This is a genomic window from Psychrobacter sp. JB385 (genome assembly GCF_900163785.1).
Taxonomy (GTDB): Bacteria; Pseudomonadota; Gammaproteobacteria; order Pseudomonadales; family Moraxellaceae; genus Psychrobacter.
In genome coordinates, this window is the sequence record NZ_FUKN01000014.1 from 1 (window position 1) to 461,373 (window position 461,373).

395 protein-coding genes, 10 tRNA genes, 1 pseudogene and 1 riboswitch (1 of these 407 only partly in view) are annotated in these 461,373 nt (G+C 43.6%); of the genes and pseudogenes, 212 read left to right on the forward strand and 194 right to left on the reverse strand.

The window, feature by feature from the left end; genetic code table 11:
* The first annotated feature begins 763 nt into the window (after positions 1-763).
* The 5 genes from CZ794_RS11115 to rnr all read left to right on the forward strand — a co-directional run bounded on the left by CZ794_RS11115 (position 764) and on the right by rnr (position 8,250).
* Positions 764-1,207: a GNAT family N-acetyltransferase gene (locus CZ794_RS11115; RefSeq protein ID WP_256958957.1), complete on the forward strand. Its 444-nt coding sequence runs from the start codon at positions 764-766 to the stop codon at positions 1,205-1,207.
* Positions 1,208-1,775: 568 nt separating this feature from the next.
* A complete protein-coding gene (gene thrS / locus CZ794_RS11120) occupies positions 1,776-3,710 on the forward strand; it encodes a threonine--tRNA ligase (RefSeq protein WP_087041695.1) in 1,935 nt (644 codons plus the stop codon).
* Between the two features lie 23 nt (positions 3,711-3,733).
* Complete coding sequence (infC, locus tag CZ794_RS11125) at positions 3,734-4,237, forward strand: translation initiation factor IF-3 (RefSeq protein ID WP_062845719.1); 504 nt, start codon at positions 3,734-3,736, stop codon at positions 4,235-4,237.
* 348 nt (positions 4,238-4,585) lie between these two features.
* Positions 4,586-5,830, forward strand: coding sequence for a toxic anion resistance protein (locus CZ794_RS11130; RefSeq protein WP_087041696.1), 1,245 nt, complete (start codon positions 4,586-4,588; stop codon positions 5,828-5,830).
* A gap of 155 nt (positions 5,831-5,985) precedes the next feature.
* Positions 5,986-8,250 (forward strand): ribonuclease R, encoded by a 2,265-nt coding sequence (gene rnr / locus CZ794_RS11135; protein WP_087041697.1) that lies wholly within the window; start codon positions 5,986-5,988, stop codon positions 8,248-8,250.
* Positions 8,251-8,319: 69 nt separating this feature from the next.
* On the opposite strand, the gene CZ794_RS11140 is transcribed toward rnr, so the two are convergent.
* The 3 genes from CZ794_RS11140 to hisA form a co-directional block, all read right to left on the reverse strand.
* Entirely contained in the window at positions 8,320-8,628 is a 309-nt protein-coding gene (locus tag CZ794_RS11140) for a hypothetical protein (protein ID WP_087041698.1), read from the reverse strand.
* A gap of 83 nt (positions 8,629-8,711) precedes the next feature.
* Complete coding sequence (locus CZ794_RS11145; protein WP_087041699.1) at positions 8,712-10,352, reverse strand: mechanosensitive ion channel family protein; 1,641 nt, start codon at positions 10,350-10,352, stop codon at positions 8,712-8,714.
* Between the two features lie 75 nt (positions 10,353-10,427).
* Positions 10,428-11,165: a 1-(5-phosphoribosyl)-5-[(5-phosphoribosylamino)methylideneamino]imidazole-4-carboxamide isomerase gene (hisA, locus tag CZ794_RS11150; RefSeq protein ID WP_087041700.1), complete on the reverse strand. Its 738-nt coding sequence runs from the start codon at positions 11,163-11,165 to the stop codon at positions 10,428-10,430.
* Between the two features lie 1,075 nt (positions 11,166-12,240).
* On the opposite strand from hisA, the gene CZ794_RS11155 reads away from it, so the two are divergent.
* The 14 genes from CZ794_RS11155 (at position 12,241) to CZ794_RS11220 (ending at position 27,720) form a co-directional block, all read left to right on the forward strand.
* A complete protein-coding gene (locus tag CZ794_RS11155; RefSeq protein WP_087041701.1) occupies positions 12,241-13,593 on the forward strand; it encodes a Na(+)-translocating NADH-quinone reductase subunit A in 1,353 nt (450 codons plus the stop codon).
* Between the two features lie 5 nt (positions 13,594-13,598).
* A complete protein-coding gene (locus CZ794_RS11160; protein ID WP_087041702.1) occupies positions 13,599-14,834 on the forward strand; it encodes an NADH:ubiquinone reductase (Na(+)-transporting) subunit B in 1,236 nt (411 codons plus the stop codon).
* Positions 14,815-15,729, forward strand: coding sequence for a Na(+)-translocating NADH-quinone reductase subunit C (locus CZ794_RS11165; protein ID WP_087041703.1), 915 nt, complete (start codon positions 14,815-14,817; stop codon positions 15,727-15,729). Before CZ794_RS11160 ends, CZ794_RS11165 begins: the two co-directional genes overlap by 20 nt.
* Before the next feature lies 1 nt (position 15,730).
* Positions 15,731-16,402, forward strand: coding sequence for an NADH:ubiquinone reductase (Na(+)-transporting) subunit D (locus tag CZ794_RS11170; RefSeq protein WP_062845728.1), 672 nt, complete (start codon positions 15,731-15,733; stop codon positions 16,400-16,402).
* A complete protein-coding gene (gene nqrE, locus CZ794_RS11175; protein WP_087041704.1) occupies positions 16,402-17,010 on the forward strand; it encodes an NADH:ubiquinone reductase (Na(+)-transporting) subunit E in 609 nt (202 codons plus the stop codon). Before CZ794_RS11170 ends, nqrE begins: the two co-directional genes overlap by 1 nt.
* Before the next feature lie 151 nt (positions 17,011-17,161).
* On the forward strand, positions 17,162-18,397 hold the full coding sequence (gene nqrF / locus CZ794_RS11180; protein WP_062845729.1) for an NADH:ubiquinone reductase (Na(+)-transporting) subunit F: 1,236 nt from the start codon (positions 17,162-17,164) through the stop codon (positions 18,395-18,397).
* A 248-nt stretch (positions 18,398-18,645) separates the two neighbouring features.
* A complete protein-coding gene (locus tag CZ794_RS11185; protein ID WP_087041705.1) occupies positions 18,646-19,446 on the forward strand; it encodes an SDR family NAD(P)-dependent oxidoreductase in 801 nt (266 codons plus the stop codon).
* Positions 19,447-19,651: 205 nt separating this feature from the next.
* A complete protein-coding gene (locus CZ794_RS11190) occupies positions 19,652-20,743 on the forward strand; it encodes an FAD:protein FMN transferase (protein WP_227681001.1) in 1,092 nt (363 codons plus the stop codon).
* A 107-nt stretch (positions 20,744-20,850) separates the two neighbouring features.
* The gene (gene nqrM, locus CZ794_RS11195; RefSeq protein WP_062845731.1) at positions 20,851-21,096 is read left to right on the forward strand and encodes a (Na+)-NQR maturation NqrM; all 246 of its coding nucleotides are present in this window, start codon (positions 20,851-20,853) and stop codon (positions 21,094-21,096) included.
* Between the two features lie 349 nt (positions 21,097-21,445).
* Entirely contained in the window at positions 21,446-22,708 is a 1,263-nt protein-coding gene (locus CZ794_RS11200; RefSeq protein WP_087041707.1) for a CynX/NimT family MFS transporter, read from the forward strand.
* A gap of 91 nt (positions 22,709-22,799) precedes the next feature.
* Positions 22,800-23,645: an arylesterase gene (locus tag CZ794_RS11205; protein ID WP_373407934.1), complete on the forward strand. Its 846-nt coding sequence runs from the start codon at positions 22,800-22,802 to the stop codon at positions 23,643-23,645.
* Positions 23,645-24,343, forward strand: a complete 699-nt coding sequence (locus tag CZ794_RS11210; protein ID WP_087041709.1) for an ABC transporter ATP-binding protein — start codon at positions 23,645-23,647, stop codon at positions 24,341-24,343. Before CZ794_RS11205 ends, CZ794_RS11210 begins: the two co-directional genes overlap by 1 nt.
* Positions 24,344-24,395: 52 nt before the next feature.
* On the forward strand, positions 24,396-25,064 hold the full coding sequence (locus CZ794_RS11215; RefSeq protein WP_087041710.1) for a hypothetical protein: 669 nt from the start codon (positions 24,396-24,398) through the stop codon (positions 25,062-25,064).
* A 37-nt stretch (positions 25,065-25,101) separates the two neighbouring features.
* A complete protein-coding gene (locus CZ794_RS11220) occupies positions 25,102-27,720 on the forward strand; it encodes an ABC transporter permease (RefSeq protein ID WP_087041711.1) in 2,619 nt (872 codons plus the stop codon).
* Between the two features lie 31 nt (positions 27,721-27,751).
* Here CZ794_RS11220 and CZ794_RS11225 read toward each other — a convergent pair whose 3' ends face one another.
* The 3 genes from CZ794_RS11225 to CZ794_RS11235 are packed head-to-tail and all read right to left on the reverse strand — an operon-like array spanning position 27,752 to position 32,165.
* Positions 27,752-29,434 (reverse strand): hypothetical protein, encoded by a 1,683-nt coding sequence (locus tag CZ794_RS11225; protein WP_087041712.1) that lies wholly within the window; start codon positions 29,432-29,434, stop codon positions 27,752-27,754.
* On the reverse strand, positions 29,434-31,512 hold the full coding sequence (locus CZ794_RS11230; RefSeq protein ID WP_087041713.1) for an AAA family ATPase: 2,079 nt from the start codon (positions 31,510-31,512) through the stop codon (positions 29,434-29,436). The genes CZ794_RS11225 and CZ794_RS11230 overlap by 1 nt, the downstream gene beginning before the upstream one ends.
* Positions 31,513-31,514: 2 nt before the next feature.
* Entirely contained in the window at positions 31,515-32,165 is a 651-nt protein-coding gene (locus tag CZ794_RS11235) for a hypothetical protein (protein WP_087041714.1), read from the reverse strand.
* 615 nt (positions 32,166-32,780) lie between these two features.
* Between CZ794_RS11235 and CZ794_RS11240 the strand changes: the two genes are divergently transcribed.
* A complete protein-coding gene (locus CZ794_RS11240; protein ID WP_087041715.1) occupies positions 32,781-34,106 on the forward strand; it encodes a valine--pyruvate transaminase in 1,326 nt (441 codons plus the stop codon).
* Positions 34,107-34,142: 36 nt separating this feature from the next.
* On the opposite strand, the gene CZ794_RS11245 is transcribed toward CZ794_RS11240, so the two are convergent.
* The 3 genes from CZ794_RS11245 to hisB all read right to left on the reverse strand — a co-directional run bounded on the left by CZ794_RS11245 (position 34,143) and on the right by hisB (position 36,274).
* Positions 34,143-34,586: a hypothetical protein gene (locus CZ794_RS11245; protein WP_256958958.1), complete on the reverse strand. Its 444-nt coding sequence runs from the start codon at positions 34,584-34,586 to the stop codon at positions 34,143-34,145.
* Positions 34,587-34,838: 252 nt separating this feature from the next.
* A complete protein-coding gene (gene hisH / locus CZ794_RS11250; RefSeq protein ID WP_087041716.1) occupies positions 34,839-35,474 on the reverse strand; it encodes an imidazole glycerol phosphate synthase subunit HisH in 636 nt (211 codons plus the stop codon).
* Between the two features lie 152 nt (positions 35,475-35,626).
* On the reverse strand, positions 35,627-36,274 hold the full coding sequence (gene hisB / locus CZ794_RS11255; RefSeq protein ID WP_087041717.1) for an imidazoleglycerol-phosphate dehydratase HisB: 648 nt from the start codon (positions 36,272-36,274) through the stop codon (positions 35,627-35,629).
* A 373-nt stretch (positions 36,275-36,647) separates the two neighbouring features.
* Here hisB and CZ794_RS11260 point away from each other — a divergent pair, with 373 nt between their 5' ends.
* Positions 36,648-37,070 carry a hypothetical protein gene (locus tag CZ794_RS11260; protein ID WP_087041718.1) on the forward strand — a complete coding sequence of 141 codons (423 nt, stop codon included), beginning with the start codon at positions 36,648-36,650 and terminating at the stop codon, positions 37,068-37,070.
* 123 nt (positions 37,071-37,193) lie between these two features.
* A tRNA-Phe gene (locus tag CZ794_RS11265) sits at positions 37,194-37,269 on the forward strand.
* A gap of 80 nt (positions 37,270-37,349) precedes the next feature.
* Here CZ794_RS11265 and CZ794_RS11270 read toward each other — a convergent pair.
* On the reverse strand, positions 37,350-37,697 hold the full coding sequence (locus CZ794_RS11270) for a hypothetical protein (RefSeq protein ID WP_179207304.1): 348 nt from the start codon (positions 37,695-37,697) through the stop codon (positions 37,350-37,352).
* Positions 37,698-38,008: 311 nt separating this feature from the next.
* On the opposite strand from CZ794_RS11270, the gene CZ794_RS11275 reads away from it, so the two are divergent.
* Positions 38,009-38,509 carry a DUF4385 domain-containing protein gene (locus CZ794_RS11275; RefSeq protein WP_087041720.1) on the forward strand — a complete coding sequence of 167 codons (501 nt, stop codon included), beginning with the start codon at positions 38,009-38,011 and terminating at the stop codon, positions 38,507-38,509.
* A gap of 10 nt (positions 38,510-38,519) precedes the next feature.
* Here the strand turns inward: CZ794_RS11275 and CZ794_RS11280 are convergent, their stop codons facing one another.
* A complete protein-coding gene (locus tag CZ794_RS11280; RefSeq protein ID WP_087041721.1) occupies positions 38,520-39,365 on the reverse strand; it encodes a DMT family transporter in 846 nt (281 codons plus the stop codon).
* A 309-nt stretch (positions 39,366-39,674) separates the two neighbouring features.
* On the opposite strand from CZ794_RS11280, the gene CZ794_RS11285 reads away from it, so the two are divergent.
* Entirely contained in the window at positions 39,675-40,358 is a 684-nt protein-coding gene (locus tag CZ794_RS11285) for a phosphoglycolate phosphatase (RefSeq protein ID WP_087041722.1), read from the forward strand.
* Between the two features lie 153 nt (positions 40,359-40,511).
* On the opposite strand, the gene CZ794_RS11290 is transcribed toward CZ794_RS11285, so the two are convergent.
* Together CZ794_RS11290 and CZ794_RS11295 are read right to left on the reverse strand one after the other, a co-directional pair.
* The gene (locus CZ794_RS11290; protein ID WP_143515724.1) at positions 40,512-40,991 is read right to left on the reverse strand and encodes a hypothetical protein; all 480 of its coding nucleotides are present in this window, start codon (positions 40,989-40,991) and stop codon (positions 40,512-40,514) included.
* Between the two features lie 194 nt (positions 40,992-41,185).
* Positions 41,186-42,766: a YifB family Mg chelatase-like AAA ATPase gene (locus tag CZ794_RS11295; RefSeq protein ID WP_087041724.1), complete on the reverse strand. Its 1,581-nt coding sequence runs from the start codon at positions 42,764-42,766 to the stop codon at positions 41,186-41,188.
* A 217-nt stretch (positions 42,767-42,983) separates the two neighbouring features.
* Here CZ794_RS11295 and CZ794_RS11300 point away from each other — a divergent pair, with 217 nt between their 5' ends.
* Both CZ794_RS11300 and hemN read left to right on the forward strand, forming a co-directional pair.
* Positions 42,984-45,434: a penicillin acylase family protein gene (locus CZ794_RS11300; protein WP_087041725.1), complete on the forward strand. Its 2,451-nt coding sequence runs from the start codon at positions 42,984-42,986 to the stop codon at positions 45,432-45,434.
* 415 nt (positions 45,435-45,849) lie between these two features.
* A complete protein-coding gene (hemN, locus tag CZ794_RS11305) occupies positions 45,850-47,313 on the forward strand; it encodes an oxygen-independent coproporphyrinogen III oxidase (protein WP_373407935.1) in 1,464 nt (487 codons plus the stop codon).
* A 223-nt stretch (positions 47,314-47,536) separates the two neighbouring features.
* Here hemN and CZ794_RS11310 read toward each other — a convergent pair whose 3' ends face one another.
* The 3 genes from CZ794_RS11310 to CZ794_RS11320 form a co-directional block, all read right to left on the reverse strand.
* A complete protein-coding gene (locus CZ794_RS11310; protein ID WP_087041727.1) occupies positions 47,537-48,397 on the reverse strand; it encodes an SPFH domain-containing protein in 861 nt (286 codons plus the stop codon).
* A 12-nt stretch (positions 48,398-48,409) separates the two neighbouring features.
* Positions 48,410-48,907 carry an NfeD family protein gene (locus tag CZ794_RS11315; protein WP_218778324.1) on the reverse strand — a complete coding sequence of 166 codons (498 nt, stop codon included), beginning with the start codon at positions 48,905-48,907 and terminating at the stop codon, positions 48,410-48,412.
* A 197-nt stretch (positions 48,908-49,104) separates the two neighbouring features.
* A complete protein-coding gene (locus tag CZ794_RS11320) occupies positions 49,105-49,659 on the reverse strand; it encodes a porin family protein (protein ID WP_087041728.1) in 555 nt (184 codons plus the stop codon).
* A 286-nt stretch (positions 49,660-49,945) separates the two neighbouring features.
* Between CZ794_RS11320 and CZ794_RS11325 the strand changes: the two genes are divergently transcribed.
* Positions 49,946-51,175 carry an 8-amino-7-oxononanoate synthase gene (locus CZ794_RS11325; RefSeq protein WP_087041729.1) on the forward strand — a complete coding sequence of 410 codons (1,230 nt, stop codon included), beginning with the start codon at positions 49,946-49,948 and terminating at the stop codon, positions 51,173-51,175.
* 63 nt (positions 51,176-51,238) lie between these two features.
* A complete protein-coding gene (locus CZ794_RS11330) occupies positions 51,239-52,063 on the forward strand; it encodes a methyltransferase domain-containing protein (protein WP_087041730.1) in 825 nt (274 codons plus the stop codon).
* A gap of 58 nt (positions 52,064-52,121) precedes the next feature.
* Here the strand turns inward: CZ794_RS11330 and dnaK are convergent, their stop codons facing one another.
* Complete coding sequence (gene dnaK / locus CZ794_RS11335; RefSeq protein ID WP_087041731.1) at positions 52,122-54,065, reverse strand: molecular chaperone DnaK; 1,944 nt, start codon at positions 54,063-54,065, stop codon at positions 52,122-52,124.
* Positions 54,066-54,247: 182 nt separating this feature from the next.
* Positions 54,248-54,847 carry a nucleotide exchange factor GrpE gene (gene grpE / locus CZ794_RS11340; RefSeq protein WP_062845754.1) on the reverse strand — a complete coding sequence of 200 codons (600 nt, stop codon included), beginning with the start codon at positions 54,845-54,847 and terminating at the stop codon, positions 54,248-54,250.
* A 223-nt stretch (positions 54,848-55,070) separates the two neighbouring features.
* Here grpE and CZ794_RS14190 point away from each other — a divergent pair, with 223 nt between their 5' ends.
* Together CZ794_RS14190 and CZ794_RS11345 are read left to right on the forward strand one after the other, a co-directional pair.
* A complete protein-coding gene (locus tag CZ794_RS14190) occupies positions 55,071-55,193 on the forward strand; it encodes a hypothetical protein (RefSeq protein ID WP_256958959.1) in 123 nt (40 codons plus the stop codon).
* Positions 55,194-55,291: 98 nt separating this feature from the next.
* On the forward strand, positions 55,292-56,707 hold the full coding sequence (locus CZ794_RS11345; RefSeq protein WP_087041732.1) for an alpha/beta hydrolase: 1,416 nt from the start codon (positions 55,292-55,294) through the stop codon (positions 56,705-56,707).
* A gap of 3 nt (positions 56,708-56,710) precedes the next feature.
* Here CZ794_RS11345 and CZ794_RS11350 read toward each other — a convergent pair whose 3' ends face one another.
* From CZ794_RS11350 to fmt, 13 genes are all read right to left on the reverse strand, one after another.
* Entirely contained in the window at positions 56,711-57,859 is a 1,149-nt protein-coding gene (locus CZ794_RS11350; RefSeq protein ID WP_087041733.1) for a metallophosphoesterase, read from the reverse strand.
* Between the two features lie 196 nt (positions 57,860-58,055).
* Entirely contained in the window at positions 58,056-59,030 is a 975-nt protein-coding gene (locus tag CZ794_RS11355; protein ID WP_087041734.1) for a TIGR01777 family oxidoreductase, read from the reverse strand.
* A gap of 27 nt (positions 59,031-59,057) precedes the next feature.
* Positions 59,058-59,555 carry a hypothetical protein gene (locus tag CZ794_RS11360; RefSeq protein WP_087041735.1) on the reverse strand — a complete coding sequence of 166 codons (498 nt, stop codon included), beginning with the start codon at positions 59,553-59,555 and terminating at the stop codon, positions 59,058-59,060.
* 112 nt (positions 59,556-59,667) lie between these two features.
* Positions 59,668-60,138 (reverse strand): hypothetical protein, encoded by a 471-nt coding sequence (locus tag CZ794_RS11365; protein WP_087041736.1) that lies wholly within the window; start codon positions 60,136-60,138, stop codon positions 59,668-59,670.
* 106 nt (positions 60,139-60,244) lie between these two features.
* Complete coding sequence (locus CZ794_RS11370; protein ID WP_087041737.1) at positions 60,245-61,210, reverse strand: fatty acid desaturase; 966 nt, start codon at positions 61,208-61,210, stop codon at positions 60,245-60,247.
* Between the two features lie 102 nt (positions 61,211-61,312).
* Positions 61,313-61,831: a GbsR/MarR family transcriptional regulator gene (locus tag CZ794_RS11375; protein WP_087041738.1), complete on the reverse strand. Its 519-nt coding sequence runs from the start codon at positions 61,829-61,831 to the stop codon at positions 61,313-61,315.
* A 133-nt stretch (positions 61,832-61,964) separates the two neighbouring features.
* Positions 61,965-62,594 carry an L-threonylcarbamoyladenylate synthase gene (locus CZ794_RS11380; RefSeq protein WP_087041739.1) on the reverse strand — a complete coding sequence of 210 codons (630 nt, stop codon included), beginning with the start codon at positions 62,592-62,594 and terminating at the stop codon, positions 61,965-61,967.
* Between the two features lie 133 nt (positions 62,595-62,727).
* Positions 62,728-64,014: a DNA-processing protein DprA gene (gene dprA, locus CZ794_RS11385; RefSeq protein ID WP_373407924.1), complete on the reverse strand. Its 1,287-nt coding sequence runs from the start codon at positions 64,012-64,014 to the stop codon at positions 62,728-62,730.
* Positions 64,015-64,064: 50 nt separating this feature from the next.
* Positions 64,065-65,162, reverse strand: coding sequence for a LysM peptidoglycan-binding domain-containing protein (locus tag CZ794_RS11390; RefSeq protein ID WP_087042172.1), 1,098 nt, complete (start codon positions 65,160-65,162; stop codon positions 64,065-64,067).
* Positions 65,163-65,368: 206 nt separating this feature from the next.
* A complete protein-coding gene (gene thrC, locus CZ794_RS11395; RefSeq protein ID WP_087041740.1) occupies positions 65,369-66,790 on the reverse strand; it encodes a threonine synthase in 1,422 nt (473 codons plus the stop codon).
* 69 nt (positions 66,791-66,859) lie between these two features.
* Positions 66,860-67,477: a Type 1 glutamine amidotransferase-like domain-containing protein gene (locus tag CZ794_RS11400; RefSeq protein ID WP_087041741.1), complete on the reverse strand. Its 618-nt coding sequence runs from the start codon at positions 67,475-67,477 to the stop codon at positions 66,860-66,862.
* 14 nt (positions 67,478-67,491) lie between these two features.
* Positions 67,492-69,069, reverse strand: a complete 1,578-nt coding sequence (locus tag CZ794_RS11405) for a transcription antitermination factor NusB (protein ID WP_087041742.1) — start codon at positions 69,067-69,069, stop codon at positions 67,492-67,494.
* A gap of 66 nt (positions 69,070-69,135) precedes the next feature.
* The gene (fmt, locus tag CZ794_RS11410) at positions 69,136-70,218 is read right to left on the reverse strand and encodes a methionyl-tRNA formyltransferase (RefSeq protein ID WP_087041743.1); all 1,083 of its coding nucleotides are present in this window, start codon (positions 70,216-70,218) and stop codon (positions 69,136-69,138) included.
* Between the two features lie 206 nt (positions 70,219-70,424).
* Between fmt and CZ794_RS11415 the strand changes: the two genes are divergently transcribed.
* Complete coding sequence (locus CZ794_RS11415) at positions 70,425-73,313, forward strand: response regulator (RefSeq protein WP_087041744.1); 2,889 nt, start codon at positions 70,425-70,427, stop codon at positions 73,311-73,313.
* Between the two features lie 75 nt (positions 73,314-73,388).
* Here the strand turns inward: CZ794_RS11415 and CZ794_RS11420 are convergent, their stop codons facing one another.
* The 8 genes from CZ794_RS11420 to rpmH all read right to left on the reverse strand — a co-directional run bounded on the left by CZ794_RS11420 (position 73,389) and on the right by rpmH (position 80,884).
* A complete protein-coding gene (locus CZ794_RS11420; RefSeq protein ID WP_087041745.1) occupies positions 73,389-74,063 on the reverse strand; it encodes a riboflavin synthase in 675 nt (224 codons plus the stop codon).
* Positions 74,064-74,506: 443 nt separating this feature from the next.
* Positions 74,507-75,562 (reverse strand): bifunctional diaminohydroxyphosphoribosylaminopyrimidine deaminase/5-amino-6-(5-phosphoribosylamino)uracil reductase RibD, encoded by a 1,056-nt coding sequence (gene ribD / locus CZ794_RS11425; RefSeq protein WP_087041746.1) that lies wholly within the window; start codon positions 75,560-75,562, stop codon positions 74,507-74,509.
* Between the two features lie 138 nt (positions 75,563-75,700).
* On the reverse strand, positions 75,701-76,162 hold the full coding sequence (gene nrdR, locus CZ794_RS11430) for a transcriptional regulator NrdR (protein ID WP_062845766.1): 462 nt from the start codon (positions 76,160-76,162) through the stop codon (positions 75,701-75,703).
* Between the two features lie 87 nt (positions 76,163-76,249).
* Positions 76,250-77,629, reverse strand: a complete 1,380-nt coding sequence (gene mnmE, locus CZ794_RS11435) for a tRNA uridine-5-carboxymethylaminomethyl(34) synthesis GTPase MnmE (protein ID WP_087042173.1) — start codon at positions 77,627-77,629, stop codon at positions 76,250-76,252.
* Positions 77,630-77,904: 275 nt separating this feature from the next.
* Positions 77,905-79,593 (reverse strand): membrane protein insertase YidC, encoded by a 1,689-nt coding sequence (gene yidC / locus CZ794_RS11440; RefSeq protein ID WP_087041747.1) that lies wholly within the window; start codon positions 79,591-79,593, stop codon positions 77,905-77,907.
* A 213-nt stretch (positions 79,594-79,806) separates the two neighbouring features.
* Positions 79,807-80,184 carry a membrane protein insertion efficiency factor YidD gene (yidD, locus tag CZ794_RS11445; RefSeq protein WP_087041748.1) on the reverse strand — a complete coding sequence of 126 codons (378 nt, stop codon included), beginning with the start codon at positions 80,182-80,184 and terminating at the stop codon, positions 79,807-79,809.
* 1 nt (position 80,185) lies between these two features.
* The gene (gene rnpA, locus CZ794_RS11450) at positions 80,186-80,557 is read right to left on the reverse strand and encodes a ribonuclease P protein component (protein WP_087041749.1); all 372 of its coding nucleotides are present in this window, start codon (positions 80,555-80,557) and stop codon (positions 80,186-80,188) included.
* Positions 80,558-80,749: 192 nt separating this feature from the next.
* Positions 80,750-80,884 carry a 50S ribosomal protein L34 gene (rpmH, locus tag CZ794_RS11455; RefSeq protein ID WP_007394757.1) on the reverse strand — a complete coding sequence of 45 codons (135 nt, stop codon included), beginning with the start codon at positions 80,882-80,884 and terminating at the stop codon, positions 80,750-80,752.
* Between the two features lie 591 nt (positions 80,885-81,475).
* On the opposite strand from rpmH, the gene dnaA reads away from it, so the two are divergent.
* The 5 genes from dnaA to CZ794_RS11480 all read left to right on the forward strand — a co-directional run bounded on the left by dnaA (position 81,476) and on the right by CZ794_RS11480 (position 89,497).
* Positions 81,476-82,921 carry a chromosomal replication initiator protein DnaA gene (gene dnaA / locus CZ794_RS11460; RefSeq protein WP_087041750.1) on the forward strand — a complete coding sequence of 482 codons (1,446 nt, stop codon included), beginning with the start codon at positions 81,476-81,478 and terminating at the stop codon, positions 82,919-82,921.
* A 173-nt stretch (positions 82,922-83,094) separates the two neighbouring features.
* On the forward strand, positions 83,095-84,270 hold the full coding sequence (dnaN, locus tag CZ794_RS11465) for a DNA polymerase III subunit beta (RefSeq protein WP_087041751.1): 1,176 nt from the start codon (positions 83,095-83,097) through the stop codon (positions 84,268-84,270).
* A 184-nt stretch (positions 84,271-84,454) separates the two neighbouring features.
* Positions 84,455-85,657: a DNA replication/repair protein RecF gene (locus CZ794_RS11470; protein WP_087041752.1), complete on the forward strand. Its 1,203-nt coding sequence runs from the start codon at positions 84,455-84,457 to the stop codon at positions 85,655-85,657.
* A 504-nt stretch (positions 85,658-86,161) separates the two neighbouring features.
* A complete protein-coding gene (gyrB, locus tag CZ794_RS11475) occupies positions 86,162-88,786 on the forward strand; it encodes a DNA topoisomerase (ATP-hydrolyzing) subunit B (protein WP_087041753.1) in 2,625 nt (874 codons plus the stop codon).
* 114 nt (positions 88,787-88,900) lie between these two features.
* The gene (locus CZ794_RS11480; protein WP_087041754.1) at positions 88,901-89,497 is read left to right on the forward strand and encodes a manganese efflux pump MntP family protein; all 597 of its coding nucleotides are present in this window, start codon (positions 88,901-88,903) and stop codon (positions 89,495-89,497) included.
* 120 nt (positions 89,498-89,617) lie between these two features.
* Here the strand turns inward: CZ794_RS11480 and rlmF are convergent, their stop codons facing one another.
* Both rlmF and CZ794_RS11490 read right to left on the reverse strand, forming a co-directional pair.
* On the reverse strand, positions 89,618-90,655 hold the full coding sequence (gene rlmF / locus CZ794_RS11485) for a 23S rRNA (adenine(1618)-N(6))-methyltransferase RlmF (RefSeq protein WP_087041755.1): 1,038 nt from the start codon (positions 90,653-90,655) through the stop codon (positions 89,618-89,620).
* Positions 90,656-90,720: 65 nt separating this feature from the next.
* Positions 90,721-91,422 (reverse strand): LysE family translocator, encoded by a 702-nt coding sequence (locus tag CZ794_RS11490; protein WP_087041756.1) that lies wholly within the window; start codon positions 91,420-91,422, stop codon positions 90,721-90,723.
* A 425-nt stretch (positions 91,423-91,847) separates the two neighbouring features.
* On the opposite strand from CZ794_RS11490, the gene CZ794_RS11495 reads away from it, so the two are divergent.
* Complete coding sequence (locus tag CZ794_RS11495) at positions 91,848-92,651, forward strand: crotonase/enoyl-CoA hydratase family protein (RefSeq protein WP_087041757.1); 804 nt, start codon at positions 91,848-91,850, stop codon at positions 92,649-92,651.
* An 18-nt stretch (positions 92,652-92,669) separates the two neighbouring features.
* Here CZ794_RS11495 and CZ794_RS11500 read toward each other — a convergent pair whose 3' ends face one another.
* A complete protein-coding gene (locus tag CZ794_RS11500; protein WP_143515725.1) occupies positions 92,670-95,543 on the reverse strand; it encodes an ATP-binding protein in 2,874 nt (957 codons plus the stop codon).
* A 129-nt stretch (positions 95,544-95,672) separates the two neighbouring features.
* Positions 95,673-96,170 (reverse strand): cupin domain-containing protein, encoded by a 498-nt coding sequence (locus tag CZ794_RS11505; RefSeq protein ID WP_087041759.1) that lies wholly within the window; start codon positions 96,168-96,170, stop codon positions 95,673-95,675.
* Positions 96,171-96,486: 316 nt separating this feature from the next.
* Between CZ794_RS11505 and CZ794_RS11510 the strand changes: the two genes are divergently transcribed.
* Entirely contained in the window at positions 96,487-97,650 is a 1,164-nt protein-coding gene (locus CZ794_RS11510; protein WP_087041760.1) for a MalY/PatB family protein, read from the forward strand.
* Between the two features lie 125 nt (positions 97,651-97,775).
* On the opposite strand, the gene CZ794_RS11515 is transcribed toward CZ794_RS11510, so the two are convergent.
* From CZ794_RS11515 to CZ794_RS14125, 4 genes and pseudogenes are all read right to left on the reverse strand, one after another.
* The gene (locus CZ794_RS11515; RefSeq protein ID WP_256958960.1) at positions 97,776-98,837 is read right to left on the reverse strand and encodes a hypothetical protein; all 1,062 of its coding nucleotides are present in this window, start codon (positions 98,835-98,837) and stop codon (positions 97,776-97,778) included.
* A gap of 125 nt (positions 98,838-98,962) precedes the next feature.
* Positions 98,963-100,936 carry a hypothetical protein gene (locus CZ794_RS14195; protein WP_373407936.1) on the reverse strand — a complete coding sequence of 658 codons (1,974 nt, stop codon included), beginning with the start codon at positions 100,934-100,936 and terminating at the stop codon, positions 98,963-98,965.
* A 72-nt stretch (positions 100,937-101,008) separates the two neighbouring features.
* Positions 101,009-101,062 (reverse strand): annotated as a pseudogene (locus CZ794_RS14320) (hypothetical protein); the annotation flags it as partial.
* 18 nt (positions 101,063-101,080) lie between these two features.
* On the reverse strand, positions 101,081-101,392 hold the full coding sequence (locus CZ794_RS14125) for a hypothetical protein (RefSeq protein ID WP_218778325.1): 312 nt from the start codon (positions 101,390-101,392) through the stop codon (positions 101,081-101,083).
* Between the two features lie 715 nt (positions 101,393-102,107).
* Between CZ794_RS14125 and guaA the strand changes: the two genes are divergently transcribed.
* Positions 102,108-103,718, forward strand: coding sequence for a glutamine-hydrolyzing GMP synthase (gene guaA, locus CZ794_RS11525; RefSeq protein WP_087041761.1), 1,611 nt, complete (start codon positions 102,108-102,110; stop codon positions 103,716-103,718).
* A gap of 132 nt (positions 103,719-103,850) precedes the next feature.
* Here guaA and CZ794_RS11530 read toward each other — a convergent pair whose 3' ends face one another.
* A complete protein-coding gene (locus CZ794_RS11530) occupies positions 103,851-104,303 on the reverse strand; it encodes a GNAT family N-acetyltransferase (RefSeq protein WP_087041762.1) in 453 nt (150 codons plus the stop codon).
* 86 nt (positions 104,304-104,389) lie between these two features.
* Positions 104,390-104,839: a redox-sensitive transcriptional activator SoxR gene (gene soxR / locus CZ794_RS11535; protein ID WP_087041763.1), complete on the reverse strand. Its 450-nt coding sequence runs from the start codon at positions 104,837-104,839 to the stop codon at positions 104,390-104,392.
* 105 nt (positions 104,840-104,944) lie between these two features.
* On the opposite strand from soxR, the gene CZ794_RS11540 reads away from it, so the two are divergent.
* The 3 genes from CZ794_RS11540 to CZ794_RS11550 all read left to right on the forward strand — a co-directional run bounded on the left by CZ794_RS11540 (position 104,945) and on the right by CZ794_RS11550 (position 107,629).
* On the forward strand, positions 104,945-106,120 hold the full coding sequence (locus tag CZ794_RS11540) for an MFS transporter (RefSeq protein ID WP_087041764.1): 1,176 nt from the start codon (positions 104,945-104,947) through the stop codon (positions 106,118-106,120).
* An 86-nt stretch (positions 106,121-106,206) separates the two neighbouring features.
* Positions 106,207-106,728: an NADPH-dependent FMN reductase gene (locus tag CZ794_RS11545; protein WP_087041765.1), complete on the forward strand. Its 522-nt coding sequence runs from the start codon at positions 106,207-106,209 to the stop codon at positions 106,726-106,728.
* Positions 106,729-106,939: 211 nt separating this feature from the next.
* Positions 106,940-107,629: a DUF2628 domain-containing protein gene (locus tag CZ794_RS11550; RefSeq protein ID WP_087041766.1), complete on the forward strand. Its 690-nt coding sequence runs from the start codon at positions 106,940-106,942 to the stop codon at positions 107,627-107,629.
* Positions 107,630-108,447: 818 nt separating this feature from the next.
* Here CZ794_RS11550 and CZ794_RS11555 read toward each other — a convergent pair.
* From CZ794_RS11555 to CZ794_RS11575, 5 genes are all read right to left on the reverse strand, one after another.
* Positions 108,448-109,296, reverse strand: coding sequence for an HNH endonuclease signature motif containing protein (locus CZ794_RS11555; RefSeq protein WP_087041767.1), 849 nt, complete (start codon positions 109,294-109,296; stop codon positions 108,448-108,450).
* Positions 109,297-109,461: 165 nt separating this feature from the next.
* Positions 109,462-110,466: a YhdH/YhfP family quinone oxidoreductase gene (locus tag CZ794_RS11560; protein ID WP_087041768.1), complete on the reverse strand. Its 1,005-nt coding sequence runs from the start codon at positions 110,464-110,466 to the stop codon at positions 109,462-109,464.
* A 152-nt stretch (positions 110,467-110,618) separates the two neighbouring features.
* Entirely contained in the window at positions 110,619-111,596 is a 978-nt protein-coding gene (locus CZ794_RS11565; protein ID WP_087041769.1) for a zinc-binding dehydrogenase, read from the reverse strand.
* Between the two features lie 228 nt (positions 111,597-111,824).
* A complete protein-coding gene (locus CZ794_RS11570; protein WP_087041770.1) occupies positions 111,825-112,451 on the reverse strand; it encodes a GDYXXLXY domain-containing protein in 627 nt (208 codons plus the stop codon).
* Entirely contained in the window at positions 112,448-114,673 is a 2,226-nt protein-coding gene (locus tag CZ794_RS11575; protein ID WP_087041771.1) for a DUF2157 domain-containing protein, read from the reverse strand. The genes CZ794_RS11570 and CZ794_RS11575 overlap by 4 nt, the downstream gene beginning before the upstream one ends.
* Before the next feature lie 1,048 nt (positions 114,674-115,721).
* Between CZ794_RS11575 and CZ794_RS11580 the strand changes: the two genes are divergently transcribed.
* The 5 genes from CZ794_RS11580 to oppF all read left to right on the forward strand — a co-directional run bounded on the left by CZ794_RS11580 (position 115,722) and on the right by oppF (position 121,561).
* Positions 115,722-117,392: an ABC transporter substrate-binding protein gene (locus CZ794_RS11580; protein WP_143515731.1), complete on the forward strand. Its 1,671-nt coding sequence runs from the start codon at positions 115,722-115,724 to the stop codon at positions 117,390-117,392.
* 157 nt (positions 117,393-117,549) lie between these two features.
* Positions 117,550-118,470, forward strand: coding sequence for an oligopeptide ABC transporter permease OppB (gene oppB, locus CZ794_RS11585; protein ID WP_087041772.1), 921 nt, complete (start codon positions 117,550-117,552; stop codon positions 118,468-118,470).
* 43 nt (positions 118,471-118,513) lie between these two features.
* Positions 118,514-119,419 (forward strand): oligopeptide ABC transporter permease OppC, encoded by a 906-nt coding sequence (gene oppC, locus CZ794_RS11590; RefSeq protein ID WP_087041773.1) that lies wholly within the window; start codon positions 118,514-118,516, stop codon positions 119,417-119,419.
* Between the two features lie 39 nt (positions 119,420-119,458).
* Positions 119,459-120,526, forward strand: a complete 1,068-nt coding sequence (gene oppD / locus CZ794_RS11595) for an oligopeptide ABC transporter ATP-binding protein OppD (protein ID WP_373407937.1) — start codon at positions 119,459-119,461, stop codon at positions 120,524-120,526.
* 6 nt (positions 120,527-120,532) lie between these two features.
* Positions 120,533-121,561 carry a murein tripeptide/oligopeptide ABC transporter ATP binding protein OppF gene (oppF, locus tag CZ794_RS11600; protein ID WP_087042177.1) on the forward strand — a complete coding sequence of 343 codons (1,029 nt, stop codon included), beginning with the start codon at positions 120,533-120,535 and terminating at the stop codon, positions 121,559-121,561.
* Positions 121,562-121,816: 255 nt separating this feature from the next.
* On the opposite strand, the gene CZ794_RS11605 is transcribed toward oppF, so the two are convergent.
* A complete protein-coding gene (locus CZ794_RS11605) occupies positions 121,817-122,071 on the reverse strand; it encodes a DUF2798 domain-containing protein (protein ID WP_087041774.1) in 255 nt (84 codons plus the stop codon).
* A 217-nt stretch (positions 122,072-122,288) separates the two neighbouring features.
* Here CZ794_RS11605 and CZ794_RS11610 point away from each other — a divergent pair, with 217 nt between their 5' ends.
* A complete protein-coding gene (locus CZ794_RS11610; protein WP_087041775.1) occupies positions 122,289-123,005 on the forward strand; it encodes an aspartate/glutamate racemase family protein in 717 nt (238 codons plus the stop codon).
* A 138-nt stretch (positions 123,006-123,143) separates the two neighbouring features.
* Here the strand turns inward: CZ794_RS11610 and CZ794_RS11615 are convergent, their stop codons facing one another.
* On the reverse strand, positions 123,144-124,712 hold the full coding sequence (locus tag CZ794_RS11615) for an MATE family efflux transporter (RefSeq protein ID WP_087041776.1): 1,569 nt from the start codon (positions 124,710-124,712) through the stop codon (positions 123,144-123,146).
* Between the two features lie 228 nt (positions 124,713-124,940).
* Between CZ794_RS11615 and CZ794_RS14200 the strand changes: the two genes are divergently transcribed.
* A complete protein-coding gene (locus CZ794_RS14200; RefSeq protein ID WP_256958963.1) occupies positions 124,941-125,069 on the forward strand; it encodes a hypothetical protein in 129 nt (42 codons plus the stop codon).
* A 1-nt stretch (position 125,070) separates the two neighbouring features.
* On the opposite strand, the gene CZ794_RS11620 is transcribed toward CZ794_RS14200, so the two are convergent.
* Entirely contained in the window at positions 125,071-126,117 is a 1,047-nt protein-coding gene (locus CZ794_RS11620; RefSeq protein ID WP_087041777.1) for a nitronate monooxygenase family protein, read from the reverse strand.
* 216 nt (positions 126,118-126,333) lie between these two features.
* Here CZ794_RS11620 and CZ794_RS11625 point away from each other — a divergent pair, with 216 nt between their 5' ends.
* Positions 126,334-127,242: an abortive infection family protein gene (locus CZ794_RS11625; RefSeq protein ID WP_179207305.1), complete on the forward strand. Its 909-nt coding sequence runs from the start codon at positions 126,334-126,336 to the stop codon at positions 127,240-127,242.
* A 99-nt stretch (positions 127,243-127,341) separates the two neighbouring features.
* Here the strand turns inward: CZ794_RS11625 and CZ794_RS11630 are convergent, their stop codons facing one another.
* The 5 genes from CZ794_RS11630 to CZ794_RS11650 all read right to left on the reverse strand — a co-directional run bounded on the left by CZ794_RS11630 (position 127,342) and on the right by CZ794_RS11650 (position 131,117).
* Entirely contained in the window at positions 127,342-127,719 is a 378-nt protein-coding gene (locus CZ794_RS11630) for a VOC family protein (RefSeq protein WP_087041779.1), read from the reverse strand.
* A gap of 231 nt (positions 127,720-127,950) precedes the next feature.
* Positions 127,951-128,328, reverse strand: a complete 378-nt coding sequence (locus CZ794_RS11635) for a DsrE family protein (RefSeq protein WP_087041780.1) — start codon at positions 128,326-128,328, stop codon at positions 127,951-127,953.
* A gap of 182 nt (positions 128,329-128,510) precedes the next feature.
* The gene (locus tag CZ794_RS11640) at positions 128,511-129,053 is read right to left on the reverse strand and encodes an acyl-CoA thioesterase (protein ID WP_087041781.1); all 543 of its coding nucleotides are present in this window, start codon (positions 129,051-129,053) and stop codon (positions 128,511-128,513) included.
* 74 nt (positions 129,054-129,127) lie between these two features.
* Positions 129,128-130,177: a YheT family hydrolase gene (locus tag CZ794_RS11645; RefSeq protein WP_087041782.1), complete on the reverse strand. Its 1,050-nt coding sequence runs from the start codon at positions 130,175-130,177 to the stop codon at positions 129,128-129,130.
* A gap of 337 nt (positions 130,178-130,514) precedes the next feature.
* Entirely contained in the window at positions 130,515-131,117 is a 603-nt protein-coding gene (locus CZ794_RS11650) for a YigZ family protein (protein ID WP_087041783.1), read from the reverse strand.
* Positions 131,118-131,313: 196 nt separating this feature from the next.
* On the opposite strand from CZ794_RS11650, the gene CZ794_RS11655 reads away from it, so the two are divergent.
* Positions 131,314-132,018 (forward strand): pseudouridine synthase, encoded by a 705-nt coding sequence (locus tag CZ794_RS11655; protein ID WP_062845775.1) that lies wholly within the window; start codon positions 131,314-131,316, stop codon positions 132,016-132,018.
* 353 nt (positions 132,019-132,371) lie between these two features.
* The gene (locus CZ794_RS11660; RefSeq protein ID WP_087041784.1) at positions 132,372-133,436 is read left to right on the forward strand and encodes a disulfide isomerase DsbC N-terminal domain-containing protein; all 1,065 of its coding nucleotides are present in this window, start codon (positions 132,372-132,374) and stop codon (positions 133,434-133,436) included.
* A 139-nt stretch (positions 133,437-133,575) separates the two neighbouring features.
* On the opposite strand, the gene CZ794_RS11665 is transcribed toward CZ794_RS11660, so the two are convergent.
* Complete coding sequence (locus CZ794_RS11665) at positions 133,576-134,226, reverse strand: DUF2939 domain-containing protein (RefSeq protein ID WP_087041785.1); 651 nt, start codon at positions 134,224-134,226, stop codon at positions 133,576-133,578.
* 425 nt (positions 134,227-134,651) lie between these two features.
* Between CZ794_RS11665 and dnaJ the strand changes: the two genes are divergently transcribed.
* From dnaJ to CZ794_RS11680, 3 genes are all read left to right on the forward strand, one after another.
* Entirely contained in the window at positions 134,652-135,785 is a 1,134-nt protein-coding gene (gene dnaJ / locus CZ794_RS11670) for a molecular chaperone DnaJ (protein WP_087041786.1), read from the forward strand.
* Between the two features lie 185 nt (positions 135,786-135,970).
* Entirely contained in the window at positions 135,971-136,801 is an 831-nt protein-coding gene (dapB, locus tag CZ794_RS11675) for a 4-hydroxy-tetrahydrodipicolinate reductase (protein ID WP_087041787.1), read from the forward strand.
* A 48-nt stretch (positions 136,802-136,849) separates the two neighbouring features.
* Complete coding sequence (locus CZ794_RS11680; protein WP_179207307.1) at positions 136,850-137,719, forward strand: hypothetical protein; 870 nt, start codon at positions 136,850-136,852, stop codon at positions 137,717-137,719.
* 250 nt (positions 137,720-137,969) lie between these two features.
* Here the strand turns inward: CZ794_RS11680 and CZ794_RS11685 are convergent, their stop codons facing one another.
* From CZ794_RS11685 to erpA, 8 genes are all read right to left on the reverse strand, one after another.
* Positions 137,970-139,145: a type III PLP-dependent enzyme gene (locus CZ794_RS11685; protein ID WP_087042179.1), complete on the reverse strand. Its 1,176-nt coding sequence runs from the start codon at positions 139,143-139,145 to the stop codon at positions 137,970-137,972.
* Positions 139,146-139,297: 152 nt separating this feature from the next.
* The gene (gene def, locus CZ794_RS11690) at positions 139,298-139,852 is read right to left on the reverse strand and encodes a peptide deformylase (RefSeq protein WP_087041788.1); all 555 of its coding nucleotides are present in this window, start codon (positions 139,850-139,852) and stop codon (positions 139,298-139,300) included.
* A gap of 219 nt (positions 139,853-140,071) precedes the next feature.
* Positions 140,072-140,326, reverse strand: coding sequence for a GlsB/YeaQ/YmgE family stress response membrane protein (locus CZ794_RS11695; protein WP_087041789.1), 255 nt, complete (start codon positions 140,324-140,326; stop codon positions 140,072-140,074).
* A 351-nt stretch (positions 140,327-140,677) separates the two neighbouring features.
* The gene (gene mpl / locus CZ794_RS11700) at positions 140,678-142,162 is read right to left on the reverse strand and encodes a UDP-N-acetylmuramate:L-alanyl-gamma-D-glutamyl-meso-diaminopimelate ligase (protein WP_087041790.1); all 1,485 of its coding nucleotides are present in this window, start codon (positions 142,160-142,162) and stop codon (positions 140,678-140,680) included.
* Positions 142,163-142,597: 435 nt separating this feature from the next.
* Positions 142,598-143,242: a copper resistance protein NlpE N-terminal domain-containing protein gene (locus CZ794_RS11705; protein WP_087041791.1), complete on the reverse strand. Its 645-nt coding sequence runs from the start codon at positions 143,240-143,242 to the stop codon at positions 142,598-142,600.
* Between the two features lie 472 nt (positions 143,243-143,714).
* Positions 143,715-144,242 (reverse strand): disulfide bond formation protein B, encoded by a 528-nt coding sequence (locus CZ794_RS11710; RefSeq protein ID WP_087041792.1) that lies wholly within the window; start codon positions 144,240-144,242, stop codon positions 143,715-143,717.
* Positions 144,243-144,298: 56 nt separating this feature from the next.
* Positions 144,299-145,873 carry a glutamate--cysteine ligase gene (gene gshA, locus CZ794_RS11715; RefSeq protein WP_087041793.1) on the reverse strand — a complete coding sequence of 525 codons (1,575 nt, stop codon included), beginning with the start codon at positions 145,871-145,873 and terminating at the stop codon, positions 144,299-144,301.
* A gap of 331 nt (positions 145,874-146,204) precedes the next feature.
* The gene (gene erpA / locus CZ794_RS11720) at positions 146,205-146,585 is read right to left on the reverse strand and encodes an iron-sulfur cluster insertion protein ErpA (RefSeq protein WP_062843495.1); all 381 of its coding nucleotides are present in this window, start codon (positions 146,583-146,585) and stop codon (positions 146,205-146,207) included.
* 449 nt (positions 146,586-147,034) lie between these two features.
* Here erpA and CZ794_RS11725 point away from each other — a divergent pair, with 449 nt between their 5' ends.
* Positions 147,035-149,101 carry an ABC-F family ATP-binding cassette domain-containing protein gene (locus tag CZ794_RS11725; RefSeq protein ID WP_087041794.1) on the forward strand — a complete coding sequence of 689 codons (2,067 nt, stop codon included), beginning with the start codon at positions 147,035-147,037 and terminating at the stop codon, positions 149,099-149,101.
* 107 nt (positions 149,102-149,208) lie between these two features.
* On the opposite strand, the gene CZ794_RS11730 is transcribed toward CZ794_RS11725, so the two are convergent.
* Positions 149,209-149,571, reverse strand: a complete 363-nt coding sequence (locus CZ794_RS11730; RefSeq protein WP_087041795.1) for a septal ring lytic transglycosylase RlpA family protein — start codon at positions 149,569-149,571, stop codon at positions 149,209-149,211.
* A 633-nt stretch (positions 149,572-150,204) separates the two neighbouring features.
* Between CZ794_RS11730 and CZ794_RS11735 the strand changes: the two genes are divergently transcribed.
* The 4 genes from CZ794_RS11735 (at position 150,205) to CZ794_RS11750 (ending at position 152,525) form a co-directional block, all read left to right on the forward strand.
* Entirely contained in the window at positions 150,205-150,504 is a 300-nt protein-coding gene (locus tag CZ794_RS11735) for a Bor/Iss family lipoprotein (RefSeq protein ID WP_087041796.1), read from the forward strand.
* Positions 150,505-150,516: 12 nt separating this feature from the next.
* Complete coding sequence (locus tag CZ794_RS11740) at positions 150,517-150,810, forward strand: Bor family protein (RefSeq protein WP_087041797.1); 294 nt, start codon at positions 150,517-150,519, stop codon at positions 150,808-150,810.
* Positions 150,811-151,103: 293 nt separating this feature from the next.
* The gene (locus CZ794_RS11745; RefSeq protein ID WP_087041798.1) at positions 151,104-152,108 is read left to right on the forward strand and encodes a DnaJ C-terminal domain-containing protein; all 1,005 of its coding nucleotides are present in this window, start codon (positions 151,104-151,106) and stop codon (positions 152,106-152,108) included.
* Between the two features lie 90 nt (positions 152,109-152,198).
* Positions 152,199-152,525 carry a chaperone modulator CbpM gene (locus CZ794_RS11750; RefSeq protein WP_087041799.1) on the forward strand — a complete coding sequence of 109 codons (327 nt, stop codon included), beginning with the start codon at positions 152,199-152,201 and terminating at the stop codon, positions 152,523-152,525.
* 132 nt (positions 152,526-152,657) lie between these two features.
* Here CZ794_RS11750 and CZ794_RS11755 read toward each other — a convergent pair whose 3' ends face one another.
* The 5 genes from CZ794_RS11755 to CZ794_RS11775 form a co-directional block, all read right to left on the reverse strand.
* Positions 152,658-153,845, reverse strand: coding sequence for an MFS transporter (locus CZ794_RS11755; protein ID WP_087041800.1), 1,188 nt, complete (start codon positions 153,843-153,845; stop codon positions 152,658-152,660).
* Positions 153,846-154,231: 386 nt separating this feature from the next.
* Positions 154,232-155,434: a serine/threonine transporter SstT gene (gene sstT, locus CZ794_RS11760; RefSeq protein WP_087041801.1), complete on the reverse strand. Its 1,203-nt coding sequence runs from the start codon at positions 155,432-155,434 to the stop codon at positions 154,232-154,234.
* 205 nt (positions 155,435-155,639) lie between these two features.
* On the reverse strand, positions 155,640-156,122 hold the full coding sequence (locus CZ794_RS11765; protein ID WP_087041802.1) for a DNA polymerase III subunit chi: 483 nt from the start codon (positions 156,120-156,122) through the stop codon (positions 155,640-155,642).
* A 21-nt stretch (positions 156,123-156,143) separates the two neighbouring features.
* The gene (locus CZ794_RS11770) at positions 156,144-157,808 is read right to left on the reverse strand and encodes a leucyl aminopeptidase (RefSeq protein ID WP_087041803.1); all 1,665 of its coding nucleotides are present in this window, start codon (positions 157,806-157,808) and stop codon (positions 156,144-156,146) included.
* Positions 157,809-158,236: 428 nt separating this feature from the next.
* On the reverse strand, positions 158,237-158,842 hold the full coding sequence (locus CZ794_RS11775; protein WP_087041804.1) for a cysteine hydrolase family protein: 606 nt from the start codon (positions 158,840-158,842) through the stop codon (positions 158,237-158,239).
* A 584-nt stretch (positions 158,843-159,426) separates the two neighbouring features.
* On the opposite strand from CZ794_RS11775, the gene lptF reads away from it, so the two are divergent.
* On the forward strand, positions 159,427-160,710 hold the full coding sequence (gene lptF, locus CZ794_RS11785) for an LPS export ABC transporter permease LptF (protein WP_087042180.1): 1,284 nt from the start codon (positions 159,427-159,429) through the stop codon (positions 160,708-160,710).
* The gene (lptG, locus tag CZ794_RS11790; RefSeq protein ID WP_087041806.1) at positions 160,710-161,918 is read left to right on the forward strand and encodes an LPS export ABC transporter permease LptG; all 1,209 of its coding nucleotides are present in this window, start codon (positions 160,710-160,712) and stop codon (positions 161,916-161,918) included. Before lptF ends, lptG begins: the two co-directional genes overlap by 1 nt.
* A gap of 305 nt (positions 161,919-162,223) precedes the next feature.
* On the opposite strand, the gene CZ794_RS11795 is transcribed toward lptG, so the two are convergent.
* On the reverse strand, positions 162,224-162,832 hold the full coding sequence (locus CZ794_RS11795) for a class I SAM-dependent methyltransferase (protein ID WP_087041807.1): 609 nt from the start codon (positions 162,830-162,832) through the stop codon (positions 162,224-162,226).
* A 230-nt stretch (positions 162,833-163,062) separates the two neighbouring features.
* Between CZ794_RS11795 and CZ794_RS11800 the strand changes: the two genes are divergently transcribed.
* Positions 163,063-163,500, forward strand: coding sequence for a PH domain-containing protein (locus CZ794_RS11800; RefSeq protein WP_087041808.1), 438 nt, complete (start codon positions 163,063-163,065; stop codon positions 163,498-163,500).
* 97 nt (positions 163,501-163,597) lie between these two features.
* Positions 163,598-164,209, forward strand: a complete 612-nt coding sequence (locus CZ794_RS11805) for a hypothetical protein (RefSeq protein WP_087041809.1) — start codon at positions 163,598-163,600, stop codon at positions 164,207-164,209.
* Between the two features lie 14 nt (positions 164,210-164,223).
* Here CZ794_RS11805 and CZ794_RS11810 read toward each other — a convergent pair whose 3' ends face one another.
* From CZ794_RS11810 to recN, 9 genes are all read right to left on the reverse strand, one after another.
* On the reverse strand, positions 164,224-164,652 hold the full coding sequence (locus tag CZ794_RS11810; protein WP_087041810.1) for a hypothetical protein: 429 nt from the start codon (positions 164,650-164,652) through the stop codon (positions 164,224-164,226).
* A 130-nt stretch (positions 164,653-164,782) separates the two neighbouring features.
* A complete protein-coding gene (locus CZ794_RS11815; RefSeq protein WP_087041811.1) occupies positions 164,783-165,121 on the reverse strand; it encodes a DUF3817 domain-containing protein in 339 nt (112 codons plus the stop codon).
* 68 nt (positions 165,122-165,189) lie between these two features.
* Positions 165,190-166,128: a site-specific tyrosine recombinase XerD gene (gene xerD / locus CZ794_RS11820; protein WP_087041812.1), complete on the reverse strand. Its 939-nt coding sequence runs from the start codon at positions 166,126-166,128 to the stop codon at positions 165,190-165,192.
* An 84-nt stretch (positions 166,129-166,212) separates the two neighbouring features.
* The gene (locus CZ794_RS11825; RefSeq protein ID WP_087041813.1) at positions 166,213-166,578 is read right to left on the reverse strand and encodes a cupin domain-containing protein; all 366 of its coding nucleotides are present in this window, start codon (positions 166,576-166,578) and stop codon (positions 166,213-166,215) included.
* 73 nt (positions 166,579-166,651) lie between these two features.
* The gene (gene tusA / locus CZ794_RS11830; protein ID WP_373407928.1) at positions 166,652-166,963 is read right to left on the reverse strand and encodes a sulfurtransferase TusA; all 312 of its coding nucleotides are present in this window, start codon (positions 166,961-166,963) and stop codon (positions 166,652-166,654) included.
* A 202-nt stretch (positions 166,964-167,165) separates the two neighbouring features.
* A complete protein-coding gene (locus CZ794_RS11835; RefSeq protein ID WP_087042181.1) occupies positions 167,166-167,645 on the reverse strand; it encodes a hypothetical protein in 480 nt (159 codons plus the stop codon).
* A 99-nt stretch (positions 167,646-167,744) separates the two neighbouring features.
* Positions 167,745-168,275, reverse strand: coding sequence for a Holliday junction resolvase RuvX (gene ruvX, locus CZ794_RS11840; protein ID WP_087041815.1), 531 nt, complete (start codon positions 168,273-168,275; stop codon positions 167,745-167,747).
* Between the two features lie 56 nt (positions 168,276-168,331).
* Complete coding sequence (locus CZ794_RS11845; RefSeq protein ID WP_062843512.1) at positions 168,332-168,895, reverse strand: YqgE/AlgH family protein; 564 nt, start codon at positions 168,893-168,895, stop codon at positions 168,332-168,334.
* A gap of 116 nt (positions 168,896-169,011) precedes the next feature.
* The gene (recN, locus tag CZ794_RS11850) at positions 169,012-170,691 is read right to left on the reverse strand and encodes a DNA repair protein RecN (protein WP_087041816.1); all 1,680 of its coding nucleotides are present in this window, start codon (positions 170,689-170,691) and stop codon (positions 169,012-169,014) included.
* A 743-nt stretch (positions 170,692-171,434) separates the two neighbouring features.
* On the opposite strand from recN, the gene CZ794_RS11855 reads away from it, so the two are divergent.
* The gene (locus CZ794_RS11855; RefSeq protein ID WP_062843514.1) at positions 171,435-171,770 is read left to right on the forward strand and encodes a pyrimidine/purine nucleoside phosphorylase; all 336 of its coding nucleotides are present in this window, start codon (positions 171,435-171,437) and stop codon (positions 171,768-171,770) included.
* A 211-nt stretch (positions 171,771-171,981) separates the two neighbouring features.
* The gene (gene rlmB / locus CZ794_RS11860) at positions 171,982-172,752 is read left to right on the forward strand and encodes a 23S rRNA (guanosine(2251)-2'-O)-methyltransferase RlmB (RefSeq protein WP_087041817.1); all 771 of its coding nucleotides are present in this window, start codon (positions 171,982-171,984) and stop codon (positions 172,750-172,752) included.
* Here rlmB and coaE read toward each other — a convergent pair.
* The 4 genes from coaE to pilB all read right to left on the reverse strand — a co-directional run bounded on the left by coaE (position 172,715) and on the right by pilB (position 177,586).
* Positions 172,715-173,398 (reverse strand): dephospho-CoA kinase, encoded by a 684-nt coding sequence (coaE, locus tag CZ794_RS11865; RefSeq protein WP_087041818.1) that lies wholly within the window; start codon positions 173,396-173,398, stop codon positions 172,715-172,717. The two genes, rlmB and coaE, sit on opposite strands and share 38 nt — an antisense overlap.
* Positions 173,399-173,531: 133 nt before the next feature.
* Positions 173,532-174,431 (reverse strand): A24 family peptidase, encoded by a 900-nt coding sequence (locus tag CZ794_RS11870; RefSeq protein WP_087041819.1) that lies wholly within the window; start codon positions 174,429-174,431, stop codon positions 173,532-173,534.
* A gap of 7 nt (positions 174,432-174,438) precedes the next feature.
* The gene (locus CZ794_RS11875) at positions 174,439-175,662 is read right to left on the reverse strand and encodes a type II secretion system F family protein (protein ID WP_087041820.1); all 1,224 of its coding nucleotides are present in this window, start codon (positions 175,660-175,662) and stop codon (positions 174,439-174,441) included.
* Between the two features lie 217 nt (positions 175,663-175,879).
* Positions 175,880-177,586, reverse strand: coding sequence for a type IV-A pilus assembly ATPase PilB (gene pilB, locus CZ794_RS11880; RefSeq protein ID WP_087041821.1), 1,707 nt, complete (start codon positions 177,584-177,586; stop codon positions 175,880-175,882).
* Between the two features lie 429 nt (positions 177,587-178,015).
* Here pilB and tpiA point away from each other — a divergent pair, with 429 nt between their 5' ends.
* The 14 genes from tpiA (at position 178,016) to pnp (ending at position 191,882) form a co-directional block, all read left to right on the forward strand.
* On the forward strand, positions 178,016-178,822 hold the full coding sequence (gene tpiA / locus CZ794_RS11885; RefSeq protein ID WP_087041822.1) for a triose-phosphate isomerase: 807 nt from the start codon (positions 178,016-178,018) through the stop codon (positions 178,820-178,822).
* A 214-nt stretch (positions 178,823-179,036) separates the two neighbouring features.
* Complete coding sequence (secG, locus tag CZ794_RS11890) at positions 179,037-179,345, forward strand: preprotein translocase subunit SecG (protein WP_087041823.1); 309 nt, start codon at positions 179,037-179,039, stop codon at positions 179,343-179,345.
* A gap of 145 nt (positions 179,346-179,490) precedes the next feature.
* Positions 179,491-179,575 (forward strand) — tRNA-Leu (locus CZ794_RS11895).
* A 124-nt stretch (positions 179,576-179,699) separates the two neighbouring features.
* Positions 179,700-179,776, forward strand: a tRNA-Met gene (locus tag CZ794_RS11900).
* Positions 179,777-180,199: 423 nt separating this feature from the next.
* Positions 180,200-180,700: a ribosome maturation factor RimP gene (gene rimP, locus CZ794_RS11905; protein WP_087041824.1), complete on the forward strand. Its 501-nt coding sequence runs from the start codon at positions 180,200-180,202 to the stop codon at positions 180,698-180,700.
* Positions 180,701-180,886: 186 nt separating this feature from the next.
* Positions 180,887-182,371: a transcription termination factor NusA gene (nusA, locus tag CZ794_RS11910; protein ID WP_087041825.1), complete on the forward strand. Its 1,485-nt coding sequence runs from the start codon at positions 180,887-180,889 to the stop codon at positions 182,369-182,371.
* A gap of 146 nt (positions 182,372-182,517) precedes the next feature.
* Positions 182,518-185,244 (forward strand): translation initiation factor IF-2, encoded by a 2,727-nt coding sequence (gene infB / locus CZ794_RS11915; protein WP_087041826.1) that lies wholly within the window; start codon positions 182,518-182,520, stop codon positions 185,242-185,244.
* A gap of 190 nt (positions 185,245-185,434) precedes the next feature.
* On the forward strand, positions 185,435-185,824 hold the full coding sequence (locus CZ794_RS11920) for a ribosome-binding factor A (protein WP_087041827.1): 390 nt from the start codon (positions 185,435-185,437) through the stop codon (positions 185,822-185,824).
* Positions 185,825-185,833: 9 nt separating this feature from the next.
* A complete protein-coding gene (gene truB / locus CZ794_RS11925) occupies positions 185,834-186,856 on the forward strand; it encodes a tRNA pseudouridine(55) synthase TruB (RefSeq protein WP_087041828.1) in 1,023 nt (340 codons plus the stop codon).
* 427 nt (positions 186,857-187,283) lie between these two features.
* Entirely contained in the window at positions 187,284-187,808 is a 525-nt protein-coding gene (locus CZ794_RS11930) for a type 1 glutamine amidotransferase domain-containing protein (protein WP_087041829.1), read from the forward strand.
* A 61-nt stretch (positions 187,809-187,869) separates the two neighbouring features.
* Positions 187,870-188,031, forward strand: coding sequence for a hypothetical protein (locus tag CZ794_RS14095; RefSeq protein ID WP_179207308.1), 162 nt, complete (start codon positions 187,870-187,872; stop codon positions 188,029-188,031).
* Between the two features lie 215 nt (positions 188,032-188,246).
* A complete protein-coding gene (locus CZ794_RS14100; protein WP_179207309.1) occupies positions 188,247-188,420 on the forward strand; it encodes a hypothetical protein in 174 nt (57 codons plus the stop codon).
* Between the two features lie 362 nt (positions 188,421-188,782).
* Positions 188,783-189,049, forward strand: coding sequence for a 30S ribosomal protein S15 (rpsO, locus tag CZ794_RS11935; protein ID WP_045443035.1), 267 nt, complete (start codon positions 188,783-188,785; stop codon positions 189,047-189,049).
* Positions 189,050-189,779: 730 nt separating this feature from the next.
* Positions 189,780-191,882 carry a polyribonucleotide nucleotidyltransferase gene (gene pnp, locus CZ794_RS11940; protein ID WP_087041830.1) on the forward strand — a complete coding sequence of 701 codons (2,103 nt, stop codon included), beginning with the start codon at positions 189,780-189,782 and terminating at the stop codon, positions 191,880-191,882.
* Between the two features lie 209 nt (positions 191,883-192,091).
* Here the strand turns inward: pnp and CZ794_RS11945 are convergent, their stop codons facing one another.
* The 4 genes from CZ794_RS11945 to CZ794_RS11960 all read right to left on the reverse strand — a co-directional run bounded on the left by CZ794_RS11945 (position 192,092) and on the right by CZ794_RS11960 (position 195,826).
* Positions 192,092-192,655, reverse strand: coding sequence for a hypothetical protein (locus CZ794_RS11945; RefSeq protein ID WP_087041831.1), 564 nt, complete (start codon positions 192,653-192,655; stop codon positions 192,092-192,094).
* Positions 192,656-192,690: 35 nt separating this feature from the next.
* Complete coding sequence (locus CZ794_RS11950; RefSeq protein WP_087041832.1) at positions 192,691-193,230, reverse strand: hypothetical protein; 540 nt, start codon at positions 193,228-193,230, stop codon at positions 192,691-192,693.
* 142 nt (positions 193,231-193,372) lie between these two features.
* Entirely contained in the window at positions 193,373-193,630 is a 258-nt protein-coding gene (locus CZ794_RS11955) for a YheV family putative metal-binding protein (protein WP_087041833.1), read from the reverse strand.
* Positions 193,631-195,826: a M3 family metallopeptidase gene (locus tag CZ794_RS11960; protein ID WP_087041834.1), complete on the reverse strand. Its 2,196-nt coding sequence runs from the start codon at positions 195,824-195,826 to the stop codon at positions 193,631-193,633.
* 505 nt (positions 195,827-196,331) lie between these two features.
* On the opposite strand from CZ794_RS11960, the gene CZ794_RS11965 reads away from it, so the two are divergent.
* From CZ794_RS11965 to CZ794_RS11975, 3 genes are all read left to right on the forward strand, one after another.
* Positions 196,332-197,444, forward strand: coding sequence for a hypothetical protein (locus tag CZ794_RS11965; protein ID WP_087041835.1), 1,113 nt, complete (start codon positions 196,332-196,334; stop codon positions 197,442-197,444).
* 603 nt (positions 197,445-198,047) lie between these two features.
* Positions 198,048-198,803 carry an endonuclease/exonuclease/phosphatase family protein gene (locus tag CZ794_RS11970; RefSeq protein ID WP_062845779.1) on the forward strand — a complete coding sequence of 252 codons (756 nt, stop codon included), beginning with the start codon at positions 198,048-198,050 and terminating at the stop codon, positions 198,801-198,803.
* A 74-nt stretch (positions 198,804-198,877) separates the two neighbouring features.
* The gene (locus tag CZ794_RS11975) at positions 198,878-199,873 is read left to right on the forward strand and encodes an NADP-dependent oxidoreductase (protein ID WP_087041836.1); all 996 of its coding nucleotides are present in this window, start codon (positions 198,878-198,880) and stop codon (positions 199,871-199,873) included.
* On the opposite strand, the gene CZ794_RS11980 is transcribed toward CZ794_RS11975, so the two are convergent.
* Positions 199,870-200,487: an alpha-ketoglutarate-dependent dioxygenase AlkB gene (locus CZ794_RS11980; protein WP_087041837.1), complete on the reverse strand. Its 618-nt coding sequence runs from the start codon at positions 200,485-200,487 to the stop codon at positions 199,870-199,872. The genes CZ794_RS11975 and CZ794_RS11980 overlap by 4 nt on opposite strands.
* 216 nt (positions 200,488-200,703) lie before the next feature.
* Positions 200,704-202,608 (reverse strand): ABC transporter ATP-binding protein, encoded by a 1,905-nt coding sequence (locus CZ794_RS11985; protein WP_087041838.1) that lies wholly within the window; start codon positions 202,606-202,608, stop codon positions 200,704-200,706.
* 357 nt (positions 202,609-202,965) lie between these two features.
* On the opposite strand from CZ794_RS11985, the gene CZ794_RS11990 reads away from it, so the two are divergent.
* From CZ794_RS11990 to CZ794_RS12000, 3 genes are all read left to right on the forward strand, one after another.
* Positions 202,966-203,814: a hypothetical protein gene (locus tag CZ794_RS11990; RefSeq protein ID WP_087041839.1), complete on the forward strand. Its 849-nt coding sequence runs from the start codon at positions 202,966-202,968 to the stop codon at positions 203,812-203,814.
* A 160-nt stretch (positions 203,815-203,974) separates the two neighbouring features.
* Positions 203,975-204,865: a fructose bisphosphate aldolase gene (locus tag CZ794_RS11995; protein ID WP_087041840.1), complete on the forward strand. Its 891-nt coding sequence runs from the start codon at positions 203,975-203,977 to the stop codon at positions 204,863-204,865.
* 165 nt (positions 204,866-205,030) lie between these two features.
* On the forward strand, positions 205,031-205,915 hold the full coding sequence (locus CZ794_RS12000) for a hypothetical protein (RefSeq protein WP_087041841.1): 885 nt from the start codon (positions 205,031-205,033) through the stop codon (positions 205,913-205,915).
* A 79-nt stretch (positions 205,916-205,994) separates the two neighbouring features.
* On the opposite strand, the gene thiC is transcribed toward CZ794_RS12000, so the two are convergent.
* Positions 205,995-208,106, reverse strand: coding sequence for a phosphomethylpyrimidine synthase ThiC (gene thiC / locus CZ794_RS12005; protein WP_256958964.1), 2,112 nt, complete (start codon positions 208,104-208,106; stop codon positions 205,995-205,997).
* A gap of 248 nt (positions 208,107-208,354) precedes the next feature.
* A riboswitch (TPP riboswitch) is annotated at positions 208,355-208,510 on the reverse strand.
* A gap of 255 nt (positions 208,511-208,765) precedes the next feature.
* Between thiC and pstS the strand changes: the two genes are divergently transcribed.
* The 5 genes from pstS to phoU all read left to right on the forward strand — a co-directional run bounded on the left by pstS (position 208,766) and on the right by phoU (position 214,033).
* Positions 208,766-209,944, forward strand: coding sequence for a phosphate ABC transporter substrate-binding protein PstS (pstS, locus tag CZ794_RS12010; RefSeq protein ID WP_087041842.1), 1,179 nt, complete (start codon positions 208,766-208,768; stop codon positions 209,942-209,944).
* Positions 209,945-210,161: 217 nt separating this feature from the next.
* Positions 210,162-211,115, forward strand: coding sequence for a phosphate ABC transporter permease subunit PstC (gene pstC, locus CZ794_RS12015; protein ID WP_087041843.1), 954 nt, complete (start codon positions 210,162-210,164; stop codon positions 211,113-211,115).
* Between the two features lie 195 nt (positions 211,116-211,310).
* Complete coding sequence (gene pstA / locus CZ794_RS12020; RefSeq protein ID WP_227681003.1) at positions 211,311-212,096, forward strand: phosphate ABC transporter permease PstA; 786 nt, start codon at positions 211,311-211,313, stop codon at positions 212,094-212,096.
* Positions 212,097-212,186: 90 nt separating this feature from the next.
* Complete coding sequence (gene pstB / locus CZ794_RS12025; RefSeq protein ID WP_143515726.1) at positions 212,187-213,122, forward strand: phosphate ABC transporter ATP-binding protein PstB; 936 nt, start codon at positions 212,187-212,189, stop codon at positions 213,120-213,122.
* A gap of 107 nt (positions 213,123-213,229) precedes the next feature.
* Complete coding sequence (gene phoU, locus CZ794_RS12030) at positions 213,230-214,033, forward strand: phosphate signaling complex protein PhoU (RefSeq protein ID WP_256958965.1); 804 nt, start codon at positions 213,230-213,232, stop codon at positions 214,031-214,033.
* Between the two features lie 84 nt (positions 214,034-214,117).
* Here the strand turns inward: phoU and CZ794_RS12035 are convergent, their stop codons facing one another.
* Both CZ794_RS12035 and argH read right to left on the reverse strand, forming a co-directional pair.
* Complete coding sequence (locus tag CZ794_RS12035; protein WP_087041844.1) at positions 214,118-214,408, reverse strand: oxidative damage protection protein; 291 nt, start codon at positions 214,406-214,408, stop codon at positions 214,118-214,120.
* 306 nt (positions 214,409-214,714) lie between these two features.
* Positions 214,715-216,088, reverse strand: coding sequence for an argininosuccinate lyase (gene argH / locus CZ794_RS12040; protein WP_087041845.1), 1,374 nt, complete (start codon positions 216,086-216,088; stop codon positions 214,715-214,717).
* 239 nt (positions 216,089-216,327) lie between these two features.
* On the opposite strand from argH, the gene CZ794_RS12045 reads away from it, so the two are divergent.
* The 6 genes from CZ794_RS12045 (at position 216,328) to CZ794_RS12070 (ending at position 222,266) form a co-directional block, all read left to right on the forward strand.
* Entirely contained in the window at positions 216,328-217,353 is a 1,026-nt protein-coding gene (locus tag CZ794_RS12045) for a histidine kinase (protein WP_256958966.1), read from the forward strand.
* 227 nt (positions 217,354-217,580) lie between these two features.
* Complete coding sequence (locus tag CZ794_RS12050; RefSeq protein ID WP_087041847.1) at positions 217,581-218,318, forward strand: LytTR family DNA-binding domain-containing protein; 738 nt, start codon at positions 217,581-217,583, stop codon at positions 218,316-218,318.
* A gap of 255 nt (positions 218,319-218,573) precedes the next feature.
* Positions 218,574-219,608 (forward strand): hydroxymethylbilane synthase, encoded by a 1,035-nt coding sequence (gene hemC / locus CZ794_RS12055; RefSeq protein ID WP_087041848.1) that lies wholly within the window; start codon positions 218,574-218,576, stop codon positions 219,606-219,608.
* Between the two features lie 42 nt (positions 219,609-219,650).
* Complete coding sequence (locus tag CZ794_RS12060; RefSeq protein ID WP_256958967.1) at positions 219,651-220,652, forward strand: uroporphyrinogen-III synthase; 1,002 nt, start codon at positions 219,651-219,653, stop codon at positions 220,650-220,652.
* 78 nt (positions 220,653-220,730) lie between these two features.
* Complete coding sequence (locus CZ794_RS12065; protein ID WP_256958968.1) at positions 220,731-221,726, forward strand: hypothetical protein; 996 nt, start codon at positions 220,731-220,733, stop codon at positions 221,724-221,726.
* A 48-nt stretch (positions 221,727-221,774) separates the two neighbouring features.
* Positions 221,775-222,266, forward strand: a complete 492-nt coding sequence (locus CZ794_RS12070; protein WP_087041850.1) for a thioesterase family protein — start codon at positions 221,775-221,777, stop codon at positions 222,264-222,266.
* A gap of 127 nt (positions 222,267-222,393) precedes the next feature.
* Here the strand turns inward: CZ794_RS12070 and ribBA are convergent, their stop codons facing one another.
* Both ribBA and CZ794_RS12080 read right to left on the reverse strand, forming a co-directional pair.
* A complete protein-coding gene (gene ribBA, locus CZ794_RS12075) occupies positions 222,394-223,506 on the reverse strand; it encodes a bifunctional 3,4-dihydroxy-2-butanone-4-phosphate synthase/GTP cyclohydrolase II (RefSeq protein ID WP_087041851.1) in 1,113 nt (370 codons plus the stop codon).
* A gap of 392 nt (positions 223,507-223,898) precedes the next feature.
* A complete protein-coding gene (locus CZ794_RS12080; RefSeq protein ID WP_179207323.1) occupies positions 223,899-225,149 on the reverse strand; it encodes a replication-associated recombination protein A in 1,251 nt (416 codons plus the stop codon).
* A 474-nt stretch (positions 225,150-225,623) separates the two neighbouring features.
* Between CZ794_RS12080 and CZ794_RS12085 the strand changes: the two genes are divergently transcribed.
* Together CZ794_RS12085 and CZ794_RS12090 are read left to right on the forward strand one after the other, a co-directional pair.
* Positions 225,624-226,136, forward strand: a complete 513-nt coding sequence (locus CZ794_RS12085) for a type IV secretion protein Rhs (protein ID WP_256958969.1) — start codon at positions 225,624-225,626, stop codon at positions 226,134-226,136.
* A gap of 63 nt (positions 226,137-226,199) precedes the next feature.
* On the forward strand, positions 226,200-227,156 hold the full coding sequence (locus CZ794_RS12090; RefSeq protein ID WP_087041854.1) for a hypothetical protein: 957 nt from the start codon (positions 226,200-226,202) through the stop codon (positions 227,154-227,156).
* 121 nt (positions 227,157-227,277) lie between these two features.
* Here CZ794_RS12090 and gltA read toward each other — a convergent pair whose 3' ends face one another.
* Positions 227,278-228,564: a citrate synthase gene (gene gltA, locus CZ794_RS12095; protein ID WP_087041855.1), complete on the reverse strand. Its 1,287-nt coding sequence runs from the start codon at positions 228,562-228,564 to the stop codon at positions 227,278-227,280.
* A gap of 1,031 nt (positions 228,565-229,595) precedes the next feature.
* On the opposite strand from gltA, the gene sdhC reads away from it, so the two are divergent.
* The 13 genes from sdhC (at position 229,596) to CZ794_RS12160 (ending at position 247,887) form a co-directional block, all read left to right on the forward strand.
* Positions 229,596-229,982, forward strand: coding sequence for a succinate dehydrogenase, cytochrome b556 subunit (gene sdhC / locus CZ794_RS12100; protein ID WP_084387208.1), 387 nt, complete (start codon positions 229,596-229,598; stop codon positions 229,980-229,982).
* A 2-nt stretch (positions 229,983-229,984) separates the two neighbouring features.
* Entirely contained in the window at positions 229,985-230,389 is a 405-nt protein-coding gene (sdhD, locus tag CZ794_RS12105) for a succinate dehydrogenase, hydrophobic membrane anchor protein (protein WP_087042185.1), read from the forward strand.
* Positions 230,390-230,748: 359 nt separating this feature from the next.
* The gene (gene sdhA, locus CZ794_RS12110) at positions 230,749-232,599 is read left to right on the forward strand and encodes a succinate dehydrogenase flavoprotein subunit (protein ID WP_087041856.1); all 1,851 of its coding nucleotides are present in this window, start codon (positions 230,749-230,751) and stop codon (positions 232,597-232,599) included.
* Between the two features lie 210 nt (positions 232,600-232,809).
* Positions 232,810-233,520, forward strand: a complete 711-nt coding sequence (locus CZ794_RS12115; protein ID WP_087041857.1) for a succinate dehydrogenase iron-sulfur subunit — start codon at positions 232,810-232,812, stop codon at positions 233,518-233,520.
* 918 nt (positions 233,521-234,438) lie between these two features.
* On the forward strand, positions 234,439-237,324 hold the full coding sequence (locus CZ794_RS12120; protein WP_087041858.1) for a 2-oxoglutarate dehydrogenase E1 component: 2,886 nt from the start codon (positions 234,439-234,441) through the stop codon (positions 237,322-237,324).
* 142 nt (positions 237,325-237,466) lie between these two features.
* Positions 237,467-238,708: a 2-oxoglutarate dehydrogenase complex dihydrolipoyllysine-residue succinyltransferase gene (gene odhB / locus CZ794_RS12125; RefSeq protein ID WP_087041859.1), complete on the forward strand. Its 1,242-nt coding sequence runs from the start codon at positions 237,467-237,469 to the stop codon at positions 238,706-238,708.
* Positions 238,709-238,969: 261 nt separating this feature from the next.
* Positions 238,970-240,424: a dihydrolipoyl dehydrogenase gene (lpdA, locus tag CZ794_RS12130; protein WP_087041860.1), complete on the forward strand. Its 1,455-nt coding sequence runs from the start codon at positions 238,970-238,972 to the stop codon at positions 240,422-240,424.
* 157 nt (positions 240,425-240,581) lie between these two features.
* A complete protein-coding gene (gene sucC / locus CZ794_RS12135) occupies positions 240,582-241,748 on the forward strand; it encodes an ADP-forming succinate--CoA ligase subunit beta (protein WP_087041861.1) in 1,167 nt (388 codons plus the stop codon).
* 156 nt (positions 241,749-241,904) lie between these two features.
* A complete protein-coding gene (gene sucD / locus CZ794_RS12140; RefSeq protein WP_087041862.1) occupies positions 241,905-242,780 on the forward strand; it encodes a succinate--CoA ligase subunit alpha in 876 nt (291 codons plus the stop codon).
* A 104-nt stretch (positions 242,781-242,884) separates the two neighbouring features.
* A complete protein-coding gene (locus tag CZ794_RS12145) occupies positions 242,885-245,092 on the forward strand; it encodes a glycosyltransferase family 2 protein (RefSeq protein WP_179207311.1) in 2,208 nt (735 codons plus the stop codon).
* Positions 245,093-246,748, forward strand: coding sequence for an AMP-binding protein (locus CZ794_RS12150; protein ID WP_087041864.1), 1,656 nt, complete (start codon positions 245,093-245,095; stop codon positions 246,746-246,748).
* A complete protein-coding gene (locus CZ794_RS12155) occupies positions 246,745-246,993 on the forward strand; it encodes an acyl carrier protein (protein ID WP_087041865.1) in 249 nt (82 codons plus the stop codon). The genes CZ794_RS12150 and CZ794_RS12155 overlap by 4 nt, the downstream gene beginning before the upstream one ends.
* A 45-nt stretch (positions 246,994-247,038) precedes the next feature.
* Entirely contained in the window at positions 247,039-247,887 is an 849-nt protein-coding gene (locus tag CZ794_RS12160; protein ID WP_087041866.1) for a hypothetical protein, read from the forward strand.
* A gap of 1 nt (position 247,888) precedes the next feature.
* Here the strand turns inward: CZ794_RS12160 and CZ794_RS12165 are convergent, their stop codons facing one another.
* The 5 genes from CZ794_RS12165 to CZ794_RS12185 all read right to left on the reverse strand — a co-directional run bounded on the left by CZ794_RS12165 (position 247,889) and on the right by CZ794_RS12185 (position 253,314).
* The gene (locus CZ794_RS12165) at positions 247,889-248,749 is read right to left on the reverse strand and encodes a hypothetical protein (protein WP_087041867.1); all 861 of its coding nucleotides are present in this window, start codon (positions 248,747-248,749) and stop codon (positions 247,889-247,891) included.
* A 144-nt stretch (positions 248,750-248,893) separates the two neighbouring features.
* A complete protein-coding gene (locus tag CZ794_RS12170; protein WP_087041868.1) occupies positions 248,894-249,928 on the reverse strand; it encodes an ATP-grasp fold amidoligase family protein in 1,035 nt (344 codons plus the stop codon).
* Positions 249,929-249,930: 2 nt separating this feature from the next.
* Complete coding sequence (locus CZ794_RS12175) at positions 249,931-251,022, reverse strand: glycosyltransferase family A protein (protein WP_087041869.1); 1,092 nt, start codon at positions 251,020-251,022, stop codon at positions 249,931-249,933.
* Positions 251,023-251,025: 3 nt separating this feature from the next.
* Positions 251,026-252,285 carry a nucleotide sugar dehydrogenase gene (locus tag CZ794_RS12180; protein WP_087041870.1) on the reverse strand — a complete coding sequence of 420 codons (1,260 nt, stop codon included), beginning with the start codon at positions 252,283-252,285 and terminating at the stop codon, positions 251,026-251,028.
* A 42-nt stretch (positions 252,286-252,327) separates the two neighbouring features.
* Positions 252,328-253,314: a hypothetical protein gene (locus CZ794_RS12185; RefSeq protein ID WP_087041871.1), complete on the reverse strand. Its 987-nt coding sequence runs from the start codon at positions 253,312-253,314 to the stop codon at positions 252,328-252,330.
* A 176-nt stretch (positions 253,315-253,490) separates the two neighbouring features.
* Here CZ794_RS12185 and CZ794_RS12190 point away from each other — a divergent pair, with 176 nt between their 5' ends.
* Genes CZ794_RS12190 through CZ794_RS12200 form a run of 3 tightly spaced genes read left to right on the forward strand, consistent with a single transcriptional unit; the run spans position 253,491 to position 257,488 of the window.
* Positions 253,491-254,375 carry a UTP--glucose-1-phosphate uridylyltransferase gene (locus tag CZ794_RS12190; RefSeq protein WP_087041872.1) on the forward strand — a complete coding sequence of 295 codons (885 nt, stop codon included), beginning with the start codon at positions 253,491-253,493 and terminating at the stop codon, positions 254,373-254,375.
* Positions 254,376-254,378: 3 nt separating this feature from the next.
* Entirely contained in the window at positions 254,379-256,052 is a 1,674-nt protein-coding gene (pgi, locus tag CZ794_RS12195) for a glucose-6-phosphate isomerase (protein WP_087041873.1), read from the forward strand.
* Positions 256,053-256,087: 35 nt separating this feature from the next.
* Positions 256,088-257,488, forward strand: a complete 1,401-nt coding sequence (locus CZ794_RS12200) for a UDP-glucose/GDP-mannose dehydrogenase family protein (RefSeq protein WP_087041874.1) — start codon at positions 256,088-256,090, stop codon at positions 257,486-257,488.
* A gap of 95 nt (positions 257,489-257,583) precedes the next feature.
* Here the strand turns inward: CZ794_RS12200 and CZ794_RS12205 are convergent, their stop codons facing one another.
* Complete coding sequence (locus CZ794_RS12205; RefSeq protein WP_087042186.1) at positions 257,584-259,071, reverse strand: phosphomannomutase; 1,488 nt, start codon at positions 259,069-259,071, stop codon at positions 257,584-257,586.
* A 193-nt stretch (positions 259,072-259,264) separates the two neighbouring features.
* Between CZ794_RS12205 and mazG the strand changes: the two genes are divergently transcribed.
* The 8 genes from mazG to yjgA all read left to right on the forward strand — a co-directional run bounded on the left by mazG (position 259,265) and on the right by yjgA (position 266,798).
* On the forward strand, positions 259,265-260,128 hold the full coding sequence (gene mazG / locus CZ794_RS12210) for a nucleoside triphosphate pyrophosphohydrolase (RefSeq protein WP_087041875.1): 864 nt from the start codon (positions 259,265-259,267) through the stop codon (positions 260,126-260,128).
* Positions 260,115-260,483 (forward strand): ComEA family DNA-binding protein, encoded by a 369-nt coding sequence (locus CZ794_RS12215; protein WP_087041876.1) that lies wholly within the window; start codon positions 260,115-260,117, stop codon positions 260,481-260,483. The genes mazG and CZ794_RS12215 overlap by 14 nt, the downstream gene beginning before the upstream one ends.
* A gap of 172 nt (positions 260,484-260,655) precedes the next feature.
* Positions 260,656-262,857, forward strand: coding sequence for a polynucleotide adenylyltransferase PcnB (gene pcnB / locus CZ794_RS12220; protein WP_087041877.1), 2,202 nt, complete (start codon positions 260,656-260,658; stop codon positions 262,855-262,857).
* A gap of 1 nt (position 262,858) precedes the next feature.
* Positions 262,859-263,380 carry a 2-amino-4-hydroxy-6-hydroxymethyldihydropteridine diphosphokinase gene (gene folK, locus CZ794_RS12225; protein ID WP_087041878.1) on the forward strand — a complete coding sequence of 174 codons (522 nt, stop codon included), beginning with the start codon at positions 262,859-262,861 and terminating at the stop codon, positions 263,378-263,380.
* 101 nt (positions 263,381-263,481) lie between these two features.
* Entirely contained in the window at positions 263,482-264,282 is an 801-nt protein-coding gene (gene panB / locus CZ794_RS12230) for a 3-methyl-2-oxobutanoate hydroxymethyltransferase (RefSeq protein WP_087041879.1), read from the forward strand.
* A gap of 35 nt (positions 264,283-264,317) precedes the next feature.
* Positions 264,318-265,223 (forward strand): pantoate--beta-alanine ligase, encoded by a 906-nt coding sequence (panC, locus tag CZ794_RS12235; RefSeq protein ID WP_087041880.1) that lies wholly within the window; start codon positions 264,318-264,320, stop codon positions 265,221-265,223.
* Between the two features lie 41 nt (positions 265,224-265,264).
* Positions 265,265-266,230, forward strand: a complete 966-nt coding sequence (gene rapZ / locus CZ794_RS12240; RefSeq protein WP_087041881.1) for an RNase adapter RapZ — start codon at positions 265,265-265,267, stop codon at positions 266,228-266,230.
* 55 nt (positions 266,231-266,285) lie between these two features.
* Positions 266,286-266,798 carry a ribosome biogenesis factor YjgA gene (gene yjgA, locus CZ794_RS12245; protein ID WP_087041882.1) on the forward strand — a complete coding sequence of 171 codons (513 nt, stop codon included), beginning with the start codon at positions 266,286-266,288 and terminating at the stop codon, positions 266,796-266,798.
* A 183-nt stretch (positions 266,799-266,981) separates the two neighbouring features.
* Here the strand turns inward: yjgA and CZ794_RS12250 are convergent, their stop codons facing one another.
* Positions 266,982-267,602, reverse strand: coding sequence for a thiol:disulfide interchange protein DsbA/DsbL (locus CZ794_RS12250; RefSeq protein ID WP_087041883.1), 621 nt, complete (start codon positions 267,600-267,602; stop codon positions 266,982-266,984).
* Positions 267,603-267,961: 359 nt separating this feature from the next.
* Between CZ794_RS12250 and ubiG the strand changes: the two genes are divergently transcribed.
* From ubiG to CZ794_RS12270, 4 genes are all read left to right on the forward strand, one after another.
* On the forward strand, positions 267,962-268,810 hold the full coding sequence (gene ubiG, locus CZ794_RS12255) for a bifunctional 2-polyprenyl-6-hydroxyphenol methylase/3-demethylubiquinol 3-O-methyltransferase UbiG (RefSeq protein ID WP_087041884.1): 849 nt from the start codon (positions 267,962-267,964) through the stop codon (positions 268,808-268,810).
* A 67-nt stretch (positions 268,811-268,877) separates the two neighbouring features.
* Positions 268,878-269,588 carry an HAD family hydrolase gene (locus tag CZ794_RS12260; protein WP_087041885.1) on the forward strand — a complete coding sequence of 237 codons (711 nt, stop codon included), beginning with the start codon at positions 268,878-268,880 and terminating at the stop codon, positions 269,586-269,588.
* 83 nt (positions 269,589-269,671) lie between these two features.
* Complete coding sequence (locus CZ794_RS12265; protein ID WP_087041886.1) at positions 269,672-270,496, forward strand: YciK family oxidoreductase; 825 nt, start codon at positions 269,672-269,674, stop codon at positions 270,494-270,496.
* Between the two features lie 113 nt (positions 270,497-270,609).
* On the forward strand, positions 270,610-270,876 hold the full coding sequence (locus CZ794_RS12270) for a DksA/TraR family C4-type zinc finger protein (RefSeq protein ID WP_087041887.1): 267 nt from the start codon (positions 270,610-270,612) through the stop codon (positions 270,874-270,876).
* Positions 270,877-270,966: 90 nt separating this feature from the next.
* On the opposite strand, the gene CZ794_RS12275 is transcribed toward CZ794_RS12270, so the two are convergent.
* Positions 270,967-272,145, reverse strand: coding sequence for a GTP-binding protein (locus tag CZ794_RS12275; RefSeq protein WP_087041888.1), 1,179 nt, complete (start codon positions 272,143-272,145; stop codon positions 270,967-270,969).
* Between the two features lie 20 nt (positions 272,146-272,165).
* Positions 272,166-272,924, reverse strand: coding sequence for a two-component system response regulator OmpR (gene ompR, locus CZ794_RS12280; protein WP_062843586.1), 759 nt, complete (start codon positions 272,922-272,924; stop codon positions 272,166-272,168).
* Between the two features lie 390 nt (positions 272,925-273,314).
* On the opposite strand from ompR, the gene CZ794_RS12285 reads away from it, so the two are divergent.
* Complete coding sequence (locus CZ794_RS12285) at positions 273,315-275,864, forward strand: Tex family protein (protein ID WP_087041889.1); 2,550 nt, start codon at positions 273,315-273,317, stop codon at positions 275,862-275,864.
* 206 nt (positions 275,865-276,070) lie between these two features.
* Here the strand turns inward: CZ794_RS12285 and CZ794_RS12290 are convergent, their stop codons facing one another.
* The 3 genes from CZ794_RS12290 to CZ794_RS12300 form a co-directional block, all read right to left on the reverse strand.
* Positions 276,071-276,550: a hypothetical protein gene (locus CZ794_RS12290; protein ID WP_087041890.1), complete on the reverse strand. Its 480-nt coding sequence runs from the start codon at positions 276,548-276,550 to the stop codon at positions 276,071-276,073.
* A 473-nt stretch (positions 276,551-277,023) separates the two neighbouring features.
* A complete protein-coding gene (locus tag CZ794_RS12295; protein WP_087041891.1) occupies positions 277,024-277,803 on the reverse strand; it encodes a hypothetical protein in 780 nt (259 codons plus the stop codon).
* Between the two features lie 598 nt (positions 277,804-278,401).
* Positions 278,402-279,676, reverse strand: a complete 1,275-nt coding sequence (locus tag CZ794_RS12300) for a trans-acting enoyl reductase family protein (RefSeq protein WP_218778326.1) — start codon at positions 279,674-279,676, stop codon at positions 278,402-278,404.
* A 570-nt stretch (positions 279,677-280,246) separates the two neighbouring features.
* Here CZ794_RS12300 and CZ794_RS12305 point away from each other — a divergent pair.
* Entirely contained in the window at positions 280,247-280,402 is a 156-nt protein-coding gene (locus CZ794_RS12305; RefSeq protein WP_087041892.1) for a DUF1328 domain-containing protein, read from the forward strand.
* A gap of 108 nt (positions 280,403-280,510) precedes the next feature.
* Here CZ794_RS12305 and CZ794_RS12310 read toward each other — a convergent pair whose 3' ends face one another.
* The 4 genes from CZ794_RS12310 to CZ794_RS12325 form a co-directional block, all read right to left on the reverse strand.
* Positions 280,511-280,804, reverse strand: coding sequence for a 4a-hydroxytetrahydrobiopterin dehydratase (locus CZ794_RS12310; protein WP_087041893.1), 294 nt, complete (start codon positions 280,802-280,804; stop codon positions 280,511-280,513).
* 113 nt (positions 280,805-280,917) lie between these two features.
* Positions 280,918-281,211, reverse strand: a complete 294-nt coding sequence (locus CZ794_RS12315) for a GNAT family N-acetyltransferase (RefSeq protein WP_087041894.1) — start codon at positions 281,209-281,211, stop codon at positions 280,918-280,920.
* 269 nt (positions 281,212-281,480) lie between these two features.
* Positions 281,481-282,914: an acyl-CoA desaturase gene (locus CZ794_RS12320; RefSeq protein WP_256958970.1), complete on the reverse strand. Its 1,434-nt coding sequence runs from the start codon at positions 282,912-282,914 to the stop codon at positions 281,481-281,483.
* A gap of 204 nt (positions 282,915-283,118) precedes the next feature.
* Entirely contained in the window at positions 283,119-284,315 is a 1,197-nt protein-coding gene (locus CZ794_RS12325) for a flavin reductase family protein (RefSeq protein WP_087041895.1), read from the reverse strand.
* Between the two features lie 473 nt (positions 284,316-284,788).
* On the opposite strand from CZ794_RS12325, the gene ettA reads away from it, so the two are divergent.
* Entirely contained in the window at positions 284,789-286,450 is a 1,662-nt protein-coding gene (gene ettA / locus CZ794_RS12330) for an energy-dependent translational throttle protein EttA (RefSeq protein WP_087041896.1), read from the forward strand.
* A gap of 151 nt (positions 286,451-286,601) precedes the next feature.
* Here the strand turns inward: ettA and dsdC are convergent, their stop codons facing one another.
* A complete protein-coding gene (gene dsdC / locus CZ794_RS12335) occupies positions 286,602-287,537 on the reverse strand; it encodes a DNA-binding transcriptional regulator DsdC (RefSeq protein ID WP_179207312.1) in 936 nt (311 codons plus the stop codon).
* Between the two features lie 135 nt (positions 287,538-287,672).
* Here dsdC and CZ794_RS12340 point away from each other — a divergent pair, with 135 nt between their 5' ends.
* Positions 287,673-289,025: a D-serine ammonia-lyase gene (locus CZ794_RS12340; protein WP_087041898.1), complete on the forward strand. Its 1,353-nt coding sequence runs from the start codon at positions 287,673-287,675 to the stop codon at positions 289,023-289,025.
* Positions 289,026-289,123: 98 nt separating this feature from the next.
* On the opposite strand, the gene CZ794_RS12345 is transcribed toward CZ794_RS12340, so the two are convergent.
* A complete protein-coding gene (locus CZ794_RS12345) occupies positions 289,124-290,164 on the reverse strand; it encodes a zinc-dependent alcohol dehydrogenase family protein (protein WP_087041899.1) in 1,041 nt (346 codons plus the stop codon).
* 359 nt (positions 290,165-290,523) lie between these two features.
* Positions 290,524-293,283, reverse strand: coding sequence for a glycerol-3-phosphate 1-O-acyltransferase PlsB (gene plsB / locus CZ794_RS12350; RefSeq protein ID WP_087041900.1), 2,760 nt, complete (start codon positions 293,281-293,283; stop codon positions 290,524-290,526).
* A 273-nt stretch (positions 293,284-293,556) separates the two neighbouring features.
* Between plsB and ybaK the strand changes: the two genes are divergently transcribed.
* Positions 293,557-294,027 (forward strand): Cys-tRNA(Pro) deacylase, encoded by a 471-nt coding sequence (gene ybaK / locus CZ794_RS12355; RefSeq protein WP_087041901.1) that lies wholly within the window; start codon positions 293,557-293,559, stop codon positions 294,025-294,027.
* Positions 294,028-294,127: 100 nt separating this feature from the next.
* Positions 294,128-294,502, forward strand: a complete 375-nt coding sequence (locus CZ794_RS12360) for a 5-carboxymethyl-2-hydroxymuconate Delta-isomerase (RefSeq protein ID WP_087041902.1) — start codon at positions 294,128-294,130, stop codon at positions 294,500-294,502.
* A 115-nt stretch (positions 294,503-294,617) separates the two neighbouring features.
* On the opposite strand, the gene CZ794_RS12365 is transcribed toward CZ794_RS12360, so the two are convergent.
* Entirely contained in the window at positions 294,618-295,088 is a 471-nt protein-coding gene (locus tag CZ794_RS12365; RefSeq protein ID WP_087041903.1) for a hypothetical protein, read from the reverse strand.
* Between the two features lie 244 nt (positions 295,089-295,332).
* Positions 295,333-297,153 (reverse strand): acyl-CoA dehydrogenase C-terminal domain-containing protein, encoded by a 1,821-nt coding sequence (locus CZ794_RS12370; protein ID WP_087041904.1) that lies wholly within the window; start codon positions 297,151-297,153, stop codon positions 295,333-295,335.
* Positions 297,154-297,560: 407 nt separating this feature from the next.
* On the opposite strand from CZ794_RS12370, the gene CZ794_RS12375 reads away from it, so the two are divergent.
* Positions 297,561-298,691: an FUSC family protein gene (locus tag CZ794_RS12375; RefSeq protein ID WP_256958971.1), complete on the forward strand. Its 1,131-nt coding sequence runs from the start codon at positions 297,561-297,563 to the stop codon at positions 298,689-298,691.
* Between the two features lie 97 nt (positions 298,692-298,788).
* Here the strand turns inward: CZ794_RS12375 and aroE are convergent, their stop codons facing one another.
* On the reverse strand, positions 298,789-299,649 hold the full coding sequence (gene aroE, locus CZ794_RS12380) for a shikimate dehydrogenase (protein WP_087041905.1): 861 nt from the start codon (positions 299,647-299,649) through the stop codon (positions 298,789-298,791).
* 385 nt (positions 299,650-300,034) lie between these two features.
* Between aroE and CZ794_RS12385 the strand changes: the two genes are divergently transcribed.
* Together CZ794_RS12385 and CZ794_RS12390 are read left to right on the forward strand one after the other, a co-directional pair.
* The gene (locus tag CZ794_RS12385; protein ID WP_087041906.1) at positions 300,035-300,709 is read left to right on the forward strand and encodes a hypothetical protein; all 675 of its coding nucleotides are present in this window, start codon (positions 300,035-300,037) and stop codon (positions 300,707-300,709) included.
* A gap of 13 nt (positions 300,710-300,722) precedes the next feature.
* Complete coding sequence (locus CZ794_RS12390; RefSeq protein ID WP_087041907.1) at positions 300,723-301,709, forward strand: aminotransferase class IV; 987 nt, start codon at positions 300,723-300,725, stop codon at positions 301,707-301,709.
* Positions 301,710-301,726: 17 nt separating this feature from the next.
* On the opposite strand, the gene CZ794_RS12395 is transcribed toward CZ794_RS12390, so the two are convergent.
* Entirely contained in the window at positions 301,727-301,918 is a 192-nt protein-coding gene (locus CZ794_RS12395; RefSeq protein WP_087041908.1) for a DpnD/PcfM family protein, read from the reverse strand.
* Positions 301,919-302,016: 98 nt separating this feature from the next.
* Positions 302,017-302,781: a DpnI domain-containing protein gene (locus CZ794_RS12400; RefSeq protein ID WP_087042190.1), complete on the reverse strand. Its 765-nt coding sequence runs from the start codon at positions 302,779-302,781 to the stop codon at positions 302,017-302,019.
* Between the two features lie 169 nt (positions 302,782-302,950).
* Here CZ794_RS12400 and mltG point away from each other — a divergent pair, with 169 nt between their 5' ends.
* Together mltG and tmk are read left to right on the forward strand one after the other, a co-directional pair.
* Positions 302,951-304,234 carry an endolytic transglycosylase MltG gene (gene mltG / locus CZ794_RS12405; RefSeq protein ID WP_087041909.1) on the forward strand — a complete coding sequence of 428 codons (1,284 nt, stop codon included), beginning with the start codon at positions 302,951-302,953 and terminating at the stop codon, positions 304,232-304,234.
* A gap of 93 nt (positions 304,235-304,327) precedes the next feature.
* The gene (gene tmk, locus CZ794_RS12410; protein WP_087041910.1) at positions 304,328-305,038 is read left to right on the forward strand and encodes a dTMP kinase; all 711 of its coding nucleotides are present in this window, start codon (positions 304,328-304,330) and stop codon (positions 305,036-305,038) included.
* Between the two features lie 117 nt (positions 305,039-305,155).
* Here tmk and CZ794_RS12415 read toward each other — a convergent pair whose 3' ends face one another.
* Complete coding sequence (locus CZ794_RS12415) at positions 305,156-307,453, reverse strand: sodium:proton antiporter (RefSeq protein WP_087041911.1); 2,298 nt, start codon at positions 307,451-307,453, stop codon at positions 305,156-305,158.
* Positions 307,454-308,127: 674 nt separating this feature from the next.
* Here CZ794_RS12415 and CZ794_RS12420 point away from each other — a divergent pair.
* The 8 genes from CZ794_RS12420 (at position 308,128) to CZ794_RS12455 (ending at position 315,468) form a co-directional block, all read left to right on the forward strand.
* On the forward strand, positions 308,128-309,492 hold the full coding sequence (locus tag CZ794_RS12420) for a Do family serine endopeptidase (RefSeq protein WP_373407938.1): 1,365 nt from the start codon (positions 308,128-308,130) through the stop codon (positions 309,490-309,492).
* 235 nt (positions 309,493-309,727) lie between these two features.
* Entirely contained in the window at positions 309,728-310,933 is a 1,206-nt protein-coding gene (locus CZ794_RS12425) for a hypothetical protein (protein ID WP_087041913.1), read from the forward strand.
* 432 nt (positions 310,934-311,365) lie between these two features.
* A complete protein-coding gene (gene dapA, locus CZ794_RS12430; RefSeq protein WP_087041914.1) occupies positions 311,366-312,271 on the forward strand; it encodes a 4-hydroxy-tetrahydrodipicolinate synthase in 906 nt (301 codons plus the stop codon).
* A 124-nt stretch (positions 312,272-312,395) separates the two neighbouring features.
* Positions 312,396-312,725, forward strand: coding sequence for a hypothetical protein (locus CZ794_RS12435; protein WP_256958975.1), 330 nt, complete (start codon positions 312,396-312,398; stop codon positions 312,723-312,725).
* 127 nt (positions 312,726-312,852) lie between these two features.
* Positions 312,853-313,566 (forward strand): phosphoribosylaminoimidazolesuccinocarboxamide synthase, encoded by a 714-nt coding sequence (gene purC / locus CZ794_RS12440; RefSeq protein ID WP_087041916.1) that lies wholly within the window; start codon positions 312,853-312,855, stop codon positions 313,564-313,566.
* Between the two features lie 439 nt (positions 313,567-314,005).
* On the forward strand, positions 314,006-314,431 hold the full coding sequence (locus tag CZ794_RS12445; protein ID WP_087041917.1) for an N-acetyltransferase: 426 nt from the start codon (positions 314,006-314,008) through the stop codon (positions 314,429-314,431).
* Between the two features lie 34 nt (positions 314,432-314,465).
* Complete coding sequence (locus tag CZ794_RS12450) at positions 314,466-315,098, forward strand: DNA-3-methyladenine glycosylase (RefSeq protein WP_087041918.1); 633 nt, start codon at positions 314,466-314,468, stop codon at positions 315,096-315,098.
* A 58-nt stretch (positions 315,099-315,156) separates the two neighbouring features.
* Positions 315,157-315,468, forward strand: a complete 312-nt coding sequence (locus CZ794_RS12455; protein ID WP_087041919.1) for an NGG1p interacting factor NIF3 — start codon at positions 315,157-315,159, stop codon at positions 315,466-315,468.
* A 106-nt stretch (positions 315,469-315,574) separates the two neighbouring features.
* Here CZ794_RS12455 and CZ794_RS12460 read toward each other — a convergent pair whose 3' ends face one another.
* Positions 315,575-316,042 (reverse strand): hypothetical protein, encoded by a 468-nt coding sequence (locus tag CZ794_RS12460; RefSeq protein ID WP_087041920.1) that lies wholly within the window; start codon positions 316,040-316,042, stop codon positions 315,575-315,577.
* 785 nt (positions 316,043-316,827) lie between these two features.
* Entirely contained in the window at positions 316,828-317,031 is a 204-nt protein-coding gene (locus CZ794_RS12465; protein ID WP_087041921.1) for a CsbD family protein, read from the reverse strand.
* A 445-nt stretch (positions 317,032-317,476) separates the two neighbouring features.
* Here CZ794_RS12465 and CZ794_RS12470 point away from each other — a divergent pair, with 445 nt between their 5' ends.
* Together CZ794_RS12470 and CZ794_RS12475 are read left to right on the forward strand one after the other, a co-directional pair.
* Entirely contained in the window at positions 317,477-318,208 is a 732-nt protein-coding gene (locus CZ794_RS12470; RefSeq protein WP_087041922.1) for a TetR/AcrR family transcriptional regulator, read from the forward strand.
* A 148-nt stretch (positions 318,209-318,356) separates the two neighbouring features.
* Positions 318,357-320,561 (forward strand): molybdopterin oxidoreductase family protein, encoded by a 2,205-nt coding sequence (locus CZ794_RS12475; protein WP_087041923.1) that lies wholly within the window; start codon positions 318,357-318,359, stop codon positions 320,559-320,561.
* 94 nt (positions 320,562-320,655) lie between these two features.
* Here the strand turns inward: CZ794_RS12475 and CZ794_RS12480 are convergent, their stop codons facing one another.
* Positions 320,656-321,981 carry a D-amino acid dehydrogenase gene (locus tag CZ794_RS12480; protein ID WP_087041924.1) on the reverse strand — a complete coding sequence of 442 codons (1,326 nt, stop codon included), beginning with the start codon at positions 321,979-321,981 and terminating at the stop codon, positions 320,656-320,658.
* A gap of 91 nt (positions 321,982-322,072) precedes the next feature.
* Positions 322,073-322,825 carry a folate-binding protein YgfZ gene (locus CZ794_RS12485; RefSeq protein WP_087041925.1) on the reverse strand — a complete coding sequence of 251 codons (753 nt, stop codon included), beginning with the start codon at positions 322,823-322,825 and terminating at the stop codon, positions 322,073-322,075.
* 326 nt (positions 322,826-323,151) lie between these two features.
* Between CZ794_RS12485 and CZ794_RS12490 the strand changes: the two genes are divergently transcribed.
* Together CZ794_RS12490 and hemL are read left to right on the forward strand one after the other, a co-directional pair.
* Entirely contained in the window at positions 323,152-323,505 is a 354-nt protein-coding gene (locus tag CZ794_RS12490) for a zinc ribbon domain-containing protein YjdM (protein WP_058025320.1), read from the forward strand.
* A gap of 106 nt (positions 323,506-323,611) precedes the next feature.
* Positions 323,612-324,913 (forward strand): glutamate-1-semialdehyde 2,1-aminomutase, encoded by a 1,302-nt coding sequence (gene hemL / locus CZ794_RS12495; protein ID WP_087041926.1) that lies wholly within the window; start codon positions 323,612-323,614, stop codon positions 324,911-324,913.
* 68 nt (positions 324,914-324,981) lie between these two features.
* On the opposite strand, the gene CZ794_RS12500 is transcribed toward hemL, so the two are convergent.
* Positions 324,982-325,416 carry a DUF962 domain-containing protein gene (locus CZ794_RS12500; protein WP_087041927.1) on the reverse strand — a complete coding sequence of 145 codons (435 nt, stop codon included), beginning with the start codon at positions 325,414-325,416 and terminating at the stop codon, positions 324,982-324,984.
* A gap of 418 nt (positions 325,417-325,834) precedes the next feature.
* Here CZ794_RS12500 and ppx point away from each other — a divergent pair, with 418 nt between their 5' ends.
* From ppx to CZ794_RS12525, 5 genes are all read left to right on the forward strand, one after another.
* Positions 325,835-327,361 carry an exopolyphosphatase gene (ppx, locus tag CZ794_RS12505; protein ID WP_087041928.1) on the forward strand — a complete coding sequence of 509 codons (1,527 nt, stop codon included), beginning with the start codon at positions 325,835-325,837 and terminating at the stop codon, positions 327,359-327,361.
* Between the two features lie 186 nt (positions 327,362-327,547).
* Positions 327,548-328,351, forward strand: a complete 804-nt coding sequence (locus CZ794_RS12510) for an acetyl-CoA carboxylase carboxyltransferase subunit alpha (RefSeq protein ID WP_087041929.1) — start codon at positions 327,548-327,550, stop codon at positions 328,349-328,351.
* 127 nt (positions 328,352-328,478) lie between these two features.
* The gene (gene tilS / locus CZ794_RS12515) at positions 328,479-330,047 is read left to right on the forward strand and encodes a tRNA lysidine(34) synthetase TilS (protein WP_087041930.1); all 1,569 of its coding nucleotides are present in this window, start codon (positions 328,479-328,481) and stop codon (positions 330,045-330,047) included.
* A 178-nt stretch (positions 330,048-330,225) separates the two neighbouring features.
* On the forward strand, positions 330,226-331,059 hold the full coding sequence (proC, locus tag CZ794_RS12520; RefSeq protein ID WP_087041931.1) for a pyrroline-5-carboxylate reductase: 834 nt from the start codon (positions 330,226-330,228) through the stop codon (positions 331,057-331,059).
* An 82-nt stretch (positions 331,060-331,141) separates the two neighbouring features.
* Positions 331,142-331,711: a YggT family protein gene (locus tag CZ794_RS12525; RefSeq protein WP_087041932.1), complete on the forward strand. Its 570-nt coding sequence runs from the start codon at positions 331,142-331,144 to the stop codon at positions 331,709-331,711.
* Positions 331,712-331,865: 154 nt separating this feature from the next.
* Here CZ794_RS12525 and CZ794_RS12530 read toward each other — a convergent pair whose 3' ends face one another.
* On the reverse strand, positions 331,866-332,660 hold the full coding sequence (locus CZ794_RS12530; protein ID WP_087041933.1) for a hydroxymethylpyrimidine/phosphomethylpyrimidine kinase: 795 nt from the start codon (positions 332,658-332,660) through the stop codon (positions 331,866-331,868).
* A gap of 331 nt (positions 332,661-332,991) precedes the next feature.
* Between CZ794_RS12530 and CZ794_RS12535 the strand changes: the two genes are divergently transcribed.
* From CZ794_RS12535 to CZ794_RS12545, 3 genes are all read left to right on the forward strand, one after another.
* Positions 332,992-333,081: transfer RNA gene (locus tag CZ794_RS12535), tRNA-Ser, on the forward strand.
* Positions 333,082-333,265: 184 nt separating this feature from the next.
* Positions 333,266-333,342: transfer RNA gene (locus CZ794_RS12540), tRNA-Arg, on the forward strand.
* A gap of 179 nt (positions 333,343-333,521) precedes the next feature.
* Positions 333,522-334,184, forward strand: coding sequence for an RDD family protein (locus tag CZ794_RS12545; RefSeq protein WP_087041934.1), 663 nt, complete (start codon positions 333,522-333,524; stop codon positions 334,182-334,184).
* Between the two features lie 57 nt (positions 334,185-334,241).
* On the opposite strand, the gene CZ794_RS12550 is transcribed toward CZ794_RS12545, so the two are convergent.
* The 11 genes from CZ794_RS12550 to CZ794_RS12600 form a co-directional block, all read right to left on the reverse strand.
* The gene (locus CZ794_RS12550; protein ID WP_087041935.1) at positions 334,242-335,219 is read right to left on the reverse strand and encodes a calcium/sodium antiporter; all 978 of its coding nucleotides are present in this window, start codon (positions 335,217-335,219) and stop codon (positions 334,242-334,244) included.
* A gap of 264 nt (positions 335,220-335,483) precedes the next feature.
* A complete protein-coding gene (gene panD / locus CZ794_RS12555) occupies positions 335,484-335,864 on the reverse strand; it encodes an aspartate 1-decarboxylase (RefSeq protein ID WP_010196068.1) in 381 nt (126 codons plus the stop codon).
* Between the two features lie 98 nt (positions 335,865-335,962).
* Positions 335,963-336,544, reverse strand: a complete 582-nt coding sequence (gene pth, locus CZ794_RS12560; RefSeq protein WP_087041936.1) for an aminoacyl-tRNA hydrolase — start codon at positions 336,542-336,544, stop codon at positions 335,963-335,965.
* Between the two features lie 173 nt (positions 336,545-336,717).
* Positions 336,718-337,401 carry a 50S ribosomal protein L25/general stress protein Ctc gene (locus tag CZ794_RS12565; protein ID WP_087041937.1) on the reverse strand — a complete coding sequence of 228 codons (684 nt, stop codon included), beginning with the start codon at positions 337,399-337,401 and terminating at the stop codon, positions 336,718-336,720.
* Positions 337,402-337,827: 426 nt separating this feature from the next.
* Entirely contained in the window at positions 337,828-338,775 is a 948-nt protein-coding gene (locus CZ794_RS12570; RefSeq protein ID WP_087041938.1) for a ribose-phosphate pyrophosphokinase, read from the reverse strand.
* Between the two features lie 110 nt (positions 338,776-338,885).
* Positions 338,886-338,961 (reverse strand) — tRNA-Gln (locus tag CZ794_RS12575).
* Between the two features lie 239 nt (positions 338,962-339,200).
* Positions 339,201-339,276 (reverse strand) — tRNA-Gln (locus tag CZ794_RS12580).
* A 171-nt stretch (positions 339,277-339,447) separates the two neighbouring features.
* On the reverse strand, positions 339,448-340,026 hold the full coding sequence (locus CZ794_RS12585; RefSeq protein ID WP_143515727.1) for a hypothetical protein: 579 nt from the start codon (positions 340,024-340,026) through the stop codon (positions 339,448-339,450).
* 1 nt (position 340,027) lies between these two features.
* The gene (ispE, locus tag CZ794_RS12590; protein ID WP_087041940.1) at positions 340,028-340,984 is read right to left on the reverse strand and encodes a 4-(cytidine 5'-diphospho)-2-C-methyl-D-erythritol kinase; all 957 of its coding nucleotides are present in this window, start codon (positions 340,982-340,984) and stop codon (positions 340,028-340,030) included.
* Between the two features lie 61 nt (positions 340,985-341,045).
* Positions 341,046-341,672, reverse strand: coding sequence for a lipoprotein insertase outer membrane protein LolB (lolB, locus tag CZ794_RS12595; protein WP_087041941.1), 627 nt, complete (start codon positions 341,670-341,672; stop codon positions 341,046-341,048).
* Between the two features lie 140 nt (positions 341,673-341,812).
* Positions 341,813-343,738 (reverse strand): tetratricopeptide repeat protein, encoded by a 1,926-nt coding sequence (locus CZ794_RS12600; protein WP_087041942.1) that lies wholly within the window; start codon positions 343,736-343,738, stop codon positions 341,813-341,815.
* 533 nt (positions 343,739-344,271) lie between these two features.
* Here CZ794_RS12600 and hemA point away from each other — a divergent pair.
* The 5 genes from hemA (at position 344,272) to CZ794_RS12625 (ending at position 350,734) form a co-directional block, all read left to right on the forward strand.
* Entirely contained in the window at positions 344,272-345,627 is a 1,356-nt protein-coding gene (gene hemA, locus CZ794_RS12605) for a glutamyl-tRNA reductase (protein WP_087041943.1), read from the forward strand.
* 455 nt (positions 345,628-346,082) lie between these two features.
* On the forward strand, positions 346,083-347,219 hold the full coding sequence (locus tag CZ794_RS12610; protein ID WP_087041944.1) for an aminotransferase class V-fold PLP-dependent enzyme: 1,137 nt from the start codon (positions 346,083-346,085) through the stop codon (positions 347,217-347,219).
* A 233-nt stretch (positions 347,220-347,452) separates the two neighbouring features.
* Positions 347,453-347,890, forward strand: coding sequence for a YeeE/YedE family protein (locus tag CZ794_RS12615; RefSeq protein WP_087042191.1), 438 nt, complete (start codon positions 347,453-347,455; stop codon positions 347,888-347,890).
* A 51-nt stretch (positions 347,891-347,941) separates the two neighbouring features.
* Entirely contained in the window at positions 347,942-348,361 is a 420-nt protein-coding gene (locus tag CZ794_RS12620; protein WP_087041945.1) for a DUF6691 family protein, read from the forward strand.
* Between the two features lie 237 nt (positions 348,362-348,598).
* A complete protein-coding gene (locus tag CZ794_RS12625; protein ID WP_087041946.1) occupies positions 348,599-350,734 on the forward strand; it encodes an NADPH-dependent 2,4-dienoyl-CoA reductase in 2,136 nt (711 codons plus the stop codon).
* 137 nt (positions 350,735-350,871) lie between these two features.
* Here the strand turns inward: CZ794_RS12625 and CZ794_RS12630 are convergent, their stop codons facing one another.
* The 6 genes from CZ794_RS12630 to CZ794_RS12655 form a co-directional block, all read right to left on the reverse strand.
* Positions 350,872-351,639, reverse strand: coding sequence for a lysozyme inhibitor LprI family protein (locus CZ794_RS12630; RefSeq protein WP_087041947.1), 768 nt, complete (start codon positions 351,637-351,639; stop codon positions 350,872-350,874).
* Between the two features lie 189 nt (positions 351,640-351,828).
* Positions 351,829-352,626, reverse strand: a complete 798-nt coding sequence (locus CZ794_RS12635; protein ID WP_087041948.1) for a tetratricopeptide repeat protein — start codon at positions 352,624-352,626, stop codon at positions 351,829-351,831.
* Positions 352,627-352,709: 83 nt separating this feature from the next.
* On the reverse strand, positions 352,710-353,204 hold the full coding sequence (locus CZ794_RS12640) for a hypothetical protein (RefSeq protein WP_087041949.1): 495 nt from the start codon (positions 353,202-353,204) through the stop codon (positions 352,710-352,712).
* Positions 353,201-354,370 (reverse strand): polymorphic toxin type 44 domain-containing protein, encoded by a 1,170-nt coding sequence (locus CZ794_RS12645; RefSeq protein WP_179207313.1) that lies wholly within the window; start codon positions 354,368-354,370, stop codon positions 353,201-353,203. The genes CZ794_RS12640 and CZ794_RS12645 overlap by 4 nt, the downstream gene beginning before the upstream one ends.
* Positions 354,363-354,896: a PAAR domain-containing protein gene (locus tag CZ794_RS12650; RefSeq protein ID WP_087041951.1), complete on the reverse strand. Its 534-nt coding sequence runs from the start codon at positions 354,894-354,896 to the stop codon at positions 354,363-354,365. Before CZ794_RS12650 ends, CZ794_RS12645 begins: the two co-directional genes overlap by 8 nt.
* Positions 354,897-355,113: 217 nt before the next feature.
* Complete coding sequence (locus CZ794_RS12655) at positions 355,114-356,118, reverse strand: lipoate--protein ligase (RefSeq protein ID WP_087041952.1); 1,005 nt, start codon at positions 356,116-356,118, stop codon at positions 355,114-355,116.
* 266 nt (positions 356,119-356,384) lie between these two features.
* Here CZ794_RS12655 and CZ794_RS12660 point away from each other — a divergent pair, with 266 nt between their 5' ends.
* Positions 356,385-357,281: a DMT family transporter gene (locus CZ794_RS12660; protein WP_087041953.1), complete on the forward strand. Its 897-nt coding sequence runs from the start codon at positions 356,385-356,387 to the stop codon at positions 357,279-357,281.
* A 285-nt stretch (positions 357,282-357,566) separates the two neighbouring features.
* Entirely contained in the window at positions 357,567-358,670 is a 1,104-nt protein-coding gene (locus tag CZ794_RS12665) for an alkene reductase (protein WP_087041954.1), read from the forward strand.
* A gap of 125 nt (positions 358,671-358,795) precedes the next feature.
* Here the strand turns inward: CZ794_RS12665 and CZ794_RS12670 are convergent, their stop codons facing one another.
* Positions 358,796-359,806 (reverse strand): pirin family protein, encoded by a 1,011-nt coding sequence (locus CZ794_RS12670; RefSeq protein WP_087041955.1) that lies wholly within the window; start codon positions 359,804-359,806, stop codon positions 358,796-358,798.
* A gap of 119 nt (positions 359,807-359,925) precedes the next feature.
* Complete coding sequence (locus tag CZ794_RS12675; RefSeq protein WP_087041956.1) at positions 359,926-361,209, reverse strand: NAD(P)/FAD-dependent oxidoreductase; 1,284 nt, start codon at positions 361,207-361,209, stop codon at positions 359,926-359,928.
* Positions 361,210-361,645: 436 nt separating this feature from the next.
* On the opposite strand from CZ794_RS12675, the gene acs reads away from it, so the two are divergent.
* The 5 genes from acs to CZ794_RS12700 all read left to right on the forward strand — a co-directional run bounded on the left by acs (position 361,646) and on the right by CZ794_RS12700 (position 367,698).
* A complete protein-coding gene (gene acs, locus CZ794_RS12680; protein ID WP_087041957.1) occupies positions 361,646-363,607 on the forward strand; it encodes an acetate--CoA ligase in 1,962 nt (653 codons plus the stop codon).
* A gap of 249 nt (positions 363,608-363,856) precedes the next feature.
* A complete protein-coding gene (locus CZ794_RS12685) occupies positions 363,857-365,035 on the forward strand; it encodes an NAD(P)/FAD-dependent oxidoreductase (RefSeq protein ID WP_087041958.1) in 1,179 nt (392 codons plus the stop codon).
* A 125-nt stretch (positions 365,036-365,160) separates the two neighbouring features.
* Entirely contained in the window at positions 365,161-365,592 is a 432-nt protein-coding gene (locus CZ794_RS12690) for an MgtC/SapB family protein (RefSeq protein ID WP_087041959.1), read from the forward strand.
* Between the two features lie 458 nt (positions 365,593-366,050).
* Positions 366,051-366,737 carry a CDP-diacylglycerol--glycerol-3-phosphate 3-phosphatidyltransferase gene (gene pgsA, locus CZ794_RS12695; RefSeq protein WP_062843649.1) on the forward strand — a complete coding sequence of 229 codons (687 nt, stop codon included), beginning with the start codon at positions 366,051-366,053 and terminating at the stop codon, positions 366,735-366,737.
* A gap of 205 nt (positions 366,738-366,942) precedes the next feature.
* A complete protein-coding gene (locus tag CZ794_RS12700; RefSeq protein ID WP_087041960.1) occupies positions 366,943-367,698 on the forward strand; it encodes a hypothetical protein in 756 nt (251 codons plus the stop codon).
* A gap of 137 nt (positions 367,699-367,835) precedes the next feature.
* Here CZ794_RS12700 and CZ794_RS12705 read toward each other — a convergent pair whose 3' ends face one another.
* Both CZ794_RS12705 and CZ794_RS12710 read right to left on the reverse strand, forming a co-directional pair.
* The gene (locus CZ794_RS12705) at positions 367,836-368,330 is read right to left on the reverse strand and encodes a pyridoxamine 5'-phosphate oxidase family protein (RefSeq protein ID WP_087041961.1); all 495 of its coding nucleotides are present in this window, start codon (positions 368,328-368,330) and stop codon (positions 367,836-367,838) included.
* A gap of 220 nt (positions 368,331-368,550) precedes the next feature.
* Entirely contained in the window at positions 368,551-369,045 is a 495-nt protein-coding gene (locus tag CZ794_RS12710; RefSeq protein ID WP_087041962.1) for a pyridoxamine 5'-phosphate oxidase family protein, read from the reverse strand.
* 369 nt (positions 369,046-369,414) lie between these two features.
* Between CZ794_RS12710 and purL the strand changes: the two genes are divergently transcribed.
* Positions 369,415-373,422, forward strand: a complete 4,008-nt coding sequence (gene purL / locus CZ794_RS12715; RefSeq protein ID WP_087042192.1) for a phosphoribosylformylglycinamidine synthase — start codon at positions 369,415-369,417, stop codon at positions 373,420-373,422.
* Between the two features lie 396 nt (positions 373,423-373,818).
* On the opposite strand, the gene CZ794_RS12720 is transcribed toward purL, so the two are convergent.
* The 17 genes from CZ794_RS12720 to CZ794_RS14205 all read right to left on the reverse strand — a co-directional run bounded on the left by CZ794_RS12720 (position 373,819) and on the right by CZ794_RS14205 (position 391,507).
* Entirely contained in the window at positions 373,819-376,014 is a 2,196-nt protein-coding gene (locus CZ794_RS12720) for a DEAD/DEAH box helicase (RefSeq protein ID WP_087041963.1), read from the reverse strand.
* Entirely contained in the window at positions 376,014-377,471 is a 1,458-nt protein-coding gene (locus CZ794_RS12725; RefSeq protein ID WP_087041964.1) for a Hachiman antiphage defense system protein HamA, read from the reverse strand. The genes CZ794_RS12720 and CZ794_RS12725 overlap by 1 nt, the downstream gene beginning before the upstream one ends.
* Positions 377,468-378,601 (reverse strand): ComEC/Rec2 family competence protein, encoded by a 1,134-nt coding sequence (locus CZ794_RS12730; RefSeq protein WP_087041965.1) that lies wholly within the window; start codon positions 378,599-378,601, stop codon positions 377,468-377,470. The genes CZ794_RS12725 and CZ794_RS12730 overlap by 4 nt, the downstream gene beginning before the upstream one ends.
* Before the next feature lie 273 nt (positions 378,602-378,874).
* Complete coding sequence (tdh, locus tag CZ794_RS12735) at positions 378,875-379,900, reverse strand: L-threonine 3-dehydrogenase (RefSeq protein WP_087041966.1); 1,026 nt, start codon at positions 379,898-379,900, stop codon at positions 378,875-378,877.
* A 63-nt stretch (positions 379,901-379,963) separates the two neighbouring features.
* Positions 379,964-381,154, reverse strand: a complete 1,191-nt coding sequence (gene kbl / locus CZ794_RS12740) for a glycine C-acetyltransferase (RefSeq protein ID WP_087041967.1) — start codon at positions 381,152-381,154, stop codon at positions 379,964-379,966.
* A 404-nt stretch (positions 381,155-381,558) separates the two neighbouring features.
* A complete protein-coding gene (locus CZ794_RS12745) occupies positions 381,559-382,050 on the reverse strand; it encodes a hypothetical protein (RefSeq protein ID WP_087041968.1) in 492 nt (163 codons plus the stop codon).
* A gap of 38 nt (positions 382,051-382,088) precedes the next feature.
* The gene (locus tag CZ794_RS12750; protein WP_087041969.1) at positions 382,089-382,691 is read right to left on the reverse strand and encodes a hypothetical protein; all 603 of its coding nucleotides are present in this window, start codon (positions 382,689-382,691) and stop codon (positions 382,089-382,091) included.
* A 158-nt stretch (positions 382,692-382,849) separates the two neighbouring features.
* Entirely contained in the window at positions 382,850-383,734 is an 885-nt protein-coding gene (locus CZ794_RS12755; protein WP_087041970.1) for an N-acetylmuramoyl-L-alanine amidase, read from the reverse strand.
* Between the two features lie 107 nt (positions 383,735-383,841).
* A complete protein-coding gene (locus CZ794_RS12760; protein ID WP_087041971.1) occupies positions 383,842-384,093 on the reverse strand; it encodes a hypothetical protein in 252 nt (83 codons plus the stop codon).
* Between the two features lie 14 nt (positions 384,094-384,107).
* Entirely contained in the window at positions 384,108-384,605 is a 498-nt protein-coding gene (locus CZ794_RS12765) for a type II toxin-antitoxin system HicB family antitoxin (RefSeq protein WP_087041972.1), read from the reverse strand.
* Positions 384,598-384,861, reverse strand: a complete 264-nt coding sequence (locus CZ794_RS12770) for a hypothetical protein (RefSeq protein ID WP_087041973.1) — start codon at positions 384,859-384,861, stop codon at positions 384,598-384,600. Before CZ794_RS12770 ends, CZ794_RS12765 begins: the two co-directional genes overlap by 8 nt.
* Before the next feature lie 199 nt (positions 384,862-385,060).
* Complete coding sequence (locus tag CZ794_RS12775) at positions 385,061-385,804, reverse strand: MOSC domain-containing protein (protein WP_087041974.1); 744 nt, start codon at positions 385,802-385,804, stop codon at positions 385,061-385,063.
* 196 nt (positions 385,805-386,000) lie between these two features.
* Entirely contained in the window at positions 386,001-386,414 is a 414-nt protein-coding gene (gene rsfS, locus CZ794_RS12780; RefSeq protein WP_062843658.1) for a ribosome silencing factor, read from the reverse strand.
* 129 nt (positions 386,415-386,543) lie between these two features.
* The gene (locus CZ794_RS12785; protein WP_087041975.1) at positions 386,544-387,461 is read right to left on the reverse strand and encodes a nicotinate-nicotinamide nucleotide adenylyltransferase; all 918 of its coding nucleotides are present in this window, start codon (positions 387,459-387,461) and stop codon (positions 386,544-386,546) included.
* Between the two features lie 357 nt (positions 387,462-387,818).
* Entirely contained in the window at positions 387,819-389,966 is a 2,148-nt protein-coding gene (pta, locus tag CZ794_RS12790) for a phosphate acetyltransferase (RefSeq protein WP_087041976.1), read from the reverse strand.
* 145 nt (positions 389,967-390,111) lie between these two features.
* Complete coding sequence (locus tag CZ794_RS12795) at positions 390,112-391,344, reverse strand: acetate/propionate family kinase (protein ID WP_087041977.1); 1,233 nt, start codon at positions 391,342-391,344, stop codon at positions 390,112-390,114.
* Between the two features lie 40 nt (positions 391,345-391,384).
* On the reverse strand, positions 391,385-391,507 hold the full coding sequence (locus CZ794_RS14205) for a hypothetical protein (RefSeq protein WP_256958977.1): 123 nt from the start codon (positions 391,505-391,507) through the stop codon (positions 391,385-391,387).
* 522 nt (positions 391,508-392,029) lie between these two features.
* Between CZ794_RS14205 and CZ794_RS12800 the strand changes: the two genes are divergently transcribed.
* The 4 genes from CZ794_RS12800 (at position 392,030) to CZ794_RS12815 (ending at position 396,310) form a co-directional block, all read left to right on the forward strand.
* A complete protein-coding gene (locus tag CZ794_RS12800; protein ID WP_087041978.1) occupies positions 392,030-392,365 on the forward strand; it encodes a lipoprotein in 336 nt (111 codons plus the stop codon).
* A 121-nt stretch (positions 392,366-392,486) separates the two neighbouring features.
* Complete coding sequence (gene lysA, locus CZ794_RS12805; protein ID WP_087041979.1) at positions 392,487-393,854, forward strand: diaminopimelate decarboxylase; 1,368 nt, start codon at positions 392,487-392,489, stop codon at positions 393,852-393,854.
* A 318-nt stretch (positions 393,855-394,172) separates the two neighbouring features.
* Complete coding sequence (gene dapF / locus CZ794_RS12810; RefSeq protein ID WP_087041980.1) at positions 394,173-395,060, forward strand: diaminopimelate epimerase; 888 nt, start codon at positions 394,173-394,175, stop codon at positions 395,058-395,060.
* A gap of 233 nt (positions 395,061-395,293) precedes the next feature.
* Positions 395,294-396,310, forward strand: coding sequence for a tyrosine recombinase XerC (locus CZ794_RS12815; RefSeq protein WP_373407939.1), 1,017 nt, complete (start codon positions 395,294-395,296; stop codon positions 396,308-396,310).
* Between the two features lie 184 nt (positions 396,311-396,494).
* Here CZ794_RS12815 and CZ794_RS12820 read toward each other — a convergent pair whose 3' ends face one another.
* Positions 396,495-397,403, reverse strand: coding sequence for a nitrilase-related carbon-nitrogen hydrolase (locus CZ794_RS12820; RefSeq protein WP_087041981.1), 909 nt, complete (start codon positions 397,401-397,403; stop codon positions 396,495-396,497).
* Positions 397,404-397,874: 471 nt separating this feature from the next.
* Between CZ794_RS12820 and rpoN the strand changes: the two genes are divergently transcribed.
* Together rpoN and hpf are read left to right on the forward strand one after the other, a co-directional pair.
* Positions 397,875-399,548 carry an RNA polymerase factor sigma-54 gene (rpoN, locus tag CZ794_RS12825; protein WP_087041982.1) on the forward strand — a complete coding sequence of 558 codons (1,674 nt, stop codon included), beginning with the start codon at positions 397,875-397,877 and terminating at the stop codon, positions 399,546-399,548.
* 361 nt (positions 399,549-399,909) lie between these two features.
* The gene (gene hpf, locus CZ794_RS12830; protein WP_087041983.1) at positions 399,910-400,290 is read left to right on the forward strand and encodes a ribosome hibernation-promoting factor, HPF/YfiA family; all 381 of its coding nucleotides are present in this window, start codon (positions 399,910-399,912) and stop codon (positions 400,288-400,290) included.
* A gap of 292 nt (positions 400,291-400,582) precedes the next feature.
* Here the strand turns inward: hpf and thiS are convergent, their stop codons facing one another.
* From thiS to CZ794_RS14210, 5 genes are all read right to left on the reverse strand, one after another.
* Positions 400,583-400,783, reverse strand: coding sequence for a sulfur carrier protein ThiS (thiS, locus tag CZ794_RS12835; RefSeq protein ID WP_062843669.1), 201 nt, complete (start codon positions 400,781-400,783; stop codon positions 400,583-400,585).
* 98 nt (positions 400,784-400,881) lie between these two features.
* Positions 400,882-401,256, reverse strand: a complete 375-nt coding sequence (locus CZ794_RS12840) for a DUF423 domain-containing protein (protein WP_087041984.1) — start codon at positions 401,254-401,256, stop codon at positions 400,882-400,884.
* Between the two features lie 128 nt (positions 401,257-401,384).
* Entirely contained in the window at positions 401,385-402,248 is an 864-nt protein-coding gene (rpoH, locus tag CZ794_RS12845) for an RNA polymerase sigma factor RpoH (RefSeq protein WP_201508684.1), read from the reverse strand.
* A 241-nt stretch (positions 402,249-402,489) separates the two neighbouring features.
* Complete coding sequence (locus CZ794_RS12850) at positions 402,490-402,945, reverse strand: sulfurtransferase TusA family protein (RefSeq protein WP_087041986.1); 456 nt, start codon at positions 402,943-402,945, stop codon at positions 402,490-402,492.
* Positions 402,946-403,289: 344 nt separating this feature from the next.
* Positions 403,290-403,532 carry a hypothetical protein gene (locus CZ794_RS14210; RefSeq protein ID WP_256958979.1) on the reverse strand — a complete coding sequence of 81 codons (243 nt, stop codon included), beginning with the start codon at positions 403,530-403,532 and terminating at the stop codon, positions 403,290-403,292.
* On the opposite strand from CZ794_RS14210, the gene CZ794_RS12855 reads away from it, so the two are divergent.
* On the forward strand, positions 403,531-405,051 hold the full coding sequence (locus CZ794_RS12855) for a M48 family metallopeptidase (protein ID WP_256958980.1): 1,521 nt from the start codon (positions 403,531-403,533) through the stop codon (positions 405,049-405,051). The genes CZ794_RS14210 and CZ794_RS12855 overlap by 2 nt on opposite strands.
* 126 nt (positions 405,052-405,177) lie before the next feature.
* On the opposite strand, the gene CZ794_RS12860 is transcribed toward CZ794_RS12855, so the two are convergent.
* Together CZ794_RS12860 and rpsU are read right to left on the reverse strand one after the other, a co-directional pair.
* Entirely contained in the window at positions 405,178-405,627 is a 450-nt protein-coding gene (locus tag CZ794_RS12860; RefSeq protein ID WP_087041987.1) for a GatB/YqeY domain-containing protein, read from the reverse strand.
* A 197-nt stretch (positions 405,628-405,824) separates the two neighbouring features.
* A complete protein-coding gene (gene rpsU, locus CZ794_RS12865) occupies positions 405,825-406,040 on the reverse strand; it encodes a 30S ribosomal protein S21 (RefSeq protein WP_010195908.1) in 216 nt (71 codons plus the stop codon).
* Between the two features lie 425 nt (positions 406,041-406,465).
* On the opposite strand from rpsU, the gene CZ794_RS12870 reads away from it, so the two are divergent.
* Genes CZ794_RS12870 through crcB form a run of 5 tightly spaced genes read left to right on the forward strand, consistent with a single transcriptional unit; the run spans position 406,466 to position 409,127 of the window.
* On the forward strand, positions 406,466-406,858 hold the full coding sequence (locus tag CZ794_RS12870) for a hypothetical protein (RefSeq protein WP_087041988.1): 393 nt from the start codon (positions 406,466-406,468) through the stop codon (positions 406,856-406,858).
* Between the two features lie 35 nt (positions 406,859-406,893).
* Positions 406,894-407,406, forward strand: coding sequence for a cytochrome c5 family protein (locus CZ794_RS12875; RefSeq protein ID WP_087041989.1), 513 nt, complete (start codon positions 406,894-406,896; stop codon positions 407,404-407,406).
* Between the two features lie 27 nt (positions 407,407-407,433).
* Positions 407,434-407,592, forward strand: coding sequence for a hypothetical protein (locus CZ794_RS14105; RefSeq protein ID WP_179207314.1), 159 nt, complete (start codon positions 407,434-407,436; stop codon positions 407,590-407,592).
* A gap of 51 nt (positions 407,593-407,643) precedes the next feature.
* A complete protein-coding gene (tsaD, locus tag CZ794_RS12880) occupies positions 407,644-408,702 on the forward strand; it encodes a tRNA (adenosine(37)-N6)-threonylcarbamoyltransferase complex transferase subunit TsaD (protein WP_087041990.1) in 1,059 nt (352 codons plus the stop codon).
* Positions 408,703-408,755: 53 nt separating this feature from the next.
* Positions 408,756-409,127: a fluoride efflux transporter CrcB gene (gene crcB, locus CZ794_RS12885; protein WP_087041991.1), complete on the forward strand. Its 372-nt coding sequence runs from the start codon at positions 408,756-408,758 to the stop codon at positions 409,125-409,127.
* Positions 409,128-409,355: 228 nt separating this feature from the next.
* On the opposite strand, the gene CZ794_RS12890 is transcribed toward crcB, so the two are convergent.
* From CZ794_RS12890 to potA, 5 genes are all read right to left on the reverse strand, one after another.
* Positions 409,356-409,880 carry a hypothetical protein gene (locus CZ794_RS12890; protein ID WP_087041992.1) on the reverse strand — a complete coding sequence of 175 codons (525 nt, stop codon included), beginning with the start codon at positions 409,878-409,880 and terminating at the stop codon, positions 409,356-409,358.
* Positions 409,881-410,115: 235 nt separating this feature from the next.
* Complete coding sequence (locus CZ794_RS12895) at positions 410,116-411,006, reverse strand: LysR family transcriptional regulator (protein ID WP_087041993.1); 891 nt, start codon at positions 411,004-411,006, stop codon at positions 410,116-410,118.
* 97 nt (positions 411,007-411,103) lie between these two features.
* Positions 411,104-411,859, reverse strand: coding sequence for a spermidine/putrescine ABC transporter permease PotC (gene potC / locus CZ794_RS12900; protein ID WP_179207325.1), 756 nt, complete (start codon positions 411,857-411,859; stop codon positions 411,104-411,106).
* Between the two features lie 62 nt (positions 411,860-411,921).
* Positions 411,922-412,800 carry a spermidine/putrescine ABC transporter permease PotB gene (gene potB / locus CZ794_RS12905; RefSeq protein ID WP_087041995.1) on the reverse strand — a complete coding sequence of 293 codons (879 nt, stop codon included), beginning with the start codon at positions 412,798-412,800 and terminating at the stop codon, positions 411,922-411,924.
* Entirely contained in the window at positions 412,800-414,056 is a 1,257-nt protein-coding gene (gene potA, locus CZ794_RS12910) for a spermidine/putrescine ABC transporter ATP-binding protein PotA (protein WP_087041996.1), read from the reverse strand. The genes potB and potA overlap by 1 nt, the downstream gene beginning before the upstream one ends.
* A 455-nt stretch (positions 414,057-414,511) precedes the next feature.
* Here potA and CZ794_RS12915 point away from each other — a divergent pair, with 455 nt between their 5' ends.
* The 3 genes from CZ794_RS12915 (at position 414,512) to CZ794_RS12925 (ending at position 416,990) form a co-directional block, all read left to right on the forward strand.
* Positions 414,512-415,150, forward strand: coding sequence for a carbonic anhydrase (locus CZ794_RS12915; protein WP_087041997.1), 639 nt, complete (start codon positions 414,512-414,514; stop codon positions 415,148-415,150).
* A gap of 160 nt (positions 415,151-415,310) precedes the next feature.
* On the forward strand, positions 415,311-415,880 hold the full coding sequence (gene gloA / locus CZ794_RS12920) for a lactoylglutathione lyase (RefSeq protein WP_179207315.1): 570 nt from the start codon (positions 415,311-415,313) through the stop codon (positions 415,878-415,880).
* 105 nt (positions 415,881-415,985) lie between these two features.
* Positions 415,986-416,990, forward strand: a complete 1,005-nt coding sequence (locus CZ794_RS12925) for a mechanosensitive ion channel family protein (RefSeq protein WP_087041998.1) — start codon at positions 415,986-415,988, stop codon at positions 416,988-416,990.
* A 79-nt stretch (positions 416,991-417,069) separates the two neighbouring features.
* Here CZ794_RS12925 and CZ794_RS12930 read toward each other — a convergent pair whose 3' ends face one another.
* The 3 genes from CZ794_RS12930 to ribA form a co-directional block, all read right to left on the reverse strand.
* Complete coding sequence (locus CZ794_RS12930; protein ID WP_087041999.1) at positions 417,070-417,540, reverse strand: cytochrome c; 471 nt, start codon at positions 417,538-417,540, stop codon at positions 417,070-417,072.
* A gap of 383 nt (positions 417,541-417,923) precedes the next feature.
* A complete protein-coding gene (gene hemF, locus CZ794_RS12935) occupies positions 417,924-418,922 on the reverse strand; it encodes an oxygen-dependent coproporphyrinogen oxidase (RefSeq protein ID WP_087042000.1) in 999 nt (332 codons plus the stop codon).
* 11 nt (positions 418,923-418,933) lie between these two features.
* Positions 418,934-419,605 (reverse strand): GTP cyclohydrolase II, encoded by a 672-nt coding sequence (ribA, locus tag CZ794_RS12940; protein ID WP_087042001.1) that lies wholly within the window; start codon positions 419,603-419,605, stop codon positions 418,934-418,936.
* A gap of 643 nt (positions 419,606-420,248) precedes the next feature.
* Here ribA and dxs point away from each other — a divergent pair.
* Positions 420,249-422,306 carry a 1-deoxy-D-xylulose-5-phosphate synthase gene (gene dxs / locus CZ794_RS12945; RefSeq protein ID WP_087042002.1) on the forward strand — a complete coding sequence of 686 codons (2,058 nt, stop codon included), beginning with the start codon at positions 420,249-420,251 and terminating at the stop codon, positions 422,304-422,306.
* A 509-nt stretch (positions 422,307-422,815) separates the two neighbouring features.
* On the forward strand, positions 422,816-423,643 hold the full coding sequence (locus CZ794_RS12950; RefSeq protein WP_087042196.1) for an inositol monophosphatase family protein: 828 nt from the start codon (positions 422,816-422,818) through the stop codon (positions 423,641-423,643).
* 61 nt (positions 423,644-423,704) lie between these two features.
* On the opposite strand, the gene CZ794_RS12955 is transcribed toward CZ794_RS12950, so the two are convergent.
* The gene (locus CZ794_RS12955; protein ID WP_087042003.1) at positions 423,705-425,132 is read right to left on the reverse strand and encodes a wax ester/triacylglycerol synthase family O-acyltransferase; all 1,428 of its coding nucleotides are present in this window, start codon (positions 425,130-425,132) and stop codon (positions 423,705-423,707) included.
* Positions 425,133-425,301: 169 nt separating this feature from the next.
* Complete coding sequence (locus tag CZ794_RS12960) at positions 425,302-426,123, reverse strand: thiazole synthase (protein ID WP_062843692.1); 822 nt, start codon at positions 426,121-426,123, stop codon at positions 425,302-425,304.
* A 573-nt stretch (positions 426,124-426,696) separates the two neighbouring features.
* Here CZ794_RS12960 and gspE point away from each other — a divergent pair.
* Positions 426,697-428,184 carry a type II secretion system ATPase GspE gene (gene gspE / locus CZ794_RS12965; RefSeq protein ID WP_373407940.1) on the forward strand — a complete coding sequence of 496 codons (1,488 nt, stop codon included), beginning with the start codon at positions 426,697-426,699 and terminating at the stop codon, positions 428,182-428,184.
* Positions 428,185-428,204: 20 nt separating this feature from the next.
* Here the strand turns inward: gspE and CZ794_RS12970 are convergent, their stop codons facing one another.
* Entirely contained in the window at positions 428,205-428,696 is a 492-nt protein-coding gene (locus CZ794_RS12970) for a RidA family protein (protein WP_087042005.1), read from the reverse strand.
* Positions 428,697-428,880: 184 nt separating this feature from the next.
* Positions 428,881-429,528: a DUF4442 domain-containing protein gene (locus tag CZ794_RS12975; RefSeq protein WP_087042006.1), complete on the reverse strand. Its 648-nt coding sequence runs from the start codon at positions 429,526-429,528 to the stop codon at positions 428,881-428,883.
* A 522-nt stretch (positions 429,529-430,050) separates the two neighbouring features.
* Here CZ794_RS12975 and CZ794_RS12980 point away from each other — a divergent pair.
* From CZ794_RS12980 to CZ794_RS14255, 22 genes are all read left to right on the forward strand, one after another.
* Positions 430,051-431,526 (forward strand): McrB family protein, encoded by a 1,476-nt coding sequence (locus CZ794_RS12980; RefSeq protein WP_256958984.1) that lies wholly within the window; start codon positions 430,051-430,053, stop codon positions 431,524-431,526.
* Positions 431,527-431,538: 12 nt separating this feature from the next.
* A complete protein-coding gene (locus CZ794_RS12985) occupies positions 431,539-433,095 on the forward strand; it encodes an McrC family protein (protein WP_256958985.1) in 1,557 nt (518 codons plus the stop codon).
* Between the two features lie 235 nt (positions 433,096-433,330).
* Positions 433,331-433,407: transfer RNA gene (locus CZ794_RS12990), tRNA-Pro, on the forward strand.
* Between the two features lie 94 nt (positions 433,408-433,501).
* A tRNA-Arg gene (locus CZ794_RS12995) sits at positions 433,502-433,578 on the forward strand.
* Positions 433,579-433,618: 40 nt separating this feature from the next.
* Positions 433,619-433,694, forward strand: a tRNA-His gene (locus CZ794_RS13000).
* A gap of 441 nt (positions 433,695-434,135) precedes the next feature.
* On the forward strand, positions 434,136-435,068 hold the full coding sequence (locus tag CZ794_RS13005) for an AraC family transcriptional regulator (protein ID WP_087042008.1): 933 nt from the start codon (positions 434,136-434,138) through the stop codon (positions 435,066-435,068).
* 272 nt (positions 435,069-435,340) lie between these two features.
* On the forward strand, positions 435,341-436,417 hold the full coding sequence (locus CZ794_RS13010) for a hypothetical protein (protein ID WP_087042009.1): 1,077 nt from the start codon (positions 435,341-435,343) through the stop codon (positions 436,415-436,417).
* Positions 436,418-436,502: 85 nt separating this feature from the next.
* Positions 436,503-437,705: a type II secretion system inner membrane protein GspF gene (gene gspF / locus CZ794_RS13015; protein WP_087042010.1), complete on the forward strand. Its 1,203-nt coding sequence runs from the start codon at positions 436,503-436,505 to the stop codon at positions 437,703-437,705.
* A gap of 414 nt (positions 437,706-438,119) precedes the next feature.
* Positions 438,120-438,653 (forward strand): type II secretion system major pseudopilin GspG, encoded by a 534-nt coding sequence (gene gspG, locus CZ794_RS13020; protein WP_306298361.1) that lies wholly within the window; start codon positions 438,120-438,122, stop codon positions 438,651-438,653.
* A 301-nt stretch (positions 438,654-438,954) separates the two neighbouring features.
* Entirely contained in the window at positions 438,955-439,518 is a 564-nt protein-coding gene (locus CZ794_RS13025) for a protein-disulfide reductase DsbD domain-containing protein (RefSeq protein WP_087042011.1), read from the forward strand.
* Between the two features lie 66 nt (positions 439,519-439,584).
* Entirely contained in the window at positions 439,585-441,723 is a 2,139-nt protein-coding gene (gene dsbD / locus CZ794_RS13030; protein WP_087042012.1) for a protein-disulfide reductase DsbD, read from the forward strand.
* Between the two features lie 349 nt (positions 441,724-442,072).
* Positions 442,073-443,503, forward strand: a complete 1,431-nt coding sequence (locus CZ794_RS13035; protein ID WP_087042013.1) for a phospholipase A — start codon at positions 442,073-442,075, stop codon at positions 443,501-443,503.
* Between the two features lie 21 nt (positions 443,504-443,524).
* The gene (locus CZ794_RS13040; protein WP_256958986.1) at positions 443,525-444,352 is read left to right on the forward strand and encodes a ComF family protein; all 828 of its coding nucleotides are present in this window, start codon (positions 443,525-443,527) and stop codon (positions 444,350-444,352) included.
* Positions 444,353-444,698: 346 nt separating this feature from the next.
* Entirely contained in the window at positions 444,699-445,184 is a 486-nt protein-coding gene (locus CZ794_RS13050) for a Tfp pilus assembly protein FimT/FimU (RefSeq protein ID WP_227681415.1), read from the forward strand.
* The gene (pilV, locus tag CZ794_RS13055; protein ID WP_087042015.1) at positions 445,184-445,747 is read left to right on the forward strand and encodes a type IV pilus modification protein PilV; all 564 of its coding nucleotides are present in this window, start codon (positions 445,184-445,186) and stop codon (positions 445,745-445,747) included. The genes CZ794_RS13050 and pilV overlap by 1 nt, the downstream gene beginning before the upstream one ends.
* On the forward strand, positions 445,747-446,850 hold the full coding sequence (locus CZ794_RS13060; protein ID WP_087042016.1) for a PilW family protein: 1,104 nt from the start codon (positions 445,747-445,749) through the stop codon (positions 446,848-446,850). The genes pilV and CZ794_RS13060 overlap by 1 nt, the downstream gene beginning before the upstream one ends.
* A 49-nt stretch (positions 446,851-446,899) precedes the next feature.
* Positions 446,900-447,820 (forward strand): pilus assembly PilX N-terminal domain-containing protein, encoded by a 921-nt coding sequence (locus CZ794_RS13065; protein ID WP_087042017.1) that lies wholly within the window; start codon positions 446,900-446,902, stop codon positions 447,818-447,820.
* A gap of 60 nt (positions 447,821-447,880) precedes the next feature.
* Complete coding sequence (locus CZ794_RS13070) at positions 447,881-451,870, forward strand: PilC/PilY family type IV pilus protein (protein WP_087042018.1); 3,990 nt, start codon at positions 447,881-447,883, stop codon at positions 451,868-451,870.
* Positions 451,863-452,480, forward strand: coding sequence for a type IV pilin protein (locus tag CZ794_RS14245; protein WP_306298362.1), 618 nt, complete (start codon positions 451,863-451,865; stop codon positions 452,478-452,480). The genes CZ794_RS13070 and CZ794_RS14245 overlap by 8 nt, the downstream gene beginning before the upstream one ends.
* Before the next feature lie 26 nt (positions 452,481-452,506).
* Positions 452,507-452,920: a type IV pilin protein gene (locus tag CZ794_RS13080; protein WP_256958987.1), complete on the forward strand. Its 414-nt coding sequence runs from the start codon at positions 452,507-452,509 to the stop codon at positions 452,918-452,920.
* A 309-nt stretch (positions 452,921-453,229) separates the two neighbouring features.
* On the forward strand, positions 453,230-453,577 hold the full coding sequence (locus tag CZ794_RS14250) for a type II secretion system protein (protein WP_087042019.1): 348 nt from the start codon (positions 453,230-453,232) through the stop codon (positions 453,575-453,577).
* Between the two features lie 282 nt (positions 453,578-453,859).
* Positions 453,860-454,237, forward strand: a complete 378-nt coding sequence (locus CZ794_RS14255) for a prepilin-type N-terminal cleavage/methylation domain-containing protein (protein ID WP_087042020.1) — start codon at positions 453,860-453,862, stop codon at positions 454,235-454,237.
* Positions 454,238-454,342: 105 nt separating this feature from the next.
* Here CZ794_RS14255 and fdxA read toward each other — a convergent pair whose 3' ends face one another.
* Positions 454,343-454,666 carry a ferredoxin FdxA gene (gene fdxA, locus CZ794_RS13095; RefSeq protein WP_057758216.1) on the reverse strand — a complete coding sequence of 108 codons (324 nt, stop codon included), beginning with the start codon at positions 454,664-454,666 and terminating at the stop codon, positions 454,343-454,345.
* A 362-nt stretch (positions 454,667-455,028) separates the two neighbouring features.
* Positions 455,029-458,166, reverse strand: a complete 3,138-nt coding sequence (gene mutS, locus CZ794_RS13100) for a DNA mismatch repair protein MutS (protein WP_087042021.1) — start codon at positions 458,164-458,166, stop codon at positions 455,029-455,031.
* 491 nt (positions 458,167-458,657) lie between these two features.
* Between mutS and secA the strand changes: the two genes are divergently transcribed.
* A protein-coding gene (secA, locus tag CZ794_RS13105) for a preprotein translocase subunit SecA (protein WP_087042022.1) crosses the window boundary here: on the forward strand, positions 458,658-461,373 show its 5' portion. 65 nt of this gene lie beyond the right edge of the window; 2,716 of the gene's 2,781 nt are visible here — the first part of the coding sequence; the start codon lies at positions 458,658-458,660; its stop codon lies off the right edge, out of view.

Genomic DNA, 461,373 nt, shown 5'->3' on the forward strand with positions numbered 1-461,373 from the left:
AATGAATTAACTTTGAGTTTTTCTGCTGTCTTAAATGATAATTTTTATAGTTAATAATCTTCCCGAAAAGAAAAGATAGTCAACTTTATTTTTTAGCATTCTGATTCAGCAAAAATCCACACAAGTTGTTCTTTAGTTATGCTTTTAAATAATGCCTGTCACTGTCGTCCAGTAGCAGTTATCTCTTTACTAATTATTACATGCCAATGTGGCTTATCCTAATTAGCGAGCTGACTATCATACCATGTTTTAATAGACTGTCAAGCTTCTTTTTTTAATTCGTTTCAATAAGTTAGCTCGTTAATATAAGGTGTTTAATTACCTGCTTATCAACCGCTTCCTCTTATTGAGGTGCGTATTATAGACGCTTTATTTTTGGTGTCAAGGGTTTATTTTAAGTTTGTTTGAATGATCTGAATCAATTCAATACTCAATCTACCTTCCCTCTCGACTGGAACGCATTATACGCGGGTTTGAGAATGGGTCAAGGCTTCATTTTCATTACTTTTAAAATATAAAATATTCTCCACAAGTTCAAAAGCTTACCCTTAAAACTATTTTATTATGGTTGGTCTTACCTTTATATGTGAACATGTTTTATATATGGTTAGCTCTATTTTCATAGATTGCTTGTAAGCCTCTACTCATGGTATGGTTTTACCCCTATACGTTTGTAGCAGGATTTCTTTTACTTGTAGACGATATCCCATCATCTATAAAAAGCATTGTAGTTAGTCAAAGACCCTCTATATTAAGGTGCCCTGTGTTAAATATTCGCATGATGACAATTGAAGATTACTTGTCTGTCTACAAACTATGGGCTCTGACTCCAAGTATGGGATTAAACAATGTGAACGATTCTGAAAAAGGAATCGCACGTATGTTAAAACGCAATCCCACATTGAGCTTTGTAGCAGAAGACTACAATCAAATCATTGGTGTCATTATCGCTGGAGAGGATGGGCGACGTGGTTATCTCTATCACACGGCGGTGCACCAAGACTATCGTCATAAAAATATCGGTAAAAATTTGGTGAAAAGTGTGTTGGATGAGATGAAAGAGCTGGAAATCACCAAAGTCGGTCTGTTCATTTTTCAAAACAATCACATTGGTAATGGCTTTTGGGAAAATATGGGATTCAAGGTGCGCGACGATCTTTATTACCGCGACTTGGCGCTAACTGAATTGCAGCGTATTGATACTTAGCTGCCAATCCTCTTATTTTGACCATTAACTTTGTAATCTGCCTTAAAAAATATGACACGTCTTATAATGTAAACGTGTCTTAATCATTTGAACTAATAATGATTTGCTCTATAACACCTTCTAACATTCTAAATATCTTCTTTGGTTATAAAGGTAGTCGTATTATTGACTGATAGCGTTATGATCTCTTCATAAATGATGCAAGACTTGCTTTTCTCTCTAGGCGTCTCCACTTTATATAGGACTGAGCTGCTATATAGTACTGTTATACATATATAGTCTTGATACACAGTTTTTGCTATAATCAGCGTCTACATCGCATTTTTTCTTCTTTACTATCAAATCTCTTCTATATAGGTAAAATACTGCTCCTTATTATAGGGTCCAGTCAGGTATTATCCATGATTGGCTTTTAAGGTTGTATGCAGATTATCTAAGTAGAGAAAAAGCATGCATGTGGTTTTATGACATATCACAATGATTAAATATAATTGATGTGATCTTGCGGTTATATGATTGATGGTTGCAATCATCACTGCCAACGGATCCAAAAACAGGTGAATAGATTATGGTAGCGATTACTTTACCCGATGGTAGCGTAAAAAACTTCGAAGGCAATACAACGGTCATGGAAGTGGCGCAAAGTATTGGGACAGGACTTGCCAAGGCAACGGTTGCAGGACGTGTAAATGGACATTTGGTCGATGCGCATGACCCTATTATTGCTGATGCAAATGTCGAAATCGTGACACCAAAAGACGCCGATGGTGTTGATATCATTCGCCATTCTTGTGCTCACTTATTGGGCCATGCCGTCAAACAACTGTATCCTGATGTAAAAATGGTCATTGGTCCGGTGATTGATGATGGTTTTTATTACGATATTTTTAGTGAGACACCATTCACACCTGAGCATATGGAAAAAATTGAAAAACGCATGATGGAGCTGATTAAGCAAGATTATGACGTGATCAAAAAAATGACGCCACGTGATGAAGCGATTGAGATTTTTCAGTCACGCGGTGAAGACTATAAGCTCAAACTGATTAACGATATGCCAGGCGAAGAGGCCTTTGGTCTTTATCACCACCAAGAATATGTCGATATGTGCCGCGGCCCGCACGTACCAAACACGCGGTTTTTAAAAGTATTTAAATTGACCAAGATGTCTGGTGCTTATTGGCGTGGCGATGCAAAAAATGAGCAACTGCAACGTATCTATGGCACGGCATGGGCAGACAAAAAAGATCTAAAAGCGTATATTCAGCGTATTGAAGAAGCAGAAAAACGTGACCATCGTAAGATTGGTAAAGCGCTCAATCTGTTTCATATGCAAGAGCAAGCGCCAGGTATGGTGTTTTGGCATGCAAACGGCTGGACAATTTATCAAGTGCTTGAGCAATACATGCGCAAAGTACAATATGATAATGGCTACGAAGAAATTAAAACACCGCAAATCGTGGATCGCAGCTTATGGGAGCGTTCAGGTCACTGGGGTAACTATGCGACCAATATGTTCACGACTTCTAGCGAAAACCGTGATTATGCCGTAAAACCGATGAACTGCCCTTGTCATGTACAAGTATTTAATCAAGGTTTAAAATCTTACCGTGACTTGCCACTGCGTATGGCAGAGTTTGGTTCATGTCATCGTAATGAACCGTCAGGTTCATTGCATGGTCTGATGCGCGTGCGTGGATTTACGCAAGATGATGCGCATATTTTCTGTACGCAAGCGCAAATTCAGCAAGAAGTGGCAGAATTTATCAAGCTAACGCTTGCGGTTTATGAAGATTTTGGTTTTGACAACATCATCATGAAGCTCTCTACACGTCCTGAAAAGCGTGTTGGCAGCGATGAGTCTTGGGATTTTGCAGAAAAAGCACTGGCAGATGCGCTTGATAGCTCAGGTCTTGATTGGGATTACCTACCAGGTGAAGGTGCATTCTACGGTCCAAAGATTGAATTTAGTCTGAAGGATTCTTTAGGACGTGTTTGGCAGTGCGGTACCATTCAGGTTGACCCAAACATGCCTGAACGCCTTGATGCAGAGTTTGTCAATGAGCAGAACGAGCGTGAAGTCCCTATCATGCTACACCGTGCCATTTTGGGCTCTTTTGAGCGCTTCATTGGTATATTGATAGAAAACTATGCTGGTTGGATGCCCGTCTGGTTGGCTCCGCAGCAAGTTGTGGTTATGAATATCACTGACAAGCAAGCTGACGCTTGTGAAAATGTGGTCAGCGAGCTAAAAAATGCGGGTATTCGTGCTATCAGCGACTTGCGTAACGAAAAGATTGGATTTAAGATACGAGAGAAAACATTAGAACGTGTTCCCTATATGCTAGTATTAGGGGATAAAGAAGTGGAATCGGGCAGTGTCAACGTCCGAACACGCGAAGGTGAAAACCTTGGTGTGATGAGTATTTCTGAATTTACCACATTAGTACAGAACGCTGTCAGTAGAAAAGGCCGACAGACCCCAAAAACAGATGAGGAGTAATACCTATTAAACAGTCAAACCGTTTGAACATCAACGAAGATATCAATGTCAAAGAAGTCCGTCTCGTTAAAGAAGACGGCGAGCAAATGGGCGTGGTTGATATCGAAACCGCGATGAAAGCGGCACGTGATGAAAACCTAGATTTGGTTGAATTAGTTCCTGAAGCTAAGCCGCCAGTATGCAAAATCATGGACTACAAGCATTTCCTCTATGATCAAAAGCAAAAGGCAAAAGAAGCTAAGAAAAACCAAAAGCAGACTCAGCTTAAAGAGATGAAGCTACGCCCTAGTACCGAAGAAGCTGATTATCAAGTCAAATTGAGAAAGATCGTTAGCTTCTTAGAAGATCAAGACAAAGTTAAAATTAGCATCCGTTTCCGCGGACGTGAAATGGCGCACCAAGATATCGGTCGCAAACAACTTGATCGTATCATTGAAGATACCGCTGATATCTCAAACGTCGAACAGTACCCTAAGATGGAAGGTCGTCAAATGGGCATGCTGCTTGGACCAACTAAAAAGAAATAATCGGTTCAATCGATTATTCGTTAGTGGTGACTGTTGGTCGATGCTGTTATTCGATATAAACACTTGTCATTCAAACCATCAATATACCGTGTTATATTGATGGTTTTTTCATATTTCGTCCTTATATATTTATATACACATAATAAGTCGACGCTACTTTACAAAACCTATCTTCTCAACCTTTTCATTACCAGTTAGTCTAAAGATCTGCTGCACCCTTTCACTATTACTCAAATAAAAACAATTAGGTGCATAAGAGTCCCATTGATTATTAAGATGAGGTAAGCTTTATACTATCTATAGTCACTGGCTCAAATATTGTCCATTTTAGATACCATAGGAACCTTCATGCAAGAATTGACCCCACCAGAAAACGCGACAACTCCTAGTATTTCGCTGACGGCACCAGAACCTGTTAAAGAGATACAAAAAAGTGAAGCTGATCAGATGGTCAAGTTGGATGATAGCCAAATTCCAGAGCTTGATGCCAAAGTTGATGCGTTTGTCGATCATGTGATTACCAACTCTGTGCACAGCCCAGAGTTTCAGCAAAATGTTCAATCTATTCATAATTTGGGTACCAAAGAGATTCGCGAATCGGCGCAAGTTTCCAATCGCATGCTTGAGTTGCCCGCAAAAAGTCTCAATGATAGTTTATTTGACAACTCCCCTATTGCTAAGTCATTGACTGAGCTACGCGGCATCGTAGAAGATTTAGACCCAAGTAAAAAAGAGCTCACAAGCTCTCGCAAATTATTTGGTCTCATTCCATTTGGAAACAAAGTACAAGATTACTTCCGTCAGTATGAGTCTGCGCAGTCGCATATTAACGCTGTTGTCACCAGTCTCTATAATGGTAAAGATGAGCTGCTCAAAGACAATGCCATGATTGAGCAAGAAAAAGTCAATATGTGGGAGCTGATGCAGTCTATTCGCCAATATATTTATGTTGGCAAAAAGATAGATGAGCAACTTGAACAAAAAGTTTATGCGATAGAAGCGACTGACCCCGAAAAAGCGCGCATCATCAAAGAAGAGATGCTGTTTTATGTGCGTCAAAAAAATACAGATTTTTTGACGCAGCTGGCGGTCAATGTACAAGGGTATTTGGCACTAGACACGATACGCCGTAATAATTTGGAGCTTATCAAAGGAGTCGATCGTGCGACAACCACGACTGTGTCCGCCCTACGTACCGCCGTCGTCGTGGCGCAAGCAATGACCAACCAAAAACTGGTACTCGATCAGATTACCGCGCTCAATAAAACCACCAGTAGTTTGATTGAGTCTACCTCGGCGATGCTCAAACGTCAGTCTGGTGAGATTCATGAGCAAGCCACCAGTAGTAGTATTGAGCTTGATAAACTCCAAAACGCCTTCAATAATGTCTATGATACGATGGATATGATTAGCAACTATAAAATTGAAGCGTTAGAAAATATGAAGCAGACGGTCAATACGCTAACCACCGAGGTGGATAAAGCGCAAAAATACCTCGATAAATCCAATCAGACTACGGTATTGGAAGTATCCAAAGAAATAGACAGTAAAAAAATCACGAATAAATCAAATACCGTCGATATCGATATTTGAGTATTTATAACGTTTTTGCCTCATACAGTTATTACCCAATAAAGGGGATAACTCCAGCTATCGAATACATATAAGACAATTGACGCAAGATATTGCAACGTCGTTCGTGTTAAGATAGTACTTATTAATAATTTTAAAAATAGATACGGTAATTTATGAGTTGGAATGATCCAAACGCCTCAAGTGAGGCAAAAAGATACGACAATCCTATTCCTAGTCGTGAGCTGATTTTGAGCACGATTAACGAACATGGTGAAGTCACGCATCAACAGTTGGCCAAAGCCTTCAAGATTGATGACCCAGACCAGTTTGATGCTTTAGGCAATCGCTTAAAAGCAATGGCACGTGATGGGCAAGTAAACCGTGACGGTCGTCCTTATCGCTATCGTACAGTGACTCAGCAAGATATCGTCACAGGTACGGTGTCAGCACACCCTAAAGGGTTTGGTTTTGTCGTATTGAGTGACATGCCAGATTTGTTTTTACATGAAAAACAAATGCGCTGGGTATTTAACGGCGATACAGTAGACGCAGTAGGTACATCCACAGATAACCGCGGTCGTACAGAAGGCCGTATTGTCGATGTGGTTGAACGTCGTCAAAATAACTTTATTGGCACGCTGGCTCGTGATGAAGATGGTTATTGTGTTGAGCTTGGTAGTCCAAATAATCACCAACCAATCACCGTCACTGATGACAATGTGCAAGCATTGAACATCAAGCAAGGTGCGCCTGTTAAAGTTGACATCATTGATTGGCCAAATCAGCACGAGTTTGCCACAGGCAAAATCACTGAAGTCTTGTCTGATGACAATGATCGCGAACTGATCATTGAAACCACACTGCTTAATTATGACATTCCTTCAGAGTTTAGCGAAGCGGCACTTAAGCAGGCTAGTGATTATCAAGAACCAACCGAAAAAGACTTAAAAGATCGTAAGGATTTACGTCACTTACCACTCGTTACGATTGATGGTGAAGATGCACGTGACTTTGATGATGCTGTATATGCTGAAAAACGCTCTGGCGGTAATTATCGAGTGGTCGTAGCGATTGCAGATGTGAGCTATTATGTCACGCCAAATTCACCTTTAGACCAAGACGCGTTTGAACGTGGTACATCTGTCTACTTCCCGCATCGCGTGATTCCGATGTTGCCTGAAGTGCTGTCAAACGGACTGTGTTCATTGAACCCAAATCTTGATCGCCTCTGTATGGTTGCTGATATCAAGATATCACGAGCAGGCAAAGTGACGGGTTATGAGTTTTATCCATCAGTGATGCACTCAAAAGCACGCTTAACGTACAACCAAGTCAATGCTTATCTTGAGAATCCACAAGATAAAAGCGTACCCACGTCATTGACTGGCAATAAAGACGTCAAAAAATCGATTGATACTCTCTATCAGTTATATGAGCTATTGCTCAAGAAGCGTGAAGAGCGTCATGCAATGGAGTTTGAGACTGTCGAGACATACATCAAGTTCAATGAAAAAGGTGGCATTGACGCTATCTTGCCACGCACCCGCGGTGACTCTCAGAAGCTTATCGAAGAATGTATGTTGCTTGCCAATACCTGCGCGGCAAATTTTGCCTTAAAGCATGAATTGCCTGTCTTGTATCGTAATCATGATAAGCCAGATAGCGAAAAGTCGATGCGTATTCATGAATATGCGAAAAACTTTGGTTTGCCGTTCCCAGAAGAAAGTCCAACGCAGGCAGATTATCAGCGTATTATTGAAGCGACAAAAGATCGTCCAGATGCCATCAGTATTCATAGCATGCTGCTGCGTTCAATGATGCAAGCAAACTACGCACCTGACAATATCGGTCACTTTGGTTTGGCTTATGACGAATATAGCCACTTCACCTCGCCTATTCGCCGTTATCCTGATTTGATGCTACATCGTGCGATTAAAGCAAAAGTCACCAATAGCAAACAGCCAGTCATGGACTTTTCTTTGGACGGGGCGGGTACACAGACATCAGACACAGAGCGCCGTGCAGAAAAAGCGTCACGCTACGTTGAGTCTTGGCTAAAATGTCATTATATGACCGATCATGTCGGCGAAGAGTTTGAAGGCGTCGTCACTACCGTGACCAACTTTGGCTTATTTGTGACCTTGACTGATTTGTATATTGATGGCTTGGTGCATATCTCAAACGTTGGTGATGATTTCTTCGTTTATGATGAGCAGCAGCAACAGCTTATCGGTAAAGACAAAGGCACTTTATTTGGGCTTGGCGATTTGGTCAAAGTAAAAGTGGCTGGCGTGAACATGGATCTGCTACAAATTGACTTTGATTTAAAAGAAAAATTGCAATCTAGTGAGATGAATCAAAGCAAAAAAGGCCAGTCTAAAAGAAGTCCTGCCAAAAAGGGTAATAGCCGTAGCAAAGGCGCTAATAAGAAAAGCTAATATTGGCTAAAATTTCAACAGCACAAAAAAGGCTAACGTCATCGTTAGCCTTTTTTTATGTGTGCTATTTTACTTTGCTGCATCATCCATCTGTGCCAATCGTGCTTGGTCGGCTTGCTGAGCTTGGTCAATCTTAGCAGTGGCATCGTCTAAAATGGCTTTGGGCTGCTCACCAAGCGGCTTATTGGCAATACTGGTTGAGCTACTGTCGCTTTCTTTTGTATCAGATACGGCAGCGTCCGTAATTTCTTGCTTAGAGGTAGCATTGCTGATAGCCGCTTCTCTATTTTTCTCATGCTGACTGCCAATAATGAGATTGAAACCAAGTAACGCCACCATGCCAACCAATGCGAATATAATCAGATGTTTTATTTGCATAAACAATATCTCGTTGTTAAGTAAGAATCAGAGATACGTTTTACTGCATTTTTTATGCCCATTTTTTAGGTTGCTTGTAGGGCTTATTCTTGCGGGCTGGCACTGTCTAGTAAGTCGGTTTCATCTGAGCTTTCTGCAATTTCTTGTTCGACCTTTTCCATTAATTTATCGTTAGGACGCGCATCCAAAACCTCTTTGGCATCGTGACCTTGTAGAATCTGCTTGGCGCGAGCTTTGGCTTGTTGCTTGTCTTTATCGTCAATACTAACTGCATTATCTTGATCGTGGTCAATGGTGGCTACGATCGTTGGCGATACTGCCTTATTGGTGGTTGTTTTACTGGTAGCTTTATTGCCGTTATTGCCACTACCCTGAAAATTCTCAAAGGCTTTTTCGAGTTTTTTGTTGAAGCGGAGGCGATAAATAGGCTCTGGCAAGCTAAACCCTGCGTTTTCTAATGCGTGCTTGGTTTCGCGAATGGCAATACTGCGTGCTTTTGCAAAATCTGTCTCTGCTTGATTGACCCAAATCTGAAACTCTAAGACAATGTTAGAATCGCCAACATTGGTAATGACCGCCATTGCTTTCGGATTGTCTAACACAAAAGCCAAATCATTGATGGCGTCAACGCCGACTTTGATAGCGGCCAATGGATCGTTATTGGCATCCACACCCAACTCAAAGGTAAAACGGCGTTCAGGGTTTTTGGTGTAATTTAAGATGGTCCCTTTAAAGACTTCAGCATTAGGAATTCGAAGCTGGTTACCATCCAAGGTCATTAGTATGGTGGCACGTGACGTCAATCGCACCACAATCCCTTCTTGTTCATTAATCACGATATGATCACGGGCGCGAAAAGGTTGGCGGATGCTGAGCATCAAGGACGCAATGTAATTTTCGATAGTGTCTTTGACGGCAAAACCGACGGCGATACCAATGACACCTGCCCCACCCAGCAACGTACCCAAAATGGTTTCTGCGCCAATTAAGCTGAGTGCCAAAATAAGCCCGCAAACGATAAAAATCACTTTTACCGTCTGTGCCAACAACTCAGCCACAAACGGATTGGGCGTTAGACGCTGCCACATTTTTTTGCGGTTCGACAGCCAACTACCGAGCCATGTCACCAATATAAATATGATCAGACCGACCAACAGTAAAGGCAGCGCTTTGATCAAGTTTTTGACTTGTGCTCTTAGCGTTTGATAAACCGTGGTGACATTGTCTTGTACATCCAAAGTACGGTCAATTCGATCATCAACGGTGACCACATCGGTCAAGCGATTGGTCAAATTGATGGCTTGCTGTGCCTTTTTCTCATTTGGCGTCTCTCCTGTTAAGGTGACAACCCCTTGGGCGACGCTAACATCGACAGCTTGTAGCCCGTCGATTTCAGAAAAGATGCCTTTGATACGTTGACGAATGTCATTGTCTGTTTGTAGAGAGGGTGTGGTTTCGATTTGCGCATTATTGGTGCTCTGACCACTGATGATTGGTGGAGCAGGCAAAGGCGTGGATGATTCTGCTACCTCGTTTGCTGATGTGGCAGAATCCTCTGTTGCCACTTCCTCGTGAGTTTCTATTCCTAGTGCGGTGGTTATACTAGCCACCTCTTCACCAGCAGCATGTGCAGGCAACCAGCAAACAACGATCAATAGCAACCAAGCCTGACCCCACGTTTTTAAACAATGACGTACTATCGAGCGGTCAAGATAAGCGGCCATAAATATCTTCTACTGGGTTCTTTATCGACGTTTTTTATTGCAAACCTCTCTTGTTACAAAGATCTGCATTAACTGTTAACGATCTAAATACACCTGTGCTTCAGCCAAGTTCAACGTGCCTTCATAGATTGCGCGACCAGTGATTATGCCTTCGATACAGTCGCCGTATGGCTTTAATAGCTCAATGTCTTTCATGTCTGTCACACCGCCTGACGCAATCACAGGCAAGCCACCTTCACGAGCTAGATTCACTGTTTGCTCAACATTTACGCCTTGCATCATGCCATCGCGGGCAATATCGGTATAAACAATTGAGGAGACACCCACATCTGCAAACTGCTTAGCCAGCTCGGTCGCTTTAGTGTCCGTCACATTTGCCCAGCCATGAGTGGCAACCATACCGTCTTTTGCATCAATACCGACAATAATGTGCCCTGCAAATTCGCGGCAAGCCTCTGTGACAAAGCTTGGATCTTCAACGGCTTTTGTACCAATGATGATATACGTCAATCCTGCTGTAATATACTGCTCAATCGTGTTCATGTTTCTGACACCGCCGCCCAACTGAATAGGCAAGTTTGGATACGCCTTGGCGATATCATGAACCACTTGTCTATGCACTGGTACACCGTCGAACGCACCGTTTAAATCGACCAGATGAAGCCTGCGTGCTCCTTCTTCTACCCACCGCGCCGCCATGGCGACGGGATCGTCAGAAAATACCGTATCATCTTCCATACGGCCTTGTTTTAAGCGCACACATTTACCATCTTTTAAATCAATCGCCGGGATAATGACAGGCACAGCACACATACAGCATTCCTTATCTTGTAAAACAAAGTATTAAATAAATTTTGGGCATTAAACCTTACAAATCAAACAGTAATAGACAAATATTTTCTCAGACGTGCATTTGAACCCGATAGTCGCCAACACAGAGAATAGAAACAATCTCATTCAAAGAGCATATGACTGATTGAGGGAAATAAATACTCATAACCACAAGTTTTGATATATCTATTTACTGTAAACATGAGGTAAATTCAATTACTGACTGGCAATTTTAGGTCAATTTAGCGTATAATCCTAGGTAAATTTTTATTTGTTTCTATGTGATAGTAACCATATGCCATGCTTTTATATGAGTCATTTTTGGCTTAAGGAAGCATAGCAGTCAGGAAGAATCAGGCAATAATTTACCGCATCTGTACGATGTTGGCTAATGCCTTGCTAAGAAGGGTTATATTAGAAATTTCAACTGGTGGGCGTTAAACCGTCTACTCTGCACTACCAAAATCTAATTAGATACCTTCTACGATGTCTCTATCATTAGTTAACTATTACTAACAGTCATTACTAGCGCTATGACAACTGATTGTAATAAGTGAGACTCACTTATCGGTTGCTCAGCTGGTTTGTCTTTTAACCAGTTTGCTATCTATGTTTATAGATTATTATTTGACTATTTTTTCTGTTGAGCGTTGTTTTACAAGACCTCAAACGGATAAGGAAAGTCAATACTACTGGCGTTACAAGCTTTAATTTTCAATGAAACGTGTGATAAGGCTGTTTATTTTGAAAATAGTCACTTTTAGCTCACTGCTTTAGCGATTAATTTTGATGGAATAGTTTTAGCATACACCTTGGTAGCCAGTCGCCACTTTGGTCATTCGAATAAGACATTAACGTGTTGTTAAGGAGTCTGAGGTCAGCGTTAATACTCTTACTAGTAGTTTTGATCGTGCTTTATTTTAAAAAACCCGTTATCGCTATCCTACTATAGGAATAGAGATTTGTGGGCTTTATTTAATGACGCAAATGTTCATGCTACCGATATGCCATACAGGACGTCTGGTATCGTTTTAGACTATGGACTAAGTTTTCGCTTATGATTACCATCAAAAAAGGTTTGGATTTGCCCATCACTGGTGAACCCTCCCGCGAGATATCTGAGCACCAACCTACACATGTAGCGGTTATTGGCTATGATTATGTGGGGATGAAACCCACGATGAATGTCAAAGAAGGTGACATCGTAGCCAAAGGTCAGCCCGTTTTTGAAGACAAAAAACGCGTTGGCGTGATCTACACTGCCCCTGCTGCTGGTAAGGTTATCGCGGTCAACCGCGGTGAACGTCGTGTGTTTGAAAGTCTTGTGATTGCGGTTGACCCAAACGGTGAAGAAGTAGAATTTGAGCGCTATGACTCTCAGCAACTTGCTGACCTAGATTCTGAAGTCGTTGAAACCCAGCTACTTGCCTCTGGCGAATGGACGGCGTTTCGCACGCGTCCTTACAGTCGTGCTCCAGAAATCGGTGCCCGTCCACACGCTATCTTTGTCACGGCCATGGACACCAATCCATTGGCTCTTGATCCGATGCTGCTAATTAATGAACAGTTGCAAGCATTCAATGACGGTCTTGCCGTGTTATCAACCCTTAGCCCTAAGACTTTTGTGTGTCATAACGGCAATACACCGTTGACGCCAGTTGCAAAAACAGCAGCTAATAATGTCACTGAGTATCATGGCTTTGCTGGTAAACATCCGGCAGGATTGGCTGGTACACACATTCACTTTTTGCATCCTGTCATGCGCGGTGTTAGCGTATGGACGATTGGCTATCAAGACGTGATTGCGATTGGCAAGCTATTTACTACAGGGCGTTTGTATACGCGTCGTATGATTAGCTTGGCAGGCCCAGCAGTCACCAACCCGCATTTAATCATGACTGAGCGCGGTGCTGATATTACTGCTCTTACAAAAGGTCAATTAGCCGCTGGCGAGAATCGTATTATTTCAGGTTCTGTCTTGTCTGGTCGCAAAGTGTTTGACAATATCGCTTATCTTGGTCGCTTTCATGATCAAGTCAGTGTGCTTCCTGAAGGTCGCGAGCGTCCTGCGTTTCACTTCTTTAGCGCAGGTGCAAACCGTTTCTCTAAATTGCCTATCTATATCTCTCAGTTCTTTGGTGGCAAAAAATATAACTTCACTACGACAAGCAACGGCTCACCAAGAGCCATGGTGCCTATCGGGGTTTATGAAGAAGTGATGCCACAAGATTATCTGCCAACCCAGTTACTACGAGCATTGATTGTCGAAGACATCATCAGTGCTGTTGACTTGGGCGCACTCGAATTGGACGAAGAAGATTTAGCATTATGCACCTTTGTATCTCCTGGCAAATATGAATTCGGTGATATTTTGCGTGATAACTTAACACGCATTGAGCTGGAGGGCTAACCACGATGAAATTTTTACACAATATGTTCGATCGTATGGAGCCGTCTTTCACCAAAGGTGGCAAACACGAAAAATACTATGCCATTTTTGAGATGTTTGATACGTTTTTGCGTCAACCAAGCTCAACGACTTATGCATCTTCACACGTACGCGACGGTATTGACCTAAAGCGTATTATGATTACTGTATGGCTATGTACGTTCCCAGCGATGTTTTGGGGTATGTACAATATCGGTCACCAAGCACTAACCGCCATTACTCAGCTTGGCTTACAGCCTGAAGGCTGGCGTACTATCATCACAAGCATGGCAGGCTACAATCCAGACAGTATCTGGGCAAGCTTTGTCTATGGTGCTATGCAGTTCTTGCCGATTTATCTCGTCACTTTTGTGGTCGGTATTCTTTGTGAGATTATCTTTGCCGTTGTGCGAGGCCATGAAGTCAACGAAGGTTTCTTTGTGACGTCTGTCTTATTTGCCTTGTGTCTACCACCAGATATTCCATTGTGGCAAGTTGCCCTAGGTATCATCTTCGGTGTGGTAGTGGCCAAAGAAGTATTTGGTGGTACCGGTAAAAACTTCCTGAACCCTGCCCTATCAGGTCGTGCTTTCTTATACTTTGCTTATCCAGCCTATATGTCTGGTGACTCGGTGTGGACAGCAGTAGATGGTTTTTCAGGGGCGACGCCGCTTGGTCTGGCTGCGCTTGGTGTGGTTCCTCAGGATTTCGTTGACGTATATGGTAATGCCATCACGTGGGGCGACGCATTCTTAGGCAACATGCAAGGCAGTATCGGTGAAGTATCAACACTTGCAATTTTGATGGGTGCCGCTGTTCTACTTTGGACACGTATCGCTTCATGGCGCATCATGGCAGGGTGTGTGGTCGGTCTTATTGCCACCTCTCTTGTGTTCAATATGATTGGCTCTGAAGACAACATGATGATGAACTTGCCATTCTACTGGCATTTGGTTATCGGTGGTTTTGCATTCGGTGCTGTCTTTATGGCAACCGATCCTGTATCAGCTGCGCACACCAATAAAGGTCGCTGGGCATATGGTATCTTGATTGGTTTTATGACTGTATTGATTCGAGTGATCAACCCTGCCTTTCCAGAAGGCATCATGCTAGCCATTCTTTTTGCCAACTTATTTGCTCCATTGTTTGATTATTTTGTGACCCAAGCAAACATCAAACGCCAAACAGCTCGGAGGGTTCGCTATGTCCAAGCCCAAAAGTAATAATGCGAAAACCATCAGTGTGGCATTGACGCTATGCTTGGTGTGTTCAGTACTGGTTTCAGCAGTTGCGGTTGGTCTCAAACCAGCACAAGTCGAGAATGCTCGCTTAGACCGTAACAAAAACATCTTGGTAGCAGCAGATATGTATAACGCTGAATCTGATACCGCAGAAGATGTTGCTGAGCGCTTCAAAGACTTTGATGTTGAGATTATTGATCTAAATAAAGGGACTTATCTTGATGATAGTGCCTTAGCAGACGCTGGCATTCCTGATCGTAATGCTTATGATGCAAGCCAAGCAACCAAAAACCAAGCATTGAGTGAAGACCTGGGTGACAATGACCCTGCTGGTATTGGTCGTAAGCCAAAGTATGCCAAAGTCTATGTCAAAAAAGATGATGCGGGCAAACCTGAAGTGGTTGTACTACCGATTCAAGGATATGGACTATGGGGCACTATCTATGGCTTCTTAACGCTTGAAAGCGATATGAATACCATCAAAGGTATTAGCTTTTATGAGCATAAAGAAACCCCAGGTCTGGGCGCTCGTATCGAAGAACCACAGTGGCGTGCGAAGTGGACAGGCATTCACTCATATGACGAAAACGGTAATGTTGCTACTGGCGTGACCAAAGCAGGTGCTCCAAAAGAAAACTGGGTCGATGGCATCAGTGGCGCAACACTCACTAGCCGCGGTGTCAGTAATATGATTCAGTTTTGGTTGGGTGATCAAGGCTACAAGCCATACCTAGATATGCTACGTAAAGAAAGCGGTCAAACCATTGAAAATACTGATACGCAGGCGAATCAGTCAACGCAATCAAAGACCAGTACAGCTCAACCTAATACCGAACTGGCAGCCACGCTACCAGTAGCAAACGGCAAGGAGGCATAACATGGCTGACACGAAAACTATTTTAACCTCGCCTATTTTTGATAATAACCCGATTGCATTACAGATCTTAGGTATCTGTTCGGCATTGGCAGTCACCACAAGCATGGCCAATGCCATGGTTATGTGTGTGGCATTGACATTGGTAACGGCATTCTCAAGCTTTTTTATCTCGATCATTCGTAAACAAATCCCTTCGAGCATTCGTATCATCGTACAGATGACTATTATTGCCTCGTTGGTTATTTTGGTCGATCAGGTACTAAAAGCGGTCGCTTATGATGTAAGTAAAGGCTTATCTGTCTTCGTTGGTTTGATCATCACCAACTGTATCGTTATGGGCCGTGCAGAAGCGTTTGCGATGAGCAATCCACCAGTACCTAGCTTTTTAGACGGTATCGGTAACGGTCTTGGTTACTCTGCCGTACTACTGTTTGTTGCAACTGTCCGTGAGATCTTAGGGGCGGGTACTTGGTTCGGTATTACCATTCTACAACCAGTCACTGACGGCGGTTGGTATTTGCCAAACGGGCTATTATTATTGCCACCATCAGCGTTCTTTATTATTGGTTTGTTTATTGCCATTGTTCGTATCTGGAAACCAGAGCAGGTCGAAGAAGCTGAGTTTGTAATGAAGCCGCAGTCTAAAGGCATGGCACATGGAGGCGGTCACTAATGGGACATTATGTTAGTTTATTTATAACCTCAGTCTTTATTGAGAACATGGCGCTGGCCTACTTCTTGGGTATGTGTACGTTCTTGGCTGTATCAAAGAAAGTATCAACAGCCATTGGTCTTGGGGTTGCTGTGGTTGTCGTTATGGCGATTACCGTTCCGCTAAATAACTTACTTTTTCAGTTCATCCTAAAAAGTGGTGCGCTGGCATGGGCAGGTTTCCCTGATATCGATTTAAGCTTCTTAGGGTTGCTCAGTTATATTGGTCTTATTGCTGCGACGGTACAGATCCTTGAGATGTTCTTGGATAAGTTTGTACCAAGTCTGTATAACGCGCTTGGGGTGTTTTTGCCTCTTATCACTGTAAACTGCGCCATTTTAGGTGGGGTACTGTTTATGGTTGAGCGTGATTATAACTTTGGTGAATCCATGGTTTATGGTGTGGGTGCAGGTTTTGGTTGGGCACTTGCCATTGCTGCGTTGGCTGGTATTCGTGAGAAGCTAAAATACTCAGATATCCCAGCACCGCTACGCGGTCTTGGTATTACCTTTATCACAGTTGGTCTTATGTCGCTTGGCTTTATGTCGTTCGGTGGCATGTCCATTTAAACCGTTTGATCTAGCGTTATCGATTGATACGCTACATTCAAGACCTTATTTAGCTATTTGAACTATTTAATTCATTTATTCGGTAGGCGTTCGGGTACAGCATGACATTCATGACCCCGCACCCCTACCCCATAGATTAAGGATACATATCATGGATTATGCTACGGCGATTGGTGGCGTGGCTATGTTTACCTTGATCATCATGGGCCTTGTTGCCATTATTTTGGCAGCACGTTCAAGATTGGTCAGTTCAGGTGACGTTACCATTCATATCAATGATAATCCCGATAATGACGTAGTGACACCAGCAGGTGGTAAGCTACTGCAAACACTAGCAAGCGAAGGTATCTTTTTATCTTCAGCCTGTGGTGGTGGTGGTACCTGTGCACAGTGTCGCTGCCGTGTTATTGAGGGTGGCGGTTCTATCTTGCCCACCGAAGAAGGCTATTTTACTCAAGGCGAAATCCGTGATCACATGCGCTTAGCTTGTCAGGTAGCTGTCAAACAAGACATGAAAATCGAGATTGACCCCGAGTTTTTTGATGTACAAAAATGGGAATGTGAGGTTATCTCTAACGATAACGTAGCAACCTTTATTAAAGAATTGGTACTTAAAATTCCAGAAGGCGAAGAAGTGAACTTCCGCGCTGGTGGTTATGTGCAGTTAGAAGCGCCACCGCACGAAGTCCATTATAAAGACTTTGTGGTGGATGAAGAGTACCGAGAAGACTGGGAAAAGTTTGGCATTTTCAAATATGTATCAAAAGTTGATGAGCCAGTGATTCGTGCTTATTCAATGGCCAACTACCCAGAAGAAAAAGGCTTGATCAAGTTCAACATTCGTATCGCAAGTCCACCGCCACGCGGTCCTGACAATATCCCACCAGGCAAAATGTCTTCTTGGGTGTTTAGCCTAGTACCTGGCGATAAAGTCACGGTTTCAGGTCCTTATGGTGAGTTCTTTGCTAAGAAAACAGAAGCTGAGATGATCTTTGTTGGTGGTGGTGCTGGTATGGCGCCCATGCGTTCTCACATTTTTGATCAGCTGAAACGCTTAAATACCGATCGTAAGATTAGCTTTTGGTACGGTGCACGCTCTATTCGTGAGATGTTCTACGTTGAAGATTACGATCAATTGGCGGAAGAGTTTGATAATTTTGAGTGGCATGTGGCCTTGTCTGATCCATTACCAGAAGATAACTGGGAAGGTCCAACAGGCTTTATTCATAACGTGTTACTTGAAAACTACCTAAAAGACCATCCAAATCCTGAAGACTGTGAATTTTATATGTGTGGGCCACCAATGATGAACGCGGCGGTAATCGACATGTTACACAGCTTGGGTGTTGAAGATGAAAACATCATGCTTGATGACTTCGGTGGTTAGATTGCCTGATTCAGCAAAAAACCTCGTTTAAGCATGTTTATAAAAAAGAGTCTCAATTGAGGCTCTTTTTTTATTTGGATAACCCGTTCAAAATAAAATGGTCATGCCAATACCTGCGTACTACTGTACTACTGGTACAAATTTTTTGACTTGCTTTTCGTAAGCACCACAGAGACTACAAATTAAAATGGCAGCTTGCGTTATCTATCCTATATGATTGATGACTTAACCAATAAGAAGGGATACTTATGACAACCAAGTATAAAGAGCTGACCATATGGATAACAGGTGCTTCTAGCGGTATTGGTGAGGCCTTAGCCATTGCTTTTGCCAAACGCGGTGCAACCATAATATTGAGTGGGCGCGATCATGATAAGTTGGCAGCGGTAAAACAACGCTGCAAACATACTAAAAAACATCTGGTCGTGCCTTTTGATCTTAGCGATGCTGAACAAGCAAAAGAAGCCTACAGCAGTGCTAAGACTCACACGGGTCATATCGATTGGCTAATCAATAACGCTGGCGTGAGTCAACGCTCTCTTATCATGGACACTGCAGAAGAGGTCGAGCGACAAATTATGGAGCTAGATTATTTTGCGCAAACACGTCTAACCAGATTGGTATTACCAGACATGATAGCGCAGGGCGGTGGCAAAATAGTCATGATCTCCAGCGTCGCAGGGCTACTAGGAACTCAATATCGCGGTGCGTACGGTGCTGCCAAAGCCGCTATTCATATGTGGGCCAACAGTTTACGTGCCGAGCTGCATGATCAAAGAATAAAGGTCGCAACGATATTTCCCGGATTTATTCAAACCAATGTGTCTATTAATGCCCTAACAGGGGACGGAAGCCAGCAAGGCACAATGGATGAGGCGACCAGTAACGGCTTAACAGCGACGGCATTCGCCAAACAAGCTGTCACAGCACTCACGAAAGGAGAAGAATATATCATCATCGCAGGAACGAAAGAAAAGCTGGCAACCAAAGTCAACCGAGTATCGCCGCCTAGGCTGTATAAGCTTATCCGTGAGTCGCAGGTAAAGTGAGGAACCATCAGACGCTGCTATGAATGGCCTCTTTAGGATTATATTGTTTGCTTAATTTTATTGATATTGGCTTTATAGGTGGTACGGGGTGTAAAATAGGCATCGCTTATTATCCAAAGCCACATTCACTTTTTGCTATAGCAACGATCTTATGAAAATTACATTCTTCGCTTCACCCCTGCACGCTTTGTCTTGTACCAAAACGATGCGCGCTACTTTGTACGGTATCATCGGTGTTACCAGTGCCTTGGGTCTCAGTGCTTGCCAGCAATCGCCAGAATATAACTATCTGAGCGGTGAGACAATGGGTACCAGCTACCACATCAGTTATGAGCTTCCTGATGATGCGGATGAAGCTGCCATACAAGCGGACATAGACAAGCGATTGCAGCAAATCAACGACAGCATGTCTACTTATCAAGCAGACTCAACCATCTCTACCTTTAATCGCGCTGCCAAAGACACCCCCATCACTATCGACGCAGATTTTGATCGTGTGCTCGATGTATCTCGCATCGTATATAAGGAATCGCGCGGTGCATTTGATCCTACCGTCATGCCATTGGTAGACACTTGGGGATTTGGGAGCACCATGACAGTCGAGCGCCTGCAAAGTCCACCAACAGCGTTAGAGATTGCTCAAGCAAAAGCGTTAGTCGATTTTGAAGGCGTTATACAACAGGATAAAACGATCCATAAAGTCAAAGACGGCATTGGTCTTGACTTCTCAGCCGTCGCTAAAGGTTATGGAGTCGACGTGATTGCTGAGGTACTCAAAGACAACTACCAGATTCGCAATTACATGGTCGAGATTGGGGGTGAAATTGCGACCTCTGGTGTCAATAACCAAAAGCAGCCATGGCAAATCGCGATAGATGCCCCTATCAAAGACAGCACGGTGAGCGAGCGCCAGACGATTTCAGCCATTCGCCAACCCATCAATACTGACAACCAGATGCATTTGGCGACTTCTGGCAACTATCGTAACTCTGTCATCTTTGATGGAAAACGCTATACTCATACCATTGATCCGACAACTGGTAAACCTATCGCTGGCGGCGCACCTTCAGTAACAGTGGCGGCTAAGTCAGTGGCACTAGCAGACGCTTGGGCAACAGCGCTGACAGCCATGCATTATGACAAGGCATTAGCACTTGCTAAAGAGAAGAATTTGGCCGCGATGTTTGTGGTATTGGCTGATGGCGTCGATATAAATGGGGAGCATGATAGTATTGACGATTGGCAAGTTGTGCAGACCCCTGCCATGCAAGCTTTACGTGCCGACAAAAAGCCTTAGGGTTTGCTGATACGATTAGCAACAACGAATCGCACAAAATTTGCTATACTATTAAGTAGTTAAGACAAAAAACAACTGCCCTATCTTTAAAAATTGAGGTTTCCTCTATGCTTAGTCAATTGCTTCCTATGCTTGCCATCACCTTTTCGGTGTTTATTTTATTCTTTGTCTTTATGGGCATTGGTTATATGGTTAAAAAGAAGCCTCTGAGAGGATCTTGCGGCGGCGTTGCCAAACTCATGGGGGATGAAAATTGCTCGTTTTGTGGTAATGATCCCAATAAGTGTGATTCTCTGATTGCTGAGCAACAAGAGCATGCCCTAAAAGCTGCTCAATTGGGCAAATCTGTATAAACCTCGGATTTATTCCAATACGTTGGTAGCTTTTACTTTACATTTGTTCCTATAATAGCGTCTAGTCCTTTAAAAGGGCTGGCGCTATTTTTTATTGTGCCACTAGATATTTATAGGTGACCTCTCAAAGCATTATTCACGGGCGTCCCTACTCGTACTTGATGCTACCTTATCTCTTCATCTAAAGTAGCAAGCTTATCTGTCTTATGATGTGCTAGTGATTTCTCGTTCTATTTTGCGATCTCAATCACCGTCTTGGTGTGTTTTCTCTCGTGTTGTTTGCAAGCGGCGACTCTTTGGCGCTGTGTAATGACGTGTCCTTTTTTATGCTAATAATAGGCGTATTGCTATGTCTACCTCTGGTTTACCACCCAATTCTCACTCCTCTCCTACCACTACGGTTCAGCCGCCACTTATGCCATCTTCGCGCTTCACTTTTTGGCTGGTACTGTGTGCCATGATTTTATTGGCGACCAATATGCGTGCGCCTATTGTCGCGCTTGGCTCTATTGCACCAGTTGTCAAATCGGCACTTGATATTTCTGAGACACAAATTGGCTGGCTGGGCGCTGTACCAATGCTCACTTTTGCCATTGGGGCTCTTATCTCGCCCTCTATAGGCAAACGATTCGGGCTTGAGAATACGCTCATTGTGATGATTGGACTATTGACCATCGGTATGATCATCCGCACAGTGTTTCCTACTTGGAGTGGGTTTTTGGTGGGCACCTTGATGCTGACATTGGCGATCGGGTTTGCCAATACGTTAGCGGCGCCAGTCATTAAGCAACGTACACCCAAACACATTCCCCTCATCACAGGTTTGTTCAGTCTTGTCATGACGGTGACCGCAGGCATAGTAGCAGGAGTGGTACTGCCTTTATCTGAACAAGTGGGCTGGCAATGGGCGTTAGGCGGCTGGTCGCTGCTCGGCATCTTTGCCATCGTTATTTGGATATTTTTGCGTTTACGTCTTGGCTCGTCTAGCCATCAAGCCGTGGATATAGCGACGACTGAATGTTCAGATATCTCGATGTGGCGCACGCCTTTTGCTTGGCAGATTGCCGTATTTATGGGTTTGCAGTCTTTGTTGTTTTATACCGTGGCCAGTTTTTTACCATCTATTTGGTTGAGTAAGGGCTTGCCTGCGGTGCAAGCAGGACAAATGAATTCGGTGTTTCAGTTTATGGCACCGATATCGATTGTGAGTTTGACATGGTTGATCAACCGTGGACGCCCGATTCAAGCATTGGCTGTGCTTGCGGCAGTGTTGAACGTCATAGGGGTGCTGGGTATCAGCTATTTATCGACTGATTTGGCTTGGCTGTGGTCAGCTATGATGGGCATTGGTTGCTCGGCGATTTTTACCTTGAGCATGATTTTGTTTTCACTACGCACTTACACGACCAATCAATCCAGTGAGCTGTCGGGTATGGCGCAAGCCGTTGGCTATTTTTTGGCGTTTTTTGGGCCACTAGGCACAGGCTGGCTACACGAGGCGACGGGTACTTGGAATGTGCCGCTTTTTATCATGCTGATTTTGATGGTGGTCAACGTGGTCATCGCGTGGATAGTCAGTCGTCCTGTGATGGTCGATGGCAAAAAAATGTAATGCTTTAAAGGAGATAAAGTAACCTTAGGATAATATTGGTGCCTGTCTTATTTTGCTACACTGGTTTTATTGACTATAGGACAGAACCATTATTATGAATGTATCCTCTCGTTTTACTCGTTACTTACCTGCTGTGGCTATTTTGACTCTCGCTATGGTCATGAGTGGGTGTCAACAAGAACCCGAAACCGACATGACAGATGACAGTCAAAACACGACCAATCAGACTGCCAATACACAAACGTCTGAGGCAATGCCTCAAACTGAGCAAACACCCCCCTCAATCGAGCAGCACCAAGCGCCATTAACCATATTGGCGCTTGGTGACTCTTTGACCGAAGGGCTTGGCGTTGATAATGATGACAACTACCCTGCTCAGTTAGAAACACGCCTACATGAACAGGGCTATAAAAATGCCAAAGTGATTAACTCAGGTTTGAGCGGGGAAACCAGTACGGGCCTAGTCAATCGCTTGGATTGGGTATTGCAGACCAAACCCGATGTGACCATTTTGACCATTGGTGCCAATGATGCGATTCGCGGTATTGATGTGGCAACGGTTGAGAAAAATATCCGAACTGCTGTAAAACGCCTGCAAGACAATGGCAGTGAAGTCATCTTGGGCGGTATGCAAATCTATGACAACCTTGGCTCTGACTATGTCAAGTCGTTTGCCGCTATCTATCCGCGCGTTGCTAAAGATATGAATGTTACCCTTATTCCTTTCTTCTTAGAAGGGGTGGGCGGTGATCCTGCGTTGAACCAAGCTGATGCCATTCATCCAACCAAAGAAGGTTATACCATCATCGTTGATGACAATATTTTGCCTATCTTAGCGCCTAAGCTTGAAAAGTTTAAATCTGACGATATGACTGCTACTACGGTGGCCGATGACCCTGAGCCAGCACCCAAACTTATGCCAACAGAGGCCCTGTAATGACATTATCCAATGCCGCTAGTGCTTCTCGTTCAACCGCCTTGCTCACTGCCTCAAAACTCACCAAGACGGTACAAGTCGGCGAGCAAACACTGTCCATTATCAAAGACGTGGACATCTATATCAATGCTGGTGAGTTCGTGGTCATCATGGGTAAATCTGGCTCTGGCAAGTCAACGTTACTAGGGTTACTCGCTGCGCTCGATTATCCCGATAGTGGCTCAGTAGAGTTGGCAGAGCATATGTTAAGTGATCTGGATGAAGATGCGCTCGCGGTCATTCGTCAACGCGACATGGGCTTTGTGTTTCAATCGTTCCATCTATTGCCAACATTGACAGTGGCGGAGAACATTGCTTTTCCACTTGATATTGCAAGGCGTCCAAATCAAGCGCGTGTGGACGAGCTGATTGAAGCAGTGGACTTAGGACACAGACGTAACAGTCTACCCAACCAGTTATCAGGTGGTGAGCAGCAGCGTACGGCAGTTGCACGGGCGCTGGTGTCACATCCTAAGATTGTGTTTGCGGATGAACCGACAGGGAACCTCGATGAGCAAAATGCCAATCAAGTCATGCAGCTGCTATTGGACTTACGCCAGCAGGTTGGCTCGGCACTGGTGGTGGTGACGCATGACCCAGCACTGGCAGAAATGGCAGATCGTGTCATCACCATGCATGATGGACGGATTGATGAATAAATAGGGGTTCATCCCTTATTCTTAAATGCTCTATTCCAATAAGGTTGACTCAATGGGAACTCTTGAGATAGAAAACTTGGCAAAAGACTTACTCGCTGGAAAATTCATTTTTGAAACCGAAGATTATGGCAAAGTAATCAATCAGTTAATTTCTATCTACAAATTAGATAATGCGCTTTATTATTTAAAACAGATGGCTGATTCAAACGATTATTCCATTACTTTTGCGCTTTCTTTTATATTAGAGCATTACTCAAAACCTTTTATCAATGCCAACAGAGACGAGGTAAGTCAGCTTACTCTACAAGCAATAAGCAAAGGATATTTGAGAGCAAATAATTATTTTCTATACCCTTTGACGTACTTTATGAAAAATGATGATGAATATCTGTGTTTTTTAGACTTACTACAGAATGAGCAAAATACACTACAAAACGATGTATTAAAACATCTATATTACTTTGATACTCACAAATACGAAAAGTTGAACCACCTCAGTAAGCAGCTAGATTTTTCTTTGTTCTATAATTTACCTAACAAAATAAATAAGCACTGGTTTGAACAACAAACGAAAGGCAAGTCTCTTCTTTACCATAAAGTAGTCGCTAGCGCAGTATATAAGACAGTCGAAGATAAAAAATTCGTTCATTCATTAACTGATATGACAGATGCAGAGTTGTTCGACTTCATTTATATCTGGTTACCTGATGATACACTCTAAAATTTCTTAATACGTCTACCGATTAAGCAAAAAAATTATGACTAAAGCTACGATCACACAAAGCAATACTGCTATCAATAATCAAGCTACTGATAATAAAGGAAGCATTTTCTTTAGCAATCAAACCTTAGGCTCAAAAGCCTTAAGTCGTAGCTGGTGGCAACGCTGGGTCTATCCAGTGCTGTTTTTATTGACGCTTACGCTATCGCTTGCCACTTACCTGACTCTCGATTCCATCCAGCAGTCGGTTGACAGCTATGTCAATGACAATCAGCGCGCACTGGTTGGCGGTGATTTGGTATTGAACAGTCAGCAAGACTGGCCAAGTGAGATATTGACGCAAGTAGATACCATCGCTGATGCCCAAAAGGTGTTTGATTATCAGTTTAGTGCGATGGTCGTGACCGATGAGCAGACGTTACTTGCCCGCGTCAAAGCCGTGTCGCCCAGCTATCCGCTTTATGGCAAGGTAGAGCTGGCCTCAGGAAAGGATTTGTGGCAGCAATTGACCTCAGATAGCGTCGTGGTCGCGCCTGAAGTGCTCAGCAGCCTAAATGCTCGTATCGGCGATACAGTTACTATTGGTGATGCGCAATTTACCATCAGTGATGTGCTGACCAAAGAGCCTGACCGTCCATTGACCGCCTTTGGCTTTGGTGGTCGTGTGTTGATGCAGCAAGATGCGCTAGCCGCCACCAATCTACTGGGTCAGCGTAGTCGTGTCAATTATCGTATTGAGCTGGCAGGCGCGCCTGAATTGATCGCCCAGCAGCGTGATAACTTCACGCAAATTCTGAGCAATTATCCTGATATTGAGCTGTCTGATGCTGATTCGGCGGATACCTCTGTCTCACGTATCTCTGATAATGTGCTGATGTTTTTAAAACTGCTCGTCATTGCCGTGCTGTTATTGTCAGCGGTGGCGATGTATGGCGTCATTACAGCGTTTGTGACCAAGCAGCAGTCCAACAATGCGATTCGTTTGGCATTGGGTGAGCCACTCAGCTCAGTCAAACGCAGCTACTATCAGCTACTGGTCGTCACCTCTATCGTCGCTTGTATCGCTGCGGTCGCGCTCAGCTTTGGCTTGCTTAAAGTGGGTCAGCCATATCTCGTGGCTATCTTGCCGCCAGACGTGGGCCTTGCTATCAATCCCATCAGTGCGATTAAGACCACCGTCATCGCCTTGGTACTGACCTTACTGATTGCTCAGCGCGGCTTAAGTACCCTTAACACAACCAAACCTGCTACCTTGCTCAATCAAGGCGCAAGCACGCAGGCGCAAAACCTGCCGTGGTATCGACGCGTGCCCTTGTTGTGGTACGGAGTCATGCTGGCTGGGCTGTATGCGTTTTTTGCCTATGAAGTCGGTTCATGGTTATTGGGCGCGCAGTTATTGATAGGATTAATTGCTTTTGTGGCGGTATTTTGGGCATTGGCTCGCGGTTGGTTATGGCTGCTTGCCAAGATTGCCAAACGCTCTGGAATTGGCTGGATGCAGCGTATTGCGATTCATAACCTTGCGCGTAAAGGCAACCAATCTGCGCTATTTTTTGTCACCTTATCATTATCGGTTGCGGTTCTAACCCTGATTACCACGCTCAATCACAGCATCAATGCGCAGTTTATCAATGCGTATCCTGAAGATGCGCCCAATTTATTTTTATTAGACATTCAAAGCGATCAACATGACGAGATCGATAGATTGATCGGTGCGCCCGTGAGCTACTATCCGGTCATCCGCTCGCGCGTGGTCACTGCCAATGATGTGCCCGTACAAGATATCGAGCCTGCGGATGGCTTTGATGATCCCACGCGTGTCTTTAATTTAAGCTACGCTGACACGTTGATGGACACCGAATTCATCGTTGACGCGGTAGAAGACGATCAACTGTATGCACCTGTCAACACGCAAAACGAGCAAAAGCCTGATCAAGCCGTCGTTCCTATGTCTGTTTTGGACACGGCCGCTGACCTGCTCAATGTCAGTATGGGTGATCAGGTACGTTTTAATATTCAAGGGATTGAGATCGTCGGGCAGATTACCAGTATTCGCTCGCGTTTTGAGCAAGGCCCCAGTCCTTTTTTCTACTTCTTGTTTGAGCCAGCGGTCTTGGCAGCAGCACCGCAGATTCAGTTTGCCACTGCGCATGTCCCTGCCGATGATATTCCGGAGATACAAGGCAAGCTGGTACGCGAGTTCCCAGCTGTCACGACCATCAATGGCACCGCCATCGCGCAGCAAATCCAAGAGCTGGTGGTACAAATGAGCCGCTTGGTCTATGTCTTTACCCTACTCGCGCTACTGACAGGCGTGATGGTGTTGATTAGCTCGTTGCTATCGACCTCACAAGATCGCATGAAGGAAAGCGCATCGTTCCGATTACTCGGTATGCAAAAGCGCGACCTGTATCTGCTAAATATCTTAGAGCTGGGCGTGCTTGGGATTAGCGCGGCTGTCTTTGCCGTCATTATCGCAAACGTGGGCGCGTGGGCGGCCATCACGCAGTGGTTTAATCTGCGATTTAGTGTGCCGTGGATGAGCTTGGGTATTGGCGGTGCAGCATTAGTCGTATTGCTGTTTGCTATTGCTATTATTTATGTAAGACTGGTGATTGGGCGCGGGATTATGGCGAGAGTTAGGGCGATGATTTGATAACCGCCTAACTTTAATTTTAGATAAATATTTACATAGTTTTCTCATACATATTAATAAGTACATGATATAGAAATATTTCTTTATCGTGTCTTAAATGTCTTGAACATCCAACTCTAATATCTATTGAATTGTGTTCAATCTCTTTAAATTCAATATATTGGTACTGATAATTATGGCTTTTAATAAATGATAGATATTTATTCCATAAGCCCTCAAAATTAGTAGCTGTACTATATGTGATTATAAAGTTTTCTTTTAAACCAGTAACGTCGTAGCTAAATGTTTTGTCTAAGTGTGTAATAAGGTAAGCTTTATCTAGATAACTTAGATTTAAAGCTTCGATAATTGATTTAGGAGTACCATCTGATTCAACAATAAATATATCAACCTCACCACTGTCCTTACCCGTTGGAGAAGTAGCCCATTGAGGTTGATCTTTGATATGAAAACCTCTCGCTTCCATAGTTTTTGCTATATCTCTATTCCTAGCATTTTCGTCTACACCTGCTCTCTTATAAGTAATATCTCCTTGTAATTTTTTACAGGCATATAAAACACTATCTAACAATGATCTCTCTTGATTAATAAGAAAGTCATAAGCGTTAATAGCATCAATAGGTGTTTTAATCTTTTCAGATAAACTCTCTGCCAAATCTTTATGGTTAGGAAAAGCCTGCACTAGCCCCCTCTTTAAATCTAAAGCATCCTCTTTTTTTTTAGGATTATCTTTGATAGTTTCTTTGATATAGCAAAGGAACCTATATTTATCTGACCCAGCTATCTCGTCTCGGAGCAAGACTTCAATCTTAATAAGATAAGTATCTAAATTCGTTATAAAGTATGGCTTTAATACTCTTTCTTCTAGACTACTACTAAGCAAACTAGTCGTTGAGCATAATTTTAGATTAACCTTCTCGTTCATAATTTCATTATAGTTTACATAAATATTATCTAATTCAGCTTTGATGTCTAGCCATTCTGCTGGTTTTGAATTATAAATATTTTGTAGAGCTTTCAATATTAGGTATAAGTGGTACTGGATATTATCATCAATTCTATTAATAGAGTATGCATCATATTTAAATAACAAGTTACTAGCTTGAGTCATTAGATGAGATGAAGATGACCATTTTTTATCAAATAACTCTTGAAGAATTAGTACTATCTTACTTAAAAAAACAGCATCAACTCTATTTTCAACCTCTTCTATTGAGTTGTTAAAGTATTCATTACTTTTGCCTAGTAAAAGTCTTAACTCTTCATAGTTTTCAGAGGCTAATGCTTTCTGAAAGTTGATTAATCCTAGACTATAAAGGCTCTCTCCTACAATTTCAGCTTCACTGGACTCTAAGCAACTCTCATAAACCGACTCGATATCACCTTTAACATCTAAAAAAGGGCTATAGAAGTATAACAACTCTTTTAACCGACGGATTTCTAAAAAGATATCCTTACCGAACGTCCAATAATCAATAAGTAAGGAATATACCTGTCTTTCAGGTATTTTTTCTAGAAAACAAAGGTTTGAAAAGGATTTTAAGAAGTTTATTCTTACATAACTATTCTCTGTAGAATCTAAGATAACTTTACTGAATGTAGAGTTAATTTCTTTACTTTTAAGAGACATAGATAAGCTTACTAAATTTTCAGGGTTAGAAAACTCAATTTTCTCGGATTTGCTTAAGCTTTTGAATGTGCCTATATCAAACATTAGAATACATATTGTCCTGTGGGTATTATTTTCTGATTAGTAACGACACCCTCTAGATCCCTTTCAGCAGTTGCTATTAATATCTGAAGTTCACTACCAAAGCGTATTTCTATGCTCTTCAATAATTGAGATAGTCCCTCAAGATAAGAATTATCTGCTTCCTCCTTTGCAGGACTATCAATCATCAAAAGTCTAGTATGTCGACCAAGGTTAAATTCGATATCCATTTGTATTAAACTCAAATAAAATGCTAACTTTGCTCTTAACTGTTCGCCTTCTGAGAAGTCATTGAATGTAATATACTCATTACTCTGCTCGTACTTTATATCTAGATTACTGTTTACGAGTACATTAGTGATAGAACCTAAACCAAGTGCCTGAACTTCTTGTGTCATTAGGGAAGATAGTCTTTCCGTCACTCTTTTACCTAATTGCGCTCTCTGCTTAGATAATTCGTTGATTGCAAAATTTATAACACTAAGCTTTAAATCATAGTTTTCTGACGGTTCTAGTTTCTTATTTCTAATACCTTCCAATCTATATTCAAATACCGCTTTTCTAGCTATCAAATCGTTCTTAAGATTGTTCTGAGATTCATATGATTTTAGTACTGATATTTCACGATCTAATTGAGTTAGTTGACTGTTCATCGCTAATAGATCAGGTAATTGTTGTAGCTCAATTCTAATCGTTTTAAGTTCGTCTTGTTGTTCGTTCAAACTTTTTTTACTAGCGCCAAACTTAGACTCACTATCTACAAGTTTCTTTCTCAATTGAATAATAAGTTCATCTAAGGCTTTAACCTTATTTTTATAAACACTAATATCAACATCTTTACCTGACACATCTTCATGGCATAAGGCACATTCGTGCTTTTTAACGCTCTCTTGCTTCCGTAATTCTAATAATTTATGATCACATGCAGGGCAATGCTTAACATCCAAATTAGAGAAAAATGCTCCTATATGAATGAATTCCTCTAGGGAATTTTTTTGTTTTATAGATGAGTTAATCTCTTTTTTTAAATTCTCTTTTAAATTTCTAAGTAGTTCAATATCTCGTTTTGAGCTTCCAATACGTAAGATCAAATCTTCAATTTTCTTATATAGATTGAGTCTTTCTTTATTATTTCTTTCGATACTCTGCAAAATAGTATTAAACTCACTCGTTAATTGAGCAATCCTCTGCTGATTACTATCCTCCATGAGTAGTTTTTTTAGCTCTTCCTCAGTATGATGAATTTTCTCTTCTAACTCATTTGCAGTAGTTTCAATTTCACTATTATTTGTAATTTGGATATCTGAGCTTCTAGCCTGTTCATATCCAAGCTTATCTCTTTTTACAATTAGTCGGTTTATTGGATAAGTTAACTCCATACTTAATAGCATTTCGAAAATCTTCTTACCTTGGTTTCCATACATTAATTTGTCACTATCTTTAGATTCTAAAAGTATAGATTTGAAATAGGTCGCCCAACTTGCTCCGGCCTCATTAAGACTTGTACTACTTTTATTAGAATCCTTCTGAGTCCATTTTAGCGAATAATAAGAAAACTGAGCAAAGAAAAAATTTTGAATTTGATCCTCAAATGATGTTGCATTTTTTGCTTCGAACAACACTTTATCATCAGAACCTCTAACGTCTTCTAACGTCTTAACTTCATGATGAAATAGTTTTGATAGTGGGCGAGAGTTCGTCAAGTCCAGAAAAACTGCATAGTTTTTTTTGTTAATATTAAAATTTAGAAACACATATTCAACCCAGTTTAATATATCTTTTCTTAAGCTATTCCTGCCTGTCAAAGCATACTTAATAACTTTAAAGACAGAAGACTTCCCTTTTAAGTTGTCAGCTACTAATATATTAACGCCTTCTTCATACTTTATTTCAAACTCGAAGTCTTGGGAATTTTTATTACCTATAATTCTTAAGTTTCTGATCACTAGACGCTTATCTGTTGAAATCGGAGAGTCTTTATCAAAGCTATCTTCAATACCGAGCAAAATATCTATTTCATCACTTGTTAAGCTACCTTCAAATTCAGAATATATTTTCTTTGAAAACTTCTTATAGTCCATATCTACAATGACTCCGCATAAGTTTTTTGGAATTCAACCTTCACTTTCTGATTTATGCTCTTAATGTAATTATTCATTGATGTGTCTTTATATTCTTCAATTTGGTATTGAGCAATCTTAAGCTCTGAACCAGACAAGCTTCCAAAGTACTTCTTAATAAGCTCACATCTATTGACATACCATCCAAAGGCTGAAAAACCATTAATCTCTCTCTCGAATTTTGAAATAGCATATTCTGTAATATAGTATTTTTTACTCACTGTATTTCTTAAATTAGTAGTTTTTTTACTCTCAAAACAAATAAAATCGATGCTTACTAGAAAGGCAATAACATCATCAATATCTTCATATGCACCAAAGAAAAACCTTAACATCTCTTCTTTTCTAATATCAGGTTCATTTTTCAGGTAGATATCTTTTACGATATCTTTAATCTCTATTTTTAAACTAGAGTCCTTTTGAGCCAACAGTAACAGCTCATGGCATAAATAATCTGGATTTCTCAATAAGAAGTCTAATTTCTGAATACGTACTTCGCTTTCGAACAGTCTTTTCAGATGTGGTCTATCGTTGACATTGCAAGACTTACTGAAAGTATAGATAATTAAGAATATTCTAAATCTATCCTTATATTTTTTAACCACTGCTTCCATATGCAACCTATATGCTGAATTTTGTTCAATTTTAATAGTACTACTTTTCAACTATCATATCTATGGAATACGGCTAAGCGTATTTAAAAGTTATCAAGATTCCACTACAACTTTAAGAGGAAGTAAGCGTGACTTCTTTGAAACACTCTCAGTGTGAATTAGCGATAGTTTCACCCACACCCTATGCTATCCAGACCAAACCTGTTTATTAGAGAGGTTTTGCTCGACCAAAAATAGTCGCCTTGAGACGTGGTTTAGCCTCGACAGTAGCGGGTATACTTATGTGACCACTGGCTTGCGGGGACTTGGCTGAGAGTATTATCGAGATAACAGTAATGCTATCAGCCATTAGTCACCGCGCCAGTGGACAGATAAGATATGAGCGGATGGCGAGATTAGCTCTAAACCCCAAACCCCAAACCCCAAACCCCAAACCCCTAAAATAACACACCCGAAACGCCTTCTACTCAACTAGAAGGCGTTTTTTACTTCATAAGCTGTATAGACATATAAGTTAATATCAGCGCCGTACTTTGCTTATTTTATAGCCCTCATTTGCTATACTAGGCCTCATTTTATCATTCAAATAACCCCTCAAACACGCACGGTAACCTTATGAAGTTCTCAAAGTTCGGTCAAAAATTTACCCAGCCCACTGGCATCTCACAATTGATGGATGATCTGGGCGATGCGCTAAAAAGCGATCAGCCAGTCAACATGCTGGGTGGCGGTAATCCTGCCAAAATTGATGCCGTCAATGAGCTGTTTTTAGAGACCTATAAGTCGTTGGGTGTCGATAATGATACAGGTGAGGCTAATAGTAGTGCGATTATCAGTATGGCGAATTACTCCAATCCGCAAGGGGATGCAGGTTTTATCGATGCGTTGGTTGGCTTCTTTAACCGTCATTATGACTGGAACCTCACGGCAGAAAACATCGCCCTGACCAATGGCTCACAAAATGCGTTCTTCTATCTGTTCAATCTATTTGGCGGTGCATTCCCTGATGAGAAGAATGAATCTGTCGACAAATCCATTCTACTGCCATTGACCCCTGAGTATATCGGCTATAGCGATGTGCATGTGGAAGGTCAGCATTTCGCAGCGGTATTACCGCATATCGATGAAGTGACGCACGATGGCGAAGAAGGCTTCTTTAAATATCGTGTGGACTTTGACGCGTTAGAGAACTTGCCAGCGCTAAAGGAAGGTCGTATCGGGGCGATTTGCTGCTCACGCCCGACCAACCCAACGGGCAACGTGCTGACCGATGACGAAATGGCGCATCTTGCCGAGATTGCGGCGCGCTATGACATTCCGCTGATTATCGACAACGCCTACGGTATGCCCTTCCCGAATATCATCTACTCTGATGTCAATTTAAATTGGGATAACAATACGATTCTGTGTTTTAGCTTATCGAAGATTGGCTTACCCGGTATGCGTACGGGTATTATCGTTGCTGATGCCAAAGTGATTGAAGCGGTCAGCGCGATGAATGCGGTGGTCAATCTAGCGCCGACACGCTTTGGTGCCGCGATTGCCACACCATTGGTCGAAAACGACCGTATCAAGCAGTTATCTGATAATGAGATTAAGCCGTTTTATCAAAAGCAGGCAAAACTCGCGGTGACGCTGTTAAAAGAAGCATTAGGCGATTATCCGCTCATGATTCACAAGCCTGAAGGCGCGATATTCTTTTGGTTGTGGTTTAAAGACTTGCCGATTAGTACGCTTGAGCTATACGAGCGCCTAAAAGAAAAAGGTACGCTTATTGTGCCAAGTGAGTATTTCTTCCCCGGTGTGGATGTCAGCGATTACCAACATGCACACGAGTGTATCCGCATGAGTATCGCCGCTGATGAGCAAACGCTGACGGATGGTATTAGAGTGATTGGTGAAGTAGTGCGTGAGCTGTATGATGAGGCTCAAAGCAACTAACCCTACCTGCCACTCATAGAGTAAAAAACGGACTGATTAATAGTCCGTTTTTTTATGGCGTCTGGTCAATGCAGTGGGTTTATTGGTTGGCCGAAAGACAGTCGTCCACTTATTGAGCGCAAAAAGCACATAGGACAGCAAGCACGTATTGATTAAATCACGGATACTTGCAATTAGCTGGTCGCGGCTTAAGCCTGCCAAACCTAGCGATTCAATCGTTTCTCGATTGTCCAAATACTCGCCCAAAAGCGCAATACCCGTCACAATGATTAATGCAATAAATGATCGGATACCTTGGCTTTTGATGATAGGGCGCAGTACAAACAAACAAAGCAGGTAGACACCAACGCCAACGTAGATATGTAAAGCGTCTTTGGCAAGGCCAGTTGTTTCAACAACATTCATTTTAAAAGCGGTAAAATCCACTGAGATATTCCAAATATAGGCGAGCAGAAAATAATTGAGCGTATCACTAAACAACAATAGAGTCCGTGAAAAGCAATATCGATACATCACGCTCTACGGATATCAATTTTTCTTGCTGGCTATGCCTATGCAGACAGAGGCTGTAAAAAATTGATATCAGCAGTACCGTAGCGTTTTTATAGTATGTTGACGATAACTAAAAATGCTGGTTAAGAATGATAATAGTAGACAATAAAAAAGGTAGATTATACAAGTGATAATCTACCTTTTGCTGAATTAAATCGTCAACTCACGTTGATGGTCTATTTACACATTCCACTCAACGAAGTTCTTTAATAACTGCAAGCCATCGGTATGGCTTTTTTCGGGATGAAACTGAGTCGCAAACAGATTGTCTTGGATCACACTGGCACAAAACGGCTGTCCATAATTACATATTGCTGCCACTTGTGCGCTGTCGCTAGGCTCGCAGTAGTAGCTGTGTACAAAGTAAAAATGCGCATGGTCTTTGATACCGTGCCAAAGCGGATGGTCGAAATCCATACCGCTGATGGTATTCCAGCCCATATGTGGCACTTTGATGGTTGCGCCTTGCTCATCGGTCCACGTCGGATCGAACGCTTTTACTTGCCCCTTTAAAATATCAAGACAAGCGGTGCCGCCGTTTTCAGTAGATTGCTCAAACAACGCTTGCATACCAACGCAGATGGCCATCACAGGCTTGTTAAATATTGCCTGCCGTACGACGTCATCAATGCCTGCATCACACATGCCAGCGATACAGTCGCGCATGGCACCAACACCTGGGAATACGATCTTATCGGCAGCAGCGACCACTTTTGGGTCGTTTGTGATAGCGACGTCAGCACCGACATTGGACAGCGCCTTGCTCACAGAGTGCAGGTTACCCATGCCATAATCTAATAATGCTACTTTGGTCATTAATTGGTTCTCATTTTGAATCGCTTTAATAGTACACAATCAAATCTTATTAATAAAGTGTAGATAGGGTTCTGCTACAAGGAAGCCAAGTGCAGGCTATACAACCAGTACGCCAAGCTTGACTGACACCGTAGCAGAGACTTAAATGCACTTTAGAATGCCTCTTTGGTCGACGGTAAGGTATTTAGCGCACGCTCATCATATTCACAAGCCATACGTAGTGCACGGGCAAACGCTTTAAAGGTTGATTCAATCTGATGATGGCTGTTTTTGCCTTTGAGATTGTCCAAATGCACCGTCATCCATGAGTGATTGACGAAACCATAAAAGAACTCACTGAACAAATCAACATCGAAGCGACCCACATGCGAGCGCGTAAATGGAATGTCCATGTGCAGACCTGGGCGGCCTGACAAATCAACCACCGCGCGCGTCAATGACTCATCTAATGGCGCATAAAAGTGCCCATAACGACGAATGCCCTTTTTATCACCAAGTGCTTTGTTAAAAGCTTGTCCAAGCGTGATGCCCGTGTCTTCGACGCTATGATGGTCATCGATAAAGGTATCACCGTTGCATTTGATATCTAAGTCAAACAAACCATGACGCTTAATCTGATCGATCATATGATCCAAAAATGGCACGCCCGTATCGACAACGCCTTTGCCTGTACCATCAAGGTTCACAGTACAAGTGATTTGCGTTTCGGCAGTATTGCGTTCCACTGTTGCGATACGCTCAGGGCGACCATATAAGTTTAAGTTTGTTGCTTGATTTTGCTCAGTTGCATTGGCTGTCATAGCTATTCTCTATCGGTTTTTTATCAGTGAAAAGCGGTCAATTATAAATAGGACAAAATATCGCCCATTACTGTACATTCCATCACTGCTGGTGCTGCAATCAGTACCAGCAAAAAATGTATGAAAAAATGATATATACAAAAGATATCAACATATTAGGGTCGATGTGTCCCACATATTATCTAGCCTCATCATAGCAAACCCTAACATTTACTGCCACGACCAAGCGTCAAACCACGCACAAATTTGTGTCATTCTGCTAAAATAGTGACTTTAATTTAATCAATCATCACCGAAACTCAATCAATCATCACCGACTCTATCACGCCGCGTTGTACTGGCTTATAAAAACGGTCTGTTTATAGGAACTCCCATGCCTTTAGAAGCGATTGCCATCAATAGCTTGGATACGCCCCTGATTAAAAAGCCTACCCGTGAGAATGAGCTTTCAGAGCGTCTGCACGCCTTGTATGATAGTGATGATGCGCAGCCTACTGGCGCAGAAGTCTTAAGCCTCATTGAGCAAGGGTTCAAACGCGGACAATATCTCTACGTCGGTATGTTCAATGACAAACCGATCGCCGCCGTTGCCTGCTTCGACGATGGACAAACCGATGCCAAACGTTTGCAATACCTGACAGTCCATCCGCAAAACCGTGACCGAGCCATCGACGCAAAATTCATCAAACTGGTCTATGATGCCGAGGTCAAAAAAGGCGTCCGTGAATTTGTCCCCGCTGATGCCGATATTCACCGTATTATGAGCGAGTACGACCTATTGCGGGTTAAGGGTTAAATAAGGCATAAAAATCGCTGATTTTGACCGAATCAAATTATTTATGGTCTTTTATCACATATAATGTAGAAATTGCTTGACAGCAGCGCGTATATTTAGTTTAATAGCGTCCTCAACGAAGACGGCTCGATAGCTCAGTAGGTAGAGCAACGGATTGAAAATCCGTGTGTCGGCAGTTCGATCCTGCCTCGAGCCACCATTCGTTAACAGATATTAAAAAGCCCCGAACAGTAATGTTTGGGGCTTTTTTTATGCCTAAAAAATTTTAAGTAGTACTGCTTACGACAAGCGTCTTCGCAACAATACCTCGCAGCGCTCGCGTGAGTCCAAATCATAAATCGTTGCGCGGTAGTCAATACCGTGACGCCCTTCAAAAAACACCACTCGATCCCCCACAGATAAGAAACAAGAATTACGGGCATCATAAATAAACCCATCAATGACAAAGGCCAAATCACGGTCAATCTCTCTGACTGTGTAAGTCTCGCCTTGCGGTACTAAACTCTCGAACCACGCACCATGGGCAACTGGCGTCGCTATGGCGCCTACTGTAAGCATTGCCGACATGATAACAGCGCTTCTTGACGATCTCATCAGAGATGAGCAAAGGGTTAGTATTTTATTCATGATAGATGGTGTCCTAATTATTGACTGTACAAGCCTGCTTGCCGCATTTTATAGTGAGTTCAATCTAAAAACGAGTCAGTTTGACTAGAATGATTTTTTTGCAGCCTCTGTCTGCGTAGGCATAGCAAGCAAGAAAAATTCATTCTAGTTAAGCGTTGGCCTATAGTGGTTCTGTTTTATTTAGGATCGACTATATAACAACTTGGCTGCAAATAAGGCTCAAACTTTCACAGCTGCACAACATTTTTGGTCTGTTTTTTCAACCGCTTGTCTCAGTATACTAAATATCGATTCCCTTAGCAGATACCCTTATGAGAGAGTTTGATTACGATTTGGATTATAAGAACCTAAATTTGCGCGAGCAGCCTGAGCTGTATCGAGTTGGGCGCGGTGAGCAAGGCGTGTTATTGGTTGAGCCTTATAAATCTGAGATACTACCGCATTGGCGTTTTGCCTCGCCTGATATTGCCCGCGAGAGCAGCGAGAAGATATACCAGATGTTTTTGGATTATCTGGCAGACGATGATTTTGTCGGTGCGGACATGGCGCGTAAGTTTATCCAAATGGGTTATACCCGTGCGCGTCGTTATGCCAACCACAAGGGCGGCAAAAAATACAAAGGGGCGGTCCCCGATGATAAAAAAGGTCAAAGCGGGGCACATGGGCGTGATGAGTTGCCGCGGCAAACCGAAGACCCCATCAAGGCAGAATCGGCGCGTATTTTTAAAGCGAAATGGGATGAATGCCGTGAAAACAAAGACTATTTAAAAATGAAAAAAGAACACCGTGCGCGCTATAAAGACGTTGAGTAACGTACTGCCTTTATTTAGCAAACCGTAACAACACTGCACCCACTAAGGTGGTGAAGGTTGAAAGCACTTTTACCAAGTTAAGCCGCTCTTTGAGGAAGAAAACACCGATTAATAAAGCAAAAACAATGCTGGTCTCTCGTAAAGCTGTGACCAGCGCAATGGGCGCTTGCGTAAATGCCCATGTGACAATGGCATAAGCAATGAATGATGCGCTACCGCCGAACAGGAACACACTGCGTCCTTTGGTTGCGATTGTTTTTAGCGCCATTCTTGCGCTAAACGCTAAGTAAATACTCATCAGCAGGCCATTACCGATAGCCAAACAGCTAAAAAATCCTAATGATGTGCCTGCGATACGAGCACCTAAACCATCAATCAAAGAATAACTGGCAATAAATAAGCCAGTGGTTAGTGCCAATAACGCTGCTTGATTGTTTTTTTGTCCATTTGCCTGTCTGACCAAAGCCAGACTGATAATACCGCCGCCTATGATTAAAATAGCCAATATTTGTATGAGATCGAGCTGAACACCTAACATGGTCACAGAAAATAGAGCGACAATCAACGGTGCTGACCCACGGGCAATGGGATAGACTTGGGTTAAATCACCGGTTTCATAAGACTTTAGCAGAAACAACTGATAGCCAAAATGAAGCAAAATACCCGCTGCGAGATATGGCATACTCTCAAAAGCCGGCATTGGGACAAAGAATAGAACCACCAATGCAATGGGCATATGACCCAGAACGACGGCGCCCATACTCACTTGTTTATCAGAGCCACTTTTGACTAAAGCATTCCAAGCAGCGTGCAAGATAGCTGCGCCAATCACGGCAACAAACACCAATGTACTCATGACTGAAACCCTCATTTTTGTGAGATTGTGACTGTGATGAACAGTGGTTGCGCTTATGAGAGAAACAAAAACGCGAGATATAAGGTTGCATGGCTTAAAAAGACGTCAACACCAGTCACTCAAATAGAAAACCTTTATAAAGATAGCGAATAGACATGAAACCTATTATTAAATAATCTACAACACTTTAAAAATTAAAAAATTTGATAATAGTCAGCTATAAATAGATGCGGCAACGATTGAGCAGTTTGTTGCGTTAATGAGCAATCACCATTTTATTTAAAAACCCTTATCCTTGGACAACCAATAATGACAATAGACAATAAAAAACTTTTGATTTTTGATTTTGATGGCACACTCATTGACAGTGTCCCCGACTTGGCCGATGCGACCAATGCGATGCTGACCACGCTTGGCAAAGACACCTACCCTATCGATACGATACGCAACTGGATAGGTAATGGCTCGCGTCTACTTGTCGAGCGCGCTTTGGTTGGTGATGTCACTGTCCCAGAGGGCGCCTTGACCAAAGCCGAGGCCGACCACGCGGAGCATATATTTTTTGAGGCATATACTAAGATTGGCGGTAGCAAAACCGTTGCCTATCCCGATGTCGATAGCGGCCTAAAAAAATTGCATGACGCGGGTTACACGCTTGCTCTAGTCACCAATAAGCCCATTCGTTTTGTCCCAAAAATCTTGCAAACATTCGGCTGGCAAGACCTGTTTAGTGAAGTGATGGGCGGTGACAGTCTATCCACTAAAAAGCCAGATCCAGCGCCCCTACTGCATGTCTGTACTCAACTGGCGATTGCTCCTGACCAAGCGATTATGATTGGCGATTCTAAAAACGACATCTTGGCGGGTCAAAACGCCAAGATGGACACGCTTGGTCTGTCTTATGGCTATAACTACGGTCAAGATATCCGCGAGTTAAACCCGACTGAGGCGTTTGATCATTTTGCAGATTTGGTGGATTGGTTACTTAAATAAAGACTCTATCGTTTATCTGCATTAAAGCCTGATACAGACAACAATGACCTCAAAACAGTCTAGCAAAAACGGCTGGTACAAAATGCCTTAACAAGCATTCTTAATACTATAGCTGGGCTAGTGCCAGTTTTGAATAGCCTCCAGGGTATAATACTAAAATTTCTGCTTGTATAAATGGAGATCAGATTCCGGTAATAGTTTCACGCCAAATGATGCCATGTCTATAATATATCCTTTGTTCAAGCAGGAACCTTGGTAGGATTTGGGCGTTCTCTGGATACCACCTCCTACTAAAACCAATTGACCCATCTGTATATGGGTATTGCCCAAGGTAAGTACCTTTGTTTGAGAATTCCATTGTGTATATTTATAATTCAAAATAGGCGTTGCTAATTTGGTGCTATCTTCACTAAAGAATATAAGGCAATGATCTTCTTCACTGATATAAAACCTTCCCACTGACCCAATTGCATCGACGGGTAGTGTTCTACCTTTTCCATCCAGCTCTTCGTAGTTTCTGTATTTGATAGGGCTGTTTACAAAATGCTTATCATAAGAATAAAGCGCTTTGCTTTGTTCATTCTCTAAAACGGTTTTTGTTGACGCGTTATTATTTATTAGTGATGTATTCATACATGCTGTTAAGCTTGATATAACTAAAGCTATGAGAAAACACCTATTAACTATCACCACTATATCCCCTTAAAATAAGGTTTTGATCTTGAAGCCTTAGCTAAATATTACAAAATTAATTGTTAAAAAAGATCATTAAGTATAACTACCTTTCACTTATCAATTTTGTTTTGAGACGATCTACCTAAGCGCGTTTATTTACCACGATAACTGAGTGCTTCGGACACATGCGCGCTTGTAATATCGACACTCGCCGCAAGATCGGCAATCGTCCGTGCCACTCTTAAGACTCGATGATAACCACGCGCCGATAAATTTAGGCGCTGCTGCGCAAGTTGTAATAATTGCTGTTCGCTCTCTCCCAACTGGATGTATTGATCAATCTCACTAGGACTAAGCTCGTTATTCACTTTTTGCTGCCGCTTCAATTGATACTCATAAGCCGTCGCGACACGAGAGCGTACCTGTTCAGAAGTTTCTCCCGCCTGAGCATTTTGCAGATCGGCAATCGGTAACGCAGGCACCGTGATATGTAAATCAATACGATCTAATAGCGGCCCTGATAGTTTGTCTTGATAACGTCTGATCTGCTCAGGTCGACAGCGACAGCGCCCTGAGGTATCACCATCGTAACCACACGGGCACGGATTCATCGCCGCCACCAGTTGAAAATTGGCAGGAAAGGTCATTTGAGAGTTGGCACGGCTGATGGTGATTTGCTTAGCTTCTAAGGGTTGGCGCAATACTTCCAGTACAGTACGATCAAACTCTGGCAACTCATCAAGGAACAAAACACCTTTATTGGCGAGTGTAATCTCACCAGGTTTTGGACGTGAGCCGCCGCCAACCAAGGCCACTGCTGATATGGTGTGATGCACTTGTCTGAAGGGTCTGGTGCCATAATCATAATTGCTATCGGCGACCGAATACGTGCTGGCAACTTCTAGCGCATCTTCAGGACTCAAATCTGGCAAGATGGTTGGTAGTCGTGAAGCCATTAATGTTTTGCCTGAACCGGGCGGCCCTGTGAAGAGTAATGAATGCCCACCTGCGGCTGCAATCTCCAGCGCGCGCCTCGCATGATGCTGTCCTTTCACATCGGCCAAATCCACTTGATAACCGACTTGCTGCGGCGCAGGACTTGGCTGCACCACCTGCAATTGCTTATCCGAATCGGTAACACCTGACAAAGCCTGTAAATGATCACAAACGTCTTTTAAGCTGGGCGCGGCGAGTATCGTTATGCCATCAACTCGACTGGCCTCAGCACCATTGTGGCTTGGTACAATGAGGTGCGGCGTCGCTTGTAATCTAGGTAGTGCCGCGCTGAGTAATTCTTTTTTGTCCTCGACTACTTGCGACAACTTAAGCGCCAATCCTTCAGCCTTGATTGCTCGTGCGACTGCTAGGCTACCCGTCACTTGTCTCAGCTCGCCATTAAGTGCCAACTCACCAATAAACTCAAACCCTGATAGCACCTCTGGTGCTAACTGACCGCTTGCCGCCAATATACCAATAGCAATGGGCAAATCCAAACGCGCGCCATCTTTTGGTAAGTCAGCGGGCGCCAAGTTAATGGTCAATCGACGATTGGGAAACTGAAAACCAGAATTGAGAATCGCAGAGCGCACGCGGTCTTTACTTTCTCGTACCGCAGCTTCAGGCAGACCTACAATGGTGAGGGCTGGCAAGCCTTGTGATAAATGCACCTCAATGATGACTTTGGGTGCATGCAAACCGACGACGGAACGGGTATAAACTTGAGCAAACGACATGATGGCTTCCTAATATAGGGAGAGAGTGATGATAAAGTATTATGTATTAGTGCGCAAATGTCGTGTTTTGAGACTCGTTTTATTTACTGGCATAGATAACAAAAATTGTTATATGATAAATGGGCAATAAAAGGATTTTATTGATCATATAAAGCTTAATGATGGCTGTATGTCTACGGCTTTATATAACCTTACTTAACCATGGATGGATAAGCTTATGAGCATTCAAGTGCTTAGTCGGCGCGTGCCTAGACTCGCGCTTTTGACAGTGGCGGTCTCGATAGGGCTGTCTGGTTGTTTTGGAGATGACGACGATCACAACTCGACTCCTCAACAAACTTATTCCGCAGATATACAGCGGACTGAATTTGGTATCCCTCATATCACGGCCAGTGATTACAAAGGATTGGGCTATGGCGTGGGTTATGCCTTTGCCGAAGACAATATCTGCTCGCTTGCCCGTGAAATCGTCGTCGCTCGTGGTCAAAGCATGTTGTATCTGGGCGATCAAGGCAACGTGGCAAGCGATGTTTTTTATACTTGGTATAACTCTCCTGAAAGACGGGCGACATTTTTGGCGGCGCAAGACAAACAAGTGGTCGACGCCGTCACAGGTTATGCAGCTGGTTATAGCCGATACCTACGTGACAAAGGGGTTGATAATATTGATCCTGATTGTGCAGGGGCTGACTGGGTACGTGAAATCACCATTGATGATTTATTAGCCCTCTATGGCAAAGCCAACCTACGCGGCGGTTTGTCTAACTTTGTTGGTCCAATCGTTGCAGCAGCGCCTCCCAATCAAGATACCGTCATGAGCAGCAGTCGAATGCGTACCGTTGGCCCAGAGCCAGACGTTGAGTTCGACATGTCTACGATTAATGTGATGAATGGCGGTAGCAACGCTTATGCGTTTGGTAGCGAAGTCACTGGCACTGATAGCGGTGTGCTGTATGGCAACCCTCATGAACCATGGGAGGGCGTGCAGCGTTTTTATGAGTTTCATTTAACCATGCCAGGTGAGCTTGATGTCATGGGTGTGGCACAGCAAGGACAGCCCTTCCCCAATATTGGCTTTAATAAAGACGTGGCATGGAGCCACACCGTCTCTACCGCCAAGCGGTTTACCCTCTACCAGCTCAGTTTGGTCAATGGGAATCCGATGAAATACAATTATAAAAACAGTGCAGGTGTCATTGAGCAGCGCGATATCGAACAAGTGCCTGTCACCATCCAGCTGCCAGACAATCAGACGTTGGTTCGTCCTATCTATCTGTCGCAGTATGGGCCGATGCTTGCTGCTAATTTACTCAACCCTCAACTGCCCACATGGGGCGCCAATAACTTAGCCTTCACCATTCGTGATGCCGCCTCTGAAAACCCACGCGCACTCAATCAATGGCGCAGTATGAATAAAGCAAAAAGTGTAGAGGATTTGGTCGATAGAATGCAAGACACGCTTGGCCTTGGGTTTGTCAATACCATTGCGACTGACCGCTACGGCAAAGCCTTGTATGCAGATATCTCAACCGTACCGCACGTCACCAAGCAGCAGCTAGAGGCATGTAGCGCCAATGCGGGTCCATTCCTTGGCGCATTGATTGCTTCAGACTTGCCAGCGCTCAATGGCAGTACCGCTGACTGTGAATGGGGCAATGACGCCGACTCGCCACAAGCAGGCATTTTTGGCCGCTCAAACTTGCCTTTCTTGATACGCGATGACTATGTGGCCAACTCAAATGACAGCTACTGGCTGAGCAACCCTAAGCAGCCATTAACAGGCTTCTCACCTTTGTTACGTCGTCATCTCGTACCTTTCTTAGGACCAAATCCTGCCAATGGGGTGCCATTATTGATGCGTACTCGTATGGGATTAACTCAGATAGCTGATCGCTTAAGCAATAAAGACAACCTTGGTGGCAACACCTTTAACTTAGATAACTTGCAAGACGTCGTCTATGGCAATCGCAGCTATGTCGCGGAGCTGGTGCTCGATGATATCTTGGCAGACTGTCAAGCCAACCCAGCATTGCCATTGACCAGCGGTGGTACGATTGACGCCACTCAAGGGTGTTCTGTCCTTAGCAACTGGGACCGCCGTAACAATCTTGATAGTAAAGGCGCTCATGTGTTCAGAGAGTTTTGGCGTAAAGTCAAATTCGATGAAACCACTGACAATGCCTTTAACGTAAAATTCGACGTTAATGATCCTGTGAATACGCCTCGTGATCTTATCATTGATGACAATACACGTAAGGCGCTCGGCGATGCGATTGCCTTCTTCAACACCAAAAACATCGCTCTTGATGCGTCTTTAGCAGATTTACAATATGTTGTTGATGCGGGTAACAACGATACAAAAATTGCGATGCATGGTGGGCTTGGACGTGAGGGCGTGTTCAACGTGGCTCAAGGCCCAGGTCTCAATGAGGATGGCACTTACAAACCTATCAATACAGGGCCAACCTATATGCAGACCGTGACCTTTGATAGTCAAGGCCCTGTTGTAGAAGCGCTGTTGGCTTACTCACAATCCGCAGATAGCACGCGACCTTATCATCGCGATCAAACAAAGCGCTACTCAGCCAAAGATTGGATTCGCCTGCCCTTTAGCAAGGCTGAAATCAACAATAAAGCCGTTGGTAACCCGCTTCAACTAAGAGAATAGTAGTAGAAAAAAATTCGCTGTAAAACCAAAGACCTCAGCTCAACGCTGGGGTTTTTTTAGATTAGGAAAAACAATATTTTTAATAAAGAAGGACATGCACTGACCACCCCAGTACTAATAAGGATTTGCTATAATGGTCGCTCTGTATGTAGCCATTGATGATATATAGTTAAAGAGCAATAAAATCGCTACGGTACGGCTCATATCAATTTTTGCAGCTTCTGTCTGCGCACACGCAGCAAGCAAGAAAATTGATATGAGCCGTGCATGATGTATCGATATGACTTTTTACTGACTATATAAGTCGCCATCCTAGGATTAAAACAAGGAACACCGCATGACAGACTACTCAGAACGAAATAATCCGCAACCTTATAATCGTGCGGAAGAGCAACCGTCGACCACGCGTCCTGTTGTGCAAACAGAAAGCCCTTATGCCAGTACACGCGGCAGTATTACCAGTAAGCAGCTGCCTGCATTTGATGAAACGATGATTAATAAATATAACCGTTCAGGGCCGCGCTATACGTCTTATCCAACCGCTCTAGAGTTCACTCCCATTCCTGACCGACTAGAGACCAAAATCCTTCAAAATCGCGAAACGCGTGCGCCTTTATCCTTATATTTTCACATTCCGTTTTGTCGTCATCTTTGCTACTACTGCGCCTGCAATAAAATCATTACCAAAAAAAATAGCGACTCAGGGGATTATTTGCAGTATTTGATCGCTGAAATTAAACATAAACGCCGCTTGTTATCCACATCCGAGGATGGCCGCAAACCGCTGGTAAAGCAGCTGCATTTGGGCGGCGGTACACCCACGTTTTTACGGGATGAAGAAATAACTCAGCTATGGACATTTTTACAAACCCAGTTTGAATTTTTGCCTGAAAATGAGGGCGATTACTCTATTGAGATTGACCCGCGCGAACTGAGTGGTGACACACTAAAGGTACTGCGCAGCCTTGGTTTCAATCGGATCAGCTTGGGGGTTCAAGATTTAGATGAAGCGGTTCAAATTGCGGTCAATCGAGTGCATTCTGTGGAATTGATCGAAAATGTCTTAAACGAGGCGCGCGAATTGGGTTTTCGCTCCATCAATGTGGATCTCATTTATGGTCTGCCGCACCAAACCCCAACAACGCTTGACAGTACTGTGCGCCGCATTATTGAGATGTCACCCGATCGTCTGTCCGTGTTTAATTATGCGCACTTGCCTGAGCGCTTTAAAGCCCAGCGCCAAATCAAAGACACAGATTTACCAGACCCAGCTACCAAACTGACCATGCTTGGCAATACCATCAATACGCTGACAGAAGCTGGCTATCAATACATCGGGATTGATCATTTCGCCAAGCCTGATAATGAGCTGTCAGTGGCTCAGCGCGAAGGCAAGTTACATCGTAATTTTCAAGGTTATACCATCATGGGCGACTGCGATTTGCTCGGTTTTGGCGTGTCCTCTATCAGCCAGATTGCCAATGCCAATACGCGCTATATTCTACAAAACGCTACTGACTTGGACGCTTATCAAGCCAACATTGATGCTGCACAAACTAATCCTATGGTCATGCCTGCGGTCAAATATATCAAAACCTCAATCAAAGATCGCTTGCGTGAATACGTCATCATGAACTTGCTGTGTCACGACTACATTGATTTTAAAGATGTGAATCAAAAGTTTGGTATCGATGCCATTACCTACTTTATTGATGAGATTCAACAATTGGGTGAGATGCAGTCAGATCGCCTCATTGATATGGATGCCGCTGGCATTCGTGTCCTACCTAGAGGCCGCCTACTTGGTCGCAATGTCGCAATGGTATTTGATGAATATTTAAACAAACAACATCAGAATCGCTTTTCAAAAGTCATTTAGAAAAATGACACTTTAAGCCACTATAGCCAATCCATTTTAAAAATGGCACAGACCTACTGGGATGAATTTTTCGAAGCATCTGTCACGCTTGCGAACAGCCAACGAGAAGCATTTATACCAGTAGAGCGTTACGGTCTCATGTACTAGTTTTACTTTGGATTGACTATATCAGCCACAAAAAAGACCTCAAGCGAGGTCCTTTTTTAGCATTGCTTTATTGGATTTATACTTTTAACTTATCGCCGACCATACCTTTTACCGTACTCAAAATATCGGCAGGTAACACCACCATTTTTGCATTGTCAGATTCTGCCAACTCACGAATCGCTTTAATGTACTGCTCACCCAATAGGTAAACAATTGGCATCTCTTCCTCACCCATTGCATTGGTAATCAGGCGAATTGACTCCTCAGACCCTTTAGCGAGTACCACTTGCGCTTCTGCATCACGGCGCGAGGCTTCTAGACGACCGTCTGCTTCTAAGATAGCGGCCTGCTTTTGACCATCGGCACGAGTCACTATCGCACGGCGTTGGCGTTCTGCTGCTGCCTGCTCCTCCATCGCCGTTTGCATAGTATCAGAAGGGTTGATGTCTTGAATTTCTACGGTTTTGAGGGTAATACCCCAATCAGAGATGTCTTCTGAGATGGCATGTTTGAGCTTGGCTTTGATTTCATCACGGCTAGACAAGGCATTATCGAGATCCATCTCCCCGATGATTGAACGCAATGAGGTTTGTACCAAATTACGAATACCATACTCATAATCTTCAATGCCATAAACGGCTTTATCAGGACGGACAATATTAATATAGGCAACCGCATTGGCGATAATAACAACGTTGTCTCGCGTGATCACTTCTTGTGATGGGATATCTAACACGATGTCTTTGGTCGTGACTTTATAAGCCACATCATCAACGAAAGGAATGATCAAGTTTAGCCCTGGTTCCAACGTTTGGCTATATTTACCCAAGCGCTGTACCACCCATTTATACCCTTGCGGTACGATTCGAACTCCTTTAAAAATAGTGAACACAACCAGTGCTACCAGTACGATCATGACAATACTAAAGCTTTCCATACCCCACCCCTATTATTGTACGTGCATGTTTTTATTGATGACGGCTTGTGATTTCATACTACTGACCACCAGCTCGTTACCCACGATATCGGTAACCACGACTCGCTCACCCACTGCTATCGTCTCTTCTGTAGTACGGCACATCCATTCCGCCGCACCGACAATCGGTACGCTAAAACGTACGACGCCTGCTCTATCAGGTAGGGGTTGTACGACAATCATGCCAGTTTCACCAACGATAACACTGCCACCCAATCCAGCTTTGGTACGATCCACTGACAATGGCTTCACAAACTTGAACCAAACCACCAAAAAGACAGCAGACAGTATCAACCAAACAATGATTTGAACAGAAATAGAAATAGGGAGCAGCCAAGTCAGCGTTGCCACGATAATGGCAGCCGCCCCAAACCAAAGGCTTGCAAATGTTGGCACAAACATCTCAACAATCAGCAATACAAAACCCAGTACCAGCCAATGCCAAGGTTCAATCATCCATAGAGTTTCCATAACTGCCACCTTCCCTATCGTTGCCATTCTAATCTTTAATGTAGCACACTTTTGAACTTTATAATTTCTTAACAATCATTAATGTACACTACGCGCATTACAAAAAATTCATTCTTAAAAAAGGGAAATTAACACACAAAAAAAAACGACCACTTTAAGTGGTCGTTTTTATACTTTATGGCTTATTAACTAAACATTTAGAATTTTAGTTGAGCGCCAACTGTCATTAGGTCTGTATCACTGCCTAGCATGTCATACTCAGCTTCAACACTGAAATCAGGGTTCACTGAATAACCAAGGCCTACACCGCCAGCAAGACTGGTATTGCTATCTGAGTAAGTCTCAGTTCTAATTTCTGTGTTGCCAATATTGCGGGTAAAGTCTCCTTCTACCTTAGTCTTGGCAACACCTAGCTTACCTTTGGCATATAAGCCTGTGTTTGGGAAAGCATAACGGTAAGTACCGTAGGCGCCGTATGTTTTGGCATCGATGTCGCCGCCTCTGTAGTCAGCGTCGTCTGAACCAACATATTCAGCTTCAATACCAAAGTTAGGATCAAAGTTGTAACCACCATAGATACCATAAGCTGTTGGATCATCAGCGCCATCAACGTCTAGATCGAACTGACCTACTTTTGCACCAACGTATGGTTGACCTGTGTAGCCATTGCCATAAGAGACAGCTGCTTGAGCACCCATGCTTAGTAAAGAACCGGCTGCTACTGCAAGTAGTGTTTTTTGTAGATTTTTCATTGTTAGCTCCTTAGAAAAGTTTTGACAAACAAGTTATCTATTTATATTGGTCTTTTAACCGCATCGCCTTGTTTGCTAACGATGAGTACATAGTAACAAACTATTTCAAACAATCTGTCAGTGTTTGATGGTATGAGAGTTAAGATTTGAAAGTATTTATCAGCGTGTGGGTTACAAAGACTGAGATATGAAACTTTCTGTTACATCTCTTGATTTTGTGCAATACTTCCTACTCGCGATACTGCCTATTGACCCTAGATCAAGAAATATTAAAGGACATTTCATTATGCTGGCTCCTATACATGACCGATTAAAAGCCGAACTTACTCAGTTAAAAGACCAGCAGCGGTACCGTCAACTACCAAATCTTGAGCACCAAGGACGTTATGTCATTAGTCATGGTAAGACGCTCCTAAATATTGCCAGTAACGACTATTTGGGATTGAGCGGTGACATTGCCCTACAGCATGAGTTTTTTGAAAACTTACAACAGTTGCCCACTGCTCATTTACCCAAAATGAGCGCTACCTCGTCACGTCTGTTGACAGGGAATGATGCACAGCTGCAATTACTAGAAAACGAGCTGGCGCAATGGTATGAGTTGGCAGGAGGAGAATATGGTGGCAATAAAAAGGCCGCCTTGGTCATCAACAGTGGTTATCACGCCAATATTGGTATTTTGCCTGCCTTAACAGCATTGCCTGTCAAAACACTTATTTTGGCAGATAAACTGGTACATGCCAGTATCATCGATGGTATTCGCTTGAGTCAAAACAAAGCGTGTACCTATCGCCGCTATCGTCATAATGACTATGCGCATTTGGCAACGCTACTGGCGCAAGTTGAAGATACCGTAGAGCGTATCATTATCATCACCGAAAGTATTTTTAGTATGGATGGCGACCGCGCAGACTTGCCAGCCTTAGTACAGTTAAAAGCCAAAGATGCTCGTATTGAGCTTTATGTAGATGAAGCGCATGCGGTCGGCGTGCTGGGCAAGCAAGGATGCGGGCTGGCAGAAGAGACGCAAACGCTTGCTGATATAGATTATGTGGTAGGTACGTTTGGTAAAGCCTTTGCTTCAATCGGCGCTTATATTTTGTGCGATGACACTGTGAAGTCATGGCTGGTCAATCACATGCGCCCGCTTATCTTTAGTACAGCGTTGCCACCGATAAACCATGCATGGAGCCGTTTTATTTTGGCAAAAATGCCAGAACTGCAAGCAAGCAGACAACATCTGGCTCAAATATCTGTCCAGCTTGGCCAAGCCATCTCTCCCTCACATCGAGCCTCATCAGCGCCGCAAGACGTGTCTTATCAATCCCCTATTGTGCCTTATATCTTGGGCGATAATGCCAGAACCATTGCCAAAGCAGCGCAGCTACAGGCAGCTGGGTTTTATGCCCTACCCATCAGACCGCCCACCGTTCCTGCCAATACCGCCCGCATTCGCTTGGTAATGAATGCCAAAATAACCACGGCAGATTGTGCGCGTTTGATTGAACATTTATAACGGATATAAACCTATCACTGGTATGGATTACATAATCGCTTATACCATTTGGATTGAATAAATATGATCGAAACCCCTACCCCTTGGTCTGATTTGAGCGCCCGAAAACAGACCATCGCTCGTCATTTTGCCAAAGCCAATACCTATGATCAGCATGCTTATATTCAACAGCATATTTGCCAAAACCTACTGACTCATATCAGGCATTCGTCTCAAGACAGTGTGCTTGAGGTAGGCGCAGGTACAGGACAAATGACTCAGTTATTAGCAGCAGCGTTACAAAGTAAGCGCTGGATCATCAACGAGCTGTGTCCGCAACAAACTGCCCATTTGCAATCCATATTACCAACGGCGCAGCTACGTATTGGTGATGCTGAAACCATAGACTTGGATACCAACCATAGCTTAATTATCAGTGCCAATGCCATACAGTGGTTTGACGATCCTCTGCGTTTTATAGCGCAATGTTCCACACGGCTAAAGCCAAGCGGTCAATTACTACTGAGTACCTTTACCGCCAATAATTTTTTGCAGATTAAATCCCTTACTGGTCAAGGACTACAGTATCCAGATAGTGCAGCATGGCAAGCCGCCTTGCATAACCACGGATTCAATCAGATTGAGCTATCGACGCAGCGTTTTGATATACCATTTGCCAAGCCCTATGAGGTGCTCAAACATATGAAAGAGACTGGCGTCTCAACCAATCAAACGCAATTAATTAGAGCAAAAGAAGAATCAGAAGTAACGCCTTTTGTATGGACAAAAGCACGTTTGCAACAGTTTGAGCGTGAATACTGGCAGAAGTTTTCAGGACAGGATGACCACGGGCAGCCTTGCGTCTATCTGACTTATGAAGCACTGATAATCAGCGCCTATCAGCCATAAAAAAACGCACCTCGAAAGGTGCGTTTTTTATAGTCATACTAGATGGCGTTAAGAAATATTATTTCTTATCGTCATTTACTTCAGTGAACTCAGCGTCAACCACGTCATCATCAGCTTGGTTGCTATCTGCTGCATTGTCCGCGCCTTGTTGGAACTGGCTTGGATCCATACCTTCTGCGCCTGCGCCGCTATCTGCATAAATCTTCTGGCTGATTGGCAAGAAAGCATTGTCTAACGCTTCAAGCTTGGCTTTGATGTCATCATGATCATCTTCTTTAGCCGCTGTTTCAAGCTCAGTAATCGCAGTATCGACGGTTGATTTTTCTTCGTCCGTTACTTTGTCGCCTGCTTCTTTCAACGCTTTTTGTACCGCATGGATACGACCATCTGCTTCGTTACGCACTTGCGCAAGATTCGCAAATTTCTCATCTTCAGCTGCATTAGCCTCAGCATCACGCACCATTTGTTCGACTTCTTCATCCGACAAACCAGAGTCTGCTTTGATCTGGATGCTTTGCGCTTTACCAGTACCTTTGTCTTTCGCTGAGATGTTCATGATGCCATCAGCGTTGATGTCAAAGGTAACTTCGATTTGTGGTAGGCCACGTGGTGCTGGTGGAATGTCCGTCAAATCAAAACGACCAAGCTGTTTGTTTTGGTTAGCAATTTTACGCTCACCTTGATACACCTGAATCGTTACCGCTGGCTGGTTGTCTTCTGCCGTTGAGAATACCTGTGATTTCTTAGTAGGAATCATGGTGTTTTTCTCAATGATTGGCGTCATGACACCGCCCATTGTTTCAATACCAAGCGTCAATGGTGTGACATCTAACAATAGAACGTCCGTTTTGTCACCAGACAATACCGCGCCTTGAATCGCTGCACCAGCTGCCACTGCTTCGTCAGGGTTCACGTCTTTGCGTGGCTCTTGACCGAAGAATTCTTGTACGTTTTGTTGTACAAGTGGCATACGAGTCTGACCACCAACCAAGATAACGTCATCGATATCGCCGATTTTTAGACCAGCATCTTCAAGGGCAATTTTACAAGGGCCCATGGTGCGCTGTACCAATGCTTCAGTCAGACTTTCTAGTTTTGAGCGGCTGATTGTTACTACTAAATGCTTAGGACCACTGCTGTCAGCAGTAATGTACGGCAAGTTCACTTCCGTGCTTTGCGCGCTTGATAGCTCAATTTTTGCTTTTTCTGCTGCTTCTTTTAGACGCTGCATTGCCAAAGAGTCGCCTTTTAGGTTGACGTCTTGGTCTTTTTTGAACTCATCAACCAAGTAATCAATCAATGCTGAGTCAAAATCTTCACCACCAAGGAATGTATCACCATTGGTTGCAAGTACTTCAAACTGCTGCTCGCCATCTACGTCAGCGATTTCGATGATTGAGATATCAAAAGTACCACCGCCCAAGTCATAAACAGCAACAGTGCTATCGCCTTGCTTTTTATCCATACCGTAAGCAAGTGCTGCGGCAGTTGGCTCGTTGATGATACGTTTTACATCAAGACCTGCGATTTTACCTGCGTCTTTAGTGGCTTGACGCTGTGAATCGTTGAAATAAGCAGGTACCGTCACGACCGCTTCAGTGACGGTTTCACCAAGATAGTCTTCTGCTGTTTTTTTCATTTTTTTCAAGATTTCAGCAGAAACCTGTGGTGGTGCCAGTTTTTTACCGTTGATTTCTACCCATGCATCACCATTGTCTGCTTTGGCGATTTTGTAAGGCACCATACCGATGTCTTTTTGCACGACTTTGTCATCAAAACGACGACCGATCAAACGCTTAATCGCAAACAAGGTATTGTTTGGATTGGTAACCGCTTGACGCTTGGCTGATTGTCCAACCAAAGTTTCATCATTTTTATATGCGACGATCGATGGAGTGGTACGAGTGCCTTCAGCGTTTTCGATGACCTTAACCTTGTCACCTTCCATCACTGCCACACATGAGTTAGTTGTACCTAAATCAATACCAATTACTTTACCCATAATCAATTACTCCTAATTGTTTTAAATATAAATGGTGTTAAATGCTGACCGCTATCGGTCACTTGTTGCTTTATATCGGTTTGTCTGTTGCTTTTTTCAAGTCAACAATCTAGCAAAATTGGTCTTTCCTGTGATTTTTTGTGATAAACCCTAATATTAGTAAGGTTTATCGTCTAAAAATCTTATTGTCCAACACGTACCATGGCTGGACGCAATAGACGACCGTTCAAGCTGTAGCCTTTTTGCAAGACGGTTCCGACGGTATCTGCTTCGGCGTCAGCATCAATACCTACCGCTTCATGCAAGTCCGCGTTGAATTTTTCGCCTTGAGGATCAACCGCTTCTACGCCGTTTTTATTAAGTACAGCCACAAGCGCTTTGTGCGTCAATTGGACGCCTTCAGCCACGGGATCGTTGGCATCAGCGTTTTCCATCGCGCGCTCTAAGTTATCGACAATCTCTAATAACTCTTTGGCAAATTTCTGTAACGCGAACTTTTTGCTTTTATCGGCTTCTTGTTCCATACGCTTTTGCGCATTATAAGCCTCTGCATTGGCGCGAGCAGTGCCTTCTTTGGCTTGCTTTACTTCGCCTTCTAATTCGGCAATGCGGGCTTTGAACGTGTCTAGATCGATCTCACTGTGGACAGTCAGATCTTCATCTGAGTTGTTTCTTGGATCAAACTCTTTCATGGTTTCTTCTAAAATACTGTCACTGTGCTCAATATTATCATGCGCCACATTTTGCTCTGGGGATTCGTGGTTGGTCTTTTGCTCGCTCATGATGACTCCTTAGAATGTTAATAATGACGATTGGTGTTAGGCACAATCAATTGGCTAATCACTAGCTCTTCTGCGCCTTTATTGTATGCTTAACGGTTGTTACTCATTGTTTTTATGAATGCGCTTTACTAGCTGCTTGATAAAGGTCATGGCTATAAATTTCAAGCCTAAAATCAAGGAATTTTTCTCATTTGCCACAAATACTGTTTAAATAAGGCGCAAAATGGGTGCTAAACCCTGTATCGTTCTATCAGGAACTGTGAATACAGTACACGTAAATACCGCTGTTATTCCCAATCGTTTACCATTCAGTCCTAAGTTATTACCAAAAGACACGCAGCGTTGAAACGGCTTGCTCTATCATTATGATAAATAGTGTGATTTACACTAAAGTATCCGTCGTGATAAGACAGCGGGTACTGACCATCATTCATGAGAAGTATTATGTTCAAATCAAAAGAATCGTCCGTCAACAGTCTATTGAATAAGGCATTGACCACGCTAAAACTTGCGACGAGCGCTCAATTGGAGAGCGATCCAGAAAACAGTCGTGTTGATGTAAAGCCTCTGACTATTAAAGAAAAAATATTGAGATACAAACCCCTGACCAGCTGCCAGACTCATACATTGCATCATGCTATGAAAGGGTTGGGCTATCTGCCTGCGCCCGTACTTGAGAATTTAACGAGCTATCTGGGCGGGCCTACAGCAGAGCAATACCCGCATGCCAATGCTCATTTGCGTTTGATTCTCGCTGTCAATCGCAAACTCAAAACACCGCTAGATCTCATGCCAATGCAGGAGCTGCGTGAAAAATTTGCAACCGATGCCGTGGCCATGCAGTCGCCAAAAGTATGGAAGCAAGCCAGCGATACCATGCTGAGCAATATCAAGCGCACTAATATTAAGCCCTTCACGAAAAAAGGGGAAACGCTGGTTCGCTGGGAAGACAAGATCATTGCCGATGCTGATGCAGGTGATATGACGATCCGTTGTTATCAAGCCAGCAAACGCTCTAGTAGAATTGGTCTAAAAAAACGTCATATTACCAATCCTGATGAAACGGTCATGTTGTTTTTGCATGGCGGTGGTTTTTGTATTGGCGATATCGATACCCATCATGAGTTTTGCCATACTGTTTGTGAGCGCACTGGATGGTCAATCGTCAGTGTGGATTATCGCTTAGCACCTGAGAACCCTACTCCAGCGGCGCTCAGAGATTGTATTACGGCTTATGCTTGGCTTGCTGAGCATTGCCAGACGTTGAATGCTTTACCATCACGAATTGTCTTAGCGGGTGATAGCGCAGGTGGTGGATTGGCTACTTTGATGGCACAGCAACTGACCGCGCCAGTAGAAAGCGCTTGGCTAGACTTGGGTATTGATGGGCAAAAGATGTTTGAGCTATTGGAGCATTTACCCAAGCCACTGGCGCAAATGCCCATATATCCTGTCACTGATATTGAGACCGATTATCCGAGCTGGGAGTTGTATGGTGATGGCTTGCTATTGGATCATGCCGATGTGGCAGTATTTGGTGAGGCTTGCTTTAATAACAGTCCTTTGCCTCGTATTCATGTCCTCAACGCTCCTATGCTGGGTGACAACAGCAAGGTTTGTCCCACTTATGTCATCGTTGCCGAATTGGATGTGTTGCGCGACGAAGCCATTGCTTATGCTGAGCAAATAAACCGTCATGGTATCCTCGTCAAGACACATACTGTCCTTGGAGCACCGCATGGTTTTATTCATCTGATGAGTGTTCATCACGGTTTGGAGCAAGAAACAAACGATATTATCGATGGCTTTGTACACTTCGTACACGATCTTTTGAATACGAACGTCCAGTTAGCCGCGTAGTCATCAATCCACTTTTTGAGTGACTTTATCGCCAACCAAGCTGATGAGCCAAATCTCAGAACGTGAGCCCAAGCGAAAAGGGATACCCCAAAAGCCATAACCAGAGGAGACTACAAAATGCCCTTTGCCAATGGCTTCATACCCGTAACCCAAACGATTGATGGCACTGACAATAAAATTGGCAGGAAAGATTTGTCCATTGTGAGTATGTCCTGACACTTGCAAATCAATTGGCAATTGACTGTGCGCTTCAATATCGCTTGGTCGATGATCAAGCAATACAATCGGCTGCGCTGTATTTACTTGTGCCAATAATGCCGTCGTCGCCACACGCTGGTGTTTATGATTATCAAAACGACCCACCAGCCAAATCGGGGCACCTGCATGCTCTATGCTCACGACGTCATCATTTAGTAACTCGACTCCTGCATTTTTTAATGCCTCGCTGATTGGCTGCTCATGACCATACAAGTCATGATTGCCTAACGTAGCATAAACCCCATATGGCAAGCTATCACAGAGCATTTTTAAATTAACGGCCATCTTATGGTCAACAAACGCGTCTGTGTTGTCGTCCATGATGTCGCCAGGCATGAGCAGTATGTCAGCGTTATGCTGCATGAGCAGGCGTTGTAGCCTATCTATCGCCCCACTACCGAATAGCTTTCCTAAGTGTAAATCACTGGCTACTGCAATTCTTAAGGCTTTAGGCAGCACTTTATCGATAGTGATCGTCACTTCCCGTACAACAGGAACGTAAGCACTGTATAACGCGTAAGCAAACAATCCTGAAAATAACGCTAAGGCCAAGGCTCGTAAGTCTTCATTGATTGCGGCAGATGCCGTTATTCCATCTCCCATGAATGAAACAATGAGCCAATATCCCCCGTATAACAGGCTCGTCAGCAAGGCTGTCAGTAGCACAAAATGCATGACCAACATCCAACCGCTTATCCAGCGATAGCTATTGGCAAAGACTCTTTTGACGCTCAATAGTAGCAAGCCATTTGTCATCACAAAGATAGCAATCCACACGATGGTTGTTAGGCCTCCTATCTCCCAGGGCTGTAGCCACCACTGCAAGCTTAAAACCGTACCAAAGCTAAACAGCTGCAATAAGGCAAAAATGGTAATAAAAAAGACATAGGGCATGGACGATCCTTGAGGGTTACTTCTAAAGCGGCTCTACTCCAATCAATACTGGACAGATGAGAAGCCAATTTTGGTACTGACAGAGCAACCTCTATTATAATAAATCAGGATAGTAGAGGCTTATAAAAGTATCATTAGGTTTCACATGAAACAAATCATACTCATATTAAAATACTGTTTCACGTGAAACAAAAAATTATGCTTTCTGTTCTTCTAATGCTTGCTTTAGCGTTGGCTGTTGAAACTCATAACCTGAATCTAGAAGCGCTTGTGGCAGCACTTTTTGTCCATCAATCAGCAGTGTCGACATCTCCCCAAACATGAGTTTAAGCAAAAATTCCGGCAAGGTAAAAAAGGTGGGACGATGTAAGTGTGAACCCAGTGTTTTGGTAAATATATGATTGGTCACAGGATTGGATGCTGTCAGGTTATAGACCATCGCTGGTGTGTCATTGTCAGTTTCTAATGTATTGTCACCACTCGATATAATATGTTGATTATTGGTCTGATTGGCAAGATGCTGCTCCATAATAAATATCGTCGCCCCTACCCAATCCTCGCGGCTGATCCAGCTCATGATCTGCTGACCATCACCCAGTTGACCACCAACCCCCATTTTAAAGGGCATTAAAAGCTTACCAAGCATACCGCCATCAGGATGCATGACCACACCTGTCCGCACGATAGACACGGGTACACCATGATCGGTTGCTTTGAGCGCCAACTGTTCCCACTCATCACACAATTTATGAGCAAAGTCTGTCTCAAAGCTGCTGCTTTCCGTCAATGGCTTATCGCCTTGTGTACCATACCAGCCAATCGCTGATCCGCTGATTAACAGTTTGGGTTTTACAGTGGTACGGGCAATAAATGTTAGCAGCGCGTTGGTCGGTTTGATACGGCTGGCAAGCAGCTGCTCTTTACGCGCATCACTCCAGCGTTTGTCCGCGATGCCTGCGCCCGCCAAATTTAATATGACATCGAAAGTCTTGTCGGACGTTGCAAGCTCGTCGTAAGTCAGCATCTCAATACCATTAGGATGCGTCTGACTACTATCACGTGTCAGCCAAGTGATGTATATCTCTTTATTCATACTCTGATAACGTTGCCTAATCTCTTTACTAAACGCACTGCCCAAAAACCCTGAACCACCACTGATTAAAATATTCATCGTCATATCCTTACGCTGTGTTTTTCATTATTTTAAAGAAGACAACTCTTGATAATTATCGTGTTCTTTTTCACCCCTCTTGTCAAAATGGCTTTTACATGACTTTGGTAAGGCAATGGTGCTCGCGAGTGCTGCGTTCATCGCGCCGAACAATCCTATGACACTCATAAATGCCAGTAGCATGCCAATCTCTATCAAAGAATTTATACCTAAATATAGGACAATAACGCCCATATAACACGCTGATGTCATAAACCCAATTAAAAATACTGTGCTTATACTCTTATTATCATTGCGCCATATACGCTTATAAGCGACGACAATACCCGTTAAGAATGCAGGAATAAAACCAAGTAAACCAACATATAATAGTGGCTGATAACCAATCTGAGAAAAATTCGCATTCCTAAAGACAAACAATAAACCCAGCTGGGCAAGTAGACCACCCACCGCACTACCTATCCCTGCAAACAAAATAATCACTTGCATATAAGGGTAATCTGTCAAATCGTTATCTGTTTTCATAATATTTATCCTATTAACATTCGTCGTTACTTAAGTATAAATAGGACGTTGGTAGCGACGATGGATTTGCGATGGATAATTGATGGTTACCTATATCACTTATCGTTATAAATTATTCATTTGGTAAGACAGATGATCCTGTCAAATATCCGCTAACACTGCCAATAAAGGCCGCAAAGATCATAAAAATAACAACGTTAAATGAAAAAGCGCTGTTGCTAAAAACCATCAGTACCAAAGCACAGATAACCGTCGATAGTGCACCAATGATCGCTGACTGTAATAAGTCATTGTAATGACGGTATAGCTGCAAATGCGCGACGAAGCAACCAGTCAACATTGCAGGAATCAACCCTATCACAAAACCAAATAAGGCGAAGGTAGGTATTGCTAATGCACCTAAGATTATTGAACTAACGATCTTTTGTAAAAAGACTCTCTCTAAAATACATTCTAAAATCATGAGCATAGCCATTATCAATCCTATGACGCCGCCACCGATAGCGCCGCCAAAGCATGCATAAGATGTTATGACACTAGCTGTCGGATAATTCTCATTATTTTTATAAAAACTTGGTTCCATGACGATATCCTCAATAATGGCTTCAGTATTCACTGTACTAACAGACTAGACAAAACCTTCAGCACCTTTTCTGATATCAGTAAGGCTTGATCAACAACTAGCCTCACTAAACAAAATGTCTGCGGATTGGACACTCATTTTCATCCTTACTGTTGCAGCTCACCTTCTTGATGTTTTTCCATCGCTTGTCTATAGCATTCATCACTGCCACTTGATTGGGTAATACATGCAGCTTGGTCAAATGCGGCGCGGCTCTGTCTAAGCGCTTTGCCAGTTCTGGTAAGTGGTTTGAGGGAACAGCAGGAAATAAATGATGCTCTACGTGGTATAGCAGATTAAACGTCAGTACATTGATTACTGGGTTACGCTCAGTGCGAGCGATCGTCTCATCGCAATCGTGATGCACGCCCCACACCGCGATGATACCGACACTAGCGTTTGCCAACATCATAATAAATAGGTGATACATCAATACTTGTGCTGACAGAGTAATAGCAGAGACATCAAAAAGCGTTAAACCCATACAGATAAGAGTGACCATGATGAACAAAGCAATCAGACCAAACTCCAACCAAATGATACGCTGATTGCGCTGGCGGCTTAGACGTAGTCCTTGGCGATAAATAGCCAGCCGATAGGTCACACCGCCGAGCAGTGCTTGCCACCATGGCAACTTTGCCAAGCTGCCCTCAATATCACTATCGCCCAGCGGGTTGCGATGATGCTCCATATGGGTGGCACGAATGCTGTGCAAGCTCGTCAAAAGCAATACGCTTAGTAGCAATAATAGCGTAGTGGTCACACGCTTACCTGTGCCTAAACTATGATGGTAGCCGTCATGCGCTTGACGGAAGGCGGCCGCAAAAAATAGATAAGAAGCGCCACATGCCAGTACATACCATGATTGACTGGCAAACCACCATGACAACAACAAAAACGGATAAGGTAAAATGACGTTGTAAACAATTTGGCGCCGAGAGAGCTGGCGCAAGTCTTGCCATTCTACTGAGCCAAGCGACTGCTTGATCACTGTTTGCCTAGACTCATGCTTATATACATTATTCGCTTTCATTGTACCCACCCATTGTTTGTGGTTAATAAAAGAACTAACAGCTATTTTCATTAATTTCTGTCAAAACAGAAATTAATATCTAAATTTTTTATTTTAAATCGCTTAGCGCAGCACTTTCTTTATACTAGCGCCCAGCTTTAATATCTTTTTGAGCGCGTTTGTCGGTAATTTAAGCATCTCAGATGACCACGTAGTGACGGTCTCAACAAATTCTTGCGTTTCACGGATACGTGTTTTTACTTCGTTATTTTCATGTTCAAACTCAGGGCTGTCCATCAACTCTTGTAAAAATTGTACGGTGGGATCAAGTTCGCGCTTTTGACGCTCAATCACGATAATACGTGCCAGCTCCCAAACATCGGTATTGGTACTAAAATGATCACGGCGATCGCCCAATATTGAGACTTTCTGTACCAAGCCCCAATGCTGCAACTCTTTGATGCTATTTGAGACATTGGAGCGTGCAACCCCAAGTGTTTCGGTAATCTCTTCCGCATTTAATGGCTTATCAATGATATATAACAAGGCGTGAATCTGCGACATGGTACGGTTGACACCCCACTGCGAGCCCATCTCACCCCAGTGCAAAATAAATTTTTCAGTAACGGGGTTAAGTTTCATGATGGATACTCATTTCATTATGGATGCAGTATTGATCGACTGCTTAAGCAGTTCATAGAACCATCTTGCGCCATTCTTTTATTTCTGTCAATACTGAAATAAATAAAAAGACTCTTAAGTACTCATAGTATTTTTAGCGCAAAATTGATCCAGTCATTGCATCTCTTATTTGACTTGGGAGCGTATAACCCAAGGTATCAGCTTGCAAATAGCTGATTTGCTCACCAAAATAATGCTGCGCTTCAGCAAACGTAGTGGCGGGCAGCTGTCCAGATGGATTACAACTGGTAGAAACCACTAGCCCAAATGGATTGTGCGTACTGACTAATTGCTGACAAAGTCCACGGATAACTGGATGTGCAATGACTCTAACTGCTACTGTAGGATGCCGACCCGTTATCCATGAAGGAATACGGTTAGCCAATGCCTGTGGAATCGGGAGTAGCCAAGTATGAGCCTGCTGATATTGTGAATCTGTATGCTCACTATCTGTTTGCCAGCTCTCTAAAATAGGGTTGCGCTGCGTCGTATTTAATGGCGCTAATAAAGGCGCTAAACGCTCTACACTGTCAGTGATGACAATCATACCTTTGGCTTGAGGGCGATCTTTGATGGCCAAAATTTGCTGCACTGCTGCTTCATTATAAGGGTCGCAGCCTATCCCCCACACGCTCTCAGTGGGGTACGCAAGCAGTTGTCCAGCTTTTAGACAGTCAGCCGCTTGAATGACAGAAGTGGTGATTACAGAAGCAATTTGGTTCATGGTGCCAGTCATTTATGAGGTTAAAAAGTCAATGTGAATCATAGCATAGCAGCCGCACTGACTCAGTGAGCCACGGTAAAAATAGTTAACGGACGGCTATTAGTATTGGTTCATTATAAAGAGATATATCATGCTAACTACGAGAATAACGCCCACCTTGGACGTTGATTGCGCCCAATAGCTCAAGCTCCATCAATTGTCCTATCAGACTTGATGTGGTCAGCTCAGTAGCAGTAATGAGGGCGTCTAAGTCTTGCCCATGCCAATCCAGCTGCTCATAAACTGCTGTCAGATGCTCAGGAATGGCTACAGTAGTACGCTGAGGTTTCATATTTGCGGACGACAACTGGCTAGTCTCTTTACCAGTAGCATAAGAGGAACGGCGACTCAGATGGTTTGCTTGACTCTCTGCTAGATTGTCGTTGATGACCGCTGTACGTGCGTTAGAATTAACGGTTGAAGTATCTGAACAAGTATCTAAATAAGGACTGTGAGCCAATTGACTGTTCACATCTTCAATCACTTGTTGCGGATGATAAATCAACGTCGCGCCTTCCCGTATTAAATGATGACAGCCCTCAGCATTGCCATTATCAATATGACTTGGGACAGCGAAGACTTGCTTACCTTGCTCAGACGTTAGGCGTGCCGTGATTAGAGAGCCACTTTGAACCGCAGCTTCTGTCACAATTGTCGCCAAACTTAAACCCGCAACCAAGCGATTGCGACGGGGGAAAGTATGCTTATGCGGCTGAGTATGCGGTAGCAGCTCACTAATGATACAGCCACCTTTTTCAATGATTTGGGCAAAGAGCTGATCGTGATGATTGGGGTAATTCACATCAATCCCTGTCCCCATCACTCCAACCGTACGACCTTGGTATGCTGAGTCTACCTGTGCCAATGCTCCTGAATGCGCACGCTTATCTACGCCCAGCGCCAGACCGCTGGTGACAACATAACCCGCTTGCGCCAAATACTGCGCCATATCAAACGTGGTTTTTTGGGCATGAGCAGTGGGTTTGCGACTGCCGACAATCGCAATCTGCGCTTGTTGTAAGCGCATTCGATTACCGCGATAGAACAATACAGGCGGTGGATCGTAAATTTGTAAAAGCTGGGCGGGATAGTCAGGTTGGTCGGCAAACAGCAGACCATACCGCCCTTCTGTAAGTGCCTTCTGAATATTATCAATACTGGTGCGCGTTTGTTCAGGCTGCTCATGGCGTTTAAGATGAGTGTGATGCAAACCCAATTGTCGCCACGCTTCTACTTTGGCTTGCCAAGCAAGCCTAGCATGACCAAACGAGGTAATCAGCTTATGATAGGCGGAGAGTGAGGCATTCACCTCAAACCATAGCGCCAATGTTGCGCGCTGATCGTCGGTCAATAAAGAGGAGACTGCCGTCGTCATGGTCATTTATCTCATACAAGCAAGTAAATTGGCTCATTCGATGAACCAGCAATAGATTATAAGTACGGTGGCGGTAGTAGCTGATCACCCACGTTGAGTGGTAACTCAGAATCCAATACATACGCATAGCTAATATGATCAAAGGTATTAAAGATCATCACCGTACCACTTGGCTCATTTGGCAAACGAACAGGCATATCATTGTCTTTAGTATCACGTACCAATGGGCCTTTTTGATAGACCGTCAGCACATCACCTGGTTTTGCGCCTTGGGCACTACCTAGATTGATGGCAACCACACTACCCTTCGCCGCTGAGCTGATAGAGTCCATAACTCGCACAATTAGCCCACCACGACTGACAGTGGCAGGCGCAGGATAAAAAACAGGTGGAATAGAATTATTCAGCTCAACAAATACTCGATCTCCTTCGCGCACTTCTTTGCCATAACTGTCTGTAAGCTGTAGGCTTGTGACACCATTGGTCTCTGTCGCGGTAACCAATCCTGTCGCCACTTGAGTAACCTCTAAGCCAATCACTTCTTGCGTTTTGGGCTCCACATATAGCTCACCTTCGCGGTAAATACCATAGCGTTGACCCACGATAAGGGGCACGCCTTTGGCATATACTTTGTCACCACTTGCCGTGATTAAGTTACGGTTTTTAGACGCTAAGATATAAGGCGTGGTATTAAAGTCTTGCGGGTCGACAATGATTGCTTTATCTAACCAATGTTGAATAGCAGATAGCGGAATAGGAGGAATGCTATTGGCAGTAGACGTGACGGTGACAGTACTCGTGACGGCATTGCCTAATAATTGTTTTTCAACCCCAGCGCACCCTTCGCCAGTATCCACACCGATGAGGGTTTTGCCTTGAATCACACACAAGATAAGAATGTCATCAGGATAAATAAGATTGGGGTTTTTGATTTGTTTATTGGTGGCCCAAATTTCTTTCCAGCGCCATGGACTGTCCAAATAACGCCCTGAGATGTCCCACAAGGTATCGCCTTTTTTGACGATATAGCGATTGGGCGCATCTGCTTTGATGGTTGGCGGTGGGTTGTTTGCGTAGGCCGTGGTCATTAGCATAGCACTGCTAACGGTTGTCAATAACAGTGCTTTTGCTATCTTTTTTAAGCTCATCTTCATTATTATATCCACAATATATACCACTGTTTGGCTGGTATGATTCTTAAAAGAGCATCTGGCACCATAATGACCCGCCAACGCTGTTTCTAATATTACAATCATATCTACCATAACACAATCATAAACAATTTATTACAATGGCGTAACCTTAAAACCATTACTCATGTGGTGTTTTTTAGAAGATGTCGCTAAAAATCCTCAGTATATTAAGCTGGGTTTGGCGTAACATGCTGACGAATTTGCTCAGCCACCAGTTCGGCATCATTGTCTAGTACCACAACGTGCTGCGGCAAACTCTCTAAACCTTCTGTATGAGCAGGACGGGCAATATCTGTCTGACCAACGGCCTCAACAATCGTATCAGCAAACTTCACAGGCAATGCCGTCTCTGCACAAATAATCACCTCATTGTCTAACTGCAATTCTTTGGCGACTTTGATACCATCAGCGGTATGAGGATCAACCAGTTCACCATACTGCTCATAAAGCGCCTTGATGGTTTGTAGACGGTTGCTGTGAGTCGATTTACCCGCAGCAAATCCGTAGCGCGTATTCACCGCTTCCATCACATCTGACAAGTCAAAACCCTTGCCTGATTTTACACCGTCGAATAACTTATGAACGCGCGCGCTGTCTTTATCCAGCAATAGATAGACAAAACGCTCAAAGTTAGAAGCTTTGGAGATGTCCATTGAAGGGCTTGAGGTGACGTAGGTTTTTTCCGTCGGGCGTGGTTGGTACGCGCCTTTATTAAAGAAGTCGTTTAAGACATCGTTTTCATTAGTGGCAACGATCAAACGCTCGATTGGCAACCCCATTTCACGCGCGATGTGACCGGCACAAATATTACCAAAGTTACCAGATGGCACGCTGAAACTGACGGTTTCATCATTACTGGTCGTCACCGCAAAATACGCTTTAAAGTAGTAAACGATCTGCGCCAGTATGCGTCCCCAGTTGATGGAGTTGACCGTACCCAAGCTATAGGCGGCTTTGAACTCAGCGTCTTGTTGCAGCGCTTTGACGATATCTTGGCAATCATCAAACATACCATCGATAGCAATGTTATGAATATTACTATCGGTCAAGCTGTACATCTGCGCGCGCTGAAACTCACTCATCTTGCCATGCGGTGATAGCATAAAGACTTCGATATTGTCTTTACCACGTAAGGCATATTCTGCTGCACTACCCGTATCGCCACTGGTCGCACCAATGATGGTGATACGCGCGTTTTTTCTTTTGAGTACATATTCAAAAGCGTTGCCCAAAAACTGCATGGCCACGTCTTTGAACGCCAGCGTTGGACCGTTCGATAAACCTAAAATGTATAAATTGTCTTCAAGCTTACGGACAGGAACAATGTCGTCAGAGCCAAATACATCAGCGGTATAAGTACGCTCAATGATGTCTTGCAAATCAGCCACAGGAATATCAGTCGCAAAACGCTTCATGATTGCCATCGCAAGCTGTGGATAGCTAAGTGTGCGCCATTCATTAAGCGTGGCACTATCAATATTTGGGTAGTGTTCAGGCAGCATTAAACCACCATCTGGTGCAAGCCCCATCAAGAGCACATCACTAAAATCCATTGGCGCTGTCTGACCACGGGTACTGATATATTTCATTAGAATGTCCTGTTTATTCTGCTAATTACTTATCCATTTTATAGAATAGACCTTATAGAGCTTAACTGTCTATATTCCTAAAACCTCTACACTTGAACCTTTAACTTGCACTACCTGATTATTACTAATAGGGATAATTGGGAGCTTTCCCTTATATTCCTTGATTATTTGCTCAACATCATCTTTAAATGGGTTATTACCTTTATGAGGTACTATATAAGAATCAAATAGACCTAGTCCACTGTAGTCAGTTAAAGTTTTAGCTTTACTCTTGTCATCCATTTTCGATACGTATTCAATGTTTTTAGCCATTACAATAGAGCCAGCAGAAGCACCAATGTAAGGTTTTCCCGCTTGAATCGCTTCTAATAGGACTTGGTCAGCACCCGAGCTTCTCAATTCTTGTAATAAATAAAAGGTATTACCACCCGAAATATAAATAAAATCATTGCTTCTTATGATTTGAGCGATATCTTCCTTAAGATACTGAGATACATCTAAATCTACAACTTTGATACCGAGTAGTTGAAAAGCATTTCTATCATTTTCAACATAATCTTTGTACTCTTCCACAACACTTGCTGTAGGTATAAAGGTTACGCTTTTATTTTGCAACGGCTGCCCAATAAAATCTTCTAGATGTTGATAAGTATCCGATAAAGAAGAGGATAAAAATAGTTTTTTCACTTTGATTTCCTTGCTCAAACTTTCTTCTGCAACAACGCATAATAAAAGCCATCGCCGCTGGTGCCATCAATCGGTAAGCACTGGCGACCAATCGTTTGCGCGATACCCCAATTGCAATCCTCGGTAAATTCAATCGCGACGGCATCGTCATGATGCTTGATAAAGTCCTGCATTTGCTCGACGTTTTCTTGCTTTAAGATAGAGCACGTCACATAGAGCAAATAACCACCTGCTTTTAATTGTGGCCATAAATTGTGCAAAATATCGGCTTGCAAAACGGCCGTTTGCTCAATATCTTCCTCAGTACGCAAAATACTGATATCAGGATGACGGCGGATCACGCCCGTCGCGGTACAGGGAGAATCCAGCAATATGGCATCAAACACTGCTTCGCTGGCATCTTTTTTACTAGCAGATTGCCATCTAGTGGCGTCCGCACACACGATATTGAGGGCAATATTGGTGGTTTCAGATTGCGTTAAGTCTTGTTGCGTTAAGTTCAAACGCTGCAAATTGTCATAAATACGTTCGATACGCGGCGCTTCGTTATCGATAGCGGTCAGCTTAATACTAGACACTGGCGACGTACTTTCTGAATCCGTTTGTTTCACGTGAAACAACGGCGATTGTTCTGCTGAATTTAACAGCTCTAACCAATGAGCAAGCTTGCCACCAGGGGCAGCACAAGCATCTAAGATATGTAACTCATGGCTCTTTTCATTATCGCTAGCATCAGAACTTTCAGCGCTAAGCTTAGCCATCAAGGCTTGATTAATAATCGGTGCGGCAAGCTGCGCATGCATATCCTGTACGCTAGCAGCGCCGTCAGCGAAATGAGGCAGCGCATTTACGGCAGTGCTCTGATGCAGTCTTAATCCTGTCGTCGATAGCGTCGCCACTGATGCGTTCGATAAACGGATACCGCTCATCAGCTCAACCAAGTCTGCGTCAATCTCCGCCCCATCCAATGTGTGCTGATAATCTTCTACTGAGCCAACAGCCGTATTCACTCGTAAAAACATTGGTGCCGCTTGGCGGAGGCCTTGAGTCAGCTCATCATACTGCTCACTCCAATCCTGCTTGAGCTGATAAGCGAGCCAGTTTGGCAAGCTGTGTTTTTTATCACATTTCTTACGGAATTTGCTGGGATTTTTAGCGACTTTACGTAAAATAGCATTCACCAGACCACTAGCATGAGCAAACTCAATCTCTTTAACCGCTTCCACCGTTTCATGAATGGCCGCATGATCGGCCACTTCTAAATACAATAATTGTACCAAGCCCACTTGGATCGTCGTACGAACTTCAACTTCGTCAATCGGATTGTCCGCTAAGGTATCGAGCAGACGTGCAAGCGCGTGCCACTGACGTAGCGTCGTGAGCAACAACGCGTGCGCAAAGCCTTTATCACCATCGTGCAAGCTGTTCAATAAGGGATCAAGCACGCTTGAGAGGGACTGACCGTTCTGTATGGCCAATAAGGTGCGAATCACACGCACGCGCACGCTGCCGTTCATGATTAGGTTGCTTGACGGCTTCAGCTTATTGTTTCTCGGCGCATTGTTTTTAGACGTGCTGCTGGTGTTTCTCATTAAATTGGATTTCCTTGACGTATGATTGATAACGCCTTATGCAAGTAAGATGAAATGTGGTTAGCGCTATTTTGATTCTGCTGTGAGCTGATCGCCATCGTTGAGCTGATTGCCATGACAGACTTGTTCAGCCGTCATCGGCTTGCCACCAGCGAACTGTAAGTTCGTAATAGCCAACGTACTAGCGCTCTTCTGAGTAGTTTCTTTACCGCAGGCCACCAAGATTGCCTTGCGTCCAACGCTCACGACGGTACCAGCAGGCTTATCTGTTTGCTGCGTTGTATTAACAGGTAATGCCGAGAGTATTTTGACGCGTTGCCCGTCTAAAAAAGTGTAGGCACCCGGCCATGGCGTCAATCCGCGAATTTGACGTTCAATCGTAGCAGCAGGTTGTGTCCAATCAATCTCGCCTTCGGTTTTGATCAGCTTTTCGGCATAATTGGCTTGCGTGTCATCTTGAGCTGTTGCTTGTGCCTGATAATGGGATAGATCTTTCAATACCGTGGTAATCGCAGTTGCCCCAAGCGTGGCCAATTTATCGTGCAGACTCGATGCAGTATCTTCTGCTTCAATGGGACAACTGACCTTATACAGCATATCGCCTGTATCAAGCCCTTTATCCATTTGCATGATGGTAATACCCGTCTCATCATCTCCTGCCAGCAGCGCACGGTGGATAGGCGCCGCACCGCGCCAGCGTGGCAACAATGAGCCGTGAATGTTTAGGCAACCATGGGTAGGCGTGGTCAATACACCAATCGGTAAAATAAGACCATAGGCTGCCACAATCATGACGTCAGGCTGATACGTCCGCAATGTCTGACGTGCCGCCATGCCCTCCACGCTAGATTTTTTGAAAGTAGCTGGCTGTTCGACTGTTACATCATGGTGTAATGCGACTTGCTTAACTGCCGACGCAGACAGTTTTTGACCACGTCCTGCTTTACGATCAGGCTGTGTATAGACGGCGACGATGTCTATATTCAGCACGTCTTGCTGACTGATGAGCGACTCCAGACTGATCGCCGCAAATTCAGGCGTGCCAGCGAACACCACTCTCAATCGTTGATCAGATGCAAGATGGTTGGTAGGAAGAGAAGCAGACAAATCAGAGACCGCAGCAGTCGTAGTCGAAGCACTTGTAATCATAATCAGGCAGTATATGTGGGTGATTCCCCATTATAGGGGAGTTTGCAATGTTGTGCCATGATTGTAATAGCAGCAATCGGACGTGACTAATGACACTGTTTGTCTTTATAATAAAAAAACCTGAATGGATTCGGCAGATCCTATATCACGCTGAGCTTATTATTTATTCATAGTGCCTTTTTGTGTCGACATAGGACCACGCTTTCATGCAACAGTTTCAGTCCTTACAACGCTTAATTCTATTTTATGGACTGACGGTGCTAGTGATGCTTGCACTGTATTACTTCACACTTTTTTATGATATAAAGCAGCACAATGAAGAACAGAGTGTCGATACGTTTCATGCCTTACAGCACGAAATCACCAATCATACCATCCCAGTAAACACTGAGATCAAAACGCTTTTGGAACAACCATCATTTGAAGATATCAGTTATCAGCTGATTTTTATGATGCCCTCTGGGCAGACGTATATTCATCGGCATGTCCGTTCTAATGAGCCGGCATTTGCCACTGTCACTTTTCCTATTATCCTCTCGCCCTTTGATGATAAAAGTCATAGCGCTTATACGCTAAGCAATCGCACCCTAACAGGCACTATTAAGCTCAAAAGTGGCCACCAAGTCTATATCATATTGCGTCATAAGCCGCTTGCTATTAACTGGATATCTTATCGTTATTGGTTGCCACTGATGACAGCGATTATGTTTTTTATGATTGCACTTATCTATATGCTCAGTCGCCGCAATAATTGGGAGCAACTACTGAGCTACACCGAAAGTTTGAGTAGCCATGCAAAAGAAGCCTATAGCCCGCCGCCATTTTTGCACAAAAACTCTACGCCTGAGTTTTTGTATCTAGGTCATGCGTTAAGCCGCGTCAGTTATCAGCTGCACAATGACTATCGCCGTATCAAAACCCTCACTCATCGCCTTGAGCGTTTGGTCGAGCAAGCACCTTTGCCGATGCTCATGATCATGCGTCATGGTCAAATCAGTTTTTTTAACCAACGTTTTGAGCAGATTTTTATGGAATCCTCGCAAGAGGATAAGCGTTATGAGCTGACAGATTTTGTGGCGGGTAAGGACGAATCTACTCAGCAGTTGCTACAGACGTTGGCAAGCTTACGATTGACTCGTACCTTGATCGTTTATGGCTTACAAAACAGGCAAACGTACCAGCTTCACGTCACGCCTTGGTTTGGTGAACATGAGCAGATTCATGGTTTCACAGTACTGTTGAGCAACGTCCATGAATTTGCCAACCAAACCGAACAATTACAGCTACAAAATCAGCAGCTGCAACAAAAGCTTGATGAGTTGAATAAGCTGCGCTCTTTGACAGGGTATCAACTACGTATACCACTAGAAGCAATGATCGATTTGCTTGAACCAATTGATCCCTCTACCCTGACGCCAGAACGGCATGAAATCTTAAAATCACTGATCATCGCCAGTCAAAGTATGCTGACCATGCTCAATAGTACGCTCGGTATAGAAGAGGTGGAAGTCAGAAAAACGCGGCTTACTATCGAGCCAATAGATATCTATAAGCTGGGACAAGAGATCAACAACCTAGTCATCAATAATGCGCGGCAGCAAGGCATAGAATTGATTTATTTCTTTATGCCAGACTGTCCACGTTGTATCCACACTGATGACATTCGGCTACGCCAGATACTGTTGAACTTATTAAAAAATGCCATAAAATTCACCACTTCAGGCCATGTCTCTCTCATCATTGATCGCGTGACCAAAGCTCAGGTTATGGAAATTGGTAGAGATCACGTGTTGCCCTCCAATAAGAACGTGTTAGTAGAACCATCGTCTCACTGGGTCCGTTTTAGTATCGAAGATACAGGCATTGGCATATCAGCAGACAAACAGAAAACGCTGATGACAAGCCTTTTTCAAAACAATCAACAAGCTCATGAGCGCATAGAGCAAAATACCGTTACGACAGGGATTGGTTTAAACAATGCCAATAGCTTTGCTCAGTTACTGGGCGGTTTTATTGAATTAAAAAGTACGGTAGGTAAAGGGAGCATCTTTAACCTATATCTGCCTTGCCGTAAACCAAACTATCAACCCATTTATCACCAAAATCCCCAACTGACGAACATTCACCTCATTGCCATCGTCAATCAATCTCTGGTCGCTACAAAAATACAGCGCTTGTGCACCTATTTGTCTGTGTCGACCACTATTTATACCTCTACAGACTTGGCTGCTATCCAATCACTCACCGACAAATTGGCGCAGATACACCCAACACTGGTGCCGATAGTGCTATTGGATTATGAATACTATGAGACGATTACCACCCCCATCGTAATAGACACGTCAGACGAGCATGGCACAGAACATCAAAATCTAGAAACTATCAATATAGAATATGATGTAGTAGAACCTACAAAAATGGCAGGCGAAGCATCGAGTAATCGTGACAGACAAGAGGCTTTAAACACCTTACTCACTCACCCATCGCTACCAAAAATATTGTTTAGTATAAAACCTGAGCGCCGTATCCCCTCTGTGCTGCTAGGCAAATACGATGGTTTTTTGAACAAACCGCTGGACATGACGCTATTGCTCTCTGAGATGCTGCGCTTGACCTCGGCAGCCAGGCAAAAACTGGTTCAACCTTTGGAACATGAAGAAAGCAGCACTCAGCTGCTAACCATAGCAAACAAATTGGGCAGTGTTTTTCCTAATGAAGAAGCACCCCTTCCACTGGTTTTGGTGGTGGAAGACAGTCCAACCAACCAAAAAATAACCTGCAAAATGCTCACCAAACTGGGCTATCGTAGTATCGTTGCGGAGGACGGTCAGCAAGCGCTCGACTGTCTAAAGAGTCAGCGTGATGAGATTTTATTGATTTTGATGGACTGTCGAATGCCAGTCATGGATGGTTTACAAGCCACTCAAGCGATCCGTGCGCAAGGTGATAATATTCCTATCGTTGCGCTCACTGCAAACAATACCCAAGAGGATCGCGAGGCTTGCATACAGGCAGGTATGGACGAGTTTTTAACCAAACCCATTAATAAAGAAGCGCTAGTGACGGTTTTACAGGCTTTTATAACAGCATCCTAAACAACCTTTCGACTAGCGACTCACAAAAACATAATTTAATCCTAATAGGGATGGATTGGCACTCTACCAAAAAGTTTATTTCATAAAGCCGTTATCTGCTAAGAAAGCTTCTGTAATTTGGCTTTGCGGGCTTGGTGCATTCATGCCACCAGTTTGCGATTTGCTCAATAAGCGCTCTAAGTAACGCGCGACGATATCCACCTCGATATTGACCTTATTACCAACCAGCCAATGCTGAGCGATATTGGTGAATTGGGCCGTGTGCGGGATGATGTTTAAAGAGACGATATTGTCGCGTACAAGATTAGTCGTTAAGCTGATACCATCAACGGTGATAGACCCTTTGGTGGCTGTATAATGCGCAAGTTCTTGCGGTATCTCGATTTCGATATAGATGGACCGTGCGTCTTGTTGTAGTTTACTAACGATGCCGACGCCATCTACATGACCTGCAACGATATGACCACCGAAGCGCGTGGTGGGTAGCATGGCTTTTTCTAGATTGACTGTATGACCTGCTTTCAGCGTTTCTAATGCGGTACGGGCGATAGTTTCACGTGAAACATCAACAGAGTAGTGATTACTACCAAAATCTACAACGGTAAGGCAAATACCATTTGAGGCAATAGAATCTCCCAGTTTCACATCACTAAAGTCCAATTCGTCTGACTCTATTGTCAAACGTATGTCGCCACCCGTCGGTTGCATAGACTTCACTTTTCCAACACTCTCTATAATTCCGGTAAACATACAGACCTCATCTTGTGGTGATATTGTCATGATAGACACTATATCTTGATTTTTATCTATCGTAGCTGTAAATGGCGTACTTCTATCTTTAGGAAGATATACCGTTTTTCAAGCGTATTAGGGGGATAAGTTGTGGATAAGTAAAAATAGATAAGACTTTAAACCAATGAAAATTGGTCTTATTTAAAAGTTATCCACAAATTGGTTATATTTTCAAACTTGTAAGGTATAGAATTAATACAAGCTTAAGACATTGATAATTATAAATTTTTTGTCAATTCTGTATATAAAAATCTTTATATAAGTTTCATGTGAAACAAAGTTATACACAGTTTCATGTGAAACCTATTGTCCCTATTACGATTTATCCACATTTAAGGCGCACTGTCCGTAGATTGTGGATAAATATCTTGAAACCAATAAACTTAGAGTCACATTTCAATCTATAACGGCAATAGGGTTAGTTTCATATCATGCCCTATCTTTTCATGACTCGCTATCTCAAACCGTAATTGCTGTGCTAAGCTCAACGGATTGAACTCGACCATGGCTCTTGCTGCATTGCCCAATACACAAGGTGCTTGATAAACAACTAACTCATCGACCAACTGCTGACTTAAGAAACTGCCCGCAATACCAGCGCCCGCCTCTACTAAAACATCATAACAGTGATGCTCGCTCACCAGATTTTTTAGTAGAGCGGTCAAATCATCAGTACGCCAATAAAGCGTCTCTGAAAGACGGCAGAGCTGATACTCAGAATGTGGGTTATGGCTCAACCGTTGCCGTCTGTCCAGCACAATGACTTTCGGCGTTGGTATTTTATCTAACGAAACGCCCAAGTGCGTAGAGCGTACGTTGAGCTGAGGATCATCAGCAATGACGGTTTCACTGCCAGTGATGATAGCGCCACTGCGTGCACGTAATTCTTGCACATCTTCGCGAGCGGCGGCTGAGGTAATCCATTTTGATTTACCTGAAGCCATTGCCGTACGACCATCTAGACTGGTTGCTATTTTTAGGCGCACATAGGGCATCTGAGTACGCATGGCTTTTAAAAACCCGCGATTAAGCGCTTCTGCTTGCGCGGTTAGGACGCCCACTCTAACCTCGATTCCTGCCTGCTGCAAGATATCTACACCGCGACCTGCGACCTGCGGATTGGGGTCAAGACCTGCAATCACGACACGTTTTATGCCTGCTTTGATCAGGGCCAGTGCGCACGGCGGCGTACGTCCTGTATGACTACATGGCTCTAATGTCACATATGCCGTCGCACCGATAGATTGCGCACCTGCGTCTTTGATTGCAAATACTTCTGCATGTGGCTCACCCGCTTTGGGATGAAACCCTTGGCCCACGATTGTTTCTGCCTGAACGATGACACAGCCAACAGCTGGGTTGGGTCTTGTGGTATACAAACCATGCTTGGCTTGCTCAATGGCAAGCATCATAAAGTAACGGTCTTGAGCATCTAGAGCGTGGTTTTGAGTTGGCATAAAGGTGGCTTAAAAGAGTTGGCGAGTGTGGTTGAGAAAATGGTGCTTTGAAAAAAGTATGGGCTCAAAAGTATCTAAAACAGAGAGGCACTTTTCATCAAAAGATAGTCCAATCATAAGACGATACTCACCCACGCTTTAGTCTTTTTCATTGGGGCGAATATTGGCGATTTCTTGATGAAAGGCATCGATGTCTTGAAAATCACGATACACGCTGGCAAAGCGTACATAGGCGACATCATCCAATGCTTTGAGCTCACTCATGATGATCTCGCCCAAGACTTTACTGCTAATCTCACGCTCACCCATTTGTCTGACGCGCTTCTCAACACGGCTAATCATTGCCTCTTGCTCATCAATAGTAATTGGACGTTTTTGCAGTGGCAATAAAATAGAGCGTCGCAATTTTTCATTGTCGTAAGGCTCAATTTTGCTACTTGATTTGATGATTCTTGGCATCACTACCTCGACCATCTCAAAAGTGGTGAAGCGCTCTTGGCAACTGTTGCAAGAGCGGCGACGGCGAACTTGCGCCCCTTCCGCAGCAAGGCGCGAGTCGATAACCTTCGTGTCTGACGCATTACAATACGGACAGTGCATTCCATCTTCCTTATTATGTTAAGAGCAAGTACCGCACTTACTGGATTATCGTTATCAATCGACTTACCCAAGCGGCATGTCTATGAATTATTTGCCAATACAGAAGCTACCAAATATCTTACCGAGTAAATCATCTGCGCTAAATTCGCCCGTGATCTCACCCAGACTCTGCTGTGCTTGACGTAAGCTTTCAGCAACTAGTTCACCTGCCATAAATACGGTGAGCTGCTCGTGTGCCTCTGCCAAATAATCTGCCGTTCTTCGTAGCGCATCTATATGACGCGTGCGAGCAATTAAGCTGTTCTCTGGTGGGTGAAACCCTACCTTGGTACATAGCGCCTCAATCAGTGTATCAATACCAGCACCTGTTTCACATGAAACATTGACTTGCTCATATCCTCGACTTTCTATTTGTTTTTTTGAAGCAATCGCGGTTTTTTCGGTGTAACTGTCACTTAGTAAGTCGCTTTTATTGGCAATGATCAACAGGCGCTTGGCTTCTGGTAGCGCTCCAAACAACTGCTCAGCAAGCTGTAGTGGAGTACTTTCTTCTTCCAGATCACGGGTCACATCGTAGACCATCAGCAGCATATCAGCTTGAGTAATTGCCGTACGCGCACGCTCAATACCAATGCGCTCAACCGTATCCTCTGTTTCGCGCAGGCCGGCAGTATCGGTTAAATGTAATGTCAAACCATTGAGCACAACCGTCTCTTGTAGCGTGTCACGAGTGGTACCAGCCACATCGGTCACAATCGCTCTCTCTTGCCCTGCCAATCGATTGAGTAGGCTTGATTTACCTGCATTTGGTCTGCCTGCCAATACCACATGGATACCATCACGTAATAGCTGACCTTGTTTGGCAGTCGCCAATACTTGCTGAATCTTAGCCTGTGTTTGTTCAAGATTATTTTGTATGACGCCATCAGACAAAAAATCCACATCCTCTTCATCTGGAAAATCAATCGCTGCTTCCACATGCAAACGCAAGTGAATCAGCTGCTCTAACAACTGATTGATTTTTTGAGAGAACTCACCACTTAAAGAGCGAATGGCACTACTGGCAGCTGCCGCACTGGTCGCATCAATCGCATCGGCGATCGCCTCTGCCTGTACCAAATCCAATTTATCATTGTCAAAAGCACGATAAGAGAACTCTCCTGCACTTGCTTGTTTTGCACCCAGCTCAAATACACGTGCAAGCAACTGATTCTGTAGGATCATGCCACCATGACCCTGTAGCTCAATCACATCCTCGCCAGTGAATGAATGCGGGCCTTTAAAATATAACACCAACCCTTCATCAATGACGGTACCATCAGCCTGATAAAAGCGGCAAAAACTGGCCATACGCGGTGTAAAAGCAGATTTACCAGTGAGGGTACAAGCCATTTCGTAGGCACGGACACCTGATAAACGAATAACACCGACCCCACCACGACCAAGCGGCGTTGCAATGGCAGCAATCGTGGTCGCTCCAGATGAATCAGATTTTTCAGACGAATGGGGTACGGTTAATGCCCTCTCTAAGGAATCCACAATCACTCTCAGTAGCTAAAAACCCCATTATAGACGGCTGGATGCAGACTGACAAAGCAAACTTTGAAAGCTTGTGCAATCATCGATGTTTTTGCGTGTATGTTGATAAGCTGTGGATAAAGTTTAAGTTGTGGATAGAATTGTCGCCTATAAAAAAACCACCGCATAAGCGATGGTTTTTTATATTGTTACGAGCTTGTCAGTTAATCGAGCACCTTAACCGTACGACGTTTTTGCTCTTCTTCAACTTTTTTATTGACGATATATTGCTGGGTCATGCTGAATAAGTTGTTCACTGTCCAGTACAGTACCAAACCAGCTGGGAAGAATAGCATGAAAGCGGTGAAGATAATCGGTAGGAACTTCATCACTTTTGCTTGCATTGGATCCGCGGGCTGTGGGTTCAGCTGTTGCTGTACAAACATCGACGCACCCATCAGTAACGGTAGGATAAACCATGGATCCATCGCTGACAAATCCTGAATCCATAGAATCCAAGGGGCGTGACGTAGCTCAACACTTTCAACCAATACCCAATACAAGGCTAAGAAAATCGGCATCTGCATCAAGATTGGCAAACAACCTGCCATCGGATTGACTTTCTCTTCTTTGTAGATAGCCATCATTTCTTGAGACATCTTCATGCGATCGTCGCCATGCTCTTCTTTTAATGTCTTTAGTCTTGGTGCAATAGCGCGCATTTTTGCCATTGAATAGTAGCTCTTATTAGAGAACCACATCAAAGCAATTTTAACCAAAATGGTCAGTATGATGATTGACCAACCCCAGTTACCAACAACTTTATGCACACCTTCCAAGATAGCAAACAAGACTTTTGATATTGGCCAAAGTAGACCGTAATCAACCGTTTTATTGAGACCAACAGCGACGTCTTTAAGCTCAGACTGTACTTTTGGACCAGCATACAGCGTGGCATTCAACGTGATTTGCTTGTTTGGTGCTACATTGACTGGCTGACTATTGAAACCAATAAAGTAATCGTTGCCAGTCTCGCGGCTAAAGAACTTACCTGTAAAGTTTTCAGGGGTCCATGCAGAAACGAAATAATGCTGTACGATCCCAACCCAACCTTTATCACTGGTTGTGTTTAACTCACCATCGCTGAAGTTTTTAAATTTCAGCTTATTATAAGGATCGTCAGGCGTACCCCAAGCTCCGCCCAAATAGGTCGCCATGCTCAGCGCACCTTTATCAGACATACCAGGATCTTTACTATCATCACGTTTTAGCTGTGCAAACATCTGGCCTTGCCACGCATTGGTAGAGGCGTTTTGAATTTTATAGCTAATATCAATCGGATATTTGTTGGCAGTGAAAGTAAAGGTCTTAGTGACTGTCACGCCGTCTTTTTTGTAAGTCAGCGGCACAGACAGGGTTTGCTGCCCTTCTTCCATTACATAGTTATTTGCTGTATGGCTATAAATAGCACGGCCATCTGCTGTATCGATACCGTTTGGACCAATAAGACCAGATTGAGCCACATACACGCGATTACTATTGTTTTCTAGCAATACGAAAGGCTTTTCGCTATTGAGCGTTGCGTTATATTGTTTGAGAGCAGCATAAACAATATCACCGCCTTCTGGACTGATTTTTATATCATAGCGATCGGTGGTTACCGTGATCAAACCTGTGTCTTGAGCAGAAGCAGGGGTAGCCGTCACAATGTCATTACCGACAGGTTGTGTCTGTGCCGGAATATCCCCTGCGGCCCCAGTGGTAGAAGGAATGTCAGCACCTACTGAAGCAGTCGTTTCTGGCACCGCATCTACAGCTGGCGCATCGGCATAATCATCTCGCCATGCCAAAATCAGCAGATAAGCGGTGATTAACATCGCAATGATGATCATCACCCGAAATATCTTTTGCATAAACCTTTCCTAGATTAAAAAATTAGGGAATGAAAAATTAGGGCATGTGTCATGACCACCCACCCTGATCGTCTTGAGATGTGACAACAGTTTTGGCAGTCATTTACATAAAATGTGCATCATTTTACTAAAAATCTGCTTTAAATGATACCAAGAGTGTGGATAACTTGTGGGTAACTTATTAATCACAATACTAAAATAAGCCACGCCTTGCTATGAGTGCACTTTCATCATGTGGTTTAGACGACAGACATAACTGTTGTGGTCTCTATACACACCTAGTCCGTGGTTAGTTATGTGTGAAGAAACCGTATAGGGAAGATAACGATACTGATAAGACGCCAAAGGTAGAGGAACAAAATCAATCCCATGTCCCCCCAGTGGATGGCACCTGCTGATACGTTTTAATAATAGCCAACTGCCAGCCCAAACCCCATGCCATAACAATGCCTGTTTGCCATAATTTGAGCACGTTGGATAGTAGCGACAACGTGCAGGTAAAATAGGACTTATTATCTTTTGATAAAAAACAATAAAATTAAAAAATAATTTAAAAAACAAAATTTTTATTTTATTAATTAAAAATTTCATTTTATTTTTTTTCTATTTTTTTAAAAATATTATTTATCTGAATTTTTAATTCTTTATTATCTATATCATTTATTGATTTTTTTACGATAAAAACAATATCTTTATTTTCTATATTTAATGCTTTAGTGCGAAATTGTTCACGTATTTGACGTTTGATAAGATTACGAGCCACAGCGGTAGGTACTTTACGTTTGGTAATGGCCATGCCCACGCGTGGTTTCTCTTCGTTATTAGCGCGTACAAAGGCCATCAGATGGCTCTGATGAAGCTTGCGCTCTGGGGCGTCAAATACTTCACGGAAAGCTGCTGGTGTGAGTAAGCGCTGCTCTTTAGTGAAACGAGCGGTAGGTGTAGCTGAAACAGTATTGGACATAACACAACCTAGTGTAAGAGCGAATGACAAGTTTGTGAATAATAGCAAAAGATAGAGACAAAAAAAGCGCCTATGTGGGCGCTTTTAATATATGGCTACGTATCAATGTTCAGTGTATTGATTGACTATCACTATCGATAGATGACAAGAACACGATAAGCGTTACAGGCCATACGTATCGTAATTTACTGATTATACAGTAAGACGATGACGTCCTTTAGCGCGGCGACGGGCCAAGACCTGACGGCCTTTTTTAGTTGCCATACGAGCACGGAAACCGTGAGTACGTTTACGCTTGATCACGCTTGGTTGGAATGTACGTTTCATAACTCACCTATCAAAATAATGGACTAAATTCGTAATAACGGAGGATTATATCATTCCATAAGGTATTGGTCAATAAAGTAATTTCACTTAGATATTCATCTGGCTTTTTATAATGGATGAGATTTATCGATTACTGATTAGCTGTCTGATTATTTACTCATAGATAACGCTTGTCATTTGATTCAATTCTAGAAGTTATCCACAGTTTACCTCGAACTCTATAATAATAATTTAATTAATATATATAGATATTGTTGTTATTGGGAGCCTTATTTTCTGTGGTTAACTCTAATTTTTCTTTATTTATCAAAATACTATGCTATGGGTAAGCCTGTGGATAAGCTGTGGGTTAAATATGGATAACTTGGTGTCTATAGTTATCCCCAAAACTATCCACAGTCTTATCCACAAAAAACAAGGTGTTATCCACAGGCTGATTATGGTAGATTAGCGTCCTATTGGATAAACGATTTTATATCGTTTGCTAATTGAGCTTTTTGAGTCATTACTTGTGGGTAGCATTCGAGACTCAGTAATAGCTTAGACGGTTAAAATCCATCTATTGTTTAGATTATAGGGTTAATACTTTTCATGATAGACACAGCAAATATCTGGGACAAATGTCTAAACGACTTACGCTATAACGTAAAAGACAATGTATTCACGATGTGGTTGAGACCATTGTCCGCACATCAAGAAGCGCAAACGTTGATTATACTTGCCCCTAATGATTACTTTGTCACTTACATCAAAAAAAATCATTTACAAGACATTCAGCAACTGGTTGCTAAACACAGCCAAGGCAGTATTGAAGAAGTTGTTGTACGTGTTGATAACGCCGACCGTGATAGAGACGACAGTAGTCAATCGCAGTCTGGGTCTTTGTTTGCTGAGGAGGTGCCCTCCCCTACCCTTACAGAAGACAAATTTGAAACCATTCATCACAACAATGCCAAAGCCGATATAGATGCCAACATGCGTCATGCAGAGTTCTCTGACTCTACCGATGCAAAGTCGCTGAGCTATCTCAATCCTGACTTTACCTTTGAGACATTTGTCACTGGTAAGTCCAATAATCTAGCCTACAAGGCATGCTACGAGCTTAGTAAGCGTCAATCAAAAAATAGGCACAATCCTTTATTTATATATGGCCCTTCTGGTTTGGGAAAAACGCATTTAATGCACTCTGTAGCACATCGCTATTTAAAAAATAATCAAAGTTTTTATTATTTCACTTCCGAAAAATTTATTAATCAATTGGTTTATTCTTTAAGAAATAATAAAATAGAAGATTTTAAAAAGAAAATTAAAAAAGTAGATTTATTGATTGTAGATGATATTCATGTGTTAGCAGGAAAAACCAAAAGTAGTAATGAGTTTTTGACATTGTTTGCTGATTTTACCAGTGGCGACAAGCAGCTAATCTTAGCGTCTGATCGTCATCCGTCACAAATGACAGAATTTGATGAACGTTTCCGATCACGTTTTTCTTGGGGATTAACGGTCGCTGTTGATCCACCAGAGATTGATACTCGAGTTCAAATTTTGCAGAAAAAAGCAGCTTCTTATGGCATGACCTTGCCCAAAGAGTGTGCCCTATTCATTGCCCAAAATGTGGTTTCTAACGTCAGACGCTTAGAGGGCGCTCTCAATCAAGTCTTTGCCAATGCCAATCTGACGGGTGCACAAATTACATTGGAGATGGTCCAATATGCGCTAAAAGATATCGTGGCTATGCGTGTGCAAGCGGTGAACATGGATAATATCCGTAAGGTGGTCGCTGAGTATTATGATGTGACAGTAAAAGACATCATGGGTCGCAAACGCACACGCAGTATTGCAAGGCCACGCCAAATCGCCATGGCCTTATCAAGAGAGTTAACGGGTGACAGTTTTCCTGAAATTGGTCAGTCGTTTGGTGGCCGTGATCACACGACAGTGATGCATGCCTGTGACAAAGTGAATGAGTTGAGAGTGGCTGATCCTTCCTTTGATAAGGACTACAAGACGCTGGCGCTTATGCTACAAGCAGGTTAATAGACAAGGCTATCGCTGTATTTTCGTCAAGACAGATGGTTTATAATATCGGACATATAAGCACACAGATACCTGATGGATTATCCTTGGTAGACAAGGTATTATTGAGTCACTATTTTATATATATACAAAAAAATCATCCAAATAAGAGTAACCAATAAGAGTAATTAAGCATGCAATTATCGATTAATCGAGAGTCGTTACTAAAAGCCATTAATTTAATTGCCAAAGCGGCTGATAAACGCCACAACATGGTTATTTTGGGCAATATTAAGCTACAGCTGTCTGAATCAGCGCTTGTTTTGACTGCCTCTGATTTGGAAGTAGAGCTGACGTCGACATTGAAATTGCCTGCGGGTGCCTGTGTAGAAGCAGGTACGACCACATTGCCTGCAACAAAACTAAAAGACATCTGTAAATCCTTACCCGCGCAAGCCCAAATCAATCTTGCTACTCAAGCCAATGAGCGTTGTCTGTTGACCAGTGGCAAGAGTCGTTTTACATTAGGCACATTACCTAGCGAAGATTATCCAAGTTTGGGCAATCCTGAGAACATCACACCGTTGAATATCAGCCGCAATCGTCTGATAGATCTGATTCATAAAACGCAGTTTGCGATGGCGATTCAAGATGTCCGTTACTATCTGACTGGTATGTTGTTTGATGTGTCGCAGCAGCAATTGACGACAGTCGCCACTGATGGACATCGATTGGCGTTAGCACGTAGCGTGATTGATGTGAATGCTGATCTTAATATGCAGTCTATCTTGCCACGTAAAGCTGTGATTGAGCTTGAACGATTGGCCTCAGAGCTTGGCAAAATGCTGGGTGAGCAAGACAATCAAGTCACGCTAAGCTTTGGTCGTGAATTCTTGCAAGTCAGCTTGCCGTTTGGTGAGGTTGATAGTGCAGGGCAGGTCAATCAAAACTTGATGGTCACTTTTACGGCTCGCCTGATCGATGGTAAGTTCCCAGACTATCGCCGTGTGATGCCGAGCAATACCGACAAGCTTGCTTTATTTAATCAAGAAAAAATGACAGATGTACTGCGCCGTGTAGCGATTTTGAGTAATGAAAAATCTCGCGGCGTCGTGTTTAATTTTGCCAGCGACGGTATGGTTGAAGTCAGAGCCAATAACGCAGAGCAAGATGAAGCGGTTGAGATGATTCAAGCAAAATATCAGGGCGAACCGATGGAGTTGTCTTTCAATGCTGCGTATTTACAAGACGTTCTTGGCGTGGTGCAAGGGGACATACAAATGCACATGAGCCAATCGAATGCTTCTGTATTGGTCAATCAGTTGAATGATGAGTTTCATCAGTATGTCATTATGCCAATGCGTATATAGTGATCTATCAATGATGTTTTGATTATCGGGAGTTGAGGCCAAAACAGTCTATGAATCTTAACCATAGTGGCTATGGTTAAGGTGCTTTATAGAAAAAGCTCAGCTCCTATAATCTCATACTTAGCTTTAAAAATAAACTTTTGTTTTTAAATTTAAATAATATTAATAGGCGGCTGTCGGTATCATGATTGAACGTCTACAAATCTCACACCTCCGTAACCTGACACAAGTCAATCTACCTTCAACAGCGTGCAACGTCATTATTGGTGTCAATGGTAGTGGCAAAACATCGTTGCTCGAAGCCATCTTCTTGTTATCAAGAGGCAAAAGTTTTCGTCATCATCAGCCCAAACGCTATATTCAGCACCATAAAAATACTGTAACGGTCCACGCTAAGATCAATGATGGCAGTACCTTAGCTATTCAAAAGCAAGCTGACGCGACGACAGTGTTGCGACTCAACCAAACCACCGTTTATAACCAAAGCATCCTAACCGAACAACTACCAACCTTATTGATCGACCCATCCACCATGGATATGTTAGAGCAGGGTAGTGCCAGTCGTCGGCAGCTGCTTGATTGGTTAGTGTTTCACATGAAACAAGGCTTTCATCCACAATGGGTAGCCTATCAGCGTCTATTAAAACAGCGCAATAGTTTGCTAAAAAAAACGCGACATTTAACCCACGTACAGCTCGCTGAGCTAAAATCGTGGGACAAGGGACTGAGCAACCATGCTGCGCTGATTCACCATTATCGCGAGCGCATATTTGAAGAATGGCAGCCTTACTTTGCCAAAAGCATTACTCAATTGTTGCCTAGCTACGCGGAACAATTAAGCTTGAGCTATAGTGCAGGCTATGACACCAGTGTCGCCCTCGATGTACAACTCAATGAGCGACTAGAGCAAGACTTACAACTGGGCTATACGCGTATTGGTAACCATCGTGCCGATATCCATGTGCATTGGCGCTCCTATGCATCAACAAAGCCTAATGATTGTCTGACCAATGAAAAGATAGATACCGATGTGAATAAAGCATTGCCAGTCTTAAAAGAGCAAGCGGCAAACGTGCTGTCTCGTGGGGAAAAAAAGCTACTGATTACCGCGCTGCGTTTGTCACAGCTACCACTACTACTGAATGACTCAGACTCAACTGTATTTACTGGTTCTGCTACCTCCCAAATTACACCAGTGGTGTTGTTAGATGACATCACTGCCGAGTTAGACGATAGAGCGATCCATATTTTATTATCGACATTGTCACAATTACCGTGCCAAGTATTTATGACCAGCTTGACTGATGATATCGTGCCTCTCGTTCAGTCACTATGGTCAACTCCTAACGTGTTTCACGTGAAACAAGGCCAAGTCTTTTTACCTTAACGTTACTCTTTTTCCTCAGACTTTCTCGTTTTAAATAGGCACGAAAACAGCCTATATCCAAACCATTGCTTCTAATAATATTTACTGTTTTCAGAGATAGGTTTAATAGCTAGAAAACTGCCAGTAAACAGTGACTTAGAAGCAAAAAAATGCTAAAATACGGCTTTATTTTTGTCCTGTTTTCAGCAAGTTGTTTGATAGCGTTATCTAGATATTTTTTATTGGCTAGAAATTTTAAGTGATTGATAAATATGATTTTTATTTCTGCTGTTTTGGCATTGTTTTATTTTAAGGTAGAGCCACTAGCATCGGATAAATGAGAGATCAACTTAAGCTTTTTAAGCTCGTCAAATATCTTCTAGAATTTTGGCTAATAGCCTTCAAAAAATAACCCCTATCAAAGTTTTTGACTATCAAAGTTAAGTCTAAAATAACGTTATAAGGCGTCGCCGTAGTGGTGCGTTAATGACAGACGGCTGATTATAGCTAGATTAAGGAATGCACATGAGTGATTCATTACCTACAGAGCGCCAGCAACTGACATCAGACAGCATTGTCGAAACGACTGCACCAGCTGCGGTTTCTGAAGGATTACCCTCTGATTATAGCTCCAAAGATATTCGTGTATTGCGTGGCCTAGAAGCGGTACGCGTGCGCCCTGGTATGTATATCGGTGATACAGACGATGGTACGGGTCTTCATCATATGGTCTTTGAGGTAGTGGACAACTCTATCGATGAGGCGCTTGCTGGTCATTGTGATCAAATTGACATCATTATCCACGAAGACGAGTCGGTTAGCGTCATGGACAATGGTCGCGGCGTACCTGTCGATATCCATCCAGAAGAAGGCGTGTCAGCGGCGCAGGTCATCATGACGGTTCTGCATGCTGGTGGTAAGTTCGATGATAACAGCTATAAAGTATCAGGCGGCCTACATGGCGTTGGGGTATCAGTCGTCAATGCGTTGTCAAAAAAACTTGAGATGAACATCTGGCGCGAAGGCTATCATTATCATCAAACGTACACCGATGGTGTGCCGGATGCAGATATCCAACAGATGGAAGCCACGGACAAAACAGGCACGCAGATTCGTTTTTACCCAAGTGCTGATGTCTTTACGGGTACGATATTTGAGTACGATATTTTGGCCAAGCGTTTGCGCGAGCTGTCGTTCCTTAACTCAGGCGTGCGTATTGTTTTGACCGATGAGCGCATTGATAAGCGTCATGAGTTCGAGCATAAAGGCGGTCTATTAGAGTTCGTCAGCTATATCAATGCTGGTAAAGATGGCGTTAATGAAGTGTTCCACTTTAACAGTCAACAAGATGATGGCATCAGTGTCGAAGTCGCGCTTCAGTGGACAGATACCTATAACGAAAAAGTATTGTGTTTCACAAACAACATCCCGCAGCGCGATGGTGGTACGCATCTATCAGGTTTTAGATCTGCCCTAACACGCGGTCTTAACAGCTATATAGATCGTGAAAACTTATTTAAGAAAGAGAAGGTCGTCGCGACTGGCGATGATGCGCGTGAAGGATTGACTGCTATCGTGTCGGTTAAAGTTCCTGATCCAAAATTCTCAAGTCAGACCAAAGACAAGCTGGTGTCGAGCGAAGTAAAATCAGCGGTTGAATCGGCAATGAGCGATAAATTCAATGATTATTTATTAGAAAATCCAAGTGCGGGTAAAGCGATTGCTAATAAGATTCTTGATGCCGCTCGCGCTCGTGATGCGGCTCGTAAAGCGCGTGAGATGACACGTCGCAAGACCACATTGGACATCGCAGGATTGCCGGGTAAATTGGCAGATTGCCAAGAGAAAGATCCAGCATTGTCAGAGCTATACATTGTGGAGGGTGACTCAGCAGGTGGTTCAGCCAAACAAGGTCGTAGCCGTAAAACGCAGGCTATCTTACCGCTAAAAGGTAAAATCCTAAACGTAGAACGTGCCCGTTTTGATAAGATGCTGTCCTCCGCTGAAGTGGGTAACTTGATTACTGCGCTTGGGTGCGGTATTGGCCCTGACGAATACAACCCTGATAAAGTCCGCTATCACAAAATCATCATCATGACCGATGCCGACGTGGATGGTTCACATATTCGTACTTTGCTATTGACTTTCTTTTTCCGTCAAACGCCTGAGCTGATTGAACGTGGTTATGTTTACATTGCACAGCCCCCGCTTTATAAAGTCAAAAAAGGTCGTCAAGAGCTGTATTTAAAAGACGATGAAGCACTTAAAGCTTACTTGCTGTCATCGACTATTGACAATACCAAACTACATATCAGTGCTGATGCCCCTGCGATTACTGGTCAGGCGCTCGAAACACTTTTAAATGACTATAACCAAACACAGCTGATCAAAGCGCGGTTGCAGATTCGTTTCCCAGCAGTGATTTTGGATGCCTTAACGCATACGCCCAAGCTTAGCACGGACATGACTTATGACAAGTCTGCCATGCAAGCTTGGAAAGACGCTATGCAGACGCAGCTAGATGCGTTTGGTAGTGAGTTAAGCCCTGAGATTGAATTGGTCAATATCCATGCGCCTCAGCCAGAGAATATGGATGCCGCGGCTTCTGATTTGTTGGGTATGACATCGGGCGTGGCTCGTTCAGAGACAGCAAATGAAGCTGAGACTGGTAACGAAGCGCTATCGACAAAAGCGCAGTGGCTCCCACGTGTCACCGTCTATGTGCATCAGCTAGCGCATCATTATCTGCTCGATTCTAGTTTTATCAATTCGGGCGAGTACAGTAAGCTGCTGCGTTTGTCTGCAGAATGGAACACGTTATTAGAAGATGATGCCTTTATTCGCCGTGAAGCCAGTGCGGGCACGACCAAAGATATCCCTATTCGTGATTTTGATTACCTCTGGCAGCAGATGATGCTTGATGCTCGTCGTGGTTTGGCTATCCAGCGCTACAAAGGGCTAGGGGAGATGAATGCTGATCAGCTGTGGGATACGACAATGGATCCAGAAAATCGTCGTATGCTGCGTGTCACTATTGAAGACGCCATCGCTGCTGACCATATGTTTACTTGCTTGATGGGTGATCATGTTGAGCCGCGCCGTATCTTCATCGAAGAGAACGCATTGACGGTGTCTAATCTAGACATCTAAGCGTCGCTTACTGGCATTTGAAATAAAAAATACCGCTCTCTTCATGAAAGCGGTATTTTTTTGTTTCACGTGAAACTTATCTATAAAGACTACTGACGACAAGAGAAGAAACAAATGATTGAAGTGTTATTACTTGCTATTGCCTTAGCAATGGATGCATTCGCTGTTGCGATTGGACTGGGTGCCAAATCGCAGAAACAAAGCCACCACTATGTCTTACGCTTGGCCATTTATGCCATGCTGTATTTTGGGATTGCACAGGGCGTAATGCCGCTGATTGGTTATCTATTGGGTGCAGCGCTGATGGGGTGGCTCGCGACTGCGGCACCTTGGATTGGCGGTATCATTCTTATCGTACTTGGCGGAAAAATGCTTTATGAAGTATTTGCTGAGGATAAGGAGGAAGAGATTGCTCATATCGCTGATGAAGTATTAGAAAACAATAACCGCCATCAAGACATCAATCATAAGACTATGCTTACCCTTGCTATTGCCACTAGTATTGATGCGATGGCTGCGGGTTTTACACTTAATCTATTGGCACTCAACGCTTGGCTGGCCTGTTTGATTATCGCCATAGTCACAGCGTTATTTAGCTTGTCAGGCGTTTATTTAGGTTGGCGCTCTGGCACATGGTTAGAAGAAAAGGCAGAAGCATTGGGTGGCTTGGTGCTCGTCGCTATCGGTATAAAAATCATGTTTTTTGGCTAATTATTCACTTTACTTTAAGCTATTTTTTAATAAAAAGCCCCACCTTGCTATCAAAGTGGGGCTTTTTGTTTCACGTGAAACTTAGGTGAAGACTGTTCTTAGTAGTCAAGCTTCTAGTGGTTACGCTTCATCAGTGTTAAAACGCCATGCCAAAACGCGTGTGTTTTTTTGACCTTGACTCATCTCAATAATGCGCATTTGAGCCACATCCAATTGTTTGAGTAAGAGCTGTAACGGTTTCACGTTTTCAGATTTTGAGACCAAAGTGGTAAACCAACCAACGTGCTCGGCAAAGTTTTGACTCTCTTTTGCCATTTTTGTCAAAAACGTAATCTCGCCGCCTTCACTCCAAAGCTCTTTATGCTGACCATCGAAGTTTAGGTTTTGTGCCGCATTGCCTGACTTGGTTGAATGACGGCTTATTTGCTCGTTCTCATTTTTGCCACGATGGCGTTGCAGATTATGCTGCTTGCGGCTATTGGCTTCCATCGCTTCTTCAAGTGAGGCGTGAAACGGTGGGTTACACACGACCACATCGAAGTAGTCTTGACGACCAATGATGTTTTTGAAGATAACATTGGGTTCAGGTTGCAGTTTTACTTTTACGGCGCTTTTTAGCTTTGGGTTGGCTTCACAAATAAGCGCTGCTGTGTTGACCGAAACGGGGTCGATGTCACTGGCGGTAAAGCGCCAACCGTAACTTTGACTACCGATAATAGGATAAATGGCACTGGCACCAGTACCAATATCGAGCGCATGGATCTCTTTACCCGTAGGCGGCGTATTATCGTCATTGATGTGTGTGGTTTGCGCCAGTAAATCGGCAATATAATGGATATAATCCGTGCGCCCAGGGATAGGCGGACACAAGTAGCCTTCAGGAATGTCCCAAAACTTCACCCCATAATAATGCGCCAATAATGCCTTATTGAGCACACGTACGGCTTGGTGGTCAGAGAAATTAATCGTCGGCTCACCTTTTGGATTGGTGATGGTGTGATCGGCAAGCTCAGGCAAGGCGCGAGTCAAAACCGCAAAGTCATAGCGACCTTGATGCGGATTGCGCGGATGCAGCTGACCGAGTTTTTTGGCAGTCTCGGGCGATCTGTTTCGGTGATTATTGGCGGTCGGGCGACGGTTCATAGGCTTACTGGTCATAGTATCGGGCTTTGATATCTGAATATAATCAACCAGTTTAGCAGATTTCACAAACAACTAATGGCTTATCGGCTACGTAAAATAAGATTTAATCCCAATACAATCATCGCTGATCCTAAGACGCGGTCTATCCAATGCTCAAAGCGCTGAAATCTTTGATGGATGGCAGGAATAGAGAGCAACATGACAACGGTGCTAAACCACGCCATCTGCAACACCATCATCCATACACCATAAATAGCCAACTGCCACAGCGGAATATCAGGCGATAACACCAACGTAAATATAGCAACAAAATAGACAGGCGCTTTTGGATTGAACACATTACAAAAAAAGCCACGGCGTAAAATAGCAAAGGGAGTTTCTGTGTTGTTTGCCGTGTCGAGCGGTGCGCGAGTCGCTATATTCTGCTGAGACAGTGCTGGCTGTGAAACGCTTATGTCTGTATCTGTTGAATGGACTACATCGGATGGCTTTTTGGGTTTGGCCCCAATACCTTGCCAACCAAGATAAATCAGATAACCACCGCCCAGCCATTTGATAGCCGTCAATAGTGGCTGCGAATGGGCAATGACGGTTGCCAATCCCAGCACCGAATAAATGACATGTATGCCCAAACCAAACGTGATGCCCAGACTACAAATCAAGCCAGTGCGCCGACCTTTTGCCAAGGTTTGTTGCGACACCAAAACGAAGTCAGGGCCAGGCGAGGCAGCCGCGAGCAAGTGGACGCTAGTGATAAGCAAAAAACCGTGCCAAAATTCCATAAAGTGCTCTGAATGACGTCTTAATTGGCTAATAGTTGCACTTATCGCAAATAGCGTCAACTTATAATATGCTGGCTATAGTCGATTCTAAATAAAACAGAACCATTATATTGCAACGCGGAACTGGTATAAGTTTTTCTTACCTGCTGTGCCTGCGCAGACAGAGGCTACGAAAAACTCATTCCAGCCCCGCTGTATCACTTTTATACCGAACTCACTATATTATAAATATCGACCCTTAGTGACTGACTATTATTAATACTGACCATCAACTATTGACCACCAACGGTCTTGATGTCATGAACGAGGCTATTGATCAACCAACACGTTGCTGCTTGTGTTCTAAAGTAAGGGTGCTATATTGAAATACCTTTTTGAATAAAGTTTGAATCAATCACGACGTGAATTTTGACAAGGATATAGTCATGACGATGGACACCACGCACCATACCGACAATCGCATCACCTACGAGACGCAAGGTCACATCTGTCTCATAGGTCTCAATCGTACCAGCAAGCGCAACGCCTTTGACAGCCACATGATTGACCAATTATCCGACGCACTGACCCACTACGAGCATGACGATGAGTTACGCTGCGTGCTTATCTTTGCACATGGTGAGCACTTTACGGCGGGTCTTGATCTCATGGAATTGCAGGATAAATGGGACAAAGGCGCATTTGAGTTTGATCATGATCAAATCGATCCATGGGGCATCAGTGGTCAATTGCGCCGCAAACCTGTGGTCGTCGCGGTACAAGGCACTTGCTTTACCGCTGGTATTGAGCTGATGCTCAACAGTGATGTGGTCATCGCAAGTGACAACTGCAACTTTGCCCAAATGGAAGTGCTGCGCGGTATCATGCCGTTCGGTGGGGCGACGGTCAGGTTCGTACAAGCCGCAGGATGGCAAAAAGCCATGCCGTATCTGCTCACTGGTAAGCCGTTTGATGCGCAAACGGCGGATCGACTCAATCTGGTCAGTGAAGTGGTGGAGAATGGCACCGAATACGAGCGCGCACTCACGATTGCCAAAGAAATCTGCCAAGCAGCACCGCTCGGTGTACAAGGTCTACTATCGTCAGCACAAGATGTCAGTCGTAGCGGCATCGGCGCGGCACTGGCCAATATTCATAGTTATCTGCCAGATCTGTTTTGTTCAGAAGATGCGCGTGAAGGTGCGATGGCGATGGTGGAGAGAAGGGACGCTGAGTTTAGGGGGCGTTAGTTTTGAGAAATGCTTACTTCAAATTTTGAAGTAAGCGTTGCCGTCATTTAGTTCTAACAATGCTTCTGCTAAAGAAAACTCTTCTTCATCTTTTACCTCATTATCTATTTGAATATCCCAGTCGAAGTAGTGATATATGACACCAGCTAATTCGTCTTTATCAAGCTGAGCTACTAAATCTTCTATATTTTCAAAAGGTGGTAAATTATCTTTTATTTTATTTTCAACTATATACCAATCGCTATTTTCCCAAATAATTTCAAGGCCTTTTTTAAATGTTACTGGTAAAGCAGCAGGCCCACAAACTTCTTTATAGTGTTTTTTTCTAATAAATAATCTTGAACCTTTTAAGAATTCGTATAGGATTTCTCCGTAACTATTTTTTTTCTTATTTCCATCTCTTAATTCAAAGAAGTTTCTGACCCACATTAGCCTATCGCTTTTACTAGATATATCTGTATGCACATATGAAAAATCTGTAAAAAACTTACTTATTTTCTTTTGGTCGCTTAATAACTTATCACTATAGACAATAAATTGTACTGAATCAGGTTTAGCTTGCGTAAGATGTTTTTTGTCAAGAAGCATAATACCTCTTTTAGAAAATATTAAATATGATAAGTTGCTTCTATAAAGCCAGCTAGATATAGACCAACCTAAATATTTAAGATTTATTATTTTATTCGTAATTTTAGTAAAACTTCTAAAATCTGCATCATGAAAATTTTCAAAAAATCTTTTAACAACCTGTAATGAAATATCTTGTGCTAAGGGTTTTAAAAAATCTAGTTTATCCGATGTTAAATCAGTTCTTTGTATATTTAAAGGTAATTCTCCATTGTTATCGAATACAGCTATAGTAGGAGTACTTGGTATTAATAGGGCATCTCTTTGCCAAGGAAGGCACAGATAATCGTTTCTTCGATAACGATAATAATATGAATCTTTTACTTCATTTATAAAAATACCATTGCAAATAAGTATTGGTTTTCTTTCATTATTTAGGGAGCTAAATCGTTTTTGCGACCATATAATACTTTTGAAGTTTTCAGTAGCAATCTCGTACCAACTAGAATTCTTTAAATTATTATTACATTGTGGTACTTTTATTTGTTGAGATAATAATTGTCTCCCTTCATTTTCTGTGATTAGCACCCTTCTTAATTTAGGATTTTCTAAACAATACCAATCCCATTTGCGTGTATCTTTGATTAGATAGTTGACAATTTTTTTACTCACTTTTATAGATATTTTGGTACCTATATGACAACTTATGTTCGCAATAGTGACAGATTTGCTGCCTCGACTACATCTAAACTTTAAACCTTCGTTCTTTGGAGATTTTATATTCCTTGTTTCGACATTAAGTTCATCACCTAATAAGTATGCCGCTAACAAGCCGATACCAAATCTTCCTGTACGATGGATATCAGAACTACCATCGGTTTCATGCGTCTTCTTCCATCTATCGCTATTTCTAAATGAAGCACCTATATTTAGAAAGTAGTTTTCGATAGTATCCAATGTCATACCTATACCGTAATCTTCTACGATAACTTCACCATAATTTTCATGCTCAATCACTGAAACACATACATCATAGTCTTCATGATTCTCAAAACTTATATTATTTTTGCTAACTATATCGTCGCGCTCTAAACAGGCATCGACCGCATTTTGTACTAACTCACGAATACCAATCTCAGGTTTATTACCGTAAAGCGGTGCAATAAGTAGTTCCATCATTTCGGAATCAGCAGTACGAAATTTAAGTACTTTTGGGATAAAGTCAGGTCTTTTCTTTTTAGTATATTCATTGATATCGTCTAAAGAAGAACGCAAACGGCGAATATTGATACCTAGATTAGCCATTTTATCGAATCTGCCATATACTTCACCTAATACTGCCCAAACTCCATCAAGTTCCCTCTGTATATCGCTAAAAAGCCATCTCAAGTCTTCAAAAATGAGAGCGTCTTGAGGTTCAGCATCTATAAATAGTGCTTCTGGATCTTCATCAGCATGGTTGATTTCGAGAATAGCATCATGCTTTTTCCATTCACCTCTTGATATAGGGCTAATCAACGATGTCACATTTAATAGTTGATAAGGCGCTCTAGTTGCTTGCACTTGGATGTAGTCCGAAATACGTAATACGGACATCAAGAATGGAACATGGCAATTAAGATGCTCTCTTTTTTTCTTAGTATCAAGAGCATCTACTGCTCGTCGTAGAGACATATTATGACTTTTAGCAATAAAACCACACAAATCTAAAAAACGTGGTCTTGGCTCTTCAGCGAGTTTTATCGTTTTACCGGTTACTCCAGGAACACCATTGAAGACGATTTCGTGTGCTATTCGAGCATGATGTCTTCTAACAAACTCACCTATCAATAGCTTATGTCTGGTGGAGAGATCAATTTTGCTTTCTGGAATATCTTCTATGGGTTGAGAATCATTGAATATAGTCTTTAATTTATCTGAGTTAAATCGCTTAGCCTCGGCGATATAGTCAGACCACATAACGCTCCATTTAGGTTCTGCATCAACATACCGAGAGTCAATGGGCTTATATTCATCTTTTATTAGGGAGTAGAAACCATCTTCTGTAAGGTGCATAGCGCAATCATGAAGTAATACAGAAACTATCATAGCTGATACATCTTCAGGCGTTATAGTGCTCCAGCTTTCATCTGTAATAATACTTTCTGCGGTTGCTAAAACCTCATTCAAATGAGTAAAACTATGGTCTGTATATTCGGGGAAAAAAACTGTCGTATTTGCATCTAGCCAAGGTCTAAGGTTATTCACGCTAGTTATAGTAAAAGAGTGGACGTTAGAGTCTTGTTCCAGTTTTTCTTTCATTCTTGTAGGGATGTTAAGGGACACAAAAAATCCTTTTCTAATCTATTATAGGTTGACAATTTTTTATTCTAGCAAAGAGGTTTTATATTTACTCAAATATTTTTTAGAGTTGGACTTATTTCTACTGAAGTAAGGTTTTGCAGTCAATCACCCTCAAACCTCGCCCAAATCTTCTAAATCCACATACTCTTTTTTGCCATGGATCGTATACATCTTACGGTCGATCTCTGGATACAGGGTAATATCAATATCAGGTCTACTACCGCCCATTAGATAAGTGGCATCGGCATCGCTATCATTACGCATCGAATGCGCCGCGCCATGTGCAGGGAAGCCCACAAAGTCGCCAGCGCTTAATTGATATTGCTCATCGCCGAAGCGCAGCGACAACTCACCTGACAGCACATAAATAAACTCATCGGACTCTTCATGATAGTGATGCGTCGTCGTCTCATCGCCCGCCTCTACACGTACGAGGTGCAAACCAAATTTGGTCAGACCAACGATATCACTGAGCGACACCGTATGGCGAATGGCGTGTTCATTGAACTGGTGGACGTGTTTGGTTTCGGTGGTATTATCGATATCAGATTTGGTTAGGACGTAAGCGTGCGTGTCCGTCTGCGGCTTTTGGTCAGGTAAGGTCATCATCTGTCTCCGTGATTGATGTTTTGAGTGTACCTCACTATGAGCCAGTCGTGCTAGGTGTCAAACATGGTAAAAAAGAGGTGTCTCAGTCGCACGGCGATATAGTCAATTCACTTTCAAAAGCGATACAAAGCTGCTGGGATACATGTTACGCAGCCTCTGTCAGCGCAGCCACAGTAAGCAAGTCAAATTTATACTAGTAGCCAATCAAGATTGATGTATCGATTGTATTTTGAGATGACGATATACCCATAAAGCCATTGGAGATAGCACCATTCATGTTGTACCCTAAGGGATTATTTTTTGTGAGGAGAGGCCTGTGTTATACAACTTTGATGAAGTCATTGACAGACGGGATACAGGATCGGTCAAATGGCACTATAGCGATGACACGATTCCGCTATGGGTGGCAGATATGGACTTCAAAGCGGCGTCGCCTATTTTACAGTCGATTAAGCAAGTCACGCAGCATGGCATATTGGGTTATACCAAGCCCACCGAGGCACTATACGACGCGATTATTGACTGGCATGGCAGTCGTTATGACTTGCAGCTGAATAAAGACAATATCTTGTTTTCACCAGGGGTGGTGCCAAGCCTAGCGCTGATGATGCACGTCTTTACCGAGGTAGGGGACGCGGTACTGATCAATGATCCCATTTATGCGCCGTTTATGAGTAAGGTTGAGCAAAATAATCGCACGCTTGTGACCTCAGCGCTCAAAGATGTTGAGGGGCAGTATCGTCTGGATTTGGCTGATATCGAAGCCAAAATCACCCAGCATGACGTCAAGCTGTATTTACTGTGTAATCCGCACAATCCGGGCGGGCGCGTATGGACGGCTGAGGAGCTTAAAGCGGTTCTAGCCTTGTGCAAAAAATACAATGTCGCCATCGTCAGCGATGAGATTCATCAGGATTTGACCTTGAGCGGTCACACATTCACGCCGTTTTTGACGCTTGCAACAGGCTATGAGCATAAGGTAGTGAGTCTGACCTCAATGACCAAAACCTTTAATATCGCAGGTATCAAAGGCTCAATGATATTTGCGAAAGATGACGGACTAATCCAAAAAATCAGTCAGCAGCAGCATTTAAATGATGAGTATGAGCTAAATTTATTTGCTTATACGGCGATGCGTAGTGCCTATGAGCAAGGTGGCGCATGGCTCACGCAAGCACTTGAATATATTGAGGCCAATATTGAGTTGACCGTGCGATTTTTAGAAACGCATCTACCTAATATTAAAATCATGCGTCCAGAAGCGTCTTATTTGATTTGGCTGGATTGCTCTGCGTATGCCAAAGACGACCAAATGCTCTATGACGCATTAAGAGCCGCCAAGGTTGAGCTAAATGCAGGGATCAAATACGGTCAGGAAGGGCATCTTAAAATGCGTATCAACGTGGCTTGTCCCAAAGCGCTACTGACCGAAGGGTTAAACCGTATTTATCAAGCGTTGGATAACAGCAGTAAGCATTGATAATGCCAACATGAGAGTTGGGTGCTACCTTTACTTTAGATAAATGAAAGCCATAAAAAAACCCTGCCATGGCAGGGTTTTATGGTTTTTGATTAAAGGCAATGGTTTCTAATTTTATAATCGGCTTATTGAGCAGACTTATAATAGTCAACCATCATCGTACCCAACGTGCCGTTTTCATCAATTGTTACTATCTTGACCGTACCCATCTGTGATGCCGTACTGGCATTGACTTGACCCGCATTGCCTAAGACGACCTGATTTCGATTAGCCGCTTTTGTGCTGTTACCGATAGCGATGCTATTTAAACCGCCCGCCATTGCCATATTACCGATTGCTACAGAAGACTCGCCTTTTGCCATGGCTGCTTCACCAACGGCAGTGGCACGCATACCACTGGCATCGGCTAGATGACCGAATGCTTGCGCGCGCTCTCCTGTCGCTTTTGACTGCCAACCGATAGAGGTTGAGCCTAGACCTGCTGAGTTGGCTTGACCGCCGACCGCAGTGGCGGAATTCATACCCGCTTTGGCTTGGTTACCAATAGCAACGGTATCATTCGAGCCACCAGCCATGGCAGCTTCACCAACGGCAGTTGCGCGTACACCACTGGCATCGGCCAGATGACCAAACGCTTGCGCGCGTTCAGCCGTGGCTTTTGATTGCCAACCGATAGAGGTTGAGCCTAAACCCGCTGCATTGGCTTGACCGCCAACCGCAGTGGCAGAGTTCATACTAGCTTTGGCTTGGTTACCAACCGCAACCGTATCATTCGAGCCACCAGCCATGGCAGCTTCACCAACAGCAGTTGCACGTACGCCACTGGCATCGGCCAAATGACCAAACGCTTGCGCGCGTTCAGCCGTGGCTTTTGATTGCCAACCGATAGAGGTTGAGCCTAAACCCGCTGCATTGGCTTGACCGCCAACCGCAGTGGCAGAATTCATACCAGCTTTGGCTTGGCTACCAACTGCAACGGTATCATTGGTGCCGCCAGCCATTGCTGCATTGCCACAAGCGAGAGCCATTTTGACATTGCTGGTCGCGCCTAAAATAGTGGTCGCATTGGCATCATTAAGTTGACACTCAGACGCCATAACAGCAGTGGTGCTCAGAGAAGCGGCTGCAACTGCTAGGGCAAGGGTAGTGATCTTCAATGTAGAGCGTGGCAAAAAATCCATTTTCATCGTTGTTTATCCTGTATTTTAAAAGCTTTAAGACTTTTGGTTGATTCGATTGGATGTTGAATAAAATAACGCTTGTCTGTTGCACTCAGCTGAATTTGTGAATGCAACAGACGGTTATCAGTGATTTACCAAGCAAACGTAACGCCGCCACGCGCGCCAACTTTGCCAGTATCGGCACCAACACCAGCGCCCGCTGAGATGGTCACACTGTCACTTGCTCGTCCAGCAAATGACGCGCTCACAGCAGTGCTGCCATTATAGTAACCAGTACCAAATCCCATGGCATATCTTTTACCTGAAGGAATCACAGGGGTTTCCATAGATAGTGCCATGGCGATGCCATCTTCTGCTTCATCTAAGCGATCTTCTTGACGATTGTATTGTCTACGCAAGTCGTTGAACTGTTGTGAGGTGGCAAGTGAGTCTATGCTGACACTGGTACCTAGTGTGCCGTTTGCATCAGTCGTGACGATATTGGTGCCACCTGATTGTGAGGCGGTACTGGCTTGGAGCTGACCTGCATTGCCCAATACGATCTGGTTGTCACCTGCGGCATTTGCGCCATTACCGATAGCAATACTGTTGATACCACCCGCTGTTGATTGGTTTCCTAAAGACACAGAGCCAGCGCCTTGTGCTTGAGCCGCTTCACCCACTGCGGTCGAGCGTACGCCAGTTGCTTTGGCTAAATGACCGAACGCTTGCGCACGTTCTGCTGTTGCAGCGGATTGCCAACCGATAGAGCTTGAACCTAGACCTGCGGCATTGGCTTGACCGCCAACAGCGGTGGCTGAGTTTTGACCTGCATTGGCCAAGTTACCGATAGCGACTGTATCATTTGTACCGCCAGCAACCGCTTCATTACCTAGAGCCACAGAGCGCTCGCCTTGTGCGACGGCCGCTTCACCAACGGCGGTTGAGCGCACGCCTGTGGCAGAAGCTAGATGACCAAAGGCTTGAGCACGCTCAGCGCTTGCCGTGGACTGCCAACCCATTGCGGTCGCGCCTGCCTGAGTGGCTTGTGCTTGAGCGCCGATAGCTGTGGACGAGGTGCCAGAAGCAGTCGTTTGACGCACGCCACTTCTGTCGCCACCTATCGCAACCGCATCCAAACCTGAGGCTACTGATTGATTACCGATAGCGATGGCATTGTCTGAGCTGGCATTAGCCGCTTCACCAACGGCAGTTGATCGTACGCCACTGGCATTGGCGAGATGACCAAAGGCTTGTGCGCGTTCGCCTGTTGCTTCTGATTGCCAACCGATAGAGGTTGAGCCTAGACCTGCTGCATTGGCTTGTCCACCCACAGCGGTGGCTGAGTTTTGACCTGCATTGGCCAAATTACCAATAGCGACCGTATCGTTTGTACCACCAGCTGTTGATTGGTTTCCTAAAGCCACAGAGCGCTCGCCTTGTGCAGCAGCATCTTCACCGACGGCAGTTGAGCGAACACCAGACGCACTGGCTAAATGACCGAATGCTTGGGCACGCTCGGCGGTAGCGGTTGCACGCCAACCGATAGCAGTAGCTCCTGCCGTTTCGCCTGTTGAGGTTAGGTTACCTGCGTTTAAGTCAGTGCCTGCGGCTACGGTTCCAGTGAAGGCTTCGCCGCCCATTACTGTGGTCGAATTACCATTGGCCTGAGTTTTATTACCGACAGCGACCGTATCGTTGGCACCGCCAGCAAAAGCGTCTTCCCCAATTGCGGTAGAACGAACGCCAGACGCACTGGCTAAATGACCGACTGCGGTCGCTCGTTCTGCGGTTGCGGTTGCGCGCCAACCAATAGCGGTGGCGCCAGGCCCTGTTGCGACGGATTCACCGCCTACTGCCGTCGTTGAATTACCATTTGCATTGGCTGTGTCACCAATCGCTAATGCATCGATACCGTTGGCAATGGTTTCATTACCAATTGCGGTAGAGAACTCGGTTTGAGCGTCTGCATTTTCACCGATAGCCAGTGAGCGTTCACCTTGAGCAGTTGCTAAATGGCCAAAGGCTTGTGCACGTTCGGCAGTGGCTGCTGATTGCCAACCGATAGAGGTTGAGCCTAGCCCTGCGGCGTTGGCTTGACCACCAACCGCCACAGCAGAGTTCATGCCAGCATTGGCTTGGTTGCCGACTGCAACCGTGTCATTGGTACCGCCAGCGGTCGCTGCTTCCCCAACTGCGGTGGAACGCACACCATTTGCTTGAGCCAAATGACCGAATGCCTGTGCACGTTCGGCAGTGGCTGCTGATTGTCAGCCGATAGCGCTTGAGCCTAGACCTGATGCAAATGATTGCCCACCAACAGCGGTAGCTGAGTTCTCAAGTGCAAGTGCTAAATCACCAACGGCTACGGTACTATTAGTACCACCAGCCTCTGCCATCATTCCACAGGCAAGAGCGGTATCGCCATTACTAATGGCTCCCAAGTTTGTTGTGTTACCATTTTCATCAGTAAATTGACATTCAACTGCCATGACGGTGGTGGTACTAAGAGAAGCGGCAGCGATTGCAAGGGTGAGGGTACTGATTTTGAGGGCTGAGGGCGATAACAATTCCATTTTCATTGTTTGTATCCTTTTGAGAAAGCCATCATGGCTTTACGGTGGTTTGGTTGGATGTTGACAGAGATCATTGCGCACTTGGTATCAAGACGCTCCGACATGAGTAATCTAACAATTGACCATCTAGCAGTGCAGGTAGTGGGACTAGGTCACTTACGGGTCACTTACTTAAAGGAACGATAATAGATTGGCCTAAACGCTGTCCTGCGATTAACGGACCAACCTACTGTGATATGTCAAAACATAAACCGCGTACCGCCCTCAAAAAATTTTCGCTTGGATTAAAGGCATATTGATGGCTCATATGATTGGCAATCACTTCTTTACTGTACACGGTTATATAACAAAATTCGACTACTAATCGAGGCTTATTGTTAACAAATCCTACATAAACTAAAGGATAAGAAAGCCTATTTTGTAAGTAAAAGTTTCAAGAAAATATAAAATTGGTGAATGACTATCGTTCTCAAACATAGTCTTATATGGTTTTGCAACCAAAAACCATTAAAAGGCATCTTTTGGAGTCATAGTGGAAGAGCAAACTATTAGCAATAAAAGATTGGCGTATGACGTGTTGATATAGAGGATAGCTAGAGCCAAGACATATTTTTTCTTAACAAAATGCTTGAAACACGAAATTTTGCTGAGTAAGTAACCCTGATGTGGCCTAAACTTGTTAAAATAGGGCACCAATTTATCAATTGATGGATATCGATTTATGACTACTGCTGCTGCCACTCCCACCATTAAAGAAGATCGCATCTTAATTCTCGATTTTGGCTCACAATATAGCCAGCTAATCGCTCGCCGTGTGCGCGATTCTGGCGTGTTTTGTGAGATGTTACCTTATGATATCGACACCCAGCGCATCACCGAATTTGGCGCAAAAGGCGTTATCTTATCGGGTGGTCCTGAGAGCGTGCACGCAGAAAACAGCCCACGTATCAACGAGGCTGTCTTTGAGTTAAATGTGCCAGTATTAGGTATTTGTTATGGCATGCAAGCGATGGCGGATCGCTTCGGTGGTCAAGTTCATGCCAGTGATATTCATGAGTTTGGCGCAGCGACGATTGAGGTGACAGGTCATTCGCATTTGACCGAAGGCATTGAAGACAGTAAGAGTGAGGCATCGTTAGCCAAGCTCAATGTGTGGATGAGTCACGGTGACAAAGTGATCGAAGCACCTGAAGGCTTCGACATCGTCGCCAGCACACCAAGCTGCCCAATTGCGATTATGGCCAATGATGACAAGCAGTACTATGGTCTACAGTTCCACCCAGAAGTGACGCATACCCTACAAGGTCAAGCATTGCTTAGCCGTTTTGTGCATCAAATTTGTGAGTGTGCAGGCGAGTGGACGCCCGACAATATCATCGATATGCGTGTGGCGCAGTTAAAAGAGCAAATCGGTGATAAGCAGGTATTGCTTGGTCTGTCAGGCGGCGTAGACAGCTCAGTCGTCGCAGCCATTTTGCATAAAGCCATTGGCGACCAGCTAACTTGTGTGTTCGTGGATAATGGTCTATTGCGTCTACATGAAGGCGATCAAGTGATGCAAGTGTTTGCCGAAAACATGGGCGTGAAAGTCATCCGCGTCGATGCCGAAGACTTGTTCTTAGATGCGCTAGCAGGCGAGTCTGATCCAGAAAAGAAACGCAAAATCATCGGTAAAACCTTTATCGACGTATTCGCCAATAGCGCGCGTGAAGTGAGTGAGCAAAGCGATGGCAAGGTCGTTGAGTTCTTGGCTCAAGGGACAATCTACCCAGACGTGATTGAATCTGCCAAGTCACACCAAGGCAAAGCTCACGTCATCAAGAGCCATCATAATGTGGGCGGATTACCAGACGACTTGGCGTTTGAGTTGGTTGAGCCGCTACGTGACCTCTTTAAAGACGAAGTACGCAAATTAGGCATCACCTTAGGTCTGCCAGAAAAAATGATCTATCGTCATCCGTTCCCAGGTCCAGGTTTGGGCGTGCGTATCTTGGGCGAAGTCAAAAAAGAATATGCCGATATTCTGCGTTTGGCAGATGCGATCTTTATGCAAGAGCTTGAGCGTTCAGGCTGGTATGAAAAAACCGCACAGGCATTTGCTGTATTCCAACCAATCAAATCGGTCGGTGTGGTGGGTGATGGCCGCCGCTATGCATGGGTGATTGCGCTACGTGCCGTTGAGACCGTAGACTTTATGACCGCACGCTTTGCGCATCTGCCGTATGATTTGATCGAAACAGTCTCAAATCGCATCATGAACGAAATTGCTGACGTCTCACGTGTGACGTATGATGTGTCGAGCAAGCCACCTGCGACGATTGAGTGGGAATAATCCTTCCTTAGATACTGCTAGATAGCCATAAAAAAAGCCCACGATAGCGTGGGCTTTTTTGTGTCTGAATGTTTGGCAAAGCTATCAATGGCAATAAAAAGTAGCGTAAGTTAGTTACAGATAAAGGAATGGTTATTTTTCCAAAATCATATCAATATGTGGAATACCATCTTCCAAATATATCTCTGACGTTTTGACAAAACCATGCCGGGCATAAAATTCTTCCAAATACACTTGCGCACCAATCTCAATAGATTCGTTAGGCCATAAAGACTGACAGGCTCTCAAGGATTCTTCTAACAATTGATGACCAATGCCGCCACCGCGATGATCGGCTGAGGTGGCCACTCGTCCGATACTGACGGATGGGTAACTCACGCCTTTCGGTAATAAGCGAGTACAAGCGACAAGCTTGTCACCCTCATAACCCAACAAGTGATAAACGTCTTTTTGATGATCTTTGTCATCCAGTTCAGGATAAGGGCATTGTTGTTCAACCACAAACACATCTACCCTGAGCTTAAGGAGCTGATACAGCTGGATGGTTGTTAATTCAGCGAAAGGCTTGAGCTGCCAAGTGATCATAAAGTTTTCCGTCTGCTAATAGATAATACGCTACTGTAGCAAGGTTGATGGATGAGGTCATGACTCATTATTGATTGAGACTGTGTTTATCTCGTCAGCCGCTGTGGCCCCGCGCCTTTTTCACCCAATTCATCATAAGGGTTGAGCAGTTTACAACGCTCAAGTGATAAGCAACCACAGCCGACGCAGTCGCTCATCATGTCTCTTAACTCTGTCAGCTGTACGATTTTTCGATCCAGCTCTCCTTGCCATCTGACGCCCAGCGCCTCCCAATCTGCAAGGGTAATGCGGGTGTGATTTGGCAACTCTTGGAGTTCTAATAAAATGTCTTCTAACGAAAAGCCCGTACGCTGTGCGACCTGAATCAAGGAGACGATACGAATGACATGCTTTGGGTACTGCCGATGATTCGAGACGTTTCTTTGACTTTTGATTAGCCCTTTTCTCTCGTAGAAATGTAAGGCTGATATCGATACACCTGTCCTCTCACTGAGTATACCCACCGATATCCATTCTGGTATCAATTTTTTTTGCATTTTTCGCTTGACCTCAACTTAGGTTTAGGTAGCAGAATAGGCGAAAATCAATATGAGTTCAAGTCCAATGCTTGAGCACACAGGCGACTAAAAAGAGAGTAATCAATGAAAGTTAACGTGTTCGCATCAAGCTCATTATGCTTGCTTTTGATTTCTACCTTGACGGTAATGTCTAACGCCACCATCGCGCCTGCGCTCCCAGGTTTGGCCAATGAGTTTTCGGGAACGCCTTCTGCTGATCTGTTGGTAAAAATGCTACTACCGATACCGGCGCTATTTGTGGTGATTTTTGCGCCTATCTTGGGCTGGACTGCCGATAAGTTCGGTCGTAGAAATCAGATTATTCTCTCCACCTTGATGTTTGCGATATCGGGTGCAGCAGGCGCAAAGCTGGCAGGACTTGAGGCCATCCTCATCAGTCGCGCACTCTTAGGTATCTGTGTCGCGGGTCTGATGACAGCCATCACGGCTTTGATAGCGGATTATTTTGCGGGTCAGCAGCGCAGTCAGTTCATGGGACTGCAACAAGCATTCTCAAATATCGGCGGCATTGTCTTTATCGTCACCGCAGGGTATTTGGCCAGTATCAGCGCACGCTTGCCATTTTATATTTATGGACTTGCCATTTTTTTGGTGCCGTTGGTGTTTGTCTCTATCAAAGACAATAAACCGATCAATTCCAAAGACAATAAACTGCCAGAGGATACCGATGTAAATAGTGGCTGGAGACGAATCCTTGCAGGCTGTGCTGTTTTTCTTTTTTGTCACTTAGTCGTCTTTTATATTCTACCGACGCAAATACCGTTTTTTATGGTTGATATCGGTATTATAGACCCAAGTAAAGCTGGGTTGGCTATGGGTGCAGGCACACTTGCAGCAGCGATATCTGGTGTCTTTTTTGGCAAACTTGTCGCGAAGATTCACAGCCATGGTGTGGCGTTTGCAGGATTTATGACCATGAGCGTGGGTATGTTGGTGCTCTCACAGGCCAGCTCTTTTGGCTTGGTTGCCCTTGGGTGCGCGCTCATGGGCGTTTGTATGGGCCTTGTGATGCCAAATTTTATGGTAACAGGGCTTGCCTTTGTACCCAGTGACAAGCGGGGATTGGCGTCAGGTGTACTGACCAGCAGCATTTTTATCGGACAGTTTGTCTCACCACTGGTCACGTCTGCGCTTATCTCGGCACTGGCTTATAGCCATTTTTATTTGGTAATGGCGGGCTTCACGTTAGCGCTGGCAGTTGCAAGCGCCTTCATGCTAAAAGCGCAGTCCGTATTATAATACGTGGTGTCGCATCCCATCTAACCGCAACGCGTTTTTTACGCTCACAACAGATTAAAGATAACAACGATCATAAGGATTTTATAATGAAAGTACTTGCCTTTGGTACCAGCAACAGCAGAAACTCCATCAATCAAAAATTGGCTCGCTATAGCGCGGCGCAAATCGATGATGCCGATGTCACGCTACTCGATATTCATGACCTTGAGATGCCAATCTTTAGCGAAGAGCGCGAAAAAGAGAGCGGTATCCCTGCCTTCGCGCATGACTTTTATCAAGCGATTGGTGAGGCGGACGCGATTGTCATCTCGTTTGCCGAATACAACGGCTCGTATACATCTGCTTATAAAAACTTATTTGACTGGGCATCGCGTATCGACATGAAGGTGTATCAAGACAAACCGATGATTATGCTGTCCACATCACCAGGCCCTAGCGGCGCGCAAAGCGTGCTTGCTGCGGCAGAAGGGTCAGCGCCGTTCTTTGCAGCCGATGTCAAAGGCGCACTGTCATTGCCCAACTTCTTTGATAACTTCGATGTTGAGACAGGCGTTGTCACTGATGAGACGTTTAATCAAAAATTAAATCAGGCTATTAGTGCGCTTTAACCCTTGATCTAACTGTAAGAAGCGATAAACAAACACTCAACTTGGTTGGGTGTTTTTTTTGAGTGAAATAAATGAGATGTTAATAAGTTCGTTTTTTATTGAACATTTGTTTTAATTCCTTATAATGTGACACACCTAAATAGCCAACTTTAATTTACTAAAAATAGTGAAGATAACGCTAAAATTGTTATGATTCATAATATTAAGGGATATGATGCAGTGTATTAATTGCGGTCAAGAAAACTCACGTGATGCGCAGGTTTGCGCAAACTGTCACCAAAGCCTTACTAGTGTACAGGCACAAACACCGCCACCATTAACGCCCGTTAATATCGCAAAAGAGGCGCAAAACGTACCACATAGAGCGCCTTCTGACGCTGATACTGCTGATACGTTATTGGCGGCTTTTGTTGGTGAAAAATATGACGGTTATTATCGCGATAAGTGGTTTGAGGATGGTGAGCCACATTTGCTACTAGATAAAAAAGATATGCAGCGTCCAAAATTCAATTTAGCTGGTGTTTTATTGGGTATATCTTGGCTGTCTTATCGAAAAATGTATAAAATTGCGTTTTTTGTGATGCTTGGTATATCACTCTTAGATACAGTGTTAATGTATGTGCTTGGTGAGCAGACATATAATGCAATCAGCAATTCACTCTTTCTTGGTGTAGGGATTGTCATTACAGGCCTTTTTGGCAATTATTTTTATCTTAACCACAGCATTCAACATACCAAAAAAATAATGGCATCCAATAGAGACCTAAATATAGCAAGAGAAAAACTCGCTCAAGCGGGCGGTACATCATGGCTGGGCGCTATTGGTTTTACAATACTACTTGTTATCATGTCAGTATTGATCAGTTATTTTTTGGGTCCTGATTGGTATTGGGTAGAGTGATAGGTTTGAGCTTATGCTTAAATGATAGGTAGCAAAAAAACACTCAACTTGATTGGGTGTTTTTTTGAATGAAATAAATTCGAATAATCAACTTAAAGAAACTATTTATAAGTTATAGTTAATTACTTGTGGGTTAGTTGGGGAAAACTATGACTACGTTACTAATTTATCTGGATGTTAGGCTGGGACGAGGAAGATCAGCCCTCTCAATATAAGAAGGTAGAAACTACAAAGATAACAAAAAAGGCCCGCGATAGTTTGAGCTTTTTTATGTTTCTAAGCTTTTCATTCATATTTAGTATAGAGCGATAAGTTATTAATACTACCTAAATCTCTAAAACAAGAAGTTCAATGTAAATTTCTGAGAAGAGAACCTACTCAGCTAAATTAGATGACAAGAGAAGCCAGTACAATTAGTTCTGGCTTGCCGTTAAAAGTAAAATTATTTTATCTTCATTTAGAAGATTTACTCGGCTTTACAGCTGGCGTATTGCCCGGCGTATTTTTATTATCGCGTCGACGTTGATCTGGTTTACCAGTCGATTTAGCAATTGGTTTTGGTCCTGGCTTCAAACTCATGATTTAGTCCTTTAATTTAGTGAGGTTATTCCTCATTTATAATATGTGTCCTACATTAATAAATTTCAAGACTTTGTTAAGAAAAACTGAAATTTTTATAAATATTGTTGTTTGAAAGATCAATGAGAGGATTGTAGGAGTCTATTAGCAAGAACTTAGTGAAAATAACTAACCATCTAACTTTTAGTTAAAAGAAATTTCCAACTAAATTAGGGACTTTTTGTTTAATGCTGACTAATTTATAATTTAAGACCTGCTTCGATATCAGCAACTTTATCTATCAATTTATTGTTAAACTCTAAATATTTCAAAGAGTAGTGCGCTCTTCTATGACAGGTGGGACAAAGTGCAATAACATTTTGAGGCAAGTCTGCACCACCATCTGCTAACCTAGTTAGGTGGTGGACTTCTAGATAAGGTCCAGATTTGGTTTCAAATGGGGCCGTCTCTTCACATCCTTCGCATATACCGTTAGCTCTTTTTTTAGTATAAAGCTTAATTGCTATACTACGGTTTTGAATAGACTGAATTTTTTCTTGAGTGCTTGCCTGGATTGGTGTTGAACTTAAGGCAATTTCTCGCAACTGCTGTAATGACTTACCTTTATTAGACTTAGTTATATAAACGGCTTTAGGCGCTTTGACTAATTTGGAGGTTAGAGTTTGAGCTGTATCAATACCTTTCTCATTAACTATGTCTAAATGAAAAACGATAGCATCACGAACTTCGCCATTTCTATCTGGTCGCTCTTCGATATGATGGAAAACGTAATTACAATAACCTAAAAATCTTACAAAACCTCGTGATGTTGATTCGAAAAGTAGGATTTCTTTATTGTTTCTTTGGTGATTATGAATTGCCAAATTACCTTTGGTCATTTTCATGTCACCTTTTTGCCCTTCGCCAGTGTACTTAAAAGTGCCATTAGGATCAAAATCATCAATATAGCCATACTCATCGCCAGCATCGCCGGTGAAAATAAATATATATGGATGCTCGGCGGGCGTTGCTATACCACCATATTGCTGGCCTTTATATATACCGTGTATTTCAGAACGACGGTGATAAATCCTTCCTATTTCAAACACTGAGGTTTCCTTATTTTATTAGGCCAAAATTTTTAATATAGCTTTTCTGCTTCTTTTTCTCAATTTAAAATTTTTGAGTGAATAAAAGTTATCTGATTACTAAACCAAAAAAAGCAGCACCCCAAAACGAGTGCTGCCTTTATTTACCTTTCAAAAACCAAAACCCTAACCCCGCACATTCACCACATAACGCCCCACCGTTTTACTCGCGATAAACCGATCTAAGTATTCAGGCGTTTGCGCCAATGTAATCTCTTCGCCATAGCTTTCTAGATTGGGCAGTTTCATGTCGGTAGCCACACGCTGCCAAATCGCCTTCTTATCTTCTAACGGAATGTAGACCGAATCAATACCCAATAACGACACGGCTCTTGTGATAAATGGCATGACCGTCATCGAAAATTCAGGGGAGGCTGCCAGTCCACAACTGGTGACCGCGCCGCCAGCTTTGGTTTGTTTGAGTAAGTTGGCTAAGTAATCGCCGCCGATGGTGTCAATCGCATTTGCCCATAGCTCGCGGCCAATAGGTTTGCTACCGATTTCATTGATGGTATCGCGATGACGGACTTCGGATGCGCCCAGCGCCTTTAAGTGTTCGCTTTGTTCAGGCTTGCCTGAAAACGCAATCACCTCATAACCCAAGTGTTTTAAGATTGCGATACTGATGCTACCCACGCCGCCCGTGGCACCTGTAACTGCAACTGGGCCATCGCTAGGTTTTGCGCCCATTTTTTCTAGCTTTTGAATGCTCAAAGCTGCTGTCAAACCGCCTGTGCCATATATCATCGCTTCTTTTAATGTTAACGATTCTGGACATTCTATCGCCCAGTCAGCAGGTATCGAGATCATTTGACCAAGACCACCTGCGGTGTCCATGCCGAGATCATAACCAAATACCACGACTTCTTGACCTTCTTCAAAGGTGCCAGACTTGTCGCTGATCACGACACCAGCGGCATCAATACCGGGTGTGTGCGGATAGTGCTTGGTGATTCTTTTATTGCCAGATGCTGACATGGCATCTTTATAGTTGAGTGATGAATAATGCACTTCAATGAGCAGATCGTTTTCGGGTAAGTCAGTGAGACTGCGCTCTTGGATGCTTTTATTAAAGTTGCCATTGGCATCTTCTTCGACGACTAAGGCGTTAAAGGTTGGTTGGTTTGACATGGTGATATCCCTATTTATTTTTTGTTGTTGGTATTGATAAGTGATTGTTTGCCTTATCTATTTAAGCAAAAAAGCCCACCGTATTATTATATGAATACTAATGGGCATTTATATATGGTTTGAGTGAGTAGATTTTGGCAGTCAGTGAGACATTAAGGTTTTAATAATACTTTACCGTTTTTGCTAGATTGCAAATCACCATCGACGGCTTTTTTGATATTTGCCAAATCAAACGTGGCTTCGACAGGCAGTTTGAGGTTGCCATTGGTCGCGCGTTCGATCAGCTCATCAATCAAGCGTTGTTTGTTATCGACACTCATCTCTTGGCTGATTTTGCTGCCCCAGAAGCCTTTGATAACCGCTTGTTTAAAGATGATATTGGTTGGGTCTAGGTTCATTGGCTTACCTGACATAATACCAAACGAAGCCAACGTGCCACCATGACCGAGCAATTCTAATAGATCGTTACTAGATTCACCGCCAATCGAGTCAACCGCCGCGCTTATTTTGTCATCGCCCACAAGTTTACGAACTTGATCTTTCCAGTCGTCATCTGAGGTGTTGATATTATTTTTGATACCCAGTGCGTCCAGCTCTTTTATCGCGTCCGCACTACGGACGACATTGATGGTATTGATACCGCGTGCAGCGGCGAGCATCGCAAGTGATTTACCGACCGCACCATTAGCTGCATTATGAATGACCCATTGGCCTTCTTTTAGTTCTAAGAATTCAATAAGCATTAAGGCGCTAAGCGGCATGGCGATAAGCTGGCCTGCAATTTGATCTTCTAGACTGTCAGGAACGGCAAAGACCATGTCTTTTGAAGCCACAAAATACTCTGCCCATGTTGCTTGCACGCTGGCTGCCGCGACGCGCTGACCGACTTTGACGTCTTTCACATTATCCCCAATCGCATCAACGATGCCGACGGCTTCACTACCACCGATGGCTGGCAGCTCTGGCTTAAAGCCATACTGACCACGAATGGTAAGTAGGTCATGATTGTGAATAGAGGCCAGTATGGTTTTGACTCGAACCTCATCGGCTTTTGGTTCAGGGATAGGGCTGTCGCCAAGGCTCAAGACTTCAGTGGGTTTGCCAAATTTACTATAAGTTGCGCTACGCATGGGTGTGTCCTTTTTATTTTGAATGAAGTAATCGTACGTGATTGAATAGATTATTATTGGTCGATTATCGGCTCATTCATTTATTAATGATTAGTTATAAGCGCCCTATCAAGAAGCGCTTTATCCGCTCACCACAGTAGCAAGTCCGGCTTATCGTTATCAGTACTTATTTGGTTAAATAAGGTTAGTATTTGCTTACAGTTGTGAAGTAGCAGTTGCTCAGATTGTTTAATTGTTAACTTTGGCTTTATCTGTAGCTGTTGGGTCAATCACCTCAAATGTCTCATTAACGAGATTGGTCAGTAGCGGATCACCCTTGTCATTGACACGAAATAAGCCGTATTCTGCCGCTTCAAAAGCATTGGCATGACCTTCTTGGAAGAAAAAGGCATTGGTCGCAAGCTTGACCGAGCCGTTACGCAATCGGTAATGGATGGCTTTTTCATTGGCTGCCAAAGTATTGGGCTGATAACTATTTGCCAAGCGTACAAAGTGCCCGACATCGTGCTCATCTAAAGCAACTATCACATAACCGTCAGCCGATTTAGGACGGTCAACAGTTTTATCTAACGCATCCAAAATATCACGCTCCAAGGCATAATTAAGCGCCATATAATCGCCTTGCATAAAGCCACGCGGATCGACGGGCGCCAGTTGCAATAACACAGGAGTACCACTGGCAAGATGCGTCTCATACTTCATCACATTCATACTGACAAAGGTCAAAACACCAATCAAACCCAGTACGGCAATGGTGATGCTCACGGCTGGTTTTTGCCACCATGCTATTTGACGCGATGCTAGGAAAGAGGCGAAGGCGTTGTTTGCATCAGTACGTTTATTGGCATCATTCATGATACGTGCTCCTCACTATCGATCTGACTGGCGTTATGCTGGAGGTGCGCACTAGAGGCAGATAAGTCGTGAGCACGATAGCGTTTGACCAATATCCAGCGCAATAGCAGCAGCACGAGACCAACTACCAGCATCGAGACGGATTTGACCAATAAAGACGTGTTGAGCTGGTAGTAGTACCAAAACACATAACACACCAAGGCAAACACGCCAATACCGAATAAAGTACGTGTGCTATTGGCCACAGCAATGATAATAACCAAACTGGTGGCCAGCAACCCTGCAACATAGGTCGATATGATGCCTAAGACAATGACAGCGCTGCCAGTTATCAGCCCCACGGTAGAATGCCATTGAATACGATAACGCTGCAAAATCAGATAAGCGGCATATAGGCTGGCGAGTGTGAGCAGCCCTTGTGCCCAGTAGTCGCTATAGCGAAACAGCGTGTCGCTATTATCGAAGCCATAACGGTATTCATCGACAATAAAATAGACAGAAATGTACAAAAGCATGAGAGCACTGGCATAACCAACGGCTTTTATCAGCTCAAAGCTTGCTAACTGCCACTGAGCTGGAATGCGTTGCAACAATCGATGACGCTGTAAATGACTGACAATCGCAATCAATGCCAATAGACCCAGACTGATTTCGGGTAGCGCGTAATAACCGAGTAAAAAAACCACATAGCCAAACACCACTAAGCTACCAATCAATCGATACATAAAGCTTGGCACGATAAAGATCAAAGCACTTTGTAGCAATAAAAACACCCACACATCGAGTGGATGACTGATGCCACTTTCGCTCAAGCCATACACCACGTATAACTGACCTGCCACGCTGATCATAAAGGCCAGACTGCTCAAAAACATGCTGCGACGCTGATGTTCATATCTAAATGCGATGAAGCCACACGCATTTAACAACAGCCCAATCACGCCGATTATCATTGCATTGTCTAACGCGCCCGTACTTTCTAATATCAAGGTTAAAAAACCAATAAAGAACAAGCTGGCTAGCAGACCACTAAAACCAAAAAGAATCTGCACAAACCAAGGCGTGTCCTCTTGGTCATTATTATTGGCAAAGTTGGTTTCACTATTTTTATCAGTCGCATTGACCTCAACCGATTCATTGGCAATGTCACTTGTCATAGTAGGTTTATGGCTTAAACGAGCCGCTTTACGCAGCCAAACAACAGCTGCTGAACTCAGACCAACCAGTAGCAGCGCCAACACTAAAAAACCACTGCTATTAGTGTTTTCTAATAAGAATCTACTTGCCCAACACATCACTACGACAATGATAGAGAAGCTGACATAGGTCAGCATCAGTACATCGACACGATATCGGTAAAATCGCCACACCATAAAGGCACACCAAATACCCCATAGCGATAATAAAATCAGAGGCATCGTGACGCCACGGTTGTCAAAAATAGTAAAGATAGCAAGATGAGTGATGGCGTAGGTACTGAATAGACCCACCACATAAGTGCTCCAGTGCAACCCAGCTCTAGTATGATTTTGTCTATGAGTGGCGATAGGAGACAGAGTATCTACATCTGCTTTGGTAGAAGTCGTTTGAGAGGGGGTTTTATGGTCAATAAAAAACAGCCAGAGAGTCAGCGCGACAAAATTAGTGACGGCAAGCACGCCTATTTCTACCACGCCTTGGTATACATTATCGTTAAACAAAAAACCAGTCACGTCGAGATAAGACAGTAGACAAGCATTCAGTAGACCCAACCACAACAACCACAGCGCAGGGAAACGAGCAATCACGGCCCACGGCGTAATCAATAGCGCCCACACAAAGAACAACTGCCATGTGTCTGCGCCTGTCTGATAAGTCTGTCCAAACAAAGCAAGTAAGCTGCCAGTAATGATACTGGCAATGAGCAAAAGCAATTGACGAATGAGGAAAAACTGTCGCCTAACACACAAGCCAACGTAGAGGGCGATGGTTATAACCAGAGCGCCTTCGACCAATGCAAACTTACCCATTTTGCCCATGTCTGACCAGTTATAAGCGATAAAGAAAACAAGGGCTAAAGCCAGTGCGACTGATCCAATCACCAGCAGCGCTTTATCAAAAAAAGTAAGCCATGCTTGCTGGGTGGGGTAGACGTCAAAGTGGGCAGCCGTATCATCGCTGCGTTCGATAGGAGGGGTATTGTGTTTAAGCAAATGCTCAGTCGTGCGCTGTGGGTGGTTCATAGCACGCTCTCATTAAAAACAGTGTAAAGACTATCTTATCAAAACTATCCGCTTAACCCAGTCATTTATCAACAATCCTCTTAGTATAATTGTAGCGTCTTTAAAACTGCTCAATTCAAGCAAGTTTTGGCAAAAATGAGTGAAACGATAGGTGCTCGTTTTGGTCTTAAATTTGCTCGATAGACAGATGCTAACGATGATATGGCTTCTAAGTGTATTTTCGTTGTCCATTTTTGCCATGGTTTTATGGAGTTCTTACAAAAATAAATGACAGAAAAAAATAAAATATTTAGAAGGTTTTGCGACAGAAAATAAGTTTGATGATGGAGACAATCCTCATAGGATTGGCGAACTAAAATATTCACTGGGTCTTTACGATCAGTGATAAGTTATTAAAAACAATATTATAAGTGAAAATTATCATATTTTTTTCTACGTTTTGCTCAATACCTTATAAATACGAACTTTTCGAATCGTCATAGTTAATTACGGCTGTAAAGTAAATCGCATAAAATAGAGAGTAGTAAACGGTAATTTTTTGGCGATAAATGGTCATAAATCAGACAGAAAAAATTCTATTATTGTTCAATTTTTACTCAATATTGACCCATCAAAAATACCTATTTTTAGGGTTTTCTTATACTTATGTTCACCCAGAGCATATTGAAAATTGTTGACATTGATACTATTTTTTATTACTAATGGTTATCCATAATGTTACTAATAATTATCCAACGTCATCTCTATTACCACAGTTAAGTCTCAATTTTGTTTCAAAATTTATACTTCAACGGTCGAATAAAGCGATGAGCGGTATAAATATTGAGAATTCACTGGTGCTCAGATCTAACGCCTTCAAGTCTATTAGACTGCGATTTTAGGAGCACTGCCGCATTGGTCGCTGTGATGATGAGTGCTGTGAGCGTGGTTAGAATGCTCATGGTTAGAAGATGAATAGAGTGGATAGTAGCAGCATACGGATAAATTAAATGGACTTACTACAACTCAGTAAATCCGCCCAGCCACTTACCTGCTAGGATATTACATGATGCGCCCCTCCAATCACCTTTTGACGTCTGTATTTTTACCCACTTCTCTTGTACTGGCCATGTTTATGACAGGCTGTAGTGATAAGTCTGCAAGTGATGGTACTGCCAGCCAATCTTCAAATATCGATCCGAATGTATTGGCTGAAAAACAAGAGTTGGTTGTCAATAATGCCGCCGAGCCAGAGTCGCTGGATCCGCACAAGGTATCAGGGGTTCCAGAATCTGGTATTGATCGTCAGATGTTTGAAGGTCTAACCAATACCGATGCAGATGGTAAGACCATTCCGGGTATGGCAACCAGTTGGGAGAGTCCTGATAATAAAGTATGGACGTTTAAATTGCGTGATGCCAAATGGTCAAATGGTGATCCTGTAACCGCAGAAGATTTTGCTTATAGCCTGCGCCGTCTAGTCGATCCAGAGACCGCATCCCCTTATTCGAGCTATCTCGTTGATGCCAAGATTGTGGGTGCTGAGCAAATAGTCGAAGGCAAGGCAGGCATAGACACGCTTGGTGTCAAAGCCGTCGATGACAAAACCTTGCAAGTGACATTATCAGAGCCAGTGCCTTATTTTCCAGATATGATGATCCATAACTCGGTCAAGCCCGTCCACCAAAAGACAGTCGAAGAATTTGGTGATAAATGGACTGATCCTGCCAATATCGTGGTCAACGGCCCTTACAAAGTCAGTAAATGGCAAGTCAACGATCAAATCGTCCTAACGCGTAACCCTGCTTATTACGATGACGCCAATACCAAAATTGATACTGTCACCATGCTCGCGATTCCTTCTAGTACCACTGATGTGGCGCGCTATCAGGCAGGTGAGATTGACATGACATACAATGAAGTTCCAACTGAGCAGTTTGCGTCTCTCAAAGAGCAGCTTGGTGATGAGCTCACCGTCTCTCCTTATCTATGCACCTATTATTATGAATTTAATAACGTCAAACCACCATTTAATGATGTCAAAGTACGCCGTGCGCTCGCCTTGGCGTTAGATCGTGACACGGTGGTAGACAAGGTCATCGGTCAAGGACAAACCGCGGCCTATCAGTTGACACCGATCGCGACCAATGGCGGCGTAAAAAACACGCCAGAATGGTCAACGTGGGATCAAGAGAAGCGTCTTGCCGAAGCCAAAAAACTGCTGAATGAAGCAGGCTATAACGAGAGCAACCCACTGAAATTTGAGCTTTTATACAACACCAACGATCTTCATAAGAAAACGGCGGTTGCCGTTGCCTCGCTATGGAAGCAATCGCTTGGCTTTGTCGATGTAAGCTTGATCAATAAAGAGTGGAAAACCTACCTCGATACGCGCCGTAATGGTAACTATCAAATCGCTCGTGCGGGTTGGTGTGGTGATTACAACGAAGCCTCAACCTTCTTAAATATCGTAAAAACAGGCAATAGTAATAACCACGGTAAATACTCTAATGCCAACTTTGATAGCCTCATGGCACAAACCCTAAAACCAGGTGTGACGCCTGAGCAGCGTACCGATTTATACAATAAAGCCGAAGCTCAACTAGACCAAGACATGCCTTTATTAAATGTCTATCACTATGTTAGCCCTCGTTTGATCAAGCCTTATGTCATCGGCTTCCCAATGAAAGATGCCTTGAATAACTGGCAGGCAAAAGATTTGTCTATCGCCAAACACTAATAAATCAGAATTTTAATAGGTGAGTGTGATGTAGACCGCTTCGGCTGGTTCATCGCACTCGCTGCTATTGTCAGTAAGTGATTACTGCATGTTATATCTGTTGTATCCTTCCGGCTTTAATTGGGCTTATGAAGGGGCACTTCCATAAAGAGGTCTTATGTTAAAACTGATTTTTCGGCGTATTTTAGAGGCCATCCCGACCTTATTTGTTTTGATAACTGTCTCCTTTTTTATGATGCGCTTAGCGCCTGGTAATCCTTTCTCAGGCGATCGTACTTTAACACCAGCGGTAATGGCTAACATTGAAGCCAAGTACAATCTCAACGACCCCTTGTGGTTACAGTATATCCATTATTTAGGACAGCTTGCGGTAGGCGACCTTGGACCGTCTTTTAAGTATAAAGACTATACGGTCAATGAGTTGTTGTCGCAGTCGTTTCCGGTATCTATGGAACTTGGGATTTATGCGTTTGTCCTCGCATTGGTTTTGGGGCTGATCTTTGGGGTAATAGCCGCACTTAAGCAAAACTCATGGCTCGATTATGTATTGATGGCGTTTGCGATGACAGGGGTTGTAATTCCAAGCTTTGTTAAAGCGCCGCTCTTGGTACTCATCTTTGCGATCATTTTACACTGGCTACCAGCGGGTGGGTGGAATGATGGCGCACTGCAAAACCTTATATTACCCGTCACTGCTTTAGCATTGGCCTATACGGCGAGTATCGCGCGGATCATGCGCGGATCGATGATTGAGGTGATGAACAGTCAATATATTCGCACGGCGAGAGCCAAAGGCTTACCGATGCACCGGATTGTCATGAAGCACGCGCTTAGACCAGCGATGCTGCCTGTGATCTCGTATTTAGGCCCTGCCTTTGTCGGTATTATTACAGGCTCTATTGTGATTGAGACCATTTTTGGTTTGCCAGGTATTGGGCAGTTATTCGTAAATGGCGCCCTAAACCGCGATTATGGCGTGGTGCTTAGTTTGACGATTTTGGTGGGTGTGCTGACCATTACGTTCAATGCCATTGTTGATATTTTATACGCCATGATTGACCCAAAGATTCAGTATTAAATATGGCGAATTATTATTTAAGTAGATTATTACAAGGACAACTATGAGCCTTATTGTAGACCAGCCCACCGACATTATCCTGTCGCCAGCGAAAGAGATTAAAGGTCGCAGTCTTTGGCAAGATGCGTGGCGACGTTTTTATCAAAACAAGGCAGCGGTTGCCAGCTTTTTTATTTTATTACTGATTGGCGCTTTTGTCCTATTTGTTCCTCTGTTTGCCCCTTTTGGTTATGCCGAAACCGACTGGAACTTCATGCAAGCTGCGCCGTCTATCGAAAATAAGCATTACTTTGGTACCGACTCTCTCGGTCGAGACTTATTGGTGCGTACTGCCGTTGGTGGTCGTATTTCTTTGATGGTTGGGATAGCGGGAGCAACGGTTGCTGTGCTTTTTGGCACTGTCTATGGCGCGACGTCAGGCTATCTTGGCGGCAAAGTCGACATGATTATGATGCGGTTCTTAGAGATTCTAAGCGCCTTTCCGTTCATGTTTTTTGTGATTTTATTGGTCACGATATTTGGGCGTAACCTAATCCTAATCTTTGTCGCTATCGGACTGGTATCTTGGTTGGATGTGGCTCGGATTGTTCGCGGTCAGACGCTCAGCCTCAAGAGTAAAGAGTTCATTGAAGCGGCTCACGTTGGCGGTGTGTCAGGCTTTAATATTATCCTGCGTCATATCGTGCCCAATGTACTTGGCGTGGTCGTTATCTATGCCTCACTACTGGTGCCGACGATGATTTTGTTTGAATCATTTTTGAGCTTTTTGGGATTGGGTGTGCAAGAACCGATGACCAGTTGGGGCGCACTACTGCAAGAAGGCTCTCGCACCATGCAAGTAGCGCCTTGGCAGATTTTGATTCCGTCGGCTTTTCTGGTCATTACGCTATTTTGCTTTAACTTTATTGGCGATGGTCTACGCGATGCGTTTGACCCTAAAGACCGCTAGGAGAGTGACATCGTGGTAACTAAAGATTTCAGTAACACCATTAATAACAATCTTAATGAGGGTTCTAGCAACAGTCTCATTACGCCTCCCAACACCTTGCTAGCAGTAAAAGATTTGTCTGTTCAGTTCAAGACTGAGGATGGTCTGGTGACCGCGGTGAATGGGTTAAATTTTGATCTGCATGAGGGTGAAACCTTAGGCATCGTTGGCGAATCAGGCTCTGGCAAGTCGCAGACTGCCTTTGCCATTATGGGACTGCTAGCAAAAAATGGTCATGCCAAAGGCTCAGTACGCTTTCAAGGCAATGAGCTACTAGGCTTACCGCAAAAGGCTCTGAATAAAATCCGTGCCGAGCAGGTGGCGATGATTTTTCAAGATCCCATGACGTCACTCAATCCTTATATGAAAATCGGCGATCAGCTCGCCGAAGTATTGATATTGCATAAAGGAATGAATAAAAAGGACGCGTGGGTAGAGTCGATACGCATGTTAGATGCGGTCAAAATCCCTGAGGCCAAAAAACGCATTGGCATGTATCCGCATGAATTTTCAGGTGGTATGCGTCAGCGAGTGATGATTGCGATGGCATTACTCTGTCGCCCCAAGTTGTTGATTGCTGATGAGCCTACCACTGCACTCGATGTGACGGTGCAAGCGCAAATCATGGTGCTACTCAATGAGCTAAAACGCGACTTCGGTACAACGATCATCATGATTACCCATGATTTGGGCGTGGTGGCGGGTATCTGTGATCGCGTCCTAGTGATGTACGCTGGTCGCACGATGGCCTATGGCGAGACGGAGGAGATTTTTTATACGCCAACCCATCCGTATACCATCGGATTATTAAAAGCCATTCCGCGTCTGGATAATGAAATCGGCAAGCTTGAGACGATTCCCGGTAGTCCGCCAAACTTATTGGACTTGCCTGCAGGCTGTCCTTTTTATGAGCGTTGTCCTCATGCGATGGATATCTGCCGTGATACACCGCCGCCGCTTGAGTTTTTGCCGCATGATCGTCAGCGCGCTTGTCATTGGCATCCTGAAACAGAAACGGATACCTCGGCAGATATTCATGCCAATCATCAACCAGAGATAGAGGGGTAGACGATGATGACACAGACTTCTAATAGCAGCGCGACCCAGCCTAAAACACCGTTACTCAAAGTACGTGACGTTCACACCACCTTTAATATCAAACAAAAAGGCACTTATTTTTGGCAAAAGCCTGCGACGTTAAAAGCGGTCAATGGCGTCTCATTTGAGATATTTGCTGGCGAGACCTTGGGCGTGGTAGGTGAATCGGGCTGCGGTAAATCGACCCTTGCTCGTACTATCGTGGGCTTGATCGAAGCCAATTCTGGTAGCATTCTGTTTAATGAGGAAGAACTCGTAGGCGCGTCCAAAAAAACCATGAGAATGAAGCGAAAAGACATTCAAATGATTTTTCAAGATCCGCTTGCGTCATTGAACCCGCGCATGACCGTGGGCGATATCATTGCCGAGCCGCTACGTACATATTATCCAAAAATGAAAAAGTCTGAGGTACAAAGCGAAGTACGCGAGATTATGAAAAAGGTTGGGCTACTGCCCAATCAGATCAACCGGTATCCGCATGAGTTCTCAGGTGGACAGTGTCAGCGCATTGGCATTGCCCGCGCTTTAATCTTAAAGCCCAAAATTATCATCTGTGATGAGCCAGTCTCCGCGCTTGATGTTTCTATTCAAGCGCAAGTCATTAACTTATTGCAAGACATCCAAGAAGAGATGGGACTCGCGCTTATCTTTATTGCCCATGATTTGTCGGTGATTAAGCACATTGCTGATCGGGTGCTGGTCATGTATTTGGGTAACGCCGTTGAACTTGGGGTCAATAAAGCCGTGTATGGCAATCCGACCCATCCTTACACTCAAGCATTGATGTCGGCGGTGCCTTTACCTGATCCCATTGCTGAGCGCAATAAAACCATTCAACTATTAGAAGGCGATTTGCCAAGTCCCATTAATCCGCCCTCAGGCTGCGCGTTTCGAACGCGCTGTCCACTAGCGGATGAGGAGTGTGCCCAGATCAAACCTATACTAGAAGGGAATATAAATCACCGAGTGGCTTGCCTAAAAAATACAGTCGACGCGGTATCGTAGGTTAGCAGTTCTTTAAAAATAAACGACTATGTTAAGTTACTTTATTAAAAAATACCAAAGGTGAATAACATCATCTTTGGTATTTTTTTGGGCGTGAATGTTGATATATTTAGGGCACATCGAATATTTAAAATGCCATAAACCACGATAAAGCAAATATAGCGAGATTGACATAAATTTTGCGCAGCCTCTGTCTGCGAAGGCACAGCAAGCAAGCAAAATTTATGTCGATAGCACGTGATATTAGCGCGCTCTTTAATAAAACTCGATACGGCTTAGCACATGCTCTTGCACCATATAAGCACACACATACGCACTCGGCCATGCTACGAGAAAGGCAAGTCCCCATGAGTGCAGCAATTCAGCAAAAAAACCATCAATAAAGCCCACCTTAATGAGCATCAGTGCCGTCGATATGATAAGCGACATCATTAATGCCATAAGACCCGTAAAGATTAGGCGATAGTATTTACGGCGGGTACGTATTCTGATGGTGGGGAAGTTGGCCATATTTTCGATTGTCCTACGAGTGATAGCAGTGCTTATGATACTCCGTGATGACAAATGGGTAAAATCGTTATTATCAATCATTAGGTTCGTTGTAAATTAATAACCATCGTTTTGTCTTGAGCAAAATAATATCTCTAGATAATGCGCTGTTCTAGAGAGTAACTTTTGCTACGATAATCTATGACAACCAAGATTTAAGTATGAATAGGACAAGCAAATGGCGCATCAAACTCAGCAGACATTGGGTATCATCGGCGGTATGAGTTGGGAGAGTACCGAAAGCTACTATCGCCTAATCAATGAGGGCGTCAAAAATCAGTTGGGCGGATTACATTCGGCAGACTTACTGATTCATAGTGTGGACTTTGCTCCAGTCAGCGCGTTGCAGGCGCAAGGGGCGTGGGGTGAGATGGGTGTGATGATGGCGAGTAGCGGCAAGCGTCTACAAGCGGCGGGCGCAAAAGGATTGCTAATTGCGACCAATACCATGCACAAACTGGTCGATGATGTACAAGCGGCGACTGACCTGCCATTGATTCATATTGCAGACGCCACTATCGATGCCATCAAAAAACAAAATCTCAGCAAAATAGCGTTATTAGGCACGCAGTTTACGATGACCCAAGACTTTTATAAGCAGCGTCTGATTGATGCAGGGTTAGAAGTGTTGATACCTACCGAGGACAAGCGGGCAGAGGTACACCGCATTATTTATGAGGAGCTGTGTCAAGGCCAGTTTGTCGATAGCTCACGAGCGTACTATCGCCAAGTGATCAAGGACTCGATAGCAACAGGAGCAGAGGGTGTGATACTAGGTTGTACTGAGATTGGCCTGTTGATCACTCAAGCGGACAGCCCCATTCCTGTATTTGACACCACGGCGATTCATGCCGCCGCCGCGGTAGATTTTTTATTGGCTGATGTCGCGTTGTAATGTGTCAATAATCAACGATTAGCCCAGCAAAGATTTTTACATACGGTGGTTTTTGTTAGGTCAAAGTTGTGCCACATACAAATTAACAAAAGTCGTAATGATCAAGAGCTATCAAGCTAAGCGTATATATGAACCACGCTATGATCCTTTACTGTTCCTAATCATACGGTGTCTATAGAGTCGTCTGCGAAGTCGTCGATGTAGCCTTGTTATGCGGCGCAAAGGGAGCAGTTTCCATACAGTCGTTGGGGTGATGTCACGACAAGATGCAGAGGTGCCACCATGCACACGATATCCTTCACTCCCTTGTGCAGCCTCTTCGGCAACCAGTTTTTTACCCTTACGCCATCCGCCATGTGCATATAGTCCTGCTCCCATCAGAGCCGTGGCTACCATGCCTGCTGGGAACGACAGCCAAAGCGCGTCCTCACCGAGTAGGGGATAAAGCCCAAACGCAAATCCAAGGCGCACGGGATACATCGAGATCGCCATAACGATCAATGGCCAAATCACATAACCGTTCGCCCGCATGGTGCCAAACAGCACTTGCGCTATCCCAAAAAAGATAAAACCCCATGTCGCCATGAGCTGAATGTGTTCCCCGATTGGCAACGCTTCGCTATCACTGCCAAGGAAAAAGCCCAAAATAGTGCCATCAAAAATGGTCAGCACCGCGATAATTGCGCCTGTCAATATCACGTTAAAGATGAGTCCCCACCGAGTGATATCTGAGACTCTGGTCCATTGGTTGGCACCGATATTTTGTGCGACCATCGCACTGGCGGCGGCACTTAGCGCCATTGCTGGCATCTGTACGTATGTCCACAGCTGCTGGGTAGCACTATAGGCAGCTGTGGTCTGTACCCCTTCACGGTTGATCAGTGACAGCATCGTCAATGCTGCCGAAGAGATGACAATCATCTGCAGGCCCATCGGCAAGCCTTTCGAGAACATCGATTTTAAAATGGCTCGGTCTGCGCGCAAAAAGCGCAGCTCTGGCATACTGAGTGTCAGCACAGAGCCACGCAGGTACATCGTGATAACCATACCAATAAGCGCTAGCGTGTTTGCGGCGGCTGTGGCGAAGGCTGAGCCAAATATACCCCATTCGGGAAAAGGCCCTAGACCCAAAATCAGTGTCGGTGTCAAAATCAGATCGATAATCACCGATATAATGATAAACCAAAGCGGCGTCGTAGAATCACCTGTCCCGCGCAGTGCCATCATGATCAGCGTAAACGTGAGCGTGACGGGCATCGCAACGAAAATCATCCGTAGATAGGTCAAAGCCAAATCCACTGCACTGGCTGGCGTGCCAAGCAAATCTAGTAGCATCGGTGCAAATATCCATCCTCCTGCCGACACCAGTATACTGATCGGAATAATGCTGCCGAGCGCCGTGCCCATGGTTCTTTTGACCATCGCCTCATCACGGCGGCCCATGGCCTGACCAATCAGAATAGTAGACGCCATACCAAAACCAAAGACGAAGGAGATGAGTATAAACATCAAAATGTTGCCGTTCGCTGTCGCGGCGAGCGCCTCTTCCCCCAAAAAGCGCCCCACCCAGACGGCATTGATGGAGCCGTTCAACGACTGTAGCGCTGACGATCCAAGAGTTGGCAAAGCAAATAGGAGCATCGTTTTGGCAATCGACCCTTCGGTGAGGTCACGCCGTTTGTCAGTGGCAATACTGGTGTCGCTCAATGTCTTTCCTTTTGCGCCATTCAAGTGGGCTTTGATTTATGATAAAAATGCGTCTTAGGACAGAGGGTAGGTAACGAACTTGAAACTGATCGCATAAAAACGCTTATTATAAATGACAATGCCCGTGCCATTTTTATTAGAACGGTAAGCAAACCCCATGCTGACATAAGCCCTAGTAATAAATGTGTTACTAACGTTGTTGTTGCTTTGCTTTTAACCGCCGCCATCATGACCAAACTGATGCCGCAAGCACAGCTGATTATGATGTCTGAGGTCGGTCATGTGCCGATGATCGAGGCAGTAAAAGAGACGGCCAGTGATTACAAAGAATTTCGTGCAACGCTTGAGGGTCAGTAACTCACAAATCTTTTGTTAATCGCGTCAGTAAGGCGTCTGTACTTTCGTCTCTGACCAACGTGACGCCTTGTCCTGCCCATAACGACAGATGCTCGGCGTCCAAATGCTTGGTCGCATCCGCCCGCATAAACTTGGTCATGGCATTGAGTTGCGGGTAGGGCGGTAGCGCATCCGCACGCTCAAATTGAGCAAAATCACGCAGATAATCGTTTAACAGACCACGCGCAAGCTTACCTGAGAACAGTCGTGTTAAGCACGTCTCGCTACTGCGTAACCCTTGACTGGCATCAATGAGCGCTTGTTTATACGTATTATTGATACCGCATTTATCTGTGGTCAAAAACGCTGTTCCCATTTGTGCAAGTTCGGCTCCTGCTGCTTGTACTGCCCTGATATCCTGTGCCGTCATAATGCCACCTGCGGCAATCAACGGAATATCCGTGCACGCGCGCGTTTGACTAATCAGCGTCAATAACCCCAATGGATCGGTTTCGCTTTGTGGCAACCAGCCACCGCGATGACCGCCTGCTTCCGCCCCTTGCGCGCACACCGCATCTGCACCAATATCGCTCCATGCTTTGGCTTCCAATGGGTGGTTTGCCGTACCGATGACTCGCGTGCCGACACGTTGCAGACGCTGAACTTGCTCGGCGCTGATAATACCAAAAGTAAAACTGGCAACAGGTACAGGATTGTCATAGAGCACTTGTAACTGCTCAGCAAAGCTCTGTGCTGGACGCGCGGGTAGTGTAAATTCTATATTCTGCTCTTGGTAATATTGACTCAGCCAAGTCGGCATGGCGGTATCAAAGTTGCTCGACTCCTGCTCAGATAGCACCATCAGATTGACCATAAAAGGACGGTCGGTCAGGGTCTTAATCGTATCGATTTGATTATCCAAAACGTCTGGCGCGGTCATACCAGCGCCCAATGAACCCAGTCCACCAAAGTTACTGACACTCGCAATCAGCTCAGGAGTGGTGGCACCGCCTGCCATTGGCGCTTGGATGATCGGGTAGGTGAGGTTAAGCGTATTGAGTAAGCTCATGAATGGCTCCTTTTTATTAGGATATTTGCATGACTTACTGTAGCAGAGGTAGGCGGTGCGCGTGTTGGATAGTGTTTATTTAGTTGCTGAATAAGGGGGTGGGATTTGGCTACGAAGTTGTAGTTAAAATAGTTGACTATAAAACTGTAGTTAAAGCTTATTAATACATATACTTGAGATTACTAAATGTCTAGCCAAAGAAAGTTGAAATAAATAATGAATAAAATATCTCAAATTACTCGACGCAATATATTTGATATCTTAAAAATAGAGGAAATTTGGTGGGCAGGAAAGCTAGATGAAACAGAGTTTTTATCTAGAATTTATGATTTAGAAAGTATGCCGTCGAAAGACCCTAGATACGAAAATGCTGCAGGTGATATATGGCAACACAGAATTAATAATTATGACTGGGAGGATGATTGGGTATTCAGTGATGCAAGATTTAACTTGTTAAATTGCGATGACGCCACTCTTTTGAACTTTCTCTGTCTGATGATACATCCAGTGGTAAGAACTGATCAAAAGGAAGTTGAAAGAATAACAAAGGTACTCAACGATAATTTGTATCATGATGAGTTCGAGATTGTTGAAACAACCAAAATATCTGGTAGACCAGTTTTTAGTGGAAAAATGAAGTTTACAGGAAAAACATCGATCGAAAGAAAAAGTAATGAAATCAAAGTTATTTTTAACGCTGAGTACGTTTCTCAGCAGATTAACTTAATGGAATCATCAATTGAAACTTCACCTTATCAAGCGATAGGAGTAGCGAAAGAGTTGATTGAAACTGCTTGTAAATCAATCTTTAAAAGTAGGCAAAAAGAATACAATAAAAACTGGGACTTATCTAAATTAATGAAAGAAACCACTAAGCTGCTCAAAATTACGCCTGACAATATATCTAATGAAGCAAAAGCAGCGAGTTCAATACGACAGATTCTAGGTAGTTTATCCGCTGTTGTCCAAGGCATTGCAGAGGTTAGAAACGAATATGGTAGTGGTCATGGCAAAGATAGTGATTTCAAAGGTCTACAACCTAGGCACGCTAAGTTAGCAGTTGGAGCATCATCTACCTTAGCTATATATCTACTAGAAACGCATGAAATGAGAAAAGATAGTTAAGAAAACTGACTCATTTTTATAACTTAGTAGCTCAACCATATCATCACCGCTAATCAGCAAACTCCAATGACATGCCCTAAACAGACTGACTCTAGTCCTCTACTTCAACGAATTTACCGTTAGTATGACGCCAAATCCGTCTGGATCAGTCAACTCGATACCGTTTTCATTCCAATAAGGATTTTGTGAGGTGATTGGTAGTATATCTGCCTGTTTTGCTCTCTCTATAACGGTTTTGATTTCCTCTTCGATATCTAAGTAAAATACGATCAAATCGTCCCTGTCAGGATGATGGTTTGCTTTATCAGCGGAATAGGTAAACTCCATATGCCAATCCTGATCGGGAAATCCTAAAAAAACACCATCGTAACCATTATGGTCTTTGAAGCCGCCCAGCTTTTCTAGTCCAATAATTTTTTGATAAAAATCAATAATGGTATCCAAATTATTGGTGTGTCGCGCATATCGAAATTTCATAAGTATCCTTACTCATTTAGGAGGAGCGGTATAGAGTTCAGATCAGTGACAACCAAATAAAGACAAAATGAGGATAACAGTGGTCGCATAACTGTCTTCGAACTGACCATGATATAAATCATTCAAGCACTGATTTATTGTACACAAAAAAAGAGCCAATCATCCAAGCCACCAAAAAGATGACTAAGAAAATTGACCCATTTTTATAACTTTATTTTTTAATGTTTGCTCTTAATTCAACTGTAACGACCCTTTCGCATTCATCAACAGCTCAACCACATCATCACCGCTAATCACCTCAAAGCGTTTGTCGATGTCTGCTTCTTCCAAACCATTGTGTTTCATGCAGGCACCGCAGACCAGTACTTGTCCGCCTTTTTCGATAAAAGCTTCTAGCAATTCGCCAGCAGGTTCAAATGGCGCGCCAATATTGACATCGTCTAGCGCATTTGGTTTTGCCAGATGTACCGCATCCACCATCAATATCACCGTGGCAGAGTGGCCTTTTTTGAGTGCCACGCCAGCCATGGTGAAAGCTAGAGTGATTTTGCTTTGGTTTGATTCACTATTATCAAATAACGTACCGACAAAATCTGTCGTGTTAGCCATATTATTCTCCTTATCAGACTATATTTAGTTGAGTTGAATGTCATACTCACTACTATCCTAACATTTATTATATGTATTTATATAATGAGTTGTTATGAAATAGTAGCCATAAGGTTACGTGGCTGTGATTTGTTTTAAATGCACGCTTAGCAAAATATATTTTAAGCTAAGCGGTTTGATTATCACTCCGTTGGCGGCCATGGACGATCAGCATCGCTCTCTATCCATTCGGCGACGTAGCCAGTTGGTGGTAGGTCCCAATCAGACTGCCCCAATGCTGCCAGCACTTGTGCCGTATCGATCACCCGACCACCTTTGGTCACGCCCGTACGCAGTAACGCAGAGGAGCAAGGTTTGCCTTTGACCCACATGGATTGCTCGATATAGAGCCAGCGCGCATCGATACCGACCATTTTGGTCTTTAGCGTGACCTTTTCAAAGGCACGAATACGCTTGCGATATTGAATGGTGCTGCCAGCGATGACCAGACCCCAGCGCTGTTTTAGCAGCTGCGTGCCAAGTCCGCTACGCACCGCAAAGTCCATACGCCCCAAATCATACAGCGTGAATACGCGACCGTTATTCATCTCCAAGAAATTATCGATATCCGTCAGACGACAGCGAAACTGAATCTCGCTGGTTTCTTTTAGGGTTAAGGTATCGCCCTTTTTTGCTTTTAAGGCGGCATGAGCGATGGTGCTGGCATAACGGATAAATGGGTACATAAGGTCGTCTCGAAGGTTTAAAGGACAGCATTAAAAGTCGTTAGATTAGGAGCTATTGTCAGGGGTACTTAAGCCTATTTTTTACGTGACTCGACCCCAATCCAATTGAAGTACGCACTCACCGTTTCGGGTATCCAGTTGATATCGAATTTTGAAGATTTGACATTAGTATTGTTTTTGGCTTGATCTTTATCTGAGCGATAACGCAAGTAGCCGATATGTCCACCATGCTCAGTATCTAAGATCGTGACGCTATCAGAGACATCGTTCGGTGTCGCGGTAAAGCCAATAAACGGGTCGTCTTTTGCGCTGATGAGTAATAAAGGCTTGGTCACTTTGATCAAATAGGGAAGGGCGGATGAGGCTTGATAGTAATGATTGTTAGAGCGGTAGCCATGACGCGGCGCGGTAAAGATATCATCAAAGTCACTGATGCGATTGACGGCTTTGATCGAGTCAATCTCCTCTTGAGTAATATCATTGGCTAAGGCTTTTTTGATAATTGGATTGAGCAAATAAGGCGTATAAATTCGATGACTTAAAAAGCTATGCATACTAAGCGCCGCTGATGACATATCGACGGGAGCGGAGATGACGGTAGCGCCTTGGCAGAGCGCTTCGTCACCGTATTCACCCATGTATTTTGCTAGGGCATTGCCACCCAAAGAGACACCGACCGCATAGATATTGGCGTATTGTTGCTTTAGATTTTGCAGCGCGTGATGCACTTCATCGGTATCACCCGCATTATAAAAAACTCTACCATTAGCAGGAATACCGCCGCAACTGCGAAAATGTGCCACCACGAAGTGCCAACCTTGCGCGTGCATCTGGTAAGCCAATGCACGCGCATAATGACTGTCGCTGCTGCCTTCCATGCCATGGAATAAGACAATCAATGGCGTTTGCTCAAGCGCGCCGTTTTTCGATGCGTCTACTGGATGCGCATCATAAAAATCGTAAGCAATATCGCTTTCATCCAATGAGTCTTTTTCGACTACGCGGCGATAGGTTGGTGCTTTTGGCGCAAAAAACTTGGGCAAGATGCTTTGCAAGTGTGGATTGGTTAGCCAAAAGGGCGGTTTAAACGGCGTTGGAGAAAAAGGTTTGGTTGAGGTTGACATATTTTGGTCTTATTTAATGATCGTGGAAAAACAAAAAGGTAGCGTGGTAAGGTTTTTTTATCATAACGCCAGTATCTGTAAAAACCAATAATTTTCAGTGGACGCATGATTACTGAAAATGGCTGATAAGCTAATAAATGGCGACTGAATACAACTATAGTGAAACCATTATAAAAATGGTATAGCAAGATTAAACGCTATTTTTCGCAGCCTCTGGAGACGCAGTCACAGCAAGCAAGAAAAGTAGCGTTTAATCGAGCGCGTTTCCTATGCTGTATCAATTTTATTGAGGTTCTACTATATCTAAGCGGCTAATGAGAAAGGTTAATCAGGTTTTCTAGACTTCTGGCTGATCCAATACGCGACCATCCATCGCAAGTCGCTCTTTTAAGTTATCGATATCCGCCTCAGCCAATGTCGCAGTCAATGTTACTTGCTTGCTATAAGCAACGTCATCAATACGACCGTTAAGGCTGTCAACCACATAACGGCACTGCGCTTCGGTCGCAAACTCCGCCAGTATCTGTACTTGTATCAATGGCACGTGCTCAAGCAGGGTCATCATATCTACAGCTGCTTGCGCCGATCCTGCATATGCGCGCGTCAGACCGCCAGCGCCCAGTTTGATACCACCGAAGTAGCGCACCACAATGATAATGACATTGCCAATCGATTTATGCTGCAAGACATTCAATATCGGTTTGCCTGCGGTGCCATTTGGCTCGCCATCATCGTCGAAACCAGCGCTGGTCGTATTATCAGGGTCACCAATGATATAAGCCCAGCAATGATGACGGGCATCGGCGTATTGCTGACGTAATTGTTCCACGTGAAACATAGCGTCTTCTCGTGAGGTAACAGGATAGGCGTAAGCAATAAACTCAGATTTTTTGATTTCTAGGCGCGCAGTGACAGCACGTTTTAGGGTTTGATAGCTCATATTTCATCAGGCTTAGGTTGGATATGGTAAACTGGTCTAACTTTCACTGTCTGCCGTATTTGGCGCAGTGTTCATTTTATTTTTTATTATAGTACCACTTCTGACCAGTTAAGATAGCGAACAAGAATGATGTGCAAGCTTGTGAGATTGGCTTTGAGGCAGAATGGGTATCCCAAAACGGATGGTAGTTAAGCGTATGCGTCTAGATAAATTTATTAGTAAGGCCACTGAGCTGTCGCGCAAAGAATCAAAAAAGATTATGCACGCAGGCGAAATCACAGTGAACGATCAGATCGTCAAAGATCCAGGATTGCATGTCGATATCGCCAATGATGATGTGATGTGGGCAGGCGAGCCGTTATCGGTCGCCACAGGTAACCGCTATATCTTACTGCATAAACCTGAAGGCTTTGAATGTACGCTAAAGGCGAAAGAGTATCCAATCGTCACTGAACTGATTGCGGTACCAGAGCTGGGCAGCTTACGCATCGCTGGTCGACTCGATGTCGATACCACAGGCGCGCTGCTCATCAGTGATGATGGCGGCTGGCTACACCGTGTGACCAGTCCGAAGCATGAGCATGCCAAGGTCTACGAGCTAACTTTAGCAGACGCAATGGACAGCGACGCCCAAGAAAAAGCGGTCAAAAAGGTTGCCGAAGGGATTTTGTTAGAAGGCGATCACGAACCCACCAAGCCTGCGATTCTTGAGTTCATCGATGAGACACATGCGCGTCTGACGCTAGAGCAAGGCAAATATCATCAAGTCAAACGTATGATGGGCTATTTTGGTAACAAAGTCGTCGAGCTGCATCGCGCCAGCATTGGTCATATCAACTTAGACGGTCTAGACAAAGGCGACAGTCGTTTCTTAACCGCAGAAGAAGTGGCGAAATTTTAGTCTCTGACTTCTTTAGTATGCGCATTCATACTACTATTTAAATCACCGGTTTAAATTTATTAGCAGCCACGACACCGTGTGCTGCTTTTTGCTGTCAGCTATTTCTACTTGTGATTCTCCTTAGTTATTTTTGCGGTCTGCTTGTGTTGCCTGCCTCTTAAAGCTGGGTAGCAATTTTGCAATAACGCGTTTTTAAACCTTTGTAAACGCCTTCTACATGCTACAGTCTATTTTTCTTTTTAATATATGTTTTTGCATAATATATGGCTCATATGCTTTTTGTAAGCTAGGTATAAGCACTATGTTGATGACCAAAACATACTCATTATGAAAAACCAGATAGGACTGTCTCTGTGAAACGCTCTTTATTAATCTCTACTACTCTCATCGGTACTTTCATTGTAGCAACCACTGCCTGTGCTCAGCCCACTCCCAAAGAGGCTACGAGTCAAAACATCAGCCAAAACACGATAAATAGTCAAGCCACTGGCACGATGAGCCAAGCCATTGATAGCCACTTGCGCCAAGTGCTCACGCAAGCCGGTATTAAAACGCAGATTACCTCTATCGCGCCCTCAAACTTGCCCAATATGTATCAGGTGAATCTTGCAGGACAAGCACCGCTACATATCACCAAAGACGGCAAATACGTCATTCAAGGTGAGCTACAAAAGAACCCAAGCAAGCGGGTAGTGACCAAAACGCTGCCGCGCAGTCATAGTGAGCAAATAGGTCAACCAGTCAGCACAGCTGTTAAATCGGCAATGCTTGCTAACATGAGCGCACTCAAAAACATGAGCACTAAAACACCGTTTTTTTATACTGCTGTACCAGGTGTGATTTGGGGTGCGACTTTAGAAGGCGTACCTTTTTTACTCTCAGATGATGCGCAGTACATCACCGATGGTGAGATATCTGTGATAGAAAATGGTCAGTTCGTGGGTCTGGACACCGCATTTGAGCAACGCAAAAATCAGTCGGTATTGGCGACTTTGGATAACAAACAGCTGATTCGCTATCCTGCTACCAGTACCGAGAAAGCCGTGATATATGTGGCTGATGATGTCAACTGCCCGTATTGCCGTCGATTTCATCAGCAAATACCCATGCTCAATGCCAAAGGCGTGACGGTCAACGTGATTGGCTATCCAATATACGAGCAGTCGCCCGCGCAAATGCGAGGTATTTGGTGCCAAGGTAGCGAAAGCAGTCGTCGGCAGGCATTCGATAAGGCGATGCTACAAGGTGAGATAAACCCCGCATCAGCGAGCTGTAACGTCGATCACGTGACGCCCAATCGTGACAAAGCGGCTGGACTGGCGGTGATAGCAACCCCTGCTATCTACCGTGAGGACGGTGTGCTGTATCAAGCAAGTTTCGAGAGTCCCGAGTTTTTAGAATTTTTAGGTATCGAATAATGATATTAGAACCGCTTACGTTCTTTGCCACTAAATACCTTAAATGACGCCATAAAAAACCGCTTTATGAGCTGATTCATAAAGCGGTTTTTTGTTTAACTTACCAATATGTTGAATATCAAAAGCGGTCTTAACTTATTTATGGCAAGACAATATCGACGATCTTCCATTGAATAAGTCCTTGGCGCTGCATCTCGATAGTCAGCGGATACCCCTTAACCTGACCGCTGATATTAAAGCAATTGATACCGCAATAGCTCAGAGTTGGTTTATCACTGTCTGTGCCTTGGGCGGCCTGTTGCTCAAGCTCTGCTGCTTGTTTTTTCATGATTTGCTGCATCTGGCTTTGTACCACAGCATTCACATCACCGCGCTGAAGGATTAAATTTTGAATAAGGTTTTTTAAATCCACCTGATTGCTCGCGATGGCCCAAGCAGCAGCCAACTCTTTAGTGGCGGTATTGGCTTGGCCTTGAGTATCAATAATCTTTTCGACGTTTTGTGGCGTGATGGCACCATCGACGGCTTCGGTGATAAAACGGTTTGCCGCTTGCGTTAATGGCTCACCGCCCAGCTCTGCGACCAAAGGGTATTTGGTCATGGTTGTAGTAAACTGCGTGGTCAGCTGATTCTGAATACTGGGCTTTACTTGGTCATAATCGATGGCGGCTGCAATGGTAGCGCCGTCTTTATCCTCATAAGCATTTTTGAGCTGATAAGCGCTGTAATAAGGCGAACCTGCATACACAGCTATTGCAATCACGATCAATAACACAATCAGCTTCTTCATAAAAATGGGTACCTTATCACAAAATTAATAGAGTCAAATATAAACAAAATACTCAATCAAACCGTTTGAATAATGCTAAATATTAGCATGGCCCATACAAATTAAGGTATGAAAAGCTTTATCCGTTCCTTAATGGAACCTTTTTGACAGGTTTGAATGGTTTTAGCGCACACTTTCCCTATCTAAGCGCTTGATAAATGGCAATACCATCTCCATAAATAGCGCAAACTTTTAATAACTGATTTGGCTAAGCAGCATCCTGCCGTATTTGCTCGTAAGATTCATGATTCTCTTGTTATTGACTTTTTTATCCCCTATGTTTCATGTGAAACCTTTGGAGACGATAAAGGGTCAAAGATAAAAGAGAGAAGCATCATATCTATGAATCGACTGGCCGGTGGACTGTAAAGACGATAGGAGAGCCCATGAGTAAGCGCGATTTTTATGAAGTATTAGGTGTCAGCAAAACGGCTGACAGTAAAGAGATTAAGCGAGCCTACCGCAAGCTGGCGATGAAATACCATCCAGACCGCAACTCTGATGATCCTGATGCTGAAGACAAATTTAAAGAAGCGTCTATGGCTTATGAAGTACTGAGCGACGAAGAAAAGCGTTCAGCATATGACCGCATGGGTCACTCTGCATTCGAAAACGGCATGGGCGGTGGCGGTTTTGGCGGTGCAGGTGGTGGTAACTTCCAAGACATCTTTGGCGATATCTTTGGTAACTTTGGCGATATCTTCGGTCAGTCGCGTGGCGGCGGTGGACGTTCGCGCCGTGGTTCAGACCTGCGTTATGTGATTGAGCTTACCTTAGAAGAAGCGGTGCGCGGCTGCAAAAAAGAAATCAGCTTTACTGCGCCGGCTCCATGTGACACTTGTGATGGTAAAGGTGCCAAAGATGCCTCTGATGTCGTGACCTGTCAGATGTGTCATGGTCAAGGCCAAGTGCGTATGCAGCAAGGATTTTTTGCGGTTCAACAAGCTTGCCCACAGTGTGGCGGCTCTGGTAAGCAAATCAAAAACCCTTGCCCTGACTGTCATGGTAATGGTGTTAAAGACAAGTCGCGCACATTGGAAGTCTCTATTCCAGCGGGCGTCGATGATGGCGATCGCGTGCGTCTGGCAGGCGAAGGGGAAGCGGGCGGCGCTGGCGTACAAAATGGCGACTTGTATGTCGAAGTACGCGTCAAAGCGCACAACGTCTTTACGCGTCAAGGCGCCGATTTATATATGGATGTGCCTGTGAGCATCACTGATGCGGCACTTGGTAAAGAAGTTGAGATCCCAACCTTAGATGGTAAAGTAAAAATCAAAGTCGCAGAAGGTACGCAGAGTGGTAAACTGCTACGTGTACGCGGTAAAGGCGTGACGCCAGTACGCACCACGATGAAAGGTGATTTGATCTGCCGTGTGGTCATTGAAACCCCTGTCAACCTAACCCGTGAACAAAAAGATCTGTTACGTCAGTTCCAAGATACGTTAGATGGTGATAGTAAGCATCAACAGTCGCCACATAAAAAATCATTCTTCAAAAAAATCGGCGACTTGTTTGACTGATTATTTAACTCAGACAGACTGTTGTTAGGTAGCTATACTGAAAGTAAGTCCAAAGGTTTCACATGAAACCTTTGGGCTTTTTCTTGTGCGGATAAAAAACCACTCAAGTAGCGATATTTGTTAAACTGGCGATAAATGATATCCAAAAATAACCCCGCCAAATATAAAGTATGTAAGGTAGAGATATGAGTCAACAAATAAAAGAACAAGCCATCAAAGTTGGTGTCATCGGTGCAGGTGGTCGTATGGGTCGTATGCTTATCGAAGCCGTACAAAACAATGTGAAGACCACACTGAATGCAGCGATTGAACGCCAAGGATCGAGTCTCGTCGGCGCGGATGCAGGCGAGGTGGCTGCTATCGGACGTTTAGAGGTGCAAATCGTTGACGAGCTAGAAGCTGTGATTAATGACATCGATGTATTGATTGATTTTAGCTTGCCTGATGCCACCGAAAAGAACATGCAAGTTTGTGCCGAGCATAATGTCGCGATGGTCATTGGCACGACAGGATTTAACCAGCAGCAAGAGCAAGTATTGGCAGAGGCCAGTAAAAAAATCGCGCTCGTTTACGCAGGTAACTACTCTACAGGCGTCAATCTGTCCTTAAAACTATTAGGAATGGCCGCCAAAGCGTTTGGCAATGACGCTGATGTAGAAATCATCGAAGCGCATCACAAACACAAAATCGATGCGCCATCTGGTACTGCATATATGATGGCAGAAGCCGTCGCAGACGCTCGTGGACAGAACCTAAAAGACGTCGCTATCTACGGTCGCGAAGGTCAAACGGGCGAGCGTGAAGCGGGTACGATCGGTATTCATGCCGTACGCGGCGGTGAAATCGTCGGCGATCATACCGTGATGTTTATCGCTGATGGTGAGGTGGTCGAGATTACGCACCGCGCACGAGCGCGCATGACCTTTGCCGCAGGTGCTGTACGTGCCGCGACTTGGGTGACCGAGCAAGTAGTCGGGCAGTATGATATGCAAGATGTGCTGGGTTTGAATGACTAGAGCGCATTGCTGATGGCTCAAAAATTTCAGGAGACGAAGGTGAATCGTATGAAGAACAAATTGGCTAGTACTATTTTTGCGGTCAATATTGCCAAAAATATCTGCTTGCCAGCGTTTGCACTGAGTCTGCTCGTCCTGCCAATCACAGTACAAGCCAATAGCGCTCAAACCTATGTGATTGACACTTATGGCGGTGCCGCGCTCCTGCCAACAGTAAGGCAACAACTCAATAATAGCGCTGATGGCGGTACCGTCAGCGTATACCAAGATAAGTTGGTACTAATAACAACACCCCACAATTATCAAATGATACAGCAGCTACTCACGCAGATTGACCGTCAGCCACAAGCGCTTACGGTCGCTGTACGTGTTGGAAATAACAGCAGTGTTCAGGGTAACATGCGGCAAGGTCAGGTTATCATCACCAATCGCGGTATTCAGAGCTCGGGCGTTTGGAATCAAAGCAGCCGTCAGCAACAAGGTAATAGCTTGTACCAAGTTCAAACCTTGTCTGGCAGTGCAGCCAGTATTGGGACAAGCATGTTGTGGTCATTGGCGCAAAGCTACTATCCCACGGCGACAATGTATTCTAACCCGACAGGGCAGATCATCATTCAGCAGCAAGTATTGCTACCAACGACCCAAGGCATTAGCGTGACACCGCGGCTACTGCCGAGTGGTCAAGTCGAAGTGAGGTTGTCACAAGTTGAGGAGCGACTGGGGCGATCCAACCCATCTTACAATGGGCACAGCATGAGCAGTAATAGCATTCAAGGCCAAAGTCTGAACAGTACCCTCATTGTGCCACGTGACCAATGGGTGACGATTGGAGAGATTTCACAGCGCTCAACCAGCGTTAACAGTTACGGCGCTGCCAATAGCTATAATAGCGTGCCGATTTCTTTGATGGTGCAGTAGTAGGTAAGCGTTATATAGTCAGTGAGAAGTAATACCGATACATCTTACACTGCTGATATCGATTTTCTTGCTTGTTGTGCCTGCGCAGACAGAGGCTGCAAAAATTGATATCAGCAGTACCGTAGCGCTTTTGAGATATTTTGATTATAGCTGGTAATCGATATAGCTAAGCACATAAATAAATGCATATAAAAAAGCGCGGTACTGTCAATCACAGTGCCGCGCTTTTTCAATGATTGCTCATCAATTATTAGTCAACATATACCACTTCTAGAGGCGGAAACCCATTAAACTCAACCGATGAGTAAGAGTTGGTATACGCACCTGTGGTCAACCAAAAGATTTTATCACCGATCTCAAGCTCTTCTGGAAGCTGGTAGCCTGCTTCTTCATACATGATATCCGTTGAATCACAAGTCGGGCCTGCCAAGACAACCGTGCCTTCACTGGTTGAGGTTTCCATCTTTGGCGTATAGACAGGATATTTGATAGATTCGCCAAGCGTTTCAATCAAGCCTTGGAATAAGCCCACATCCGTATATACCCAGCGCGTCAAATCAGTGTTTGATTTACGAGAAATCAAGACCACATCACTGACCAAGACGCCTGAACCGCCAACCAATGAGCGCCCAGGCTCAAGAATGATCTCTGGCATGTCTTCCGCATCATAATCATCGGTCAAATAACGATTGATTTCTTCAGCATAAACTTTGATTGGGTTGACTTCACTGATGTAGTTGGCTGGAAAACCACCACCCAGATTGATCATTTGCAGCTTGATGCCTTCCTCGTTTTTCATCCAGTCAAACATGTATTTGACCTTGGCAAGCGCGTCATCCCAAGCCGCGACATCTTTTTGCTGACTGCCCACATGGAACGAGATACCATAAGGCACCAGACCCAATTCGCGCGCTTGAATCAACAGCTCAATCGCCATATCAGGATGACAGCCAAATTTGCGAGACAATGGCCATTCAGCAGTCTCTGACCCTTGCACCAAGATACGCACAAAGATTTTTGAACCAGGTGCATGCTTGGCGATGTTTTTTAGGTCCGCTTCTGAGTCGGTCGCATATAGATCAATGCCTTTTTCAAAGGCGTATTTGACATGTTCTGCTTTTTTAATGGTATTGCCATAAGAGATACGTGACGCTTCTACACCGCAATCAAGCACGCGATCCAATTCATAGATGGATGCACAATCAAAATTTGAACCAAGCTTGGCAAGTAGGTCAATGACTTCAACAGCAGGGCTTGCTTTCATCGCATAGTGGATTTTAGCATTCGGGAAAAACCCCACCATTTCATGAAACTTTGTTTTAATACGGCTTAGATCCACCACCAAAAGAGGCGTCTCGCGACCTTCAGCGGCTCTGGTGAATTTCTGCCAGCCGGCAGGGTCAAAATATTGGTCAATTTTGATCATGGTCATGGTAAAAAACCTTTAATGAAAAAAACATACGTGAAAAAAAGAAAGCTTATGTCTCATCATGAGTGTAGCGTCACATTGTTATCATAGCGTGTCATAAAGCGATGAAAATGGTACGCAGACAACATTTGGCTGAAAAGATAAATGCATCAAGAGTTGGTTGGTTGCGGCTGCTTATCAGCAGACTGCTCGCCATGTTTTTCGCGAATTTTGATGACTTTACGCACCTTATCGCGAGCGCGCGTTTGTTTTAGACGGGATAAATAATCAACGAAGATGACACCGTTTAAGTGATCCATTTCATGCTGGATACAAACAGCTAATAGCCCTTCGACCTCTTCATCGATTTTGTCACCGTTTTCATCCAAAGCCTCGATACGGACTTTATTAGGACGCTCAACCTTGTCATAAACGTCAGGGACAGACAGACATCCTTCTTCGTAGGCTTGTTTGTCTTCTACCAATGGGGTCACCTTAGGATTGATGAAAACCCGCGGGCTATTTTTATCTTCCGACAAATCCATGACGATCAGTTGAATGTGCTGATCCACTTGACTGGCAGCCAGACCAATGCCTTGTGCATCATACATGGTCTCAATCATATCAGCGATCAAGGTTTTGATTTCAGCAGTCACTTCCTTCACAGGCTTTGCAATGGTACGTAAGCGTGGGTCTGGATAATTTAAAATAGGGAGTAATGCCATAATGCTCACCTCAATGATAAGGATAAAATAGGGTTGGTATTATAAGATAAATGGGGACAAAAGTAATGCTTATCAATACTTTCGCGCGCATATACTCTTGTAGATTCCTATAAATACCATACGATAACTTTTATAAGGTCAACAAAAAGCCCTGCAATCTGCAAGGCTTGTTTATGGTGAGTTTATTATTATTATTCACACAGTATTTATTATATATAGTTATACACGGCGTTTGGTAACAATCATCTCATACAAGAACAGAAGAATAATAGCACCGATCACAGAGAAGATTAAACCGGTAAAGCCGCCGTCTGCATCAATACCGATGAGTCCTGCAAGGAAACCACCTAACATCGCACCCACGATACCCAATACAATCGTCATGATCCAGCCCATAGGGTCACTGCCTGGCTTAATAGCACGTGCCAATAGACCAGCAACCAAACCTACGATAATCATCCAAATAAAGCTCATGTTATTCTCCTAATTTATTGTCATTTATAATAGTTTGCGAGTTTTGATACGTTTATTGTAATGACTGTATAAAAATAAAGGTAAGCGCGAAATGTTACCAGTGTATGAGCTATGTGAGAAAATCAAGGGATTTGCTAAGATGGAGGGAGGATAAGTAAATGAAAGGTTACAAAGGTAGCAAAGACGCTAATAGCACAAGAACCTCACATCTAAAACTGTTAGTAAAAGCGCTCTAACGTTCGACAATAAAAAAGCGCCGCTTGTCTGGTATGACGCGACGCTTCATTTATGCATTGAAGAAACAGGTATATGAAAGGAATAAAAAATCCCTTAGTCGTACTAAAATTTTTACTAGCGCTGACGCAATGATGTCAATAGACGCTGATGTATCCCTTCAAAACCGCCATTGGACATGATCACAATCGCATCGCCTGCCTGTGCATGGACGACAATGTGCTCAATGATGGCATCAATACTTGCAAGGACTTGTTGATCATTGATATTGTCTTGCGCAGTATTGGCTTTTTCAATTACCTCTTTTAAGCCCCATTCTAGTCCCGTCGGCTCATACCATATAGTATGGTCAGCGAGGGTAGCAGATTCGGCCAAGCTGTCTTGATGGATACCCATCTTCATGGTGTTGCTACGCGGCTCGATAATGGCCCAGATGCGTCGACCTGCCAGTTTCTTTTTGGCACCATCCAGCGTTGTCGCAATGGCAGTTGGGTGATGAGCAAAATCATCAAATACCAAAATATCATGAGCATCACCGATAAGCTCCATGCGGCGTTTGATACCAGCAAAGGCAGATAATGCAGCGCAAGCAGTAGCAACGCTGACGCCAACATCATAGGCGGCAGCGACTGCCACTAACGCATTATTGACGTTATGAATACCGCTCATTGACCAATCAACGATGGCGGTTTCATTATTGTCCGTAAAAATAATTTTAAATTGACCACCATCTTGACTGATGAGCTCCGCTTGCCAGTCACTATTGTTGTTTAGGTTAGTCTCTTTTGCTGGTTCCTCAGTCACAATGGTATCAAGCACCGAAGTACGCCAAATAGGTGTCCATACCCCTTTTTTTAGCGTGTCTTCTAAGCTAATAGTTGCAGCGGGCATGATGATTTTGCCTGTGCTTGGAATCATGCGTACCATGTGATGGAACTGAGTTTGAATGGCATTAAGATCGGCAAAGATATCAGCATGATCAAATTCAAGGTTGTTTAAAATGGCAGTACGCGGGCGGTAGTGCACGAACTTTGAGCGCTTATCAAAAAAGGCTGAGTCGTACTCATCCGCTTCAATCACAAAATACCCAGTCTGCGACGAGTTATCGCTGTCGTTTTCTGCGCCCAGATAACTGCTGTGTGCAAAGACTTGTTGTAGATGGGCATCAGGCGTATCAACCAAGGGAACCCCGCCAATCAAAAACCCTGTATCAATACCAGCATAATGCAGTATCCAAGCTAGCATGGTGGTGGTCGTGGTCTTGCCGTGAGTACCAGCAACCGCGATCACATGACGAGATTGCAGTACTTGCTCAGATAAAAATTGTGGCCCTGACGTGTAGCGCAGACCTGTGTCCAGCATGTACTCGATGACATCCATGCCACGCTTCATGGCATTGCCAACGACGACTAAATCTGGTGCAGGTTGCAAATGCTCAATCAGATAGCCTGACTCAATCGTAACGCCTGCATTCTCAAGCTGGGTGGACATAGGCGGATAGACATTGGCATCTGATCCTGTGACGGTATGCCCAAGTGCACGCGCAAGCAGCGCCAGCGAACCCATAAAAGTACCACAAATACCAAGAATATGAATATGCATAGACGTTCCGTACAAGCTAAATTAAGAGAATAAAAGGATAGAGTGATCCGTAATTTTAATGGAGATTCATTATCAGATATACTCGCCCTAACGATTGTAAGCAATGATGATATCTTGCTACAAAAAGAGCAAAGGCTGATTAAAATATCAACGCGATAAATAGCCATTCATTGTAAAGTAAACACTATGAGATGACCAATAAAAAACGCCTAACTAGTAGGCGTGGTTCAGTGCATCTATTCGATTGATTGCATCATATTGCGTATAGTGTTAAAAACGAGAGAGTAGTATTCAAAACCAAAGAGGCTGTTTTTTAGGTCTGTAATGGCGTTTGTATAAAAGTATTTTTATCTAAGAAACAGGTCACCTAAAAAATAAATTATCTAAAAATAATCTCCCTTAAATACCACTTCTTCAAAACCTTCTACAGCATGATTATTGACGCGACAAAATATAGTCATTATTCGGGGTTTTGTCCGCATGCATCAAGATTAGATGATTGTCTTGAATGTCATAGCTTTCAATCTTTTTATCTTCATAAACGATGGTAATGGTGTTGTTGTCTTGGCGATACACACCCGATTCAAGTAAAGGTGCACGCGGGCTGTCAGGATTATTATAGATACTGGTTTTTGATACTGAGCCATCAGCGAACAGATTCAAGGTGACATCGATGCTACTACAAGCATCACAAGGCACCATACCACCATAATCGCCCATTAGCGTGGCCTGTAAGGTGTTATTGCGATTACTTGACTCTGCTCCCATAAGGGATTGGGTGGGGTTGGCGTCACTACTTGATTGCGCAGCTGCGATTAAGGACTGGCCTTCTGAGGCGTCATTCAGTCCGTCATTAGACTGAAGAAGGCTACCATCTTGCAAATTTTGGGTCAGATTTTCTGAGTCAGCTTGGGCTACGTTGTCAGAAGAGGCAAGCTGATTTGCTAAGCTTTTGTCATCATTAGAAGAGGCACTATCACAACCAATCAGCGCAACACAAAGTGGTAGCACAAGTAGAGAGCGGCCAACACGTTTGGCTACAGTAAGCATCGTTGCGCAGGTAGGCGCAGAATATATCATGGTCACCCCAAAGAACAGTTTATTAAACAATATTTGTTGTCACACAAGGCTTCTTATCACGCAATGCAGCTATAGATCACCAGTACGACTAATGATGCTATTTGGTTATAAAAATACATTGAAAAAAATGGATAAAAAGCATCAACAAAGTATTTGGGTTTTTAAGGCCATAATCGTGTATTTATCACTAATAACCTATTAAAAACGATAAATATCTAATGATATCAGCCAATTAAAAAGTCTAATAGAATGAATCAAGATATCAAAGGTTAGGAATATCTCTGTGGACTTTTTGTTATGAATAAAAGCTGAAGAGATAAATATAGCCGTTTACACAGTCACCAAAGCAACTTATAAAGGTGGTTAAATAGGCCTAACAGTCGCCTCATCCAAACAAGGACAAATAATCAAGTCATATACCTGTTTGGATGAAGGATTATAGCGGAAAAGCAAGTTGAATTCTAACCCTCTTTTAGGCAAGGCGGTTAGGTACAGTAGGGCGTAAGATACGCCACAGTATCAACACATGCACAATCAATAGCACAGCAAATAAAATCAAAGACTGCTCAGGAATACTCAATCCCATAAAGGTCCAGTCAACCGTGGCACATTCACCAGAGCCTGCAAACACTTCCCTGAATACTTGTAAAATCGGCAAAGTATCTAACCAATAATCCAAACCAGGGCCACATGAAGGCACTTGATCGGCAGGCAAATGCTGGAGCCAAACGTGACGCGCTGCGACGATCGTTGCCCAGCCAATACCTGCTAAGCTACCAACCCATAATATCAATCTTACCACCATCGATTTTGGGTTAAATAGTGCCGATATCAGAGCGAAGCCGCCCATGATAATCAGACCAACACGTTGGAAAATACAAAGCGGGCAGGGTGTTAGGCCCAAATGACGCTGCAAAAAGAACAGCGCAAAACTCATACCTATCACGGCCATTATCACGAGAAATACTTGTAGATTGCGGTAAGTGGTCAGCTGTAGCATCAGGAGGTTACTCTTGTAAAGTTAGTCATCTATAAAGGATAAATAGCCAGTAAGAATTAGCGATATTGCTGCAAAAATTCCATAAAGTCTTGTGTTTCGGCGGCTTCAATCTCAGCTTGCTGTAGTATAGATTTTTCGGCCAGTACTTCATACTTTGCTTGAGTATTTGGGCTAAGTGTTTGCTGTAATAAAGACTCACGATGCTGCTCAGCCAGTGTAAAACCAAGCTGCCATAAGCTACCTAGGCGCTTACTATCAGAGTTAACTTGTGCTGAGATGGTTGACTCAGGATGTCCCGCTTTGCCTTGCATCAAAGCCACCGCCGCGCGGTAATCATTGCCACCATAATGAGCATCTAATAAGGCTGCTAATGGTTGCATACGCTCTAGATGGGTCAGCATCCAGCTCTCAAGCAACTGCTCTTCACCATTGTCTAAGATATGCAGACCTTCACGGCGACCTTCATTCACCACGCGCTCAAGGTTGATGGCCAGCGTCTCTTCTTCTTCTGGCAATAGATCAGGCGAATCACTAAGTAGGCAGTACAAGGCCATCACTTCTAAGAAGCAAGCGCTTGAAAGACGAATACCAACATCGCTATATGGATCAAGGTCAATGGCACGAAACTCAACATAGGCAATACCGCGACGCTCAAGCGCTTCGGTTGGCGTCTCACCGCTCAATGTGACTTGTTTGGGACGAATAGGACTATAGTATTCGTTTTCTATTTGTAGAATATGATTATTGATCTGAATGGGATTGCCATCCGCATCTTCTAGACCCAGCTTCTCAAAGCTTTCGTGCGGGGTTTGAATGGCACGGCGCAGTCCCTCAACATATTCTGGCAAATAGTTATAGCGGATATCAAGATGCTCTTGCACGCTATTGGTATAGCCAAGCTTGCCCATGCGCAGACTGGTTGCCGTAGGCTTGTAGTAAGTTGACTCATTGAGCAATTCTAAATCATGCTCACGGCCCGCTATAAAACAAGGACAAACGCTTGGGCTGGCACCCAATAAATAAAGAACAAGGCTGGTTAAACGCTTAAAGTTACGAATAAGACCTAGGTATTTTTCATTTTTAAATTCTGTCAGCGTCTGGCTTTGCGTAGCAGGGGTTTGTGCTTGCCAAGCTTCAAACAACTCGTCACCAAAAGACAGGTTATAATGCAAACCTGCAATCGTCTGCATGCGGCGACCATAACGGATACCAAGACCACTGCGATATAAGGTTTTCAGCTTGCCCGTATTTGAGCTGCCATAATCCGCCAATGGAATGTCTTCATCATCAGATGACAGCATACATGGCATTGAGAGCGGCCACATGAGCTCGCCTTCTGGTATGCCTTGATAGACCAACACATGCAGCTGACGAAGCATGTTTAGGGTTTCTTTTGGAGACGTTTTGGGATCAGTAATGAGCTCAAGTAAGCTTTCTGAATAATCTGTGGTGATAAAAGGATGGGTGAGTTTTGATCCAAGTTTGGTAGGATGCGGGGTTTGAGACAAAAAACCATCAGGCCTCACGCGCAGGCCTTCTTTTTCGATACCACGCAGCATACCTGTTAAATGTGTGCTGTCAAACCAGTTGGGAATGTCAAAGCTGACAAAGCTACTCGCTGAATTACTCATAATAGTCATCTATTGTTATTTATTATGGCGAATCAAAACACGACTGGCGTTTGACCATAAAAGAAGTAAATATTGGATTTAGAATTCCGTCAGTTTAGCTCAAAGCTGCTTTGAAAACCACGAGCAATTACAAATACGATAAGCTTTGCAAAGGCACGTCTGCCTATCTTTTGGCAGCTGTTTGGCGTCAATAACGTTTCTGCTAGACGATATAAAATCGATAAAAAAAGCATCTACCCAATAGATAGATGCTATGAAGGCGCTGTATAAAGCTATATATCATAGCGCCAGCGAACCACTAAGGCATCTTGATAAGAAATAGGTAGATACCTTAAATAGAGAATGACGAGCCACAGCCACAAGTGGTGGTGGCATTAGGGTTGGTCACTATAAAGCGCGCCCCTTCTAACCCTTCCGTGTAATCAACGGTAGAACCTTGTAAGTACTGATAACTAAGCGAGTCCACGACCAGCGTCACATCGCCATTATCAAAATTGGCATCGTCTTCGTTTAAGTCATTGGCGAAATTAAAGCCGTAAGAAAAACCTGAACAACCACCGCCTGTCACATAGACACGCAGCATAAGGTCGCTATCGCCTTCTTCTTCACGTAGGCGACGTACTTTTTGTGCGGCGCTATCGGTGAGTCTTAATACGGTTGGATCTACAGGCTGGCTGGCGCTTGGGTTAAATTGGTTGGCTGATTCGTTCATATCTACCTCAGTTGCTAGGATCAAATGCTTTCGTCGTCCTGTTTGGGTTTGCTATATATAGGTTGCAAATAAAGATACGTACGGCGTTTGATTCGATTGGGTGCTGTCATTAGGGCGGTGCTGTCGGCTATGCTATTAAGTGCCATGGCCACAATTTTGTGGATTGCTGACGCTCATCTGGTAGCAGTATATCATAATGGGGATAAGGATTCGTTTGTCAAGCGTGCGACGATCAACCAAATTTACTGCTCTGGCAGAAGTCACTTATTGCGCCATTATTTGTGATAACGCCCATCAATTATTCATCAAATAAACACTTAGTTTTGAAATAGTTATTTAATCATTTGCCTATGCGTCAAGCGTTTGAAATAATAGCCGCCATTAACATGCCAGATGTGTGTTTTTCTGCTTGCCCATATTTTATATTACTGTTGAGATGAAGAAATTATATGATCGAATTTAAAGACGTTGGTGTTCGCCGTGATGGTCGTGAATTGTTTGCAGGTGCAAGCTTCCAGCTACATCCGGGCCACAAAGTTGGCTTAACGGGCAATAACGGCACAGGCAAATCTACGTTGTTTGCTTTGTTGTTGACACAGATGGGCAAGGGCGAGACCGAAGTCACACTCGATAGGGGAGAAGTCAGTATTCCAGATAGCTGGCATGTGGCACACATGGCGCAAGAAGTGGGGGCGAGCACCCAGACCGCGATTGATTATGTGCTCAGTGGTGATGAACAGTGGTATGAGATTAATGCAGCTTTAAATGACTTAAGTAGCGTGAGCGATGAGCAGATTGGTGTCTTACATCAGCAATTTGATGAGATTGATGGCTATCGTACGCCAACCAAGGCAGCGCAAATCATGGCGGGTCTTGGCTTTAATACCAGTCAGCATGAGCTGCCAGTAGAAGGGTTTTCGGGTGGTTGGCGCATGCGCTTAAACCTTGCCAAAACCTTGATGAGCCGAGCCGATTTGATGCTGCTCGATGAGCCAACCAACCATTTGGATTTGGATGCGATCTTGTGGCTTGAAACCTGGATTAACGCGTACACAGGGTTGGTCATTGTTATCTCGCATGACCAAGCCTTCTTGGATGCGACAGTTGGTCATATCTTGCATGTTGAACAACAAAAAATCACCCTTTATACCGGTAATTATCAGCAGTTTATTCGTACGCGTCATGAGCGTATGGCGCAGCAGCAGCAAGCGTTTGAAAAGCAGCAAGCGACCAAAGCGCATTTGGATGACTTTATTCGTCGCTTTCGTGCCAAGGCCAGTAAAGCCAAACAAGCGCAGAGCCGTATCAAACAGCTTGAGCGTATGGCAGAGCTGTCACCGATGATGGCAGACAATCCTTTCTCGTTTCGGTTTTATGAGCCTGCCAATATGAGCTCGCCACTGATTGAGCTGACTCAGGCAGACATCGGTTATAGCGATACGCCACTATTGCATAATGCCAATGTACAAGTCACGCCCGATACGCGTCTTGGTTTGCTTGGGATGAATGGCGCGGGTAAATCGACGCTGATTAAAGCCTTAGTGGGTGAGCTTGGCGTGCTGTCAGGCACTTACCGTGCATCTGATACCCTCAAACTTGGCTACTTTAACCAGCACCAAATGGACGTGCTAGATGCCACTGCAACGCCATTACAAATGATGCGCCGATTGGCAGGCAAGACCTCAGATGCCGAGCTGCGCTCTTTCTTAGGCAGTTTTGATTTTCGCGGTGATCGCATTGATACCCCAAGTGAGCTATTCTCGGGTGGCGAGCGTGCGCGTCTGACTTTAGCATTGATTGTCTGGCAACGTCCAAACGTCCTTGTCCTTGATGAGCCAACCAACCATTTAGATTTGCAAATGCGCCAAGCCTTGACCATTGCACTGCAAGGCTTTCAAGGAGCAGTAGTACTCGTGTCGCATGACCGTGAGCTGATTGCCAACGTCTGTGATGAGTTGTTTTTGGTGCATGATGGTCAGATTGATGAGTTCGAGGGCGACATCAGTGACTATGGTAAATGGCTTGCTGAAAAGCGTAAGCAAGAAAATGCGCAAGACAAAAATACTGGCAAGAAAAAGAACAAAAAAGACAGCAAGAAGTTTGTTTCACGTGAAACAAAGAATACCGCATCTGAACATCAAGCTGCTTCTGATTTAACAACCCAAAAAAGCGCAGGCTCAGTTGCTAATAGCACAGTCTCGCACAATAAAGCTTCTACTCAATCGACACTGAGCAAAGAAGAACAGCGTAAACTGGCCGCAGAACAACGCAAACTGACCGCGCCTGTGCGCCGTGACATTGAAAACACCGAAAAAACACTGGCTAAAATCAATGAAAAACTGAGCGCGCTTGAAGACAAACTGGCTGACACCAGTCTTTATGAAGACAGTCGCAAATCTGATTTGATGGTTTTATTGAATGAGCAAACGGCATTACAGCAGCAGCATAATGACAATGAAGAGCAGCTATTACAATCCATGACGACATTAGAAGAGATGGAAGCCAGCTTTGAGTAAATCGTTCAATATAGAGATTTTTAATGATTTATTAGGCAATGATCTGTTTAAAACCCAATCGTAAAAAAGGGAAGGCATAGGCCTTCCCTTTTTTATTACATCATTCTTTATTCTTTACGGTATTTACCATCTCCATAAGAGAGGATCTTCATCGTCGTGGTACATAACTGGCAATCTATCTGACTGGCAGCAGCTTTCGATAAATCAAGAATGCGGCCTCTAATATAAGGGCCTCGGTCTGTGATTTTGACCACGACACTTTCTTTTGTCTTTTGGTTGGTTACTTGTACTTTTGTCCCGAACGGCAGGGTTTTGTGTGCCGCGGTGAGAGAGTTCATATTGAAGATACTACCACTTGCGGTACGTTTACCATGAAACTTACTACCGTAATAACTTGTGTTAGCAGCGAACACCGTGGTACTCAGCAATATTGACAACGTCACAACCAGAGACTTAATTAAATAAGACATTTAATACCTTTTTTCTATGAACGAAATAGACAGAAATATCTGCCTATGTTATCCATACCCCCTATGAGTATAAATAATCGACGTATTCTACAAGGAAGAACTTGTTATATTCTTACTGTGATGTAGGAGAACTTTCAAAGGCAAATGTTTGTTTTTTAAGAGAAAAAAGTGTTTTTAACCATAAATAGACACGTTATAAATCTGCATAATATTCTGTGAAGCATTGATTCTTATAAGCGAGACTACAAAAATGCTCACCAAAACGGATTAGGAAAGCATATTTTTTATTCTCATAACCGTGTGTGTCCAAAAAGCTACTAGTAACATTTAAGAAAAAATAGTAGTGATCTCCAAGTAAAAGCTATTAATTTGAAAAAAATGGGCTAGATAGAGTGTAAAGTTGACTATAGGAAGTAGCTTAGAAAGTCAGTGCGCCTACTTTATTACGTAAAAACCATAATTAGGTAGGAATCATAATTAGATAGAAATCTTAGCTCATTGCGTACTTAAAAATAGCAACGAAAATTTACAATTCATATATATTTATATAATTTTCATTACAAATATGTTGCTTTATAGATGCTTTACGGTTAGTATTTTTCTCCGAACAAATATTAACTATTGGAATCAAATATGAAGAAAGCTGTTGCAGTGGCATTATTGGCCATTTTGACTTCAGGATGCGCGACGCAGAACTATCTTGTTTCGTCACCAGCGGCACCAAGTACGGCTGTTGAGGCCGATGCTAGTAAGATGCAGACATTTTTTGTCAGTGGTTTGGGTCAGGAGCAGGAAATTGATGCAGCCCAAGTATGCGAAGGCAAAGAGAATGTTGGTAGTATTCAAACTCAAAGTAACTTTGTCAATATTGTATTGGGCATTGTCTCTTACGGCATCTATACCCCTCGCCAAACCCGTGTTTATTGCAAGTAAGGAAATACTATTATGAAAAAACTAATGACCATGGCACTAATGGGTTCGGTATTGTTGGCATCAGGTTGTGCCACGCAGACGGCTCTTATTCAGCCAACTCAACAAGTGACACCAACATACGCTAAATCACAGTCTTTCTTTATATCAGGTATTGGACAAACACAATCTGTGAATGCGGCTGAAGTTTGCGGCGGCGCGGCAAATGTGGCCAAAGTACAAACCATTCAATCCCCTACAGATGTTGCTTTAGGTGTGGTAACGTTCGGTATCTATACGCCTCGTACTGCTAAGGTTTTCTGTAAATAAGTAATATTTATACGTCCGCCTAAAAGGCAGTCAATAATAAGTATGAACAAAAAAAGAGTGAACAGTTACTGTTTGCTCTTTTTTTTGAGTTTTTTAAATAAGTGTATTCGTAATGTCAGCTCACTTCACTCTTGGTAATATTTATATAACGGTATTTGTTTGTTTTATTGATATCATCATCTATAGACGATAGTTATCATCTGTTATGTCGCAGTCAAACAAATTTTCACACCATAACGTTTAAAATTGGCATATCAGTATCATTTACCTGCTTTTATTTTGAGGAAAACAACATGGCAGAGAAAAACTACTATGACATTTTAGGGGTCAAAAAAGACGCCTCAGACGCTGATATCAAAAAAAAATACCGTAAGCTTGTGCGTCAATATCATCCAGATGTCAGTGATGATCCAGATGCTGATAATAAGATTGCAGAGATCAATAACGCTTATGAAACCATCAGAGATAAAGACAAGCGCGCTGAATATGACGCCATGCTAGACAATCCTTTTGCAGGTCAAGGACAGGGCTTTGGTGGTCAGTCTGCGGGTGGCAGTCAGGGCGGTTTTCGCTGGGAAGATATGAAGGGACAATTTGGTGATGGCGAAGCGTTTGGCGAGGGTGGTTTTCGTTTCGACGATATATTTTCAGCATTTGGACGCGGCGCGCGCGGCTCAGCCAATGGACAGTCTCAACGTGGGGGTTTTGATCAATTCGGTGGTGGATTTGGTTCGCAAGACAGTAAAGGACAAGATCAGCACGCTGAGATTATGGTTGACTTGGCCTCCGTTTATAATGGGGACGACTACAGTATCAAGTTAAATGTGCCCGTACGCCAGCCCAGTGGTAGCGTCGATTATGACAACAAAACGCTCAAGATTAAAATCCCTAAGGGCATCACTGATGGTAAGCAAATCCGCTTAGCAGGACAAGGGGCTGCTGGTAGTGGTGGTGGTAAAAACGGTGACTTATTCTTAAAAGTAAAAATTCGTCATGCCGACAATATCCGTATCGAAGGTGCGGATGTTTATCAAACCGTAAATATTGCACCATGGGAAGCGGCACTGGGCGAAAAAATCAATGTGACCACACCAGCCGGCACATTAGCAGTCAGCATTCCCAAAAATAGCAAGTCGGGCAGCAATCTGCGTCTAAAAGGCAAAGGTATTCCGGCCAAGCAGGCAGGTGATTTGTACTTAACCTTAAACATCGTCAATCCTGATATCAAAACTGATGCCGCCATCCACGCTTATGAGCAATTAAAACAAGCCTTTGCCGATACCAATATTGACCGTTAATAATAATGATTTATCATCGCTAAAAACCATTGTAAGAGAGATAAAACCATACGAGAACGACGACACAAAGCGTAAACGAGGATAATAACTATGAAACACTCGCCTGAATTTACCGATATTATCATGAGCCTAGATGAGCTGGTATCTACCTGTGGTCAAGAGCGCCAATGGGTCATCGAATTGATTGAAGAAAATATTATTGAATACGATGTGCCAGAGCGTGAGCAGTTCACGGGTTACCAGCTAACGACTGTGCGCCGCGCCTCACGTTTGAGTCGCGATTTTGACGCCAGTGTGCCAGCGATTGGTTTGATACTTGAGCTATTAGATGAGCTTGAGCAGCTACGCCAACTAAAACGTCAGCTAGACACGCAAATGCCAGTGATTGAAGTGGATATTGATGATTTGAAACAATAAGACAACCATACAGAATAGACGATAAAAAAGAGCCAAGTGGCTCTTTTTTATATTTATGAATAACCAAAAATAGCGGATATACATTGGTACTTCATCGAGCGTATTTTCTTTTGGGCCGTAGTATTTCAAGTTTTAGCTCGAAACAAACCCATTTCTTTTAGCAGACCAGACGACTGATAGTCCTAATAAGGCAAGCGCAAGGACTGCCCACGGAAACGATACCGCGCCAATGCGTTGTAATAGTATTGCACCTGCTACGCCGCCGCAAGCGATCGCTAGGTTGAATACGGTCACAAGCATGGACTGTGCAACATCAGCGTTATCACCTGCGGCTCCTGCAAGTGCGGTCTGTAGCAATATTGGTGCGCCGCCAAAGGTCAGTCCCCATATGGCTATACCCACTAGAACGATGACTGTGGAACCACCAGAGAAACCCAATACTAACGCTCCTATCGCAAACACACTCAGACTTATCAAAGCCATTAACCGTAGCCAGTTATCTACTAGCAGACCAGTAAGCCAAATGCCTGCGATGGCAGCAATGCCGAATAGCAGTAATATCGCATCCACTCGCTGTGCCAGCCCGACCGATGCTAAAAATGGCTCAATGTAAGTATAGAGAATGTTGTGAGCTGCGATCCAGACAAATAACGTGAGCAATACAGGGCGAATACCTGGCATCGAAAAAACGTGCCGGATGGATAGGCGCTGTTTGGCTGATTGACCAGCGAAGTCAGGTAATGCCAGACGTACCCAAATCAATGATAGCAATGTTAACGCTGACATGATCCAAAACACGCCGCGCCAGTCCAATAGTAGACCGAGCCATGTTCCTAGAGGTACGCCAAAGGCTAGTGCAATTGGTTGACCCACTCCCGTTATTGCTAATGCACGCCCTCGCATATTGTCTGCCACCATACGTAATACATAGCCAGGTAGTAATCCCCATATCACTCCTGCTGCCATACCTGCAGCAAAGCGTGCCGCTATAATGATTCCATAGCTGCTCGACAAGGCCGTAATAACATTGAATACCAATAGACTACCAATTGCCAATAAGAACAATCGGCGGCGATTCCAACTACGAGTGGCGGCAATCACGGGGATAGCGGCTAGCACAGAGCCTAGTGCATAAAACGTGATCAGCTGACCTGCTAGTGCCTTAGAAACACCTAAGGACTCACTAATTTGTGGTAACAAACCAGCTGGCATCGTTTCGGTCATGATAGTGAGAAAGCCTGCTAGCGTGAATGCCAGCAGCTTCCAGATAGGTAAACTTGGGGCGTTAAGCCCAGAGGTTTTAGGGTCGTCGATATTCATAGAGCCTTTGCCTCCACTGCCATACAGAGAACAAAGGTAATATAGGATATAGGAAAAATAATGCTGTTCATGTTCATGTTGATTTCTTTTAATAATAGGTAAAACCCCTGTCCATAAATGGCTAGGGTATTCGTGTATTCTGAGTATTTATCGATAGAGGCGATTAAGCACCAAAATGGATGTAGACAGGACTATAAAGGTGACTGTGAAAACTGCGAAATCGAGTCTAAAAGAGATGGGCAGTATAAATGGGTTTTTCAATAAGACGTATGGTGCTATGTATCGTTTTTGAGAGTAAAAAAACATCACAGTACATAGAACCAAATTTTTTAACAATAAAAAAGAGCCAAATGGCCCTTTTTTATTTGTGAGCGTGTTTTTAACGATTAACGTGAATAGGTAGGATCAGCCGCTGCCGTAAATAGTACGTCGGTTGAAGAGTTCAGCGCCGTTTCTGCTGAGTCTTGTATCACACCGATAATAAATCCAATGGCAACCACTTGCATCGCGATGTCATTGGGAATACTAAACAAGCTAGCAGCCAGTGGAATCAATAATAACGAACCACCAGCGACACCAGAAGCACCGCAGGCACTGATCGTTGCGACCAAGCTCAACAATAGAGCAGAGGCGAATGATACTTCAATACCAAGTGTGTGCGCTGTAGCAAGCGTCAATACGTTGATAGTGATGGCTGCGCCTGCCATATTGATGGTTGCGCCCAGTGGAATCGTCACAGAGTAAGTGTCTTCGTGTAGACCCAGTTTGCGCGCCAAGTTCATGTTGACTGGAATGTTAGCCGCTGACGAACGTGTAAAGAAGGCAGTAATACCTGACTCACGCAAACATCTAAATACCAATGGGTAAGGGTTTTTGCCTGTTTTTATGAAGACGATAAGGGGGTTTGCAACCAAAGCAATGAACACCATACAGCCAATAAGTACCATGAGAATACGGGCATAACCTGCCAAAGACGCAAAGCCTGTCTCAGCGACCGTGTTAGCAACCAAGCCTAAGATACCAAAAGGGGCCAACGCAATGATCCATTTGACCACTTGTGAGATGGCATCAGAAAAGTCACTGACCACGGCGCGTGCGCTGTCGCTGGCTTGACGTAGGGCAAAACCAATGATGATGGCCCAAGCCAAAATACCAATATAGTTGGCTTCAGCAATCGCATTAACCGGATTGGCAACTAGATTCATCAAAAGGTTGGTCAATACTTCTTGTAGGTTGGCTGGTGGGACTTGTTCGATGGTGGCATTGACCAATACAAGCTCAGTGGGAAACAAAGCACTTGCCACGACAGCAGTCAAAGCGGCCAAAAAAGTGCCAAACATATACATAATAAGTACGGGCTTGACATACACTTCATTGCCACTGCGATGTTGACTAATGGCGGCCATCACCAGAACAAAAACCAACACTGGCGCAACTGCTTTTAAGGCACCAACAAATAGCGTCCCTAATAAACCCAACGCGATACCAATGCTTGGCGCTAGCCAACCAATAAACACTCCCAATACTAAACCGATAATAATCAGCGGCACCAGTCCTATACGCTGATACATTGCAATCAATGAACGCATCTATACACCCTCGAATTAGTCAGTAAACAAATAGTTAATAATAAAAAATAAAAACAGGCGCAAGATAGTAACATTTTTAAACATAAGCGCCTACCTTTAACCGCTCTCTATGCGGAGCGATAAAGCGCAAAAAAAAACGCCCATATCACAAGGGATAGGGCGGTTTTTAAGGTTAAAATTCTAAATAATACAGTACTTTTGTGCATCAAACTTTAAAATGAGTCAACTCATAGCCCGCTTGCTGATAACTTTTGTACTTATGACGACCTGCATCGACGCTGGCAGAATCTGGCTTGATTAGCTCAAGCACCCGCGTAGGATGCGCATTATGAGTAGCCGCCATAAATTGATTCACAGGATGAGCGGTGGTATTTAGCACAATTCCTTTAAAATCAGCTGGCATGTGGTTACCCAGCAAAACGGGTGCAGGCGTTTTATCCTCTACAAGGGAAGAAGTAGCGTCAGGACGAGTAACCACACTAGAGTCGTCAATACGCTGATGCGGTATAAAGCTGGTTGTCTCGTGTGCCCATAAAGAGGCATCAAGTGACGCCAGCAATGCGTCATCCTCAATCAGTATCAGTACCGATTGGTTGCTCTTGTTAAGGGCCGTTTGAGTGAGCTGACAAATAAAGCCCAAGAAATCTTGGGCCTTATTTTCGCTTAAAACATAAAAGCTAATATTCATAAAGGGGTGTTCATCGATGGATTAAACCATATTGGCACTGTTTTTTAGGTACTGCATAAATAGCGGTACAGGACGACCAGTGGCCGCTTTATTAGCGCCTGAGTTCCATGCCGTGCCAGCGATGTCCAAATGCGCCCACGCTTGACCTTCTTCGATGAAGCGAGACAAGAAACAGGCGGCAGTGATAGACCCTCCAGCTTTACCACCAATGTTTTGTAAATCAGCGATAGGCGATTCGAGCTGTGATTGATACTCATCATCCATCGGCATATGCCAAATAAGATCGCCTGATAGATTACTGGCATTTTCAAGATCAAATAATACATCTTCGTCATTACTATAGACGGCTGAACGTATATGACCTAAGGCAACCACACAAGCACCTGTTAATGTTGCCACATCGATAATGGCTTTTGGCTGATAACGCTTCACGTAGCATAGGGTATCTGCCAATACCAAACGACCTTCAGCATCCGTGTTCAAGATTTCAACTGACATGCCGTTCATGGCTTTAACGATATCACCAGGACGAGTAGCATCACCTGATGGCATGTTTTCAGCGCAAGCAAGTGCACCAACGACGTTAATCGGTAGACGCGATTCACACAAGGCTTTAATCGTGCCGAGTACTGAAGCTGAACCGCCCATGTCAAACTTCATCTCATCCATCGCCGCACCAGGTTTGATTGAGATACCACCTGAATCAAAGGTCACGCCTTTACCTACTAAGACGATAGGAGCTTCATCGTTAGTGGCTTGAGTAGAGGTGTCGTTATTTTTGTCTGCCTTTTTAGACGCTTTCTTACTTGGAAGCTTGGTTGGCAGTTTATCGGTTAGGGCTTTTAGGCCGCCTGTTACTTTTGCACTATTAACAGACGCTTTGCCAGCGTTGGCACTAAACGCTGATTTGCCTTGATATTCCATCAATACCAGCTTGCCTTCTTTGGTAGAGCCTTGTGCCACTGCCAAGAAGCAATTCATACCCAATGCTGACATCTCATCTTCACCCAATACGGTGACTTTTAATAGATCAGGATAGGTTTTGGCCAATGCTTGTGCTTGTTCTGCCATATAAGCTGGGAAGCAAATGTTACCTGGTTCATTGGCAACATCACGAGTTAGGCTTTGACCTTTGAAAACCGCTTCAGCAAATACCAGTGAATCTTGCAATGACTTATCAGCCAATAAATAGATATCAGTCAATACGGGGGTTTTTTGTTCAGACTTATATTTATCAAAACGATAGCTTGCTGCCAATAGATTCAGCGCAAACTGACCAAACTGGTTTTCTTCCAACGCATCGCCTAGAGCAACGGTAATAGAATCCACACGTTTTTGCGTGCTTTGATAAATGGTATTGGCAATTTTTTGCAATCCGCTTTGGTTAAGCTTGTCAAGATTACCAACACCTACCAATAATAATTGTACCGGGTTTTGCTTGGTGGTCTTTTTATCGCCTGCCAGCGCATAGTCTTCTACGGTTTCACAAGCACTACCGCTGAAGTGTGAGACTTCAATCAATTGTTCGATGCGTGTTTGATAGTCGCTCAAAGCTGATTCAGCAACGATATTTTTCTTATCATCGACTAAGACCACAAGGCAAGCGGCATCTTTGCTCTTGGCTTCTTTTTTGAGGATTTTTTGCGTATGTGTCTTTGGTAAGGTCTGTGTTAATTTAATATTCATATAATTATCCTTATTAGAGTTATAAAATCAAAGTTATAAAAACGAGCGCGTTTGTTTCATTGGTTTTACTTATTAGATCCTTTGGCCTATTGAGCCACCGGCCTAGTGTAGCATATTGCAAGAACAGTGCGCAGTGAGCAAGGCTTAGGTAATATGTTGGAACAAGTTTGCTAACCTAGTTTACGTTTATCAGCATGATTAAGGGTAAATTTTTATTATATAGCGAGTTCAGTATAAAACTGATACAGCGGGACTGGAATGCTTATTTTTAAACGAGAAGTTTTGCAGCCTCTGTCTGCGCACACGCAGCAAGCAAGAAAAAGTCATTTCAGTTCAGCGTTGGCATATAACGTATCTGTTTCATTTAGAATCGTCCATAGCTTTGATGACATAGCACATGGTATTAAAAAACAATAGATGCATTAATGCTAACTATTAATTAGATCATTTGTTGCAATCAAAGCGGCAAATCTGTCTTGCAGCGCTGCCATCGCAGTATCATGCATGGTTTCAGCACTGATGGTTTTTCTTTGCGCGCTTGGTAAGTCGCGAGTGGCACAGGCGTCGTGACAGACGATATTATCAAACCCTAAGTCAAACGCTGCTCTGACGCTTGAGCTGACACACATGTGGCTCATAAACCCAGCAAAAACAATTTGCTGCTTTTGTGCTTTTTTAAGCAAGGCGTCAAGCTGTGTTTCATAAAAGGCATTGGGATGTTTTTTGACGATAACGGTTTCGTTGTCTTGAGGCTGTAAGTCACTGACAATATCGACGTTGGCTGATAAAGGGTCAAATACTTGACCGTTTTCTGCACCATGATGCGTGATATGGAAAATGGGTACGTCTTGCTCACGAGCTTTTTTGAGCAGTAGGCGGGCATTTTCAGTGGCTTTTGTGCCTGCTTGCCCTAATGGCATAGCGCCATTGACGTATTCGTTTTGAAAGTCAATCAGTACGAGGGCGCAGTCAGACCAATCAAGGGGCGCAAAGGCACCACCAGCAAGTTCAAGTAAGGTAGCGGGGGTCGACATGATAAAGTCCTTAGTATTTTTTTGGTATTTGAATATTTTGTATGTAAATAATCACATAAAATTTAGACATAAATGTTTTATAGATTAAGAATATCACGTGATTAGTCTAGCAATTATTGTCAAACATACGTGCGTCATGATACGAATGACAAACAAACCTTTCTAAAGTACATAAACCAAAAATATCTATGTAGAAATATACTCAATTTCAAACAGTTGTATGTTTTGCTCTCTCTTTAAATGTTGATTATTGCCTTTATATTAAGCATGTACACCAAGCCATCAGCAAGGTACGTGCAATCTCTTTCAAACACATTTCACAGCTATTTTTAACCAAAATATGCTAGGATTAGCGGCTATCTTTATCGCTGATATTTGTAGAGCATGACGCACAAAACATATCGTTATCTTTGTCATTATTTATAGGGTTGAGTGAGCGGTATAACGCCATTACAGCGCTGATAAATTCTAACAACTGTGCTTGAAACTCCCTATAATCTGTCAATAAGCATGTGATGCCTTGCGCGACTGCCAACCCATGACCAAACCATGAAAGAGTACCTATTGTGATATTACGCCGCTATATGACTCAACAAGTTGCCTCAACGACCGCTTTGGTGTTGGGGTTTTTAGTGGTGATGATGCTAGGCGGGCGTTTGATCCGTTACTTTGGTATTGCAGCCGAAGGCAATCTGGATATCAGTTTGTTATTCACCATTATTGGTTATAACCTGCCGTACTTCTTAGAGTTGATCTTGCCACTGGCCTTTTTTATTGCATTGATGCTGGTTTTTGGACGCTTGTATGTCGACCAAGAAATGGCAGTGATCAACGCCAGTGGCATCTCGCGTGGTAAGCTTGCGCGTTTGATGACGCCATTGATACTAGCCCTATTTGTGGGTGAAGCAGCGCTTTCGGTGGTTGGAAAACCGTGGGGCGTGCGTTCATCTGAGAGTGTGTGGCAGCAGCAAGCTTTGACCAGTGCGTTTGATTTGATTCGCCCAAACCAGTTTATTAGTAGCGGCAATTATCATTTGTACGTGGGCAGTTTGAGCGATGATAAGAAGCAATTACAAGACGTGATACTTATCCAGTCGAAGCCTAAAGCCAAAGGCAGTAAATCTGTTGATATGGATGAGAGTACGTCTGTTGATATGGATAATCGCATCGATGCAGAAACCGCTGAGCAGTTGGATATTCCAGAGCTGCCGAACGCATTGATGAGCAAGAACGATATTAGCAAAGATACCATCACGTTAGCCAAACGGGCTGAGCAAGTAGATACAGAAGCGAGTGGTGTGACGCAATTGGACTTGTTCCAAGGACGTCGCTATGAGGTTGGCGCAGGCAATCTAAAGTATAACCAAGTCGGCTTTGATCGCTATCGCATCACGTTGACGGAATCCTCAAAAGAAGTCGTTACCGAAGACAATATCGAAACCCAAGCGATTGGGCCGTTGTGGCAAGCAGCCACAGGTGGGCAAGTGGGCAGTGGCAATGCGTTACGAGCCGCACAAGGGGAGCTTGGCTATCGCTTGGCGCTCCCATGGCTGATGATTATCGCACCCATGCTGGCCGTACCACTTGCGCAAGTACGCCCACGCCAAGGGCGCTGGTTGCGTCTGTTTCCCTCTATCTTATTATTTGTTAGCTGTGCACTCGGTATTATTTCGCTCAAAAATGCCGTGAGTAAAGGCAGTGTCAGCGTGTGGGCCTACGCATGGTTTATTTTAGGATTTATGGCATTGGCGCTTTATATGAATTGGGGTAGCCGTGTGCAGCATCGATTGCGCTTTCGCAAACAAGAGAATGAGCCGTTGATGACAGCTGATGGCCAAAACAGTGGCTCACAAGGAGGGCAATCATAATGCGCTCCTTATTTTCAAAATCTGTAGCGACTGATCAGTTGGCAAGAGTGCCAAGTAACCTTAAGGTGCTTAGCCGTTATGTCAAGCTCAATGCCTTGCTCGCCATTATTGGCGCTGTGCTTGGTCTGTGGGCGCTGCAATTGGTGTTTTCTTACTTATCTGAGCTAGATTCGTTAGATGACAGCTACACGATGGGTCAAGCCATCCAATATATCTTTTATCGCTCACCTTACTTTTTAGAGCAGTTTATTCCAACGGGTGCCTTACTTGGTGCGGTGGTTGGTTTGGGGTTGCTTGCCAACAAAAGCGAGCTGGTCGTGATGCGCGCGGCTGGCGTAAGTGTCTATCGTATCGTCAGCTGGGTGCTACAACCTGCCTTGATCTTTGTAATTTTGGCGTTGGCAATCAACCAGTTTGTCTTGCCGACCTCCAATCAACTGGCAAAAGAGATTAATGATGCAGACAGCAAGTCGCTCGTGACGTCGGTACGTGGTTATTGGACCGTGCAGCCACGGTTTAAAAAGTCAGAAGATGGTGGTACCAAACCGGATGGTAGCGACATTCTTTATATCGATTATGCCGATGTCAAAGGCAATATCGGTGAAGTCAAGCGTTGGCATTTGGATAACAATGGTAACTTGCAAACCGCGGTTCACGCTGAGGGCGGGAAGTATATTGGTCGTGAATCTTTGGATACCACCACTGACAAACTGAGCGAGCAGTATCGTTATGATTGGCAACTCAATAACATGACTGAGCTGAGTATCAATCAAGGGTTTGAGAGCAGTCAGGCCGTCTCGACATCTGATACGTTAAGCTTGCCATTTGCGCCTGAGTCCGTGTATTTGCTGACTCGTAAAGCAGAGGATTTGTCATTGACGCAATTGTATGAGCATCGTCAATTTATGCGCCAACAAGATCAACGCTCTTTGAGTCATGAGCTGGCATTTTGGCAAAAGCTGCTGTCGCCTTTATCTATTCTGTCTTTGGTCATTGTGGCCTGCTCATTCGTTTTTGGCTCATTACGCACGCACAGTCTGGGCTTGCGTATCGTGGTAGCGTTACTGTTCGGTTTGCTGTTCAGCTATGTGCAGGATTTGGTCGGTTTTGTCTCGCTGGCTACTGGGTTTTCACCCATGCTGATGGTGCTATTACCGATTATTGGTAGTGCGATCTTGGGTGGATATTTACTCAAACGGCAGATGTAGGTCACAACGGACAAATCAAAACCAAATGGCCCTGTTCATAGTGACAAGCATTTTGACAAGCATTTATAGTAATAAGCGACTGGTATAAATTTTCTTTGCTTGCTGTAATACAGAGGCTGCAAAAACTTTATCCCAGTCGTTCTGTATATTATCAAAGTAACTCAACTAGACAGTTCACCATAAAAAAGCCCGTCAGAACAGTATTGTTTTGACGGGTTTTTTATTTGCTCAATTTTACAGTCTCAACTTTTAAAACCTTAAGCTTTTGACCAGCTAAGTTTTAACCACCTATTTTTTCCAAACAATTAGTCTTTGGTCGCCATGGTAATCGTGTACGTTTTGCCTTGTTTGACCTTTTCGCTATTGCCAAACACTTCGGTAAACGAGCGCTTCATAAACTGGCGCAAACCATTGATGGTCACCACATAAAAACGGCCACCTTGACGCATGCGTGCATAGGCATCAAGGAAGTACAGATAATGCTGCTCTTTGCCGACTTTGGCGGGCAGGTTTGACATTACAAGACTAAAGTCTTTGTCCTTTGCAACGTGATTAAAGCCATTAGATAAATGCACGTCGACATTCTTTAGACCGTTTTTTTCACAATTCAAGCGCGCATATTCTACTGCCATAAAATCTTTATCAATCAGTGTGTGCTGACCGTTTGGACATTCACGTGCGGCCGTCATACCAAGCACACCATAACCACAGCCCAAATCGATTGAATCATCATCGTCTTGGAAATCCACATAATCAAGCAGCATCAAACTACCATCATCGAGCTTTTGCGGTGAAAAAATACCCCACGTGGTTGCAAAATCAAACGGCTTACCCAGTACGTCTTGGCGAAAATTAATGTCTTCGCGCCAGTGTTGGGCGTTTTTGAGGAGGTCAGCAGGTGGTCTATGGCTCATGGGAGTCTCGGATAATAGATAAGTAGAAGGGGGTGCGTTGTCCAATTAGACAGTGCGCATCGTATGATGGGTATTGTAACGAGAAAAAGGTAGGTTTGCAGCATCGTATTACGGGAATCATTATGGTTGCCAAATTTAGTATGTAGAAAAAACATAGAAAAAAACATATTGGCAAGATTAGGTGAGAGGCTTACACTCAACTTTAACCTGATAGCTCTGAAGTAGTATGTATGGCAGACATTATATTTGTATCTAAAGTCGACTTCTGGATAGCGTTGGTTTTATGGGGTGGCAGCTTGTCTTTCGTCTTAATTCCATTGTGGGAATGGCGGCGGGGCAAAAGAGATTCGCGTATGCGCAACATACTGCTAATGGTTATCCTATTGCCTTTTGCAGCACTCATGCTCATGCCTTTTTTTGGTACTAAATACACCCTAACCGATAGCCAGCTATATGTGGATAGTGGTCTGTCTACTCAAACCATTGAGCTGGCAGATATCATACATATTACGCCAACTCGAAGCATGACATCTGCGCCAGCACTATCATTGGATAGACTCAAAATAGAGTATCGGAACAAAGAAGTATTGATATCACCGAAAGATAGAGCAAGTTTTTATCAAGAGATACAAGCACGTAATCCCAAAATAGTGATAGAGAAAAAATAGGGTAGGTATGATAATAAATAAATTAGCTCGGACTTTTTGCTAAAAATTTGGTTTAGAATTTGAGCTAATGCATGCTACATATTTCAAGAGGCAAATAATGAGTGATCTTAACAAAGACTGGACACCAACATTCGGTACAGTCTATACATGGTTTGCAATGGATAAAAAGGGACGGATTGCCGTTATGGTGAATAACTGCTGGGGTGACCTACCACAGTCAGTTTTAAATATCCCTGACGCTGAGCTATTGTTAGATGACTTAAATGAATATATGTGGGAGGAGTCTAAAATATTTAACAAGTATCCAACCAATAAAAAAGGAAAAACTATTTTGGATTTATATTCTAGTTTAGTTTTTCGTCATCTAAGAACGAAGCAGGAAGTAGCAAACTGGGTAGTTGAACGTTCAGATTATAGTTTGGATTCAAGAGAGGAAAATCTACCTTCTAAAAAAGGTTATTTCGTTTATCTTGCAATTGAGGGTAGTAACCAAGGCGAGGATTATCCTGTAGGATATAATGGTGCGACCAAAATGGGCGATTATTACCGTTATCTTGTACCTACAATCTACGCATCTATTGAGGATTTTCCACAAGCGCTTTGGCATGGTATAGCCGTTTCAGACACTCTAGATTTTACTAAAAATAAAGTGCTTGATAATGATAAGATCAATACCTATTTTCCTAGGAATTATCAAATCACTAACTAACCCATAACCCGTTATTATGCGCTTAATGATAGTAATCCGAAGGCGACCAGTTTGTTATCGACAAAACCCAGACTGATACCATTATCAGTACTAAAAGTACTTCCATTATAGTTTCTTAATAATAAGTTTTCTGAATAATTAATTTTATGAATGCTGAGATATGTGAAAATAATTTTTTGGTCTATAGGCATATATTCAACAGTCTCTCTGCAGTAATGGATCTTTTGATAGTCAAAAGTAAAACCCACCACTACGCTGTTTAGAAGATAAACTTGTAAAACACCATAAGAGTATATTTCGTAATTTTTACCTTTCTGTGGCTCATATTCTATAGGCTCGCCAAAAATACTTATAACCTTACTCTTATTCGCTTTTAACGCTAAACCATTGAATTTTTTTGTTACTAATAATTCTTCAATATTTTGAAGCGATACTTTAATCATTTTTTTTCTCAAATAATTGTAAAGCGATACTGTCACTACTCAATCTCATTGATCGCTTACTATACGCAACGTCTACAAACTTGCTATTACCACATACGGATAAGTTTCCGTAAATAAAATAATTTCTAGACTACTTCCCCAACCGCTTCTTTAACACATGATCAAACACAAACGGCCCAAAGGGCAAAAATGAACCAAGAACCCCAGCAGGCAACGCCCACAGCGGCATTTTGATTTTATGCGCCGTCATAAAGAGTACGACGATATAGGCGATGAACAACACCCCATGCACAGGCCCAACGTAGCCTACCATTTCAGGCATATCCAGCATATATTTGAGTGGCATGGCGATACCTAGGAGCAGCAGAAAAGACGTGCCTTCCAAATAACCCATAATGGTCAGTTTTTTCAGCGCAAATGCTTGTGCTTTGGTGAGAGTGGGCTTGGAAGATGGCTCGGCGTACGACACGATATAGTCCTCTGACAATTATGAATCAATATTTAATTACTATTCTGCTCACCATGCTACCCAAAAGGCTATCCACGCGGATGATGCGCGGCATGTAACTGCTGCAATCTTGCCGTCGCTACATGGGTATAAATCTGTGTGGTAGACAAGTCACTGTGTCCAAGTAATAACTGCACGCTACGCAAATCTGCGCCATGATTAAGCAGATGGGTGGCAAAGGCGTGACGCAAAGTATGCGGTGATAACTCTTTATCAATACTGGCAACTTTGGCATACTTTTTAAGCAAATACCAAAAATTCTGACGCGTCATATAACCACCTTGTGCAGTCAAAAACACGGCTTGGCAGTTGCCAGATTTTAGATGCGCAATCAGATCGCCGCGCCCATGAGACAGATAATCCTCCAGCGCTTCCGCTGCATATTCACCCAGTGGCACCAATCGCGTTTTATTGCCTTTACCTGTAATTTGTAGCCAGCCAGAATTTAGATTGACTTGTTCAAGTGACAGATTAATCAGCTCACTCACACGCAGACCACAAGCGTAGAGTACTTCTAGCATGGCTTTGTCACGCAGACCTAGCGCGGTACTGGTATCGGGTGCGGCAAGGAGATTGTCGACATCCGCCTCAGACAAATCTTTTGGCAGTGGACGTCCAAGTTTGGGGCTTTTGATGCGCTCGCAAGGATTGTCCGCGCGTAGATTGCTCGCAATCATCCACAAGTAGAACTGACGCAAGCTTGAGAGCATACGCGCTTGAGTACGAGGGGTTTTGCCGTCTTGAGTGAGTAGGGAGAGACAGTGCAGCACATCATCAGGCTGCCAGCGGGTCAGCGCGATAGGGTTGGTCAACTCACAAGAACGCAAGTCGCGAACATAGGCGTTACGGGTACGCGTCGCTAGACCACGTGCCAGCATCGCTTGACGAAACTCCGTCATATAAGACGGTTCATCATCGACTGCTAACGCCTTTGGTTGTCGTTGTTGTACGGCGCGATCACGGCTCATCAGGTAGCCTCAAAAAATAAATCATATTTTTGTGTTTTGCTTTATGTGCTGTGTCTTTAGATCCCACAAAAGATGATTGGCGCATCAAATCCAGTATTGGTCTTCCAAGGCCACAGTTGCCTCATGACTTACGCTACCCGTATGAGCAGTTTGAGCAGGTTCAATCATCATAAAGTGCGTATTTGGCTCGGCAAGTGGACAATGCTCAACCCCTTTTGGCACCACATACATCTCGCCTACACCTAGCTCAATATTTTTATCTCTCATTTGTAATGTGAGCTTACCTTTAAATACGATAAACAACTCATCTTCATTATCATGCTTGTGCCAAACCAGCTCGCCACTGCCCTTGGCTATTTTTACCAATTGACCGTTTGATTCTGCGATGATTTTTGGTGTCCACTCTTCTGTGAATAGAGTAAATTTTTCTGCAATATCAACTTTATTCATCACGCTTCCTTGCTAGATTTTGGGTGATTTGATGCAAAAATTTTGAGCAGTGAATGTACTAATTTATCCACTCTCAGCTGTTTTTCTTTTTAACCACATAACGATAGAGCGTCGCGCTTGCTGGCGTGCTGTCATCGCTATCAACAGTGATCTCATCAGGGTCAGCATCCAAGCTCACATGGTCAGCCATTGTTTCTTGACTGAGTAGCTCATGACCCAGATGACGACAAAAATTAGGAATGTCGCGTGTGGTAGCAGGATCAGTGGCGAGTATTTCAATCACCTCGCCGCCATCTGCTTTACGGATGACTCGGTGTAGCATCATCACAGGCTCAGGGCAGATCAACCCTTGTGTGTCTAAATGATGATCAATAGTCGTTTGCATCGTTGAGGTCGTCATAATGTATTATTAAAATCAATTAGGTGAGTTTATAGTATAAAAGTGACGCATAAAAAGTGCGCTGCTTAGATCGATTTTTTTGCTTGCTGTGCCGTTACAGACAGAAGCTTGAACAAATCTATCCCAGCGGTACGGTATGCTTTTTTAATAAACGATACATTTATTAAAGGGATTTCATGCGAGCAGCTTATGTCTCTTCAATGATATCAGCGTCTTCTTGTATTTCTAAAAAGTTAAAAAAGCGCTTAAACGTCACTTTGAACAAAAATGCCACGCCCAGCCAACAGGACAATCCCAACCACGCCGTATTAGAAAACAGTAACTCACCGATCAGAATAAGGGTCGATACGCTAATACTCATGGCAATCATTGAGGGTTGATTGAGCCGATAGCGGTAAATCACTAAAGCATCATAAATAGTAATGGGAATGGTCAGCGCGACTAATGCATAAGGCAAGTTATAAAACAATTGATACAGTAACTGATTGTCATGGAATGCCTTGATACTGGCAATAGTACCAAAAATCACAAATGCCAAAAGCGCAGCATAAATCAGATAAATGGCTATTTGGTTCACCCGCTGCGCCCCTTTGATACGCGCAATCGCAAGCGGTGCAAAACCATGTAGCGTCTTATTTTGCAAGGCTTGGTCTGGGGCGTTGGTCATAGTCATCAGTCACGTATTTGTTTGGAGAGGCGATAGGGTAAAAAACAAGGCTATAAAACCTGTCACTTTTGACATTTTACTTTTGATATTGTTGTCTTATCAATCTGGTTTGATGGCGTCAATGGCGATGCTGGTGTTAGGATCCGCAAAGTAAGTCGACATCAAAATACAGGCAGAGATGTCATCAATGGGGTCGCGCTCATGTTTGATCCAGCCATTTTCCCATGCTATCTCTCGTGCGGCGACAGATGTCAAGCGCTCATCACACAAGGATACAGTCACAGGCAAATGCTGCTCCATGATTCTGTGAGCGAGGCGACGGGCAAATTTGTGCGCACGCTTAGACAGCATGGAGCTACTGCCATCCATATTCAGTGGCAAACCAACCACCACTCTTGCCACGCCCCATACTTTGATAATACCCAGTAAATTGTCCCAGTCTGGCTGACCATTATCCATGGCCAAAATATCAAAGGCACGTGCGGTCTCGGTGACGGTATTGCCCAAGGCCATACCCATTTTTTTGACACCGTAATCTAAAGCCAAAATAAGATGCGGTTTGACGGTTGATTCAGAAATACTGTCATCAATCGCTTCTACGGCATCTTTTATAAGCGTGCTATCTACCATAATAAGGGAGGTTTCCTATCGTTGGGTGTGTTATTACCAAGCTTCGAAGATGAAGATCAAGCGTGACCGATATCACTGCTTAGATAATCGAAATTCACACCAATTTTGTCAGCGGCGATTTGCCAACGCTCTTCAAAGGGCGTATCAAACAATAAGTTCAAATCAGCGGGACAAACCAACCAATCGCCATTACCCAGCTCTTTTTCCAGCTGTTTTTTGCCCCAACTGGCATGTCCCAAGCACAGCTGATAATGACCCACCCCTTGACCGGCTGCAATACGCTTAAGAATGTCTTGACTGGTGGTGATACAGACATTCTCTGAAATGGCAAAAGAAGAGGCCCACTCTGGCTGTCCTGTATGTAACACAAAACCCACCTCTGGATACATGGGGCCACCTTCTAATGCCAAGTCTTCCATCACTTGGCGGTTGGTTACTTCGATATCCAAGTCTTCCAAAAGCTTGCCAACGCGTGCTTGCTCTAATGGACGATTGACCATAAGACCAAGGGCGCCATATTTATCATGACGACAAATATAGATTAAAGCCTGTGCAAATCGTGGATCTGATAGCTCTGGCGCCGCAATTAAGAAATGATGGGTCAAGTTGGCTTTAGACATAAAAAAACACGTAACCTAAATAAAGGTGAGAGACCACTATATGGCGATAACGAGGTAAAAATCAACCAAAGTTGTTGTTTATCAACGCCCAGTCAAGGATTGAGAGGCACTTATTTTTACTTAACATCGGTCAACAAACTACGCGCATGATCGCGTGTTACATCAGTGATGGTCACGCCGCCCGACATACGTGCCAGCTCATCCACTTGCGCATGACCTGTCACGATAAGCAGCTCGCTTTCGGTCTGCTCTTGATGGTGTTTTTGTACCAAGATATGCTGATGCGCTTGTGCGGCGACTTGAGCTTGGTGAGTAATGGCAAGCAATTGCTGCGTTTGACCCAGCGCGCGTAATAGCTCACCGACCACTTGCGCGGTGCCACCACTGATACCGACATCGACCTCATCGAATACCAGCATCGGCTTGGCGGCATTGTTATCAGCACTCGTCGCTTGCAGTACTTGCATCACCAGCGCCATACGCGACAGCTCACCACCTGAGGCGATTTTGTGCAATGGCTGCATGGGCATACCCACATTGGCACTGAACAACAAATCAATATCGTAGCACCCTTGTGCATTATAGTGGCTGGTTTCCGCTTTTTTGGTAAACACAAACTCGCAGCGAGCATTGGGCAGGGCAAGTGGCTGTAGCTGCTCAATCAGCTGCTTACTCACCGTGGGCGCAGCTTTCTTTCGCGCTTTATTGAGCTGCGTGGCAAATGCCAAATAGGCTTGCCACGCTTGCTCGATTTGCGCTGCCATGGCATCACTGCTTGGCTCATTTTCCAATTGATCCAATTGCGCTTGCCAGCCTTTTGCTTCCTGAATCAACTCACCAGCGGGCAAATTGTGCTTGCGTGATAAGCGGTGACCTAAACTGATTAAACTGTCTAGCGTTTGCAGGCGCTCAGGGTCAGGCAATTGCTGTTCGGCATAATCCGACAGTAACGCGGTCACTTCGGTAATCTGCTGCTGTGCCAAATGCAGTTGCTCAGAGGCTTGCTCAAACGTTTGACTGACATCCATTTGATGATCACAGATTTTGATCGCTTGACCCAGTAATGTCATGACATCTGGCTCATCGGTATCATTGTCTAGTAGATGCAAACCATGACTGGCCTCGGTCATCAGTGCTTCAATATTCGAGAGCTCTTCGTGCTCCGCCTCGACCTCTGCATAATCGACCGCCAATAATGGCGCTATGTCTGCCAGCTGGTTTTGCAAAAGTTGAATACGGTCTTGGCGCTGAGATTCGCGGCTAGCAATATCATCGGCGCGGCGTTTGAGCTGTTGATACTGCTGATAGCTATTGGCTGTTTGTATCGCAAGCGGCGTGGTCTGTGCCATCTCATCTAACCATTGCACCACAAATTGTGGCTTTAACAAGGCTTGCTGAGCATGTTGGCTATGAATATTGACCAGCAATGCGCCCAAACTTTTTAATTCAGCAAGACTCACTGGTGTCCCATTTAACCAAGCTTTTGAACGACCCGTATTGCTCAATTGGCGCCGAATCAATACTTCAGGTTCTTCTAGTAGACGCTCATTTTTTGTGAACCATTCGGCAACGACGGGATTGTTTTCTACATCAAATTGCGCGTAGATATCTGCATGTGCAGCGCCATGTCTGACCATGGCACTGTCTGCGCGCTCGCCAATACATAAGGACAAAGCATCCAGTAATAGCGACTTGCCAGCGCCCGTCTCACCGGTGATGACATTAAAGCCAAAAGCCACGTTTAGCTCATGTTGAGCAATCAACGCAAACTGATGTAAAGTTAATGATACTAGCATCAACGCCTCTCATGACAGATCGCAAGCTCTATATAAAGCTCAAAAATGCTGCCTAAAATAGGATGAAAAAAAGAATAAATAGGTTCAGCTAACAGCGCGAATAGATAAATGTGATTGGCAAATATTATGGTGTTAAATGTCTTTAAATACAAATATTAAAGGCAGTAAATCTCACAAATGGGTTTGGCAAGACTACCACAAAACCAGCAGACGTTGACCACGAATGGTCTTTCTTTTTCTTGTAACACTGATGATGAAGGTGAGTCATTTGTCTCAATAAAACCTTTTAAAATAAAAGCCTTACATCAATTGTTGAACCAACACTTAAGCTAATGAAGGTGGCTAACTATAATCACGAAAGCCGCAAGGAATAGAGAAGCGTGACAACATCATAATAAGCCGAGCATAGAGAATTTACCGCTGCTGTAACAAACTTTATAGAGATAATGTGGTAGCATAATCTCACATAATGATAAACTCTGACTGTGGGTTCTATGCACTCTTTATCATGGTGCAAGTCATGGTTTCGTAAAATTAGAAGCTTATAGTAAAAGTGCAGAGAACTTAGCGATTATGTCAAAAAATTTTTATAGAATCTGCTCCTATGGTTAGCGGGCAGGTCTTTATTGTAATAGAATCCATCATTTAAGATTGAGCGCTTCTTCAAAAACGCCCACACTAGCTGACTCAACTCAGTTACTTATTTTTTAGTTTTATAATAATTATTTGATAAGGAAGCCACTATGACAGCGGCGCAATTTACTAATGTAACCGTCAATGCCCACGCAACCGTCTCTTATGATGGTCGTTGTTCAAGCCATACTATTATGTTTGAGGATGGGCGCCATAAGACGCTAGGCGTGATCTTGCCTTGTGACAACTTGGTTGACCATTATCACTTTAGTACCAATACCTCTGAGCGTATCGAAATCACTAGCGGTGAGTGTGAAGTCAAGATAAATGGTGATGAAGAGTTTAGCTATTACCGTGCAGGTCAATCATTCGTGGTTGAGGGCAACAGCGGGTTCAATCTGCGTACCGAAGAAATTGTTCAGTATGTCTGCCACCTAGAAGGCTAATCGACAGTCAGATGAATGTCACTATAGGGTGACTTATCACGCTGTACAGAGAGTATTTAAAAAATAAACAATATCGGATCGGTATTGTTTATTTCTTTTTTGGCGAGTATTACCAATCGCTACTCAGTAATTCGCTGGTACAATTGAGCCATCTCTCTTTTTTATCTTATCGCAATATGCGATACCCACTTATATTTATAGTAGGCCTATTATGGCAAAACCCATTTATTTTTATGGCATTCACGCGATTGATGCCTTACTTGAACACCGTCCGCTTGATGGGCTTAGCTTGTTTGTCCAGCAAGGGCGTGAGAGTGACAATCATGTACAAGCCATTATGGTGCAAGCACGCGACAATGGTATTAGTATTCAAACCGCACAAAAAGACAAGCTGACGCAACTGTGTGGTAGCCCGCAGCATCAAGGGGTTGTATTGCATGCACGTCCATTGGGTTTCGCTGATGAAGGCTTACTAGATACGATTGCTGGACGTGAACAGTGCTTGTTATTGGTACTCGATCAAATCACTGATGCCCATAATTTTGGTGCTTGTTTGCGTACTGCTGTGGCGATGGGTGTGGACGCTGTGGTTTGCCCCAAACATCATGCCGCAAGCCTGACACCAACGGTTGCCAAAGTCTCGGTTGGTGCGGCCGAGATGATGCCGATTATTAGTGTGACCAATTTGGCGCGTGCGTTGTCACAGATTAAAGATGCAGGGGTATTTGTTTTTGGTACCGCTCTTAATGCGGATGCCAAACCATTACATGCTGCTGATTTGACAGGTAAGACGGCAATTATTATGGGTTCAGAAGGCGAAGGGATGCGCCGTTTGACCACAGAAAGCTGTGATGAGCTGGTTTACATCCCGATGTCAGGCAATGAGCATGGTAATTTGCAAAGCTTGAATGTCAGTGTTGCCACTGGTATGGCGCTGTATGAGGTCAATCGGCAGCGTACTTTAGCTGCTGGGCAAGCGTAAGATATTCTTGATGTAAGGGTTCAAGCTTGATATAAAGAGAAGCCAAGTCGCTTTCGTTGAGAATGACATGATCTGCGTGGCGGTTGCGTTCTTCTCGGCTAAGCTGATTGGTCATAATGGCTTTGATCTTTTGTACGCTTTGCTCATCACGTCGGCTGGCGCGTGCCAGCTGAGTTTCCTCAGTAGCATCCATCACCAAAATGCGCTGACATAAATTGGCCAGTCCAGCCTCAGCGCCTTCAATAAGTAGGGGCGCTGATAACACCACATAAGGCGATGTACTGGCCGCCAGTTGCAGCTTTGCTGCTTCACGTATCGCTGGATGCGTGATTGCCTCCAACTCAATGAGTGCTTCTGGATACGCAAACACATGTGTTCTGACAGCGGCTCTGTCCATTGTGCCATCACTGTTCAATACCCAATCACCAAATTTTTTCTGAATCTTGCGTAAGGTTGGGCTACCCTTGGCAGCCACTTCATGAGCAATGACATCGGCATCAATGATATCGATACCTTGCTCAGCAAACCAAGCGCTGGCAGCAGACTTGCCACTACCAATGCCGCCCGTCAGCCCAACTATTAGCGTCTTATTTTTTGTTGGTAGGTTCTGTGATTGATGCGAATAAAGGGTCGTCTGTTTTGACATAATAGTGACTTATCTAACGGATATTATAATGAGGATGGCAGTGACTGCTTAACAATCAATTCTCAAGGCCACACGGCGCTCAAAGAGGGATGATAATTAAAAATGACTACCGATAAATGGCTAAAATAGTTTATTAAGTATACATGCCAAGATACCAGCTGACGATATCCGAACCGTATAATAATGCAACGATTCCCGCGATGGCGATATAAGGCCCAAAAGCGAACGGGCGGCTCTCACCCTGTTTTTTCATTAAAATGAGTCCAACGACAGATCCTAATAAAGACGACAACAAGATGATAAGTGGCAGCATCAAAGGCCCAAGCCAAGCACCCAATACGGCCAATAATTTAAAGTCTCCTTGACCCATGCCGTGCTTTTTAGTAATGAGATAAAATATCTTAACCACTACCCACAATGACAAAAACCCAAGTAATAAGCCCCAGATCGATTGAGTAGGGGAGACAAACCAGCCTTGCGAATTGACTGCCAATCCTAAGCCTGCTAATGGAAATGTTAGACGGTCGGGCAGTAGCTGGGTATCAAAATCAATACCTGTCAAGGCAATCAGCGTCCATACCAAAACTAATGCTGACAGTCCAGTACCACTGACCCCAAATTGATAAATGACCAATACGGACAGCAGCGCCGTTACCCCCTCAACCAAAGGATAACGTAAATCGATAAATGCTTTACAGTCTGAACATCGACCTCGCAGTATCAGCCAGCTTATTAAAGGAATGTTTTCATACCATTTGATTTTATGAGCACAATGAGGGCAACGTGACGCTGGCCGACTCAAGGTAATGGGTTGGTCATTTGCGACAATGTTGGTTAAAGGCTGCGTATGCTCACGTGGCATATCGACTTGGTCAGCGAGAAAATGGCTACACTCCTGTCGCCAGTCATAGATCATCATTAGCGGGATACGGTGAATAATCACGTTCAAAAAACTGCCAACACAAAGACCCAATAAACCAAATACAAATAAAGCTAGGGTCGTATTGTCTTGTAATAACTGTATAAATTGCATCAAGTCGTTATCCTACCACTGAACCCATTTGGAAAATTGGCAAGTACATCGCAATGACTAGGCCCCCTACTAATACACCCAATACGGCCATAATGAGTGGCTCCATCAAACTGGTTAAGCCATCAACAGCATTGTCGACTTCATTCTCATAATAAACAGCGACCTTATCAAGCATCTCTTCTAGACTTCCTGACTCTTCTCCAATACCAACCATTTGAATGGCCAAGCTTGGAAATAGATTGGTCGAGCGTATCGAAAATTGTAGCTGTTGACCAGTCGATACATCATTTTTAATTTGCTGAATGGCATTGTAAAACACGACATTGTTTGCTGCACCTGCCGTAGAATCTAACGCATCAATAAGCGGCACGCCAGCGGCGAAGGTCGTCGATAGTGTCCGCGCAAAACGGGCAATGACCGCCTGATAAGCAATATTGCCAAATATGGGGGCTTTTAGAGCTGCACGATCCAAAAAATCACGGAATTTTTTTGATCGTTTCTTAGCCTCTGAAAAGCCAATAATAGCGCCACCAATAATAATGATTAAAATAAACCACCAAGATTGCATCCACTCAGACATACCAACCACCATCTGTGTAAATGCTGGCAACTCGGCACCAAAAGATTCAAATAGGCCGGAAAAGACGGGCACTACTTTGATGAGCAAAATCATGGTCACAATAATAGCCACGATAATAACCGCAATCGGATACTTCATGGCCTTTTTGATTTTGGCTTTGAGTAATTCACTTTTTTCTTTATAAGTCGCAACCCGCTCAAGCATAGTCTCAAGTGCACCTGACTGCTCGCCAGACTCAACCAGCGAACAAAAAAGGTCGTCAAAATAGCGCGGATGCTTACGTAAGGCAGAGGCAAAGGTGCCGCCTGCCTCGATATCCGCTTTTATTTGTAGAACTAAGTCTTTCATACTCGGATTGTCTAATGAGTCAGCGACAATTTCAAAAGACTGGGTTAGCGGTACACCAGCTTTCATCATCGTTGCCAGCTGCCTTGCAAAAATAGCAATATCAATGGCTTTGATAGATTTTTTAAAGGTATATAGGGGTTTGGGCTTTTTCTTAATGCCCTTAACGGTAATGCCTTGTTTACGCAAAGTGGCTTTTGCTAGCTCTAAACTACGACTGGTGGTCTCACCTTTTACTTTTTGTCCACGCCGATTCACTCCATCATAGACAAAGTCTAACAGCATGTCGGTCTTAGCTTTTGCCATATTATTACCCTTAAAAATTGTCTGATGAAATGTCAGTAGTAAGGCAGCGCTTAGCTTATACTCTTAATTCTACGTACTTCATTTTAGCGCAAAAAACCAGACCTTATCTGTTTTATTTTTAAGCGCTTAAAGTCATTGTTACTTACTAATGAAGGCTGTACAAGTAACAAACCCAGAATATAAAGGAGGCTACGCATAAGCATGTGAAAATTCTCTCTTATTCAGAAGTGACCCGCATCATTTCTTGAATACTGGTCACCCCTTGTAAAACTTTCAAAACACCTGAGCGGCGCAGGTCTCGAAAACCATTTTTGAGCGCAGCATCTTTGATATCTATGGCATTGCCATCTTCCATAATGATGCGTGAAATATCAGGCGTGACTTTCATGACCTCATAAATACCAACACGCCCTTTATAACCTTCACGGCACTCGTGACAACCTACTGGCTCATAAATGACATTGTCTGGATTGTCTAAGTCGGCATCCTGGAATCCAAGCTCAAGTAAGCTTTGACGCGGGATATTGATAGGCTTCTTACAGTTTTTGCATAGGCGTCGTGCTAGGCGCTGAGCGATAACCAAGTTGACGGAAGTGGCGATATTAAAAGACGCCACACCCATGTTACGCAGACGGGTTAATGTTTCAGGGGCGGAGTTGGTGTGCAAGGTCGAGAGTACCATGTGACCCGTCTGAGCGGCTTTAATGGCAATCTCCGCCGTTTCAAGGTCACGAATCTCCCCAACCATCACAATATCAGGATCTTGGCGCAAAAAGGACTTGAGAGCGTTAGCAAAAGTTAAGCCCACTTTAGGATTGACGTTGACCTGATTGATACCCTCCAAATTGATCTCAACAGGATCTTCCGCAGTTGAGATATTGGTCGCGCCTGTATTTAAGATATTGATACCGGTATATAATGAAACCGTTTTACCAGAACCCGTAGGACCAGTAATCAATAGCATGCCTTGCGGTTTATGTAGCGCCTCTAAGAACATCTCTTTTTGATCGGGCTCATAACCTAAGGCTTCAATGCCTAGCATGGCTGAAGAAGGATCCAAAATACGTAGAACGATTTTTTCACCGAACAGTGTTGGCAAAGAGTTCACACGAAAATCGATGGCTTTACTTTTAGATATCTTAAGTTTGATACGTCCATCTTGTGGCACACGCCGCTCTGAGATGTCCATTTGTGACATGACCTTTAAGCGGGCTGCAATTTTGCCTGCCAGCTGTACGGGCGGACTAGACATCTTCTGCATCACGCCATCGACACGAAAGCGGACACGATACGTCTTCTCATAAGGCTCAAAATGTAAATCAGAGGCGCCCATACGAATGGCATCTACCAGCATCTTATTGACAAACTTGACGACAGGAGCTTCATCTACGCTGTCCGTAAGTTTGACTTCACCCTCTTCTTCATTTTCTTCAAAACCGACATTTAGATCACTGTCAGAAAAACTATCAAAGCTTTGCATGGTATCGGCATAAATTTTTTCGATATGCCTTTTAAGCTTGTCTTCTTCGACGACGATGGTTTCAATAGAAAGCCTAGAGTTAAAGGCAATGGCATCGATCGCATCGACACGGGTTGGATCACTTAACGCAATGAATAAACGTTGTCCGCGCTTAAAAAGGGGTAAAGCATTAAATTTACGAATGATTTTTTCGTCCACCAAGTCTCTTGGAACGACATCTGGATTGAGCGCATCTAAATCGAATAAAGGATCACCAAATGCCTGCGATAGCATCTGAGCAAGGTGCGATGCGTCGGCAAGCTTATTATCTACCAAATACGGCACGAGTCCTATTTGCTGCTGCTGAGATTCGTTTTGCGCCGTTTTCATATTCGTTTCGCTAACGATACCTTCACTGATGAGCTGCTGCGCCAACCCGCCATATTTACTCGTTGTGACAGACATTACGACTTCTCCTTGATACCAAGTACTCAGCATATTTATCCAAGATTTACATACTATTTATAACGTTTAAGGATGCTTTTTCGGAGTGAGCAAACGCTACTTTCACAAAAAGCCTTACTATCCTTAGTATTCATAGTTTGTATTTTTGGTTGTGTACGCCATAAGCATTTCAATGAATTAAGTTTTTGATAATATTGCGTTATTTGTGGCTATTATACTATTAAAGATTGACTTCAGTTTAAAGGCTTTATAGACACTATATAACCCGCCACGCAAAAAAAGTATGACGGGTATCAGATCAGTTCAACAGGCACTTCAAACGCTTGTCCATTTCTGTCGATGGCATACTATAGCACTTGTCAATTATTTGTTATACTGGCGCGCATATTAGCCGAATTGGCATGAATACATGAGACAAGGTAGATGAGTATGCAAGCTTGGGTAATTGGCAACTGGAAACAAAATCCAGCAACGAACCACGATGTGAATGCGCTGTTGAACGACTTACTGACTGTGACCGATGCACAAGCTGATAAGGCACCATCGACCAGTCGTTGCCAATTGATGGTGGCACCAAGCTGTATTCATTTGGCGGCGGTTAGTGCGCGTTTGCAAGGCAGTGCCATACGATGTGCTGCGCAAGATATTAGCCAACATAGTGCAAATACAGGCGCATACACGGGCGATTGTTCAGCGCAGCAAGTAGCAGATGCTGGAGCCACTTGGACAATACTGGGTCACTCTGAGCGCCGTCAATACCACAAAGAATCTCACGAAGCCTTAATTAAAAAACTGACTCATGCCTTTGCCCAAAACCTAGGCGTGGTTTTCTGTATTGGCGAGACCCAGACGCAATATGACGATCAGCAAACCTTAAACGTCATCAGCGATCAGTTGTCAGTGCTCAAAGACGTACTTGCCCAGCAGCCAGAACTTATCTCATCGTTATCTGAGCGCTTGATTGTCGCTTATGAGCCAGTATGGGCCATTGGTACTGGAAAAGTGCCAACGGTAGAAGAAGTCAGCAAAACGCATCAGTATATAAAGCAAACGATTGCCAGTTTTGCCAAAACAGTAGACAACATGACCGTATTGTATGGCGGTAGCGTTAATGCCAGCAATGCTGATAGCTTCGCTGCTGATCCTATGATTGACGGTGCATTGGTTGGTGGTGCTTCTTTAAAAGCTGAGAGTTTTTTAGCCATTGCGGATGCGTTTAGTGCCCGTCATGCATAACACGTTGAACAAGGTTTGGCGTGGATGTGGCTTGTTTGCCTAAACAGTGTCTTTTTCAGTTAAAAAAGTAGGTTTAACAGTGCCCTTGCAATCGTGTACAATGCGCCTTATTTATACAAATGATTTGGGATCAACATATATTGATCGCTATCCCTATTGAAGTTAAGATTTATTTTCCGTTATTAGTCGTCATCACGCGGCAAAAGAGGACACCATGTTTACGTTTATATTAGCCCTGCACATTATCGTGGCTATTGCCATGATCGGCTTGATCTTGATACAGCATGGTAAAGGGGCAGATGCTGGAGCTTCTTTTGGTGCTGGCTCGTCGGGTACCGTATTTGGTGCCGCGGGAACGGCCAACTTTTTGACTCGTGCAACCGCCGTGCTCACCCTCATCTTTTTTATTACCAGTATGACCTTGGCTGTCCATGCTCGTAAGCAGGCAGAAGACCAGTTTCGTTTAGATGCGCCAGTGTCAGCACCGCAAACACCACGTCCGTTGACACAGAATCCTGAGTAAAAGGATTTTAAGCAAGCAGCCCTTGCTATTTTGATACGTTAGATTTACAATGCTTTTCTGTTTTTACAGCTCCTATTCTATCGACGCCTACCTTAAGCGTTATTCATGATAGGTTTGAGATTAAAAACAGAGTGATGAGAAAAATGCGATTGTGGTGGAATTGGTAGACACGCCATCTTGAGGGGGTGGTGGCGCAAGCTGTGGGGGTTCAAGTCCCCCCAATCGCACCAAGTTTTTATGACGCGGCACAGCGTAAGGGTACTTTTGTAATAGTCATTTGGTTCATTTAAATTTATTTTAAAATAATCATTGACACTTCTATAAAACCTCCCTATAATGTGCGTTCTAGATTGATGCGGGGTGGAGCAGTCTGGTAGCTCGTCGGGCTCATAACCCGAAGGTCGTTGGTTCAAATCCAGCCCCCGCTACCACTTTTTATACTGATGTTTTGTACACTAAATTTGTCAGTAACGATTAGCCCACCATTATGTTTGTGGGTTTTTTTGTATCTGATGGTCAGTGTTATCGCGGTATCTATCCTACTTGTGCTAAGCTCTGAGTCTATAGAGTAAAGTACTCTTCGTCACTTACCGCTATTAACGCGATTTTTCTTAAGCGACACTATCTGCTATTCCTTACTCTTTTATCGATAGTATTGCTTTATGAATCATAAAAGCATTGCCTGACTGAGCTTGATGTTTTCTGTGCTCGTCCCTATATAAATGCACAGCATACGAAGATTGTGGCTTAAAATACGGTATCAACTGTGATGTTGACGAGTAAGAAAGACATTAACATTTTAAGATGGTTTCTCAAGTACGATAGATGAGTGAATAGGAAAATACAAAGATATTATGAAGCTTTCGACCAAAGTTGCAGAACTGACCAATATTATTGCTCCAGCAGTAGCCGCTTGTGATGTGGCACTATGGGGTATAGAATTTGCGCCACAAGGCCGCCGTTCTTTATTACGTATTTATATTGAGGCTTTGCCAGAAGAGCAAGCCCAAGATAAACATGTCACGATTGAAGACTGTGCTGCGGTAAACCACCAAGTGAGCGGTATTCTTGAGGTTCATGATCCGATTGCTGGTGAGTACATTTTAGAAGTCTCTTCACCAGGATTTGACCGTGCGTTTTTCTCAGACGAACAAATGCATGCGTATGTTGGTCAGAAGGTTAGCCTACGTCTGATTCAAGCTATCGGCACAGGTGATCAAAAACGTCGTAAAGCGACAGGTACTTTAGATAGTATTGATGCAAACGTTTTGACACTGACATCAAACGATGGTGAGCAGTTCGAGATTGCTTTAAGCAATATTGACAAAGCCAACCTAATTTATGAAGATGCATAATCTATTGAAAGGTTGCATTTAAGGATATCCTTGAATGAACATATAAGTTATATGGTTTATGAGAAATTAAAGCACTATTTTCTAAACACATATCTCTAAGCAAATAATAGCTTGCGGTAAAACCATACTATTGATACACCAATTATAAAATTTAAGTCAATTAAAAAATGATAGGACAGGTATAGCATGAGTCGTGAAATCTTAACGGTAGTAGAAACTGTCAGTAATGAAAAGGGCTTAAATCCTGAAGATATCTTCGAAGCCATAGAAGACGCTTTGGTGGTATCGACCAAGAAAAAAGTCTACACCGAACAGCCAGAAGTGGCTGTACGCGTTGCTATTGACCGTGCAACAGGTGATTATGATACGTATCGTTATTGGACAGTGGTTGCAGATGAAGACCATGAGATGCCTGCTTGTCAGTTAGCTATCAGTGACCTTGACGAAAATGAATGGTCAATTGGTGATGTCAAAGAAGAGCAGATTGAATCGATCGAATTTGGTCGTATTGCTGCCACTCAAGCAAAACAAGTCATCATCCAAAAAATCCGTGAAGCCGAGCGTGCGCTAGTAGCCGATGCTTTTGAACCACGTGTGGGTGAAATGATGTATGGCGAGGTCAAAAAACAGACACGCGATGGTTATATCATTGATTTGGGCGACAATGCAGAAGGCTATTTGTCACGCGATCAGATGTTGTCGCGTGAGCAGCTACGTGCAAAATCTCGTATCAACGCTATCTTATATCACGTAAATCGCGAAAACCGCGGTGCGCAGCTATTACTATCTCGTACGCATCCAGAAATGCTTTCTGCATTGATGCAAAAAGAAGTACCTGAGATTGCAGAACAAATTATCGAAATTCGTCATGTTGCACGCTTGCCGGGCACACGTGCCAAAATCGCAGTAAAAACAAACGATCATCGTATTGATCCAGTTGGTGCCTGTATTGGTATGCGTGGTACGCGTATCCAAGCAGTACAACAAGAGCTTGATGGTGAGCGTATTGACGTTGTCGTTTGGTCAGATGATCCTGCTCAATTTATCATCAGCGCTTTAGAGCCAGCTGACGTTAGCAGCATTATTTTGGATGAAGACACGCAAACAGCTGACATTATTTTTAGCACCAATGATCAGTTGGCACGTGCGATTGGCTCACAAGGTCAGAACGTACGTTTGGCTTCTGAGCTGACAGGCTATAAGCTAAATATGATGCTAGAAGAAGAGTATCAGCAGCGTCAAGAGAATGAATCAAAAGCCTTTATCGAACTTTTCTATGAACGTCTAGAAGTTGATAAAGACTTGGCACAAGCGCTTGTGGATATTGGTTTTACCAGTATTGAAGAAGTGGCTTACGTACCTGTCGAAACTTTTTATGACATTGAAGGGCTAGACGACGACGCGATTGAGATGATTCAAGAGCGTGCGAAAGAAGTGGTCATCGCTGATGAGCTAGTCAAGCAACAAAACATGAAAGAGCCAAGTCAAGAGTTACAAGAACTTGAAGGTATGACTGTCAGTTTGGCCTATAAAATGGCACAAAAAGACATTCTTACTGTTGATGACTTGGCAGAACAAGCCGTCTTCGATCTAGAAGATATCGAAGGTTTAGATTCTGAAACCGCAGGAAAACTCATTATGAAGGCTCGGGAATCTTGGTTCAATGAATAAGCGGTAACTGCATATCGCTGTCTTTTAGTGATATGCTATCGAAATAAAGCGCTGGTATGTAATATAAATACTGGCCTTACCCCAATCATTTGTAGCCAACAACTGAATTGAACATATAGCAAATAATAGACAGTAGGTGATAATAAATGGCAGATAAGACCGTCAAAGAACTGGCAGATATGGTAGGCAAAACGCCAAGCGCTGTACAACAGCAATTGGTAGATGCTGGACTGCCTGCTCGTGCAGAAAGTGACCTAGTCACTGAGCTTGAGCAAGAGAAGTTGGTGACGTATTTAAAGCAAAGTCATGGTCAGCAAGAAAAGCGTCGTATCAGTCTGAAATCTAAGACGACTAGCACTGCGCGTGTGACCGGCTCTTCAGGAAAATCTAAGAGCGTCAATGTTGAAGTGCGTAAAAAGAAAGTATTCGAAAAGCCTGATCCAGAAAAGATGGCTGAAGAATTGGCTGCGCGTGAGCAAGCGATGATTGAATCGCAAGAACGCGCTGCCAAAGAAGCCGAAGAACGTGCGGCTACTAAGAAAAAAGCTGAAGAGCGTCAAGCAGCAACCTTAGCAGCAATGCGTGCAAGTTTGGGTTCTAGCAAAAAGTCAGACGATAAGAATGACGATATCTCGACTTCAGTGGTCGTGAAAAAAGGTGGTAAGGCTACAGTTGAAGTGAAGCCAAAAGAGCAACCTAAGAAAAAAGTGGCTGCCACAAAACCAAAAGTTGAGACAGCCACTGAGCGTAAAGCTCGCGAGGCCCGTGAGAAAGAAGAAGCTCGTCTACGCGAAATCGAGACTGAAACTCGCCGTGTTCAAGCGGAAGAAGCACAGAAACGTACGCTTGAGCAAATGCGTAAAATGGCTGGTCAATATACGGATCGTGAGCCAGTTTCAGAAGTTCGTAAAGATGAACCATTGGCCGAAGGTTTGGTTGGTGATGCACTAGAAGAGTCGTTTGAAAAAGAGCGTCGTGAAATCAAACGTGGTGCTAACAGTACAGGTACTCGTGGACGTCGTCGTAAAAATCAAGATGAGCGTGAGATCAAAAACCGCAAAAACGGTTTGCGTTCAACACAAGCATCACAGCATAAGTTTGAAAAACCAGTCGAAAAAATTGTCTATGATGTTGAGATTAGCGAGCACATTACCGTTGCCGATCTTGCTCAACGCATGGCAGTAAAAGCTCGTGAAGTCACCAAATTACTGATGAAAATGGGTGAAATGGCTCGCGAATCAGATACGATTGATCAAGCCACAGCAAGCTTACTTGTTGAAGAAATGGGTCACAATCCAGTACCTGTTAGCGACACGAAAGTTGAAGACGATTTACAAGATGCCGTTGATGAGCGTAGCAGTAACGTACAAACACGTCCGCCAGTTGTGACTATCATGGGTCACGTTGATCATGGTAAAACGTCATTACTAGATAAAATCCGCGAAACGAAAGTGGCAACGGGTGAAGCGGGTGGTATTACCCAGCATATCGGTGCTTACCACGTGAAAACTGATCGTGGCGTTATTACTTTCCTTGATACCCCAGGTCACGCAGCCTTTAGTGCGATGCGTTCACGTGGTGCTCAGGCAACTGATATCGTTGTATTGGTGGTTGCAGCTGATGATGGCATGATGCCACAAACAGCAGAAGCCATTGATCATGCTCGTGCTGCTGGTACACCAATCATTGTCGCTATCAACAAAATGGATAAGCCAAGTGCTGATCCTGACCGTGTTCTTAATGAGTTGACCACAAAAGAAGTGGTTTCTGAAGAGTGGGGTGGTGACACACCAATGGCTCGTATCTCTGCCAAAACTGGTGAAGGTATCGATGACTTACTAGAATTCATTAGCTTACAAGCTGAGCTGATGGAATTAGAAGCCCCACTAGATGGTGCTGCTCAAGGTGTTGTCATTGAGTCAAGACTTGAAAAAGGTCGTGGTCCAGTGGTCAGTGTCCTTGTTAAGAAAGGCACGCTGAAGCAAGGTGATTTGGTATTAGCGGGTGAGCATTATGGCAAAGTCCGTGCAATGACAGATGAGAATGGTCAACGTATCAAATCTGCAGGCCCTTCTATTCCTGTTGAAATCTTAGGTCTGCCAGAAACGCCAGCAGCTGGTAGCGAATTCCTAGTAGTGACAGATGAGAAGAAAGCACGCGAAGTGGCTGACTTTAGAACCAATCGTGAGCGTGAGCGTCAACTTGAACGTCAAAATGCGATGCGTTTAGAGAGTATGTTTGACCAGATGGGTCAAGGCGATGTGTCTTTCTTAAATATCGTACTGAAAACAGATGTGCGTGGCTCACTTGAAGCATTGCTGTCAGCACTGAATGAGCTGTCAACTGATGAAGTCAAGGTCAGAGTCATCAGCTCAGGCGTGGGTCCCATTTCTGAGTCTGATGTGACATTAGCAGAGTCTAGCGAAGCGGTTCTATTGGGCTTCAACGTTCGTGCAGACGCAACCGCACGCCGTAAAGCAGATTCAGCTAACATGGACATTCGCTACTATAGTGTTATCTATGGCTTGATTGATGATGTTAAGTCAGCAATGAGCGGTATGCTTGCGCCTGAACATCGTGAGAAGATTCTTGGTGTTGCAGATGTTCGTGAAGTCTTCCGTTCTAGTAAGTTTGGTGCTGCCGCTGGTTGTATGGTGGTTGAAGGTACGATCTATCGTAACAAGCCTATCCGCGTATTGCGTGATGACCAAGTTATCTTTACGGGTCAATTACAATCATTGCGTCGTTATAAAGAAGACGTCAATGAAGTACGTACTGGTATGGAATGTGGTCTAGCGGTTCGTGGCTATGACGTCGAAGCGGGTGATAAGATCGAAGTATTTGAAATTCAAGAGTTCGCTCGTACGATCTAAAGCGACGACTTGATAATAGGGTATCTAGCCATACAAAGCGCCATATTGGCCAATGATCTAGATATCTTTTTAACCTCTAGCTGTACTTAGGCCTAACAGGTACACCCTGCTAGGCCTTTTTTAGCAAATAGTTATTATCAATCAATGTATTAAAAAATAAAATAAGCCATATTAGAGACAAGGTAAAAACATGAACCAACGTTTACAACGCTTAGCCGATCAAATTCAGCGTGAGCTTGCTGTGCTTATCCGTGATGAAGTCAACGACCCTCGTTTAACGGGTTTTGTTACTATTTCTAGCGTCAAGGTCAGTCCAGATTTGGGCTACGCTGACATCTATGTCACCATTATGGAGCCTGAGCTTAATGATGCCATGACCAAGACCAATCATGAAGATAGTATTAAAGTATTGAATAAAGCCGCAGGATTTTTGCGTACTGAGCTAAGTCATAGTCTAAAAACGCGCACCACACCGCGTCTGCGTTTTCATTATGATGAAGTCACTGCCCGCGGTAACTACATGATGGATCTGATCAATAAAGCCGTCACTAAGACCGAACAAAATGAGAATGACGAGTAGATAACCCTTATGTCCATACCGATCAAGCAAGCCGATAAAGTCAGAGTCTCTGGAGTTGTCTTAGTAGATAAGCCCCAAGGAATGACCTCTCAGCAAGTCGTGTCAAAGGTGAAGTATCTGTTTAAATCGCCACGTCATGACAGTAAAAAAGCGGGACATACAGGCACGCTTGACCCAATGGCAACGGGTCTATTGCCTATTTGTATGGGCGAGGCGACTAAGTTTAGTCATTATCAGTTGGATGCAGATAAGTCTTATCAAGCCACTGTCTTACTTGGTCGTCAGACCGACACTGGTGACGCTGATGGTCAAGTCATTGAACAATCTCCTATACCAGCATTTGATGATGCGTTACTGGATAAGATTGCTCAGCAATTTTTAGGTGCTCAGCAGCAAATACCACCAATGTATTCTGCTTTGAAGAAAGATGGCAAAAAGTTGTATGAATACGCTCGTGCTGGTGTTGAGGTAGAGCGACCGCCAAGAGACATCGTTATCAAGGCCATTGATATAAAAAAGATTGATGATGAACAGATTCAACTGACGGTAACTTGCACCAAAGGTACTTATGTTCGTGTATTGGGCGAAGATATTGCCAAAGCAATGGGGACGTTGGGGCATCTGACGACGCTGCGACGTACGCAGGTTGGGAAGTTTAGCATTGATGATGCGATTACGTTATCAGCGTTAGAAGACTTGATATTGACTGAGCGAGAAGAACAATTAATGCCAGTGGACGCTTGTATCGATATCGCTGCCACTTTGCTACTAACATCCGAGCAATGTACGCGTATACACATGGGCCAACGATTAAACGTGTCCGATCAGCTTACAGACGGTCTTAAAGAGTATATATCAGAAAAAGTCAATGAGCAGCTTTTGCGAGATAAAGATGAGGATCATAAAGAGCCGCAGATTGAACATGAAATACCCATCGATATCCGTTTGATCAATGAGGAAGGCGAGTTCCTTGGATTGGGAGCGATCAGTCTAAATGGTCGGTTACAACCCAAAAAGCTGATTCAGCGTTGATAATGGCTTTTGATAGCACTTTGAAGTTGAACCGATTTACTAACAGTTTACACTAATCACATATCGTCACATTTCATTGCAGGTTTCGCCTATAGCGAAACCTGTTTTTTTTGTACATTAGTTACATCAGCTAAGGAGAGCGGACAAGAACAATAACGAAGGATGATAATAATAATTAATAGAATAATGAGAAGCATCAGACGTCATTCGGCAATGAATAATAATTAAAACGAGCATTGACTATGAAGATGACTGAAATCGAAGAAGAACTGAAATATAAGAATAAAAAGTATGGATAGCTACAGACAGGACGTTTTTTATAAAAAGAAGAAGTGAAGCTTCCTATATACAATAACTAGAAATAATAGAATAACCAGACAGAGAACTTTTTGACTAACCATTCATCAATAGAAAAAGAAGAGATATTATGAAAACGATTGCCTTTTTGCTCCATAGCAACTTTGAACAAGCAGAATACGAGGACGTTAATAACCAGTTGAAAGACAAAGGTTATAAAACCATTCTCATTACTACCAATAAAGAAAAACAAGTTCAAGCAATGAACCAAGATGTAGATAAAGGCGATACCTTTACTGCGGATATTTTTGCAAGCGAAGCAAATGTAAATGATTATGATGCCTTGGTTCTGCCAGGTGGTACGGTAAACGCTGATACCATTCGTGGCAACGAAGAAGCCCACAAAATTATTAATGCGATTAATGATGCTGGTAAGACACTAGCTGCTATTTGTCATGCACCTTGGGCGCTTATTAATACTGGCATTGCTAAAGGTAAGACGCTTACTGCTTATCAATCCCTCCAAATAGATTTAGAAAATGCGGGTGCCAATTTTGTCGATAAAACAGTACAAGTAGATGGTAACCTGATTACTTCACGTAATCCGGATGATATCGACAATTTTGTCGAGGCGATTGACAAGGCGCTCTCTTAACTCGATATTTTATAACGTATAACATAAAAAACTAACCATGACTAAAACTAAGGATATTCTCATGTCGAACCCTAATCCAAATGATACTGCTCTTGAACAAGAACGTTCTGAATCTGCATCTGCTGCTCTTAAAAGCCAGACTGAAGGTAATCACACAGAAGATTCTGAAGGTGCAGCAGATCGCATTGCTGATAATTTAAATAGTGCAAAAGAAGACAAATAATTAGTCTACTGCCCTATAACTACTAAAGTTATAGGGCAATTTTTATTGAGTTGATAACGGCAGACAGTGCTAAGAGAAGATGGGCCTTTTTTTTTCGAACAACTAATTTTTAATGACTAATACCTAGAAAAAAACCACTGAATAAATGATGTTTATACACATCATCGCTAAAAATGTAAAAGGGATATTTTACTAATAATAATTTAGGAGCCAAAATGAACAATGCACCCAATGAATTAGATGAACAAGAGCAAGAGATTCAACAACTTGCAGCAGATATTGACCCTAGTGAAGAAACCACACCTGACAGTCTAGCAGAAGCCACTACGGCTCCTCTTGCAGACGATGAATTGGGCGATAACGCGACTAAGGATAAGGCTGAAAAATAAGTACATTTATTTGAGCCAAGTGGTTATATGCTTTTGATGTTAGTAAAACTATTATGAAAAACTGCTGCTAGTTCAGCAGTTTTTTGTTATAATTGCCCGCACATTTGAATTGAGTTTTAGATAACGCGTTGTGCTTAATCTCACTGCTTTAGATGGTGAGCTAAGTTTTATATTATTTCGCGTTGATTTACCTTTATTTTAAATGATGGTTACAATAATTGAGCTCGTCGTACACTAGGTCAACTCTAGTAATGCAGGGTTGTCCTGAATGGCGTATGAGTTACTTTATTTATTATTTTACTGTTTTTATGAAGACTCGTTTTGAGTCTGTCTAAAAACTTTTAGCATTGCCGGAGATATTTATGCTAACTAATACCGATCGTGAACAAATCATTGCACAATACCAACGCGGCGAAAACGACACTGGTTCACCAGAAGTTCAAGTAGCTCTATTGAGTGCTCGTATCAACGATTTGCAGAACCATTTCAAAGCGCACAAAGCTGACCATCACAGCCGTCGCGGTCTTATCCGTATGGTTAACACCCGTCGTAAACTGCTTGATTACCTAAAAGGTAAAGATCTTGGTCGCTATACCACCCTTATTAGCCAGTTAGGTCTACGTCGTTAATTTAGCGACAATAGTGCAAGTGGTTGCTGAAATGAAAAGCGCCATCAGATGGTATCTTTTTCCTATTTTTGCTAAACCGCTTAAAACTTACTTGCTGATATTGATACAATAGATTTTTTCTAAAAACGGTGTGGAATAGTTTCACGCCGTTTTTTTATGCGTATTGGATGAGGTTTTGATACGTAGACCATTTGCGCTACTACGACGGTCTGAGATGAGTTTTCGAAGGAAGACAGTAAGAAAAACTTAGATTCACCGTAGCATAAGCAAGCTGATAGGACAGTGACAGGAACGATCAAAAATGAGTCAATGCTCAGTTTTGCAATTCATTGGTCAATGCCCATAAATCCCTGTAAAATAATGTATTGTGAGTTTTAACCCATGACCATTGTTCATACAGCGAGTAGTGATAGTAAGTGGTCAATTAAAGAAAGATAAAGTGAAAATGATACGTGCAAGGGTTTATTGAAACGAAAGAATGCCTTGTGGGTTTGGTTTTTACCATTTGACAGTATTTATAATAATATCGATATCAAATGATAAGAGACAGATGATAGTGCAATGACTATCGTAGATACACAGATAATTAAATCACAGTATAAATTCTAGTTAATACGGCTTTTCATAAAAAGCGTATCAATTAGCGGTTATATACAACGCATTTTAATGACAGATATCAGCTTGTTAATATGCTGATATTACTTTTGTCAGTCAACATTAGGAATATTATATGACAATGTTTAACACCATTAAGCGTGAATTCCAGTATGGCAACCAGCAGGTTGTTATCGAAACGGGTCGTGTGGCACGTCAGGCCAATTCTATTTTGGTACATATGGGCGGCGTGACAGTACTAGTCGCAGCGGTTGTAAAATCAGAGGCTAAAGAAGGTCAAAACTTCTTTCCACTTACTGTAAACTATCAAGAAAAAATGTATGCAGCGGGTAAAATCCCAGGTGCTTATGGCAAACGTGAAGGCCGTGCTAGCGAATTTGAAACGCTCACCTCACGCTTGATTGACCGTCCGATTCGTCCACTATTTCCAGAAGGTTATGTGAACGAAATCCAGATTACAGCTACCGTTGTTTCATCAGATAAAACTCAGTCTGCAGATATCGCTGCATTGATTGGTGCTTCAGCGGCGTTGGCTATCTCTGATGCGCCATTCAACGGCCCTGTTGCCGCTGCGCGTGTTGGTTTCATTAATGGTGAATATGTCCTTAACCCAACACTTGAACAGCTTAAAGAAAGTGATCTTGACTTGGTTGTCGCTGGTACCAAATCTGCGGTATTGATGGTTGAATCTGAAGCAGCAGAGCTGTCTGAAGATCAGATGTTAGGCGCTGTATTGTACGGTCATGAGCAGCAGCAAATCGTCATTGATAATATTGCTTCAATGGCAGAAGAAGTAGGTACGGCTAAGCAGCAGTTCACTGCGCCTGAGCGTGATAAAGCGTTAGAAACCAGCATGAAAGAGCAGTTTGGTGAGCAAGTGGCAGACGCTTATACTATTACTGATAAGCAAGAGCGTTATACCAAACTTGACGACATTAAGCAGTCAGTTATTGATGCGCTTGCTGGTGATGCTGAATCAGAAACCTATGCTGAAACTGTATCTGAGCTAAAAGAAATCTACAACGACCTTAAATACCGTACGGTTCGTGACAATATCTTGTCAGGTAAGCCACGTATTGATGGCCGTGATCTTGAAACCGTTCGCGCTCTTGACGTACAAGTCGGCGTACTACCTTATACGCATGGTTCAGCGCTGTTTACTCGTGGTGAGACGCAGGCATTGGTTACGACCACGCTTGGTAACAGTCGTGACGTCAACATGATTGATTCACTAGGTGGTACGATTCGTGATCATTTCATGTTGCATTACAACTTCCCGCATTTCTCAGTGGGTGAGACAGGTCGCGAAGGTATTCCAAAACGTCGTGAAATCGGTCATGGTCGCTTGGCACGCCGCGGTGTAGAAGCAATGCTACCAGACAGCGAACGCTTCCCATATGTCATCCGTGTGGTGTCAGAGATTACTGAATCAAACGGTTCATCTTCTATGGCGTCTGTTTGCGGTGCGAGTTTAGCGTTGATGGATGCAGGTGTACCATTAAAAGCCCCTGTCGCTGGTATCGCAATGGGTCTGGTTAAAGAAGGCGAGCGTTTTGCCGTCTTATCAGATATCTTAGGTGATGAAGATCATCTTGGCGATATGGACTTTAAAGTGGCTGGTTCTAAAAATGGTATCACTGCACTACAGATGGATATCAAGATTGAAGGCATTACGCCTGACATCATGGAGCAAGCGCTTAAACAAGCCCATGCTGGTCGTATCCATATCTTGGACGCGATGAACAAAGTCTTGCCAGAAAGCCGTACTGAAATCAACGCTCACGCACCAAACTACGCTGTTATCGAAATCAATCCAGATAAGATTCGTGACGTCATCGGTAAAGGTGGCGCAATGATTCGTCAGCTAACTGAAGAGACCGGTGCCGTTATCGATATCGATGATGGTGGTACGATTCGTATCTTTGGTGAAAACAAAGCTGCAACCAAAGCTGCTATTGGTAGAATTGAAGCATTGACGGCAGAAGTTGAAGTCGGCAAAACGTATGAAGGTACGGTTGCTCGTATCGTTGACTTTGGTGCGTTTGTGAATGTGCTGCCAAATACCGATGGTTTGGTTCATATCTCACAAATCGCAGAAGAGCGCGTCGAGAATGTATCAGACTATCTAAAAGAAGGTCAGGTTGTTAAAGTCTTTGTTCAGGACGTTGATAACCGTGGTCGTATTAAGTTAACGATGAAAGGTATCGAGCAAAACTAATTTTTAATCATTAGTTTGGTCTAGCTATAAAAAACCGCTTTGAGATGCTCAAGGCGGTTTTTTTATGCGTTAGAGATATAGTCAATCCAAAGTAAAAGTGGTAAATACGATCATTATGTTCTACTGGTATAAATTTTACTCGCTGGCTGTTCGCAAGCGTGACAGATGCTTCGTAAAATTTATACCAGTAGAACTGAGCTCTAATGGGTTTATATGGTAATATTTTTAGGAAGATGAATATCGATACGTAGTTTGGGTAAATCTTGCAGCTGCTGAATTAACAAAGGCAAAGTATCATGGTGCCAATCTAAAGGCAGTATATTCACTGAGCCTGACGAATCAATCTTATGGTCTCGCGGGTTATCATACACGAGTGGGCGGGCAAGTAGCGCAACTCTGCGTATGCCTTGGTAACGAATCAGCGGTAGAAGCTGCTGTTGTAAATCTAGCAAAGCCGCACTGAGCCAGCGCAGTCGAGCTGAATGATAGGGGTGGTCAGATATGACCAAGTTGGCAATATAGCTTGGCTGATTACCACTACTGCTAGCACCCAAACCTGTTTGCTCAAGTGCGCGCTTAATCAACAAGCAGCTACCAACCTGTAGATTACCATCACGACAGGCTTGGTAGTAAGAGTGATAATTATCAGAAAATAAGGTTTTGGTTCGTGACAGCACGGGATCTAAAAGAATGCCTGCTGTGTTCACTGGTAAGATAAGTAGCTGTGCGCTGCTATTTAAAATAGGGGCATGCGTTAGTTGTATGTTCGCCATTGTTAGCCTTTAGCCCCTCGGTAAATACAGTGATGTTATTCTACAGCTGTCTCATTCGCTTCAAGCTCGGCAATTTGTTGTTCTAACAGCGCGATTTGTTCTGCTTTCATATCAGTCAGTTTTTTGTTCATGGCCAATTGTTCGGCTGCCAGTTTTTCCTGCTCAGCCATACGTTGACGTTCGTCTTCTAAGCGATCAATTTCTTCTTTGGCCAGACTATTTGTTTCTGGTAGGGGTGCATCTAAGATAGCTTTAGGATTTGGCGTTTCAACACGCTTATCGTCGTTTGCACTGGTGTTTTCATTAGTGACAATGCTGTCAGGGAGCACAGTGTCAGGCTTGTCAGTTACGACGTCTGGAGTTGAAGCCGATTGAGCGGCCTCAGTTTGCTCATTTATCGTAGGCGGTTGACTGACAGGTAAAACCATTTCTGGCTCGGGTTTTATCCAAAGTAAGTAACCAATAGCCATGAGTATCACCGCAACAATAAGTACTACCCAAACTCGTCGGCCTGCTTGCGCAGTTTTTGCTTTAGAAGACTTGGTCGATACAGGGCGCATTTTTTTACGGTTCATATTATGATCAATTGATGGCAAGAATATAAGTAGACCTACTATAGCAAACTCAAAATAAAAAGCCTATCTATTGATAGATAGGCTTAAGTCAGTATTAAATAGTGAATTGTTTAGGCGGTAGTCTAGAAACAACACTGGATAACTAGGGTTTGAACTTTACGGTACCACTGGTACCTGTTGTCATGGCATCGCGAGCAAGCTGATCCTCAAGGTTGTTTTTGGCGCTGATGGCATCAGGGTCAGGGCGATGTTCCGAATGTCCGCACTTTGTGCATTCGATGTATTCATCTGGCGCTGGCGTGACGATATTCACTTGCACGACAGCATCCATTGCCTGACATTTGGGGCAGCGCACGCCTGCCAAAAATCGACGCTTTGGACGTGATGATTGATAGCGCATTTAAATCACCTCGCGCGTCGTTTGAGCATTGGCAGCATCAGGACTTTTTGTATCGGTAAAACCGTTATGGCGTAGCAATGCATCTATGCTCGCACTACGGCCACGGAAGTTTTCGAAATTGGTTTTGGCTGGGAAACTGCCTCCAACAGACAAGATCGACTCACGAAAAGCTTTACCCGTTGCTGGGTTAAAAATACCGTCTTCTTCAAACTTACTAAAAGCGTCCGCCGAAAGCAGCTCAGCCCATTTATACGAGTAATAACCAGCGGCATAGCCACCTGCGAATATATGACTGAAGCCATTGGCAAAACGGTTATAATCAGGGGTTTGCATGATAGCGATATCGCTTCGCACAGCATTCAAAGTGGCGAGAATACCCTCATAATCGAGTGCGGGCGTGTGTGCATGAATCAATAAATCAAACAGCGCAAACTCAATCTGGCGCAGCGTTTGTAGGCCGCTTTGGAAGTTTTTGACGGCCAATAGTGCATCAAGTTTGTCTTTAGGCAATGGCTCGCCAGTGTCGACATGACTGCTAATAAGTGCAATGCCTTCAGCATCCCACGCCCAGTTTTCCATAAATTGACTGGGCAGCTCAACTGCGTCCCATTCTACGCCATTGACCCCTGCGACATCACCGACCGTCACTTGGGTCAACAAATGATGCAAACCATGACCGAACTCATGGAATAAGGTCAGCACTTCGTCATGGGTCAATAAGCTTGGTTTGCCATCCAGTGCGGGCGTAAAGTTACCCACCATAAAGCAAACAGGCAGCTGCTGATGTGCTTTCGCTTCATAACTATAACGCGCTTGGAAACCATTCATCCACGCGCCGCCGCGCTTACCACTGCGCGAAAATAAGTCAAAGTAAAACCCGCCAATCAAGCGATCATCAGCGTCAAACAGCTGATAAAAGCGTACATCATCGTGCCAGCGTGATACAGAATGGCCACCTGCACCCTCATAGCTTTGCTCTTTTACTGTAATACCGTATAGACGTTCAACGATAGCAAACAAACCGCTAGTCACTTTTGGCAATGGGAAGTAAGGACGAATCTCTTCTTGCGACAAGCTAAATTCACTTTGCTTTACTTTTTCAGCGATATAGGCGCTATCCCAAGGTTGTAATTCATCAATACCATAATCCTGCGCACATCTCTGTAACTGTGCTAAATCTTTCTGCGCGGCTGGGGTCGCTTGGGCTGCCAAGTCACGTAAGAATGTCTCTACTTCCAAGACACTGTCTGCCATCTTAGTCGATAGAGATACTTCAGCATAATTATCAAAGCCTAATAACTTGGCCTTTTGCTCACGCAAGGTGAGAATTTGGCTCATGATGTCGGCATTGTTTAATGACTCACCTTTAGCATTGGTATGCTCGTCAAACTCAGAGGCGCGGGTAACATAGGCTCGGTATAGCGTCTCACGTAGACCGCGGTCATCTGCATGAGTCATCACCGCCAGATAGACAGGGATATTTAAGCTGGCAACATAATAAGGTGTTGGTAATGCTGCCGCTTCTTCTTGCGTCAGTGTGCCGCTGGCAAGCAGTTTTGCTTTGTGCTGCTCGCCTGCATCTGCCAGTAGCGCCAGACCACTTTCTGTCAATCCTACCAATTGTTCATCATTGAGCACCAAAGCATACGCTTGAGTCGCATCTAACACATGATCAGAAAACGTTGCCGATAGCGTTGAAAGCTTACTTTGAATAGCAGCGAATTGCGCCTGCTTGTCTGTTGGCAAAGCGACTCCTGATAACTCGAAGCTCTGTAGCGCAAGCTCAATAGCGCGCGCACGTGCAGGATCAAGTGTCGCAAAAAATGCCGTGTCGTTTACGATCGTTTGATAATGACTGAATAAAGGCTGATGCTGCCCAACCCGCGTACCATAAGCGGATAGAGTGGGCAGTAGCTCATGATGGACATGACGTATTTCATCCGTACTCGTCACGCCATTGAGATGCGATAAGATTCCCCAGCTACGATCTAGCGCTAGATTGATATGGTCAAATGCCATGACATCCATCAATGCTTGTTCGGCGCTGATATCAGCATGATGAGTTTCTGACGTCGCTGTCATATCATCCAAAAAAGCATTGGCCTTATCAATGGCACTCATGACTTCGTCACGTAATGTATTTGGTGCGACATTGGCAAAATCAATGAGATGTAAGTCTGTAAAAGTAGCGTTCATAAAGGTATCCGATATCAATGAGTGAAGTATAAAAGGATCAAATGGATGTCATAAATAGTTGTGTACTGCCGTCATTATGGACGGCATAGAGTCGTTCTGACTTTTTATATAGGTTATACAAAAGATGGGTTCGTTTACCAAAAATGCAACCTAGCGACCTATATAGTTGATTGACTCTGATAGTTAATTGACTTTAAAAACAGGCAAAAGAAAATCGTTCCAAACAGAGAGAGTAGTCTTTTAACAATACTGAGCGTTCTACTTACAAAGCATCATCATTTGCTTGCAAATTCACCCTATAGTGGTTCATAGCCAGCTGTTAGCATCAAGGCAATGGAATAAAAAATAATGATTAAAACTGATAAAAGCGTTCAATAACCTAAATCCTAATACGAATGGTGATATTAAGAAAAGTGCTCATAGTAGGATTAGGCAATCAGTACAAAATGCTTAATAAATGAAAATAACCGTCGAACATAAATGATAATAAAACAAGGAGTCATACATGAAAGCCACTCTTAAAAGTTTACGTCAAACCAAAGCCGACCCTGCGGTCAGTATCTTTGTAAAAACGCATCGTGCACACCCTGCTAACGATCAGGATCCTATTGCCTTGAAAAACCAGCTAAAAGTAGCTGAGGATCGCTTAACCAATGAGTATGATAAGCGCACCGCCACCACGATTTTAGACAATATTCATGCGAAAACGAGCGAGCTGAATCACAACTATAATCTGGATACCCTAGCGATATTTGCTAGCACAGACGACGTACAGATCATTCGTATGCCAATTGACACGCAAGAGCGTGTGGTTATCTCCAACCGTTTTGCTACTCGTGACTTGGTTCGTGATATGGCAAGTGCCGTTCATTACTATACAGTCGTACTAACGCGTGATAATGCGCGTCTGATTGAAGCGTCTAATGATCGTGTTGTCAAAGAATTCGATAAAGATGATAACGCACAGAACAACATGGAAAATATCCCGTTCCCTGTTGAAAACAACGGCTTGTATACCACAGGTGATGCTGGTTCAGATCGTTCAGCAAACAATGAAAGCAGTTATTTAAAAGAATTCTTTAACCAAGTCGATAAAAGTGTGCAAGAGCTGTGGGGAGAGCATAAGATGCCACTGGTCGTCGTGGGTGATGCAAAAAATATTGCTTACTATAAAGAGGTCTGTGATCGTCCAGACAATATTATTGCCACTGTTTCAAACGCGACTCACTTAGATGACGGTAGCGCTCAGCACATTGTCGATAGTGTACAAGAAGCAGTAGAAAAATATCGCACCTCGCTGCATCAAGCGGCCTTAGGTGAAATTGATAAAGCACGTGGCGCTAATATGTTGCAAACGGACTTGCAAGAAGTGTATCGCAGTGCTTTTCAAGGGGCAGGCGAGACCCTTTATGTGCGTCGCGGTTATATCCAATCAGCTAAAATTGATGAAAAAGCGCAAACGTTGAGCGTAACCAATGATCCAGCTGCTGAAGGTGTGACTGATGATGCTATCGGTGAAGTCATAGAGCATGTGATTCATAATGGCGGTAAAGCCGTATTTATGCCACAGGATATCATGGGCGAAGATCAGCCGATTGCTTTGGTGACTCGTTATTAATTTGGTAAAACTGATTTTATAAAACTGTCGATTTATATTATTGGCAGATTTAGAAGCCAGTGGTACAAGCGCTATCTTTTAAAAGCATTGGCTTAATATAAGCCAATGCTTTTTTTATGAATGCTCTCATATTTTTTATCTCTAAAACGGTATCTTTTTTATATAAATTAGCAGCACTGGTGCTTACAAGAAGGTTAGTGCTTTCTTATGGTAGATTATTATTTTGCCACAAGTAAAAATTCCTGAAGCCTTTATTTTTCAATGTATACAGAGAGTTGCAAAACTGTTTTTGCTTATAAATAAAGCGCCGTTTGTCGCTGGTGTTTTTAGTAGTAACTTCTGTTTTCAATGAAGGATAAGCAATAAACGGATAGCAGAAAGTTTTGTCTGGCATATGGAGTTCACCATTGTTGATACACAGTGGTTGAGTATTGCTTCGATTAATTATGAAAAATGAGCCATGAAAATAGGTGTCATCGGTCAGAGTCGCTTAGCAATACTACAACGCGTTATCGCTGATTAACTACTGCTGATGAATCAGACTGCTGTTATACTCGGTAGCGTATTCATCTGCTTATCGACCTTTTTATGACGACTGAATTTATGACTACTCCCTCTTTTGTTTTGACCAGCTATAATATTCACAAAGGCATGTCACCGCTAAATCGCCAAGTAAAATTACAGGGTATCGCCAAAGCACTTGAGATCATTGGCTCCGATGTGCTGTGTTTGCAAGAAGTGCAAGGCCAAAACCTCAAGCGTAATATGCAATATAACGAATATCCTGACCAATCGCAGCACGAATGGTTTGGTGAGTATTTGCAGCTGCAAAACAGCTATGGCAAAAATTCTGAATATGACAATGGTCATCATGGCAATGCGGTACTCAGTCGCTTTCCTTTAGACCCAAAACATAACGTCAATATCACGGTCAATAAGCTTGAGCAGCGCGGTGTATTGCATTGTGAAGTGCAGCCAGTCGGGTGGGAGACGCCTGTGGTAGTACTGTGCGCTCATTTAAATCTGCTGGAACGAGATCGTATCAAACAGTATCAGGCAATTAGCGATTATGTGCGCAATGAGATTGCCCATGACCAACCGCTTATCTTGGCAGGGGATTTTAATGACTGGAAAAAAATGTCCTGTGACAAGCTCGCCACAAGTTTAGGGATGACCGAGGCTTTTAAGCATTGCCATGGCAAACTGTCAGCCACCTTCCCAGCCAAACTGCCTGTGCTCAGCTTGGATCGAATCTATACCCGTAATCTGGGTGTCAAAGATGCGTGGGTACATACTGGCAAACCTTGGTCAACATTATCAGATCATCTACCAATTAGTGCAGAGCTGGTATTATTGTGATAGGGTGCTAAAGCAATCAAAATTGAGCTGTAGTGCAAAAATAAAATAATAGCAACTTATAAGGATATAGAACGATGTCTAACCATCCGTTACCAACCAGCCAACATGCCGTGCTGATACGTGAATTTGGCGAACCAGAAGTCATGAAATATCAGGACGGCGTTGCCATTCCTGAGTTACAAGACAATCAAGTATTGGTCAAAATTGCTTATGCTGGTATCAATCCAGTTGATTACAAAACCCGCCAAGGAAAAGGCTGGGGTGCCGATAATATTCGTAAAGAAAAATTCGACAATGATCAGCCCGCTATTTTAGGGTTTGACATGGCAGGGCAAGTGGTCAAAAGCAATAGCGATCAGTTTAGTAAAGGTGAGCAAGTGGCTGCACTGTCATTCAATGGCGGCTGCTATGCGGAGTATGTGGTTATTGATGCCAAGCTGTTGGCAAAAGTACCAACTTCGGTCACGCTAGAGCAAGCAGGAGCGTTGCCTTGTATCGGACAAACGGCTCTGCAATTTGTAGAGTTTGCCGATATCAAAGCTGGCGAGCATGTGGTCATCAATGCACCCGCAGGCGGTGTTGGACACTTGCTGATTCAGCTATTGATGGACAAAATTGCTCAGGATAATATCAAGGTCACTGTCATTTGCTCATCAGAAAAGTACGCCAAGCTTGAGCAAATAATCGACACCAGCAAGCTGACAGGTTGGATTGATTATACCAAAGATGACGCATTCCCTGACTTGCAAGCTGACATGCTATTGGATTTGGTTGGCGATGAAGCAGGAGTTCGCGCCTTGAGTGTACTTCGATCTGGTGCGCGAGTGAACGTATTACCGACGATCTGGGTCGATAAGCTCAAAGAAGCGGGCCAGCAGAAAAACTTAGCCGTGGCAGGTTATAAAGCCCAGCGTAGTGGAGAAGACATGGCGCGCGTTTTACAGCTGGTTGCGGATGGCAAATTGACCTTAATCATTCAGCAAGTGTATCCGTTGTCAGAAGTGGTTACGGCCCATCATGCGCTACAACAAGGCGATGCGTTTGGTAAAATAGTTCTGAAAGTTGATTAGACATTATGCATGCGTCGAAACGTCAAACTAATACGTCCCGTTGAAACCTTTTTGGTCTTAGTGATGGTGTGTTTCCAAAATGTTTGCGTATCACCATGCATGACAACTAGCTGACCAGACTCAAGACAAAGCGCCACTTTGTCTTGAGTTTTTTTATGTTTAAAAACAAACTTACGCGTGGCTCCTAACGACAGTGAGGCGATGATTGGCTGATCACCCAATTCTTTTTCGTCGTCAGCATGATAGCCCATACCGTCAGTACCTGATGGATAGTAGTTGAGTAGGCACGAGTTAAAATCTGCCGTAATGCCTATATTACTCAGTAACCGCTCAATATGCTGTTTCACGTGGAACACTGTGTCTGACCAAGGAATGGCTTGTCGTCCGTGTCCTGAATAATGATAACTGATATCTTCTGTACCCATCCAAACAATCTGACGCGTTGTAACATGGGTTTTGCCAAACAGCGTCACAATATCAGATTGCCAAGGTAGCGCTGTTGATAAGGCATCATAAAGCGTACGAGCATCATCAATGACGATACCTAAGTCATTGACTTGGCCGTCATAGGGCAATAAGTTGTCTGTGGGCGCAGGCGCGAAGAGGTCGGTCATGGTTATGCCTATTCATCGTGGTAATAATGATTCATGAGAAATTGAAAAGTAATGACAAGCAGTAAGAGACGATTGGGTGTTCAATAAAAGGTACGTTTTTGAGCGACAACTACATTGAGTGACGGCTAGCTGAGTGACTGTTAAATAGTGATTCTAAAATAAAAATTGACACGTCCTTGTGTCAGGTTTTTAGTGACATTTTTTAAATGATAGTAATCAGCTGTCTTCGCCCAAGAAGCCGCCACTTTGACGATGCCATAAGCGTGCATACACACCTTGTAATGCCAACAGTTCATCATGACTGCCTTGCTCGATAATCTGACCTTTGTCCATCACCACCAGTCGATCCAGTGCGGCAATGGTTGAGAGACGATGGGCGATTGCAATCACTGTCTTGCCAGTCATGATGTCATTTAGACTCTCGGTAATGGCAAACTCAATCTCAGAATCAAGCGCACTTGTCGCCTCATCCAACAACAAAATAGGCGCATTTTTGAGCATGACCCGTGAGATGGCGATACGCTGACGCTGACCGCCAGAGAGTTTGACACCGCGCTCGCCTACTTGCGTATTCAGCCCCGTGTTGCCTTTATCGTCATATAAATCTTTGATAAAGTCCCACGCTTGCGCTTGCTTGGCAGCTGTCATGATCTCTTCATCAGTCGCATCAGGACGACCGTAAGCGATGTTTTCACGCACCGTACGATGCAGCAGTGAAGTATCTTGCGTGACCATGCCAATCTGTTGACGCAATGACTCTTGAGTGACGTCGTCGATAGCCTGTCCGTCGATTAAGATTTTGCCTTTATCCACATCAAAGAAGCGCAGTAACAGATTCACTAACGTAGATTTACCAGCGCCTGAACGTCCAACCAAGCCAATTTTTTCGCCTGGTTTGATATCCAAATAAAAGTTATCAAGAAGTTTGGTGGTCTTGGTCGCTGAGGCATTGACTTCGTCTATATGCTCGCCTTCTATATCAGTGTTATCATCATGCTCATAACTGAAATCAACATGATCAAATACGATACGACCCTCAGTGACTTTGACCGTCGGCGCATCGGGTTTATCAACGATGGTTTGCGGTGCAGATAATGTGCGCATGCCATCTTGTACTGTACCAATGCTCTCAAACAGACTGGCAGTTTGCCACATAATCCAGCGTGTCAGACCATTTAAGCGTAGTGCCATTGCTGTTGCTGCTGCGATAGCTCCCACACCGACCGCACCTTGTTGCCATAGGTAAAGACCAATACCTGCTGTGCCACTGACCAAAATCACACTAATCATATGGGTTGAGACTTCTAAATAGCTGACCCAGCGCATTTGCGCATGTACGGTACCCAAAAACTGACCCATGGCGTTTTTGGCATAACTCAACTCACGGCGAGAATGGCTAAACAGCTTAACGGTCATGATATTGGCATAAGCGTCCGTTATACGGCCTGTCATCAGCGCGCGCGCATCGGCTTGTATGATGGCAGTGAGTTTTAATTTAGGAATAAAGTACCAGATGCATAGAGCGACCAAGACAAACCAGACGATAAAGGGAATCAGCAATAGGCTATCTAGATTAAACAGAATGACCCCTGAGGTAATAAAGTAGACGGCAACATACATAAACATGTCGGTGACCGTCATAACGGTATCACGTACAGCCAAAGCCGTTTGCATCACCTTGGCTGACACACGCCCTGAAAATTCATCTTGATAAAACTGCATCGATTGCCCAAGCATGCGTTGATGAAAACGCCAGCGCATCTGCATAGGGAATACCCCTTGCAGGGTTTGGAAATGCACCAATGATGATAAAGTAATCCAGATGGGGCTTACTATCATGACAGCAAGCATCAAGAGCAGCATATTGCCTTTTTCTGCCCATAGGTTTTGCGGGGTATAGACACCCAGCCAATCAACGATATTCCCAATCCAAGCAAACAGCATGGCTTCGTAGATACCGATGCCTGCTGACAACACCATAAATAGCAACAGCCAGCCGCGTAGACCATTGGTACATGCCCACAAAAACTTAAGCATGCCGTCACGAGGTGAGGGCAGTGGCATGGGCGTTTCAGGAAAGGCAGGCAGGCGGTTTTCAAAAAATCGAAATAGAGCATTCATAGGCAGTCATAAAGCATCAATAGCAGTACGCCAAAACCAACGATGTCACTCGTTGTTTTGAATCGTTACTGTTGTTATTAGGGAGACTGTCTATTTTAACAAATTTCATAATTAGACCTGCATGCGAATTGTAATTTGCACCCTCCAGACTGCCTTTGCCATTCATCAATTCATGTATAAATGCATTGCTGTAAAAGAAATATTTTGTTACATTCCATACGTTTAACTTACCTCAAGGCTCTTACTTTGAAGCCATGACCTTGATACCAGTAGAATATGGCGGTTAACGTACAGGCAATCTCAGATAAATAAAAATAGTCATCACACAAAAATAGTGGTTTTAAAAGGTAGAAGTACATGATGTATTTAATGATCGCGGTGCTCTGTAGTGTCGCCGTGTCAGTGTTGCTAAAAATATTACGGCAAAAACAGATAGACATCCGTCAAACCATTGTTGCAGGCTACCCAGTGGCCTTTTTGTTGACTTGGTTTTTGTTAAAACCAGATCTTAGCGCAATCAATACACTTGGTGATGCATGGGGCGTCATTATTGCGCTTGGTGTCATATTGCCTACGGTATTTATATTACTTGGCCGCGCCATTGAAGCGGTCGGCATGGTGGCAACCGATGCCGCGCAGCGTTTGTCCTTGATTATTCCGATTGTGGCAGCCTTTTTATTGTTTGGTGAAGTGCTGACAGGCACGCGTGTCTTTGGATTGGCATTAGGATTCTTAGCCCTCGGCGCTTTGGTGTATCGTCCGCAATCTGGCAGCATCAATAAAGTAGCCAAACATACACCACTTTGGCTGTTGGGCGTATGGCTAGGCTATGGAATTGTCGACATTTTATTTAAGCAAGTTGCCAAGCATGGAACGGCTTTTCCACTCACGCTGTTTGTCAGTTTTGGTTTGGCAGGACTGCTATTGTTTGGGTATTTGTTGTTCACTCGCGTACGCTGGCAAGGGGAGGCGCTTGCAGCAGGGCTGCTCTTAGGCGCGCTTAACATGGGAAATATTTATGCCTATGTCCGTGCCCATCAAGTATTGTCCGAATCACCAAGTATTGTCTTTACGGGTATGAATGTTGGCGTCATTGCGGTTGCTACCATCATCGGTGTGGGTGTATTTAAAGAAACGCTCAATCGCATTAACATCATCGGTTTATTGCTCGCGGTTTGTTGTGTGGGCGTCTTATTTTTGGCCTAACAATCAGCGCCAGTTTTATAAAAACGTTAACGTATCGTATATAGGCAGGCAGAGTGTCCTATGCTAAGGTTAGCTAAAAATAGTGAGGCTTATAGCACTAATAATAAGCCAATCATTTGTGACTTTTGACTTCAATAGATAAAAATAGGATGCACTCTCCATGGAATACGAAAAACAATTACAACGTATCAAAAACGGCTCGGGTTTTATTGCAGCACTTGATCAGAGTGGTGGCAGCACCCCAAAGGCACTAGAGAACTATGGTGTCAATGGCGATGCTTATGACAGCGATGAGGCGATGTTTGATTTGGTGCATGAGATGCGCGCGCGTATCATGACCTGTGATGCGTTTGACAATGAGCGTGTGCTTGGTGCGATTTTATTTGAAGATACGATGGAGCGTGAGGTCAATGGTAAATCGACTGCCAACTATCTTTGGGAAGACAAAAATATTGTCCCATTTTTGAAGGTAGATAAAGGATTGGCTGAGCAAATGAACGGAGTGCAAGTCATGCGTCCTATGCCAGAGTTAGACCAGTTGTTGGATAAGGCCAAAAAATATCCCGTGTTTGGTACCAAAATGCGTTCTGTTATTTATGCGCCAAGCGTTGATGGCATTGAGCTGGTTGTACAGCAGCAGTTCGATGTGGCAAAGCAGATTATCTCAAAAGGTTTGATGCCGATTGTTGAGCCAGAAGTGGATATTAATAGTGATAAAAAGCACGAGAGTGAGCTGATACTTAAGACCAGCATTTTGCATAATCTAGAGCGTTTGAGTGACGATCATCAAGTGATGCTCAAGCTGACGCTGCCTGAAGAAGCAGGATTTTATAAAGAATTGATTGATCATCCAAAGGTGCTCAAAGTGGTCGCATTATCTGGTGGCTATAGTCGTAGTGAGGCATGTGCCAAGCTCAAACAAAACCCTGGGATGATTGCCAGTTTCTCTCGCGCCTTTACTGAAGGGCTGAGTAAGCAGCAAAGCGATGAAGCCTTTGCTAATACGATTGATGCTTCAATCCAAGAAATTTATGAGGCATCGAAGGTTTAATAATTTTTAATTTTCTTGATATTCAGAACCCAGTAAATTAAAATTTTCTGGGTTTTTTTCGGATTTGTATTTATTTGTATTGATTAAGTATCAAAGTTAATCTACTATTAGCAAAATTAAGTTCACTGCTAAATCAAATAGTTACTACTCTGAATGGATATATCAATGAATACACGTTACTCAAGTTTGGTTCTTGCTTCTGTACTAGCACTTTCTGGTTGTGGTAGCGATGATAGTGGTAGTGGCACTTCCCCTACGCCTTCTGAGGAGGTTGTAGATAAGGTTGCACAGCGTCAAGAGCCTGAATCTTTTGCTGGCTCCTACGGAACAGTAATTAATAGAGCTTTAGAAGATATCTATAAAACCAATTTATATATGAGCACTATAGTCAATAATGATGGCGAATACTGGATGATATATACTAATAATGGTTTCATCTATAATCCTAACGACTTAGTGTTCGGTCTAATTAATGGTAAATTCAAGGAAAGTAGTGCCCCAAATGCCACTTCATTATCATCAAGGGCTACTGATTATAGCTTTACCAATAATAGTATTAGCACAAGATCAATTGATCTTGAGTCTAGAAGTGACGGCGATGCATATTTCACTTTTCTGGAAACGGTGGTTTATGAGGATGAGTCTAATCCAGAAGGGTTTGAAGAAGAGGTCTGGTATCCCGTATTTTTAAACCGTACTGAAGGCAATTCTACAGATCAATTAAAAGACTATAAAGGAATGTATCAAGGTGCATTAGTAACTACTAATACGCGCAACAAGGCTAGCTTGGTTACGGACAATATTTCACAAGGCAAAATGAGATATAGCATCGTGGATGAACAGGGCTGTATTATTGCAGGTAATATTATCTTTGATCCAAAATCTGTTTATCTGCGTGTAGATGGAGTCGTCGACAATTCAGCGGTCACTTGTCTTATTAAGGCGGGTAAGGCGCATGGTCTTGTGACTAAAGATCGTTACGATGCAAAAACTTTAATACTTGTTAATGATGATAATGAAGAAGCTTACGTATTTAGTGTTATTAGCTAAGTTAGTAAAAATTAATAAAAAGCCCGAACCTAATAATTAGGTTCGGGCTTTTTTATACTATCTGAAAGGTACTATCTACCTACACCTCTTTATATAACTGGCGCCCTTCCTTGTTGTATTTTTCCATCATCTCAGCCATGCCTTGACGAACTTCTTCAGCACTGGCTTCGCCTACTTGTCCGACCAGTTCTGTATCGACTTTTTTGATCAAATGATCAGTATCGCTTAAGTCGCCTGATTGCGGCGTTACCTTTTTATTAGCGGCATTTTTATCCAGTCCTGCTGCATATTCACGTACATTCTGAGTGATTTTCATAGAGCAAAATTTCGGACCACACATGGAGCAGAAGTGGGCCGATTTATGTGCGTCTTTTGGTAAGGTTTCATCGTGGTATTCACGTGCAGTATCAGGGTCGAGCGCCAGATTGAACTGATCGTCCCAGCGGAACTCGAAGCGGGCTTTAGACAAGGCATTGTCACGCGCCTGCGCACCGGGATGACCTTTAGCAAGATCAGCAGCGTGCGCGGCAATTTTGTAAGTGATGATGCCGTCTTTGACGTCTTTTTTGTTTGGTAGACCCAAGTGCTCTTTTGGTGTCACATAGCACAGCATTGCGGTACCAAACCAGCCAATCATTGCCGCGCCAATGGCGCTAGTAATGTGGTCATAACCTGGTGCGATGTCGGTTGTTAATGGCCCCAAGGTATAGAAAGGCGCGTCAGCACACAGCTCAAGCTGCAAGTCCATATTTTCTTTGATGCGGTTCATCGCCACGTGTCCAGGGCCTTCAATCATCACCTGTACATCATGTTCCCATGCCACTTTGGTCAATTCACCAAGTGTGCGTAGCTCGCCAAACTGCGCTTCATCATTGGCATCTTGCAAGCAGCCAGGACGTAGGCCATCACCTAGACTAAACGCCACATCATACTGCTTCATAATCTCGCAGATATCTTCGAAATGCGTGTACAAAAAACTCTCTTTATGATGCGCCAAGCACCACTGCGCCATGATAGAGCCACCGCGTGAGACGATACCTGTTAGGCGTTTGGCAGTTAGCGGTACATAGCGAAGCAGGACGCCTGCGTGAATGGTAAAGTAATCCACACCTTGTTCGGCTTGCTCAATCAACGTATCACGGAATATCTCCCACGTCAGATCTTCTGCGACGCCATCGACTTTTTCTAAGGCTTGATAAATGGGTACCGTACCAATTGGCACAGGCGAGTTACGGATCAACCATTCACGAGTTTCATGAATATGATTACCTGTCGATAAATCCATGATGGTATCCGCGCCCCAACGCGTGGCCCACGTCATTTTAGAGACTTCTTCATCAATAGATGAGCCTAGCGCTGAGTTACCAATATTGGCATTAATTTTGACCAAAAAGTTACGCCCGATAATCATTGGCTCAGATTCAGGGTGGTTGATGTTATTTGGGATGATTGCGCGTCCAGCGGCTACTTCATCACGGACAAACTCAGGGGTGATAATTTTGGGCGTATTGGCACCGAAGCTTTCACCCTCATGTTGACGCATATCGGTCAGTTCATGCTGCTTTTGCGTCTCACGTATCGCGATATATTCCATCTCAGGGGTGATGATGCCGCGGCGCGCGTAATACATTTGTGTAACGTTTCGCCCTGCTTTGGCACGGCGCGGTTTGTCAATATGGGCAAATCTGAGATTGGCAGTGCTGATATCACGAGCACGTGCTTGCCCGTACGAGCTAGACAGACCGCTTAGTTGCTCCGTATCACCGCGCTCGGCAATCCAGTTTTCACGCAGTTTGGGCAGTCCGCGGGTGAGGTCGATATCGACATTGGGGTCGGTATACACACCTGAGGTATCGTAGACATAAAAAGGCGGATTGTGCTCGCCATTTTTATCACCCGTACCGCCAACAGGCGTATCCGCCAAGCTGATTTCGCGCATCGGTACTTGGATATCAGGTCGTGAGCCTTCGATATAGACTTTGCGCGAGGCGGGTAGGATACGGTGTAAGTCGCGTGCATCTTCTTCAAAACGCGCATCACTGGCTGCGCGGTGGGCAGGCGTTTTTAATGCGTCTGCTTTTTTATCTGCTTTGGTGTCTGGTGCGAGAGGTATGTTATCGGCTGGGTTGTGCGTTTGGGCTTGTGATGCCGCTGAGGCACTGTCGAAAGAGCTGCTGTCTGAGATAGTCATATGCTGTCCTAGCGTGTTGGTTTTTGAATAAAAGCAACACCGCCAGTAGCTGCGGGGACAAGCAGTCGTCATTCAGACAAATTTATATTATCGACACCTAACAGCGACCAAAAAATATCGTCGCGGCTAATGGTCATCAAATAGTGGACGCAGCTTTCTATCTTCTCTCGTTATCTACTTATGCGGCACGCATAGTCAGACAATCGCGATGATAAAAAGGTATTTCTACGCGTCCTTTGTCATCAATAACAAAGTGCTTAAGACTTCCCTGCGTCGGTACTAACCGCATCAGGTTCGGCGGGTGATCTCTCAGCGAATGTAGATAGGCGGCTACTTTTATCAATGTTTAACTATAAACGTTTAATAAAGTAGGCCAATGCTACACCGCACCCCGAGTCTGTCAGTGTTGTGAATCAACTTCATACTAGCAAAATTCTGTCCTAACGGCTAATGGTATTTGAAGAAAACCTCGTGCTCAAAAAACAGCTGCCTTGTGTCTTGGGTTTATAAAGGCATGCAAAAGGTAGCGCTGCGCTGTTGGAACTCTAAAATAAAAGATTCAAGTCATTGTCATTAAACTGTCATAAAAACTTGTCACTATAGCTCGCATGTCACAAACAATGTTTTTTTGTATCGTTGTCAAACTTTAGGAGTCTTACATGCGTTATTCGTTATTAGCAGTGGCCGTCAGCTGTACCTTAGTACTTACGGCGTGTAACAAATCGACCGATACGACAGAGCCGGCTGCTGATACTAGCAGTAGCGCTGCCGCAACGACTGAAACAACCAGCACGGCCACTTCAAGTACAGCCTCTGCTGCTACTTCAGGGTTCAAGTCTGCTGAAAACATTGCCATGAACATCACTGGCGCAGGCGCGTCGTTCCCGCAGCCTATTTATGCCAAATGGTCTGCTGACTACAATGCTGCTACTGGCGGTCAAGTCAACTACCAATCAATCGGTTCTTCTGGCGGTATCAAACAAATCCAATCAAAAACCGTCGATTTTGGTGCCTCTGATGCGCCAATGACACCTGAAGAGCTTGAAGAATCTGGTCTTATACAGTTCCCAACCGTTATTGGCGGCGTTGTACCGATTGTCAATATCGATGGGGTTGAGCCAGGCGCACTAAAATTAGATGGCGAAACCTTAGCCAATATTTACTTGGGTAAAATCAGCAAATGGAATGACCCTGCGATCAAAGCCATGAATCCAGATTTGACGCTACCTGATGCGGCCATTACTACGGTCTTCCGCTCAGACGGATCAGGTACGACGTTTAACTTTACTGATTATCTCGCCAAAGTGTCACCAGATTGGAACGATACCGTTGGTGTTGATAAAACGGTCAAATGGCCAACGTCTGCAACAGGTGCTGGTGGTAAAGGTAATGAAGGCGTTTCAAGCTACGTCAACCGTATGAAAAACTCTATCGGCTACGTTGAGTATGCTTACGCTAAGCAAAACAACATGTCACATACGGCTCTTAAAAATGCCGCCGGTAATTTTGTACAACCTTCAGCCGAGACATTTGCAGCGGCAGGCGATATCGACTGGTCAAAGCAAGAAGGCTTTTATAAAGTCATCACCAATTCTGAGACCGCTCAAGCATGGCCAATCGCTGCCGCGACATTCATTTTGGTACATAAGCAACCAGAGAATCCTCAGCAAGTGGCTGGTGTGTTGAATTTCTTTGACTGGGCATATACCCAAGGCGATGATGATGCCATGGCATTGGATTACGTTCCTTTCTCGGATACGGCAGTGGCATTGTTCAAAGCAAAATGGAATGACGTAAAAGGCAGTGACGGACAGCCAGTTTATAAGCCTGCTCAGTAATTGACCTACTTTAGAGGCGGTTTCATCAATCTCTAAACGCCCTCTCAAACCACTATTCTCCGGTAGCGGTTTGAGAGGTTTTATCACAGTGAGTTTAAGGACGATGTTGGTGGGTTTTCTCTATAGATAATCCATGCCTATGTTTAAGTTTACTGTGATAAAACCTGCGTAACCTTTCTAACATTTTGACTTGATCCTAATCAACGCTGAGACACTTATGAATGACTTAAGGTCCCAATTGGCCAAACAAAAACGTTACGATACGCTGTTTGTCAATGCAACCAAGGCTTTTGCCATACTGGTACTCCTCTCTTTAGGCGGCATTTTGGTCTCCTTGATTGTTGGAGCATGGCCTAGTATTCAGGCGTTTGGACTTGGTTTTTATACCAGCAATAATTGGGACACGGTTGCCAATGAGTATGGGGCATTAGCGCCTATTTATGGCACGTTGGTGACGTCATTTGTGGCGATTATGATTGCCGTACCAGTCAGTTTTGGTATTGCGATCTTTTTGACTGAGATGTGTCCAAAGTTCTTAAAAAAGCCTTTGGGTATCGCGATTGAGCTTTTGGCCGGTATTCCTTCTATCATTTATGGTATGTGGGGATTGTTTGTGTTTGCGCCGTTTTTTGGCGATCACATCCAGCCATGGTTTATTGAGCATGTGGGCCCATTACCCATCATCGGTAAGCTGTTTACAGGAGCCCCAATGGGACTTGGGTTGTTCACCGCGTCCTTGGTGCTTGCCATCATGATTATCCCTTTTATCGCGGCTACCATGCGTGATGTTTTTTCGGTGGTGCCAGACTTACTCAAAGAGTCGGCTTATGGCATGGGTGCCACGACGTGGGAAGTCATGTTTAAGATTATTTTGCCTTACACCAAAGCAGGCGTGGTTGGCGGCGTTATTTTGGGATTGGGCCGTGCATTGGGCGAAACCATGGCGGTGACTTTCTTAATTGGTAATGCCTTTAATATCAGTCCAAGCCTATTTACTTCTGGCGTCACGATCACCTCTGCCTTGGCCAATGAATTCGCTGAAGCGTCAAGTGAGCTGCATTTGGCTTCGTTACTCCATTTAGGCTTAATCCTCTTTGTCATTACTTTCATCGTCTTGTCCCTTGCAAAGCTCATGCTGATGCGTATGGACAGCAAAGCGGGCAATCGGTAGATATATAAAGGTATTTGCTTGTCTTAAGAAGTTTTGATGACTATTGGTATGGATAAAAAACGGGACACAAAATATATGCTTTCTAATAACACAGTCAATGCGCCACTACCCGTGAATACAGGCTTTACAAGTCGCTATGACCGAAGCCTATATAACAAGCGACGCTGGGCCAACAAACTGGGTTTGGGCTTTGCCATGTCGGCCATGGTATTTGGTTTGTTTTGGCTATTTTGGATCTTGTTCACGCTTTTTATCGAAGGTTTTCAAGGCATTGTGCAACTGCCTGTATTTACCGCTGACACGCCGCCGCCCATGAGTCCTGGTGGTTTACGTAATGCCATTGTCGGTTCGGTCATGCTGGCATTTTCTGGATTGTTAATCGGCGCTCCAATTGGCCTGATGACGGGTATTTATTTATCTGAATTCTCTCAAGGCAGTATGCTTGGCAAAGTGACGCGTTTTTTGAATGATATTTTATTGTCGGCACCCTCTATCGTGATTGGTCTGTTTATTTATGCGCTGATGGTAAAAGGTCAAAGCTTCTCTGGTTGGGCAGGTGCATTGGCATTGGCGCTGATCGTCATTCCTGTGGTTGTACGTACCACCGAAAATATGCTCAATCTGGTGCCCAATAGTATTCGTGAAGCCGCTTACGCCCTTGGAACACCCAAATGGAAAATGGTGACGCAAGTGACCATCAAGGCTGCCAAAGCAGGTCTGACCACAGGGGTGTTACTGGCCTTTGCGAGAATCACAGGTGAAACGGCTCCTTTGCTATTTACCGCGCTGAACAACCAGTATTTCAGTACTGATATGAGTCAACCACTCGCCAACTTACCAAACACCATTTATCAGTTTGCGATGAGTCCTTATGAAAACTGGCATACGTTGGCATGGGCAGCAGCCCTGCTCATCACCGCCTCGGTCTTGATATTGAATGTGACCGCCAGATTTATCGGTGCTCGAGGTCAGGTTAAATAAAACCTGATCACAGATTGACCGTAACAGGTAGTAGCAATAAGCATTACTTGAATTTATACGAATTTTAATTGAGCTAGGTTGGATAAGACTATGAATGACGTCATAAGCAAAGTTCGCAAAAATAAGACCGCTGATCGCTTCAATGGGACAGTAGACACTAAGACAACTGGCAACCTGTTAAATAGAACCAAGTCTACTAGCGGGCAAACAGAACAACCAGATGTCGCCAGTCTGACCAAGCAAACGCTTCATGACATTCCCAAAAACATGCCACCTGCCAAACTACAGATTCGGGATTTAAATTTTTATTATGGTGATTTTAAAGCCCTAAAAAACATCAACATCGATATCCCAGATAAAAAAGTGACTGCCTTCATTGGGCCGTCAGGGTGCGGCAAGTCGACGCTACTACGTACTTTTAACCGTATGTACGATCTGTATCCTGGTATGCGCGCCGAAGGCAATATCAACCTTGACGGCAAGAATATCTTAGACAAAGACATCGATGTCAATTTACTGCGTGCTCAAGTCGGCATGGTTTTTCAAAAACCCACGCCTTTCCCGATGTCAATCTATGACAATGTGGCGTTTGGCGTGCGGCTGTATGAAAAATTGAGCAAAGCGGAGCTGGATAATCGTGTGGAATGGGCACTGAGAAAGTCAGCATTGTGGCCTGAGGTTAAAGACAAGCTAAAGGCATCTGGATTGTCGCTGTCAGGTGGGCAGCAGCAGCGTCTATGTATCGCACGTAGTGTCGCCACCAAACCTGAAGTCTTGTTACTCGATGAGCCAACCTCAGCACTGGATCCTATCTCGACAGGCGCTATTGAAGATTTGATCGAAGATTTAAAAAATGACTATACCATTGCTATCGTGACCCACAACATGCAGCAAGCGGCTCGTGTGTCAGACTATACCGTCTATATGTATCTAGGCGATATGATCGAGATGGGCGAGACTGATCAGATATTTACCAAGCCAAATCAAAAAGCGACGGAAGACTATATTACGGGTCGTTATGGTTAAAAGTAAGGTTTGAGCAGGCACAGGTGTTCAATGCATTTTATGAGCTGATGGGTTTGGCTCAGCGGCACCTTCGCTATTAAAAGTATAGATTTTAGGGAATTCCTCTGATGCAAAGTGAAAAGCATATCTCAAAAAGTTTCGACCAAGATCTCGATGAAGCCATCCGTTTGTTTTTGTACATGGGTGACAATGCAGCCAACCAAGTTGCCAAAGCCATTCATGCGCTCATTGATAAAGATGAGACACTGGCGCAAGAAGTCATTGATATGGACTTCGACATCAATCGTATGGAAGTGGATTTGGATGAGCATATTTTGCTATTGGTTGCCAAACGCCAGCCTGCTGCCAGTGATTTACGCTTGGTGATGTCTATCAGTAAAGGGGTGGTGGATCTGGAGCGTATTGGCGATGAAGCTGTCAAAATTGCGCAAATGGCCAAAAAGATTGCCGCACAAGGTAAGTCCTCTTATGGTTATGCCGAGGTTCAGCACCTGAGCAACCAAGTACGGCTTATGCTTCACAATGCGTTAGAAGCATTTAGTCAGTCAAATGCTGAGCAAGCGTTTGAAGTCATGCGCAATGATGACATGGTCAATGATGAGTACCAGTCAGCCATCCGTGCCTTGATGACTTATATCATGGAAGATTCGCGTCATGTGTCAAAAGTCATCAATATCATGTGGGTCTTGCGCGCGCTTGAGCGAATTGGTGATCACGCACAAAACGTGGCTGAGCTAGTCATCAACTATATCAGCGGTCAAGACGTGCGTCATTCTGACTACACTAAGGTCGAAAAAGCGGTGCAAGTGGCCAATGATCGGATGGCAGCGCGGCAAGTGGGCACTGTGTCAGCTAACGCCTCAGAAGTCTCATCAACCGAACTTGAATCCTCAGATAACAATATCAATTAATCACCATCAAAAACTGCCCACAAAAAACGCGCTATCATTGAGTGTATAGCGCGTTTTTTATGAAATGTAATCAACGAGTACTTATTATCCTTCAGGCGTCCAGCCTTGGGCGCGCTCATAATCTTCATTATCTAAAAACTTATCACGCTGCTCTGTTAAGAATTTTTTGGCTTCAGGATCCATCATGCTCAAATGGTTTTCATTGATAAGCATGGTTTGATGCTCAAGCCATTCTTTCCACGCTTTGTCAGATACCGTCTCTTGTAGCTCTTGACCTTTTTTATTAGGGAAGGGCGGATGCGGCATTTTTGGTAGCTCTTGCTGATACTTACGGCAAAAAACCGTATTGGCTTGCGGATTAAATGTCTCAGTCATGAGGTACTCCTTATTTATTATCGTCAGTGATTCAAAAATATTATTGATCTATGATAACGGTCTTGGCAGATTTAGCAAAGGATATCTAGGATATACCCTTAATCTTAAACAAAATCAGTAAACGCATGATAACGTTTTGCTAGGATAATTTTTCTTGCTTGCTGTGCCTGCGCAGACAGAGGCGGCGAAAACTTATCCTAGCAGCACAATGTTTTTACATTGGACTAATTGCCGTTGGTTGGTCGTATGACAAAAAAACACCCGCTTACGTGGCGGGTGTTCAATCTATCGTTTATTCAAAATATATTAAGCAAAGGCTTTTAAACGAGCGCGGCCATTGACTACTGCTTGCTTAACTTGGTTTGGTGCAGTGCCGCCCAAGTGGTCACGGGCTGCTAGTGAGCCTTCTAGCGTGAGGTAATCAAAAACATCATCGCCGATTGCATCGCTGAACTGTTGTAGCTGTGCCAAAGATAGGTCACTCAAATCAACGCCCTCTTTGATACCCAAAGCAACGGCATTACCAACCACTTCGTGTGCATCACGGAACGCTACACCATTACGTACCAGATAATCGGCTAAATCAGTGGCAGTTGCATAACCTTTCATAGTAGCAGCACGCATATTTTCTTTATTTGGCGTGATATTCGGTAGCATATCAGCGAAGGCAAGGAGCGATCCTGTCAGTGTATCAACGCAATCAAAAAGGGGTTCTTTGTCTTCTTGATTGTCTTTATTGTAAGCAAGTGGTTGGCTTTTCATAAGGCTCAGCAAGGTCATAAGCTGACCGAACACACGCGCGGCTTTACCACGTACCAATTCAGGCACGTCTGGGTTTTTCTTTTGCGGCATGATAGAGGAGCCAGTACAGAAGCGGTCTGGTATCTGCACAAAGTTGAATTGTGCTGACATCCACAAAATGATCTCTTCACTCATGCGTGACATATGCATCATGAGAATAGAAGCCGCTGAGGTAAACTCAATCGCAAAATCACGATCTGAGACGGCATCAAGTGAGTTTTGGCAAATGCCTTCAAAGCCTAATAATTCAGCCGTAATGGTACGATCGATAGGAAAGGTTGTACCAGCAAGCGCCGCGCTGCCAAGTGGCATCTGATTGATACGGCGACGTGCATCGACGAGGCGTTCGGTATCGCGATACAACATCTCAAACCATGCCATGACATGATGACCAAAGCTGACAGGCTGCGCGGTTTGCAAGTGCGTGAAGCCTGGCATGATGGTGGTGGTATGTTGTTCAGCCAAATCAAGCAGACCGCTTTGCAGACGCACCAACAGGGCAATGATGTTATCCGTCTCTTCACGTAACCAAAGACGAATATCCGTGGCCACTTGGTCGTTACGGCTACGTCCAGTGTGTAGCTTTTTGCCGACCGAACCGATAATGTCTGTCAACCGTGATTCGACGTTCATGTGTACGTCTTCAAGCGCGATAGACCAGTTAAAGTCGCCCGCTTCAATCTCACGTAACACTTGCTGGAGACCATCAATAATGGTGGCAACTTCCTCAGCGGTTAAAATGCCGCACTCTTTAAGCATGGTCGCGTGAGCAATTGAGCCTTGGATATCATGACGGGCAAAGCGTTGATCAAAACCGACAGAGGCGGTAAAAGCGGCCACAAAACTGTCGGTTGCTTCGCTAAATCGACCACCCCACATCTGCTGGCCCTGACTGCTTCCAGTAGCGTTCTGTGAAGCGGTGTTGGTTATTGAAGCTTCTGTGCTAGAATCAGAAGCAGAAACGTTTATATTTGATTCAGGATTACTATGGTTTGAAGAATTGGCATTCATATCGGTACAGGACAAGTCAAGAGAATAAGAACTCAAGTATAGCAAAGGATGAGGTTGCCTTACTAGCGGAGCGCTTAGAGTTTTTTATTCCCAAGCTCATGGACGTCATGAGACCTTGGCAGTGGCTACTGTACATCTTTTTTTGGTCATTGTTTGTGACCGTGATGGAGCGCCATGGCTTAGCCACTTGGTCAGATTTCCTGATTAAATTTTCATGTAGATTTATTCAAAACATATTAATTGTTATACCCTCTTTATACCTTGTCGATTACCTACGGCCTATCTTCAAGCATGCCAGTATCTCAAGCGTGACTATTCGTGTCGTATTACTCATGATGCTGGCTTCTATCATATCCATGACTTCGGTGATGCTGGTTACGGTCAATATTGGCTTGGAAGAATACGACTTACAAACGTTTATTTTCAATGTATTGTTTGATACGTTATTCACAGGCGGTTTTACTCTCGTATTTTTACTCTACTTTTTGCGTATCCATCGCGAGCTCAATGCGCTCAAGTCATCGTTTGAGTATAAGTTGGCCACACAAAACGACATAATCAAAGCCCGTATCGCCCCGCATTTTTTCTTTAATACGCTAAACACCCTGACTTCGCTCATAGAATCTAATCCAGCAAGGGCTTCGTCCTTATTGCAACACGTCTCTGCGCTGTTTCGTGCCAGTTTTACAGGCGCGCATGAAGTCAGTTTTGAAGAAGAAATTGCCCTTTGTGAGCATTATTTGGCCATTGAATCGAGTCGTTTGGCAGATAAGCTTGAAGTCAGTTGGCAGCTGCCTGATGAGGATGTCATGTATGATATGGTTATCACAGCGCTCACGTTACAAAGCGTGCTAGAAAAAATGCTGATTAATGTGGTCGAGATGACGACTGAGACCATCTCTATAGAGATTAAAGTAACGTGGGAGCAGCACCGAGTAATCACCGTTATCAGTGTCGACTTACCCAAAAAGACCTTGATTGTGAATTATAATTTGCGTCAACATATGGATTTTCATATCCAAACGGAGCGCTTACGTGCCTATTTTGGTCACAGCTCCGACATCAAAAGTATCATTACCAGTACCCAAATCATCACGGTCATGGACTATCCGTTGCAGGATGTCAGTTTATAATCCATCTACCTTCTAAGTTTGCCCGTTTTTTCTGCGCTAAAACTGAGCATGGCACACTTATTGCATCTCTTATAATAAACTTACTAGTAATAGAAACGTATTGACTATACCAAAAATAAGTACATTCGGGCCTTAGTATTCAAGGATTGAGCTTTGCCTCAGATAATAGTCAGTAATTGCTAGTACGATGGAAAATATATTAAGTCTGCCCGAAGATAGGAGTTTACATGCGTATCGTAGTTTGTGATGATGAGCCGCTAGCGCGTGAGCGTTTGGTCAGAATTGTCCAAGAGTCAGGTCACGAAGTCGTTGCTCAAGCAACCACTGGGGCAGAAGCCATTATTGCTGTCAAAAGCAAGCAGCCAGATATTATATTGTTAGACATTCGTATGCCTGAAATGGACGGTGTCAATTGTGCGCAAGAGCTTGCCAAACTTGAGCATCCGCCAGCGATTATATTTGTCACCGCGTATGACCATTATGCAATCGCGGCGCTCAAAGCCAGTGCAATTGGGTATCTGTTGAAGCCTGCCAATAAAGACGAATTATTAGAAGCACTAAATAAAGCCAAAAATCTAAACGCGGCTCAGTTAAATGAGATTCGTAAGCTTGAAAACCCAGCAGCCCGACCAGTACGTGAACACATCGCTGCTCGCACGCACCGCGGGGTTGAGCTGATTAAATTTAAAGACATCTATTATTTTACCGCCGACCAAAAATATGTCAAAGTACGTCACAAGGATGGAGTAGTACTGATTGACGAAACCCTAAAAGAGCTGGAACAGGAATTTGGTGATCGACTCTTCCGAGTGCATCGTAATGCGATTATCAATCTCAGTTTTCTCGATTTTTTAGAGACGCTGGATGCAGGGCAGTATCAGATACGCTTCAAGGGCATCACTGAGACATTGGCAGTTAGCCGTCGTCACTTGCCTGCGCTGCGTGATAAAATTCAAAGCATGTAACTGCTGAGACTCTGATCAACATCATCATCCCGTATCATCAAACCCTTATTTATGCTTAAATAGGGGTATTTTTTTGTGTCAGTATTGATAGTCAGTAACGGGTATTGCCCGTAAGCTATGGCAAATTATCCATGTTTCTCAGTACCAAAATTTTTAAGTACTAAAACTTCTTAGTACTGAAGTTTTTAAGTGCTGTTATTTGAATATGAGTATCTACGTACTGACAGTATAGTATCAAATTTATCGAGGTCCTTTATGAGCAACCCGCAGCAATCTGCTTTGACTACCTTGACGATTGCCACCCGTCAGAGTCCATTGGCATTATGGCAAGCTGAGCATATTCGTGCTCGCCTGCTTGAGATGTACCCTGATTTGACAATTCAATTACTAAAAATTGTCACTAAGGGTGACAAGATTTTGGACACACCTTTGGCCAAAATTGGCGGAAAAGGCTTATTTGTCAAAGAGCTGGAACAAGCTTTGTATGATAAGCAGGCAGACATTGCCGTGCATTCACTAAAAGATGTGCCAATGCAGTTACCAGAAGGCCTAACGCTGGGTGTCTACTGCAAGCGTGCGTCACCCACTGATGCTTTTGTTTCTAACACCTATGAGAGTATTGATGAGTTGCCGCAAGGGGCTATTGTTGGAACATCAAGCTTGCGCCGCCAGTGTCAAATCAAAGCCTACCGTCCCGATTTACAGATCAAAACGCTGCGCGGCAATGTGGGTACTCGTTTGGGCAAATTAGATGCAGGCGAGTATGATGCCATTATTTTAGCGACCAGCGGGTTACAGCGTATTGAGTTAAATGAGCGTATACGTGGCGAGCTTGATATAGATGCTTGTTTACCTGCCGTTGGACAAGGTGCGTTGGCGATTGAGTGCCGTGAAGGTGACGATGAGGTATTGAAGCTATTAGCGCCGTTGAACGATGATAAAGCTCGTATTCGCCTCATTGCAGAACGTGCATTAAACCGTCATTTAGACGGCGGTTGTCAGGTGCCTATTGCCGCTTATGCGGTGCTCCAAATGGCGGATGAAACCGATGCCAATAATGATCACAATGGCGATAACGGCAATAATGACGGTGGCAATGTGCTATGGCTACGTGGCAGGGTAGGAGCAGCAGACGGTAGCAAGCTGCTAAAAGCAGAGAAGCGGGTGACACTGGTCGGCACACAAGCTGATCTAGAAGTGCAAGCCAATCAGTTGGGTATCGATGTGGCCAAGAAGCTACTTGCTGATGGCGCAGGTGACATTTTATCCGCGATTTATCACCCTGAATAAGATGTGAGCCATCTGGCCATCAACCGTTATGCATATCGGTCTATGAATGAACCGATTTTATCAGTCTTTTGTCATGGTACTCGTATGTTATCGTCCACCGATCTTAAGTCTAAAAACGCCTGCCAGTCCATCAGCCAGACACTATCTTCGCCGCAATTGGTCATCAATACGCGACCAGTAGAGCGTGCGGCACCCTTGACGCAATGTTTACAAGTAGCGGGGTTGAGTGTGATTGACATGCCGATGTTGACATTACAATCACGGGCCATGACTGATAATGACATGATGACGATGCATCAATGGTTGGCAGGAGCGTACAAGGCACTGGTGGTAGTCAGTCCCACTGCTGCCGCATCAGGTTTGGCAGCTTGGCAATTGCTTGAGCGTGACACACAAGGCAGTGCCGAGCAGCAGGTAGATAGAGCAGCATGTGAGACTTTAAAAGTACCAAGTCCTCTCATTGCTGTTGGTGATGCCACGGCGGCGGTCTTGAAACGTGCCAAATTAGACACGACAAGCCACCAAGTATGCCAACCCAAAATTGCGAACAACGAAGGCATGCTGGCCATGCCTGAAATTGAGCGTTTACAAACAGGAGACAAGCTACTGATATGGCGCGGGCTTGGTGGACGACGATTGTTGGTCGATACCTTAGAGGCGCGCGGTGTCCATATCGATAGCATTGCGTGGTATGAGCGTGTGATGCCGATTGAGGCAATGGCACAATATCAGCAGTGGCTACAAAGGTTTGTACAGCCCGATACGGTTAACGGTCGTACGCAGCAGGATATGGCGCTATCAAGCCAGTCCAAGCCTATCGTTATTGTCAGTAGTGGGACGGCTTTTGAGCATTGGTCAACTGTGGTTAATGAAACCGCAAAGCACGCTGTGCTATCAAATATGTCACTGACATTGTCCGATTTTGCCTATGTTGTATTGGGTGAGCGTTTGACTCACTGGGTGGCACAACAACAATTAACACATTGGCGTGTGGATGATTTGTCACCCGAAACTATTTTGACGGCTATCGTCTCAAACACTTAAGCCTCAAACACTTAGTATTTTTTATTTACTTGCGATAAATATGTTCACATTTATCCATAACGGTACGGCCTTATGTCCATGAATTCTGAATCATTGTCTAAAGATCCATCTCCTGTACAACAGCGCCGGCAAGCGACTATGTTTTTGCTAAGATTGCAGTGGGTGGTTATTTTATTGCTGATTGCTGCATTACTGGCGCTATACATTAACCAACAGCGTTTTCAGCAAAACGTTAATGAACGTTTGCAAAGCAATGAACACGTCGCTAGCCGTCTCAATGAGATGGATGATCGAATCTTTGCAATGAGTCAGCAGACTCTGCCAGAGCCAAGTACGGTGGCCAGTAGCCAAGCTCAGAACCAGTTGGACTTATTGCGTATTCAAACCAAAGCGGCGGATCGATTGCTGGTAGACAATAACAGCAGTGCGGCGATAGAGTTGTTGCGAGGTCTACACTGGCAGCTTTCTCAAAGCAATAATGAGATCGCCCCAGCTCTTACCGTTGTCATCAAGCAAAGTTTGATAAAAGACATTGAGCGCTTGCAAGCAAAAAGTGCTCAACCCAGTCCTTGGCAACTCCAAAACCTTGCTATCCAAAATATGCAAGATTTTTTGCACGACTATGAGCGGACCATGACCGCCAATGCACTGAGTCGAAGTGCTGACAATAAAATGAGTCTAACGCGCCAGCAGCTGGTGATTCACGAGGTGATTATGACCTTGAACTTAGCGATTCAAGCAAGCAACATGCGCGAGAGAGAGCAGTTGATTGTCTATCTGAGTCAAGCGCGCAAACAACTACAAACCTTGGTGTCTCAAGATTTACTGGCGCGAAGTACCGTGCCACAAATGTCAGCACCCGCGTCAAAAGCCAAAGAAGCCACTACCAATGGTGACTCAAACAATTCTGATTTAGACGTTGAAACCAACGCATCTGACGAAGGCCGTTTACCAATCAAATCGTCTCCTACAGATATTCCAGAAGTGATAGACGAGCTGGATCAGCTGATTACCAATGCGCCAAAAACAACCCCATTATTGACCACCCAAATTTTAGAAAAGCCGCCACGTTGATCACCAATGCGCGAGCGCTATATTCATAAAAATAAGAGACAAGACACTATGGATCGTTTTGAACAAACCACCAATCTCACCGCTGACGTTTTAGACAGTGAGTACCCTAAAGAGTTGGCACATTATCCCATCATGCATCGACAGCCGATACATTGGGGTGAGATGGACGCCTTTAACCACTTAAATAATGTGGTCTACTATCGTTATGCTGAATCCGCACGGATTGGCTATTTGCAAGCGTTAGGGATGTTTGATGGGAGTATGGTCACGGTGCTTGCGCAATCAAGTTGCCAATACTTGCGCCCAGTGACTTACCCTGATACCTTATTATTGGGAGTGCGTTGCCAGCGTTTGGGCAATACCAGTATCGTGATGGAGTATAGCTATTATAGCACTGCACAAAAAGCCATCGTGGCGACAGCTGAAGCGGTCGTAGTGCGTTTAGAAAGTAATGGTAAAGACAAACGGCCTTGGACAGAAGCAGAACGTGAACGATTATTTGCATTAGAAGAAAAAGTTGGTCACGTCCCTAACACTTGAAGTAAGAGGAATTTTGCTCAGTTAAAATACGTCTTAAACAGTAAACGTATTAGATAAAAAAAGGCACGCCAACGTTGATGGGCGTGCCTTTTTCATATTTATTTGTCACTTAACGATGCAAAACCGATCAGTCTTGGTTTGGTGAATGAACAAAATCCACCACATTTAGCTCAAAGCCTGATAAGGCATAAAATTTCATGGGTGATGACAATAGACGCATGTCACGAACCCCAAGATGACGCAATATCTGCGCGCCCACCCCAATGCTACGATATGGCTGCTTGGTAATGGTCGATGACGGCTGATTGTTTGAAGCATTATCCAGTGCCTCGCCCAAATCAACGGGCTGATGACTACCGACCCACACCAAAACCCCACGATCTGACGCACTGATTTCTTGTAGCGCCGATTGTACACTCCAACCACCGCGACCAGTGGTGTCGTTTTTGGCAGCGAACAAATCACGCAATGGATGGAAGCCGTGTACCCGTACCGTGCTGACGCCTTCGCTCACATCACCTTTGACTAATGCCAAATGCGTTTCATCAGCGCCAAACTCGCGGAAACGATGCAACGTAAAGGTGCCATATTCGGTTTCAAAAGGATAGGTTTCAACCTCTTCTACCGTTTGTTCATTGGCGATACGGTAGTTGATAAGGTCAGCAATCGTTCCTATCTTGATGTCATGCTCTTTTGCAAATATCTCAAGATCATCACGGCGCGCCATCGTACCATCAGCATTGATGATTTCTACAATCACAGCAGCTGGCTCAAGACCTGCCAATCGTGCCAAATCACACCCAGCTTCAGTATGGCCAGCACGATGAAGAACGCCGCCATTTTGTGCCATGATCGGGAAAATATGCCCAGGCTGGACAATGTCTTCTGGTTTTGCCGAAGAAGAAACGGCGGCTTGAATGGTGCGCGCGCGATCAGCGGCAGAGATGCCAGTGGTGACGCCTTCCGCGGCTTCAATAGACACCGTGAAGTTGGTACTGAATTTGGCTTCGTTGCGATCAGACATCAGCGGCAATGCCAATTGCTGACAGCGCGCTTGTGATAAGGTCAGACACACCAAGCCGCGTGCGTGGGTAATCATAAAGTTGATGTCGTCAGGACGCACATGGGTCGCTGCCATGATGATATCGCCTTCATTCTCGCGGTCTTCGTCATCCATCAAGATGACCATTTTACCAGCACGAATGTCTTCGATAATCTCAGGAATCGTATGTAAACTCATAGTAAATCTCAATATTTTATTATTTATAAATAAGTGTGATTTGGAATATAAAAAGCAATCTGCCTATTGTAGCAGCAGATGGCAAAACGCACTGTTATGGTTAAGCAAAATACGTTGTGGTTCATGCAAGTAATTCTCGATACGCCTCAATCATTACTTGTCTATATCACTATGGGGACATTTTAACGTTTTTTATCCCAGCGTGCTGCGTCATCTCTGAACTATATTGACTAGACACTCAAAAATAGCCATCAGTTTTATCAATGATCAGGGCGCACTTGATTGATTGGTAGTTATCAAGTGTCTGTCATTAAGTGGCTTCTATTAAGAGCTTGTCATTCAATGACTGTCTTAACGGTAACGGCATGAACTGACTGAGTAGCCTTTGCCAATTAGGTATCGTTACTGGCGGCTTGGTTTTTTAACCAATCCATAAATTGTTTGCTGTGCTGCTCTCGTTGATTGTCGGCAAACTCATAAAAGCGGGTACCTAATAAGTTGTCAGGCAAGTAGCTTTGCGGATAATAGTGATTGGGATAATCATGTGGGTAGGTATAACCCTGACCGTAGCCTTGATTGCGCATTAACTTTGTCACACCATTACGTAGAGGTAAGGGAACGGGCGAGGCGTCTTTTTCTGCCAAAGCCATGGCGGCATTAATGGCCTTATACGTGCTGTTACTTTTGGCACTGGTAGCTAGATAAACCACCACTTGCCCTAAGATAATACGCGCCTCTGGCATACCGATAGATTGTACACTGCGCAAGGCAGCATCAGCGAGGAGCAATGCATTGGGATTGGCGTTGCCAATGTCTTCGCTGGCCAAAATCACCAGACGCCGCGCAATAAAATCGGCAGGCTCACCGCCAACTAGCATCCGAGCCATCCAATATAACGCCGCATCAGGATCAGAGCCGCGCACAGATTTTATCATGGCTGAGATGATATCGTAGTGCTGCTCACCATCCTTATCATAACGAACCAAGGCAGTTTGTGCGACGCGGCTGACCAGTTCATCATTAATGACAAGCGGGGTTTGGTTGGTGTCAGCCGTTTGGATAGCCAGCTCCAATATATTCAAGGCTTTTCTTGCATCACCATGTGCCAATCGACTGATGGTTTCTTGCGCTTGCAAGTCAATGCTCAGTTTTTGCAGTATGTTGTCTTCTGATAGTGCTCGCTGCAATACGGCAGCGATTTGCTCTGGTGTCAGTGGTTCTAGACGATACACTTGACAGCGTGACAACAGCGCATTATTGACACTAAAAGAAGGGTTTTCTGTGGTGGCACCTATCAAGGTGATGTCGCCTGATTCTACTGCGCCCAATAGCGCATCTTGTTGGGCTTTATTAAAGCGGTGAATCTCATCAATGAACACCACAGGTGACTCAAAGCTAAGAGAATCCTTGGTCTCCAATACCTCGCGTAACTGTTTAACCCCGGTATTTAAAGCAGACAGCGCATGAAATGGTCTGCCAACAGCATCTGCCAATAGCATGGCGATAGTGGTTTTGCCAATACCCGCTTCACCATGCAAAATAATAGAGGGCAAATGACCTTGCTCGACCAAACGTCGCAGCGGCGCACCGTCTGCCAATAGATGCTCTTGACCAATAATGGCCTCAAGGCTAGTCGGACGCATACGCTGGGCAAGGGGCGTGTCAGGATGAAAAGTAGACAATATAGAACTCTCTATGAAGATGATAAAATATAAAACGATGCGGCAGTAATAGGTTTCGACACGAATCGTAAAAATGCGCTAACTTGGATGTATAAATAGATTGCTATTATATATGGTCAATCCTGAATAAAAGGATACGAGTATGACAACGTGCTACGGTTATAAATATCTCCCAGTTGCACTGTATTTATTTTATAGTAGATCAACAATAGTTTTTATAGCAGATAAATAATAGGAATAGGCTACCGCATATTTACGTTAATAAAAGTCAATCAAATGTACAGCTTATGTCCCTGACGCTTTATTTTTCTTGTTTTTACCCTTATTAAAGGTACATCGATAAACACAATCTCAATCAATTCATTCTCTTACTGAAACTGTTGACTATAAGTACATATAAAAAATAAATGCATATAAAAATAAGGTAAGACATTAATGAGGCTTCAACCAATGCTTAAGCACTTATCGGATCGCCATTTGCCCATCAAGATCAGAAAGCAGCGCACGCGCTTGCTGACCGCTGGCGAGATAGCACTGGCACGCTCAGTGTTTGGTGATAGTATTTGCTTAAATGAGGTTCAGCTAAAGACGGCTTGGTGGGTGCTAAGACACTATGCGGTCAGTCCCAATGGCAATATTTATTTTCATCCAGACGATTGGATCGAAGATTTTAGCCGCGCCTCCCTTGGCAAACAGAGCTGGCTAATACATGAATTGACTCATGTCTGGCAATTACAGCGCGGTTTAAAGGTGGTACGGGGCGCTGTCATCAATCGACGTTATGATTATGTACTGGTCACGGGCAAGTCATTTTTTAAATATGGTATCGAGCAGCAAGCACGTATGGTGCAGGATTATTTTACTCGTCGTCAGCATGGACATGATTGTCGAGATTTAGAAGCTTGTATTCCCTTTTTGACGGTTCAGTCAACGGATAAAACCACGTAGTGTAAGCAGTAACGATGACAATGTTAGTTTTTACTATTTGCCTTTATAAGGATAAAGACGCTCATGTTTAAATTTTTGCCAGCAATGTCTGCAATTGATGTAAACCCTAAGGCTCATGCATTTGAGGATCAACAAGCGAATGCTTCTTCTTGGCAATCACCCACTTTACTCATGGCGACATTGGCAGGTGCACTGTTTTTGACGGGATGTCAGCAATCTGACACACAGCCTGTGTCAGAAAACACTCAACCTGCTGAAAAGACCGCTGCTGAAGACAGCAAGCCGATGAAAAAAAGCGATTCAGCAGCCGCGCGTATAGAGCAATTCCAACCAATATATGTTGTACAAGCGCAAAACTTACAGCGTCGCCTGCAAGCAGAGTATGAATCATTGCAAGCAGCAGATACGTCCGACAGTGAAAATTCGCTATTGACCGATCCTACTACTGACAGCAATGGCATGGCTGATGAGGCAGAAGCGAGTGCGAACACAGACAATACTATTGAACCTAGTGCAGCGTCAAATACTGCCACTGCTACAGACAGCGAAACGGCATTGGCTACTGAAGAAGACGTTAATACCAGTACAGAAGTCGGCGAGCGTGATTTGACTGTCCTAAAACGCATCAGTCTTGAGCCACGAAAACCCACCATGCTAACCGAAGAGCAAATCATTGACCGCTATCAGCAAGTGATGGACGCGCTTTATCAACCAGTGACCACGCCATTGACCGCGGAAGAAATAGACACGTTGATTGATGTGGCAACCTTAGTGCCGCAATTGTTTGAGCATGCTGAAATTGCTGGACGCGTTAGCGCAAAAAGTCCTGCGCTGGCACGACTCATTATCCAGCATCAAGTTTGGGAGCAAATACAAGCTCAGCAAATTGTAGATATGCAGCAAATGAAAGTGGACCAACAAAAAGAGTTTGAAACGCTCATGAGTAAATTTAATGATACGATTCAGGGATACGATGAGCAAATCGCCAAGTACGAGCAGACTTTGAGACAATTTCAGTAATGGGTCAAGTGACACAAGTGAGTGCCATACTACTTATTTTTGAATGAAATCCATGCCGTTTAAGTGATAAAAGCAAAGCAAAAAAATCCCGCTCATTGGCGGGATTTTTTATCGATAAAAATTATTTTTGCTTACGGTCTTCAACTTTCACAAAATCGCGACGCGTTTCACCTGTGTACAACTGACGTGGGCGACCGATTTTGAATGGTGCGCTGTGCATCTCTAACCAATGGCTGATCCAACCAGAGGTACGAGCTAGTGAGAAGATCACCGTGAACATTGACGTTGGGATACCGATGGCTTTTAGAATGATACCAGAGTAAAAATCAACGTTTGGATATAGATTACGCTCAACGAAGAACGGATCTTCTAAAGCGATCTTCTCAAGTGCCATGGCAAGCTCAAGCTTAGGATCGTTGATACCAAGGGCACCAAGCACTTCGTCACAAGTTTCTTTCATGACTTGGGCGCGTGGGTCAAAGTTTTTGTAAACACGGTGACCAAAGCCCATCAATTTCACTTCACGGCTTTTCACTTTTTCCATGAATTCAGGCACGTTTTCTACTGAACCGATTTCATCTAGCATTTCAAGAACGGCTTCATTCGCGCCACCATGTGATGGTCCCCACAATGCTGCGATACCAGCAGCAATACATGCGTAAGGGTTGGCACCTGTAGAGCCGGCCAAACGTACAGTAGACGTTGACGCATTTTGCTCATGGTCAGCATGCAAGGTAAAGATCTTGTCCATGGCGCGGGTGATGACATCATTGGTTTTGTAATCTACATCACCAGGCGTTGCAAACATCATGTACAAGAAGTTTTCTGCATAGTTGAAGTCGTTACGTGGATACATGAACGGTTCGCCTCGTGAGTATTTATAACTCATCGCAGCAAGCGTTGGCATTTTTGCAATCAGACGAATTGCAGTGATTTCACGATGCTCTTCGTTACTTACGTCCAAATGCTCATGATAGAACGCTGATAACGCGCCAACGACACCAACCATGATTGCCATTGGATGTGCATCACGGCGGAAGCCTTCAAAGAACTTACGCAGTTGATCATGAACACCGGTATGTTCGCGGATTTTTTGGAAGAAATCGGCTTTTTGCTCACTGTTAGGAAGATCACCATGGATCAACGCATAAGCCACTTCTAGATATTCTGCATTGTTTGCTAGCTGGTCGATAGGGTAGCCACGATGCAATAGCTCGCCTTTACCGCCGTCAATGAAGGTAATTTTTGATTCGACAGGCGCTGTCGCCATAAAACCTGGATCATAAGTCCAGTAGCCAGCTTTTTGGAAGGCAGCAACCTCAATTACCGAGGGGCCTAAAGTGCCTTCAATAATAGGAAGTTGGTAATCCTTACCATCTACAGTCAATGTGGCTTGATTATCAGCCATAATTTAATCTCCATTTTTTTTAGCTTGTTAGAATAAAATTATCTCGGACGCATACCCTCGCGTCGTCATTAGTCAAACAAGTCATTTGAACTTAGCTCATTTGATACGCAAGGTATATTAGCAGTAATTCTTTATGATTTGAAAAGACTTTTACCAACAGTGCCCCTAATTGGCGCGGTGTAGACGTGTTTATTCACTGTAATTTTTGTATCAAAATATGTCTGATTGGTTATTTTGCTTAAAAACTTCTCTTTTAAGACAGTAAGTGAGACGCTCTTCCTGCGGCAATTTTTAGACGGTCTCAACGACACAGTAAGTTATTCTCAATAATTTTATGAGTCAAAAACAGACAGGGTATGAATAGTAGGTGCCTTAAATTGAAACCCAGTTTCGATAAAATACCGCAATTCTCTATATTTGATATTACGCATCCCTATTTATTTGTTAAGCCAATGTTCTTCTTTGACTATTTAGGGGATAAATTTGTAATTATTGCTCAGTCATTTTATAATTAGAGGAATTTAACTGGCACTAGCTTTGTGCGAATTGATAAGTGGTCATGATATAATATCGTTTAGAGTCTTCTCTATTGATACTTGGTTACGACTCAATAATGTCTTGATAGGCAAGAATCGCCATTTGCGGTTCAAGCGTTCTTGTTAACTGTTCTATTTTTAAGTACTTATTTTAGCTTTTAATTGCTTAGCACAAGGTTTGTATTGGTATAAGTGACAGAGCAGCGTTATTTTTATCGATATAAACAGTAAAAATAGACTAGTTAATCGATCTCACGTGTGTTTATTTCCATTGTCCTATATTAGATGGGTTGTTTTATAAATCTGTCAGTTTGACGAGCGATTTTAAACCGTTTATCAATACCTTATACCAAATGATCGTCTCTTCATATTTAGCATAAACTAAACGAAGTCAGCTAGCTCTTCCTTACTTTATTCGTCTCGTGTGTTGCTCAGTGTTTAATACCATTTATGTTAAGCATGGATAGCATATACAGGAGTATAACCGCAAAAAGGATGCCCGCTGTGAAAAGCAACCGACCTATTGATCTGCCTTTAAGCCAAGTGATTAGTGTTAATCGATCACCGATTGCAATCGCCTCAATTTTGCATCGTATCTCTGGCATTATTTTATTTTTACTGATTCCTGTCATGCTGTGGTTACTACAGAATTCTTTGGCGTCGCCTGAGAGTTTTGAGACCGTATTTGATAACGTACTTGTACGCTTTATCGCATGGATTTTTGTGGCCTCAATTGCTTATCACTTTGTGATGGGTATCAAGCATTTAATTGCTGATATGGGCAAGACTGAAGAGCTAAAATCTGGCCGTACTGCTGCGATGGTCAGTTTTGTGATTTCAGCGATTCTAATTGTCGCGTCATTTGTATGGGTGATGTTCTAATGATAAAAAATAATTCAGGAATCAAAAGTGCCACTGGTCTGACAGGATCAGGTTCTCGTGATTGGATAGTACAACGTATTAGTGCTGTCGTTTTGGCTGTTTATAGTGTGGTATTACTGGGATTCTTTTTGACTCATGGTAATGTCACTTTCATTGAATGGTCATCATTTATGACAAGCCTTCCTATGCGCTTATTTAGCTTGGTAGCTGTACTGGCGCTAGCTGGTCACGCTTGGGTTGGCATGTGGACAGTATTCACTGATTACATTACGTCTGGCAAAATGGGCGAAAGCGCACCAAAACTACGTTTGGTATTACAGACTTTAATGATTATCGCCATCTTAGTGTTTCTATTTTGGGGCATCATGATTTTTTGGGGTACAGGCTTTAACGCTGTTGCAGTGTAATTGCGAAATTATTACCTTTTAATATCTATAAACCATAACGAGCGAATGTAGAAAAATTGCCTGCTGTTAGTCCAGCAAAAAGTCGCTCGTTCGTAGCCAAAAATAGTCATAGCATTGGGCTGATGCTGGTTTGACCAAGGACTTAGATCATAAAAAACTAAGTCGATACAAGGTTAAGCAAACGTAGCCTAATATAACGATAGATATGCGAATTAAGTGGTCAAAGGTTGTTTGTAACATCTGCTTGAATAGTGACATGTATTGACCAAGTATAAAGATAATTGATTTGGTAATGACATGATGTTCAAAATAGCCTTTTTATTTACTTTTAAGCATTAACAGGCATTAGGAAAACCGTAATGGCAACTAGACAAGATAACACCATTAGTAATATCAAGACTCTAAACTATGATGCAGTCATCGTTGGTGGTGGCGGCTCAGGTATGCGTGCTTCACTACATTTGGCTGAATCAGGCATGAAGGTTGCGGTCCTGACCAAAGTATTCCCAACACGCTCACATACAGTTGCAGCACAGGGTGGTATTGGTGCAAGTTTGGGCAACATGAGCAATGACAACTGGCACTTTCACTTCTATGATACCGTCAAGGGATCAGACTGGTTGGGTGACCAAGACGCTATCGAATATATGTGCCGTGAAGCGCCAAAAGTGGTTTATGAGCTTGAGCACATGGGTATGCCGTTTGACCGTAACGAAGATGGCACGATTTATCAGCGTCCATTTGGTGGTCATACCTCAAACTATGGTGAAAAAGCCGTTCAACGTGCGTGCGCCGCAGCTGACCGTACTGGTCACGCATTGCTACATACGCTGTATCAGAAAAACTTAGAGCAAGGCACTGAGTTCTTTATCGAGTGGATCGCACTTGATTTGATCAAAGATGAAGCGGGCAACATCAACGGTGTCATCGCCCTTGAGCAAGAGACAGGTACTGTGGCGGTATTTCAGTCACCAGTCACTGTGCTAGCTACAGGTGGCGCAGGTCGTATCTTTGCAGCTTCTACCAACGCTTATATCAACACTGGCGACGGTATTGGCATGGCAGTTCGTGCTGGTATCCCACTACAAGATATGGAATTCTGGCAATTCCACCCAACGGGCGTTCATGGTGCAGGTGTACTATTGACGGAAGGTTGCCGTGGTGAAGGTGCTATCTTACGTAACAAAGATGGCGAAGCCTTCATGGAGCGTTATGCCCCAACCGTAAAAGACTTGGCACCGCGTGATCTAGTATCGCGTTCTATGGATCAAGAAATTAAAGAAGGCCGTGGTTGTGGTCCTAATGCCGATCATATCGTAATGGATATGACGCATTTAGGGGTAGAAACCATCATGAAGCGTCTACCGTCAGTATTTGAGATTGGCAAAAACTTCGCCAATGTCGATATCACCAAAGAGCCAATTCCAGTTATCCCAACGATTCACTATATGATGGGTGGTATTCCAACCACTATTCATGGTCAGGTGATTGTGCCAGATCTAGAAGCGGGTACTGATGAAGACGGTTTATATGCTCATGGTAACGTGGTTCAAGGGCTGTATGCTATCGGTGAGTGTGCTTGCGTAAGCGTCCACGGTGCCAACCGTTTAGGTACTAACTCACTACTTGATTTGGTCGTATTTGGTCGTGCTGCTGGTAAGCACATCGTTGATGAGTTCCATCAAAACGATCACAACTACAAACCCCTTGATCCTCATGTACTTGATATCACAGTTGGCCGTTTAGACAAATTGCAGCAATCAACGTCAGGCTACAATGCACAAGATGTTGCTGATGAAATTCGTGCCATCATGCAAGCGCATGCGAGTGTGTTCCGTACACAAGCTATGATGGACGAAGGTGTTGAAAAGATTTTAGCACTGAGTGATAAGATTGAAAAAATTCACTTGGGTGATAAATCACAAGTATTCAACACAGCACGTATTGAAGCGTTTGAAGTTGCAAACTTATATGAAGTGGCAAAAGCAACGATGATATCAGCCGCAAAACGTCACGAAAGTCGCGGCGCGCATAGCGTATCTGATTATGATCGTCCAGAAGATGATGATTATGCACCAAATGGCCGTAATGACCATGAATGGATGAAGCATACTTTATGGTATTCTGAAGGCAATCGCGTTATCTATAAGCCAGTTCGCAAAGTACCATTAACGGTTGACTATATCGAACCGAAAGTTCGTGTCTATTAATTTTAGACCACGCTTTTGACGTATTAGCACCGTATAAACGTTTTATCCTTTATTAATTTATTAAAAGGTGACCGCCAGCTACATGCTCATGCCAGCACTATCCTGTGATCAACCAGTGCTCATATCGATTATGAGTACTGATCAACAGTTAGCGCCATTATGTTGCAATCTTTGTATGCCCGCCATCACCTATGTGTGGAGTTTAGCATTATGAGCCGAGGTACTCGCACCATCGAAATCTATCGCTACGATCCTGATGTGGACGCAGCACCGCGCATGCAGACTTATACGATTGAGCTATTAGACTCAGATCGTATGTTGCTTGATGTGTTATTACGCCTAAAAAAGGAAGATGAAACCATCACCTTCCGCCGCTCTTGCCGTGAAGGTATTTGTGGTTCTGATGGCGTTAACATCAATGGCAAAAATGGTCTTGCATGTCTAATCAACATGAACACGTTGCCAGAAAAAGTCACTGTTCGCCCATTACCTGGTCTACCAGTGGTTCGTGACTTGGTTGTAGATATGAACCAGTTCTACGAGCAATACGAAAAAGTACATCCGTACTTAATTAACGATCAGCCAGCACCGCCGACAGAACGTCTACAGTCTCCTGAACAGCGTGAGAAATTAAACGGTCTATACGAATGTATCTTATGTGCTTGTTGTTCAACCAGCTGCCCATCATTCTGGTGGAATCCTGACAAGTTCCTAGGTCCATCAGCACTGTTGCATGCCTATCGTTTTGTGGCGGACAGTCGCGATTCGGATACACAAGCGCGTTTGGCGCGTTTAGACGATCCGTTCAGTCTATTCCGTTGCCGCGGAATCATGAACTGCGTATCGGTTTGTCCAAAAGGCTTGAATCCAACCAAAGCGATTGGTCATTTACGCAGTATGCTTATTGACCAAGCAGGTTAATGATCTGTTGATATGAGGCTTTTACATCTATAGCACAAAAAACACCATCCAATTATTGGGTGGTGTTTTTTATTGAATATATGCCAGAACCAGATGGGGCATTAAGATAGATTACAGAAACGAAGATAACGTTGAGACAGGCAGGTTAAGGGTGTACTTACAATACGTTGGTCGTATGTAAATAAAGGCGAGCAATCTATATAATTACTGTAAGAAAAACGCATTCACTAAGAGATATTGGCTAAGTTAAATGTTAGAATAGCGCATGAGTTTGCGAGTTGACTGCTTGTAAGAGGCTGAGTCCCTTATGACCAAATATCTCGTTTGAATACAACTCAAAAAAATAACATTATATGATGATACACAAAGAGTGATATCAGATATTCATTAGCTAAATGTTTAGTATTGAACAAACAAACTATGGCTAAAAAGCTAGGCATGTTATTCTATGCAGCAATGTATGTTTGCCCGATAATAATAAATATAACAGAAATATCAAAGAATATTCGCGTCATTAGCGAATTTTTTGTTGGCTAAAATTGCTGAGTATTCAGCCATACCTTGTTATTCAGACAGATACTAAGCTATTGGTTATGTCTGAAAATAGTATATATAAATTAATGTTGTGGAACGAGTCGGATAAGAAAACTGAACGTTCACAAATAATTATTTTTTAATAGCAGTATTGAAATGATGGCGGTCATTACTATTTAGCAGATCTTGTTATCTTAACTAATGCCCTCAGATTTTTATGACGATAAGCAATTTTTATCGAATGATACTGTTTTATCGTACGGTACTATTTTATCGCACGATATTAGATGGTATCTGACACAGTGTCAAACTGGTCAATATAAGACAGATTTCACAAGAATAAGCACGATTCCATTCATTTATCTATCAAAATAGACGATTATTATGAATAGTATAACTAAAGAAGCAGTGAGTCTCGACCATACAGAACTGGCTGCTGACAACGCCAGCTATGTAGAAGCGCTTTATGAGCAATATCTCAATGATCCTAGTAGTGTAGATCAAGATTGGCAAACGTATTTTGAACAATACAGATCGCCAAACGACGCACCGCACAACGCTATTAAAGATCAGTTTTTATTGCTTGCCCGCAATCAAACCGCCAACAAAGGTAGTGCTCAAACTACCGATTCAAACGTCAATAATCCTTCTGACTGCGCTGATCCAAAGCAGATGGGTGTTCAGCAGCTGATTTCTGCTTATCGTCGTCGTGGTCATCGCCGTGCTAAGCTTGATCCGTTAGATCTACATCCACGCGCAGAAGTGGAAGATTTGACGCTTGCTTATCACAACTTGTCAGACGCGGATCTTGATACTGTATTTCCTACCAATGATTTAAATATTGGTAAAGATGAAGCCACATTGCGTGAAATCATCGAGATCATGGAGCGCGTATATTGCCGTTACATCGGTATTGAGTATATGCACGTAACCACCAGCAAAGAAAAACGCTGGATGGAGCAATATTTAGAAAGCAATCTGGGTTACATCAAGTTTGATAAAGAAAAGCGTTTATCTATCCTTGAGCGCCTGACAGCGGCTGAAGGCCTAGAAAAATATTTGGCACGTAAATACACGGGCGTTAAGCGTTTCGGTTTAGAAGGCGGCGAAAGCTTTATCCCTGCTATCAACGAAATCATCCAACGTGCTGGTCATTATGGCACCAAAGAGATGGTCATTGGTATGGCTCACCGTGGTCGCCTAAATCTACTGGTGAACATTTTAGGTAAAAATCCTGCCGATTTGTTTGACGAATTTGATGGTAAAGTGCAGCCAGAAAAAGGCTCAGGTGACGTTAAATACCATAATGGTTTTTCGTCCAATGTGATGACCCCAGGTGGTGAAGTGCATTTGGCGTTGGCATTTAATCCATCGCATCTTGAAATCGTAGCCCCAGTACTACAAGGGTCAGTGCGTGCGCGTCAAGTTCGCCGTAATGATGAGCCTTTAATGGAGCATACCGATGGTAACTCAGTATTGCCAATCGTTATCCATGGTGATGCCGCATTTGCTGGTCAAGGCGTGGTTCAAGAAACATTCCAAATGTCACAGACCCGTGCTTATACCACAGGTGGTACGGTACATATCGTTATCAATAACCAAGTTGGTTTTACCACTAGTCGTCAAGAAGATGCTCGCTCAACTGAGTATTGTACTGACGTTGCAAAAATGGTCCACGCGCCAATCTTGCACGTAAATAGTGATGATCCTGAATCTGTTGTATTTGCCGCTCAATTGGCCTTGGATTATCGCCGCGAGTTTGACAAAGACATTATCATTGATTTGTTCTGTTATCGCCGTAACGGTCATAACGAAGCAGATGAGCCTTCAGCCACGCAGCCATTGATGTATGCTGTGATCAAGAAGCTACCAACTGCTCGTACTATCTATGCACAGAAACTTATCGAAGACGGTATCTTAAGTGCAGATGAAGAAAAACAGTATGAAGATGATTATCGTGAGTCGTTAGATCGTGGTGACTATGTTGCCAACTCGCTAGTTAGCGAGCCTAACGAAGCATTATTTGTCGATTGGAAACCGTATCTCGGCCATGATTTGGTTGACGAGTGGGATACCAGTGTCGATATTGAGAAGCTCAAAGCTTATGGACGCCGTATGGCTGAAATGCCAGAAGGCTATAAGTTACAGCGTCAGGTTCAGAAGGTAGTAGAGCAACGCTTAGCCATGCAAACTGGTGAAGAGCCACTGAACTGGGGTGCAGCTGAGACATTGGCTTATGCATCATTAGTAGACAACGATGATGTACTGGTCCGTATTACTGGCGAAGATGTCGGCCGTGGTACGTTCTCACATCGTCATAGCGAAATCTATAATGTCAACGATGGCAGCATGTATGTGCCATTGGCTCATATGAGTGACACGCAAGCCCGTTTTGCTACTTATAACTCATTGTTATCAGAAGAAGCCGTATTGGCTTTTGAATATGGTTATGCAACGACCGTACCGAACGCATTGATCGTTTGGGAAGCGCAGTTCGGTGATTTCGTCAACGGTGCACAGGTAGTGATCGATCAGTTCATCGCCAGTGGTGAGACCAAGTGGCAGCGCGTTTGTGGTCTGACTATGTTATTGCCGCATGGCTTTGAAGGTCAAGGCCCTGAGCATTCATCAGCACGTCTAGAGCGTTTCTTACAGCTGTGTGCTGAAGACAACATGCAAGTGATTACGCCAACCACGCCTGCACAGATTTACCATGCGCTGCGTCGTCAGGCTGTACGTCCAATTCGTAAACCATTGATTGTCATGTCACCGAAAAGTTTGTTACGCCATAAGTTGGCAACGTCGAACTTAGAAGAGCTTGCTAATGGTAAGTTTGAAACCGTATTGCCAGAGATGGACGATCACAACGCAGACAAAGTGACTCGTATGGTCTTATGTGGTGGTAAGGTTTACTACGATCTATTAGAACAGCGTCGTGCATTAGGTCTCGATCATGTTGCTATTGTCCGTATTGAGCAGCTTTACCCACTACCAGAAAAACGTTTGATTGCTGAGATTGAAAAGTATAGCAACTTGGCAGAGATCGTATGGACGCAAGAAGAGCCGCTTAATCAAGGCGCTTGGTATTATTTAGCACCGCATATGTTCCGTATTGTCGTACCGCACCCAACCAAGGCGAAAGTCATGGAGCCGGTGGCACGTCCTCCTAGTGCAGCACCTGCGACAGGCTCACCAAAGATACATGCTCAGCAGCAGCAAGCGTTGATCGCTGGTGGACTTGGCATCAGTGTTGATGAGTTATCTCAGTAACAGATTATCTAATTGAAAGATTATATAAGATAAATGAATCAGGCGATAACAGTCAGCACAATGTAATTTTATCCAGCGTGGTGCTGACTGCTTATCACGACTTAATAATAAGTATGAATATCCAAATCTAAGGAGTATATCGATGGCTGATATCAAAGCCCCCGTTTTTCCAGAATCGGTTGCCGATGGCACAATCGTTGAATGGCATGTTACTGAAGGTCAGCAAGTAAATCGTGATGACCTATTGGCCGAAATCGAAACCGATAAAGTCGTATTAGAAGTGGTAGCGCCTGATAATGGCGTTGTGACTAAAATCGTTAAACAAGTAGATGACACGGTATTGTCTGACGAGCTTATTGCTGAATTCGAAGCGGGTGCAAGCGCCAGTACAGATTCTGCTCCAGCTGTAGATCCAGATCAACCAGCCGCACCAGTACAAGCAAAGCAAGCCGCTGATGGTGGCGAGCCTGTGCAAGTGACAGATAAAAAGAACGAAGATGATCACAAAGATCAAAGCCCAGCAGTTCGTAAAGCAGCAAAAGAAAGCGGCGTAGATCCTAAAGAAGTTGAAGGTAGTGGTCGCGGTGGCCGTGTTACCAAAACAGATATGGCAAACCCAACGTTGAAAGCAGACAGTAGCATCAAGTCTGATAGCGGTCGTCCAGTTGCTGAATCAGCAGGTGAGCGTACTGAAAAACGTGTCCCAATGACACGTCTTCGTAAGACAGTGGCAAATCGTTTGCTAGCAGCATCTCAAGAAACCGCGATGCTAACGACGTTCAACGAAGTTAACATGAAGCCGTTGATGGATATGCGTGCTAAATATAAAGACCAGTTTGAAAAACGTCATGGCGTACGTTTAGGCTTTATGTCATTGTTTGTAAAAGCTGCGACAGAAGCACTCAAACGCTTCCCAGCCGTAAACGCTTCACTAGATGGTGATGACATTGTTTATCATGGCTTCTATGATATCGGTGTTGCCGTATCATCAGATCGTGGCCTAGTCGTTCCTGTATTACGTGATACCGATCGCATGAGCATGGCAGATGTAGAGAGCCGTATCCGTGAGCTTGGCGGCCTTGCCCAAAAAGGTAAGCTTGGTATCAGCGATATGACTGGTGGTACGTTCACAATCTCAAACGGCGGTGTGTTTGGCTCATTGATGTCAACGCCAATTTTGAACCCACCCCAAACCGCTATCCTAGGTATGCATGCAATCAATGACCGTCCTATGGCTGTTGATGGTAAAGTTGAAATCTTACCAATGATGTATCTCGCACTTTCTTATGACCATCGTATGATTGATGGTAAAGAAGCGGTGCAATTCTTAGTAACGATCAAAGAGCTGGTTGAAGATCCAGCCATGTTACTACTAGACTTATAAGCTTCTAAGCTTGTATTGGCAAACGCTGATACAAGCTTTTTAACTTTAGTATCAATGTTGGGCAAGGTAGTTAATAAGCTGTATATCGATTGGCATATCAAAGCAATCTGGTCATCAGTATTGAGTATTTATTAACGAGTAAGAGCATAATCTGCCGTCATAGTGTATTAACTATGATTGGGGTCTGCCTTTTATCCATTGATAACAAAGCCCACAGTTTGAATAATACATAAACTTAGAATTGAAAAATAGGAACGTACTATGAAAGACAATTATGATTTAGTCGTCATCGGCGGCGGTCCTGGTGGTTATGAAGCCGCTATCCGTGCAGGCCAGTTGGGTATGAGCGTTGCTTGTATCGAAAAACGTGTTTATAAAGGTGAGCCGGCGCTTGGCGGTACTTGCTTAAATGTGGGTTGTATCCCATCAAAAGCCTTGTTAGATAGCTCACATCGTTATGAAGCGACCAAACATGATCTACAAGAACATGGTATCACTACTGGCGACGTAGCCATTGATATCGAGCAAATGATTGCCCGTAAAGAAGGCATTGTTAAGCAATTAACAGGCGGTGTTGCTGCATTATTAAAAGGCAATGGTGTTGATTGGCTACAAGGCTGGGGCACATTGGTTGATGGCAAGGGCACTGATAAAAAAGTCAAATTTACTGCTCTAGAAGACGAAAGCGAAACCACGATTACTGCTAAGAATGTCATTCTTGCGGCAGGTTCTGTGCCTATCGAAATTCCTGTTGCCAAAACTGACGGTGATCGCATTGTTGATTCTACTGGCGCTCTTGACTTCACAGAAGTTCCTAAGCGTTTAGGCGTTATTGGTGCTGGTGTGATCGGTCTTGAGCTTGGTTCAGTATGGCGTCGTCTAGGTAGCGAGGTCGTTGTATATGAAGCCCTTCCAAGCTTCCTTGCCGCAGCTGACAAAGACATTGCTAAAGAAGCTGGCAAAATGCTAACAAAGCAAGGTCTTGATATCCGTGTAGATACTAAAGTAACCAATGCTGAAGTGAAAGGCGACCAAGTGGTTGTCACTAGCGAAAGCAAAGGTGAGTCATCTGAAGAAAGCTTTGACAAACTTATCGTTTGTGTTGGCCGCCGTGCCTACGCCGAAAAACTACTTGGCGATGACAGCGGTATCACGTTGACTGAACGTGGTCTGATCGATGTCAATGATCAGTGTAAAACCAACCTTGACGGTGTTTATGCGATCGGTGATTTGGTCCGTGGTCCTATGCTTGCGCATAAGGCAATGGAAGAGGGCATGATGGCGGTTGAGCGTATTCATGGCGAAAAGCCTCAAGTGAACTATGATACCATTATCAACGTTATCTATACGCATCCAGAAATTGCATGGGTTGGTTTGACTGAGCAAGAAGCTGAGGAAGCAGGCTATGAAGTTAAAACCGGCTCATTCAATTTAGCGGCTAACGGTCGTGCATTGGCGCAGAGCGAAGCTCAAGGTTCTATCAAAGTTGTTGCTGACGCCAAAACAGATCGTCTATTAGGGATGCATGCTATCTCTGCGGGCGCGGGCGATATCGTCCATCAAGGCATGATCGCGATGGAGTTTGTCTCTAGTATCGAAGATTTACAGCTGATGACGTTTGCTCATCCAACCATTTCAGAAGCAGTGCATGAAGCTGCTCTGTCTGCTGATGGCCGTGCTATTCACGCCATTCAGCGTAAAAAGCGTAAGAAATAAGTAGTTATTTTAATAAGTACCGACTTATAACCTGATTGTGGCAGCGCTAGCATAGCGGTTGCTACGATCATAAGTGCGTCAGACATACGTTAAATATGTATATACGACGCACTTGTTTTCACTTTTTATTAATTGTAAAAAATAAAGGATACAATCAATGAATCTACATGAGTATCAAGCAAAAGAGCTATTAAAGAGCTACGGACTGCCTATCCAGGAAGGTATTATTGCCCATAACGGCGACGAAGCTGCCGCTGCTTTTGATAAGACACCAACTGACATCGCGGTTATCAAAGCACAGGTACATGCAGGTGGTCGTGGTAAAGCGGGTGGTGTAAAACTGGTTAAGACTCGTGAAGAAGCCAAGCAAGTTGCTGAAGAGCTTATCGGTACTAACCTAGTAACGTTCCAAACAGATGCTGACGGTCAGCCAGTTAACTTCGTATTGGTTGCAGAAGATATGTATCCAGTACAAACTGAGCTATATCTTGGCGCAGTGGTTGATCGTGCAACTCGTCGCGTGACTTTCATGGCATCGACCGAAGGCGGTGTGGATATTGAAGAAGTGGCTCACAACACGCCAGAAAAAATCTTCAAAGTACACGTTGATCCTTTAGTTGGTCTACTACCTTTCCAAGCGCGTGACGTTGCGTTCAAGCTAGGCCTAGAAGGCAAGCAGATCAATCAGTTTGTTAAATTAATGACTGGTGCTTATAAAGCATTTGTTGAAAATGACTTTGCTTTGATGGAAATCAACCCATTAGCAGTCCGTGAAAACGGCGAAATCGTTTGTGTTGATGGCAAAATCGGTATCGACTCAAACGCCCTTTATCGTCTGCCAAAAATCGCAGCGCTACAAGACAAAACGCAAGAAAATGAGCGTGAGCTTAAAGCCGCTGAATTTGATCTAAACTACGTTGCTCTAGAAGGTAACATCGGTTGTATGGTCAACGGTGCTGGTCTTGCCATGGCGACCATGGATATCATCAAATTGTACGGTGGCAAGCCTGCTAACTTCTTGGACGTTGGCGGCGGTGCAACCAAAGATCGCGTTGTTGAAGCGTTCAAAATTATTCTAGAAGACAGCAGTGTTGAAGGTGTTCTTATCAATATCTTCGGCGGTATCGTACGTTGTGACATGATTGCAGAAGCCATTATCGCTGCTATCAAAGAAGTTGACGTAAAAGTACCGGTGGTTGTTCGTTTAGAAGGTAACAATGCTGAGAAAGGCGCACAGATCTTAGAAGAGTCTGGTTTGAAGCTTATTTCTGCTCAAGGCCTATCTGACGCTGCTCAAAAAATTGTCGATGCTGTTAAAGCCTAAGTTTTTAAACATAGGTCTTTACACATAAACGTTTAGAAATAAACGCTTAAGCATAGTAGTCAAAGCGTGATAAAAGCTTGTTGGCATAAAAATAGATCATTGATCAATAAGCCATCAAGTGATTATTACAAGACAACCGAATACAAGGAAAACATAATGAGTGTATTAATCGATAAAGATACCAAAGTATTGGTACAAGGTTTTACTGGTAAAAATGGTACGTTCCATTCTGAGCAAGCCATTGAATACGGTACAAAAGTTGTTGGCGGCGTAACCCCAGGTAAAGGTGGTCAGACTCACCTAGGTCTACCAGTATTCAACACAATGGCGGAAGCCATGGAAGCCACTCAAGCGGATGCTTCTGTTATCTATGTACCAGCACCGTTCGTACTAGATTCTATCATCGAAGCAGTCGATGCAGGCGTTAAATTGATCGTTGTGATCACCGAAGGTGTTCCAACGCTTGATATGCTAAAAGCCAAGCGCTATCTTGAATCAGCGGGCGATGTGCGTCTTGTTGGTCCTAACTGCCCAGGTGTCATCACGCCAGGTCAATGCAAAATCGGTATCATGCCAGGCCACATCCATCAGCCAGGTAAAGTGGGTATCATCTCACGCTCTGGTACATTGACTTATGAAGCCGTTGCTCAAACAACTAAGCTTGGTTTTGGTCAGTCTACTTGTATCGGTATCGGTGGCGATCCTATCCCTGGTATGAACCAGATTGATGCGTTGAAATTGTTCGAAGCTGATCCACAGACTGAAGCGATTATCCTAATCGGTGAAATCGGTGGTACTGCTGAAGAAGAAGCAGCTGCTTATATCAAAGACCACGTCACTAAGCCAGTCGTTGGTTATATCGCTGGTGTTACCGCTCCAGAAGGCAAGCGTATGGGTCATGCTGGCGCTATTATCTCTGGTGGTCAAGGTACTGCTGAAGAGAAATTCAAAGCCTTTGAAGATGCTGGTATCGCATACACGCGTGACCCATCTAAACTTGGTGAGAAGCTAAAAGAAGTTACTGGTTGGTAATATAGCCATGAGCTTATTAACTACTAAAACTGTATTGTAATATCAAGAAGACACCCCTACAATGGGGTGTCTTTTTTTTGTTTAGCTACATGGGATTAACAGTTATGTCAGATGCTCAGAATGAAATCAGTAACCTTAAAAATATGCTTATTGAGTTGAGCCAGCGAGTAGAAGATGCCGCAATTAATTCTGAAAGAAATATTCATAGAAATGTCTTCGATGACGAAAACGATTCTGAACAATATTTAAATCTCAGTGAGTTAAGACAAGATCTAGAAGAAGCAAATTCTAGGAATCAAATATTGAACCAAGAAATAGCATCCTTGAAGATAGATAAAACAAACTTAGAGTATGAAAATAACAAGAATATTAAGAAAAAAGACTATTATGCAAAGCAGATGGAACAGCATGAAAAAAGGAATAGGAAGCTTTTTGAACTATATTCAGCAGATAAGGAAGAGCTTTTTAATTATAAGTTACTAACTGAAAAACTGAGACAAGAAATAGTTAGTTTGGAAAATAATATTGATAAACAAGAACAACGCTATGAGAATCTGAAAAATCAGTTATCATATAAACTCGGCAGCAGATTAATTGGCCTAAAAAAATCAAAAGATTTATTAAAATTACCAAAAAATTTATTGGACGACTATGTTTCTGTTAAGTCCAAAGTTAATAACTCGTCTGCTTTATCACTTATAGAGCAGACGGTGCCTTTAGCCTCGCAACCAATTTATAACAACAACAGAGAATATACAATTTTCAATAAAAGTGCGACTTTGCCACTTAAAAGTAATCCCAGTACTGTTATTTTCGATCAAGGCTTTAAAGGTTCTTTAGATTTGCAGTTATATGGTGTAAAACCTTCTGCAACTGTTGAGATTGAGCTAACTATTCGTGCATATCAAAGTGACTCTATTTTCAGAATAATGCCAGACCTAAAGCATGTGCATCATCTTCCTGCTAACGAAGCTATGACAATTCCCATTACGGTCAGTGATGATCAAGCCCATCAGTTCATGCAAATAATGAGTTCCAACGGAGCTATTGAAGTTTCTTTTAGAAAAAAACGTGGTGTTCCTTCTTTTATACATCTCCTACAGGTAGGGCATCATAATAATATTATTTTAGATAGTAATAGCATGAACGACAGCAATAAGGCTATTTCTAATGAGAAAATAATTCCTAAGCCTAAGAAGAAAAGTTCACTATTTAGAGAAGCATTAGATATACAAAAGCAATTTGATTTCAATATTGCACGATTATTTTTAGAAAAATACACTCCTGAAGATCAAAAAAGTACGATCAATATTTTTTATGCAAATAATGAATTAGCGAATCAAACAAGATGGTTGAGTTATATAAATACATACATTAAGGATCATGGTATGCAACCTATCGAGTTGAAAGACAACGAAAAAGAGAAATTTTATCGTATTCATAGTCCAGCAAGCTATAAAGTCGAGGATGGGACAAAGATATCTGTCATCATGCCAGCGTACAATGCTGAGAAGACAATTGAACTCTCTATGAAATCGATTTTAAATCAGACTTGGCAAAATTTAGAGTTGATTGTTATTAATGACTGTAGTGCTGATCGCACATCTGAGATTATTAAAAAGATAGCTTTAACTGACTCAAGAGTCAAATTTATAGATAACCCATGTAATGTGGGTGCATATGTTTCTAAAAATTTAGGTCTCATAATCGCTAAAGGCGATTATATTACTGGACATGACGCCGATGATTGGGCATATCCGCAGCGTCTTGAACAACATATGAAACTTATAAGATCAGAAGTTACACCGCCTCGTGCTAGTAATACACGTATGATCAGGATGGAAGAAAGTGGGTATCTACCGTTGTATCCATTTGGTGCTTTCTGTCATGATGGAGTTATGAGAGTGGCTTCTATTACTTGTATGTTTGAAGTCAATTTCTTACGCAATACACTAGGAGGATGGGACTGTTCTCGTTTCGGTGCCGATAGCGAAATTATAAGCCGCTGTAAAATGGTCATTGGTGATGAGTTTAAAAACTATAAATCATTAAGTATGATTTGTTTAGATGAACCTACTAGCTTAACCAACCACCCGATTCATGGTGTTTCAAAATCTACAGGTATATCACCCTCTAGAAAATTTTACAAAGAACAATGGACCGAGTGGCATAAGAACCTTCAAATTTCTAATGTCTATTTAGAATTTCCTCATCTAGATAGAAAGTTTGCTTTACCTCAGGGAACAGAAATTCCAGAAGAAAATATAATAGAGGCTATTAATAATTTAGAATATAGAGTTGGGAGCAAATAAATGCAAAATTTATATAGTCATATTCAAACTCATGCGAATAACACGCCCAATAAAACAGCTATTGTTTTTAAAGATGTCTCTGTTAGTTATGAACAATTTGATAAATTTACGCAGAAAGTTCGAGCGTGGATTAACGAACAAAGTATAGAGAAAGGGCGTATAGGCTTAATATTTCTACCTCAGACACCTCAGGCAATCATGTGGTTTTTTGGATTAATGTCGGCTGGCATAATTCCTTCATTTATGCCGCTACCAAGCCACAAACAAGATGTAAAAAAATACTGGGAAAGCCATCAACAATTAATTGAGTTAACAAACCCATCATTAATTATTACGACAGATGAGTGGCTGTCTTCTTTTGATAAGATTACAGAAAAAATCGAATGTACTGTATATGATAATAATGTGTTATCTTCTTATATATCGAATGAAACTGTTCATGATACTACTTATCAAGTTGCGTTCTTGCAGCACAGCTCAGGTACTACAGGTCTGAAGAAAGGGGTTGCCCTATCTCATGAAGCTGTAATGGATCAGATTGAGTCGTATTCTACTTCCTTATCTGCTACTTCTGAAGATGTTATTGTTTCTTGGTTACCGATATATCATGATATGGGATTGATTGCTTGTACTATCATGCCGTTGATATTAGGACAAACGATTATATTACTAGATCCATTTGAATGGGTAAGTAAACCTATAAGTCTATTACAAGCCATTACTGAGTATAGAGGAACATTAGTTTGGCTGCCAAACTTTAGTTTTGAACATTTACGTCGAACTGTCAAAACCAAGAAGTTTGAGGGTTTAGATCTTTCTACAGTGCGAGCTTTCGTAAACTGTTCTGAACCTTGTAAAGCAGAAACCTTTGATAGGTTTTTCAATCATTTCCAAGACATTGGTGCTACACAAGAAAAGTTGCAAGTATGTTATGCAATGGCTGAAACGGTATATGCAGTAACTCAGACAGAAGTTGGTAAGGTTGTAAACAAGATCTGGGTGGATGAACAAGCATTGTTAGAGAGTAAAGTATTGCTAACTAGCCGTGGTAATGGTTCACAATTACTTAGTTGTGGAAAAGTAATAGAAGGTTGCCAAGTAAAAATATTGAATCCAGACTCTTCTGAGTTAGTAAGTTCAGATTGTGTAGGAGAGATAGTAATTTCTGGTAAATTCTTGTTTGATGGCTATTATCATCGTCCTGAAAAAACCAAAGAAGTATTTGATGGCTCATGTTATCGGACCCGTGATTTGGGATTTATACATGATGATGAACTTTATGTCCTAGGACGAAGAGATGATTTAATCATTAGTAACGGCAGAAACTATTTTGCGCATGAAATCGAAAGAATTGTTAATGATTTACCTAATATCAAACCAGGTCGTAATATTGCGCTAGGGGTATATAGCGAACAAATAGGTAGTAATGAAATCTATCTGGTTCAAGAAAGAACAAAAGAAGAATTAACTGATGAAAAACTTGATAAACAGTTAATTAAAGTAATGCGTCAAGCAGTTCAGGACGAAATAGGTTTATTATTACGTGATGTGATTTTAGTAGAGCCTTCATGGTTACATAAAAGTAGTAGTGGTAAAATAAGTCGAGAATTGAATAAAAGTAAATTACTAGAATTTTTAAATAAGGACAAACTATGACTCATGAAAAAATTATGAAGTTAGTCGCAAATACTATTGAAGAAACATTTATGGTTGATGCAACTGAAGTGACAAGAGATACTGTCGCTATAGATATATCAGGTTGGGATTCACTTTCTCACACTATTTTATTATCGAATATTGAAGATCAATTAGATCAAACTTTGGATTTAGAAGAGTTGGATTTTAAAAATGTTGGTGACTTAGTCGATTTTATAATCAAACAAGTAAATAGTAGCCTTTAGATCATATTTTATACGTACAAGTATTAAAATTCTAAGAGAAGATATATGGCAAAAATTATACATGATGAATTTAATTGCATTGATAGAATCGCTTTAACAGATGATCCAGTAAGTGATTTTAGTGTGGTAATGCAAGGTATTCAGTTAGATTGTCGTTTGAATCAGAAAGTAAAAAATGACTATTTGATAGTGACTCCTAATGGAGCAGTTGATAGGACAAAAGTTGAACTACCTGCCTTTGCGCGTTGGAACTGGCACGGGATTTTCAATAGTAATATACTTGCTATTTCAGACCCTACATTACATTTTGATCAGAATATACCAATAGGTTGGTTTGCTGGTACCAAGTACCAAAATGTTGCTGCATTTGTTGCAGATGTTGTAGTTAAAGTGGCATCTTTACTAGATATTCCACCTAATAAAATAGTTTTTTGGGGAAGTTCTGCTGGGGGGTTTGCAAGTATATCGCTTGCCTCAGAAATTGACGGCGCTTGCTTTGTCAGTGCAAATGGTCAAACAGACATTTTGAATTATTATGCAGGACATATTGAACATTTCAGAAGAGTGTTTGATCCTAATTTCTCGGCTGAAAGTTTAGCAAGTAAATATCCTGAAAAATGGTCTGCAATTACGGCATTACAAAACTCTTACGATGCTATGAAATCAACACATGGCGTTATTGTTCAAAATATTGTCGATGCTAAGCATTATAATGAACATTATATACCGTTTTGTAATCACTTTCATTTACCAATAGAAGGTGGAAGTGTTGAAAAACTAAACTTACATAGTTTATTATTTTCTCATGAGAAAGGGCATGGGCCTGAACCTGCAGAGATAGCAAAACAGGTCGTTGAAGAATATCTACCAAAACTCTTAGGTGAAAATAAGTAGATTATCTTGACTTGACGGTATCAATTACCGCTTTACCCCAACCTGTATATGGATTAAATATAGGTTGGCTTTTATCGAATTCAATTGACTGACTGCTTTCCCATATCAATACCCCATCAGCGTTTAGACTCTTTAGATAGTCTAAACGCTTTTTCATATCGCTTTCAGAGAGCTGTTTGATAACAAAACCTTTCGGATTATCTGTTCGTCGCTTCACCTTATAGATTGGTGAGAGATAAGGAATAATCTTGTGGGTATTACTATATTTTTTTGTTTCTTCAAATGCAAAATCAGCTGATATCTTCCATTTTTCAAAATCCTCTCCATCGTAGTTATATAATACTGGGCTTAATACGGTAGTCAAAGAAGCAATATTGGCATATTTTTCATTCAGTTTACTATACTTAGATCGCTGAAAATTACTGCCAACAGTGTTCTGAGGTAGTAAGCCATAAACTCCTACAAGATTATTACCATTATTTTTGTGATATAAGTTTAGGGTTTTCTCGACTGTAGGTAGTATGGTTTCGGGCTTAATTTTATTACCAATTTCTATATCAAATGATATTAAAGCATCCGAGTTTCCCCTCGATAATTTTGCTACTTTTTCGATCTTAACAGGATCTGGTTTATCTTGGGTAAACATGCCTTTTGGATAGATAACAAAAGCTTTTTTAGTGCCATACTGTGTGAGGTAATCATCTAAATTCTTGGTTTGATGTAACTCACCTTTCTCTAAGTAGTATTTCCACGGAACAAATGTGTATACATCGAAACAATAAACCTTAGAGCTAACCATTAACAATATAAATACAGCTGTAAATTTATTTAAGTGAAAAGTAGAGCACGTATATTTATTCATAATAATACCTTTGATAATTGGTATTCTTGTTTGCTTTCAGAAGGACTTAGCCATTAAGCAGATAGGTTATGTATATTTCTAATATAATAAAATTTTTTCAATTAACGGCAATTATATTTTTTACCAAGCTATAAGTCGATGAATTTATACCTGATAAAACCTCAGATAATTAGAGAAGATACTACCCTTTAATAAATCTTGAAATAACCTTGCTTCTGCTTCACTAAACAGCTGACCTAATTGCTTGTCTAATTCTGGACTATATTCTGGGAAATAACGTCCAGGATGTGGTGTCAACTCTCCTAAGTAGTAGCCATCTACACCTTTATAAAAATCGATGCGCATAAATGGAGCAGGAATGTTCAGAGATATTTTTTTAGCATACTCTATGACTTGGGATTCAAACCCTGTTCCTTCGAACCATGGTTGGCTGCGACGTTCGCTCTCAAGGATATCACCTTTCTCGTTGTACCAGCACTGATAGGCTTTATCGGCTCTTTTTATTTCTAATACGGCTCCGATTTCTCCATAATAAGCATATACTTTTATATCATGAGCTGCTTTTCCATCACGGTTCAATATGAGCGTTTCAGTCTGCCATGATCCTTGAATTTTTCTACGAGCTATCTCTGCTTTGAATGCTTCCAAGCTTGTAAAAGTATCGTTTGTTTTGACTTCTACTATGTTCTCACTATTAAAATAGAAGAAAACGTTTCTAGATGAGCTATCAAATGAGGGTTTAATGACGATAGATTCAGTAAATTCAATATTCTCAAACTTACATTCACTTTGAATCAATTGTGGCGTAGGGATATCTAAAGACTGCGCAAACTCCTGATCTGTCTTTTTGTTATTATTCCAAGGAGAAATATTACAGTCTATAGCACTTAAATGCTGTTTAAAGCGCATATACTCTATTTGTTTGGCAACATGAGAGTATGAGGAAGGTAGAGACATATAGGGTGCTATATATGTTTGTCTAATCTCTTTAGAAGGAATGACTTTATATACAAGCTCCAATGCTTCTACGTACTCTTGACTATTATAACCATATTGGAAGGCAATGTTGTTTAACATTAGGCGGATAGATTGTTGATTATTATCAAGTTGTTTAATATTTATCTTAAGCTGGGCCAGAGTGTTATTATAAATTTTTGACTGTGTCGTTGAGTCCGGCATAGTTATACTAAATCCCTTAGTGGTGAATACCCATATTTGTTAAAACCAGAATCTTTTGCAGTGGTTAGAGATCTATTTCTTAATAGTCCAACAGCCAGAGGAAGCTTAATATAGCTAATAGAGCTTTTTCCATATTTTAATAGAAGAGCGTTAAGTAGTCTCTTATCTGATTCAATTCTATATCTATCATCAAACCCGCCTATCTCTTCTAATTTATCTCTACGAATCATCATTGAAGAGATATTTAGCCTCAAAAGTGGATAGTTCTGTCGACAGCTAGGTAAGCCTGTTTTTTCCTCGACTCTGAAAAAATTTGAAAAATTCGCTACAGTATTACTATTCTGTAATAAATCTTGTAATTGGATAGATACACGTTCTGGGTGTGACCAATCATCTGAATCTTGAAATGTTACAAATTGGCCAGAAGATTGTGATATACCAACATTTCTAGCATAGTAAGTACCATTATTTTTATTCAGCTCAATGAGTTTAATGGTTGGATACTTCTTGATTATTTCTACGGTATTATCAGTACTGGCATCATCTACAACGATAACTTCAATATTATTGGCTGTTTGATTTAGTAGAGAGTCTATACAGTTTTCTACAAACTTTGCAGAGTTGTAAGTAGTAACGATAATACTAACTGTCTGATTATTTTTAATTTTTTTTAATTTTTTATGATTATTGCCGATAGTAAGTTTATTGTATTTAACTAAACTGATAGGCTGTAGCCCGTATTGACGATAAAATCTATAAACGAATATTTTTGCCAGCCATGGCTTATGTCTCATCAAAGCAGTTTTTATAGAGACAAGAGTATCTGCGTGGCTATAAAGACGTAGGGAAGGAGTATCGCCTGAAGCCATTCTTAAAGTATCTTTGAATGGTCTAGGAATATCATTTCTTTGGTTGCATAATTTTAAAGTGGTTTCAGGATAGACATAGCCTATTCTATATAAAAACGTAAGCGCCTCTCTTCTTTCCAAATTAATAATAACACTATTCTGTAGCAGACTCTCAATTAAAGAGTCTGCGTTATCATATTGCTGAGTTTGAACATAGTGTTCAAACTCTTTCAAAATTTCATTCATGTACTATAAACGCCAGTCAGGGTTCACTAATGCGCCTTTAACATCAATGACTACTTTAGGTTGAGTACAAAAGCTATCAATTTCGTCGTCTTCACCAACGAATTCTGAGTGGTTAACTGCGACGATAACAGCATCGAAACTGTTTTCTTCAATATCTTTATAATCTACATGCTCAACATTTAAGTGATTCCAATCTTCTTCAGCAACCCAAGGATCGGAATAAGTCATTTTTACGCCATATTTTTCGAGTTCAATACCAATATCTGTAACTTTGGTGTTTCTTACGTCAGGACAGTTTTCCTTGAAGGTAACTCCTAAGAGTAGAATACGAGCATCTTTAATATTTTTTCCGTATGAGATAAGCTTCTTGATGGTTTGTTCAGCAACAAATTTACTCATAGAATTGTTGATGGCACGAGAAGTTAAAATCAAATTAGGGTTGAGTCCCAAAGATGATGCTTTATGAGCCAGATAATAAGGGTCTACACCAATACAATGTCCACCTACTAGACCAGGCATAAGCTTAATAAAATTCCACTTAGTAGCGGCAGCCTCAATTACTTCATGAGTATCAATACCAACTTCGTTAAAAATTAGAGCGAGTTCATTTATCAGAGCGATGTTGACATCACGCTGAGTGTTTTCAATAACTTTAGAGGCTTCAGCTACTTTTATCGAAGAAGCTTTAAAGGTGCCAGCAGTGATAACTGAGCCATAAAGTTCATCTACCACATCTGTGTAGTAAGCGTTTGAACCTGACGTTACTTTCAAAATATTTTCCACAGTGCGCAGCTTGTCACCTGGATTAATACGTTCTGGAGAGTAGCCTACGCCGAAATCCTCATTCAACTTTAAACCAGATTCTTCTAATTCTGGAATACAGACTTCTTCTGTAGCACCTGGATATACTGTGGATTCATATATAACAATGTCATCTTTCTTGAGAATTTTACTCAGCATTTGTGACGCTTTAACCAATGGAGATAAATCTGGTAAGTTATTATCATCAATTGGTGTTGGTACAGTAATGACAAAGACGTTCGCTGTAGATAAATCATTGGTATCAGAAGTGAAGGTAAGGCGAGAGGTATTCTGTAAGTATTCGCTAGTTACTTCGCGAGTTTTATCAATGTTATTGGACAATTCATTGATACGGGTTGTATTTATATCGAAGCCTATAACGTCATATTTTTTTGCAAACGCACAAGCTAAAGGTAAACCTACATAACCCAACCCTATGATTGCAATTTTTTTGGAGTTCATTGAATGGCCTTTTGATATGAATTAATTAAATAGTAATGAATATTAAATAGTGACTGTAAAATCATAGGCATAATAGCAGATATAAAATAACTGAGGAAGTGACGGTGTGTTTGATTTTCTATCACTAGTACTTAAGCCTTTGTAAAAAGGTTTTCCTAATACTGTAACTGCTTTACCTCTCAGCAAGGCCTCAAACCCGCCAAGAGACGTAATCGTATAGACATGATCTATAGTCTCCAAAGCATCGACCAAATGAATAGGCTGTGTCAAAATAAGACAGTTTAGCTCATTCAAAGTACTGGTAATAGATAAGTCATTTAGGGTCATTGGATGTGGTTTGACGATGATTTGTGCTTCAGGGTTTTCGTCAATGGCCTTATTAACGACATCTAGTAGAGTAACACCAATACCGCCACCATATTTTAATGAGTCATCATATGGCACTTGACCTAAGACTAAGATGCGTTTTCTGTTCTTAATACCATATATTGGGGCGACATCGACATAAGGTTGATGATTATATTTGCTCACACGCTTTGACACATAATAATCAAGCATCTCCTGTGCTAACGTTTCATCATAGCCATCCTGCTCGAAGTCAAAATTAGCAATCAGGTCGGTGAGATCGTTGGGACGAGTGGTATCAAAATATGGTGCCTGGCTATCCATCACAATAGATAATGGTGGCGCGCTACTATCATCATTAGGACCTGAACGGATAAAACCATCTTCTAAAAAGAAGACATCGAGGTCTTGCTCACGTATATAATCAATGAAAAAATCAGGCGCTTTGTAACCCCAAATATATACAACAGGATTTACGCGTTTGATAAAAGGTTTGAGCCATTGTTGAAAATAGTTCTCATCAAAATGGCGCTGTATTTGTATGTGCGACGATTCTAATATCCAATTTCCAACGTTATCTTTCCATGGCAACATGCCGATAACCAAAGCCAAGCGCTGGTGCGGTTGCCAGTAGTGTCTGCAATAACCTGATAATAGAGGTAGAATATAAGAGTTGAAGTTCATAGTAGGCTTAATGAGCTAATTTAGTAACAGACAACCGAAGACACATAAATGATATACCCAGAGAATACATCTAAGTTATACACTTGGGTTACTTAAAGTTTATTGAGTTATAATTCTCTAATGATACTTTATAATCACCTGAACTTCACTGATCTCACTCACACAGCCCAAATAATATGAAAAAAATAACCCACGCTGTCATCCCCGTCGCAGGTTTTGGTACGCGCATGCTGCCTCTATCCAAATCAGTGCCAAAAGAGTTATTGCCTTTAGGCAATCGCCCTGCGATTCATTATGTCGTCGAAGAGGCCATTGCCGCTGGTATTAAGCACATTGTTTTGGTTGGTCACGCACAAAAGAGCGCGATCGAAAACTATTTTGATATCAATGCTGAGCTTGACACTCAATTGCGTCATAAAGGCAAGAATGAGCTGGCAGATAGCTTAAATTGGTTGCCAGCTGACGTAACAGTGTCGATGATACGCCAAGGTAAGGCATTGGGCTTGGGCCATGCAGTATTGGCGGCGCGCCCTATCATTGGTGAGCATGATTTTGCGGTATTATTGCCTGATGTGGTGCTCGATCCTTTTACCACCGATATGTCTACTGACAATTTAGCGTTTATGCTTGATGCGTTTGCTAAAGACAATCATTCACAGATACTTGTAAATACAGTGGCCGATGAAGATGTCCATAAGTATGGCATTGCGCAATTAAATGAAGGGCACAGTGGTAATAGTAAAGTAGGTGATAAAGCGAATGTGAATACTAGCTTTGGGGTTGCAGGGTTTGTAGAAAAACCTAGTTTAGCAGAAGCACCTTCAAAACTTGCCGTCGTAGGTCGCTATGTATTTAGCAATAAAATCTTCGATTATTTGGCGAATACGACTGCCTCAGTGGGTGGTGAGATACAGCTAACCGATGCCATCGATGCACTGATTAGTGAGTATGGGGTTAATGTGACGACCATGCGCGGCGATAGTTACGACGCAGGCGACATGCGCTCTTACATGCAAGCATTTATCTATTTTGCCGAGCAGCAATTAGCAGATGATGAATAGCTGATGGCAGAGATTAGCAAGGATAGAGCGTATAGCAGTGCTCGACATTCTACCTACTGGCAACAACTACAAATGTTGGCCACGCAAGAATGGTCACTGTCTACGCTATTTGCGCAAGACGCTGACCGTGCCGCACACTTCAGTACGCAAGCTGGTGCACTGTATATGGATTACAGTAAACAATGCATCGACGATCAAGTACTGATAAACCTCTTAAAACTGGCAAAAAGCTGCGAGTTATCCGCTCGAATTGATGCGCTTATGCAAGGCGCTATGGTCAATACCAGTGAGCAACGTGCAGCCTTACATACAGCGCTGCGTCTACCGTCTACCTCAACCTTACAGATGGATGAACAGAATGTCGTAGCAGATGTGCATCATAGCTTAGCCCAAGTCGCAAAATTGTCAGAGCGAGTTCGTCAAGGAACGTGGCGCGGGTTTTCAGGCAAAGCCATTACTGATGTGGTCAATATTGGCGTCGGTGGCTCTGATTTGGGTCCGCTGATGGCGACAACAGCGCTGGATGAATGGTCAGATACAGAGATTGAAGTACACTTCGTTTCGAACATGGATGGCACTCAGCTTGATAATCTACTAAAGCATTTAAATCCTGAAACGACTTTATTTATTATCTCGTCCAAGTCTTTTAGTACTGTTGATACTTTATCAAATGCGAAGACCGCATTATCTTGGTTACTTGCTACTGCCACGCTGCGCGCTGGTACTGAAGACAGTGTGCTTCGTCGGCATTTTATTGGTATTTCAGCCAATAGTGACAAGATGAATGCATGGGGCATCCATCCCGAGCATCAGTTACAGCTGTGGGAGTGGGTGGGTGGTCGCTTTTCTTTATGGTCAGCGATTGGGTTGGCGATTGCCATTCGTATTGGTATGTCTCAGTTTCAGGCGCTCTTAAGCGGTGCTCATAGTATGGATGCGCATTTTGCCGAAGCGGATTTTGCCGAAAATTTGCCCGTACTATTGGGTTTGCTGGCAGTTTGGAACAGTACTTTTTTACGAGTAAATGCCCATACGGTATTGCCTTACGATGGTCGTTTAATTTATTTACCAAGTTACTTAACCCAGCTTGAGATGGAGAGTAATGGTAAATCGGTAACTCAGCATGGCGACCGTATTGATTATAATACCTGTCCAATTTTATGGGGCGAGATTGGCTCGAATGCCCAGCATGCGTTTTATCAGTTGCTTCATCAAGGTACTCAGCAAGTCTCTTGTGACTTTATCGCCTGTGTGCGCCGCTATAGTACCGAGGTAAAAAACGCTTCATTACAGCAGCAGCACGAATTGTCTTTGGCCAATTGTTTGGCACAAAGCCGAGTCCTAGCCTTTGGTAATACAGCCGTTGCAAATATCGCGGGTACCAAAGCGGATGTTGAAACGGACAAATACAAGTATTACCGAGGCAATCAGCCTTCAACCACAGTATTAATTGATGAGCTGACCCCGCATAGCTTGGGAGCTTTGATTGCCCTTTATGAGCACAAAGTGTATGTCATGGCCAGTATCTGGGACATCAATCCATTTGACCAGTGGGGCGTTGAGATGGGTAAGCAAATGGCAGAGTCTGTACATGCTGCTATGGAGCAGGGCGTAGGAGGGCAGTTTGATACCTCAACTGACCAATTGCTACAGCACATTAAACAGCTATCTCAATAACTGCCAATACTCCAATCATGCTATAGGGCATTCTTATGAGCACTGACGTAAGTCATAACTATCATTATCAGTATGAACCCAATCTATTTAATAAAGCTGATGTTTGTGTGCTCATCGGTCATAGTATTGAAGCCATCACCAGTGCGGTCGTGCTGGCAAGTTTGGGGCAACGCATTCATTTGTATGCAGATTTGGATATATTGTCACAGAATTTACATCAGTACGGCTTTGAGCATCATTTACAAGCACTGTGGCAAATGTATGAGCAGCAGCAAATGATTGTGAGCCAAGCACTACCAAGTAGTGCTGATACGCTTATACAAGGCTATGAAAAACCCAGCTGTGCTGATAGTGATGAGATTAATAACAATCATGATCATGCTGGGCCGCCAGTCGCCGCGCTATACTGGTTGTTTTTAAACAGTATGAGAACGAGCTGGACAGAAGCTCACTGGATCACCGCCTTCAATCAAAGCAATCGCCAAGCATTGCCTTTGATCATGAGTGGCATTGAGCAATTGGGAGAGATGTCAGCGCTCGCTCAACGTTTGCAGCGGGCTTGGGTGTATTATGTGCCTTTCGTTTTTTTAAAAGATGGAGATGCCTACAACTCGATGTTGAACCCATCCTTATGGCTGCTTGGTGAAAAAACGGCCAACAGTAGCAATCACTTACAAGTACTAAAGCCTTTGATGCAGCAGGCACGCGCCACGCATCATGCTGATATCGCAACGATAGAGTTTGCACGTAGTAGCATTATGGCAATGCTCGCGACAAGGGTGAGCTTTATGAATGAGATGTCACGCTTAGCAGACAGCCAACAGGTTGATATCAAGCAGGTGAGCCATATCATGGGGCTAGATGAGCGGGTGGGTAGTAGTTATCTGCAAGCGGGCTGGGGGTTCGGTGGTAATACGTTACCAGCAGAGTTGTCTAGGCTACAGCAGTCGAGTCAGGCACACAGTTTGGAGATGCCTTTATTAGAGTCTATTATTCATATCAATGAAGATCAAAAAGAGCTGATATTTCGCAAGTTTTGGCAGTATTTTGATGGATTTATCGATAATAAAACTGTGATGATTTGGGGCGGAAGTTACAAGTCTGGTTCTGGACGTACGGCAGGCTCAGCCATTCATCCATTATTAGACTTATTATGGTCTTATAATATTCGCACCCTTATTTATAGCGACAAAGCTCAACCAGAACTTGTCTCACTTTATAATCAGCAGCCTTTATTTGAATTGATTGCTAGCCCTTATCATCAGATGAGTGAAGCTCAGGCAGTTTTTATCATTAGCTGGTCACCTCGAGACGAGCTAGATATTGCCAAAATCAATCAGCAAGCCATGCCTGTATTTGATGCACAAAATGCCCTGACACGCACCCAAATTCAGCAGTTGGTGGGCGATTATAGAGGTATTGGTCGCTCCAACTAACCGTTTTATTTGAATGTTGTTTTCATAAAAAAAGGCTCACTAATACGTATTAGTAAGCCTTTTTTATCTTTAATATACATGGTCTTTTAATAATCTTAAGCTGGTACGGCACCTTGCAGTGCCAACCATTGCTGGATTTCTTGCATCTTGGTCGCCAACAATGCCGCATCACCGCGACTTTCAATGTTTAAGCGGATGAGGGGTTCGGTGTTGGACGCTCGTAAGTTAAAACGCCATTCACCAAAGTTGAGGCTTAAACCATCGAGGGTAGATTTGCTTGGTTTTTGAGTGCTAAATTTTTCTTCAATTGCTCGAATAATGGTTGGCGCATCGTGAGTGGTGAGGTTAAAATTTTGCTCGCCTGAGCTGGGATACGACTGAATGTAGCCTGTGACCAATTCGGACAAAGTCTTACCCGTGATAGATAACAGCTCAATGGTCAATAGCCATGGGATCATGCCGCTATCGCAATAGAAAAAATCGCGAAAATAATGATGCGCCGACATCTCGCCACCATAGACAGCGCCAGAGTCACGCATCACTTGCTTGATAAAAGAGTGACCAGACTTACTGATCACGGCTGTGCCACTATGCTGTTCTATCACCGCTTCAGTGTTATATATCACGCGCGGGTCGTAGACGATGGCTTCGTTTGGGTATTTGTTTAAAAATGCTTGCGCCAGCATACCCACTACATAGCTGCCATCGATAAACTCGCCATTTTCGTCAAATAAGAAGCAGCGATCAAAGTCACCATCAAAGGCAATACCAAGATCGGCTTGGTTTGTTAACACTGCTTGTTGAGTTGCGACTCTATTGGCCTCAATCATTGGATTGGGTATGCCATTTGGAAAGCTACCATCGGGCGTATGATGCAGCTTGATGACTTCGATTGGCGCACCTGCTTGAATCAGCTGATCAACCAATAAGTCAACCACAGGGCCTGCACTGCCATTGCCTGAATTGATCACCAATTTTAGTGGTTTGAGATTATTGATATCGATAAAAGTCATCACATGGTTGATATAAGCGCTTTTATCGGTTAATAATTGCAATTTACCTGATGAGATGCTGGTGGAAAACGCTCCTGATTCGGCCAATGCTTGAATCTCTGCCAAACCGTCATCCGCGCTGATGGGTTTTGACTGATCTTTCACCAATTTTAAGCCATTATAATTAATCGGGTTATGACTGGCGGTCACTTCAATACCACCCAGCGCCTGATAATGACTGGTAGCAAAATAGACTTCTTCTGTCCCTGTCATACCCAAGTCGATCACATCAACGCCAGCATCTAGCATACCTTTTATAGCAGCTTGTTTGAGTTGCTCACTTGAATGGCGGATGTCACTACCGATGACAATAGCAGGCTGTAGTGTTGCCATGTCGCTACTATGACTATTAGATACGGCGTGATAACGCTGATATAAAATCTGTGCAAAAGCGCGTCCAATACGATAAGCGATGTCTTCATCAAGCGTGACACCAAGCTCGCCACGAATATCATAAGCCTTAAATGAATTGATCGTTATAGGATTAAATTCAGTTGCTGGTTCGTAGCTGGTGGTCGCAGAAGTGGACATAGTCATAAAATTCCTTGCGCGGGAGCAGTGGTAGAATGAAGAAGTAAGAGACACAATGATAAGTCAATCCGTATTCAATGATACACTAACATCGGTGCATGTCCTCAATCAATCGAGAGTTATCTGACAGGATTAAAAATAAGGACATGCACGAATAACCTGAATAAACGTTAAGCATATAAGAGCCTCCTTTATGACAACTTTAAACCATAAAATCGTAGCGCCAACACCAGTACAAGGTACGCCAGATGCCAGTGGGCAACTTGAGGATCTTTTGGCACTCATGGCAAGATTGCGGGCCGACTGTCCTTGGGATAAAAAGCAAACCAATCACAGCTTGATTCCTTATGCGATTGAAGAAGCTTATGAGTTGGGCGAGGCTGTACAAAGCGAGGACGATGAAGACATCAAAGGGGAACTTGGGGACGTGCTGCTACAAGTGGTTTTTCACTGCCAGATGTATGCCGAGCAAGGGCGCTTCGATATGAGTGATGTCATTACTACCTTGCAAGAGAAGCTGGTCCGACGTCACCCCCACGTCTTTGAAGCCGAAACGCTCAAAGATGATGCAGCTGTCAAAGAGCGCTGGGATGAGATTAAGGCTGAGGAAAATCAGGCACGCGAAGCACGTGGTAAACCACCGCGCCGTTTAGATGCCATCAAAGCAGGCAGTGCCTTGATACAGGCTCAAGACGTACAAAAACAAGCATCAAAACTTGGGTTTGACTGGGACGGTATTCGTGGAGCCTTTGACAAGCTGGATGAAGAAATCGATGAGCTAAAGGCTGAGCTGACCAACAAATCCAAGGCGGAGATTAAGGCCAATATTAGTGACATAGAAAAAGAGCTTGGCGACTGTATGTTTGCGCTGGTCAATGTGGCGCGCAAGCTCAATCTGGATGCTGAGACAGCAACGCTCACGTGTGTGCATAAGTTTAAATCGCGCTTCGGTTATATCGAAGCGCAGTTGGCAGCGGTAGGCAAACGCTTAGAGGACAGCGATATCACAGAAATGGATGCACTATGGGAGGCGGCCAAACACCATGAACGCTTATAGCAAAAACTCGTTTATAGGTTGGATAGTCCGCGCTGGTGGCTGTGTATTATTGAGCATGATTATGCTCAGTAACGCCATTGCAGCCCCTTGTTTTAAAGACCCACAACGCGCTTATGAGTATTTATTGGCACAAGAAAAATCAGCCATTCAAGCTCGTGATCAAAAAATAATTGATATCAATCGCGCTAATGAAGGTGAGCTTACGTCTCTTCATGGTATTGGTAGCAGCAAGGCACAAGCCATTATTTTGTACCGCGATATGTTTGGTAATTTCAAAACCGTGGATGAGTTGGCAAACGTCAAAGGGATTGGTGCAAAAACCATTGAGAAAAATCGAGCGCGTTTGAGAGTATAGAAGACAGCACCATATTTTGGATTAATTAACCCCAATATTGACAAAATAGCACGTAAGTAGACGTCATAACACACCTACCACTCACAAAATTTGTTAAACTAGTGGGTACATCCGCCTGATAAACGCTTCGTTTGTCAAGGGTGGTTAAAGAATACCGGCGAGGAGTAGATGCATGGCCGAGCGTGCCGCCAAGCAGTTAGAACTGAATAAATCTGAATTACCCAATTCCATTACTGAAGTGATTGCGACATTGACCCGAGCTGGGTTTGATGCCTATATCGTTGGTGGTGGTGTGCGCGATACCTTATTAGGCCTGCGTCCAAAAGACTTTGACGCTGTGACTGATGCCAAGCCGCATGAAATCAAAGATGTATTTGGTAAGCGTTGCCGCATTATTGGTCGTCGTTTTCAATTGGCTCATGTGTACTCAGGACGAGAGTTGATTGAAGTGGCAACTTTCCGTGGTCCACCAACAAGTGACGCCAATACCAATCGAGATGGTATGATTTTGCGTGACAATGTGTGGGGCGACATCAAGCAAGATTTTTCTCGCCGTGATTTTTCTATCAATGCACTATATTATCAGCCGCTCAAAGGCATCGTCCACGATTTTTGCGGGGCGCTTGAGGATATTGATAACAGAATTATTCGCCTATTGGGTGATGCGCCCGTGCGTATTGAAGAAGACCCAGTACGATTGTTGCGTGCCTTACGGTTTAAGGCCAAACTGGGTTTTGAATTTGACGACGCGTTGGCTGCGCAATTTCATGATGGTAATTGGACCTTACTTGAGCAAATATCACCGCACCGTCTCTATGATGAGACGCAAAAAATGTTTACGGGTGGCTATTTGGTGCCTTTGCTGCCGTTGTTGTTTGAGTCAGGGGCGATCGATAGCTTAATTATTTATCCACCCTCTGAGCCAAGTGCGCTGGTCAAACAAGTAGCGATCAATACCGACAAACGTATTGCCGCGGGCAAAAGTATCAATCCAGCCTTTTTCTATGCGGCGCTTTTGTGGGAAAACTATCTGCATCAATTGGCAAAAGCCAAAAAGCGTAATATGCCGTTTGCTGAAGCGCAGATGCATGCTGCTGGTAAAGTCATTGACCGTCAACGCATCAAAACGGCCATTCCTAAATTTGCTGAGCAGTTCATTCGTGATATCTGGATCTTGCAGCCAAAGCTTGCCGCGCCCCGTAGCAAACAAATTGTGCAGCTCTCTGAGCATCCACGTTTCCGAGCAGGTTTTGACTTTTTATTACTGCGTGAGCAGTGCGGTGATGCAGAGCATCCGTTGTCAGAATCAACCAATGAGATGGGTGAGTGGTGGCAGACTTATCAAACGCTATCTGAAAGAGACCAACAGCAGGCTATTGATGCATTCGATGAAAATATTCGTCGCGGCGCTTATAAGCAAGGTCAACGTGGTCGCGGACGCAATCGTCAAAAGCCTGAGTCAAATAGCGTTGACGCCTCGGCTACCAACCAACAAAATACCAAGCATAGTAAAGCCAATGGCAATACTGAAACGGGTATGAATGAGCAAACCATGGTAAATGATCCAGCAAATATTCCCTCACGCCGCCGCCGTGCTGCTAGCCAAGCATCATCGACCAAGCAATCTGATGGTCATCGTGATAAAGGTCAGGATACGCAGCAAGCAAAACAAGACAGCAGTGAGCTTGCGCAGTTACAGCAATTGTCTCTTGCCAGTAATACCGATCAAGCAGCCAAGCGTCATCGTGCTAGCCCTAAGCCGCTGTTTGTTATAGAACACGGAGCAGTGGTGCCGCCCCTAAAGAAACAGCTGGCAAGTGATAAAAAATCGAGCCCTGTCACCGCAACCACAGTAACAGTGCAGAAAAAAGCAGTCGCTGACAAAGCGCTGACTGAGAAAGCACCGCAACCCAAAACCGAGCAGGCTGAGGTCAAGAACACACCTACTAAAGCTGCCGCTAGCGTGACTCGCTCGATTGCAACGTCGCCTGCATTGGTCAGTATGAATAATGAGCCGATACCTTATAAGCGCCGTCGCCGTCAGCCCAGTGTTGATAGTGCAAATAGTGTCGAGTTGCAAAGCAAGGGTGATAAAGAGCAGTCAACAGCAAAGTATGCGAGAAAAGCACCTAAGTCAGTAGCAAAATCAGTGAATGAAGGCGGTACTACAGACGCAAAAACTGTAGAGCGTGAAGTGACAAAGAAAGCGGCTACACCAGCGAAGGCTAAAAAATCCGTTAAAGCAACCACGGCAAAGACTGAGCAAGTTAAGCAAGTTGCTAGTAATCAAGCCCCTGCTGCTAAAGCGACCGATGATAAAGGCCCTGTGCCATCAAAACGCCGTCGCCGTCAGCCTAGTACTGAAAGTGCCTGATATGGATAACAGTGCAAATGATAGTCACTGGGTTACCTGTTATGTAGGCTTAGGAAGCAATCTAGCCAATGACTTAGGTTCACCAGTCGAGCATTTACAGCAAGCCCTTATTAACGTGCAAGACCATGAAAAGATACGTGACGTTAGCATGTCTTCTTTTTATGCGTCAGCGCCTATGGGACCACAAGATCAGCCAGACTTTATTAATGCGGTTGCTGGGTTTGAGACAGTCATGACGCCTTTTGAGCTGCTTACATTCTGTCAGCACTTAGAAGAGATGGCTAAGCGGGCGCGGCTACGACGTTGGGGTGAGCGCAGTTTAGATGTTGATATTCTACTGTATGGCGACTTACAAATGACAGATTCTCAGCTGACCATACCGCATGCAGGCCTGCCAGAACGCAATTTTGTCTTGATTCCCCTGAAAGAGTTAGCGCCAGATTTAAAAATTTCTGGAATACCAATACAGGATTATCCGCAAAGTGCGGACTGGACAGGTCTAACGCGTTTATCCAATAGTTAAGAGTAGTGAAGGTTTTACTGGCTATCAAAAATAGTTAGAAATGTTTATGCAAAAATTTATACATCAGTGGTTGATTGATAATTAAAAATATTGAGGATCATATGACAACGCTATCTACTTTAAACAAGTTTAAAAAAGAGGGTACTAAGTTTACTTGCTTGACGTGCTATGACTCGATGTTTGCCAGAATGATGGATAATGCGCAAATTGACACCATTTTGATTGGTGATAGCTTGGGTATGGTGGTACAAGGTCACGACTCTACGTTGCCTGTGACGGTTGAGGATATGGTTTATCATACTGCCAATATTGCACGTAGTAATAAACACGCCCTAATATTGGCTGATCTGCCATTTATGAGTTATGTGACATTGCCAGAGGCAGTGGCTAATAGTCGGCAGCTGATGCAAGCAGGCGCGCATGTGATCAAGATAGAGGGCGGTAGTGAGCTTTGCGATCTTATCACGACCTTAGCGCAAGCTGGGACACCCACTTGTGTCCATTTGGGTTTGACACCGCAATCAGTCAACGTTTTTGGTGGCTATAAAATCCAAGGACGCGGTGACGCCGCGGCTGATAAAGTACTGGCTGATGCAAAAGCAGTGGTTGCTGCAGGGGCAGCGCTACTTGTCTTAGAATGTGTACCAGCAGCACTTGCCAAGACCATAACAGAAGCCGTCGACGTGCCAGTGATTGGTATAGGGGCTGGCGCCGCGACTGATGGGCAAGTATTGGTCATGCATGACATGCTAGGTATGGTACATGGCCGTGCCCCGCGTTTTGTACATGATTTTTTGACCGATGAGCGCAATAGTGCACACAGTATCGAAGGCGCTTTTGCCCTCTACCAGCAGTCAGTACGTGCAGGGGTTTTTCCAGCTGAACAGCACCAATTTAGCTAATTTGTCCAAAATTTGGAATAGAAGACGACTGAACCATGCCCATTATTCATCATCACATATCAGCGTTGCGTGCCGCCCTACAGCCTTATCGTGACCAGCAAAACATCACGCAAAATAGTTTGCCGCGTATTGCCTTAGTACCCACGATGGGCAATCTGCATGAAGGCCATCTTGAATTAGTCAGAATTGCAAAACAACACGCTGACATCGTGGTCGTCAGTATTTTTGTGAATCCTACGCAGTTTGGAGAAGGGGAAGATTTTGATAGCTATCCTCGTACATTAGATGAGGATGTGGCCAAGCTTACTACTGTCGATGCAGACTTTGTTTTTGCGCCTAGCGTTGATGAGATGTACCCAGTCTTGCCACCGCCTACCTCTGTCTGTGCAGGGGCAATTACAGCTCAGCTATGTGGTCAATCGCGTCTTGGACATTTCGATGGTGTTGGCATTGTGGTTTCCAAACTGTTCAACATTGTACAACCTGATATTGCTGTTTTTGGACAAAAAGACTATCAACAATTGGCCATCATCAAGCAATTGGTACGCGACCTAAGCTATCCTATTGAGATTATAGGGGCACCTATTGTCCGTGCGGATGATGGGCTGGCATTATCTTCACGTAACCAATATCTTAGTGTCAGTGAGCGGCAGATCGCTCCTGTATTGCATCAAGAGTTACGACGTTTGGCACATCAATTGACCAGTAATGAGCTGAGTCAGCAAGAAGCGGATTCATTATTGGCGCAAACACAGACGCGTATGAATGAGGCGGGCTTCACGGTTGATTATTTAGAAATCAAAACCGATGAGTTGAATACTATGACTGGGTCTGTAGCCTTTAATACAGAAAACAAAAACTTCATCATTTTGGTTGCTGCTTGGCTGGGACGTGCACGCTTATTGGACAACCAACTAGTAACGGTTAATCGATCGTTATGACAGAGTAACCTGCAAATGCAATGGACTAGGGTAGACAGATCATGGATTTAAGTCAGGATAAAAGTAACGATCATTCTGAGCAGGCAGCGCGCAAAACGGCTACTGATAAGCTCAGTATTTTAGTTGTCTCAGGCCTGTCAGGATCAGGTAAAACCTCAGTGTTGAATATCCTAGAAGATTTGGGCTATTACTCTATTGATAACCTACCTTTATCTTTGCTTGCGAATGCCACGCATAAATTGATCAATGAAAGTGGGATTCGCCGTATTGCACTGGGTGTTGACATTCGAACGCCTCGTGCCGATTTGTCCAATTTTGCAGAGATGCACGAGTCCTTAAAGGCTGAATATGGTGAGCAAGCCGTAAACGTGGTGTATGTGACGGCTCAAGAGACCGCACTGGTAGCCCGTTTTAATGCAACTCGCCGTGTCCATCCGCTCATGTCTCAGGACGTCAATGAGGAGCATGCAAAGTACGTCGCGTTTAATCTACCAGCCGCGATTAAGCGAGAGATTGAGCTACTAGAACCAATTGCAGATCACGCTGATATAAGAATCGATACAAGTGATCTCAACATTCATCAGTTGAAAGATCTTTTACGTGAATACATCGGTATGGACAACCAGATTGTCGTCAATTTGTTGTCCTTTGGCTTTAAGTATGGCAGTCCTATTGATGCAGACTTTGTGTTTGATGTAAGGATTTTGCCAAATCCGCATTGGAATCCAGAGCTACGCACGGCAACAGGTCTTGACGCTGAAGTGGCTACCTTTTTTGCTGATTGTCCTGAAGTGGCCGAGATGACCAATGACATTGCTGGGTTTTTAACCCGCTGGTTGCCAGAGTTTTTACACAACAATCGCCACACAGTAACAGTGGCCATTGGCTGTACTGGCGGTAAGCATCGCTCCGTGTTTATTACGGATAACTTGCAACGTCGCCTTGCTGCTACTATGCCAGAAGGCATCAAAGTATTGGCGAAGCACCGTGAAAAGCATCGTTGGTAGCGGCCGCTTTATTAAAGATTATTAATTTTTTTATTCATTATTTTGGAAAGTGTTTATGATTGACTGGTCAGAACAGGACATGCGTGTCTCGCGCACAGAACTTAAAAAAGCTCATGAGCGCTTGCAAGAGTTGTCTATACCGCTTGCCAGCTTGTCGAAAAAGCAGCTAAAAACCCTGCCAGCCAGTGATTATTTTATGGCAGAGTTGATGGCACTGGCTGATATTACCAGCGCCAATGCTCGTAATCGCCAGACCAAGCGTGTCGGTAAGCTTATTAGCGAAGAAAATCGCCATGAGCTAGTCAAAGCCTTGTTTAATGCGGTGTTCCCTAAAGAGCAAATATCAAAGATAGAAAGCTGGGCTGATCGCTTGAATATCAATGATGAAGGCACGCTAAAACAGTTTGTCAAACAGTACAAAGCTTCTGAGCACAACAGCATGTATCAATTACTGCTATGGATTGAGTATGCTAAGCACACACAAGACGATGAGCTGATGGCTGAGTCTAAAGAGGATTTGGCCAGCTATATTCGTGAAGTGGCGATCTTGTCGCAGTTGAAAAAATAAAGATTAAGCAAAATGGTTATAACATTTGGCAATCTGGTTTGATACTTACTTTGATAGAGCGCCATTAGGTATTAAAAAAAGCCAATCAATGAATGATTGGCTTTTTTATGGATGGCTTTCTTTGTAAGCTGATAGATAAGTTAACAGTCACTCATGCATGATCTATCAGCAAAACACGCTATATTATTTCTTTTCGGCACGTACTTTATCTACCAAGAAGTCGACCACTTTAGGAACGGTCGCATCTTCACCAGTCACAACATATTTACCTTGTACGACAACAGCTGGTACGCCAGAAAGCTGATAGCGCTTAGCACCAGCTTGTGAGCGACCAATTTTTGTACCAACCGCAAATGAGTTATAAAGACTGTTGAATTTCTTTTCATCAACCCCTTTTGAGCCATACCATTTGCTCAAAGACGCTTGATCGAATAGCTTTTTGCCATCTTTATGAATCGCATCAAACAAGGCACTATGGGTTTTGTTTTCAAACCCTAAAAGCTGTGCGGCATAAAAACCACGAGCATTGGCTTCCCATACGGGGTTAAGCGCTGCTGGGGTTTTTAGAAAAACCACGTCTTTATCTTTGGTTTTCGCCCATTTTTCCATATGCGGGTCAAGTACATTACAATGCGGGCAACCATACCAGAAAAATTCACGAACAATGATAGCATCACCGCTGATTTTTTCTGGGTTGTCTATCACGCGATAGTCTTTTCCAGCGACGTAGTTGGCAGCTTGTGCCCCCATAGTAGCAAATCCAACGGCCATAGCCAGACCAGTCAGTGTAATGACACGTTTCATACTTTATCCTTGAGGTGTGAAAACTTAGGTTTGTTTGAATATCGGTTTGTTTGAATATCGACAGATAGATGGCTTTAAGTACATAAACGATATAGCGTCAAGTATAATCTAGCCATAGTAGCGTATCGACTATGATAACGTAAAACGCGTGTGCTTGTGAATCCGAATCTTAACTAACAGTTGTAAAGCTGTCATTTATTATTTAAGGTACATTGCTTACAAACGTTTGCATTGGTTAAAACTGCTCACAATCAGTGACGATGTACTTACGACAAAGTCGCCTGTCTCATGCTAATATTGAGCGCATAATCGTACAATCTCAACAACAATAATGATAACGACAATACAGGAAAACCGTTATGGGTTCAGCTATTCCTTCTTCAAATGAGCACGCAGATAGCAGTCTCAATGACATATCAACCAGTACTATCAATGTAGACCCTAGTGAAGTAGAAAAGTTCAATAAATTGGCTGGTGAATGGTGGAGCCATACGGGTGCTTTTGCCACCTTACATGAGATCAACCCGTTACGTTTGAACTGGATCGAAGAAAACGTCAAGCATGGTTATCAAAACAAAGATACTGCGAAAAACACTGAAACGCCTCAAGGTCTGAACAAAACGGCTGAGACAGGGCTTGAAGGTAAAAAAGTGCTGGATGTCGGTTGTGGCGGTGGCATATTGTCAGAATCGATGGCACGTCGCGGTGCGGACGTCACAGGAATTGATCTGGGTACCGAAAATTTAAAGGCGGCCGCGCTGCATGCCGAGCAAAGCGGCTTAGAAAATACCTTACGTTACCAGCATATTCCAGTAGAAGACTTAGCAAAAACGCATGCAGGCCAGTTCGATGTGGTGACTTGTATGGAGATGCTGGAGCATGTGCCAAACCCAAGCTCGATTGTGCAGGCATGTTTTGAATTACTGGCGCCAGGCGGTGTGTGCGTACTATCAACGATCAACCGCAATCCTAAATCGTACTTGTTTGCCATCGTTGGCGCAGAGTATGTGCTGCGCTTACTTGATCGCGGTACACATGACTATGCCAAATTCATTACCCCAGCTGAGCTTGATAAGATGGCAATCAATACCGGCTTTACGCGCCAAGACATCATTGGTTTGCACTATAATCCATTGACCAAACGCTACTGGCTGGCACAAAACGTTGATGTCAATTATATGATTGCCGTACAAAAACCCGTTGCTTAAGCGGTGCTTAGTGGTTTTATGACCTCCTGTTTTACTCAACACGTTATCCATATTAAGAGCCTTAATTATGACTGAATTTGTAAAAGCGGTTTTGTTTGATCTTGATGGGACGCTAATTGATACCGCTGCTGATTTTGTCCGTATCATTGGCAAAATGAGTCGCGAAAACGATTGGCAAGCGCCGCCTGAAGCAGAAATCCGTGAGCAAGTTTCGGCAGGTGCGTCAGCAATGGTAAAGCTGATGCTAAGGTACAATGATCAAGTTGAAGTGAGCGAAGAAGCTTTACTGAGTTTTCGTCAACAGTTTTTAGATGACTACGAAGCAGATATATGCGTAGATAGCTGCGTGTTTGCTGAGTTAGAAGAGGTTTTGACCACGCTTGAAACACAAGGCGTGCCATGGGGTATTGTGACCAATAAGCCGCGCTATCTGGCAGAGCTGTTATTGCAAAAGATGGCATTGGATGAGCGCTGTGCGGTGTTAATCTGTCCTGATGACGTGTCTCGCCCAAAACCAGATCCAGAGCCCATGTATATGGCGTTAGAGAAGCTGAGTATTCCTCGCGGCGCTGCCGGCTGTGTGCTCTATGTGGGCGATCACATACGCGATATCGAAGCTGGTAAGGCGGCGGGCATGCCGACGATTTTAGCGTCTTATGGTTATATTCCTTCAGAAGATCAAAAAAACCTAAAAGCATGGGGCGCTGATTATATTGTCGATACACCCAAACAGTTAAATGAGTTATTACTGTCTTCTGGTCGCTTTGATTATATATAAACCGCTGTTTCTGTAAGGGGTTGACTCGCACCAATATCAAGTCAGTATTTTCTATTCTTAAACAATAAGTAGTGAGCCATGCCATGAGCACAAAAATTGATCAATCAGTGGAGACGACCGCCATTCATAACCGCACCGAGCCCTTGACTCATGACGCCATTCGTCACTTTTTACCACCTGATAACTGTTTAGATGGAAAAACGATTTTGGTGACAGGAGCGGGTGATGGTATTGGTCGTGTGGCTTCATTAACTTATGCCCGTTATGGCGCGACCGTTTTGCTACTTGGGCGTACCAGCAGTAAATTAGAATACGTTTATGACGAAATTGAGAGCTTCGGTGGTAAGCAGCCAGCCATGCTCCCGATGAATTTAGAAGGCGCAACCTATGCCGAAATGCAGCAACTAGAAGGACTGATTAACAAAGAAGTTGGTCAGCTGGACGGTATTTTGCATAATGCAGGTATGCTGGGACAATTGACCCCCCTTGAGATGTACGACGTTGATATGTTTGCCGAGGTGATGAAAGTCAACTTTACGGCAACCTTTATGCTAACCCAAGCCTTATTACCGCTATTAAAAGACGCCGAGCATGGCTCTATTGTCTTTACATCCAGCACCGTTGGTACGCATCCACGAGCTTTTTGGGGTGCTTATGCACTCTCAAAACAGGCGGTAGAGGGGATGAGCGATATTTTTACCCAAGAGACGCAAAACACCACCAATCTGAGATTTAATTGTGTCAATCCTGGTGGTACGCGTACCAATATGCGTGCTCATGCTTATCCAGGAGAAAATCCTATGAGCTTAAAGACACCTGAAGACATCATGCCAGGGTATGTCTGCCTGATGAGTGATGAAAGTATTGGGGTACGCGGACAAGTGATTGAACTTCAGCCGAAAGACTAGCCTTATATTTTATATGATTTTAGGGTCGCTGTAAGGTTGCAATCAGTTGGCAGATGCCCCATCTATTTGTTATTAAAGAATTTATGATTAATAATAACAAATAGGATAGAGCTATGGCAGGTGGTTGGTCACGAGATGGTGCAGAGCACGAACAAATGGATGCAACTGTCAACGATGCGTTAGAGCGAGCGAGACGATCATTACCAACAGGGGTGAGTGCTGAGTATTGTGATGAATGCGGCAATCCCATTCCAGAAGCTAGGCGATTAGCAGTGCCTGGGATACAGCATTGTGTGAGCTGTCAAACTGAGCTTGAGCAAGAAGCGAGGGCGGCGGAGCTGTTCAATCGCCGCGGTAGTAAAGACAGTCAACTGCGTTAGTGGCAGGATAAAAAAGAAGCCTACTATGTATACATAGTAGGCTTCTTTTTTATTCTCATTTTTAAGACAATGATGTTGAAAATAAAGTCACTACATCACTAATGCCATCAATTCTTGGTCGCATACTTCCCAATCTATAGCAGAAGAAGCACCGTTTAAGTCTGTCTGATTGCTTTCATCCTCTGACTGTAAAATAACCTCAATTCGGCTGTCTAATTGATTGGCAACAGTACTCGTGGTCAAACTGTCAGGGGTAAAGTTGATTTGTAACCAACCGTCAGAAGTATGAACCACGCCCTTAACACGCTGCCAGCTTGGCAGTTTTAACAACCATTCTTGTAACGCATCGGCACGCAATACATAATGCGCTGGTAATCGCCACCCCGCCAATATCATGTCTTGCTGCTGTTCATGATAACGATAAGGCAACTCAACATCTGCACTGACCAGATTATCCTCATTAGCTGGCATAGCACTTGAGAGTGAAATAGGCGATAGAGCAGTATTTGGTGGTCGCAAGCCAATAGAGCGTTTTTGAGGATGGTTAATATTAACAGTACGCTGCTGCGCGATAATATGGCTGGGTGTCGCTAGTTGGTTATTTAACGCAGTTATATCAGTAGTCGCCAAGCTTTCATTATCAGGTGCAGCTTGTACAGTGCTCGCCCAAATAATATGTACCTGAGTATTAAGTTTGCCTATCCATGCTTGTAGTGCTTGTTTATCGCTATCGCTCAAATGTGCATAGCGGTTGATTACCAAAACATCAGCATCTTTAACGTGAGCTTGAAAACCATCATGGTTACGATACTTGTCTTGCTGCCATTGCACACCGCTTAGCACGGTAATGACTGCTTGCATTTGTAGAGCAGTCTGCCAATGCGGCGCACTAAGCTGATGTATCAGCTCGCGCGGATGCGCAAGTCCTGTGGGTTCGATGATAAGGCGCTGCGGATGATGGTCACTGAGCAGACGGCTAATCGCAATCTGGAGTGGCAGCTGACTGGTACAACAAATACAACCGCCACTGACCTCACGAATAGCGATGCTATTCTTATCGACCGCCTCATCTTGGGAGCTTACCAGCAGCGAACCATCGATGCCAATACGCCCAAACTCATTGATCAATAATGCCCAGCGCTCATCGATAGGCTTACTGGCTAACAATTGATTGATAACGGTGGTTTTGCCAGCACCCAAAAACCCTGTCACCAGAGTGCAGGGTATGTTTTGGAAAACAGTAGATTTTTTCGAAGCAGCATTTATCATAGTAATGATATTAAAACGAACTATTCACTTTTGATGGTTTCGATTTCGGCTTCATCAGGTACGAATACATAACCCACACCCCATACGGTTTGGATATAGCGCGCTTGTGAAGGATTGTCTTCAATCAGACGACGTAGGCGTGATACTTGTACATCGATTGAGCGTTCCATCGCACCCCATTCGCGACCACGGGCCAGATTCATCAGTTTGTCACGAGTCAATGGCTCACGTGGATGCTGAACCAATGCCTTTAATACCGAGAACTCACCAGTGGTTAACGTGACCACATTGCCATCACGTTTGAGCGTACGTGTGGACAGATCAAGCGTCCATGGACCAAATTCGACAACTTCAAGCTGATGGCTTGGCGCACCAGGTAGCTCACGATTTTGACGGCGCAATACCGCTTTGATACGAGCCAGTAGCTCTTTTGGGTTAAACGGTTTAGGCAGATAATCGTCCGCACCTGCTTCAAGACCAGCGATACGATCGGCATCACCACCTTTGGCTGTCAGCATGATAATAGGGATATCGCCATTATTTTCGCGCAGACGCTTACAGATATTGATACCGTCTTCACCTGGCAACATCAAATCCAATACCACTAGGGAAAATAGCTCACGCTGCATCAGTTTGTCCATCTGACTGCCATCATGCGCTGTACGCACGACAAAACCATCGTCTTCTAGAAAACGTTGTAACAAAGAGCGCAAACGGGCATCGTCGTCAACCACTAGAATGCGCTGAGTTAAAGTGTCAGGGCTATTGTTGTCAGTCATATAAGCATCCTCTTATAAAAATTATTATCAGCAAAACAATGGGTAAAAATCAAGCGGTCATCAAAGTACTGTTGTTACTTTTTGGGTAATACTTTTAAAGCAATCCAAAGCCTAGCAAAAACGATATAAAATTTTAAAACATTTGTTCAATACAGCAGGACTTAGTGATATTTGTGCTATTGATACTTTAGTGTATAAGATTGCAGTGCCAATTGCATCACCCATAAAGAAAAATGCTGTATGCGTTTGTTTAACAAGGCGACAGAACTTATGATATGAGAGGAATTTTGCGATAAAACACGCGATAAATAACGAAAAGATAAAAAGGATTTTTATTCATGCAGCTTTTGCTATAATGCAAAACTACATTTCTCAACGATTGATACGTATATGAGTAGCACTGATACCTTAACGCCATCTCAAACCTCGACAAATGCGCAGGTTTTGGATGCAACCACACACGCGAATATTCACGACAAGCTTGCTCGCGCGCTTGGCATTAAGACTGCTCAAGTCAATGCGTTTGTCAAACTTTACGATGAAGGCGCGACTGTTCCGTTTATTGCCCGTTACCGCAAAGAGAAGACTCAGAATCTTGACGATGCCCAATTACGTGCTTTAGAAAAGTCACTTAATTATGAGCGTGACATGGCAACTCGTCGCCTCAAGATCACGGAACTTTTGAGCACGCAGGGTAATTTGACTGACGAGCTACAGACCCGCATTGATAATGCGACGTCTAAGCTTGAGCTTGAAGACATCTATTTACCATATCGTCCGCGTCGCCGTTCACCAGCTGCTAAAGCACGTGCTGCGGGCCTTGATGTTGCTGCCCAAGCAATTCTTACTCAAGAAATAGCGCCCATCGATGCCTTGGCTGATTATCAAGTTCAGTCAAATGTGACCGATGATAGTGGTCAAGAAATTGAGGTCGATTTCGGTGATATCGAAAAGCAACTGGCTGGTGTGCAAGCCATCATTGTCGATGAATGGACACAAGCACTAGATTTACTGGATAATTTGCGTAATGGTTTTGCCAAAACTGCCAGTATCGTCTCTACTGTGGCCAGCGAAGAAAAACGTGAAGTCGGTGAGAAATTTAAAGATTATTTTGAGCATAGCGAAAGCCTTGCGCGTCTACCGAACCATCGTTTATTAGCGATGCTGCGTGGTCGTCAAGAAAACGTACTAGGGTTAAAGATTGAGGGCGAAGACGCACCTTTCATCGAAAAAATCATCAATCATTTTGATATTGATGCAAAAGCCCCTGCTGCTCGTCGTGAGTTTTTGGCAGAAGCGGCCAGCAGCTTGTGGAAAGACAAATGGCGTCCGCATATTGAGCATCGCCTACTGACTGAAAAGCGTTTGACTGCCGAAGCGGATGCTATTGAAGTGTTTGCGAACAACTTACAGCATTTGTTGATGTCAGCACCTGCTGGTCGCAAAGTAATCTTGGGTGTTGACCCTGGTATCCGTCATGGCGTAAAAATGGCCATCGTCGATGCTCAAGGCCATGTGATGTTAGATAGCGAAGGCAAGCCTGTTGTCGCCACCGTCTATCCATTTGCACCTGATAACAAAATAGATGAGGCCAAAGCCGTCATTGATGAGTTACTAAATACTTATCAGGTTGATTTGGTGGCCATCGGTAATGGTACGGCCAGTCGCGAAACCGATGCGATGATTAAAGAGATTTTGGCCTCCAATGATGCCTTAGAAGCCAAAGCGGTTATTGTCAATGAGTCAGGTGCCTCTGTCTATTCAGCCAGTGAGCTTGCCAGTGATGAATTGGCCAATCTTGATGTGTCAGTGCGCGGCGCGGTATCTATCGCTCGTCGCTTGCAAGATCCATTATCAGAGCTGGTCAAAGTAGATCCAAAAGCGATCGGTGTGGGTCAGTATCAACATGACGTCAACCAAAATCAGTTGGCTGATAGCTTGGACAAAGTCACTCAAGACAGCGTGAACGCCGTTGGCGTCGATGTAAATACTGCCAGTCCTGCTATCTTGGCGCATATCGCTGGTTTGAATAAGAATGTTGCGCAGCAAATTGTCACTTATCGCAAAGAACATGGTGCTTTTGATAGCCGTGAAGCGCTAAAAAATGTCCCACGCTTAGGGGTAAAAACCTTTGAGCAAGCGGCAGGATTTTTACGGGTTCATGGTGGTAGCAATCCATTGGATGCCACTGGTGTTCACCCAGAAAGCTATGCGCTGGTCGATAGCTTATTGACGCAAACGGGCAAATCATTGCCAGACATTCTCGGTAATGAAGGGGTGTTGAACACCATCGATACCACAGTGCTCGCTGCCAACGATGATAACGTCAGTGTAAAAGCCATTCTAGATGAGCTTGCTAAGCCTGCCCGTGATCCGCGTCCTGAGTTTAAGACCGCTAATTTCCGTGAAGACGTCAATAGTATTAAAGATCTGACAGAAGGTATGACATTAGAAGGGGTGGTTACGAATGTCACCGCTTTTGGTTGCTTTATTGATGTTGGCGTTCACCAAGATGGTCTAGTGCATATCTCACAGATGGCCAATGATTTTGTCGCTGATCCTATGAACCGTGTTAAGCCTGGCGATATCGTATCGGTTCGTGTTATCTCTATCGACGAAAAACGCGGTCGTATTGGCTTTAGTATGAAACCTGAAGCCGAAAAACCAGCTCGCACAGCGACAAAGGCTGCTGAGGCCAAATCAAGTAATGATGATGAAGCCACTCGTCCTCGCAGTAGCCGTCCAGCAACTGATAAGCGTCCGTCATCGTCAAAACCACGTGGCAATCGTCAAGATAACCGCCAAGACAGTCGACAGGATAAGGGCAGTGCCAATGCCCGTGGTAAAGCTTCTAAAGTTGAGAGCACAGAAGCGCCTAGTAAGATGGGTACGCTTGGTGCTTTGCTAAAAGAAGCAGGCGTGACTAAAGCAAAAAAATAGTACATATGTATCTGATATAAGTATTTTAAGAAAATAAAAAAGGCAGCCTCATGGCTGCCTTTTTTGTACTTAGGATTCTTGAAGATGGCATTAAATATGTACAGAAAAGTTTTACTGTTTGAGTATTGGGGGTCATTTAACCTTCAAAACCCATTCTTGCCTCAATCTTTTATATATTTGACATATTTAAAGCTAGCAAAAAAGATCTACTGATCCATCATGTCTGCTTCTTGCTCTTCTTGTAACATGTCGTCTTGTGAGTCTTGCATGCCTTGTGGTTCAACTTGTAATTGCATGTCTTGTTGAGCTTGCATGTCTTGCTGAGCTTGCATATCTTGTTGAGCTTGCATCGCTGTAGGCATTGCTTGTTGAGCATTGGTAGCGTTACTAATGTTGTTCGTACTGGCTCTTGAAATAGTTTGAGTCTCACTGATTACAAACGGATTGGATTGATTGGCATTCTGTCCAGCATTGGGACTGGCAGCCTCGGTCTCCATGGCTTCATTGGCAGATGCAGCTTGCATCTCTGCTTGTGCGGTCTGTACATCCGCTTGTGCCACTTGCATGTCTGCTCGTGCAGTTTGCATATTTGCTTGCGCAGTATCAGTAGGAGCAGCCATAGCCAAACTTGGAATAGTCAGGGTGGCACCAATAAGTAGCGATAAAGGTAGAGTACGTTTTTTCATCAATGGATTCCTTAATTTATAGTCTTATAATGTCGGTTTAAAAAAATTTAAACGTTACGACTATTTAGCGTTGTTTTATATATAAAAAATTAATGTAGTATTTCAAATATATATATTTAATATCTCTAACATTCAATCTGTAGAAAAAATAAAATCATGATAACCATTAAGCGATTATCATGATCGATTTGGATGAAGAGTTTTATAAGCTAAGCTAAATTGGTTACAAACTCTGGATTGGAGAATAGCAATTAAACAATCAATGATTCAGTAGTGCATAGATTAAAAATCTAACAGATTGATGTTGGCAGGTGACTTTGTGCAACTACTGTACGCTTATTGTCAGAGTAAGCAATGTCCTGACAGATATCCTTTTTAATATTAATTATTCTACTCATATCAATTAAATAGGACTGCTTTACCGATTATCAATCCATTATCTGCCCGCCATTGTCTAAACGTATGATTGATGATTAAGGCTTGGTATCGGGCACACGTTTAACAGGAAAAGTTTGATTGATTTCTGTCTTGTCGATAATGTCTGCATCCGCTTCTTCGCCAACGATAACCGTGCGATTCGCTCCTTCAATAGCAACTGCTGTTCCTTGTGGGGTATTCACACGATTGATCTGATCTGAGGGCGCTATGATGACCTCTTTTACACTGTATTTAGCGGGTCTGATGACACGAGTGGTGCCAACGATGACAGGCTCCATGGTACGCGTTTCTGCAACTGCCACTTGTGCCGCGGGCTCTTTGACTTCACTGACAATAGGCATCGGGAACTTATCGCCAAAGTGATTGTCACACTGCTGCATGGTCAAGCGCACAGGATTACCTGCGGCATCCATATAAACGTTGACCGGCATATCAGCAGCGATAGGCACATATTTTCCTACCAAGGCACCTGAGACACCATAACGACCATTTGATTGACCAACACCCAAATCGCATGCACCTGCCGCATAATCGCTTGTGGTCAAACGATTACGATCAACGACATTTTGAGGAATCATGACCTCTGATAAGCGCATTTTTTTGACGCTGACTTCTCCTGCTTGGCGCTTAGGATTTTGGTAAGTATAAGGCGTATAAAACTTAGCCGAGCCATCTTTGACAGCTGTCACGCACTCATCATAACTGTCATAGCCAACATTGCCGTGGTTGTCTGTGGTCATGGCTGCATTTGCAGAGCTTGCACATATAGCAAAACCTGTAGTTGCAAGCGCAGCTGTCAATACCTTTAATCTCATGATGATTCCCTCTCAATAATAGATAAATTTTCAATAAAAAACGCGGTAAATAGACATCATGAACATCTTAGAACACCATTTTTTAAGACAATGCTTTTATAACGAAAAGCTTTTGTGGGCATTTACGAGATGAAAGGCATTGATTACGTTTAAGATGTCCTTTAGAAAACCTATCTTAAAGAAAAAATCACTTTTGAAAATCAATAGGTCCAATATTCAAATAAACAGACAATAGAATGTAGTTGATGTCGTAACTTGTCTAATCCTACGTCACTCATTGCAATATGGCTGTGACATTAAGCAGAAGATATGTAACATAGTGTGTTGAAAAACCGAAAATTGGCAACATCACTTACCTGAAAATAACGTTATTATTATTTTTTAACATTAGTAAGGAAGAATCTTGCACAATAAAAAACCGTGCCCTTTATAAAAGACACGGCTGTGACCCTTGACGGTCATCACTTATGATAGCTTGACGCATTTAGAAGATAGAGACTATATGAGTTTATCTATATATTGTTAATGCCAAATAAAAAAGATAAAAAAATGACGTTGGCAGTACTGTATTTATATTGGATTGACTATGTCTCTGCGACTAACTACTGATTACTTCGAAGCTCAAACCTGCATGTTCTTCTAAACGAGCCAAAAGCTTGTCACCCATAGCAGAAGTAGGAGTCCAAAAACCACCACCAACCTCATCTTTGCTAATATCTTGCGCCAAGCATAATGCTGCCTGTGACAGCATTTGTGAGGTGCTGCCATAACCTGGATCTTTATCACCAGTCACTTTGGTCTGAATGGTGTCATTTTTGGCGGTTTGTCCAAAGAATCGAATATCAAAATAGCCATTGTCTTGCTCTTCTTTAGACGGCCCAGAACCTGATTTGGGTAACACATGCTTGGATAAAAACTCGCGGCTTGGTTTTACCATCATGGCTGTGGCAAACCCAAACAGTCCAGCACTCATGGCGTAGCTTGATAGTTGTCCTTTGATGCCATCTTTCATCCACATGGCTTCGTCGTATTTAAAGTCGCGACCATACTCATAATCGAGCAGCTGGTTGGTACGATGAACGATACGAGTATTGATGCTCGCCATCACAAAAGGCGCTAGCCAGCGTTTGTGCTCGTCGTCATATTCTGGTTTGCTAATATTGGTTTGGCGCACGCTTGGTGCGGCTCTATCGCTGTTGAGCAAATAAGGATTTGCCACTTGCTTGCGACGTGAAGGGTCTTGTCCAACTTCTTCAAAAATAGTGGCCATTGAAGCGATAGTGCCCCCTGACAATCCGCCTTTTGCTGCTTTTACCCTCATATGTATAACATCACAGGCTTCGCCAAACGTTTCTTCTGCTTTGCTTTGGGTAAAATAAACCCCTAAGTCCGATGGTATCGAATCAAAGCCGCACGAGTTGACAATACGAGCGCCACTTTGTTTGGCAGTATCTTGATACTTATCCATCATGTCTTTAATAAAGATGGCTTCGCCTGTGAGGTCAACGTAGTCAGTACCATTCTCAGCGCAAGATTTGATTAAAGGCTCACCATATTTTAGATAAGGGCCAACCGTTGAGATAATCACTTGGGTTTGCTTGGTCATCTTGTCCAGACTGCTTGCATCGTTACTGTTTGCAATAATGATGTCGACTGGGCTTTCAAGTTCAGACTGCAATCTATTAAGCTTTTCCTCGTCACGACCTGCTATTGCCCAAGTGACATGCGCGCCATTCTTGTCTTTGGCGTTTGATAGAAAATGGGTTAAGTAGTGTGCAGTTATCTTGCCAACGAAGCTGGTTGCCCCATACAGAACCACGGCATAGGGGCGGCTTTCTGATGGGGTTTTTGTCATGTCTATAGTGTTGCTCATATTGACTGTCCTTATTGGTATTTTGATCAATGGAATACATATAAATGATGGGATTAGTAAATACTGAGCCAAATCGTCTTTTTGAGCAATAGGTTTGTTTGCTCGCTCAGTCTTATTATTTATATTTATTACTACGCTTTTTGAGTTTTTAGTAGCGACTTTAAAGAGTAAATATTTAGTAAAATATATATAGTAAAAAAATGCTGAATTTATCCATAATATTTATAGCAAATTATAAAATGAAGACGCGTATTATTTAGTGTCATTCACCATTGAGACACATAAGTCATATAAAGAGGGACAAACGCGTCATAATAATAAGGTTTGCTACAAAGATTACATAAGTTATCGCTATCATTACTAAAGTGAACGTTTTTTTAAATCGAATATTGCTACTCTATAATCGTAAACCGTTAGAAAGCATACTAAAAAAATAAGAAGTAATTTAAAGGAAGGTTAGGGGAATTAAAGCAAATATTGGTAGTGACTTTTTAGTATAAGTCATTGAGTTTGAATCTACTGTATGTGTTTACCTATTTGATCTTTCAACAATAATTTGAGGAGAACGTTATGTTTCGCTGGGCTATAATTTTTGCAGTCGTTGCATTGATAGCAAGTTTGTTAGGTTTCGGCGGTGTCGCTGGACTATCTGCTAACTTAGCGTATATTTTCTTAGCCGTTGCTGTGATTTTATTTATTGTGGCATTTGTCAGTCGCAAAATGTAAATACAGTTTATTGCTATAAAAACCCAATATGAAAAGACCCTCAATCGAGGGTCTTTTTTTATGTCTGACGGAAAACGCTTACTTATCAAGACGATAAGTAAGCGTTTGTTACAAGCGCTTGGGTTGAATGATATGCTCCATTCTTTTTGCCAGACGAATATCCAAACTTGAGATACCGCCAGTATCATGTGTGGTCAGACGGACTTTGACGACGTTATAAATATTGTGCCATTCAGGGTGATGCTCTAGCGCTTCGGCATGAAAAGCCGCTTGGTTCATAAAGCTTATGGCTTCAATAAAATCGCCAAAATGATAGCTTTTGACAATACTATTGCCATCACGCTCCCAGCCTGCTAGGTCTTCTAGCTGCAAATCGATTTGCTTGTCAGATAAACTGCTCATATTAATAACCTTATTATTATGTGGGATTGGTTTATTAAAGTTATATGGAGGACAAGATAAGCCGTAAAGCTTTAACGGCTCTCTTACTGTCTTTGTAGTGCATCATTATCGAACTATACTAAGTCCTGATATTCTGGGTGTTTGCTAATGTATGCGGATACAAATGAGCATTGAGGCACTACTTTTTTACCGTTTTCACGCGCATAATTTAAGGCATGTTTTACCAATGCAGAGCCAATTCCGCGCCCGCCTAAAGCTTGCGGTACGATAGTATGATCATAAACAAGAGTGTCGCCACGTTCTTGATAGCTGATATAACCTGTTTGATTATCAATAGAAGTCTCAAAACGGTTTGCTGATTGATTATGGATAATTTCTAGTGTTGGATCAGACTTTTGGTTGCTCATAATTGCACTCCAATATTGAATAGTAGTATCGAATTTTTAATATTTATTCTATGTCGTACATGGCTTTTTAATAATCTTTTATGATGCATAGCGAATAGTCAAAAAATGCCATGTTATAAATCCAATTATGGATGAATAACCTACAATTATCTAGGAACTTACCGTAAATCTAGATAGCATGAATGTTAATATTTTTGCGCGTACTCCTATCTAAACAAAATGGCATGGGTTAATAATATGCTCAATCACGTCGTCGATTTTCATGGTTATCAGTTTGCATACGCCAACGTATGACGAAGGGTAGGTGGCAAAAATCGGCTCCAACCACCCAAACGATGCTCATGTTCATCAATACTGTCAGCAGCAGTATCTGCTTTGGCCGATTGCGTATAAGCGTGATATTCTTCAGGAGTGGGCTTGCTAAAATGATGAATGCGCTTTAATACTTGCCACAATTGCTGGCTGAAACGACCTGTATTGTATTCCAGATTGTATTTTTGACACAGTGCTTGCACTTGCGGTGCAATGTCAGCGTAGCGGCTGGCAGGCATATCAGGGAAGATATGGTGCTCAATCTGATGGGATAAATTGCCTGTTAAAATGTGGAACCATTTGCTGCCTTTGATATTACTAGAGCCGAGGATTTGGCGTACATACCAATCACCCTTGCTCTCGTTGGCATCAAGATGCGTATAAATATGCGCCTGCTCAGTGAAGTGTCCACAAAAAATCACAGCCCATGTCCACAGATTGCGGGTGACATTGGCAGTGGCAGTGCCGCTTAAGGTAGTCACTGCGCTACGACCACCGAATGCCAATCCAATTGCAGTTGGCAAGACGACGTAATCCTTTGCCAATTGCCGTGCGATTTTGGCAAGTAAAGCACGTGTTTTTTGTTGCATGGTTTGGTGCAACTCGGTGGAGTCAGCATACTCTTCAACGCTGATTTGAATGTCATGAAAAGCCACGGCCCATTCAAAACCCAGTGCAAGGATAGCTGTTTTGAACAGATTATTACGGTCACTTGGCGTCCAATTCTGCTCCTCAGTAATCCGAATAAGATGGTAGCCGACGTCGTGATCGCGACCAAAAATATTGGTAAAAGTATGATGTAAGTAATTGTGCGAATGCTGCCATAAGGGCGCAGGGCAAACATTGTCCCAATCGAATTTTTGACTATTAAGGTGTGGGTGCTGCATCCAGTCATATTGACCATGCATGACATTGTGCCCAAGTTCCATATTATTTACTATTTTACTAAAACTGAGTAGAGCGGTTCCCAATAACCAAGTACCGCCTTGATAGCGCTTCGATGACAATCGGCCCGCTATTGCCAGCAGCCCGCGACCAGCCATCTCACTACAGGCGACTGTGGCATAAATGCGCTGTATGTATCGCGCCTCGTTAGGGCCAAGCGATTCCATCACTTCTTGATACAGTGCGTTTAATTCTTCGCCAAGCGCTTCCGTTTGCTCTTTTGTTAAAGGGTTGCCTGCCAATATTGGGTAATGTCCAGACTGGGGCTGCCTATGGGCATGGCTATGGTCATCATTATGACTCTCATCCATTGCTAGGTTCTCTTTTTTTGGCACACTGTGAGTGTTCTTTGATGCTAAAGGCTGAAAAGTGTCCAACTGCACCTCATTTGAGAGAGACAGATAGGGTACAGCCGATTGAGCCTTGGTAATTGGGAGTAAGCGCATAAATGATCCTTAGTCCAAACCATCCAACTTATGGGTATTGGGTTCGGTTCAATGTGGTGAATTGGCTGACGCATGGTACAAAGCATAAAAGCAAGTGGGTAGAAAAATCAGGTTGAACGGTTGCTAACCAACGTTCGCTGACAGTCATTCATTGACTAACTTTCAACGATAGACAGTGACACATATTAAGCTGTCATGGCGTTGTTATACGTCTAGCACCACATCCGTTACCGCAACATTGATACAGGTTTGAATGAACTCATGACCGTCGTGGCTTAGCTTGCCTGTTTGGATGTTTTTGACCACGCCGCTGATTTTCTGACAACGGCACAATTGGCAGATACCTTGACGGCAACCATGAGTTAGGCGGATACCTGCTTTTTCGGCGGCAGTCAGTAGGGTGGTGTCACTACTAAACTGTCGTTGCCGCGCTCGTAAATAGACCGTCTGTGTCGATGCTTCATCGAGAGTTTGCTCGTCGGTTGCATTAACGAAGCTGGTGCCGAAACTTTCTACGACGATATTGTCACGCAGTGATTTGTCATCGGGTAAGGGTATCTGGTCAGCCGCGTTATACAAACTTGTCAATAAGGCTTGCGAGCCGCAAGCGAATATCTGTGTCTCTGCCCATAAGAGATTGAGTGTCAATAAACTGTCAGCAGTCAGATGCCGCGTACCTGCTAAGTGAGTATTAGAGTCTTCTGTATCAATTAAATGATAAGTAAAGTCTGGGTAGGTGGCAGCCAGTGTTTGCCATTGGCTTTGAAGTAGAATGGTGCGGTTGTAGTGCAATAGTGTGACTTGGTGACCACTGCGCAGCGCCTCCGTGATGAGACCTAGCATGGGCGTGATACCGCTACCACTGGCAATAAATAATAATGGTGTTAATTGATTGTGCTCTGGCTCTTTGGTTAAGTATTTTTGCGCCAATGCTGCTTGTGCTAAGGTAAAAGAACCTGTAGGTATGCTGCTATGAATGGCTGTACCAATGGGCATGCGTTTGGTCAGATAATCAGACACCAATCCTTGCGGTTTGAGGGCGACAGTGACAGTATGACGCGGTAGGTTTTTGCCAGTTTTAGCGTTACTACTATCATCAATCCACCAAAGCGGTTGATGGGGCAAGCCCACCAGCGAATAACTGCGCTGATGACAAATTCCTGCAAGGACAACGCTTACATTAAGATATTGTCCACCCTGCCAGCCCTTTTGTGTACTGAATGCTCGCTGCCTAAAAGCGCGATTGGTCTCAAATTGTAATGCGATTAGATCATCACTCAACCGATGCCGTGCTAACAGTCTTATCTTGGGTATACTCAATGACCAAAACGAATGCAGGCGTGATTCAATAAAATCAACGAAAGCACCTTGAACCCATTCAGGACGGTAGCCGGTGGCCATAAAACTATTACCTTTGTGATGATTGTGAATAAAGTTCTTGTTGTTCTACCCGCCTTTAAATATTTTTACTGATTTTAAGCTGGGTCTAACCCAAGTGAACATGCAAAAACTGTTTGATACCAACACTGTTTTGTTAAGACATGCTAACATTCTAACGGCTATTGGTTAAACTATCGAAAGGTTTAATGATTTTTTTTGTGCTATTTAGAAAGCGTTTATAACAGCTTGGTGACTTGTATTGCTCACTTAACCTCGCTTATCTCTCATTTTATAGCAGTGACCAGAGAGAAATGACAGCGCTTTGCGACAAAAGGGGTAAAACACGTGTTAAAACAACCTCTCAGCTTGCAGGGTATGCGTCACAATGCGATAATGACCTATAATTTGTAACCCTGATTTTGAGGTACGGCACGCTTGGCAGCAGCGCTGAGTGGTATTTGCTGTTCTCTTCTATGCAGTCTATCGGAGTGTTAATGGCTCAATATATTTACACGATGAACAACGTGTCAAAACTTGTTCCCCCTAAGCGTGAAATCTTAAAAAATATCAACCTATCGTTTTTCCCGGGTGCCAAAATCGGTGTCCTCGGTATCAACGGTTCTGGTAAATCAACGTTGCTACGTATCATGGCAGGCGTTGACACTGAATATAGCGGTGAAGCACGCGCGCAAGCCGGTACCAAAGTTGGCTATCTGCCACAGGAACCACAACTTGATGACAGTAAAGACGTGCGCGGCAATGTCGAAGACGGTATGCGCGAAGCACTAGACGCGCTCGCTCGACTAGATGCGATCTATGCTGAATACGCTGAACCTGATGCTGATTTTGACAAACTTGCTGAAGAGCAGGGCAAAATGGAAGACATCATCCAGTCATGGGATGCACACAATCTAAATAACCAGTTAGAGAAAGCCGCTGATGCACTGCGTCTGCCACCATGGGACGCGGACGTGAGTAAACTGTCAGGTGGTGAAAAACGCCGCGTAGCACTATGCCGTCTACTATTGTCGCGCCCTGATATGCTATTACTTGACGAACCGACCAACCATTTGGACGCCGAGTCTGTTGCATGGCTAGAGCAATTCTTGCAGAATTACAGCGGTACTATCGTTGCCATTACCCATGATCGCTATTTCTTGGATAATGTGGCTCAGTGGATTTTGGAGCTGGACCGTGGCCATGGCTATCCGTACGAAGGCAACTATACTGAGTGGCTCGAGCAAAAGAACAACCGTCTAGAGCAACAGAACAAGCAAGAAGAGTCTTTTGCAAAAGCCTTGAAAAAAGAGCTTGAGTGGATTCGTAAAAATCAAAAAGGCCAACAAGCCAAATCGAAATCTCGTGTACAGCGTTTTGAAGAGTTGAACTCAACAGAATTCCAAAAACGTAACGAGACTTCTGAGATTTATATTCCACCTGGTCCACGTTTGGGTAATAAGGTGATCGAAGTCAATGATATCTCCAAATCATTCGGCGACCGCCTACTGTATGAAAACCTAAGCTTCAATGTCCCAGCTGGCGCTATCGTTGGTATCATCGGTCCAAATGGTGCAGGTAAAACCACGCTATTTAACATGATTACTGAGCGTGATACTCCAGATACTGGTTCGGTTGATTTGGGTGAAAGTGTCAAGGTTGCCTATGTCGGTCAGGTGCGTGACCACTTAGATGATAATAAAACCGTATGGGAAGAAGTCTCTGACGGCCTTGATATCATTACCGTTGGCGACTACACCACGCCAAGCCGCGCCTATATCGGACGTTTCAACTTTAAAGGCTCAGACCAGCAAAAGCACGTTGGTCAATTATCAGGTGGTGAGCGTAACCGTTTGCAATTGGCGAAGACGCTAAAGCAAGGCGCAAACGTATTGCTCCTCGATGAACCATCAAACGATTTGGATATCGAAACCTTACGTGCGCTAGAAGATGCGATTCAAGTATTCCCAGGCACGGTCATGGTCGTCTCGCATGATCGCTGGTTCCTTGACCGTATTGCTACTCACATCTTGGCATTCGAAGAAGAAGGTCCAGTATGGTTCGACGGTAACTACACTGAGTTTGAAGCGTATCGTAAAAAGACGATGGGTGATGACGCCAGTCCTAAGCGTGCCAAGTATAAGAAGATAGCGAATTAGTCTGCTAAAAGAACGATCAGATTTATCAATAAAAGGCGTAACGCAGGTTACGCCTTTTTTATGGTCTAAAAAGTTTCTATGAAAGATCAACAAACGTTAACGGTGAGTTTGCGCTATATTAAGCACGCTTCAAAATCGAGTAAACCAGACACTAGGCAAGTTTGTCTTGCGCTGCTGTCTTAGACAACCACTGCAACAAGGCACTAATCGCAGGACGATTTACACGGTCTGGGTGGCAAACTGCAAAATAATGCTGTTTGGCTCGTATCATCTGTGCGAAAGGGGTAACAAGCTCACCACAATTGATATCATCCTGAATCAGATTGAGTCGACCCATTGCGATGCCCAAATCATGCTTTGCAGCATTAACGGCCATCTCTGATCTATCAAAAGAATAGCTACCGCTTAAGTCAACGGAGGCAATACCAGATGCCTCACACCAATATTCCCATTCAGCATGCGCCCCCGCATCAGGCCACGCGTTGACATCGTGAAGAAATTGGCACTGGGCGAGATTTTCTCGTTTGTCGTAAAGATCGTGTTCGCGGGCATACTCGGGACTACAGACAGGCTGAAGATACTCCGTCATTAATCGCTGAGCGTGCAATCCTGGATAGTCACCGCTGCCGTAATAAATCGCAATATCTATATTTTCCCGTGAAAAATCTATCAAGCGGCTGTGTGTTTTAAAATGCAAGAACAGACGTGGGTTTTGTTTTTGAAATTGGCTAAGTCTCGGCGTTATCCAATGCTGAGCAAAAGAAGGCGGTACCGATACGGTCAAATGCCCACCAATGTCTTGATTGCGTAAATCACGAATGGTCATGTCCAAAGAAGAGAGCGAATCATTGAGTACCGCCCAGAGTTGTTCGCCCTCATAAGTCAGCTGGATGCGCCGATTAAATCGCAAAAACAAACTGAATCCGAGCTGCGTTTCTAGCTGCTTGATGCGATGACTGACCGCGCTTTGTGTCAAGCAAAGTTCATCCGCGGCAAGGGTGAAACTCATGTGGCGAGCGACACAAGAAAAGCAGTGCAGATTACCCAGCATCCGAGTACTGGCAGGGTTTGTATTCACATGAGCCATATTCATCCTTGCATTTAAAAAAAGAGTTTGTCTATATTGCGGTATCGCGTTTTAATCAATATATCAGACGGTAGCTAAAAGATAGCACAAGCATCACAGCCTTTGACATTACACCATTTCATACGAGCGTAATTTATGACAACGAAAGCACCCCAGCAAGCATCGATAGCACAGCTATATCACACCCATCCGCTACTAAAGACGATCACAGCCACCAAGCCGCTGTGCTGGTTGAATCCTAAGTGGCAGCCTTTTGCAGAGGTAGCACCTAATCTGCCGCTTGGCTTGGATGATATCGCGGACGCATCCGAGCGTTTACAGCGCTTTGCCCCTTATATTGCCAGTGTATTTTCTGAGACGGCGGCAAGCGATGGCATCATCGAATCGCCATTGATCGCTATCCCGCGCATGCAGCAAGCTCTACAAACCTTTTATGGTCATCCGATGTCTGGGCGCTTACTGCTAAAATGCGACAGCCACCTGCCTATTTCAGGCTCGATTAAGGCGCGCGGCGGGGTCTATGAAGTACTCAAATATGCAGAATCAGTCGCGATTGATTCGGGCCTTTTGACAGTAGAAGAAAGCTATCAAACACTCGATAGCGCAGCTTGCCAAGCGGTCTTTGCCACGCACAGCATCGTGGTCGGCTCAACGGGCAATCTTGGTTTGAGTATCGGCATCATGGGCGCGCAGCTTGGTTTCCAAGTCACCGTGCACATGTCTGCGGACGCCCGTCAATGGAAAAAAGACTTGCTGCGCGATAAGGGCGTCCGCGTTGTCGAGCATCAAGATGACTATAGCAAAGCCGTTGAACAAGGGCGGATCGAGGCCGAGCAAACCCCGCGCTGCCACTTTATCGATGATGAAAACTCTCAAGACCTGTTTCTTGGCTATAGCGTCGCCGCTGAGCGCCTAGAGCAACAGCTGGACGATCAAGGTATTCAGGTGAGTCGCGAGCAGCCGCTATTCGTTTACCTGCCGTGCGGCGTTGGCGGTGGCCCTGGTGGCGTGGCTTTTGGTCTCAAGCAAATTTTTGGGGACAATGTGCATTGTTTTTTTGCTGAGCCGACCCATTCTCCGTGCATGCTGGTCGGTATGTATACGGGTTTACATGATGGTATCAGTGTGCAGGATTTGGGTATTGATAACAAAACCTGTGCCGATGGTCTGGCGGTCGGTCGTCCATCCGCCTTTGTCGGTCAGGTGATGGATCAACTGCTCAGCGGTATTTACACGGTGGCGGACGACGATTTATATCGCTTGCTGGCCTTAATGCATGACAGCGAAGGCATTGATCTGGAGCCTTCGGCATTGGCAGGCGCACCTGGTATGTTTAATGTGCTCACCAAAGGCATAGCATATCTAGAGCGCCACGGATTAATGGACAAACTAGAGAAAGCCACGCATATCATATGGGCAACGGGCGGCAATATGGTGCCCAATGAAGCGCACCTTAACTACTACCGAAAGGGGAAAAACCTGCTATAAGACTGTTTAAATAAGCACACGTGTGTAGACACCGCGAGCTCATCTTCAAAGACAAATAGCAGATTTTCTTTGATATTAATTTATTAAATGATCGCTGCCTAGAAGCTGGTCACTACCGTCACCCCGGGTACTGTATTGTGCTCCATTGAGGTCAGCGCTTCGATAGATTCTGCTAAGCTGATTTCTCGGCCCAATAGTTTTTCGGGCGCAAGCTTGCCTGTGGCAATCATCGGCAGCATGGCATCATAACGAAACGCCTGCATACCGTGGCTGCCAATGATTTCTAATTCATTGGCAATGACTCGGTCCATTGGGATGGGCGGTGTCGCTTGCTCAGCTAATAGCAGGCCGACTTGGACATGCTTGCCCCGTTTTTTTAGACTGTTAATCGAGTTGATACAGGTCGCAGGATGCCCCAGCGCATCTAAAGACAAATGGGCTCCGCCCTTGGTTAGCTCCAAAATCGCTTCGGGAACACTCGCTACGGTATTGGCATTGATGGTGGCATAAGCGCCTAACGCTTTGGCCAGTGCCAGTTTGTCATCGGCGATGTCTATGGCAATCACATTGGCACCCAAACTATTGGCAATCATAATGGCAGATAAGCCAACGCCGCCACAGCCATGTACCGCGACCCACTGACCCGCGCTGACTTTCCCTTGATCCACAACCGCTCTAAATGAGGTCACAAAGCGGCAGCCAAGGCTAGCAGCAGTCGTAAAGTCGATGGTTTCAGGTAGGTGGACTAAATTAACATCGGCATAATGGATGACTACGTACTCTGCGAATGAGCCCCAATCGGTAAAGCCTGGTTGGGTTTGGTTGCCGCAAACCTGATGGTTACCAGAATGGCACTCATGACAGCTGCCGCAGCCACTCACAAACGGCACTGTGACGCGATCCCCTACCTTGAAGCGCGTGACGTTGCGACCGATCTCAGCGATAATGCCAGCAAACTCATGTCCGGGTACATGAGGCAGCTCGATATCAGGATCATGCCCCATCCATCCATGCCAGTCACTACGGCATACGCCAGTCGCTTCCACTTTAATGACCACATCATCAGCCTCTGGTGTGGGATCTGCTACCTGCATCAGTTTGGGTGTGGCACCAAAATTTTCATAAACAACCGCTTTCATGAATCCTCTCTTTTTCTATAACAAGGCATGGTATTTATTCTATTTAACTAAGCTAAGCTAAGCAGTATCAGTAACTAGGCTATTTTTTTAGTTGCCCTCTATCAATATATGGTAGTCAATATCATGATTTTAGGATGATGTGACGCACTGCTTCATAAAGGTAGCTGATCAAAGATATTTTGCCAATTATTTTAGCGACTTTTGTTGATAATAACTATGCTTGTATGTGATTTTTCTTGTCAGTGCATTGCATGTTCTATACTGACGTTATAGCTGAAAAAATATAATGAAAAAAAAGACCGCTAATGATGAGCGGTCTTTTTTGTTTGGTTCAATAGTTTAAAAGTCATGAGAAATGACTAACGCTTACGCCCAAATTTACGCTGCTTTTTATTGCTAATCTCAGTAATCGCGTGAGTGATTTCGCTGTCATCTAAGCTTGCCACTTGATGCAAGATTTGCATCATATCAGGCGTGAGGACATATTTGGCATGATGAGCGATGTCATTGATACGATGATCAAAGGTCAAAACGCCAGTCTCTTCATCTTTTTGCAAGTAGTCAAGACGAGTCAATGCACTGATAAAACTGGTAAATAAAGCACGATCAAAGAAATCAGGAATGTCATCTGCATAAAGCACAGACAAGCGTTGTCCAAGCAGATGGCATAAATCAACAACCTCGCTTTCGGTCAAATTGCCTGATCCTTGCTGCGCGAGTAGGGCAAGCGTCATAAAGTAACGCTCAAGGCTTTGACCAACTGGAGTCGCCAGCACTTGTAGCTGCTGATAACACTTGCTATTTGACTCAGGTACACTGAGCATACCATCACTCAGCTCCACAATCAGACCGTGAGACAATAAGGTATCAACTTTTTTATTAATGGTATCGGCCAAGCCATGCGCTGGGTAGTATAAGAACAGCTCGCTTTGTAAGAACGGATATAATTGCTCAGCGATACTGTCTAAGCGGCTGCGTTCCATACGACCATTGCGCGCGACCAGTGCCGCTAAGAAAGACAGTAAAATAAAGACGTGCAAAATGTTATTACGGAAATAGCTCAGCAATGCTGCCTGCTTGCCTGCGATTTGGATAATATCGCCTAAAATATGCGGCGTGCGCTCTATCAATTTCAGCTTAATACCATAATCAATGATTTGCTGCGGACTCATGTCTGTGATGACGGTGTCATCTGAATACGCCAGCTGCTGAGCAAGACCTTGATAAAGGGCGATTTGCTCGCGGCAGCTTTCCTCATCCAATGCTGCTTTGGGTGCAGAGAGTAGCACCAATGACAATAGCGAGACTGGCGTGACTACCGCGGCTTTATTGATGTGCTGCATCACCTTGACACCAATGTTGTCGACCATGGCGCTGGTTTTGTCATCTAGTGGGGTATCAGTACGATCAGTAGGCAAACTGTTGGCGGACACATCGAATTTTTGCATGAATTCGCTTAGGTATAAAGGCTTACCAAAGCTTAAATGAACTGTACCAAAGATACGTTCAATTTTACGACCCACCTTGAGTAGCCCAATCAAAGATTCGGACTCTTTTGGTTTGCCTTTTAGCTCACCAACATACGTGCCGCCTTCCATGATGCGCTCATAACCGATATAAGTCGGAATGAATACCACAGGCTTATTGGTTTGACGCAATTGACTGTGTACCGTCATCGCCAGCATTCCCATTTTGGGCGGTAGCAGGCGTCCTGAGCGCGAGCGACCCCCTTCAATGAAGTATTCAATCGGCGTGTTACGAGTAATGAGTGTATGCATATACTCACGTAGAACCGCCGTGTAGAGTGCATTACCACGGAAGCTACGACGTATGTAGAAAGCGACAGCGCCTCGTAACAATGGCCCCAATACAGGGACGTCCAAGTTGTCACCCGCGGCGATATACGGAATACTAAGACCACTTTTATAAATCACATAAGACAGCAACAGATAGTCAACATGACTGCGATGACAAGGCACATAAACCAGTTCGTAGTCAGTGGCAATCTCACGAACACGCTCGAAATGATGCACTTCTACGCCATCATACAGTTGCGTCCATAACCACGTTAAGAATTTATAAAAGCCTCGCACAATTGAGTGCGAATAGTCATTGACCATCTCATTGGCATACCCTTTGGCAAGCAAACGAGCCTCGCGAACACTGGTGCCCGTTTTTTCGGCTTCCGCTTCTATGGCGTGCTTGATCGCTGGTGAATACACCAGCTTATCAACCAAATTGCGCCTATCTGATAAATCAGGCCCCAACATACTGGCACGTTGTTTGTCCAAATAAATCGCGAGCTGCTGTTGTATGGTACGTACCAATTCACGATTGCTATCTGCGGTTGCGACCAACGCATAATGTGGCGTTGCAGCGTCGTCTTGTTTATTATCGCTGTTGGTGACGTTTTCTGATGGGTCTTTTAAATCAGTGCTGGCCGCATCGACGAGATCAGAGTCCTCTGTATCGTCTTTAAGATGAGTATGAATAATGGTACGTAAATCTTGGGGCGGATGAAACTGTACAAAAGTATCACGTCCCATCACGCCGATGTTAAACAGCTGTTTTGTGATACTGGGATCTTCCCAGTTGTCCGCTGTTAATAGCTTAAAGAGCGAATCTTCTTTTTCTGGCGCACGTCCCCATAAGATAGAGACAGGCACCAAACGTACCTTCAATTCTGGATATTGTAATACCGCAGACACGAGACGTGAAAGGCGCGGTGACAATGGTGTGTCTTTGGCATGAGGATGATTCAAAAAGACGATGGCCGCGTTTTCTTTGATACGATGCGCGGCATCATTGACCCCAACTAACGCAGGTGGCAAGCGATGCTCTTGTGTCTGCAAGTCAATCAAAATACTGTTTGAACGCGAATAATCTTGTAACACATAAAATATGAGTGTTTGATCGTCTGCATCGAACTCAGGCAGCTCCCCCAATAGTTTAGGTTTGACTGCGACGTCAAGCAATTGACCTGACAGCTTACGGTAAAGCTGATTGATCGGGGCTTTTGCATAAGGCGTCGAGGCGACTGGATTGCCATCAGTTGTTGTGGTGCTATCAGTCGTGACTGGCGCTGTAAAAATCCGTTTTTTCAGGAACTTCGGTATCATAATCAGTATCAAAAATAGTCAAATATGTTGCCCTTATAATGCCATAAAAGCCATCAAAGCGATATATAGTGTCTGTATATACTGCTATTATTCATACTGACCAATAATCATATAGGGCGTCTCATGTGAGTGAAAGGACTTAATATAAGCACAAAATGTCAGAGAGACTTTATTTGAAAAAAAATCGTTTTGGCTTAATAATGTGTGTGCCCAAAAGACAATAAAGTCCATGTATGCTATTGCATATATGCCGATAAAATAAGGTAAACTATTATGACGCCAGCCGTCGATCTTGCCAAAAAATGCGGTCTTAATTACCAATTACACGAATATACTCATGACAGTCAGGCGGCCTCTTTTGGCTTAGAAGCCGCAGAAAAGCTTGGCGTAGCAGTAACACAAGTGTTCAAAACCTTAGTGGTATCGACAGACGCCAACACGCTTGCCGTCGCAATCTTGCCAGTAGACAAGACGTTAAATTTTAAAAAAATGGCCAAGGCAGTGGGCTGTAAAAAAATTCAGATGGCAGATCCTAAGCAAGTAGAACGTACGACCGGCTATGTATTGGGCGGCGTCAGTCCGTTGGGACAAAAAAAGCGATTGACGACAATCATCGATGACTCGGCACAAAGTTATGCCACCATCTATGTGAGTGGTGGTCGTCGGGGTTTAGAGATTGAGCTACCACCTGAGCAGCTATTAGCCACGCTTACTGCCCGTTTTGGTGCTATTACTGATGATTAAAAAATTAGTCTTCAAACAGCTAGTCATTAACAGTTTATAAATTCAGTGGCGTGTCGCTACTGAGCTGTTGTTTTTACTTGTACTTTATAAGGATATATCCATGCCGCAGTTAACCATCCAAGCGACGCCTAATGTCAGTATCTCTCACGAAGAGTCTTTACTCAAATCATTGAACAAAGTGCTGTGGGACAGCGGGCATTTTGGTAATCCAGCGGATATTAAAAGCCGTATCATACCGCTTGAGACGTTTTTGGTAGGGGTAGAAGATGATGAACAAACCAACGGCTTTATCTATGCCAGCTTAAAAATAATGACAGGTCGTGATTTGGTGGTTCGCAATCAACTTGCAGAGCTGTTGGTAAGCACCATAGAAAAAGAGCTAAGTGCAAAACAATCAGGGCGCGCCGCCTTACAAGTATGCGTTGAAGTTGAAGAAATCAGCGCGGTGTATCATAAAAAAATGCTGGGCAGCTAAACGTCCCAATATTTTTGTTACTTAAAGCCTTTATCTGTCATTGATTTACCCAAATAAAAGCAGTCTACTATTGAAAGTAGGCTGCTTTTATTTTTAGGGTAGGCATTTAAAATCACTATTTACATAGCGACTGACTGGCGTATTTGGGCAGTATCATAGTCTCTATTTTATAGCCTGCGGTTTTGCCTTGCGTTGCCATCAGGTTACGGGCGATACGTAATCGATAATCGCCCGTGGTTGGCAGGCAGCCTTGATAAATGATACCGCCTTTGGTGCCATCTTGTTTACCATTTGGCATGTGCAACACCCCCACATTGGCGGTTTCAGCCGTACCCGCTAATGGCAAGATATTAATCACCGCATATTGAGAGCTGCCTGCCTGAAAGTGATACCAGTGCTCATCTTCACTGGGACTGAGCTTCCCCGTTGTTGTACTAGTAATAGCACCTTTTGCAAATTGAATAGGGGTATCGCTATTTTTGGCAACGGCGCTATTGGCGGTGATAACGGCAAGCGCCGTACTGAGCAATAATGCTTGTATACCCTTTGAGGCTAATGATACGGTTTGATGGTTCATGGATAACATGGTTGGCTCCTAACATGACAGTCTGGCTATTGATATAAAAAAGGCAGTAAAAACTCGATTGCAGAGTCGTAAAACTATGGTGCTCTGATAAATGTCGATTGTCTTTAGTAACTACGTAAGTGAATCAGCGTAAGTAAATCTATATAAGTGAATCAGCACTTAAGCAAATAACGAGTGTTCATTGGGCACAAAAAAGCGCCTATGATTTAGGCGCTTTTTTATCAGGGATCGACCGACTTTTATTTTAGTCTAGAAAAGCAAAATGCTCGATTTCCATTGACGTCATGCTTTCACTTGGCGCGACCATCGCTTCAGCGTGACCTGAGGTACGTGGCAAGAGCTTATCAAAGTAGAATTCAGCAGTTTGGATTTTTGCTTGATAGAACTCTGGTGCTTCAGTGCCACCGTTTTTAAGCTTGTCATAAGCGACTGCTGCCATGCGGGCCCAGTGATAACCCATCATCACGTAACCTGAGTACATCAAGAAATCATCTGATGCGGCTGAAATGATTTCACGGTCTTTACGCGCCATTAGCATCAAGCGTACTGTCAATGTGTTCCACTCAGCACACAGTTTGGTGAGTGCCCAAACGAATTTACGCATGTCTTTATCAAGGGCATACTCGCCGCACCACTTCATGATGCTTGAGGTATAGTCACGGATGATTTTGCCTTTAGACTGTAAGATAACCTTACGGCCTAATAGATCCAACGCTTGTACGCCAGTCGTACCTTCGTACATGGTTGCGATACGAGCATCACGAGCGATCAGCTCCATGCCCCATTCTTTGATATAGCCATGGCCGCCATAGATTTGTTGACCGTGCTTGGCCGCTTCAATACCCAGCTCAGTTAAGAAGCCTTTTAGGATTGGCGTGTAGAAACCTAGCTTGTCATCCCATTTTTCGAACTCTTCATCATCACCATTGACGATACCTTGTGCCATTTTGTCGGCATAGCGTGCTGAATGATAAATCATTGAGCGACCGCCTTCAGCAAAGGCTTTTTGCGTCAATAGCATACGGCGTACATCCGCATGATGAATGATGGCATCAGCCACTTTTTCAGGATCTTTGGTGCCAGATAGCGTACGCATAGAACGACGTTCTTTGGCATAGGGTAGCGCGTTTTGAAAAGACAGCTCAGTGTGCGCCAGACCTTGGATACCAGTACCGATACGAGCAGTGTTCATAAAGGTGAACATCGCTTTTAGGCCTTTGTTCGGTTCACCAATTAGGTAGCCCGTCGCACCATCAAAGTTCAACACACAGGTAGAAGAAGAGCTGATGCCCATTTTGTGTTCGATTGAACCACACACAACCGCATTGCGCTCGCCAGATTCGCCTTCTGCATTCGGCGTGAACTTGGGTACGATAAATAGTGAGATACCGCGTGTGCCTTCTGGAGCGTTTGGTAGACGTGCCAAGACAATATGAATGATATTGTCTGTTAAGTCATGCTCACCGCTTGAGATAAAGATTTTGGTGCCACTAATTTTGTAGCTACCGTCTTCTTGAGGGATGGCTTTTGACTTAACCTGTCCCAAATCTGTACCGCATTGTGGCTCAGTCAAACACATCGTGCCTGCCCACGAGCCTTCAACCAACTTCGGTAGATAAAGGGCTTTTTGCTCATCAGAACCGTATTGGAGTAGGGTATTGATACAACCTGTTGAAAGACCAGAATACATGGCCCAAGGCCAGTTGGCGGTACCGATCATTTCAGCTTTGATAAGGTTGATTGACATTGGTAAATTCATACCACCGTATTCTTCAGGATACGAGATACCTTGCCAACCACCTTCTACAAACTGGTTATAGGCTTCTTTAAAGCCTTTTGGTGTGGTGACTTCACCATTTTCAAAATGACAGCCTTCTTCGTCAGCTGGCTGATAAAGAGGTGATAAAATGTTTTCAGCAAAGTCAGCCATGCCTTGCAAAATCATGTCGACCGTTTCAGGATCAGCGTTTTCGCCGTTATCCAAGCTTTTGTAATGGGTTTGATAATCAAAGACATCATTAATCAAAAACTTGATATCACGTAAAGGTGCTTTGTAAGTTAACATAGTCGCTCTCTTTCGTTATTCGTTATCATAGATGGTCAGCTTAGTCCGTAAGCCATGATGTTCACAACTCAATATTATAAACTATTGTTTGATTATTTAGATAAATGTAAACAATATCGCTGCTTATTGCTGAGATTTTGCAAAAATAGAGGATTTATTTTGATGAATATAACCCTTTTTTCATTCGAGTATTGTTGCTGTCGCCGTCATAGCAGTATAAGTCTTCTAACAAAACAAATATACAACTGATAACTAATATTCATAAAATATCTATAAAAATAAAAATATAAGTTATAAATAGCTGAATTAGGTTTTTATTAATATTGATTGATAAGAATGGCTTTATAATGAGCAGCATCGTATTCAAAGTACGACGTTTACGTGTGTCTATACTATAAGGAGCACCAATGATGAGTGCATTAAAGCACCAGCCAAAGCGAGCATCTTGGCTAACAGAATGGGTTGCTCGCATTAAAATTTTACTCAGTGGTGAGCTGTCTCATTTATTGACAGTGAACCGCAGCAAGCGACCTTGGCATATGCCAATCATTGCTGCAATCGCTATCAGTTTTCCTGTGTTTGTCGGTGCTTATTTTGACGCATTGCCCTCTGGTATTAAGGCATCGCTTGGCGCGATGGTTATCTTGAATACGCCATTGGTCGGTAAGTTGCCTTATCGATTGGTGACGGTGATGGCATGGGGCTTTGCGATGTCACTATGCTTTGCCTTAGGCTTGATGGCGCAGCACATTCCTGCATTGATATTACCGATATTTACGCTTATGGCTTTTGGTGTAGTCATCCTTGGTCGTTATTATCGTCAGCCACCGCCAGCAGGTTTGTTTATACTGATGGCAGGAGCAATTGCATTATTCATACCGCTGCCATTAGAGGATATCCTGCCAGCCACAGGCCTTGTGATGCTGGGCAGTGGTTTTGCGATTGTCCTGTCGCTACTATATTCGTTGTTTTTACTTGCCACACGTCCCTCTACGCCCACACCTACCTATAGTTATGAGCCAGATACGATTGCCGAAAGTATTATTGTGGCGGGTTTTGTGAGTTTGGCTTTGTTTGTCACTTTGGTATTGAACCTCTCCAATCCCTATTGGGCGGCAGTGAGCTGTTTTCTTATCATTCAAGGCATTCATTTACGTACAGTGTGGATCAAACAAATACATCGTCTGCTTGGGACGATGGTGGGTGTGGGGTTGGCAGGTTGGATGTTATCTTGGAATTTGTCGATATGGGGAGTGGCGTTGACAGTTTTGGTCATGATGCTGTTTATTGAAAACTTGGTCGATCGGCATTACGGATTGGCTGTGATATTTATCACACCGCTGACCATATTTATTGCTGAATATGGCAGTGGTTTGCCATTGTCCGAACAGGGCTATCAAGTGGTGATGCGTGCGCGCTTATACGACACAGCGATTGGGTGTTTAGTAGGTTTGGCGGGCGGCGTTGTCATGCACTCGACCAATTTACGCATGCCGTTACGGCGTATGGAAAACTGGCTTTTGGCGCGTTTTTCATAAAAGATGTATTAAACAGTATGTGTTCAAAAAGCAGATCAAAAAAGGCGCATAGAGTCAGTTTATGCGCCTTTTTTATCGAACTTAGCACACATGTTGCTTAGCTTTTATTTAAGTCTTCTGTCGCCTTTGCAACATCAATACAGTGGCCTGTCCAACACTCAAAACTCAACGCCGCTTGTCCAATGAGCATGCCATAACCGTCAGAGATCTGTGCCCCGCGAGCGTCAAAATGCTGTAAAAACGGCAACGGACGCCCATACATCAAGTCGTAGGCATACTGGCAATTTAGATCATCGCGCAGCGGTAGTTTCTCATCTGATAAGCCGATAGAAGTGGCATTGATGATGATATCAAATGATCCTTCTAGTTCTGCGGTGCTGCACGTTTTAATCTGCTGTTTATCAATAATAGCGCTGGCGGTGCTCAGCTCTTCAACCAGTTCTACCGCCTTGCTTACGGTTCGATTGGCGATGGTTAATGCGGTAATACCTGACTCAATCAAAGGCAGTATGATACCGCGAACCGCACCGCCTGCACCAATAATGGCAACGCGCGCGCCTGTGAGAGGCCAGTCCAAACTTCTCATGTGATTGACCAATCCTTGACCATCGGTATTATCGCCATAAATAGCCTCTGCTAGCGGTACGCCCTTATCCAACAACGCCTTGTTTAATAAGAGTGTATTGACCGCGCCTGCAATTTTGGCATGATCTGATAAGCCGCCACGCGCCGCACAGCACTCATAGGCAACTTGTTTGAATGGCACAGTGACATTGGCACCAACGCCGCCGCCGCAAAAAAATGCCTCAACCACCGCGGTAAAGCTGTCTGCATCATCGGGACAGTACTGACGCTGATAGCTGATATCCATCGACGCGCACGCGGCAAACAATGTATGGATTTTGGGAGATTTGCTATGGGCAATCGGATTGCCAATCACTATAAAATGCTGAGTCATAAATATTTCGCTAGCGGTGAGAGTCAAAACTCATGAATAAAGAGGTCAATAAAGTTCACTCATCATAAGGGATACGGTAGGATTTGACAAACCGAAGACAAAGCAAATAACCATTTGAATAAGCAAGAGGTTTTGATATGGAAGGTCCTTAACAAATCTGTACTCTCTGGGACCGTTATCCGTAACGTAGAGGGTAGTCAAGTGTTAAGCAGTTGGGTAAACTATAGATTGTAAAGAATATGGGTCTGCTCTAGTGATGGTTCTGTTATAAAACGCTAAGAGCTGAACAAGCTTGTCAGTAAAAACATTGTTCATTATCAGCGGCCGCTTTGATCGCTCGTTAATACTATTTTGAGACCAATCTAAAAGTGTGAGTAAATTGTCCATGTGGAATAACAAACTACAGACCTTAATGGTCGGTATGATAATGGCGGTTGGTGTATCGCTCAGTGGCTGTGACAATAGCCAAAGCGATGCCCAAAATCAAGATGCGAGTGCAAATACCAGCGAGCAAGCAAGCGCCAATGATGCACCAGCCAAAGACAGTGCATCTGGGACTGCTGACCTAGATGGGGCGACTACTGCGCAAGCCACACCTGTGAGATATGATGTTTCATCTTGGAGCTCTGGTAAGGTGACGCCGCTGAGTATTGATAAGCTGGAGGAGATTAAATCAACTTTTGGCAAAGTGGTGAGCACCGATGAGAACAGCTTGGACTACGCCAGTAATGCCGCTACCAAATACCGTTTTATGAAGGCTGATGCCCCATATCTGGATCTGATTGACTCTGAAAAATACTTGGAGCTTGGCTGGTACTATGCCAATCCTACTGACTCTGACAAAGAAAAAGAGCTCAGCCAAAACCATGCCAAAAAAGCACATAAAGTTGCCCGTCAACTCATGGGCGATGAAGGTGGTAAGATGGTTGGCGACATGCTCAACAGTCAAATCACCAAAAACAAAGTGGTCGGCGGACAAAAAGTAGAACTGGCAAAATGCGAATTTTATAGTTGTATGCTGGTCATCAATAAATCCGAAGCGCCAGAAACTAACAGTTAAGCTAAGAGAGACAATGCCGATGTCTAGTAGCTGGTTTTGTCTACACTCATCAGAAAATGAGACAGATATTACGCATGCTACTCTGTCGTTGGACAGTCGTGGACTGGCGTACGGTGATGGTTTTTTTACCACCATGGGCGTGATTGATGGGCAGATACTATGGTTGGATTATCATCATCAGCGTCTCATCTCTCATCAAAAAGCCCTGCAACTCGACGTAGATAGCCACTCCTTAATCACTGCCTTAACAATACATGCTCAGCGCTTGCAACAAGGCGTGCTCAAGCTTATCGTTGTGCGTGCTGCGCAAGCCGTGCGTGGATATGGTTACACATCCAATGCGTCTGGAAGCGCTTGTGACATTTGGCTAAAATCCTCAGCCATGATGGTTAAAACTGATGAGCAGCTATGCTTACCAGATGGACGCCGCACTCCCATACAGCCAGTTAATCGCGCCATTTGCTTATCCGCACAAATTGCTTGCTTGCCACCACCATTAGCAGGGCTAAAAAGTCTTAATCGGCTCGATACCGTGCTGGCAAGTGCTGAGCTACAACGCATCAAATCACACTTATTACCATCTGACGCATCACATACCCCTTTACAGCCAAACATTGGGGAAGGGTTGCTGCGAGACATGAGTGGGTGCTGGATTGAAGGCACGATGAGTAACGTGTTCTATCAGCTAGCGGGTGCGCCAGTGACAAATCCACACTCTCTAGAGTCCAAAAATACGATTGATACGACTCAAGGAGATTCTAATTATCTGATGACAGGGCAGTGGTACACGCCGTCTTTGACGCAATCGGGCGTTGATGGCGTGATGCGACAAGTGATTATAGATGCGTTATCCAATACAGCCTATCCAGTTATCATTAGGCCGTTGCAAGATGATGATTTGCCACATTTGACACGATTGTTTTTTTGCAATGCCTTGCGCGGTATCATGCCGATGGCTAATTTGACGTTGTTGAATGACAGTGTAGTAACAATGGCGTGAAATGTGCGTGCAAAACGCTATTTTTTATCAAAAATATTAAATTTGGTATCTATCAAATCATCATAAAACAACTCAACGTCCTCATTTCTATACATTGTCCGAGCTTGTAGAATGGCTGACGAATCATCTATTGCCATTACTTCAACAATACGACTCATGGTCTCAACGATTTCTATTTGATAAGTGGTTAAGCCTATTTCGTTCGTCATGTGCCGATCTCCCTTTAGCTAGATTGATTGTGCCTATGATCCTAGCAAAAAGAGCAAATACAAATGATCGTCTTCTGTAATCAGAAAATGCAAAGTGCTTAGTATAATTTTCGATAGCTTCCGCGACTGACAAACTCAATGATGCCTTTATCGCGTAATACTTGTAATTGCTGACGGATTTTATCTTTAATATGATTGTTATTAGGATGCTTGAGCTGTAGCACATCGGCAAAAGCATACACTTGATTGAGAGAAAAATGGGTATCAAGTCTGTCAACACATTGCCATACATCCAGTGTCCAGCCACGTGACTCTATAGATTGCGTGCGTAAAAACAAGGTTTTTTGAAATTGCTCTGTGACGCTATCACGCGGTATCACATGCTTATCTTTTACTAAAAAGATTTTTCCTGATTCTGGCACATTTCGTAAGTCGATATTACAACCAATCCAACCTGCACGTCTGGCCGTTACTGATAAGGGCTTGCGTTTAATAATGATATCAGGCGTAAAAAAGTGCTTAGGAATGATCAGAAAATTATTCACAGTAAGCGCTTTTGAGTATGTCAAAAAGAAAAAACTGGGATTGTCGTTGCTATTGATACGCTCAATCATCGTCTTATAAGCACCATCGTTAATGATATTGCTTAAGGTCGCTTTTTTACTTTTTAGCTCATATTGCTCAGTACAGGTCGAACAATAAAAATCAGCAACTGGTTTACCATTTACAAACTCACTGAGCGGCTGGGTACTGCAATTCGGGCAGTAGCCATTATTTTTGACCCAAGCTTCGCTCAGCACACGAATAATCTGCGCTGGAGAGCGATATTTTTTGGCAAGGCTTTGGTCAAAATGTAGATTCATCATGGTTTTTTACCAAAAAAAAGGTGCGCAAAAGCATCCGTCTAAAGTGAGAATATGAAGCCATACTGCGTAGTGCCAGTATCTAGTTAATGCACAAGCTAAGCAAATACCATTGAAAATGCCACGGTTCAGTGCTAAATTCTAGCAAACATCTGCCTTGCGAGTTGCCATGAGTAAGTCCACACCTGAAACGCCACCTGAACGTCCTAATGATACACCATCAAATCAACAAGATAGTAATATTGGTCAACGTGCTGATACCACGCCCACAGATTCAGACTTGCATGCTGTAGAAGACAAAAAGGCTAAACCCGCAACAGATGTCTCACTCATCAGTGGTGAGAGTAAACCACGTAAGTATAAGACGGACAACCAATCGTTTTTTATGCAGCGCGGCTATCAAATATTGCTCGTGCTTGGACTCATTGCTGCGTTTTTCTTAGTGATGGTGTATCAGACATTGTTTGGACGCATCGATCAGCCTCAAAAGATGGTCACCATCGAGCAAGGCCAGACTTATTACGGTTTGCTACCGCAGTGGCAACAGCAAATTCCTCTGTTTTCTACCAGTATTGCTAAGCTATATATCAAGTCGCAAGTCGATGCACCACTGCATGCAGGGATTTACCAATTACCAGAAAACCCAACCATGGCTGAGGCGCTACAAGTGCTCGAACAAGGCGCAAAAGCAGCGATGGTAAAGGTACAAATCATCGAGGGTAAAACGTCTAAAGATTTATACCAAGCGCTACGTGACAATCCGGGCATCAAAAAAGAAGTGCTGACTGCCGATAGTGACAATGCCAGTATCGCAAAAGCCCTAGATTTGGCTGGTATATTGCCAGATGAGGTGGTCAACAGTAATGATCCTATCGTCAATCACAATCTAGAAGGCTGGTTTGCGCCTGATACCTACTATTATGGTGAAGGCACCAGCGACAAACAGGTATTGACGGATTTATACAAACGTCAGCAGCAGGCACTCACAGATGCTTGGGAAAATCGTGCCCCAGATTTGCCATACAAGAGTCCTTATGAAGCCTTAATCATGGCCTCTATCATCGAAAAAGAAACCAGCGTGCCTGACGAACGTCCCTTGGTATCAGCGGTGTTTAATAACCGTTTGAATCAAGGCATGCGTATGCAAACCGACCCGACCATCATTTATGGGATGGGAAGTCGTTATGAGGGCAATATTCGCCGCCGCGACATCGATGAAAAAACGTCGTATAATACGTATCAAATTGATGGTTTGCCGCCAACGCCAATCGCGCTGCCATCTGCCGCATCTATCGAAGCCACCTTACATCCTGCCGATAGCGAAGCGCTTTACTTTGTGGCAACAGGTAATGGCGGACACAAATTTACCAATAGCTTAAATGCGCACAATCAAGCCGTAAAAGAGTATTTGGGTGTCATGCGTGAAAAAAGAGCGCAAACGCCGCCGCCATAAGTTATTTTTTAGTCATTGTCTATCAAGCAACCTATCATTTAATGCGCGTTATAATCGCAGATGTAACGCGCATTAGTGGCAAAAGGTCATATCATGTCAGTCTCGTTGCAAGCCAGCTCTTCCTTATCTAGTCAAGTCTCATCTCCCTTACCGCAAACCTCACAAGTACCCCAACAAGGTCGCTTCATCAGCTTTGAAGGTACTGAAGGTGTGGGTAAAACCACAGCGATTGAGCAGTTATGCTCACGTTTGCAGGAAAATGGTATCGACTATCTGCGTACTCGCGAGCCAGGCGGCAGTCCGTTTGCAGAGCGTTTGCGCGAAATATTGCTTGATCCTGCCACCGATATCACGGACGATACCGAGCTATTGCTATTATTTGCCGCGCGCTGCGATCACATGCAGCAAATCATTTTGCCAGCACTACAGCGCGGTGTGTGGGTAATCTGTGACAGATTTACTGACTCGACCATTGCTTATCAAGGATTTGGACGCGGACATGGCGATGATGTCATTCGTGCTAAGATTGATGGGTTAATCAATCAGTTTGTGGTGCAACTGCCTGATTTGACACTATGGTTAGATTTGCCAGTATTAGAAGGCATGGCACGCGCCAATAAACGCGGCGCTGCTGATCGGTTTGAGCAGCAGGCGACCGAGTTTTTTACGTGGGTTCATAAAGGGTTCAGCGAGCTTGCTAACGACTATCCTATGCGGATACAGCGTATCGATGCGTCAGGTAGTGCAGAGGAGGTTGGTGTGCGAATATGGCAAAAGATACAAGACAAACTGCTTGTCCCATAATAGCCTTTAAGACAATAGCAAAATTGAACGCCGTCAATTAGAAGCAACATAAAAAAGCCCCAACAGTGCGTTGAGGCTTTTTTTATATTTATCGATATTTATTTTATAAAAAAGGTTTTAGCGCTTGTCTGCGTTGCTTGCGTCTTTTTTCTCAGACTCTTTTTTCTCAGACGATTTAGAGCTGTCATCGTCTGTACTAGCCGTATTGTCTTGACCAGAGTCAGGTAGGCGATTTGGATCAAGGCCGCCTTTTTTGTTTTTTGGAGCATTGCCATTACCGTTGGTACTACTGCTAGAGGTCTTGGTTTTCGACGTTGCGGTCGAGTTAGCGGACATCACCCCTTTATTTGCAGGGTTCGTAGCATCTTCTTTTGGCTCTGCCGCTTTGTCATCAGAAGATTTGCCTGTGTCCGATAACGTCTCTGTACGGCTTGGTTTTGACGGTGCATCATTGCTTATATTTTGCTCACCGTCTTTTTCTAGACTTGTCGCAGATTCCTGCGCCCCTGCCTGCGCACTGTTGTCGTCCAGCTCCTTTTCTTTACGCTTTTCAGGCGCTTTTGATTTGGATTCAAAGCTGGCATCGGCTGCCATTCGCGCTTGCTCTTGCTTAGGAGTGACATCTACTGGTTTTGGCTGTACTTCATCCTCGACCACCAGTGAGATAAGCTTGCGATCGCGTGGGACGTTGCCATCGAATTTGTCGGTAATAACGTGCAATTTGCCTTCTTTATCAATGGTATAGAGCGGCACAAACTGCTTGTTGTCTGCCTTATACTGCTCAAAACTATAACTGTCTGTAATGTTGGTGATTTTGATACGGGCCTTTTTGGACAGCATACTGGCAAGCTTGGTATAAGTCACATCCTTGCCAAACAGCCACTGCGAATGGAAGTTTGACTGCTTGTCATCACGCTCGCTTCTGGCCTTCTCATCACTGAATTTGAGACGATATAGCTTACGCTCACCAAATTCATGACGGTAATGAATTTCAGACAAAGTGTTCATCTCTTTGTCCATACTCATGGCAAATAAACGCCCAATACCAATCAGGTCAAGGTAGCGATCAGCATGATCAGAGATGGGATTACCAAAATAAGTACGTAGTCCGCTCATGCGGGCGCGCGCGATATTGGTATAGTTGTTGTGAGCGACAATGACGTCAAACCCTTGATCTTTTAAAGAAGTGGCAATCAAAAGGGCAATAGGATTTGAGCCAACGATAAGAATACCGTTGGTTTCAGGCTCGCGTACACCAAGCAAATTGCCAACGACCTTGGCGCCCAAGCCTTGAATCATGACCGTACCGATAATGACCATAAAGACGAGCGGTACCAATAGCTCAACCCCTTGAATATCGTACTCTTGCAAACGGATGGCAAACAACGACGAAATAGCAGCCGCAACGATACCACGTGGTCCAATCCAGCTAATCATTAGTTTTTCGCTGGTTTTGAGGTTTGAGCCAATCGATGAAGCCCATACAGACAGCGGACGCGCCACAAACATCACGATAACGAGCAATACCAAGCCTGCAAAACCCACACTCAGTAAGCTTGCCAGCTCCACACGAGCCGCCAAAATGATAAAGAGTACCGAAATCAAAAGAATGGTCAACGACTCATTGAATTCTAAAATGGTCTCGCGTGGGAATTTTGGCCAGTTTGCCAAAGCAACACCCAGTACTGTGACCGTCAACAGCCCAGATTCATGCTCTAGATGGTTGGAGACCGAAAACAACACCAGTACAAAGGCGAGCGTAAATACATTACGCAAAAATTCAGGAATCATGTGGCGACGCATCAGAAACGCCAATAACCAAGCACCAGCCATCCCAAGAACGGTCGCCAATATAACAATTTTGGCAAACAATAAGATACTGCTGGCTTCGCCGCCTGAAATAATGTACTCATAGACCAATACCACGGCAATTGCGCCGATTGGGTCAATGATGATGCCTTCCCATTTTAGAATATTAGATATCGTTTTGTTGGGACGCACACTACGCAGTAGGGGCATGATAACGGTGGGGCCTGTGACACAGACCAGCGCGCCGAACAATAAAGCGACCAAGGGGTCAACATCGAATAACAAGTAAGTCGATAAGGCAACGATGGCAATGGTAATCAGAACGCCCACCGAGACCAGCATCTGCACAACCGTACCATGCTGTTTGATCTCATCGAACTCTAAGGTCAGTGAGCCTTCAAACAGGATAATGGCTACGCCCAAAGAGATGAAAGGGAACATGAGTTCCCCAAGCACCAAATCAGGGTCAAAGACCCCCAGTACGGGCCCCACAATAATGCCAATTAGCAATAAAAATAAAATGGACGGTTGCTTCAAATACCAAGCCAACCATTGGGCGGCAATACCAATCCCAACCACGCCAGATAATAATAGGGCGGTATCCATAAGTTGATCCTTTTATAATCTTGTCATATTTTATATCTATCAATCGTTTTTATAGAAAAACTGTCGTCAGTCGCGTGATAAGTAGAGGCGACTGTTGATAATGGCATCTTTTTATAAAGTCTGAGCTACAACAATGATAGCTATCATGAATCACAACATGAGCTAAATATGATATATATACTATAAAGTAGTAGAGACAAAAGCATTCCCAAATATATAACGTCATTTTAGAAATACAAAAGATGAAAAATAAGAGTGATGATCGTCAATTTGATAAACTTACCGTCGGTAAATTCAACGTTTGTTTTTTTAGAAATTGTTTGGCTGCTATCATACCATGATTTTATTTCTTACCTATCATGATAGAGCTTACCACCGTATCGACATGAATACGTTGGCACTGAAGCCACGTGAGTCAGAATAAGCAGTCTCAACGACATCAATCACTGAGCGACTAAAGCGGTAAACCGATCAAAAGCTATGCAGGCAACATTATCCAAGATCACTTTAGCTTATACAAGTCACGACCAATAACAGCCAATATGGCCCTTAATAATTGACCACCCATTCATGCAGAGGACGATATGTCTATCACTATATTTAAAGCGCGCATTAAACCCAGTACGCAACATTGGTTACACCGCGGTGCATTGGCGCTTGCTATCAGCACTGCGATGGCAACTGGCGTGACTGCAACGACCTTGACTTCTGCTCAAGCCGCCGTAACCACTGCGGACTTCTCTGATCTTGTACAACAAGTCACACCTGCGGTTGCACGCGTCAATGTCACCAAAACCGTCAGTGAAGATGAGCTTGCTAAAGCGCAAACGGCTGAACTATTGCGACAGTTCTTTGGTGATCGATTACGCATTCCAGATCAGGCCACGACACCAACAGTTGAGCATGCTTATGGTACGGCCTTTTTTGTGACTTCTGATGGCTATATGCTGACCAATCATCATGTGATAGAAGGTGCTGACAAAATCACGGTCACGCTGAATGACAGAACAGAGCTGGATGTAACCTTGGTGGGTAGTGATGAGCGCTCAGATGTGGCCGTGCTTAAAGTAGCAGGTAGTAAGTTCCCAGCGCTGCCTATTGGGGATTCAAATGCGCTAAAAGTAGGGGAGCCTGTCCTCGCTATCGGTTCGCCATTTGGTTTTGATTATTCAGCATCAGCGGGCATTGTCAGCGCCAAATCACGCAGTTTTTCACGTGAGATCAGCGTGCCTTTTATCCAAACAGACGTGGCACTCAATCCTGGTAATTCAGGTGGTCCATTGTTCAATCAGCGCGGTGAAGTGATTGGTATTAACTCACGTATCTTCAGTGGTACTGGGGGTTATATGGGGCTGTCCTTCTCGATTCCGATTGATGCTGCCATGGATATTTATGAGCAGATAAAAACGAATGGAGAAGTGGCGCGCGCTTATATGGGTATTTATCCTCAAGACATCGATCGCAATTTGGCAGAAGCTTATAATTTAGCACGTCCGCAAGGGGCATTATTGACCCGTGTCTCTCCTGATTCGCCTGCCCAAAAAGCGGGTCTAAAATCGGGCGATATCATTTTGCAATATAATGACGTGCAAATCATGCGCGCCTCAGATTTACTCAATTTGCTGAATCGTGCAAAGCCCAGCGATACATTCCGTGCCCAAATCCAGCGCAATGGTCAGCAGATGACAGTAAATGGCAAGCTTACCTATGCACCTGATGACGTGAGAGCGCAAGGTGGTGACCAGCAAAACAACGACATACAGTTGGGGCTGCGTCTGCGTAACCTGACAGCCGATGAACAAGCAGAGATCAGTGTAGACAAAAGCTCGGGTATCTTGGTAACCACTGTTGACCCGACTGGTTTGGCGGCGCGATCGGGTATCATGGCAGGCGATGTGATTACCAATTTCCACCAAAAACCAATCAAAAAAGTGGCGGATTTTTCAAGTGCGATCTCATCATTGCCCAAAAAAGGAGTGGTGACTATCGAGGTTATTCGTCAAGGTGTGCCTGGTATTATCGGTTTGCGCATTGAATAAGTAGCGATGTCGCAGAGGTAATAATAGAGACTGGGCTTTGGGATAGGGTGGAGAGTGCGTCGATAATTGTACTTGTCTATCACAGAGCTTGACCTCTATAATGGCTGATTTTTTGGCAAATGACCAAATGCCGTCACTAACTGACGCCATGAGTGATAGATTTATTGCTCAATGCGTTCTAACATAGAGTAAGCCACTTGATAGGCTCCTATTCTTAAGTAACTACCAGGTAATTATGACTGACCATGCTTTTCATATACTCAGTACTTCTACGGCAGCAGCATTGCTAGCGTATATAGTACTGTGGTCAGGGCTGCAGACATTCAATGCCAATCCCACCAAGCGTTTTTTGCGTATTTGGGTCAAGTTGATATTGTATTATGCTGCTTATACCATGCCTATATGGATAGTGATGTTGGTTTTGGGGTGGTTACGAAAGACGCTACCGATGATGCAAGACTCAGTATTTTTCTTAGTCTTGGCAATATTGGTCATGGGGTTGTATTTTTATACAGTGATTGTACAGCCCAATCGTTTGCGCGTAGAGCGTCATGCGGTTGATTTGGGGTTGTCTTCACCGCTGACCATCGCTGTACTGGCAGATTTACGTATTGGTTTATATAGTGGTAAGCCGCGCCATATTCGCAAACTGGTTGCTACCATTAACGCATTGTCAGCGGATGCCGTCATGATTACAGGCGACTGGTTGTATTATCCAAGCGCGGATTTGGTTGGGCAACTCATGCTATTTAAAGGCGTGAATAAGCCCATTTATACTGTGATGAGTGTCTCAGATCTGCGTTATCAGTCAATTAATACCACCAAACAAGGTCAGCCGTTACTAGAAGATACGTTGGCCAGTGCTTTTGACATATTAGATATCAGCTATATTGGTCAGCAGTGTACAGCATTGCCCTTAATCTGCGCATTAACTGCAAAGCACCATTCAGCTTCCAGCTCGTCAAGTGACTCATCAAACAGTCAAATGCTTACTAAGAAAACAAGTACAAAAAACGATTCTGTAGTCGCATTGCTGTGCGGCTGGCAAGATATTCCTCAACCAACGTCTGAGGTGGAGACGCCCAGTAGAGCCGCCAAAGCAGCGCTTGCCGACAAAATCACTCACGCCTCGCAGCCTGTCATTATTTTAGCGTCACGATTTGATAGTATTAGTCATTTGCCAAGATCGGTACAACCACGTCCTTTATTGATCACGGGTGCGGCAAAAACCACTCAAAAAAATATATGGTTGGCGCAGAAGCAAAAAGATATCCAGCGCAATAAAGAGCGCTCCACCTTGCTAAGAAATAACCGTATGAGTAAGCAGCATGGTTTGTATCAATATGGCAGCGCACAGATATTTGTGAGCAGCGGTATCGGTACGCGAGGCTTGCCTTTTCGCTTATATCGTCCTACTATCGATGTGTTGACCATTCGCTAACTAAGTCAGAACAATAAAAGATTATTACCATCAGATTAGTACCATCGCTATTATGTTTCAAAAGAAAAATAAGAGACGATTTGGTATTTATTAATGATAGTGACGGGTAATTGATTGATAGCGGTTAAATCAAAATATGCTACACTAGCAGGCGATTTTATTATTATGGGTTTTTTATTTAAAACGCATGGTTGATGAGCGGTAAAAATCCCGCCAATACAGGTGTTAGCGTTCAAAATCTATACCAGCAATGCGATAAATAAAAGCCAAACACTCAGTAGAACTACTGAGCAAAAATTATTAAGCAAGAAATTGGCCATGGTCTTTATGAGTGCACACGTTCATGGGTGCAACCATCGCAATGGACACTTGCAAACGACCTATCATGTGACAGCTTTGACAAAAGCTAGGATAATACAGTAAGGCACGGTTATGAGCACAGCATACGACGAAATCAAAACCCGACTACAAGGCTCAATGGTAGCCTTGATAACGCCCATGCACCCTGACGGTAAGGTTGATTATAAACGTCTGGCGGACCTCATAGATTGGCAAATAGAGCAAGGCACTCATTGTCTTGGTGCTGTGGGTACAACTGGTGAGTCTGCAACCTTGTCTATGCAAGAGCACAGCGATGTCATCCGTTACTTTATCAAACATGTAAATGGCCGCGTACCTGTGATTGCAGGCACAGGCGCTAATAACACGGCTGAGGCAATTAAACTCACCCAAGAAGCAGCCGATGCAGGCGCTGATTGCACCCTTCTTGTGGCTCCTTATTATAATAAGCCACCACAAGAAGGATTGTATCAACACTATAAAGCCATTGCTGAAGCGGTTGATATCCCGCAGATGCTTTATAATGTACCAGGCCGAACGGTTGTGGATATCTCTCAAGAAACGGTTGAACGTCTGGCCGATATTGACAATATCGTTGCGATTAAAGATGCCACAGGTTCTGCCGTACGCGGTGAGCAACTGATTAAAGCTATGGGTGATAGAATCGTCGTACTGTCTGGTGACGATGGTACTGCACTTGATTTAATGCGTGTGGGCGGTAAAGGTAACATCTCTGTGACTGCAAACATTGCGCCAAAAGCGATGAGTACTGTGTTTTCTGCGGCACTACGTGGCGACTTTGAAGCCGCTGATAGCGCACATGACGTCATTAAGCACCTACATCGTGACTTGTTTCTTGAGTCAAACCCTATTCCTGTCAAATACGCAGCTCATAGGATGGGTTTGATTGAGAAGGGCATTCGCTTACCATTGATTTGGTTACCAGAACAACACCATGCGACTATTGATGAAGCCTTAGTCAAAGCGAACTTATTGTAAAATTGTGTGGATAATTGCGAAGCACATGCGTGATAACATATGCTTTGTATGATTGTCTAAGATCTTGTAAACACAATAAGCCAATTGCCCAAATGGGTAATCATTGCTAACTCAGAGAGATAACATGATGACAGTATCATCAAAAACAGTATCATCAAAGACTGCAAAACTATTCCCTGCGATGCTGACCCTAGTTTTAGGGAGCACTATAGTGCTGAGCGGCTGCCAAAGTGTAAAAAACGTACTTGGCAAGCGCGATAATGGCAGCTTAGAGTATCAGCAAAGCAAAAAGCTTGCACCAATAGCGCTACCAGCGGACCAAGAAACGGCACCATTTGTACCGTTATACCCAACACCAAACGCAGGGACAAACACGCTGACATTAAAGAATGAATCAGGTAGTCAGTATCAACTGCCTAAGCCTCAGCGCACAGTCAGCACACCTGCAAACTAATTCTATTTTCCTATTTATACCGCTGGCTTTTATTGCAATTAATCTGAAGAGGTTAGTATAGTGATACAAGTCTCAGCGGTAGCTGCGCGTTTTTACCACATAAGCTTGAACGAACAGGACTCCTCTCATGCAAAAGCAACAACTGCTGTATAAAGGCAAAGCCAAATCTGTCTATGAAACAGAAGACAATGATCTTTTGATTCTACATTTCCGTGATGATACCTCAGCGCTTGATGGCAAGCGTATCGAACAATTGGCACGCAAAGGCGTGGTCAACAACCGTTTTAACGCTTTTATCATGCAAAAGTTGGCAGATGCTGGCATTGAAACGCATTTCGAAAAGCAGTTGTCTGATGACGAAGTATTGGTCAAGCGTTTGGACATGATTCCAGTTGAGTGTGTGGTACGTAACTTTGCCGCTGGTAGCTTGGTTCGTCGTTTGGGCTTAGAAGAAGGGCAGGCATTGACGCCGCCGACTTATGAGTTGTTTTATAAAGATGATGCCCTTGGTGATCCAATGGTCAATGAATCACTGTCCGTATCGCTTGAATGGGCAACTGAAGCGCAGTTGGCTAGAATGAAAGAGCTGACATATCAAGTCAATGATGTGCTAAAAGCCTTATTTGAAGCAGGCGATTTGATACTGGTTGATTTTAAATTAGAGTTTGGCGTATTCCATGATCGCATTGTATTAGGAGACGAGTTCTCTCCAGATGGTTGCCGCATTTGGGACAAGACGACCAAGAAGAAGTTGGATAAAGATCGTTTCCGTCAATCCTTAGGTGATGTAATCGAAGCTTATGAAGAAGTGGCCAATCGTATTGGTGTACCATTGAGCTAAGCACTTTATATAAAATTAGAACCCAAAAACTGAGCCATGTGCTCAGTTTTTTTATGGTATTAAATTGATTTGGATTTCTTAATGAGGACTTGAATTTTTAGTTGTAGGCCAATAGTATCGACTTCTTAACGTACTAAAATAGTTATAGTCTATTTAAAGTTGGTGCACTATACAGATATTAAGCCTTCGGCTATATCTGCTTATGTATATCAAGATGAAACATGAATAGGTAAGATATATAAAAATCAGATCATTATAGAGTATCTGAATGATTAAGATTTATACGCTAAGAGACTTACTGTCATTGAGGTGTACCCGATATTTAAAATTGACCATGCTACTCTGATAGACAAAGATATGAACCAGTTAGACTAAATGCCAAACAGATATATCATATTAGGGTATACCCTAGATCCTTATTTATGAGTTGAAATTAAAGATGATTAGAAAATACAAAAAAGATGACATCGAAATATTGTTGGATATTTGGTTAAGAGCATCTATCGAAGCACATGATTTTATTGCACCTGATTTTTGGAGGTCGCAAATAAATAATATGCGGAATATCTACATACCAGCTTCAGAAAATTATGTTTACGAAAGAGAGTCCAAAGTACTAGGTTTCTATTCTTTACATGAAAATACTTTGGCTGCTATTTTTGTATCTCCTGAGAATCAGAGAGCAGGTATCGGTAAGCAATTAATGAACCATGCAAAAAAGCAAAGGGACAATATTGTTCTTTCTGTTTATAAAGAAAATGAATCAAGTTTTAACTTTTATCTATCGCAAGGTTTTACGGTTGTCAGCGAACAAATTGATGAACATACAGGACATCAGGAATACACCATGAGCACAAGTATCTAACTTCCAACTTCACAAGTAAGAAAAGGCTTAGCTAATGTCTACTGCTTCATCGGCCGTTTTAGAGCCATCCTGGTTTACGCGTCCAACCTGTGTGGTGGCCGCTGATTTGGTCGGTAAGGTGCTTTGTAGAAAGCTGATCGACAATGACGGATCAGAAAAAGTTTTGCGAATGCGTATCTCCGAAACCGAAGCGTATATTGGTTTAGAGGATCCTGCCTGTCATTCCCATGCAGGAACGCGTACGGAACGCACTGAGATCATGTATGCAGAGGGCGGTGTGTTTTATGTCTATTTAACTTATGGCATTCATCACTTACTCAATATGATTACAGCGGCAGCTGAGTCGCCTGAATCAGTTTTGATTCGAGCAGGATTTTTGACAGAGGACAGCGATCGTCTGATTGATGAGCAATGTCAAAGCGCAGATAAACAACTGACTCATCCCAAACAGTTTGCAGGCCCTGGCAAACTCACAAAACGTTTGCAGATTGACCGTGATTTATATGGAAAATCAATTGAGCCTGCATCCGATGTCTGGATAGAAGATGATGGCTGTGTACCGCCCATATCATTGCGTCCTCGTATTGGTATCGATTATGCTGGTGATGCCAAAGACTGGCTACTACGCTATGTATGGACGGATCACCCGTCTTTATCCAAAAAATAGGTATCTGTGCAAATGCACAGAGCCACTTTTATCTTAACGCCATTTATGAGGTAGAGACATGTATAAGCTGACAGTATTCATTCCCAATGATGCCTTAGATACAGTAAAGTCGGCTTTGTTTGCAGCTGGTGCAGGAACGATCGGTGATTATGAACAATGCTGCTGGCAAGTGCAGGGTACAGGACAATTTATGCCGCTCACGGGTAGTGCGCCCCACATTGGGACACACAATCGTCTTGAAACCGTTCATGAGTGGCGAGTAGAGATGGTGGTTGAGGAAAACGCTATCGAAGCGACTATTGCAGCATTAAAAGATGCCCATCCTTATGAGACGCCCGCTTATGATGTGATAAAAGTCTTGGAATTTTAAAGACATTGATATTGTTTGAAGCATAAAAAAGGTCAAACAAACCAACAGCGGGTTCATTTGACCTAAAGCATCCACAGCGTAGAAATGTCAGAAGCGTAGCTGCTTCTTAAGACCAACGATGCTTGTTACGCTTATCATGATGCTTGTCTTTATGTTTGCCATTGTTCTTGTACTTATTTTTATTAGGATGTTTTTTATCATACTTATTGTGCTCCCCATTATTCGACCAACCAGTTCTGTTTGAGCTGATCAGTCTGAGGCTAGGATAAGCGTACTGACGCTCATAGTTTTGATTGTCTTTTCTAACATGGGCCGTTAGGGCGCGATCACCGCGATAGTTATCAGATCTGATGTCCATGACTTGATAACCTTGACGACGCAAGTTTTCGCGTAGTTGCTGCTTAGCGCGATTATAGTTAGCATTGTTGTTATTACTATTGTCACGATAGACAGGGCGATTGTCATAGCCATAACCGGGACCTGCAACAGTACAGCCGACAGTCGTGCCTAATAATGCGGCGACCAGACTCGTAGAGACCACTGTCTTGAATGAAAAAAGGTTTGAGAGTTTCATAATTCAATGTCCTATAATGGGGTTAAATAGCTGGCTAATAGTGAGGTTATTAGTGGCTAAAAAGGTATTGCGTGTTATGAATGGTGAAAAGCTGAATGTCTACATCACCCAACTTTCAAAAATAATTAAAATATCATTTATTTAGAAATCTTTTCTTACATTATCTATCATAAGTGACAAAGCTTGATATTACGTGTCCTGTGCGTTAATAAGTTGTAATAATTGTTTAATAATGAGAGTGTTGTAAGCATATGCTTACACGCAATGACGTTTACGCGACTTAACAGCGGGTTAGGATTCAAGCATTATGTTCATACGGCATTAGGAAGTGTGACTCAAGGATTGAGTGAACCGCATTAAGGACAATGAGTCATTTATCAGAATCAGGATGATAATGATAAATGAAGTAAGGACACATAAGTTTTGCCAGTGACAGCAGTCGTATGCTGTTAGGTGTAGTAAAAAGGGCAGGATGCCCAGTATCACAACATACTGAATATCATGCAAGGATGCATAGGAAGCAGTCGTGATAGGTAACATGGATGGTTAACAATAAAACCGCATAACAAGAGTGTTATGCGGTTTTATCGTATCTGGGTTTTGCTTATTCATCGATGATTTGGTTAATAGTGGTAAAACAGTAGGTACGCAATCATTTGATTTTTATGAATCGCACAAACTAAAAAACCGTATGAATTGTCATACGGTTTTTATTGTCTGGTATTTCTAACCTATCTATTATTCATAAAACCGTTTAGGATTTTTGAAACAGTAACTAGATAAGATTAGTATTTGTTTTCAGTGCGCCACTCATCGACTGCACGCTCAGCATCTTCTTTGTTATGACCATAACGCTCTTGAACCTTGCCTACTAGCTTGTCGCGGCTACCTTCAACGTGTAATAGGTCATCATCAGTCAATTCTGCCCATTTTTGTTTTACTGAACCTTTCATCTGGTTCCAGTCACCTTTTAGAGTATGTTCGTTCATTATTATATTCCTTCTATTATTATTAAAGTGGTTATAAAGACAATGGTTCCATCTGTCTTTTATTAACATTTTACTCAGTAAGCTCGTATATGAGCCAGCTGGTGATAACTAATATAGGCATTTCTAATCGGCTTGTCTGTATAGGCAATGTTTAGAGTGTTTCCCCATTATAGTGATTTGCACTCCTATGTTATGAGCCGCTTATTTGTGTAATAACTGACGCGATTTCTCAGTAAGCTACGTAAAAACCGTAAGCAAATTTAGCATAAGACATGAGCGCTAGAGCGTCGTTCAATTTCTTTGTCCTATATCTATGCACGAGCATTAGACACTTAATGATAGACTTGTTAAGCAAATGACTATAGGCTTATAGTTGAAATGAGCATTGTAATTAATACATGCTGTATAAAGTCGGTACAAACAAACAGTGGATACATGTGACCCAATGAATTTGATAGACATCGTGACTGAAAGGCCTGAAGAGTCAAAGCGAGAACAAGCCAAAGCCAAAACACGGCATGCTCTGCTAAAAAGTGCATTGCAACTCTATAGCCTAGAGGGCGCTTGTGGCATGAGTATGAACAAGATTGCAAAAAATGCCGGTATTGCACAGCCCAGCTTTTACAATCATTTCGATAGTCTAGAGGCACTGCAAAACGAGTTAAGTGAACAGCTCAAACATCATTATCTCTCGCCCATGCGCATGGCTTGGATAACCATGCTCAAGGACTATACCACGCTGACAAGTGAGCAGTTTCATCAGCGTTGCCACTATTGTTTGACGATGATTTTTGATGCAGCCTTCCAAAATATCGATCTGTTTCAACGTTTGATTGAAGATGGTTTGCGTGCGACAACGCAGGCAGAACATCAAGCGATAAACCACAAGGGCGATGCCATTGATCGTTTATCAGATAAAGGTTTGGGTCGCTTGATTGGTGAGATAAAAGAGTCATGGGCGGAGATATTTGCCCAAGGATTGACATCAGCGCAGTGTTCTTTTGAAGCCTCTCAAGTCAATCTCTGCGTTGACGTGGCTGTGGCGCAAGTGCATGAGTTGATAATAGGCTGCCACCAACAGCGATACTTAAGGTCGCAAGCCATTGCTATCTTGTGCAAAAACTTTGATGTGCTGTTCAGTAGTTTTTTTTATGAAAACTGTCGCTCATCAATGTGAGACTAAGCTTGTTAGTTAGCCAGTGTAAATAGTCAGTATAAAGAATGCTGTGGTAAGCAATATCGTAAAAATACAAGATTATCAATCGGTTATAAAATGGACTTTATATAGTAAGAATGAATGCAAACATATCATAAGGAGCGTGACCATGAGTAGTAAAGCGGTGCAGGACCACGAACAAATGCATTTTCGAACCTGTAATTTGTGTGAAGCGATGTGCGGTATCGTTATCAAACACGATGGTGACAAAATCATCTCGATTAAGGGTGATAAAGATGACCCGTTCTCACAAGGATATATTTGCCCAAAAGCAACTGCTTTGCAGGATTTGCATGAAGATCCTGACCGTTTGCGAGGGCCTGTTGAGAGAACGAACGATGGCTGGAAGGAAATTAGCTGGCCTGATGCCTTGGACAAAGTCGCGGTCGGCATCAAATTCGTACAGCAAAAACATGGCACAAATACCCTTGGTATCTACCTTGGCAATCCCAACGTCCACAACTTGGGCGGGATGTTAACGATTAAGCATTTGCTGGGCAGTATAAAAACCCGAAGCCGCTTTTCTGCGACTTCTATCGATCAGTTGCCCCATCACATCGTGAGTATGCATTTATTTGGTCATATGCTGCGTATTCCTGTTCCTGATGTCAATCGCACCCAATATATGCTCATCATAGGCGGTAATCCACTGGCGTCTAACGGCAGTATCATGACCGCGCCAAATATGCGCCAAAAGCTAAAAGATATCAAAGCACGCGATGGCAAAGTGGTGGTGATCGATCCACGACGTACCGAAACCGCAGATATCGCTAGCGAGCATCATTTTATTCGCCCAGCGACAGATGTATTGCTACTATTGGCTATGTTGAACGAAATCTACGCGCAAGGCTATGCTGATAAGGCACAGCTTACCAACAATAGAGCAGCGTCATTAGCTCCAGAAATCGAGCGAGTCGCAGACTTTGCCAAAGACTATAGCGCAGAGTCAGTAGCCAGTATTACGGGTATTGCCGCAGCTGACATCAAACGTATCGTGACAGAGTTTTGTGAAGCACCGAGCGCCGTCTGTTATGGACGTATGGGCGTATCAGTACAAGCGTTTGGCTTGTTGAGCCAATATCTGATTATGGTGATAAATATCGTTACTGGGCGCTTAGATGAAGTCGGCGGCTTGATGTTCCCTAACGCGGCGGTAGATGTGGTCAACAACTCAGGCCCCGGCTATTTTGGCAAGCGTCACAGTCGCGTGAATAATTTGCCTGACTTCAATGGCGATTATCCCGTGGTCGCCATGGCAGATGAGATGTTGGTAGAAGGCGAGGGACAGTTAAAAGGATTTATGACGGTTGCAGGCAATCCTGTCTTGAGCACACCCAATGGTGAAAAATTAGATACAGCGCTGGCAAACTTAGATTTTATGGTGTCGCTCGATTATTTCATCAATGAAACCAGTCGTCACGCCCATATTATCTTGCCACCCGTCTCGCCATTAGAGCGCGATCATTACGACGTGACCTTTAATAACTTTGCGGTCCACAATGTCGCCAAATATTCAAACGCCTTGTTTCGTAAACATAAAAAAGCCAAACACGATTGGCAGATTTATTTGGAACTAGCAAAGCGCCTTGATAAAAAAGTACCGATGGCTACCAAGGTTGAGCGCCTACTCATCAGTGCTTTGGGACCAAAATTTATACTTGATCAAGGCCTAAGACGCGGCCCCTATAAAGGCTTGAATTTGAAGAAGCTGAAAAAAAATATACACGGCATGGACTTGGGGCCACTTAAACCAATGCTGCCACAAGCGTTAAAGCACAAAGACAAAAAAATTCATTTGAATGTGGATTTTTATCAAGCAGATTTGGCACGGGTCAAAGAGATGATGCAGCAATACAATGATCAAGAGATTTTGCTCATCGGACGTCGCCATGTACGTAGCAATAATTCATGGCTGCACAATAGTTATCGATTGGTCAAAGGTAAGTCGCGTTGTACGCTAATGCTGCATCCAGAAACGGCAGAGCAGCACGGTATTGTAGACGGGCAAGACGTGAAAGTGACCTCTCGCGTAGGCAGTGTGATCATCGCAGCAGAGGTGACTGATGAACTGATGCCAGGCGTCGTGAGTATTCCGCATGGCTTTGGTCATGGACGTAAAGGCGTTAAGCAGAAGATTGCGCAAGCGCATGCTGGTGTGAGTGTCAATGACTTAACAGACGACACTTTGATTGATCAGTTGAGTGGTAATGCCGCCGTTAATGGCGTACCTGTGCAATTAGAGGCGTTGGGTGCTAACGCAGACGATGTGGCTAATGCGGTATCAGAAAACTCAGTAGATAGTGCAATCGCATAAGTTCAATTTTTTTAAAGTAAAAAGCAGGCGCTTACACGACGTAAGCGCCTGCTTTTTTATGGAGATAGCTTGGTTATAGTGTTTGGAGATTAAGTCAGCTGTTTGTACCCACAAAATCAAAATCAACGTTGGGCGTTTCGCCTTGTATCAATAAGCTGATGGCTTTTGCAGAGCCGCAAGCATGCGTCCAGCCTAATGTGCCATGCCCCGTATTGAGCCATAGATTATCAAAAGTGGCTGATGTGTTATGACTGCCATGTTTGACTTGACCACAGTGTGCACGTCCAATCAAAGGTACGTTCGAGGGAGTCATGGGGCGCAGTCCTGTCCAATATTGCACCGAGTTTGCGATAATGCCTTTGGGAAATAATTGCTGCACGCGACGAGTAATGGCCTCACAGCGTGTGGCATTTAAGTCTAAATTATAGCCATTAAATTCTGCTGTCCCTGCCACTCGTAACTTATCACCCAAACGTGAAGTCACCAGCTTAAACTCATCATCAATCAAGCTAACAAAAGGGGCTAAATGCGGCGCTCGTGGATTGACGGTATAGGTGGCTGAATAGCCCTTTGCTGGAAAAATAGGTACATGAATGTCCAGTGGTTTTAACAGAGGGACGCTATAGCTACCTAACGCGACCACATGACTATCAGCCGTGAAAGTCTGCGCATTTTCGCCTTTTGGGCGAATGGTAATACTGTGTATATGAGGTTTTGCAGAGTCAGTATCGGTGTTGAGTGCCAAGATATCAGTATCATATAAGAACTGTACACCAGCATCAATGCAGCGCTGTGCCAAGCGCTGGGTAAAAAGATGCGCATTACCAGATTCGTCACGGCTGGTATAGGTCGCTCCAGTGAGCTTATGCGCAATCGGGTAGAGGGCAGGTTCCAAGTTAACGGCATTATTGATATCAATTACATGGCGCTCACAACCAAGCGCTTGCATGCGCTCAGTGGGTTCAATCGCCGCATCAAACTCCGCTTGGCTGGTATAAAAGTGCATGATACCGCGTGTTTGCTGCTCATACTCGATACCGATATCGGCGCGTAGCTGTTGTAAGGCATCGCGAGAATACAACCCTAAGCGTACCATTTGCACCAGATTGGCATCGGCGCGATCAGCGCGGCACTCTTGCAAAAATTGCATGGCCCATTTGAGCTGATCCTTGTCAGCACGCAGACGGAACAGCAACGGCGCGTCTTCTTTAAACAGCCACTTGAGCGCTTTGATCGGGGTGGCAGGATTGGCCCACGGCGTGGCATGTGAGACGGAGATTTGACCGCCATTGGCAAAGGACGTCTGCATCCCTGCTGCGGACTCACGCTCGATCACGGTCACATCATAGCCTGCTTGACGTAGATACCACGCGGTGGTCACGCCCACCACGCCTGCTCCGAGTACCGCAATATGTGTCATGGGATTCTCTATGCTCATGTTAATCATGACGGCAGCCGTATATTAGCCTAACCTCACCGTTGCTGCGCCGCCTATCTGTTTCAGCTTGCTTTTACTTTGGGCGCGCAACATCTACCTGTAGTGCTGCTGGCAAGTCCAGTATGCTAAGCGTGCTTTCTGCCAACTGTTCAGGACGAGCAACGACAAGGGCAGTAAAGCCATTGCCATTTTCCATCGCATTGACCACTTGGATTTTGTCTAGCTTGTCGCCTGCTGCTGGCACCACGTCGCTATCTTTTACGTAATGTAAAAATGCTTTTGGCGCAGATTTAAAATAAATGCGGGCAATGACTTCTTGACCCAAGTAGCAGCCTTTATCATAGTCCATGCCGCCGCGTTGATGCAGACGCAGCTCTTGCGGTTGGAACTCGCCTTGAGTCGCAGCGACAATCCAATAGTTACCAGTCGCTAGGCTGCACGCCATCCAAGCCTCAGTATCTTCAGCGGTATTGTGGTCGTCCTTATGACTAAAGGTTGGTTCGTCTGCTAACACACACGGATAAATCGCGATCGACTCGCTGGTATCAAATTTAGAAAACGCGCCAAACTTTTTTAAATGAGCTTGTAAGGCATCTGCACAATCGCTGCTGATGACCACATCGTAGTGCTTTTCGGCTTGTTTCTTAATCCAAATACCAAATTCGATCCGACCTTTTAGATTACAAATAGCCGCTGCTTGATAGCTAAGCCCAAGTTTGGTGACATCGCAGGTCAATTGCCCTTGCAAGAATTTTTCGGCATCCTCGCCTTGCATGGTCAACTGTGAAAACTGCGGCAAGGCTGAGGGGTTCGGAGATTGTGTCATTGTTATTATCCTTCTGCTGAATGCTTAAAATATAGAGATGAAATCGAAGCGATAAAAATTATAGGTACGCTTTAATATAGACGCTGTTGTTACTTACCATGTCACTGACAGAATGCGCGCGTATAAATTGATATAAGGTTAAGAAGAGTACCACAAAAATGATGTCACAAAAACGTCATCAATAAGTGGGGCGCTTAAGTGTGGGTTAAGCATTAAATTGGGCGTAGTGCGGCATTTTCAACGGTACAAATTGGTTAAAAATGGCGAGTTACGGTACAATGTTCGCTCTACAATAAACCCAACGTCTGATGACTGCCGAGGATATGATGAGCTTACCAAATTGCCCGAAATGTGATGCTGAATATACGTATGAAGATGGTGCGTTACTGGTATGTCCGATGTGCGCTCACGAGTGGACAGCAGCTGAGACGGATGCGGCGCAAGCGGAAGAGCAAGATGCTGTGATTCGCGATGCCGTTGGCAACGAGCTACAGGATGGCGATGCCGTTACGGTCATTAAAGACCTAAAGGTCAAAGGCTCTTCACTTGTCATTAAAGTCGGGACTAAAGCAAAAAGTATCCGCCTATTGCCAGACGCAACCGATGGTCACGATATTGATTGTAAACTCGATGGCTATGGCCCAATGAAACTTAAATCTTCTGTCGTCAAAAAAGCGTAAATTGTAAAAATGTCTTGAAAGATTCGATAATAAACAAATATAAGACTGACGACATTTAAAAAATACAGAACTTACAGAATACAGAACCTATAAATAGAGAGTAGCTATGAGTACTAAAAACGAACAGCTCTTTGCACAAGCCCGCAAGCATATCCCAGGTGGTGTGAATTCACCCGTCCGCGCCTTTGCAGGGGTCGGTGGTACGCCAATCTTTATGCACCGCGCCAACGGCAGCAAGATTTATGATACCGAAGACAATGCTTATATCGATTATGTGGGCTCTTGGGGCCCAATGATTTTGGGTCATGCCCATCCAAAAGTCATCGACGCGGTAAAAAAAGCGGCCGATGATGGCTTGAGCTTTGGAACACCAACGCCGTTTGAAACGACGGTTGCTGATAAGATTTGTGACATCGTCCCGAGCGTTGAGATGATTCGCATGACCAGCTCTGGTACAGAAGCGACTATGAGCGCGATTCGTTTAGCACGCGGTTATACTCAGCGTGACAAAATCGTCAAGTTTGAAGGTTGCTATCATGGCCATTCGGACAGTCTGCTCGTGAAAGCAGGCTCAGGGATGCTTGATATCGGCGAACCAACCTCGAAAGGCGTTCCAGCCGATTTTGCGAAGCACACCATTACGATTCCTTATAATGATCCGCAAGCGATCAAAGACTGCTTTGAAAAATGGGGTGATGAGATCGCTTGCGTGATCTTAGAGCCAATTGCTGGCAACATGAACATGATCATTCCAGCGCAAGAATTTCATGATACATTGCGTACCCAATGTACTGAGCATGGCGCAGTATTGATTTTTGATGAAGTCATGACAGGATTCCGCGTGGGTCTTGGCGGCGCGCAAGCATATTTTGGTATCACGCCTGATTTGACCTGTTTTGGCAAAATCATCGGTGCAGGTCTACCAGTTGGTGCGTTTGGCGGTAAAGAAGAAATCATGTCCTGTATCGCACCGCTTGGTGGCGTTTATCAAGCGGGTACGCTATCAGGTAACCCACTTGCGATGCGTGCTGGTATTGCGATGTTTGAAGACTTAACAGCAGAAGGCTTTTATGAAGACTTAGCTGCCAAAGTCGATCATTTGGTCGATGGTTTCCAAGCGGCGGCGGATAAGCATGGCATCAATCTGCGCACCAATAAATTGGGCGGCATGTTTGGTATGTTCTTTGTCAAAGACGCTGATACCAAAACCCCAAGTAACTTTGATGATGTGACAGAGTGCGACATGGAGGTGTTCAATACGTTCTTCCACGGTATGTTAGATCGCGGTATTTACCTAGCGCCGTCTGCGTATGAAGCGGGCTTTATGTCGATTAAGCACAGTAATGAAGATATCGATGCGTCGATTAGTGCTGCTGATGAGATATTTGCAGAGATGGCAAAGCGTTAGTTTGACCGCTCAATGCTATTTTTTTAAAAGTAAGTGGTTTTAAACCATGACCAGCACCAGTAACTCCCTTACTGTGCTGGTTTTTTTCTGGCTCTGTCGTATTTGCGATCTTTTAGACTCAAATTGCCACGTAGCACATCACTATACATGTGAAAGTCGCTGGCAAAGCTTTTGAGTGGAAACTTAAACGAGGCCGGTTTGTTTTTTTCAAAGAAAAAATGACCGACCCAAGCGCAAGCATAGCCAGCAGCGATGCCTTTTAATAAAGGCGCTGGAGAACGGTCTTTGACAGATTTTGCTAAACCCAATAGACCAAAGCTGCTGCCAGCAAAATGCAAACGGCGGCAGGCCATGTTTTGATGCTCATTCAAATAAAAGTCGTAAAAATTCTGTTTTATCGAAGGATCGGCTTTTATAAGGTCTGTTTCGGCAGTCTTGCTGGTGTAATCGTCAGTCTGAGTGACTGCGGTTTCGGTTGAAAGCGATGTGTCATTAAGCGTCATGGTTTAGCATCCTTGCTAGTCATTTATTATATATCACGTATGATGTACCCATTTATATGGCAATCAAAACACATTTACGTAGATATTATGGCGGCTTTTATCTTTACTTTATATTTATAAATACCCAGTAAGTAACTGTTATATATTATAATTTTCTTAAATTTTAATGTAGCAGACCAACCTTGTGAATACAAGTCACAGATGCGCCGCATGCGTCTATTATTTCAGCAATGGTATGTTTGTCCTGATGTACCAGTCTTGTGTCTCTTGCCAGTTTTTGGCATAAATGCTTTAATGGTGGCAATTACATCGGTTCGCATAAATGTCATGTTTTCTGCCCGTGTAATTTCTATCTGTTCTTTGTCTCATTTTTAACCCCTCTTTTTCCTATTTATCTGACATGGTAACGATTTCTCCTATGCCTATTGACTATCTTAAAAATCCACCTCTCACTGACGATGAGATGATGGCAGCTATCGATATCGGTTCCAACAGTTTTCATTTGGCCATTGCTCGTCTTGATCATGGTGAGGTGAGAAAAGTAGTTTCTATGTCTGAGAAAGTTCAGCTGGCGGCTGGACTGGACGAAAATAATATCTTAAGTGCGGCCGCTGAAAAGCGTGGTCTTGAATGCTTAAGCCGTTTTGTGGCACGCTTGGATTCGGTGCCGCCAGAACGCCTTCGGGTGGTAGCGACGAACGCGCTACGACAAGCCAAAAACTCCAACGAGTTTATTGCTCATGCCAATAAAATTTTGCCAAAGCCCATCGAGATTATTGCAGGGCGTGAAGAGGCGCGATTGATTTATTTGGGCGTCTCTCACACCAATGCCAGTAGCGACAAGCGCTTGGTCATTGATATCGGGGGCGGTTCAACAGAATTTATCATCGGTCAAGGATTCGATCCGCTATTGACCGAAAGCTTACAAATGGGTTGTGTGGCTTTTACGCAAAAGTATTTTGCGGATGGTCAAATTACCAAAGAAGCCTTTACCAAAGCCATGTCAGGGGCGCGCAAAGAAGTGCTCGCTATCAATGGTCGTTACCAAAAAATGGGCTGGACCAGTGTGGTTGGGTCTAGTGGTACCATTAAAGCAGTACGCAACGTTTTGGTATCCAAAGGCTGGGCCGATGAGCAAGAATGCATCACCTATAAGGGCGTTAAAAACCTCGAAAAATTACTGCTAAAAGCAGGTCATGTTGATAATATTGATCTAGAAGGGGTCAAAGAACACCGCAAAGCCATCTTTCCGGCAGGCGTGGCAGTACTGCGTGCTTTGATGCAAGTATTGGGTATCGATACCATCAGTTATTCGGACGGGGCCTTACGTGAAGGCGTCATGTATGACATGCTTGGACGCTTTGCGAGCGAAGATGTGCGTGACCGTAGTGTGCTCGCCCTCATCAAGCGGTATTCAGGTGACAAAAAACAAGCCAAACAAGTGGTAAAAACCAGCCGTGCTTTGTTTAAGCAAGTGAAAAAAAGGTTGCTGCTGAGTAGTGATGATGGGGATTTGCTCAGACGTGCCGCGTTCTTGCATGAGATTGGCCTTGCGATCAGTCACAGCAGCTATCATAAGCACAGTGCTTATTTGCTTGAGTATTCAGATATTCCAGGGTTTTCGCAAGTTGACCAAAAGCGTATGGCTCAGCTGATGCTCAATCATCGTCGTAAGCTCAAAGCAGATATGCTAGAGCAAACTTATAACATCGGTGGTGATCAGCTCGTTTATTTGTGTCTACTGCTGCGTCTTGCGGTGCTGGCACATCACAGCCGTAGCGATCAGGAGTTACCAGAGCTAAAACTAGACATCATCGAAGATAATTGCTGGCAAATCACGGTGGCCAATAATAGTGAACACTACGCGTTTTTGCTGCCTGACCTTTATACTGAGGTTGACCAGTTCGCTAAGTGGGGCGTGAAGCTAAGCATTGTTGCTGCTTAAAACGATAGGCGGTTACTATTGTAATGAGGGCGTTAAAGATTAACGTAACAAAAGCTGCTTTGTCAGTAATGCCATGCCAAATAAGATGTGCTACTATAGCTTCTATTGAGTTTACAACTGTACTTTCATTATCTATATATAGATAACGATACCATTATTATGTATAACGATTAAAGGGAAGCGTCTATGAGCACTGTCTGGGATAGTGTGCAGCTTGCACGACATGCCAAGCGTCCATTATTTATGGACTATGTTAATCAGCTATTTACTGAATTTGATGAGTTGCATGGCGACCGTGCTTATGCTGATGATAAAGCCATTTTGGGCGGGCTTGCGCGCTTCGATGGCAAACCTGTGATGGTCATCGGTCAACACCGTGGTCGCAGCACGCGTGAGCGTATTGCTCATAACTTCGGTATGGCAAACCCTGAAGGGTATCGCAAAGTGATTCGTTTGGTCAAAATGGCTGAGCGTTTTGACATTCCGGTGATGACGTTTGTGGATACCCAAGGGGCCTATCCGGGTATTGGTGCTGAAGAGCGTGGACAAGCGCAAGCGATTGCCGAAAGTATTGCCGTGTTTTCTAGCCTAAAAGTGCCTATTATCGTAACCATCATCGGTGAAGGTGGCTCAGGTGGTGCCTTGGCGATTGGGGTAGGTGACAAAGCCAATATGCTACAAAACAGCATCTATTCGGTCATCTCTCCTGAAGGTTGTGCCTCTATCTTGTGGAAAACCGCGGAAAAAGCACAAGATGCCAGTGAAGCGTTGAAACTGAATGCGATCAATCTGCATCAGATGGGTTTGATTGATGCCGTTATCGACGAAGGGGAAGGGGCTCATATTCAGCCGCAACCTGTCATGAATGCTCTAAAGGCGCTGATTGCTGAGCAACTGGATGAGATTAAAGATTTGGATGCTCAAGAGCGTTGTGATTTACGCTACGAGAAGCTGAAGTCTTTTAACTCAGATGTGATGTTACCTTGCTAGTTTGAGATCGTGCTTTTAATATAAGAGCGCCAAGCTTAATGCTAAAATAAAAACGTGTCATTTAATGGCACGTTTTTTTATGTCCGTAAGCTATATTCATATGACCATCAAATAAGCAGGGTTGACTATGACCAGCAGTGCCATCGTGCCACATCCCATTGAGCCCATAGCAGCGCTACCAAGCGATGCCAAATTGGCAGCGGCATTTTTGAGTAGCCTATCTGAATATGGTGCACGGTTGCATGGTCGGCGTATTTGGCTGGCATGTAGTGGTGGCCGAGATTCATTGGCGCTCGCGGCATTGTGTGTGCAGCTTTATCACCAAGGGACGTTACCGTTTTTGCCACAGCTTTTACATGTCGATCATCGCTTGCAGGTGGACAGCCAGCACTGGTCAATGCACGTGGCACAGTGGGCACACAAGCAGCAATTGCCATGTCATATATTGCAAGCACAAGTGAACGGTCATGATGAGCAAGCCGCGCGGCAAGCACGCTATGATGTTATGCGTGCCTGTATGAATCAAGACGATGTATTAGTCCTAGCGCACCACGCTGATGATCAAGCAGAAACGATGCTCATGCGTTTGATTCAAGGAGCAGGCGTCAATGGTCTGTCTGGTATGCAGCCTTGGCGAGTACAAACGCAGGCGGCACATCGCATTGTCTTGTGGCGACCGTGGCTTACCGTTCAGCGCGCCGATATCAGTGCTTATGCCACGCGCTTGCAGCTTCCCTATATCGATGATCCGACCAACGACACTGGCGATAATATACGTAGTGGTCTACGGCGGGACATCATGCCGGTACTGGCGAAATACAATCCCAATGTCATCGATAATATGGCTCGTAGTGCCCAGCTATTAAGTGATGCAGAAGCGACTGTACGTGCTCAAGCAATACAAGATGTACAGCACACTGCTATTGTCTCATTACAATTGTCTTCTGCTCAGCGGGTAATCGATATTGATAAGTTAATAGAGCTGCCGCTCCATCGACAGCGTCAGCTATTGCATCACTGGCTTGGTCAAGATGAGCCATTACCACCAGCCAAACAACTGATAGAGGATGTGCTACAGCTAAGCCAACGTCGTGATCATGATCATCAAACCGAGCTGTTTTGGCAAGGTCGCAAGCAGTCCTATAGCATTCGTCGCTACCGCCAGCAGTTGTATCGCTTAAGCGGTGATTGGCTAAAATGGCTTAAAATGCCACTTATCGAACAAACCCTTGATTTGGGGTCTGAGCGTTTATCTGATCCTAACCCTAGACGCATCACCTTGCGCTCTAGCAAGGGCTTTAGTTGGCAATTACACGTCACACCAACTGTATTGGCGCAGTCACTTGATGTTATCAACACTGATGAGACAACAAGGGTTAAAAAGGTATTAAAAATAGCCCCATTAGACCGTCAGCAGCGTATTCAAACCAGATGGTCTACGCGTCCACAATCAGGCAAAAAACTGTACCAAACGCTTGGTATTCCGCTGTGGTTACGCGAGAATTTGATGGTGGTAAGTGTGGTTTTAGAAGATGAAGCCAGTAATGATGCCATGACAAGTGAGCCAGTAAAAGATATCCCTATATTATTACTCTCTCCTTTTGAGCGCTGGCACTTGAATTCTGCTGATTCAGCCAATCCGCTCACAGAAAGTCTGCTCAGTGAGCTGGTAAAGAGTCATTTGAGTAGTCAATAGTATTCGTCAAAAAACGGATGAAACTATTTAATCGTATTGAGTTTTTTGTTACTTGATATCCGTTTTGGCCGCTTGAATTTCTCAAACGATGGCGGTAGCAGTATGTTAAACTGAGTGTCATTTTACCTAGCATTATGTTAGTTTTAATGCCTTTGAATTTTGCGAGTAGGAGACAAGTATGTCAGTATTAGATAACAAAAAAATCAGCTTTATTGGCGGCGGTAATATGGCGCAGGCCTTGATTAGCGGGTTGATTGGCTGCGGTATCCAACCGAATCTAATTACGGTTGCTGATCCTAATCTATCTGTACGTGAACAATTGGCAGCGAAAGGATTGAACACGGTTGATCCGACTGCCGATGCAAACGCAGCGGTTATCGATGCTGACATCGTAGTACTGGCGGTAAAGCCACAAGTCATGAAAGCGGTGATTGGCGCGTTTGCTGACGCCTTGAGCACCCAATTGGTGATTTCAGTCGCGGCAGGCTTATCGACGGAGCTGTTATCTAACATGTTAAATGGTTATCGCAATATTGTACGTGCGATGCCGAACACGCCTGCTATGATTCAGATGGGTGCAACAGGACTCTATGGTACGGACAATATCTCAGCCGAACAAAAAGAGCTGGCCACTGCGGTCATGGAAGCTTCTGGATTGGTCATGTGGGTTGAAGATGAAGCGCACATGCATGCAGTCACAGCGGTGTCAGGTTCAGCGCCAGCCTATATGTTTTACTTTATCGAATCGATGGTCGATAAAGGCGTTGCGCTAGGATTAGATACAGAGCAGGCGTCAGCGCTGGCACTACAAACCATGATCGGTGCCGCAAAAATGGCGATGGATAGTGAAGATGCACCCGCTGAGTTACGTCGCAAAGTGACGTCTCCAAATGGCACCACTCAAGCGGCAGTTGAATCCATGCAAGCCAATGACATTGGTCGCCAAATTGGTGAGGCCATGCAAGCTTGCTATGATCGCAGTCAGGCATTAAGTGAAGAGATGAGTAAGTAGATCACTCTATCAATACTGCGTCTTTATCCATGACATTTGTCACCCTACAACCTGTTAATAAGATCATATTGAGTAGCACTTCATGAACAACATGTTATTTCAAATCTTTGATTTGGTCACCACATTCGCCATGATGTTGGTATTTATTCGCTTTATGCTACAGTTTGCAGGAATGGATGCTCGAAATCCTATGATTGCGCCTGCTTATAAAGCGACACATATTGTCGATATGTTTGGACGTATTTTTCCAACCGTTGGGCAAGGTCGTATCAGTATCGCTGCCATCGTACTTATGTTTTTGATTCGTCTGATTGATATTTCAGGGAAAGCGGCGCTCACGCACAAAGGAATTGCACCAGTACCCTTGTTTTTTACAGGGACAACCAGTTTGGTTTTAGATTTCTTACGTCTATGCCGTTATTTGGTGATAGGGTCTATTATCGTCAGCTGGATTGTGGTGTTTACCCGATCTGAGCACCCCATCATTGGTATTATTATCAATCTTGCTGAGCCTATCTTAGCGCCGTTTCGTCGTATCACACCCAATTTGGGTATGTTGGATTTGTCACCGATGGTCGCTTTTTTTGCTTTTTACTTGCTTGAGATATTTATTGGTGGTTTGACCGCCAACTTTATGCCTATGCTGGGTTAGGCTGATGTCAGTGATCATAACCAGTACTGATTATTTATAAAATTTTAAACCACAAAAGGCGCTCTATGCAGGTAGAGCGCCTTTTTTCTGTCAGTTGAACCTGTTTAAGATAGCGCATCATCTGTGCGGTTATATGAATAGAAAAGCTAATATATTAAACGCGGACAAAGCGATTGGGTATCAATTGGGCATCGGGGTTGTCAGGATGCGGAACGTCAGCGGCGCGTAGTGTCTGAGTAATCCAGCTGTCTGCTGCTTTGACGGCATCAATAAGCGTATCTCCCATGGCTAAGCGTCCCGCGATGAAACTGGCGAGCGAGCAGCCTGACCCGTGAAACTCTCCCTCTAAGCGCGGCAAAGTACTTTGATGTACCATCTCGCCTTTGACATACAGGTACTGCTCGATATCACCGCTATCAAAATCGTGTGAGGTTTTGACAAGGACTGCATGCGTACCTTGCGCGCATAGTTTTTGTGCCCCAATGTGTAGATCTTGCTCACCGCTCAAAGCGCGTAGCTCATGACTGTTGGGAGTCACGAGAGTGGCGTAAGGCAACAGCTTCCTGAAGGCGGTCACCAAGGTTTTTTCGTCCCCCAAGCTACCGCCACTGTTGGCGACCAGCACAGGATCTAACACAAAAGGCACGGTATCAGCGATGATGCACTCAGCAAATAGAGCGGTTAGCATGGCGATGTTGTCAGTTGTGCCGAGCATACCAGACTTGATGACAGCGACTGGTAAATCTTCGAGCACTGTCGTGGCTTGCGCCTTGACCAAGCTTGCAGCACAAGCGTCAAAACCAAATACTTGCTGTGAGCTTTGTATGGTAATCGCTGTACAGGCGACAGTAGCGTAGGCACCTGCTTGCCCGATGGCCTCAATATCTGCTTGTATTCCAGCACCGCCTGAGGGGTCCAATCCTGAAAAGCACAATACCACTGGTCGCATATCATATCCTTTTACACGGTTTAAAATGAATAGCAAATACTATAGCCACCTGCTCGCGAAAAAGCCATAGTCGGTCAAATACTGCACTTAGAGATAAGGCACATCAATGAATATCATGCTAACAAGTCAAAAGACGGTTTTTGCCATAGTTTTATCTGCTAAGATGGCTATAGAGGCTTATAAATAAATAATTATGCGAAAACGCTCATAAATCTGTAGACAACGCTTGCAATTCGTTTTGGCTTTGCTATAATACTCGCCCACGGCATAAGACGTATTGTTAGCATCAATACTATGTTTATAGATTTTTTATAGATGTCTTAAATCGTTCGGTGAAGTGGGTGAGTGGCTGAAACCAGTTCCCTGCTAAGGAACCATACGTGTAAGCGTATCGAGGGTTCGAATCCCTCCTTCACCGCCATTTATTCAGTTGTTATTAGAGTAATAAAGCAATATATTGGCGTTAAGTATTTTTAGTTATTAGGTTCAAATTTTATTTGATTTTAATAAAAAAAGATGTTGACACAAGCGATATTATCTATATAATAGCCAACCTAATTTACTGAAATTGTTTTTAACAACTCGGTAAATGATTTGCAAAGTACGCGCTTGTAGCTCAGTTGGATAGAGCACTTGGCTACGAACTAAGGGGTCGGGAGTTCGAATCTCTCCAAGCGCACCATTTTGCATAATCAACTAAATCAATCGCCTGTCTTATGACAATTGGCGATTTTTTTATGTCTATAGATTTTGTCAATTATCATTGTTTTGTGACGCAGTGGCACTTTAGGATAAGGTACGCTAAGACAGTTAATTACGGTACAATAGAGTCACTATTCACTGCTTGCTATGAGCTTGTCCATGTCAAAGAGTTTACCCAAACGTCCAGCAAAAGCGGCCAATAAATCCATGCCTAAGCGCAGCCCCTCTACGCAACCACTACCTGATGAAGAACCAACGATTGCTAAGCCAACGACTCGCGTTGTAGCGATTATCTATGATGGCATGTTAATCTTGGCATTATTGTTTTTGGTTGGGACTATACTCACTGTAGTGGGTACGGTGCTGACGATGCAGACAGGAACACAATCATCGCAAGCACAATCGCTGCCGACATGGTATCAGAACCTGATAATGACGCCATCTTTTGTGCTAACGTTGGTCGCGTTCTATGGCATATTTTGGCGCCGCGGTGGGCAGACATTGGGCATGCAAACTTGGCGCTTAAAGACGGTGAACAACTCAGGTCATTTGCTGACGTGGGGGCAGTCGTTTAAGCGTATCTTAGCGGCATGTTTGATGCCAGCACTGTTTGGTATTATTGGTAGTCTAATTGGTGGGTCACGTGCTTTATTATTGACCAGCGCTTTTTTGGGTTTGATATTTAATTACGCATTTTGTGTGTTCAATCGCCGTGGTCTTGCGGTACAAGACATGCTATCCAACACCATCACCCTAAAAATGCCGAAAGTCGCACATGAAGGGTTATGGAGTGGATTCAAAAACCGTAAAAAAAACCGGTAATACTCAGTAAAAAAAGGTCTGTCGTTCATTTAAGCATGTTATTTTGAAGAGTAAAAACTACATATTGACGGTTTGAATAAGCCATCCTGTATAACCGACAAAAAACAGGACCAGGGTGGCACCAGAAAGGCGACCAAACTTACGCTTGGTCATATAGGCAAAAACACACAGAGCAACGAGCAATAAGGTAATTGCGCCCATTGTCAGGACGTCACGCGACAAAATAACAGGGTTGACAGTGATGGGTGCAATCAATGCTGCCAGACCAACGACGCCCAGCGTATTGAATATATTGGAGCCAATAATATTGCCCAGTGCCATATCGTGCTCGCCCTTACGTGCCGCTGACAAGCTCGATACAAGCTCAGGCAATGACGTGCCGACAGCGACAATGGTCAATCCAATAATCAGCTCGCTCAATCCCCAAAAAGTGGCCAGCTCCACCGCGCCCCAAACGATGGCACGTGAGCTTGCGACCAGCATCAATATGCCGATAAACAAGGAGGTAAGGCCTCGCGCAACGCTTTGTTCGGCCTTTTCTGCGTCCATCTCTGTTACTACATCGTCTTCATGTTCATGATAGCCTTCACGCAGGCTCAGAAAAATTTGCATCCCCAATACCGCGATGAGTAACACCACTAGGACAATGCCGTCAACTGCGCTCAATGCGCCATCACGTAGCTGCCATGCTGCTATAGCGGTAATGCCTACTAAGATGGGTAGGTCGCGTTTTACGATAGCCTTACGAATGATAATAGGGCTGATCAACACGGTTGCACCTAGGACTAAAGCAATATTAATAATATTAGAGCCATAAGCATTACCCAGCGCCAACTCAGGGCTGCCTTCTAGTGCTGCCAGCACTGACACAACCATTTCAGGCGCTGACGTTCCTATGCCTAATATCAAAACACCAATCAAAAAGCTAGGGACACTGAACTTCTTTGCCAGTGTGGTCGCCCCATCAATAAAAACATCCGCACTCCAAACCAAAATTGCTAATCCAATGAGTATCGCAATAACAGCCAGCCACATTAGTATTGTTCCTTATCAGTTATAAAACATTGTCATAAAAAATATAAATTGCCTAGGGTGTGTTGTTTAGATTTTAAGACCACTCGCTGTATCAATAGGCTAATTGATGACACACCCTAAGCAGAAAGGTATAAAAAAAGCTGAATCTGCATGTGGATTCAGCTTTTATATTAGTATATAGGTTTTGAATAAATAATAACAATAACTTCAACAGTTTAGTTGGTCAGTTATGTCTATTCTGTCAGAAGGCATTGTGGTTTTAACTTAAGCCACTTGGACAGGAATGATGTTGGCGGTGTCTTTCACTGTGTTGTCTTCGTTGCAGTAGACAAGCTTTGGTTGATAGGTTGATGCTTCCACTTCATCAAAATGGGCGTAAGCGCAGATAATGACGATATCACCTAAGTCTGCCATATGAGCGGCAGCACCATTTAGTGAGATAATCCCAGAGCCTGCTTCTGCACGGATAGCGTAAGTGCGAAAGCGCTTGCCATTGGTCACATTGTAGATATCGATAGACTCATTTTCACGTAGCCCAGCGAGATCTAGCAGATCACCATCGATACCGCATGATCCTTCGTAATGCAGTTCGGCATGGGTAACACGGGCACGGTGTAACTTGCATTTAAGCATATTAAGTAGCATAGGTTGCTTCCTTAGCGTAGCTGATATTAGTTAACTAAATCAAAAGGTTAATAGAGATTAACTTGCTAAAATAAAAGACTGCTGACCTGTATATGGTGTTACTCAGGCAATTTAAAACCATTGATTTGTGCACGCGCCTTTTCGACATCACCAGCTAACAATAAGGGTAATGCCTCAAAAGCAGCCGTCAAAGCGCTATCGATGGCAATCTGCTCATTAGGAGCGGCTTTGGAAAGCACATGGCCACTGACTTTGGATTTGTGACCTGGATGCCCAATACCAATGCGCAGACGATGAAAATCATTGCCGATATGAGGCGTGATATCTCGCAGACCGTTATGACCACCATGTCCACCATTGGTTTTGAGCTTGATACTGCCAGCAGGAATATCGAGCTCATCATGAGCAATCAATAACTCATCATTATTGATGCCATAAAAGTTGACCATCGGCACCACTGACTGACCAGACTTATTCATAAAAGTTAATGGCATCAATAGACGCACATCAGAGCCATGAATGCGTCCGCGACCCGTTACCCCATGGAATTTTTTGTCATGGGAGAGGGCGATGTTAAATTCCTGAGCCAAATGATGGACGAACCAAAATCCAGCATTATGCCGCGTAAACATATACTGTTCACCAGGATTACCAAGACCGACGATAAGCTTTATGGCCATAAAAACACCCTGCTTAAATTTGATAAATAAGGATAAGGTTTAAAATATTGATAGACAGTATATTCTCAAACCCTACTTACAAAAACAGCAGGAGATCTGAATCACCTGCTGTTTTTTGACTGAATAAATCATCTATCATATACACTACAACAAGTAGCTATATAAAGGAGTGATTACTCGCTGTCTTTGTTTTCTTCAGTACCGTCGTTTTGCTCAGTAGCTGGTACTTCATCAGCATCAACGTCGTCAGCTTCTTCGTCAACTTCTTCAACCGTTGGTGGCTGCATGTTAACGATAGTGCGGTCATGGCCGTCTTCTAGCTCAAGCTCATGAATCACAACACCTTCAGGAAGAGTGATGTCTGATAGGCGGAACAAATCACCGATTTCCATACCAGATACATCTACTTCTAGATATTCAGGTAACTGTGATGGTAAGCAAACAACTTCGATATCAGATACTAGCGTAGATAGTACACCAGCAGCAGCTGTACCCGGCGCTTCTTCACGACCAACAAAATGCACAGGAACGTTCATGTGGATTTTTTGGCCTTTTACAACGCGCTGAAAATCAGCATGCATTGGGAAGCCTTTTGCAGGATGACGCTGCAAGTCTTTGATAACGGCTTGATGCTCTTCACCGTCAACAGTGATAGTCAAGATGTGTGAGAAAAATGCTTCAAACTCAAGCGCTTTTACCAACTCGTTTAGCTTGATAGAGATTGCTGTTGGCTCTGCGTTGCCACCATAGATGATAGCAGGAACTAGGTTCTGCTTACGTAGGCGGCGGCTCGCACCTTTACCTTGTAGGTCAGCAGAACGATCAACTGCATTTAGCTCAAAATGATTAGTGCTCATGGATATAATCCTATAAAAAGAATGATGAAGTGTCTGGTCATAAAAAAGTGGATTTGCGACCAATCCACTAATGGGTGATGATAGCTAAAACCTGTAGTTGCTGATAAAACAGACAACACTCAAATTTTGCCATTCGCTCACTATAACGATTGATATGTCTATTACAGTCATTAAAAATCGTTATTGCTAAGCTTGATCAGCACTTTTGGTAATATCGACCTGACAAAGTCAAAAATTGGTCGATACAGGCGCGCATTATACGTGGTTTTGTAATAATAATAAAGACCTACGCAAAATGACTGTACAAACTATTGCGTATAAAAAAACGCCAAGTGAGCACACTTGACGCTTTTTATGAAACTACTGACGATCTATTATCGTGCATATGATCACAAGCATTGTAATAATGCCGGTTAAGTTTTGAGCTTAAGAATCAAACATCGCACTAATAGATTCTTCATTGTTAATGCGGCGTAAGCTTTCGGCAAGCATCGGTGCAATACTTACCTGACGGATTTTGCTACAAGCCTTGGCTTCAGCAGATAATGGAATCGTATCAGTCACAACCACTTCGTCTAGCGCAGATTCGCTGATGTTTTTGAGTGCATTACCCGATAGGACAGGGTGAGTGATATAAGCTAAGACGCGGCGTGCGCCGTGCTCTTTTAGTGCTTCCGCTGCTTTACACAGTGTACCCGCGGTATCAACCATATCATCAACAATCACACAATCACGATCACGGACATCACCAATGATGTGCATTACTTGTGACTCATTGGCACGCGCACGGCGTTTATCGATAATTGCCAAATCCGTATCGCCCAATTGCTTCGCCATTGCACGCGCACGAACCACACCACCAACGTCAGGTGAAACCACCATGATGTTGTCATAGTCCTGTTTTTGTAGGTCGTTCAGGAGTACTGGCGTACCGTAGATGTTATCTACAGGGATATCAAAGAAACCCTGAATCTGATCTGAGTGCAAATCAACCGTCATCACGCGATCGATACTGACGATGTTGAGCATGTCAGCGACGACTTTAGCAGAAATAGGCACACGAGCTGAACGCGGGCGACGATCCTGACGAGCATAACCAAAATACGGCATGACGGCTGTGATACGGCCAGCACTAGAACGACGCAGAGCATCGGCCATCATCATGATTTCCATCAAATTATCGTTGGTCGGTGCACAAGTAGGCTGCATGATAAACACGTCTTTACCGCGTACGTGTTCTTTGATTTCCACGGCAATTTCGCCATCAGAAAAACGCGTGATGTCAGCTTTACCAAGAGGTATATGAAGGTGATCGGCTACGGTTTTTGCTAATTCTGGGTGGGCATTGCCCGTAAAAATCGCCAAATAAGGCATGACAGAAGTCCTATTGATTGACTCAAGCAGCGACCGCTAAGCAGTGACAAACTGCTCAAATTAAGAAAAGAGTGGTGAAAAAAGTTGAAGTATACTATTACAGTAAAAAATGGCAGGGGTAGCTGGACTCGAACCAACGGATGTCAGGATCAAAACCTGATGCCTTACCAACTTGGCTATACCCCTGTAATGTCTAGGCTGTGGACTCCGATATCTAATAATAACCAATTAGTCACTCTTAGAATGGGCTCACGACCTGTCAGTTATCTTGTAAACGATTGAGCCGTCTAAAACATAACTTTTCCCTAGCGGTGTCCATTGCGAACTATACCGAAACTGGGATAACGTTGTCAATGACATTAAGATAAGTGACTGTTTATAAGCCGCTTATAATAAATCCATCTCAAACGCTTTGTACTAAAAAATGGCAGGGGTAGCTGGACTCGAACCAACGGATGTCAGGATCAAAACCTGATGCCTTACCAACTTGGCTATACCCCTATTGTGGCGACCTATTATAAGTAAATTTTCAGATTTTGCAAGTGATTTGCGTTTTTTTCTAGGATTTATTCAAAATTCAGCTAGGCAAGGTGAGTTGTATCAGTATAAATGTATCAAATAAAAAGTTTCACCAAGCTTTTGAATCGCAATTTGATAGTGCAATATATATGTCTATATTTGAGGATTTACTACTCTACCACTCATAAATACCGCAGGCTCTGTTAGACACGCTGTATTTTCAGTATCTTCGATAACGATATCACCTTTTTGCAAAAAATAACTTCCTATACGGTCTTTAATTTTGCCACTCGTAAGAACTTCCTCACCCAGTTTAACCTTGGTCCCCTTTAAAGAAATAGAGTTTTCATTCTCAAACAGAATGGCTCTATCTGGATAAAAAATAGGACTAAGATACTTATCATCGTTCTGAAAAAAGTATAAGCAGTTATCTTTTATAACGTATTTGCCTTTCAAAACAAAATTGATTTCGCGCATTGAAAGAGCCGGTGCGTAAGTAAATAGTTCAGCAGGTGAACTGGTTTTACGGTGCTGCTCAGAAGTAGATATATTCTGAGAGTTATCTTTTAATTCAATTCCTAGATGCGGTGGTAAAATTACATTATCAGACAAGCGCTTGGAATTAGGTTCATCATAAGATTTAGGTAGCGATGTACACCCAGTTAGACTCAATGACAAGCAAACAAAAACCGTACCTGTTATTGAGCGTTTTTTTAGATATAAAGCATTCACGTTATAAACTCCCCACCACATATCCTGCACAAGGCGCACCCTTAACCCACTTTACCAATAGCTTTTTATCAGTAGCAACACTGGTATCCAAAGGTAAAAATACTGCACTACCAGAGCCAGTCATGCGTGCTGTACCTAGTGCTTGTTGCTCTAACCCTTGCAAATAGTTCAAAGCCTCTTCAACAGCAGGAGCAAGGCTTGTCACTACTGGGGTAAAGACATTGTGATAAGGCGTATTCAAATTTTGAACATAATCATTGGATTGACTTTGAATAATATCAATCGACAGGGGAGCGATGTCTCGTGACAGTTTAGGATGGGCAAATAGTTTGGCAGTATTGACATGTGCATCAGGCGTTAAGACTAAATACTGCTGGTCAGGCAGGTCAATGGCAGTCAATTCTTCACCAATACCCATGGCAATGGCATCTTGACCGAAGATAAAGATTGGCACGTCTGCGCCGACCTTTGCACCAACTTTTATCAGCTCGTCACAAGTGAAATTCAGCTGCCAAAGCTCGTTGAGCACCAGCATAGTCGTTGCGGCGTTGGAGGAGCCACCGCCCAATCCTGCGCCCATTGGCAAATGCTTGTCTAAAACGACAGTGACTTGTGCCAACTGCTTAGGTAACGCATCTGACTGTATGGCAAAGGCGAGCAATGCACGCGCTGCTTTGAAGATTAAATTGTCTTCTATATCGGCAGTGATACTCTCAGCACCAGCCAATATTAATAGCTGATGACAGAGTGTGTTAGCATCTGATTCACTATTAGCCGTTTGCATCACAGCATCGTCAGCCACCGAAAAATGCAAACAATCGCCCCAATTGAGAAGACGAAAAACGGTTTGCAAATTATGATAGCCGTCAGCTCGCTTGCCCGTAATGTGCAAAAACAGATTGATTTTTGCAGGGGATAAGCGGCTGATAGTAGAGGCAGAAGTTAAGGGATTAATCATAAACAACGATCTTAATAAACACAAAAAGCCAATTCATTAATACCAATTCGTTAATAATAGTTTAATGATTGATGGTCATCACAACTTTATTACCTTGTGACTGTACCGCACTGATTTTATTGGGCAGCTTGTCATCGCCTTTATACGTGAAGCTGGCACGCCATTCGCCATTGACCGAGCTGATTAAGCGATTTTGAGCATCAAGCTGTGGGGCGCTGTCTGACGGCGCTGGGCGACCAGATATCCAATAGGGTAGTTGTGAGATGGGCGCTTTCCAACCAGTGGCTTTTTGCAATAAAGTCTCAGGATCATCAGCAGTTAAGGTGCCTGTTTTTTCGCTGACTAGGGTGGCAGTTTGACCATTGTATTCGATGTTGGTTTTACCAATACCCAATGCGCCAATCAGCTCAATGGCAAAGCGATCATTTTCTTGTCCCCACGCATAAAACGCACTGCCGCCTTGGCTTCCTGTGGTGTCATTGGCCGGAGTAGTAACGCCGATTTTACCTGTGATGTTGAAGTTTTCAAGCTTCTTAGGCTGGTCTGCGTTTTGACCTTGCATCATGGTTGGTTGATTGGTCGCATTCGCAGTCTTTAACGACTGACAGCCAGAAGTAATCACCATTGCTGCCGTCAAGGCAGAGAACAAAGCTAACTTATTGGTTTTGTAAAAGGGACGTATTGACATAGTGCTTCCTCAAAAATGGACAAAGTGACAAAAGATTAGCTTAATTCTTATTTGTTACTCAGTTATACGTGGTTGTTAGCTTCTTATAATAGCCTTGTAATCGTAAAGTCTGGACGCTTTATCTGGTATACCATAGATGATTAATACAGTTGTATACGGTCACTGATATTGCTTTGTCCAAACGAAAAGCGCTTCTGCAAATCTGCCAGCAATGTCTCGACTTTGTCATTGTTGCCTAGGCCTTGATAAGCGCGTAATAACAAGGTGCCTGAGCGCAAGGTTGGGAACACATCATAAGGTGTTTGTAAGTAGTCGATGACCTGTTGATAGTCTTCGTTGGCCAATGAATTACTGGCCAGCACATTGAGCGCTTGCAAGTGTAGATCATTGTCGTAACGCGGGTCATCATATCGAATTTGAATGATAGCCGTGGCTAACGCCAATCCTTGTTCAGAGCTGCGTTCGTTGGCGAGGAGGAGTTGGGCGTAACTTAGCTGATAAGACAAGTTGCTCGGGTCTAATGCCTGCAAGTGGTTGAGCAATGTACGTTTGACGATATAGTCGTTTTTGTCATCAAGCAGCTGGGCACGGGCAAATAGCAATGCTTCGTTATCAGGGTATTTACGAGCGGCGCGTGTCAAGAGGCGAAGCGCTTCTTCAGGCTCATTTTGCTGCCATAAAATATCGGCTTGTAGCACGTAGGTGTCAGGCGCGAAGACACTAAAGTCTTTACGCAGTTTTTCTAGTGTGGCGATCGCCGCATCGGTATCGTCATTTAACAGCTCAAACGCCACGACTTTTCTACGTGCTTCTAGTACCAAATCCTCTTGCATGACACTATTGAAATAACGTTTTGCTTGCTCAACGTTTTGCTGACGCTCAGCACTGATACCCAGATAATAATAGGCACGATCCAGATAAGCTGGCGTTTTGGCAAGCGTGTTCAATAGTTGATCGGCGCTGTCGTATTTTTCAATATCCAAACTGACCAACGCTGCCAATAAAGTGATTTCTTCGTCATCTCTGAACTGACTGTGAGCTTTAAGCAAAAGTTGCCATGCTTCCTGACTTTGTTTGATGTCCAGCAAGTAGCGAATCTCATATAAGTACAAGCTTTTACTATCAGAATTACGCATACGTGCTTGATTAAGGTAGTTAACCACCGTCTCTGAGGTGACGATTTTGCGCAATATGTCGGCTTTTAAAGTAATAAAAGGTACGTAGTCAGGCTGACGTTCCAAAGCGCGATTGATATGTACGATGGCAATCTCAGGCTCATTGAACTGATAGAGTAGGCCAGCTTTTAAAACAGACAATGACGCGTTTTGTTCGCTATCTAGTGGTTGTAGCGCGGCGAGCAATTCACGTTTGTCTTCATCATTGTTTGGATAGATGCCAATCAGAATTTCGCTCAAATCCGCGCGAGGGTCATAACGTAAAATACGGTTGAGTGTCTCACCAGCCAGCAGATAGTCATGCGCTCGAAGTGCGAGATGCGCGACATAGAACCATGCAGGCACATGGTCAGGATTCTGATCTTGCCATGCTTTGGCAAACTGCAACGAGTCCTCAACCCTTTCACTGCGTAAAGACAGACTCAGCGCTCTCTCAAACACCGCAGTCGCATCGTCTTTGAAGGATTGCTGTTTATAGATAGCGAGGGCTCGTCGTTTGTCATCACGATCTGCGGCAAATTCGGCATCCAATAGCGCATATAAGCTTGGCTCTTGCATCTCAGGTTGCCAAATACTCGTCGGTGCTAAGCCATTGATATTGTCAACGGTTTCTACAGGCTGTGTTTGGTCATCGCTGGGTGCGTTTATAGACGTTTTAGAATCAACAAATGGTGTGGATATCTCGGGCAAATTCGCCTCTTGTCCCAAGTCTGCATGACTGGCATGTGCTGGTGTCATCAGGCACAGACAAGCGGCCAAAGACAACGTCAGCTTGTAACGTCGATATAGGCTATCCATAATGACACGCCGCAAAGCACGGAGGCTAAACGATTTGCCATTGATAAGTAATAATTGATACTGTGATTGAAACACTGACCCAAAAAAAATCATAGATAGCCATATTCGCCCATTGCTTATCCATTGTGATAAAGCAATTTTATTTAATCATGTCAACCAAGTCTTGGTAGTGAGTACTCATTACAAGCATTATACGAGGAGAACAAGACGATAAACAATAGTGTCCATGTTACTTGATAGTGGCAGCAATCTTGCTACCAAGCGCATTTTTATTCTGTGTGATCTGCTTTGACCAAAATTCGTCGCATATTTAGCTGTCGAAAACTACTTTAAAACGATAGCAAGTTATCAGATATTAAGCGATCCATTTATGCTTATATCTATAATCGCACCTCAAAACGTGACCATTGGTTTTATCAATCATTAGGGTAGTTGATTTGTAATATCTGCGCCCAGATACAGGCAAATACGCCTCATAGAGGGGTGAGTATTAATTAAAGCCAGCAATAATGATATAATAAGCGATTTTTAGGTTCTTTCTCTCAGTACTGTTCATCAGGATTGCCTTTTGGTAAAAAAAGACAGCGTGATAGGCAGGCGAGCATCATATTTATGGTCTATTGATAATGAGATTAGTGGTCATTGGGGTCAATCACAAAACTGCACCAGTTGCTCTGCGCGAGCGTTTGGCGCTTGTGGGTGACGACGTGAATGTTGCTCTCAAACAATTAGAGACTTTCACTGATGGTAGCGTGATTGTATCTACCTGCAATCGCACTGAGATTTATGCCCTTGTCCCTGTCATGCCAGAAGCTGTGGCAAAATCTGAGACGCAAGAAGCCGCTGTAAGTGGTAGCAGCCACGTTTCTGCTGCTGTCATCAGTGCCCACATTGTCAAAATTAAAACTTGGTTGGCTGAGTTTAAGCAATTATCACTCATTGATATCGATCCATATCTTTATGTCCATCGTGATACGCACGCATTGACCCATTGGCTAAGAGTCGCGGCGGGACTTGACTCTATGATATTGGGTGAGCCGCAGATACTCGGTCAAATCAAACGCTCAGTACATCTTGCGCAAGAGCAAAAAGTACTGAGCAATCAGCTTGGCTGGATCGTCGATCAAGTGTTTGCTGCTGCTAAACGTGTGCGTAATGAAACCAAAGTTGGCGCGCAAGCCGTGTCTCTCAGTTTTGCGGCGGCCAAGCTGGTAACACAAATATTTGATGACTTGCCCAGTCGCACGCTATTGATTGTAGCTGCAGGCGAGATGAATCGTTTGGTAGCCACGCATATCGCTGGGCTGGGGGTTGGGCGCGTGATAATCTGCAACCGTAATCCTGAGCGAGCAGAAGCACTAGCCGCTGAGCTGCGTCATCCTAACCGCCGTGTGGACGTCAGAACCCTACAAGAATTGCCTGATGTATTGGCAGAAGCAGATATTGTCAGTAGCTGTAGCGGCAGTATGGACTTGTTGATTGATAAAACCATGACCGTACAAGCGCTTAAGCGCCGTCGTTATCAGCCCATGCTCATGATTGATTTGGCTGTGCCACGTGATATTGACTCCTCGATCAGCCGTATAGATGATATCTATCTATATTCTGTTGATGACTTACAGCATGTCATTGCTGGCAATATTGAGCAGCGTCGCCAAGCAGCCGTCGATGCTGAACTGCTGGTGAGTCAATTGGTCGTTGAGGTGGATCGTCGCTTTCAGGTACGACAAGTGGGTAAAGACATTCAGCAGTATCGTGCGCATACTCAAGAGAAGGTCGATAAGCTGCTACACGCTTCTATTGCCAAGTTGCAGCAAGATGACGCCAGTCCTGAAGAGATTCTCATCGAGCTGTCACGTCGTCTCACTCAGTCGCTGACCCATTCGCCATCCAAGCTGATGCGTAAGGCAGCCCGCGAAGGGGACAGTGAGCTGCTTAATTTTGTCGTATCAGGATTAACAGATACTCATCGTGGTCGCTGATTTATATCTCATCATGTATTGCTCAAAATTATCGCTCATTTCTCGCTATAGAATTAGTGATGTTTTTTTCTGCCTTTACTATCAGTAAACCATTCCGCTCACTCAAGCCTCTTCAATATCTTTTGCATTAACATCGGCAAGCTTAACGCTATTGATCCTTTTTTTCTGTATCCATCATAAAATTGATGCTTTTATTTGGTATGCTCTTATTAACCATCGAAAAAACTCATGAGTACAAGACACCTTTAGCAATGACAGTAACGCTAAGATATAGTGCTATATTGTCATCTCTGCTTTGCGTTTTACATGATTGATGTTGGCAGCACTGTATTTGTTTTATATGAAACATAGTGCCAGCTGACTTATCCAAGTAGTCGGTATAACCGTACCAGAGTTTTGTGGCAGCCAATTTTAGAGAAATATTCAATGATCTAACTATAAATAAGGAGCGTCCTATGACGGCATTACGTCAAGATATTGACCCAAACGGCTTATTAGAGTATTCAGTAGTCTATACTGACCGTGCTTTGAACCACATGTCGCAAGTCTTTCAGCAAGTAATGACTGATTTATCAAGCGAGCTAAAATCAGTATATAACGCTGACGCCGTTGTGATTGTGCCAGGTTCTGGTACTTATGGTATGGAAGCAGTGGCGCGTCAGTTGGCAAACGATGAAGATTGCCTCATTATCCGTAATGGCTGGTTCAGTTATCGCTGGACGCAAATCTTAGAAAAAGGCAAAATCGCCAAGTCATCTACGGTGTTAACCGCAGAGCGCGCAGACGACAGCGAGTCACCAAGACCATTTGCACCAGTGGATATCGACACAGCAGTCGCTAAAATTAAAGCGGAAAAACCCGCGATGGTTTTTGCGCCACATGTTGAGACGTCGTCAGGCATGATTTTGTCAACAGACTATATCAAAGCATTGAGCGCTGCGGTTCATAGTGTGGGCGGTTTATTGGTTATTGACTGTATTGCGTCGGGCTGTGTTTGGTTGGATATGAAAGCGCTGGGTATAGATGTTCTCATCAGCGCACCGCAAAAAGGCTGGAGCAGTACCCCTTGTGCGGGTCTTGTGATGCTCAGTGACGCCGCGGTTAAAAAGGTAGACAGTACAGAATCAGATAGCTTTAGCTTAGATTTGAAGCAATGGCTGACTATCATGCGCGCTTATGAGAATGGCGGTCATGCTTATCACGCCACCATGCCCACCGATGGCTTACGCCAATTCCGTGACACGCTATTAGAAGCCAAAGAGATCGGTTTTGAGACATTATGCGATGCGCAATGGGAGCTGGGTACACGTATCCGCAAGGTATTGGCAGACAAAGGCATAGAAAGCGTCGCGGCTGAAGGCTTTGAAGCGCCAGGTGTGGTCGTCGCTTATACTGATCGCGATGATATGCATAAAGGTAGTGCTTTTGCTGAAGCAGGCGTGCAGATTGCTGCTGGTGTCCCTCTCAAAGTTGGCGAGCCTGATAACTTTAAAACGTTCCGCTTGGGTCTGTTTGGTTTGGATAAATTGACCGACATTGACGGTGCGGTGACACGCTTTGAATCAGCGCTAGAAGAGGTGCTGGCTCACTAATTTGATTCGTTTACATTTATAGTAAATATCAATGATAGTAAGTATCAGAATACAAGAGTAGTAAACGTTTGGCTAAAATACTGAACGCTAGTGTCATGCTAGGTTCAGTATTTTTTTACTTTTTTATTATATTTAATAATATAATGTATTTTTATAAATTAAATGCTATATTTGCTTTTGCCATCAGCGGGTTGAGATAGCTATATCGATATAACTGTATTGAGAGAACCATGATGAACATACAAATAGACTGGCAAGTATTTACGCCCATCTCCTTAATAGGTGGGCTGTTGCTGGGAGCCGCGACCGTCATCCTGCTATTGGGTATTGGGCGAATTGCGGGTATCAGTGGCATTTTTTCAAGCTTGCTTAAGCCCAAGCGGGTAGAGGCATGGCAAGTGTTATTTATAGTGGGGCTGGTTGTGTCGCCCCTCCTATATGGATTGGTCAGGCCATTACCTGCTATAGAAATGAGTACGTCTTTGCCATTGTTGATTGGTGCAGGATTGTTGGTTGGTTTTGGGACTCGATTGGGCTCAGGGTGTACCAGTGGACATGGCATCTGTGGGAATGCGCGCCTGTCCCCACGCTCGATGGTGGCAACGGTGACCTTTATGTTGTTTGGTATGGTGACAGTTTATGTTGGGCGGCATCTTTTGGGGCTGATCTAAACGATTGAGATGGCTGACTACGACCTACATAAAAAAATAGAGAGACAGACAATGCTAAAAAATATGATTGGACTACTAGCGGGGCTACTATTCGGCTTAGGACTACTGATATCTGGAATGACAGACCCTATCAAAGTACAAGGATTTTTAGATGTTTTTGGTGCATGGGATATTTCTCTGGCACTGGTAATGGGTGGTGGTCTGATCGTGGCCATCATTGGGGTACAAATTGCCAAACGTCAACCAATCAGCTGGATCGGTAGCTCAATCGAGATGCCCACCAAAACCGTTATTAATAAAAAATTGCTTATCGGCGCGATGCTATTTGGCATTGGCTGGGGGTTGGTCGGTATCTGTCCAGGACCGGGTATTGTGCTACTAGGAGCTGGACAATGGCAGGCCTATGTATTTATTCCTGCGATGATCATAGGCATGCTGATATATCAGTGGCTTGAGCCTAAACTTGGGTGAGGACAGTTTTAATAAGATATCATGGATACGCAATTTAAAATAAATCGAGCTGATGTGGCGCGCTCTTATGATCAATACAATGAGTAGGTTTTTTGGTTAAAACAGCGTGACCAATATAGTGCTCACTCATCAGTCGTTTGTCTGCATAGCTGATAATAAGGGCGTTGTGTTACGATAACAACAACACAAAATTCTATAGCTTGCTTAGTCTCACCAACGATTCATAAGGAAAATGACATGACCGCCAGCGCCACTGCCAGTATGATTGATACCGCCAGCACCAACGAGCACTATCCGCATTTGTTTGAGCCGCTAGATTTGGGGTTTACCACACTAAAAAACCGTTTGGTCATGGGTTCTATGCATACAGGACTTGAAGACCGTTTTTATAATTACGGTAAGCTGGCGGCTTATTTTGCCGAGCGAGCCAAAGGCGGGGTGGCTATGATGATCACAGGTGGTATCTCGCCCAATCGTGAAGGTTGGTTGCTGCCTGCTGGCGGTACTATGAATACAAAAGCCGATGTGATCAATCATCAGCGCGTCACCCGTGCAGCCCACAAATACGACAGCAAAATCATCATGCAGATATTGCACAGTGGTCGCTATGGTTATCATCCTTTTGTCGTATCAGCCAGTCCTGTCAAATCGCCAATCTCACCTTTTAAACCGCGTAAGATGAGCATCAAAAACATTGAGCAAACTGTCAAAGACTATGCGCGCTCAGCTCGTCTTGCCAAGCAAGCGGGTTATGATGGTGTCGAAATCATGGGCTCTGAAGGCTACTTAATCAACCAGTTTTTGTCGCGTCATGTGAATAAACGCACAGATAAATACGGCGGTGATATCCAAGGTCGTATGACTTTTGCCGTCGACATCGTCAAAGCCGTACGCGAGGCAGTGGGAGAGGATTTTATTATACTATTCCGTCTGTCGGTGATTGATTTGGTCAAAGACGGCAATGTCATGGACGAAGTCATCACGGTGGCCAAAGCGTTAGAAGCGGCTGGCGTGACCATCATGAATACAGGTATTGGCTGGCATGAAGCGCGTGTACCGACCATTGTGACAAGTGTACCGCGTGCCGCCTTCGTTGATTTTAGTGCTGAGATCAAAAAACACATCAGCATTCCGATGATGGCTGCCAACCGTATCAACATGCCAGACATGGCAGAAGATATCCTTGCCAGTGGTCAAGCCGATATGATTCAAATGGCACGTCCGTTTTTGGCCGATGCAAATTGGGTCAATAAAGCCAAAAACGGTCAAGCAGCTCGCATTAATACCTGTATCGCCTGCAACCAAGCCTGCCTCGATCATACGTTTGAGCACAAACGCTCCACTTGTTTGGTCAATCCGCAAGCGTGCTATGAGACAGAGTTGGTCTACAAAAAAGCCAAAAAACCGAAAAAGGTGGCGGTCATTGGTGGTGGGGTCGCTGGGATGTCAGCGGCGCACGTGGCCGCATTGCGTGGTCATAACGTCACGCTATTTGAGGCCAAAGATATCTTAGGCGGACAGTTTAATTACGCCAAAGTCATCCCAGGGAAAGAAGAATTTTTTGAAACCATTCGCTACTATATCAATGAGCTTGAACATCTAGGCGTTGAGGTCAAACTTAATACCAAAGTCGATAAAGCCATGCTTGAAAAAGCCAAGTTCCATCACGTTATCGTTGCAACAGGCGTCGTACCAAGAAGCCTCGCTGGTAAGCTTGAAGGGGCAGATCTGCCACAAGTCATGAGCTATGCTGAACTGCTCTCTGGTGAAAAATCGGTTGGCGATACCGTGGCCGTCATTGGGGCGGGCGGTATTGGTTTTGATGTCAGTGAATATCTCACTGCACGTCACGGTCAGCCGCTTGATGAGCTAGGCCCTGAGCTACTGAAAGACCCAAGCTACCGTCCAAAACCCCAGTCAGTGAGCGAATGGCGCGAAGAGTGGGGCGTCACTGAAGATACGGATTATCAAACCGACGGTGGTCTGATTAAGCCTGAAGGTATCAAACCGATTCGCCAAGTCTACCTCATGCAGCGTACCAAGGGTCGCCTAGGTAGTGGCCTGAACAAAACCACTGGCTGGGTACATCGCGCTCATGTCAAATCGCACGGTGTCATCCAAGTATCAGGCGCACAGTATAATAAAATCACTAATGAAGGCATCTGGATCACTAATAATCAAGGGCAAACGCAGCTGTTGCGTGTCGATAGCGTCGTTGTCTGCGCCGGCCAAGAGTCGGTGGTTGAGCTGATGCCAAACGTGGGTGATGCGCCAGATGCGCAATACCATATTATTGGCGGCGCAAAACTGGCGGCGGAGCTGGATGCCAAACGCGCGATTCGTGATGGGGCTGAGGTTGCGGCAGGGATTTAATAGCTTTGCAGTTTGAATAAAAAAGCGGCAAGATGAATTATCTTGCCGCTTTTTTGGTTTAATGAATCTAGTTTTTTTAGATTAAAGCTTCAGTTCAGCTTAGGATGATTTTGAGAGAGTTGAGGGATGCAGCGCACTTACTCTCGTTCTAATACGATACCGTCAAAATAGCCTCTCATACCACAATGTACTTCTCTATATTTATTATCCATGTCTTTTAATAATAATTGAGTATTACCTTTATAGAGTGCTGGATACAAACGCAGTTCAGCGGTTTCATTTTGCAGTTCATTGTCGATGACCCAATGGTTTTCTGACCACGTTGCCTTACTCTCTTTAATCTCACAGGTATGTCCATTAGTAAACACTAAAATGCCATCGATAATGGCAAGATAAGGCTTATTAGCGACCCTATGAATCGAGACACTATTTGTTGTCTTTGCTATTACCTTCCAGTCGTTAGTTTCTGAGTTATACATCGGAACTTCCACATCTTGAGAAAACTCACCAAATGAATTGTTGTTAGGTAAATTAGAACGATTTAGCTCATTTGGAAAATCCCAAGCCACACCATTATAATTTTTATCTTCAATATATTCTTTATACTCTCGGATAAGGCATTCTGTATCTGCACACGTATTGCGCTGAAATCTAAGCCAACGTCGTTGATCGATAATCATATTATCTTTAAAAATTCCGCTGTCTTCGTAATCAGAAGTATTAGCAAGGTCTCGTTTATATTTTTCTCCCATAGCGTCATCAAGCTTTGATAACTCACTATTCGCACAAACCCTCTTTTCTACCCAGGTAGCCGCTTTTTTACAATCAAAACTGGCTGAATGTGCTGTAGCGGGTAGTAAGGCAGTGCCTAAAATAATTAATGGGGCTAAGAGCTGTTTTTTCATATTGTTCTCATCTGTTGAAGCTTGATTATCTTTTAATAACGCTAGGGTAGATAGAAGTAAGGAATATCGAATGCTTGCCTTAGCGTTTTTTATGTTGAAAAGTATATTTTCTTAGCATCAAAGTAAGTATTTTTTCAATTCTACTTTTAATATAATCACGTCTAGAAATCAAACCATCTCTTATAGCGCTTAGTTCTTTAAGCCATTCTCGATATCATCTAAGATAAGAACAGTTTCTTGGGTACTATAGATAACGATATCTTTATCGTCGATTTTACCATCCATAACCAATTTACCGATGCGATTACTGGCTTCTTGATTGCCTTTGTCAGCTGCCTTTTGATACCACTTAAAAGCTTTGTCATAGTCCTGCGGTACACCATAACCATTCTCGTAGAGACCACCGATATTAAGCTCTGCCACATCTAGACCTTGATCAGCTGCTTTACTGTACCACTCAAAAGCTTTGTCATAATCTTGCGGCACGCCATAGCCGTTCTCGTAGAGACCGCCAATGTTAAACTGCGCTATAACTACATCTTTGTCAGCCGCTTCTTTATACCACTTAAAAGCTTTATCATAGTTTTGAGTCACGCCTTTGCCAAAATAATAGAGTGAGCCAATATTATTTTTAGCGTCAAAATCTCCATTATCAGCTGCTAATAAATATGACTGCATTGCTTGTTTATAGTCTTGATCAACACCTACTCCATTTTCATACATCACCCCGAGATTGAATTGAGCTTCAACGTACTCTCGATCAGCAGCTCTTTTAAATAGGCTAAAGGCTTTTTCATAATCCTGAGGAACTGAGTTACCCTCATAATAGGCAAGGCCAAGTTCGTATATTTCAGTAGGGGTGCTTTGATTTGAAAGTACTGGTGCGTTTGATGACTCCGCTGAGCAAGCAGCAGTTATTAAACTACTGGATAGCACTGTCGCTAGTAATATAGATTGAGTTAAGGTATAGATTTTTCTTTGATACATTGAAATTCCAGTAGGAAACTCTATTGAGTAGGTTGGTTTGGACTTATCTTTGTAAGTTATAGCGTTTGAGAAAGGAATATAGTCTACTCATTGTCTTGTAGTGAAGGCTTGTGATAATACATAGGGCGAATACACCCCCATTTACGGGTCGGCGTCACAATCGTTTTTCTATTTGGATAAACGTCTACTTTAAAAGCACAGTAGGCTGATTGTTCAGGTGATGTTTGCTCCTCAGTAAAGGTCACACCTGTAAGATCATTCCTGTTGTCTTCTGTAAAGTAGTCTCCGTCATAGGAATAATCTATACCAAAATAAATATTTTCTTTTAAAAAACGATATTTTCTATATATCTTCATTGTCTTAGAATTAGACTTTTTAATATGGTAAGTTAACCTCCAGTCATCTACTGCTTCATCTGTTAACTCTCCATCTGTATCAACGTACTGTAATGAATTGAATCTAATTGGTATATTCGTATGGTTGATAGTTTTAATATGGGGACTTGTCAAAAAACCAAAGACTATTGAAAAAATACAAACTATAAAAATTACGATAATACTCTTTTTCAGTATACTCACTTATTTTCAACCTTGTTTGGATTGTGCGAGTTATAGCACCAATGAGTCTGTTTAGACTCAGGAAAACTGTTAATAGAAGTGTTGTCTAATATGTTTAAAACGTCTTGGAATGTTAAGTTGTCTGCATACTTTCCAAATTTTTTAAATAAAATGAACCCCATTTTCATAGTTGTTCTATCATCGGGAGTATCAGCTCCCCAAGTACCTTTTTTAGCATTATGAAGGAACTGCTGAAAATCCGAACCTGCTAGTAATGTATTCTCATCGAAACCTACACTTAAACCAACATACCCGTAATGAATATTTGACCAAATATCATAAAAGTAATCATAATCCTTATATTTATGAAAATGACTATGTGACTCCTTAGCATTCACTCTATAACTGATGGGACGATGAACTGTAAGGTTGTTTAATTTAGCTTTAGGAGGATTTCCTAAAAAAAATTCTCCAGCCTTTAAGTTTTGATATCTTTGTCCGGAAATTAACGTTTTATGATCCCAAGCTTTTTCATTATCAACTTGTTCAACCCATGCAGATAAAGCAAGTATAAGAAATGGATCATCAAGTACAGTATTCTTAAATAATCGACGTTTATATTCTTTTAAGGAACTACGAATTTCATTAGCCTGTTTACTTTTCACATTTCTCTTGATTTCATCAACAATATATTTTGCAACCTCAATTGCGCCGTCTACCGTATGTGGACATTTTTGTTTAATCTTTTGTGTTTTCTTAGTATTAGGAGTGGTACTATTTTTAGAACTTGTAGTGTCCCATTTATATTCAGATATTTCTCGTTTGTGCCTATATGACCATTGTGGGTACTTGTTTTTTCTGACAACTTTGCCATTAGAGCGATTTTCAATTTGGAACCAAGCGCTACCATTTTTTGCGTCAGGAAGAGATACTTTTTGGATGCTGCGCTTATGATCAAGAAGCACTATGTCTTCTGACTCAATAGCCAGCAACCCATTTTTATTAGCACTGGAATTTGCTGTAAATTTCACAAATTTGCCAGCTATAGTTTTTGGTGAAACATGGGAACCATCTTGGTTTTGATAACCGAACTTTGTATAAGTGACCTTATAAAAGAAATTATTTACATTGATTGGTGGCTTTACTAATAAGCGCAATTTAACGACAATATCTTTAGGGTTACTCATTAATTCCTTCCTCATCCAGAACGTGGATGAAATATTCTTTCTCTTGTTCATCATTTAGAATAGGGGTTTGACCTTTATTATCTAGCTTACCCATTTGAAATATCTCACCGTCTTCATCGTAAATAACGTAAGGCTTATTGGCTAAAGGGTTCTTATTATGACTTTGCATGACAAACTGTAAATTATAATCATTCATTGGTTCATTAAAGTATTCTTTAGCTTCACGTCTTATTTCCTCAGCCTGTGCAATACTACCCACATCAAAATCCGACTCCGCAAACGCTTGCTGATTGGCAATCAGTTTCGCGCCGCAGCTCGTCACATCACCGCCACGGGCAATGGGCGCACCATCGACAATAAAAGACACATCGCCACTCACGATGACAGTCATCTTTTTGCATTTTTTGCACATGACTTGATCGCCCTTACGAGCGACAGGGATACCATTATGTGTGGTGTGCGGTGAGCCAGTGATGACCGTCCCACCGTGAGAGGTCTTTGCGCCAACTGTGATATAGGCTGCCATAATGCTACCTTGAAAATGCCCAACGTTCAGACTCTTACAGCGAATCCATTATTTGCAGGACATTATAGAGGGCTAACACCTTAAATATCAAACTTAAGTTCGTCTAATTTCACAGCTTATATAACAGCTTTGGCCTATCTTGAATGTAGAGGTCTTTGAATATGAGGTCATAAAGAAAATTAGGTTACTTATACTGATTGTAATAACCAGCAAAAATCTAACCTTCTATCTCGCTAATAAGCCATGCCGATACATCGTCAATTTGCGCTGCCAACTCGGTATTTGCTTGACTCAATTCATCAAGCCTAATGTTGATGTTATTTTTATTGTATTTAACACCAGCTAGAGCATCCTTTAATAAATCAATCAGCTCAACATTTAACGCATCAGAGAAAATGACCACATCGGTAATGACGGCTTGCTTCACATCGAGATGCATATCGATGATGCCCCAATCAAAGCGCGTCTCGATATGATGGCTAAATTCAGGCGTCTTGCCGAAGCGCCAGTCCCAGTCTGCCATTTGCTCATAGTACTGATTAAGTGTTGGTTGCTCAGCAAGACTGGCCTCATCTAGCTCTTCTACTGGCGCAGTCTCTCCATAATACTCACAAAACGCCTCAATAAGCGCAGTAGATAAGATTTCGTGAGTGATGTCTTCATTGAATTCAACGAGGTTTGCGACGCGAGCGCGTACCGACTTGATGCCTTTGGCTTTTAGCTTAAGTGGGTGCGGATTGAGGTAGTCACCCAGCTTTTGCATATCGGCATTCACGAGTAATGTCCCATGGTGAAAGCTGCGATCCGTAGCGTGTTTAAAGGCATTACCCGATATCTTACGATCGCCGACTTGAATGTCATTGCGACCTGAAAGCTGAGCGTCTATGCCCAGTTTTTTGAGCGCATTAATGATAATGGTGAAGTTCGCTTCTTGATCATAGCTGTCTTTAGGCGACAAAAAAGTAAAGTTGGTATTACCCAGATCATGAAACATCGCACCGCCGCCGCTCTGACGACGCGCCAAAAACACCTCGTCTGCTTCCATCTTATCGATTTTGCATTCTACCCATGGATTTTGTGAGCGTCCGATGACGACGGTCTCAGAATTACGCCATAAGAATAGCGTATGAGAATTGGCGTCCAATGCTTGGAATATCCAATCTTCGGTAGCAAGGTTAAACCAAGGATTGGTCACGGCAGACTTTAAAATACGCAGGTTCATTAGTTGTCCTTTTTGGAATGGTTTTGTATTTTAGGCGTTATTCATCGATTTATAAAACAGATGAAATCATTTTTACTGATGCATGGTCAAAACTCAATGGTTATCTGGCAGATGTGCTGAGACAAAATCCTTAAGAAATACAGAAAACACCATACCTATTGAACGCGTAAAAAGTTATCATCGAGGTTTTTTATCTCCCTGCTACTTTTACGATTGCGCATTTTTATAATATGCCCATGCCGTCCAACGCTCGATAGGATCAACCCATGACCAACCGTGACCTCATCATTTTTATAACTCTCTCCTTTATGTGGTCGCTGTCCTTTATTTTTTACCGTATTGGCGTTCCTGAGTTCGGCTCATTGGCGTTTGCCAGCTTGCGAGTGGTATTGGCAGGATTGACCATGTTGGTTTTTGTGCTGGTCAAAAAGAAAAACAGACAAGGCATCTTTAAAAATTGGAAGGCATTAACCCTAGTTGGGCTGTTTTCTGCTGCTATACCTTTTATCTTATTTTCTTTTTCAGCGCGCTCGGTAAATGCAGGCGTGTTGGCGGTACTCAATGCCTCTGTACCCATGATGAGTGGCTTCATCGCCAGCACGTTTTTTAAAGACAGATTGTCAAAGAAACAGATTCTTGGCTTGGTGATTGGGGTTATCGGGGTCGTTATTTTAATGAGTGAGAATCTGTTTGGCGAGCAGAGTGCCACATCAGGATCTGGGCTATTGCCGATGGGTTACGCATTATTGGCCTGTGTTGGGTATGCAGTAGGGGCAAACATCACCAGAAACTATTTAGACAATGTCTCACCAGTGGCTATTACCGCAGGCTCACTCATTATCGCCAGTGTGATAATGCTACCAGTTGCCCTTTATGAGTTCCCTTATGGCAAGAGTATCAGTCTCACCGCGTGGGTGTCTGTCATTTGTATTGGCGTGCTCTCAACCGCCATCGCTTTGATTTTTATGAACCAGTTAATCAAAAGTATTGGGCCAATGCGCGCCACCAGTATTACCTTAGTCATTCCTATTTTTGCGATTATTTTGGGCTATTTGTTGCTTGGTGAGGCATTAGATACGCCAGCGATTATTGGCTCAGTGGTGATACTGTTTGGCACCTATTTGTCTTTAGAGCTGTCGCTTAAGAAGATGCTTAAATCTTGAGCTTTAAGTATCTAAAAGTTCAAGGATACAGCAACTTTTCTAATCTATGACATTGTTAGCAAATCTTATTAAAGGCATTCACTTAATAAGGTAATAAGAAGACTTGAATAATGAGTATTATCAATACCGATATCATGTCGTATTGGCCTTTTTGTTTGTAAATCTTCCTTGAATAACCTCATCTATCCCTTATAAAGAAAATCAATAAAAGCATATCTACAGATGCTTTTATCAGCATTTTTCAGCGAAAAATAATCTTTATAATCGATAACAACAGGATACTTTATGGCACACGACAGCTTATTTGAACCCGTAAAAATGGGTACACAGACGTTAAAAAACCGCATTATCATGGCACCGCTAACGCGTGTTCGTTCAATCGAACCAGGTGACGTACCGACTCCATTTGCAGGAGAGTACTACTCACAGCGCGCAGGGGCTGGGCTGATCATTGCGGAGGCGACGCAGGTTTCTTTTCAGGCAAAAGGCTATGCAGGCGCGCCTGGTCTCCACACTCAAGAGCAAATCGTCGCGTGGAAAACGGTTGTCGATAATGTCCATGCAAAAGGTGGAAAAATTGTCGTACAACTATGGCACACCGGTCTTGTATCGCACAAAAGCGTACAGCCTGACGGTAAAGCGCCCATTTCTGCCTCTGATGTCGATGTTGGTATCCGTACCTCACTACGTGATAGCGACAACCAAGCGATTCGTGTTGATGCCACACCGCCACGTCCTGCCACGCTTGATGAGATTGAGCAAGTGATTGCTGATTTTGCGCAAGCCACCAAAAACGCGCAAGAAGCAGGATTTGATGGGATAGAGATTCATGGTGCGCATGGTTACTTGTTGCATCAGTTCTGGGTTGAGCAGACCAATCAGCGTAATGATGAATACGGTGGTAGTCGTGAGAACCGTGCGCGTTTAACGCTTGATGTCATTGATGCTTGTGTCAATGCGTGGGACGCCGATCATGTGGGTATTCGTATTTCTCCACTGGGTACGTTTAACAATGTGGAAGCAGGCTACAATGAAGAGGACAATGTGTGGTTGGTCGAGCAGATCAATAAACGTGGCTTGATGTATCTACATTTATCAGAGCCTGATTGGGCGGGTGGTACGCCTTATAGCGATGAATTCCGTCAAAATGTGCGTGACGCTTTTGATAACTTAATTGTCGCTGCTGGTGGGTATACCGCCGAAAAAGCCGAGCGCAATATCGAAGCGGGTTATATTGATGCGGTTGCGTTTGGTCGTGACTACATTGCCAACCCTGATTTGGCTGAGCGTATTCGTACAGGTGCCGCGCTCAATGAGCAGCGTCCAGAGTCTTTTTATGGTGGCGGTATCGAAGGCTATACCGACTATCCATTCTTAAATCAAGCATAAAAGTTTGGTAGCTGATGTAAGGGACAGTACAAACTGTCACTCATTAAAAAGCTACTCACCAAAAAAGCCAGTTAGCGGTCTCTATATGATACCGTTAGCTGGCTTTTTTTGTGCAGCATCATTAACTATTTACCAAAATTCCCCGTTTGATAGTCACGAAACGTCTGGCGTAACTCTTCTTGCGTATTCATTACAAATGGGCCATGACCTGCCACAGGTTCTCCAATAGGCTCACCGCTAAGCAGCAGGAGTTTGACGGGTGCGGATGATGCATCTGACGTTTGGTAGCGCAGCTCAATCGTATCAGTAGATGGTATAGCAGTGTGAAGATTTTGCTCGCTTTCAGTTTGCTTACTTTGGACTTGATTGCCTTGAGTATGGACGTTTTGATCAGAAGGCGCTTCAAATTGAATCAAGCTTCCCGCATTCACAGCCGTCCCATTAACGAGCAATTCGCCTTCTTGCACCAGCAATAACGTATTGTGCAGGTTGGGTACATGCAAGGTCGCCTTGCCGCTAGTATGCAGCTCAATATCCCAGACATTGACAGGCGTAAACGTACTGACAGCGCCTGTGATATCGTGCCATTCGCCAGTGATAATGACAGCTTTACCAATAGGCGTTTGATGGTCTGTAGCGTTGTCGTCTAGCAGAGTAACGACTGGCATATCAGTCCGTTTAAAGGTTTGATATTTAGGATCAGTCAGTTTGTGAGTGCTTGGCAAGTTGACCCACATTTGCACCATACTAAAGACACCGCCGCGCTGACCAAATGCCTCCGAGTGAAACTCTTCGTGGGTAATACCGCGCCCTGCGGTCATCCATTGTACATCGCCTGGCGAAATATCATGGCGACCACCCATCGAGTCGCTATGTGTGATCTCGCCTGCATAAGCGATGGTTACGATGTCAAAACCTTTGTGTGGATGTTTACCGATACCATGAGGCTGCGTTTGATACTCAGGATTGGGCTCAAAGATCGTGGGCTCGCCATAATCGAACAATAAAAAAGGATCGGTGTGACTATAATTAAAATCAGGATTTTCATCTACATAATTAATGAGGGTTCTGACAAAAAAACCATCGCCGACCCAATAGGGCGCTTTATCACCATGAACATGTTTAATTGCACGCATTTGTCACCTCATCATACGATATGTGTGATTGCTACTCATAAAAAGGGTGGTTAAAGGGTTTTATATCAGGATTCATCACACAGGGTTTATTAAATATGGTTTATCAAGTAAGGGTCTGGCTATACGACCTCACCACATACAAAACCACTGGCCCATGCCCATTGAAAGTTATAACCGCCAAGCCAGCCTGTCACATCGAGCACCTCTCCGATGAAGTACAAGCCCTCTTGCAAATGACTCTGCATGGTTTTTGACGACACCTCATCGGTTTTGACACCGCCGCGAGTCACCTCAGCCGTACGATAGCCTTCTGTACCAGAGGGTTTGAGCTGCCAACCGTTTAGCGTGTCACCCAGCTCAATCAGTCGCTCATCTTTAATATTGGCAAGTTCGGTCTCTTTTATATCATCCCATAAGTGCGTTTGCAAAGCTGCCAGTAGCTTTTTGGGCAGCGCACCATCGGTGTTTTCTGTCAGTACGGTACGTATGAGCTGTTTTGGGTGTGACTTCTTGCGGGCAAGCAGTAGTGTTGTCACATCAGTCTCTGGCAACAAATTAATGCGGATGACTTCACCAGTGCGCCAATAGTTTGAGAGCTGTAGCATGGCAGGGCCAGAGAGTCCGCGATGGGTGAACAGTACCGGCAGTTTAAAAGAGATACGCTCATTACTGGCAATCACGGGCAGACTGATACCGGCAAGCGCTCGAATTAACTCGCCTGTTTTATCCGTAAAGGTAAAGGGAACCAAGCTAGCATCAGTGGCGATGAGTGTGTGACCGAATTGCTGCGCCACTTCATAACCCAAACTGCTTGCGCCCATGGTTGGAATGGAGAGTCCACCTGTGGCGACGACTAACGACTCGCAGCGATAGTGCGTTTGCGACGATTTACTCTCGCTTGCGATGTCTTTTTTGCCCAGTTTTTTGCTGGTCGTCAGTTGGAAGCGTGTTTGATTGTCTTGGCTCAGCGTTTGGACACGATCAATATTGGTATTCAGCCTTACCTGTACACCTGCTGCCGCACATTCATCCAGCAGCATGGTCAAAATATCTTGGGCAGAGTCATCACAAAATAGCTGACCATGTTCGCGCTCATGATAAGGAATCTTGTGCGCCTCAACCATACCGATAAATTCCCAACTGGGATAGCGACTAAGTGCTGATTTACAAAAGTGAGGATTGTCACCGATGAAGTGCTCAGGTTCCACAAAGTAATTGGTAAAATTACAGCGGCCACCACCTGACATGAGGATTTTTTTACCCGCTTTATTGGCATGGTCTAACACCAGTACGCGGCGACCACGGCGACCGGCAGTGAGCGCGCAGTATAATCCAGACGCGCCAGCGCCGATGATAATGACATCGTAGTGAGTGTGGTGTGGTGCGCTTTGGGGATGACTCATGGTGTTCTCATAAAGTGATAAAGATAAAAGGCCAAAGCCAATCGACGATAGTGAAACAATCGAAGCGATCTCATTGTTTGAAGCGATGACTTGAGTGGCTATTGTCCATATTTACTATCAGGTTACAAGGACTAAATGCCATATCACCGCAGTAACCCATCAGAAATCAGCCATTTCAATCAGTAAACGTTCTAGTAAATGGATGACGGTGTTAATGATATTTATCATAAGTTACCGAGTATATATCTGTACAGAGTAATTGTTATGATTGGCTGCTGAGACCTTGCAACCCCTTGGCATATTTGGCAAACTGATGTTAAGTGTAGAATGTTGTAGAAGGTTAAAACGTTAGGGAAGACGCCTCTGATGACCTGTACGAGACGTCGCTATTGACGTTTATGAACACAGATTATAATAATCAACAAGGATGAACACGATGACACAGAAATCATTTCCCATTGCCGCCGAATTTATCGCTGCTGCCAACACCTCACCCGAACAATATAGCAAAGAGTATCAGCAATCGATTGAATCACCTGATGCCAATGCCAACTTTTGGGCGCAGCGTGCCGAGCTGATTGATTGGATAAAAAAACCCACCAAAATCCGTGACGTCAATTATGACTTAGACGATTTTCGTATCAAATGGTTCGAGGACGGCGAGCTAAATATCTCTGTCAATTGCCTCGATAGACACCTAAAAGAAAACCCTTATAAGCCTGCCATTATTTGGGAGGGCGATCATCCCTCTTTACATAAAATCATCTCATTTAAAGAATTGCATGCTGCGGTCTGTAGGCTGGGTAATGCCCTGCGTAAGCTTGGTGTAGAAAAAGGCGATCGCGTGACGCTGTATTTACCGATGATTCCTGAAGCCATGATTGCCATGCTGGCATGTGCTCGTATTGGCGCTGTCCATTCAGTAGTCTTTGGCGGCTTCTCTGCTGAGAGTTTGGGTAATCGTCTGATCGATAGCCAATCAAAAATTGTCATTACTGCTGATGAAGGCATACGTGGCAACAAGCGTACCCCGCTTAAGGCCAATGTCGATCGCGCGTTGGACATGGATGGGACAGACAGTGTGACAAACGTCATTGTCGTCCATCGTACAGGCAATTCTGTACCGATGAGCGGTCGCCGTGATGTGTGGTATCACAGTTTGGTCGATGGGGAATCTGTGAACTGCGAGCCTGAGGTGATGAATGCTGAAGACCCACTGTTTTTATTATACACCTCTGGTTCTACGGGCAAGCCAAAAGGCGTGGTACACACCACGGGTGGCTACATTACCTATGCGTTGTCTACCTTCCGAGATGTTTTTGATGTCAAAGACAATGACGTCTATTGGTGTACAGCGGATGTCGGCTGGATTACGGGACATACTTATGCCACTTATGCGCCACTTGCCAATGGCACGACGACCTTGATGTTTGAAGGAGTGCCTGAGTATCCGACGTGGGCGCGTATTGGTCACATTATTGACAAGCATGACGTGACGATTTTATATACGGCACCGACAGCGATTCGAGCGATGATGAAAGAGGGCGACGCCTTCGTTCGTGAGTCGGATCGCTCAAGCCTACGTCTGCTTGGGTCGGTTGGCGAGCCAATCAACCCCGAAGCATGGGATTGGTATTATCATGTGGTCGGTGATGGTCGTTGTCCCATTGTCGACACGTGGTGGCAGACAGAAACAGGCGGTATCTTAATGGCGCCGTTGCCAGGCGCTGACCACCTCAAACCAGGGGCTGCGATGAATCCTCTGTACGGGATTAAACCAGAAATTATCGATGGTGATGGAGAGATACTACAAGGTGCTGCCGAAGGAAATCTACTGATTAACAGCAGCTGGCCAGGACAAATGCGGACAGTTTATAACGACCACAAACGCTTTTTGGCCACTTATTTTAGCGATTATCCGGGCTATTATTTTACGGGTGATGGGGCGCAGCGCGACGAAGATGGACACTACTGGATTACTGGGCGTGTTGATGATGTGCTCAACGTATCAGGTCACCGTTTGGGCACTGCCGAAATTGAAAGCTCCGTCGTTGCGCATCCTGCTACTGCTGAAGCTGCGATTGTGGGTATGCCGCATGAGATTCGCGGTACTGGTGTCTGCGCCTTTGTTATCCTAAAATCTGGTGAAGAGGCAACAAAATCCCTAAAAACTGAGCTAAATCGTCATGTGCGTGCCGAGATTGGGCCAATTGCCAATTTAGATGCCATTTATATTGTCGATGCGCTGCCAAAAACCCGTTCGGGTAAAATCATGCGTCGTATTCTGCGGAGCTTAGCAGCAGGGAAATATGACGGGTTAGGCGACTTGTCTACGCTGGCTGACAGCTCAGTCATTGTTGAGCTGATTGATATCGTCAAAGCGGAACGTAAAAAATAAGCTGGGATACAAGTTGATTAAAGGCGATGGCTAACTGTGCTCATTGAGTGCAAGTGAGAGTAAGCACGTAAATCCATCATAGCCATGTCTAAGAGAAGTCATATCTAAGAGAAGCCATGTTATAGAAGATAGCATGGCTTTTTTACGCAGATGATATTGCTATCAAGGGATTTTAAAGGTTCAATATTAGGTTGAGCCATTTTACCTATACATTTTTTTATTGAACGCTATACAGGGCCTATTGTCATTATGACCAATCATTCTTTATCTGCCACCAAAACCGCATTGCCAAAAATCGCTATCATTGGTGGAGGGCTGACTGGGCTATTTACCGCCACGTTACTAGAGCGGGCGTTCAATCAAGGCCAAAACCAACAACCATCTCGCAGCCCGCACATTACTATTTTTGAAAAATCTCGTAGTGTGGGTCGACTAGCGACTCGTTATCGTACTAACAGTACCACAGGCAAGAATTGGCAATGGGCATTTGGTGCGCAGTTTTTTACGGCGAAGACCGCGCCGTTTCAGCAATTTATTAAGCCTTGGCTCGTGACAGGTTTGCTACAACCGTGGTGCGCGCAGGTGGTCACTATGACGCCTGCGCCAGTAACTAAAGATGAAAATGAGGCATTACCCAATATCGAACACAAAGAGCAATGGAATACGCAGCAACCGCGCTATATCAGCACACCAAAGATGACGGCTTGGGGACGTGCATTGGCTGATGAATTGGCACACACGACCATCGAGTTTCAGACGCGAGTTGCGTCACTCACGCAATACACAAAGCATGAAGCTGGTAAACAAACCGAACTATTTGATGATACGGGTACCAGTCTTGGCTGGTTTGATTGGGTGATTTGTACAGCGCCTAACGCTCAGGCAGTAGATATGATGGCAAACAGTGGGTTTGAGCGGCAGGCGGATATTACCATGCCGCAAATGCTGGCGTGTTATACCTTAATGCTGGGCTGGGAGAAAGGACAATCCTTGCCTGAGGCGTTAGACCATCAAAAAATAGATCGCTGGGATGTGGCTTATGTTAAGGACTCAATACTAGACCGAGTGTTCATCGAACATCAAAAGCCTGCCAATCATGAGTTACTACCGAGTATCACTATTCATGCTCGCAATGATTGGTCAGAGGAGCACGTCGATGACGATATTGAGACAGTAAAAGCAAAACTGCTAGCAGCGGCGCAGCAATTATTGCATTGGAATAAAAGCAGTGCGCCCAGCCAAATCGACTGTCATCGCTGGCGTTATGCCGCAACCGTGGTTGATGGTAAAGACAGGCGTGAGATATTAGGCGCTTTGGTTGATCGCCAACATCGCTGGATTGTCAGTGGCGATTGGTGCGGACAAGGCAATATCGAAAGCTGTTATCAAATGGCACAAGAAGCCGTTACCGCTATTGTCTCTTACTAAGAGATAATTATGTACTTGGGCAAAACAGCCTTTGAGTGAAATGACCAACGATAGAAGGTAATGATATACGAATATAAAGCGCATATTGTTGTCACTGGACGGGTTTCAAAAATAGGGAAAGCGACATGTTTGGATTTGACATAGATTTTGGTCTATTGGGCTATCACTTTTTTCAATTAAGTGTGGCCTTTATCCTCTCCCTGCCAATCGCTCTCAATCGAGAGATGAAAGATAATGGCGCAGGCCTTAGAACATTCCCATTAGTAACGATTGCGTCGTGTGCTTTTATGCTTGTAGGCATGGACATTTATGATTCTACTGGTGAGGCTAGGATTATGTATGCTGTCATTACTGGTATGGGGTTTATTGGCGGTGGCGCTATTTTTAAAAATGAAAAAGGGTCAAAAGGGACAGCGACGGCTGCTAGTTTATGGAATACAGGTGCGATTGGGATTTCGATCGCTTATGGTCGTTATGAGATTGCCATCATCTTATCGGTAGTGGGCTTCTTGATTCTTCATTTTTCCGAGAGTTTTAAGACTAAGGAACATCTATAAACGCTGAAGCAAGAGGTGACACCGCGTAGCAATAAATAAAAGAACAATGTCTCATTCATCATAGAGTAGACAAAAAAAAGCCCACAGAGGAGGAGACTATGGGCTGAGGAAACTTATTATGCGATTAGGCTGCAAGGTAAGTGGCTAACATTTTATTATTGTTATAATTAAGATAATACCAAAGCGCCAGATTTCAATAAATTCTTACATCTGCTTACAACTTCTGGTGTACAACTGTAGCCGTGGCTTTAAAATACTATAGAGGTTGCTTTGAGATATCTATATCAAATAATTCGCTTAAATAAGTAGAATGATTGATAAAGTATGAGTAAGAAAAGCAGTAAAGGTTGCAAGATATGTCCAGTATCGAGGAAGATACAGAGATGGCATGACGGCATCCATGAAAAGTGCTAAGCTAGCAGCCAGCATTCTTACGTCCACCATAGACTGGGTTTTCCATGACCGAGAGTACACCGCTGCATAAGCCAGAGCCAGAATCATTGCCAGTGCAAAGTGAAAAAAGTATTTTTAATTTGCCCAATAATCTGACGATTGCACGTATCCTGATGATTCCGCTGTTTGTGGTGATTGCCTATTGGCCACCTGCCATGGGTATTGGCTTGCCTGCCATCTCAGATAACGTGATTGCACGGGTAGGCATGAGCGAGTTCAGTGATAGCTTATTACGCCACTTATTATTGACCAGCGTCTTTATCATTGCCGCGATTACTGATTGGCTTGATGGATATTTTGCTCGTAAACTCAATGTGATGTCAGCCTTTGGTCGTTTTTTGGATCCAGTTGCTGATAAGCTTATGGTCGCCGCCGCACTGATTGTTTTGGTACAGTGGCACCCCAATATTATTATGGCGATTGCTGCTATCGTCATTATCTCACGCGAAATCGCGGTATCGGCGCTGCGTGAGTGGATGGCAGAGTTGGGCAAAAGTACCAGCGTGGCGGTGTCTTATGTGGGTAAGCTTAAAACCACATTTCAGATGGTCGCGATCACAGTACTGCTGCTGAACTGGCAGTCGCTTGAAATGATTGGCTATATCTTGATGGTTGGCGCTGTCATTTTGACACTATGGTCGATGATGATTTATCTAAAGGCGGCTTGGCCTTACTTAAAACAAAGTGGGTAGCTGTTTATAGTCAAATTCATATGCACAAAAAACGCCAGTCGCATCAGCCGCTGGCGTTTTTTATTGTTTGGCTTTTAAAGGTGCGAGAGAGCCGTTGTATTTTACTTTGATTGTTTGGGTGGTTCCTATATACTCGAAAAAACAAACAAATGACAAGGATTTTAGATAAAATATAAAACAACGTCATTGGACTGAGGACACAACAATGGTATTACATAAGAAAAAATTGATCGCTGCTGCTTTATGGTTGGTGATACTAGCAGGGTGTTCACAATCGCCAAGTATACAGAGAGAAACAGCACCGAGTATCCAAGCAGAGGCTGTGCAAGCAGAGTCTCTGCAAGACGCAGCTGAATCAGAGCGGTTGGGTACACAGTGGGGTGATGATGTTGATTCAGAGATTATTACTGTCGATCTGAGTCGTACCAGTGACAATCCACTTCAGGAGATGCAGATATCGTATGCTGATAAAAATTATCAGGGCCGTGCGGTAAACAGTATGTCATTATTGGCAGGGAAAGTTGAGTTCTCAATACATACTGACAATGGTAAATTACCACTGTATCGTGATGCTGGTAACTACTATCTCAAAGGTATGGCTGGTCAAGCTTATCGTCTGGTGTATCATAATAACAGCGCCAATACTTATGAAATCGTTGCCAGTGTCGATGGTCTAAATGTTCTCAATGGCAGTGCCGCCAGTCGCTATGATGATGGATACGTTTTAAGACCTAATGATGATTTGGTGATTGAAGGCTTTCGCAAAAGTCAAAGTGCAGTGGCCTCCTTTATTTTTAGCAAACCAGACAATGCTTATGCAGCGAATACCAGTAGCGGCTCTATAGAAAATACGGGCGTTATTGGTACGGTGATTTATGAGCTATACGATCCTTCTAAACCCAAACCCAAACAAGCAAAAGCATATCCAGCAGACAAGGGTTATGCGAAACCACCACAATAGTGACGAACATATACAAGCATTATTAGTCACAAACATGAGCATAAACCACAAAAAACGCCAGCCGCAAATCGCGATTGGCGTTTTTTACTGTCTACTTCTAATATTTAAACGCTTAAATTACTTAAACGCTTAAGGTATTACAGCTCTATCGAGAAGTTTTCACCCAAGCTTTTTTCAATAGCCGTATCGGTGACTGCTGCCGCTGCCATTTTAACAGCGCTAGTAATAGCATTGCCGTTCGCCCAGTATTCAGCGCCATGTGGCACGACTTTAATCAGCTGAACGCGTGGATCTTCTTTGCCTTTTTCAAAGTAGGCATTGTACATAGGTGACCACAGCTCATTGAGTTTTTCTTCGTCCTCAACCAGCTCGGCTTTACCAGTAATAGAGAGATATTTTTTGCCATCTTCACTGACATAGGCCAAGTTCACTTCAGGGTTTTTTTCAATACTGCTCACAGTTTCGCAAGGACTGTGACCAATAAACCAGATTTCTTTGGCACCGATACTGGTTTCGGTAGTATTCATCGGGCAAGAATGTAGATGATTTTCATCATTGCGAGTGGTCATCATCGTATATTTAATGTCTTTTACCATTGCTTGAATGGTATCCATTTGCGCTTGTTTACTCATAATAGTTATCCTTTACTATTTAACAGATAGGGTTGGGAATTATTTTGTTTAAAATTTGCTGTGACCAGTTTTAAGAGATAAAAAACGCCAATAAACCACTGCCTATTGACGCTTTAAATACATACTATCTATCGTAGAATATTTTTATGTTTTGTTGCTTTCTACTAACTTTATTATTTTCTACTATACAGATACTAGTTTATGGAGAACAGTTACTGAACTATAGAGCGACCGAAAACTGTTCGCCCATGTCTTCAGCTGTTTTGCCATCTTGTAGGGCAGCAGCTGCCATTTTGAAAATGTTGACAGTTGAACTACCACTTAACCAGCACTCGACACCATGTGGGACGACTTTGATTAATTGTACGTTTGGATCTTCTTTACCATGCTCGAAGAACGCATTATAAACAGGTGACCATAGCTCATCTAGCTTGGCTTGATCTGATGATAGTTCTGCATTAGCACTCACAGACACATAGTTTTTTTCATCTTCAGAGGCATAAGAAAGACCGATTTTTGGATTGTCTTGGATGTCTTTGACGACGTCTGAGGTTTTATCACCGATGAACCAAATTTCTTTGGCACCAATGCTGGTTTCGCTCGTTGTCATCGGCCAAGCATGGACATCGCCTTTACTGTTGACGGTGCTCATCATAGCAAATTTTACATCTTTGATTACGTCTTGGATTTTGTCGAGTTGTTCTTGCTTATTCATGATATATCCTTATTGCGTTAGAGTTTTGGTAAAAAATAAAATGGCAGTAAATCGTTTTAATTGTTGATCGTTTTAATTATTGTCAAGTGGTAGAGTACCGACAGAGACACTCATAGTTATATAGTCTGAGCGTAATGCGATGTTAGTGTTTGTAAGGTATATAAAGGTTAGGTAAAAAATGTGACCCGTCAAGCGAAAACTTGCTGCTATAGAAAAATTGGGTAAAGATAAAGAGTGGCATTTGAATTTATAAGTACGATGGGCAATTTATCTTGGTTTAGACCTGCTTCTTATATGGCTTCTTGTTATAATACGCAGACCATTTACTTTGCATGGCAGAGATGCCTTGATCTTACGGATTATGCCTTTATGATGACCATCGCCGGACAACCGTTTCTTACCGATTTTCAGACGCAGCAACTCATCAGTCAGTTTCAGCAAAAAACCGAGCTAAATGTTAGCCAAATCCATACTCAGCAAGTATATGTGCTATCACGCGAGTTAAGTGGTGATGAGCACAAAAAAGCCTTGGACTTGTTTGGGATTCATGAAGGTATTGACGTTTTAGCGCCAGAAGACAACCAACGACAAGTGATCGTCAGCCCACGTTTTGGCACGATATCGCCGTGGGCAAGTAAAGCGACCGATATCTTTAATAACTGTGAAATCGATATCAATCGTGTTGAGCGTGTCATCGTTTATACACTAACGCTTGATAATAAAGCGGCTGACAAGAAGCTACCGACTGCCGCTGAGCAGTTATTATTCGACCGTATGACGCAAAGCTTGGTGTATGACTTGAGCGATGTCAGCAAATTGTTTGACGATCAAGCGCCAGCATCACTGAATCATATCGATGTGATCGGACAAGGTCAGTCAGCGCTAGAATCCGCCAATACCGAGTTCGGCTTTGCGTTATCAAACGAAGACATCGACTATCTGATGAATGCGTATGTCAATGAGCTAAAGCGTAATCCAACCGACGTTGAGCTGATGATGTTTGCACAGGCAAACTCAGAGCATTGCCGTCATAAGATCTTTAATGCCCAGTGGACAGTTGACGGCGACGTGCAGCCAAAATCACTGTTTCAAATGATCAAAAACACTTACCAGTCGAACCCACAAGGTATCTTGTCAGCATATAAAGACAACGCTGCGGTCATGGCTGGCTCTGACGGTATGCGTTTTTATCCTATCCCAACGGACGCGATGGATGCCAATTCAATTCATCCTTATGGATTTTATCAAGAAGACATCGATATCTTGATGAAAGTTGAGACCCACAATCACCCAACCGCGATTGCTCCGTATTCAGGTGCAGCGACTGGTTCTGGTGGTGAGATTCGTGATGAAGGTGCGACGGGTCGTGGCGGTAAGCCAAAAGCGGGTCTAACAGGCTTCCATGTGTCACATTTGCATATTCCAGAGCTGGCTGAGAAATGGGAGCAGTCAGGTCAGCTGAGCACGCAAGCGTATGGTACGCCAGATCGTATGGCCACCAGCCTTGAGATTATGACCGAAGCGCCATTAGGTAGTGCCAACTTCTCAAACGAATTTGGTCGTCCAAACCTATGCGGTTATTTCCGCAGCTTTCAGCTAGATACCTCTGCGGCAAAAGACGGTAGCGAGATGCGCGGCTATCACAAGCCAATCATGCTGGCAGGTGGTTACGGCAATATCAAACGCAACCTGATTGAAAAAAATGCGATTAAAAAAGGCGATTTGCTCATCGTCCTTGGTGGCCCTGCGATGCAAATCGGTCTGGGCGGCGGGGCAGCATCGTCAGTCGATAGTGGCGAGCTTGATGAAGGTTTGGACTTTGCCTCAGTCCAGCGTGATAACGCTGAGATGGAGCGTCGTTGCCAAGAAGTCATCGATCGCTGCTGGGCCTTAGCTGGTAATAAAGAGTCTGGAGATGATGTAGACGCCAGTAATAACAGTAAAGACGGCAATCCAATCGTCTCACTACATGATGTAGGGGCAGGTGGTCTGTCTAATGCGATGCCAGAGCTGGTCAATGACCATGAAATGGGCGCGCATCTAAACTTGCGTAAGATTCCTTCGCTCGAAGAAGGCATGTCGCCAATGGCCATCTGGTCGAACGAAGCGCAAGAGCGTTATGTCCTCGCGATTCGCCCAGAGAGTAAAGATCAGTTCGATGCTATCTGTGCTCGTGAGCGTTGCCCATATGCCATCTTGGGCGAGGCGACGGATATCCGTCAGCTAATCGTTGATGATGAGCTATTGGCTGAACAGCCAGTCGATATGCCGATGCAAGTACTGCTCGGTGGTACACCAAAAATGCAGCGTAGCTTTGAGCGTACTGATAATACATTGTCAGCATTAGCGCTTGATGACGTTAATTTAGCCGAATCTATTACCGATGTATTGCGTCACCCAACTGTGGCAAGCAAATCGTTCTTAATCAGTATCGGTGACCGCTCTATCACCGGTATGGTCGTGCGTGATCAGTATGTGGGTCGCTATCAAGTGCCCGTAGCAGATTGCGCGGTAACGGCGTCAGGCTTAGTGGCGTTAGATGGTCAGCCAATGACTGGTGAGGCCATGAGTATCGGTGAGCGTACGCCTGTTGCGCTTATTAGTCCAAAAGCGTCTGCGCGTCTGGCAGTCGGTGAAGCGATTACTAATATCGCGGGTGCGCGTATCGCTCAGTTGTCTGATATCACTATGTCAGCAAACTGGATGGCGGCTTGTGGCGATGATGCAGAAGATGCGGCACTCTTCGATGCGGTACATGCTATCGGTGAAGAGCTGTGCCCAGCACTCGGTATCGCGATCCCAGTTGGTAAAGACTCGCTATCGATGCGTGCCAACTGGAGTGATGAAGATGGTACTGATAAATCAGTCGTATCGCCAATGAGCTTGGTCGTGACGGCGTTTGCCCCTGTCGTTGATGTGGCAAAAACACTAACCCCTGAGCTTATCAATGGCGACAGTGCGTTTTACCGTATTGACTTGTCAAAAGGTAAATTGCGTCTAGGCGGTTCAATCCTTGCGCAAACACTTAGCCAATTGGGTAACGATTGCCCAGACCTCGCGCAGCCAAGCGACTTGGTCGACTTCTTTAACTTTATTCAAGCGGGTAACGCGCAAGGCGTCATCAGCGCCTATCACGATATCGGTGATGGTGGTCTACTAGCGACTATCGCAGAGATGCAATTCACCAGCCGTCAGGGTATCAAGCTGTCATTAGATGATGACAACTTACTCGGTCAGCTGTTCAGTGAAGAGCTGGGCGCGGTCATCCAAGTATTGCCAGAAAACGTCGCCGCTTTAATGCAGTTGGCAGAAGAATTTAACGTGAGCGATATGCTGAGCCTCGTCGGTCAAAGCTCGGAAGAAGATAGCCTATTAATCCAAACGCCAACGCTTATGGGTGATGACACGCTACGCTTTAGCCGTACTGAGCTACAGCAAGCATGGACGCAGGTCAGCTATCAAATCGCACGTCGCCGTGATAACCCAGCGTGCGTACAGCAAGAGTATGACTTGATTGCTGATGCGAGCCATAAAGGCCTGATCGCTGCGCCAAACTTTGATCTCAATCAAAAGGTCGAAGAGCCATATTTAGCTAGCCGTGAGAATAAACCAAGAGTTGCAATCCTCCGTGAGCAAGGTGTTAATGGTCAGACTGAAATGGCAGCAGGCTTCACGCAAGCAGGCTTTGAAGCGGTCGATGTACACATGAGTGACTTATTGAATGGTCGCATCAATCTACGTGACTTCGACGGTCTGGTCGCTTGTGGTGGCTTTAGTTATGGTGATGTCCTCGGTGCAGGCTCTGGCTGGGCGAACTCTATCTTGTTCCATGACGAGTTACGCATGCAGTTTGTCCGCTTCTTTGCCCGTCCTGATACCTTTAGCTTGGGTGTCTGTAACGGTTGCCAGATGATGGCTCAGTTAAAAGACCTCATCCCAGGTGCAGAGAACTTCCCACGCTTCGTCGCTAACAAATCAGCGCGTTTTGAAGCGCGTACCGTCAACGTAAAAGTTGAGCGTACTAAGTCTATACTGTTCAAAGGTATGCAAGACAGCATCTTACCAATCGCTGTGGCGCATGGTGAAGGCTATGCCACGCTGGACAACACTGAGATCGACGGTATGGCAAACCACGGTCAGCTCGCCATGCGTTATGTCGATAGCCAAGGTCATCCAACCGAGACCTATCCGCTCAATCCAAACGGCTCGCTCGGCGGTGTCACGGGTCTATGTAGCACCGACGGTCGCGTCACTATCATGATGCCGCATCCTGAGCGTAACCTAAAAGCCTATAACCACAGCTGGAAACCAGAAGAGTGGGACGAGGACGGCGCGTGGATGCGTATGTTCCGCAACGCTCGCGCTTGGTTGCGCTAGGAAAATTTGAATTAATCTTAGATAATAAAAAAGGTGGGCTTCGGCTCACCTTTTTTGTGTTTGGAGTTTGGAGTTTGAATTTTGAGTATTTAGGGTAGGTTGGTGTGGAGCATGCGACACCCAACGAACTATATGGGAGCTAATCCTGCTTTTCGCTACTATCTTAGCCGTCTACTGGAGCGGTGACTAAGGTGAGATGCGTTCCAACATTCGAGCGATCACCTCTAACCAAGTCACCGCAACTCAGTAGCCATCTAAGTATATCCGCTGCAATCAGGGCTAAACCGAGTCTCAAGGCAACTAGTGTATTTTTCCAAAAGTTATAGGTACTCAATTTTCTTTTTCAATGAAGCTGAATTTAGTCTATGAGGTAGATTAAAGTCACTTATATTCTTCTTACATATAAGATATAGCTTTTTGGACAAAATCTACTTCAATATCTGTTAAAAAGTCTAATGAGCTAACATTAATATTATTTAAATTTTTAATAACCGAATCAATACTTTCAATATTCTCAAATTCAATATTACTTAATAGCTTCTTGGATATTTGGCTAGGAATTCCAAATTCTTCTAATGAATTTATAGCTGAAGGTTGATAGAAATTTTCTATTTTTGATGCGAAAATCTTATAATCTCCAAATTTAAAACCATACTTTTTGAAAGTTTCTTCCTGTATATCATTAATTGCATATATAATTTTGGGTAAATTATAATTAACCACATTTTTTTTAAAGTTAAATATCCGATGTACAGAATCATCAGCAGGGTAATCTGGATTACGGCTATACCAGTATTTAAAATCTGAATGAATTAGATCTTTATCACTTTCCTGATGAATAATTTGATTTAATTTTACATATAGCTGTTCTTTAGATACAACACTTCCTCCTCCCATTCTTGATATATTAAAATATTCAAAAAGTATCTTTGCTAAATGTCTTAATTCAAGGCTTGAAGGATACGCACCATCCCATCTCATTAAAGCATTCCACTTAAGTCTATTTTTGATTAAGTCATTAGCAAATTCTATTAGTTTATCCGGATCTATACCTTGGTGCTTCATTATTAGAGTAGTTGAAATAGTATCTTGATCGTAGAACTTTTTAACCCTAGCTTTATTTATTTCATTTATTTCATCACCCATGTGGAGTAAGAGTGAGTCTGAAGCATTCTCGCTTTGAGTAATTACCGGTATATCAACTAAAGGTAACTTTTCTTGAGGGCTTCCTCCTAATATGAATACTTCACCAACAAAGTGTTCAAACATTCTCCCTGAACGACCAGCGATATTATTGAAGGTAAACATGTCTAGTTTTGTTGTACGTGTAATACAATCATCGTATATGATTATATTCTTAGCATTCGTATTAACGCCTTCAATTAGCGTTGAAGTGCAGACTAAAATATTAATTTTAGATTGATTAAAAAGTTCAATAATCTTGGCACCTATAGCTCTTGGTATTTGTCCATGATGATAAGCTATGCCATGTTTTAAACCATCCACTAATGACCATTCAGAATGAAAATTTTCAGATAACCAAGCAGATAGACTATCGTTACTATGAATACGAGATAATAAGCTTGAACCTAATAATTTACGCATTAGTAGACTTGTTCTTTTAGGTGACTTACAATAAATAACAGTTTGTTCATTAGGATCTAGTGACTCTATTATTTTATATAATATAGTATCTCTTTCAACATCTTTAACTGTGTCACTTCCACTCAAATTTAAAGGATAGTACCTCTTATTAGTTGCAACAGTTATATAAGAGTCAAATTTTAAGAAACTACATCTTAGCTCATCTACTATTCCTGAAGTTAAGCCATTAATGTTTGGTCCAAGCATATAAAATCTATTACATTTTGAATACAAATTTTTTAAAGCTAGGTTCAAACGATCACAACGCTCATCATTATTGTTAGTTGGTGCTAGCTTATAAAATTCATCAATAATGAAAAAGTCAACTAATAGATTCTCGTTATACTCTAAAACTCGTTCTTGGGTAAATATATAAATATTTCTTTCATCAGAATCTTGGTTGACTTGAGTAATTATTTTGTAGAAATCTTTATATTTAAATAGTTTTTTCTTTAACTCATCTATCAAGGCTATTGTAGGCACAACAATAACTATATTGTTGAAAACATTACTAGAAACTAAGGCTTCAATAATTAAGCTTTTACCAAAACTAGTGGGAGCACTTAGAATAATATTTTCACCATTCATTATCCTATGGAAAACTTCTGCTTGACGGATATGGAAAACCATATCCTCATCTTGAGGAGTAGTGAAGATACTACGTCTTAATTTGTCCTTGGAGCTCAAGTTAGTTTCAATATAAGGGAATAGTCCTAGCTCACCAAGTAAATGGTCTAATATAAAATCTTTGCTTATTTCATCTCTTCTTTCCAATGCACGGATTACAATGTCTTGAACTAAGTGATTATTAGTATGACTATTAAATTCATTCATTAATGAAATTAAAAAGGTATCCCAGTCATTAAAAAGTGGATCGTTGACTTGATCTCTAGCCTTTATATACCAACTGCCAATAACTTCTGTATTTATCTCATTTATAAAACTCATTAGTATAATTCCTCCAATAGTGCATCATTAAGTACTTTAATATCAGATACTGGAAAATAAAATACACGTAGGTCTATAAATTCAATTGGATCTTTGTTAAGACCGTTTTTTAGAAGTCCTCTACATGTTTGAACATGTTCATTGAATAAGTTCAAAAACTTTTCTTTATCATAATCAGCTACTAACTCACTATTATGCATAATGAAAACTGGAATAATAATTTTGTCAAACCTCTCCTCTAATTTTAAGCTTGAATCAGATAGTCTTCTTAGTTTATCTTTGTGTGGCCATGATTCATCAATTTTTGCATTGAGCATAAATAATCTGTTTTTAAGAGATTGTACTTCCCTAATATATCTTATACTTGTGATTGCTGACTGAATACCATCTTCAATATTTGCACTGACTGAAGATGCTCCAAGCCATAGTTCAAGACTATCAAAATTTAATACAGCGTGTGTACATGAGAAGATCTTATTGTTCATATCAAATATTTTGTTAATTATAGGGATTGTTTTACATGACTCTCTAATAGCTATATGTAGACATAGATCACCTAATGCATTTAAATCATCTTTAGGATAGTTTAATCTGGCATGCTTAAATAAACCCCAGTCACTTCCTGAAAAATTTATCTGCTCTTTTAGTGTTAGACAGTAATCAATGATCCAGTCATGCACAGTTTCTGTAAATGAATTAATATTCCATTCTCTAAATGTAAACCCAATATCAACTCCTTTAATATTAGGATACTCTGCATTACAGTCTATACAATATTTAAATGGTGATTTTGGATGTTCTGGAGGCTGATAGTCTATGCCTTCTTGAATACTTACATCTATTTGGTGTTCTTGAAAAATATTCAAAAGTAAAGGATCGTTTAATAAGTCCTTGATAGATGTCGTATATAAGGTATTGTTTCCCTGCTGTATCCTTAGTATTCCAATACAACTATTATTATATATTATTGGAGATCCAGACATTCCACCATATTTACTGACGGTGTTTGATTGTGATATTTCAAAACTATATTCTCGGTTATCAACGTTTTCATAGTTATTAGTTATTTTTGCATTCATTGGTGCGTGATAATGTTCTTTTTCAACAGGATAACCACATACCTTCACATCACTATTTAAACCCACACTCGTAGAATAAAGTGTTATGAAATTATTTAAGGGCTCATCTGATATCTCTAAGATGGCTATATCATATTGTTCATTAAAATATGTACAGTTAGTAATGATATATTCCTCCTCGACATAGGAGTCACTGGATGTATATATCCTTAAGTCAGTTGAACCTCTTATTACATGGTACGCTGTAAGTAGTAAGTTCTTAGAAATTGAAAAGCAAGTACCTCTTTTACTTACTCTACCTTCATCTGCTTCAAACCATGATTCTATAATATGTATAGAATCGAGTTTATACTCTTCATTTAGCTGCTGTTCACTCACAGTTCAACCTCACCGGTATCCATACATAAATTAATATTTTCATAACTTTCATAAAGTTCATGCGTAAACCAAGTTGGTATATTTTTTAAGTCATAATTAAAGTAAATATTAGTTTTAGTATGTTGGTTAATTACAGCAATTCTCGCAAGTGTTTCTAAATGGGGATGACCATGAGATTTGCCGTTTGTGCTAATAAGGTATTCCTGACAGTCGATTCTTTCCAATAGCGCGAGACTAGTATTGTTTCTACTACCATGATGAGATATCTTGACGGCATCAACTTTTATCTTATCTATCTGGTTATTATCAAGCCAAGAAATGACTGTTTCAGCATGACAGTCCCCAAGATAAAGTATTCTCTTATGATTATGTTCGATTAAAAAAGAGAAACTACTTTTATTCGTTAGAGAGCTATCAGGAACAAAAGGTTCGTTGGCTAAAGACTCAATACTATTAACCTTAACCGAGGATATTAGAGTCGTATGAGCTGTTGAATTTTCAAAACTTTGAATATATGCTTCGAAGCTATTAGCGAAGGATTTATTTATAATTTTAGGTCTTATACCTCTTTCGTCAAGCTTATACTGCCAGTTATTCTTGAGTTCAGACAATGTTGCTGAGTCTGGGCCGATAACCTCAAATTTCAGAGCTCCAATGTCAAAATTCTTAGTATTTTCTATAAATATAGCTTGGCCTGAAATAAGCTCGTTGCACTTTAGTGATTGTTTATTAAGAATATATGATAATGAGGCACCCTCAGAATAACCTATATTTTCTTTATCGCTTGAGGGTATACATTCATTAGCTAAAGCATTGAGCTTTATGTCAACACGCCTATCAGATTTATCCGTATCATCTAATTCACTAAATAATTGTTCAACCCCGTTAAAATATACTTGTTCAATTTCAGGGCATCCTTCTGCTTCAAGCAACTTAATAATTCCATTAGTATGATCGTTATCAATATGCGTAATGATTAATAAGTCAATTTTTTCGAATTGTCCAACAATATTCTCTTTCCATGTATCGAAAGATTGAGCTGTTCCACCATCAATTAAGACAAAAGTATTTTCTGTCTGTATTGAAATGCAGTCGCCATTATCAGCTTTGTACATTGTTATTTTGAACATACTTTTACATACGATGAAAGATTAACTAATATTAACACCAAACTTTTATTGAAGTATGGATATTATTACATAAGCTGCTACTTCTACTTTATTTTTACATTTCATATTTTGGTTTGTTTGCCCATAAGTGTATTTATAATTAACACGCTTTTAAGCCTCAGCAATCAATTCACTTTTTAACCTCAAAAAAAACGGCACTGAAATCAGTGCCGTTTTATCAGTCATGAGAATTTAAACCCTAACCACGACTCCTCAAATGCTGAATCGCCAAAATCAATCCCAGCTTAAAATTACCTTACCGCATTGCCCACTTTCCATGATATCAAAGCCTTCTTGAAAGTCATCGATGTGCATACGATGGGTAATGATGGGCGTCAAATCAATACCGCTAATCAGCATTTGCTCCATCTGATACCATGTCTCCCACATCTCGCGCCCATAGATACCTTTTAAGGTTAACGCCTTAAAGATAATCTTGCTCCAATCCACCGTGGTGGTGTTGGGTAAAATGCCCAAGAGCGCAATTTTAGAGCCGTTATACATATTAGTAATCATCGAATCAAAGGCCTGAGGCGAGCCTGACATCTCAAGCCCAATATCAAAGCCGTGCATTTTTAACTCAGCAATGGCGCCTTCGATGGTTTCACCCTTGGCTGGGTTGATGGTCATCGTCGCGCCCATTTTTTTGGCAAGCTCTAGGCGATAATCACTGATATCACTGACCACAATGTTACGCGCCCCAGCAAATCGGCAAATCGCCGTTGCCATTGACCCAATCAGCCCCGCACCCGTAATCAGCACATCTTCACCCAGTACAGGGAATGAAAGGGCAGTATGAGTGGCATTACCAAAAGGGTCCATAATGGCTGCCATCTCATCGCTGATGCGCTCATCGAGTTTGATGACATTATCGGCAGGGATCACCAAATACTCGGCAAACGCGCCATCGCGGTCAACGCCCACGCCGATGGTGTTTTCGCACACATGCAGCTTACCACGGCGGCAGTTACGGCAATGTCCGCAAGCGATATGGCCTTCGCCGGTGACGCGGTCACCCACTTCCAGATGCTTGACGCCATCGCCCATCTCACTGATGATACCGACATATTCATGTCCGATAATCATCGGCGTCTTGATGGTGTTTTGTGACCACTCATCCCACTTATAAATGTGCAAATCTGTCCCGCAAATGGCGGTTTTTTTAATTTTAATTTTTACGTCATTGATGCCGACGGTCGGTTCTGGCATGTCTTGCATCCAGATGCCTTTTTTGGCATGAGCTTTAACCAGTGCTTTCATATTTTTCTCTTATTTCTGTACGTTGTATTTTATTGTTAAATCTAGATAAATACCGAACGACGCTTAATCAATCACCTTCATTTGCTTGGCGACTTTGATAAAGGCGGCGATACACTGGTCGAGCTGCTCGCGAGTATGGGCAGCAGAGAGCTGGACACGAATGCGAGCTTCATTTTTGGGTACGACAGGGTAGAAGAAGCCAATCACATAAATGCCTTCTTCAAGCAGTGCGTCTGCCATTTGTTGCGAGACATTGGCATCATAGAGCATCACTGCACAAATGGCTGATTCGGTGGGCTTGATATCGAAGCCTGCCTCTTGCATTTGCTTCACAAAATAGGCGGTGTTTTCATGCAGCTTGTCTTGTAGGGTATTGTCTTGTGACAGCATCTCAAACGCTTTTACCCCAGCGGCAGCCACCATAGGAGGAATGGAGTTTGAAAACAGATATGGGCGTGAGCGTTGACGGAGCATCTCAATGATTTCTTTTTTACCTGTTGTAAAGCCGCCAATCGCACCGCCAAATGCCTTGCCCAAAGTACCCGTGATCAACTCAACATCACCGCGCAGATCAAACAATTCAGTCACGCCGCCACCAGTGCGACCGACGACACCTGCTGAATGCGACTCATCAATCATCACCATGGCATCATATTTTTGTGCGAGCGCATAGATCTCATCCATTGGCGCCACATTGCCATCCATCGAAAACACACCATCGGTCACAATCAAACGAAAACGCTGTGCTTGCGCCGCTTGCAGTTGCGTCTCTAAATCTTGCATATCCGCATTGGCATAGCGATAACGCGCCGCTTTACAAAGGCGCACACCATCGATGATTGAAGCATGGTTTAACGAATCAGAAATAATAGCATCTTCGCTGGTCAAGAGTGGCTCAAAGGCACCGCCATTGGCATCGAAACAAGCGGCATACAAAATCGTGTCTTCGGTATTAAAAAACTTAGAGATCGACGCTTCTAACTGCTTATGCAAGTCTTGCGTACCACAAATAAAACGTACCGATGACATGCCATAACCTGAGTTTTCAATGGCTTCTATAGCCGCATTTTTAATCTCAGGATGGTCAGACAATCCAAGATAGTTGTTGGCACAGAAGTTCAGCATCTCACGGCCATCCGTGATTTTAATCATGGCATTTTGCGGAGAGGTGATGATGCGCTCATTTTTATATAGTCCTGCCGCGCGTATATCGCTGATTTCTTGTTGTAGATGTTTTTGAAAAGCTTGGTACATACATATTCCTTGTTACTATTATTAGAGTCTGCATGAGTGTGGGTGTTAGCAATGCAGATATTAGGACTACTAATAGGATCAATCATTAAAGCCGCCCATCATCCCAGCCTTTAGTAAGGCCAATGATATGAAGTGAACAATGATGCTATCTGTCATCCGTAAGTGCTGATTTTATCATTAGCCCGTCGCAATAAGTAGCCCAAGTAGCAATCCTATGTTGAGTAACAGTCGTTCTGCATGGCTGAGGATGCTTTTTGCTCATCTTTTTTAGAATCAACCATGACTTATATCTCCTGATACTCTGTACTACTTAATAAAAATCATCTTTGCCAGCATACTGCATATTTAGCGCCTGTAAAAAAGGCGAGTCTATGCTCACCTTTTTTGCGATTGGAGTTTGAGTACTATTTTATACATTCCGTATTGCTGTTTAAACTCACCTTTTTGAGCAGTTCAAACTTGTTTGTGTCCGCCTGTTGCTTATATTCTTGAGAGCGTAGATAGCCTATGGTTTTCGTATAAAAACTCACTTGCGTTTGACGCTCATCAATCTCAGAAAACACGGTATATTCTGTAACATTAGCACCTTCTACAATACCCAATTTCGCTGATTTGTTCTGTCTATCTAGACTTGACGACACGCTGACATCAGGTGTGGTATTGGTGATGGTGACGGGCGTACCGTTTGTATAAACAGTGACAGGATAGCTGACGCCACGTCTGGTTGCGCATCTTAAGTAGTAGTCTTTTGCGTTGGCATAGGCATCTACATAATTGATAGGTAATTGAACCACGTGCGGTGTGGTTTTTTCTAGCTTATCCAAGCTGCTGGTCGTCGCACAGCCAACGACGGAAAGTGACAAGGCAAATAGAGACAGTATGGCAACTTTATTCATGGTGCAAGATCCAAGTACGGTAAATGACAGAGGTTGAGTTAATCGATTTTTTGACTAATGATTTTGTCTTTTAGGACAATCGAATCTCTGTCCATTCTAGAAAACCGATCATCTTGATCGTAGGTATAAATCGCGATACTGCGGTTGCCTTTGCTACCCTCAAATACAGCGATATAATTGGTATCGGCTTGATAGTTAATTTTAGGCAGAGTGATGCTACTGTCGTTCCAAATATTAATCTGTCCCAGTTCGACCACATGTTCGCCTGCTGGGATTTTAACGGCAGCTGTTGCCATTTTTGCCGCATGGAGATACCATCCAGAGTTGCCGAAAAATGAGTTAGAAAACTTTTTCACTGGCACACCATCAACCGCGTATATGCCATAGGGGTTGGGGGCTTGGGCGCTGGCCATGCGATAGTCTCTGACGACTTGCAAATTGGTAAAAGTTGCATACTTCGTGTTCTGGTCTTTTATGAGCTGATTTGAATAGGCGTCGATTTTTTGAGCGTCAGACAAGCCGCTAACATCAAGTTTGGTACTGGTTGCTGCTGAATTTGAGGTGGCGGTGCTATTCATCGTAGTGCAGGCACTAAGTAAAGCAGTTGATACCGCAATACTAAATAGATATTTTCTTTGCATAGTTTCTCTTATATATAGAGTAGACACTTTGTCTTTTTTCGATCTTATAAATGATCATTAAGGCAGGGCAATGACTGATAAAAAGGACTTTTTATCAGGTCGACATTAGTATAGTTTATATTGATAATTTTGGTCTATCTAATTTTTTTTAAAACCTTTTAATAAAAATCATCCCGACCAGCATATTTCATATTGAGCGCCTGCAATATCGCATAGGTTTCGCTATCCATCACACCTGTGGGTTGCTGCGGTCTAAAATGCAATTGAAACGCATAAATGACATCACGGCTGGGTTTGTCCCACTCATCGCTATTATTGATTTGATAGCCGTATTTGCGAAAGGCTTGCTTGATTTCCTGCACGCTTGGCGCGACCAAGGTACGCCGACTCATAATTTCTTGCTTGTCCGCTTCATCATACCAAGCGCCAATGCCATACTCTTTATACAGTCGCTCCCACGGGAATTTTGCCCCAGGGTCTATCTTGCGCGAGGGTGCCATGTCCGCATGACCGATGATATTTTTGGGTGAGATGTCATAGCGCGTGGCGATATCTTGCACCAGTTCTGCGACTTTCTTAATTTGTAACTCGCTAAATTCGACATAATGCTCATAAGGATGATAGTCGAGCGTACTGTTTTTTAGCGCGTCTCGATATTCGGGTTTAATGCCTGCGTTGACGATTTCGATGCCGATGGAGGTGTCATTTAATATCGTCCGACCTGAAAATCCGCCATCACCTGCATGCCAAGCGCGTTCAGATTCTGGTACGAGGTTATAGATTTTATCGTCGTCTTTGTCCAAGATTAAGTAATGGGCGCTTACATTGCCCGTGGTCAATGTTTTGATTGAGCGCTCGTTGTCTGAGACCGTATAATGTAGGACGATGGTTTTGATACGCTGGCTTTTGCCTGTCGATTGATAAGTGTCACTATCGACGCTATAGTGTTTGGTCGTTGCTACGTGCGGGGTAGTGGTCGCACAAGCCACCAAGGAGAGTGCTAATCCACAGGCTAATGCCGTCGATATAATATTTTTTACCATGAGACTCTCTAGATTATAAAAAAGTTAAATACAAAAAAGGTGAACTAAAAAGTTCACCTCTCTTTTATAAAATAAGAATTTTGAATTTCTTGTTCATTAAAGATATCCTAATCTGTTAGACAGCTAGCATCAACAGCATTTTCAGTATTTTCATCTACTTTTATTAGGTTTATAGCATTAAATTCAATTATTAATCCTTGAGTAGATTTATCTTCAGTATTAGATTTTATTTGTCCACCTGTTATATCTGGAATAATTACTGCTAAATAGTGACCCTCTGTGATCTCTTCATTTTTTAAGATAAGTTCTGTCAACTCAGTCATTGTATATACAGCTTCAATATTTTTATCTTTAGTCATAAGTTTTACCTCTATTACTGTACAGCTTGGGAAACAGTAAATGTTTTAGGCTCAATTGAGTATTCATAATCAAAATCAATCTCAGAGCCTACTGTAGAATAATTTTTGGGATGAGTAAATTGTTTAATAAACGCTTCTTTATCGACAAAAACGAAACTATCTTTAAGCGTTTTCTCATCGAAATATTCTGTTATACATTTAGAGATGAAGCTATTTAAAGTAATACCTAGTATATTAGATTCATGAATACTTTTACGATGCATGGCTTCGGACATGCGAACATTAAAAGTACCACTACAAGGTCTATCAGGAGACTTACCTTCTTCTATACACATCTCCAGATATTCATCAACTGCTGATTCAAATGAGAGTTTTAATTCTTCTAGTGTCTCACCATCATACATAATAAGGTCTTGAATCATTTGAACCTTACCAAATAGACACATATCTTCCGTACTGAGATCTATAGAGCCAGTATAGCCTTTATAAGAAAAATGTTGTTTATTACTCATCTTCTAGCCAGACCTTATTGTCGTTAAAATGTTGAATAACTTCACGTATATAACATCTCTTCATCACTTTCTCAGGATGAGGTTCATGAAAAAGCATAGATAGACTTGTACTTTTATTTATAAACTTTCTTCCAGAGCCACCTTTAGCGTTGGATACTAAGTAGCCATGTAAGGACATTATTTTGACAAACTCATTCCATGTAAAGTCAGAAGGAACAGTTTTGAATCTTTTAACTAGTTTTTCTGACTTAGACATATAGTACCTAATAGGGCATGTTAGTTGCAACTACTTTGTAGTTGCATATTTATTATTGACGTCATGAACACAACATGTTGTGTTTTTTTATATATGAAGCACAACATAATGAATCTTTATAGTAGTTTATAAAAGACAAACATAAAATGCTAGATTGATTTTGCTAAGATACTATGCTAGAAAGCTAACGTCTGATTTATCAGTATAAGTCCTGACGAACCTTTTTACTCAGCACCTTTTTCCAACTGTCTTCCAAACATTCAATCTCAAGCCATGGCTCAATCACCTCAGCGTCAAACTTCTCTTTTGAATTAGACAATTGCCAAAGTGTCTCTAGCGTAGCAAACGGATAGGGGCGTTCGACTAAGTACACAGGTAAGTCCGCGTTAACCATGCCATCACGCACCACTTGAAAATACCAGCCCGAGATACCTTGCTTACTGACCCAAGATGCGATGTTTGGCACTTTGGTAAATTGTCCGATTTGGTCATTGATCTTGTAGCACGGACGGCGCGGTTGGACGATGCGCAGTTGCACGCTATCTTCACCACCTACTTTATCTTCACCATATTGAAAAACGTCGCCGATACAGACGGTAGCCTCGGTCATCTCAGGCAAGCCATTGACAGCTTCGGTCGTGAGGTTTTCGCCCAGTGTACCGACGTCTACCCTTAGACCAAACTCAGCGTTAATTTTGTCGTAAGTCGCAGGTGCTAGCTGATGCACCGCTTTTAATGGGCCGCCGTGATGCTTGCGATCGGCTTGCTCATCAGTGGTCAAACCCATAAAGTTGACGGCGACAGGGGCGTCAATTGGACGTTTATCAATGGCGCTCAACTCTTCACGAGTGAAGGGCATGGCTTTGCCAGCGCGGACACATACTAAGTTGGCCACATGCATTGGTAATGTCAGTTTAAGGTTTGGGTTGTGGGCAGCAGACATAAGCAATCCTTAGTGGTAGGTGAGCGCAGAACAGCGTTTGCGCAGTAATAGTGATAAGGATAATAGCAATCTATCCGACAATTATCTATTCTAATGGCTGATTATCATTGTAGATATGTCCAAATAACGGCACAAAAAAAGACCAGAAACGGTCTCTGGTCTTTTTAAGGCAATAAGTATATCGAATTCGATATACTTACTTGTTTTTGTTGCGACGGCCTGCGGTTTTCTTTTCACGCGGGGTTGCAACCAGCTCAGCCAACTGATCAGGTGATGACCATAGGCCTTCTAAGTCATAGAACTCGCGGGCTTGTGGTGTCATCATGTGCACAACAACCGCACCCAAATCGATCAACGTCCAGTCAGAGTCGATACCGCCTTCACGGCCAAGTGGCATAAAGCCAGATTTTTTGGCTTCAGCACCGACGCTATCGGCCATGGCGCGCACATGACGCTTCGACGTACCATCAGCGATGACGATGTGTTCCATCACGTCAGTCAAATCTGCTACATCCATTACAGTGATGTTTTTCGCTTTCATATCGTTCAGCGCACTGTCTACAAGGGTCAAACACTCTTTTATGCGTTCTTCAGTCATGGTATTGGTCATAAATTTTAATCTCTTGAATCGTAAATATGTAAAATAAAAGGTAAAGCATTAATAGGGATTGTCTAATTGACCATTTGTCGCCAGCCGTATGTACAGACAAATGGGCAAAATGACAAAGATAAGGCGATTTTAACGGAATTGAGCAGCAGAATATAGCTGATGGGCGATAATATAGTGATAAACAGCCGGATTTAGCCATTTAGGTAACGGATTGGTGGCAGTATGGCTCATGATATCATTTATTGGTGGTATAGAGGTCATTTGCCTGTCGGCTGCTTGCATTATATTCAATCGATCTTGCACAGACTGTAGCTGCTCACGTATCTGAGTGCTCGACACGGCTGCAACAGGCCGCGCGTCTATATAAATATGGCCTTGAGGCGTGCTTTTCAAGCCAGTATTCGTCGCAAGCGCTTTAGTAATGGGCATGACTAGTTCTGTCGGTGTGCCAACAACCAGTGGTTGTAGCGGCGCGGGCAGTTTGGCTTGAATGGTGTTTGTGTTCGGCATATTGTCTGGGTCTGGCAGAATGTCATTATCCACATCATCTTTATCCGCACCATCTTTATCAAAGATGCGACTGACATGACTGCGACTAAAGATCCAAAGATTGACATGATTCGTCAGCGCCAGCCCTTCTTTCCAATGTGGCAAGCTCAGCGCGCTGTCCATACCAATGATAAAGATCAAACTGTCACGTGGATAGCGCTGTCTTAATGTACGCACACTATCGATGGTATAAACAGGCGGCGTTTGCCACAGCTCAAGCTCATCAATCTGAATAGGTGTCTTTTGGGTCGCCAGCTTTAACATTGCTAGACGATGGTGAGGGTCTGTGCTTTTTTGCTTAAATGGGGAACGTGAGTTTGGCAATAATGACACATGCAGGTCGCGCTGCTGCCCCTCCGCTATCGGTAACAAGCGCTCATACACGTACATGGCCATTTGTATATGACCTTGATGCACAGGATCGAACGAGCCGCCCAAGTAAGCACGAATGGCAGGCCTAGAGGTTTTATCATCGAGACTGTCAGTGGTATTTGGCATAGTTTGGCACAGATATGGTTTATCGTAGATATGGTTTGGCACGGATAGGGAAGCAAAAAGGCGAAACAGAAAGTCGCTATTGTAAAGGGCGCAGCAGCATCTGTCATTAAAAGCCCTCAAAAGTCATCAAAAATGAACAATAAAAAACCGACCATCATGACGACAGTCGGTGATATAAGATCTGGTTTTTAATCAGCATAATAAAACTAAAAATAATACGATGTGGCTGAGATAGATTTTTCAAAGCTTCTGTCACACTTGCGAACAGCCAGTAAGAAAAATCCATTTCAGTAGTACAGTGTTACTTATGCATTACTCTTATTTATCATTGACCAGATAGCAATTAAGCTGTAGCGATCAAATCTCATCGCTATAAGCTTGGATGGCCGTCAGCGCGATGGTATAAATAATATCATCGACCAAGGCGCCACGTGACAAGTCGTTCACAGGCTTGTTCAATCCTTGCAACATGGGGCCAACACTGACGACATTAGCACTACGTTGTACGGCTTTATAAGTGGTATTACCTGTATTGAGGTCTGGGAAAATAAAGACGTTGGCTTGTCCAGCAACCGGTGAGTCTGGCGCTTTTTGTTTGCCGACGCTCATGACTGAGGCGGCGTCATACTGTAGGGGGCCATCGACCTTTAGGTCTGGTGCGCGCTCACGCACGATTTGAGTGGCACGAGTGACTTTTTCGACATCTGCACCGGCACCTGATGAGCCAGTAGAGTAGCTGATCATCGCAACTTTTGGATCAATACCGAAGGCTGCCGCCGATTGCGCGGACTGAATAGCAATCTCAGCCAGCTCTTCTGCGGTTGGATCAGGATTGATGGCGCAGTCACCATAAACCACCACTTGTTCAGGCAATAGCATAAAGAAGATGGACGATACCAAAGAGTATTGCGGTGCTGTCTTAATCAACTGAAACGCTGGACGTACGGTGTTGGCAGTGGTATGAATCGCTCCAGAAACCAAGCCATCGACTTCGTCCATCTGTAGCATGGTGGTACCCAAATACACCGTATCTTTGAGATACTCAGCAGCGACATCTTCACTGGTTTTGCCTTTACGGCGCTCGACGACGGCAGCGATATATTTGCTCATATCGAGATCATCAGGATCGATGATCTCTAGTCCTTCTGGAATGACCAAATCACGATTTTTGGCCACTTGTTCGACGTCGCTACGCTTCGCAAGTAGTACGCAATTGGCGATACCGCGACTCTGACAGATACAGGCGGCTTCGACCGTGCGCGGCTCAGACCCTTCTGGCAAGACGATACGTTTTTTGGCGGTTTGTGCTTTTTTGACCACTTGATGACGAAAGGCAGAAGGAGACAAGCGTCGCTCATAATCACGGCTGAAATAGTCTTTAATCCAGTCCAAGTTTAGATGTGCTGCCACGTAACGAGCCACTTCTTCCGCACGTGCAGTGTCATCACTTGGAATCTCAGAGCTCATGTGTACCAAGCTCTGTACGGTCTCATAACTGTCATCTTCCACACTCATGACAGGGATACCCGTTTTGAGCGCTGATTGCCACAATTCCGCAACGGTTGCACTTGGCTCAACGCCGCCTGTCAAGACCAAACCTGCTAGCGGGATGCCATTGATACAGGCCAAGCCAGCTGCCAGCAGTAAGTCATCACGATCACCAGGGACGACGATTAACGTGCCACGTTTGAACACCTCGTCGACGCGGGCAACGGAGCGGGCAGTGAGGCTGATACGGTTAATACGGCGCGTTTTTGCTTCACCCACATTGAGCCATTTGGCATCAAGCTCAGTGGCGATGTCCCAAGTACGTGGCACAGAGAGTGAGTCACTAAAAGGCACCACACCGATTAAGCGAAAGGCATCAGTGTCAAAATGAGGCGACAAGCGTTTTACTTCTTGCATGAACCAGTCATCCAAGTGTACAACGGCTTCACCTGGTGCGACCGGCTGGGTGTCAAAAGTATTGGGTACGTCTTGTACCCGCATCAAAATCACCCCAAGCGTACGCGCAGTGGCAATACCACCAAACTCACGAGCGTGAACATCAAGCTTGTCGGCCAGATAGGCAGGATTGCTGGTATCAGCCGTACTGACAAAGATAATTTTGGCATCTAATGCATGAGCAATGGCACGGTTGATTTGTGAGGCGTAAGACGTCTCAGTGGTCGGCACCAACCCTTCACAGATAACGACGTCATGACCATCACCGATGGTATGATAATTGATGACCACTTCTTCCATCAGATCATCAAGGTTACCATCACCAATCATGCGCTCAACGCGCTGACGGCTGATGGATTTGGGCGGTTTTAGCCCAAAAGCGTGCATGGTTAAAGCACTTGAGCTGTCCAAGCTGCGCTGCTTATCAAGTGTGTCATCTTGCAAAAACGGTTTCATAAAGCCAGCTTTGATACCGTTGTAATCAAAAGCACGAATCAGTCCAAGCGCGGCTGACGTCACACCGATACCGCGACTAATGGGAACAAGTAAAATGGTTTGCATAGTGTATCCTACGGTTTATTATATTTTTAAGGCTCAATTCATCCTTGCCACAATGTGTAAAACAATGCATCAAACACAGCGCTTCTCATCATATGATTTACCAGAAGCGCAGGTTTTAAAAGCAATAAAACAATCGAAATGGATCTTAAATCAAGTCTAGTGCTTCACGCGTCTCTTGAGCAATGCGACCTTCTTCGTCGGTTGGTATGACCCATAGCTCAAAGTTACTATCGCTACTGTGGAAGCTGCCTTCATTACCGCCGACCAAATTTGCGTTCTTATCTGCATCGACCTTAATACCAAAATGACGCATCACTTCTAAAATGCGCGTACGTGTGCTGACCGAGTTTTCTCCAATACCGCCAGTAAAGACGATACCAGTAAATTCAGGCAACGCACAGCTCAAGCTGGCAAGGTATTTACCCACGCGGTAACAGAACATCTCGATAGCGAGCTGGGCGTCTTTGTGACCTTCTTTGGCGGCTTGCTCAACGGTACGCAAGTCATTCGACAACCCTGAAATACCCAGCAGACCGCTTTCTTTATTAAGCATGGTATCGATGTCTTCTAAACTCATACCCAGCTGGCGCTTTAGATGAATATGTAAACTTGGATCGACATCGCCGCTGCGCGTACCCATCATAAGCCCCTCAAGTGGTGTCAAGCCCATACTGGTGTCAAGACTCTTGCCATCGTAGACCGCAGTCGCAGAACAGCCATTACCCAAATGTGCTGTTAACCAACCATGGGTACCGCTTGCCTCTGTGATACTACTTGCACGCTCGGAGACGTAAGCGTGAGACGTACCATGAAAGCCGTAACGACGGATTTTATGCTCTTCGTACAGGATTTTTGGTAGTGGATAGCGAAACGCCACAGGAGGCATGGTCTGGTGAAACGCAGTATCAAAAACGACGACTTGTGGAATATCAGGATAAATGGCTTGAACGGCTTCAATACCTAAAGCATGGGCAGGATTATGCAGCGGTGCCAATACTTTTAGACGCTTAACTTCGCTAAGGACATGCTCATCGACACGTACCGCTTCAGAGTATTCACGGCCGCCATGAACCACGCGATGACCGACCGCGATAAAATGATATTGCTCTAATAGCTCAAGAATTTTTTGTAGGGCGAACTTATGATTACCACCTGGTATTGAAATTTCAAGCTTCTCGCCGTTTAAAGTAGTGTGTTTGATACGGGCGGTATCGAGTCCTAAGTTTTCGGCCAGACCTGTGATACGAGTCGCATTGTCATCACTAATCAGTGCGTACTTAATGGAAGAAGAACCACAGTTGAGGACTAAGGTAGGATTGGTTAGGGTTGATGTTTCAGAATTTTTGTCATCAAAAGTGTTGGTTAGACTCGCGCTCATACTCTATCCTTAGATTATATTTTTATAAAGATATTCATTCTCAATGAATATCGGTTTGATAAACAAAAACCAGCCACATCCCTGCTGATATACCAATGGCAATGATATCGCTGATTTCAATCACACTTGGGCTGACTCTACTGGTGAGAGCGGGTTCAGTCATGTTAGCGCCTTACCCTAGCTCTATAGTGATAGCCACAAGGCTGACCATAATGTACCATATTTTTGGGGCTATACCATGATAACTATGAGGATTGACACCTAAGATGTATACACATCGATAGTAACTGTACACCGATTGTGGTTAGGGCTGATCAGAGACAATCAGAAAAAATGACACTTAATAAAAATTGTAAGAAAGTTTTTCTAAGTATTAGCCAAAGTATCTTTAACTATGAACATAACCAATAGTATTTAGTAAAAAATTGTTGACTATGTTAAAATTTATTGTTTGTCAGGTTGAGTAAGTATCTCACCAAATTTATTGCCAGTTGTATTCAGTATCAGCATCGCTTTATGTAATAATGCTATGATTTAACGCAGTCCTATTGCTTATAGTAGCAATGGACTGTCCCTATATATCAGTGCTCACTTGTTATAGTGTGAGTGGCACTTGATATTGTTTTACCTATCATACGTTTTTTAACATACTTACATCGCTGTAAGGTCACAGGTTGCCTACTTTATGCTTACTATCCGCCGCACTTCAAAAACCGAGTACGCCAATATGGTTACCATCAGTCGCCGTGCCGTCTCAACGCTTATCATCAGTAGTGTTGTGATACTGGGTGTGTCAGGCTGCGGACAAAAAGGCGATTTATACTTGGCAAATACTGATGGCCAATCAGCGCAGAGTAGCACTGCTGTATTGGACAGTACCAGTCATCCACAAGACGCTGCCTTTGCTGGTATCGATGATGACAACGTTAGTAATGCCAATAACGCTAACAATGTATTAACTACGCAAGACGCGCAGGATTTTGAGCTACCAGAACCGAGTACTGATCCCAACGACTATTAATACCGATTAAGATTTTTTATTAAAAAGCGTGCTTACGACAACATACCCTTGTCTGATGTACGCTCATGCTTTTTGCAGCGTCACTTTCACTTAATACCCTAATTATATTAGAGATGTTCATATGAGTCATTCTGAGTTACCTACTGGCGAATCAGTCACTGTTGAATCTGTCACTACCCAAACTGAGCAAGGATTGTATGTTGATCCTAAGGCTTTGACCAATCACTTGCCAGCCCTGCACTATTGTGATGAGGCGCTGTATATAGAGCAAGTCAGTATTGAGACCATCGCCAAACAGTATGGCACGCCATGCTACGTCTACTCAAAACAGGCCATATTGGATGTTTATCAAGCTTATGCCAACAGCTTCGCCAGCCTAGACCATCAGATATGCTATGCCGTCAAGGCCAACTCAAATCTGGCAGTGCTGAGCGTATTGGCACAAGCAGGCGCAGGGTTTGACATCGTCTCACGTGGTGAGCTGATGCGTGTGGTAGCGGCAGGGGCCGAGGCGTCACGCGTGGTATTTTCAGGTGTGGGAAAAACGTATGGCGATATCGAGTATGCGCTGACCCAAGGCATTGGCTGCTTCAATGTTGAGTCTATCAGTGAGCTGACCCTCATCAATGAGGTGGCACAGACACTTGATAAGTCTGCACCAATCTCATTACGCGTCAATCCAAACGTCGATGCTAAAACGCACCCTTATATCTCAACTGGTCTAAAAGACAACAAATTCGGTATCACGCACGAAGATGCGCTTGCAGTTTATCAACAGGCGGCGGCATTGTCTCATATCGATATCGTTGGTATTGATTGTCACATTGGCTCACAGCTAACGGAAGTTGAGCCATTTGTCGCCGCTTTGGACAAACTCATTGAGTTGATACATAGCCTACGGGAGCATGGTATTGAGCTGCGCCATATCGATTTGGGCGGTGGTTTGGGCGTGCGTTATATCGATGAAAGCCCTGTGTCTATTGAAGAATTCGCAGCAGCATTACTGCCGAAACTAAGCGCGCTTGGCTTGACTGTGTTCTTTGAGCCGGGTCGTAGTATCGTTGCCAATGCTGGTGTTCTATTGACCAAAGTGGATGTGCTCAAGCCTACGGCGCACAAAAACTTTGCTATTGTCGATGCTGCGATGAATGACTTGATCCGCCCAGCATTATATCAAGCAGAAATGGCAGTCATTCCAAACGTATTGCCCAATGCTGGTCTTGATACCAATGGAACAAAAGCATGGGATATCGTTGGTGCGATTTGTGAAACAGGAGATTTTTTGGCTAAAGACCGTTTGTTGTCTTTAGCGGAAGGGGATATCTTGGCAATCACAGGTGCGGGTGCTTATGGATTTACCATGAGCAGCAATTACAATTCGCGTCCACGTGCAAGCGAGGTGATGGTGTCAGAGGATCGTCATCAACTGATCCGCAAACGCGAAACCATTGAATCCTTGTATGCCGATGAAATTTTGTGGCAAGACTAAAAGGCAGTCAAGCGCAGTATTTAGAACCGTTAAAAGACCCATTGTGATCACAGCAATGGGTTTTTTTATGGGCGAGTTTGAGGGCAATTGACGCTGCAATGAGGAAAGTCGTGCTATAGCTAATGGCTCAGATGGCTCACAAAATAAATATAAACCGCCATATGAGCCACACTAGAGAGTGCGATGATGTCAAATATAGCTTTGAGAGACAGTACAACGCTGAGATAACTGGACATTTGATAGCAGTGATAATTATGATTGTATCTGACAGCGTGCTAATATAAGGCATACATAAAAATAGGATAGGATATCAAGGGTATGCTAATAGAATTTACTAAGATGCATGGGCTGGGCAATGACTTTATGGTCATTGATTTGGTGACTCAGCGCTTAGAATTGACCAAGGATTTGGTACAGTTGTTGGGAGATCGTCATTTAGGCATTGGCTTTGATCAGCTGCTTGTGGTTGAGCCACCGATGCGCCCTGACGTTGACTTTAGTTATCGCATCTTTAATACCGATGGTACAGAAGTCGAGCAGTGCGGCAACGGCGCACGTTGTTTTGCGCGTTTTGTTCAAGCGCGTAAGCTCTCGTTCAAGCAGCGCCTGCGTGTTGAGACGGCCAGCGGCATTATCTCTTTGACAACTGACCGTTATGGTTGGGTCGAAGTCGATATGGGTAAGCCCAAATTTGAGCCAAATGAGATTCCGTTTACACCCAGAGCCACCACCAAAATCCAAAATGCCTATCATTTGGATGTCAATGGCACGCCTGTGCAGCTTTATGTTGCCAACATGGGCAACCCACATGCAGTGATCAAAGTTGATGACGTACTCGATGCCGATGTCGAAACATTGGGTAGAGCCATTGAGTCACATCCTGCATTCCCAGATCGCGTCAATGTCGGGTTTATGCAAGTGATGAATCAGCGTCATATTCGCTTGCGTGTTTATGAGCGCGGTGTTGGTGAAACACAAGCTTGCGGAACGGGCGCTTGTGCCGCTGTTGCCGTCGGTATACGCGAAGGCTGGCTTGATGAGGGCGAAGATGTGCGCGCGCAGCTCTATGGCGGCAGTATGATTATCAGATGGCAGCCAGGGTACTCCGTCATGATGACTGGCCCAACCGCCTTCGTCTATGAGGGTGTATTTAGCCCTGATGGGCTGATGGCACAAGCCGGCCTCAAACCTCACTCAGAAGACTAAGCACGTATCGTTAATCATAAGCTGCACGTAGTTAGGTTAATATAAAAGTAGTCAGGTCAATATAAAAAAGTATAGCGAGATTGGTATCAGTTTTTATCGCCTCTGTTAGCGTAAGCACAGTATGCAAGAAAAATTGACGCCAGTCTTGCGTATTAATGCAACGTATCTATTTTATTTGGTATCGACTACACACTGATGATCACGCCAATACTAAGGCAGGTTTTTATATGGTGATGTCCAATCAAGACGAGCAGTCTACGAGCACGGCGCCATGGTTATCAGCTGAGCTGGCAGCGACTGTAGAGTTGGATACCGCCCTACAAGCGCTGTTATCGCCTGTCCATCGTTGGCTCAATACACTGGCCGTGCGTAACCATTCACCGCATACCTTGACGGCGTATTTTGCTGGGCTCAATCAGCTGGCACTGTTTTTGCGCGGTAAGCGTCTGTCATGGACACGCTGTGACAAGCGTCAATTGGCACAACATATCAGCCATCGCTTAGATGAAGATAAGCTGGCGCTGGCTAGTGTGCAACAAGAGCTATCGGCTATTCGCCATTTTTATGGCTGGTTGATTGAAGAGAATTTGGCTCGTATCAATCCAACGACAGGTTATCAGTTAAAGCGTAGTCCAAGACCCCTGCCATCTATCGCAGACGTGGATTTATTGACGCAGCTGCTTGATCAAGACATGCCGGATACCCCTGAGCAAGCCCGTTTGTGGTTACGCGATAAAGCCATGTTTGAGCTGCTTTATAGTAGTGGACTACGCGTTGGTGAGCTGGTCGCACTGGATATGGCAGATGTGGACTTGTCTGATTTACGAGTGAGAGTGACAGGTAAAGGAAACAAAACGCGTTTGGTGCCTTTGGGTGCTAAGGCTGCACAAGCCATCATGCGTTATTTACCGCACCGTGATTTATGGGTTGAGCAGCAAGATACAGCATTGTTCATCAGCGAAAAGCTGGGCACCCGCTTATCAACGCGTGCCGTGCAACAACGCTTAAAGGTGGCGGCGACTCGTGCGGGTATCGCGCAAAACCTATATCCGCATTTACTACGTCATTGCTTTGCCTCACACATGCTGTCGGGCAGTGGCGACTTACGCGCGGTTCAAGAAATGCTTGGACACAGTGATATCAGTACCACACAAATTTATACCCATGTTGATTTTGCTAAATTAACACAGGTTTATGACCGCGCTCATCCGCGAGCAACGCATGCGCAAAATGAGAGCGAGAGTTTTTAAACTTATTTATATAACTTTACACCTATAGTGAGCTCAGTATAAAAGCGATACAGCGAGACTGGAATGCGTTTTTCGCAGCCTCTGTCTGCGGAGGCACAGCAAGCAAGAAAAATGTCTACCAGTGCCGCGTTGGAGTACAACGTATCTGTTTTATTTGGAGTCGACTATACTCATATAAACAGTCTTATGCCAAACGGTGGCAATCAAAAATAGGCAGTTTTTGTCGACCTTGCACTTGTGCTTGCTTATCGAATGTAGCCATAACAATGGCATAATTCTTATTGTCTTTAGCATCATTTTTAGTATTGTCTTGATTCAATTTGCTATCCTCATAACTGTCTACAATGGTGCCGTCATAAGCGCTAATCGATGTATGTCCCCATGTCTGACGAATGTTGCCATCTTTGTAAAGATGATCACCGCCTTGAGCGGCGCCAATTACCATACACTGGCTGTCTAAGGCACGCGCGCGCAATAATAGCGACCAGTGCGCTTGACCTGTCAGATAAGTAAAGGCTGACGGGGCACTCAATAAGTCTGCACCTGCTTGACGCAGACGCTGCGCCAATGCAGGAAAGCGCAAGTCAAAGCACACCATCATACCCAATTGATAGACCGCGTCATTGATTTCAAGTGGTGTGACCACCGTTTGGGTGCCAGGCTCAAATGTTGCCGCCTCATTATAGTTGCCTTGCTTATCAGCCACGGTCGCCGTGAACAAATGAATCTTGTCATAGCGAGCCACTCGTGTGCCATCAGGGGCAAACAACTGACTGACTTGTCTCAACCTATTGTTAGGAACCAGCAGGCCATCAGGACGGTAAGTGCAGGGTAGTGAACCTATCAGCACGTGGACATTGTAAGTGCTGGCATAATGGGCTATCGTCGCTGACAGCTCGTCGAATCGCTCTGCCGTGGCAAACTGCTCACCCATGCTACAGCAGTTTTCAGGTAAGATAATAAGCTGTGCGCCTTGAGTACACGCATCAGCAATAGCGGTTTTTATATCGGCTAGGTTTTTTTCGACATCTTGCTGACTGTTCATTTGAATGGCTGCTGTGATAAATGAATGGTTATTTGCTTTATTATTCATAGTGTTGGTCTCAGCTGGTTTTATGATTTAGGAGAATGATTCTAAAATTTTAGAGTATAAGCCCCACCGTTTTTTATCAAGCACTTGGGTTTATGACTGTATTTTTATGACTATGTTTTTATTATTTAGTATTGAGTAACCACTGCCGAAATAAAAAAAATTATCAATGATGATGAAAATACATAACAAATGTATGGCCGTGTTAAATTGGTACAACGGTGTTTAAGATAGTATTTTGACGAGATATGCTCTTGTAATGAATCATATATTTTATCTCCCAATGGCTGTAAAAAATGGCGCTTAACAGCAGTTGTTTTTTTGAGTGAACTGACTATATCTGGGTAGACCATAAATTATCATAGCAAAATCGCCGCAAAAAATGCTATCGTCGTGTCCTAAGATCGTTAAACCTCTGCCTAAATTGGCAACATATATAGACTATCACCACCATCGGAGTGTAATAAGCCACCCATGAATATGTCGTTCGGATTGGCAACCACGCTGAATACCTCACAAAAACTGACACCGCAGATGCAGCAAGCCATCAAGTTGCTGCAACTCTCTAGTCTTGAGCTGGCGCAAGAGGTGCAGATTAAGCTCGACAGTAATCCTCTGCTTGAGCGGATTGAAGAAGATGAGTACGAGTATGGGGCTGACGATAGAGCAAATGAGTCAGACAGCTCGTTGACACTAGACAGCTGGAACCAAAGCGCTGGTACGGATTCTTTTAGTGCAGACGACGATAATAATGAGTCGAAGTTTGACTCTGACTACAGTGATGAGTTTAGTGACAGCTTAGACAAGTTACAGCAAACCAGTATTGATGATGGTGCCATCGATAATTATGCGGCGGATGGCGATAGCCTTTTTGAGATGGATAGCTTCGACACTAATAGCTTCGATAACAGCAACTATGCGTCTGCCACCAAAAATTCTAGTAACAGTAAAAATGATGAGGACTTTGATAGTTATCAAGGCGGTACTTCTGCCACCATTCAAGACCACGTACGCTGGCAGCTCAATTTTAAGCGCCTGTCAGAAGCGGATACCCTAATCGCCACTTATTTGATGGACTCCATGGATGACATGGGTTTTATTCGGCTGGATATCGATGAGCTGTTACAAAGCTTTGATACCATGGCAAACTTCTACCAGTGGGATGAGCGGGTTGAATATGACGAAGTCATGGCGGTGCTGCGTGTCATTCAATCTTGCGATCCATTGGGTGTGGGTGCGCGCCATTTGAATGAATGTCTGGCGATTCAGTTGTCCAAACTCGATGCCAATACGCCATATCTAAAAGAAGCACATGCATTATTATTAGCCAGTGAGCATTTGGTCAGCAATAATATCAAAGCACTCACTGAGCGCACTGGTCTGGCGCCGAAAGACATTACCCCTGCGCTCAATCTACTACGCACCTTGAACCCCTCGCCAGGACTGTTGTTTCAGAGCAGTCAGCCAGATTATACCCGCTCGGCTGACAGTTATGACATTCCTGATGTGCTGGTCACGCCCATTCGCCGCCGTGATACGAGTGACGACTCAGAATCTCAAGAGACGGGCTGGCATGTGCGCCTCAACCCTGACACCTTGCCAAAACTACAGGTCAATCAAGAGTATGCCAATCTGGTCAAACGCGGCGATGATAGCCCAGCCAACCAATATCTCCGTGAGCACCTGACTGACGCAAGATTGTTCATTCGCAGTATCGAAGAGCGCAATCAAAACCTACTCAAAGTCGCCACCAGCATTGTTCGTTACCAACAAGATTTCTTGCAATACGGTGCGACGGCCATGCAGCCTCTTATCTTAAAGGCCATCGCAGAGGAGGTGGAGCTACACGAATCCACGGTCTCACGCCTGACCACCAGTAAAACCATCTTGACGCCGCAAGGATTATTTTCCCTCAAGCATTTCTTTTCATCACATGTCAGCAGTGCAGATGGTGATATCTCATCGACTGCTATCAGTGCCATGATTAAGAAAATGATCACCGATGAAGACCCTAAAAAGCCCTTATCAGACAGCCGTATAAAAGATTTTTTGTTAGCAGAAGGAATTGATATCGCCAGAAGGACGGTCGCCAAATATCGTGAAGCGATGAATATTGGCTCATCTACCCAGCGCAAACAGAAATATTGATGCTGATAAAGTGATGAATTATAAGCCAATTTGTACTATATACAGGAGTAAATGAGTCAAATATAAAAAATAAAATTTTTTGATTATATAGAAACATTTATGAAACAACAGCGTTTTTTACATTTAATTACAACTTAGCGTCTTGCTACTATTTCAGTTTCATGACAAATTAGAGCCATACCAACAATGAATCGCTAATCATTGTTCTACAGTAATTAAAGAAAGCATGACGAAAGGATACGTTTTTCTTATATTCCAAATGGTTGGGTTATTGTTGGGAAGGCAGGATGACAAAGGCAGGAATGCTGGTTCATCTGTTGATTAGAAGTAACAATGCAAGTAATAATAAAAGGACAATAATATGAATGTTTCTATCAGTGGTCACCATATCAGTGTTACCGAAGCTATGGACACAGCGGTTCGCGAAAAGCTTGTAAAAGTTGAACGACACTTTGATCAGATACAAAGTATTCAAGTGATCTTATCTTTAGACAATAGCGGCGCGAGTGATGGCGGTCAAAAAAGCCATAAAGCTGAAGCGATTATGCGAGTCTCAGGTCAAGAAATGTTTGTCCAAGCCTGTGAAGATGATATGTACAAAGCTATTAATGAAATGGCCGACAAACTTGATAGACAGGTGCGTAAGTATAAAACGCGTCAAGAACGTAAAAAGACACAAGGAGCAGGACGCGATCATCGTTATGAAGATATGACTGTTGCTGATGCGGCCCCAGCTGTCTGATTATATTGAGGTTTGGTGAATATCAAATGAGTATGGGTTAATAGTATAATAAGTATATAAAATGCCATAACATCTGAATTTGCCGGACCCCAATATCTAAAAAAGCCCTCAACGTATTGTACGTTGAGGGCTTTTTCTATTGATGATGCTTAATTAATATAGCTATTAGTTGTTGGTGTTCATTCATAACACGGCTCAATCAATAGTTAAGAAGCGTAGTTGTTAAACAGATAAGTATTTGAGGCGATAAGACGGTCAGGGTTTAAGACGAGTCATACGCCTAATCCAATGACTAACCACCACCGACTGCTTGGACAACTTCGATATTCATACCCTCAACGATATGTAATTGGGTCAGCTCGCTTTTGGGAATAAGCTCGCCATCGACCTCTACAGCATAACGACCTTGGCTTAATCCAAGCTCGTTGATAACCAATTGTACGGTCTGATGGGTGGTTTGTAAGTGTTTGCCATTCACACTGATATTACTCATAAAACATTTTCCTTAATAATTTGGTAGTCCTTATTGCCAATCAATTCTCACCATCGACTTGACCTGATGGCGAATCCATTCTCTTGAATAATCCGCTGTTAAGTACTGGCATGACCCAAGCGAAAAGCCGATACCGCAAGCCATAGCCAACCTGCAATCATTAAGATACCACCGATAGGAGTGATGGCACCAAACCAGCGCGGTGCACCCAGTGTCATGGCGTACAGACTGCCAGCAAATATGATAATGCCAATCTGTAATAACCACGCTGTGGTATGTGAGATATATTTTAGTTGGATCAATAAACCGACGAGTAGCAACCCCAGTGCATGCACAAATAAATATAAGGTTGCTGTGTGCCACCATTCAAGCTGCTGAGCACTGACCAAACTCTTTAACCCATGAGCACCAAAAGCGCCGAGAGCGACTGCTATCGCCATATTGATTGCAGCAACACCTATCCAATTTATCATGGCAACACTCATATTATCTAAAAGCTGTTAATAGCGTATCAATACATTCAATGTATACAGCTCAAAAAATTATGAACCGCAACACCCATCGACAAGGATTATCAATGATCAGCGATGACTGCTCCTTGCTACTGGATGTCTTCTGGCAAGATCACACTATCAATGGTCATCGCGTCACGGATTTTATCCATGGCATTTTTCTCGATTTGGCGTACACGTTCCGCTGAGATGGAGTAGACTGCTGCCAACTCATGCAAAGTGGATTTTTGCTCAGAGAGCCAACGCTGCTCAACGATATCACGTGAACGATCATCCAGTGTGCCCATTGCTGCTATTAAGGCAGATGAATTGTTTTCTTCCCAATCCTCTTCCTCTAACTGCTCAGCAGGATCGATGCCATCTTCCAAAAACAGCTGCGGTGCATAGCGACCATCATCATCGTCACTTGACTGTGCTTCAAATGAAGCATCATAAGAGGTCAGACGTGACTCCATCTCTAGCACTTGCTTGCGCGTAACATTCAAGTCTTTGGCAATTGCGTCTGCTTCTTCTAACGTGAGCTGATTATTGGTTTTCTTTAAGCTGCGTAAGTTAAAGAATAACTTACGATGTGCTTTTGTGGTCGCCACTTTGACAATGCGCCAGTTACGAATGACGAATTCATGGATTTCAGCTTTGATCCAATGAACAGCAAAAGAAACCAAGCGCACGCCTTTATTTGGATCAAAACGCTTAACGGCTTTCATAAGTCCCAAATTGCCTTCTTGAATCAAATCTGCTTGCGGCAAACCGTACCCTGAATAGCTGCGCGCAATGTGAATCACAAAACGCAAATGCGACATAACCAGTAATCTTGCAGCTTCCACATCGCCTTCATCATAATAGCGATGCGCCAATTCTTGCTCTTGTAATGGGGTCAAGATTGGGATTTGATGTACAGTATTGATATAAGCGCCTAAGTTAACCCCGGGCGCTGACAAATGCGTTGGCATCGCTGGGACCAAATCACGCGTACTGGTATCGCCAAGTGCACTCGCATCATAAGGTGGGCGCTGGGCAGCGGCTTTTAGCGCAGCGTCACGTGCGTCGTTTTTTATGGGTGCTGCGCTGTCTTTTTTACTCGTTTTTGCAGCATCAGTAGTAGTATTAGCCATATTCTTGACCTTGATTAAATAGTTACACAAATAGTCAGATAAAAATCTTTATAGTTCTGATTGTAAAGGATAGCAACGTTTAGTTGCTATCAGTTTTGGTAATGATGAAGTGATATATTGTATCGAAATGCTGGGTCAATGAGTTATCAGTTGGCTGCTCATTGGTGTCTCTATTCACAGTTAGTACTAACTGGTTTTGTGCATTGGCTTGCTGACTTTGACGACAAAAAGCGGTAATGTCTGCTTGTGAGTTGGCATCGGTTGCGACCACATAAAGGGATTCGCCATTTGCAACATCGCGCAGTCCTACTTTAGCCTTTAATAGTGGCATGGGGCAGGCCAGTCCTCGGCCATCGACAAAGCGCTTGATAACGATAGGCTGGTGGTTTACGTCCGCGTTATGACTCGTCTGAGTATCTGCCTGCAACAATGCCAGTAGGTCATTGGCCTTTTGCTGCTCAGCGTCAGACAAAACGGTTGCCAAACGAATAGAGGGTAGCGCGTTTGTGGTAGTTGACTGACTATCAGCGGACATAAACTAAACCTTATAAATATCAATCAGTTGGTATGTGTTACTATGCTCATAAGTAGTAGCTAGAGTGGTAAGGTCTAAAGTGGCCATCACGCCGTTTGATACCAGTCATCATAGCGCGTTGAAGGATTAGTACTAATCAACCAGTAGTCTGACCCTATCGTTATTATACCAAAGAGCCGATGTACAATTGCAGTTGAATATTATCAACACAATATTCGGTTCATTAGAATTACACAAGCATGTTTCACAATAGTGACGCGCCGCTAAGTGATTGGTAGTTAAATGCATACGAGAATGAGCCCAATATTGACCTGACATAGGCAAACTCGTATAGTCGAAAAACATCACTCATCTACAGAGGATGCGTCCTTGTCCCAGTCTAATAGACAGTCGATACTTGGTGGAGCAACCATGAATTTTTTTAATACCCATACGATTGCTAAAGGTTCGATAAAAACCACATCGCCTTTATACCATCGACAACAAACCCGTCTGTCTATCGCGGTATCAAGCGCTCTTAAGTTTGGTATGTCCTCAGTTTTGCTGGTAGCAACGAGCGCCAATAGTAGCAATGTCAATAATGACATGAGTAACAATAACCTTGGTAACAGCGATAATCACCAACCGTCATCGTTTGCTTATGATTCATGGACACCAAATGACCCAAAAGAGCTAAGTTTGCCGAGCTTACGCGGACAGGGGTTGAGCTTCGATGAGCAATATCAAAATAAATTGCTGGGTGAATGGTCACTACGAAAAGCCAATAGTCAAATCAAGATGGAGCACGATCCTTGGATTCAAGAAACGGTAAAAGATATGACGTGGCGTTTGAATGCGCAAGCGCGGCAACAAGCGCCAATGGCTGTGGTGATTATCGATAGTCCAAGTATCAATGCGTTCGCAGCACCAGGTGGCGTCATTGGTCTCAATACAGGGACGATATTGGCTGCCAACAGTATGGATGAGCTTGCCAGTGTGGTGGCTCATGAGGTCGCTCACATCAGCCAACATCATTATGAGAGCGGGGCAAGTGAACGCAGAAAAGCGATGCTTATGCAACTAGGCGGTATGCTGGCCGCCATTGCAGCATCAGCGGTCGATGGTGATGCAGCTGCGGCAGTCATGATGGGTAGTCAAACGGCAACCATGAATAGCAGCATGGCGTTTAGTCGTAGCAACGAGCGAGAAGCTGATCGCGTAGGCATGCAAATCATGACTCAAGCTGGCTATGACCCAAGAGCCATGCCACGGTTTTTTGCCACCATGAATCAACAAAGTCAGCTCAACCAAGTCGAAAATCGATTTTTACCCAGTTTTGTTCAATCGCATCCGCTCAGTAATGAGCGCTTGAGTGAAGCACAGAGCCGCGCGCAGAATTATCCTTCTTTATCATTGAAACAGCAGCAACGCTATCAAACCTTGTTTGATTTGCTCTACTGGCGTGTAAAAAGTACGGGCAAACATGCTTCTGAGACAGAATTGAGTACCGCTGCGAAAAATAGCGTGGGTGCAAAGCTCGCACTCATGCATTGGTATGGTGAACAACAACGCTTTCAAGATGCCAATGAGATGTTGGCAAGTATCAACGCATTGCCAGCGGTACAGCGTCAAGCGTTAGAGCCTCTGCTGTCCATTACCCAAAGCCAAATCTTAAGTGAACAAGACAAATGGACACAGGCCGCTGATATACTAGAGAGCCAGCAACGTCTATATCCTGAGCGTCGTGATTTGCGTCTTTATCTTGCAGAAGCGCTGACCAATAGCAATGAGCCAATGAAGGCTCAAGCGTTACTCAAACCATTGACGCAGCAGCAGCCAAGTGATCGCTATGCGTGGCAAAGTCTACAATTGGCCAATGAAAAACTGGCCAAAACCACAACCTCGCCAGAGCTTGCCAGTATCGCGACCATCAACGCGCTGCGCTATCGCAGTCATGACCAACTATGGAGCGGTCGCTATGAGCGCGCCCTCACATCGCTCACACAAGCCAAACAGCTGGCGGAAAACTTGCAAAATACACCTCAAGCCAATAGCGCGCGCCCGCTACTCGCCAATATCAACGCCGAGCTCAAAGCTATAAAAACCGCCAAAGACTTTGAGCCTTAGGCGGTTATTTTGACAGTATTGTCTTTATGAATAACAGTACCTTTATGAGTAGCGCTATCTTTATTAACAGTACTGCCTTTATGATTGGCTAAAAAGGCATTGGTGTATGTTGAACTGCCTATAGCGCTACCCTTGAAGCGCGTCTTTTACCAGTTTTGAGATCAAAGCTGGATCAGCGCGACCAGCCGTTTTATTCTTTAATACACCCATGACGCTGCCCATATCACGCATTGAGGTAGCGCCTTGTTCAGCGATTTCGGCATTCACTAAAGCACTGATTTCGTCATCAGTCATTTGTTTTGGCATAAACTCATTAATGATATCAATCTCAAACTGCTCTTTGGCTGCCAAATCATCACGGCTATTTTCTGTAAAAATAGTCAGTGACTCTTGACGCTGCTTGAGCTGTTTTTGTAGCACTTCTAGTACTTGTGCATCGTCAAGTTCTGTTTGACGGTCAATCTCAATTTGTTTGATGACGGCTTGCACATTGCGCAAAACTTTCACACGCTCAAGCTCACGAGCTTTCATAGAAGTTTTGATGGTGTCTGATAACGTCTGTTTAAGTTGGCTCACTGTTATTATCCTTGTACGTTGAATTTTATGTGATGCATGCTATTGATAACTGTGTGGCTAAAAGCCTACTAGTATGGTTTTTTAGCAAAATGATATAGGCAATAATAACAAAAATTGTAGCATAAAAAACGCCACTGATATCGATGGATAACAGTGGCGTTAGTGTAGCGCTTGTACTTAACTAATCAGAGTATTGATTAGTACATACGAGTGGTACGAATAGTTTCGCGTTGTAACTTTTTCTTATAACGCTTTACAGCAGCTGCTTTTTTACGCTTACGTACTTGCGTTGGTTTTTCATAAAACTCACGCTTACGTACGTCTGATAATACGCCAGCTTTTTCACAAGCACGCTTGAAACGACGGATAGCAATATCAACTGGTTCGTTTTCTTTAACCTTAACTGCAGGCATGAAGACTCCTCGATTAGGATGAGATATAAGGGCATTAGTTTGGCTGTGTATTAGTATTTAGCCGTAATATCTCAAGATTACAGGCATCAGCTCAAACTAGGACAATCTTGCGCATTGGTGCAAGGGCACGTATTTTAATCAAAAATACTAACAAAGTCAATGATTTTAATGGATTACTCCCTATTTATCATTAAGTTGCAGCCATGAGGTTATGAATACTACAACCGTATATAGGTAGTATAAAACCTCTAGATTATGGCTTGCAAAGGCACGAAAAATAACGGAAAACGAGGTTGAGTGGCCCGATAGAATGATAATAAAAACCCTACTGTCTATAACGGTTTGTCTGGACTTTATGCTATGATATTTGCAAATAGTAATCAGCCTATCAACCGTTTTATATGCATTTTATTGAGGATGTTGGAATGAGACAATCAGTACTGAATACGGCACTAAGCACCGCTCTTATCGTCGCGCTTGGTTTTGGGGTGAGCGCTTGTAGTAGTGACAAAGAAGGTGAACATGGGTCACATGAAGTATTAGCAATAGATCGCGTAGATGAAGCAGCTGAAATGGCTCGTGCAAAGGCGCCTGAAGCTGAAAAAATGGATTTTCCAGAAGCCGCAGCGCCAATGCCAGCAGCTGAAGGTGAGGCAGCAGTAGAGGGCGCGGCAACGACAGATGCGACCATGACAGAAGCAGCCACAGCTGATACCGCGACTGCGACTGACAGTACGGATGCAGCTCCTGCCGCTGATGCTACTACAGAGAATACCGCTACTACGGATACAGTAACAACTGACGCAGCTCCTCAATAAGTAGCCAATATGAATGATCGAATAGAGATGTCAGCATGAGACAGAGATCGGGTACACACACACTCACGTTATCGATTGTCAGTATAAGCGCGTTACTGCTAGTTAGTGCCTGTAGTCGTGATAGTGGTAATGACGGTAGTGATCAGCCTGCTGAAGACTCGACTGCGGTGAGTGACGCTATCGATAGCGCTGAGGTGACAAAAGCGGCACCAGAGCCTATGGCTGACACGGCTATATCTGACACAGAATCTGCTCCTGTGACCAGTGAGCCAGCGCAGGCAGTGTCTGCTGAACCTGAGGTATTGGCTGCGGATGCAGGCGCGGCTTTGTATGAGTCCAACTGTAAGGTATGTCACGATGCAGGATTGTTAAATGCGCCCAAATATGGTGACAAAATGGCGTGGTCGACGCGTCTGACCAAGGATAAAGAAACGCTTTATATGCATTCTGCTAAGGGGTTTAATAAAATGCCGGCTCAAGCGGTCAATGGTGTCACGGATGCGCAAGTAAAAGCAGCGGTTGATTATATGCTGGCATCGGTCAGCTGATACGGTATATATAGAGTATATCAGCCATTGAAATTTGCTAAACTGACCGTCATTGTGACTGGCAATGACGGTTTTTTTATGCCCGTTTTTGTCAATGCCTCGCCCAAACCTGTTGTCAGTAGGTTCGAATGTATGTGGCTGAATAACTGTGATGATGACAGTCATTTTTTACTACTAGCAGATTAGCAAGCGGCACAAAACAAAAAACGCGGTACAAGACGATATAAAGGCAAAAGTATGAAGGTATTGGGGTTAGAAACATCGTGTGATGAGACAGGGCTTGCGATTTTTGATAGTGAGCAGATGGATAGCGACAATCAAGGCTTGCTCGGTCAAGTGTTGTATTCGCAAATAGAGCTGCATGCGCTTTATGGCGGTGTGGTGCCTGAGCTTGCCAGTCGTGATCACATACGTAAGCTTGTGCCTTTATTGAATGAGTTATTGGCACAATGCGGCATTAACAAAAATGAGATTGATGCCATTGCCTATACCAAAGGGCCGGGGTTGATTGGGGCTTTGATGACAGGCGCTTTATTTGGGCGTAGCTTGGCGTATGGTTTAGATATTCCAGCAATTGGCATTCATCATATGGAAGGGCATTTGCTTGCACCATTGATGGGTGCCAATCCGCCTGCATTTCCTTTTGTGTCGCTTCTGGTATCTGGTGGACATACGTTACTGATCGCAGCTCACGGGGTTGGTCGCTATGAGATATTGGGCGAATCGATAGATGATGCCGCAGGGGAGTGCTTTGATAAAGCCGCTAAGATGCTTGGCTTACCGTATCCGGGCGGCCCCAATATTGCCAAGTTGGCCGAAACTGGCAATCCGAATGCCTATGACTTGCCGCGTCCCATGCTGCATCGCGGTTTGGACTTTTCGTTTAGTGGTATGAAGACGGCTGTACATAATTTGATTAAAGACACACCACGCTCAGGCGGCTCAGGAAACGGCTCTGATAGCGACCCACAAGTTCGTGCTGATATTGCTGCCAGCTTTCAACATGCCGTGGTCGATACCTTGGTAAAAAAATGCGTCAAAGCGCTCAAGCAAGTAGAGATGAGCCGATTGGTGATTGCTGGCGGTGTCAGTGCCAATACCCATTTGCGTGAGACGCTAGAAGCTGAACTGACCAAGATATATGCAACGGTTCATTATGCACCGCCTGCTTTATGTACTGATAACGGCGCAATGATTGCTTATGCTGGGTATGAGCGCTTGCAAGCTGGGCAGTCAGATGGTTTGGCGGTAAGCTGTGTGCCTCGTTGGCCAATGACCGAGCTACCGGCCGTCTAGTTGTTTTATTTGGCTGTACATTTATTAGTGATTATTTGATTTAGGAACCGTCTATGCAGTGGCTCGCTATTGGTTTGGGAGCAGCGTTTGGTGCTTGTTTGCGTGCGTGGTTGTCGCGTTTTAATGCGCTACACAACTGGATACCACTTGGCACGCTCGGCGCCAATATTTTGGGCGGACTGCTGATAGGACTGGCATTGGTATGGTTTGAGCGTATGGGAAGTGGTCTGTCTGATAACGTTCGTGTGTTTGTAATTACTGGGTTTTTGGGTGGATTAACCACGTTTAGTACGTTTAGTGCTGAGACCTTTGCTTTAATAAATGACGGTCGTCTATTATCAGGCTTGATGTTAATAGGCCTGCATGTTGGACTGACGTTATTGGCGACCGCGCTTGGTTTTTATTTCTTTAAGATTGTGCTTTGAGTTTGTATCGATATCACCTGCTTAATTAGTGATCTGATTTAAATAGTTACCGAAAGATAGTCTATTTTAAGCGGTCTATTAATGGGTTTGAGGGGTAAGATAACTGGTTCTGTTGGGGTATGTTTATGACTAGGACGTAGAAGTTTGAGAGGATTAACTGTCTTAAAAAAGACGCTTCACAGTTTAGAAGATATCCAGTTAGAGTCTTTTTACTGCCGATAGTGACTATTAGCCATTCACCAGAAAAAGTATGGAGTCAGGACAATTTGGAATAGTTCTTTTAGTTAGTGTATCAGCTATAGTAGTGGGTATGAAACCACCGCCTAACCTAATATAATCACCATCTCTATATTGTTTACTATTATAAATTAAGATGTTTTTAGTATTATTCCAGACTACGGTGTAAGATGCAAAAATAGGTTGTACGGCACTTCCATTTTCTAAAACAATGACTACACAGTTTTCTTTTACTCTCAACGTACCACTTAGTGTGGCTGTATAACCTCCTACCGATTCACCACTTTTGGGTCTATGTGCTTCAAAAAAAGCAATCTTAGGATATTCTAGAGGTTTTACTTGGTCTTTGTTAAAATTATCTTTTGGGGACTTTGAAGTAACTTGATCGTCAGATATTTTATTTTTTTCAGCTATGACATTATGTCTGATAGAGCTTGTATTACAGCCACTAACAACTATCAATAAGCTAGTAATAGTTAAGGCATTTTTAAAGAAGCAAAGTTGGTTTCTTTGCATATCTGGCTCACTATTAATTTAGAGTTGAGACCATGCTATTCTAGAGTCATTTCTATTAGCTATGTATATTTATATGTACATAGCTGCATTCTAAAAACCTATATTCTTTGCAACTATTGGGGCTACTGCCGAAGATTCAAGTCCTCACTAGGGAACCATCATTCCCACAGCGCCTATCATAACGTAAGAAAGCGGACGATATTTATAATCAAAAAATGTAGTAAACAGTGGGATATTAAACTGGCTTTACAATTCCTGCCAATAAACTGGCAAATCCTTGCATATAGGCAATATCTTTGCTAGCGGTACGCGTGGCAGCGTAAAGTTGGCAACGTACGCCATCGCCCAGTTTTCGTGAGACCACCCAGCCTTTTTTCTCATATTCGGCCACTACCCAATCGGGCAAGGCAGCCACACCGCGCTCACTTGCAACCAATTGGATAAGCATGGCGGTCAATTCCGTTGTGCGGATATTCTTAAAGCTTGCTTGCGCGGGGGTCATAAATTTGGCAATGATATCGAGACGCTTCGCTTCCACTGGATACGCAATCAATATCTCGTCTACCAAATCGTCAGGGTCAATACGGTCTTGTGCTGCCAGATCATGGGTGGGTGAGAGTACCAAGCGGCTTTCATACTCAAATAGGGGCTGATAGCTGATACCTTCTATCGGTAAATTACTGGTGGTAATCAGTAAATCAATGTCCCCCTCCATCAGTAAGTGATGCGGCTCAGGCTCAAAGCCAGTCGCAAAATCCAGCTCCACATCTGACCATTCGCGGCGATAATGATTGAGTATTGGCATGAGCCAGTCAAAACAACTGTGACACTCAGATGCGAGACGCAATCTGCCCGCTTGACCATGAGCCAAGCGTTTTAGATTGGATTTGGTACGAGTCACCTGCGGCATGATGCTGTCTGCCAGTGCTAAGACCATTTTGCCTGCTGGTGTAAAAGTGAGTGGGCGGGTACGGCGGTTGACTAGGCTGATATCGTAATAATTTTCTAGCTCTTTTAGCTGGTGTGAGACAGCAGAAGCAGTTACGTGTAACTCATCGGCGGCCGCAGCAAGCGAGCCGTGTGCTCGTAGCGCTGTTAAAGTATTGAGATGGCGGAGCTCTAACATAAGATAACCTGACCACTAAGATGAGAAGTATTCATTATAATTCATACAGCGCTGGCTTTCACTCAAAGCTTATGGCTCATAGCTGCTATTTAATTGGTTAGCGTCGACGCAACAATAGCTGTGAGATAATGACCAGCACCAAAGAAGCAGCAAGTAGCAGCGTTCCGATAGCATTGACTTCTGGTTTGAGGCCCACACGTACCATCGAGTAAATACGTAGGGGTAGAATCTCATAGCTGGGGCCTGTGACAAAGGTCGACACCACCACATCATCTAACGATAAAGTAAAGGCAAGCAACCAACCAGCCATGACAGCTGGAAGAATGACCGGAATCAGTACGGTGCGTACCATTGTGGATTCATTCGCACCCAAATCGCGTGCCGCTTCCATCAGACGCTCATCCAAACTACTCAAACGAGCAAAGACTGTGATAACCACAAAGGGCAAACAAAACGTGATGTGCGCCAAGAGTAGTGACACAAAGCCTAACTGCATACCAATCAATAAAAACAGTGCCAATAAGGAGATGGCAAGCACAATCTCAGGCGACATCATCAATACAAATAGCAGGCCATTAAGTAAGCCTTTACCACGGAATTTGTACCGATGTAGAGCAAGCGCGGTCAAGGTTCCAATCAAGGTTGAAACGGTGGCAGCAACCAATCCGAGCACAATAGAATGCCAAAAAGCATCGAGCATGGCTTGATTGTTAAAGAGCGACTCATACCACTTTAGGCTAAACCCGCCCCAGTTATAGCCAATTTTTGACTTATTGAATGACATCACAACCAAGACAATGATGGGTAAATACAATAATGCGTAAATCAGTCCCAGATAGCCTTTTGCTGCCATACTGCCGATCTTGAATGAGCGTTTGTGTTTGATGGGTGAGTGGGATAATGGATTATTTGACATCAGGCCACCTCATTAAAGTCAGTCTTGCCAATACGGCGACTGCTGGCACGATAAGCCAGTAGTAGCACCGCCATCGCCACTGTCAGCAGCACACTAGCTGCTGCCCCAAACGGCCAATCACGCGCATCCAAAAATTGATTTTTGATGATATTACCGACCAGCAGATTGCGTGAACCACCCAAAATATCGGCCACATAAAACATACCCATCGCAGGTAACAATACCAACAGTACGCCCGATATAATCCCAGGCGTGGTCAAAGGCAGGACCACATGCCAAAAGGTCTGCGTTTTTGACGCACCCAAGTCTTGTGAAGCGAGCAGCATATCGTTGCGCAAATCCGTAAAAACCGCATACAACGGTAATACCATAAAAGGAAACAGCAAATAGGTGAGACCGGCAATCACCGCCCCTTGCGTGTATAAGATATCAATAGGTGCGTCGATCACACCGATTGCTAATAAGGATTTGTTAATCAAACCATTATTGGCAAACAGCAATTTGAGGGCATATGTCCGTACCAAAGAGTTGGTCCAAAACGGCAGAATCAGTAGCATCATAAGCAAGGGTTGCCAGCGCACTTTTGCCTTGGATACCAGCCATGCAAAAGGATAACCCAGCAATAGACAAATAATGGTTGTGATACTGGCCATCCATAATGAGTGGACAAAGACCTCAAAATAGAGTGGGTCCATCATACGAATATAGCTATCGATGCTGACCGGCAGACTGATAAACGCACTACTGTCACGGGTCAAAAAACTGACCGCGATGACCAATATATTGGGCAGTAGTGCAAAGATGAGCAACCAACCCCAAATCAGCCAAAGAGTCGCCGTACGAAAAGGACTTTTATTGCTTAAGCTAGTACGTGCCATTAGCTGCCATCCTCTTGTACCATCGGATTTCGCCCATCACCTGTTTGCTCAGCATTAGGATCGTCTGGCAATACCCACTCCCAGCCGTCAACCCATGAGACTTTGACTGGCTCATTTAGCTTATAATCAAAGCTTGGATCGTCTTCATCAAAAAACTCAGACGCTTTGATAACATGACCATTCGCCAATTCAATAATCGAATCTAAGGTGCTGCCTTTATAATTACTTTCGATAACGTGACCCAGTAAGCCCGTATGCGTCAGATCTTTGGGATCATAAATCCGTAAATCTTCAGGGCGCAATAATAAGTTCACGATATCGCCCACTTGCACGCCATTTGCAAAATCAGGAAGACGCAAATTGCGCAAGGTCGTTGGGCCTTCTTGCGCTTGTGCCTCACAGACCTCGACTTCGATACGTCCATTGGTTACTTTGCCATCGCGGTCGGGCTGATCTGGATAGACGCCTTTGACCTCTGCTTTGAAGAGATTGGTCTCACCAATGAATTTGGCAGTAAATAAATTAGACGGTGTTTCATAAATCTCAATCGGTGTGCCAATTTGTTGGAACTTACCGTCTTTCATCACCGCAATGCGATCTGACATAGAAAGCGCTTCTTCTTGGTCATGAGTCACAAAAACAAAAGTAATGCCAAGCTCACGTTGCAAACGCTTTAACTCCGATTGCATTTGCAAGCGTAGCTTATGATCGAGCGCAGACAGTGGCTCATCTAATAATAAAAGCTTAGGGCGATTGATGACGGCACGGGCAATGGCAACTCGCTGCTGCTGACCACCTGATAAATCTTGCGGCTTACGATTGGCTAAGTGTTCTAGCTGCACCATGGCTAGCATCTCACGCACGCGAGTTTGAATCTCATCTTTGGGTACTTTTTTGAGCTTAAGACCATAGGCCACGTTTTGTGCAACCGTCATATGCGGAAACAGAGCATACTGCTGAAACACTGTATTGACTGGACGCTTATCTGCTGGTAGCCCTGCCATCTGCGCGCCATCCAAATATATCGCTCCAGCGTTTGGCTGTTCAAACCCAGCAATCAAGCGCAGCAAGGTGGTTTTTCCGCAGCCTGATGGGCCAAGCAAGGTCAAAAACTCACCATGCCTAATATCAAGGTTGATGTCAGTCAAGACTTCGGTTTGGTCATAGACTTTTTTGAGACCAGTCAGTTGCAATAGCACAGGACTTGCATCTGCGAGCGCAGTGGCTTTATGTGGGTTCAAAGATGAGTTAGTCATAGTATCTGTTCCTAAGCCGCCAATATGCCAGTTCAATACTAAAGATGGATTGCTGCAATATCGATAAAGGGCATGAGCATGAGCGTGGTCGTCTGATTGCTGCGTATTATAACAAACCCGTGATATAAATCAGTGCAAGTTCGTTAAAGCCGTACAATCGATGATGAAAAGACGCTTTTAATCTGTGATGTGGCTGGCACGTATTGATACGTTAAAGCATGTTACAGCGCCTAAATCTTATAAACTATTGTGTATTCTTATCCGTGTATAACGACATTAAAACAAAATTTTTTGTCATTTTTTGACGTTTGATGCTATACAATTACTTGGTGGCTCAGCCATATAGCAAGCTTTTACGCTTTATTAAGTCGTATCGATAAGATATTGAGAGATGAATCTTAAAGCAAAGTTAGAACCATACATTATTTTAATTGTCTGATAATAAAGGATTTCCCATGCCTAATGATAAACGCCCAAACACAGGTCAAGAAGCACTTGAGCTTTTAAAAGAAGGTAATGCACGTTATGTTGACAGTCTTAGCAGCACAGATGCTATGACGCAGCGACGTCCAGAATTGGTCAAAGACCAAGATCCATTGGCCATTATTTTGGGTTGTTCGGATGCACGAGTGCCAGTTGAGATTGTATTCGACCAAGGCTTGGGTGATTTGTTTGTCATTCGGGTTGCGGGTAATATCGTAGCGCCATCACAGATTGGCTCGATTGAATTTGCCGCTGAAAAATTTGGTACAAAACTGGTTGTTGTATTGGGGCATTCACAATGCGGTGCGGTCACGGCCTGCGTCGATGCGCTTATCAACCCTGAACAAAACTACTCTCCTAACTTGCAATCTATCGTCGATCGTATTCGTCCAAGCGTTTACAACTTACACGAACTGGCGACTGCCAATGGTCCAGACGTCGATACTGATGAGTTGGTTGATCGCTCTATTCGCGCCAATGTGCGCATGTCCGTCAGTCAGCTCAAGCATGGTTCGCGTGCGCTAGAGGACTTAACCAATAGTGGTCAATTGCTTGTCGTTGGCGCAGAGTATGACTTAGAGACAGGGAAAGTAAGGTTCTTAGATAGCTAATCTCTTTTTTATATTAGTCCTACCAAATGTATTCTCTTACAAAACCCCCTCAATCTTTTGTCTATTTTTTATTATGATGACAGGGTCAAGCGAGTCGTGACAAACATGGCTCGCTCGCTTTTCACCTTTCTATTCTGTAAAAACTAGGATAAAGCCCATTATGTCTACTTCAATGACCGACAATAATAATCAAACAAACATCGCCCAGCCTGAGAGCAGTATTAAGGCCGAAGGCGTTCAATCTATCTCCGCTCAAACCACAGGCTTTACGTTCAATCACACCATGCTACGAGTCAAAGACCCTGCAAAATCCTTGGCGTTTTATACTGGTGTGCTCGGTATGACGTTGCTTGCCCTAAAAAAATTCCCTGAGATGGGATTTGATTTATATTTTTTGGCCAAGCTTACAGAGAGTGAGCGAGAAAATTTACCAACAGGTGACAATTTGGAAATTTTTGCCTTTCGTCAGCGCGGTATTTTAGAATTGACTCATAATTATGGCACCGAAACCCAAGCGGATTTTAGCTATCATGATGGCAACCAAGAACCACAAGGGTTTGGTCATATTTGCTTTAGTGTGCCCAATCTAGAAGAAGCCGTGGCTTGGTTTGACAAAAATGATGTCGAATTTAAAAAACGTCCAGAAGATGGCAAGATGAAAGGCATTGCCTTTATCAAAGACATTGATGGCTACTGGATTGAGATCGTACAAGCCGAATTGATGGGTTAAAATAAAAACGGACTGAGCCATCCCTTTATTGGCACATCTATAGAGCCAGTACGTACCACGTAAATCCATCAAAATAACCAAGCAAATCGAGGGAGTAACGTTGATATGCCTACCTCTGAGGCAGAAACAGCAGCCAATGTGTCAACAGTGGTCGATACCGTACCACCTGAGGCGTTGACCTATCACAGCATTATCAACTCAGCAAATGAGATAGTGGTTGGCTTTCTTGAGCGTATTCCTTATTTTGTGGCAGCAATCGTTGTTATCCTGATTTTTTGGTTTTTGTCGATTATCTTCAAAAAAGTGGTGCAAAAATTCTTAGGCAATCGCATCCATCATCAGAACTTGGTGAAGGTGTTTCAACGTGTAGGCGGCGCCCTAATTATCTTTGTGGGCGTGATGATTGCTATGGTTATTGCGGTGCCAGGATTCACTCCTGCCAAATTGATTGGGGCACTTGGTATTGGCTCAGTGGCGATTGGTTTTGCTTTTAAAGATATTTTTCAGAACTTATTGTCCGGTATCTTGCTACTCATCTCAGAGCCATTTCGTATCGGCGATCAGATTGTATCAGGAGAGTACGAAGGAACCGTTGAAGACATCAAAATCCGTGCCACAACCATCCGAACTTATGATGGTCGGCAAGTGGTGATTCCCAATTCTGATTTGTATACGTCAGCTTTGACGGTTAATACCGCCTATAAGCAGCGCCGTTTACAAGTCGCGGTTGGCATTGGCTACGAAGATGATATCGAGGCGGCAAAAGCAGAAATCATCCAAGCCCTTAATAAGGCTGATAGTGTGTCAAAAAAGGCAGAGCCAAGCGTCATAGCGACTGGGTTTGGTGATTCAACGATTGATTTGATGGTGCGCTGGTTTATCGATGACGGTACGCAAGCCAACAAAGTGGCCTCCATTCATGAGGTCATTGTTGAGATTAAGACAGCCCTAGATACCGCAGGGGTGAACATACCATTCCCTATTAGGACGATTGACTTGAGTGATCCATCAGTGACAGCCATTGTCAAAAAAATCAACGACGAACGTGCCATCCATCATGAGCAAAATACGAAGCGTGATAAAGGTGTGAATGAGACTGCATCAGAGTAAGTTGTTTGGTACAAAATAAAATGACAAAAACCGCTCCATCATGTGATGCAGCGGTTTTTTAGTGATTGTAAAGGAGTATTTAGTTGGCTTTGGCTCGAAACTCTGTATGACAAGATTTACAGCTTGCACCCACTTCACCAAAAGCAGGCGCGACATCATCAACACTGGTCGCTGTCTGGGCAGCAGCGTTTAGCTCCGCCGTGGCTTTTTGAAAGTTGTCAGACTCAGCACTAAAACCATCAGCATTAGACCAAACGGCTTCAGTGGCGTTACCGGCAGCATCTTGGTTTGCAAAGTGACTCCAAGGGGTTGAAGAATCTTCTGCTAAAAAGGCGGCTTGTTCTTTAAAGACGGCAGCGTCAAACGTATCAGGCGCTTTGACCATATCACCCATGACGCCCATGGCATCACCCCAGCTTTTCATGCTGTCTTGACGGGCTTTTACGTCAGTATCGGTTGGGCTGCTACAGGCAGTGAGACCTAAGGCAGCTGCCATCAATGCCATACTCATGACAGACTTCAATGATTTGTTGGTATGAACCTGTACCATATAAATTGCTCCTTTAAACTTGACGAATGATAAGCGGGCGATAAAATGCTGGCTTCATGTCAAAATATTATTATAAAAATGCCATTTAAACTTAATCTAGAAGCGCCATCACTCCTACATCATTTTTCGAAAAAATATAGGTCATTGTAACCATTATTGACGCAACAATAGTTAAGATAGTTGTTATATCCTCGTAAAATTTATACCAATGATAGGGTGGTTAGAAGTATTTTGAGCTGACTATATTCGAGATTGCCCAAGCCATGGAAAAAAATTAGCCATAAAAAAGGCCAGCAATGATGGCTGACCTTTTTTATGTTAAAGATACTGGTGTTGATGATGATTATACAAAGTGGTTTTTATACCACAGAAAGTGACACGAATTATGACGCCAACCAATCACGCGGTTTTAGGTAATAATCGGTTAATTCAAACTCAGGAGTGCCCTCGGCAGGTTCTAGACGATAATGCCAACTGGCGAGAGGCGGCATACTCACAAGTATGGACTCGATACGACCATTGCTTTGCAGTCCGAATAACGTACCACGATCGTAGACGAGGTTGTATTCTACATAGCGTCCACGGCGATAAAGTTGAAACTCACGCTGCTCATCGGTATAAGGGGTATTTTTACGCTGCTCAAAAATTGGTAGGATGCCATCAAGATAGCCATTACCAACTGCCTGCATAAAATTAAAGCAAGTCTCAAAGTCCCAGCCGCGACTGTCGGTATTGACATCATCATAGAATAAACCGCCGATACCGCGCTGCTCATCACGATGGCGCAAATGAAAATACTCATCGCACCACTGTTTAAAATCTGCATAAACATTGTCACCAAAAGGCGCACAAAGATCATGACAGACTTGATGCCAATGGATGCAGTCTTCGAGCACCGGATAAAATGGGGTCAAATCAAACCCACCGCCAAACCACCATATCGGCTCTTCGCCTGCGGCTTCTGCGACAAACAATCGTACATTGGCATGACTGGTAGGGACATTTGGGTTGGTGGGATGAACCACCAATGAGACACCCATGGCTTGTGCTTTACGACCAGCAATATGAGGATGACGAGCAGTGGCCGAAGCAGGTAAGTTGTGGACATGGATATGACTAAACATGACACCCGCTTTTTCGATGACTTTGCCACCTGCTAATACACTTGATCGTCCGCCGCCGCCTTCAGGGCGCTCCCAATCATCAGGAACAAAGGTTGCATTGCCACCGCCCGCGCGTTCCTGCGCTTCTAACGCTTGGCAAATACGTGCTTGTAAATCGACTAAAAATTCACGCACGCGCACGATATCATCATTGGTAGGTGTCGCCGCGTCATCTGCTGCGGTCAGATTTTGCTGATTATCTAAAGTTGGCATACTCATAACATCTCTGCCTATTTATTGAGGTGTAGGGCGGTATTGAAGTCTTTGTCTAGCAAGTGTCCCATGCGGTCGCGCTTGGTCGCTAGGTACTCAGCGTTCATATCATTTACCCCAACCAATAAGGGCACGCGTTCCACAACCTCAATACCATGTTCAGTCAGGTACGCCACTTTGTCTGGATTGTTGGTAATGAGTCTGACGGCATCGACACCCACATGTGCCAGCATCGGGCCGCACATATCATAGATACGCGCATCCGCAGGCAGACCCAACATGAGATTGGCATCTAAAGTATCATGGCCTTGATCTTGAAGGGCATAAGCGCGAATCTTATTGGTCAGACCAATACCGCGGCCCTCTTGACGCAAATACAAAATAGCCCCGCAGCCCGTCTCTTGTATTGCTTGCATGGCAGTATTGAGCTGCGGCCCACAGTCACATTTTAAGGAGCTAAAAGCATCACCAGTCAGACACTCTGAATGAATGCGAATCAAAGGAAGCGGTCGCTCTATTGGCGTGTCATCTTGACCCACGTCTGAGATTTGATCTTGGTTTTGGTCGACTGCAAACAAACCAACGGTCAGCATCACATGCTCTTGACCGTCATCGTTTTCAAAGATATGAATATCAAACTCGCCATGACGAGTCGGTAGTTTGGCGCTAGTAATAAATTGATATGACATTAATGTCCTACATAATCCGATAATTGTGTCGGTAAAGGGTATGTGATCACCACATTAAGACAGCCATGTGATCCGAGACACATTATTTCCAAGACACATGATTATAGTTATAAGGTTAACAGTATAACCTGTTCGTAGAGACAGCGTGCTGATTGTCGTTATGATGAAAACACACAAAGTTCACAAACGACGCACGATGATTAAAGCGACAATTAAAAAAAAATGCTATTATGCCATACTATTTTGACGGATACAGTGACAAGTCTTTGTCCTTACATTACTATGTCGTCACTAACATCCGATATTGATGCCGATGAATTCAGGCATAATATCAACCATCAGCGTTGACGTATCATAGCTATGATTCATTACTGTCCATGATGGCAGTGTATTTATGTTAAAACAGCACAGATAGCACCTTAGTATTCATAAGCACTTAGAAATACAGGCACTTGGAAGTACAGGCACTTGGAAGTACAGGTACTTAGAAACACAGGCACTTGAAAGAGGCACGTTCCACGTTGTCCGAATAATTATATAGTCAATTACATCAATAATGATGTAGATATTATTGACGTCGCTTAGTCCGCATTATGCGCTAAGACAACGTCTTATCAGCAGATTGGTAGGTATCGTACGGTTTATGCAGCAGTCACCTTCTTCCCCACAGTCTCATTCCGTATCTGCGTCAGCGCTTGATTCTGCTGCCCAGCTGTCGAATTTACAGCAAACTTATACTGTTATTCCGCGTGTGCGTCCTGAAACGCCGCTGCTTGATAGTATCTCTGTTCCCTCTGATCTCAATGATTTTACAACGGCTCAGTTGATCACGTTGGCTGATGAGCTGCGGCTGTTTTTATTGTATTCAGCAGGACAAAGTGGCGGCCACTTTGGTGCTAATTTGGGAGTGGTTGAGCTAACCATCGCCTTACATTATTTATTAGACGCACCAAAAGACCAGATCGTTTGGGATGTGGGGCATCAAGCTTATGCGCATAAAGTATTAACGGGACGCCGTGATCAAATTGGTACGATTCGCTCAAAAGATGGTTTGACTGCTTTTCCTGAGCGAGCAGAATCCGCTTATGATACGTTTGGGGTTGGTCATTCATCAACCTCTATCTCAGCGGGGTTGGGCATGAGTCTGGCGCTGCGTTATCAAGGCCGAGCGCAAACCGTTGCTTGTATTATCGGTGATGGTGCAATGACGGGCGGTATGGCGTTTGAGGCCATGAACGACGCGGTACAGCAAGATGCGGATCTCTTGGTCATCTTGAATGACAACGATATGTCGATATCGTGCTCTATTGGCGGTTTTTCACGGCATTTAGCAATGCTTTGGGAGTCGGGTTATCAAGTAGATATCTCTGATACAGGCGAGCCTATCTTATGTCGTCGCCCCGATATGCAAACGTTTGATCGTCGCAAACGTCATAAAGAGATGCGCGATGTGCCGCAGCTAGAAGACAACTTATTTAAAGCGATTGGCTTTACCTATTTTGGCCCTTTTGATGGTCATGACATTCCTGAATTGCTGCGCGTCTTATCGATTGCCAAGCAGCTAAAAGGCCCTGTTTTAATTCATATTTATACCACTAAAGGCAAAGGGTTTGCGCCAGCTGAGCTGGACCCAGTCGGTTATCATGCGATCAGTAAGTTGCCTGTAGAAGTGCAAACTGACACGAAGAGCAAGACTACAGAAGCTTCAAAAGAGACGGCGAAACCTGCTTTGAAATACTCGCAAGTATTTGGGCAGTTTTTGTGTGATAAAGCGGTCACAGATGATAAATTGCTAGCCATCACGCCTGCGATGGAAGAAGGCTCTGGCATGATCGACTTTGCGCGTCGTTTTCCAGAGCGCTTTTTTGATGTGGCGATTGCTGAGCAGCATGCCGTCACGTTGGCAGCGGGCATGGCAACACAAGGCGTAAAACCTATTGTAGCGATTTACTCGACGTTTTTGCAGCGCGGGTATGATCAGCTGATTCATGATGTGGCACTACAAGACTTAAATGTGATGTTTGCCATTGATCGTGCAGGTTTGGTTGGCGAAGATGGCGCAACCCACGCAGGTGTGTTTGATTTAGCGTTCTTACGCTGTGTACCTAACATGCTGATTGCAGCGCCAAAAGATGAAAACGAATGCTACCATCTGCTTAACACCTGCTATGAATACCAAGGCTGCACAGCGGTACGTTATCCTCGCGGTACGGGTACAGGCGCTGTCATTACTCAGCCAGCACAAACATATAACGTCGGTGAGGCCGTGGTAGAGTCAATCCTTGGTAAGGATATGGCGTCCAAAAAGCTGGCGTTATTGGCGTTTGGTACGACAGTGGCAACCGCTCAGCAAGCCGCCCAAAACCTTCTTAGCGAGGATGTATCAGCAGATTGTCAGGTGCAGGTGGTTAATATGCGCTGGGTAAAACCTCTCGATTCGGCATTGTTAGAGACCTTGTTGGCACAAGGGGTCACGCATATTGCGACATTAGAAGAGCATGTGATTATGGGCGGCGCGGGCAGTGCGGTGAATGAGTATTTGCTCAATGAGTCGCCTGCTTTTAAACGTCAGCATCCTACTATTTGCAATATTGGTATCCCTGATCGCTTCATTGCCCACGGCTCACCAGCAGAGCAGCTTGCTGACTGCGGTTTGGACGTTGAAGGCGTGGTGAAACAGCTCAAGCAGCTATTGTCGTAAACCATAGTTTTATTTTCAAGATTTGTCATGCGTATTGAAGCATGAGTTTTAACAGAAAAAAGCTCGATAGAGCAAACACCTGCTAGCCGTAGGTGCTGACTTTTTTACAACTTGCGCTGTGTATGTGACCACCAAAATATTGGCTTGGTTTGCGTCATGGTTTTTTCGTTTTTATCGAACAATTTCAGGGCCTGTCCTCACTCTGAACGAAAGTATCTAAATGAGCCAAAAATGGTTAAATCTTGCTAAACTGTGTCAAATAGCTGGTTAATATCTCGATATTATCTGCGCTATTTTCCTTGTTTAGCGTCTATTTATCTCATTTTTATCATCATTTTCAAAATGAGGACAGGCCCTAGTATAATGCGATTGTCATTTATAAGTTGTCATTTATAAAAGACAGATTTTAAATCGCATAGATGTGGTGTGATGCGGCGGCTGTTTGGCCTGTTGTGGGCACAGAGTTATTCTTATTTTTTATATTCATTCATCAAGCAAATAGGTTATTTATGGAACCCATGGTCGTCATCGCAGCACGTACTGCTGAAAAAGTTGGTAAAGAAATTTTATATGCGCATCAAAACCGTCATAAAATCGAATTAGATATTGAGTCTAAAGGACTTGATGGTCTAGTGACGCGTATCGATCGCTTCAGTGAAGAGCTGACGATTGAAACCCTAAAAGCCAGCTACCCAAATCATTCATTTTTGGGTGAAGAGTTCGGTATGCAAGAAGGTCGCGGTGAAGACGCCGATTGGTGCTGGATTATTGATCCGTTAGATGGCACTAAGAACTTTGTCCATGGTGTACCGCAGTTTTGTGTATCTATCGCAGTACAGCATAAAGGTGTTACGCAGCACGGTGTTGTCTATGATCCAGTTCGTGATGAGATGTTCTCTGCGAGCCGCGGTAAAGGTGCTCGTCTGAATCAGCGCCGTATCAGCGTGAGCGAACGCAAAACCATCGACGGTGGCTTATTTACGACTGGTCATCCTTTTGAGCGTAAGCGCAATGGTGAAGTAATCTCTTATGCAAAGCAGCACTTTGAGAGCCTACAAAAAGTTTCTGAAGCGGGCGGTCAAATTCGTCGTTTAGGTTCAGCGGCGCTTGATTTGTGCTATGTGGCGGCTGGCCGCTTTGACGGTTATTTTGAGATGTCTATCAAGCCTTGGGATATCGCAGCGGGCGAGCTTATCGTAACCGAAGCACGCGGTGTGGTGGTCGATCATACTGGCGCGCACAACTCTATGACCTCAGGCTCTATCTTTGCTTGTAATGTCAAATTGTTAAAACCATTGATGCAAACGGTCGTTCCTTCGTGGGGCGATGCATTATAAGTACGAGTGTTTAAGAACGCTGGTATGTGAGTAAAAGCACAACCCCTAAAAAGCTGGTTCCCTATGGCGCCAGCTTTTTTGTTTTTGTGGTACAGGTGTCTTCAACCGTGATGCCTTGAAACTCAAGCTCTTTACTCATCTTCTCTAACAGCGTCAACTCCGCTTCTATCAGTGCCAGCATATCTTGCACATGCGGCAAGGCTTTGCTGCAAGCGGTAATACAAAACTCAATCTTATCCAAATAACTGGCCAACGTGATATTCATTGCTTGACCATTGAATACGATAGACGCGGGGTATAACGACTGTAGGCGTGCCCCATTCCAATATAGCGGTTTTTCAGAACCAGGCACGTTGGAGATGATCAGGTTGAAAGCTTGCTTTTTGGGGAACAGCCCCGTTGCTACGTTAATTCCTTCCCACGCATAAGCAATCACACTGTAGTTGATGACTTGCGCCTGATTCATACGGCGGAATCGGCGTTTGCCATTGTTCATACTACGGTGGATTAGTTCAATCCTGCGTAGCGGGTTATCCAAATGGGTGCCTAAGTTTGCCAATACGAATGACAGCTGATTGCCTGCAATGCTGTTGTCAGTACGCAGCGACATGGGCACAAAGGCAATTAAAGGTTTGCTTGGTAGCGCATCCATGGCTATCAAATACTGACGGATGGCACCAGCACAGACGGCTAGTACGACATCGTTTTTACTGATTTTTAATCTTTCGGCAATATCGTTGAAACGCTGTATGTCATAAGATTGTGCCGCAATTCGCCGTGAGGCTGAAATTCGCGTATTCAACACGCTCATTGGGGCATCAAAAGTACCGACGTAACCATCGTCGCCATAATTTTTAAAGTTGTCGAGCAATTCGGTAAAGACAGGCTTGATGGTAGAGATTTGCTCTTTGATGATGCGCCGTACAGATCGCTTGGCAGGTAGCATGGCGTTGACCTGATTGCGATGGCGCGTCATCAATGACCAGACAGGCAGCGTCACAGGCTCATCTGGCGATTGCGAGAGAGAGCGTTGTACCAGACGCATGGCGGCAATACCATCGACCAGTGAATGATGAATCTTAAAATATAATGCAAATCGCTCAGGGCTATGCTCGTTTTCTGGCTGAATGCCTTCGATGATGTGACATTCCCATAACGGCATCGCACGATCTAGCAGACGACCATGCTCTCTTGAAATGTACATGAGCAGCTCGCGAATACGACCAGGACTTGGTAGCGCGACATGATGAAAATGATGCTCAATATCAAAATTTTTGTCTTTTTTCCAAAATATCAGATGCTCTAAAACTTGATTAAAAGGAAAGCTTGGTGGCACATCGGACTCTTGCATCTGCTTGACGAGCTGATAAACAAAATCGCTATCTGCCGATTCTGGTCTTTCAAATAAGAACAAACCACCGACATGCATGGGCTGTTTACGCGACTCAATAAGTAAAAATAACTGATCAACTGCGGTGAGAAGTCGCATAATAAATCCTTTTATGATGATAAATTGAGTAAGAAGTGATCATTGATAGTACTTCATTACTCAATCCTCAAACGGTTATTAAAAAAAGCATCTCGATATAAATGAGCACTATGCCGCTTTTTTATTATTATTTTATAACTACTTTTTTCTCTAGCGCAATAGAGCGATTCTACTGAAAAAAGTAGCCAGTTTGCGGTGAGCTGGCTGTTGCCATTTTACGCATAGGCATGCGCCCTGCCAAAAAGGCGGCACGGCCTGCCCATATAGCATGTTTCATCGCGTGAGCCATCATGACAGGGTTTTGGGCATTGGCAATTGCTGAATTCATCAATACGCCATCACAACCCAGCTCCATGGCTAGCGCTGCATCAGACGCTGTACCCACGCCTGCATCAACCAATACTGGCACTTTGGCATTTTCAATAATTAGGCTGAGCGTGTGACGATTGAGCAGACCCAGGCCTGAGCCAATCAAGCTACCAAGCGGCATAATAGCCACGCAGCCCATGCTCTCTAATTCTTGGGCAACGATAGGGTCATCTGACGTATACACCATGACTTCAAAACCATCATCAATCAAAACTTTGGCCGCTTTTAAGGTTTCGGTCACATTGGGGTAAAGGGTCTTTTCGTCGCCCAACACTTCAAGCTTGACCAAATTGTGCCCGCCCAATAGCTCGCGTGCAAGCTTACAGGTACGAATCGCTGTCTCTGCATCAAAGCAGCCAGCTGTGTTGGGTAAAATGGTGTATTTGTCAGGTGAAATCACATCAAGCAAATTGGGCTCATTGCTGTTTTGTCCAATATTGGTGCGACGAATAGCGACGGTCACAATCTCTGCTCCTGATGCAGCAATAGCGTCACCCGTTTCAGTCATGTCTTTATATTTGCCCGTCCCCACCAACAGTCTAGAAGAGAAGGTACGACTGCCTACAGTAAAGGTATCTTGTAAAAGGGGTGTCGGTTGAATAATGCTAGCGTTCTCTGACATAACGAAAAATCCTAATAGCGGGCGGGCAAGGTAAAAGACAAACAATATGCCGTCTAAATATGATAAAAATGTGCGCTGTGGGTAATCATAACCTACTGTTAGAAAAAGGACTACCTGTACCGACGCACTCAACTTATTTTTATCAAATTCAAATAGCATTGACGGTAATTTTTTTGTGAATATGCTAAAAAAAAGCGGAAAACGAGGGAGTTACAACGCCTTCTATATAAAGTCATACTCATTCAAAACAAAATGCTATTATAACAAACTCATGCAATCTTACTTGCACTCTTTTGGGTTAGCCAGCCAAGCACACTGCGTTTGCACTACTTATATAGTTGGGTCGAAATAAAATAGATACGTGAATAGTTGCGTGCTACTGGTATAAATGTTCTTTACGTGCGGCTAAACAGAGGCTGCGCAACATTTATCTCAGTAGCACTGTATCGGTTTTAGAATAAATCGACTATACGATGCTTGGACACGATTTTTTCTAAAGTTATTTTCCTTTATCAGGCCGTCTTTATGCTGCAATTACCATACAGTTTCGCAAAACGTCATCAAATCTTGGTCATGCTGGCAATCGATCCTGAGCTGCCGCCAACGTTGCTGCTGACCAAAGCCACGCCGTTGTCAGCTATTAATGAAGCGGTGCGCTTTTTACAGCAACAAGGCGTGCGCGCTGTGCCCACTTACGAAAGTGTCAACGCAGACGACTTCGAAAGGCGCATGAATGCAGCGTACGCTGGTAACACGGGTGAATCACAGCATATTGCTGCTGGGCTTGAAGATCATCCTGATCTTGATAGTTTGGCAGACAGTGTCCCTGAGACTGAAGACTTGATGGATCAGCAAGACGATGCGCCTATTATTCGCCTCATCAATGCGCTGTTGTCTGAAGCCATACGTTTGAGTGCCTCAGACATTCATATCGAAACTTTTGAGAAGCGCTTGGTGGTACGTTTTCGTGTCGATGGGGAGTTAAAAGAAATCATCACCCCAAAACGCCAACTGGCACCTTTATTGGTTTCTCGTATCAAAGTCATGGCCCGACTCGACATCGCTGAAAAGCGCGTACCGCAAGATGGGCGCATCAGTTTGAGATTGGCTGGGCGTGAGGTCGATGTGCGAGTCTCTACACTGCCGTCAAGCTTTGGTGAGCGAGTCGTGATGCGTTTATTAGACAAGCAAGCAGGCCGTCTCAATATGACCTATTTGGGATTATCTGATAATGACTATAGTGAGCTTAAACGTTTGATTCATCGTCCACATGGCATCATTTTGGTGACAGGGCCGACAGGCTCAGGCAAAACCACGACGCTTTATTCGGCATTGACGGATTTAAACGATCAAACCCGTAATATCTTGACCGCTGAAGATCCAATCGAGTTTCAGCTTGATGGTATCGGGCAAACGCAGGTCAATAATAAAGTCGATATGACCTTTGCCAAAAGTCTGCGCGCGATGCTGCGTCAAGATCCAGATGTGGTGATGGTGGGTGAGATTCGTGATCTTGAAACCGCAGAAATCGCCGTACAAGCGTCATTAACAGGACATTTGGTATTATCAACGCTGCACACCAATACGGCCATTGGCGCGGTTACTCGCTTGCAGGATATGGGTGTTGAGCCATTTTTATTATCGTCATCCTTGATTGGCGTGGTAGCTCAGCGTTTGGTGCGTACTTTGTGCTCACACTGTCATGGCTGGCAAGTAGCTGACACGGAGCAAGCCAAATTGTTTACAGAGATTGGTGTGGAGATTCAGAAGGGAGCGGATAGCGCTATTCAATTACCCAAACCGATTGGCTGCGATAAATGCAATCAATCAGGTTTTAAAGGGCGTACGGCGATATATGAAGTTGTGCCCATTGATGACACGCTACGGCGCATGATTCATAGCAATACCGCTGAGTACGAGCTAGAAGAGTACGCACGTTTGCAGACGCCATCGATTCGTGCTGACGGTCTGCGCAAGGTCATAGAAGGGCGTACCACATTAGAAGAGGTACTACGAGTGACCAAAGAAAGCGCGCTCACTGATGAGGCGATTATTAGCTAATCGAGTTTTCTATGGCGATATTATTTTATTGCCATACACTCAATCTCAACGCTCGCACCAGCTGCCAGCTCTGAGACGCCAAAGGCAGAACGTGTAGGATAGGGTTTGTCCATCTCTGCTTTATACACGCTATTGAAATCGTCAAAGTCGTCCATGTCGGTGAGCATTGCCATACATTTGACGATGTCTGACTTTTGATAACCGTATTTTAATAAAGTGGCATTGATATTGTCTAAGGTTTGTTTGGTTTCAGTTTTGATGCCGCCTTTGATTAACCTACCTTCTTTTAAGCCAATCTGACCAGATAAGTATAAGGTATTGCCAGCGCGTACCGCCTCTGAAAAAGGATAATCAGTGCTTTCGCCAAGAAAGACAGGGCCAGATTTTGCAGTAGTGGCAGCGGGTATTACTAGGGGTGCTGCATTGGTCGCCATGGTAAATCCTACGGAACAGGCCGTAATGAGCAACGCCTGAGACAATGTTTTAACCAATAGCTGAGTATTTTTGGACATCACTGTCTCCTGAGTTATTATTTTTTTGATTATCAATATATCCAGCACGCGCTGTCAAGCGATTGGTACATGGTTTTTATAGATATGAAGCAAAAGCCTGCTACTTATTGGCAGCAGGCTTTGTTATTAATGGTTTGAATTATCGGCTGACGCATGGAGTCGCTATTACAATCAGTAGCGATTTTTAAGACGGTTCACTGTTTTTGCCTTGGCGACGCGCCTCTAACTCGGCTTTGGGTATCCATGCCCATGTCATCTCAACCACGATAGGATCGCGCTCGCTATCAGACTCACGGTCATGAATCACGCAAGGAATCACCATATCACCTTTTGGGGTGTTTAAAATATCTAAGCGCTGCTCATCTGATAAACTGGCGATGGCGGCTATTTGGCCTTTTTTGATCGGGCGATAAAAATTGACCGAATACGACTTAATCAGTAGCACACGATCAGAGGGCAAGTTTAAACCCAAAATAAAACCAGTGGCTGTCTCTGCCAATAACGTGATGGCCACGGCATGAATAGACCCGATATGGTTTTGAACCGTTTTGGTATTATTCAAACTGACCACCACTTGGTTGGGCTCGACCGTTTCGTAATAAACTCCCGTCGTTCCTACGTAGGGGACGACTTTACCAAAAGCTTTAGACAAGATGCTAGAACGCGCACTGTTGGGCAAGTACTTGGTGACAGATAAGAGCTTGGTGAATTGGTTACTGATGGGTCTGAGCGTACTGTTTGATGGTTCGACTGGCAATCTTGCGTTGTCAGAAACTTTGGTTGGCGATTTTTTTGCCAGTTTGATAGGCAGCTTTTTTAATAATCCTGACATACAAAATTCCTTAAAGTGAAGTGGTTTCAACGTGTTAGTGACAGGGTATGGTCAGCTCAATATAAAAGAGCGCTGCGTGCGACTGGTACTCATTTTTTTTGCGTACTAATACAGAGGCTACGTAAGACTCATTCCAATCGCACTGTCTCGTTTTTACAGTCAATCGGCTATCGTTCAAGTAAGCTGAGCTTATGAAAAGTGATACTTCACACGATTGAGAAGCGTAACCTTACAAGCTTTATCCTAGCAGCTATTTGAACTATGGTACATTAACGCAGGTATCTCGACCATTATTACAATGAACTGCTGCGCTCAAAAAATCGCAGTCATGCAATGCGATGGCTGAGTCCTATGCTCTAGCCAAATGCCCAATATTCAACCAAGCTAAGCAAGTACAAGAAATGGCAAGGTCAGTTACTTATGTATCGGCAGCTAGATGCTAGGTCGCGAGCCGCGCTATAATAGTGAGATTTTAGCGTGTTGTATGTGTTTCTCACGCAATTTTTACTGCTGGATAATGTCATGCCTGATATGTTTCATCATAAGCCTCTCAATATCATCTACACAGGCGTCGCTGGTACGGGTAAGACTCACCGACTGCTACAAATCGCTAAAGACTATACCGATTATCTGCCAAAAACCAATCATAAGGATTTGCTGGTACAGCTCTTACAAGAATTGAGCTGGCGTGAAGTGGTGTGTTTGATATTTTTGGAGTTTCAATCCAGAAAGCAAGACTTAGTAAAAGTACCTGAGCTTGTCAATCATGAGTTTTATATTGCAAAAGCCTCATTAAATGCGCGTGACAATCATTTGAGTAACACGGCATGGGCGGTACTACAAACACACAGTCCTACTGATTCAAAAACAGTCGTTTCTAAAAACCGAGCCAGCCAAGCTTATTTTGACAAAGACCATAGCGGCGCATGGTATTTATTGCCCGACAGCCTCACGCTATTAGAGGACTTATCACAGCAGTTAGCCGAATTTCAGCAGGCGCAGCAGGATTGTCATACCGGTCAAGGTAGACGCTTTAGCCAACAGCGCTTTAGCATGGTCAGCTTCCATCAGGCCTATGGTTATGAGGAGTTCGTAGAAGGGATTCGCCCCGTCATGACAACCTCTCACCCCAATAAAGACAGTCATATACAGGCCAATAATATACCTGCCCAAATGAGTTATGCGATCCAAGAAGGCGCATTTTTAAAGCTTTGTCAGCGCGCGGCTAATAATCCTGATCAGCGTTATGCGGTGCTGATTGATGAGATCAATCGTGCCAACGTCTCACGTGTGTTTGGGGAGTTGCTCAGTCTGATTGAGCCAGATAAACGAGCTGGTATGCAAAATGCGATGACGGTCAATCTCGCCTATTCTGGACGGCCCTTTAGCTTGCCTGCCAACGTCGATATTTATGCCACGATGAATACGCAAGATCATTCTTTGGCGCCACTTGATATGGCGCTGCGTCGTCGTTTTCGTTTTATAGATTGTCCACCGCAGCCTGAACTGTTACCTATCATTACTCTTGGCACAGACTCACAGACTGATGATGCTGTAGAGATTGATTTGTCCAAATTATTGATGGGTTTAAACCTTCGTATTACGCAAGTCTTAGGGTCAGAGGCCCAGCTTGGACATGCTTTTTTATGGTCGGTGAGCACCCTTGAACAATTACAAATAGCACTGAGTGAACAAATTATTCCACAATTGGCACAAGCAGCAGGTGGACAAGTTGCCGTTTTACAATATATTTTTAAAGATGAGCCGCAGCCACTGAGCGCGCAGTTTATTCAAGACAATCAAGCACTGATGAACCATGACGCAAGTCATCACATGGACAATCAAAGCAATACCGCCGCCCAGCATCCAATGTTTTCAGGACACAACGCTTTTCTGACGCAGTCGATGACTACAGGTAATTATAGAATCAATGCAGATCTCATCACCAAGACAGGCGAGTTTGCCAAGCCCTTTGTCTATCAGCGTTTGTATGATTAAGGATGTGGCGCAATGATTAATAGCCAAAAGTCCCATCAGAATCAGAATTCTACGTTAATGCAAGCGAGTCGCACCCAGATGGATACGCTTCCGAACAATCACAGCAATCACAGCAATCACGTCATCACTGTCTTTGAGCATCAACGTCTGACAGCACAAGACTTCATGCACAGCGCTGATTTTTATTGGCTGATGGCACAAGAGTTTGCAGTATTTACTATTAAGCGTAAGCAAGGGGCGTGGCAATTAAAGGTTGGCCATTATATCGGTATCGTCTTATTACCTAGTGGCGTGATGCTTGAGATATTGCCAAAGCTAATGGCCAATCATGACAACCCTCGCATACAGCACCAATCTGGTCATACCGCCTCGCATCAGAGCCAATTAGAAAAAACCCGTCAATGGGTGCAAAACATGTTGTTTGATCTGACTCAGCGCAGTGAGCATCCCTGTAAGTTACCCAATACAAAAAATTTGGGTCAACTGAGTCATCATTTGACAGCTTTGCCCATAGCGACATTGCCACTGCCTGATTGGCTGATTGAGCAGTTCTTACAGAGATTGGCACATTATCAACCGACCAGACACTATCAGGCACAGACGCATAATCAATCTTCATTGCAGGGCCGGTTGCTCATCAAAGAGCAGCTTCGGCATAACAGTATGCAGCCGCATAAATTCATGTGTGAGAGCAGCGTGTTGCATCAAGACATGCTGGGTAACCGCGTGATTAAAAGTGCTTTGGTCATATTGGCACCTATGTTTTCTAAATCTGTATCGCTCAAGTGCTTACAAGCATGGCAAAAAGTACCTATGCTGACCCAGCATGAGAGGCAGCAGCTAACATCGATTTACCAGCGAGCAAAGCGGCAGCTTGACATGCAGCCACTAAAAGCGCAGCAATTACGAGCGGCGCAGCAATTATTAGACTTGGCATATTGGTTATTACAGCAATCAGATATGGCCACAGGCAATGGTATCGCTCCAAAAAAAATCTCTAAGAGCAATGTATCTGAACTGCGTTTGTGCCTTCTAATCGACATGAACCAAGCGTTTGAACAATGGGTAAGTCAGCGCATTGCATCGACATTTATGCAAACGAGTCGCCAATACCGACCGCTGTATCAAACGCAGCGGGTTTGGCTCAGCGATGCAGAAGGGCAGGCATGCTTGTCTATTCGTCCAGATTTGCTGATGTATAAGGCAGCCACGAGTCACGCGCATCATCACAGCCAAAGCCATACAAACGATGTGCCTGATACCAACGTGTCAGGGCACTATAGTCATGTCATCGATGTTAAATGGAAACCGCTATCTCACGCAGCTTTGATTAGTGCAAGTGATGCTTATCAATTGACAAGTTATGCGCAGGCATATCAAGCACAGCAAGTGTGGCTGGTCTATCCTGTTCAAGATGACGTGCGGCAACCCATTGCACTCAAACAAGTACAGTATGAGAACGAAAACGCTGACAATGAACGCGAGCATGCGCAATTGTGGCTCATGCCATTCAATGTTCTAACAGGGTCTATCAACAGTGGCTTGCTTCCTAAATTAGATATAGTATAATCACGCTACGGGCGATGGCATATCATGGCTGGTAAGAGTTTTGGTCTCACGTATTTTGATAAATAATGCGTATTTTTCAAATAATTGCGAATTATTTTAAATTAATTAAAAATAGGTGTTGACACAATCGGCTTTACCCCTTAATATGTGCACCTCGATAGCGAGGAACATTAACAAGTTAGCGGCATTGCCAATAACGAGTTGGTTAACAAACTATCGTGATAATAGAGAATTTCGGAGTGTGGCGCAGTTTGGTAGCGCATCTGGTTTGGGACCAGAGGGTCGTAGGTTCGAATCCTATCACTCCGACCATCTATTTTAAGAGCCTTACAGGCTTTTTTTTATGTATAATGATTTAGTTTAAGATATCTCTTGAACTGATGTAATATATAAAAAGCCCCTAAGAGCGCCTGTAGCTCAGTTGGATAGAGCACCTGCCTTCTAAGTAGGTGGTCGCAGGTTCGAGCCCTGCCAGGCGCACCATTTAGCCTGCATATTTTGCCAGTCCTTGGCAACAGTTATGGCGGTTGTAGCTCAGTTGGTAGAGCCCCGGGTTGTGATCTCGGTTGTCGTGGGTTCGAGTCCCATCAGTCGCCCCATTTTTATTCTGCAAAACCCCCTCTTTGTTCCCATCGATTTTATCTTATTATATGTTGTGCTATTATTATCAGCCGCTGCCATCTTTGGCATTTTTGCGTGTCTGGTTGGTTTTGCATTAAATTCTATATATTCGTATTTAAGAATATAATAAGTAGTTGCGGTACTTTTTCTAAATATTTGACGATCCTTTTCATAGAAAGCGACAAACGGTCAAGTGCTGTATTAGAATAGGACGGTACTCTCATTGAATACCCATACTTTGTTAGTTGATATAAGATTCAACCGCTACCATACGAGTCTTAATCAAACTGGTGCAAAAAATATAATGAAACATCATGTATTACACATTGAGTGAGTTTAAGGCCATCGTAATTAGTAGGTAGGTGTTTGCTTATTTTTGATAAGCTACTACTGACCTTGTACAATTGAGGAAGTGATTGATGGACGCATTAAGTGTCTTGTTGCAAAACGTGCATTTGTTTGAAACCAAGTATTATCGTTTGAATGGTAATGGAAATTGGTCTTATTCTATTACTAGAAAGGATACCCTTTTATTTTATCTAGTCATGTCTGGAAGCTTTTGTATTGATGTTGGTAATGGCCTAAGACAAGCGCATGCTGGCGATATCATCATGATTCCCAATGCCTATCAGCATGTCAGTTACGCCCTCAATCACAATGGTAATGATGCCAAACCGTTAGATGAGATGCTGACGCACTGTAAAGAGCACACGCTTGAAATCGATGGTAATGGTGAGCCAAATTCGTCGTTGATATTGATAGAATGCAAATATGATAAAGAGATGATTCGTCCTTTATTGTCGATGTTGCCACCCATTTTGCCTGAAATTAATGAGAAATCAGGTAGGTTTGAAGTTATTGATGTCGAAATCAAGCTTTTGACGTTGGAAGCAGAGAGCGAGCGCATGGGCAAAACGGCGATTATCAATCATTGGGCAAGTATCATGATGATTGAATGTTTGCGTGTGTACATTGAAAAATTGCCAGAGGCGACAGAGAATTGGCTCAAAGCCATGAAGGATCCTTTTTTGACCAAAGCGCTGGCAGCGATGCATGAAGCGCCGAGTCAAAACTGGACCATCCATAGACTTGCTGAGACGGCAGGTATGTCGCGTTCAAGCTTTGCTCAGCGTTTTAAAGAGACGGTTGGGGTGCCACCGCTGACGTATTTGATTGATTACCGCTTACGCCTTGCCGCGCGGTATCTGCGCTTACAACAAAACAGCATCAGTCGTATCAGTGAGCTGGTCGGCTACGCTTCTGACTCTACGTTCAGTCAAGCATTCAAGCGTGTTTATGGCGTATCACCAAAAGCGTACCGTCAGCAATATCGTCAACAAAACATCGCTTAGCCAAGCACAATCAGATATTTTTTGCTATAGACAGGCATTAAGGCAATTACTACGCCCTTAATGTCTGTTTTTGTATATACGTATGACTTTCTAATGAGGTAAGCGTTCTGGTTCTGGCACGTGGTATTTTGATGATGCAAAGCTGACAATGTGTGTGTGTTCAGGTACTATGGGAGGATGAATCATCTAGACGAGAAGTTTGTTAGTGCGCCCTATTACTGATAGTGCAGTATGATCTAGATGATGTTTATTTTTGCTGCTGATGGTATGTTATGACTGAACCGACCGCAAAGCCAAACGCACACCCCAATAATCAACAGGGCACTGCTGCGTCTACCAACGAATCAAGTAAGACGAGTGACAATCGTAATGTGACAAAAAGCAAAGGCAATCAAGGTTTGGTAGAGCCTTTGTCAAAGGGTCAAATGACTGACGCACTCGATAAAGCGGCGTTACTGGCACTCTTTGTATTACCAGATGCGGCAGAACCCGTTGCTGGGCAAACCACTGCTGAAAATACTGCCGTCGGAGGCAGTGCAGAGTCGTCTACTGCGTTGTCTGAGAGCAGTATTGCTGAGCAGCGAGTAGCGCTTTATCACACTCAACATGAGCGTACGCGATTACTGTATCTTGCCTCAGCTGCCATACGTCCCACTTATTTGGTCCAAACACTCAAATCGCAATTTGCCGAATATCATCAATACCTACTCGCCCAGCAGCTCGATAAGCGTGGTTTGATGGATACAGATGGACTAGAGCGTTTGTGGCAGCAGCTACACGTGGTCGATGATATTATCGCTGATATTGTGCGCCATATGCCAGCGCAGCAGCCAGCAGGATGGCAACTCACCACGCAAGATGGACACAATCCATTGTGCTTTGCCACTGTTGGTAAGCTCAAACATGGCAAACCGATTCGAGATCAAAGCAGTTTAAATAGTTACGTCCTCGGTCATTTTGGTGTCAGCAGCTTTACCTATGATCGCGGCTACTATATCGGGCATGTGGTTGGGTATTTATTCAGTTGCTACTTTTGTGCGCATCTGTCGATCAGTTATGGTGTCTCAGCGCTTGGTCAGCAAGTGATCACAGACTATGATTATGCCAGCCTAGAAACTCCGCATATGGTGAGATTGCTACAAGGATTGGATGGTTATTGTAAAAAACGCATTTATCAACTGGCGGTTATTTGTGCACGATTGAGTGTGTTTGCCAGTGACAAGCGTATCGAGAGAATGCTCATTGCAGAAGTCAATGATTTTGATAAAAAGTTGCAACAGCAGCATCTAGACGTCTTGTTATTACAAGGGTTGATGCCAGACAGTAATGATTCTACCCCACTTTTTTGAACATGTTATACGCTAGGTAAAGACGCTCTTAAAGCAGGTGCTTAAACCTGTACCGTTGTTTGTTGACCTTAGGATATCTGCTGCTATGCCCGCTTATCATTTTAAAGCGCTTGACGATCGCGGCGGTGTCCAAAAAGGCTTGCTTGAGGGCGACTCTGCACGGCAAGTACGTCAGCAATTGCGTGATAAGCAGTGGACGCCTGTTGAAATCAGTGCAGTCAATGATCGACAAAGTCAACATAAAAGCCGCTACAAAAAGCCCTCTGCTTATGAATTGGCGTTACTCACACGCCAATTGTCTGTCTTATTGGCAGCTGGTATTCCGCTTGAAGAAACCTTGGCAGCCGTTGCCAAACAGTCGCCAAAAACCCATATCAAATCATTAATGCTTGCCGTGCGCTCCCATGTGCTAGAAGGTCTGAGCCTAGCGCGGGCGCTACAGCAAGCGGCGAGCTTTCCACCTTTGTACATTGCCACCATTGCGGCTGGCGAAAAATCAGGACATTTGGATTTAATTCTCAACCAATTGGCAGATTACACCGAAAACCGCTTCGCCTTGCAAAAAAAGATTCAAGGCGCGATGGTGTATCCCATTGTACTGATGGTGATGGCAATTGGGGTCATCATGGGTTTGATGAGTTTTGTTGTGCCCAAAATCGTCAAAGTGTTTGAGCAATCTGAGCAAGCATTGCCGCTGATTACTCAGGTGGTGCTGACGCTTTCAAACATCATTACCCAGTGGTGGTGGTTGATGCTATTGGTGTTGGGCAGCATGGCGTTTTTATTCTATCGCTTTGCCAAAACCAATGCTGGCAAGCTGACCATCGATAGCGTGGTGCTTAGATTGCCCATATTGGCACGACTGTCTAAAGGACTTAATGCTGCGCGCTTCGCCAGTACGCTTGCCATATTGGTGCGCTCAGGCGTGCCACTAATCGAAGCTTTACACATTGGGGCGGCAGTAACCACCAATTTGCATATCAAACAGACCATTATCGTCGCAGCCGATCGAGTGACTGAAGGTTCAAGCTTGTCGAGTCAACTTGAAAAATCACCATACTTTCCCCCAATGATGGTACAAATGATCAAAAGTGGTGAAAACTCAGGTGAGCTTGAAAACATGCTCAGTCGCGCAGCCAATATGCAAGAAGCTGAGGCGACTAACTTTATCAGCACGTTATTGTCACTACTTGAGCCTCTGATGCTGGTACTGATGGGGGTTGTGGTGATGATTATCGTAATGGCAGTCATGCTACCAATCGTCAATATGAACGATTTGGCAGGTTAATAAATAGCCATTGCCATATCTTTTCATTGTCGCTTTGGCTTTATTAAAAAATAGATTCATCGCTTATCTGGTTTTTTACCTATCTTTTATTACCTCTATCTTACTAAATCTTGTGTTAGCTTTCTTAAGATTTGCTTACTGTAGTATATTTTTGATTCGCACATTTTTCTGCTATGTTAACGACAACCATACCGCTATAGTAAGCACGAATGAACACTCACTTTTATGACCTATATTTTAATAAAGTCATAACGCGTATTGCTGGTGACGGTTTATAACAATCCACCAGCAATGCTGGATAAAACCAAAATCATGGTTTATAGTGATAATGGTTTCAATGCTCATTATGATGATGCTAATGAGTGCGATTTGGACACTACATTTACTATGTATATAACCGTGATGACAAAAGTTATGACTGACACAAACCCTGTGAATACAACACTAAAGTACACCATAGATTCTGCCAATGTTCAGGCAAATGATACGCACGATAATAAAACTGTTTTTCAGCAACGCAGTGTAATAAGCCGATCCAATCAGTCAGGTTTTACCCTTATTGAGATTATGGTGGTCATTGTTATTTTGGCCATTCTTGCGGGCTTAGTAGTACCAAAGGTAGTTGGGCAGAGTGATAAAGCTCGCGTTAAAACGACTGAGACTGCGCTGGCTACGGTATCAAATGCGCTCGATATGTATAAGGTAGATAATTCACGTTATCCGACCACGGCACAAGGGCTAGAAGCGCTGACTACGCCACCCGCCGAGGCCAAAAATTATCCCGATGGTGGTTATATTAAAGGGGGCTATCCAACGGATGGCTGGGAGAATGAGCTGCAATATGTAGCACCAGGTAGTGAAGGCCGACCTTACGATTTATTTTCATTGGGGGCAGATGGTCAGCAGGGCGGTGAAGGTCAAGATGCTGATATTTATGCCACGTTATAAGTTTTAGACTCGTCAATGCAAAAACCTTGGCAGCAAGAAATTTTCTGATATGTGGCTTGTTTACCGACTAAGTCATGTCCGACAATCGCTATACATCAATCAATCCTATGATTGGTTGATGTTTTTATCAGTAGATAAAATAAGCGCCATTTCATATATATTCTTACGTTTTAAGACAGTTCTATTATTTAAGATAGTCCTATTATAGGATTTTAGACATTGATGGCAACGACTTCGCTGTTGTCAGAGTCGCTAGGTTTTAATCAACTGTCATCGTAAGTAGACATTAAGGTAATTACTCATGTTAATTGAAATACCAACAACGACACCCATGACTACAGGCAAATGTCATTCTAAACAGTCTGGTAAGTTTGCTATCGTGAGTGCCGCGCTGATCGCCGCTTTGTCGATGGTATCCATCAATGCTCAGGCAGCAGGGTTAAATGAGCTGTTTGGCAACAATAATGCTGCGCAGTCCAAGTTTTTGCCTGTAGAGCAAGCGTTCCAAGTAAGTACCATGACCAAAGCGACCGCCAAGGGTACGCAGTTATCCATCAATTTTGACATCACGCCTGGTCATTATGTGTACAAAAATCAGCTGACGTTGAACTTTCCTAAAGGGGTGAGTGCAGCGCCTTTTACCTTTAGCCAATCGCCTGTTTCTATCGATGATCCTACGTTTGGTAAAGTGCCTGTATTTACGCAAAAAAATATGGTGGCGACTACCACACTAACCACCAAGAATGGTAAAGCTGCAAAAAATGTCCCTGTGGTGATCGGTTGGCAAGGCTGCGCCAAAGCAGGATTGTGCTATCCACCAGAAAAACTTAAAACCACAGTCAATATTGCTGTAACACGCAAATAAACATTGTATAAATTGGCTCGAATATTAGTAGTGAATAGAATGTTAGCAATAAATAGGGAGCCTGCCATGTCTACCAAATCAATAGAAAAAACCGCATCGCTAACAGTAAGCAATTCTTCTAAAAGATCCTATCTACTGGCATTTGTTGTAAGCAGCAGCTCATTAGTGGCTGGGCTGTTACCAACAGCGTTTGTCGCAACAGGATTGACTGCGACATCGACCATGACGCAAGCGGCGGGATTAGGTGATTTATTTGGCAACGATCAAAGTGGTGCAAAGTCAGAGTTTTTGCCAGTAGAGCAAGCGTTTCAAGTCAGTAGCAGTAGCAGCGCTGCCAAGTCTGGTACGCGCTTGGCCATCAACTTTGATATCACACCCGGTCATTACGTTTATAAAGACCAAATAAAGCTCACTTTGCCTGCTGGCGTGAGTGCAGCGCCTTTTAGCTTTAGTCAATCGCCCATTTCAATCGATGATCCAACTTTTGGTCAAGTACCAGTATTTGATCAAGCCAACATGATTGCGACCACGCTTTTGACCAATACTAGTGGCAAAAGCTTAGACAATGCCGCTGTGGTGATTGGGTGGCAAGGCTGTGCCAAAGCAGGGCTTTGTTATCCACCAGAAAAAATCAAAACCACAGTCAACATTGCAACGACTGGCGAGACACCAGCGAACGGCGCAGTAGCAGCGAATACAGCAACGTCCAATTTGGTTGATGCCAGTAGTCTAGAGACTGAAGCAAGCAACACTGACGCAGATAGTGTGGCAGATGACGACGTTGTTGATTATGCGTTAATGGATGACGTGGCTTTAGAGGGCGAGCTTGCAGCAACCAATGCTATCTCTGGTGCTGATGGTAAGGTTACCAGTAGCAGCACGATGAACAACGCTGCCACAAACGATGTAACCCTTGCTTCTCAAAATGCGGTCGATGGCGACCCCTTTGGTTTGGCGTCTCATCCTTGGTTGGCATTGGTATTACTATTTTTGGCAGGGCTTGGCTTGGCTTTAACGCCATGCGTATTACCCATGCTACCTATCGTTGCCAATATCGTTGCCCGTGAAGAAAACCCAACGGTAAAACGCGGTGTCATCTTGACCACCAGCTACGCCATTGGGGTGGCTATCGCTTACGGTATTTTAGGTGCGCTGATTGCTGTGTTTGGTGAGTCGTTAGGGATTATTGGTTGGTTACAAAACCCTATTATCCTTATTAGCTTTGCTATTATTTTTGTTCTACTGGCCTTATACATGCTGGGCGTGTTTAGCATTCGCTTACCACGTGCTCTTAGTAATAAGATGCAAGGCTTGAGTCAAGCGGGCGATAGTAAGCTTGGTAGTGCAGGCGGCAGTTTACTTGCTGGATTTTTGTCAGCCTTGGTGGTGTCACCTTGTGTGTCCGCGCCGCTGTTTGGTGCGCTTTTAGCCGTGTCTACGATTGGTAATCCATTGCTGGGTTTTGCAGCGTTATTCATGCTTGGTTTTGGTTTATCAGCCCCGCTTATCTTAATCGGCGCGACCCAAGGCAAGATCATGCCAAAAGCTGGCGAATGGATGAATTGGGTTAAGATCGGTTTTGCTTTGTTACTCTTTGCCGTTGCCCTATTATTGATCGAACGGGTCTTTATTTCACCCGTCATGCTGATGGTGTGGGCATTGTGGTTTATGGTCGTTGCAACATGGGCGTGGAGCTGGCTTGGTAAAGGTCGTCTGCTCACTCAAGCGCTGGGCTTAGTGGTTGGTATCTGGGCGGTGTGTTTGATAATAGGCGCAGCATTGGGCAATGATGATAGCTTACATCCTCTGGCGTCATTAAGTGCAGCACCCATGATGCAATCGGCAAATGGTCAGCCAGTAATCAGCAGTGGTGCGGCGGACAAAAACATTACCACGCTTGCCGAGCTTGATTCAATCATTGCCGAAAATCCAAAAGTAATCGTTGATCTGACAGCAGACTGGTGCGTTGAATGTCGCATCATGGACAAGAATTTATTTCACAATCGTCCAGCACAAATGCAAGATTGGCAGTTGGTCAAACTTGATATCACAGAAACGACTGCAGATTCTAAAGCGGTACTCGCTCGTTACAAGTTATTTGGGCCACCTGCTTTACTCTATTATAGAGATGGTCAATTTGTTCAGCAGCAAGTAGGCGAGATTGCCCGTGCTGATTTTGAGCAGACACTGACAAGTCTGAACTAATACTTAACAAAACTTGTTCAGCTGTATTTAAATCTAAAGAATAAAAAAAGCCAATACACCATTGAGATCGTGTATTGGCTTTTTTGATGTACTTAAAAATTTATAACCAAACCGCTGGTTTAGATACGATTTTATCCATTTACATTTGTATTATATAGCGATAACGCTAGTATAGTGTCTATCTTTTCACTACAATAAAGCAACAATACTGAAGGAGCATTACATATTGTAATGACCACCTTTGATGTCCATATATCATTGATTTTTAGCTCTAGCAATGCTATCGATGGCCATATTCATTATCTTATATACTCTGCTGCCGATACGGTCAGTTAGATAAAGGACACTTATGTTTTCCCATACTACTCCGCAGCGTCCGTCTATGGATATTATCAAAACACGCAAAAATAGCTTACCTCAGATGAATAAACATCATTTGAGCATTGCTGTTGGGATTGCCCTCAGTTGTTTTGCTGTACAAGCACAAGCTGCTCAAACTTATAATGAGTTGCCAATACCAGAAACGGCACTTAAATATGATAATGGCAGTTTGGCACAAGGTGCTGTGCAGCCAGCAATGACTGCTAAGCCGGTAACGACTACTCAGAATCGCCAAATGCTTGTTGATCAGCAAGCTAAGTTATTTTTTGATTGTACTCAAGTGCAGACCAGTGCTGCGCGTCTGGCTTGCTTTGACAAAGTGGCGGCAGAAGGTGCCACGCCGAGCTATGTCAACAACAAACAAGCAGTCGATTTGGCAAAAACCTTTAAAACGACGATTTCAGGCAATCCGCAATTCGTTTTTAGTGAAGAAAATGCCAAAGCTGTTGCCGCAGATACTACAGCGACTGATCTCAGTGCCAATGACGAAACTACGGACGGCCTAGATACGGTTGGGCTGACGCAAAGAGAAGCCGAAGTATTAGAAGACGTGGGTGTGAGCCAGACAGATATAGAAAAATATACACCGCTTAGCCTATCCTATGATCTTGATAAAAATAGTGAGCGCGGCACTTGGACCGTTCGACCATACCGCCCGACCTATATATTGCCCTTATTTTATACCTTTGATCCGAACTTAGGGCCGAGTACGCCATCACAGCCCGAAGAGCCTTATACCTCTAACGATGTACGCAATACTGAGCTAAAATTCCAGTTGTCTTTGAAGAGCAAAGTGGCTGAAGACTTATTTGATACCAATGCGGATTTATGGTTTGGTTATACGCAAGAGTCGCATTGGCAGGTCTATAATGAAGACAACTCTCGACCTTTCCGTGCCACGGACTATCAGCCTGAGATATTTTTGACGCAACCAGTGACGGCTGATTTACCATTTGGCGGGCGTTTACGTATGTTAGGCGCGGGTGCAGTTCACCATTCGAATGGTCAAGACGATCCATTATCACGCTCATGGAACCGTGCTTATTTGATGGCAGGTGCTGAGTGGGGCAAATTGTCAGTAATACCGCGTCTATGGACTCGAATCAGCAATGAAAGAGCCAATGAAGATGACAATCCAGATATCGAAGATTTCATGGGTTATGGTGATGTTAAATTCCTATATGATTTAGCGAATCAGCAGAGCATCAGCGGTACTTTACGCTACAATCCAAGTACCAGTAAAGGGGCTGCACAAATTGATTATGTGTATCCGTTGACCAAAAACGTCAATGGTTTTGTGCAGGTATTCCAAGGTTATGGCGAATCTCTCATAGATTACAATCATGAAAACACGTCTATTGGCTTTGGTATCGTACTCAATGATTGGAAAGGTTTTTAATCGCATCAACGTGTAGAGTGAATGATGCGTTATTTGGCTCCTTATCAAACAGGATTATGGCTGGCAGAGTATTTCGACATACGCTGCCAGCTTTGTCGTACCTATCGTAGCGTACCGCAAGCTCAGCTTGCACACGCTAATTCATCACAGGATGTAGAAAGTAGGGGTGATGCGGCTACCCAATTTTTACCAAGCCGTCCTTCTTTGATTGCCAAATATCGCCAACGCTTTAATAATGGTCTGCTTTGTAAACACTGTCATCATAGTATCACTTGGTTACCTAAGCCTTTTACGGTAGATATCGCTGCAGGCACTATCTTACCGATTCAAGCTGCTACCTATTACGACTACCCGATACGGCAAGCGATTAGAGCGTTCAAATACCATGAGAATATGACCAAGCTGCCATTATTGCTACATATCTTACGTCAGCTGCCACGTCCTCACGGCTGTCACAAAAACAATAGTGTGATTGTTGCGATGCCAACGACTGAGCAACGATTGATCAAGCGCGGCTTTGACCCTGTGCTTGTTTTGGCCACCCAATTGTCTAAACACTGGCAAATACCACTATGGCAAGGCGTCGCACGTATTGACAATACGGTCAGTCAGCAAGGCTTGACACGAGCGGAGCGCTTAAGCAATTTGGACAATGCTTTTGCTTTGATTGAGAAGCCCCCTGTTAAGCGTCTCTTATTGTTCGATGATGTAGCAACGACAGGTGCCAGTTTGCAGGCGTTGGGGCAAGCCATATGCAGTCAAACAATGCCTTTAACCAGCGATGAATCACATACTACAGACTACTATCATATTCGTGCCTATGCGTTAGCTCATGGTAGCCAATCCTAATATCGACCTATCCTTCTCATACCTACTATTTTATTGCTAAAGCATACCCTAAACGCTATATTATAAAAGTTAAATATATCAATCTGTTATCTATTAGCGTCAAGTTTTTCGTGCTTACTGAACAACATTCGCATATAAACGGTAAAGTTTAAACTTTCTAAAATATTTATTTTATTCCTTAAATTTATATAAAGTATTTTCTGAATATTATGGAATAAATATTGCATGGTATATGTTAGATATATATATAGAAGTAATGGACCTACAAGACGTAGCATTACTACAATCTTTCACAAAAAGATATTGACAATAAAAAGCCCATGTCAGCTACCAATAGGAATACGATGTGAACGCATCTGCGAACAACTTACCATTGAAGCAAAAAATGACCAGCTCAGGATTCACCCTGATTGAGCTGATGGTAACGATCGCTGTGCTTGCTATTATCGTCAGTATTGCCGCGCCGAGTATCAGTACTCAATTGGCCAATCAGCGTGTGAAGTCGACAGCTGCCATATTTGAAAATGCGCTGAAAGAAGCGAAAGTTGAGAGTGTAGTTCGTCGGCAGCCTTTGGAATTTAGCTTTGATAATAGTAAACAAAGCATATTGATAAAGAGTAAGAACGCAGGAGGTTCAAGTCCGATAGAAAGCTACACATATAATTCCAAAAGTATAATAAAAGCAAGTAAAACGTCTATTACATTTTTTCCAAGTAAGCGTGCTGAGGCAGTAACATATACAATTTGTGATAGCGAAAAGTCGTCTATCGCAACCCAAGTTATCGTTACGGCAGTTGCTAACATAACTACTGTAGCAGGAGGTAGTTGTTAATGAACTTATCAAACAATCAGCGGGGAGTGGGCCTGATTGAAGTAATGGTAGCTTTACTATTATTAGCAATTGCTGTTTTAGGCTTTAGCGCATTACAGATGAACGCTTTGAACGCTACGGATGAGAGTTTGATACGCAGTCGTGCAATGAGTATATCAAAAAAACTATCAGAAAATATGCGTGTAAATAATTTGCCTACTAATGATTTCACTGTAGAGTTAAAAAAGCTCAATCAAGGTGTTAATAATATTACTGAATATTGTAATAAAGTCACGCAAGCAAATAGTGATTTTAGCCAAGATAGCTGTAAATCAGCAGCTTGTACGACAAAGCAGATAGCTGCGCTGAATACATTGCAAGCTGCTAAATTATCCTGTGAGCAAGATATTATGCTCAATATGACAGCATGTCCAGAAATGTCTGGCATCAACGCTAGACAATGTATTATCACCTCATGGAATAATACTTTGCCAGTACTAGACAGTGATAATAAAGAGGCCTGTGGTAATAGTGATGGTTCTTACCAGATCGGCTCACATTGTTTAGTGATGGAGACCTATTAATGAATATATCCGCTTTCCATCCTTACAACAAGGAGCAAACAGGGTTTACTTTAATAGAACTCATGGTATCGCTATTTTTAGGACTTCTCGTATCTGCTGCAGCGGTACAAGTTTATATGATCAATGCGAAAACAGCAGGGATACAGTCTAGCGCTTCAGAATTGGTAGAAAATTCTACCTTCAATCTACCTGTTATTGAGCGAAAGATTCGTCTTGCAAACTTAGGGCTTTCAGATAAAGTCGCTGCTGACCAACCTGGCGCTGGTATTGTATTAACCAGTGCTAATAATGCACCAAAAGATGGGAGTAACAAGCCACAACTCGATAATTTGCGTAACCCTCAAGATATCGATGGTACAACCAAGTTACCTAAAAATATTACATTAGATGGTTCTGCTGTGAAGGTATCTTTACTGAGCAACACAGGCGACCAAACAGCAGGTACGCAGAAGAATGAATGGACAGGGGCTAGCAATTTTAATTCAAAAAGTGGGCAATTGACTATTCAATATAGAGCACCTCAAGATATGTATGATTGTGAAGGCAAATTAGCTTTAGGGCCTAGAAGAGTCAACATAGGAGGCGTAAAAGAAGCCATTGATGGACAAATTATCATAGAACGCTTTTACCTAAAAGCACCTAATGCCTCAAAACCAACAGAGCTTTCTCTTTATTGTGATGCAGGCAAGTACATTACTGAAATCATGGATAGTTATACTGAGCAAAGTAAGCCAGATAAGAGTTTACCTCAGTCTGTCGTATTTGAGACTAATAATACAATAAGAGATTTTGGAGATGCAGGCCAAGAGATTGTAACCAATGTGGATTATTTCGATATCTTACTATCTACCAGTGTCGGTGGAAAAATACAATACTATACTGTAAAAGATTATTTGGCTTTAGATCTCAATAAACAGCCACCTATAGTAGGTTTAAAATATGGTTTGATTCTACGTTCTAACAATGCAGTATTAACTGACGAGGGTTTATCTGAGTTTACTGTATTGGGTAAAAAGTTGACTTTAAATACTGGATTGAATAAAAAATACCTACGTACGGTGACCGAGTCTTATGTTGCACTTAGAAATACCAGTTTGGAATAGCTAGTGGATATCAAATTTTATAACCTTGTCTTACATAGGTAGTCATATTATGAATCAGCATCCTAAAAAACAACTGATGAGATCTCAAAATGGGGCTACTTTGATTGTGGTTTTGATGTTCTTGTTATTAATCATTATTGTGGGTGTTATTGCTGTACGAAATAGTATGACGAGTCTACGTTTGGCGACCAGTGACCAAGTTGATACGCTACTATTGACAACATCAGATACTACCAATAAAAACATTGAAAACATCATCAACGATTCAAGCAATAGTAGTGAAAAAGCCATAATTTTAGGCCCACTGGGGTTTTTTGGCCATTTCCTAGATACTGGTGCTACAACTAATCGTGGAGATCAAATTGTATTTTGTTATCGTCCGCGAAAAGACTATTTTTTCAGAATGTCTGAAGCCACTATTACTACAACATCTGGAAAAAGCAAATTGATTGGAGGCGCAGGTTCAGGGGGGTTCTGTCGGCCTGGTAAAGCTGATGATTTTGTTAATGCTCGACAAAATGTGATGACTCAAGTTTCTGTGACTAGGCCTAATACCCAGTCTCTACCAGTAACGCCGTTTGGAAATGTCCCTCTTGGCAAATCAATAACCACAGAGGATCCTACTAGTAGCTCACCAAATTTTCGTATAAATTCAACGTCATTTTTGCCGGCCTTGTCTAATGTTTCAGATGCAGCTATTACAGAATGTCTTAAGAAACCTAGTGAAAATGCAGATACTTTTGTATCAGGCGTAGAGGAAGCGGACCCTAATCAAAATACTTATTATGGAGAAACGCGTAATCAGTGTCTGTCTAGAATAGGTGTACCAGCCAAAGTATTAGTTAGAGAAGTGAAGCTAGAAAATGAAATAAATACGCAAAAGTGCGTCGACTATGGTAAAGGTAATGGTCAGATAAGTAAAGAGTGTCAAGAGCTTCTCAATTTATCAGCTAGTGGTATGCCTAAATAATTTAGATAACAGTCAATGACTAAGCTGCATTTACAACCGATTATATAGCAGGAACTCAATATGAAACTTATCCGATCTACCCCGCCGTTATCAAAACAGTTTCGTCCTACTGCTGTAGTCATAGCGGTAGCGACTTTAATGGCTTCATCAGCAATGACCCAAGCAGGGACAAGCTATAACGGATTTGGTGATGTAAGCTATAACAAACTTGGTGATTTGACGATCTATCAGGCAAGTACTGAATCCAATAAACCTACCTTGACGCTTATGCTCGATAAATCAGGCAGTATGGGTGGTAGCGTTAGTTTTCAAGAAGATGAAACATATAGAAGCAGCCGTGTACACCGAGCCTACACTCGAGATTGTACTCGATATTGGGGTAATGGTAGTTGCAGAGAGTACGGAAATTATAAGTACTTTCACTATCATAGTTCTAACGATGTGCCCTCCAATCAGACATATGAAGGATATTTTACTCAAGATCCATATACAGCACCTGAGTTAAAAGGTGAAGGCAATCAAGTCTGTATTATGAGTTATAATTCGAACTCAGTGTATTCAGATTTCTATAATCCCATAGCTGAGTACCGTAATAATGTTCGATTGGAGTACTGCTTAAAAGGCAACGAAAGAGTCTATGATCGGATGTCTAAGCTTAAATTGGCTATCATAGAACTATTAAATTTCAAGAATGTCAACGAAGACATTATCATGGGTGTTGGAGCATTTGGTTACACTAATTCTCTTGGGAAGGTAACGGTAGCAGCTAAACCTTTGGATGCTGACCAGAAAGAAAGAATCTATGCGTTTTTAAGGGGCTTGAGTCCCAGTGGTGGTACACCTATGGCACCAGCATTTACAGATGCTGGGGCGTATATGCTAGGTACGACAACTTATTCAGGTGGTAGTACATATAGTGGTATGCGCTCAACAGCTGATCAATCTATTGCTAAAAACAACAAGTACATCGCACCAGAAACGCAGGAGTGTGGAGCAAAAGGGGTTTACTTGTTAACAGATGGTTTTCCCAACGGGGTCTCTAGTCAAAGTTCATTAACGAACATGATGGGAGATGCATTGGGTACGTCAAGCTTATCTTGCCCTGCTTCAGGCGGCTTATTACAAGGGAGTGATGGAGAAAGTCGATGGCAATGTATGGGCGAGTTTGCAAAACAGTTAAGAACAAAACGACAAGTTACCACAGCGATGGTGGGTTTTGGTAGCTCGTTTAACGTGGTTGATAACCCTGCCAACTACACCTCAGTAGAGCGTACTATCGACAGATTTAAAGACGCCAATGGCAATTCCTATAAATATAATAAAAAATATTACGATTGTTCTCAAATTCCTACCTCCAATCCTGACGCACGCAATGCGTGTAACTTAGGTATGGAATCTGGTAAATACGATGATGTTGGTGGTTATGGACAGGGCGGTTTTTATTTTGCTAAAGATACCAAAGATATCGTTGGTAGTGTTTTATCTGTGATACAAGAGTTAAAAATGGATCTCCCAAGCACACCTGCAGGAACTATTACAGTGCCACAAGATCCTTTAAACAGCCTTGGCGTCAAGCCCTATGCTTATTTGCCGATGTTAGAACCCAAGGTCGGTAGTGATGCGGCAATATGGGCTGGGAACTTAAAAAAATACAATGTCAAGCAAGGGACATTATACGGGCAAGGAAATAAAAGACTTTATATAGATGAAGATGGTGACGGCTTCCCAGATGATCTAAATCCTGATGCTCAAGATATTTGGAGCAAACGTAATGAAACGGCGCTTAATGCAGCAGGTGCTAGCGTCAATATAAACAATAGGATTACAGCGGGTGGCTTTTATGCCCAACTAAAAACACCAAAGAAATCAGATAATACATCGCGTAATGTATATGTCGAAAGCAATAATACACTAGTAAAAGTAGGTGTTTCTGCTGGGAAATTAGTTGGATTTGACACATTAGACAATTCTTACACAACGCTGAAAAAGCTATATCTACTAAGTTTCTTAGGTTATGACGCAAGTCCAACCCAAGCCGAGGCTGATCGTATCGGTACTAGCGCTGCGAAAGTGAAAACTGAGTTTGAAAAAATAATAGCCAACCCCCCAGGGGATATCAAAGTACTAGGCGGTGTCATACATTCAAGACCTACACTAATTACTTACGGTGCCAATATCAATGCAGCAGATAAAGACAGCAATAACGATGGTAAGGTTGATGCTGATGCAGGTATGGTCGCCACAGATGAAAGCAGTCGCGATGATTATGTAATGTTTGGCTCAATGGAGGGTGCGCTTCATATCGCATCAGCAGAAACTGGTCAAGAAAGTTTTGCCTTTATTCCAAAAACTATTCTTGATGGGCAGATACAAGCGCTACAGCCTGCTAGTACTATCTCAAATGCACCTACTTTTGGTGTCGATGCTCCATGGTCAGTGCAAGGAAGCTACAAGTATGACTTTAGTGCACCTACCTCTCAATCCTCTGGAAAAATTACAGCTGACCAAGTATATGTATACGGTGGTTTACGTCAGGGGGGTAAAGGACTTTACGGATTAGATGTGAGTAATCTGAATGCGCCAAGAATGCTATTTAGCTTAAATGAAAGAACAGAAGGATATCAAGCATTAGGCAAAGCATGGAGCGAACCTGTCACAGGTAGAATTAGAGTCGGTACAGGCAGAAATAGTATTAGAGACGTTATTATCTTTGGTGGTGGCTATGATGAATGCTATGAAGACCCCACGTTCCGCTTAGGAGTTTCGGATAACAAATTTAGCGAATGTAATGCTAAATCTATGGCAGATGGCAATGCCGTGTATATTGCTGATGCCAGAACTGGTGCTGTACTATGGTCAATTTCAGGTCGCGACTCAGGCGCTTCTGGTAGGCATATCAAAGTACCAGAAATGAAGCATAGTGTGGTGGGCAAAATTACCACGCTAGATCGTGATGACGACGGTATGATAGACCATCTATATTTTGCTGACTTAGGCGGACAGGCATTCCGTGTAGATTTGCGCAATGGACAAAATATTAGTGGTAGTGCTGGAAGTAATAATTTTACTCGCCGTATCGTAAGAGTGCTCAATGCAAGTGGTGATGACAAAAGTGATGCTAATTCAAAAACACTTCTTAAGCAAGGGTTACAGCCGCGTTTCTATGGTCAGCCTTCAGTGAGTTTTTATAAAGATAGTGGGGTTTTATTTGCCTTAATAAATATTGCCTCTGGTGATAGAAGCAATCCAATATCTCGTTTACGCAATACCATACCAAGTCAGTCTGATAAGTTGTTCGGTATTATAGATAGAGACGTTGCTAGTCAAGGATTATATGCAGAAGACGCCTCGGTATCTTTAATAACTAAAGATTTGACGATAAGTAATTTAACAGAAATGCCTTTCAATAAAGTGGCTGGGGCGACCAAAACGAGCGTACAAGCAAGCATGCGTCCAAATGTTGCGACCAAGCAAGGCTGGTACTATCCGCTGAATTTATTTGATGGATATAACCAAGTTAAAAATGTTAAATCTATGGGTGATGGTCTAGCGCTAGGTGGGCTTTACTACATGACAGCTTATAGCCCAGAGATGAAATATGAAGAGACGAGTGGCTGCGCGGCACAAATTGTCGGTGGTTCAGAGCGCCAGATATACTGTCTACCTTATGGGGTCTGTGAACAAAGTGATACTACAAAAACTGATAACTCATTAAATGGGACAGGTGGATTTATACGTGCAGGCAAAGGCATTCAAGAACTCGCGTTTGGTGCTTTTGATGAAAGAAACCCTACTAGCCGCATCATGTTAGGCCCACAATCATTCAATGAGCTTGTATCTTATAACGATCGTATTGGTTTTGATGTGGGGATGACGACAGGTGTGTCTGGAATTGATACCAGATGCCCTGGTGGTAACTGTAGTGGCTCAAGTGTTGATAAGAATAAAAAAAATGGCAATGGTTCAGGAAATATTGACGTTAATACGATGAGTTATCGCCTGTTTAATACAAGATGGTATGAGCAGCTAGCGGAGTCTATAGATGAATAGGCAAGGCTTTACATCAAAGCATGCATTAATGGCGAATAAGGAAGACCATTATTCAAATTCAATATTTGGCTTGAATGACACAAAAATGCAGAAAGGCTTTACGCTCATTGAAGTGATGATAGTAGTTTTTATCTTAGCTATTTTGGCTGCTATAGCTGTCCCAAGCTATCGACACTACATTGTTGTAAATGCTGAACGAGACACACAAGCGAAGATGTTACAACTACAGTTGGAACTTGAGCGTTGGCGTGCAAGTGCATTGACATATAAGAACTTCAAGCCAAAAAGGATTGATGCTAATGGTAATGCCAATTATGATTATGCAGATGTAGGCACTAACACTATTGTAAATATCCCTGCCAGTAGTGGAGATAATTATACTTATCGCATCACCCTGGTGGATGGGGGTACGTCTAAAAGCTTAGTTGCAGGGGCAGGTGTTGATAATGTGACAGGTCGAACGTGGAAAATGTTGGCAGTGCCTAATCCTACAAAGTATGTCAAAAATGGTCATAATATGATGCTGACCAGTTCTGGCGTCAGATGTATGACGACAAGCGCGCTGACGGTGGGACTAAAAGATTGTGGTAACGATTCTCAAGTCTGGTGATGATGATGACTAGTATAGACAAAAATATGAACCAAGGTTTTACCTTGATAGAGCTGCTTATTGTAGTGGCTATTATTGGGATTTTAGCTGCGATTGCTTATCCCAGCTATCTGGGCTATATCGAAAAAGGTATGCGTACTGATATGATGGGGGAGATGCATAGCATTGCCAGCACTATCGAGAGTCGAAAACTGGCACAAGGCAAGTATAACAGCATTGTTACTACAGATTTAAGTGGTGCTTATCCCAAACAAGGAGAGGCGCAATATACCGTGAGTATCCGTCCTAATCCTCTGACATCTCAGTGGACAATTGAGGCCAAACCCAAATCGAATACAAGAATGAAAAATGACGGTACGCTGACATTAGATTATCAAGGTATTAAATGTCGAAATAAAAACACCGATAAAAAATGTGGCAGTGGCGATGAGTGGAAATGAGTCGTTAGCAGTTAAAACCATAGACTGACAAAAAACGTCAAACACAGCATAAAATTGCCATCGATAATTTTGTTCACTGACAATTTTAAGTAACTAAAGTGTAACGAAGGTAATTCATTGTAATTAAAAGTTCGATAAAAAGTCTATTTATGAGTAAATTGACGATATCTACTAAGATTTTTCATGAAAGAATACGATTGGTTATAATGTGGCATACTAACTGCAACAATTATAATAAGAGAAACATTAAATTTATAGCTGGTGAGTAGATAAGCCTTCTACTGCCATATTATCCAAAAGGACATGTCTATGAACGCTCAAAAAGGTTTTACCTTAATCGAACTAATGATCGTTGTTGCTATTATCGGTATCCTAGCGGCGATCGCTATTCCTGCTTATCAGAACTATACTAAACGTGCAGTTGATAATCAGTGCTTAGCCTCTACTAATAACTATACTAATCAGTTGAACTTATTCAGAAACGATCCTAATGGTGATACTCCTGAACCTGATGCTGCAGATTTTACAACTGAACATTGTACAGTAACTGCGCCAGCAGATGATGCAGAAACAGTAGTAGGTGCAATTGCTGCTAATAAAGGTCAGAGTTCGACAGCAACATGTACAATTGCTACAGGTAAATGTGTTCTAGCCTAAATATAAGCTAGCCTTGCTATTTAAACGTGATTAATGTAAAAAAAGCTAAACAGAAATGTTTAGCTTTTTTATATTAGTTTTTAAAGTAAACGCGTATACAACATATTATAGTGATAGATACGAATATTTTTCTTAAATATTTAGTAATAAATATGATATATCTATTGATGCAATTATTAGATAGTAAGTATGAAGTTTTATATTTGTAAGTTTTGATAAGCTATAGTTAATATATGCTAAGTGGCATACTATGTAACTATATAGAAAACTAGAGCTATTATTATGAAAGTAACTCTTAACCGTTATCACATTTGGCAATCAGGATTTACTTTAATAGAGTTGATGATTGTGTTAGTTATCATTGGTATATTAGCAGCCATCGCTATACCAGCCTACAACTCATATGTTGCAAGAGCACAAGGTAATGCTTGTGTATCAGAGGCAAGAAACTATAGTAGTCAGGTCTATCTATTAATTAATGATCCAGATATAGTCGTATTACCAATAGCGCCAGTAGTGAGTGCTTGCAAATCTATCACTGATGCGACAGGCTGGACGTTAGAGACACAGCAAAAAATCATCGCTATCGCAAAACCGCCTTCGAACGCACGTATTGAATGTGATATTCCTAAAGGCACGCCTTGTATAATAAAACCTTAGTCTTCTATTTTAAGTTCACATGTATAAAAAAACCACCTAAACGCATAGCGCCATTAGGTGGCTTTTTTATTGTCTCAATATAGAATATTAAACCGTTCTAACCTGCTACTTCTCTAAATACTGAATCTTACCTTCCACACCATCCCACTTTTCAGCTTCTGGCATTTGACCTTTCATCTCAGTGATGTTCGGCCATTTTTGTGCCAGCTCTTCGTTCAGCTGAGTGAACATCTCTTGTCCTTTTGGTACTTCGTCTTCTGAGAAGATGGCATTGGCCGGACATTCAGGCTCACATAGTGCGCAGTCGATACACTCATCAGGATCGATAACAAGGAAGTTTGGGCCTTCATAAAAGCAGTCCACAGGACAGACTTCTACACAGTCGGTGTATTTGCAAAGAATGCAGTTATCTGTAACGACAAAGGTCATAGTAATGTCTACCTGTTATTGATTTGGCTTTTGGCTAGGGCGTATTGAATATTCACAAATGGGCATTGCTGATTCTAAAATGGTTACAGACAAGGCGCAAAACGATGATAATGCAGGTGCCTTAGCGAGATTTGCAACACAGTATGAAACCATTTTAGCATCAGCCCACAGGGACAGGACTCTTTTTTGCCGCTTCATTGTTAAAAATAGACGTATAGAATGACTATACTCACTATTTTTAACGTCGAATCGACTAAAAAATAGTCTCTGTCAATGCCATGGTCGAATGTTTAATACGCCCTAATAGAATAGTCGAAAATAAAGCGTATTTTAGCGCCTTTACCACTATTTGACAATTCCCTTTAATGACTAATGATTTTTTTAAGATGATACAGAAAATCATGCGCTTGCTTGGGTGTTAGGCTATCAGGATCAATCGCATTTAGCTCATCCTGCAAGCTAAACATCTGATTTTGTTCTGAAATATCAATCATCGCCTGATTTTGCTCAATAGACTTTAGATTTAATTTATCTGCTTCATTATGATGTACCTGTCCGCTTTTATCCGTTACTGACTTAACTAAGTCATTTTCGTCATCAAGAGGTTTTGTGCTATCTGCTTTTGATGCATGATGATACACGTGATCGATACTTAGATTGTCGGCCAAATAGCGTTTGGCATCCTCTAATACCTGAGCTGGAATACCTGCCATTTTGGCGACGTGCAGCCCAAAGCTAGAGCTGGCAGCACCTTCCTTTATTTGATGGAGTAGTAGCAACTGACCATCAATTTCACTGGCAGCCACATGCACATTACGAATCTTGGCAGGTTTATTTTCACTCATCTCTGCCAATTGTGTCAGCTCAAAATAATGGGTGGCAAATAATGTCAGGCAACCAATCTCTACCAATCGGTTGACACACGCATGAGCGATAGCCAGACCGTCAGTAGTGGCCGTACCACGTCCGACTTCATCCATTAATACCAGTGATTTATTCGTTGCTTGATTTAAGATATTGGCTGTCTCTATCATCTCAACCATAAAGGTAGACTTGCCACCAGCCAGATCGTCCGCTGAGCCAATACGCGTAAAGATACGATCGATATCACCGATATGAGCCTGCTCTGCTGGGACAAAGCTGCCGCAATGCGCAAGTAAGACAATCAATGCCGTTTGGCGCATATAGGTCGATTTGCCGCCCATATTGGGGCCTGTAATCATCAGCAGTCGTTCAGGGTGTTTGCCATCAGCATTGGTGCTACCCAGCACACAATCATTGGCGACAAACTGACTGGTCGTTTGAGCAGGAGTATGTCTATTACTTGCATTTGCAGGATTCAAGGCTGCTTCGACGACGACATGACGACCTTGTTTGATAGCGATACTGGTTTGATTATTGGTGTTAAAAAAGCTATTAGAAATGAGGTTTGACGGCTGGTGTAAATGCTCGCTTTTTGAGTTATTACTCATGACCGGACGCTGCCATTGATAATCGACAGCCAATTTTGCCCAATTGCTGAGCACATCTATTTGGGCAATAGCCGTACTCAGCTGTTGTAGCTCAGATAAGTGACCACTAAGCATGGTCAGTAGGGTTTGATATAATTGCTTTTCTCGAGTCAGCGCTAAGGTTTGCGCGCTTAAATACTCAGTCTCAACGTCTTTTAGCTCATCGGTAATAAAGCGCTCGCTGCTCTTTAATGTTTGCCGACGGATAAAGTGGGCAGGCGCGTTTTTTGCTTGCATCTTTGGCAATTCAAAATAAAAGCCACTGACTTTGTTAAAGCCAACTTTTAGGCTAGGCAACTGATTGTCTTGCCGCGCACGCTCTACCATGTCATCCAAGGTGACTTGGATATTGTCATGCAGATGGGTCAAACGATCAAACTCTTCGTCAAAACCTGCCGCTATCATGCCGCCGTCACGAATATGCGCGGGCGGCTCTATGACAATGGCGCGCTCAATCAAGTCAGCGACAGATTGTATCGCTGGCAGCTTAGCAGGTAGGTACTGCATCAGCATGGACAATAAGCCCGTCTGATCATGATTAATGCCAGAGTTAATTAATAAACGAGTAAGATGGTTGCTACTAGCAATGCCGTCAGCAAGCTTGCGTAAGTCGCGCGGCTTGGCGCTCATCAGACCGATACGACTGCTGATACGCTCTATGTCACCGATGGCATGGAGTGCCTCTCGTAAACTCACGACCAATGAATTATCTGCATTTAGTAAGCTGTCTATCGCGTCCAAACGTAGGTTGATGCGGTCATGCTGTCGTAGCGGACGTTTCATTTGCTGTACGAGTAGACGTCGTCCCATTGGCGTTTGACAATGATTGAGTACCGATATCAATGAGGTACCATTACTACTGACAGGGGTAAATAGTTCAAGGTTTTGTTGACTATTGGCATCGATAATCAAGTAATCATCGCTGTGCTCGACGATCAGCTGATTGACTTGTGGTACATGACGCTGCTGAGTTTGCCGTGCATAATGAATAAGCGCCGCGCAGCTAGATTGAGCAAGTGGATTATCAGCAATACCTAGACCATCGAGACGTTGTACCTCAAACTGCTGACAAAGGGTATCGCTTGCATGCTCACGATGAAAGTCATTGGCAGCCACTTCTATGATAGGGCAATCAAGGTGCTGACGTAACCACAGCATCCAGTGGTCACCGATAGTCTCATTAAGGTTCTCACTGATGATACATTCACTGGGAGCAAAGCGTGTGAGCACCGTCAGCATCTGGGTTTGAAGCTCATCAATGTCGTCACTAGCAGCATGCAACGTTTGTGTGGTCAGCGTGCCAGCCGCCAAATCCATCTGACTGATGGCAGCTTGCAACGGCTGTTTGCCATTGGCTCTTGTAGGTGGAATAACGATGTCAATGGCGACCACCGTTGGGGTATGATTGGGCGCAATCAATGCATCATCCGTAATTGTCCCTGCGGTCAGGGTCTTGACCACCTCGCGGCGCATGATACTACCTGCTGCCGATTTGCTTTTGTCTTTCTTTTGTTTGTTGCCCATATTTGGCAGGTCAGCTGTATTATCAGCGTTATCTGTTGCCGATTCGTCGATTTGCTCACACACCACAACGGTCTGTCCAGCGGCAATTAGACGTGCCATATAACTGTCAGCCGCATGAAAAGGAACGCCTGCCATCGCAATGGTATTGCCAGCCTTATCCGTACCACGGCGGGTCAACGTAATGTCTAGTATCTGGGCAGCACGTTTGGCATCATCAAAAAACAACTCATAAAAATCCCCCATTCGGTACAGCAGCAATGCTTGAGGATAGTTGGCTTTCATGGTCAGGTATTGCACCATCATGGGTGTGTGATCGGCTAAATTATAGGTAGCATCACCGATGATCAACCGCTCAGAAAGTGATGGCTCAGTGTTCAGTTGTTTAGATAACGCATATTTTGATGGGGCAAGTTTTGAGACTTTTTTTGAGCAAGCAGGGTTTTGAGTCAATGGCGTATCGGTCATGCAGGATCTCTTATGATATGTAGATGGGTTTTTTATAGATATAGTTAGAGCTGTAGAAAAAAGTCAGCGTGACTGGTATACATTTTACGAAGGCTATTTAATAAAGCTATGTCTGCTAATGCTTAGTAAGGAAAATTTATACCAGTCACGGATTAGTAAACGCTTACAAGGCATCGTTTGAGTACATCTCAGTTGAGTGCTACCAAGTAGATTTGAGTAAAGACGCATCATAGTGCGCAAATCAAACAATAGAAAAAGTGAGTAAATTTAATAGAGTAAGGACTATTTTAACACGTCACGCTGCGTTTTTATGTCGCCAAATATCTGATTGCTGCCCTTGTATCCATCAGCGTCATAACCATATATAATGACGTCACACTTAATTGGGCGATACTTAATTAGGTAGTACTTAGTCAGATGATGACAAGGCGGCAAGCCGAGCGTTGGCTAATGCGCACTAATTATCGAATATTTCCATAGGTCAAAAAATTATGTTATCAAAGATTATAGGCGGTGTCGTTGGCACCAAAAACGAGCGCGAATTAAAGCGCATGCGTAAAGTGGTCAGCAAGATCAACGCCCAAGAGGCTACCATACAAGCCCTGTCTGATGAGCAATTACAGCAAAAAACCGAAGAGTTTAAGGCACGTCATCAAAATGGCGAAAGCCTAGATGCATTATTGCCAGAGGCGTTTGCGGTTTGCCGTGAAGCCTCTTTGCGTATCAATGGCATGCGCCATTATGATGTGCAGCTAATTGGTGGTATCACCTTGCACGAAGGCAAAATCGCTGAGATGAAAACGGGTGAAGGTAAAACCCTGATGGGTACCTTGGCCATGTATCTCAACGCCATTAGTGGCAAAGGTGTACATCTGGTTACCGTCAATGATTACCTAGCTGCGCGTGATGCTGAGTTAAACCGTCCATTATTTAGCTTTTTGGGCATGACCGTTGGGGTGATCTATTCACAACAGCCGCCACAAGAAAAAATCAATGCTTACCAAGCTGATATTACGTATGGTACCAACAACGAATACGGTTTTGACTACCTACGCGACAACATGGTTTTTAGTCTGGCTGAAAAAAAGCAGCGTCCGCTAAATTTTTGTATCATTGATGAGATTGACTCAATCTTGATTGATGAGGCTCGTACGCCACTGATTATTTCGGGTCAAGCCGAAGACTCTTCACGTATGTATGCATTGATTAATACGATTATTCCGTTATTGATCCGCTCAAAAGATGAAGAAGCTAACAAGAATAATGAAGAAGAAGATTTCTGGATTGATGAAAAAAATCGCCAAATCGAAATCAGTGAAAAAGGCTACGAAAAAATCGAGCGCTTCTTAATCGAAGTGGGCGAGCTTGGCGAAAACGAAAGCTTATACAGTCCAAGCCGTTTGCCATTATTGGCTCACGTCCAAGCCGCCATTCGTGCTCACCATGTATTTGTCAAAAACGTTCACTATATCGTTGATGATGGCGAAGTAATTATCGTTGATGAAAACACAGGTCGTACCATGCCTGGTCGCCGCTGGTCAGAAGGCTTACACCAAGCGGTTGAAGCCAAAGAAAACGTTGAGATTCAAGCGGAAAACCAAACGCTTGCAACCACGACATTCCAGAATTACTTCCGTTTATATGACAAATTATCTGGTATGACCGGTACGGCTGATACCGAAGCAGCTGAATTCAAATCGACTTATGACTTAGATGTCATTGTGATTCCAACGCATGAACCGATCGCTCGTATTGACATGGATGACCAAATTTTCTTAACCAAGTTAGGTAAATATAAAGGGATCATCCGCGAGATCAAAGACATTCAGGCCAAAGGTGCGCCCGTCTTGGTTGGTACAGCAACCATTGAAGCCAGTGAAGAATTGTCGTATTTGCTCGATCAAGAAGGTGTTAAGCACAATGTTCTAAACGCTAAGCAACATGAGCGTGAAGCAGAAATCATCGCGCAAGCAGGTAGCCCAAAATCAGTCACAATCGCTACTAACATGGCAGGTCGTGGTACCGATATTATCTTGGGTGGTAACTGGCAGTCCTTTATCGAAGACATTGATGCTGTGAGTCCAGAAGAGATGCAACGCCTAAAAGCGCAGTGGCAAGTAAAACATGACCAAGTGGTCGCGGCGGGCGGTTTGCATATCATTGGTTCAGAGCGTCACGAATCACGTCGTATTGATAATCAGCTGCGTGGTCGTGCGGGTCGTCAAGGTGACCCTGGTATGTCTCGCTTTTTCTTATCGCTCGAAGATGACTTGATGCGTATTTTCGCAGGTGATCGCGTGGTCAACATGATGCGTGCGATGGGTCTAAAAGAAGATGAAGCCATTGAGCACAAAATGGTGTCCAAATCGATTGAAAACGCACAAGGTAAAGTTGAGAGCCGCGATTTTGATGCGCGTAAAAACTTGCTCAAATATGATGATGTGGCCAATGAGCAGCGTAAAGTTATCTATGGTCAGCGCGATGATTTGTTGGCAGAAATGGATTTGCTTGAAGCCATTAATGTGATGCATCGTGACGTCTATAATGCCATGATCAGTCAGTTCATCCCGCCAGGGTCTGTCGATGACCAATGGAACGTGGACGGTCTAGAAGATGAGCTAGAAGACGAGTTCAAGATAACCATGCCGATTAATGATTGGTTGGATGAAGATCGCCGCTTGGATGAAGAAGGGTTGCGCGAAAAAATTATTCAAACCGCGTTAGATCGTTATCATGGTCGCCGTGAGCAAATGGGCGAAAAAGATGCCGCGCAGCTTGAGCGTCATTTTATGCTACAAAGCCTAGATAAGCACTGGAAAGAGCATTTGACCCAAATGGATCAGTTGCGTAAAGGGATTCATTTGCGCGGTTATGCGCAAAAAAACCCAGAGCAAGAATATAAGCGTGAATCGTTTGAATTGTTCCAAATGATGCTGGGTGCTATTAAGTCTGAGACGGTACAAGATTTATCACGTGTACATATCCCGACCAAAGAAGAGCTAGAAGCGTTAGAGATTCAGCAACGTGAAAATGCCGCTCATATGCAAATGCAGTTTGAGCACGATGATGTGGATAACTTGGACAGTGGGGCTAACAAACCTGCGCCGCAGCCACAAAATCGTAGCATGGGCGGCGCTATAGCTGCTGCTGGTGCTGTAGCGGGCAATGGAGCGACTGAGGCAAACCCATATGCTGGCATGAATATCA

Coding starts and splice junctions, on each gene's coding strand:
- CZ794_RS11260 (WP_087041718.1), top strand. CDS start 36,648: ATGCCTTTAGAAGCGATTGCCATCAATAGCTTGGATACGCCCCTGATT.
- CZ794_RS12970 (WP_087042005.1), bottom strand. CDS start 428,696: ATGTCCAAAAATACTCAGCTATTGGTTAAAACATTGTCTCAGGCGTTG.
- argH (WP_087041845.1), bottom strand. CDS start 216,088: ATGTGGGGTGGTCGATTTAGCGAAGCAACCGACAGTTTTGTGGCCGCT.
- CZ794_RS12615 (WP_087042191.1), top strand. CDS start 347,453: ATGAACATACAAATAGACTGGCAAGTATTTACGCCCATCTCCTTAATA.
- CZ794_RS13005 (WP_087042008.1), top strand. CDS start 434,136: ATGGACGCATTAAGTGTCTTGTTGCAAAACGTGCATTTGTTTGAAACC.
- rpsU (WP_010195908.1), bottom strand. CDS start 406,040: ATGCCTGCAGTTAAGGTTAAAGAAAACGAACCAGTTGATATTGCTATC.
- pth (WP_087041936.1), bottom strand. CDS start 336,544: ATGGCCATAAAGCTTATCGTCGGTCTTGGTAATCCTGGTGAACAGTAT.
- CZ794_RS12065 (WP_256958968.1), top strand. CDS start 220,731: ATGAATTCTGAATCATTGTCTAAAGATCCATCTCCTGTACAACAGCGC.
- lpdA (WP_087041860.1), top strand. CDS start 238,970: ATGAAAGACAATTATGATTTAGTCGTCATCGGCGGCGGTCCTGGTGGT.
- def (WP_087041788.1), bottom strand. CDS start 139,852: ATGGCATTACTCCCTATTTTAAATTATCCAGACCCACGCTTACGTACC.
- CZ794_RS12155 (WP_087041865.1), top strand. CDS start 246,745: ATGACTCATGAAAAAATTATGAAGTTAGTCGCAAATACTATTGAAGAA.
- rnr (WP_087041697.1), top strand. CDS start 5,986: ATGAGTTGGAATGATCCAAACGCCTCAAGTGAGGCAAAAAGATACGAC.
- CZ794_RS12435 (WP_256958975.1), top strand. CDS start 312,396: ATGATGACAGTATCATCAAAAACAGTATCATCAAAGACTGCAAAACTA.
- xerD (WP_087041812.1), bottom strand. CDS start 166,128: ATGAGCCGTGATCGCGCCGTACAACAACGACAACCAAAGGCGTTAGCA.
- plsB (WP_087041900.1), bottom strand. CDS start 293,283: ATGATACCGAAGTTCCTGAAAAAACGGATTTTTACAGCGCCAGTCACG.
- CZ794_RS12895 (WP_087041993.1), bottom strand. CDS start 411,006: ATGTTAGAGCTCCGCCATCTCAATACTTTAACAGCGCTACGAGCACAC.
- CZ794_RS11805 (WP_087041809.1), top strand. CDS start 163,598: ATGAGTGATCTTAACAAAGACTGGACACCAACATTCGGTACAGTCTAT.
- CZ794_RS11540 (WP_087041764.1), top strand. CDS start 104,945: ATGAAAGTTAACGTGTTCGCATCAAGCTCATTATGCTTGCTTTTGATT.
- hemF (WP_087042000.1), bottom strand. CDS start 418,922: ATGAGTATGCCAACTTTAGATAATCAGCAAAATCTGACCGCAGCAGAT.
- CZ794_RS12455 (WP_087041919.1), top strand. CDS start 315,157: ATGTATAAGCTGACAGTATTCATTCCCAATGATGCCTTAGATACAGTA.
- CZ794_RS11160 (WP_087041702.1), top strand. CDS start 13,599: ATGAAATTTTTACACAATATGTTCGATCGTATGGAGCCGTCTTTCACC.
- CZ794_RS12450 (WP_087041918.1), top strand. CDS start 314,466: ATGTCTACTGCTTCATCGGCCGTTTTAGAGCCATCCTGGTTTACGCGT.
- ribA (WP_087042001.1), bottom strand. CDS start 419,605: ATGTCATATCAATTTATTACTAGCGCCAAACTACCGACTCGTCATGGC.
- gshA (WP_087041793.1), bottom strand. CDS start 145,873: ATGAGTAATTCAGCGAGTAGCTTTGTCAGCTTTGACATTCCCAACTGG.
- CZ794_RS11215 (WP_087041710.1), top strand. CDS start 24,396: ATGGGAACTCTTGAGATAGAAAACTTGGCAAAAGACTTACTCGCTGGA.
- CZ794_RS11920 (WP_087041827.1), top strand. CDS start 185,435: ATGAACCAACGTTTACAACGCTTAGCCGATCAAATTCAGCGTGAGCTT.
- yidC (WP_087041747.1), bottom strand. CDS start 79,593: ATGCAAAAGATATTTCGGGTGATGATCATCATTGCGATGTTAATCACC.
- aroE (WP_087041905.1), bottom strand. CDS start 299,649: ATGACTCAGCATTTTATAGTGATTGGCAATCCGATTGCCCATAGCAAA.
- rlmB (WP_087041817.1), top strand. CDS start 171,982: ATGGCAAAACCCATTTATTTTTATGGCATTCACGCGATTGATGCCTTA.
- CZ794_RS11190 (WP_227681001.1), top strand. CDS start 19,652: ATGCGCGCTACTTTGTACGGTATCATCGGTGTTACCAGTGCCTTGGGT.
- CZ794_RS11610 (WP_087041775.1), top strand. CDS start 122,289: ATGGCGCATCAAACTCAGCAGACATTGGGTATCATCGGCGGTATGAGT.
- CZ794_RS12525 (WP_087041932.1), top strand. CDS start 331,142: ATGAACAACATGTTATTTCAAATCTTTGATTTGGTCACCACATTCGCC.
- ompR (WP_062843586.1), bottom strand. CDS start 272,924: ATGACTGACAACAATAGCCCTGACACTTTAACTCAGCGCATTCTAGTG.
- CZ794_RS11640 (WP_087041781.1), bottom strand. CDS start 129,053: ATGTACCCATTTATCCGTTATGCCAGCACCATCGCTCATGCCGCCTTA.
- CZ794_RS12600 (WP_087041942.1), bottom strand. CDS start 343,738: ATGATTTTTTTTGGGTCAGTGTTTCAATCACAGTATCAATTATTACTT.
- CZ794_RS12295 (WP_087041891.1), bottom strand. CDS start 277,803: ATGAGATTAAAGGTATTGACAGCTGCGCTTGCAACTACAGGTTTTGCT.
- CZ794_RS11580 (WP_143515731.1), top strand. CDS start 115,722: ATGCGCCCCTCCAATCACCTTTTGACGTCTGTATTTTTACCCACTTCT.
- CZ794_RS12470 (WP_087041922.1), top strand. CDS start 317,477: ATGAATTTGATAGACATCGTGACTGAAAGGCCTGAAGAGTCAAAGCGA.
- CZ794_RS12260 (WP_087041885.1), top strand. CDS start 268,878: ATGACTGAATTTGTAAAAGCGGTTTTGTTTGATCTTGATGGGACGCTA.
- CZ794_RS12320 (WP_256958970.1), bottom strand. CDS start 282,914: ATGCGCTTACTCCCAATTACCAAGGCTCAATCGGCTGTACCCTATCTG.
- CZ794_RS11280 (WP_087041721.1), bottom strand. CDS start 39,365: ATGAGTACATTGGTGTTTGTTGCCGTGATTGGCGCAGCTATCTTGCAC.
- hemC (WP_087041848.1), top strand. CDS start 218,574: ATGAGCAACCCGCAGCAATCTGCTTTGACTACCTTGACGATTGCCACC.
- CZ794_RS13025 (WP_087042011.1), top strand. CDS start 438,955: ATGTTAATTGAAATACCAACAACGACACCCATGACTACAGGCAAATGT.
- CZ794_RS12960 (WP_062843692.1), bottom strand. CDS start 426,123: ATGTCAGAGAACGCTAGCATTATTCAACCGACACCCCTTTTACAAGAT.
- CZ794_RS11490 (WP_087041756.1), bottom strand. CDS start 91,422: ATGGAATTTTGGCACGGTTTTTTGCTTATCACTAGCGTCCACTTGCTC.
- CZ794_RS12045 (WP_256958966.1), top strand. CDS start 216,328: ATGAGACCTTGGCAGTGGCTACTGTACATCTTTTTTTGGTCATTGTTT.
- tusA (WP_373407928.1), bottom strand. CDS start 166,963: ATGCAAACGACTATTGATCATCATTTAGACACACAAGGGTTGATCTGC.
- CZ794_RS11295 (WP_087041724.1), bottom strand. CDS start 42,766: ATGTCGTTTGCTCAAGTTTATACCCGTTCCGTCGTCGGTTTGCATGCA.
- CZ794_RS11665 (WP_087041785.1), bottom strand. CDS start 134,226: ATGAAGAAGCTGATTGTGTTATTGATCGTGATTGCAATAGCTGTGTAT.
- CZ794_RS12445 (WP_087041917.1), top strand. CDS start 314,006: ATGATTAGAAAATACAAAAAAGATGACATCGAAATATTGTTGGATATT.
- CZ794_RS14200 (WP_256958963.1), top strand. CDS start 124,941: ATGACCAAACTGATGCCGCAAGCACAGCTGATTATGATGTCTGAGGTC.
- CZ794_RS12340 (WP_087041898.1), top strand. CDS start 287,673: ATGACAACGAAAGCACCCCAGCAAGCATCGATAGCACAGCTATATCAC.
- CZ794_RS12705 (WP_087041961.1), bottom strand. CDS start 368,330: ATGAGTAAACAAGCGCAAATGGATACCATTCAAGCAATGGTAAAAGAC.
- CZ794_RS11765 (WP_087041802.1), bottom strand. CDS start 156,122: ATGAATATTAGCTTTTATGTTTTAAGCGAAAATAAGGCCCAAGATTTC.
- CZ794_RS12930 (WP_087041999.1), bottom strand. CDS start 417,540: ATGGTACAGGTTCATACCAACAAATCATTGAAGTCTGTCATGAGTATG.
- rpsO (WP_045443035.1), top strand. CDS start 188,783: ATGCTAACTAATACCGATCGTGAACAAATCATTGCACAATACCAACGC.
- CZ794_RS11210 (WP_087041709.1), top strand. CDS start 23,645: ATGACATTATCCAATGCCGCTAGTGCTTCTCGTTCAACCGCCTTGCTC.
- sstT (WP_087041801.1), bottom strand. CDS start 155,434: ATGCGTTCATTGATTGCAATGTATCAGCGTATAGGACTGGTGCCGCTG.
- CZ794_RS12375 (WP_256958971.1), top strand. CDS start 297,561: ATGATGAGTGCATTAAAGCACCAGCCAAAGCGAGCATCTTGGCTAACA.
- nusA (WP_087041825.1), top strand. CDS start 180,887: ATGAGTCGTGAAATCTTAACGGTAGTAGAAACTGTCAGTAATGAAAAG.
- CZ794_RS12475 (WP_087041923.1), top strand. CDS start 318,357: ATGAGTAGTAAAGCGGTGCAGGACCACGAACAAATGCATTTTCGAACC.
- CZ794_RS12170 (WP_087041868.1), bottom strand. CDS start 249,928: ATGCCGGACTCAACGACACAGTCAAAAATTTATAATAACACTCTGGCC.
- potA (WP_087041996.1), bottom strand. CDS start 414,056: ATGACTAACTCATCTTTGAACCCACATAAAGCCACTGCGCTCGCAGAT.
- CZ794_RS12395 (WP_087041908.1), bottom strand. CDS start 301,918: ATGACGAACGAAATAGGCTTAACCACTTATCAAATAGAAATCGTTGAG.
- CZ794_RS12390 (WP_087041907.1), top strand. CDS start 300,723: ATGCCGATGTCTAGTAGCTGGTTTTGTCTACACTCATCAGAAAATGAG.
- fmt (WP_087041743.1), bottom strand. CDS start 70,218: ATGATTACAAGTGCTTCGACTACGACTGCTGCGGTCTCTGATTTGTCT.
- CZ794_RS12270 (WP_087041887.1), top strand. CDS start 270,610: ATGGCAGGTGGTTGGTCACGAGATGGTGCAGAGCACGAACAAATGGAT.
- CZ794_RS11655 (WP_062845775.1), top strand. CDS start 131,314: ATGCGTCTAGATAAATTTATTAGTAAGGCCACTGAGCTGTCGCGCAAA.
- oppB (WP_087041772.1), top strand. CDS start 117,550: ATGTTAAAACTGATTTTTCGGCGTATTTTAGAGGCCATCCCGACCTTA.
- dapF (WP_087041980.1), top strand. CDS start 394,173: ATGCTAATAGAATTTACTAAGATGCATGGGCTGGGCAATGACTTTATG.
- tpiA (WP_087041822.1), top strand. CDS start 178,016: ATGCAAGCTTGGGTAATTGGCAACTGGAAACAAAATCCAGCAACGAAC.
- CZ794_RS11200 (WP_087041707.1), top strand. CDS start 21,446: ATGTCTACCTCTGGTTTACCACCCAATTCTCACTCCTCTCCTACCACT.
- secG (WP_087041823.1), top strand. CDS start 179,037: ATGTTTACGTTTATATTAGCCCTGCACATTATCGTGGCTATTGCCATG.
- tmk (WP_087041910.1), top strand. CDS start 304,328: ATGTCAGTCTCGTTGCAAGCCAGCTCTTCCTTATCTAGTCAAGTCTCA.
- CZ794_RS13070 (WP_087042018.1), top strand. CDS start 447,881: ATGAAACTTATCCGATCTACCCCGCCGTTATCAAAACAGTTTCGTCCT.
- CZ794_RS12490 (WP_058025320.1), top strand. CDS start 323,152: ATGAGCTTACCAAATTGCCCGAAATGTGATGCTGAATATACGTATGAA.
- CZ794_RS11980 (WP_087041837.1), bottom strand. CDS start 200,487: ATGACCGACCTCTTCGCGCCTGCGCCCACAGACAACTTATTGCCCTAT.
- CZ794_RS11740 (WP_087041797.1), top strand. CDS start 150,517: ATGAAAAAACTAATGACCATGGCACTAATGGGTTCGGTATTGTTGGCA.
- CZ794_RS11845 (WP_062843512.1), bottom strand. CDS start 168,895: ATGTCTAAAGCCAACTTGACCCATCATTTCTTAATTGCGGCGCCAGAG.
- CZ794_RS12700 (WP_087041960.1), top strand. CDS start 366,943: ATGGTATTACATAAGAAAAAATTGATCGCTGCTGCTTTATGGTTGGTG.
- soxR (WP_087041763.1), bottom strand. CDS start 104,839: ATGCAAAAAAAATTGATACCAGAATGGATATCGGTGGGTATACTCAGT.
- CZ794_RS12815 (WP_373407939.1), top strand. CDS start 395,294: ATGTCCAATCAAGACGAGCAGTCTACGAGCACGGCGCCATGGTTATCA.
- CZ794_RS12480 (WP_087041924.1), bottom strand. CDS start 321,981: ATGACACATATTGCGGTACTCGGAGCAGGCGTGGTGGGCGTGACCACC.
- pstC (WP_087041843.1), top strand. CDS start 210,162: ATGAATGACTTAAGGTCCCAATTGGCCAAACAAAAACGTTACGATACG.
- CZ794_RS11960 (WP_087041834.1), bottom strand. CDS start 195,826: ATGAACGCTACTTTTACAGACTTACATCTCATTGATTTTGCCAATGTC.
- ribBA (WP_087041851.1), bottom strand. CDS start 223,506: ATGAGTTTACATACGATTCCTGAGATTATCGAAGACATTCGTGCTGGT.
- CZ794_RS12675 (WP_087041956.1), bottom strand. CDS start 361,209: ATGAGTCATCCCCAAAGCGCACCACACCACACTCACTACGATGTCATT.
- CZ794_RS12180 (WP_087041870.1), bottom strand. CDS start 252,285: ATGAACTCCAAAAAAATTGCAATCATAGGGTTGGGTTATGTAGGTTTA.
- CZ794_RS12360 (WP_087041902.1), top strand. CDS start 294,128: ATGCCGCAGTTAACCATCCAAGCGACGCCTAATGTCAGTATCTCTCAC.
- yidD (WP_087041748.1), bottom strand. CDS start 80,184: ATGAAATTTTTAATTAATAAAATAAAAATTTTGTTTTTTAAATTATTT.
- CZ794_RS12465 (WP_087041921.1), bottom strand. CDS start 317,031: ATGAACGAACATACTCTAAAAGGTGACTGGAACCAGATGAAAGGTTCA.
- CZ794_RS11380 (WP_087041739.1), bottom strand. CDS start 62,594: ATGAACCAAATTGCTTCTGTAATCACCACTTCTGTCATTCAAGCGGCT.
- truB (WP_087041828.1), top strand. CDS start 185,834: ATGTCCATACCGATCAAGCAAGCCGATAAAGTCAGAGTCTCTGGAGTT.
- dxs (WP_087042002.1), top strand. CDS start 420,249: ATGCAGCAGTCACCTTCTTCCCCACAGTCTCATTCCGTATCTGCGTCA.
- CZ794_RS12660 (WP_087041953.1), top strand. CDS start 356,385: ATGACCAACCGTGACCTCATCATTTTTATAACTCTCTCCTTTATGTGG.
- CZ794_RS12530 (WP_087041933.1), bottom strand. CDS start 332,660: ATGCGACCAGTGGTATTGTGCTTTTCAGGATTGGACCCCTCAGGCGGT.
- pstA (WP_227681003.1), top strand. CDS start 211,311: ATGTCGGCCATGGTATTTGGTTTGTTTTGGCTATTTTGGATCTTGTTC.
- tsaD (WP_087041990.1), top strand. CDS start 407,644: ATGAAGGTATTGGGGTTAGAAACATCGTGTGATGAGACAGGGCTTGCG.
- CZ794_RS13065 (WP_087042017.1), top strand. CDS start 446,900: ATGAATCAGCATCCTAAAAAACAACTGATGAGATCTCAAAATGGGGCT.
- CZ794_RS13080 (WP_256958987.1), top strand. CDS start 452,507: ATGAACCAAGGTTTTACCTTGATAGAGCTGCTTATTGTAGTGGCTATT.
- CZ794_RS11315 (WP_218778324.1), bottom strand. CDS start 48,907: ATGGAAACTCTATGGATGATTGAACCTTGGCATTGGCTGGTACTGGGT.
- CZ794_RS12165 (WP_087041867.1), bottom strand. CDS start 248,749: ATGAATAAATATACGTGCTCTACTTTTCACTTAAATAAATTTACAGCT.
- ybaK (WP_087041901.1), top strand. CDS start 293,557: ATGACGCCAGCCGTCGATCTTGCCAAAAAATGCGGTCTTAATTACCAA.
- CZ794_RS11710 (WP_087041792.1), bottom strand. CDS start 144,242: ATGCTACAGCTGACCACTTACCGCAATCTACAAGTATTTCTCGTGATA.
- ettA (WP_087041896.1), top strand. CDS start 284,789: ATGGCTCAATATATTTACACGATGAACAACGTGTCAAAACTTGTTCCC.
- CZ794_RS11605 (WP_087041774.1), bottom strand. CDS start 122,071: ATGGCCAACTTCCCCACCATCAGAATACGTACCCGCCGTAAATACTAT.
- grpE (WP_062845754.1), bottom strand. CDS start 54,847: ATGAGCGAGCAAAAGACCAACCACGAATCCCCAGAGCAAAATGTGGCG.
- ispE (WP_087041940.1), bottom strand. CDS start 340,984: ATGATTAATCCCTTAACTTCTGCCTCTACTATCAGCCGCTTATCCCCT.
- CZ794_RS11950 (WP_087041832.1), bottom strand. CDS start 193,230: ATGAACCGTAAAAAAATGCGCCCTGTATCGACCAAGTCTTCTAAAGCA.
- CZ794_RS11560 (WP_087041768.1), bottom strand. CDS start 110,466: ATGTCAAACCAACCAACCTTTAACGCCTTAGTCGTCGAAGAAGATGCC.
- CZ794_RS12795 (WP_087041977.1), bottom strand. CDS start 391,344: ATGAGCGCGAGTCTAACCAACACTTTTGATGACAAAAATTCTGAAACA.
- CZ794_RS11810 (WP_087041810.1), bottom strand. CDS start 164,652: ATGATTAAAGTATCGCTTCAAAATATTGAAGAATTATTAGTAACAAAA.
- CZ794_RS12980 (WP_256958984.1), top strand. CDS start 430,051: ATGCCTGATATGTTTCATCATAAGCCTCTCAATATCATCTACACAGGC.
- proC (WP_087041931.1), top strand. CDS start 330,226: ATGTCAGTATTAGATAACAAAAAAATCAGCTTTATTGGCGGCGGTAAT.
- rlmF (WP_087041755.1), bottom strand. CDS start 90,655: ATGACCAGTAAGCCTATGAACCGTCGCCCGACCGCCAATAATCACCGA.
- CZ794_RS12300 (WP_218778326.1), bottom strand. CDS start 279,676: ATGAGCAACACTATAGACATGACAAAAACCCCATCAGAAAGCCGCCCC.
- CZ794_RS11130 (WP_087041696.1), top strand. CDS start 4,586: ATGCAAGAATTGACCCCACCAGAAAACGCGACAACTCCTAGTATTTCG.
- pcnB (WP_087041877.1), top strand. CDS start 260,656: ATGGCCGAGCGTGCCGCCAAGCAGTTAGAACTGAATAAATCTGAATTA.
- CZ794_RS12565 (WP_087041937.1), bottom strand. CDS start 337,401: ATGAGCACTAATCATTTTGAGCTAAATGCAGTTGATCGTTCTGCTGAC.
- yjgA (WP_087041882.1), top strand. CDS start 266,286: ATGATTGACTGGTCAGAACAGGACATGCGTGTCTCGCGCACAGAACTT.
- CZ794_RS11345 (WP_087041732.1), top strand. CDS start 55,292: ATGTTCAAATCAAAAGAATCGTCCGTCAACAGTCTATTGAATAAGGCA.
- CZ794_RS11875 (WP_087041820.1), bottom strand. CDS start 175,662: ATGGCAAAAGCTAAGACCGACATGCTGTTAGACTTTGTCTATGATGGA.
- CZ794_RS11515 (WP_256958960.1), bottom strand. CDS start 98,837: ATGAAAATGGATTTTTTGCCACGCTCTACATTGAAGATCACTACCCTT.
- CZ794_RS11320 (WP_087041728.1), bottom strand. CDS start 49,659: ATGAAAAATCTACAAAAAACACTACTTGCAGTAGCAGCCGGTTCTTTA.
- CZ794_RS12120 (WP_087041858.1), top strand. CDS start 234,439: ATGAATAGTATAACTAAAGAAGCAGTGAGTCTCGACCATACAGAACTG.
- CZ794_RS11705 (WP_087041791.1), bottom strand. CDS start 143,242: ATGATATATTCTGCGCCTACCTGCGCAACGATGCTTACTGTAGCCAAA.
- sucC (WP_087041861.1), top strand. CDS start 240,582: ATGAATCTACATGAGTATCAAGCAAAAGAGCTATTAAAGAGCTACGGA.
- purC (WP_087041916.1), top strand. CDS start 312,853: ATGCAAAAGCAACAACTGCTGTATAAAGGCAAAGCCAAATCTGTCTAT.
- rimP (WP_087041824.1), top strand. CDS start 180,200: ATGAAGCTTTCGACCAAAGTTGCAGAACTGACCAATATTATTGCTCCA.
- rnpA (WP_087041749.1), bottom strand. CDS start 80,557: ATGTCCAATACTGTTTCAGCTACACCTACCGCTCGTTTCACTAAAGAG.
- CZ794_RS11620 (WP_087041777.1), bottom strand. CDS start 126,117: ATGAGCTTACTCAATACGCTTAACCTCACCTACCCGATCATCCAAGCG.
- CZ794_RS12085 (WP_256958969.1), top strand. CDS start 225,624: ATGAGGCTTCAACCAATGCTTAAGCACTTATCGGATCGCCATTTGCCC.
- lptF (WP_087042180.1), top strand. CDS start 159,427: ATGACTCAACAAGTTGCCTCAACGACCGCTTTGGTGTTGGGGTTTTTA.
- CZ794_RS11290 (WP_143515724.1), bottom strand. CDS start 40,991: ATGAATACATCACTAATAAATAATAACGCGTCAACAAAAACCGTTTTA.
- CZ794_RS11170 (WP_062845728.1), top strand. CDS start 15,731: ATGGCTGACACGAAAACTATTTTAACCTCGCCTATTTTTGATAATAAC.
- CZ794_RS12820 (WP_087041981.1), bottom strand. CDS start 397,403: ATGAATAATAAAGCAAATAACCATTCATTTATCACAGCAGCCATTCAA.
- CZ794_RS11625 (WP_179207305.1), top strand. CDS start 126,334: ATGAATAAAATATCTCAAATTACTCGACGCAATATATTTGATATCTTA.
- pstS (WP_087041842.1), top strand. CDS start 208,766: ATGCGTTATTCGTTATTAGCAGTGGCCGTCAGCTGTACCTTAGTACTT.
- CZ794_RS11680 (WP_179207307.1), top strand. CDS start 136,850: ATGAAGAACAAATTGGCTAGTACTATTTTTGCGGTCAATATTGCCAAA.
- potB (WP_087041995.1), bottom strand. CDS start 412,800: ATGGCACGTACTAGCTTAAGCAATAAAAGTCCTTTTCGTACGGCGACT.
- dsbD (WP_087042012.1), top strand. CDS start 439,585: ATGTCTACCAAATCAATAGAAAAAACCGCATCGCTAACAGTAAGCAAT.
- CZ794_RS12925 (WP_087041998.1), top strand. CDS start 415,986: ATGCCTACCTCTGAGGCAGAAACAGCAGCCAATGTGTCAACAGTGGTC.
- CZ794_RS12550 (WP_087041935.1), bottom strand. CDS start 335,219: ATGTGGCTGGCTGTTATTGCGATACTCATTGGATTAGCAATTTTGGTT.
- hisA (WP_087041700.1), bottom strand. CDS start 11,165: ATGTGTGCTGTGCCTGTCATTATCCCGGCGATTGATTTAAAAGATGGT.
- CZ794_RS12655 (WP_087041952.1), bottom strand. CDS start 356,118: ATGAACCTGCGTATTTTAAAGTCTGCCGTGACCAATCCTTGGTTTAAC.
- CZ794_RS11140 (WP_087041698.1), bottom strand. CDS start 8,628: ATGCAAATAAAACATCTGATTATATTCGCATTGGTTGGCATGGTGGCG.
- pta (WP_087041976.1), bottom strand. CDS start 389,966: ATGCAAACCATTTTACTTGTTCCCATTAGTCGCGGTATCGGTGTGACG.
- gspF (WP_087042010.1), top strand. CDS start 436,503: ATGCCCGCTTATCATTTTAAAGCGCTTGACGATCGCGGCGGTGTCCAA.
- CZ794_RS14125 (WP_218778325.1), bottom strand. CDS start 101,392: ATGAAAATGGAATTGTTATCGCCCTCAGCCCTCAAAATCAGTACCCTC.
- sdhC (WP_084387208.1), top strand. CDS start 229,596: ATGCCCGCTGTGAAAAGCAACCGACCTATTGATCTGCCTTTAAGCCAA.
- acs (WP_087041957.1), top strand. CDS start 361,646: ATGACACAGAAATCATTTCCCATTGCCGCCGAATTTATCGCTGCTGCC.
- CZ794_RS12890 (WP_087041992.1), bottom strand. CDS start 409,880: ATGCAAAGAAACCAACTTTGCTTCTTTAAAAATGCCTTAACTATTACT.
- gloA (WP_179207315.1), top strand. CDS start 415,311: ATGTCTACTTCAATGACCGACAATAATAATCAAACAAACATCGCCCAG.
- CZ794_RS11360 (WP_087041735.1), bottom strand. CDS start 59,555: ATGAAAACAGATAACGATTTGACAGATTACCCTTATATGCAAGTGATT.
- CZ794_RS12185 (WP_087041871.1), bottom strand. CDS start 253,314: ATGAACTTCAACTCTTATATTCTACCTCTATTATCAGGTTATTGCAGA.
- CZ794_RS11355 (WP_087041734.1), bottom strand. CDS start 59,030: ATGAATATTTTAATCAGTGGTGGTTCAGGGTTTTTGGGCAGTGCGTTT.
- pstB (WP_143515726.1), top strand. CDS start 212,187: ATGAATGACGTCATAAGCAAAGTTCGCAAAAATAAGACCGCTGATCGC.
- CZ794_RS11755 (WP_087041800.1), bottom strand. CDS start 153,845: ATGAATATCGACGACCCTAAAACCTCTGGGCTTAACGCCCCAAGTTTA.
- CZ794_RS12160 (WP_087041866.1), top strand. CDS start 247,039: ATGGCAAAAATTATACATGATGAATTTAATTGCATTGATAGAATCGCT.
- sdhA (WP_087041856.1), top strand. CDS start 230,749: ATGGCAACTAGACAAGATAACACCATTAGTAATATCAAGACTCTAAAC.
- CZ794_RS11370 (WP_087041737.1), bottom strand. CDS start 61,210: ATGAAAGCGAATAATGTATATAAGCATGAGTCTAGGCAAACAGTGATC.
- CZ794_RS11470 (WP_087041752.1), top strand. CDS start 84,455: ATGATTGAACGTCTACAAATCTCACACCTCCGTAACCTGACACAAGTC.
- CZ794_RS11390 (WP_087042172.1), bottom strand. CDS start 65,162: ATGAAGATGAGCTTAAAAAAGATAGCAAAAGCACTGTTATTGACAACC.
- CZ794_RS11185 (WP_087041705.1), top strand. CDS start 18,646: ATGACAACCAAGTATAAAGAGCTGACCATATGGATAACAGGTGCTTCT.
- CZ794_RS11220 (WP_087041711.1), top strand. CDS start 25,102: ATGACTAAAGCTACGATCACACAAAGCAATACTGCTATCAATAATCAA.
- CZ794_RS12090 (WP_087041854.1), top strand. CDS start 226,200: ATGTTTAAATTTTTGCCAGCAATGTCTGCAATTGATGTAAACCCTAAG.
- ppx (WP_087041928.1), top strand. CDS start 325,835: ATGCCTATTGACTATCTTAAAAATCCACCTCTCACTGACGATGAGATG.
- CZ794_RS11995 (WP_087041840.1), top strand. CDS start 203,975: ATGGAATACGAAAAACAATTACAACGTATCAAAAACGGCTCGGGTTTT.
- CZ794_RS12850 (WP_087041986.1), bottom strand. CDS start 402,945: ATGTCCGCTGATAGTCAGTCAACTACCACAAACGCGCTACCCTCTATT.
- CZ794_RS11325 (WP_087041729.1), top strand. CDS start 49,946: ATGCTGGCTCCTATACATGACCGATTAAAAGCCGAACTTACTCAGTTA.
- CZ794_RS12765 (WP_087041972.1), bottom strand. CDS start 384,605: ATGAGTAATAAACAACATTTTTCTTATAAAGGCTATACTGGCTCTATA.
- CZ794_RS12285 (WP_087041889.1), top strand. CDS start 273,315: ATGAGTAGCACTGATACCTTAACGCCATCTCAAACCTCGACAAATGCG.
- CZ794_RS11570 (WP_087041770.1), bottom strand. CDS start 112,451: ATGAATGATGCCAATAAACGTACTGATGCAAACAACGCCTTCGCCTCT.
- CZ794_RS11800 (WP_087041808.1), top strand. CDS start 163,063: ATGGCAGACATTATATTTGTATCTAAAGTCGACTTCTGGATAGCGTTG.
- CZ794_RS11230 (WP_087041713.1), bottom strand. CDS start 31,512: ATGGACTATAAGAAGTTTTCAAAGAAAATATATTCTGAATTTGAAGGT.
- CZ794_RS11225 (WP_087041712.1), bottom strand. CDS start 29,434: ATGTTTGATATAGGCACATTCAAAAGCTTAAGCAAATCCGAGAAAATT.
- CZ794_RS12755 (WP_087041970.1), bottom strand. CDS start 383,734: ATGGTAAAAAATATTATATCGACGGCATTAGCCTGTGGATTAGCACTC.
- CZ794_RS12080 (WP_179207323.1), bottom strand. CDS start 225,149: ATGCGTCCGACTAGCCTTGAGGCCATTATTGGTCAAGAGCATCTATTG.
- CZ794_RS12915 (WP_087041997.1), top strand. CDS start 414,512: ATGCCTAATGATAAACGCCCAAACACAGGTCAAGAAGCACTTGAGCTT.
- hpf (WP_087041983.1), top strand. CDS start 399,910: ATGAATGTTTCTATCAGTGGTCACCATATCAGTGTTACCGAAGCTATG.
- rsfS (WP_062843658.1), bottom strand. CDS start 386,414: ATGACCAATACCATGACTGAAGAACGCATAAAAGAGTGTTTGACCCTT.
- CZ794_RS14195 (WP_373407936.1), bottom strand. CDS start 100,936: ATGAACTCTGCTGTGGCGGTTGGTGGTCAAGCCAACGCCGCAGGGCTA.
- ubiG (WP_087041884.1), top strand. CDS start 267,962: ATGGGTTCAGCTATTCCTTCTTCAAATGAGCACGCAGATAGCAGTCTC.
- hisB (WP_087041717.1), bottom strand. CDS start 36,274: ATGACAGCCAATGCAACTGAGCAAAATCAAGCAACAAACTTAAACTTA.
- nqrM (WP_062845731.1), top strand. CDS start 20,851: ATGCTTAGTCAATTGCTTCCTATGCTTGCCATCACCTTTTCGGTGTTT.
- CZ794_RS11985 (WP_087041838.1), bottom strand. CDS start 202,608: ATGAATGCTCTATTTCGATTTTTTGAAAACCGCCTGCCTGCCTTTCCT.
- kbl (WP_087041967.1), bottom strand. CDS start 381,154: ATGTACCAAGCTTTTCAAAAACATCTACAACAAGAAATCAGCGATATA.
- CZ794_RS11855 (WP_062843514.1), top strand. CDS start 171,435: ATGACAGCGGCGCAATTTACTAATGTAACCGTCAATGCCCACGCAACC.
- CZ794_RS12760 (WP_087041971.1), bottom strand. CDS start 384,093: ATGACTAAAGATAAAAATATTGAAGCTGTATATACAATGACTGAGTTG.
- CZ794_RS11635 (WP_087041780.1), bottom strand. CDS start 128,328: ATGGCTAACACGACAGATTTTGTCGGTACGTTATTTGATAATAGTGAA.
- CZ794_RS11565 (WP_087041769.1), bottom strand. CDS start 111,596: ATGCGTAGCGCAACTTATAGTAAATTTGGCAAACCCACTGAAGTCTTG.
- CZ794_RS11545 (WP_087041765.1), top strand. CDS start 106,207: ATGAAAGTACTTGCCTTTGGTACCAGCAACAGCAGAAACTCCATCAAT.
- panD (WP_010196068.1), bottom strand. CDS start 335,864: ATGCTACTTAATATGCTTAAATGCAAGTTACACCGTGCCCGTGTTACC.
- CZ794_RS11695 (WP_087041789.1), bottom strand. CDS start 140,326: ATGAGCTTTATTTGGATGATTATCGTAGGTTTGGTTGCTGGTCTATTG.
- CZ794_RS12420 (WP_373407938.1), top strand. CDS start 308,128: ATGGCAACTGGCGTGACTGCAACGACCTTGACTTCTGCTCAAGCCGCC.
- CZ794_RS12625 (WP_087041946.1), top strand. CDS start 348,599: ATGACCGCCAGCGCCACTGCCAGTATGATTGATACCGCCAGCACCAAC.
- dprA (WP_373407924.1), bottom strand. CDS start 64,014: ATGACCATGACGACGGCAGTCTCCTCTTTATTGACCGACGATCAGCGC.
- CZ794_RS11955 (WP_087041833.1), bottom strand. CDS start 193,630: ATGCGCTATCAATCATCACGTCCAAAGCGTCGATTTTTGGCAGGCGTG.
- CZ794_RS12770 (WP_087041973.1), bottom strand. CDS start 384,861: ATGTCTAAGTCAGAAAAACTAGTTAAAAGATTCAAAACTGTTCCTTCT.
- CZ794_RS12800 (WP_087041978.1), top strand. CDS start 392,030: ATGCTTACTATCCGCCGCACTTCAAAAACCGAGTACGCCAATATGGTT.
- CZ794_RS12000 (WP_087041841.1), top strand. CDS start 205,031: ATGAATACACGTTACTCAAGTTTGGTTCTTGCTTCTGTACTAGCACTT.
- hemA (WP_087041943.1), top strand. CDS start 344,272: ATGAGATTAGTGGTCATTGGGGTCAATCACAAAACTGCACCAGTTGCT.
- mltG (WP_087041909.1), top strand. CDS start 302,951: ATGAGTAAGTCCACACCTGAAACGCCACCTGAACGTCCTAATGATACA.
- dnaA (WP_087041750.1), top strand. CDS start 81,476: ATGATAGACACAGCAAATATCTGGGACAAATGTCTAAACGACTTACGC.
- CZ794_RS14190 (WP_256958959.1), top strand. CDS start 55,071: ATGGGTGCTAAACCCTGTATCGTTCTATCAGGAACTGTGAATACAGTA.
- CZ794_RS12290 (WP_087041890.1), bottom strand. CDS start 276,550: ATGAAAAAACGTACTCTACCTTTATCGCTACTTATTGGTGCCACCCTG.
- CZ794_RS12265 (WP_087041886.1), top strand. CDS start 269,672: ATGAGCACAAAAATTGATCAATCAGTGGAGACGACCGCCATTCATAAC.
- CZ794_RS11645 (WP_087041782.1), bottom strand. CDS start 130,177: ATGTCAACCTCAACCAAACCTTTTTCTCCAACGCCGTTTAAACCGCCC.
- CZ794_RS12070 (WP_087041850.1), top strand. CDS start 221,775: ATGGATCGTTTTGAACAAACCACCAATCTCACCGCTGACGTTTTAGAC.
- CZ794_RS12840 (WP_087041984.1), bottom strand. CDS start 401,256: ATGATAAATTGGATAGGTGTTGCTGCAATCAATATGGCGATAGCAGTC.
- CZ794_RS11825 (WP_087041813.1), bottom strand. CDS start 166,578: ATGAATAAAGTTGATATTGCAGAAAAATTTACTCTATTCACAGAAGAG.
- CZ794_RS11330 (WP_087041730.1), top strand. CDS start 51,239: ATGATCGAAACCCCTACCCCTTGGTCTGATTTGAGCGCCCGAAAACAG.
- dapB (WP_087041787.1), top strand. CDS start 135,971: ATGAGTCAACAAATAAAAGAACAAGCCATCAAAGTTGGTGTCATCGGT.
- CZ794_RS12650 (WP_087041951.1), bottom strand. CDS start 354,896: ATGGCAGCCTATATCACAGTTGGCGCAAAGACCTCTCACGGTGGGACG.
- CZ794_RS12645 (WP_179207313.1), bottom strand. CDS start 354,370: ATGAGTAACCCTAAAGATATTGTCGTTAAATTGCGCTTATTAGTAAAG.
- CZ794_RS11735 (WP_087041796.1), top strand. CDS start 150,205: ATGAAGAAAGCTGTTGCAGTGGCATTATTGGCCATTTTGACTTCAGGA.
- CZ794_RS11945 (WP_087041831.1), bottom strand. CDS start 192,655: ATGGCGAACATACAACTAACGCATGCCCCTATTTTAAATAGCAGCGCA.
- CZ794_RS11375 (WP_087041738.1), bottom strand. CDS start 61,831: ATGAAACTTAACCCCGTTACTGAAAAATTTATTTTGCACTGGGGTGAG.
- CZ794_RS13060 (WP_087042016.1), top strand. CDS start 445,747: ATGAATATATCCGCTTTCCATCCTTACAACAAGGAGCAAACAGGGTTT.
- oppF (WP_087042177.1), top strand. CDS start 120,533: ATGACACAGACTTCTAATAGCAGCGCGACCCAGCCTAAAACACCGTTA.
- CZ794_RS12485 (WP_087041925.1), bottom strand. CDS start 322,825: ATGACACAATCTCCGAACCCCTCAGCCTTGCCGCAGTTTTCACAGTTG.
- CZ794_RS12305 (WP_087041892.1), top strand. CDS start 280,247: ATGTTTCGCTGGGCTATAATTTTTGCAGTCGTTGCATTGATAGCAAGT.
- CZ794_RS11750 (WP_087041799.1), top strand. CDS start 152,199: ATGAAACACTCGCCTGAATTTACCGATATTATCATGAGCCTAGATGAG.
- CZ794_RS11405 (WP_087041742.1), bottom strand. CDS start 69,069: ATGAGAAACACCAGCAGCACGTCTAAAAACAATGCGCCGAGAAACAAT.
- CZ794_RS14250 (WP_087042019.1), top strand. CDS start 453,230: ATGAACGCTCAAAAAGGTTTTACCTTAATCGAACTAATGATCGTTGTT.
- CZ794_RS12975 (WP_087042006.1), bottom strand. CDS start 429,528: ATGTCAGGATTATTAAAAAAGCTGCCTATCAAACTGGCAAAAAAATCG.
- CZ794_RS12610 (WP_087041944.1), top strand. CDS start 346,083: ATGACGGCATTACGTCAAGATATTGACCCAAACGGCTTATTAGAGTAT.
- panC (WP_087041880.1), top strand. CDS start 264,318: ATGCCCATTATTCATCATCACATATCAGCGTTGCGTGCCGCCCTACAG.
- CZ794_RS12415 (WP_087041911.1), bottom strand. CDS start 307,453: ATGGATACCGCCCTATTATTATCTGGCGTGGTTGGGATTGGTATTGCC.
- CZ794_RS11730 (WP_087041795.1), bottom strand. CDS start 149,571: ATGTCTTATTTAATTAAGTCTCTGGTTGTGACGTTGTCAATATTGCTG.
- lptG (WP_087041806.1), top strand. CDS start 160,710: ATGCGCTCCTTATTTTCAAAATCTGTAGCGACTGATCAGTTGGCAAGA.
- CZ794_RS11240 (WP_087041715.1), top strand. CDS start 32,781: ATGAAGTTCTCAAAGTTCGGTCAAAAATTTACCCAGCCCACTGGCATC.
- CZ794_RS12460 (WP_087041920.1), bottom strand. CDS start 316,042: ATGAAACTCTCAAACCTTTTTTCATTCAAGACAGTGGTCTCTACGAGT.
- dnaN (WP_087041751.1), top strand. CDS start 83,095: ATGCAATTATCGATTAATCGAGAGTCGTTACTAAAAGCCATTAATTTA.
- CZ794_RS12630 (WP_087041947.1), bottom strand. CDS start 351,639: ATGAAAAAACAGCTCTTAGCCCCATTAATTATTTTAGGCACTGCCTTA.
- CZ794_RS11165 (WP_087041703.1), top strand. CDS start 14,815: ATGTCCAAGCCCAAAAGTAATAATGCGAAAACCATCAGTGTGGCATTG.
- CZ794_RS12175 (WP_087041869.1), bottom strand. CDS start 251,022: ATGAATGAAATTTTGAAAGAGTTTGAACACTATGTTCAAACTCAGCAA.
- fdxA (WP_057758216.1), bottom strand. CDS start 454,666: ATGACCTTTGTCGTTACAGATAACTGCATTCTTTGCAAATACACCGAC.
- CZ794_RS11685 (WP_087042179.1), bottom strand. CDS start 139,145: ATGATCAAAATTGACCAATATTTTGACCCTGCCGGCTGGCAGAAATTC.
- CZ794_RS12570 (WP_087041938.1), bottom strand. CDS start 338,775: ATGCCTTATTTGGCGATTTTTACGGGCAATGCCCACCCAGAATTAGCA.
- purL (WP_087042192.1), top strand. CDS start 369,415: ATGATGACCATCGCCGGACAACCGTTTCTTACCGATTTTCAGACGCAG.
- CZ794_RS14255 (WP_087042020.1), top strand. CDS start 453,860: ATGAAAGTAACTCTTAACCGTTATCACATTTGGCAATCAGGATTTACT.
- CZ794_RS12400 (WP_087042190.1), bottom strand. CDS start 302,781: ATGAATCTACATTTTGACCAAAGCCTTGCCAAAAAATATCGCTCTCCA.
- lysA (WP_087041979.1), top strand. CDS start 392,487: ATGAGTCATTCTGAGTTACCTACTGGCGAATCAGTCACTGTTGAATCT.
- CZ794_RS12875 (WP_087041989.1), top strand. CDS start 406,894: ATGAGACAGAGATCGGGTACACACACACTCACGTTATCGATTGTCAGT.
- CZ794_RS12690 (WP_087041959.1), top strand. CDS start 365,161: ATGTTTGGATTTGACATAGATTTTGGTCTATTGGGCTATCACTTTTTT.
- CZ794_RS11310 (WP_087041727.1), bottom strand. CDS start 48,397: ATGGAAAGCTTTAGTATTGTCATGATCGTACTGGTAGCACTGGTTGTG.
- CZ794_RS12620 (WP_087041945.1), top strand. CDS start 347,942: ATGCTAAAAAATATGATTGGACTACTAGCGGGGCTACTATTCGGCTTA.
- CZ794_RS11835 (WP_087042181.1), bottom strand. CDS start 167,645: ATGACCAACGCCCCAGACCAAGCCTTGCAAAATAAGACGCTACATGGT.
- CZ794_RS12315 (WP_087041894.1), bottom strand. CDS start 281,211: ATGAGCAACCAAAAGTCTGATCCAACACTAGAAATTATCCATAATCAA.
- hemL (WP_087041926.1), top strand. CDS start 323,612: ATGAGTACTAAAAACGAACAGCTCTTTGCACAAGCCCGCAAGCATATC.
- recN (WP_087041816.1), bottom strand. CDS start 170,691: ATGCTAGTATCATTAACTTTACATCAGTTTGCGTTGATTGCTCAACAT.
- CZ794_RS11365 (WP_087041736.1), bottom strand. CDS start 60,138: ATGGAACCAAGTTTTTATAAAAATAATGAGAATTATCCGACAGCTAGT.
- CZ794_RS12670 (WP_087041955.1), bottom strand. CDS start 359,806: ATGCGTGCAATTAAACATGTTCATGGTGATAAAGCGCCCTATTGGGTC.
- thiC (WP_256958964.1), bottom strand. CDS start 208,106: ATGACTATCTCAGACAGCAGCTCTTTCGACAGTGCCTCAGCGGCATCA.
- folK (WP_087041878.1), top strand. CDS start 262,859: ATGGATAACAGTGCAAATGATAGTCACTGGGTTACCTGTTATGTAGGC.
- rpoN (WP_087041982.1), top strand. CDS start 397,875: ATGAATATGTCGTTCGGATTGGCAACCACGCTGAATACCTCACAAAAA.
- CZ794_RS12325 (WP_087041895.1), bottom strand. CDS start 284,315: ATGGCCACCGGCTACCGTCCTGAATGGGTTCAAGGTGCTTTCGTTGAT.
- CZ794_RS11285 (WP_087041722.1), top strand. CDS start 39,675: ATGACAATAGACAATAAAAAACTTTTGATTTTTGATTTTGATGGCACA.
- tdh (WP_087041966.1), bottom strand. CDS start 379,900: ATGAAAGCACTGGTTAAAGCTCATGCCAAAAAAGGCATCTGGATGCAA.
- CZ794_RS11145 (WP_087041699.1), bottom strand. CDS start 10,352: ATGGCCGCTTATCTTGACCGCTCGATAGTACGTCATTGTTTAAAAACG.
- CZ794_RS12250 (WP_087041883.1), bottom strand. CDS start 267,602: ATGAAACGTGTCATTACACTGACTGGTCTGGCTATGGCCGTTGGATTT.
- tilS (WP_087041930.1), top strand. CDS start 328,479: ATGACCAGCAGTGCCATCGTGCCACATCCCATTGAGCCCATAGCAGCG.
- CZ794_RS11965 (WP_087041835.1), top strand. CDS start 196,332: ATGAAAGCCACTCTTAAAAGTTTACGTCAAACCAAAGCCGACCCTGCG.
- CZ794_RS11530 (WP_087041762.1), bottom strand. CDS start 104,303: ATGATCACTTGGCAGCTCAAGCCTTTCGCTGAATTAACAACCATCCAG.
- crcB (WP_087041991.1), top strand. CDS start 408,756: ATGCAGTGGCTCGCTATTGGTTTGGGAGCAGCGTTTGGTGCTTGTTTG.
- CZ794_RS12385 (WP_087041906.1), top strand. CDS start 300,035: ATGTGGAATAACAAACTACAGACCTTAATGGTCGGTATGATAATGGCG.
- CZ794_RS11775 (WP_087041804.1), bottom strand. CDS start 158,842: ATGTCGACCCCCGCTACCTTACTTGAACTTGCTGGTGGTGCCTTTGCG.
- thrC (WP_087041740.1), bottom strand. CDS start 66,790: ATGAAATATATCAGTACCCGTGGTCAGACAGCGCCAATGGATTTTAGT.
- CZ794_RS11795 (WP_087041807.1), bottom strand. CDS start 162,832: ATGAGCCATAGACCACCTGCTGACCTCCTCAAAAACGCCCAACACTGG.
- panB (WP_087041879.1), top strand. CDS start 263,482: ATGACAACGCTATCTACTTTAAACAAGTTTAAAAAAGAGGGTACTAAG.
- CZ794_RS14205 (WP_256958977.1), bottom strand. CDS start 391,507: ATGACTGAACCCGCTCTCACCAGTAGAGTCAGCCCAAGTGTGATTGAA.
- CZ794_RS12730 (WP_087041965.1), bottom strand. CDS start 378,601: ATGTTCAAAATAACAATGTACAAAGCTGATAATGGCGACTGCATTTCA.
- CZ794_RS12870 (WP_087041988.1), top strand. CDS start 406,466: ATGAGACAATCAGTACTGAATACGGCACTAAGCACCGCTCTTATCGTC.
- CZ794_RS11630 (WP_087041779.1), bottom strand. CDS start 127,719: ATGAAATTTCGATATGCGCGACACACCAATAATTTGGATACCATTATT.
- phoU (WP_256958965.1), top strand. CDS start 213,230: ATGCAAAGTGAAAAGCATATCTCAAAAAGTTTCGACCAAGATCTCGAT.
- mpl (WP_087041790.1), bottom strand. CDS start 142,162: ATGCATATTCATATTCTTGGTATTTGTGGTACTTTTATGGGTTCGCTG.
- pgi (WP_087041873.1), top strand. CDS start 254,379: ATGGCAGAGATTAGCAAGGATAGAGCGTATAGCAGTGCTCGACATTCT.
- CZ794_RS14210 (WP_256958979.1), bottom strand. CDS start 403,532: ATGTCATTATTGACATTGCTACTATTGGCGCTCGTTGCTACCAGCAAA.
- oppC (WP_087041773.1), top strand. CDS start 118,514: ATGAGCCTTATTGTAGACCAGCCCACCGACATTATCCTGTCGCCAGCG.
- CZ794_RS12145 (WP_179207311.1), top strand. CDS start 242,885: ATGTCAGATGCTCAGAATGAAATCAGTAACCTTAAAAATATGCTTATT.
- CZ794_RS11300 (WP_087041725.1), top strand. CDS start 42,984: ATGAGCATTCAAGTGCTTAGTCGGCGCGTGCCTAGACTCGCGCTTTTG.
- CZ794_RS11990 (WP_087041839.1), top strand. CDS start 202,966: ATGATGTATTTAATGATCGCGGTGCTCTGTAGTGTCGCCGTGTCAGTG.
- CZ794_RS12370 (WP_087041904.1), bottom strand. CDS start 297,153: ATGTTAACTTACAAAGCACCTTTACGTGATATCAAGTTTTTGATTAAT.
- CZ794_RS12035 (WP_087041844.1), bottom strand. CDS start 214,408: ATGACTGAGACATTTAATCCGCAAGCCAATACGGTTTTTTGCCGTAAG.
- ribD (WP_087041746.1), bottom strand. CDS start 75,562: ATGCCAACTCAAAACCACGCTCTAGATGCTCAAGACCGTTACTTTATG.
- CZ794_RS12275 (WP_087041888.1), bottom strand. CDS start 272,145: ATGATAAATGCTGCTTCGAAAAAATCTACTGTTTTCCAAAACATACCC.
- pnp (WP_087041830.1), top strand. CDS start 189,780: ATGACAATGTTTAACACCATTAAGCGTGAATTCCAGTATGGCAACCAG.
- CZ794_RS12345 (WP_087041899.1), bottom strand. CDS start 290,164: ATGAAAGCGGTTGTTTATGAAAATTTTGGTGCCACACCCAAACTGATG.
- CZ794_RS14100 (WP_179207309.1), top strand. CDS start 188,247: ATGAACAATGCACCCAATGAATTAGATGAACAAGAGCAAGAGATTCAA.
- thiS (WP_062843669.1), bottom strand. CDS start 400,783: ATGAGTAATATCAGTGTGAATGGCAAACACTTACAAACCACCCATCAG.
- CZ794_RS12545 (WP_087041934.1), top strand. CDS start 333,522: ATGTCAAAGAGTTTACCCAAACGTCCAGCAAAAGCGGCCAATAAATCC.
- CZ794_RS12635 (WP_087041948.1), bottom strand. CDS start 352,626: ATGTATCAAAGAAAAATCTATACCTTAACTCAATCTATATTACTAGCG.
- CZ794_RS11975 (WP_087041836.1), top strand. CDS start 198,878: ATGTCTAACCATCCGTTACCAACCAGCCAACATGCCGTGCTGATACGT.
- dapA (WP_087041914.1), top strand. CDS start 311,366: ATGAGCACAGCATACGACGAAATCAAAACCCGACTACAAGGCTCAATG.
- CZ794_RS11415 (WP_087041744.1), top strand. CDS start 70,425: ATGCAACAGTTTCAGTCCTTACAACGCTTAATTCTATTTTATGGACTG.
- CZ794_RS11550 (WP_087041766.1), top strand. CDS start 106,940: ATGATGCAGTGTATTAATTGCGGTCAAGAAAACTCACGTGATGCGCAG.
- odhB (WP_087041859.1), top strand. CDS start 237,467: ATGGCTGATATCAAAGCCCCCGTTTTTCCAGAATCGGTTGCCGATGGC.
- CZ794_RS12050 (WP_087041847.1), top strand. CDS start 217,581: ATGCGTATCGTAGTTTGTGATGATGAGCCGCTAGCGCGTGAGCGTTTG.
- thrS (WP_087041695.1), top strand. CDS start 1,776: ATGGTAGCGATTACTTTACCCGATGGTAGCGTAAAAAACTTCGAAGGC.
- CZ794_RS11420 (WP_087041745.1), bottom strand. CDS start 74,063: ATGTTTACCGGAATTATAGAGAGTGTTGGAAAAGTGAAGTCTATGCAA.
- coaE (WP_087041818.1), bottom strand. CDS start 173,398: ATGTCAAAACAGACGACCCTTTATTCGCATCAATCACAGAACCTACCA.
- CZ794_RS11650 (WP_087041783.1), bottom strand. CDS start 131,117: ATGAGCTATCAAACCCTAAAACGTGCTGTCACTGCGCGCCTAGAAATC.
- CZ794_RS11350 (WP_087041733.1), bottom strand. CDS start 57,859: ATGCCCTATGTCTTTTTTATTACCATTTTTGCCTTATTGCAGCTGTTT.
- dnaJ (WP_087041786.1), top strand. CDS start 134,652: ATGAGTAAGCGCGATTTTTATGAAGTATTAGGTGTCAGCAAAACGGCT.
- nqrF (WP_062845729.1), top strand. CDS start 17,162: ATGGATTATGCTACGGCGATTGGTGGCGTGGCTATGTTTACCTTGATC.
- CZ794_RS12665 (WP_087041954.1), top strand. CDS start 357,567: ATGGCACACGACAGCTTATTTGAACCCGTAAAAATGGGTACACAGACG.
- pilB (WP_087041821.1), bottom strand. CDS start 177,586: ATGTCTGTCACAACGAGTAAATATGGCGGGTTGGCGCAGCAGCTCATC.
- CZ794_RS14245 (WP_306298362.1), top strand. CDS start 451,863: ATGAATAGGCAAGGCTTTACATCAAAGCATGCATTAATGGCGAATAAG.
- CZ794_RS12710 (WP_087041962.1), bottom strand. CDS start 369,045: ATGAATAAGCAAGAACAACTCGACAAAATCCAAGACGTAATCAAAGAT.
- CZ794_RS11270 (WP_179207304.1), bottom strand. CDS start 37,697: ATGAATAAAATACTAACCCTTTGCTCATCTCTGATGAGATCGTCAAGA.
- CZ794_RS12200 (WP_087041874.1), top strand. CDS start 256,088: ATGAGCACTGACGTAAGTCATAACTATCATTATCAGTATGAACCCAAT.
- CZ794_RS12500 (WP_087041927.1), bottom strand. CDS start 325,416: ATGACGCTTAATGACACATCGCTTTCAACCGAAACCGCAGTCACTCAG.
- CZ794_RS12955 (WP_087042003.1), bottom strand. CDS start 425,132: ATGCGACTTCTCACCGCAGTTGATCAGTTATTTTTACTTATTGAGTCG.
- CZ794_RS12190 (WP_087041872.1), top strand. CDS start 253,491: ATGAAAAAAATAACCCACGCTGTCATCCCCGTCGCAGGTTTTGGTACG.
- rpmH (WP_007394757.1), bottom strand. CDS start 80,884: ATGAAACGTACATTCCAACCAAGCGTGATCAAGCGTAAACGTACTCAC.
- CZ794_RS12775 (WP_087041974.1), bottom strand. CDS start 385,804: ATGTCTGCTGCCCACAACCCAAACCTTAAACTGACATTACCAATGCAT.
- CZ794_RS11970 (WP_062845779.1), top strand. CDS start 198,048: ATGACTACTCCCTCTTTTGTTTTGACCAGCTATAATATTCACAAAGGC.
- CZ794_RS12745 (WP_087041968.1), bottom strand. CDS start 382,050: ATGAATAAAGTTGCCATACTGTCTCTATTTGCCTTGTCACTTTCCGTC.
- pgsA (WP_062843649.1), top strand. CDS start 366,051: ATGACCGAGAGTACACCGCTGCATAAGCCAGAGCCAGAATCATTGCCA.
- CZ794_RS11770 (WP_087041803.1), bottom strand. CDS start 157,808: ATGAATATTAAATTAACACAGACCTTACCAAAGACACATACGCAAAAA.
- lolB (WP_087041941.1), bottom strand. CDS start 341,672: ATGTCAATACGTCCCTTTTACAAAACCAATAAGTTAGCTTTGTTCTCT.
- CZ794_RS12720 (WP_087041963.1), bottom strand. CDS start 376,014: ATGAGTTTTATAAATGAGATAAATACAGAAGTTATTGGCAGTTGGTAT.
- CZ794_RS12205 (WP_087042186.1), bottom strand. CDS start 259,071: ATGTCCACTTCTGCGACCACCAGCTACGAACCAGCAACTGAATTTAAT.
- gspG (WP_306298361.1), top strand. CDS start 438,120: ATGACTGACACAAACCCTGTGAATACAACACTAAAGTACACCATAGAT.
- CZ794_RS12750 (WP_087041969.1), bottom strand. CDS start 382,691: ATGCAAAGAAAATATCTATTTAGTATTGCGGTATCAACTGCTTTACTT.
- CZ794_RS12365 (WP_087041903.1), bottom strand. CDS start 295,088: ATGTTATCCATGAACCATCAAACCGTATCATTAGCCTCAAAGGGTATA.
- CZ794_RS13010 (WP_087042009.1), top strand. CDS start 435,341: ATGACTGAACCGACCGCAAAGCCAAACGCACACCCCAATAATCAACAG.
- mazG (WP_087041875.1), top strand. CDS start 259,265: ATGACAACTTTAAACCATAAAATCGTAGCGCCAACACCAGTACAAGGT.
- CZ794_RS12060 (WP_256958967.1), top strand. CDS start 219,651: ATGAATGAACCGATTTTATCAGTCTTTTGTCATGGTACTCGTATGTTA.
- ruvX (WP_087041815.1), bottom strand. CDS start 168,275: ATGGTAGATAGCACGCTTATAAAAGATGCCGTAGAAGCGATTGATGAC.
- CZ794_RS11725 (WP_087041794.1), top strand. CDS start 147,035: ATGATCGAATTTAAAGACGTTGGTGTTCGCCGTGATGGTCGTGAATTG.
- erpA (WP_062843495.1), bottom strand. CDS start 146,585: ATGAACGAATCAGCCAACCAATTTAACCCAAGCGCCAGCCAGCCTGTA.
- rapZ (WP_087041881.1), top strand. CDS start 265,265: ATGGATTTAAGTCAGGATAAAAGTAACGATCATTCTGAGCAGGCAGCG.
- CZ794_RS11480 (WP_087041754.1), top strand. CDS start 88,901: ATGATTGAAGTGTTATTACTTGCTATTGCCTTAGCAATGGATGCATTC.
- hisH (WP_087041716.1), bottom strand. CDS start 35,474: ATGACCAAAGTAGCATTATTAGATTATGGCATGGGTAACCTGCACTCT.
- gspE (WP_373407940.1), top strand. CDS start 426,697: ATGCTGGCAATCGATCCTGAGCTGCCGCCAACGTTGCTGCTGACCAAA.
- CZ794_RS12150 (WP_087041864.1), top strand. CDS start 245,093: ATGCAAAATTTATATAGTCATATTCAAACTCATGCGAATAACACGCCC.
- CZ794_RS12215 (WP_087041876.1), top strand. CDS start 260,115: ATGAACGCTTATAGCAAAAACTCGTTTATAGGTTGGATAGTCCGCGCT.
- CZ794_RS13035 (WP_087042013.1), top strand. CDS start 442,073: ATGTTTTCCCATACTACTCCGCAGCGTCCGTCTATGGATATTATCAAA.
- CZ794_RS12510 (WP_087041929.1), top strand. CDS start 327,548: ATGAGCACTGTCTGGGATAGTGTGCAGCTTGCACGACATGCCAAGCGT.
- CZ794_RS12785 (WP_087041975.1), bottom strand. CDS start 387,461: ATGCCAAATACCACTGACAGTCTCGATGATAAAACCTCTAGGCCTGCC.
- CZ794_RS11575 (WP_087041771.1), bottom strand. CDS start 114,673: ATGAACCACCCACAGCGCACGACTGAGCATTTGCTTAAACACAATACC.
- guaA (WP_087041761.1), top strand. CDS start 102,108: ATGACTACTGCTGCTGCCACTCCCACCATTAAAGAAGATCGCATCTTA.
- dnaK (WP_087041731.1), bottom strand. CDS start 54,065: ATGGGTAAAGTAATTGGTATTGATTTAGGTACAACTAACTCATGTGTG.
- nrdR (WP_062845766.1), bottom strand. CDS start 76,162: ATGCACTGTCCGTATTGTAATGCGTCAGACACGAAGGTTATCGACTCG.
- CZ794_RS11745 (WP_087041798.1), top strand. CDS start 151,104: ATGGCAGAGAAAAACTACTATGACATTTTAGGGGTCAAAAAAGACGCC.
- CZ794_RS12310 (WP_087041893.1), bottom strand. CDS start 280,804: ATGAGCAGTTTATCTGACAAGCAAATCGATTTGCAGCTAGAAGACCTA.
- CZ794_RS12685 (WP_087041958.1), top strand. CDS start 363,857: ATGACCAATCATTCTTTATCTGCCACCAAAACCGCATTGCCAAAAATC.
- rpoH (WP_201508684.1), bottom strand. CDS start 402,248: ATGCCAACGCATTTGTCAGCGCCCGGGGTTAACTTAGGCGCTTATATC.
- CZ794_RS13040 (WP_256958986.1), top strand. CDS start 443,525: ATGATGCGTTATTTGGCTCCTTATCAAACAGGATTATGGCTGGCAGAG.
- CZ794_RS11495 (WP_087041757.1), top strand. CDS start 91,848: ATGACGATGGACACCACGCACCATACCGACAATCGCATCACCTACGAG.
- CZ794_RS14095 (WP_179207308.1), top strand. CDS start 187,870: ATGTCGAACCCTAATCCAAATGATACTGCTCTTGAACAAGAACGTTCT.
- CZ794_RS12115 (WP_087041857.1), top strand. CDS start 232,810: ATGAGCCGAGGTACTCGCACCATCGAAATCTATCGCTACGATCCTGAT.
- CZ794_RS11275 (WP_087041720.1), top strand. CDS start 38,009: ATGAGAGAGTTTGATTACGATTTGGATTATAAGAACCTAAATTTGCGC.
- CZ794_RS11155 (WP_087041701.1), top strand. CDS start 12,241: ATGATTACCATCAAAAAAGGTTTGGATTTGCCCATCACTGGTGAACCC.
- gltA (WP_087041855.1), bottom strand. CDS start 228,564: ATGGCTGATAATCAAGCCACATTGACTGTAGATGGTAAGGATTACCAA.
- CZ794_RS12985 (WP_256958985.1), top strand. CDS start 431,539: ATGATTAATAGCCAAAAGTCCCATCAGAATCAGAATTCTACGTTAATG.
- gyrB (WP_087041753.1), top strand. CDS start 86,162: ATGAGTGATTCATTACCTACAGAGCGCCAGCAACTGACATCAGACAGC.
- sucD (WP_087041862.1), top strand. CDS start 241,905: ATGAGTGTATTAATCGATAAAGATACCAAAGTATTGGTACAAGGTTTT.
- nqrE (WP_087041704.1), top strand. CDS start 16,402: ATGGGACATTATGTTAGTTTATTTATAACCTCAGTCTTTATTGAGAAC.
- CZ794_RS11235 (WP_087041714.1), bottom strand. CDS start 32,165: ATGGAAGCAGTGGTTAAAAAATATAAGGATAGATTTAGAATATTCTTA.
- CZ794_RS11870 (WP_087041819.1), bottom strand. CDS start 174,431: ATGCAATTTATACAGTTATTACAAGACAATACGACCCTAGCTTTATTT.
- potC (WP_179207325.1), bottom strand. CDS start 411,859: ATGGCAGCAAAAGGCTATCTGGGACTGATTTACGCATTATTGTATTTA.
- mutS (WP_087042021.1), bottom strand. CDS start 458,166: ATGACCGATACGCCATTGACTCAAAACCCTGCTTGCTCAAAAAAAGTC.
- CZ794_RS11930 (WP_087041829.1), top strand. CDS start 187,284: ATGAAAACGATTGCCTTTTTGCTCCATAGCAACTTTGAACAAGCAGAA.
- CZ794_RS12425 (WP_087041913.1), top strand. CDS start 309,728: ATGACTGACCATGCTTTTCATATACTCAGTACTTCTACGGCAGCAGCA.
- pilV (WP_087042015.1), top strand. CDS start 445,184: ATGAACTTATCAAACAATCAGCGGGGAGTGGGCCTGATTGAAGTAATG.
- infB (WP_087041826.1), top strand. CDS start 182,518: ATGGCAGATAAGACCGTCAAAGAACTGGCAGATATGGTAGGCAAAACG.
- CZ794_RS12855 (WP_256958980.1), top strand. CDS start 403,531: ATGAGTAACAATAACCTTGGTAACAGCGATAATCACCAACCGTCATCG.
- CZ794_RS11505 (WP_087041759.1), bottom strand. CDS start 96,170: ATGATGACCTTACCTGACCAAAAGCCGCAGACGGACACGCACGCTTAC.
- dsdC (WP_179207312.1), bottom strand. CDS start 287,537: ATGGCTCATGTGAATACAAACCCTGCCAGTACTCGGATGCTGGGTAAT.
- CZ794_RS12950 (WP_087042196.1), top strand. CDS start 422,816: ATGGAACCCATGGTCGTCATCGCAGCACGTACTGCTGAAAAAGTTGGT.